Raw genomic sequence first — 461,373 nt, 5'->3', positions numbered from 1 at the left:
GTACTGGACGATAAGCTGCTGTTCACCGCCGGGGCGCGCCATCAGAAGGTGGTCGTTCGCGGCTACAACAAAATCACCGGGGCGGAAAACGCGGCGGACGGTTTCGACGGCAGCCGCTGGATGCCCACCTACGGCGTGGTCTACAAGCCGTGGGAGGAAATTTCCCTCTACGCCAACCACACCGAAGCGCTGCAGCCGGGCAAAACCGCACCCAACACCGCCACCAACTACGGTCAGAGCACCGGTATCGTGCACTCTAAGCAGAACGAAGTGGGCGTGAAGGCGGACTTCGGCCGCGTGGGCGGATCGCTTGCGCTGTTCGAAATCAAAATGCCGTCGGCAATCCTCGACGACAGCGGCCACTACGGCCTGGACGCCGAGCAGCGTAACCGTGGCGTTGAGCTGAACGTCTTCGGCGAGCCGATGCTGGGTATGCGTCTGAACGCCAGCGCCACCTGGCTGCAGGCCGAGCTGACTAAAACCAAAAATGGCGTCAATCAGGGTAACGATGCGATCGGTATTCCGAGTTTCTACGCCGTGCTGGGCGCGGAGTACGACATCAAGCCCGTTGACGGTTTGACGGCGACCGCCCGCGTGAACCACTCCGGCACGCAGTACGCAGACCTGGCAAACACCAAAAAGCTGGACAGCTACACCACGCTGGATCTGGGCATGCGCTATCGCTTCGCGGTGAACCACAATGCAAACCAGATGACCGTGCGCGCAGGCATCGACAACGTGACCAACGAGAACTACTGGGCCAGCGTAGACGATTCCGGCACCTACATCACTCAGGGTGAACCGCGGACCTTTAAGGTATCGGTTGGCTACGAGTTCTAAGCGTTCCACCTCGTTATCCGGGGCATGGATGCCCCATCCTTCCGTTATCGTGTTATAAAATTGTAACAAAAGCTTCTTACACTGGTCGCCACATTCTTACCTCTTGGCCAATGACAGGAAGCCGCTATGGGCAGACCCCTCAAATCCGTTTTCAAAAAAGAACATCGCGACGAGATCGCTAACCGCAGCGCCAACCCGGTTTTCTCCGAGGTTGCCGAGGTATTCCTTTCCCGCCGCCGTTTTTTGCAGATGGGCGCCGTTGCGGGGGCTGCCGTTTCATTCCCCTTTCTGATCAAACCCGAAAGCGCCATTGCCGCGGTATCGAAGCCTTCCACGCTGGCGAAAGCGGTGTCGCTTGGGTTTAGCAGCATCCCCGTTTCCACGGAAGATACGGTAAGGGTGCCGGAAGGCTATATTGCTCGCCCGTTTTATCGCTGGGGTGACCCGACGGGAATTAAAAACAACATGCCGGCCTTTAAGCCGGACGCCAGCAACACCGCGGACGAGCAGGCGGTGCAGGCGGGCATGCACCACGACGGGATGGCGTGGTTTAGCCTGCCGCAGGGAGCGCAAAACCCGGAGCATGGGCTGCTGGCGCTGAACCATGAATACATCGACAACGGAATGCTGTTTACGGACGGCACCGCGAACTGGAGCCTCGACAAAGTCCGCAAGGGGCAGAACGCGATGGGCGTGTCGGTGGTGGAAGTGAAAAAAACGGGCAGTGAGTGGCAGGTGGTTCGCCCGTCCTCTCTCGCCCGCCGTATAACCGTCAATACGCCGATGCAGCTTACCGGCCCGGCGCGGCATCAGCCCTTAGTGAAAACCGCCGTCGACCCGCAGGGGGAACGCGTGCTGGGCACCATGCAAAACTGCGCTAACGGCCACACGCCGTGGGGAACCTATCTCACCTGCGAGGAGAACTGGTCGGATATTTTTGTCAAAAAAGCCGATCTTAACCCGCTGGAAAAACGCTACGGCATCAACGACAGCGACGAGTCCTACCGCTGGAACGAAGTGGATGACCGGTTCAGCGTCGATAAAACCCCTAACGAACCCAACCGTTTTGGCTGGGTCGTGGAGATTGATCCCTACGACCCGACCTCCACGCCGCGCAAACACACCGCTCTTGGCCGCTTCAAGCATGAGGGGGCGGCCGTCACGCTCGCCGCCGATAAGCGCGTGGTGGTTTATATGGGTGACGATCAGAAGTTTGAGTACATCTACAAATTTGTCTCGGACAACAAATACGATCCTGCGAACCGTGAAGCCAATATGCAGTTGCTGACGTCAGGCACGCTGTACGTCGCCAGGTTCAACGAGGAGGGGAGCGGCGACTGGCTGCCGCTGATCTTCGGGCAAAACGGCCTGGATAAAAGCAACGGATTTGAAAGCCAGGGCGACCTGCTGATTAAAACCCGCCTGGCGGCTGACGTGGTGGGGGCGACGAAAATGGATCGCCCCGAGTGGATAGCCGTCGACCCGCACGCCGGCGGCAGCGTCTACTGTACGCTTACCAACAACAGCGATCGCGGCAAGGAGGGCAAGGCGCCGGTCGATGCCGCCAACCCGCGCGCCAACAACGTGTTTGGCCATATTATGCACTGGCATGAAGAGGGGGCGGATCCTGCTGCCGCACGCTTTAAGTGGGATATTCTGGTCATGGCCGGGCGCACCGGCGGCGACGATCCGAAGGCCAAAGGCTCCATGCAGGGAGCGGAATTCGGCAGCCCGGATGGCCTGTCGTTCGATCACCAGGGCGTCCTGTGGATCCAAACCGACGTCTCTTCCAGCACCATCAATAAGAAAGCGTACGAGGGGATGGGCAATAACCAGATGGTCGCCACCATTCCGGGCACTAACGAATACCGCCGTTTCCTGACCGGACCGCGCGGGTGTGAAATCACCGGCATTGCGTTTACGCCGGACAACCGAACGCTGTTCATTAACATTCAGCATCCGGGAGAGGGCGGGGATGATATTACCGATCCGGCCAATCCGCGCGCCGTCTCCAACTGGCCAGACGCCAGCCCGAACGGGCGTCCGCGATCGTCAACGGTGGTGATCGTCAAAGCGGACGGTGGGATCATCGGGTCGTGACCTTTATCTGCCGGGTGCATGCAGTGGCCCGGCGTTAAGCTTGCTACCTCCAGCATGAAGTGTTAAAACGTGCCCCTTCTAAAAAAGAGACAGGGGTAGGGCGTGAAAGACGCGTCATCCGCTTCAGGCCATGGTAGCGCTGAAGCTTCGTCGGATCAGAATCCGACGCTGCAACGTGGTTTGCAAAATCGACACATTCAGTTAATCGCCCTGGGCGGCGCAATTGGTACCGGGCTGTTTCTCGGCATCGGCCCCGCCATTCAGATGGCTGGCCCGGCGGTTCTGCTGGGTTACGCTATCGCCGGGATTATCGCCTTCCTGATCATGCGCCAGCTCGGCGAGATGGTCGTTGAAGAGCCGGTGTCAGGCTCCTTCGCGCACTTTGCTTATAAATACTGGGGCCCGTTTGCAGGCTTCCTGTCCGGCTGGAACTACTGGGTCATGTTCGTGCTGGTCGGGATGGCAGAGCTGACCGCCGCCGGCATCTACATGCAGTACTGGCTGCCGGACGTGCCGACGTGGATCTGGGCAGCAGCCTTCTTCATCATTATCAACGCCGTTAACCTCGTCAACGTGCGCCTGTATGGCGAAACCGAGTTCTGGTTTGCGCTGATCAAGGTGCTGGCGATTATCGGCATGATAGGCTTTGGCCTGTGGCTGCTGTTCTCCGACCACGGCGGCGAGCGCGCCACTATCGACAACCTGTGGCAGCACGGCGGCTTCCTGGCCACCGGCTGGAAAGGGCTGATCCTCTCGCTGGCGGTGATCATGTTCTCCTTCGGCGGACTCGAGCTGATTGGCATTACCGCTGCCGAAGCGCGCGACCCGCATAAAAGCATCCCGAAAGCGGTTAACCAGGTGGTGTACCGTATTCTCCTGTTCTATATCGGTTCGCTGGTAGTGCTGCTGGCGCTCTATCCGTGGGTGGAAGTGAAATCCGACAGCAGCCCGTTCGTGATGATTTTCCACGATCTGAACAGCAACGTGGTGGCCTCGGCGCTGAACTTCGTCATCCTCGTGGCGTCGCTGTCGGTCTATAACAGCGGGGTTTACTCCAACAGCCGTATGCTGTTTGGCCTCTCGGTGCAGGGCAACGCGCCGAAATTCCTCACCCGCGTCAGCCGTCGCGGCGTGCCGGTCAACTCGCTGTTCCTTTCCGGCGCGATTACCTCTCTGGTGGTGCTGATCAACTACCTGTTGCCGAAACAGGCCTTTGGCCTGCTGATGGCGCTGGTGGTCGCGACGCTGCTGCTGAACTGGATCATGATCTGCCTGGCGCACCTGCGCTTCCGCGCGGCGATGCGCCGCAAGGGACGCGAGACGCAGTTTAAAGCGCTGCTCTACCCGGCGGGGAACTATATCTGCATTGCGTTCCTGGGGCTGATTCTGGTGCTGATGTGCACCATGGAAGAGATGCGCCTGTCAGCGATGCTGCTGCCGGTGTGGGTTGTGTTCCTGTTTATTGCATTTAAGCTCTCGCGAAGGTAAAAGCAAAACGGCAACCTGGTTGCCGTTTTTAGTGTTTGCACCCTCTCCCTGTGGGAGAGGGCCGGGGTGAGGGCACCAGACCACACCAAACCAGACCGCATCCGCCTTCACGCCCGGTGGCGCTGCGCTTACCGGGCCTACAAAGTATCACTCCACCTTTATCGTGACCCCCCTCCCAAATCCGTTTCGATCCGCAGGATCTTTATTTTGTAATCGATTACTTTTTACCTGAACCGTTTTGTAATCGATTACTTTTACCGGGTGAGGCTTATCATGGTGTCAACAACTGAAAGTAGTGAAAAGGCGATCGCGCAGCACCGGCTGCTGGTGCCGCGGCTGTCGCTGATGATGTTTCTGCAGTTTTTTATCTGGGGAAGCTGGTCGGTCACGCTCGGCCTGGTGATGACCCAGCACAACATGTCGCTGCTGATTGGCGATGCCTTCTCCGCCGGGCCAATTGCGTCTATTCTTTCGCCGTTCGTGCTCGGGATGCTGGTGGACCGCTTCTTCGCCTCGCAGAAGGTGATGGCGGTGATGCATCTGGCGGGCGCAGCGATCCTCTGGTTCGTGCCGGGGGCGCTGATTGCCGAGAACGGCGCACTGCTGATCGGCCTGCTGTTTGGCTACACGCTCTGCTACATGCCGACGCTGGCGTTGACCAACAACATCGCGTTTCACAGCCTCGCGAACGTGGATAAAACCTTCCCGGTGGTGCGCGTGTTCGGCACCATCGGCTGGATCGTCGCGGGCATTTTCATCGGCGTGACCGGCGTGGCGTCCAGCGTGACCATTTTCCAGGTGGCGGCCGCCAGTTCCGTGCTGCTGGCGCTTTACAGCCTGACGCTGCCACACACGCCAGCCCCGGCGAAAGGCCTGCCGGTTAAGGTGCGCGATCTCTTCTGCGCGGATGCCTTTGCGCTGCTTAAAACCCGCCACTTCTTCGTCTTCTCCGTCTGCGCGATGCTGATCTCCGTCCCGTTGGGCACCTATTACGCCTATACCGCCTCATACCTGGCGGATGCCGGGATTGCCGACGTCAGCACCGCCATGTCCTTCGGGCAGATGTCGGAAATCTTCTTCATGCTGGTGATCCCGCTGCTGTTCCGCCGCCTGGGCGTGAAAGTCATGCTGCTGATCGGCATGCTGGCGTGGTTTGTGCGTTACGCCATGTTCGCGCTGGGGGTGAGCGAGGAGGGGCGCTTCCTGCTCTATATCGGCATCCTTCTGCACGGCGTGTGCTATGACTTCTTCTTTGTGGTGGGTTTTATCTATACAGACCGCGTGGCCGGAGAAAAGGTGAAAGGCCAGGCGCAGAGCATGATCGTGATGTTCACTTACGGCATCGGCATGCTGCTCGGCTCGCAGATTTCCGGCGCGCTCTATAACCGTCTGGTGGCGGGACAAACCGTGCCGCAGGCGTGGGTGACATTCTGGTGGATCCCGGCGGTGGCTGCCGCGGCGATCGCGCTGATTTTCCTTCTCACGTTTAAGTATGACGATGACAAGGCGTAACGTTCAGGAGGTGGTATGAGGACGATGAAAGGACCCGGCATTTTTCTGTCGCAGTTTATTGGTGGGGAAGCGCCGTTCAACTCGCTCGACGGGCTGGCCGGGTGGGCAGCCGGGAAGGGCTATAAAGCGGTGCAGATCCCCTGCAATCATCCGCACATTTTTGATGTCGAAAAAGCGGCAGAGAGCCAGGCCTACTGCGATGACATTACCGGCAAGCTGGCCGCGCACGGGCTGGTCATCAGCGAGCTGTCGACCCATCTGGAGGGGCAGCTTGTGGCGGTAAACCCGGTCTACAGCGACGCGTTTGACCACTTCGCGCCCGCCGCCGTGCGCGGCAACGATGCGGCGCGACGGGGGTGGGCGACGGAGAAGCTGAGGCAGGCGGCGGTTGCCTCGGCCAGGTTAGGCCTGAAAGCGCACGCCACCTTCTCAGGCTCGCTGGCATGGCCGTTTTTCTATCCGTGGCCGCCGCATAACGAGCAGCGTTTTCAGGATGCATTCGGAGAGCTGGCAGCCCGCTGGCGGCCGATTCTGGATGCGTTCGACGAGCAGGGCGTGGACGTTTGCTTTGAGCTGCATCCGGGGGAAGATCTGCACGATGGCGTGACCTTCGAGCGTTTTCTGGCGCGGGTAGATAACCATCCTCGCTGTAACATCCTTTTTGACCCAAGCCACATGCTGCTGCAGCAGATGGATTACCTGACCTTTATCGACATCTACCACTCGCGCATCAAGGCGTTTCACGTGAAGGATGCCGAGTTCCGCCCCAGCGGGCGCAGCGGCGTCTACGGCGGCTACCAGCCGTGGATCAACCGCGCCGGACGCTTCCGCTCGCTCGGTGACGGGCAGATCGACTTTAAGGGCATTTTCAGCAAGCTGACCCAGTACGACTATGACGGCTGGGCGGTGCTGGAGTGGGAGTGCTGCCTGAAGGACGGCGAAACCGGCGCGAGTGAGGGCAGTGAGTTTATCCGCCGCCATATCATCCCGGTCTCCGGGCGCGCGTTTGACGACTTCGCGGCAGGAGGCAAGCATGATTAACGTCGGGATTATCGGCAGCGGGTTTATCGGCCCGGCGCATATCGAGGCGCTCAGGCGCCTCGGTTTTGTGCAGGTGGTTGCCCTGTGCGACGGCACGCCTGCGCAGGCGCAGGAAAAGGCGCGAGCCTTGAATGTGCCGCATGCCTACGGCAGCGTTGAGGAACTGCTCGCGCACCCCGAGCTGCACGTGGTGCACAACTGCACGCCGAACCACCTGCACGCGGAGATTAACCGCCAGATCCTGCGCGCGGGCAAGCACGTGTTTTCCGAAAAGCCGCTGTGCATGACCCCGGACGAGGCGCGCGAGCTGGTGGCGCTGGCGGAGCAGGCGGGCGTGGTGCACGGCGTGAGCTTTGTCTATCGCCAGTTTGCAATGGTGCGCCAGGCGGCGAGCATGATGCGCGCGGGCGATATCGGACGGCTGTTCGCCTCGCACGGCAGCTATCTGCAGGACTGGATGCTGCTGGAAACCGACTACAACTGGCGGGTGGATGCCGCGCTCGGCGGCGCATCGCGCGCGGTGGCGGACATCGGCTCCCACTGGTGCGATACGGTGCAGTTTGTCACCGGGCGACGCATTACCGAGGTAATGGCCGATCTCACCGTCGTCTGGCCGACGCGCAGGGCGAACGTGGCGGGCGGTCAGACCTTCACGCACGACGAACACGCGGAGTATGAAGACAAGCCGGTCACCACCGAAGACTTCGGCTCGGTGCTGTTCCGCTTCGACGACGGCAGCAAGGGCTGCTTTAGCGTCTCGCAGGTGAGCGCCGGGCGCAAAAACCGCCTGGCGTTTGAGATCAACGGCAGCGAGCGATCGGTGGCGTGGGATCAGGAGATCCCGCAGCGGCTGTGGGTCGGCCATCGCGCGCAGGCCAACCAGACGCTCACCGACGATCCGGGCCTGATGAACCCTGACGTGGCCGACAGCGCCCACTTCCCCGGCGGGCATATCGAAGGCTGGCCGGACGCCTTCAAAAACATGATGGCGCAGTTCTACCGCGCCGTGCAGGCGGGCGCGATGCCGGAACGGCCTGCGTTTGCAACCTTCTACGACGGCGCAAACGTGATGTATATCATTGATGCGATAGTGAAAAGCCATCAGCAGCAGCGCTGGGTGCGCGTGGCGTATTGACGCGTTGCCCGGTTCGCCGGGCAACCGTTTTATGGTAGCCTGCACAAAACGCTAACCGCAGGATGTGTCGTCGCTATGTCAATTCAGAAAATCGCTCAGCTCGCCGGGGTCTCCGTGGCGACGGTCTCCCGCGTGCTCAACAACAGCGACACCGTGAAGGCGAAAAACCGCGAGCGCGTACTGCAGGCGATCCAGGAGAGTAACTACCAGCCGAACCTGCTGGCGCGCCAGCTGCGCACCGCCCGCAGCTATATGATCCTGGTGATGGTATCGAACATCGCCAACCCGTTCTGCGCCGAGGTGGTGAAGGGCATTGAAGAAGAGGCGGAGAAAAACGGCTACCGCATTCTGCTGTGCAACTCCGGCTCGGATATCGAGCGTTCCCGCTCGGGCTTAAGCCTGCTCTCCGGCAAAATTGTCGACGGCATTATCACCATGGACGCCTTCTCGAAGCTGCCGGAACTGGCCGCGCTGATTGGTGCCGCGCCGTGGGTGCAGTGCGCCGAATACGCCGATGCAGGTGCGGTCTCCTGCGTGGGGATTAACGACGTCGATGCCTCCCAGCATGCCGTCAGCCAGCTGGCCGAGAGCGGCCGTACGCGTATCGCGATGATCAACCATGACCTCAGCTATAAATATGCCCGCCTGCGCGAGCGCGGCTACAAGAGCGTGATCCACCTGAAGGATCTGGACTATCAGGCGGTGGAATACGCCAGCGATCTCAGCTCGCGCGCCGGGATGGCGGCGATGGAAAATCTGCTGAAAGAGAACACGCCGGACGCGGTGTTTGCGGTATCGGACACCCTGGCCGCAGGCGCGCTGCGCGCGATTCAGCAGGCGGGGCTGCGGGTGCCGGAGGATATCGCGGTCGTGGGGTTTGACGGCACGGAGCTGGCGGACATGATTTCGCTCACCACCATCGAGCAGCCGTCGCGGGATATCGGGCGCAAGGCGGTCGATCTGTTACTGAACAAAATCGACAACCCGGATGCGCCCACGGAAAGGGTGATGATGGACTGGCGCTTTATTTCCCGCGCCAGTACCTGATTATTTCGCGATGACGCCCGCCAGGGAGCGAATATCGTTCCCGGTTGGCGACTGGTGAATACGCAGACCGAATTCATCCACCACCGCAAAAATATGGTCGAAGATGTCGGCCTGAATTTCCTCATATTCTGCCCAGATCACCGTGTTGGTGAAGGCGTATATTTCAATCGGCAGGCCGTTGGCATCCGGCGCGAGCTGGCGCACCATTAGCGTCATATCTTTGCGAATGCGCGGGTGGTTGCGCAGATATTCATTCAGGTAGGCGCGGAAGGTGCCGATATTGGTCATCTTGCGCAGGTTTAATATCGATTCCCCTTCACCGTTCTGCTGATTCCACAGGTTAATTTCCTCGTGACGCGCCGCCAGATAAGGCTTCAGCAGCTTCGCCTGAATCAGCTTCTGCTGCTCCTGCTCGTCGAGAAAATGAATGCTGGTGGTATCGATATTCAGGCTGCGCTTAATGCGTCGCCCGCCGGAGGCGGACATCCCGCTCCAGTTGATAAAGGCGTCGGAGACCAGCGCCCACGTCGGGATGGTGGTGATGGTGTTATCGAAATTACGCACTTTTACGGTGGTCAGGCCGATGTCCGTCACCGTGCCGTTGGCGCCGTATTTCGGCATCTCCAGCCAGTCGCCAAGCTTCAGCATGTCGTTGGCGGAGAGCTGAATGCCCGCCACCAGTCCGAGTATCGGGTCTTTAAACACCAGCATCAGAACGGCGGCCATGGCGCCCAGACCGCTGATCAGAATCGCCGGGGACTGGCCGATCAGCAGGGAGATAATCAAAATCCCCACCAGGATGGCGCTCACCAGCTTGATGCCCTGGAAAATCCCTTTCAGCGGCAGCTGCGACGCGGTAGCCATTTTTTGGGACAGATTGAAAATCACGTCCAGCAGCGAGAAGAAGGAGAGCAGGGCATACACCATCACCCACAGCTTCGCGCAGGTGGTGAGCATTTCCGCCGCTTCGCTGCCTTTTTGCAGCCACAGTACCGCCTGAGCGTTGACGATTATCCCCTGTAGGGTAAAGGCCAGACGGTGAAATAACTTATTCTGGGTAATGATCTGCAGCCACAAATGGCTGCTGGCCTGCGCGCGTTTTTCGAAAGCGCGAAGCACCAGCTTGTGCAGAATAAAATGAACCACGATGGCGGTAAGAAAAATAATACCAAAGATAATCACTAACGAGGTGGTGTGATTAATTTCAATCCCTAACTCTTCAACCTGAGCAATTAATTCCTGCATAACGTCTCCTGTATTGATGCAGCCCCATAATGGCGGCTGCGGATCTATTATGCAAATTCACAGGCTTATTTGGCGGCCTGACAGACCTTCACCGCGGGTAAACAGAGGCGATGGCGCATGCGCAGCGTCGCCAGCGCCAGCGCCACCATCATCACCGTTTCCACCGTCAGGAAGACGTTAACCGCCTGGGTGTAGTCCCCGTGATGGTTTTGCAGCGCGTGCAGCAATATTGCGCCAAAAATGGCCGGACCCAGCCCCAGCGCGGCCTGCTGCAGCGTGCTGAGAATAGCGCTCGCGGCCCCCGCGTCGTCGGGCTGGATATCGCGCATCCCGATGCGATAGAAGCTGTTCACGATCAGCGCCTGCCCGTAGCCGACCAGCCCGGTCGCGGGTGCCAGCGTCAGGGCGGTATTCTCCATTCCCCACGCCCGGAACGTAACAATCAGCGCCAGCAGACCGGTAATCTGGATCGCCAGGCCCGTCAGCAGAATGGTGCTGGTGCTGTAGCGGGCAATCAGCCGCGGCGCGAACCACGCGGAGATAAAGTAGGTCACGCCCAGGGCGATAAAACTGTTCCCGGACTGCCACGGCGCCATCCCGAGACCGGTTTGCATGGTCAGCGCCATGCAGAACATAAACCCGGACCAGACGCTGAAAAAGAGCAGCGCAATCAGCACGCCAAAACGGATGCTGCGAAGCTGCAGCAGACGCGGCGGGATCAGCGGGTGCGCATCCTCACGCTCTTTTTTACGCGCGTTCAGCACCATTCCATATGCCAGTGGAATAATGGCCACCAGCGCGGCCTTCAGCGGCCAGGACCAGTGCCACTGCGGGCCGAGCGCCATCGGGAACAGCAGGCAGCAGAGGATCATCGCCAGCAGCACGGTACCGGTCCAGTCAATACGTGACGGCGTATCGCGGCGGGTCTCCGGCACGTATCGGCGGCTCAGCGCCAGCACCGCCAGGCAAATCGGCACGTTGATGAAGAAGGCGTTCCGCCAGCCCAGACCGGCGATATCCGCCGACACCAGCCAGCCGCCGCCCATCTGGCCGACGATAAACGCAATCCCGCCGATGCCGCCGAACAGGCTGATGGCTTTTGCATGCGCCGTACCTTTCAGCGTCACGTGCAGCGTCGCAAGAATTTGCGGCACGATCAGTGCGGCACCCGCGCCCTGAACGATGCGCGCGGCGAGCAGCTGTTCAATGTTCCCCGCCATTCCGCACAGCAGCGAGGCCAGGCCAAAGCTCGCCACGCCCCACATAAACAGGCGACGGCGGCCAAGGTTATCCCCCAGCTTGCTGCCGAGTGCCAGGCAGACGGCGAAGGCCACGCCGTAGAGCGCGACGATCAGCTCCAGTTCTGTGGCGGTGGCGTGCAGTGAGTGGGTGATGGAGTCCAGCGCGACGTTGGTGATTGAGGTATCAATCAGCGGCAGCATCTGGCCGGTTAACAGCAATATCAGGCCTGCGCGGCCCGGTGAAACAACTGACGTATTCATGGGATCTCCATTGCGTCATTCATCAGATGGTCGTAGCATCAACCATCTGATAAACGGGTACCAGTTCTTGCTTATACTGGTACTGGCACTACCATGCAGGGGGATTTATGGCCTTGATGTCTGAACCCGTCGTCTCACTTCAGGATGACACCCGAAAACAGCTGGGGGCATTTTTACGCGCGCGGCGCGAAAGCCTCGATCCGCAGCGTCTCGGCCTGCCGCGCAGCGGTCGCCGCCGCACGCCGGGTCTGCGTCGGGAGGAGGTGGCGATGCTCGCTGACGTGGGCGTAACCTGGTACACCTGGCTTGAGCAGGGCAGGGACGTCAATCCGTCGAGCGCGGTGATGGCGGCGGTGGCAAAAGCCTTGCAGTGCACCCCAACCGAAGCCCGGCACCTGTTTGTTTTAGCTGGTTTGCCGCCGGGTGAAGCGCCGCAGGCGGTCTGCTGCGAGGGGATCAGCGAAGGCACGCGCCGCCTGCTTGATACCCTGCTGCCAAAACCTGCCAGCATTCAGAAACCCAATTTCGATATCGTGGCGTGGAACGACAGCTTTGGGCACCTGATGGGCGTGGATTTCAATGAAATTCCACCCGAAGACCGCAACTGTATTTACCTGTTCCTCACCCACCCGGCGTGGCGCGCGCGGCTCGGCAGGCGCGACGACGTGCTGCCGATATTTGTCTCCTATTTCCGGGCGGCGATGGCCGAGCACCGGGGGGACCCGCTGTGGGAGGCGAAGCTGGCGCGCTTCTTTGCGGTGTCCGAGGAGTTTAAAACCCTGTGGCACCAGCGCAACGACGTGCGCGGCGTGGAGAACCAGCTCAAGCTGTTTACCCATCCCGAGCTGGGGGATTTTACACTACAGCAGATGTACTGGTACTCCGCGCCGCGAAACGGCTCGCGGCTGCTGGTGTATCTCCCGGTGGATGAGGCGGGGGAGCGGGCGATGGAATGGCTGGCGGTGCAGGGGAAATAGTTTTTTTGCGAGGGGCTTTCAGGGAGTTAATGCTGATCCGGTGATGTTTGCTAAAAGCAGGTAAGGTAAACATGAAAGGCTAAATTAGCCTTTAATGCAAATTGCCTTATATGCTAATATCATCAGGGATGAAAAACCGTGTTCAGACTTATTGTTCATGAGGCGGTCAGGGGAGAGATTCTCTCACTGCCTGCTGGGGTACAGGCGAAGCTGATTCGCCAGCTTGATAAATTACGCGCTAACCCGACAGCACTGCGGGAACCTGACAGCAAACCCTTACCGCATGGTTTGTTCGAAATCAGAACCGTCGGGCTAATCCATACTCGGGGGATTTACGTTTATCAGCGGGAAAAGACAATTTTTCTGCTGCGAGTGTTTATCAAGAAAACGCAAAAAACGCCCTCTGCTGAACTTCGTCTGGCACTGAAGCGACAACAGGAGATGTTGGATGAGCAAGAAGATTATTGACTGGGATGAACTCCGATCTGAGCTGTTAAGCGATTCAGAGGTACAGGCCTCTTTTGATGCTGAAGAACGAAAAGAGCGCTTACGCGAAATGTTGGCGCAATGGCGAAACCAGGCCGGTCTGACGCGCGCGCAGGTGGCGGAGCGAATGGGCGTCAGCGCACCCACCGTATCAAGAATGGAAGCGAATATAACCCGGGCGAGTCTTGATACCTTAACGCGTTATGCACTGGTATGTGGGGTTGAACACCCGCAGATTACGCTCTATTGAAAACAGGCACGCCGGTAACGGGCGCGCCTGTAGAGATTAGCACTCGGTTACAATCGTGCTCAGCGGCAGGCGGGACTTCGGCAGCGTGGCGTTGAAATCTTCCACGCTGTGATGCCCAACCGGCACCACCACCAGGCTGGTGAAGCCTTTTTCTTTCAGACCAAACTCTTCGTCGAGGATCGCCGCGTCAAAGCCTTCAATCGGCACCGCGTCCAGACCCAACGCGCCCACGCCCAGCAGGAAGTTGCCGACGTTCAGGTAAACCTGCTTCGCCATCCACTGGTCGTCATCTTTCAGATCCACGCGGTGCATGTCGGCGAAGTAGTGGCGGCCTTTATTGTTGGCGGCTTTGGCTTCCGGCGTGTTGAAACGGCCATCGGCCTCTTCCTGATCGACAACGCGCTCAAGCCAGGCATCGTCCATCGCGGTTTTCGCGCAGAACACCACTACGTGAGAAGCATCCAGCATTTTGCGTTCGTTGAACACATAGGTGCCCGCAGCGGATTTCGCCACGCGCGCTTTACCTTCCTCGGTGCTGGCAACAATAAAGTGCCACGGCTGGGAGTTGGTGCTGGACGGGCTGTACTGCAGCAGGGTTTTGATTTTTTCCGCTTCTTCAGCGGTCAGTTTTTTGCCTGGGTCGAACGCCTTGGTGGAGTGGCGTTTCAGGGTGACAGAAATGATATCCATAACAACTCCTGGTGATGAAATTCGCCCGCTCGCGGGGGCGAAAGGAAAGCAGATTACCGCGCGAAGCGGCAAAAGATAAGTGCAATTCGAGCGCTTAATCTGTTCGTCTCAGACGAACAATCAGACCGGCCGGATCCACTTCTGGTCTTTTTTCGGCAGCTTATCGACCACCAGATTCCACGAGTCGTTGATGAAATCAGCGACCACCTCAGGCGTGATGTCATCGGTGCCGTAGAGCGAAATCCAGTGCTTTTTATTCAGGTGATAGCCCGGTTCAACGCCGCGATAAATCTGCTGATTCAACAGCGATTTTTCCGGATCGGATTTCAGGCTGACGTGAGGGCGTCCGCGTACAACCGCCATCAGCATAAAAATCTTTCCACCTACTTTAAACACGTCGTACTCGGGGCCGAACGGCCAGCAATGTTCGGTGAAAGGCATCTCCAGCGCCACGCGTTTCGCGTGCTCCTGCAAAGACTTACCGTCCATCGCTATCCTCCTGAGCCAGCCCGCGCCACATGACCTCAAAACCGAGCGCTTTAAAATCGACGGCGCGGGACGGATCGCGGGTGGCAAATTCCATTGTGGTTTCGGCCAGCGATAAGAAAATCGCATCGCCGAAGGTTTTAAATTCGTCGGACATAAACACCTGGCGCACCGAGCGGCGGCACAGCTCGTGCAGCTCCGGGAACATATCTTTTACGGCCTGCTCGGTCTCGGCGTTGATCTTCTCACTGACGCCAAGCTGGCGAATGGCGGCGTGTGCGAGAGGGTTTTTGATCCCCCAGTCGACATAGCTGTTCCAGATGTTACGCGTGTGCTCTTTTGGGCTGGTGAGTGAGCGATCCAGGTTAGAGAGCATCGCCTGGCAGAGATCCTGCTTCAGGTGGAGGTAAAGGGCATTCAGCAGATCGTCTTTGGTAGCAAAGTAGCGAAACAGGGTGCCTTCGGCGACGCCCGCGTTACGGGCAATGAGCGCCGTTGAGGCGGCAATTCCCGACTGCGCAAACGCAGCGGTTGCTGCTTCCAGTAAGGCCTGTTTTTTATCTTCACTCTTTGGACGTGCCACTCAATTCTCCCCTTTGTCAAATGTAAAAAAACGTATTGAAGCATGCGGTTCATACCGCTGCAACGCGGAATGTCAAAGATCGAAAACGTCTTGACGATATATTCATCATATCTAATAATGAGTGCTTACTCACTCATAATCAAGCTTAACCCGCGTAAACCATCGGATGGGGCGCGTATTCGGGTCAGGAAATGAAAAAGCCTCTATTCATCTGCGTGGTGTTTGTCATGATTGTTGCTTCAGCTGCGAGTTTACCTTTTATTCTGAACGCCGGATTCGGCCAGCCGCCGCAGGGTGAGCAGCTCTCCGAAGTGGAAGCCTCCCCGCAGTATCGCGACGGGAAATTCCACAATACGCTGCCGACGCCGGGTTATAACGGCGACAAAAATATGCTGGTCGCGACGTGGGAATTTCTGACCAAAAAAACTGAAAACGCACGCCCGGCGCAGCCGCTGCCGCTGGTGAAAACCGATCTTGCGAGCCTGCCGCTGGAGCAGGACACCCTGGTGTGGCTCGGTCACTCCTCGTGGTACCTGCAGCTCGCGGGTAAACGTATTCTGATTGACCCGGTGTTCAGCAACTATGCCGCGCCATTCTCGTTCCTGAATAAAGCCTTTGCCGGTGAGTATCCATGGCGCGCTGATAGCATGCCGGAAATCGACCTGCTGATTATCTCGCACGATCACTACGATCATCTGGATTACGCCACCATCAGGGCGCTACTGCCGAAGGTGAAGCGCGTGGTAACGCCGCTGGGCGTGGGATCCCACCTGCGCTACTGGGGAATGAAGCCTGAGATTATTGACGAGCGTGACTGGAACCAGTCGGTGCGCATCAGCGATGAATTGACGGTGCACGTTCTTCCGGCGCGTCACTTCTCCGGGCGCGGCATCAAGCGCGACCAGACCTTGTGGGGCAGCTTTATGTTCGTCACGCCAGAGCAGAAGGTTTATTACAGCGGGGATTCCGGCTACGGCCCGCACTTTAAGGCCATCGGCGAGCAGTTTGGCGAGGTGGATTTAGCCATTATGGAAAACGGCCAGTACGACCAGGACTGGAAGTACATCCACATGCTGCCGGATGAAACGGCGCAGGCCTCGGCGGATCTCAACGCCAAAGCGGTGGTGCCGGGGCACAACGGGCGCTTCGTGCTGGCGAAACACACGTGGAACGATCCGCTGATCCAGCTGGCGCGCGCCAGCAAGGACAAAAATTATCGGCTGCTGACGCCGGAACTGGGTGAGCCCGTGCGGGTGAGTGATACCACTCAGGCATTTCGCGAGTGGTGGGAATAATGTTTAAGCGAGAAGCAGAGGGGGACAGCTGTATGACCATTTCCGCTCAAGTCATCGACACTATCGTCGAATGGATCGACGACAATCTGCACCAGCCATTACGTATCGAAGAGATCGCCCGCCACGCGGGATATTCAAAGTGGCACCTGCAGCGGCTGTTTATGCAGTACAAAGGGGAGAGCCTCGGGCGCTATATTCGCGAGCGCAAGCTGCTGCTGGCGGCGCGCGACCTGCGTGAATCCGACGCTCGCGTATACGATATCTGCCTGCGCTACGGGTTTGACTCGCAGCAGACGTTTACCCGCATATTTACCCGCACCTTCAACCAGCCGCCGGGTGCGTACCGTAAAGAGAATCACAGCCAGACGCATTAACCTGTCGCGTGTAGGCCGGGTAAGGCGAAGCCGCCACCCGGCTTTTTTGCGGGCACAATGCCCGTAAGTTTCCCGGTGGCGCTGCGCTTACCGGGCCTACAGATAACTTACCACCGGTAATTCACCGTCGCCGTCACCGTACGGCCAATTCCGTAGAAGCACGCCGTATCGCTAGCGCACGACGCCACATACTTGGTATCCGCCACGTTATTGACGTTGAACTGCACGCTCGCCCCTTTCAGGCTGCGGTTCATCTCGCCCAGATCGTAGCTCAGCATCGCGTCATACAGATCCACCGACGGCACCTTGAAGGTATTCTTCGCATCGCCGTAGCTGGTACCGATGTAGCGCATCCCCACGCCAGCGGTCAGGCTCTTCAGCACGCCGCCCGGAACGGTATAGCTGGCAAACGCCGATGCCATATGCGCAGGAATACGCGCCGGCGTTTTGCCTTCTGTTCCCGCCACCGTCGTGCTTTTAGTTTTCGCATCGGTGTAGGTGTATGAGCTAATCAGGTTGATGTTGTCCATCAGCGTGGAGTGGATTTCCGCCTCAACGCCTTTCGAACGCACTTTACCCGCGTTCTCGAACCAGCCTTCGGCGCTGTTGTAGGTTGCCACGTTGTCCTGAGTTAAATCGTACAGCGCGAGGGTCATCAGCGTACTGTCGACCGGCTGATACTTCAGGCCAATCTCGGTCTGCTCCCCGGTGGTTGGCTTGAAGGGGGCAACGCCCGGCGCGCGGTTGGTTTGCAGGTTCGGTTCAAACGAGGTGCTGTAGCTGACGTACGGCGACAGGCCAGAATCGAACGCGTACAGCAGGCCGGTTCGCCAGGTGAACTTGCTGTCATTCTGCTGGGTTAAGCTGCCGTCGGTGAAGTCGTGTGTTCGCACTTCGCTCCAGTCGTAGCGCCCGGAGACCAGCCATTCCCAGCTGTTCCAGCTCATTTGATCCTGCAAATACAGCCCCATCTGGTCGAGATTTTGCTGCTCGTCGGTGGCCGTTTTGAAGGTGCTTTCATCCACGTTTACGCCGTACACCGGGTTCGTCCAGTCGAGGTCATACTGTGAACCGCTCCCGCGTTCCAGCAGCTGTTTATCTTTGCTGGTCTTGTAGTCGAACCCGCCGAGCAGGGTATGGCTGACGCTGCCGGTCTCCAGCAGATACTCAAGCTGGTTATCCAGGCCAAATTCGCTGGTGGTGCGCTCTTCATGCTGCGCGCGTCGCGTCAATACCGTGCTGTTGGCCGCGCTGCTGGCGTAAACGAGGTAACGGTATTTTTGTTTGATGCTGGCGTAACGCGCGTTCTGGCGGAAGGTGAGGTCGTCGGCGAACTGATGTTCCAGCTCGTAGCCGATCGTCGTCTGCTCGCGCCAGGACTGATTGTAATTCGGATCGCTGACGTTAAAGTCGCGCGGGATGTATTTCCCGTCGACGCTTTTGACCGTGCCGTAGGCGGGCAGGAAGTTGCGGTAGCCCGCATCCGGATCCTTCTGGTAGCTGGTCAGCAGCGTAAAGCGGGTCCGATCGTTCGGGTACCAGGTGATAGCAGGCGCAATCGCCATCCGCGTTTCTTTATAATCATCCACCTGATTATGCTGGGTACGGGCGATACCGTTGACGCGATACAGCACGCGGCCGTCGTCGCTCAGCCTGCCGCCGAAATCAAACGCGCCTTCTGCCAGATCGTTATTGCCGGTGCGGAACTGCACGTTATGGATGGGTTCCGCGGTCGGCCGTTTGCTGGTCATGCTGATTAACCCGCCAGGGTTGACCTGACCAAACAGAACCGACGCCGGGCCACGCACCAGCTCCACGCGCTCCAGTAACCACGGGTCAATCGTACCTGTCTGGGACGAGGCCGTAGCGCCGAAGCTCAGGCCGTCGAGGAATTTCGGCACATAGCTAAAGCCGCGCACGAACACCTCGTCGTTACGGTTCGACGAGCCGCGGTACTCGGTAAACACGCCCGCCGAGTAGCGCAGCGCCTGCGATACGGACGTCACGTCCTGCATGTGCATCTGATCGCGGGTGATCACCGATACCGACTGCGGCGTTTTCACGATCTCCGCGCGGGTCTTGGTTGCGGAGAGCGTTTGGGTTGCCACAATCCCTTTTACCGGGGCGGTGGGGTCGTCACTCACGCCCTGCGTCACCGTTATGGTTTCTTCTCTATTTTCAGCCTGAGCCGCCACGCTGGTCGTCGCCAGACTCAGCAGCCACAGTTGCATTATCTTATTATTCTTAAACATTTTTTCTACTCATCCTTGGTTGCTATCGCCATAAAAACACCGTTAAAAACGCGTTGGATGATATTGCAAATTATTATCATTTGCATTAGCGTTGATAACAAATTTCGTCAGGGAACAAGCGGTAATGAAGAGGGTATGGAGCGGATTATTACTCGGGATAGGTGTGCTGCCTGCGGTGGCGGCAACCTGCGAACATTCTTCCCGGCAGGGAGACGTCCAGGGGAAGTTTGATGCCAGCGGTGAAGTCTGTTTTATGCTGCCAGAGCTTGCTGAAAATTATGTTTCGGCCACGCTGAATGGCGTAACGGATGCCCGCCTGCTGGACGGGCAAAACCGCCGCATTCGTACGTTGATTGAAAATGGGCCCGCCGATGGCGAACACACGCTGCTGTTCGCCCTGCCGGTAAAGCAGAGCACCTCGCTGGTCCTGCACGGCGAAGCGGGTAAACCCTGGCGTTTTCAGTGGCGGATGAAAGAGACATTTGCGCTACCGCGCGTACAGATGCTGGCGCCTGAAAGCCCGGCGCTTCAGGCGCTGGCAAAAGAGATTGCTGCCGGAGGGAGTACCGACGCGTTCTGGCAGACGCAGATTCGGCAGGGAACGCCGATGGTGGAGCCGGTGGATGCGAGCCATAAGCGCGTCACCTTCCTGTGGCGCGGCGCGCGGGATAACGTCTTTATTCTCGGCTCGCCGGCGGGCGATCACGACCCGCTGTTTCGTCTGGGCACAAGCGACGTCTGGTTCCGCAGCTATGTGGTGCCCGCCGACACGGTGATGCAGTACAAGCTCGCGCCCGATGTGCCGATCGTCGAGGGTTCCTCACGCGATCAGCGTCGCGCGATCCTGGTGAGCGCCCAGGCCGATCCGCTCAACCCGAATACCTTTGGTGAACAAAAGACGGATCGCTGGAGCCGCTATTCGCTGCTCGATCTCAGCCCGGCACGCTATTGCTCCGCGCAGGCCTCGGCCCAGCCGCTGGTCCACGGCTCGTTAAGCCGCCAGAGCATCACCAGCAAAATCCTCGGTAACTCCCGCGAGGTGATGATCTATAAACCGCGCGGCGCGCAGCCCGCGCGCTGGACGCTGATCCTCTTCGACGGGCAGATTTATCAGAACGAATACCATTTCGCTAACGTGCTGGACGGTCTGATCGCCCGCCATCATCTTCCGCCGATTAACGTGGTGTTTATCGACAGCCTCGATCACGCCCGACGCGGCAACGAGCTGCCGCCGAACCCGGACTTCGCCGACTTTATGGCACACGAGCTGCTGCCCTGGCTGCGCGGGCAGGGCATTGCGACGCAGCGGCAGAAAACGGTGCTGGCGGGGTCGAGCTACGGCGGCATTGCCTCGTCGTGGGTGGCGCTGCGCTATCCGCGCCTGTTTGGTAACGTGCTGAGTCTTTCAGGCTCGTACTGGTGGGCACCGAAAGGGGAGGCTCCCGGCTGGCTGACGCGACAATATCAGCAGTCGCCGCCGTATCCGGTGCGCTTCTGGCTGCAGGCCGGAAAGTTTGAAACCGCGGGGCCGGGCGGGGGCATTTATCGCACTACCCAGGATTTCGAACAGGCGTTGAGGGAGAAAGGGTATCGCGTCAGCTTCCACCCCTCATCCAGCGGTCACGACTACGCGGCCTGGTGTGAAGCGCTGATCCACGGCATGCGTGACTTCACCGGCCTACGACGCCAGTGAAAACCAGCGGCGCCAGACGAAACGCAGGATGAAGAATTCGATGGCGCCGAGCGCTAAAAACCACAGGCAGAACAGAATAGTGTAAAGCTGGTTCAGATCGACCATGTGAAAGGTCGTCATCAGCTTCTGCGCCAGCACCAGACCCAGCGACGGCGCGGGTAACAGCAGGCAGGAGATCAGGGCCAGCAATAAAATGCCCCCCGCCGTAAGCAGCGATTCTAACGGGTGTTTCATCGTAATGTTAATCGTCAGTTAAAAATGTCATTGTCCGGCATTCTGTAACGTAAAGCAATATCAGGCCCGCTGGCCTTTTTGAATAAAACAAAGACATTATTACCGCGAATAAATAACACGATACGACCCGGCGTTCATATTAATATCGCGTTATGTAAATAAACGTCCATATCATGAAAATAATTTTACAAATGTATAGGTGCTATAACCAATTAACGTGGCAATAACAATGGCTGCGATAATGTATAACGCCAGGCGTCGTCCGCGATAAATACCAAACATGGATCCCCCTCGTTTAGATTTGGTTTAGAAATATTTTGTAAAAATCAGGTCATCAAAATAGTTTTAATGAGTTTTGAATAACCAGGAAGTCATTATATTGCGGTAGATCAATTTAACCCGCAAGACTTAAAAACGAATTTATTTACGCCAGAAAGGAATTCAGGCTTCAGTTCACCGGATATTGAAGGAAAAATACGATGACCGAAAAAAAAATGTCCCCAAACATGCCGCCTTCCGGCGGGCTGGCATACCAGCAGAGCGCAGAGCAGGTGCTTATGCACATGCAGAGCCAGGCCAGCGGTCTGGATCGTGCAGAGGCGCAGGCGCGTCTGCAAAAATCAGGTCCGAACGCGCTGCCGGAAAAAAAAGGTAAACCCGCCTGGCTGCGTTTTTTGGCCCATTTTAACGATGTGCTGATTTATGTCCTGCTGGCCGCCGCCGTATTAACGGCAGTAATGGGCCACTGGGTTGATACGCTGGTTATTCTGGGCGTTGCGGTAATCAATGCCTTAATTGGCCATATTCAGGAAAGCAACGCGGAAAAATCTCTGAAGAGTATTCGCAATATGCTCTCCAGCGAGGCGCGTGTTATTCGTAACGGCAATCACGAAACGATACCTACCACTGAAATAGTCCCGGGCGATATTATCGTATTACGCGCGGGGGATCGTATTCCGGCGGATATGCGTTTAATTGAGGCGCATAATTTACGCGTGGAAGAGGCGATTCTGACCGGTGAATCCACCGTGGTGGATAAGCACGTTAATCCGCTGAGCGGTGAACTGCCGCTGGGCGACCGCACCAATATGGTCTTCTCCGGAACGACCGTCAGCGCGGGCGGCGGCATCGGCCTGGTCACTGCGACCGGTAAGGATACGGAGCTCGGCCACATCAATCAGATGATGGCGGGCATCGAAAAGCACCGCACGCCGCTGCTGGTGCAGATGGACAAGCTGGGTAAAGCGATCTTCGCCATTATCCTGGTAATGATGGCCGCGCTGTTTGTCTTCAGCCTGGTGTTCCGCGAAATCCCAATGGGCGAGCTGCTGCTCTCCCTGATTAGCCTGGCGGTGGCCTCCGTACCGGAAGGTCTGCCTGCGATTATCTCCATCATCCTCTCCCTGGGCGTGCAGGCGATGGCGCGCAAGCGGGCGATTATCCGCAAGCTGCCGACGGTTGAAACCCTGGGCGCGATGACCGTGGTGTGCTCGGATAAAACCGGCACCCTGACCATGAATGAGATGACGGCTAAAGCCATCATCACCGCCGACGCCTGCTACCGCGTGGACGGCAACAGCTACGAGCCGGTGGGCAACATCTACCTCGAAGGCAGCGACGAGCCGGTGCAGATCCAGCCGGGCACCGTGCTGGAGCAGTACCTGCGCACCATCGACCTGTGCAACGACAGCCAGATGATTCAGGACGAGCGCGGCCTGTGGGGCATTACCGGTGGGCCGACCGAGGGCGCGCTGAAGGTGCTGGCGGCGAAGGCTAACCTCGAGCCTGTCGTGACCACGCTGGTTAACAAGATCCCGTTTGACTCGCAGTACAAGTACATGAGCACCCACTACCAGATTGGCGGTGAGGAGCAGATCCTGATCACCGGCGCGCCGGACGTGATTTTCGCCCTCTGCGCGCAGCAGCAGACCCGCAACGGTACGGAAGCCTTCAACCGCGCGTACTGGGAAACCGAAATGGAGCGCTATGCGCGTCAGGGGCTGCGCATGGTTGCCGCGGCGTTTAAGCCAGCGAACGGCGAGCAGGCGCTGACGCACGACGACCTGAGCCACGGCCTGATCTTCCTCGGCATCGCCGGGATGATGGATCCGCCGCGTCCGGAAGCGATTGACGCGATTAACGCCTGCCAGCAGGCGGGGATCCGCGTGAAGATGATCACCGGGGATCACCCCCAGACGGCGATGAGCATTGGCCAGATGCTGGGGATCACCAACAGCGAGCAGGCGGTCACCGGCTACGAGCTGGAAAAGATGGACGACGCCGCGCTGGCGGAAACCGCGGTGAAGTATGACATCTTCGCCCGTACCAGCCCGGAGCATAAGCTGCGCCTGGTGAAAGCGCTGCAGGACAAAGGCGAAATCGTCGGCATGACCGGTGACGGCGTGAACGACGCCCCGGCGCTGCGTCAGGCGGACGTGGGCATCGCGATGGGCATCAAGGGCACGGAAGTGACCAAAGAGGCGGCGGACATGGTCCTGACGGACGATAACTTCGCCACAATCGCCAGCGCGGTGAAAGAGGGGCGTCGCGTTTACGACAACCTGAAGAAGACCATCCTCTTTATCATGCCGACCAACCTGGCGCAGGGGCTGCTGATTGTGATTGCGCTGCTGGCGGGGAACATCATTCCGCTGACGCCGGTGCTGATCCTGTGGATGAACATGGCCACCTCCGCCACGCTCTCCTTCGGCCTGGCCTTTGAGGCCGCCGAGCGCAACATCATGCGCCGTCCGCCGCGTCAGACCGGGCAGCACGTGATGGACGCCTACGCCGTCTGGCGCGTGGCCTTCGTCGGCACCATGATTGCCATCGCCGCCTTTGCGCTGGAAGCCTGGCTGGCCCCGCGCGGCCACAGCGCGGAGTTCATCCGTACCGTGCTGCTGCAGATGCTGGTCTGCGCCCAGTGGGTGTACATGATTAACTGCCGCAACACCGAAGGGTTCTCCCTGAACCGCGGCCTGCTGGCGAACAAAGGGATATGGCTGGTAACGGGCGTACTGTTCCTGCTCCAGGCGGCGATTATCTACCTGCCGTTTATGCAGATGCTGTTCGGCACCGAAGCCCTGCCGCTGCGCTACTGGTTTGTGACCCTGGCCGTTGCCGGCGTGATGTTCTTCGTCGTCGAAATCGAGAAGCGACTGACCCGCAGGTTCCGTAAGGCTGCATAACGAAAACCTTACCCCTCACCCTGCCCTCTCCCCAGAGGGGAGAGGGTGTTCAAGTACCCTCTCCCCTCTGGGGAGAGGGTTAGGGTGAGGGGAAAATACTGAGGTACTCCCATGAAACTCCCACTCCTGTTCGCGCTCCTCGCCTGCACCCTGCAACCCGTATTCGCCGCCGCCATTCCCGTGCGCATCGCCACCGTGGAGCAGACCGCCCACGCCGCCGAGCGTCAGATCCCGGGCCGCATCGAAGCCATTCACACCGTTGAGCTGCGCGCCCGCACGGAAGGCGTAATCACTAAAATCCACTTCCGTGACGGGCAGTACGTGAAAAAGGGCGACGTGCTGTTTGAGCTGGACGACGCCGAGCCGCGCGCCGCCCTGCGCCTGGCGCAGGCCGAGGTGAAAAGCGCCGAAGCCACGCTGCGTCAGGCGCAGCAGCAGCTTTCCCGCTTTGAAAGCCTGGGTAGCAGTAACGCCATCAGCCGTCACGACGTGGATAACGCCCGCATGCAGCGGGACGTGGCGAGCGCCGCGCTGGAGCAGGCCAAAGCCCGCCTCGACGCCCGCAGCGTCACCCTGAACTACACCCGCATCACCTCGCCGATTGACGGCCGCGTGGGGCACAGCAGCTTCCACGTGGGCAGCCTGGTCAACCCGGCGAGCGGCGTTTTGGTGGAGGTGGTCCAGCTTGACCCGATCCGCATCGCCTTTGCGCTGGAAGAGGGGGCGTTTGCGAACAAAGCCGGACAGCATGCGGATATCAGCGCCATGAAGCAGGCCTGGCAGGCATTAATTGACAGCAACGGCCAGCGCGTCAGCGGCGAGCTGACGTCGGTGGACAACCGCATTGACCCGCGTACCGCCAGCGTGATGCTGCGCGCTGAGTTCGCCAACCCGCGCCATCAACTCCTGCCCGGCGGCAACGTAAACGTGTATTTGCGCCCGGCCAGCGAGCAGCCGGTGCTGACCCTGCCTGCCGCCGCGGTACAGCAGAACGGCGACGGGTTCTTTGCCTGGGTGGTTAACGCCGACGGCAACGCCGAAATGCGCCCGCTGAAGGTCGCCGGACAGATTGGCCAGCAGTTCCAGATTTCATCCGGCGTGAAGCCCGGTGAGCGAGCGATTACTGACGGCGCGCAGCGCGTGCAGCCCGGCGCTGCCGTTCAGATACTGAATTAAGGAGCCATCATGCTGACGTTTTTCATCAAACGCCCGCGCTTCGCGATGGTGATTGCGCTGGTCATCACCCTGCTGGGGGCCATTGCGCTGAGGATTATCCCGGTGGAGCAGTACCCGCAGATCACGCCGCCGGTGGTGAACGTCTCTGCCAGCTGGCCGGGCGCCAGCTCCGCTGACGTGGCGGAGGCCATCGCCACGCCGCTGGAGACCCAGCTGAACGGCGTGGATCATATGCTCTACATGGAGTCCACCAGTTCGGACGAAGGCACCTACAGCCTGAACATTACCTTTGCGGCGGGTACCGATCCGGACCTTGCCGCCATCGACGTGCAAAACCGCGTGGCGCAGGCCGTGGCGCAGCTGCCCACCGAGGCGCAGCAAAACGGCGTGCAGGTGCGCAAGCGGGCCACCAACCTGATGATGGGGGTAAGTCTTTACTCACCGAATAACACCCACACGCCGCTGTTCGTCAGCAACTACGCCAGCACCCAGGTGCGCGAGGCGCTGTCGCGTCTGCCCGGCGTGGGGCAGGTGCAGATGTTTGGCGCGCGCGACTACAGCATGCGCATCTGGCTGCGCCCGGACCGTATGAACGCCCTGAACGTCACCACCGACGACGTGGCGCAGGCGCTGCGCGAGCAGAACGTGCAGGGCGCGGCGGGTCAGGTGGGCACGCCGCCGGTGTTTAACGGCCAGCAGCAGACCCTGACCATCAACGGGCTGGGGCGCTTAAGCCAGGCCGACGAGTTCGCCGACATCATTATCCGCGCCGGGGAGATGGGCCAGCTGGTGCGCCTGAAGGACGTCGCCACCATCGAGCTCGGCTCGCGCAGCTACAGCTCCGGCGCGCAGCTGAACGGGCATGACTCGGCCTATCTTGGCATCTACCCGACGCCGTCCGCTAACGCCCTGCGCGTGGCCGACGCGGTACGCGCGGAGCTGGAGCGCCTCTCGACGCGCTTCCCGGATGACCTGGTCTACGAGGTGAAATTCGATACCACCGCCTTTGTTGCCGCCACCATTAAGGAGATCGGCGTCTCGCTGGCGCTCACCATGCTGGCGGTTGTGGTGGTCGTTTCACTGTTCCTGCAAAGCTGGCGCGCGACGCTGATTGTCGCCCTCGCCATTCCGGTGTCGCTGGTGGGCACCTTCGCGGTGCTCTACACGCTCGGCTACTCCGCCAATACGCTGAGTCTGTTCGCCATCATTCTGGCGCTGACCATGGTGGTGGATGACGCCATCGTGGTGGTGGAGAGCGTTGAAACGCTGATGGCGGAAGGGCAGAGCCGCACGGCGGCGACCGCGCTGGCGCTGCGCCAGATCGCCGGGCCGGTGATCGCGACGACGCTGGTGCTGCTGGCGGTATTTGTGCCGGTGGCGCTCCTGCCGGGGATTGTCGGCGAACTCTACCGCCAGTTTGCGGTGACGCTCTCCACCGCCGTCACGCTCTCAAGCCTGGTGGCGCTGACCCTGACGCCCGCCCTGTGCGCGATGCTCCTGCGTCCGCGCCCGGAGAAACCAGCGGCCGTTTATCGCGCCTTCAACCGCGGGCTGGATGCCACGCGCGGTTTCTATACCCGCCTCGTGCATGTCTTAAACCTGCGCCCGTGGCTGGCGCTGCTGGCCACCGCGGGCGCGGCGGCCGTGGTGGCGTTCAGCTTTACGTCGATGCCAAAAGGCTTCCTGCCGCAGGAGGACCAGGGCTACTTCTTCGCCAGCGTCCAGCTGCCGGAAGCGGCCTCGCTGGAGCGCACCGAGGCGGTGATGACCACCGCGCGAGAGCTGATCGCCCAAAACCCGGCGGTGGAGGATGTGATTCAGGTCTCCGGGTTTAACATCCTCAACGGCACCAGCGCCTCCAACGGCGGGTTTATCTCCATCATGCTGAAGGACTGGAGCGAGCGTCCGCCGCTGGAGGAGGTGATGGGCACCCTGCAGCGCCAGCTGCTGGCCCTGCCGGAAGCGACCATCATGACCTTCGCGCCGCCGACGCTGCCGGGGCTGGGCAACGCCTCCGGCTTCGACCTGCGCATCCAGGCCCAGGCGGGGCAGAGCCCGGCGGAGCTGGAGCGCGTCACCCGCGAGGTGCTGGCGAAAGCTAACCAGCACCCGCAGCTGAGCCGCGTGTTCACCACCTGGAGCAGCAGCGTGCCGCAGCTGACGCTGACCGTTGACCGGGAGCGCGCCGCGCGTCTCGACGTGCCGGTATCGCGCATCTTCAGCAGTCTGCAAACCGCCTTTGGCGGCACGCGCGCCGGGGATTTCAGCGTCAACAACCGCGTCTACCAGGTGGTGATGCAGAACGAGATGCAGTGGCGCGAGCGCGCCGAGCAAATCAGCGAGCTGTTCGTGCGCAGCAACAGCGGCGAGCGGGTGCGCCTGAGCAACCTCGTTACCATCACGCCGACCGTCGGCGCGCCGTTCCTGCAGCAGTACAACCAGTTCCCTTCGGTGTCGGTGAGCGGCTCTGCAGCGGAAGGGGTGAGCAGCAGCACCGCGATGGCGGTGATGGGCGAGATTCTGGCGGAGAGCCTGCCAGCGGGGTACGACTACGCCTGGAGCGGCATGTCGTACCAGGAGCAGCAGACCGGCAATCAGGCGATCTGGATCGTGCTGGCGGCGGTGGTGATGGCATGGCTGTTCCTCGTCGCCCAGTACGAGAGCTGGACGCTCCCGGCGAGCGTGATGCTCTCGGTGCTGTTTGCCATCGGCGGGGCGCTGGTCTGGCTGTGGATGGCCGGATACGCCAACGACGTGTACGTGCAGATTGGTCTGGTCTTGCTGATCGCGTTAGCGGCCAAGAACGCGATTCTTATCGTCGAGTTCGCCCGCGCGCGGCGCATGGACGGAATGGCGATTGTCGATGCCGCGCGGGAAGGGGCCTCGCGCCGCTTCCGCGCGGTGATGATGACCGCCGTGTCGTTCATTATCGGCGTTCTGCCCATGATGCTGGCGACCGGGGCGGGTGCCCAGAGCCGCCGCATCATCGGCACCACGGTGTTCAGCGGCATGCTGGTGGCGACCGTGGTGGGGATCCTGTTCATCCCGGCGCTGTTCGTGCTGTTCCAGCGCCTGCGAGAGTGGGGCCACGGTCTTACGGACTCGTCGCCCACAGCTCGCAGTGCTTCTGCACCAGAGAAATAAGCGAGCCGCCGTCGGCGATAAACTCCCGCATGCGCTGCGCTTCGCTCTTGCCCTGCTTTAACAGCAGGGCAATTTCATTGATTGCGCTCGTCGCGCCGAGCTTCTCGGCCGACGGCGCAACCTGCTCAAGCAGCCACGCAATGTCTTCCGCCACGGTTTTGTGCTCGCCGGTGTGCACGTCCGTCAGGATCCCCTCCAGCCCGTAGCGACAGGCCTGAAAACGGTTAAAGCGGTACAGCAGAAAATCCCGTTCCTGGTGCTTATAGGGCCGCGCGGTCAACAGCCAGTGGGACGTCGCCTGAATAAGTCCGGCAATGTTAATCGCGTGGCCGAGCGTCAGCGGCGTATCCATCACCCGCACCTCCACGGTGCCAAAATGCGGGCTGGGGCGAATATCCCAGTGCAGATCCTTGATGCTGTCGATCATGCTGGTGGCGCTCAGGCGGCGGAACAGTCCCTCGAACTCCTGCCAGCTGTTGACCCACGGCATCTGGCCGTTATCCGGGAACCCGGAGAAGATGTTGAGGCGCGACGAGGAGAACTTCGTGTCGGTGCCCTGCATATACGGCGAGGCGGCCGCCAGGGCGATAAAATGCGGCACGAAGCGCGACAGGCCGTGCAGCAGGTAAATGGCGTCATCCCCGGTCCGGCAGCCGACGTGAACGTGCTGGCCGAACACCGTCGCCTGCAGAATCAGATAGCCAAAGCGCTCCAGCGTGACGTTATAGCGCTCGTCGTCGCACACCTCCTGCCGCTGCCATTTCTGGAACGGGTGCGTCCCGCCGCCGCAGATCTGGATATGCTGCTCCGCCGCCGCGCGCAGGATGCTCTGCTGCATCACAGAGAACTGCGCCGCCGCCTGGTCGATGTTCTGGCATACGCCGGTGGCGATTTCGAGCATGCTTTCGGTGATGTCGTGTTTGACTTCACCGCCTTTGATGTCGTCTTTGACGGCGGCGATGAGCGCGGAGGAGTCCTGGCTGAGATCGTACCCCGGCGGGTTAACCACCTGCAGTTCGAGCTCTATGCCAAGGGTAAAGGGTTCAGAGGATTTGAAGTCAGGTAAAGGCATGGCGCACTCCGTTGTCTGTTGTGTGTTGAGTATAGACAACGGGTGTGGCGCGCTCGTCTCAGGGTGGTATAACTGTTATACCCTAAATAATTCGAGTTGCAGGAAGGCGGCAAGCGAGCGAATCCCCAGGAGCATAGATGACTATGTGACTGGGGTGAGTGAGCACAGCCAACGCACATGCAACTTGAAGTATGACGGGTATAGCAGGCTTAGCAAAAGGGGAGTGATTCATGTCTGACGATCAAACCATTGCGCTGATAGGACCGGGTGCGATTGGCACCACCATTGCCGCGGTGCTGCATGACGCTGGCCGCACGCCGCTGCTGTGCGGACGCACCGCGCATCCTGAGCTGCGTTTGCGCTACGACGAGGGTGAAACGGTGGTGCCCGGTCCGGTATTAACCGATCCGTCCGTCATCACGGGCCCCGTCAATCTCGTTTTTGTGGCGGTAAAAACGACGCAAAACGCCGATAGCGCCGGGTGGCTGCGCGCGCTGTGCGATGAAAACACCGTGGTCTGCGCGCTGCAAAACGGCGTGGAGCAAAAAGCCCAGCTTGAGCCGTGGGTCAACGGCGCAACGGTGCTGCCGTCGGTGGTGTGGTTCCCTGCGCAGCGCGAGCCGGATGCCTCCGTCTGGCTGCGCGCCAAACCGTGCCTGACGCTGCCCGACGTGCCCCAGGCGCAGCGGGTAGTGGAGGCGCTTCGCGGTACGCGCTGTGAAGTTGAACTCTCGGCTGTTTTCCCCACCGTCGCCTGGCGCAAGCTGCTGCAAAACGCGGTCGCCGGGCTGATGGTGCTGGCCAACCGCCGTGCCGGGATGTTCAGGCGCGAGGATATCAGCGAACTTTCGCTGGCCTATCTGCGCGAGGGGCTTACCGTCGCCCGCGCCGAGGGGGCGAAGCTGGACGATGACGTGGCGCAGGAGATTCTGGCGAACTTTCAGCGTGCGCCTGAGGATCTGGGTACGTCTATTCTGGCTGACCGTCAGGCGGATCGCCCGATGGAGTGGGATATCCGCAACGGCGTGATCCAGCGCTACGGCCGCAAGCACGGCATTGCGGTGCCCATCAGCGACGTGGTGGTGCCGCTGCTGGCGGCGGGGAGCGAGGGGCCGGGTTAACGGTTACTGTTTTTCCGTTCGGCAAAGTAATGGGCGGCCGTGCTGCCCATCGCTTTTTTAAACAAGGTGATAAACGCATTCATACCTGAGAGTGGCGGCGGGCCGATAGAGAGGAAGGGAGATGAATATGAATGTCCGCTCTGTGCCAGGAGCGGATGTGGAGAACAGCAGTCTTAGTTGAGCAACGGAGAACTGGTCAGCATTTCTGCTCATCACTTTCGCAGACCAAACCTTATAAGATCATGAGGAAATAAAGGCTTAATCATAATCTTATCGTTAAAAATAAATAATTTAGGTGACAGGGCGATGACATCGTAGATATTATCGACAATGAGTTGTAGATGGGTTCTGAACACGGGCACATTCGCATCATCCGCTACGACAAATACAGTTTCATTGCCTAAGTCGCTCACGTTAAACATCTCATGACTAGGTTCATAATCGCTAAAGTCCATTTCCGACCATTTGAGATCACCGCTATGCCATGGATATTGATGAAAAATATCCATTACCGCACTCAAATCATCCCCTTTCATAACATAAAAATCTGTCTTGAGCAGCTCCTTACACTCCTCAAACAATGTCATGTCCACTCCCTTTAGGCTTAATAGCTGTATATTTTTATCATATCCTTCCTAGAGGATCGTTTAAAGGAATTAGGAACGTCCGCTCTTCGCTCTTGACGGACTTTAAGCCCAGTTAACATGTCCGTTCCGTGCCAGGAGCAGACTTTGGTAAGTCAACATTATACTAATTATTGGGAGCTGGCCAGTTGATAGAGGCTGGACATAAGGTTATAACTGGGCATTGAAGTTTTATAGAAAATTTTAATAAAAGGTTTTAAAAATGAAACTAAAAAAAATGCTTCAGATGGACTTTATTAAGGAGTTTCATGAACACTTGGATACTGATTTCGAGGAGCAGCTCTTTATTGCTTGCCTCAGAAATTATTGTTCTCATGGCAATCCGCTGAGGTTTAGCAATTTCGCTTATGCGATACGTGAGCTTATAAACCACGTCCTGTCCCGAATGGCTCCAGATGAAAGGGTGATGGCAGCTCCATGGTTCACCGCCAACAGGAACAATGCGACAGTGACTCGTAAACAACAGGCTAAGTACATTGCTCAAAAACATATACCTGATGGACTCTTAGATGCTGCAGCACTTCAGGAGCTGAATGACGGTATTGGCTGGTTCAACAAAAATTATCAGTCATTGAATTACTACACCCATATTACTGAAGAGTCGCTTCAAAGTCAGCCAAAGGATTTTTTTGAAAAAGCGAAACTGCTGATTGAGCTTTGCAACAAGATATTTGTTAACTTTGGTGATCTGGAGCGCATACTAACTGATTCCATTATTGACGAGGTCAGCGACCATGTAAACGAGGTTACGAGAGATAATACTCCTGAAGAAGTTGATATACTATCGTCACAGACGATTGTAGACGGTTGCATTGTCGAATCTATAGAACCTCTCAGTCTTACAGAAGATTATGTTTACCTATTAGTTAGGGGAACACTTGAAATTACGCGTCAATACGGACGAGGTGATGATTACTTAGCTCAAGGGGACTCTTATCCCTTTAAATTCGCTGTGTCTGTACGTGCTAGCGATTTTGAAGATATTAGACCTCTTGTTAGAACCGCTATTGTTGATACAGGTTCATGGTATGACGATGGTAATGGCTCAGCAATGGCTGAGAAAATTTACAGTACACAGCGGTTCCTTGAAATGATCGCACAAGTTGAGATAAAGCCGGCAAGATTGCGAAGCCTCTTCCCAGAGCTGAGTTATGTAATCATCTGATGATGATCCGGATGAAATTGCTCAGGATCTCAATTACACCGAAATTGATTTTTGATATTCAATAACATTTTCTGGATATCAAAACCTTGCTTACCCAGTCATTTCGTTATGATGATTATTGGGGAGTATCTTACCTGCTTCCCGATGATTAATACACCTCTATGCTAATAATGCCCGTAGATCGCTGTGTGTAGCATCCATCTGTTGAACCCACAGTCCAAACCAGACTGTCAGCTTTGATTAGATTCTACCTACTCAACCTGTCAGATAAGGTCTGAGCTAATACACCTAATATATGGCTTGGTGCAGGGGACAGCTATCGCGAACATTAGGCCAGGTATCACAATACTCACAGTTCACCTGGTTGTGCTTCTTGCACTGACCTACTATCCTACAAAGCTATTTATAGGTAATCTTCAGTGTATAATCTACCAACTTATGGAGCTTGTGCAACAGGGGGAATATATGAAAAAAGAATCGTTTGGACGTTGCCCGTTTGATTTCAACGAAGATGTAAAAAAAATAGCCGCGATAAATAAACATATCCACGCAAAATTTGAAGAGCATAAAAATAAAATAGAAAACCTAAAGGGTGTGGAACAAAAATTGATGGTCTCACAGTACTTTAATGTACTGGATGAACTTAGTAATCAGGCTATCTCTTCTTTGAATATCGGAGCTCTTTCAGCATCGGAAGTATTAACTAGGGTTATAATAGAACAGGCTGCCAATCAATTTTATATAGCAATAGATGATGGTAAAAATGCACAAGCATTACTCAAGGCTAGTAAAAAATTAGTTCATAATAATGGAAAGCGGTGGCTGGAGTGTTTGAAATCCAAAGAAATGACTAATCCAGCAGCAAATGAAAGGATTCGCATGGGAAAAGAACTAACTGATAGATTTAATAGATTGTGGCCAAATACATCTGAATATCCAGGAACCAGAAAACTTTTTGAGATGATTGGTTGGGAAACACATTATCATGCCCATTACGTTCCCCTTTGTGATTCAATACATACATTCTCTGATGATATGGCTAATATAGTATCTCTATATAATGCAATTCATGTCGATGAAACTACTGCTATCGAATTGATTCTTGCAGTAAAACAAGAAAATAAACGACTGGCAATTTATAATTTTTTAATTGCTACGGCCCTTCGATGTGAGGCCTTAGTAAATGTATTTAACTCTTTAGGTTATCAGGATATTATAACTGAAATGACACCAACAATAGAAACAGTCAACCAAACTATAATTCGATATGATGATTTTGATCATTCAAGAATTGATGATTGTCAATAATTAATTGACAGAATACGTACATGGGCAACAACTAGTGATAGTTGACTGGTATTGCTTTTTGCAGCTGTCGCGCCGCTCTATGCCAGGAGTCAACGTTGCTAACGCCATGTTATCTTAATATAGAAGGGCAAGATATCTAAAAGATCACGGCCCGGTTTGCTAGAACATTTACAGGATAATACTGATGGATTTATATACTAATCGAGTTTCAAAGAATGACTTCATCAAACACGGTATCATCAACCATATTGAAGATGGTATGGATCTATTCATTGCATCAGCATTTTTTACAGAATCTGATGTTGTTGACGAATTTCTTGCTAGAGGGTGTCATCTGAGAATCGTTGTTCGCCTTGGTTTTCCAACCTCACCTGTGGCACTTGAAAAACTTCTAAATCACGACAACGTAGAAGCAAGATTCTTCACAAGTAATTCTTTTCACCCAAAGCTATACATTTTTGGTGATAAAACTATCTTATTGGGTTCTGCTAACCTAACTCGATCTGCCATTTTATCTAACCAAGAGGTTATGGTGGGGCTAAACGCTGAAGATTATCGATTCGCTGAAATTCAAGAGCTGTTTGCTGACTATTGGGATGAAGCTGAAGTTCTAACAAAAGATGCTATAAAAAAATACCGCATAATTTATAATAAATTCTCACAAGTAAACAGATCTTTATCAGAAATGGAAAATACAATTACCGATATAATAGGTGATGTGAATTTCTCGAATATCTACCGTGGAACCAAGAAAACCACTAATAAATCTATATTTTTGGGCACTTACCAGAAATCTTATCAAGAAGCTGTAACTGCATTTCGCCGTATTGAAAATGTGTATAAAAATCATGAAAGAAAAGTGGATGGAGAGTTAATTCCATTACGGCTAGAAATTGACTCATTTTTCAGCTTTGTTCGAGATTTTTATGCAATTCAAGATACTTGGAAAGACCAGCCTCTTGGATGGAATGAACAACAACAACATAGAGTATCAATCCTTATTGATGAATGGTTAAAAACGAAATGGGAACATTTTGAAGATCGAATCGTACCAGTTAATTATCCTTTAATTAAAGAAGTGTTGGGTTCAAAGGATTCAATAAACTCTGCGTCAATGGATAATATAGTTGATGCTCTATGTGTATTACATTCATTCCATGACCGATTCCGATTCTATAAAGGTGGCCTCGAAACATTGAAATCTTCATTCATTGAGTACAATGGAGAAAGACAGGTCAAACACACTCTGACGTATCTTCTATATGGCACTGGGGATACTGTATCTCGCATGGCTGACTGTATTTACGATAGGGAATATAAGTTAAACCATTTTGGTAAGTCGAATATTCAGGAGCTTATAGGCTGGATAAATAAGGAAGAATTACCTGTAATAAACGGTAGGACAACTAAGGTTTTGAGATATTTTGGAAATCAAATTCGACAAATAAATGAATAGTTGTAATGCAATAGTTAATTTGGGTGCCTGAATAAATATAACATACTTAATTCAGAAAAGCACTGGTAACCAAGTGTGGTACCCATCTTAACCGGAACATCCGCAATCAAAGATTCTGTGCTCGCTATTAAGTCAACGTCCGCTCCTCGCTCTTACCGGACATTCAACAAACAACGCTATTCTTTTAGCAAGGCCAAAGTCCTGCTTTTTTACCCAGCAGAACCCCGGCCTCCCTTCACCTGCCTCAGTGCGCTGTTATATAAGGCTCCTTCACAAACTCCGCCAACAGCCAGACCATATCATGCAGCAGCCCGGTAAGTTCTTTCGCCACGTTTGCAGGCAACGTCCCGCCCATTACCGCCAGCGTTAACGCCACGGCATAGTCCACCTGCAGCGTCGTTTCCTGCCAGCAGTCTGGCACGCAGGAAGCAATTTTTTCCCCCGCAATCAGTTGTTCGACCAGATACGCCGGGAGTTCAGCATCGCAGCATTCACGCAGTCGCTTTAGCGCCGCCAATATGCGCTCGCAGAGTATGGCAAAGGTCACCGCGTCGTCAGTTTCCAGTAACACGCTCGCATACGCGGTACAGGCATCAGCCAGTTCGAAGAGATCCGCTGATTCGGAAACAGGAAGGTTTATAAGATGATGAATAACGTTTTCTTCAGAAAGCACGTAAGAAAACTCAGGAATAGTAGCCATTTAGCATCCTCTTTTTGCAATTTAACGTCACGTTATGCTAACGGGTTCCTACGCCCGGTTACGGATGTGCCGCAACGCAGGCACTTTACGACCGCGAGAAAGGGATAAAAAGGGATGCCCCTGAATTACATAAGGTTGCTTGCAGGTTTGCGAGGCGGCTTCCAGAACGGCACTGCCGGGTGGCGGCGACGCCTGACCCGGCCTACAAAACCCAAAGCCCTACAGCGACACGAACCGTAGGCCCGCGCAAGCGCAGCGCCGCCGGGCACAGCCGCGCCGCCGCTACCCCTCGCTCATCATCGCCAGAAACCGCTTCACCGTCCGCGAGCGTTCAAAGCGCCGCCAGCAGAGTGCGATATCGGTATAAAGCTCCGGCGAGCTCAGCGCGTGATAGGTCACGTTCGGCGGTGAAATTGCCGCCATGGATTCCGGCACCAGCGCGAAGCCGCCGCCCGCGGAAACCATGCTCAGGGAGGATGAAAGCTGCGACGACTGCAGCGCGTGCTGCACGTCGATCCCGGCCCGTTCGCAGCAGCCGTAAACCCTGTCGTACAGGCCGGGCGCGACCTCCTGCGGGAACAGCACTACCGGCGTATCACGCAGCTGCTCTAGCGCCAGCGAATCGCACGCCGCCAGCGGATGGTCGCGATGCAGCGCCACCACCATCGGCTCCCGGTCGAGGATTGTTAGCTCGAACGCCTTGCTGCTCTCGCACGGCAGGCGCACGAAGGCGATATCCAGCTCACCCTCTGCCAGCATCGTCGTCAGCGACGACATATTGGCTTCCACCTGGTGAACCTGCACCGCCATGTTCTGCACCTGATACTGGCGAATCAGGGCAAAAATTTTGGGATGAAAAGCGTCGGAGCTGGTGATGCCAATCGACAGATTGCCGTTCAGCCCGCGGGCGATGCCGCGGGCTTTCTCCAGCGCGGCGTCGCTCAGCGCCAGGATCTTGCAGGCGTCCTCGTAGAAGGCTTCTCCCGCTTCGGTCAGCTCCACGCCCCGCGTCAGGCGTCTGAACAGCGGCGTGCCCACTTCCTCTTCGAGCCGTTTGATCTGCTGACTCAGAGGAGGCTGTGAAATACCCAGCGCTTCGGCCGCTCTGGTGAAGTGTCGCTCGCGTGCAACCGCGACAAAATACCGCAGATAACGAAGTTCCATATCAAAAACGTCTCAAACCACCATGGTTTCTATATTGGAACTCTCTGCTGAATCGGGTCAACATTTATTTAACCTTTCTAAATAAAGTTGAAGAGGACGAGCGTGATGATGCATTCATCTGCCTGCGACTGTGAGGCCAGCTTGTGCGAGACCCTGCGCGGGTTCTCCGCCCAGCATCCTGACAACGTGATCTATCAGACATCGCTAATGAGCGCCCTGCTAAGTGGCGTGTACGAGGGGGAGACCACCATCGCCGATCTGCTGGCACACGGTGATTTTGGTCTGGGCACCTTCAACGAGCTGGACGGCGAAATGATTGCCTTCAGCAGCAAAGTGTACCAGCTGCGCGCCGACGGAAGCGCCCGGGCTGCGAAGCCAGAGCAGAAAACGCCGTTCGCGGTGATGACCTGGTTCCAGCCGCAGTACCGCAAAACCTTCGATACGCCGGTCAGCCGCCAGCAAATCCACGACGTCATCGACCAGCAGATCCCCTCCGACAACCTGTTCTGCGCGCTGCGCATCGACGGCAACTTCCGCCACGCCCACACCCGCACCGTACCGCGCCAGACGCCGCCGTATCGGGCTATGACCGACGTGCTTGACGACCAGCCGGTGTTCCGCTTTAACCAGCGCGAAGGGGTGCTGGTCGGGTTCCGCACGCCGCAGCATATGCAGGGTATCAACGTGGCGGGCTATCACGAGCATTTCATCACCGATGACCGTCAGGGCGGGGGCCATCTGCTCGACTACCAGCTGGAGAGCGGCGTGCTCACCTTCGGTGAAATTCACAAGCTGATGATCGATCTGCCCGCCGACAGCGCGTTTTTACAGGCCAACCTTCACCCCAGCAACCTGGATGCAGCGATCCGTTCCGTCGAAAACTAACAGGAGAACTACCGTGAACAGTGAGAAACAGTCACGTCAGTGGGCGCACGGCGCCGATATGGTTGTCGGCCAGCTGGAAGCGCAGGGCGTGAAGCAGGTGTTCGGCATTCCGGGTGCGAAAATCGACAAGGTCTTTGACTCCCTGCTGGACTCCTCCATCGAGATTATTCCGGTGCGTCACGAGGCCAACGCGGCGTTTATGGCGGCGGCGGTAGGGCGTCTGACCGGCAAGGCCGGGGTGGCGCTGGTCACCTCCGGGCCGGGCTGTTCGAACCTGATCACCGGCATCGCCACCGCCAACAGCGAAGGCGATCCGGTGGTGGCGCTGGGCGGGGCGGTGAAGCGGGCGGATAAAGCCAAGCTGGTACACCAGAGCATGGACACCGTCGCCATGTTCGGCCCGGTCACCAAATACGCCGTCGAGGTCAGCTCACCGGATACGATTGCCGAGGTGGTATCGAACGCGTTTCGCGCCGCCGAGCACGGCAGGCCGGGGGGCGCATTCGTCAGCCTGCCGCAGGATATTGTCGACCAGCCCGCGACGGGTGCGATTTTACCCGCCAGCGGCCCGGCGCTGATGGGCCCGGCACCGGAGTCGGCGATTAACGACGTGGCAAAGCTTATCGAGAACGCCAAAAATCCGGTTATCTTACTCGGCCTGATGGCCAGCCAGCCCGCCAACAGCGCCGCGCTGCGCACGCTGCTGGAGAAAAGCCGCATTCCGGTCACCAGCACCTATCAAGCCGCCGGGGCGGTGAACCAGGAGCACTTCACCCGCTTCGCCGGACGCGTCGGTCTCTTTAACAACCAGGCGGGCGACCGGCTGCTCCATCTGGCGGATCTGATTATCTGCATCGGCTACAGCCCGGTGGAATACGAGCCGTCCATGTGGAACAGCGGCGACGCCACGTTGGTGCACATTGACGTGCTGCCTGCCTATGAGGAACGTAACTACGTGCCGGACCTGGAGCTGGTGGGGGACATCGCCGAAACGCTGAATCAGCTCGCTAACCGTATCGACCACAAGCTTGAGCTGAGCCAGCGGGCCTCCGAAATTCTGGTCGATCGCCAGCATCAGCGCGATCTGCTCGATCGCCGCGGCGCCTCGCTCAACCAGTTTGCCCTGCACCCGCTGCGCATCGTGCGGGCCATGCAGGACATCGTCAATAACGACGTGACGCTCACCGTCGATATGGGCAGCTTCCACATCTGGATCGCCCGCTACCTCTACAGCTTCCGGGCGCGTCAGGTGATGATCTCCAACGGTCAGCAGACCATGGGCGTTGCGCTGCCGTGGGCCATTGGCGCGTGGCTGGTCAACCCGAGCCGCAAGGTGGTTTCGGTCTCCGGTGACGGCGGCTTCCTGCAGTCGAGCATGGAGCTGGAAACCGCGGTGCGCCTCAACGCTAACGTGCTGCACATTATCTGGGTGGATAACGGCTACAACATGGTTGCCATTCAGGAAGAGAAAAAATACCAGCGGCTTTCCGGCGTCGAATTCGGCCCGGTCGATTTCAAAGTCTATGCCGACGCCTTTGGCGCGAAAGGCTTTGCCGTGGAGAGCGCCGACGCGCTTGAGCCGACGCTGCGCGCGGCAATGGATGTCGACGGCCCGGCCGTGGTGGCCATTCCCGTCGACTATAGCGATAACCCGCTGCTGATGGGCCAGCTCCATCTCAGCCAGATTTTGTGACTCAACATAAGGACAGAGAAATGCAAAAAGTTGCTCTCGTAACAGGCTCAGGCCAGGGGATTGGTAAAGCGATCGCGCTTCGCCTGGTGAAGGATGGCTTTGCCGTCGCTATTGCCGATTACAACGAAGAGACGGCGAAAGCGGTTGCCGATGAAATCACCCGCAGCGGCGGGAAGGCCGTCGCCGTGAAGGTGGACGTCTCTGACCGCGAACAGGTATTTGCGGCGGTGGAGAAAGCCCGCACCGCGCTGGGCGGCTTCGACGCGATCGTCAATAACGCCGGGGTCGCGCCGTCCACGCCGATCGAGTCCATCACGCCGGAGATTGTCGACAAGGTCTACAACATCAACGTGAAAGGGGTGATCTGGGGGATCCAGGCCGCGATTGACGCGTTCCGCAAAGAGGGGCACGGCGGCAAAATCATCAACGCCTGCTCCCAGGCGGGCCACACCGGTAACCCGGAGCTGGCGGTCTACAGTTCCAGCAAGTTCGCGGTGCGCGGCTTAACCCAGACCGCGGCACGGGATCTCGCGCCGCTGGGGATCACCGTTAATGCCTACTGTCCGGGCATCGTTAAAACGCCGATGTGGGCAGAGATTGACCGTCAGGTCTCCGAGGCGGCGGGTAAACCGCTCGGCTACGGGACCGAAACCTTTGCCAAACGCATCACGCTTGGCCGCCTGTCCGAACCGGAAGATGTCGCCGCCTGCGTTTCATACCTGGCGGGACCGGATTCCGACTACATGACCGGCCAGTCGCTCTTAATTGATGGTGGGATGGTTTTCAACTAAATACTAATAAGCTCTGACATGAGTTTTCCCCTGCCCCCGTGCAGGGGCTTTTTTTTGTCTCCTCCGTCATTGTGCATTACACTGCGCGCTGCAAAACTTTAGTCATTACGATCTGACAGGCGGTAACAGCGATGAACGGTACAATCACAACGTGGTTTAAAGATAAAGGCTTTGGATTTATCAAAGATGAAAACGGCGATAACCGCTATTTTCATGTGATTAAGGTCGCGAACCCCGATCTGATTAAGAAAGATGCCGCGGTGACCTTCGAGCCGACCACCAACAACAAAGGCCTTTCCGCCTACGCGGTGAAGGTGATCCCCGAAAGCAAACATCTCTATATTGCGGGCGAGCGCGTGAAGCTCACCTCCATCAAATCCTTCGTGGTGTTCAGCGAAGAAGAGCCGGTTGATACCAAAATCGACAAAGAGAATGCGGTGCTGTCGGTGGGGCTGCTGATGAACAGCATCAAGCCGAAATCTGATAAAAAGCCGGGCGAAATGCGCACGGTGAAGAAGCTGGCGATCACCACCTTCCAGAACACGACGCTGATCTTCACTGAAGATGAGATCGACATTGATGCCACGGTGAAGCTGCTGAAGTGATTTTTTGCCGGGTGGCGGCTGCGCCTTACCCGGCCTACCAAACCCGTGCGGCGCTCGCCGCCACACGGTTACCCCATCCTGTGCTCACCCCGTAACATCGCCTCACGGTCAAACACCTTCTGGATCATCCCGTGCGCCATAAACGCTGCCCGGTCGGACATATGCGCAATCACGTCCGCGTCGTGGCTCACCAGCAGATAGGTCATCTCGTGCTCGGCCTTCAGGCGGTTGAGCAGGTTCAGGATCTCCGCCTGTACCGACATATCCAGCGCCGAGGTCGGCTCGTCCAGGAGGAGAAGCTGCGGGCGCAGCAGCAGCGCGCGGGCAATGGCCACGCGCTGACGCTGGCCGCCGGAAAGCTGGTGCGGATAACGTTTACCCGCGTCGGCGGAAAGCCCCACCTCGTGCAGTGCATTGGCCACCTTTTCCGCGATTTGCGTCTCGCCATGGATGCTTAACGGCTCCGACAGCGTGCGCGCAATGGTGTGGTTCGGGTGCAGCGACGCCCACGGATCCTGAAACACCATCTGCACGTTGCGCCGAAGCTCGCCTTCAAAACGTCGCCCTGGCCGTAGCGCGTCTCCCAGGATCGAAATGCGGCCGTTCCACTCGCGCTGCAGCCCTGCCAGCACGCGCAGAATCGTTGATTTCCCGCAGCCGGATTCGCCAATCAGGCTGAAGGTCTCGCCTTTCTCAATGGCAAAGCTGGCGGCGGACACCGCCGTTTTCTCCCCGAAGCTCACCTGGAGATCCTTTACTTCAACGAGCGCCATTATCGGCCTCCTTCCACGGTTGCGAACGGTCGAGCGTTGGCAGCATCTGCCCATAGGTATGGGCGTCTGGACGACAGGTCCACAGGGTGCGCGTGTACGGATGCGTTGCCTGCGGAAGCTGGCTCGCCGCCATCTCATCCACCTTTTCACCCTGATACATCACCAGCACGCGGTCGCAATGCTCCGCCACCAGCGGCAGATCGTGGCTGATTAACAGCATCGCCATCCTGCGTTCTTCGCACTGCTGCACCAGCAGCTCGAGGATCTGGTTGCGCAGGCGGGCGTCCAGCGCGGAGGTCGGTTCGTCGGCAATCAGCACCTGCGGGTTGTTGACGAGCGCCATCGCGATCATCACCCGCTGGCCCATGCCCCCGGAAAGCTCCCCGGGGTAGCGGGACAGCACGTTCTCGCTTAGCCCGACGGCGCGGATAATCTCGTGCATGCGTTCAAGCCGTTCTGAGCGCGGCAGGCGCTGATGCAGCGAGAGCGCCTCATCAAGCTGGGCGGCGACGCTTTTGACGGGGTTAAGGGCGTAACGCGGGTCCTGCAGGACCATCGCAATGCCGTTGCCGCGCAGCGCCTGCCAGCGGCGGGGGCTCAGGGTCAGCAGGTCGTTGCCGAGCACGTTAAGCCGGTTCGCGCTCACGATGCCGGGCTTACGCACCAGCCCCATCAGGGCGCGGGCGGACATGGACTTGCCGGAGCCGGATTCCCCCACCAGCGCCAGCCGCTCGTTGCCAAGCGTGAAGCTCAGGTTGTTGACCACGCGTGCGGCAGGGTAGTCGATATTCAGCGCATCGACGATGACGCGGTGTTCAGTCATGCTGTGGCTCCAGTACGTCGCGCAGGCCGTCGCCCAGCAGGTTAAAGGCCAGGCTGGCAAACAGTATCGCCCCGCCCGGAATGGCGGCAATCCACCACTGGTCGAAAATGACCTGCATGCCGTCGGCAATCATCGCGCCCCATTCGGCCATTGGAGGGCGTGCGCCAAGGCCGAGGAAGCCCAGACCGGCGGCCGCCAGAATAATCCCCGCCAGATCCAGCGCCAGACGCACAATCGCGGACGGCAGGCACAGGGGCAGAATATGGCCGACCAGCAGGCGCAGGCCGCGAATGCCCATCATCTCGGCGGCGGCCAGATAATCGCTGTGGCGCAGACGCTGGATCTCGCTCCGCGCCTGACGCGCATAGGCAGGCCAGGTGGTTAAGGCCAGCGCCAGCGCGCCGTTGACCAGCCCCGGGCCGAGCATCGCCACAAACGCGAAGGCAAGGATCAGGCGCGGCATCGACATCACCACGTCGGTAAAGCGCATCAGGATGCGCTCCATCCAGCCGCCGTAGTAGCCGGACAAAATCCCCACCAGCAGCCCGGCAGGCAGGGTGATAACGGTGACTAATACCACCAGCCCGAGCGCCGGACGGGTGCCGTAAATTAAGCGCGAGAGCAGGTCGCGCCCGTAGCTGTCGGTACCCAGCCAGTGCTGGCCGTTCGGGGCCTGCAGGCGCGCGGCGGCGTCCTGCCAGTTCGGATCAAGCGGCGCGAGCCAGGGGGCGAACAGGGCGATAAACACCAGCAGCGCGATGGCAATCAGCCCGCAAAACGCGGCAGGGGAGCGGCGCAGGCGGCGTAAGAAAAGATAAAACGGCATCAGCGCACCCTTGGGTCGGTCGCCCGCACGAGCAGGTCGGTAAGGTTATTGATCAGCACAAAGCAGACGCCAATCAGCAGCGTGCCGCCCATGATGGCGGTGGTGTCTCCGGCGAAGAGCGCGGTGGTGAGGTAGCGCCCGATCCCCGGCCACGAGAAGACGGTTTCGGTCAGTACCGCGCCCTCCAGCATGCTGGTGTAGGCCAGGGCAATCACCGTCAGCAGGGTGCTGCGAATGTTCGGCAGCACGTGGCGCAGCAGGATGGTCATCTCCCCGGCACCCTTGGCGCGGGCGAGCAGAATGTACTCTTTGTTCATTTCGCCGAGGCAGGCGGAGCGGGTCAGGCGGGTAATGCTCGCCAGCGAGTAATAGGCCAGCAACAACACCGGCAGCACCAGGTGGCTGAGGGCGTTGCGGAATGCCTCGCGATCGCCGGAAAGCCAGGTATCTATCAGCGCAAAGCCGGTGCGTGGTTCGACGGTGAACTGCCAGATATCGTCCAGCCTGCCGGGGCCCGCGCTCCACTGCAGCTTCGCGTAGAACAGGGCCAGCATCAGCAGGCCAAGCCAGAAAATCGGCACCGAGTTGCCGAGCAGGGTGAGCGTTCTGATCGCTAAGTCCAGTGGCGAACCGGCGTAGCGGGCGCACAGCACACCCGCAATCACGCCGAGTACCGTGCCGATAATTAGCGCCAGCGTTGCCAGCTCCAGCGTGGCGGGGAAGGCGTGCAGCAGATCCTGCAGCACCGGCTGCCCGGTGGCGCTGGCGGTGCCCAAATCACCGTGGGCAAGGTTTTGCAGGTAGTGCCAGAACTGCACGGGCAGGGGACGATCCAGCCCAAGCTGGTGGCGAACCTGATCGTACGTCGACTGGCTGGCGTGATCCCCGACGATCTGCAGCACGCGATCGACCGGTGAAAACGCCGAGAGCGCAAACGTGACGAGCAGCAGCCCGAAGAGCGTGAGCAGCAGGGTCAGCAGGCCCTGAAGCACGCGGGTGGAAAGATGTGGCATGGGAAATCTCTTCATGCCGGGTGCGGCTTTGCCTTACCCGGCCTACAAAAACCGAGAACACAGGCCGGGTCAGCGCAGCGCCACCCGGCAACAAGGGCTACTTCGTGACGCGATCGTACCAGACCATATCCGCGTTCAGCCCCTGCTGATACCCCTTCACGTTATCGCGCACCACGATCTGGGTTTTGCCCTGATCGACGAACACGTACGGCGAGCTCTGCTGCAGCTGTTCCTGCATTTTCTTGTACAGATCCAGACGCTTCGCCGGATCCGGTTCGGCAACAGCCGCCAGCGTGGCCTTGTTCAGCTCCGGAATTTTCCAGCCGTTCAGGCCAGCCACGGTGCTGGACTTCCCGTCGTTCCACGCGAAGGCGCTGGCGTTAGAGTGCGCATCGAAGTAGTCCGGGATCCACAGACGAATCGCCGCCTGATGCTGCTTAGCGCGCACGCGGGCATAGACCTGGCTCCCGGCGGCAGGCAGCAGATCCACCTTCACGCCACCCTGAGCGAAGCTCGCCTGCATCGACTGGGCGATGGTGATAAACGGCGGCTTGTTCTCCACGTCCAGCGTGAAGTGCGCGTCCTTAATGCCCGCTTTGGCGAGAATGGCTTTCGCTTTTGCCGGGTCAAATTTAAACGGATTATCCTCCAGCGCGCCCGGCAGGCCGACCGGCAGGAAGCTCTGGTGAACAAAATACTGGCCTTTCAGCAGGTTCTTCGTGATGCCGTCATAGTCGACCAGCCAGCGCGACGCTTCCCAGAACGCCGGGTTGTTCAGCAGCGGATTGGCGCTGTTGCCGGTGTTAAACACCAGGTAATTCTGCTCGGCGGACGGAATGCTCAGCACCTTCACGCCCGGCTTGCCGTCCAGGGCGCTAATCTGGTCTGCACCCAGATCGCGCGCCACGTCCGCATCACCCTGCTGGATCAGCAGGCGGCGCGACGCCGGATCGGGGACGTTTTTAATGATGATGCTTTTGAGCTTCGGCGCGCCGCCGGGCGCGGAGTCGTTAGCTTCCAGCACGATGGCCTGATGCGGCTGATAGACGCGCATTTTGAACGCGCCGCTGCCCGCCGAGTGCATTTTCAGCCACGCGTTACCGAAGTCATTATCCTTCACGTTCGCGGCGACCTGCTTCTCATCAACGATAGAGGCAATCGGCGTGGAGAGAATATTCAGCGCCACGGCAGGGCTGACGTCCGCTGTCCAGTGCAGCTGGAGGGTGTGATCGTCCACTTTCTTCAACTGGCTGGCGATGTTGCTCGCCTCCCAGCCCAGCACGTTGAGGATAAAGGCCGGGGATTTGTTCAGCGTCACGGCGCGGGTGTAGGAGAAAATCACGTCTTCCGGGCGCAGCGGGTTGCCGGAGGCGAATTTCGCATCGGGTTTAAGCTTGATTGTCAGGGTTTTTGCTGCCGCGTCCGCTTCCCAGCTTTCCGCCAGAATCGGCGTGATTTTTTCCGGATTATCGCGGTCCGGCTGGACCAGACGCTGATAGAGGCTCGGCACGGTCTGGATGCTGGAGAGCTCGTTGGCTTCGGCCGGGTCGAGGCTAACGATGTCATCAAGCCCCTGGGCAACCACCAGCGTGTTGGGCGGAGTAGCGGCGTGGGCAAGGCCTGAGAGCGCAGCCAGCACCAGTAACGGCAGCAATTTTTTAGTCATAGCGATCCCTGAAGAAAATATATTGTGATTGTTTTATGCTCCGCTACGGTAGGCTGACTGAGGATTTCCTCAAAGTCGAAATTCTGCTTTGCTTATGCCCTTCGGATATAACGCATTCGGTCTGGTTATGAGTCGCCTCTCTGTTCGTCCGCTTTTTAACCTGCTATAACAAATCCCTTACCTTTCAGGGAGTCACCGCCGTGCCCGAAATCAATCAACATGGTCAAACCGTTAACGACATTGTCCCGGACTGGAAATGCGCCCGCGTATTAACCCGCACTCCGTTGATGGGCCAGTACTGCCGTCTTGAGCCGCTGGATGCCGAGCATCACTCGGCAGATTTGTTCGAAGCCTATGCTCTGGGCGACGACAGCGACTGGACGTGGCTTGCCAGCACGCAGCCGGAAAGCGTGGAAGCGACCGCACACTGGGTGCTGGGAAAGGTGCTGGACGATGACCTGGTGCCCTTTGCCGTGATCGATTTACGCACCGAAAAAGCGGTCGGGCTGGTGAGCTATATGGCGATCGAGCGGTTTCTCGGCTCGGTGGAAATCGGCCACGTCACCTGGTCGCGCAGGATGAAAGGCACCCGCATCGGCACCGAAGCGGTGTGGCTGCTGCTGAAAAACGCGTTTGAGCATAAGTACCGTCGGCTGGAGTGGAAGTGTGATTCGATGAATATCGCCTCACGCAGCGCGGCGGAGCGGCTGGGGTTTGTCTGGGAAGGACGCCTGCGCCAGAAGCTGGTGCGCAAAGGGCGCAACCGCGACAGCGATATGCTCTCTATTATTGACGGCGAGTGGCCGCAAAGGGACGCGGAGCTGCGCGCCTGGCTGGCGGCGGAGAATTTTGACGGGGAAGGGCGGCAGATTAAAAGGCTTGAGGCATTTCGGCAGTAAAAGACTTACCCCTCACCCCAGCTCTCTCCCAAAGGGAGAGGGTTAGGGTGAGGGGATAAACGCACTTAGCGGCGAACCGGTGCCCCGTTCGCCACATAATACGCCGCCGTGCTCTTCGCCAGCGGCTCGCGCCCGCGAATAGCGTCGGCAATCTTCTCGCCAATCATGATGGTGGTGGCGTTCAGGTTGCCGGTGATGATTTGCGGCATGATCGATGCATCCACCACGCGTAACCCTTCCAGCCCGTGAACGCGGCCTTCGCCGTCGACCACCGCCATTTCGTCGTAACCCATTTTGCAGGTGCCGCACGGGTGGAAGGCGGTTTCGGCGTGGTTGCGCACGAATTCGTCCAGCTGCTCGTCGGTCTGGCACTCGACGCCCGGGCTGATTTCGCGACCGCGGTACTTGTCCAGCGCGGGCTGGTGCATGATCTCACGGGTGATGCGGATCGCGTCGCGGAACTCCTGCCAGTCCTGCTCGTGGGACATATAGTTGAACAGAATTGCCGGATGCTGGTGCGGATCGCGGGATTTAATCCGCACGTGGCCGCGGCTCGGGGAACGCATGGAGCCGACGTGGCACTGGAAGCCGTGCTCTTTTACCGCGTTCGAGCCGTTGTAGTTAATCGCCACCGGCAGGAAGTGGTACTGGATGTTCGGCCATTCAAACTCTTCGCGGCTGCGGATAAACCCGCCCGCTTCGAAGTGGTTGCTCGCACCCACGCCAGTACCGCCAAACAGCCACTCGGCGCCAATCTTCGGCTGGTTCCACCACTGCAGGGCAGGGTAGAGGGAGACCGGCTCTTTGCACTCGTACTGGAGGTACATCTCCAGGTGATCCTGCAAGTTTTCACCCACGCCGGGCAGATCGTGTACCAGCGGAATATCGAACTCGGCGAGCAGGTCAGCGTTGCCCACGCCGGAGCGCTGCAGGATCTGCGGGGAGGCAATGGCCCCTGCGCACAGCAGAACCTCTTTGTTCGCCGTCGCTTTGGATGGGATAGTGCTTTCGCCTTCCAGCCACTCGACGCCCACGGCGCGTTTGCCGTCAAAGACAATATGATCGGTCATGGCGTGGGTGCGGATGGTCAGGTTCGGACGGGGTTTCGCCTGGTCCAGATAGCCGCGCGCGGTGCTGGCGCGTCGGCCCTGCGGCGTCACCGTGCGGTCCATCGGGCCGAAGCCTTCCTGCTGATAGCCGTTGAGATCGTCGGTGCGCGGGTAGCCCGCCTGCACGCCCGCCTCCACCATTGCCTCAAACAGCGGGTTCACGCCCGGTTTGGAGGTGGTGACGCTCACCGGACCGTCGCCGCCGTGGTAGTCGTTCGGCCCCACGTCGCGCGTCTCTGCCTTGCGGTAGTACGGCAGGCAGTTGAGGTAGCTCCAGTGCTCCAGGCCCGGCTCTTTTGCCCAGTGGTCGAGGTCCATCGCGTTACCGCGGATGTAGCACATGCCGTTGATCAATGACGAGCCGCCCAGCCCCTTGCCGCGTCCGCACTCCATGCGGCGGTTGTTCATATACGGCTCTGGCTCGGTTTCATACGCCCAGTTGTAGCGCTTGCCCTGCAAAGGGAACGCCAGCGCGGCGGGCATCTGGGTGCGGAAGTCAAAGCGGTAATCCGGTCCGCCCGCCTCAAGCAGCAGGACGGTGGTGTTCGGATCTTCAGTCAGTCGTGTAGCCAGCACGTTGCCGGCAGAGCCGGCCCCGATAATGATGTAGTCAAATTGCAAATAAACCTCCCGGTTAAAATATGGACTGGAATTTACCCATCTCAACCTGGATGGACTTCACCTGGGTGTAGCTCTGCAGCGTCATCACGCCGTTCTCGCGGCCAATGCCGGAGTGCTTGTAGCCGCCCACCGGCATTTCTGCAGCGGATTCACCCCAGGTGTTGATCCAGCAGATGCCCGCCTCGAGCTGATGAATGGCACCGTGGGCGCGGTTCAGGTCGGCCGTGACGATGCCTGCCGCCAGCCCGTAGTCGGTGTCGTTGGCGCGGCGAATCGCTTCCTCAATGGACTCATAGGTGAGGATGGACATCACCGGGCCGAAGATCTCTTCGCGCACGATGGTCATCTCGTCGGTGCAGTCGGTGAACACGGTCGGGGCCACCCACGCGCCGTTATCGAAGCCTTCGCCCTTCAGCACGTCGCCGCCGCACAGCACGCGCGCGCCTTCCTCTTTGCCTTTGGCGATGTAGCGCATCACGCTGTCGCGGTGCGGGAAGCTGACCATCGGACCAAAGTTGGTAGCTTCATCGAACAGATCGCCCGCGCGGATGCGGCCCACGCGCTCAACGATTTTCTGCTCAAACGCGGCTTTGAACTTAGCCGGAACAAACACGCGGGTGCCGTTGGTGCACACCTGGCCGGAGCTGAAGAAGTTGGCCATCATGGCGATGTCCGCCGCGAGATCCAGATCCGCATCGTCAAAAATAATCAGCGGCGATTTGCCGCCCAGCTCCATCGTCACCTCTTTCAGGGACGAGGCCGCCGAGTTGGCCATCACCTTTTTGCCGCTGGCGACGCCGCCGGTGAAGGAGACTTTCGCAATGCCCGGATGCTCGGTCAGGTACTGTCCGGTCTCCGCGCCCACGCCTGGGAGGACGTTAAACACGCCGTCCGGAACGCCCGCTTCGGTGTAGATCTCGGCAAGCTTCAGGGCGGTGAGCGGGGTGACTTCGCTCGGCTTGAAGATCATCGCGTTGCCCGCCGCCAGCGCCGGAGCGGATTTCCACAGGGCGATCTGGATCGGGTAGTTCCACGCCCCGATGCCCGCCACCACGCCCAGCGGCTCGCGGCGGGTATAGACGAATGAGGTCTCGCGCAATGGGATCTGGCTGCCTTCCAGCGCCGGGATCAGTCCCGCATAGTACTCCAGCACGTCCGCGCCGGTGACGATATCCACGGTTGAGGTTTCAGAAAACGCTTTACCGGTGTCGAGGGTTTCCAGCTTTGCCAGATCGTCGTTGCGCTCGCGCAGGATGTCGACGGCGCGGCGCAGGATGCGAGAGCGCTCCATAGCGGTCATCGCTGCCCAGACTTTTTGCCCGCGCGTTGCGCTTTCGATGGCGCGATCGACGTCTTCGCGCCCGGCGGCCTGCACGCTCGCCAGGACTTCACCGTTGGCCGGGTTGATGGTCTCGAAGGTGCGACCGCTGGTGGCCGATGTATAACCACCATTGATATAAAGCTGCTGTTCTGCCATTCGGGACATAAATTCTCCTCGGTTATTCGGTCGGTAAATGCTGGCTGATAAAGTGGCTGGTGAGTGACTGGGCCAGGGTCTTATCCAGCGGCTTGCCGCTCAGCGCGGCGCGCAGCCACAGCCCGTCGATCAGCGCCGCCAGCCCGTAGCCCGCCTCTTCGGCCTGTTCGCGCGGAAGCTCGCGGCGGAACTCGTACACCAGGTTCGAGAGCAGGCGGCGGCTGCTCACCTGCTGCAGGCGGTAGAGCATCGGCTGGTGCATGCTGCTCGCCCAGAAGGCCAGCCAGGCCTTCATTGCCGCGCCGCTGGTTTGGGTTTCATCAAAATTGCCGCCGACAATCGCCTGCAGGCGCTGCTCCGCGCTGGCGTCCGGCAGGGCGCGTAAGCGGCTTAATACCGCGTCGCGAAGCTGGCCGGTGATGTCGCGCATGGTCGCTTCCAGCAGGCCGTTTTTGTCTTTGAAATAGTGACTGATGATCCCCGTGGAAACGCCTGCCCGACGGGCGATCTGCGCGATCGTCGCGTCATGCATTCCCACTTCATTTATTGCTTCCAGCGTGGCGTCGATAAGCTGCCTGCGCCGGATCGGCTGCATCCCCACTTTGGGCATTATTGCCACTCCATTCATCAGCGTTGGTTAACCATTAAAGCGGTTTTTGATTGGACGTTCAATATAAAATGTGTCTTAATTGTTGCGGATTTGGATTTTAATAGTTACAAAAACAGTGAGGATACTGGATGACAGACCTTTCACAGGACAGAGAAAAAGACAAAATCAACCCGGTCGTTTTTTATACGTCCGCCGGGCTGATTTTGTTGTTTTCCCTGACAACGATCTTCTTTCGCGATTTTTCTGCCGAGTGGATTGGGCGCACCCTGAACTGGGTATCGAAGACCTTCGGCTGGTACTACCTGCTGGCGGCCACGCTCTACATCGTCTTTGTGGTCTGCATTGCCTGCTCGCGCTTCGGCTCCGTGAAGCTCGGGCCAGAGCAGTCCAAGCCCGAGTTCAGCCTGCTGAGCTGGGCCGCGATGCTGTTTGCCGCGGGCATCGGCATTGACCTGATGTTCTTCTCCGTGGCGGAACCGGTCACGCAGTATATGCAGCCGCCGGAAGGGGCAGGGCAGACGATGGAGGCCGCGCGCCAGGCGATGGTCTGGACGCTGTTCCACTACGGCCTGACCGGCTGGTCAATGTACGCCCTGATGGGCATGGCACTGGGATACTTTAGCTATCGTTATAATTTGCCCCTCACCATTCGCTCCGCGCTGTACCCGATTTTCGGTAAAAAGATTAACGGCCCGATTGGCCACAGCGTCGATATCGCGGCGGTGATCGGCACCATCTTCGGTATTGCGACCACGCTCGGGATTGGCGTGGTGCAGCTCAACTACGGACTGAGCGTGCTGTTTGATATTCCGGATTCGATGGCGGCGAAAGCGGCGCTGATTGCGCTCTCCGTCATTATTGCCACCATTTCGGTGACGTCGGGCGTCGATAAAGGCATCCGCGTGCTCTCCGAGCTGAACGTGGCGCTGGCGCTGGGCCTGATCCTGTTCGTGCTGTTTATGGGCGATACCTCGTTCCTGCTCAATGCCTTAGTGCTGAACGTGGGCGACTACGTAAACCGCTTTATGGGCATGACGCTGAACAGCTTCGCCTTTGACCGCCCTGTAGAGTGGATGAACAACTGGACGCTGTTCTTCTGGGCGTGGTGGGTGGCGTGGTCACCCTTCGTTGGCCTGTTCCTGGCGCGTATTTCGCGTGGCCGCACCATCCGCCAGTTTGTGATGGGCACGCTGATCATCCCGTTCACCTTTACCCTGCTGTGGCTGTCGATTTTCGGCAACAGCGCGCTGCACGAGATCATCCACGGCAATGCCACCTTCGCGCAGGAAGCGATGGCGCACCCGGAGCGCGGCTTCTACAGCCTGCTGGCGCAGTATCCGGCGTTCACCTTTAGCGCCTCCGTGGCGACCATTACCGGTCTGCTGTTTTACGTCACCTCGGCGGATTCCGGCGCGCTGGTGCTGGGCAACTTCACTTCGAAGCTGAAGGACATCAACAGCGATGCCCCGAACTGGCTGCGCATCTTCTGGTCCGTCGCTATCGGCCTGCTGACGCTCGGCATGCTGATGACCAACGGCATTTCGGCGCTGCAGAACACCACGGTGATCATGGGCCTGCCGTTCAGCTTCGTCATCTTCTTCGTGATGGCCGGGCTGTATAAATCGCTCAAGGTGGAAGACTACCGCCGCGTCAGCGCCAGCCGTGACACCGCACCGCGTCCGATGGGCGCGCAGGACCGGCTGAGCTGGAAGAAACGCCTCTCGCGCCTGATGAACTACCCGGGCACGCGCTACACCAAACAGATGATGGAGACGGTCTGCTTCCCGGCGATGGAAGAGGTGGCGCAGGAACTTAAGCTGCGCGGCGCCTACGTGGAGCTGAAAAACCTGCCGCCGGAGGAGGGCGAGACCCTGGGGCACCTGGACCTGCTGGTGCACATGGGCGACGAGCAGAACTTTGTCTACCAGATCTGGCCGCAGCAGTACTCGGTCCCCGGTTTTACCTACCGGGCGCGCAGCGGGAAGTCGACCTACTACCGGCTGGAGACTTTCCTGCTGGAAGGAAGCCAGGGGAATGATTTGATGGACTACAGCAAGGAGCAGGTGATTACGGACATTCTGGATCAGTATGAACGGCACCTGAACTTTATCCATCTGCACAGGGAAGCGCCGGGGAATAGCGTGATGTTCCCGGATGTTTAAATGGATTCTTAAAATACCTTTTAGCTGTATATAAATACAGTTGTTTGGCGCATTATTACTTAAGGAAGAGTAACCATACAGCAAGAGCCTGGTGCTGAAGCATTCGGGCTTTTGCTGCGTTTAGGGAAGGAACTATGGATGAGTCACGCGATAGAATTTATCGAAACATCACTCTTTACCCGACAGATTAAAAGCATTGCTACGGATGATGAATTAAAGGATCTGCAAAAGGAACTTATTGCCTGGCCTGATAAAGGCGACCTGATTCAGCAGACGGGTGGTTTACGTAAAATAAGGATGGCGGCAGGCTCAAAGGGGAAGAGAGGGGTATCAGAGTGATTTACTTTCTGGTCACGGAGGAGGTGATCTATTTCATTATGGCATATCCAAAAAACACCAAGGACAGCCTGACTGAGGTAGAAAAAGCCGAACTTAAAAAACTGACTTCTTTTCTGAAAAATACGGCTTCCAATACCGTAAATAAAAGGTGTACTATGTACTCCAATCGGGCAGGCGGAGGCTGACAATGAGTATCTTTGATGAGTTAAAATCTTCGCTCGAAGAGGCTGTTGAGATCCATAGCGGAAGGAAATCCGCTTCCAGGGTAACCCGCTATGAAGTCGCGGATGTTCGTGCCATCAGAGAGCAGCTCAATATCACGCAAAGCGAAATGGCGAAGGCGCTTGGCACGAGCGTCGATACGATAAAGAGCTGGGAGTCCAAACGCCGTAATCCAACCGGGCTGGCTGCGAAGGTACTTAATGTGATTCGGGAGAATCCTGCATTTTACAAGGCACTTGCCGGGCTGTGAGTCGCTCTTATGCCGGGTGGCGCTGCGCTTACCCGGCCTACAAAACTGCTTTTCCGTAGGCCTGATAAGCGAAGCGCCATCAGGCACGCCTTTCATTGACACAACTTTAATGATAACCATTTTCATTTAAATATAGCCTGTGCTATACCTTATAGCACGGGCTAATTTTGCGTTGAATTTAATCACCTCAGGAGACTTCTGCGATGCACCCACGGCAAGGATTGAAGCGTCTGTTGCTTGGCGCGCTGCTTATGACGGCGACCACGACCGGCGCGCTGGCGGCTGAAAAGTTTCAGGTTATCACCACCTTTACCGTTATCGCTGATATGGCGAAAAACGTGGCGGGGGATGCCGCAGAGGTCACCTCCATTACCAAACCGGGCGCGGAAATTCACGAATACCAGCCCACCCCAGGCGATATCAAACGCGCACAGAAGGCGCAGCTGATTCTGGCGAACGGCATGAATCTGGAGCTCTGGTTCCAGCGCTTTTATCAGCACCTGAAAGGCGTGCCGGAAGTGATTGTCACTAACGGCATTACGCCGATGGGGATCGGCGAGGGGCCGTATAACGGCAAGCCCAACCCGCACGCGTGGATGTCGCCGGATAACGCCCTGATTTACGTCGATAACATCCGCGACGCGTTGGTGAAGTACGATCCGGCCAACGCACAGACCTATCAGCGCAACGCTGAAGCCTACAAGCAGAAGATCACCGCCACTCTCGAACCGCTGCGTAAGCAGGTGGCGGAGATCCCGGAAGACATGCGCTGGATGGTAACCAGCGAAGGTGCCTTCTCCTATCTGGCGCGGGATCTGGGGATGAAAGAGCTTTACCTGTGGCCGATCAACGCCGATCAGCAGGGCACGCCCCAGCAGGTGCGCAAGGTGATCGACCAGGTGAAAAAACATCATATCCCGGCGGTGTTCAGCGAAAGCACGGTCTCCGATAAGCCCGCGCGTCAGGTGGCGCGGGAAACCGACACCCACTACGGCGGCGTGCTGTACGTCGACTCACTGAGCGCGGAAAACGGCCCGGTGCCGACCTATATCGATCTGCTGAACGTCACCACCCGCACGCTGGTGCAGGGCATCCGTGACGGCATGAAGGAGTAACCATGCACGAGGGGATTGTTGTTTCAGACGTCACCGTGACCTACCGCAACGGCCACACGGCGCTGCGCGACGCGTCGTTCAGCGTGCCGGGCGGATCGATTGCCGCCCTGGTTGGCGTGAACGGTTCCGGCAAATCCACGCTGTTTAAGGCGGTGATGGGCTTTGTGCGGGCGGCAAGCGGCACTATCACTATTCTGGGGCTGCCGCCTCACCGGGCGCTGCGCCAGAACCTGGTCGCCTACGTGCCGCAGTCGGAAGAGGTTGACTGGTCGTTTCCGGTGCTGGTCGAAGATGTGGTGATGATGGGCCGCTACGGGCACATGGGGTTTCTGCGTCGGCCCACAGATCGCGACAGACAAATCGTGACCGACGCCCTGAAGCGCGTGGATATGCTCGAGCTGCGCCATCGGCAGATTGGCGAGCTGTCCGGCGGGCAGAAGAAGCGCGTGTTTCTGGCCCGTGCAATTGCCCAGCAGGGCGAGGTGATCCTGCTCGACGAGCCGTTTACCGGCGTGGACGTTAAAACCGAAGCCAGGATCATCAGCCTGCTGCGCGAGCTTCGCGACGAGGGCAAAACGATGCTGGTCTCGACCCATAACCTGGGCTCGGTCTCGGAGTTTTGTGATTACACGGTGATGGTCAAGGGCACCGTTCTGGCGAGCGGCCCGACGGGAACCACCTTTACCGCCGAAAATCTCGAGCGCGCCTTTAGCGGCGTGCTGCGCCACGTGGTGCTCAGCGGCTCGGAAGATCGCATTATTACCGACGACGAACGCCCCTTCGTGACGCACCGACAGGAGGCCAAATGAACGCGCTTCTCGAACCCTTCGGCTACGAGTATATGCTCAACGCGATGTGGGTCTCGGCGATGGTGGGCGGGCTGTGCGCGTTTCTCTCCTGCTATCTGATGCTTAAAGGCTGGTCGCTGATCGGCGATGCGCTGTCGCACTCCATCGTGCCCGGCGTGGCGGGAGCCTACATGCTCGGGCTGCCGTTCTCGCTGGGGGCGTTTTTATCGGGCGGGCTGGCGGCGGGCAGCATGCTGTTTCTCAACCAGCGCAGCCGCCTGAAGGAGGATGCCATCATCGGGCTGATCTTCTCCTCCTTTTTCGGGCTCGGGCTGTTTATGGTCTCGCTCAACCCGACCTCGGTGAACATTCAGACCATCGTGCTCGGCAATATTCTGGCTATCGCCCCGGAAGATATCGTCCAGCTGGCGATTATCGGCGTGGTGTCGATGGTTATCCTGCTGTTCAAATGGAAAGATCTGATGGTAACCTTTTTTGATGAGAACCACGCCCGCGCCATCGGCCTGCGTCCTGAACGCCTGAAAATCCTCTTCTTTACCCTGCTGGCGGTCTCTACCGTGGCGGCGCTGCAAACCGTCGGCGCGTTTCTGGTGATTTGTCTGGTGGTCACCCCCGGCGCGACCGCGTGGCTGCTGACCGACCGCTTTCCGCGCCTGCTGATGATTGCGGTCGCCATTGGCAGCATCACCAGCCTCCTCGGCGCGTGGGCCAGCTATTACCTGGACGGCGCCACCGGCGGCATTATTGTGGTCGCCCAGACGCTGCTGTTCCTGCTCGCGTTCGTTTTTGCGCCGAAGCACGGGCTGCTCGCCAGCCGCCGTCGCGCACGTCTCGCACAGGAGGCACACCCATGATGGCGCTGCTCCTTGAACCCTTCCAGTTTGCGTTTATGAACAACGCGCTGCTGATTTCACTCCTGGTGGCCGTGCCCTGCGCGCTGCTGTCGGTCTTTCTGGTGCTGAAAGGCTGGGCGCTGATGGGCGACGCCATGAGCCACGCGGTGTTTCCCGGCGTGGTGCTGGCGTGGATGATGGGCCTGCCGCTGGCGCTGGGTGCATTTGTGGCCGGGTTGTTCTGCGCGGTCGCCACCGGATACCTGAAGGATAACAGCCGAATCAAGCAGGATACGGTCATGGGGATCGTGTTTTCCGGCATGTTCGGCGCGGGCCTGATCCTCTATATCGCCGTCAAACCCGAGGTGCATCTCGACCACATTCTGTTCGGCGATATGCTGGGCATTAACGGGATGGACATTCTGCAAAGCGGGATCGTGGCGGGGCTTATCGCGCTGGTGATTGGCCTGAAGTGGCGCGATTTTCTGCTGTTCTGCTTTGATTACCAGCAGGCGCAGGCGAGCGGGCTGCGCACCCGCTGGCTGCACTACGGCTTACTGTGCATGGTCTCGCTGACCATCGTGGCGACGCTGAAGGCGGTGGGGATTATTCTGTCGATTTCGCTGCTGATTGCTCCCGGCGCGGTGGCGGTGCTGATCGCCCGACGCTTCCACATGGCGCTGCTGGTCGCGGTCGCCGTTTCAGCCCTCGTGTCAGTAAGCGGCGTGTACGCGTCGTTTTATCTCGACAGCGCGCCTGCGCCGACCATTGTAGTGCTGTTCGCAATGGTGTTTATCGTGACGTTCGGGGTCACCAGCGTGAAGGCCCGTCGGCAGGAGAGCATGACAGCAGGGTGATCGCCTGTTCACCCTGTCGTTGCCAGTGAAGGGTGAAGGCTGCGCCTTCGTTAAAGCCTGCCAGTTGACGCGTCAATGCCAGCGTAAGCGTCTTATCGTCAAGCTTTGTCACTCGGGCGCTGTCAAACCCCATATAAGCCTGCCCCCGTGGGAAGAGGGCTTTGAACAGGCTCTCTTTGGCGCTAAACGCCAGCGTCAGTGCAAGCGCGAACGGGTATCCCGAGCGGGAAAGTACCGGCTCTTCATGCGCATTAATGATGCCCTCTTTTATTTCTCTGGCTTCGTCATCGGGAAGTATCGCTTCGCAATCGATGCCGATAAGCGCCTGTCGCTCGCGGACCACAACCGCCATGGCCTGCGTGCCGCTGTGGGTGATGCTGCCGGAAATACCGTCCGGCCAGAGCGGTTCGCCGCTGGGGCCGATGCCGGGAATGGTGTGGTCAGGCAAGGCGTGCGCGGCAGCGATGCGTCCTGCCAGATGATCAGCCTTGCGTTTGCGTCCGGCGTCAGCGAGCTGGGCGCGATGGGGGAGCCAGAGGAGATCGGCGTCGGTGAAGGTGGCGGGGGCGAAGGTGATGCGGTGGAGGGTGAGGCCGGCAAGAGAAAATGTGCTGTGGGTGGTGTGCATGGTTTTTCCCCTCACCCTGACCCTCTCCCCGGAGGGGAGAGGGAAGGATTGACTTCAGTGCCTTAAAAACGCGTATTCACGCTCATATACCAGGTACGGCCCGGTTCATTATACGTATACGCGCCCGCACCGTACATATACGCGCCGGTGGTGGTATTACCCGTGGTCTGGGCATTACCCGCGCGCCACTGGCGCTTGTCGAAGACGTTGTCCACGCCGCCGGTCAGGCTGACGTTTTTGGTCACGTCCCAGGTCGCGCTCAGGCCCACGATGCTGTACGGGCTGACTTCGTCTTTTTCAGACCCGGTCACCGGCTGACCTTTATAGTTGTACTTCTTCGGCTGCTGCTTGCCGTACCAGGTAAAGGTCGACTGGAGCGATACGTCCTGATGCACCTGCCAGCTCAGGGTTGAGTTCAGCGTGTACTCAGGAATGATCGACAGACGGTCGCCGGTCTCCTTGTTCTTGCTCTGCAGCATGTAGGTGATGTTGTTGGTCCAGTTGATGGTGTCGCTGACCGGCACGTTCAGGGAGCCTTCCAGACCTTCGACCACCGCCTTCGGCACGTTTTCCCACTGGTAAATATCGGTAGTGACTTTGCCGGTGGACGTCTGGCCAATCGGCGCGTAGCCCGCTTCAATTTTGTTGCGGTAGTCGTTGCGGAACCAGGTCACGCCCGCCAGCCAGCCGTCGCGTTTCCACTCCAGGCCAATCTCTTTGTTGATGCTGGTTTCGGCTTTCAGATCGTCGTTACCCATCATGTAGCAGCCCACGCCGTCGGAACTGGCGTAGCAGCCCTGGCCTTTACTGTACAGCAGGTAGTTCGGGTTGGTCTGGTACAGGCTCGGTGCTTTGTAGGCGCGCGCGATGCCCATCTTCAGGGTGAAGTCATCCCCCAGACCCTGCGACAGGTTCAGTGACGGGCTCCAGTTATTGCCGACAATGGTGTGGTGATCGAAGCGCAGGGCAGGGGTCAGCATGGTGCTGTCGGTCAGCTCCATGTTGTTTTCGGCGAACAGGGAGAAGATCTCCGCTGACGTGTACGGGCTACGGTCTTCGCTCATGCCCGGGATGGTGCCGCCCTGCTGGGTTTGCGTGAAGGAGGTTGAGTCCTTCATGCGCTGCTGGTTCCACTCGGTGCCCAGCGTCAGGTTTTGGTTGACGATGAAATCAATCGGCAGGTTGATTTCGCTGTGCAGCATCACGTCGGCCAGGTCGGTGTCGGTAAATTTATTGCTGTTGAACAACCCTTCCAGACCGCCCGCCAGCCCTTCGCCCAGGCGGGAGTTGCGGGTGTGTTCGTACTGCGCCCAGTTGCTGGTGGTGATGCCGTTATCCCAGCCGCCGTTCCAGGTCACCGCAAAGTTCTGGCGGTAGATACGGTTAGTCTCTTTACCGTAGTTTTTCTTCACCAGCCCGCTGGAGCTGTTGTCGTTGTTGGTGTTCTGCGTGTCACCTGCGTACAGGTTGTTCTGGCGGCTGTAGCCGGCTTCAAATTCCAGAGACTGCATCGGCGCGAAGTCCCAGCGCACCACGCCGTTGATGTCTTTGTTTTCCACCCCTTCACGGCCCGCGGGTAGCGTGTCGGCGTAGGCACCGGTTCGGTCAGACTGGTGGCCCTGGTTGATGTCCCACGCGTCGGCCTGGGTTTTGTCCAGGTTGCCGAACATGCGGAAGCTGAAGTCGCCGCCCAGCGGACCGCTGAGGCTGAAGTTGGTGCGCTTGGTGGAACCTTCGTCCTTGTGTTCTGGCGCATTCAGGTAGGTGTTCCAGGAGCCGTGCCACTGGTCGTCGAATTTTTTGGTGATGATGTTCACCACGCCGCCCGCCGCGCCGTTACCGTAGCGCGCGGCGGCCGGGCCGCGGATCACTTCGATGCGTTCGATCATCTCCGGCGGCACCCAGCCGGTATCGCCGCGGGTATCACGCTCGCCGCGCCAGCCCAGGCGGATGGAGTTACGGCTTGTGACCGGCTTGCCGTCGATCAGGATCAGGGTGTTTTCCGGGCCCATGCCGCGAATGTCAATCTGACGGTTGTTCCCGCGCTGGCCGCTGGTGGAGTTACCGGTCAGGTTAACGCCCGGCATGGTGCGGATGATTTCAGCCACGTCCCGCGCGGGCGGGTTTTTGCGGATTTCATCGGCGGTGATGGTCGACACGCCCGGCGCCTGCAGGTTCTGCTCGGCGGCGGTGATCACCATCGTGTCTTCGTGCTGCGCGGAGGCGGCGGTGTTGTCGTCTGCCAGAGCGGGCAGCGCGACACCATAAATCCCTAAATTGACCAGCAAGGCCAGAGAGTGAATCTTCTTATTCATTGTACGTCCCGCTTTTATGGTTATTTAATGAGCGCGCTTCCCACAGCGCGGGCATTACGCTATTGCAAATGCAAATAGTTATCAATAATATTATCAATAAAATTTGTCCTGAAACAAAAAAGACTGTTAAACATGAGGTTATAAGGGTGACGGCGTTAACAACGGGAAGTGAAGCCTGGTGGCAGTCGAAAAACGGGCCAGAATGGGAACGTCTGGAGGCGAGCTATCGCGTCACCTTCTGGTGGCGTGACCCGGCAGGAACGCAACGTTCGTCACCGACCAAACGCGTCTGGCTCTACATCACCGGCGTGACCGATCATCATCAAAATGCCCGCCCGCAATCTCTTGAGCGAATTCCGGATACCGACGTCTGGCAGTGGCAGGGCGAGTTCAGCCCCGAATGGCGCGGCAGCTACTGTTTTATCCCCTCCAATAACGAAAACGATTTTGCCAGCGCGGTGTTTGAAGGCGCGCAGCCGGACCGCATGGCGCTGCGCGAAGGCTGGCGCAAGCTGTTGCCGCACGCGGTTTCCGACCCGCTGAATCCGCAGAGCTGGCGCGGCGGGCGCGGTCACGCCGTCTCGGCGCTGGAGATGCCGGACGCGCCCGTTCAGCCCGGCTGGGATCGTCCCGATACGCCGTATCAGCCGCCAGTCTGCATTGAGTGGAACAGTGCACGTCTGAACAACCGTCGCCGCGCGTGGATTTTTACCACCGGAGATGACCGCCCCGAACGCCCGCTGGCGGTGCTGCTCGACGGGCAGTTTTGGGCCGAAAGCATGCCCGTCTGGCCCGCGCTGGCGTCGCTGACCCGCGACGGCAAACTGCCGCCTGCGGTCTACGTCTTAATTGATGCGATCGACACAGAACATCGCAGCCGGGAACTGCCCTGTAATCCCGATTTTTGGCTGGCGGTGCAGGAAGAACTCCTTCCCCGTGTGAAAACTATCACCTCGTTCAGCGACTGCGCCGATCGGACCGTCGTGGCGGGCCAGAGCTTTGGTGGCCTCTCTTCGCTTTATGCTGGCCTCAACTGGCCACAGCGTTTTGGCTGCATCCTCAGCCAGTCCGGATCCTACTGGTGGCCGCACCGCGGCGCGCAGCAGGATGGGCTGCTCATCGAACAACTCAAAGCGGGTGAAAAAACCGCACGCGGGCTGCGCATCGTCCTTGAGGCCGGGCGCAACGAGCCGCTTATCTTCCGCGCGAATCAGGCGATTTTCGCCGAACTACACACACAGCAGCCGATTTTCTGGCGTCAGGTTGACGGCGGACACGATGCGCTTTGCTGGCGCGGTGGGCTGACGCAGGGGCTGATGACCCTCTGGCAGCCGCTTATTCACTAACGGAGTCTGTATGGAATTCAGCAATCCTTTCGATAATCCGCAGGGACAGTTCGCCATTCTGCAAAACGACCAGGGGCAGTACAGCCTGTGGCCGCAGCAGTGCGAACTGCCCGCAGGCTGGCGCGTTGTTTGCGAGCCGCAGTCCCAGGAGGCGTGCCAGCTGTGGCTTGCCGGGCATTGGCAAACGCTTGTCCCGTCCCATTTTGCGGAGGGAAGCGCATGAACCGTCTTCCTCTCGTCGCCGCCCAGCCGGGTATCTGGATGGCGGAGCAGCTGTCCTCCCTGCCAAACGCCTGGAGCGTGGCGCACTACACCGAACTGAAAGGCGACGTTGACGCGCCATTGCTGGCAAAAGCGATTGCTGAAGGCATGATGCAGGCCGATACCCTGCGCATGCGTTTTGCAGAAGAAAACGGTGAGGTGTGGCAGTGGGTGGACGAGTCCACGATCCTGCCGGAGCCGTCCATCGTTCGCGTTACCTCTCACGACGCCGCCGTGGCGCTGATGGAGGCCGATCTTAACCAGAATCTGCGCGTCGAGAGCGGGCAGCCGCTGGCGTTTCATCAGCTGATTCAGGTGGGGGAACGCCACTGGTACTGGTATCAGCGCTATCACCATCTGGTGGTGGATGGCTTCAGCTTCCCGGCCATTACCCGCCAGATTGCCGCGATTTACGCCGCGTGGAAAAAGGGCGAAACGACGCCCGCATCTCCGTTTACGCCGTTTGAAGAGGTGGTGGACGAGTACCAGCGCTATCGCGACAGCGAGGCGTACCAGCGCGACGGCGCGTTCTGGGCAGAGCAGCGCAAGGAACTGCCTTCTCCGGTCTCGCTCTCCTCCACGCCGCTGCCGGGCCGAGCCGCGACAACGGATATCCTGCGCCTGAAAATCGCCGCCGACGGCCGCGCCTTCAGCCAGCTTGCACAGGCGGCAGGGCAGGCGCAGCGTACCGACCTGGCCCTTGCGCTGGTAGCGCTGTGGCTGGGCCGCCTGACCGGACGGCTGGACTACGCCGCCGGGTTTATCTTTATGCGCCGCATGGGTTCCGCGGCGCTCACCGCGACCGGGCCGGTGCTTAACGTCCTGCCGCTGGCGGTCAATATCGATCCGCAGGAGAGCCTGCCGGAGCTGGCGCTGCGCCTGGCGAACCAGCTGAAAAAAATGCGCCGCCATCAGCGCTACGACGCCGAGCAGATCGTGCGCGACAGCGGGAAAGCGGCGGGTGACGAAGCGCTGTTTGGCCCGGTGCTGAACGTGAAAGTGTTCGACTACCAGCTGGATATCGACGGCGTGGAGGCCATCACCCACACGCTGGCGACCGGCCCGGTGAACGATCTGGAGCTGGCGCTGTTCCCGGACGAGCAGGGCGGGTTGAGCATTGAGATCCTCGCCAATAAGCAGCGTTACGATGAGGCGACGCTCGCCCGCCACGTCGCGCGCCTGAACGCGATGCTGCTGCAGTTTGCGGCTAATCCGGACCTGCGCTGCGGCGAAGTGGAAACCGTTTCAGATCAGGAGTATCAGCAACTGGCGCGCATCAACGATACCGGACTGGCGCTGCCGTCTACTACGCTCGCGGATCTCGTGGCGGAGCAGGCGAGCAAAACGCCGGACGCCCCCGCGCTGGCGGACGCGCACGTTGAGCTGAACTATCGCCAGATGCGCGAGCAGGTCATCGCGCTGGCAAACCTGCTGCGCGCGCGCGGCGTGAAGCCGGGCGACAGCGTGGCGGTGGCCCTGCCGCGCTCGGTGTTCCTGACGCTGGCGCTGCACGGCATCGTCGAAGCCGGTGCCGCGTGGCTGCCGCTGGATACCGGCTACCCGGACGACCGCCTGCGGATGATGCTCGAGGACGCGAAGCCGTCCCTGCTCATCACCACCGACGAGCAGCTCCCGCGCTTTAGCTATCTGCCGATTACGACGTTTAGTTACAACACACTGTTACCGACCGCGGGTGCTGAGCCGCTGCGGCTGGCGACGCCGGAGCAGACGGCGTATATCATCTTTACCTCCGGTTCGACGGGGCGCCCGAAAGGGGTCATGGTCGGCCATACCGCCATCGTTAACCGCCTGAAGTGGATGCAGGATCATTATCCTCTGGCGGCGCATGACGTGGTGGCGCAGAAAACGCCGTGCAGCTTTGACGTGTCGGTGTGGGAGTTCTGGTGGCCGTTTATCGCCGGGGCGAAGCTGGTGATGGCCGAGCCGGACGCGCACCGCGATCCCCAGGCGATGCAGAGCTTCTTCACCCGGTACGGCGTGACCACCACCCACTTCGTGCCGTCGATGCTGGCGGCGTTTGTTGCCTCGCTGACGCCGGAAAACGTTGCGTGCTGTAAAACCCTTAAGCAGGTGTTCTGCAGCGGCGAAGCGCTGCCGACCGAACTGTGCCGCGAGTGGGAGCAGTTAACCCATGCGCCGCTGCACAACCTCTATGGCCCAACCGAAGCGGCGGTGGACGTGAGCTGGTATCCGGCGTTTGGCCCCGAGCTGGCGGCGGTGGAGGGCAACAGCGTGCCGATCGGCTTCCCGGTGTGGAACACGGGGCTGCGCATCCTTGACGCGATGATGCGCCCGGTGCCGTTCGGCGTGGCGGGCGATCTCTACCTCACCGGCATTCAGCTGGCGCAGGGGTATCTGGGACGCCCCGATCTCACCGCCAGCCGCTTTATCGCCGACCCGTTTGCGCCGGGCGAGCGAATGTACCGCACCGGAGACGTTGCCCGCTGGCTGGACAACGGCGCGGTGGAATATCTGGGCCGCAGCGACGACCAGCTCAAAATCCGCGGCCAGCGCATCGAGCTGGGCGAGATCGACCGGGCGATGCTGTCGCTGCCGGACGTGGCCCAGGCCGTGGCCCACGCCTGCGTCTTCAACCAGGCGGCGGCAACGGGCGGCGATGCCCGCCAGCTGGTGGGGTACGTGGTTTCTGAATCCGGCTTACCGCTGGATCGCGACGCGCTGCTGGAATCGCTCAAGGCCCAGCTGCCGCCGCATATGGTACCGGTGGTGCTGCTGCAAATCAGCGCGCTGCCGCTCAGTGCGAACGGGAAGCTTGACCGCAAGGCGCTGCCGCTGCCGGAGCTGACGAGTAAAACCTCCGGACGTGCGCCGGAAAGCGAATCCGAAATCGCCGTCGCGCAGGCTTTTGCCGCGCTGCTGGGCTGCGAGGTGAACGACATTGAGGCCGATTTCTTTGCCCTCGGCGGCCACTCGCTGCTGGCGATGCGCCTGGCCGCGCAGCTTAGCCGCGCGTTCGAGCGCAAGGTTACGCCGGGGCAGATTATGGTCGCCTCCACGGTGAGAAAGCTTAGCGTACTGCTGGACTCGCACATGAGCGACGAGCAGGCGCAGCGTCTGGGGTATGAAACCCTGCTGCCGTTGCGTGAGGGTGACGGCCCGACGCTGTTCTGCTTCCATCCGGCGTCCGGCTTTGCCTGGCAGTTTAGCGTCCTGGCGCGCTACCTCAGCCCGCGCTGGTCTATCATGGGCATTCAGTCACCGCGCCCGGACGGGGCGATGCAGCAGCGTGCGGATCTGGATGGAGTGATTGAGCATCATCTGAATACGCTGCGTATGCAGCAGCCGCAGGGGCCGTATTACCTGTTCGGCTATTCCCTCGGCGGCACGCTGGCGCAGGGGATTGCCGCCCGTCTGCGCGAGCAGGGTGAAGAGGTGGCCTTCCTCGGCCTGCTGGACACCTGGCCGCCGGAAACCCAGAACTGGGCGGAGAAAGAGGCCAACGGCCTTGACCCGGCGGTGCTGGCGGAAATCGAGCGCGAGCGACAGGCGTTTATCGCCGCCCAGCAGGGGCAGGGCTCCAGCGAGCTGTTTAATGCCATCGAGGGCAACTACGCCGACGCGGTGCGGCTGCTCACCACGGCGCACAGCGCGCGCTTTGACGGCAAAGCGACGCTGTTCGTCGCCGAGCGCACGCGAACGATGGATCCGCAGGCCGCCTGGGCGCCGTGGGTGGCGGAGCTTGAGGTGTACAGCCAGGACTGCGCCCACGTGGATATCATTTCACCGCAGGCGTTTGAAAAGATAGGACCGGTGTTGAAGGAGATATTGGGGTAACGTTTAAAGCCCCTCACCCTAACCCTCTCCCACAGGGAGAGGGGATGGTTTGCTCCCTCTCCCTGTGGGAGAGGGCCGGGGTGAGGGCATCAGACCGCACGCTTTCCAAGCGGCACCACCAGAGGCGTACCCGCCACCGGGTCGTCAATTATCATGCAGCGCATGCCGTAGATCCGCTCGATCAGATCCGGCGTCACAATCTCTTTCGGCGCGCCCTGCGCCACAATCTCGCCGTCGCGTAGCGCAATCAAATGCGTGGCGTAGCGGCACGCCTGGTTTAAATCGTGCAACACCGCTGCCAGGGTATAGCCCTGCGTGCGGTTCAGCTCGCTCAGCAGCTCCAGCAGATCAATCTGATGGCTGATGTCGAGCCAGGTCGTCGGCTCGTCCAGCAGCATGATGGAGGTCTCCTGCGCCAGCACCATCGCAATCCACGCGCGCTGGCGCTGCCCGCCGGAAAGGGTGTCCACGCTCTGCTGGGCCAGATCGGTAATCCCCGTCGCCTGCATCGCGCGGTTCACCGCCTCGTCATCCTCTTTACGCCAGCGGGTGAACAGCGGCTGGTGCGGATAGCGCCCGCGCGAGACCAGCTCCTGTACCGTGATGTCTCCCGGTGTGGTGGCGTTTTGCGCCAGCAGCCCGATGCGCCGCGCCACCTCTTTGCTGGCGAAACGCTGGATCTGCTCCCCATCGAGGAACACGCTGCCTTCAGCAGGCGTCATCAGGCGGCTCAGCGTGCGCAGCAGGGTCGATTTGCCGCAGCCGTTCGGCCCGATAATTGCCGTGAAATGGCCGTCCGGAATGGCGACGGACAGGTCGCGGGCAATGATTTTTTTGCCGTAGCCGAGGGTGAGATTTTCGCCGCGCAAGCGGGATGCGAAGTCTGTCATTTCTTGCGTGACTCCTGAACGAGCAAGACGATAAGGTAAATGCCGCCGAGGCTGACGGTCACCACGCCCACCGGAAGCTGGTAAGGCATAAACAGCCGCTGGGCGCAGAGATCGGCGGCCAGCAGCAGCAGCGCGCCGCACAGCGCCGCCTGGGTCAAGCCCCAGCGCGCCGTTCCGCTAAGACGTCGCGCGATATGCGGCGCGACAAGCGCGATAAACGATATCGGCCCGGCGATGGCGGTGGAGGCGGCGGTCAGCAGTACGGCGACCAGCATCAGCATCAGGCGCGAGCGCTCGACGCCCACCCCCAGCGCGCAGGCGCTGTCGTCGCCCATCTCCAGCAGCCGCATGCGCCGTACCAGCAGCAGCGCGCCGATAAACATCAGCACAATCAGCGGTGCCGCGGGCCAGGTTTTACTCCACGTCAGGCCGTTGAGGGAGCCCGCGTACCACAGCCCGGCGGAAAGCGCCGTTTCCAGCGAGGCCTGCAGTAAAAGCCAGGTGTTAAAGGCCATCAGCATGGCGCGGATGCCGATCCCGATGATGATCAGACGGAAGGTGTCGATACCGTTGCGCCAGGCCAGCGCCCAGATCAGTAATGACGTCAGAATGCCGCCCGCCATCGCCGTAAAGGTAATCGCCGTCAGGTGCTGACCAAACAGCACCATCGCCACCAGCACGCCGCTCCAGGCCCCGGTGTTGAGGCCCATCACGTCCGGGCTGCCGAGTGGGTTGCGCATCAGCGACTGGAAAATCGCGCCGCTGACGCCGAGCGCCGCGCCCACCAGGATCGCCATCGCCACGCGCGGCAATCGCCATTCGGTGACAACCAGGGTGATATTGCGCGGCGCGCTGCCGGTGAGGGCGTTAAACACCTGGGTGAAATCGAGCGTCACCGCGCCGCTTCTGAGGCTCCACGTTGCCAGTAGCAGAATGGCGATAACCAGCAGGGAGACGCAGGCGACTAAACGCCGGGACGGGGCCATCATGCGCCACCTCCGCGTCTGCGGCGTACCAGGAAGATCAGCACCGGCGCGCCGATAAAGGCGCTGACCACCGAGACGCGCAGCTCGCCGGGCACCAGCAGCCGGCCCAGCACGTCGGCAAAAAGCAGCAGGGCAGGGGTGGCCAGCAGCGTCACCGGCAGCGACCAGCGGTGATCCGCCCCTACCAGCCAGCGCGCCATGTGCGGCATCATCAGGCCGATGAAGGCAATGGGGCCGACCACCGCGGTCGCGCTGCCGCACAGCACGGTGATAGTGAGCAGACCAATCAGCTGCGTGCGCGCCACCCGGTTGCCGAGGGCAGTCGCGGTGTCGCTGCCGAGGCTCAGGCTGTTGAGCGACCGGCTTAAAAACAGCGCCACGGCAGCGGCAATCATCACCGGGATCGCCACCACTTTCAGCGTTTCAAGAGTGCGGATATCCAGCGAACCGGCCTGCCAGAAGCGCAGCTGGTCGTAAACGTCCGGGTTGAGCAGGGCGATGCCGTTGGACAAGCCTTCCAGCACTGCCGCGAGCGCCACGCCCGCCAGCGTCAGGCGTACCGGGCTCAGCTGCCCGCCGCCCTGGCTGCCGGTAAAGGCCACCACCAGCGAGGCGGCCAGCGCGCCGCAGAAGGCCATCACCAGCTGCTCGGACGGAGAGGTCAACCCGAACAGCGCCGCACCCAGCACGATGGCAAAGCTGGCGCCGGAGTTCACGCCGAGAATGCCGGGGTCGGCCAGCGGGTTACGAGTGAGGGTTTGCATCAGGGCACCGGCAAGGCCGAGCGCGCCACCGGCCAGCAGTCCGGCAAGGGTGCGGGGCAGGCGGGCGTCGAGCACAATGACGCAGTCGGCGCTCTGGCAGGTACCGGAGAGCGCATCAACGATAACGGACGCGGGCAGAGGCTTCGCGCCAACCAGCAGGCTGAGTGCAATCGCCAGGCTTAATAGCAGCAATAAAACGGGCACGGCAACGGCGCGCACCGCAGAAGAGGAAAACGACATAGCAACATCCATGATTTGATAATGATAGTGATTATCGTTATCTATCTTATTTGGCTATGTTAGCATGTGCGCCCATGGAATGGGTAGAAATAGACTCAAGGCTTTGTCATGAATCAAAAATCCTGGCTGCTCAACCTCAGCCTGCTGAAAACGCACCCGGCGTATCGCGCCGTATTTATCGCTCGCTTTATCTCCATTTTGTCCCTCGGGCTGCTCGGCGTGGCCGTGCCGGTACAGATCCAGACCCTGACGCACTCCAGCTGGCTGGTGGGGTTATCGGTGACCTTAACCGGCGGGGCGATGTTCATCGGCCTGATGGTCGGCGGCGTGCTGGCGGACCGCTACGAGCGTAAGAAGCTGATCCTGCTGGCGCGCGGCACCTGCGGCGTGGGCTTTATCGGGCTGTGTCTGAACGCCATGCTGCCGGAGCCGTCGCTGATCGCGATTTATGCCCTGGGGCTGTGGGACGGTTTCTTCGCCTCGCTGGGCGTGACGGCGCTGCTGGCGGCGACGCCCGCGCTGGTCGGGCGCGAGAACCTGATGCAGGCGGGGGCGATCACCATGCTCACCGTGCGCCTCGGCTCGGTGATTTCGCCGATGGTGGGTGGCCTGCTGCTGGCAACCGGCAACGTGGCGTGGAACTACGGGCTGGCGGCGGCGGGAACCTTCATCACCACGCTGACGCTGCTGCGCCTGCCGCTGCTGCCGCCTCCGCCGCAGCCGCGCGAGCATCCGCTAAAATCGCTGATGGCCGCTATTCGTTTTCTGTTCAGCAACCCGCTGATTGGCGGCATTGCGCTGCTCGGCGGCCTGCTGACGATGGCGAGCGCCGTGCGCGTGCTCTATCCGGCATTAGCGGGAGAGTGGCAAATGAGCGCCTCGGAAATTGGCGTGCTGTACGCCGCCATTCCGCTCGGCGCGGCCTGCGGGGCGCTGACCAGCGGCAACCTGGCGCAGAGCGCGCGACCGGGGCTGATTATGCTGCTTGCCACGCTGGCGTCGTTTATCGCCATCGGCTTCTTTAGCCTGATGCCGGTGTGGGCGCTCGGGGTGCTGTGTCTGGTGATTTTCGGCTGGCTGAGCGCCATCAGCTCGCTTTTGCAGTACACCCTGATCCAGACCCAGACGCCGGAAGGGATGCTCGGGCGCATCAACGGCCTGTGGACGGCGCAGAACGTGACGGGTGATGCGATTGGCGCGGCGATCCTCGGCGGTCTGGGGGCGATAATGACCCCGGCGGCGGCGGCGAGCAGCAGCGGGTTTGCGTTAGCGATGGTTGGTGGGATTTTGTTCGTGGCGTTGGTGGAATTGCGGCGGTTCAGGCAGGAGAGTGCCCCGGTGTGATTTGCCGGGTGGCGGCTGCGCCTTACCCGGCCTACATTTTGCACCCGTAGGCCCGGTAAGCGAAGCGCCACCGGGCGCAGGCATTACCCGAAAATTGCCTCTAAACGCTGCAACACCAACATCGCGCTGTAATAATCCAGGCGGAACGTCTCCGTTCCCAATGCCCAAACCCGTTTGTTCTTCACCGACGGCAGATGCGCCAGCAGCGGGTTGGCGTAAATCGCGTCGACGTCTTTCTGGTCGCCCGCAAACACGAACAGCCCTTCGCCGTTCAGCCCCGCCGCCAGGTTTTCTCCACCTAACTGAATGATGTCGTGGCGTTTGCCCTGGCTTTTGGAGGTCTGCAATCCGGCAGGCAGCTCCGCCAGCGCAAAGCCCAGCTGGTACAGCAGCTTGCCCTGCGCGGATTCCGCGGTCCACAGGTTGGCGCTGTGCGCGGCGGCGGTGTAGACGACGGCATTCACCGGCTGCGGCGGCAGCCTCATCTGCTGTTTCACCTGCGCGAGCTGTTTATCAAACGCGGCAATGCGCTCTGCGGCCTGCTTTTCCTGTCCGGTGAGGGTGCCCAGCTGGGTTAGCAGCGCCTGCCAGCTCTTGTCGTCATAGTTGATGATAAGCGTCGGGGCGATGGCGGAGAGCTGATCGTACAGCGCCAGTGCGGAATCCCCGCCGGTGGCGCTGATCAAAATCAGATCCGGCATTTGCGCGGCGACCGCTTCAGCGCTGGGCTCGCCGATGTACAGCCGGGCCAGCTTGCGCTGCTTCGCGATATCACCCCACTGGCGCAGGAAGCCCTGTCCATCCGCCACGCGGTTGTTCGGCGTGGTCGCACCACTGGCGACGACCGGCGCGTCTATCGCCAGCAGGGAGCCGGTTAAGGTCACGCTGGTGGAGACAATGCGCGTCGGTTTGCTCTCAAGGGTATGCACGCCGCGGCTGTCGGTCACCTGGCGCGGCCAGTCGGCGGCGGTCGCTGAGGTTAGTCCTAAAACAAAAAGGCCTGTTACAAGAAAGGCATTACGGCAAAGGGCAGGGAATTTCACTGAGCGGCATCCTGTTATCGTTGAAGTTAATGCTTCTCATTTTCATGATTGCCGGGAAGGGATGCAAGCGTTTGTCGCACAAGTTATTTGACCGACGGTTGACAGCGGGGCGCTGTGGGATTAGGTTAGCCGACGAAAATATAAATGATAATCATTATTGCTTCTTTTATCATTTTGAGGAGGATGATATGGATACGTCCCTGGCTGAGGAAGTTCAGCACACCGCGACCACGCTGCAATCAGACAGCTTTTTCTTTATGTCGCCTTACCGCAGTTTTACCACGTCCGGCTGCTTTGCCCGCTTTTCTGAATCCGCCGTTGGCGGCGACGATCCGGCAGGCCGCTTCCAGCAGCAATTAGCCCAGTCTTTCCAGAACGCGAAGGCCAGCGGCATTGCCCATCCGGTCATGGTAGGGGCAATCCCGTTCGATACCCGCAAGCCGTCGTCGCTGTTTATTCCCGAACGCTGGCAGACGTTTTCTCGCCCGGCGCGTCAGCAGTCTTCACGCTATTTATCCGGTGCGCAGTCACTGAATATTGAAAAGCGTACCGAGATCCCTCCGCAGCCCGTGTTTGAAGAGATGGTCGCCCGCGCCGCGGCGCTCACCGCCACGCCGCAGGTGAACAAGGTCGTGCTGTCGCGTCTGATTGATATCGCGACCGATAACAACATTGATAGCGGTGCGCTGATGGAGCGTCTTATCGCTCAGAATCCGGCGAGCTTTAACTTCCACGTGCCGCTGGAAGACGGCGGCGTGCTGCTCGGTGCGAGTCCGGAGCTGCTGCTGCGCAAAGAGGGCGCGCACTTTAGCTCGCTGCCGCTGGCGGGCTCGGCGCGTCGTCAGCCGGACGACGTATTAGATCGCGAAGCGGGCAATAAGCTGCTGGCCTCCGAAAAGGACCGTCACGAGCACGACCTGGTGACCCAGGCAATGAAGGCCATTCTGGCACCGCGCAGCCACCATCTCAGCATGCCGGATTCGCCTCAGCTGATTACCACGCCGACGCTGTGGCATCTGGCTACGCCGGTAGAAGGCGAGGCGCGTGAAAATGAAAACGCCCTGACGCTGGCCTGTCTGCTGCACCCGACGCCTGCCCTGAGCGGTTTCCCGCATCAGGCGGCGAAAGAACTGATCGCCGAGCTGGAGCCGTTCGACCGCGAGCTGTTCGGCGGCATCGTCGGCTGGTGCGACAGCGAAGGCAACGGCGAGTGGGTGGTGACTATCCGCTGCGCGCGTCTGCATAAAAATAGCGTTCGCCTGTTTGCCGGTGCGGGCATTGTGCCTGCCTCCTCCCCGGTGGGCGAGTGGCGCGAGACGGGTGTAAAGCTTTCCACCATGCTCAACGTTTTTGGTTTGCACTAAGGAATACTCATGACCATCCCTTTTACCCGCTGGCCTGAGGAATTTGCCCGCCGCTACCGCGAAAAAGGCTACTGGCAGGATCTGCCGCTGACCCACATCCTGACGGATCGTGCGGACAGCGATGCGGTAGCGATTATCGACGGCGAACGGCATATCACCTACCGCGCGTTTAATCAGGCGGTGAACAACCTGGCGTCTGCCCTTCAGGCGCAGGGGCTGCACCGCGGCGAGACCGCGCTGGTGCAGCTCGGCAACGTGGCCGAGTTCTACATTACCTTCTTTGCGCTGCTGCAAATCGGCGTCGCGCCGGTCAACGCGCTCTTTAGCCACCAGCGCAGCGAGCTGAACGCCTACGCTGAGCAGATCAAACCCGCCGTGCTGATTGCCGATCGCGACCACGCGCTGTTCGCGGGCGATGATTTTCTCAACGCCTTTGTGGATGCGCACCGTTCGGTACGCGTCGTACTCCTGCGCGGTGATAGGGGCGAACACGCCCTGGAAGCGGCGATTGCGCGTCCGGCCGATAATTTCATCCCGAACCCGACGCCCGCCGACGAGGTGGCGTTTTTCCAGCTCTCCGGCGGCAGCACCGGCACGCCGAAGCTGATCCCGCGCACGCATAACGATTACGACTACAGCATCCGCCGCAGCAACGAGATCTGCGGCATTACCGCCGAGACGCGCTATCTGAACGCGCTCCCCGCGGCGCATAACTACGCCATGAGTTCGCCTGGCTCGCTGGGCGTCTTCACCGCGGGCGGCTGCGTGGTGCTGGCGAACGATCCGAGCGCCACGCTCTGCTTCCCGCTGATTGAACGGCATCAGATCAACGTCACCTCGCTGGTGCCCCCGGCGGTGAGCCTCTGGCTGCAGGCGATTGCCGACGGCGCGGGAAATGCGCAGCTCACATCCCTCAAGCTGCTGCAGGTGGGCGGCGCGCGCCTCTCCGCCACGCTCGCGGCGCGCATTCCGGCGGAAATCGGCTGCCAGCTTCAGCAGGTGTTCGGCATGGCGGAAGGGCTGGTGAACTACACCGCGCTCGACGACGCGCCGGAGCGCATCATCAACACCCAGGGCCGCCCGATGTGCCCGGACGACGAAGTGTGGGTGGCGGACGAGCACGGCAACCCGCTGCCGCGCGGGGAAGTCGGGCGTCTGATGACGCGCGGGCCGTACACCTTCCGCGGCTATTTCAACAGCCCGGAACACAACGCCAGCGCCTTCGACGCCGACGGCTTTTACTGCTCCGGGGATCTGATCGCCATTGACGAGCAGGGCTACATTACCGTACAGGGGCGCGAGAAGGATCAGATCAACCGCGGCGGCGAGAAGATCGCCGCCGAAGAGATCGAAAACCTGCTGCTGCGCCACGAGGCGGTGATCCACGCCGCGCTGGTGAGCATGGAGGACAGCCTGCTGGGCGAAAAAAGCTGCGCGTATCTGGTGGTGAAACAGCCGCTGCGCGCGGTCGAGGTGCGCCGCTTCCTGCGCGAGCAGGGCGTTGCCGAATTCAAGCTGCCGGACCGCGTGGAGAGCGTGGATGCGCTCCCGCTAACGCCGGTCGGCAAAGTCGATAAGAAACAGTTGCGCCTGTGGCTTGCTGAACGCGCCCGGGGCTGAGGAACAGAGTATGGCCATTCCAAAATTAACCGCTTACGCGCTGCCGACCGCCGCAGAGCTGCCGACGAATAAAGTAAACTGGGCTTTTGAGCCCGAGCGTGCCGCGCTGCTGATCCACGATATGCAGGAGTATTTCCTGAACTTCTGGGGCGAAAATAGCGCGATGATGCAGCAGGTGGTGGCGAATATCGCCAGACTGCGCGACTTCTGCAAAGCGCACAATATTCCGGTGTACTACACCGCCCAGCCGAAAGAGCAGAGCGATGAAGACCGCGCCCTGCTGAACGACATGTGGGGACCGGGCCTGACCCGCTCGCCGGAGCAGCAGCGCATCGTCAGTGAACTGACGCCGGACGAAGCGGACACGGTGCTGGTGAAGTGGCGCTACAGCGCGTTTCACCGCTCGCCGCTGGAGCAGATGCTGAAAGAGACGGGCCGCAACCAGCTGCTGATTACCGGCGTTTATGCCCACATCGGCTGCATGACCACCGCCACCGATGCCTTTATGCGCGACATCAAGCCGTTCTTTATTGCCGACGCGCTGGCGGATTTCACCCGCGACGAACACCTGATGTCGCTGAACTATGTGGCCGGACGCTCGGGCCGCGTGGTGATGACCGACGAGCTGCTGCCGTCCATTCCGGCATCGAAGGCCGCGCTGCGCGAGCTGATCCTGCCGCTGCTGGACGAGTCCGACGAGCCGATGGATGACGAAAACCTGATCGACTACGGCCTGGACTCGGTACGCATGATGGCGCTGGCCGCCCGCTGGCGCAAAGTACACGGCGATATCGACTTCGTGATGCTGGCAAAAAATCCAACAATCGACGCCTGGTGGGCGCTGCTTTCCCGCGAGGTGAAGTGATGGGACTGGATTTCACCGGTAAAACCGTCTGGGTGACGGGCGCGGGGAAGGGGATTGGCTACGCGACGGCGCTGGCGTTCGCCGAAGCCGGCGCGCAGGTGACCGGGTTCGATCTGGCCTTCCCGCAGGAAGATTATCCGTTTGCCATCGAAAGGCTGGACGTGGCGGATTTTGCTCAGGTCAGCGATGTGTGTGGCCGTTTGCTTAATACCCTTGAGCGTCTGGACGTGCTGGTCAACGCGGCGGGTATTCTGCGCATGGGGGCAACGGACCAGCTCTCGCAGGAGGACTGGCAGCAGACCTTCGCGGTCAACGTCGGCGGCGCGTTCAATCTGTTCCAGCAGACGATGTGCCAGTTCCGCCGTCAGCAGGGCGGGGCGATTGTCACCGTAGCGTCCGACGCGGCGCACACGCCGCGCATCGGCATGAGCGCCTATGGCGCATCGAAAGCGGCGCTGAAAAGCCTGGCCCTGACCGTCGGGCTGGAGCTGGCGGTCAGCGGCGTGCGCTGTAACCTGGTGTCGCCGGGCTCAACGGACACCGACATGCAGCGCACCCTGTGGAAAAGCGACGATGCGGAGCAGCAGCGCATCCGCGGCTTCGGCGAGCAGTTCAAGCTCGGCATTCCGCTCGGCAAAATCGCCCGCCCGCAGGAGATTGCCAGCACGGTGCTGTTCCTTGCCTCCGATGCCGCCAGCCATATCACCCTGCAGGATATCGTGGTGGACGGCGGCTCCACGCTGGGGGCGTAAGATGATCTGGAAACGTCATTTATCGCTCGAGGAGCTGAACGCCACCAGCCTGAACACCCTGGTGGCGCATCTCGGCATCGTCTATACCCGTATCGGTGACGACACGCTGGAAGCGGAGATGCCGGTGGATGCGCGCACCCACCAGCCGTTTGGCCTGCTGCACGGCGGCGCGTCGGCGGCGCTGGCGGAAACGCTGGGCTCAATGGCCGGTTTTCTGATGACCCGCGACGGGCAGAACGTGGTAGGCACGGAGCTGAACGCCACGCACCATCGGGCGGTGTCGCAGGGGAAAGTGCGCGGCGTGTGCCAGCCGCTGCATCTGGGTCGTTCGAGCCAGTGCTGGGAGATCGTGGTGTTCGACGAGCAGGGGCGGCGGTGCTGTACCTGCCGGTTGAGTACAATGGTGTTGGGGTAAGTCATTCAGCTGAAAGTGATCGGCTTAACACTGTGGTGTAAATCTCTGGTTTGACCACGCATTATTGCGTTTCAAAGTTGTTAAATTTTTCCGGTTGTTCTAGAAACAAAATGTAACATCTCACTGTTTCACAACAACGGATAACAACTATGAACAACTCAGGGAAATACCTTACGTGGGCAGGGCTCTCCGTTGTGGGAGCCTTTGCCCTGGGCTATATCGCCCTCAACCGGGGGGAACAGATCAACGCGCTCTGGATCGTTGTCGCCTCCGTCTGCATTTATCTGATCGCGTACCGTTTTTATGGCCGCTATATCGCGAAGAACGTATTAGGGGTAGATGCCACGCGCATGACCCCTGCCGTCCGCCATAACGACGGTCTGGACTACGTGCCGACCGATAAAAAAGTGCTGTTCGGTCACCACTTTGCGGCAATTGCCGGCGCGGGCCCGCTGGTGGGGCCGGTGCTGGCGGCGCAGATGGGCTACCTGCCGGGGATGATCTGGATCCTCGCGGGCGTGGTGCTGGCGGGCGCGGTGCAGGACTTTATGGTGCTGTTCGTCTCCACCCGCCGCGACGGGCGTTCGCTGGGCGAGCTGGTGAAAGAGGAAATGGGGGCCACCGCCGGGGTGATTGCGCTGGTGGCGACCTTTATGATCATGGTGATCATCCTCGCGGTGCTGGCGATGATCGTGGTGAAAGCGCTGACCCACAGCCCGTGGGGAACCTATACCGTTGCCTTTACCATCCCGCTGGCGCTGTTTATGGGGATCTACATCCGCTATCTGCGCCCGGGGCGCATTGGTGAAGTGTCGGTGATTGGTCTGGTGTTCCTGGTGTTCGCTATTATCTCCGGCGGCTGGGTGGCGGAAAGCCCGACCTGGGCACCGTTCTTCGACTTTACCGGCGTGCAGCTGACCTGGATGCTGGTGGGCTACGGCTTTGTGGCGGCGGTGCTGCCGGTGTGGCTGCTGCTGGCCCCGCGTGACTACCTTTCTACCTTCCTGAAAATCGGCACCATCGTCGGGCTGGCGATCGGCATTTTGATTATGCGTCCGACCCTGACCATGCCTGCGCTGACCAAATTTATCGACGGTACCGGCCCGGTCTGGACCGGTAACCTGTTCCCGTTCCTGTTTATCACCATCGCCTGCGGTGCGGTGTCCGGCTTCCACGCGCTGATCGCCTCCGGGACGACGCCGAAGATGCTGGCGAATGAAAATCAGGCCTGCCTGATCGGCTACGGCGGCATGCTGATGGAGTCCTTCGTCGCCATCATGGCGCTGGTCTCGGCCTGTATCATCGACCCGGGCGTGTACTTCGCGATGAACAGCCCGATGGCGGTGCTGGCGCCTGCCGGAACCGTTGACGTGGTGGCATCCGCCGCGCAGGTGGTGAGCGGCTGGGGCTTTGCCATTACCCCTGAAACGCTAACGCACATTGCTAATGAGGTGGGCGAGCAGTCGATTATCTCCCGTGCGGGCGGTGCGCCAACGCTGGCGGTCGGCATGGCCTACATCCTGCACGGCGCGCTGGGCGGGCTGATGGACGTCTCGTTCTGGTATCACTTCGCCATCCTGTTCGAGGCGCTGTTTATCCTGACCGCGGTGGACGCAGGAACCCGTGCGGCGCGCTTTATGCTCCAGGACCTGCTGGGCGTCATCTCCCCGAACCTGAAGCGTACCGATTCGCTCCCGGCTAACCTGCTGGCGACGGCGCTGTGCGTGCTGGCGTGGGGCTACTTCCTGCATCAGGGCGTGGTCGATCCGCTGGGCGGGATTAACACCCTGTGGCCGCTGTTTGGTATCGCCAACCAGATGCTGGCAGGCATGGCGCTGATGCTCTGCGCGGTGGTGCTGTTCAAGATGAAGCGCCAGCGTTACGCCTGGGTGGCGTTAGTGCCAACCGCATGGCTGCTGATTTGTACCCTGACGGCGGGCTGGCAGAAAGCCTTCAGCCCGGACAACAAGGTGGGCTTCCTGGCGATCGCCAACAAGTTCCAGGCGATGATCGACAGCGGTAAGATCCCGGCGCAGTACACCGAGTCGCAGCTGTCGCAGCTGGTGTTTAACAACCGTCTGGACGCCGGGCTGACTATCTTCTTTATGGTGGTGGTCGTGGTGCTGGCGTTGTATTCTCTCAAGACCGCGCTGGCGGCGTTGAAAAACGATAAGCCAACGGCGAAAGAGACGCCTTACGAGCCGATGCCTGAAAACCTGGAAGAGATTGTGACCCAGGCGAAAGGGGCGCACTAACCTTTGTGCCGGGTGGCGGCTTCGCCTTACCCGGCCTACATTCCCTGTGAGATCAGAATCATGTTCGACACCCTTTCCAAAGCAGGTAAGTACCTGGGCCAGGCCGCCAAAATGATGATTGGCGTGCCGGACTACGACAACTACGTCGAGCATATGCGCGTCAACCATCCGGACCAGACGCCAATGACCTATGAAGAATTTTTCCGCGACCGCCAGGACGCCCGCTACGGCGGCAAGGGCGGGGCGAAGTGCTGTTAACCCTCTTTCGGCAGATAAAGGCTGATCTGCTCCTGCTTGCAGCCGTAGATCGCCGCCAGCTTTTCACGGGTGCGCTTTTGCGGACGGGAGTCCAGTGCTTCCAGCTGTGACACGGCGGACTGGCTGATGCCAAGTTTATCCGCCACCTCCTGCTGGGATAACCCGCGCAGGATACGCCATGCGGCCTGCAGGCTGACGTTCTGCCAGGTCATGATGCTGCACACTTCTCCGGGCAATTCCACGTCATCCAGACTATCGTGTTCGACCTCAATATCCTCCAGATCGTCATCGGTTTCGTCGTCAATTTCTGACATCTGTAAGAGCATACGAAAATATTCGTGATAGGGAATAACGGCGTACTGCGTTTTCCCGTTATCGTCCTTGATTAGCTGTACAGCCATAGGTGGCACTCTCCTCATGCAGGTAAGTCGTTGAAGTTCTGCGCTTGACGGCCAAAACATAACAATGGTCATCGGGATCGTCCCGAAGCGTATAGATGATGCGGTAATCGCCAACGCGTAGCCGGAAATGATCTTCTGTCGCTGATATTTTTTGATATCGGGCCGGGGAGCCGAGCGGTCATCCAGCTCAGTAAGCTTTACCTCAATGCGTCGCTGATACCGCTCGTCAATCTTTGAAAACGCCTTCTTTGCACCATTGGACCAGACAATCTTCATCCGTACCTCCACTGTACGCCCACACAAAATATAAGGAAATAATAAGACTATTAGATAAATTCCGAATTTCTAATGGGGTACTGTAGAGCGGAGAAAAACCGGGAGAAAGCGGCAAAACGGGAACCGTCGAGGGCGCTCGGGAAGGCCTCTGCCGGACGACAGAGGCTTGCAGGAAATGTGCGATCAGGCGTTCAAACCACCGTCCACATCGAGACCGGTACCGGAGATCTGCCCGGCAGCCGGGCTGGCAAGGAAGGTGACCGCCGCCGCGATGTCTTCCGGCTGGCCATAGTGACCGACCGCAATCATCTGGCGCTGGGCTTCCGCCTGTTCGCCGTCTTCCGGGTTCATATCGCTGTTGGTGGGGCCGGGGTGCACCAGGTTGACGGTAATGCCGCGCGGTCCTAAATCACGGGCCAGACCGCGGGTGAGGGAGTTAAGAGCGGACTTCGTCATCGAGTAAACGGCAATGCCCGGCATCGCCACGCGGTTTGCCAGACAGCTGCCGATGTTGATAATGCGCCCGCCGTCGGACATGTGCACCAGCGCTTCCTGAATGGCGATCACCACGCCGCGGATGTTGACGTTGATAAGGGCGTCGATGTCCGCCAGCGTCATGGACTCCAGCGGGCCGCCGCGCGCGATCCCGGCGTTGTTGACCAGAATGTCCAGCCCGCCAAGGGAACGTGCCGCATGGGTGACGGCATCCTGGATCGCCTGCGCGCTGGCGCTGTCCGCCTGCACGGCTTCGCCGTGTCGTCCCAGCGCCTTAATCTCATCGGCGACCGCCTGGGCTTTATCGGCAGATTTTTCATACGTAATAATCACATCGGCACCGGCGCGCGCCAGCGACAGGGCAATCGCACGACCCAACCCGCGGCTGGCACCGGTAACCAGCGCCTTTTTACCTGTTAAATCGATTTGCATGATGACCTCGTTGCAAGAGTAGAAAGAATCATCATTAGGTATAGCCTGTCGGCGCGATTAACGGCTGAAGGATTCCACTTTCTCAAACGCGGCGCGCAGAACGTCAGGCGTTAACGCAACCGGTAGATAGTGAATCGACTCCACCGGGCGCAGGGTGTGGGCAATGACCTTATCCAGCGCTTCCCGGTTATTGATGTCGACGTCCAGCTCGCGAAGCGTGGTCGGCAGGTTAAAGCGCCGGTACGCCGTCACCAGCTGCGCCAGCACGTCGTCCTGGCCGAGCAAGGCGCTCTGCACCAGAATGCCGTAGGCCACCTTGGTACCGTGGAGGTATTTTTCCGTCTGCGGCAGCACGGTTAAGCCGTTGTGCACCGCATGCGCCGCCGCCACGCGCGTATAGCGTTCGCCCAGACCGCCGACCATCCCGCCGCCGGCGATAATCGCATCCACCACGTCCCGGAACGCCTGCGTCTGTTCGCCGCGCTGCTGGTCGGCCAGCGCTTCCTCACTGTGCTCCAGCAGCACGTCGCGGATCGCCAGTGCGCCGTTGATGCCCAGCCGCACGGTCAGCGGCAGGTTCTCCGGCTCAGGTGCCAACACCACCGCTTCGTACCATTTCGCCAGCGTATCGCCGATACCCGCCAGCAGGTATTCCGCCGGGGCGTTAAGGACGATCTGCGGCTCCACCAGCACCAGGAAGTTGGCGTCGTCGAAGATCTCAAAATGCAGCGCCTGACCGGCATCGTTGTACCAGACGGAGAGCGGGGTCCACGCCGCGCAGGTGGCGGCAACGGTGGGGATGCCCACGAACGGCACGCCCAGACGACGCGCTACGGCCTTGACGGTATCTATCACCGCACCGCCGCCCACGCCAATCACCACGCTGGCGTCACTGCCGGATTCGTTCACCAGATGGGTGACGTCGCGCTCGCTGCAGTGGCCTTTAAACAGCAGGCGTTTCGCCCCCGGCGCGTGAAAGCTCTCCGGCAGGAAAGGGCGCGCGCCGTCGATAGCGCGCTCGCCGTAGATCCACACCGCGCGTGAAAGCTGTTCCGGGGTAAAGAAGTCGTTCAGACGCGCAAGGCTTCCGGGATGGGAGAAGTAGTTCGCCGGGCCAGGCACGACGCGGATATCGGTGTTGCTCATGGTGTTGTCCTTTTTTAGCAAGCGCTAACCCGATGTTATGTCTGGACATCCGGATGGCTAATAATATTTCGCTTTATCTTATGCCTTTTCCGTCGTTGTCAGTCAACCGGAGCTGTGAAAAATTCGATAAATCAGAAGAGTAATGAAGGATTTACGCGGATGGTTTCCAGTCGCCTTGAAATGCGCGGTATCAGCCTGGCCTTTTCCGGCTTTCAGGCGCTGTCGCGCGTGAATTTCACCTTAACCGGCGGATCCGTACATGCGCTAACCGGTGCCAACGGTGCGGGGAAATCGACCCTGATGGCGGTGCTGTGCGGCACGCACAACCACTATGAGGGTGAGATCAGCATTAACAACCAGCCGGTGACGATCCGCGAACCGCTTGATGCCAAACGGCTGGGGATCCACCTCGTGCAGCAGGAGGTGGACGTAGCGCTGATCCCGGGGTTGAGCATTGCCGAAAACATCATGCTCGACCAGCTGGCGCAGCCGGGGCATTGCTTCAACTGGCGCGCGGTCCGCCAGCAGGCGAGACAGGCGCTGGCGCAGCTCGACGTTTCTCTGGACGTACGCCGCTCCATCGACAGCTGTTCGCTTGCCGAAAAGCAGCAGATTTTGCTGGCGCGCGCCCTGTCACACCACTGCCGTTTTTTGATTCTTGATGAGCCCACCGCGCCGCTGGACGCGCACGAGAGCGAGCGCCTGTTTGCGGTGGTGAGACGGTTAAAGCAGCAGGGCATCGGCGTGGTGTTTATCTCCCACCGCATTCACGAGCTGAAGGCCATCTGCGACACCCTGACGGTGCTGCGCGACGGCAAGCTGATCGAGTCCGGCCCGATGGCCGATCTTAGCGGTGAAGCGATCGTCGAGAAGATGCTCGGCCACGTGCTGAGCGATATCTACCCGCCCGCGCGGCCGCCGCACGGCGACGAAACGCTGCTGCGGGTGGAAGGTCTGCATGACGACGCGCTGCTGAAAGATATCTCCCTGCACCTGCGCAAGGGCGAAATTCTCGGGATTGCCGGGCTGGCGGGGGCGGGCAAAACCGAACTCTGCAAGGCGCTGTTTGGCGCCAGCAAAAGCCGCGTGGCGCGCGGTGAGCTGAATCACCAATCCTGGCAACCGCGCGACCCGGCCGACTCGGTGCTGCGCGGCCTGGCGCTGGTGCCGGAGGAGCGGCGGAAAGAGGGCATTTTTATCGACGAGCCGGTGAGCATGAACCTTGCCGTGTGCGCCGATAACAGCTTCTCGCGCTGGAGCCTGTTCGGCCATCGTCAGGCGTGGCGCTGGGCGGAGGAGGTGATTACCCGCGTCGGCGTGCGCGCCCGCGGTCCCGGGCAGGTTTTGCGACGTCTCTCCGGCGGCAACCAGCAGAAGGTCGCCATCGGCAAGTGGCTGCGCAATGACGCGAGCGTGCTGATCTTCGACGAGCCAACCAAAGGCGTGGACGTGAAGGCCAAAACCGATCTGTTCCAGCTGATTGACGGCCTGGCGCGCGAGGGCAAAGGGGTCATTTACGCCTCCGGCGAGTTTGCCGAACTGGTCGGGCTGTGCGACCGCATTTGCGTGCTGTGGGACGGGCGCATCGTGGCGGAAATCGCCGGAGCCGAGGCCCGTGAAGAGACACTACTTTATTATTCAACCGGAGGAACGGCGTCGTGAGCAAGGCCCTTTCAGTGACAGCGGCGGCGTCTGGCCGTCAGCAGATTTTCGATTTTCTCTACAAGTGGGGCATGCTGTTAACCGTCGTCGCGCTGGTGGCCGTTTTTGGCCTGGCGTCGGACAGCTTCCTCGATCCAAACAACATCATCAATATTCTGCGCTCAATTGCCATCGTGACGGTGATTGCCGTTGGCGTGTCGATCTCGCTGACCATTGGCGGGTTCGATCTCTCCGTGGGGTCTACCGCGTCGCTGGCGAACGCGCTGGTGATTTCCCTGTTCGTCTGGCACGGCTTCGGCACCACCGAGTCGATTCTGATCACCCTCGCGCTCTGCACGCTGGTGGGGCTGTTTAACGCCTTTCTGATCGTCATCCTGCGCATTCCGGACATGCTCGCGACGCTGGCCAGCCTGTTTGTGATCCAGGGCGTGGCGATGACCTACAGCTACGGCGGGTCGATTACCGAGAACATGGTGCTGCCGAGCGGTGACATGGCGGAAGGCACCATTCCGGCGGCGTTCAGCCTGCTGGGGCAGGTGCCGACGATTGTGATCGTCATGCTGGTGGTGACGGTTCTGGCGCAGCTGGGGCTGTCGCTCACCACTCACGGACGCCGGATGTACGCCATCGGCGGCAACCCCGAAGCCGCGCGTCTCTCTGGCATTCGCACTACGCGCTACAAGGTGGCGGCCTACGTGATCGCCTCCCTGCTGGCGGGCCTGGGCGGGATTTTGCTGGCTTCGCGCATCGGTTCGTCGCAGGTGAATGCGGGCGGCGGATACCTGATGGATGCGGTGGCGGCGGCGTGGATTGGCTTCTCGCTGGCCGGGTCCGGCAAGCCTAACGCGCTGGGCACGCTGGTCGGGGCGGTGATCCTCGGCGTGCTGTCAAACGGACTGGTGATGCTCTCCGTGCCGTACTACGCCATGGACATTATAAAAGGGCTGGTGCTCGCGGTAGCGCTGGCGATTACCTACATACAAAAACGCTGACAACACAACGGGATAAAAAATGAAAAAGATTGCACTCTCTTTGGTGGCACTTGGGTTGCTCACGGCTCTGCCAGGCTTCGCGGCTACGCCCGCGCCGCTTCCGGCGGCCATTGCCAACCATGACGGCCCGATCCGCATCGCGGTGATCCGTAACCTTGGCTCAGACGACAACACCACGCAGTTTATTGCCGGGGCCATTCAGGAAGGGAAGAAGCTTGGCTTTAAGGTCAGCACCTTTTTAAGCAACGGGGACGATGCCAAATTCCAGGACTTCGTGAACCAGGCGATCAGCCAGAAATATGACGGGATTATTCTCTCCCAGGGGCGCGACCCTTACTCCACCGCGCTGGTGAAGAAAGCGGTGGATGCCGGGATCAAAGTCTCGGTATTTGATACCGCCGTTAACGGTGAGATCCCGGGCGTGACCGTGACCCAGCAGGACGATGCCTCCCTGACCAACCTCTCCTTCGGCCAGCTGGCGAAAGATTTCAACGGCAAGGCCAATATCGTCAAGCTGTGGGTGGCGGGCTTCCCGCCGATGGAGCGTCGTCAGGCGGCGTATAAAGAACTGCAAAAGCAGTATCCGGACATCAAAGAGCTGGAGTCCATCGGCGCGGTCTCCTCTGACGTGCAGGGCGACACCGCTAACAAAGTGGGCGCGATCCTGGCGAAATACCCGAAAGGCAAGATCGACGCCATCTGGGGCACCTGGGACGCCTTCAGCCAGGGCGCGTATAAGGCGCTGAAAGAGAACGGCCGTACCGAGATCAAGCTCTACAGCATCGACATCTCCAACCAGGATCTGCAGCTGATGCGCGAGCCGGGCAGTTCGTGGAAGGTGAGCGTGGCGGTGGATCCGAAGCTGATTGGCGCGACCAACGTGCGTCTGGTGGCGAACAAGATTGCCGGGGAAGCCACGCCTGCGACCTACGATTTTAAAGCCGCGGCCATTCCGCAGGCGCTGCTGACCGCCCAGCCGGGCGCGGTGAACGTGGCGTCGCTGGGGAAAATCATTCCGGGCTGGGGCCAGACGGAAGATTTTATCGCGCCGTGGTTTGCGACGCTGGAAGCCAGGTCAAAATAATGCCCGGTGGCGCTTCGCTTACCGGGCCTACGGTGTTGTAGGCCGGATAAGGCGAAGCCGCCATCCGGCGAAAGGACTCAACTATGTCTGCATTACCTCAACCCGAATACAGCCGCAATATGCGGCTGATTGGCCATAGCGATCAGGGCGGTCGCCCGGACGGCGTGCAGCTGATGGTGTACCGCGGTTTCGCCTGGATCGGCCATATGGTGTCGCAGGGCTTTTCGATGGTCGACGTGCGTGACCCGAAGAACCCGAAAGCGGCGGGCTACGTGCCCGCGCCGCCCGGCACCTGGAACGTGCATCTGCAGGCGCATGATGACCTGCTGCTGGTCATCAACGCCCGGGATCTGTTTGCCGATGCCCGCTTTGCTGACGAGAAGGTCTACTACACCCGCCAGGTGGGGGAGACCGTCCGCGACGTGCAGGACAAAGGCTGGAGCGCCGGGCTGCGCGTGTATGATATCTCCACGCCGGACAGGCCGCGCGAAATCGGCTTTCTGCCGCTGAACGGGATTGGCATTCACCGTATCTGGTACGTCGGCGGCCGCTGGGCCTACGTGTCGGCGCTGATCGACGGCTTTACCGATTATATCTTTCTGACCATCGATCTGGCGGACCCGCGTAGGCCCGAAGTGGCAGGGCGCTGGTGGCTGCCGGGAATGAACCAGGCCGAAGGCGAACAGCCGAACTGGCCGGAAGGGAAACGCTACGCCCTGCACCACGCGATTATCGCCGGCGATACCGCCTACGGCAGCTGGCGCGACGGCGGCCTGACGCTGCTGGACGTGAAGGATCGTACCCAGCCTAAGCTGATTAGCCACCGCAACTGGAGCCCGCCGTTTGGCGGCGGCACGCACACCGCGCTGCCGCTGCCGGACCGCGATCTGCTGGTGGTGCTGGACGAAGCGGTGCTCGACAATCAGGAGGACGGCGAGAAGCTCATCTGGCTGTTTGATATCCGCGAGCCGTCGAACCCGGTCAGCATCTCTACCTTCCCACAGCCGGATGAAATCGACTACGTGGCGAAGGGCGCGCATTTCGGCCCGCACAACCTGCACGAGAACCGGCCGGGGAGCTTCGTCAGCTCCACGCTGATTTTTGCCACGTATCAGAACGCGGGCGTGCGCGCGTATGACATCTCCAATCCGTATCGTCCGGTTGAAACCGGCGCGCTGGTGCCTGCGGCACCGGAGAAAATGATGGATACCCGTCCGAATCGCCCGCAGGTGATCCAGTCGTGCGACGTGTTTGTGGATGCGCAGGGGATTATTTACAGCACGGATTATAACGGTGGGCTGTCGGTGATTGAGTATTTGGGGTAAGTGCGGTTTGATGCCCTCACCCCGGCCCTCTCCCACGGGGAGAGGGAGAAAATCAGCTGTACTGCCGCACCCGCGCCACCAGCTCTTCCGCGCTGTCGATACGGTCAGCAATCACAATCAGCGCCTTGCCGAGCGTTATCGCGTGGCGAAGGCATTCGTGGCGCATCGCCTCGTCCTGAATGGTGTCGATATCCGCGACGTGGGAAAGCCCGACGCTGCGGCGAATGAGTTCGGTGCCGCAGAAGCCGATGGCATCATGCCAGACCTTTTTCAGGAATGCGGAGGCATAGCCCGGCGCGCCGAGCGCGGCGTCGCGTGTTTTCTCGTGTGCCAGCGCCTGGAAGCGCTCCGCGAAGGTGTTCCACAGTTCCTGAATATCGGTCAGACGCTGCTCGCGGGCGGCGGCGGCATCGCGAATGCCAAGATGCCCCGGCAGGCCGCAGAAGTTGAGCAGCAGGTTGCCGATAGCGGTGCCGACGTCAAAGCCAATCGGCCCGAAATAGCCGAACTCGGCGTCGATGGCCTTCAGGCTGCCGTCGGCCACAAAAATCGAGCCGCTGTGAATGTCTCCGTGCAGCAGGGCTTCCGCCTGAGAAAAGAAACGGTGCTTCAGGGAGGCCACGGCAATTTTCAGCTGGGCGTCGTCGCGCAGCGCGGCGACGTCATTTTCCAGCTCGGCCGGGTAGCTGTTGCGCGCGTGGATCTGGTACGGATCGTTGAAGAACAGATCTTCGGTGATCTCGCACATCTCCGGGTTGATGAATTTTGCCACCTGCGCTTTTTTCTCGTGCGGGTGCAGGTAGAAATCACTGGTGTGGAACAGCGCGTGCGCGAGGTATTCACCCAGCTGACGCGCTGCCTGCGGGTAGTAAATGTTGCCGATCAGCTCGCCGCGCCAGATGCGATGGCTGGAGAGATCTTCCATCACCATCACCGCCAGCTCCGGATCATAGTGGTGGATTTTCACCGTGTGCTGCGGGCTGTGCCGGTAGTGCTCGACCAGGGTTTGCGCCTCCAGACGGGCGCGGTCCAGCGTCAGCGGCCAGGACTCGCCGACGCAGCGCACGTACGGCAGCGCCTGCTTAACGATGATACGGCTCACGCCCGCGCTGTCGAAAATTTTAAAGACCAGATTGAGGTTGCCGTCGCCTACCTCCTGCGCCTCCACCAGCGATGAAGGATCGTCAAGGCCGCCAAACTGCCTGGCATATTCCACGGCGTCCTGAGCGGTAAAGGTACGGTATTGCGACATGGCCTGTTCCTCACGGTTTGCTAATAAAGACATGTAGACGTCTATACATCTGGATTTCATCCTGACACAATGTGCTACAACAACGCAACAGGGAATTAACGACATGCAGACATTACAGACGACCAGCCTGCGGGTGGCGAATAATCAGCTCTTTATTCTCGACCAGCAGGCCCTCCCGCAGGAGAAACGCTGGCTGGATGCCTCAACGGTCGAGGCGCTGGTCGGGCATATTCACGCCCTGCGGGTGCGCGGCGCGCCGCTGATTGGTCTCTCTGCAAGCCTGCTGCTGGCGCTGCTGGCGGAAAACGGCAAAAGCCGCGACCAACTGGCGGTGGCGCTGGAAACCCTGCGCGCATCCCGCCCGACGGCGGTGAACCTGATGAACAACCTTGACCGCATGAAGATTGCGTTGTGGCAGGAAGAGTATGTTCCGGCGCTGGTAGCCGAAGCGCTGCGCCTGATCGACGAAGACAAACGGCTCTGTGACGCCATTGCGCAAGCCGGCAGCGCGCTGGTGAAGCCCGGCAGCTGCCTGCTGACCCACTGCAACACCGGCGGGCTGGCAACGGCGGGCGTCGGTACGGCGCTGGGCGTGATTGCCCGCGCGCATCAGGAGGGCAAGGTCAGCAACGTCTGGGTGGATGAAACCCGTCCTCTGCTGCAGGGCGGTAGACTGACCGCGTGGGAGCTGGGCGAGCTGGGCGTACCGTATCGGCTGATTACCGATTCCATGGCCGCCAGCCTGATGGCGAAAGGGCTGGTGGACGCCGTGTGGGTGGGCGCAGACCGCATTGCGGCTAACGGCGACGTGGCGAATAAGATCGGCACCTATTTTCTGGCGGTGCTGGCGAAATTCCACGGCATTCCGTTCTACGTGGCCGCGCCGCAAACGACCCTCGATCCGGACTGCCCGAACGGTGATGCGATCCCGATTGAGCAGCGCACCGCCAGCGAGGTGACGGGCGTCGCCGGAAGCTTTGGCGCGGTGCAGTGGGCGCCGGAAAACGCGCAGGTCTACAACCCGGCGTTTGACGTTACGCCAGCCTCGCTGATTAGCGGCTGGGTGCTGGATACGGGTGTGGTCATGCCGCAAGAGGTGGCAAACGGGAAATTCGCCTGAGTCCGGCTATCCTTTAAGGGGTTTCCCTGAGAGGACAATATCGTGACGCTCGATCCTGAAACAGACTTAAAACTGGAGCGCGTGGTGGATGCCCCGCGCGACCTGCTGTGGCTCTGTTGGACCACGCCGGAGCACATCAAAAACTTCTTCATTCCAGCTCCCCATAAGGTGACCGAATGCGATCTCGACCTGCGCGTGGGCGGACGGTTCAACACCGTGTTTGAGGTGGACGGTCAGCGGATGGATAACCGGGGCGTATTTCTTGAAATCGACCCGGGGAAAAAGCTGGTCTTTACCGACGGCTATACCGAAGGCTGGAAGCCGGCCGAGAAGCCGTTTATGACGGCGATCCTGCTGCTGGAAGAGGTGGGCGTGGGCAAAACCCGCTATACGGCGATTGCGCGTCACCCCACGAAGGAAATCCGCGAGCAGCACGAGCAGATGGGCTTCCACGAAGGGTGGGGGATTGTGCTGGATCAACTGGTGGGGTATGTGAAGGGACTGGAGCGTTGAAGCCCGAGCGGCCTGATGCCCTCACCCCGACCCTCTCCCACAGGGAGAGGGAGAAAAGATCATGCGAGGCGAGGATACGCATCCGCTATCGCATCGCCCGTAAACTGGGCCACCCAGCCTTCCGGATTATCGAAAATACGAATCGCCGTAAAGTTCGGCTCTGAACCCATATCGAACCAGTGCGGCGTACCCGCGGGCACGGAAATCAGGTCGTTTTTCTCGCAGAGCACCTGATACACCTCATCGCCAATGTGCAGGCAGAACAGCCCCGCGCCTTCTACGAAGAAGCGCACTTCGTCTTCGCCGTGGGTGTGTTCGTTCAGGAACTTCGCGCGCAGCGCCTCTTTCTGCGGGTTGTCGGCGCGCAGGCTGATCACGTCCCAGCTCTGGTAACCCTTCTCTGCGACCAGCTTGTCGATGGCATGTTGATACGCCGCGATCACGGCTTCGGGCGCGGGATCGTCTCCTAAATCGCGATCCGCAGCCCAGCGTTCAAACCTCACGCCTTTCGCGTTGAGCTGCTGGGCGATCTCGGCGGCGTCGGTGCTGTGCCACTGGTGTTTGCTGGCGTCTTTATCGGAATAAATGGTCAATGCGCTCATGAAGGGATCTGCTCCGGATTAATCTCGTCAAACTGGTGGACCTGATGGTGGTGGCTCGCGCCGTCATCATCGCCGCGAATCAGCTGCAGGGTGCGAAAACCTGCCCGTTCAGCCGCGTCCAGCTCCTGATGAATATCGGAGAGGAACAGGATCTGCGACGGGGCGATGCCCGTTTGCGCCGCGATGTTCTGATAAGACTGCACCTCGCGCTTGGCGCCGATGTGGGTATCAAAATAGCCGCTGAACAGATGAGTAATATCACCTTCGTCGCTGTAGCCAAATAACAGTTTCTGCGCGGCGACGGAGCCAGAGGAATAAACATAGAGATCAATCCCTTGCGCTTTCCATTTTTCCAGCGCGGGCAGCACGTCCGGGTAGAGATGGCCGGTAAAGTCGCCGTTCACGTAGCCGTCGTGCCAGATGATCCCCTGCAGCGCTTTGAGCGCCGTGGATTTGCGGTCTTCATCCATAAAGGCAAACAGAGCATCGATAAGCTCGCTGACGCTGGCGTGCGGGTGACCGATTTCATCACGCAGGTTGTCCAGAATGGATGTGACCGGCTCGGCGTACTGCTGCGCGGTGACGAAGGCCGCCAGCCGCTCACGCGCATAGGGGAACAAAACATCATGGACAAAACGGATATCGCTGGTGGTGCCTTCAATATCCGTCACAATTGCGCGAATCATACTCTCTCCAGTTGTCGTAAACGCATTTCACATTCAAACAGGAATTCCAGTCCTTCCAGATGACGGCGGGCTTCGGCCACATCGCGTCCCCAGCAGGTTAAGCCATGACCGCGCAGAAGAAAACCATAATTAAGCGGGCGTTCCTGCGCGTAATGGGCGATTCGCGAGGCGAGGGCGTCAATGTCCTGGTCGTTATCAAATACCGGGATGGAAACCGTATCCAGATGCGTGGTCTGTCCGGTGAGGGATTTTTGCATCTCAAAGCCGCTAATATTCAGTTCAGCCTCTTTCACCAGGCGCGACAGCACCGTGGCGTTGACCGTGTGCACGTGCAGGACGGCGTTGGCCTCCGGGAACAGACGATAGATGAGGGTGTGTAGCCCCGTTTCGGCTGATGGCTTACGACCCGACGGCGCGCGGTTGGTGGCGATCTCCACCTGGAGAAAATCCTCCGTCGTCAGGCTGCCTTTGTCTTTGCCGGATTCGCTGAGCCAGCACAGGCGTTCGTCATGCCGCACCGACATGTTGCCGCCGGTGGCGGGTGCCCAGCCTTTGGCGCCAATCCAGCGGCAGGCGTCGACCAGATGCGTGAGTTGCAGGTTGTCTGTCATTTTCCTTTTACCCTCTCGGCCAGGAATATTCATATTGTTTAGACGTCTAAGCGTCTTGATTGCCAAAGACTAACATCGTGTTATAGTGGCAGCAACATAAGTATTACAAGCAGGCACAACACAATGAGCATTAACCCATTGATTCCGAAAAGTAAACTTCCCAATCTCGGTACCACCATCTTTACGCAGATGAGCGCCCTGGCGCAGCAGCACAACGCCATTAACCTTTCTCAGGGATTTCCGGATTTCGACGGGCCGACCTATCTGCAGGAGCGTCTGGCGTACCACGTGGCGCAGGGGGCGAATCAGTATGCGCCGATGACGGGCGTGCAGGCGCTGCGGGATGCCATTGCAGACAAAACGGCTGAGCTGTATGGCTATAAGCCTGATGCGAACACCGACATCACGGTGACAGCAGGGGCGACCGAAGCGCTGTATGCGGCGATTACCGCGCTGGTGCGTGAGGGCGATGAAGTCATTTGTTTTGATCCGAGCTACGACAGCTACGCGCCAGCCATCGAGCTTTCCGGTGGCGTGGTGAAACGCGTGGCGCTCCAGCCACCGCATTTCCGCCCTGACTGGCAGGCGTTTGCCGCGCTGCTGAGCGATAAAACCCGCCTGGTGATCCTGAATACGCCGCACAACCCGTCGGCGACGGTGTGGCAAAAGGCCGATTTCGCCGCGCTGTGGCAGGCCATTGCCGAACGTGAGATTTATGTTCTGAGCGACGAAGTGTACGAGCACATCTGCTTTGCAGAGGAAGGGCACGCCAGCGTGCTGGCGCATCCGCAGCTTCGCGAGCGCGCTATCGCCGTTTCTTCGTTCGGTAAGACCTACCATATGACCGGCTGGAAAGTGGGCTATAGCGTGGCACCGGCAGCCATTAGCGCCGAGCTGCGCAAAGTGCATCAGTATCTGACCTTTGCGGTGAACACGCCCGCCCAGCTGGCGCTGGCGGATATGCTCCGCGCCGAGCCGGAGCACTACCGCGATCTGCCGGACTTCTATCGAAAACGCCGGGATCTGTTTGTGAACGCGCTGAGCAAAAGCCGTCTGGAGATTTTACCCTGCGAAGGGACCTACTTCCTGCTGGCCGACTACAGCGCAATTTCCGATCTGGACGACGTGAGCTTTTGCCAGTGGCTCACGAAAGAGGTGGGTGTGGCCGCTATTCCGCTGTCGGTGTTCTGCGCCGATCCCTTCCCGCACAGGCTGATTCGCCTTTGCTTTGCGAAGCAGGGATCGACGCTCCTCGCGGCGGCTGAGCGTCTGAATTCGCTCTGATTATTTCACCGTCCAGGCTTCCGAGTAACGACGGTCTGCAAACAGCTCCAGCAGACCGTTAATTTGCTTGAGGCGCAGCACCTCGTCGCTGTCCATCCCAAGCTCCTTGCCTATTTTCTCGTTGTCCCAGCCAAGCTGCACCAGTTCGCGAACGATCTCAGACATGGCGTTGATCTGATGCCGCCCGCGCGCCCGGTTGTGGCGGATGGTAGCGGCCATACGGTCATGTTTATTCTGCCGCTCCCGGCGCAGACAGGTGACGGGCAGGTATCCCTTGAGCTGGCGCTTTAACACCGCCCGGTTCGTGCTGATTTCATGGCGGTGAAAACCATCTACGATCTCATAATGCTGAGGCTCGCTTTCGGTAACAACAATAGGCTGGGTGAAGCCATCAAGCTCCAGCGATCTGCTCAGCAGCCGCTTTTCCGGCGGTGCTACCGTATTGGGGTTGTAATCGTTGGCCGTAATATCGTCTTGTTTGATCCACATTACGCAGTCGACGGGCTGATCGCGAAAAGGACTGTTTTTATGTATCGCCTCACGAAACGCATTGATGGCGTCAATTCGTTCCTCTTCTGTAAGTGATTGAAGGTATGTTTCCATTTCTGTGATTAGTCGTTGTCGCATAAAATTCCCCACTCCTTGCGTCTTGCCTTCACTCTGTCGCTGTAGCGCTGATAGTGTTTGGGTTTATTTGGGCTGAACGAGAGCGCCCGGCACCAGTAGTCGTTATTGAGTAGAACCTTACAAATACGTCGCCACGAGGGAATATCTTTTGCCCCGATGTCACCTTCCTGCGTGTCGGGAATATCGTCCATACCTCTCTTTTGATACCAGTGCAGATACACCGCGATTTTATTGCGGTAATGCTCCGCCGTATTTTGCGGCATGCTGTCGAGCAGCAGCATGGCGTATTCGCGCCAGCAAAGATGTTCGGGTTTGAGTATTTTGCGGTGACCATAAAAATGGTTGTCGTGACCTGCGTAAATTCCCCCGCTGCGTACCCCGCTGACGCGCTCGCACATGGCGGCCCAGCGTTCAGGCTCCACAACATGATAGAGCCACAGCCCCTGACGCTGTTCCGGACCAAAGGGCTCGCAAATACGCATATAGCGCGGCGGCACACCCGCCTGGTACATTAGATCGTAGAGCGTGTTATAGCGACAGCCCGTTTTTGCAAACCAGGTCCAGATATCGGCGGTTTTCCAGTCGTAGAGGGGATAAACATACCAGGCATGTCCACCCGGCGCGATGGTCGTCCAGGGTTTATCATCAGCAAACCGCTGCTTACGTGCCGACGCGATGGCCAGAAAGCGGTTGTAAGACTCGTCGGCACGAATGCCAATCAGCACGGCTGCCGGGCGATTGCAGGAAAACCAGTCAGAAAAACTGCGAACAAATGTCTCGAACGTCATTCCTGGCTGATAGAAAGGAAAAAAGGCAGGATCGGTGATGGCATCGTCTGGAGGTTGCCGCACCCACTGGGCTTTCGGCTCCCAGCACTGCCATTCTGGCTGGAATTGTGACAGGGAATTTTGCGTCGTGAGGGGAAGCGCCACCCACCAGAAACGATCGATTACATCGCTGTATAAGGCACGCATATGTTCGACATGGTTGATGGTACAGGTAAATTGCGCTTCCCAGTCGATAAATAAAACATCTATTTTTCGTTTTATCGTGCGTGCGTGTAATGCCGTCAAATGTAACAAGACGGTGGAATCTTTTCCGCCTGAAAAAGAGACACAGACTCTGGATAAATTTACCAGCGTCCATTCTATTCGCTCTTGTGTTGCATTGAGGACGTTATTATCCAATGGAAATTTGTAAACTGACATATCATTCCCTTGTTGAGTAATAATTATCAAATGGCAGTGTTAATAATTGGGAATGATACTCTCTGTGCGTAAATAATTACAGATAAAACAGTCGATAAAGTTAATACATTAATCAAGTGAATGCATTTAAATATGAACGACTGCCTGAAGAGCAGTCGCCCATTATTAATGTGGTAAGGATAGTTCCTCAATGAAACTGGAAAATGCCGAGCTATTCAGTGCCGAGCGATTATACATCATATAAATTTTTATCGTAGGGAAGGTGAAGTCCGTCTCGATTTTACGCAGGTTTAATGCCGGGCCGTAATGCTCCAGGGCTGGCGTGGGGGTTAATCCAATAATGTCAGAAAAGCTAATCATCGACAGCAGTGATATAAACGAATCGCTGCGAAAAACGATATTTCGCTCGGGAAGCAGTTGTTCAGCATTCTCCTGATAATTCTTCACGCTCAGCTCATCACTCAGGTAGGCCGTGAATTTTTCCTGAAGAATCTCGTCACGCGTCGCATGTAAACCGATACGGGGATGGTCCTGGCGGCAAACCAGCGTAAAAGGCATCTCGTAAAACAAACTGCATGCCGTCGAACGGCTATTCAGTGAAGCAAAGGAGAATACAAGGTCTGCTTTCCGGTACGCCAACAGATCTTCTGCAGAATCGGGAGCAAGGAAAACATCATGCAACTCAATTTGATAGTTATGCTTTTCGATCAAGATTTTCATCGGGTCAAGCATGACTCTAGGCGTCATAAACTGCGGGCAGTAAATCACAAAATTCTTTTTAAGCCCGCTGCTGTGCATGATGTTGATGGTTTGCTCAAGCTGGTTAAGGTTCTCTTCAAGGTGCTGATGCAGATTAACCCCCACCGTAGTGGGAGTGATCCCTTTTCCCGACCGAATAAACAATGGGTCATTGAGCTGGCCGCGCAGGCGTTGCAAGGACTGACTCACAGCGGATGGCGTGATATAAAGCGTTTCGGCTGCCTTACTGATACTGAGATGCTGATAAATGCATTCAAATATTACCAGTAGATTAAGGTCAAACTTTTTAAGATCGTAGAGATTTGCCATGTTTCGTCCTGAGGATGCCGTGTTTGCTGTGATTATCACATCACTGATAACTATAGTTTGAAGTTAACCATTTACAATCCCTGTGGTTAACTCACTTAATTTTGGATTTAAGTCATCTTAATATATCACGCTATCAAATTAATGAAACAAAACTTCAAGGGTGGTTAAGGTAATTTTATCTTTAAAGGTCGAACGCATGAATTGAATGATGATTGATATTTATATATTGTGTGGAATTCATCACGGAATTATATTTATAACATTTTGAGAACATGTTCGATCATACCTATCACAGCCATAGGCAGGACTATCTCTCTTATGGATTGCTCATTGCCTGCGTGAATGGTGTAATCAAACCGCTGTTACCGCCTTGATATAAAGGGTTGTAGAGCGCAACGCAACGCCAGCTTCGGCTGGCACTGAATGTACCTGCGGGGAATTCAGGTATCAGGGCCGCCCGTTGAGGCGGCCTTTTTACTTTCAGGCTCCCTTTAATAAGGTTCACCTTGCTGTCTTGTTGATGTTGTAAGGTTTGGCTGATTGATTTGATAAAGCATACGCATTAGCCCCGATGAAAAAAGTTGGTTACCTTACATCTCAACGAAAACACGGAGGAAGTACAGATGTCTTTGATTAACACTAAAATTAAACCTTTCAAAAACCAGGCGTTCAAAAACGGTGAGTTCATTGAAGTAACCGAGAAAGATACCGAAGGTCGCTGGAGCGTCTTCTTCTTCTATCCGGCTGACTTCACCTTCGTTTGCCCGACCGAACTGGGCGACGTGGCAGACCATTACGACGAACTGCAGAAGCTGGGCGTAGACGTTTACTCTGTCTCTACCGACACCCACTTCACCCACAAAGCATGGCACGGCAGCTCTGAAACCATCGCGAAAATCAAATACGCGATGATCGGTGACCCGACTGGCGCCCTGACCCGTAACTTCGACAATATGCGTGAAGATGAAGGCCTGGCCGACCGTGCGACCTTCGTTGTCGATCCGCAGGGCATTATCCAGGCTATCGAAGTTACCGCTGAAGGTATCGGCCGTGACGCATCTGACCTGCTGCGTAAAGTGAAAGCCGCTCAGTACGTAGCTTCTCACCCAGGCGAAGTGTGCCCGGCGAAATGGAAAGAAGGCGAAGCGACTCTCGCTCCATCCTTAGACCTGGTCGGCAAGATCTAAGTCTGTAAAGTCTGGCGGTGCTGCGCTTGCACAGGCCTACAGTATTGTAGGCCGGGTAAACGAAGTGCCACCTGGCAATCAATGGGCGCACCCGCGCCCATTTCATTCCAGCACCATGATGCAAGTTGCATTCAGGCCGCCCGTGTAAGGCAGCTTGCATGATGACGTTTTAAGAGAGGGAAGAACAATGCTCGACACAAACATGAAAACCCAGCTTAAGGCCTACCTTGAGAAACTGACCAAACCCGTTGAGCTGATTGCCACGCTGGACGACAGCGCGAAATCGGCAGAGATCAAGGAACTGCTGGCGGAGATCGCCGAACTGTCGCCAAAAGTGACCTTCAAAGAAGATAACTCGCTTAACGTCCGTAAGCCCTCTTTCCTGATTACCAACCCGGGCTCTGACCAGGGACCGCGCTTTGCCGGCTCGCCGCTGGGGCATGAATTTACCTCGCTGGTGCTGGCGCTGCTGTGGACCGGCGGTCATCCGTCGAAAGAGGCCCAGGCGCTGCTGGAGCAGATCCGCGATATCGACGGCGATTTCGAGTTTGAAACCTATTATTCGCTCTCCTGCCACAACTGCCCGGACGTGGTGCAGGCGCTGAACCTGATGTCGGTCCTGAACCCGCGCATTAAGCACACGGCGATTGACGGCGGTACCTTCCAGAATGAAATCACCGATCGCAACGTGATGGGCGTTCCGGCGGTGTATCTGAACGGTCAGGAATTCGGTCAGGGTCGTATGACGCTGACGGAAATCGTCGCCAAAGTGGATACCGGTGCCGAAAAACGTGCGGCGGAAGAGCTGAACAAACGCGATGCCTACGACGTGCTGATCGTCGGTTCCGGCCCTGCGGGTGCGGCGGCCGCGGTGTACTCCGCGCGTAAAGGTATCCGTACCGGCCTGATGGGCGAACGCTTTGGTGGTCAGGTGCTGGATACCGTGGATATCGAAAACTACATTTCTGTGCCAAAAACGGAAGGCCAGAAGCTGGCTGGCGCGCTGAAGGCGCACGTCAGCGACTACGACGTGGATGTTATCGACAGCCAGAGCGCCAGCAGGCTGGTTCCTGCCGCGGTTGAAGGTGGTTTACATCAGATTGAAACCGCGTCCGGCGCGGTGCTGAAAGCACGCAGTATCATCATTGCCACCGGTGCGAAATGGCGCAACATGAACGTGCCGGGTGAAGACCAGTATCGTACCAAGGGCGTGACCTACTGCCCGCACTGCGACGGCCCGCTGTTTAAAGGCAAACGCGTGGCGGTGATCGGCGGCGGTAACTCCGGCGTGGAAGCGGCAATCGACCTGGCGGGTATTGTTGAACACGTGACGCTGCTGGAATTTGCGCCAGAGATGAAGGCGGATCAGGTTCTGCAGGATAAGGTCCGCAGCCTGAAAAACGTCGATATCGTGCTGAACGCACAGACCACGGAAGTGAAGGGCGACGGCAGCAAAGTGACGGGGCTGGAATACCGCGACCGCGTGAGCGGCGACGTGCACAGCGTTCAGCTTTCAGGCATCTTCGTACAGATTGGTCTGCTGCCTAACACTACCTGGCTGGAAGGCGCAATTGAGCGCAACCGTATGGGCGAAATCATCATTGATGCGAAGTGTGAAACCAACGTGAAAGGCGTATTTGCCGCAGGCGACTGCACCACCGTGCCGTATAAGCAGATTATCATCGCCACCGGCGAAGGTGCGAAAGCGTCACTGAGTTCGTTTGACTACCTGATTCGCACCAAAACAGCATAAGAAAAGAAAGTAAGGCTACACCTGCAATAGCGAGAGGCCACCGAAAGGTGGCCTCTTTTTTTATCTGACGACCATCACCGGTATATGCGTGTGGCGGATCACGCTGGAGGCGTTAGAGCCCAGCAGATGCGTAGTAATGGAAGGGTTGCGCGAACCGATGACCACCACGTCTGCTTTCAGCTCGTTCGCCAGTTCATTTACCGCATCACGTACGCTGCCGAATCTGACGTGCGTTTTGATCCGTGAAGGGTCGATGGTGAAGTGCTCAACCATGGTTTGCAGCCGCGTTTCCGCTTCATGCTGCAGGTGCTCTTCGAAGCGCCGCACGTCGGCGGCAAAGCGGTGCAGGCTCAGGCTGGCCGAACCCGGTAATACATGAAGAAGATGAATAATGCCGTCCTGCTGCGCCAGGAACTCGGCATGACGAACGGCCTTGTCGCTCAGCTCCATCTCAAAAACATCAACCGGCATAATGATTGTCTGATACATACCCGTTTCTCCTTGTTTATAAACGCTGAATTCATTCAAACATAAAATATTATCGCTTTCTGTAATCTGAACAGCACTTTTCTATTCCGCCAGGATAAATCTCAAAACGCCCGGATTTCAGGGCTGGCCCTCAGAGGACGCTACCCTTTTAGAAGCTTACTCACATCCTTTCGGAGGTCGCATGAAAGCACTCACGTACCACGGTCCACACCATGTTCGCGTTGATAATGTCCCCGATCCCGTCATTGAACAAGCTGACGATATCATCCTGCGCGTCACGGCAACGGCGATTTGTGGATCCGATCTGCATCTTTACCGCGGTAAGATCCCGAAGGTCGAGCACGGCGACATTTTTGGTCATGAATTTATGGGGGAAGTGGTCGAAACCGGCAGGGATGTGAAAAGTGTGCAGAAGGGCGATCGCGTGGTGATCCCTTTTGTCATCGCCTGTGGCGACTGCTTTTTTTGCCGTCTTCAACAGTATGCGGCCTGCGAGAAAACCAACGCCGGGCAGGGCGCGGCGCTGAACAAAAAGCAAATTCCTGCCCCTGCGGCGCTGTTTGGCTATAGCCACCTCTACGGCGGCGTGCCGGGAGGACAGGCGGAATACGTTCGTGTGCCGAAAGGCAACGTCGGGCCGTTCAAGGTGCCGCAGCTGTTGTCAGATGACAAAGCGCTGTTCCTTTCAGATATTTTGCCCACGGCCTGGCAGGCGGCAAAAAACGCGCAGATAGCAAAAGGCTCGAGCGTAGCCGTTTTCGGCGCGGGGCCAGTCGGTTTACTGACCATCGCCTGTGCGCGGCTTTTAGGGGCTGAACAGATTTTTGTCATTGACCATCATCCGTACCGGCTGCAGTTTGCGCAGGAACGTTACGGTGCCATTCCCATCAACTTTGATGATGATAACGACGCGGCGGAAAAAATCATTGAGCAGACGGCGGGGCAGCGAGGCGTGGATGCGGTCATTGACGCGGTTGGGTTTGAAGCCAAGGGCAGCACCACGGAGACCCTCCTCAGTAATCTCAAGATTGAAGGAAGCAGCGGCAAAGCGCTACGCCAGTGCATTGCGGCCGTACGACGCGGTGGGGTGGTGAGCGTGCCGGGCGTCTATGCCGGTTTTATTCATGGGTTCTTATTTGGCGACGCCTTTGATAAAGGCATCAGCTTTAAGATGGGGCAGACGCACGTTCATGCCTGGCTGGGCGAGTTGCTGCCGCTGATTGAAAAAGGGCTGCTGACGCCGGAGGAGATCGTCACGCACTATCTGCCTCTGGCCGACGCTGAACGTGCGTACAAGATTTTTGAGAAACGGGAAGAGGCATGTCGCAAAGTCATTCTGGTTCCCGGCGCGGAAAGCCCCGAGGCGGCAGAGCAGCAGGTCAAGGGGCTGGTCAACGCTTTCCCCGGCGGGGTAGTGTGAGTCCGGTCGTTTACCAGTGGCGCTCAAGATAAAGCACCGCCATGACGATAATCGCCAAAAAAATGAGAAAAATAAGTGTGATAGCCAGTATCTCACTCATAACCGTCCCCGCGGCAGCAAAACAGATTAAGCGTGGATTAAGGTGATTTTGAGCGATATAGGACAATCGGGTGAAATGACGAAAAGAGGATGCAAGCGCATCCTCTTTGCAGGGCAGGAAGCGCGGGATTAACGAAGGTAATCGCCTGCGGCTTCTGGCTGGTAGAGCAGCTCAAGCACTTCCAGATGCGTCGACGCGCCACCCGGTAGTTCCCAGTGAATGGTATCACCTGTGCGCAACCCAAGCAGGGCCGCACCCACAGGCGCCAGTACGGAAAGCTGTGTGCTGCTGTCGGTCATTTGTGTTGGATAGACCAGCGTGCGGGTCAACTCTTCGCCCGTTGTCAGGTTACGAAATTTCACCTGGCTGTTCATGGTAACCACATCCTGAGGCATGGTCTCAGGCGTACACATCTGCGCCCGGTCAAGCTCCTCGTTCAGCGCATCGGCCACCGGGAGAGAAGCGAATTCGGGTTTTTCCAGAAGACGGTCAATACGTTCTGCGTCGAGCTCGTTAATGATAATTGTGGGTCTGGACATTTTTTACTCCATGTCGTTAATACTGCGTGTAACGCAGAAACCAATCCAAAAGAAAACCCTCGCCGTCTGGCAGCGAGGGTTTAACTCTCCCGATGATACTGGCTGAGCGTGCAAGTTTGAAGTGATGATGGTCACATTCATGGCCCATATGAATTTTCGCTGAAATTTTTTCAGTCTTCATTCCGGGCGGAATACGTTACGCTGAGTATCCTGAACCTGGGCGTTGCGCCCCACCAACGAGAGAGAACGATGTATTTCTACCAACCGTCTCAGGGTCACGGCCTGCCGCACGATCCGCTGAACGCCATTATTGGTCCACGCCCGATTGGCTGGATCTCGTCCTGCGACGCAAACGGCCTGCTTAACCTCGCGCCGTACAGCTTCTTTAACTGTTTCAACTATCGACCACCGATCATTGGTTTTTCCAGCAACGGCTGGAAAGACAGCGTGCGCAATATTCACGAAACGGGCGAGTTTGTCTGGAACCTGGCCACGCGCGATCTGGCTGAAGCGATGAACGAAACCTCGGCCATGCTCCCCCATGATGAAGATGAGTTTTCTTTTGCCGGACTCACGCCCGTCGCCAGCCAGCTGGTGAAAGCGCCGCGCGTGGCGGAAAGCCCGGTGAATTTTGAGTGCCGCCTGTCGCAGTGCATCCAGTTAACCGGCGCAGACGGTACGCCAGTGGACACCTGGCTGGTATTGGGAGAAGTGATCGGTATTCATATTGCCGACACGCTGCTGGAAGAGGGGATTTATCAGACTGCAAAGGCGCAGCCGATCCTGCGTGCGGGCGGGCCGACGGCCTACTATTCCATCAGTGACAGCCATCGCTTTGACCTGGTTCGCCCGGATGCGCGCAGGGGGTAACATGCCCGACAACCGGCTTCCCGCCGAGCAACAGTTTTTTGCCGATCTGCTGAGCGGGCTGGTGCTCAACCCGCAGCAGCTGGGGCGCGTCTGGTTTGCTCACTCGCCCGCTTCAGTACCTGCCGGGAGCTTTCGCCTTGAATGGCCGCGGCTCGACGTGGTGTTGCGCGGCGTTTATGGCAACCAGCTGATCCCGGAGCAAAAGGCGATCCGCCAGGGAGAGATGTTGTTTTTACCTGCCCAGGCGGCAAATGTGCCGGTGTTTGACTTACCGGTCATGCTGCTGAGCATTGTTTTTGCCCCTTCCTGGCTAGGGTTGGCATTCCAGGCTGCCGGCAACGGTCAGCCGCAGCGGAAAGTGGAACTCCCGCATTCTGAAAGAGGCGAATGCGCAGCCATACTGATGGCGCTTACACATTTGAGCACATCACCGCAGGATCAGGCCATTATTCAACCTCTGGCGTTGAGTCTGCTTCACTGGTGTCGAAAGGTGGCCTCGTTACGCCCGGAGCCGGGGCTGTCACGCGGGGATTTTCTGTATCAAAGCATCTGCAACTGGTTGCAGAATAATTATGCGGAACCCATCTCGCGGGAGAGCGTTGCCGCGCTGTTTACCATTTCCCCTAACCACCTGTCGCGCCTGTTTTCGCAGCAGGGGACGATGAGCTTTGTGGATTACGTTCGCTGGGTGCGAATGGGGAAAGCGCGCACTATCCTGCAAAAATACCATCTGCCGGTGGGCGAGGTGGCGAAACGCTGCGGTTATCCCGACAGCGACTATTTTTCCAGGCTGTTCCGACGCCAGTTCGGGCTGACGCCGGGGGAGTACCGCGCACGTTTTCAGTAGCAATCAGAAGCGGATTTCGGCATTCAGCAGGTCAAGGATGCTTTGCGGCGATTCTGTTGCGAACAGCGTTTCCCGAAACGCTTTGTTTACCAGCTTGCGCGCCAGCTGGGAGAAGACTTTCACATGGCTGTTTCCCTCCTGTGCGCCGAGCGTCAGCATGATCACCAGCTCAACGTCGCCCATGTCGGATTCCCAGTCTATGGGTTTTTCCAGACGCGCAATGCTGATACTGGAATGGCGGATCCACTGTGATTTGGTGTGCGGGATCGCCACGCCAAACCCGACCGCCGTGGTAACAATCTCTTCGCGTTGCCAGATGTCCTCTTCCAGCTCCAGCGGATTCTCTGTGCGCCCCTGAATCGCCAGGTTGCCACACAGGAACTGGAGCACCTGCTCTTTTGAGGTGAGCGGTTCGTTAAAGACGATGGTTTCCAGCGACAGCAACGGGCGAGGCGGCTCTTCTGGTGTGAAATCGGTCAGCAGCGTTTCTATCTCTTCCGCGCTGCGACAGTCGCAAGCTTTCTCCGCCAGTGCCCGACAGGCCTCGCTTTCCAGTTGGCGAAGCTGTGCTTTCACCGCCGGGATCCGTGAACCGCTCATGCTGAATTCAGCAATTCCCAGGCCTAAAAGCAAAGGAAGGTAACGACGTTCGCCGCCCAGTTCACCGCAAATTCCGACCCATTTACCGTGGCGTTGGGCGGTTGTGACAATCTGGCGCACCATACGTAAAAATGACGGCGCGATCGGGTTATACAGCGGTGATACCCGCGGGTTATTGCGATCGACCGCGTAGAGGTACTGGGTCATATCGTTCGAGCCGATGCTGAAGAAATCGACCTCTTCGCAGAAGTGATCGATGATGAAGCAGACTGAAGGCACCTCGACCATAATCCCCAGCGGCAGGTGCGGCGTATGGCGTAACCCCTGCGCCGTCAGCTCCTCGCGAACGTTTTGCAGCTCCTGCTTAACCCATAAAATCTGATCGAGATTGTGCACCATCGGGATCATCAGCAGCGCATTGCCGCTGGCGCCCGCGCGTAAAATAGCGCGCAGTTGGGTTCGAAACAGGTGGGCAAATTCCGGATAAATGCGCACCGCGCGATAGCCGAGGAACGGGTTCTCCTCCTGCGGAATATTGAGATACGGGATTTGCTTATCGCCGCCAATGTCCATGGTGCGGAAAATGACGGGCTTACCTTCTGCAGAGAGTAACACCTGCTGATAGGCTTCATATTGCTCTTGTTCGTCCGGCGCACTGTCGCGGTCCATATAGAGCATTTCGGTGCGGAACAGGCCCACGCCCTGCGCGCCACAGGCGAAGGCGCCGGGGGCTTCCAGCGCGCTTCCGATATTGGCAGCGATATCCACCGGTACGTTATCCCGGGTGAGTGCCGGTAGCCCGGCGTCTTTGATCTGCTGCTGGTGGCGCTTGTCCGCCAGGCGTTGCGCTACGCTGTAGTAGTGATTGACGGCCTCATCAGGCTCTGTGACGAGCACGCTACACACACCGTCCAGGATCACCTCACTCCCCATATACGGCTCCAGTGAGGCGACCGACAGACCGCTCAGCACTGGAATTGACGCGGCACGCGCCAGAATCAGGGTGTGCGAGGTGCGCCCGGTTTTCTCCAGCACCATGCCCTTCAGGTAGCGGGGATCAAGGCTTAGAAACTGGCTGGGCGTTAAATCTTCGGCCACCAGAATAGTGGGCGCGTTGAGGATAAATCCGGACGTTTGCCGGAGTTCAGGCCAGGTGATATTCAGCAGCTGTTCGCTGATGTCGCGGATATCGCTGACGCGCTCGCGGAGATAGTCGCTGGCGGAGAGCGACAGCTTGTCGCAAATCTGCTCCATGTTGCGAATAATGGCCCCGGCAAGGCTCAGCCGCTCTTCATTGATGAGACGGCGGATATTGCCCCCGAATTCGTCATCCTGGATCAGCGAAAGGTGGGCGCTGATAATGGTTTTGCTTTCACCTTCCAGACCGCGCAGGCGCTGGTTGAGTTGCTCTGCCAGCGTCGCCAGGCTGTGTTCCAGCCGGGTGATATCTTCCGGCGTGGCCGGATGTTGGCGGTAACGCTGGAGGTTATCGCTCTGCCAGCCCCGTAATGTACCTGTACCAATACCGCTGGCAAGCGTAACGGCGTGCTGCAGCTGCGGATTGAGCCGCAGAAGCGAGCGGGGAAGGGGATGCGCGATATGCGGTGCGTCGCCAGAGGGAATGCTGTCGCTGTCGATGAAAACCGTATTGATATACTGCTCAAGCGCGCGTCTGGCCTGCTCTTCATCGCTGCCGACGATCTCCAGCACGCAGCTGTCGTTGAACAGCGTGCCGGTGCTTATCAGTGCCAGCGAGCTTTTAGCATCCGCGTGGGTGTTCAGCCGCTTATTGATAAAGCGAATGTCGCTGCGCCATGCGCTGCACTGCTCCTTTAACGCCCAGGCCGGTCGCGCGTGCAGGCCGTTGGGCAGCGGGCAGAAAAACTCAATCGAAAGCATATTTTCTCCTTACCGCGTGAGATCAGCACCTGAAGTCCGTCAGGTGAGCCACGGTCTCACGGTTCATGCATGCCGCCAGGGCGACAAGCAGTTGATGGGTGTGATGAATGTCTCTTTCATCGGCAATGGATGCCGAGCAGTGGCCGTGCCGGGTCGGCGGCCCGAGTACCACGGTAGGGACACCCGTGCCGGAAAGATGCACCGCGCCGCCGTCGGTGCCGCCATTGCTGAACATATCTTTTTGCAGCGGTATGCCTAACGGGTATGCCACTTTTTCAATGAAGGCGGTTAATTTAGGCGGGGCGATAAGCGTTTTGTCATACAGCACCAGCATCGGACCGGCACCTATTTGTCGATGATTTGCGCTGCCGTAATCAAAGTTTTTTGACCAGCAGGCGGTATCCAGCACCAGGGCAATGTCGGGGTGAATGACGCGTGTGGCGGTCTGTCCGCCACGAAGGCCAACCTCTTCACTTGAGCTTGCCACCAGCCACAGCTCACAGTCGAGCGGAGCCTGATGCAGTTCGCGCAGCAGTGCGATCAGCAGGTAGCAGCCCAGGCGGTCGTCGAAAGCTTTACCCATCACCCGGCTGTGGGGAAGGGGCTGGAACGGCGTATCGAAGGTCACGCGGTCGCCTGCGTCAATGCCGCTGTCTAACACCTCTTGCGCAGACGTTGCGCCGATGTCGACGCGCAGATTGTCGACGATATCGCCTTTAACGTCTCCGTCGAGCAGGCCAGGAATTTTGACGCCAGCGCGCGTGGTGATGCGAACGGGCTGAAGCGTGCGGGCCATCATGCGTACGTTGCCAATCGGCAGTACGTCAATGGCGCCTTCACGGGAGATGCTGCGCACCATAAAACCGACTTCATCCATATGGGCGCAGACCATCACTTTCGGTCCGGAACTCTGATTCACGCGGATGAGCACGGAGCCGAGGCCGTCAAACTGCACCTCTTTATGGTACTTATGTGCCTCAGCGATCAGAATATCGCGCACTTCCTGTTCTGAGGCGGCAATCGCATCGGCTTCGCTCAGCGCGCGCAGTAATTCATAGTCCATCACTCTTCTCCCGTCAGCAGCAGCGTTTTATTCATGGTGTAAAGCACCTCGGCTCCCGTCTCTGTCACCAGAACGACGTCTTCAATTCGCACACCGCCCGCGCCCTCAAGGTAGATACCCGGTTCTACGGTCAAGAGCATGCCGGGCTGCAGCAGCGTGGTATCGGTTGGGGAAAAACGCGGGTTTTCATGAACATCAATGCCGATGGCGTGACCGGTATTGTGGCCAAACTGCGGGCCGTAGCCAGCGCGTTCAATGACTGAACGTGCGGCGTTATCTACCTGCTGGCACGGAATGCCTGGACTAATGGCCTGAATCGCCGCCAGCTGCGCCTTCAGCACGATCTGGTAGATTGCATAGAGCGGATGTTCCTCGGGAGCCCGGTGTTGCCCGCCGACAAGGAACGTCCTCGTCATGTCCGAGCAGTATCCCTGGTATTGGGCGCCAAAATCTAAGGTGATCAGTTCGCCAGCATTAATCACTTTGTCAGACGCTTTGCCATGCGGAAGTGCGCCGCGCGGCCCGCTGGCGACGATGGTGTCGAAGGAGGGCTTTTCCGCCCCCTGCTGCTTCATAAACCACTCCAGCTCGGCGGCGACGTCGCGCTCGCGCATACCCGGCTGAATAAAGCGCCGGATATGCTGTGCGGCGCTGTCGGCAATACGACAGGCCTCACGAATGCGGGCAATTTCGTCCGCCGTTTTTATCTGCCGCAGGGCGTCAAGGGAGATACCGCAAAGCGTTGTATTTAGCGCGTCGCGCCACAGACAGCCGGTTTGCCAGCTGACGTGTTCACCTTCGAACCCTAGCGTGGCGAGGTTTTCCTCGGCAATAAGGCGGTTCACTACCGTGGCAAACGGGTTCGCTGCATCGAGCAGATGCATCTGGTAGCCCGCCGCACGCGCGGTGATATCGTTGTAATAGCGAAAATCCACCAGAATATGCGCGCGCGTTTGCGTCACCAGCACGTAGCCCGATCCGGTAGAAATACCCAGGTGCGGCTGTTTGTTCTGGCGCGACGCGATCAGCACGCCATCCAGTTTTTCTGTTGCCAACCGGTGGCGAAGCGCTGTCAGTACATCCATTATTCACCCCATTACAGCGTATCGATGGCGAGTTTTCCGCGCTTGTACATGCTGTTGCGGAGGGTGACCACCAGCAGAGCAGTGATAACCGCGCCGACAAGGATGCTCAGCATATAAGCGCCGAGATTGGTCACCAGCGGCCACGCCCAGATGGCAGATTCCGGGAACCACTGTACTGCACCAAGCGCGGTCGCGGTCATCGCCCCGGCGATAGCCCCGATCATGTAGGCAGGCAGCGTTGCGAGCGGGTTTTCCAGCAGGAACGGGATGGCCCCTTCGCTGATCCCCATAAAGGCGAGGAACATCGCGGTTTTACCCTGCGGATAAAGCTGTGGACTGAACAGGCGTTTACCGGTCAGGCGGTGGTCGATGAGCGTTGCCAGCCCCAGACCAATCGGCGGGATTACAATTGCCACGGCGCGCGAGGTGATCGGCAATACGTGGTCGGTGGTTAACCCCAGGCCGACAAAACCGGCGGCTTTGTTGATGGGCCCGCCCAGATCAATGGCCGTCGCAGCAGCCATGCCTATGGCGTACATCATCGAACCTGCCTGACCTGCCGCAAGCAGCAGGGTGCGCATGCCCGCGTTTAACCAGCCGCCAATAGGGGTGATGACGTAGTACATCGCCAGCATCACGAACAGGGCGGAGATGATCGGGATCAGGAATGTGCTTTTGAAGGCCAGCAGATACTGCGGCACGCTGATTTTAGTGTTCAGCCACTTCACCAGGTAGCCTGCGGCGATCGCGATAATCAGCGCACCAATAAAGGTGGACGGAACCGGTTTGGTGGCAAGCCAGGTCAGTTTTTCCGGGTCAAAATTCAGCACCAGCGTAGGTTGCGTGGCAACAAGGCCGCCAATAAACCCTGCCGGGAAGGCCAGTTTGCCGCCGATGGAGTTGGCAACGAATGCGGAAAACATAGGAATGGCGAAGCTGAACAGCAGTCCGCCGAACGACTCTGTCAGATAGCCAAACTTCAGCACCGAGAGGTTAAACCCGTTAAATTTACCTGAGTTCAGGGCATCAAGAATGCTGGTATCCGGGGGGATCTCCAGCCAGACGTAAGCGATAAGTTGCGAAATAGCGAGGATCACCCCGCCCATAATGAGCGTTGGCACCATACGGGAAATGCCCGACATAATGTGCTGAGGAAGCTCTTTCCAGAAGGTATTGCCCGCAGCGACCGGCGCGGATTTGATGGCGAGCGTATTGCCCTCGTGACTTTCCGGGCGAACCGCACTGCGTTTTTTAATTGCCATGACGAAAACCCCTGAGGTAGACGATTATTATTGTTCTGCTGCAATCAACTCTTCGATCTCCTTCAGGGTGCCCGCCGCGTTTTTAATGGCGTCCTGAAGTGAGATCTCGTAGACATCGCGTGTTTCAAAGCGCTCGTTGTCTTCCGGGGTAATGGCGATGGCGTGGATGATAATGTTGGCTTCGGCAATATCCTGAGCCGTCAGGCGATTCTGAATTCCGTCTGCACCCTGCGTTTCAATTTTGACCTCGTAACCGGCTTCCGTGGCGGCATCTTCCAGCGCCTGAGCGGCCATAAAGGTATGTGCCAGACCCATCGGGCAGGCGCACAGTGCAATCAATTTTTTAGCCATGTGAAATTCCTCCTGTAGATGACGCCACGATTATGGCGGGGAGGTTTCGTCTGTGTTTACCGGATAAATAATGCAATAGCTGGAGGAATGATGCAGGTGTGCGAAAGTGTGACGGCTGGCGTCTTATAACGGAAATGAATGAAAGACCGGGCATGAGGATGCCCGGAGCGCGATCAGTAACCGACGCTGTCGATCACAAACTTTTTGCCGCAGTTACCCGGATGCGGCTGCGGTGCGAAGGAGGCGGCAGAGAGCGGGTTATTGATGGTGTCGGCTGTAAGGGAAATCTGCATTTCCGTGAGGTAAGCCGGGTTGCCATTACAGGTGAGCTTGAACGCCTTAACGTTCTCCTTGCCCCAGTTTTTGGCCACGGCACTATCAAAGTCGCGACGACTTACGGTTTTACCGTAGTTATCTGCCAGGAATTGGCCCACCGCGCTGTGTTTGACCTCCTGATTCAGACGCACCATGGTGCCGAAATAGGCATCCGGATCAAAGCCGAAACAGACCCCGTGTTTAGCGTATTCGTAACGTTCCAGGCATGATGTTCCGCCGGCGGCGGGCATCACGCTGTTCAGTTTTGCCGCACCGGTTAACGACAGCCCGGTTTCCGCAGCGGAACATTTGCGGCTGGCTTTGGCTTCAGGCATGTTCGGGACGGGGCGGGTGGCGCAGCCAAAGCGCATCCAGCGGCGTTCATCTACCCCGCGTGACGCAATGGACTTAGGCAGCCCAGGCCACAGGCCGTGTACGGTGAGGAAATCGGTCTTGTTGGCGCTCTCTTTTTGCAGGCGACATTCATCGGGTTCATTGCGATTGCGTTCGACCATGCTTTGACAGAATCCGGTTTGCCAGGAAAGCGCCAGAACGTAGCGATCGAAATCACCGTATTGTGTGGCCTTGAGCGGTTCTGCGTGCGCGGAGAGTACGCAAAGTGCAAGCGCCAGCGCGCCAGACGGGAAAGCGACATCCTTCCTGAACATTTGATTTCCTGATCGATGGTGTGCAATTAATTTCTGGAAATTATTAAAGCACAAAAAGCGCCCGCAGGCGCTTTTTGGTTATCAGGAATTTGGCTTAGGCGGCGCCGGGAACCAGCACTTCAGTGGCGATGATCACGATGATCAGGCCAACCAGCACGGGTACTGACGTCCGTTTCACTACCTCAAACGGCGAGATTTTTGCCATACCGGCGACGGCAACCACTACACCCGATACCGGAGAGATGGTACGGCCCAGGTTTGAGGCCTGAAGCATCGGTATAGAAAGGTAAGCCGGGTTAATGCCAGAGGAGTGAGCCAGTTTCGGGATCATCTCAACGAAGGCGTAAAACGGTGCGTTACCGGAACCCGTGGTCATTGCCGCCAGCATGGTGAGGATCACCAGGACCAGCATCAGGATAATGCTGGCAGAGCCGAACGAGGTGGCGATGGAGATCAGGCTCTGAATAAAGCCGATGGTGCTGAGACCCTGGGCAAACACGCCCGCGGCAACCAGCAGCATCACGACGCCAGCAAACGCATCCGCCATCCCGCGATAGGCCACTTCCAGTCCTGAGAACACCTTCTGAGTGTTGAAGCCGCGCACAAATTCCAGCAAGGCAGCCAGCAGCATACAGATCACCAGAATGGTGATGATGTGCAGTTGTGGACCCCATTTGCCGTCAAAAATCAGTACCCCGATAATCGGAGTGAACGGCAGAATGGCGTAAAACGCGGGCGCAGTGGTGGTGATTTCACTCACGTCCAGCATTTCATGGCTGATGTTCTCTTTCTTATCGAGATAGCGCTGCCAGAAGAAGTGGGCGATGCCCATACCCACGATGGCAACAATGGAGATGGGCAGCGTGGTCTTAAAGGCGAAATCGATGAGTGACATCTCCGCCGCCTTTGCCGCCAGCACAACGTCGCCGGAGGTTGGGGAGAGAATAATGGCTGCCGGAGAGGCACAAATTGCCGCGGCCGCGCCACGGCTGATACCGACGTTGACCATAACCGGGAACAGCGTTGCCATTAACAGTACGCCAAGGCCGGTTGCTGAGGACACCGCAAGGGACATCAGGCAGGCGAGGAAATAGGCCGCGACCATGAGCAAATAGGGGGAGTTGATGTACTGCAGTGGTTTCGACGCCAGTTTGACCACCATATCGTTTGCGCCGATATGAGTCATATAGGCGGCAAAACCGCACAGCATCATAATCATCATGCCCAGGTCACCACCGCGGCTCATGAGCAGAATTTTTATATATTCAACAATGTCGGTGGCCGTGTAGCCGGTGCTGGCTGCGCTGGCAGGTAACACCTGATGACCCATTAGCGCGCTAACAATCAGCAGGGTTAAGCCGCCGACAAATAACACGCCTGTGGCCGAGTACCCTTTAATGATGTAGCGGGCTACACCGACAATGACGACGACTCCGATAAGGAGTTCGATAAACGTAAGCATGATTTCCCCTGTCTCCTTGCTACCCGAGAGCACAAATAATCAATAAAAAAGAAGGATGAGAATGTGCCGAACTATTGCGCAGTCCTTGCTGATTAAAATCAATAAAAAGACTACTAAAGAAGGCATTGACGCTATTTTTGCCATCACTCCGGCATTTATGTCATATGGGTATTGACCGCCGGATACACCATTATATGTCATTTAGGGCACGGCAGGTCGGGAACGTGCGGGGCGCTGAAGCCTGTCTCTTCTGTGCAGCTGGCAGCCTTTATGCCATAAGCAACTTGCTGCGAGTGGCTCAAAATCCTTTTTTTCTTCACCGGATATTATTATTTGGGTGCAACGGATAAATATCTTTTACATGCTATATAAAATTAAAAACACGTTATGAGTTGTATTGAAGGTTATATTCTATTGTCCGAATTAACTGTCTTCACTATAGCGTTATAAGCATTCAGATTTAGTGGGTCAATATATCGGCGATGAAGTAGATGTGCTACGAATACGTATAAAAGTGAGAACGGCTAGCGGGCTTACTGACGAGTGCTGAGGGCGGCGGCAGTGCCCGGCGGGGCTGAAGTGTATCTTCTCACTCTCTTTCTAAGAATATTCTCGGATTTAGGGTCATTAATTAGGAATAACGCTGATGTTGTTAAGGATTCATTCAACTATTCTATGGTAAACTTTGCCTCGAATACTAAGAATGGTAATTGCATTGTGATGGTACGTAATAAATTCCCCCTGATTTTATTGTTTATTTTTTGGCAGTTAACGTTCTCTTCTGTCGCCAGGGCAGAGGATAACGCGACGGATAAAGGTTGGTTCTCAACGTTTACGGATAACGTCGCGCAAACCTGGAAGGAGCCAGAACATTACGATCTCTATATTCCGGCGATAACGTGGCATGCGCGTTTTGCCTATGACAAAGAAAAAACGGACCGCTACAACGAACGTCCCTGGGGGGCGGGTTTTGGCCAGTCCCGTTGGGACGACAAAGGAAACTGGCACGGACTGTACCTGATGGCGTTTAAGGACTCCTACAACAAGTGGGAGCCGATTGGCGGTTATGGCTGGGAGAAAACGTGGCGTCCATTAGCGGATGACAACTTCCGTCTTGGTCTGGGCTACACGGCAGGCTTTACGGCGCGTGATAACTGGAACTACATTCCGGTCCCGGTCCTGCTGCCGTTGGCATCCATTGGCTATGGCCCCGCGACGTTCCAGATGACCTACATCCCGGGAACCTATAACAACGGAAACGTTTACTTTGCCTGGATGCGTTTTCAGTTTTAACTGATAAAACGCCATAAGATGGCGAAAAAGTGTACTGTTATTGAATCGTATAGGATAAAAATCCGTCAACGAAAATTAACGCGACTTTTGTCACTTTTTATCAAAGATCCGCTGGACAAACGGTTCCACAATTGATGTACTGATACCCGACACAGCATTTGTGTCGTTTTTTAATGCAAAGGTAATTTTGATGTCTAAGATTAAAGGTAACGTTAAGTGGTTTAATGAGTCCAAAGGATTCGGTTTCATTACTCCTGAAGATGGCAGCAAAGATGTGTTCGTACACTTCTCTGCAATCCAGTCTAATGGTTTCAAAACCCTGGCTGAAGGTCAGCGTGTTGAGTTTGAAATCACTAACGGTGCCAAAGGCCCTTCTGCTGCTAACGTAATCGCTCTGTAATTCAGACGCGTCAGCAAGAATTTCAAAACCCGCTCTTTGAGCGGGTTTTTTTCGTTCTGAATCAACCAATCAGATACATTTTCAGGAAGCTGGCGACGATTGCCACGCTCAGCAAAACCATTCCTGCGCTCATCAACTGTTCTTTCATACTGTCACCCTCGTTTCGTATTACGGTCAGAGTGGCAGAGAAAAATTAAGCCAACATTAACGTCGGGCGATTAATGCGCGCTGGCGGAAGAAAAGAGCCAAAATGCGATCCCGGTCATCGCAAATGAACCGAGCATATTGATGGCGATGTTCGTTAATGCCCAGCCGATGCGCCCTTCCTGAAACAGGAACACCACTTCAGCAGAGAAGGTGGAGAACGTCGTTAAACCACCGCAGAAGCCGGTGGTAATCAATACTTTCCACACCGGGTCGATATGTGTCATGCGGTTAAACCAGGCGAGTCCCATACCGATAATAAAGGCTCCAATCAGGTTTGCTGCCAGGGTTCCCATGGGAATGGCCTGATGAAGAGGGTTAAACCGCATACTCAAAAACCACCGCGCAACGCTACCCGTGCCTCCACCAATAAAAACGGCTATAAGTAGTTGTAACACTGTTAATACCTGCTATTGGATGTGTAAGTACGTCGAGTGTAACGCTGTTTTTGACCGGGGGACAAATATGTATGTTGCGGTAGGGCAGTTTGCGGTAACGCCGGACTGGAATGAGAATGCGGGAACATGCGTCTCCCTGATGGCCCAGGCGCGACAGAAGGGGGCATCCTTGCTGGTGCTTCCCGAAGCGCTACTGGCACGGGATGATAACGATCCTGATATGTCGGTTAAGTCGGCGCAGTCGCTGGACGGGGCGTTTTTACAGCAGCTGCTGGCAGAGAGCGCTGGCAATCTCATGACGACCATTTTAACGGTACATGTTCCTTCTGCACCGGGTCGGGCTGTGAATACGCTTGTGGCTATTCGTGGCGGAGAGATCGTTGCGCGCTATGCTAAGCTGCATCTCTATGATGCGTTCAACATTCAGGAGTCGCGACTCGTCGATCCCGGCGACAGCGTTTCACCGCTGCTGGATGTCGATGGATTTAACGTGGGATTGATGACCTGCTATGACCTGCGCTTTCCTGAAATGGCACTGAATCTGGCTTTACAGGGAGCCGACATACTGGTGTTGCCAGCTGCCTGGGTCAAAGGGCCATTAAAAGAGCATCACTGGGCGACGCTGCTGGCCGCAAGGGCGCTTGATACCACCTGCTACGTCGTCGCCTCAGGAGAGTGCGGGAATAAGAATATTGGACAGAGCAGGGTTATCGATCCGTTGGGCGTGACCATCGCCTCAGCAGCCGAAGCGCCAGCGCTTTTGCTGACGGAGATAATATCAGAGCGAATAGCGCTTGCACGTCGGCAGTTACCCGTTCTTCGCAATCGACGGTTTGCGCCACCGCAATTATTGTGATGTTTTTTTCAACAATGCTTGATTCACCTTGTTACAGATTGCTATTGTGTGCGCGCGTCAAATGTCCGTTAATACGAATGGGTTTTTGGCGCTTAATGCAGCCTGTTTTATGTAAAGAAGGTATCTATGGGTGAGATTAGTATTACCAAACTGCTGGTGGTTGCCGCACTGGTCGTCCTGCTGTTTGGTACCAAGAAGTTACGCACGTTGGGTGGAGACCTGGGTGCTGCCATTAAAGGCTTTAAGAAAGCGATGAATGACGATGACGCGGCCGCGAAGAAAAGCGCCGAAGATAGTGTTCCTGCAGAGAAGCTTTCGCACAAAGAGTAATGGCAATCCTGCAAGGCTTGCATAAAAAAACCGGCTCACGAGGCCGGTTTTTTTGTGTTTCTGTAAAAAGATATTACAGGTTTATTTTACTTCTTCGCCTTTCGCCTGCATATCGGCGTGGTAGGACGAGCGAACAAACGGGCCACAGGCAGCATGGGTAAAGCCCATCGCCATGGCTTCGGCTTTCATCTCATCGAACTCATCAGGGCTAACATAGCGCTGTACCGGCAGATGGTGACGGCTTGGCTGCAAATACTGCCCCAGCGTCAGCATAGTGACACCGTGGCGGCGCAGATCGCGCATCACTTCGATGATTTCTGCATTGGTTTCACCGAGACCTACCATCAGACCGGACTTGGTCGGAATATGCGGATGCGCTTCTTTAAAACGCTCCAGCAGTTTCAGAGACCAGTTGTAGTCTGCGCCTGGACGCACCTGACGATAAATGCGCGGCACGTTTTCCAGGTTGTGGTTGAATACGTCCGGTGGAGTGGCGGTCAGGATATCCAGCGCGCGGTCCATACGTCCACGGAAATCGGGAACCAGCGTCTCAATCTTGATGCTTGGGCTTTTCTCCCGGATGGCAGTGATGCAGTCTGCAAAATGCTGTGCACCACCATCACGCAGGTCATCACGGTCAACCGAGGTGATAACGACATAACGCAACGCCATGTCGGCGATGGTTTGCGCCAGTTTCTGCGGCTCGTTCACATCTGGCGCAACCGGGCGGCCATGAGCAACGTCGCAGAACGGGCAGCGGCGGGTGCAGATAGCACCCAAAATCATAAATGTCGCGGTACCGTGATTGAAACATTCAGCAAGGTTAGGGCAGGAGGCTTCTTCACATACGGAGTGAAGGCCATTTTTGCGCATCGCCGCTTTGATCCCCTGGATACGCGAAGAGTCCGCCGGCAGTTTGATTTTCATCCACTCCGGTTTTCTTAACAGCGCTTCGCGCTCTGTAGCCACGTTTTTAACCGGGATAAGGGCCATTTTATCGGCATCGCGGTATTTAACACCGCGTTCCATCACAATGGGTTTACTCATAGCGTGCGTGTTCCAGTTGCGAATATCGAAGGAAAGCGTTTCAATTCAAGGGAATGTTGTATTTATCAACTATTTTTGAACGAACGACAGGCAGTATATCATTGAAACGGTCGGTAAAGCAGCCTGCCAGGTCGCCAATTTGTAAAATAGTTGTTGTTTTGTGCGTTTTGCCCCGCATGCAGCAGGGGCTTGTGCTGCCAGGCGGGTTCAGAAGGCCTGGCGGATAACGTTGATGACGTTTTCAAGTACCGGATCGCGCAGGCTTAGCTTGTTGTAATGCAGCGAAATTTCAAGCGTTTCGTCATTCAACTGATCGAGCGGAATGCTCTCCAGCGGCCAGCATTTGCGCAGCAGGTTAAAGAGGCGCAGAGGCATTACGCACAGCATGTCGCTACTGCCAATCAGGGATGCAACGGTAAACATATTGTAACTGCTGAAGCTCACCTGGCGCTCCGGGAAGAGTTCATCAATGCGCTGCCGTAGCGGGTTGGATCCCTGGCCTTCTGCCATAAAAGAGGAATGCTCGTAGGCACGCAGGTTTTCTAGCGTCAATGGCGCATTGAACGCGGGATGATGCTGACGGCATACCAGGATCAGGCTGTCGGCGTACAGGACATGCTGGCCTAAAGCCCTTGCACTGAAATGATTGCTGTCAATGATCAGGTCGGTCTGGAACTGCGCCAGCTGGGTTTCAGGATCATTCACGGTGACGTTGCGGATCAACAGCTGCGGCGCATGCTGCTTTATTGTCTTGTAGATAGCAGGCATCACCAGCACGCCCAATGATGGGGAGGTGCCAATAGTGATGGTTCTGTGTTTATCGTAGCTGCCCGTGAGGTCCAGCGCGCCGAGAATCGATTCCAGTCCCTGGCTGATGTATTCATGCAGATGTGTGGCATAAGCCGTAGGGGTTACGCCCTGACCCTTACGTATAAATAACGGATCCGGGAAAATAGCGCGCAGCTTTTGAATTGACTGGCTAATTGCTGAGGGGGTCAGATTAAGAATTTTCGCAGCGTTAACGATACCCTTATGGACATAAACTGCCTCAAAAATAGTCAACAAGTTGAGATCAATATTACGTAAAGTCCGAAAAATTTGTGGCTTATCTTCACCGCCGGGTTCATTCAGGCGTTTGGCTGGTAAATGAGTAGACTCCACGCTTTCACTCCGTATACATTCACAATATGAATGATAGTTGAATTTATTTATTATGCTTGCAGAGATTCGTAAAGTGTTTCACTTGTTTAACGAAAACAGACAGTTGGGTGATTGTCACGCAAGTAATATGAGTTCCGCAGGCGGCACTATCAAATTGATGAATAATATGTATCGCTAATATGCGGGCGCTTCGAAAATATAGAATCTGCTGATTGTTGTAAAGCGTAAATGCGGGAAATAGCCGTGGCCCGTCAAATAATCGAGCCACTAGCAGGCATATATTAAGCAGTGATATATTCGTGAGGAGGATTGTTAAGCAGTGCTAAAAAGTTCTTCAAAAGTACAGGACGAATAATATCCGGGGTTGCGGTAGCTACCCACTGGCACATCTGCGTCATCTCCATACCCGCGTAGCCGCACGGATTGATGCGCAGGAAGGGGGTGAGATCCATATTGATATTGAGCGCCAGCCCATGGAAGGAACAGCCTTTACGAATGCGCAGACCCAACGAGCAGATCTTCATCTCTCCTACATAGACACCCGGCGCATCCGCACGCGGATGGGCATCAATGCCGTATTCTGCAAGGGTATTTACGACCGTTTGTTCCAACAGGGTGACAAGTTCACGGACACCCAATTTTCTGCGCTTCAGATTGAGCAACACGTACATCACCTGCTGACCCGGCCCATGATAGGTTACCTGCCCACCACGATCGCTCTGGATCACCGGGATATCGCCCGTCATCAACAGATGTTCGGCTTTTCCAGCCTGCCCCTGGGTAAACACAGGAAGGTGTTCAACCAGCCAGATTTCATCGGGTGTAGTTTCATCGCGTGAATCGGTGAAGTCATGCATAGCCTGGGAGACAGGCTCGTAAGGTTGAAGCCCGAGATGGCGGACAAGAATGTTATCCTGGTACAAAACGACGTCTCCGAAGAGGGGAGAAAAGGTTGCGGAAAGTATATCACAGCAGGGATAGCGGTTACCCGGCAAACAGGGTAACCGCAAAGGGACTACAGCACCATACGAACGATTTCGATATTGCCGAGCTCTTCGTACAGCGTCTCAACCTGCTCAATGTGTGTCGCAGTGATGGTAATAGAAACCGAGTGGTAGTTGCCCTTGCTGCTTGGTTTTACTGACGGAGAGTAGTCACCCGGCGCATGGCGCTGTACCACTTCAACCACCTGATCAACCAGCTCAGGCTTCGCCAGACCCATTACTTTGTAAGTAAATGAGGTAGGGAATTCAAGCAGTTCGTTAAGTTTGGTTTTCATGTCAGCTCCGGCGTAACGTCAAAAAATAATAACTCCCACGTCGGGTGGGAGTTATCAGGATACTTAGTATATGGGGATCAAAATCACACTTTCAAGTGTTCAATTTTTAGCCAAACCAGTGGTGGAACATCAATTTAATGTAATCAATGATTTTGCCGAAGAAATTGCCTTCAGGAATTTCATCCAGCACCACGAGCGGACGCTGATCGATGGTTTTGCCGTCCAACTGGAAGTTGATGGTACCCACCACCTGGTTCTTCTGCAGCGGGGCGTGCAGTTCGGTGGTGTTGAGCACGTAGCTCGCTTTCAGATCTTTCATGCGGCCACGAGGAATGGTCAGATAAAGATCTTTATCCACGCCCAGGGAAGCACGGTCATTATCACCGAACCAGACTGGCTCTGAGGCGAACTCTTTACCCGCTTTCAGCGGATTGACGGTTTCGAAGAAACGGAAGCCCCAGGTCAGCAGTTTTTTACTTTCTGTTTCACGGCCTTTGAAGGTGCGGCCGCCCATCACGGCAGAGATCAGACGCATCTGGCCTTCAGTCGCGGAGGCGACAAGGTTGTAGCCCGCTTTGTCGGTGTGACCGGTTTTGATGCCGTCAACGTTCAGGCTGTTATCCCACAGCAGGCCGTTACGGTTGGTCTGACGGATACCGTTGAAGGTGAACTCTTTCTCTTTATAGATAGAGTACTCATTAGGTACATCGCGGATCAGTGCCTGACCAATCAGCGCCATGTCACGTGCGGAGCTGTACTGACCGTCTGCGTCCAGGCCGTGTACGGTCTGGAAATGGCTGTTTTTCAGACCCAGCGCGTTCACGTAGCTGTTCATTAGCCCGACGAAGGCATCCTGGCTACCGGCGGCGAAATCAGCCATCGCGACGCAGGCATCGTTACCCGATTGCAGGTTGATACCGCGGATCAGCTGGGAAACAGGAACCTGCATACCCGGTTTCAGGAACATCAGAGAAGAACCCTTAAAGACCGGGTTCCCGGTTGCCCACGCATCGTTACCGATGGTGACCAGGTCGGTTTCTTTGAATTTACCTGCCTTCATGGCCTGGCCGATAACGTAGCTGGTCATCATTTTGGTCAGGCTGGCCGGATCGCGACGGGCATCGGCATTCTGTTCTGCCAGAACTTTGCCAGAGTTGTAATCGATCAGGATGTAGGATTCCGCGTCGATTTGCGGAACGCCAGGGATCATGGTCTTGATGTTCAGGTCATCCGCGTGAGCTGCAGAAAGAGCAGCTGCGCAAAGGGCCGCGGTCAGCGCCATGCGCTGCACAAAACGAGCAGAAAAAGTGGTCTTCATGGTCAGAACTACGACATCCGTGATGGAATTAAAAAAAGTGCCTTACTATAGCAAATGCTATACAGGCAGGCATCCGACTTTCATCATGAGATTGTGAATGTGTTTTACACAAATTGACATTTCGGATACCGCCGATTCATTACTTCGCAACAGTGATAAACGACTGGAGCTGCGCTTCGCTTTGCAAACGCTGTTGCAGGGAAGCCGCCTGTGATTTGCTGGCAAACGGCCCCATCTGAATACGCCATACCGCACCGTTCTGCTCAACGCGACCCGGCACGCTGAACTGCTGGCTCAGGCGCTGTTGGTACTGCTGCGCACGCGCTTGATCGCTGACGGCGCCGACCTGAACCACGTAACTACCGCTCGCGGCCACGGGCGCAGCCGCAGCTGGCGTGGTCGCTGGTGCGGTCACGGGAGCAGGCTGAGTCACCGGTGCAGCCACAACCGGAGCGGGAGTGGGTTCACTGCCTTCAAGAACGCCTGCCGATAAGGTTGTCGGCGCTCCAAGAAAACCGCTGCTTTTCACCGGGGCACCGGTACTGTCATCGCTGTGTAACGTATCGTTACTGATGGCGCGGACTTCGCCCTGTGGTTGAGCAGGCTCTGCAGGGGTAGACGCGCCCCCCATTCCGCCACTCAGGTCTGGACGAGCAGGCAGGGCATAGGTTTGTTTCGCGACAGTCGTACAGGCGGTGCCTGGACCTGAAAGGGTGCCATCCTGCGCGACGATGATCGGATCGATACGCACTTTGGTGTTGTTCGAGGTGTTCAGACGGTCAGCCGCAGCGCGGGACAGCGAGATGACGCGGTCATTCCCGTACGGGCCACGGTCGTTGATACGCACGACGATCATACGGCCGTTCGCCAGGTTGGTGACGCGCGCATAGCTTGGGATCGGCAGCGTAGGATGCGCCGCCGTGATTTGCATCGGATCGAAGGTTTCGCCCGATGCGGTCAGGTTACTACCCGGCTCGGCATCATAAATGGCCGCAAAGCCAGCCTGGCTGAAACGGGAAGGATCCTGAACAATTTTGAAGCTTTTGCCGTCGCGCTGATAATCCTGATTCGCCGTTGCGTTCAGCGGTTCATAGATCGGATCGGCACCGCTAATTTCAACAATCGGGCCGTTACAGACCGCAGGCTGCGGCGGCGCGACGGTTGCCTGTTGCTGACCATCATCACTTGTGCAGGCTGCAAGTAAACTTGCTGCGATGCAGATCCCCAGCCACTGCTTACGCATTGCGATCCCCTTATTTTTATACGCTTTTGGACAACATTTTTCTGTGGGTATGGATCGACATGACGATACCAAACCCGGCCATCAACACGATCAGTGCCGAGCCTCCGTAACTCACCAGCGGCAGCGGTACGCCTACAACCGGCAGAATACCACTCACCATACCAATATTTACGAAGACATAAACGAATAAAATCAGCATCAATCCGCCTGCCATCACGCGACCAAAAGTGGTTTGCGCTCGTGCGGCAATCCACAGACCTCGCATGATCAGCAGCACGTAGAGCGCCAGCAGAATTAGGATGCCAACCAGCCCTAACTCTTCCGCCAGCACGGCAAAGATAAAGTCGGTGTGGCGTTCCGGTAAGAACTCCAGCTGCGACTGTGTACCGTGCAGCCAGCCTTTCCCGCGCAGGCCACCGGAGCCAATCGCAATTTTCGACTGAATAATATGATAGCCCGCACCCAGCGGATCGGTTTCCGGATCGAGGAGCATCATCACGCGCTGGCGCTGGTAATCATGCATCAGGAAGAACCAGAGAATGGGGATAAAGGCGGCGACCAGCACCACCGCGATACCGATCAGACGCCAGCTCAGGCCTGACAGGAACAGGACAAACAGGCCGGACAGGGCGATAAGGATCGAGGTGCCGAGGTCAGGCTGCGCTGCAACCAGCAAGGTCGGCAGGAAAATCAGCACCAGCGCGATCGCGGTATTTTTTAGCGAAGGAGGGCAGACGTCGCGGTTAATAAAGCGCGCGACCATCAGCGGGACGGCAATTTTAGCGATTTCCGACGGCTGGAAGCGGACGATCCCCAGATCCAGCCAGCGCTGTGCGCCCTTGGATATCGCACCAAAAGCATCAACCGCAACAAGCAGGATGATACAGAAAATATAGAGGTAAGGTGCCCAGCCTTCGTACACGCGCGGTGGGATCTGCGCCATCACCACCATGATGACAAGGCCCATCGCGATTTGACCGATTTTGCGCTCCATCATTCCGATGTCCTGACCGCTGGCACTCCAGATAACCAGGGCGCTGTATACCAGCAAAGCCAGCAGAATCAATAGCATGGCAGGGTCAATGTGGATCTTGTCCCACAGCGATTTTTTATTCGGATTATCCGTCATGATTATTGGTCCTCCGCCGCAGCGGCTGCCGGGTTTTCTGCCGGCAGTTCGGTGTTGTTATCACCCAGCATAATATGGTCGAGAATTTGACGCATGATGGTACCCACAGCCGGACCTGCACCGCCGTTTTCGAGAATCATCGCCACTGCAACCTGCGGGTTATCATAAGGGGCAAATGCCGTCATGAGCTTGTGGTCACGCAGACGTTCAGCAATTTTGTGCGCGTTATAGGTTTCGTTTGCCTTCAGACCGAAGACCTGCGCGGTGCCCGATTTAGCGGCCACTTTGTAGGGTGCGCCAGCGAAGTACTTATGCGCCGTCCCGTTCGGACGGTTTGCTACGCCGTACATACCGTCTTTGGCAATTTCCCAGAAGCCGGAATGGATGTCGCCCACCGGTGCCTCATGCGGCTGGATCCACGGGACTTTCTTGCCATTCTCAACCGTACTTTGCAGCAGATGCGGAACCTTCACCACGCCGTCGTTGATGAGGATCATCATCGCTTTATTCATCTGCAGCGGGGTGGCTGTCCAGTAACCCTGGCCGATCCCGACCGGAATGGTATCGCCCTGATACCACGGCTTTTTAAAGCGCTTCAGCTTCCATTCGCGGGTTGGCATATTGCCTGAGCGTTCTTCCGCAAGATCGATGCCGGTGTAGTGTCCGTAGCCGAACTTACTCATCCACGTCGACAGACGATCAATGCCCATGTCATAGGCGACCTGATAGAAGAAGGTATCCGCCGACTCTTCAAGTGATTTGGTCACGTTCAGATGACCGTGACCCCATTTCTTCCAGTCGCGGTAACGTTTTTCAGAGCCTGGCAGCTGCCACCAGCCGGGGTCAAACAGGCTGGTATTGCGGTTGATCACGCCCGCGCTCAGTGCCGAAACAGCAACGTAAGGTTTTACCGTTGATGCCGGCGGGTAAACACCCTGTGTCGCACGGTTCACCAGCGGAGTGTTCGGATCGTTAAGCAGGCCGGAATAATCTTTGCTGGAGATACCGTCCACAAAGAGGTTAGGGTCGTAGCTCGGCATGGAGACCATGGCCAGAATTCCACCGGTGCGCGGGTCGGTGACGATAACGGCGGCGCGGCTGCCTGCCAGCAGGGTTTCGATATACTGCTGTAGCTTAAGGTCGAGTGTCAGATACACATCATGACCCGCCTGCGGCGGCACCTCTTTCAGCTGGCGGATTACGCGGCCGCGGTTGTTAACTTCAACCTCTTCATAACCGGTTTCGCCGTGCAGCACATCTTCATAATAACGCTCAATCCCCAGCTTACCGATATCATGCGTTGCGGCGTAGTTGGCCAGCTTGCCGTCTTTATCAAGGCGGTCAACGTCTTTATCGTTAATCTTGGAAACGTAGCCAATCACGTGCGTCAGCGCAGAGCCGTAAGGATAGAAGCGGCGCTTATAGCCTTTCACTTCCACGCCGGGGAATCGATACTGGTTCACGGCAAAACGGGCCACCTGCACTTCTGTCAGGTTGGTTTTAACCGGAATAGACGTGAAGCGGTGAGAGCGGGAACGCTCTTTTTTAAAGGCGGCGATATCATCATCGTTGAGATCGACCACGCTTCTCAGCGCGTTCAGCGTATCCTGCACGTTGTCGACCTTTTCCGGCATCATCTCGATTTGATAGATGGTGCGGTTTAAGGCCAGCGGCGTGCCGTTACGGTCGTAGATAATGCCGCGGCTTGGCGCGATCGGCACCAGCTTGATGCGGTTCTCGTTTGAACGCGTCTGGTAGTCGGTAAAGCGGACAATTTGCAGATTATAGAGGTTGGCGATCAGCACGCCGGTCAGCAGCAAAATCCCCGTAAAGGCGACCAGCGCCCGGCGCACAAACAGCGCGGACTCAGCCGTATAGTCGCGAAAAGAATTCTGTAGTTTCATCCGCTGCTTAATCTACCCTGGTCAGTCATTACTCGCGGTGGTAGGGGTGGTTGGTAGTAATGCTCCACGCGCGGTACAGGCTTTCTGCCACCAGCACCCTGACAAGCGGGTGGGGGAGCGTCAGCGCGGAGAGAGACCAACTTTGTTCTGCGGCCGCTTTGCAGGCGGGGGATAACCCTTCAGGTCCGCCAATCAACAGACTGACATCACGACCATCCTGCTTCCAGCGCTCCAGTTCGTGCGCCAGCTGCGGCGTATCCCAGGGTTTACCTGGAATATCAAGGGTAACGATGCGGTTTTTGCCTGCGGCAGCCAGCATCAGCTCGCCCTCTTTATCGAGAATACGTTTGATATCCGCGTTCTTGCCGCGCTTACCGGCAGGAATTTCCACCAGTTCGAACGGCATATCTTTTGGAAAACGACGCAGATACTCAGTAAAACCGGTTTGTACCCAGTCCGGCATTTTGGTGCCGACAGCGACCAGCTGCAACTTCACGCATTAACCCCAGAGTTTTTCCAGCTCATACAGGCGACGACTCTCTTCCTGCATGACGTGGACAATCACATCGCCGAGGTCAACAACCACCCAGTCGGCGGTCGCTTCACCTTCAACGCCAAGCGGTAACAGCCCTGCAGCACGTGATTCCTGAACGACGTGATCGGCAATCGAAACCACATGGCGAGTAGATGTACCGGTGCAGATAATCATGCAGTCGGTGATGCTGGATTTACCTTTAACGTCGATAGCGATGATGTCCTGACCTTTCAGGTCATCAATTTTGTCGATAACAAAATCCTGGAGTGCTTTACCCTGCAAGTTTTCCCCCTGGGTGAATGAGATTGTGTAACTATAAATTCGTGGCCAGACAGTATACCTGAACCGACGCCAGTGTCGGGATAAATGTCGCCGACCGGGCTTTTGAAGGCGGGTATCATCCCACCCTCCGCCGGAGATTGCATCGCCATTTTTGTAAAACAATTTCTGTAAAGCAATGATCGGCGGGAAAGTCTGGCAGCGGAGGATAACAGTATGGCTTACCCTGTCAAGGCAGGATAATCAATCAGCCGTTTTTTCTTGCCTCAGGCTATGCGTCTGCGCTTTTCTGATACAACCCGTGCTGATTGATATACGCCAGAACTGACGAAGGCAGCATATCGTCGCAGGCTAAACCCTGCTGCAGACGCTCGCGAATGAGCGTCGCAGAAATATCAAACCACGGCGTTTCTGCCAGATAAATCTTCCCGGCAGGCTGGTTATGCAGATCTTCAACGTTGTCGGTGAGGTGAGCCTCAAGCCATTGCTGGTACTGTTGTTCGCGCATGGTCAGCGGATACCCGGGGCGACGGCACACGAGAAGGTGGCTGTTCTCCAGTATGGTTTCATACTGATGCCAGGTAGGAAAGTTGAGCAGGGAATCCTGACCGATAATAAAGGCCAGCGGTTTCTCCGGCCCTTGTTCAGCTCGCCACTCCTGGAGCGTCTGAGACGTCCAGGACGGGGTGTTGCGACGTAACTCCCGTTCGTCAAGACGGAAAAGGGGTTTATCCGCAATCGCCAGTGCGAGCATCTCTTTTCGCTGCTCGCTGGTGGCCTCTGGCTGAGGACGGTGCGGCGGAACGTTATTGGGCATAATGATAACGCGCTGCAGGCCAATCAGGTTCGCCAGAATTTCTACCGGCTTAAGATGCCCGTAATGCACCGGGTCAAAGGTTCCGCCGTACAGCGCTTGTAGAGAATGCATGCTATCCATCGATAAATACGTCTGCCAGCGCCTTGTGGCAGAGCAGCAGAGAAAGGCTTTCCAGCTCCGACCAGACCGACTGACCGTAATCTTGTTTTAACGTGAGCTCGGCGCGCATCAGTAGCTGAACGGCCTGGCGCAGCTGTTCATGACTTAGACGGTTGATGGCCTCGGTGGTCATCGCCCTGCGGTTTTGCCATACACGGTGTTTATCAAACAGTGAACGCAATGGCGTATGGGCAGACTGACGCTTGAGCGTATTCAGTAACAACAGCTCTCGCTGGAGCGTGCGCAGCAAAATGACAGGTTCACTGCCTTCAAGACGCAGCTGTTGTAAAATGTGCAGAGCGCGCTTGCTCTTTGCTGACAGCAGCGCGTCAACCCAGTGAAACGGCGTAAAGTGGGCTGCATCGTTTACCGCCTGCTCAACACGCGGTAACGTCAGTTTGCCGTCAGGCCAAAGCAGAGAAAGCCTGTCCAGAGCCTGCGCCAGCGCCAGCAGGTTTCCTTCATAGCAGTAGCAAAGCAGCTGGTTCGCCGCCTCATCGAGCTGAAGATTGTGCTGTTTTGCTCGCGCGGCAACCCATTTTGGCAGATGCGTCTGTTCAGGTGTCTGGCATGTGACCTGTACGGCGTTGGTCGCAAGTTGAGTAAACCACGCTGCGTTTTCCTGCGCCCTGGTAAGCTTGTTACCGCGCACAATCAGCAGCAGATCGCTGTGTAACAGGCTGACCAGGGTGGCGAGTTGTTCATTCATGGCCGCATTAGGGCCATTTTCCGGCAGCAGGATCTGGATTGTCTGGCGCGATGCAAACAGGCTCATTGCCTGGCAAAGTGAAAAGACGGCGTTCCAGTCGGTGTTGTTGTCCAACTGGACGGTGTGGTGTTCATCAAAGCCCTGAGCGACCGCAGCGTGACGAACGGCATCCAGACTTTCCTGAAGTAATAACGGATCGTTTCCGAGCAGCAGATACGCCGCGCGCAGCCCTTCATTGAGCTGCGCGCGGAGTTGTTCAGGATACAACCTGATCATCAGTTACCCATCGACGTTGACATGGTCGGCGCGTTAGCGTCCGGTGTGTCGATAATGTCAGAGCCTTGTTTCGTCGACGCAGCAATGCTCGGCAGTTTACGGATCAGCTGTTCCGCTGCCTTATCATACATTTCATTGATGATAATCTGCTGCTCGGCATCTTTTGCCAGCGCCGTTTGCGGGTTATCGAAGAACGAACGGTAGACTTTGGTACTGATTGGATAAATATCTTTACCCGGGATCAATACGGCCGCTTTCACGTTCAGCACCATCTGATATTCCGCAGTACGGCCATCCTGGAAGATGGACGCGGTATCTTTAGACAACGTCGAGGTCAGGATGCGGAATGATGGAACATCCTGGCGCAGAGTACCTTTCTCGATCAACTCAACGTCGTTCAAACGGAGCTGGTTACGAACAGCCCGGCTGAGTGGGCCATTCGGATCCGGTGAGTCGAAGATCAACGTTTTCATCTGAGGCGGCACTGCCGTGGTATTGCGCAGATGCCACCCGCAACCTGCGGTGACAAGCACCGCCAGGGATAAGAGTATTGTTGCCAGTTGTCGCACGTTTCCTCCCGCGCTTAGCCAACGACCAGATTAAGCAGTTTACCAGGTACGTAGATCACTTTACGTACGGTAACGCCCTCAAGATATTTCGCAACCAGCGGTTCCTGACCTGCGCGTTCGCGAACCTGCTCTTCGGTTGCATCAACAGCCACGGTGATTTTACCACGCACTTTGCCGTTGACCTGCACCACAACCAGGGTAGTGTTTTCCACCATCGCTGATTCGTCTGCCACTGGCCACGGCGCGTTGTCGATATCGCCTTCGCCTTTCAGCTCCTGCCACAGGGTGAAGCTGGCGTGCGGCGTGAACGGGTTCAACATGCGAACAACGGCCAGCAGCGCTTCACGCATGATGGCACGATCCTGCTCGCCATCCTGCGGGGCTTTCGCCAGCTTGTTCATCAGTTCCATAATAGCCGCAATTGCGGTATTGAAGGTCTGACGACGACCAATATCATCGGTTACTTTCGCAATTGTTTTATGAACATCGCGACGCAGCGCCTGCTGATCTTCAGTCAGTGCCGCAGCGTTCAGTGCTGGCGCATCGCCCTGTGAGGTGTGCTCGTAAACCAGTTTCCAGACGCGTTTCAGGAAGCGGTTAGCGCCTTCAACGCCGGATTCCTGCCATTCGAGGGTCATGTCAGCCGGAGAGGCAAACATCATGAACAGACGCACGGTGTCAGCGCCATAACGTTCAACCATGACCTGCGGGTCGATACCGTTGTTTTTAGACTTGGACATCTTGCTCATGCCGGTGTAAACCAGTTCATGACCTTCAGCGTCTTTCGCCTTCACGATACGGCCTTTTTCGTCGCGCTCAACGATCGCATCAACTGGAGACACCCAGTTACGTTCGCCGTTCGCGCCCACGTAATAGAAGGCATCTGCCAGTACCATGCCCTGACACAGCAGCTGTTTTGCGGGTTCGTCAGAGTTGACCATGCCTGCATCGCGCATCAGCTTGTGGAAGAAGCGGAAGTAGAGCAGGTGCATGATGGCGTGTTCGATACCACCGATGTAGATATCTACCGGCAGCCAGTAGTTTGCCGCTTTGGAATCCAGCATACCTTCCTGATACTGCGGGCAGGTGTAGCGCGCATAGTACCAGGATGACTCCATAAAGGTGTCAAAGGTATCGGTTTCGCGCAGCGCGGGCTGACCGTTGACGGTGGTTTTTGCCCACTCAGGATCGGCTTTGATCGGGCTGGTGATGCCGTCCATGACGACGTCTTCCGGCAGGATCACCGGGAGCTGATCTTCTGGCGTTGGCATCACGGTGCCGTCTTCCAGCGTCACCATTGGAATTGGCGCGCCCCAGTAGCGCTGACGTGAAACGCCCCAGTCGCGCAGACGGAAGTTCACTTTACGCTCGCCCACGCCCAGCGAAGCCAGCTTGTCGGCAATGGCGTTGAAGCCGTCTTCAAAGCTCAGGCCGCTGAATTCGCCGGAGTTGAACAGGGTGCCTTTTTCGGTCAGCGCCTGTTCGGACAGGTCGGGTTCAGAACCGTCAGCCGCCAGGATAACAGGCTTGATGGTCAGGCCATATTTGGTGGCAAATTCGTAGTCGCGCTGGTCGTGGCCCGGAACGGCCATCACGGCGCCCGTGCCGTATTCCATCAGTACGAAGTTGGCTGCCCAGACAGGGATCGCTTCACCCGTCAGCGGGTGAATGGCTTTAAAGCCGGTATCAACGCCTTTTTTCTCCATCGTTGCCATATCGGCTTCGGCCACTTTGGTGTTGCGGCACTCGTCGATGAAGGTAGCCAGTTCCGGATTGTTTTCTGCCGCTTTCTGCGCCAGCGGGTGACCTGCGGCCACGGCCAGGTAGGTCGCGCCCATGAAGGTATCCGGACGGGTGGTGTAGACGGTCAGAGTCTGGTCGTAGTTCTCAACGTTGAAGGTGATTTCCACGCCTTCAGAACGGCCGATCCAGTTGCGCTGCATGGTCTTAACGGTATCTGGCCAGTGGTCCAGTTTATCCAGATCGTTCAGCAGTTCGTCGGCGTAAGCGGTGATTTTGATAAACCACTGTGGGATCTCTTTACGCTCTACTTTGGTGTCACAGCGCCAGCAGCAGCCGTCAATAACCTGTTCGTTCGCCAGAACGGTCTGGTCATTCGGGCACCAGTTAACGGCAGAGGTCTTCTTGTACACCAGGCCTTTTTTGTACAGCTCGGTGAAGAATTTCTGCTCCCAGCGGTAATATTCCGGGGTGCAGGTTGCCAGCTCGCGGCTCCAGTCATAGCCAAAGCCCAGCATTTTGAGCTGGTTTTTCATGTACGCGATGTTGTCGTACGTCCACGGCGCCGGTGCGGTGTTGTTTTTGACCGCCGCGCCTTCAGCAGGCAGACCGAATGCATCCCAGCCGATTGGCTGCAGAACGTTTTTGCCCAGCATGCGCTGGTAGCGTGCAATCACATCACCGATGGTGTAGTTACGCACGTGGCCCATGTGTAGTCGACCAGAAGGATAGGGAAGCATCGACAGGCAGTAATACTTCTCTTTGCTCTCGTCTTCGGTTACTTCAAAGGTGCGCTTCTCGTCCCAGTGTTGCTGGACTTTTGATTCTATCTCTTCCGGGTGGTATTGCTCTTGCATGGCAGCCAGTGGTCCTGTTTTCAATACAGCTACTAAATGTAGCCAATGGATGTGGTAATTCAGATCCGCATAGCATAGCCCAAACGCCCGCGTCAAAACAGCCTTTCGCACAAATGCGCTTTGCAGGAATTTACCGGGTCTGTGCTTCACCTGACAAAGCGGCGATGAAATAAGGTCTATTATTAGAAATAGTTACTTACCCGGGAGGCAAAATGATGAACAAGGTTGCTCAATTTTACCGCGAACTGGTGGCGACACTGACGGAACGACTGCGTAACGGCGAGCGCGATATCGATGCGCTGGTGGAGCAGGCGCGTGCCCGCGTGTCGCAAACGGGTGAGTTAACGCGAACCGAAGTGGAAGAGGTGACGCGCGCCGTACGTCGCGATCTGGAAGAGTTCGCGCGCAGCTACCAGGAGAGCCAGGAGGAGGTCACGGACAGCGTTTTCATGCGGGTGATCAAAGAGAGCCTGTGGCAGGAATTGGCCGATATCACGGATAAAACGCAGCTGGAGTGGCGCGAGGTCTTCCAGGATTTGAATCATCACGGTGTGTACCACAGCGGTGAGGTGGTCGGGCTCGGAAATCTGGTGTGCGAGAATTGCCACCACCATATTGCAGTGTATACGCCGGAGGTTCTGTCGCTGTGTCCGAAATGCGGCCACGATCAGTTCCAGCGTCGGCCGTTTGAGCCATAGATAAAAGCGCAGGTTTGCTCCCTCTCCCCGTGGGAGAGGGTTGGGGTAAGGGCATCAGGCCGCACAAGGTAAAAGCAAAACGGCAACCCTGTTGCCGTTTTTAGTGTGTGCTCCCTCTCCCTGTGGGAGAGGGCCGGGGTGAGGGCATCAGGCCGCACTATAATAAGCCAGCCTCTCCGCCAGCAAATCCACAAACGCCTCCCGGTCGATGTCCACCATCACGGTAGTATTCGGCGTATTCCCCGTCAGCGAGTAATAATCCACCACCGTCATTCCCTGGGTGTATTTTCCCTGCGTCTCCACGCCAACCCAGCGGTCAACCGTGGTAAACATCTCCGGCTTTAATAGCCAGGCAATGGTGCACGGGTCGTGCAGCGGCGCGCCGTGGAATCCCCACTTCTCGGCTTTGTGATACTCCATAAAGAAGTCGAGCAGCTCGGCCACGGTTGTCGCGACCGGATTACCAACGGAGCGGAAGCGCTCAATGTCGTCCGCCATAATCTGCGCGCGATGGGTCACGTCCAGCCCCGCCATTACAATCGGTAAGCCGGACTGGAAGACGATCTCCGCCGCTTCCGGGTCGACAAAAATGTTGAATTCTGCGGACGGCGTCCAGTTACCCAGCCCCATTGCCCCGCCCATGATGACGATACGGGCTATTTTACCGTGCAGTTCAGGATGGCTGTTCAGCAGCAGCGCAACGTTGGTTTGCGGCCCGGTAGCCACCAGCGTCACGGGTTCCGCGCTCTCGCGCAGCACCTTCGCCATCAGCTCCACGGCGGTACAGTTTTGCGGCGTGAAGCCCGGCTCAGGAAGTGCCGGACCGTCCAGCCCGCTTTCACCATGCACGTTATCCGCGATAATTAATTCACGCATCAGGGGCTTAAGGGCGCCACCGGCGACGGGAATATCGGTGCGCTTGAGCAGCGTTAGCATGCGCAAAACGTTACGCAGGGTTTTATCCGGCGTCTGGTTTCCGGCGGAAGAGGTGACGGCTTTGACGTCGAGTTCAGGGGAGGCAAGTGCCAGAACGAGCGCAATCGCGTCATCATGACCCGGATCGCAATCGAAAATGATGGGTTGTGCCATAGCGTTCTCCATACGTAGCGTTATTTTGTGACAAGGTTAACGCTGCAATGTGACGCCGAATAGATAAAGAGATCTAAAGCGTGAAGCAGTGCGCAATCCGCAGATTGCGCACCGGGAAGATTAGTGCAGGATTTTGGCGAGGAAGTCTTTCGCGCGGTCGGATTTCGGGTTGGCGAAGAACTCTTCTTTCGGGGAATCTTCGACAATTTTCCCTTCGTCCATAAAGATCACGCGGTTGGCCACCTTACGGGCGAACCCCATTTCGTGGGTCACCACCATCATGGTCATCCCTTCGTGCGCCAGTTCGACCATCACGTCCAGCACTTCGTTGATCATCTCCGGATCGAGCGCCGACGTTGGCTCATCAAACAGCATCGCCACCGGATCCATGCACAGCGCGCGGGCGATCGCCACACGCTGCTGTTGGCCGCCGGAAAGCTGCGCCGGGAACTTATCGGCATGCGCAGAGAGGCCAACGCGTTCCAGGAGCTTCAGGCCTTTCTCGCGCGACGCTTTTTTATCACGCTTGAGCACTTTCACCTGGGCCAGGGTCAGGTTCTCAATAATAGAGAGGTGAGGGAACAGCTCAAAATGCTGGAACACCATGCCAACGTGAGAGCGAAGCTGGGCAAGATTGGTTTTCTTGTCGTTGACTTTGGTACCGTTGACGACGATCTCGCCCTGCTGGACCGGCTCCAGTCCGTTGACGGTTTTGATCAGCGTCGATTTACCGGAACCGGACGGTCCGCACACCACTACCACGTCGCCTTTTTTCACTTCGGTGGAGCAGTCGGTCAGCACCTGAAAGTGCCCATACCATTTAGAAACATTTTTCAGGGAAATCATTGTACCGTCCTTTTCTTCAGCCAGCTGACCAACAGCGACGCGCTTAAACTAATCACAAAATAGACCGCACCCGCAAAGAGCACCATCTCAACCTGCGTACCATCACGCTCACCGATGGTTGACGCGGTACGGAAGAAGTCTGCCAGGCTCAGCACGTAGACCAGAGAGGTATCCTGGAACAGCACGATACCCTGGGTCAGCAGGAGCGGAACCATGGCGCGAAACGCCTGCGGCAGAATAATGAGCTGCATGGACTGCCAGTGCGTCATCCCCAGCGCCAGTGCGGCGCTGGATTGCCCGCGGGAGATACTCTGAATGCCCGCACGGATAATCTCCGAGTAGTAAGCGGCCTCAAACATCGAGAACGCCACCATCGCCGAGATCAGACGGATATCGGTTTTCGGCGACAGTCCCAGTACGTTCTGCAGGAAGCCGGGAACAATCAGGTAAAACCACAGCAGCACCATTACCAGCGGGATGGAGCGGAACACGTTAACGTAGGCGGTCGCGAACCAGGCGAGCGGCTTAAAGCTCGACAGACGCATGACGGCCAGCAGAGTGCCCCAGACGATACCGACGATGATGGCAATAACGGTGATTTTTAAGGTAATCATCAGTCCATCAAGCAGGTAAGGCATGGATGGAACGACAGAACTCCAGTCAAATTCGTACATTATTTGCCCCCCATGTTGCCCGGCAGGCGAATTTTGCGTTCAACCAGGTTCATCACCAGCATGATGAAAGCGTTAATCAGAACGTAGGCGAGCGTGATCGCGGTGAAGGATTCCCACGCGTGAGCGGAGTAATCCAGCAGCTTGCCCGCCTGCGCAGCCATATCGACCAGGCCGATGGTCGAGGCGATGGCAGAGTTTTTCACCAGGTTCATCATCTCAGAGGTCATCGGTGGAACAATAACGCGGTAGGCGTTAGGCAGCAGCACGTAGCGGTAGGTTTGTGGCAGGGTTAATCCCATCGCCAGACCCGCATTTTTTTGTCCACGGGGTAATGACTGAATGGCGGCACGCACCTGCTCGCAAACGCGCGCAGCGGTAAACAGCCCCAGACACATCATGGAGGAGACAAAGAACTGCACGTTCGGATCCAGTTCCGACTTGAACCACATGCCAATATTTTCCGGCAGCAGTTCCGGGATAACCAGATACCAGGTAAAGAACTGCACGATCAGCGGAACGTTACGGAACAGTTCCACATACAGGGTGCCGAGTGTTGAAAGAAAACGGTTAGGGACGGTGCGCAGAATACCGAACAAAGAACCGACAAGAAACGCGATGATCCACGCCGTTATCGATAATGCCACGGTGACCTGAAAGCCGCTCCACAGCCAGCCAAGATAGGTGGTGTTGCCGAACGGGGCTTGTTGCAGAAAGATGCCCCAGTTCCAGTCGATTGACATAATAAACTCCAGAAAAAAAAGGGTAGCAGCGCTACCCTCGAAGATTGGTGAGAAGCTCATTTTTCGCGCTGAGTGGGGAACGACCACTCAACGTATAGTCTGTCCATGCTTCCCGACAATCGAGAGGGCAGGAGATCCCGCCCCTGTTGTTCTAATTAGTTAAGAGCCTTGTCATTTGGAGATTTGAACAGCGCCTTCATGTCGTCAGACAGTTCAAAATTCATGTTCAGGTTTTTTGGTGGAATCGGGTTCTTGAACCATTTGTCGAACCATTTTTCCGCTTCGCCGGAGGTCTGCACCTGAGCGATGGTGTCATCGATCAGCTTTTTGAACTGCGGGTCGTCTTTACGCAGCATACAGCCGTAGGCTTCTTTCGACTGCGCGGTGCCGACGATATCCCAGTTGTCAGGTTTCTTCGCTTTCGCACGCTCGCCCGCCAGCAGGGCGTCATCCATCATAAACGCGACGGCGCGACCGCTTTCCAGGGTACGGAAGGAGTCGCCATGGTCTTTCGCGCTGATGATGCGCATATCCATTTTCTTCTCGTCGTTCAGCTTGTGCAGCAGCACTTCGGAAGTCGTACCGGAGGTGACAACGACCGCTTTGCCTTTCAGGTCAGCAAAATCTTTGATTGCGCCGCCTTTCTTGGTCAGCAGACGGGTGCCCACGACAAAGATAGTGTCGGAGAAGGCTGCCTGCTTCTGACGCTCGAGGTTGTTGGTGGTGGAGCCACACTCGAAGTCAAAGGTGCCGTTTTGCAGCAGCGGAATACGGTTCTGTGAAGTGATGGGGATCAGCTTCACCTGCAGGTCAGGTTTGTTCAGCTTTTTCTTCACGGCTTCAACGATGGCGTTGGAGTAATCCTGTGAATAGCCCACGACTTTTTGCGTGTTGTCGTAGTAAGAGAACGGGACAGAAGATTCACGGTGGCCGACCACGATGACGCCGTTTTTGGCAATCTTGTCGAGAGTGCTGCCTGCTGCCGGCGCATCTTCAGCGTGAACGACGCCAGCAGACATTCCCATAACCAGCATTGCTGTGGCCAGTTTACGTAATTGCATACCCAACTCCTTTCTTATCAGCGCCAGTGACGCATTGATACCCATTGTGATGTTGTTATATCTCGCGCTATGCGAGTGCAGTGTTATGCAAGCTTGTTAACATTTAGTCTGGCTTAATGTAAAGATTTTGCTGCGTTATTGTTTATTTTTGCGAAGCGCGCCGCACCATTCAGAGGCAAATATCTCCCGTTGCACCGTTTCGGTGCTACCGACGATCTACGCTGGTGCGACAAAGTTGCACATTAAGCCAAACTGCGTTTACCTGAATAAACAAAGCAATAGGCGTGCCAGAATTGGAGTCTGGAGGGAATTGTCGGGTGGCGGCTGCGCCTTACCCGACCTACGGGAGCAAAAATGTAGGCCGGGCAAGCGTCAGCGCCACCCGGCAACAGAAGGGAAGGTTATTTACGACGCTGGCGCAGGCTCATCAGCACCGCGCCAAAGCCGAACAGCACGGTCAAAATCCACAGCGGCCAGTTGCCGGTGCGTGCGTACGGCGTCAGCCCCGTGGTTGGGGTGACGTTCGTGGTCAGTACCTCACGGGTAAACTGCGGGATCATCGCCTGAATTTCACCCTGAGGACCAATCACGGCGGTGATGCCGTTGTTGGTGCTGCGCAGCAGCGGACGCGCCAGCTCCAGGGAGCGCATGCGAGCCATCTGGAAGTGTTGCCACGGGCCGATTGACTTACCAAACCAGGCATCGTTGGAGATAGTCAGCAGATAGTCCGTATCCGGGCGGAAGTTATCGCGCACCTGTTCCCCGAGAATAATCTCATAACAGATGGCCGCCGTCAGGGCGAGACCGTGCGCGTGCAGCTGAGGCTGAACGTACGGGCCGCGGCTGAAGGAGGACATCGGCAGGTCAAAGAACGGTGCCAGCGGGCGCAGAATTGACTCCAGCGGCACAAATTCACCAAACGGTACCAGGTGGTTCTTATTGTACCGGTCGGTGGAGTGGTAGCTGTATTCGCTGTCTTTGCCGAGCGTAATGATGGTGTTGAAGGTGTCGTAGCGGTTTTGCTGATTCAGGCGCGCATCGACAATCCCGGTGATCAGCGTGCTGCCGCGCGCCACCAGCAGATCGTTCATCATATTGAGGAACGGTTGCTGGTTAATTTCCAGATCGGGGATTGCAGACTCCGGCCAGATAATCAGCTGGGATTTACCCATCACCTCTTCGGTGGCGTTGGCGTAGATCTTCAGCGTATTCAGCAGCTCTTTTTCGTCCCACTTCATGGACTGCGGGATATTCCCCTGCACCATGGAAACCTGCATGGCGCGCTCGGGCTCAGGCGTGAACCACTGGATATAGCGCAGCGGGAAGGGCAGGGCAAAAAGCACCAGCGCCACAGCCAGGGGCTTCCAGCAGCGTATGACCAGCGCCAGCACCAGCAGGCCGCTCACCACCATCAGCAGGAAGTTAATCGCTTCAACTCCCATTACCGGCGCCAGACCTTTGAGCGGGCCGTCAATCTGGCTGTAGCCGAACTGCAGCCACGGGAAGCCGGTGAGTACCCATCCGCGCAGGAATTCCGTGATTTGCCAGACAACCGGCGCGGCAATGGCAACGCGCAGCCAGCTGGTTTTAGGCCACAGACGCGAGAGGATCCCTGCGAAGAGCCCGGTATAGAGCGAGAGATAGGCGGCGAGCAGCACAACGAGGAAGACGTTAACCGGCCCCGGCATGCCGCCAAACTGCGCGATGCTGACGTAGACCCAGTTAATACCAGAGCCAAACAGCCCCAGTCCCCAGAAGTAGCCGATAGCGGCAGCCTGTACCGGACGACGGTTCAGGGTCAGACCCTGAAGCCCCATCAGGGAGAGAATGGCCGCGGGCCAGATGTCGTAAGGAGAAAAAGCCAGCGTACCGCTGGCTCCGAGTAACAGCGCCAGCAGCAAACGGACGCGCTGGCGTTCAAGCAGTGGGGCAAATGCCATTTACATTAATCTTCCAGTTTTGGCACCGGTGAGTCGTCCGGCGTTCTGACATGAACCTGTATAATACGTCGGCTGTCGGCCATGGCTACTTTGAACTGGTAACCGTCGATGTCAACGGTCTCACCGCGCGCCGGGAGATGGCCAAAGGCCTGCATCACCAGCCCGCCAATGGTATCGACCTCTTCATCGCTGAAGTGGGTTCCGAAGGCGTCGTTGAAGTCTTCGATGGAGGCCAGCGCGCGTACGGTCCAGGTGTGGCGGCTGAGCTGACGGAAGTCGATATCCTCTTCTTCGTCGTACTCGTCTTCGATTTCGCCCACGATCAGCTCAAGGATATCCTCGATCGTGACCAGACCGGAAACGCCGCCGAATTCATCAATAACAATCGCCATGTGGTAACGCTGTGAGCGAAACTCTTTCAGCATCCGATCCACACGTTTACTTTCCGGCACAACCACGGCCTGGCGTAACACTTTTTCCATGCTGAAGGCTTCGGCATCGCTGCGCATAAACGGCAGCAGATCTTTCGCCATCAAAATCCCTTCGATGTGATCTTTGTCTTCGCTGATGACCGGGAAACGCGAGTGGGCGGATTCGATGATCACATCGAGGCACTCGTCCAGCGTCTGGTTACGTTTCAGGGTGATCATCTGCGAGCGGGGGATCATGATGTCGCGGACGCGCTGGTCGGCGATGTCCATAACCCCTTCGAGCATTTCGCGCGTATCTTCGTCGATAAGGTCGTTCTGCCCGGAATCACGAATCAGCTCCAGCAGTTCATCACGGTTTTTCGGTTCGCCGTGGAAAAGCTGGTTCAGAATGAGGGAGAAAAATCCCTTTTTACTGTTTGTCGTGTCGCTACTGTGTGAATTGTCGTCGCTCATGGCGTTTGTTAAGGGTTCTCTTGTGAGTTCAATGTTTACCGCCGCGCTATGTCCTTACGCGGCGGCATGTTAGTCAGGCGCTAGACCGACTATTCTTTCTCGGCAATGTACGGATCCTCATAGCCCAGAGCAAGCATTATCTCTGTCTCGAGGGACTCCATCTCTTCCGCTTCGTCATCTTCAATGTGGTCGTAGCCCAGCAGGTGCAGGCTGCCGTGTACCACCATATGCGCCCAGTGGGCGTCGAGCGGCTTTTGCTGCTCTTTGGCTTCCTGTTCAACCACCTGACGGCAGATGATCAGATCGCCAAGCAGCGGCATCTCGATGCCCGGTGGCGCTTCGAACGGGAAAGAGAGCACGTTGGTCGGCTTATCTTTCCCGCGATAGGTCAGGTTAAGCTCATGGCTTTCTGCTTCATCCACCAGCCGAATCGTGACTTCTGATTCTTCCTGAAACTGGGGGATAACCGCATCCAGCCATTTCTGAAACTGTGCCTCATCTGGCATGCCGGAATTGTCTTCACAGGCCAGCTGTAAATCGAGGATCACCTGACTCATTTCTGTTCTTGCTCCTGCGCTTCGCGCTTACGTTCCGCGGCCTGTTCGGCCCTGCGTTTTTGATCTGCCTCTTCCCAGGCTTCATAGGCGTTAACGATGCGCGCGACCACCGGGTGGCGAACGACGTCTTCACTGTGGAAGAAGTTAAAGCTGATTTCATCGACCTCAGCCAGAACCTCAATGGCGTGGCGCAGGCCAGATTTGGTGCTGCGCGGCAGGTCGATCTGGGTGACGTCGCCGGTAATCACCGCTTTCGAGTTAAAGCCGATACGCGTCAGGAACATCTTCATCTGTTCGATGGTGGTGTTCTGGCTCTCATCGAGAATGATGAACGCATCGTTAAGCGTGCGGCCACGCATGTAGGCCAGCGGGGCAACTTCAATCACGTTACGCTCAATCAGCTTTTCAACTTTCTCAAAGCCCAGCATTTCGAACAGCGCATCGTATAAAGGGCGCAGATACGGATCGACCTTCTGGCTCAGATCGCCTGGCAGGAAGCCCAGTTTTTCACCGGCCTCAACGGCAGGGCGGGTCAGCAGGATACGTCGGATCTCCTGACGCTCCAGCGCATCGACCGCCGCGGCAACGGCAAGATAGGTTTTACCCGTACCCGCCGGCCCCACGCCGAAGGTGATGTCGTGGTCGAGAATATTGGCGATGTACTGCGCCTGGTTTGGCGTGCGCGGCTTGATGACGCCGCGTTTAGTCTTGATGTTGATCGCCTTGCCGTAGTCCGGCACGCTCTCCGCGCTCTGCTCAAGCACGCGAGCCTCTTTAATGGCGAGGTGAATTTGTTCCGGTTCGATGTCCTGAATCTCGCCGCGCATTGGGGCGGTATCGACATACAGGCTGCGCAGAATATCCGCAGCCGCGTTGACGCAGATGGGGCGTCCGGTGAGTTTGAAATGGTTATCGCGACGATTGATTTCGATACCCAGACGTCGTTCCAGTTGTTTGATGTTGTCATCAAACGGCCCGCACAGGCTCAGCAGGCGAGCGTTGTCGGCGGGCTCAAGGCTAATTTCACGCGTGTCTATATTCAAACCGTTCCTCTTTGAGTGTTTTGTAGGCCTGGCGACATAAAAGTGTCATTACCGAAAGTATTCACGCCTTAGAATAAAGGCGCAAGCATTGCTATGCATATTGGGACGACAAGAGGAATTACAAGGCCTGCCGGAAAGGCAGGCCAGAAGGATTACGGCTGGTAAATGCCCACGCCAGAATCGTTGACTTTGCGGGTGCGAGAGATAACGGATTCCGGAGATTCAGCAATTCGCAGGCCCATTTCGTCTTCGGTGCGGACCACTTTCGCGCGCAGCGAGTTGGTCAGCACGTCGACAATTTCGACGTCCACAAATTTACCGATCATATCCGGGGTGCCTTCAAAGTTCACCACGCGGTTGTTCTCGGTACGACCGGACAGTTCCATGATGCTCTTGCGTGAGGTACCTTCCACCAGAATGCGCTGAACGGTGCCGAGCATACGGCGGCTCCAGGCGTTGGCCTGCTGATTGATACGCTCCTGCAGAATATACAGACGCTGCTTTTTCTCTTCTTCCGGCACATCGTCAACCATGTCTGCTGCTGGTGTTCCTGGACGCGCGGAGAAGATGAAGCTGTAGCTGACGTCAAAATTCACTTCACCGATGAGCTTCATGGTGCGCTCGAAGTCATCGGTGGTTTCGCCAGGGAAGCCAACGATAAAGTCGGAGCTGATCTGGATATCCGGACGCGCGGCAAGCAGCTTACGAATGGTGGATTTATACTCCAGCACCGTATGCGGGCGGCCCATCAGGTTCAGCACGCGGTCAGAGCCGCACTGAATCGGCAGGTGCAGGAAGCTCACCAGCTCAGGTGTGTCGCGATAAACATCGATGATATCGTCGGTGAATTCCATCGGATGGCTGGTGGTAAAGCGAATACGGTCGATACCGTCAATCGCGGCCACCAGGCGCAGCAGTTCGGCAAAGCTGCCGGTGGTGCCGTCGTAGTTTTCCCCGCGCCAGGCGTTAACGTTCTGGCCCAGCAGGTTCACTTCGCGAACGCCCTGTGCGGCAAGCTGCGCGATTTCAAACAGAATATCGTCTGCCGGACGGCTGACCTCTTCACCGCGGGTGTAAGGCACCACGCAGTAAGTACAGTATTTGTTGCATCCTTCCATGATGGAGACGAAGGCCGTCGGGCCATCCGCGCGCGGCTCTGGCAGACGGTCAAACTTTTCGATCTCCGGGAAGCTGACGTCAACGACCGGGCTGCGGTTGCCGCGTACCTTATTGATCATCTCTGGCAGGCGGTGCAGGGTCTGTGGGCCAAAGACAATATCCACATACGGCGCTCTCTGGCGGATCAGCTTACCTTCCTGCGATGCGACGCAGCCGCCCACGCCGATGATCAGGTCCGGATTTTTACGCTTGAGAAGCTTCCAGCGGCCTAATACGTGAAAGACTTTCTCCTGCGCTTTTTCACGAATCGAACAGGTATTCAGCAGCAGCACGTCCGCTTCTTTCGCATTTTCAGTCAGCTGGTATCCGTGGGTGGTATCCAGCAGATCGGCCATCTTCGATGAATCGTATTCGTTCATCTGACAGCCCCAGGTTTTTATATGGAGTTTTTTAGTCATCGACTTGCTCAGCTCAGGATTGCAAGCCGCGTATTGTAATGCTTTGGTGGGGTTGTGACCAGTATGAAGGTTAGGAGCCTCAAGACCGCAAAAATCCGGTAAACTTAAGGGATTCTCCAATAAGGAAAATTGACCATGACACTCCTACACACCGAAGTTGCCGTTGTCGGCGGCGGTATGGTCGGCGGCGCGCTGGCGCTGGGGCTGGCGCAGCAGGGATTTGAGGTAACGGTAATCGAACAGGCGGCTCCGCCAGCCTTCGATCCCGGCAGCAAACCGGATGTGCGCATTTCCGCGATCAGCGCGGCTTCCGTCGATCTGCTGCGCGGGCTGGGCGTCTGGGAGGCGGTGCAGGCGATGCGCGCGCATCCGTACAGCCGTCTCGAAACCTGGGAGTGGGAAAATGCCCACGTCGCGTTTGATGCTGCCGAGCTGAAGCTGCCGCGCCTGGGTTATATGGTGGAAAACAACGTGCTCCAGCTGGCGCTCTGGCAGGCGCTGAAGGCGCACCCGAAGGTGACGCTGCGCGTCCCTGCGTCGCTTAAGGCGCTGCATCCTCATGAGCGCGGCTATCTACTGACGCTCGACAGCGGCGATGAGCTGGCCGTGAAGCTGGTCATCGGGGCGGATGGCGCTCACTCGCAGGTCAGGCAGATGGCTGGAATTGGCGTCCATGCCTGGCAGTACCAGCAGTCCTGCATGCTGATTACCGTTCAGTGTGAAAATGCGCCCGGCGAAAGCACCTGGCAGCACTTCACCCCGAACGGACCGCACGCCTTTTTACCGCTGTTCGATCACTGGGCGTCGCTGGTGTGGTACGACAAACCGGCGCGTATTCGCCAGCTGCAGGGGATGAATATGGAACAGCTGCAGCGCGAAATCCTGCTGCACTTCCCGAGCCGTCTGGGACACGTCACGCCGGTCGCCGCCGGGGCGTTCCCGCTCACGCGCCGTCATGCGTTGCAGTATGCCCGTGAAGGGCTGGCGCTGGTGGGGGATGCGGCACACACCATTCATCCGCTGGCCGGGCAGGGCGTGAACCTGGGGTATCGAGATGTCGATGCGTTACTGGATGTGCTGGGCAGCGCCCGCGGGCACGCGGAGAACTGGGCAAGCCATCAGGTGCTAAAGCGTTATCAGACGCGGCGCATGGCGGATAACTTCATCATGCAGTCGGGAATGGATCTGTTCTATGCCGGGTTCAGCAATGACGTAGCCCCGGTGCGCATTCTGCGTAATATTGGCCTGATGGCAGCGGAACGCGCCGGTGGTCTTAAGCGTCAGGCCCTGAAGTACGCCCTCGGACTCTAAACTTTTTTCCCTCTCCCCGTGGGAGAGGGCCAGGGTGAGGGCATCAGGCCGCACAATTCTGTACAAAAACAAAAAAGCCCGCAGAGCGGGCTTTTTTGTTACTTAAGTGGCTGGGGTGCAGGGATTCGAACCCCGGAATGCTGGTATCAGAAACCAGAGCCTTACCGCTTGGCGACACCCCAAATGCGTTAAACAAACTGCTTAACGACTTTTTTAAATTGGCTGGGGTACGAGGATTCGAACCTCGGAATGCCGGAATCAGAATCCGGTGCCTTACCGCTTGGCGATACCCCAACAATTTTTTTCATTACCGAGCAACATCGATAATCTAAATTTGGTGGCTACGACGGGATTCGAACCTGTGACCCCATCATTATGAGTGATGTGCTCTAACCAACTGAGCTACGTAGCCAGTACTGCAATCTTCGATGGCTGGGGTACCTGGATTCGAACCAGGGAATGCCGGTATCAAAAACCGGTGCCTTACCGCTTGGCGATACCCCAATACCGCGGAGAACCGCAAAATCGAAGAAATATGGCTGGGGTACCTGGATTCGAACCAGGGAATGCCGGTATCAAAAACCGGTGCCTTACCGCTTGGCGATACCCCATCCGTGCAACGCTTACCCGGGAATGGTGCGGGAGGCGAGACTTGAACTCGCACACCTTGCGGCGCCAGAACCTAAATCTGGTGCGTCTACCAATTTCGCCACTCCCGCAAAAAAGATGGTGGCTACGACGGGATTCGAACCTGTGACCCCATCATTATGAGTGATGTGCTCTAACCAACTGAGCTACGTAGCCATCTTTTTTCGCGTTACCTTATCGGCGTTGCGGGGCGCATTATGCGTATAGACCCTTGCAGCGTCAACACCTTTTTCAACGAAAATAGCCGGAATGTGACTGTTTGGTTAGGTTGCGAACAGCGTGACCGAATATTCGGCAATTATTGGTTATTAATCGTTTTTAGCTGTGCAAAAGCGGGGCAAAAAAAATCAGGCCCCGCAGGGCCTGATGATGAAATGCACGATTATTTGTAGGCTGACTGGTGAACGCCTACCGCACGTCCTGACGGATCGTTCATGGATTTGAACGATTCATCCCATTCGATCGCTTTGGCAGACGAGCAGGCGACGGACGGGCCACCCGGCACGCACTCCGCAGCGCTCGGTACCGGGAACAATTCTTCAAAAATTTCACGGTAGAGATACGCTTCTTTCGAGCCCGGCGTGTTGTACGGGAAGCGGAAGCTTGCGGTTTCCAGCTGTTGGTCAGAAACCTGTTTCGCCGCGACCTCTTTCAGGGTGTCGATCCAGCTGTAGCCTACGCCATCAGAGAACTGCTCTTTCTGACGCCACGCCACGCTTGCCGGCAGGTAGGATTCAAAACATTCGCGCAGGATATGTTTTTCCATTTTGCCGTTGCCGCACATTTTGTCCTGCGGGTTGATGCGCATCGCCACGTCGAGGAATTTCTTATCCAGGAACGGCACGCGCGCTTCCACGCCCCATGCGGACATCGCTTTGTTGGCACGCGCACAGTCGAACATGTGCAGCGCCTGCAGCTTACGCACGGTCTCTTCGTGCAGCTCTTTGGCATTCGGCGCTTTGTGGAAGTACAGGTAGCCGCCAAACACTTCGTCAGAACCTTCACCGGAGAGCACCATCTTGATGCCCATCGCTTTAATCTTACGCGACATCAGGTACATCGGCGTAGACGCGCGAATGGTCGTTACGTCATAGGTTTCAATGTGATAGATCACATCGCGGATCGCATCCAGGCCTTCCTGCACGGTGAAGTGAATTTCATGGTGCACGGTGCCGAGGTGGTTTGCCACTTCCTGCGCGGCTTTCAGGTCAGGTGCGCCTTCCAGGCCCACGGCAAAGGAGTGCAGCTGTGGCCACCAGGCTTCTGAGCGCTCCTGATCTTCCACGCGACGGGCCGCGAATTTCTTGGTGATCGCGGAGATCACGGAGGAGTCCAGACCGCCAGAGAGCAGTACGCCGTAAGGCACGTCTGACATCAGGTGGCTTTTCACGGAGTCTTCCAGCGCCTGACGCAGCTCGGCTTTGTCGGTGACGTTGTCTTTTACCGCGTCGTAGTCGAACCAGTCACGCTGATAGTACGGACGGATCTCGCCGTCTTTGCTCCACAGGTAGCTGCCCGCCGGGAACTCTTTGATGGTGCGGCAGACCGGCACCAGGGCTTTCATTTCAGAGGCAACGTAGAAGTTGCCGTGTTCATCGTGGCCCATGTACAGCGGGATAATACCGATGTGGTCGCGGCCAATCAGGTAAGCGTCTTTTTCGCTGTCGTACAGCGCGAAGGCGAACATGCCCTGCAGGTCGTCCAGGAACTCCGGGCCTTTCTCCTGATAAAGCGCCAGGATCACTTCACAGTCAGAACCGGTCTGGAACGCGTAGCGGTCGCCGTACTCGGCGCGCAGCGCCTGGTGGTTGTAGATCTCACCGTTGACAGCCAGCGCGTGCGTTTTTTTCTCGTTATACAGCGGCTGTGCACCGGCGTTGACGTCAACAATAGACAGACGTTCGTGAGCCAGAATCGCTTTGTCACTGGCGTAAACGCCTGACCAGTCCGGTCCGCGATGGCGCATCAGGCGGGACAGTTCGAGTGCCTTTTTACGCAGTTCGCCTGCGTCAGTTTTAATATCCAGTACGCCAAAAATTGAACACATAACCTTCTCCGTTAACCCTGTTGCTTTGTAATGTTGCTTGCTTATGAAAATGCCGCAAAGGGGCAGGGCGCGCAAGCGTTTTACGGGTGAAAACGGAAATAGTGCAATGGCGGTTGCCGATCTGTGAAAAATGCGTATGTCGTGAGCACTTTTATTGATGATTATGCAATGAAAGTACTTTTCCGTTAGATGCAGTTGTGTTTTACAGGCGAGAAAATAAAAAAACCACGCCCTGAGGCGTGGTTCGGAATCAGATGATGTCGATTTCGTCGACGGAGGGGTATATCCAGCTTGGCCGGAACGGCATCGCGTCTATGTCATCAAGCTGAGAGACGCCAGAGAGGACCAAAATCGTCTCCAGGCCCGCCTGGAAACCGGCCAGAATATCGGTGCGCAGGTTGTCGCCGACAATCACGGTTTCTTCAGAGTGGGCCTGCATTTTGTTCAGCGCGGCACGAACGATCCACGGGCTCGGTTTCCCGACAACGAACGGCTGACGACCGGAGATTTTTTCGATACCGGCGCACAGCGCGCCGCAGGCCGGATAAAAACCGCGGCCGTGCGTATCCGGGTTAGTGGCGATAAAGCGCGCGCCGCTGGCGACAAAATACGCAGCTTTATGCATCATCTCCCAGTTAAAGGAGCGCGTTTCGCCGACAATCACAAAGTCCGGGTTCACATCGGTAATGGTAAAGCCTGCTTTATACAGCTCGTGGATCAGCGCGCCTTCACCAACGACATAGGCCTTTTTTCCTTCCTGACGCTTCAGAAAATCAGCGGTTGCCATTGCGGAGGTATAAAACACGCTGTCCGGCACGTTGACGCCCGCCGTGGCAAAGCGGTTTGCCAGATCCTGACCGGTTTGGGAAGGGTAGTTCGTGAGAAGAACCAGTGGCATTCCTTTGTCGATGATGCGGTGAAGAAACTCCGCAGCACCCGGCACGGCAACGTTGTCGTGCATCAGCACGCCGTCGATATCACAAATTACATTCTTAATGGTCATGGACAATCCGACATCAAAAAAAGAAGGCGTTACTATAAGTCCCGATCAACTTTCCAGCAAATGCTGGAGCAGGATCCCGTTGAGCATGGCGCGTTTTACCAGAGCAAAAGCACCAATTGCGGAGCGGTGATCCAGCGTAGATCTCACTACCGGTAAATTCTGACGAAACGCTTTCAGCGCCTGGGTATTGATGCAACCTTCAATGGCGGGCAGTAAGACTTTTTCAGCTTCGACGATTTCCCCGGCAATCACGACTTTTTGCGGGTTAAACAGGTTGATGGCAATGGCGATGGTTTTACCAAGATGGCGTCCAACCTGCTCGATCACTTCGCAGGCCAGCGCGTCACCTTTATTCGCGGCTTTGCAGATGGTGCCGATCTTACAGTCGTTCAGCGTTACGCGGCTTTGATAGCCCTGTTCCAGCAGATGGCGAACGCGGTGCTCGATGGCGGCGTTGGCGGCAACCGTTTCAAGGCAGCCAAAGTTGCCGCAGTGGCAGCGCTCGCCGAGGGGCTCAACCTGAATGTGACCAATCTCGCCGACGTTGCCGTTGCGGCCTATAAAAATGCGGCCATTCGAGATAATGCCCGCACCCGTTCCCCGGTGTACGCGCACCAGAATAGAGTCTTCGCAGTCCTGGCTCGCACCAAAGTAGTGCTCAGCCAGCGCCAGCGAGCGAATATCGTGACCCACAAAGCAGGTCACTTTAAAGCGCTTTTCCAGCGCGTCGACCAGCCCCCAGTTTTCAACCTGAATGTGCGGCATATAGCGAATCACGCCGCTTTCCGGGTCGACAAGACCGGGCAGGATCACTGAGATAGCAATAAGTTCGCGGATCTTACGCTGACAGCTCTCAATAAAGTGCGCGATGGTGTTCAGCAGCGCGTGCTCCAGCGTCTCCTGGGTGCGCTCCGGAAGCGGATAGTGCTCTTCAGCGATGGCTTTGCTGCTCAGATCGTAAAGCGTAAGGGTGGTGTCATGACGACCAAGACGCACGCCAATCGCCTGGAAATTGCGGGTTTCGGTAATGATGGAGATGGCGCGGCGGCCCCCGGTGGAGGCCTGCTGATCGACTTCTTTGATCAGACCGCGCTCAATAAGCTGACGCGTAATTTTTGTTACGCTGGCGGGGGCAAGCTGGCTTTGTTCGGCTATCTGAATTCGAGAGATTGGCCCGTGTGAGTCAATCAGGCGATAAACTGCCGCGCTGTTAAGTTGTTTAACGAGATCGACATTACCGATTTGAGCTTGTCCGCCTGGTGTCATACTTTTACTTACTCAGTGACGACCTCGTTACCATTAACGATGGTCTTAATAATTTTATAATCGTGTGTGAACGCCGTCAGGTTTGCAACCATACCCGGTGCAATTCCGCCGAGCTGTTTATCCACGCCGATTGCTCGGGCCGGATAAAGGGTTGCCATGCGCAGGGCTTCCTCAAGCGCAATCCCGCAGTGCTCAACCAGGTTACGCACCCCTTCAATCATGGTCAAAGAGGAACCGCTCAGCGTACCGTTTTCATCCACACAGAGTCCATTGCGGTAGTATATTGTTTTACCGGCAAAAATGAACTGCTCAATATTTGCACCTGCCGGTGCGGTAGCGTCCGTTACCAGGCAAAGCTTGTCACCTTTCAGGCGTTTGGCGTTGCGAATGTTGGTGTAATCGACGTGCAAGCCGTCTGCGATAATGCCGCAGTAGACGTCTGGCTCATCCAGAATCGCCCCGACCAGACCCGGTTCACGCCCCGTGATATACGGCATGGCGTTATACAGGTGCGTCGCAAAGGTAATGCCCGCGCGGAAACCGGCTTTCGCTTCTTTCTGCGTGGCGTTTGAGTGGCCTGCTGAAACCACGATCCCGGCGCCAGCCAGCTTGCTAATGACGTCCGTGCCGGTCATTTCAGGTGCCAGCGTCACTTTGGTGATCACATCGGCGTTGGCACACATGTAGTCAACCAGCTCCACATCAGGCTTACGCACGTAATCCGGGTTATGCGTTCCTTTCTTGACCATGTTTAGCCATGGCCCTTCAAGGTGCAGACCCAGCGCCTGGTTAGGGTGTTTGGCCAGATATTCGCGCATCACGCGGATACCCTGCTTCATCAGCTCATCACTGCTGGTAATGAGCGTTGGCAAATAGCTGGTGCAGCCCGATTTCTCGTTGGCTTTCTGCATGATCTCCAGCGTTTCTACCGTTACCGCATCGGCGGTATCATTGAATTGCACACCGCCGCAGCCGTTGAGCTGTACGTCGATGAAACCGGGGGAGATTACTGCTCCATTGAGTGAGCGCTGTTCAATCTCCGGTGGCAGCTCTGCCAGCGGGCAAACACGTTCAATCAGGCCATTCGCGATAACAATCGCGTGGTCATCCAGAATTTCATGGCCGGTATAAATCCGACCGTGGGTTAAAGCGTACATAACGACCCCCGGTTAAAAAAAGCGGCCGCCTCTTGATAAAGAGGCGGTTATTCAATTACAGACCTTTGATGTTCTCGGCTTCTAACTCGTTGAAGTATTTCAGCGTTTTCACTTTCAGCTCCATCGTGGACGGTTCGTCACACACGACGACGGCTTTAGGATGCAGCTGCAGGCAGCTGATGGTCCACATATGGTTAACGTTGCCTTCAACGGCAGCCTGGAGTGCCTGCGCTTTCACGGCGCCCAGTACCAGGATCATCACTTCTTCGGCATCCAGCAGGGTACCTACGCCAACGGTCAGGGCGTATTTTGGAACCTGGTTCACGTCGCCGTCAAAGAAACGGGAGTTTGCCACGCGGGTGTCATGGGTCAGCGTTTTAATACGGGTACGGGAAGCCAGAGAAGACGCTGGTTCGTTGAACGCGATATGACCGTCGTTGCCCACGCCACCCATGAACAGGTGGATTTTACCGTAAGAACGGATTTTTTCTTCATACTGACGGCATTCTGCGTCAATATCCGGCGCGTTTCCATTCAGCAGGTTAATATTTTCAGCAGGGATATCAACGTGATCAAAGAAATTACGGTGCATGAAGCTATGGTAGCTTTCCGGGTGGTCTTTCGGTAAGCCAACGTATTCATCCATGTTGAAGGTCACAACATGTTTGAAGCTAACCTGGCCTGCTTTATGCATCTCAACCAGCGCCTTGTAGGCGGTCAGCGGCGTGCCGCCGGTTGGCAGGCCAAGAACGAAAGGACGATCGGCGGTCGGCTTAAACGCGTTAATGCGGTTTACGATATGGCGAGCGGCCCATTTACCAACTTGTTCAGCAGTTGCCAGGGGAATCAGTCTCATTGTTCACCTCAAAGTTTAAGTAGAAGAGTGGGCGGATGGCTTCGGAACCTGATACTAAAGCGTAACCTGGAAACTTTCAGGCCGGATCAAACCGCCTTGATTTTTTGAATGATAAAATAAGTTTTCGCTGTTAGCCAGTGTAAGGGAGGGTTGAATACGATATTTGGTGACAAAAATCACAAAAAATAGGTGTTTAATTTGCGATACGAATTAATTTTTCACACACTCAGACTGCCAGTGAATTATCAACGGTATCTATCGTTCGTGACACAATAAAAACATAGTTTATGCACGAGCCTGAAAAAAGGGTCTCGTAGGGGGAATAGGATGAATATTTTAGGTTTTTTCCAGCGCCTAGGTAGGGCTTTGCAGCTCCCTATCGCCGTGCTACCGGTTGCAGCGCTGCTGCTGCGATTCGGGCAACCCGATCTTCTTAACGTACCGTTTATTGCCCAGGCTGGCGGTGCTATTTTTGACAACCTGGCGCTGATTTTCGCCATCGGTGTGGCATCAAGCTGGTCAAAAGACAGCGCGGGTGCCGCAGCGCTGGCAGGGGCAGTCGGTTATTTCATCCTGACGAAAGCGATGGTAACGATTAACCCAGAAATCAACATGGGCGTGCTGGCAGGTATCATTACCGGTCTGGTCGGCGGTGCTGTGTACAACCGTTGGGCAAACATTAAGCTGCCAGACTTCCTGAGTTTCTTTGGCGGCAAACGTTTCGTGCCGATCGCGACGGGCTTCTTCTGTCTGGTTCTGGCCGCTATCTTTGGCTACGTCTGGCCACCGGTACAGCATGCGATCCATGCGGGCGGTGAGTGGATTGTTTCAGCGGGTGCAGTGGGCTCAGGTATCTTTGGGTTTATCAACCGTCTGCTGATCCCAACCGGTCTGCATCAGGTGCTGAACACTATCGCATGGTTCCAGATTGGTGAGTTCACCAATGCTGCGGGCACCGTATTCCACGGCGATATTAACCGCTTCTACGCGGGTGACGGCACCGCAGGCATGTTCATGTCTGGCTTCTTCCCAATCATGATGTTTGGTCTGCCGGGCGCTGCGCTGGCGATGTACCTGGCTGCGCCAAAAGCGCGTCGCCCAATGGTTGGCGGCATGCTGCTGTCCGTTGCGATTACCGCGTTCCTGACCGGTGTAACCGAGCCGCTGGAATTCCTGTTCATGTTCCTGGCGCCGGTGCTGTACCTCATGCATGCGGTGCTTACCGGTATCAGCCTCTTTGTGGCGACCCTGCTGGGCATTCATGCTGGCTTCTCCTTCTCTGCAGGCGCGATCGACTACGTGTTGATGTACAACCTGCCGGCGGCAAGCAAGAACGTCTGGATGCTGGTGGTAATGGGTCTGGTCTTCTTCGTCATCTACTTCGTGCTGTTCACTGCGGTTATTCGTATGTTTAACCTCAAAACGCCGGGCCGTGAAGATACCAATGACGACGTTGTAACCAGCGAAGCCAACAGCAATACCGAAGAGGGTCTGACTCAACTGGCGACCAGCTATATCGCTGCCGTCGGGGGGACTGATAACCTGAAAGCCATTGATGCCTGCATCACCCGTCTGCGTCTGACGGTGGGTGACTCTGCACGCGTCAGCGACGCAATGTGTAAACGCCTTGGTGCATCGGGCGTGGTTAAACTGAACAAACAAACTATTCAGGTTATCGTGGGTGCCAAAGCGGAATCCATCGGTGACGAAATGAAGAAAGTGGTTGCCCGTGGCCCGGTCGCGGCGGCATCAGCCGACAGCGCGCCGGCGTCGACCGCTGCCCCGGTAGCGAAGCCGCAGGCCGTGCCTAACGCCGTGACGGTGGCCGCGCTGGTCTCTCCGGTAACGGGTGACGTGGTTGACCTTGAGCAGGTACCTGATGAAGCCTTCGCCAGCAAAGCGGTCGGTGACGGCGTCGCCGTGAAGCCAACGGATAAAACCGTTGTGTCTCCAGCTGCCGGTACCATCGTGAAAATCTTCAACACCAACCACGCGTTCTGCCTCGAAACGGAAAAAGGCGCGGAGATCGTTGTCCACATGGGTATCGATACCGTTGCGCTGAACGGCCAGGGCTTTACTCGCCTGGTGGAAGAGGGTGCAGAAGTAGTGGCTGGCCAGCCGATTCTGGAAATGGATCTGGACTTCCTGAACGCTAACGCGCGCTCGATGATAAGCCCGGTGGTGTGCAGCAATATCGACGACTTCAGCGGTCTGGTTATCCAGGCGAAAGGTCAGGTGGTTGCGGGTCAAACCCCGCTGTACGAGATTAAAGGCAAGTAATCGCTCCTGAGTAGAGTCATGCCTTAAGCGGCGGGGGATATCCTCCGCCGCTTTTTTTTGCAGCAAATGCCCCCATTATTTTCTTCAGAGACGTTTTAAGGGTTGTCACTACGTCCGGCTTATAAGATCATACGCCGTTATACGTTGTTTACGCTTTGAGGAATCCACGATGAGTGAGGCAGAAGCCCGCCCGAGTAACTTTATTCGTCAGATCATCGATGAAGATCTGGCCAGTGGTAAGCACACCACAATCCATACCCGTTTCCCGCCGGAGCCGAACGGCTACCTGCACATCGGGCATGCAAAATCTATCTGCCTGAACTTTGGCATTGCCCAGGACTACCAGGGCCAGTGCAACCTGCGTTTCGATGACACCAACCCAGTAAAAGAAGACATCGAATACGTTGAGTCCATTAAGAACGACGTACAGTGGCTGGGCTTCAACTGGTCTGGCGATATCTGCTACTCCTCTGACTATTTCGATCAGCTGTACGCCTATGCGGTAGAACTGATCAATAAAGGTCTGGCGTATGTCGACGAGCTGTCTGCTGACGAAATCCGCGAATACCGCGGTACGCTGACCGCGCCGGGCAAAAACAGCCCGTTCCGCGATCGCAGCGTGGAAGAGAACCTGGCGCTGTTTGAAAAAATGCGTGCCGGCGGCTTCGAGGAAGGCAAAGCGTGCCTGCGTGCCAAAATCGATATGGCGTCTCCGTTCATCGTGATGCGCGATCCGGTGCTGTATCGCATTAAGTTTGCGGAACACCACCAGACCGGTAACAAGTGGTGCATCTACCCGATGTACGACTTCACTCACTGCATCAGCGATGCGCTGGAAGGCATTACGCACTCTCTGTGTACGCTGGAGTTCCAGGACAACCGCCGTCTGTACGACTGGGTGCTGGATAACATCACCATTCCTGTGCATCCGCGTCAGTACGAGTTCTCTCGTCTGAATCTGGAATACACCGTGATGTCCAAGCGTAAGCTGAACCTGCTGGTGACCGACAAGCACGTTGAAGGCTGGGATGACCCGCGTATGCCGACCATCTCCGGCCTGCGCCGTCGTGGCTACACCTCCGCGTCTATCCGCGAGTTCTGCAAACGTATCGGTGTCACCAAGCAGGACAACACCATTGAGATCGCTTCTCTGGAATCCTGCATTCGTGAAGACCTGAACGAAAACGCCCCGCGCGCGATGGCGGTTATCGATCCGGTGAAACTGGTCATCGAAAACTATCCGCAGGGTGAAAGCGAGCTGGTCTCCATGCCTAACCATCCGAACAAACCGGAAATGGGAAGCCGTGATGTGCCGTTCAGCGGCGAGATCTGGATTGACCGCGCTGACTTCCGCGAAGAAGCCAACAAGCAGTACAAGCGTCTGGTGCTGGGCAAAGAGGTCCGTCTGCGTAATGCTTATGTGATCAAAGCCGAGCGCGTTGAGAAAGATGCGGAAGGTAACATCACCACCATCTTCTGTTCTTATGACGCTGAAACGCTGAGCAAAGATCCTGCTGACGGCCGTAAAGTGAAGGGCGTTATCCACTGGGTGAGCGCATCCCACGCGCTGCCGGTAGAAATTCGTCTGTACGATCGTCTTTTCAGCGTGCCTAACCCAGGTGCGGCGGAAGACTTCCTGGCGACCATCAACCCTGAGTCACTCGTTATCAGACAGGGTTACGCTGAGCCGTCCCTGAAAGCGGCTGAAGTGGGTAAAGCATTCCAGTTCGAGCGTGAAGGTTACTTCTGCCTGGACAGCCGTTACAGCACCGCAGAAAAACCGGTATTTAACCGCACCGTCGGCCTGCGTGACACCTGGGCTAAGATCGGCGAATAATATTGCTGCTCTGGTCAATGAGAGACAAACGCCGCTTATTGCGGCGTTTTTTTTATTTAATGATCATGGTATTAAGCCAGGGCCTAAAGATAAACCGCTAAAATATCTGGTCAATGAGGTGCTACTTATTTTTCTAAAAAAAGTTTGTATTTTTACGAAATACAAAAAGGCTGAAAAACATACGGCAAACACCTGCGCTATCCCCTGATATTTCTGATATTTCCCCGCCAATCCTCGCTCTCCTCTAAATGTTACAAAGCACTACTAATTATGTGCACTTCGTCATAATCCTGACTTTTGCCCACGGAAAAGCATTGATAATTCGCGTCGCGAAAAATAACCTAAAGGCGGTAGTTAATTCGAGGGTATTTCTAACTACCCCTGACCTTTTGGTCTTTTATATTTTCGCCGTTGAGGCGTTTTAATTCGTCAAAGAGGAATAATCTATGCGTACGTTCAGTGGCAAACGTAGTGCGCTGGCGCTGGCTATCGCCGGTGTGACAGCAATGTCGGGCCTGGTGGTGGCACCAGAGGCAAAAGCCGCAGGTTTCATCGAAGATTCTACACTCACGGGCGGTATTTATTACTGGCAGCGTGAGCGTGACCGTAAAGACGTCACTGAAGACAAATATAAAACCAACCTTTCGCACTCCACCTGGAACGCTAACCTGGACTTCCAGTCTGGCTATGCCGCAGATATGTTTGGTCTGGATATTGCTGCCTTCACCGCCATTGAAATGGCTGAAAACGGCGACAGCGGACACCCGAACGAAATCGCCTTCTCCTCCAGTAACAAAGCGTATAAAGAAGACTGGTCTGGCGATAAAAGCGGTGTCAGCCTGTACAAGGCAGCAGCGAAATTCAAATACGGCCCGGTCTGGGCGCGCGGGGGCTATATTCAGCCAACCGGTCAAACGCTGTTAGCGCCGCACTGGAGCTTTATGCCGGGTACCTATCAGGGCGCGGAAGCCGGGGCTAACTTTGACTACGGCGATGCGGGCGCGTTGAGCTTCTCCTATATGTGGACCAACGAGTACAAAGCGCCGTGGCACATTGAGATGGACAAGTTCTACCAGAACGATAAGAAAACCAAAGTTGATTACCTCCACTCGCTGGGCGCGAAATACGATTTCAAAAATGACCTGGTGCTGGAAGCCGCCTTTGGTCAGGCGGAAGGATATATTGACCAGTACTTTGCAAAAGCCAGCTACAAATTTGATGTTGTGGGCAGCCCGCTGAGCACCAGTTACCAGTTCTACGGTACCCGCGATAAAGCCAGCAATGGCACCGTTAACGATATCTATGACGGCACTGCATGGCTGCAGGCGCTGACCTTCGGCTACAAAGTGGGCCAGGTTGATTTACGTCTGGAAGGGACATGGGTGAAGGCAGAAGGGCAGCAGGGCTATTTCCTGCAGCGTATGACGCCAACCTACGCGTCCTCAAATGGTCGTCTCGATATCTGGTGGGATAACCGCTCCGACTTCAACGCCGATGGCGAAAAAGCCGTGTTCTTCGGTGCAATGTATGACCTGAAAAACTGGAACCTGCCGGGCTGGGCGGTGGGGGCATCTTACGCTTACGCCTGGGATGCAAAACCCGCGGATATGGCGACCCCGGACGCGTACTACGATCCAAACTACCGTCTGAAAGAGTCTTCGTACAGCCTGGATGCGATCTACACCCTGCAGGATGGACGTGCAAAAGGGACGATGTTCAAACTGCACTTCACGCAGTATGACAACCACTCCGATATCCCGAGCTACGCGGGCGGTTACGGCAACATCTTCCAGGATGAACGTGACGTGAAATTCATGGTTATCGCGCCATTCACTATCTTCTGATGAACACACCGGCGGGCGATGTCCCGCCGGTATGGAGACTGCACATGATGAAAAAAATCGTAATCGTCGCGCTGTTGGCATCAGGGCTGGTGGCGTGTGCTCAGACTGAGGCACCAAAAGAAGATTCCCGCCTGAAGGAGGCCTATAGCGCCTGTATCAATACGGCGGAAGGATCGCCGGAGAAAATCGAAGCCTGTCAGAGCGTGCTGAATGTGCTGAAGAAAGAGAAAGCGCATGAGCAGTTTGCAACGCAGGAAAACGTTCGCGTGATGGATTACCAGGCCTGCATTCAGGCGCGTAAAACCGGTAACGATCAGGAAGTGGCGAAGCGTTGCGACAAGATCTGGAACGAGATACGCAATAACAATAAATAAGTTGCTTTACGCCCGGTGGCGCTGCGCTTACCGAACCTACAAAGGTATGATAGCCCGTAGGTCCGGTAAGCGCAGCGCCACCGGGCTTTTTAACGCAAAAAAAAGCCAACCTTACGGCTGGCTCAGAGTATAAACACGATATTATTTCGCGTCGTGCGCGTGGTCGTCTTCGCGGCAATCGCCTTCAGCACAGTGGCCATACAGGTACAGGCTGTGGTTGGTCAGGCGAATGCCGTGACGTGCGGCGATTTCACGCTGGCGTGATTCGATGGAATCATCGCTGAATTCAATAACCTTGCCACAATCGAGGCAGATCAGGTGATCGTGATGGTGCTGCTGGGTCAGCTCGAAAACGGATTTGCCGCCTTCGAAGTTATGACGGGTAACAATGCCCGCGTCATCAAACTGGTTCAGCACGCGATACACGGTTGCCAGCCCAATCTCTTCACCCATGTCGATAAGACGTTTGTAGAGGTCTTCCGCACTGACATGGTGATTGTCTGGCCCCTGAAGCACTTCAAGGATTTTTAACCGAGGAAGCGTTACTTTCAGGCCAGCCTTCTTTAATGCGGTATTGTTGTCAGTCATGCGGAATCTGTCCTGTTGCTAAACGATTCACTTCTAAAGAAGAAGTGACAGAAAATGCACTTGGGATAATGCGTCTCATTATAGAACTGCCATGGCTAAATGAAAACTGCAAGTCTCAAGCAAAGTATGCTTATAAAAATGGGGTATCACCAACAAACTTGTTCGATGGCATCCACTTTTTACCAGGGGGATATTGTACAGGTCTGAGCGAGAAAGTTAAAAGTTTGTAGCAATTAATTTAATCGGTTTTACCTGGTAAACGGGCGCAACCGGAGTTGCGCCACCGGGAAATCAGGCGTTAAGAATGTCGTCGAGGTTCAGTTCTTCGCGAACCTGCTTAACCCATTTCTCAACGCGTTCAGCGGTCAGTTCCGGCTGACGGTCTTCGTCAATGGCCAGGCCGACAAAGTGGTCGTCGTCTGCCAGGCCTTTAGAGGCTTCAAAGTGGTAACCTGCCGTTGGCCAGTGGCCCACGATAGCAGCACCGCGCGGCTCAATAATGTCGCGGATGGTGCCCAGCGCGTCACAGAAGTATTCTGCGTAGTCTTCCTGGTCACCGCAACCGAACAGCGCGACCAGCTTACCGTTGAAATCAACTTCTTCCAGCGTTGGGAAGAAATCGTCCCAGTCACACTGCGCTTCACCGTAGTACCAGGTCGGGATACCCAGCAGCAGGATGTCATAGCCTTCGAGATCTTCTTTGCTGCTCTTGGCGATGTCGTGCACATCGGCAACGTCTTTACCGAGCTGTTTTTGAATGTTTTTTGCGATATTTTCGGTATTGCCGGTATCACTGCCGAAGAAAATGCCGATGATTGCCATGAGTAAAATAACCTCTTGAAACTTAATGGTATGGTGGCGCAATTTGTCCACGGATAAGGGCAATAATAGCAGAACTGGCAACCCTGCGGAAACAGCTATCGCGCAGGACTGCACTCTGTGCTACATGAAAAGGGTCATAAAGGGGATTTTCAGACTTATGCCTTGCTGCGCAATGTCTCAAGCTGGGTGATTAACATCTCTTCAATCAGCTCGCTGCGGCTGATGTTACGCGCCTCGGCCAGCTCATTGAGTGCATCGACAGCATCGGCGTTCAGCTTCAGTTCGACACGCTTAAGCCCACGATTTTTATCGCGTTTAAGCTGGTTGCGTTTATTAATACGCAGCTGTTCATCGCGCGAGAGCGGATTCGTTTTCGGTCGTCCCGGTCGACGCTCATTCGCGAACAGATCTAGTGTCGTACGGTCCGTTTGTTCTTTGGCCATGATTCTGAGACTTCGGGGGAAATACGCCGCCCTGCTAATGCCCGGGCGATAAGCGCGCCATCATACATCACCGAAAACGGCACGCCAACGACTGGAAGCCCACAACCTTCCAGTCGCTCTCTTTTTAATCAATTTGCAGTATCAGAGAGATAGCGACGAATGGCGCGCAGTACGGCGTCCGGTTTTTCGGCATGAACCCAGTGCCCGGCACCGGCAATCACATGGGCGCGAGCCTGCGGGAATTGGGCCAACAGCGTGTCGCGGTAGGCATCGGTAACGTACGGAGAGTTTCCGCCGCGAATAAAGAGGGTAGGGAGTGGCCACGCGGGCACGGTTTCCCAGCCCACGATGTTATTGTACTGCTCCCAGAGCACCGGCACGTTAAAACGCCATTGTCCGTCAACGAAGGACTTCAGCAGGAACTGCACGACGCCTTCCTCATCCAGATGCTCACGCATGACTGCTGCCGCCTGCTGGCGCGTCGCGACACCCGCTTCTGTGACCGCATTAATAGCGGCGAAAATCTCATCGTGACGGCGGACGTTGTAATCCACAGGCGCGACGTCAATGACAACCAGCCCGTTGATACGCTCTGGCGCAAGCGCCGTCAGGGCCATTACCGCTTTGCCACCCATGGAATGCCCGATCAGCGTTACCTTCTGCAGGCTATGTGCATCCAGCGTATCCAGCAGATCCTGCGCCATCGCCGCGTAGGTCATCTCGTCGGAACGCCCGGAAAGACCGTGATTGCGCATATCAACCTGTAAAATTTCGTGGTCGGAAACCAGATCGCGCGCCAGCACGCCCAGGTTATCGAGGCTACCAAACAGCCCGTGAACCAGTACGATGGGAGAATTATTGTTCGGCGATTGTGCAGATTGCGCTCGGGTATTCAATTTCATGGCAAAGTTCTTTTTTTACGTATGTCAGGTTAGGGTATCATGTTGACCATTCTGCCGCCCGGCTGCAAGGATCCAGTTTAATCTGACTTTTGCCGCCTGCCGGGTTTGACGCTATCCGCTGTTGGGATTTGACCTTATAATCCCAACGACTTGTATTCAGATAAGATATCGCACTGGATTAAGATGAAAACAATCGAAGTTGATGACGAACTCTATCAGTTTATTGCCAGCCAGACGCGGCATATCGGGGAGAGCGCGTCCGACATTTTACGGCGTATGCTTAAAATTTCCGCCGCCTCACAGCCTGCTACCCCTGTCACAAAAGATGTCGTGTCTCAGCCGAGCGTTGTTGCACAAGCAAAACCTGCCGTGATACCGGCAAAAGATAAAGTGCGCGCAGTACGTGAACTGCTGCTGTCTGATGAATACGCAGAGCAGAAAAAGGCGGTTAACCGCTTTATGCTGGTGCTGTCTACACTTCATTCACTGGATAACAAAGCGTTTGCTGAAGCGACCGAGTCGCTCCACGGTCGCACCCGCGTCTATTTCGCGGGCGACGAACAGACGCTGTTACAAAATGGCAATCAAACCAAACCTAAACATGTCCCTGGCACACCGTACTGGGTCATCACCAATACCAATACGGGCCGCAAGTGCAGCATGGTTGAACATATCATGCAGTCCATGCAGTTCCCGGCGGAATTGATTGAAAAGGTTTGCGGTACAATTTAACCCTTGCATCAAAAGGACCAGGCAATGGCAAATCACAGCCGTGCAGGCCAACCTGCACAACAAAGCGATTTGATTAACGTCGCTCAACTGACCGCGCAGTATTACGTGCTGAAGCCGGTCGTGGGCAACGCAGAACACGCAGTGAAGTTCGGCACATCTGGTCACCGCGGTAGCGCGGCGCGCCATAGCTTTAACGAACCGCACATTCTGGCCATTGCCCAGGCCATAGCGGAAGAGCGCGCCAAAAATGGCGTCACCGGTCCATGCTACGTGGGGAAAGATACTCACGCCCTGTCTGAACCCGCGTTTATTTCCGTACTGGAAGTGCTGGCAGCGAACGGTGTGGATGTGATTGTTCAGGAGAACAACGGTTTCACGCCAACGCCTGCGGTCTCTAACGCCATCCTCGTACACAACAAAAAAGGTGGCGCTCAGGCTGACGGTATCGTCATTACGCCATCTCATAATCCGCCAGACGACGGTGGCATTAAATACAACCCGCCTAACGGTGGCCCGGCAGACACCAACGTCACCAAAGTGGTGGAAGACCGTGCGAACGCCCTGTTAGCGGACGATCTGAAAGGCGTTAAACGTATCTCTCTGGATGCCGCCATGGCGTCCGGTCACGTGAAAGAGCAGGATCTGGTTCAGCCGTTCGTGGAAGGGCTGGCGGATATCGTCGATATGGCGGCTATCCAGAAAGCCGGTCTGAAGCTGGGCGTGGATCCGCTGGGCGGCTCCGGTATTGAATACTGGAAGCGCATTGCAGAGCATTACAGGCTGGATCTGACCATCGTGAACGATCACGTCGATCAGACCTTCCGCTTTATGCACCTCGATAAAGACGGCGCGATCCGCATGGACTGCTCCTCGGAGTGCGCAATGGCGGGCCTGCTGGCGCTGCGCGACAAATTCGATCTGGCGTTTGCTAACGACCCGGATTATGACCGTCACGGTATCGTCAACCCTGCAGGGCTGATGAACCCGAACCACTACCTGGCCGTCGCGATTAACTACCTGTTCCAGCACCGTCCGCAGTGGGGCAAAGAGGTGGCCGTCGGTAAGACGCTGGTTTCCTCCGCGATGATCGACCGCGTGGTCGAGGCGCTGGGCCGCAAGCTGGTAGAAGTGCCGGTGGGCTTCAAGTGGTTTGTTGACGGTCTTCACGACGGCAGCTTCGGCTTCGGCGGTGAAGAGAGCGCGGGCGCGTCCTTCCTGCGCTTCGACGGCACGCCGTGGTCAACCGATAAAGACGGCATCATCATGTGCCTGCTGGCGGCGGAAATCACCGCCGTCACCGGTAAAAACCCGCAGGAACATTACAACGATCTGGCGGCACGCTTTGGTGCACCAAGCTATAACCGCATTCAGGCTGGCGCGACCTCTGCACAGAAAGCAGCCCTGTCCAAACTCTCTCCGGAGATGGTCAGCGCAAGCACCCTGGCGGGCGACCCGATCACCGCACGTCTGACGGCGGCACCGGGCAACGGCGCGTCTATCGGTGGTCTGAAAGTGATGACCGAAAACGGCTGGTTCGCCGCGCGTCCATCCGGTACGGAAGATGCGTACAAAATCTATTGCGAAAGCTTCCTCGGCGCTGAGCACCGTCAGCAGATTGAGAAAGAGGCGGTAGAGATTGTCAGCGAAGTGTTGAAAAACGCGTAAGCGCGGTTCTGGTGCGGGCTGATGCCCTCACCCCAGCCCTCTCCCACAGGGAGAGGGAGAAAACACTAAAAACGGCAACCCTTGGGTTGCCGTTTTGCTTTTACCTAACTGTGCTTATTCTTCAATTCAAACCGTGGTGACACCAGACCGTACAGCGTCCAACCCATAAAGGTCACCATAGCGCCATACAGCATCGCTTCCTGGCCGGACGAGTAGAGCGCATAGAAGCTGTAGATTGCCCCAATCAGCGCCACGATATTCGCCGCGCGCGCCTTGCGTGGATCCACCTTCGCCACCTTCTGAATAATCACCAGCGCCGCCATCGACAGAATATACGGAATGATATTTGTCACGACCGCCAGGTTGACCAGCACGTTGAACTGGCTGTTCAGCGACGGGCTAATGGTCATCAGCGACAATCCGCTCTGGAAGATAACAATCGCCAGCATGCCCTGCACCGGCGCATCCGCTTTGGTCACGCGAGAGAAGATTTTTGGGAAGTAACCTTCATCAGCGGAGGATTTAAACACCTGCGCGATGGTGAACTGCCAGCCAAGGAGTGAACCGCAGCACGACATGACCATCAGACCCATAATCACTTTCCCGACTTCCGGCGTGAACATCTGCGCGAAGGCCAGCCCGAACGGCGCCGTAGAGTTGGCCAGATCCATATTCGGAACGATGCCCGCAATCACGTTCGTCGAAACGATATAGATCACCGCCGCGCCCAGCGTGCCGCCGAGGACCGCAATCGGCACGTTCTTCTCCGGATCCTCTACCACTTCCGCGTTCGCGCAGGCGGATTCCAGACCGAGGAAGGCCCACAGCGTCATGGCGATGGAGGAGCCAACTGCGGTAAAGAACGGTACGTGGTGCGGGTTCCAGGAGTTGGCGTACAGGGTCGGGCTGAACCAGAACCAGCCGATGATGCACAGGCCGACAACGGGAATAATCACGCCCCAGACGGTAATGCTGCTGAGCTGTCCGGTGATACGCGCGCCGCCAAAGTTGGCCACGGTGCAGATCCACAGCACGCCGATGGTGGCTAAACCAATCTGTACCGGGCTGAGCGTCGCGCCAAACAGCTCCGTGCCGTAGCCCACGGCGGAGATGGCAATCGCCACGTTGGCGATCAGCAGCGACACCCCGTAGGTGTAGTTGGCCATAAAGTTTCCGGACTTACCGAATGCGTATTCGGCATAGCCGCCCATTCCGCCTGACTTACGGCTGAACATCCCGCACTTGGCAAACGCCCACGCCAGCGCCATTGAGCCGACTGCCGTTACCAGCCAGGACATAATCGAAATGGTACCCACTTCTGCAAGCTTGGTGGGCAGCATGATAATTCCGGAGCCCATCATGTTCACCATGGTGAGGATGGTGAGCTGTACCACGCCCATCTTATTGGACTTGCTCATAATTTTTCTCCTTTCAGCAGAGATGGCTGAGCGGCGGGTTGTTTAATGACGTAGCAGCGAACCTGTTTTCGACCGTCACACTCCTCGACGTACACCCCCTGCAGCTCCGGCGCGAAGCCCGGCAGCAGGTTGATGCCTTCTTCCAGCGCGGTGAAGTAGCGCAGCACGGAGCCGCCCCAGACTTCACCTGGCACAACGCAAAGCACCCCCGGCGGATAAGGCAGGGCGCCTTCCGCTGCGATGCGGCCTTCCGCGTCGCGCAGTGAAACCAGCTCGACCTCACCACGCAGATAGGCATAGTTCGCCTCTTGCGGGTTCATCATGACGCGCGGGAAATGGGACTTGCGGAACATCTCTTTCTGCAGCTGCTTCACGTTGTGGCGGGCGTACAGGTCGTGCATCTCCTGGCAGATCTGGCGCAGGGTGTAACCGGCGTAACGCTCCGGATGCTGTTTGTAGAGAGAAGGCAGGACCTCCTTCAGCGGAACATCGCTCTCGAGCAGTTTTTCGAAGCGCACAAGCTGCGCCACCAGCTGCTGCAGTTTGCCCATATCCTCCGCAGGCGTGAGCAGGAAGAGGATCGAGTTGAGATCGCATTTCTCCGGCACGATGCCGTTTTCACGCAGGAAGTTGGCGAGGATAGTGGCGGGCACGCCGAAGTCCTCATATTCCCCGGTGCGGGCGTTGATGCCCGGCGTGGTCAGCAGCAGCTTGCACGGGTCGATAAAATACTGGTGCTCAGCGTAGCCTTCAAAGGCGTGCCAGCGTTCACCCGGCACGAAGTGGAAGAAACGCAGATCGGTCGCAATGTCCGCCGTGTCCCAGCTCTCCCACGGACGGCCATCCACCGTCTCCGGCACGAAGGGGCGCAGATACCGGCAGTTCTCCAGAATCAGCTTGCGCGCTTCGATACCGTTCACCACGCAGTCCATCCACATGTTGCGGCCGCTCTGGCCTTCGTGCATACGGGCGTTGATGTCCAGCGCGGCAAACAGCGGATAAAACGGGCTGGTGGAGGCGTGCATCATAAAGGCATTATTCAGCCGCTTATGCGGGACATAGCGCTGTTGCCCTTTGATATGGCTGTCTTTCTTGTGGATTTGCGAGGTTTGCGAGAAGCCGGCCTGCTGTTTATGCACGGACTGGGTGACCAGGATCCCCGGATCGTTTTCGTTCAGCTCCAGCAGCAGCGGAGAGCAGTCGGCCATCATCGGAATAAACTGCTCGTAGCCCACCCAGGCCGAGTCAAAGAGGATGTAATCACACAGGTGCCCAATCTTATCCACCACCTGACGGGCGTTATAGACGGTGCCATCATAGGTACCCAACTGGATCACCGCCAGACGGAACGGACGCGCATCGCGCGCGCGGCCCGGCGCCACCTCTGCCACCAGCTCGCGTAGATAACTCTCTTCAAAGCAGTGGGCGTCAATGCCACCAATGAAGCCGTACGGGTTACGCGCGGTTTCGAGATAGACCGGCGTTGCGCCTGCCTGGAGGAGGGCACCGTGATGGTTAGATTTGTGGTTGTTACGGTCGAACAGCACCAGGTCGCCCGGGGTGAGCAGGGCGTTAAGCACTACTTTGTTGGATGACGAGGTGCCATTCAGCACGAAGTAGGTCTTATCGGCATTAAAGACTTTTGCCGCATGCTGTTGGGCGATGCACGGCGCACCTTCATGAATGAGCAGATCGCCCATTGCGACGTCAGCGTTACACAGATCGGAGCGGAAAAGCGTCTCACCAAAGAAATCAACGAACTGATTGCCGGCTGGATGGCGGCGGAAGAACTGTCCTCCCTGATGCCCCGGGCAGTCGAACGCGCTGTTGCCCTGTTTGACGTAATCGACCAGGGCGCGGAAGAACGGTGGACGAAGCTGGGTTTCGTACTTCAGTGCAGCCGCTTCCAGCTGGCGTCCATAAAAATCGTTGCTGGTGTCTGAATACTCAAATACGCCATGAATGCGCGATAAATAGTCTGCCGGAATGAATTCTTCTTTGTGCGTCGCGACAAAAACAGGAATGCCAAAACCGGTGGCTTCTATTTCGTCCAGAATACCGCTGGCAATATCCGTGACCGCCAGAACAATGGCGGCAACATCAATATAATCAGAAGCGCGGACATCCACCAGTTCACGCTGGGTAGTAAAGCAATCCGGACATGCACGGCTGGCTGCGATTTTTAAACTTTTCATCTTTCTCTCTTTATTTTAGGTAATAATCGTCCCTCGATTTCTTGCAAGAAAGAAATCGATAATTTTCCGGAAAAAAAGCAAAGGGTGACCGCTGATTAAAATCAGTAAATTGCTTTTTTGATGATTGAAATTCAGTCCGCCCGGTGCGGATGAGTCTGAATCAAGATGAATGAGCGCACGAGGTCACAGGCAATAGTCTGTAAAATAAGGTGTTTCAGGATAGCCTGTAAGCGAGTGCGCCAGAAGTCGAAGGACTACCGGGCGTTAAAGAGATGAAAGTCAAAGCAGTTTCGGTGGGCAAACATCATGATATGTGTTGTCCGCCTTATATGGGGCATTAAACGATTGTTGTTTTCCATGTTTCATTTTCCTTTCAGTAATTGAAAGCATGGTCATTTTATCCAGGAAATGGCGATTAACTGTGAAGGAGATCACCGTTAACCGATCATTTCACAAATAATTAGTCGTTTTTGATGAATAACGCAGATCAAAATGCTGTTTTGTTGATGATGTGTTAATGTTGTGTTTGTTTGGTGTTTTTATTGGGCGGAAATAATCCGTAAAATAACGGTTGGATTATTTTTAAGGCTATTTTGGAAGGTGGTTTTCTTTATTTGAAATTAATTTGAATAGTTATTCACATCATAAACCGATAACCGATACCGGTTTCAGTTAATAAATGGCGAGGGCGCGCGGGGTCAACTTCAAGTTTTTGACGAAGGTGTCCCATATAAATGCGTAAATAGTGACTATGCTCGACGGCATTGGGTCCCCAGACCTGACTTAACAGCTGGCGCTTAGTCAGCACCTTGCCATGATTGTTGAGCAAAACGGCAAGCAGACGAAACTCGATAGGCGTGAGGTGGATCTCTTCCTCTGCCCGGGTGATGCGCCGGGCGGCAAGATCGACCAGAACGTCACCGAAGGTATACACCGGGTCGGAAGGCGTCGTTGCATTATGACGACGCAATGCGACGCGAAGCCGGGCCTGCAACTCACCAATGCCAAAGGGCTTGATAAGATAGTCGTCTGCGCCGGCATCCAGCGCGGCAATTTTATCCGCTTCTTCCGTTCGTGCAGAGAGCACCAGAATCGGCATTTGGCTCCACTGACGAACCTCACGGATAAAATCGATGCCATCCCCATCAGGTAGCCCCAAATCGAGGATCGTCAGATCCGGCTTGCGCGTCGCGGCCTCAATTAAGCCCCGTTGAAGCGTACCGGCTTCATGAACGCGCAGGCCGTCGGCTTCCAGCGCGGTACGCAGAAAACGGCTTATGGCGAGCTCATCTTCAACAATCAGGACGTTAATCACAAATCCTCTGGTAATTCATCAAGTTCTGGTGGGGTATCCAGTGGAAGTGTAACACAAAAATGTGCGCCGCCTTCCGGACGGTGCTCTGCCGAAATGGTGCCGCCATGCACGTCAATAATCGCTTCGCAAATAGCGAGACCCAGCCCAACGCCGGGGATCGCAGATTCCTTGTTACCGCGCGAAAATTTTTCGAAAATGGCCTTTTCCTGCCCGACCGGAATACCCGGCCCGGTATCCCAGACTTCCAGCTGCAGCGTTTGTGCCTTCACCGTGGCATTAATGCCAATCTGTGCTTTCGCTCCCGCATATTTAGCGGCGTTTTCTAACAGGTTAATCAGCGCGCGCTCGAACAGGGGGCCATCAACGTGAATTAGCGTCAGCGGTTCCGGCATGTTCAATGCGATATGGCGACCGCCCAGGCCGGGCTCCAGCATTTTCAGCGAGCTCCCGACGACCTCTTCCAGCGTAAGCCACTCTTTTTTGAGGTTAAACCCGCCAGACTGGATGCGCGCCATATCCAGCAGGTTATTCACCAGCCGTGTGGTATTCAGCACATGCTGGCGGATTTCGCTGGCCTGCATCGCATGTTTTGAACCTTCTGCAGCCAGGTCCAGCGTCAGGATCTCAGACTGACCGAACAGCACGGTAAGGGGGGTGCGTAGATCGTGAGAGAGCGCCGCCAGTAATGAATTTCGGATGCTTTCGCGCTCGCTTGCCAGCCGCGCCTGCTCTTCGCTGGCGGTGAGTGCCAGTCGTTCCAGCGCGCTGGCGACCAGCAGGGTGAAGGTTTCCAGTAAACGTTGCTGTTCGGGGATCATCAGCTGGCGCAGGTTGGTTGGCTCAACGATAACCAGCCCCTGATTTTTATCCGCACTGCGTAGCGGCAGGATCTGATAAGGCACGCCTGGCAGAGTGTCCGTTCCTGCGCCTGCGGGCAGCCCTTTATCAAAACTCCAGCGCGCGATGGCTTCATCCCAGGGCGTCATGCCGGAGGCGGAGGTGAGCGGACGAAGGTTGCCATGCTCGTCCGGGAGCAGGATAAGATTACTGGCGTTAAACGTAGAGCGAATAAATTGCTCGCTGGTCTGGACAATATCCAGCGGCGTGCGGCCGACTGCCAGCGATTTGGACATCTCATAGAGATGGCGCGTACGCTGCTCGCGATAGCGTGCAATACGCGCCTGATAGCGAACGCCCGCCGTAAGATTACCAATCACCAGCCCGACGGTGAGCATCACGCCAAAGGTGAGAATGTACTGCACGTCGGACACGGCAAGCGTTCCGCGCGGGGCAATGAAGAAAAGATCGAAGCTGACAACGTTGATGACCGTCGCCAGCACGGACGGCCAGCGTCCGAAGAAGAGCGCCACCACCACCACGCCGAGCAGGTAAATCATCACCAGGTTGGCGGCGTCGAAGGCGATCAGCCACTGGCTGGCAATCACGGTAATCAGGGCGCAGAGCACGACGGCGACAAGGCAGCCGCGGATCTGGATCCGCCATTTATCACCAAAGGCGCGGGCATCCGGCGCACGGTTGGGCAGGGGCGTGGGCTTGTCATCCAGCGCCACGATCACCAGATCCAGATCCGGCGCGCGGCGGGCCAGCTTGTCGGCGAAGGATTCGCGGCTAAACCAGCGGCGATGCTGGCGACGGCCAATGACGATTTTCCCCAGGTTGTGCTCGCGCGCGTAGCGCAGAATAGCTTTATCTTCCTGAGGATCGGAAAGGGTCGCGGTTTCGGCACCCAGCTCCTGCGCCAGGCGCAGCGAGCTGAGGATGGCGCGCCGCTGATGTTCGGGCAGAGCATGCAGCTGCGGCGTTTCGACATAGACCGCATGCCAGACGCTGCCAAATTTCGCCGCCAGGCGCGCGGCGGTGCGGATCAATTTCTCATTGCCGCTACCGTGCCCGATGCACAGCAGAATGGCATCCCGGGTGTGCCAGACGCGTTCCTGACCCTGCAGGTCGCGCCAGGCGCGCATCTGGTCATCCACGCGATCGGCGGTACGGCGCAGGGCGAGTTCGCGCAGGGCAATCAGGTTGCCTTTACGAAAGAAATGTTCGATGGCGCGCTCAGCCTGGCCTGCGATATACACTTTACCTTCGTGCAGGCGCTGGCGAAGGTCGTCCGGCGGCAGGTCGACCAGCACCACTTCATCTGCTGAATCAAAGAAGGGATCGGGCACCGTCTCGCGCACCTGAATGCCGGTCACGCCGCTCACCACGTCGTTCAGGCTCTCCAGATGCTGAACGTTCACGGTAGTGAAAACATCAATGCCCGCTTCCAGCAGCTCCTCGACATCCTGCCAGCGCTTTGGATGACGCGAGCCTGGTGCATTGCTGTGCGCCAGTTCGTCCATCAGGATAAGTGCAGGACGGCGGGCGAGGGCGGCATCGAGATCGAACTCCGTGACCAGCCGTCCACGATGGCTAATACGGCGTGGCGGCTGCGTGGCAAGTCCTTTCAACAGCGCCGCTGTCTCTTTACGTCCGTGGGTTTCCACCACGCCGATGAGAATATCGAGCCCCTGCGCCCGAAGCCGCTGGGCTTCCGTCAGCATGGCGAAGGTTTTCCCGACGCCCGCGCAGGCGCCGAAGAAAATTTTCAGTTTGCCACGATGGGCTTCAGCCGTCTGTTCGAGCAGCCTGTCCGGATCCGGGCGCATGGGCTCGTCGGTCATTTAGTTTTTCCTTAGCGCGTCCAGCGCCAGATTCAGCTCAACAATATTCACTACCGGCATGCCGATGAAGCTGACCAGCGGCTTTTGCGTATGCTCTGCGACCAGCTGGCTTACCTGTTCGACGGTCAGTTGACGGGCCGCGGCGACGCGCGGGATTTGCCATGCCACCGCCTGTGGCGTCAGGCTGTAGTCCAGCCCGCTGGCTGAGGTAGTGACCAGCTCTACGGGAACGTCACGGCTGGCCTGCGGGTTGGCGGCGCGCAGGGCGGCAACGCGTTCGGCAACGGCTTTATCCAGCTCCGGGTTGCTGCCCGCCAGGTTACTGCCGCCTGATGCCATCGGATTATACGGGCTTTCAGCGGTGGCGGAAGGGCGTCCCTGGAAGTAGCGGGCATCCGTAAAGTTCTGACCAATCAGGCGAGAACCGCGGTTTTCACCGTTTTGCAGTATCAGCGAGCCGTTAGCCTGATCCTTAAACCACCACTGGCCCAGCGCGGTGGTCACCAGCGGGTAAAGCCCGCCGGTAATAAGAGACAGCAGAATAAATAACAGTATAGCGGGACGTAACATCGTCATTTGATTCACCTTTTAGACCAGCCCGAACAGCGTCAGGAGCACGTCGATAACCTTAATACCAATAAAGGGCACAACCAGCCCGCCCAGACCGTAAATCCACAGGTTGCGGCGCAGCATGGCCGCCGCCGTCAGCGGCTTATAGCTCACCCCTTTCAGCGCCAGCGGGATCAGGAAGATAATGATCAGGGCGTTAAAGATAACTGCACTGAGAATGGCCGATGCCGGGGAGTGCAGGTGCATCACGTTCAGCGCGTTCAGCTGTGGATAGGTTGCCGCAAACGCCGCCGGAATGATGGCGAAATACTTTGCCACGTCGTTGGCGATACTGAACGTGGTCAGCGAACCGCGCGTCATCAGCATCTGCTTGCCGATGTGTACTACCTCAATCAGCTTGGTCGGGTTAGAGTCGAGGTCGACCATGTTGCCCGCCTCTTTTGCCGCCTGCGTGCCGGAGTTCATCGCCACCGCCACGTCTGCCTGCGCCAGGGCAGGGGCATCGTTGGTGCCGTCCCCGGTCATCGCCACCAGACGGCCCTCTGCCTGATACTGGCGGATCAGCGCCAGCTTCGCTTCCGGGGTCGCTTCGGAAAGGAAATCATCCACGCCCGCTTCGGCGGCAATGGCGGCAGCGGTCAGGCGGTTATCCCCGGTAATCATCACCGTTTTGATCCCCATTTTGCGCAGCTGAGCAAAACGCTCCTTGATGCCGCCCTTAACGATATCCTTCAGGGCAATCACGCCCAGCACGTTCGCGCCTTCCGCCACCACCAGCGGCGTGGCTCCCTGTCGGGCGACGCTTTCGACCAGTTTGTCTACTTCAGGCGGGAAGTGACCGTTGTTGGCCTCGATATGTCGACGGATGGCGTCAACGGAGCCTTTACGGATCATTCGGTCCTGAATGTTAATCCCGCTCATGCGGGTCTGCGCGGTGAAGGGGACGAAGGTGGCATGCAGGCTTTGCACGTCACGCTGGCGCAGGTTGAAACGCTGCTTAGCCAGAATCACGATGCTGCGGCCTTCCGGGGTTTCATCGGCCAGAGAGGAGAGCTGTGCGGCATCCGCGAGCGTTTTTTCATCCACGCCCGGCGCTGGCAAGAAATCAGAGGCCTGGCGGTTGCCGAGGGTGATGGTCCCGGTTTTATCCAGCAGCAGTACGTCGACGTCGCCGGCGGCTTCAACGGCGCGTCCGCTGGTGGCGATGACGTTCGCGCCCAGCATACGGCTCATCCCGGCGACACCGATAGCGGACAGCAGGCCGCCAATGGTGGTTGGGATCAGGCAGACCAGCAGCGCCACCAGTACGGTGATGCTGACCGCCGTGCCGCCATAGGCGGAGAACGGCCACAGCGTCGCGGTTGCCAGCAGGAAAACGATAGTCAGGGCGACCAGCAGAATGGTCAGGGCAATCTCGTTCGGCGTTTTGCGACGCTGCGCGCCCTCCACCATGGCGATCATCCGGTCAAGGAAGGTTTCACCCGGGTTAACGCTGCACTGGATCACCAGCCAGTCGGAGAGAATGCGCGTCCCGCCCGTGACGGAGGCGAAGTCACCGCCCGACTCTCGAATAACTGGCGCGGATTCCCCGGTAATGGCGCTTTCATCCACCGATGCACCCCCTTCGATAACTTCCCCGTCACAGGGAATAATGTCACCGGCCTCGACCAGCACCACGTCGCCTTTACGCAGTTCATCTGCCGGAACGTGGTCCATCTGCGCGCCGTATTTAGGTTCACGTAATTTGCGCGCGAAGGCGGTTTTTTTGACCCCTTTCAGGCTGTTAGCCTGTGCTTTACTGCGCCCTTCCGCCAGCGCCTCTGCGAAGTTGGCAAACAGCACGGTAAACCACAGCCACAGGCTGATGGCACCGGTAAAGAGTGCATTACCCGGCAGATGCCCCGTTCCCATCGCAACGGCCAGCGCGGTGGTGAGTAAACTCCCTATCCAGACGATAAACATCACCGGGTTGTGCCACTGCACGCGTGGGCTCAGTTTTTTCACCGCATCCATGAGGGCCTGACGAACTAACGTCGGTTCGAGCAGGGCCAGTTGTTTACGACTCATGACAAATTCTCCGCAAAATCAGCGTAAAGAGAGGGTTTCCGCGACCGGGCCTAACGCGAGGGCGGGGATAAAGGTCAGGGCACCGACCAGCAGCACGGTGCCAATCAGCAGGCCGATAAACAGCGCGCCGTGTGTCGGTAGCGTACCGGTGGTGGTCGGTTGGATTTTTTTACTCACCAGCGCTCCCGCGATCGCCATTACTGGCACAATCACGCCGAAACGCCCCACGAACATGCAAAACGCCAGCAGACAGTTCCAGAACGGTGAATTAGCGCTTAAGCCTGCAAAGGCGCTGCCGTTGTTGTTGGCGGCAGACGAGACGGCGTAAAGCACTTCGCTGAAACCGTGAATGCCTGGGTTAAAGATGCCGCTGCGTCCGGCGTCGGTCATCAGCGCCAGCGCGGTGCCGAGCAGCACGAGAGCCGGGGTGACCAGAATGGCCAGGGCGGTTAATTTCATCTCGCGGACGTCGATTTTTTTCCCCAGGTATTCTGGAGTACGGCCAATCATTAAACCGGCGATGAATACGGCGAGCAGAACGAACAGCAGCATGCCGTACAGCCCGGAGCCGACGCCGCCAAAGACCACTTCGCCAATTTGCATTAGCCACATTGGGATCATGCCGCCGAGCGCGGTAAAGGAGTCGTGCATGGCGTTAACCGCCCCGCACGACGCCGCCGTGGTGACCACCGCATACAGGCTGCTGGCGAGAATGCCAAAGCGGCTCTCTTTGCCTTCCATATTGATATTGCTGTTGGCACCTAACTGCATAAAGTGGCTGTTACCGTTCCATTCGGCCCACATCACCAGCGCCACGCAAATCACGAAGATGAGCGACATTGCCCACAGCAGGGTGCGCCCCTGACGGCGATCGTTAACCACATCGCCAAAGGCAAAACACAGCGCGGCGGGGATCAGGAAGATCGCCAGCATTTGCACCATGTTGGTCAGCGCCGTTGGGTTTTCAAAGGGATGCGATGAGTTGGCGTTGAAGAACCCGCCGCCGTTAGTGCCAAGCATTTTAATCGCTTCCTGCGAGGCCACTGGCCCCATCGGCAGGAGTTCTTTTGCCCCTTCCAGTGAGGTGTATGGGGCATAAGGCAGCACGTTTTGCAGGGAACCTTGCTGGATGAAGAACAGCGCAATCAACAGTGACACAGGCACCAGAACCCACAGGGTTATGCGCGTCAGATCGACCCAGGCGTTGCCCAACGTGCCAATATTCTGACGGGCAAATGCACGCGCCAGGGCGAAGATCACCGCTATCCCGCTTGCCGCAGAAAGAAAGTTTTGTACGGTTAAGCCAGCCATCTGACTGAAATAGCTGAGTGTGGTTTCACCGGCATAAGATTGCCAGTTCGTATTGGTCACAAAGCTTACCGCTGTGTTCAGCGCCAGATGCCAGGACAGGCCCGGCAACTGCTGCGGGTTAAGCGGCAGGCTACCCTGCAGCATCAGCATGGCGAAGAGAACAACCAGCCCGACGATGTTTAGCAGCAAAATGGCCATCAGATACTGACGCCAGTTCATCTCCCGATCGTCTATTCCCAGTACGCGCCAAATCCCTTTTTCAACGCCTCCCGTGCCGGGCAAGGGGACGTTGTTGATCAGCCGCGCCAGTCCTGTCCCCAATGGCCTTGCCAGTACGAACAACACCAGTAAAAAGCTCGCAATAAGCAAAAACGCCTGAGCAGCCATCAGAAGGCCTCCGCATTAATCAGGGCATAGACCAGATAACCCAATAACAGGAACACCAGCACGATGCCGGCAATCAAACCTGCACTCACAATCCACCTCCGGGTGACTTTTGTTGTTGTGCTAACGGTAGGATTTCTGGCGCAAAGATTTCGCAAAAATGGGGAGGGTGGGTGTAAAAAAAGTATAAAAATGGCAAAGCCCACAATTTAACTATTGATAAGTAAATCGTTAACTTTTTTGTAACTTAATTACGGTCTGAATGTAAATAATCACTAAATGGATAAAAATAAGTGGTCGGATGAGTAGTAAAATTACAAACAAAGCGATATTATTTTAGCCAGGTCACAGATATTGAATTTTCCGGATGACGTTTCCGGCCAACTATAGGGGAGAAAAATATGGATCTTTATAAAGAGTTTCCGGCTCATATCATTTTCATGCGTCGCACTTTCGCCGTAGTGGCTGGCGTGCTGGCACTGCCGGTGATGCTGTTCTGGAAAGATCGTGCACGTTTTTACAGCTATCTGCACCGCGTCTGGGCGAAAACCAGCGAGAAGCCGGTGTGGATGGATCAGGCCGAGAAAGCGACCTGCGATTTCTACTGATACTAAGACTACACACAGCAATAAAAAAACCGCCTACAGCAACGTGGCGGTTTTTTTGTCCCTTGGGATTCGCGGTCCGTTGGGTGGTTTCAAGCTCTCGTCAGAGGCTTACAAGAATATCTCGGGTCCTTAAGTAATCAAACTGCAACTCCCTAAATATATTCTTAAAAACCTTTTCGGTGGATTACGTTTTACGCCAGGGCCAACTACTATGCAGCGTCCCTTTCCGCCATCTCGCACATGGGCGCCGGTCCCGGGAAAGGCGTGACCACAACCGTAAGTCAGGCTCTCGTCAGAGCTTGTGTCCACCGACTTATCACCGGTGGTGAACGGTGGAGCGGTTAGCAACAGGGACCGCATAATGAAACGCTATTTTTGCATCGCGTTCATTGTCGCCAGCGTGCTCGTTGTAAAGAGCGATGAACCGAATGTGTTTATCGCTTTATCCACGATAGCGCAGGACAAGTAGCGTTAAGGCCGCCTCGGGCGGCCTTTTTTATTTCATCCCGTCTACACTTCATGGCAAAGTAGTTCAATGCATGCTTTTTCCTTTTATGGCATGCCCTTACGGACATAATGGACAATTGCCTGGAGTTTTATGCCCACCCATCTGGTTTGGTTTCGCGCGGACCTGCGCGTACATGACAACATCGCCCTTGCGGCGGCCTGCCGCGCCAAAGACGCTAACGTACTGGCTCTGTTTATGGCTACGCCCGAGCAGTGGCGGCAGCACGATATGGCTCCCCGACAGGCGGCCTTGCTCCGGGCGTATCTGAACGATCTCCAGCACTCGCTTGCCGGAAAAGGCATACCGCTTCTCTATAAAGAGGTACGTGATTTTGCCGCCCAGCTCCAGACGCTGCAGGAGACCTGTAAGCAGCACGCCGTCACGCATCTTTTTTATAACTACCAGTATGAATTCAACGAGCAGCAGCGGGATCGTCAGCTTGAGAACGTGCTGGAAGGGGTCGTCTGCGAAGGGTTTGACGACAGCGTGATGCTGGCACCGGGCAGCGTGATGACCGGCAGCCACGAGATGTATAAAGTTTTTACGCCGTTTAAAAACGCCTTTATCAAGCGTCTGAAAGAGGCGCTGCCGGAGTGCGTTGCTGCGCCTGCCGTGAGGGGCGAAGCCATAAAGGACCTGCCTGAACTGACGTTCGATTATCCTCAGGAACCGTTTGATAAAACGCTGTTCCCCGCCGATGAGAAAGCGGTCATCGCTCAACTCCGCCAGTTCTGCAAACAGGACGCAGCCTGTTACGACGCGCGGCGGGATTTTCCCGCCATTGAGGGTACCAGCCGCCTGTCGGCCTCTTTAGCGTTGGGCGCGATCTCTCCTCGTCAGTGTTTACACCGTCTGCTGGCGGAGCAGCCGCAGGCGCTGGAAGGGGGAGCCGGTTCTGTCTGGCTTAACGAACTTATCTGGCGTGAGTTCTACCGCCATCTGATGACGTATCATCCCGAACTCTGTAAGCATCGCCCGTTCATTCCCTGGACCGACAACGTAAAATGGCAGCACGATGAGGCACTTTTACAGGCCTGGCAAACAGGGCAGACGGGCTATCCGATAGTCGATGCCGCGATGCGTCAGCTCAATGAGACGGGGTGGATGCACAACCGCCTGCGAATGATTACCGCCAGCTTTCTGGTAAAGGATCTGCTTATCGACTGGCGTATCGGAGAGCGCTATTTTATCTCTCAGCTGATCGATGGCGATCTCGCCGCGAATAACGGCGGCTGGCAGTGGGCGGCCTCTACGGGCACCGATGCAGCTCCCTATTTCCGGATTTTTAATCCAACCACTCAGGGACAAAAATTTGATGCGGACGGCGAGTTTATCTGCCGCTGGGTCCCTGAACTTAAAGAGATACCGGCTAAAGCGATCCACGAACCGTGGGCATGGGCGGATAAACAGCGTGTAAAACTGAATTATCCCCGTCCGATTGTCGACCATAAACAGGCGCGCGTCGCCACGCTGGCAGCGTACGAAGCGGCCCGCAAAGCATAAGAGAGTAATGATGAAAAATAGCGAACTGGAAAGCCTGATTAACGAAAAACTGAACAGCGCCTCCTTCAGCGACTACGGCCCGAACGGCCTGCAGGTGGAAGGCCGCGAAACGGTGCAGAAAATTATCACCGGCGTGACGGCAAGCCAGGCGCTGCTGGATGAAGCCGTGCGTCAGCAAGCCGATGCGGTCATTGTCCACCACGGTTATTTCTGGAAGAACGAATCCCCCATTATTCGCGGCATGAAGCGCAACCGCCTGAAAACGCTGCTGTCGAATGACATCAACCTGTACGGTTATCACCTGCCGCTGGATGCGCACCCGGAACTGGGGAACAACGTGCAGTTAGCGCAATTGCTGGGTATTACGGTGATGGGGGAAATCGAACCGCTGGTGCCATGGGGAGAACTGGCGATGCCGGTGCCGGGTCTGGAGTTGGCGTCGTGGATCGAAGCGCGCCTCGGACGTCGCCCGCTGTGGTGTGGCGACACGGGGCCAGCTACCGTGAAGCGTGTGGCCTGGTGCACCGGGGGCGGGCAGGGCTTTATCGATAGCGCCGCGCGCTTCGGCGTCGATGCCTTTATCACGGGGGAAGTGTCTGAGCAGACGGTTCACTCCGCCCGCGAGCAGGGGCTTCATTTTTACGCGGCAGGTCACCATGCAACCGAACGCGGCGGCATTCGCGCCCTCAGCGAGTGGCTGACGGAAAATACCGATCTGGATGTGACCTTTATTGATATCCCCAATCCGGCCTGATGAGAGGTGCCCGAGTGCAGAGAGCGCGTTGTTATCTTTTGGGTGAAACCGCCGTCGTACTGGAGCTTGAACCTCCGGTCACGCTTGCCACGCAAAAGCGTATCTGGCGGCTGACGCAGCGTCTGGCCGAGATACCTGAAGTGGTTGAAACCATTCCCGGCATGAACAATATCACCGTCGTGCTGCGCAACCCGCACACGAAAGCACTGGACGCCATCGAACGCCTGCAGCGCTGGTGGGAAGAGAGCGAAGCGCTGGAGCCAGAATCGCGTGCCATTGAGATCCCGGTCGTTTATGGCGGCACGGGGGGGCCAGATCTTGGCGTTGTGGCCGCGCACTGCGGGTTAACGGAAAAGCAGGTGGTTGAGCTGCACAGTTCGGTTGACTACGTGGTCTGGTTCCTGGGGTTTCAGCCCGGCTTCCCGTATCTGGGCGGATTGTCTCCTCAGCTGCATACGCCGCGTCGTGCCGAGCCGCGTTTGAGCGTACCGGCGGGGACGGTGGCTATCGGCGGAGAGCAAACTGGCGTCTATCCACTGGCATCGCCCGGCGGCTGGCAGCTTATTGGGCACACGGCTACGCCGTTATTTGAACCCGGGCTGGAGACGCCAATACTCCTGCGTCCCGGCGATACCCTTCGCTTTATCCCGCAGAAGGAGGGGGTATGTTAACGCTTATTCGCGCAGGGCTTTACACCTCTGTGCAGGATGCGGGCCGCTTTGGCATGCGTCAGTCCGGCGTGAGCTATTGTGGCGCGCTGGACAGGCCTGCGCTTGAGATTGCTAACGTGCTGGTGGGCAACCCCGGCAGTACGGCCGCGCTCGAAATTACGCTCGGCCAGTGTGTGGTTGAGTTTGGTCAGGAGACCTGGTTTGCCTTAACCGGCGCAGGCTGTGAGGCCACGCTGGATGGTAAAGCAGTGTGGACCGGCTGGCGGCTGCGGGCGAAAGCCGGACAGCGTCTGACGCTCAAGCGTCCGCTACACGGTGTGCGTAGCTATCTCGCGGTGGCTGGCGGCATTGACGTGCCGGAGGTGCTGGGCTCATCCAGTACCGATCAGAAGGCGGGCATCGGCGGGCATGAAGGGCGTCTGCTGCGCGACGGCGATCGTCTGGCAATCAAGCCCTCCGCGCACCGTTTCTCCACCACGCAGGGCGTCAAACAGCTGCTGTGGGGAAACCAGATCCGCGCCTTACCGGGGCCGGAATATCACGAGTTTGACGAGGCTTCCAAAGAGTCCTTCTGGCGCTCGCCTTGGAAGCTCAGCCCGCAGAGTAACCGTATGGGCTACCGCCTGCAGGGGCAGCCGCTGACCCGCACGACGGACCGAGAACTGCTCTCCCACGGGTTATTGCCGGGGGTCATTCAGGTGCCGGGCAACGGTCAGCCCATCGTGTTAATGAACGATGCGCAAACCACGGGAGGATACCCGCGGATTGCCTGCATTATCGAAGCGGATCGCTACCATCTGGCGCAAATTCCTCTCGGCCAGCCGATTCACTTCGTGCAGTGTTCGCTGGAAGAGGCGCTTAAGGCGCGGCAGGATCAGCAGCGTTATCTCGAACAGCTGGCGTGGAGGCTTGATGGTAAAGATTGATTTGAATGCCGATCTGGGCGAGGGCGGAAGCGCAGATGCTCAACTCATGATGCTGGTCTCCTCGGTCAATATCGCCTGTGGCTTTCACGCGGGCGATGCGCAAACCATGCTGGAGAGCGTGCGTAATGCCATCAAAAACGGCGTCGCGATTGGCGCTCATCCGAGCTTCCCTGACCGGGAAAACTTTGGCCGCACGGCGATGGATCTGCCGCCGGAGACGGTCTACGCTCAGGTGCTCTACCAGATCGGCGCGCTGGAGGCGATGGTGCGCGCTGAGAACGGTATCATGCGCCACGTGAAGCCGCACGGCATGCTCTACAACCAGGCGGCGAAAGATCCGGCGCTGGCGGACGCTATTGCCCGCGCGGTGCGGGACAGTAATCCGCAGCTTATCCTTGTAGGTCTGGCCGGTAGCGAGCTGATTCGGGCCGGAAAGCGGCTGGGGCTGACGACGCGTCAGGAAGTCTTTGCCGACCGCGGCTATCAGCCCGATGGCAGCCTGGTCCCGCGTACGCAGGCCGGTGCGTTGATTACCGACGAAGCTAAAGCGCTGGCGCAGACGCTGGAGATGGTGCGCGCCGGGCGGGTGACCACCGTGGACGGAACACCGGCAAACGTTCAGGCCGATACGGTGTGTTTACACGGCGACGGCGAGCATGCGCTCCAGTTCGCGCGCCGCTTGCGGGCGGCGTTCTCTGAAGAGGGCATTCTGGTCAGCGCAGACTAATCATGAAAGGACAATAATATGCCAGAAGGTCCGGAGATCCGCCGCGCGGCGGATAGCCTGGAGGCGGCGATAAAGGGCAAACCGTTGACGCACGTGTGGTTTGCTTTTCCTCAGCTCAAGCCGTATGAATCACAGCTGGTGGGGCAGACGGTGACCCAAATTGAAACCCGCGGCAAGGCCTTGCTTACGCACTTTTCCCATAACCTGACGTTATATAGCCATAACCAGCTGTACGGCGTCTGGCGAGTGGTGGAGGCGGACGAGCAGCCGCAAACCACCCGCGTACTGCGCGTCAGGCTGCAAACGGCCGATAAGGCGATCCTGCTTTACAGCGCGTCGGAGATCGAAATGTTAACGCCGGAGCAGCTGCTGACGCACCCGTTTCTGCAGCGGGTCGGACCGGACGTGCTGGACATGCGCCTGACGGCGAGCGATGTTAAAACCCGCTTGTTATCCCCCAAATTCCGCAACCGGCAATTTTCTGGGTTATTGCTCGATCAGGCGTTCCTGGCAGGGTTAGGTAACTATCTGCGGGTGGAAATTCTGTGGGAAGTGGGGCTGGCACCGCAGCATAAAGCGTCTCAGCTGAATGATGAACAGCTGGAGGCGTTATCCCACGCGCTGCTGGATATTCCGCGGCTGTCGTACAACACGCGCGGCGTGGTGGATGAGAACAAGCATCACGGGGCGCTGTTCCGGTTCAAGGTGTTTCACCGGGCGGGAAAGAAATGCGAAAGGTGCGGCGGGATTATCGACAGGATTATGCTCTCTTCGAGACCCTTTTACTGGTGCCCGCACTGCCAGAAATAAAAAAGCCGGGTGGCGGCTACGCCTTACCCGGCCTACGTTTCGCACTTGTAGGCCCGGTAAGCGTTAGCGCCACCGGGCTTAACTTTTAGCGCTTCAGGTCAGACTTAAAATCACGCTGCTCGTAGCCGGTATACAGCTGACGAGGACGGGCGATTTTCATGCCTTCGCTGTGCATTTCGTTCCAGTGCGCAATCCAGCCTACGGTACGGGCCATGGCGAAGATCACGGTGAACATGGAAGACGGAATGCCCATCGCTTTCAGAATAATGCCAGAGTAGAAATCGACGTTCGGGTAGAGTTTCTTCTCAATGAAGTACGGGTCGTTCAGCGCGATGTGTTCCAGCTCCATCGCCACTTCCAGCAGGTCATCTTTGGTACCCAGCTCTTTCAGCACTTCGTGGCAGGTCTCACGCATGACGGTCGCGCGCGGGTCGTAGTTTTTGTAAACACGGTGACCGAAGCCCATCAGGCGGAAGGAGTCATTCTTGTCTTTCGCGCGACGCACGAACTCAGGAATGTGCTCAACGGTGCTGATCTCTTCCAGCATCTTCAGCGCCGCTTCGTTCGCGCCGCCGTGCGCCGGTCCCCACAGGGAGGCGATACCCGCAGCGATACAGGCGAACGGGTTCGCGCCTGAAGAGCCCGCGGTACGGACGGTAGAGGTAGAGGCGTTCTGTTCGTGGTCAGCGTGCAGGATCAGAATACGGTCCATCGCGCGCTCCAGCACCGGGTTCACTTCGTACTCTTCGCACGGCGTGGAGAACATCATGCGCAGGAAGTTACCCGCGTAGGAGAGGTCGTTGCGTGGATACACAAACGGCTGGCCGATAGAGTATTTGTAACACATCGCCGCCATGGTAGGCATTTTGGACAGCAGGCGGAACGCCGCGATATCGCGGTGACGCGGGTTATTCACGTCCAGAGAATCGTGGTAGAACGCCGCCAGCGCACCGGTAATCCCGCACATCACCGCCATCGGGTGAGAGTCACGACGGAAAGCATGGAACAGACGGGTAATCTGCTCATGGATCATGGTATGACGGGTCACGGTGGTTTTGAATTCATCGTACTGCGCCTGCGTCGGTTTTTCGCCGTTCAGCAGGATGTAGCACACTTCCAGATAGTTGGATTCGGTGGCTAACTGATCGATGGGGAAGCCGCGATGGAGCAGGATACCTTCGTCACCGTCAATGTAGGTGATTTTGGATTCGCAAGATGCGGTAGAGGTAAATCCAGGGTCAAAGGTGAAAACTCCTTTGGAACCCAGCGTACGGATATCAATAACATCCTGACCGAGCGTGCCTTTTAGCACATCCAGTTCAATAGCAGTGTCACCACCCAGGGTGAGCTTTGCCTTTGTATCAGCCATTTACGGTCTCCTTAGCGCCTTATGCTTAAGACTGCGCTTTACCGGATTTGCTTTCAGCTGTTAATCACCGTTACCAGATTGTTATTTGGCTTACCGCTCAGCTCACGAGGACAAACCAGGGTACAGAGCTATGGCGCCTTGCAGGTAAACGAATGAAATATCAGTGAAACAACAGCAAATCAGCGTTTTTGCAGTCCGAATTATTCAAACCTGTATATCACTAATAACTGTCCTGATAACTTCGGTCAATACCATCACACTGTTACATAACTATTTGTCAGGTGAAAGAGAGACCTCATAACTTTTGCGCATTATATGCCTTTTCTGATGACGTTTGTAACAATATTGTTTAACATTTGTCAAATCAGATGATTAAAAATTAAAAAGATGTTGTTATCGTGACCCTGATCACTGTTCCAGAGAAAACCCGACAAACTGTATGTAGGTTAATTGTAATGATTTTGTGAACGGCCTATACTGCCGCCAGGTCTCCGGAACACCCTGCAATCCCGAGCCACCCAGCGTTGTAACGTGTCGTTTTAGCATTTGGAAGCAATGTTTTGCATGACGCGCAGTTATAGAAAAGGAACGCTGCTTGACCCGCATCGCAGTCCGGAGGAAGGAAACAATAAGAACAGCATGTGGGCGTTATTCATGATAAGAAATGTGAAAAAACAAAGACCTGTCAATCTGGATCTCAAAACGATCCGATTCCCTGTAACAGCAATAGCGTCCATTTTGCACCGCGTCTCCGGTGTGATTACGTTTGTGGCGGTCGGTATTTTGCTGTGGTTACTGGGAACCAGTCTCTCCTCTCCTGAAGGGTTCCTCCAGGCCTCTGCCATTATGAACAGCTTCTTCGTGAAATTTATCATGTGGGGCATTCTGACCGCGCTGGCGTACCACGTGGTGGTGGGCGTTCGCCATATGCTGATGGACTTTGGCTACCTGGAAGAGACTTTCGAAGCCGGGAAACGCTCCGCTAACATTTCATTTGTGATCACTGTCGTGCTTTCACTTCTCGCAGGAGTTCTCGTATGGTAAGCAACGCCTCCGCATTAGGACGCAACGGCGTACATGACTTCATCCTGGTCCGTGCTACCGCCATCGTTCTCACCCTTTACATCATCTATATGATCGGTTTCTTCGCGACCAGCGGCACGCTGACGTGGGAAATCTGGAGCGGGTTCTTCGGATCTGCCTTCACCAAAGTCTTCACCCTGCTGGCGCTGTTCTCGATTCTTATTCATGCCTGGATCGGCATGTGGCAGGTGTTGACCGATTACGTTAAACCGCTGGCGATTCGCCTTCCTCTGCAGCTGGCTATCGTTGTTGCCCTGGTGGTTTACGTTATTTATGGATTCGTTGTGGTGTGGGGTGTGTAATGAAACTGCCAGTCAGAGAATTTGATGCTGTAGTGATTGGTGCGGGTGGCGCAGGTATGCGTGCCGCACTGCAAATTTCCCAGAGCGGCCAGACCTGTGCGCTGCTCTCTAAAGTGTTCCCAACCCGTTCGCACACCGTGTCTGCCCAGGGCGGTATCACCGTTGCGCTGGGTAACTCCCATGAAGACAACTGGGAATGGCACATGTACGACACGGTAAAAGGTTCCGATTACATCGGCGACCAGGATGCCATCGAATATATGTGTAAAACCGGCCCGGAAGCGATTCTGGAGCTGGACCATATGGGTCTGCCGTTCTCCCGTCTGGAAAATGGCACCATCTATCAGCGTCCGTTTGGCGGCCAGTCGAAAGATTTCGGCGGCGAGCAGGCGGCACGTACTGCGGCAGCGGCCGACCGTACCGGTCACGCGCTGCTGCACACCCTGTATCAGCAGAACCTGAAAAACCACACCACCATCTTCTCCGAGTGGTATGCGCTGGATCTGGTGAAAAACGCCGATGGCGCAATTGTTGGCTGTACCGCGCTGTGCATCGAAACCGGTGAAGTGGTTTACTTCAAAGCCCGCGCTACCGTGCTGGCGACCGGCGGCGCAGGCCGTATCTATCAGTCAACCACCAACGCCCACATTAACACCGGTGACGGTGTCGGTATGGCTATCCGCGCGGGCGTGCCGGTGCAGGATATGGAAATGTGGCAGTTCCACCCAACCGGTATCGCCGGCGCGGGCGTTCTGGTAACGGAAGGCTGCCGCGGTGAAGGTGGTTACCTGCTGAACAAACACGGCGAGCGCTTCATGGAGCGTTATGCCCCGAATGCGAAAGACCTGGCGGGTCGTGACGTGGTGGCGCGTTCCATTATGATCGAAATCCGTGAAGGCCGCGGCTGTGACGGCCCATGGGGTCCACACGCGAAGCTGAAGCTCGACCATCTGGGTAAAGAGGTTCTGGAATCCCGTCTGCCGGGTATCCTGGAACTGTCCCGCACCTTCGCTCACGTCGACCCGGTGAAAGAGCCGATTCCGGTTATCCCAACCTGCCACTACATGATGGGCGGTATTCCGACCAAAGTGACCGGTCAGGCGCTGACCGTGAACGAGCAGGGCGAAGACGTGGTTATTCCTGGCCTGTTCGCGGTGGGCGAAATTGCCTGCGTATCCGTACACGGCGCAAACCGTCTGGGCGGCAACTCGCTGCTGGACCTGGTCGTGTTTGGTCGCGCGGTGGGCCTGCATCTGCAGGAGTCCATTGCCGAGCAGGGCGCGCTGCGTGACGCGACCGACGACGAAATTGATGCCTCTCTTGCGCGCCTCAACCGCTGGAACGGCAACCGTAACGGCGAAGATCCGGTGGAAATCCGCAAAGCGCTGCAGGAATGCATGCAGCATAACTTCTCGGTATTCCGCGAAGGTGATGCGATGGCCAAAGGGCTTGAACAGCTGAAAGCGATCCGCGAGCGTCTGAAAAATGCCCGTCTGGACGATACCTCAAGCGAGTTCAACACCCAGCGCGTAGAGTGCCTGGAGCTGGATAACCTGATGGAAACCGCTTACGCCACTGCGGTGTCGGCAAACTTCCGTACCGAAAGCCGTGGCGCGCATAGCCGCTTCGACTTCCCGGATCGTGATGACGAAAACTGGCTGTGCCATTCCCTGTATCTGCCAGAGTCGGAATCCATGACGCGTCGTAGCGTCAATATGGAACCGAAACTGCGTCCGGCGTTCCCGCCGAAGATTCGTACTTATTAATGCGGAGACAGGATAATGAAGCTCGAATTCTCAGTTTATCGTTATAACCCGGATGTAGACGACGCGCCGCGTATGCAGGATTACACCCTGGAAGCGGAAGAAGGTCGCGACATGATGCTGCTGGATGCCTTAATGCAGCTGAAAGAAAAAGATCCAACCCTGTCGTTCCGCCGCTCCTGCCGTGAAGGGGTCTGTGGCTCTGACGGTGTGAACATGAACGGCAAAAATGGTCTGGCCTGCATCACGCCAATTTCAGCGCTGCAGCGTCCTGGTCAGAAAATTGTTATCCGTCCTCTGCCAGGCCTGCCGGTCGTGCGTGATTTGGTGGTAGACATGGGGCAATTCTATGCACAATATGAGAAGATTAAGCCTTACTTATTGAATAATGGGCAAAATCCACCCGCTCGCGAGCACTTACAGTCTCCTGAGCAGCGTGAAAAACTCGACGGCTTGTACGAGTGTATTCTCTGCGCATGTTGCTCAACGTCCTGCCCGTCGTTCTGGTGGAACCCGGACAAGTTTATCGGCCCGGCCGGTCTGCTGGCTGCCTATCGCTTCCTGATCGATAGCCGCGACACCGAAACCGATAGCCGTCTGGAAGGACTGAGTGATGCTTTCAGCGTATTCCGCTGCCATAGCATCATGAACTGCGTCAGTGTATGTCCGAAGGGGCTGAACCCGACGCGCGCCATCGGCCATATTAAGTCGATGTTGTTGCAGCGCAGTGCGTAAGTAGTGAGAGGGGAGCGCTGTTCCCCTCACCCTAACCCTCTCCCAAAGGGAGAGGGAACAGATTGCAGAAACCTTTAAAAACTGCCCTGAAGTTTAGACAGTTTCTAAAGGTTCCTTCGCGGGCCAAATGAAAAGAGCTCGCAGGTGAACCCCGGCACGTACACCTGGTGTGCGTGGTAGTTTCTACGGCGAAAGTAAGCATAAAAATGCTTAAGGGATCACGATGCAGAACGGCGCAATGAAAGCCTGGCTGGACTCTTCTTTCCTTTCTGGTGCGAACCAGAGCTGGATTGAACAGCTCTATGAAGACTTCTTAACCGATCCTGACTCAGTGGACGCAAACTGGCGTTCCATGTTCCAGGAGTTGCCTGGCACGGGAGTCAAACCGGATCAATTCCACTCCAAAACACGTGATTATTTCCGCCGTCTGGCGAAGGATGCCTCACGTTACTCTTCTGCGATTTCCGACCCTGACACCAATGCGAAGCAGGTTAAAGTCCTGCAGCTCATCAACGCTTATCGCTTCCGCGGTCACCAGCATGCGAATCTCGATCCGCTGGGACTGTGGCAGCAGGAACGTGTGGCCGATCTCGATCCGGCGTATCACGATCTGACCGAGGCCGATTTCCAGGAAAGCTTTAACGTAGGTTCCTTTGCCATCGGCAAAGACACGATGAAGCTGGGCGAACTGATTAACGCGCTCAAGCAAACCTACTGCGGCTCCATCGGCGCGGAATACATGCACATCACCTCTACCGAAGAGAAACGCTGGATCCAGCAGCGTATCGAATCCGTGGCGGGCCACGCGACCTTCTCGGCTGACGAGAAAAAACGTTTCCTCAGCGAGCTGACTGCAGCAGAAGGCCTTGAGCGCTATCTGGGCGCGAAATTCCCGGGTGCAAAACGCTTCTCGCTGGAAGGTGGCGATGCGTTAGTACCCATGCTGAAAGAGCTGATTCGCCACGCAGGCAACAGCGGTACCCGTGAAGTGGTGCTGGGCATGGCGCACCGCGGTCGTCTGAACGTGCTGGTCAACGTGCTGGGTAAAAAACCACAGGACCTGTTCGATGAATTCGCGGGCAAACACAAAGAACACCTCGGCACCGGCGACGTGAAGTACCACATGGGCTTCTCGTCTGATATCGAAACCGAAGGCGGTCTGGTTCACCTGGCGCTGGCGTTTAACCCGTCACACCTGGAAATCGTTAGCCCGGTGGTTATCGGTTCCGTGCGTGCGCGTCTGGATCGTCTGGACGAGCCGAGCAGCAACAAAGTGCTGCCAATCACCATCCACGGTGATGCGGCGGTTACAGGGCAGGGCGTGGTGCAGGAAACCCTGAACATGTCGAAAGCGCGTGGTTACGAAGTGGGCGGTACCGTTCGCATCGTGATCAACAACCAGGTGGGCTTCACCACCTCTAACCCGCTGGATGCGCGTTCTACCCCGTACTGCACCGACATCGGTAAGATGGTTCAGGCGCCGATCTTCCACGTTAACGCGGATGACCCGGAAGCGGTTGCTTTCGTTACCCGTCTGGCGCTGGACTTCCGTAACACCTTCAAACGCGATGTGTTCATTGACCTCTTCTGCTACCGCCGTCACGGCCACAACGAAGCGGATGAGCCAAGTGCAACCCAGCCGCTGATGTACCAGAAAATCAAAAAACACCCAACTCCGCGCAAAATCTATGCTGACAAGCTGGAAGCGGACAAAGTGGCGACACTGGAAGATGCGACCGAGATGGTCAACCTCTACCGCGACGCGCTGGATGCGGGTGAATGCGTAGTGAAAGAGCTGCGCCCAATGAACATGCACTCCTTTACCTGGTCGCCGTACCTCAACCACGAATGGGATGAGAGCTACCCGAACAAGGTGGAGATGAAGCGCCTGCAGGAGCTGGCTAAACGCATTAGCACCGTACCGGACGCTATCGAGATGCAGTCTCGCGTAGCGAAAATCTACGGTGACCGTCAGGCCATGGCGGCAGGCGAGAAGCTGTTCGACTGGGGCGGCGCCGAAACCCTGGCCTATGCGACCCTGGTTGACGAAGGCATTCCTGTTCGTCTGTCCGGTGAAGATGCGGGCCGTGGGACCTTCTTCCACCGTCACGCGGTGGTTCACAACCAGTCCAACGGTTCAACCTACACCCCGCTGCAGCACGTGCACAACGGTCAGGGCCAGTTCAAGGTCTGGGACTCCGTGCTGTCTGAAGAAGCGGTACTGGCCTTCGAATACGGCTACGCCACCGCGGAACCACGCACCCTGACCATCTGGGAAGCGCAGTTTGGTGACTTCGCCAACGGCGCGCAGGTGGTTATCGACCAGTTCATCTCCTCCGGCGAGCAGAAATGGGGCCGTATGTGTGGCCTGGTGATGCTGCTGCCGCACGGTTATGAAGGCCAGGGGCCGGAGCACTCCTCCGCGCGTCTGGAACGTTATCTGCAGCTCTGCGCCGAGCAGAACATGCAGGTCTGCGTGCCGTCCACTCCGGCTCAGGTGTACCACATGCTGCGTCGTCAGGCGCTGCGCGGTATGCGCCGTCCGCTGGTGGTGATGTCGCCGAAATCTCTGCTGCGTCATCCGCTGGCGGTGTCCAGCCTGGAAGAGCTGGCTAACGGTACCTTCCTGCCGGCCATCGGCGAGATTGACGAGCTGGATCCGCAGGGCGTGAAGCGCGTGGTGATGTGTTCTGGTAAGGTTTATTACGACCTGCTGGAACAGCGCCGTAAGAACGATCAGAAAGATGTCGCCATCGTGCGTATCGAACAGCTTTATCCGTTCCCGCATCAGGCGATGCAGGAAGTGCTGAAACAATATGCTCACGTACATGATTTTGTCTGGTGCCAGGAAGAGCCGCTCAACCAGGGCGCATGGTACTGCAGCCAGCATCATTTCCGTGAAGTGATTCCATTTGGGTCTGCTCTGCGTTATGCAGGTCGCCCGGCCTCCGCCTCTCCGGCGGTAGGGTATATGTCCGTTCACCAGAAGCAGCAACAAGATCTGGTCAATGACGCGCTGAACGTCGATTAATTAAAGGATACATAATGAGTAGCGTAGATATTCTTGTTCCCGACCTGCCTGAATCCGTAGCAGATGCGACCGTCGCCACCTGGCACAAAAAACCGGGCGATGCCGTTAAGCGCGATGAAGTGCTGGTAGAAATCGAAACTGACAAAGTGGTACTGGAAGTACCGGCTTCGGCGGATGGCGTTCTGGACGCGGTGCTGGAAGATGAAGGTACCACCGTCACCTCTCGTCAGATCCTGGGTCGCCTGCGTGAAGGCAACAGCGCGGGCAAAGAGTCCAGCGCGAAATCTGAAGAGAAAGCCTCTACGCCAGCGCAGCGCCAGCAGGCGTCTCTGGAAGAACAGTCTAACGACGCCCTCAGCCCGGCGATCCGTCGCCTGCTGGCTGAACACAGCCTTGACCCGGCAGCCATCAAAGGCACCGGTGTAGGCGGACGTCTGACCCGCGAAGACATCGACAAGCATCTGGCGAAAGCGCCTGCACAGGCAGAAGCGAAAGCCCCTGCGGCGGCACCAGCAGCGCAGCCTGCGCTGGGCGCCCGCAGCGAAAAACGCGTGCCGATGACTCGCCTGCGTAAGCGCGTGGCCGAGCGTCTGCTGGAAGCGAAAAACTCCACCGCGATGCTGACCACCTTCAACGAAGTAAACATGAAGCCAATCATGGACCTGCGTAAGCAGTACGGTGACGCGTTTGAAAAACGTCACGGTATCCGTCTGGGCTTTATGTCCTTCTACGTGAAGGCGGTGGTTGAAGCGCTGAAACGCTACCCGGAAGTGAATGCGTCCATCGATGGCGATGACGTGGTTTACCACAACTATTTCGACGTCAGCATGGCGGTTTCGACTCCGCGCGGCCTGGTAACGCCGGTTCTGCGTGATGTGGATACCCTGGGTATGGCTGACATCGAGAAAAACATTAAAGAGCTGGCTGTTAAAGGCCGCGACGGCAAGCTGACCGTAGACGATCTGACCGGCGGTAACTTCACCATTACCAACGGCGGCGTATTCGGCTCGCTGATGTCTACCCCGATCATTAACCCGCCGCAGAGCGCAATCCTGGGTATGCATGCCATTAAAGATCGCCCTATGGCGGTAGACGGTAAAGTTGAGATCCTGCCGATGATGTACCTGGCGCTCTCTTACGATCACCGCCTGATCGACGGCCGCGAGTCCGTGGGCTTCCTGGTTGCCATTAAAGAGCTGCTGGAAGATCCAACGCGTCTGCTGCTGGACGTCTAGTCACGATTTAGCATCACCTGCCCCGTGGACCGGCACACGCTGCGCCGGTCTACAGGTTTGAAGATAACGATTACCCTGAAGGATGGATAGAACACATGAACTTACATGAATATCAGGCCAAACAGCTGTTTGCCCGGTATGGCTTACCGGCTCCGGTGGGTTATGCCTGTACTACCCCGCGTGAAGCAGAAGAAGCCGCATCTAAAATCGGTTCCGGCCCGTGGGTAGTTAAATGTCAGGTTCACGCTGGTGGCCGTGGTAAAGCGGGCGGTGTGAAGGTTGTTAAGAGCAAAGAAGAGATTCGTGCGTTTGCTGAACATTGGCTCGGCAAACGTCTGGTTACGTACCAGACAGACGCGAACGGCCAGCCGGTTAACCAGATCCTGGTTGAAGCGGCGACCGACATCGCGAAAGAGCTGTACCTGGGCGCGGTGGTTGACCGTAGCTCCCGTCGCGTGGTGTTCATGGCGTCTACCGAAGGCGGCGTGGAAATCGAAAAAGTGGCGGAAGAGACCCCGCACCTGATCCACAAAGTGGCTATCGATCCGCTGGCGGGCCCAATGCCTTACCAGGGTCGCGAGCTGGCGTTCAAGCTGGGCCTGGAAGGCAAGCTGGTTCAGCAGTTCACCAAGATCTTCATGGGTCTGGCGACCATCTTCCTGGAGCGCGATCTGGCGCTGATCGAGATCAACCCGCTGGTGATCACGACCCAGGGCGACCTGATCTGCCTCGACGGCAAGCTGGGCGCTGACGGCAACGCGCTGTTCCGCCAGCCGGATCTGCGCGAAATGCGCGACCAGTCTCAGGAAGACCCGCGTGAAGCGCAGGCGGCACAGTGGGAACTGAACTACGTGGCGCTGGACGGCAATATCGGCTGCATGGTTAACGGTGCGGGCCTGGCAATGGGCACCATGGACATCGTTAAGCTGCACGGCGGTGAGCCAGCAAACTTCCTCGACGTGGGCGGTGGCGCAACCAAAGAGCGCGTAACCGAAGCGTTCAAAATCATTCTCTCCGACGACAACGTGAAGGCCGTTCTGGTTAACATCTTCGGCGGTATCGTCCGTTGCGACCTGATCGCCGACGGTATCATCGGCGCGGTAGAAGAAGTGGGTGTTAACGTTCCGGTGGTTGTGCGTCTGGAAGGTAACAACGCTGAACTCGGCGCGAAAAAACTGGCTGACAGCGGCCTGAATATTATTGCAGCGAAAAGTCTGACGGATGCAGCTCAGCAGGTTGTTGCCGCAGTGGAGGGGAAATAATGTCAGTTTTAATTAATAAAGATACCAAGGTTATCTGCCAGGGCTTCACCGGTAGCCAGGGGACTTTCCACTCCGAACAGGCGATTGCCTACGGCACGCAGATGGTTGGCGGCGTAACGCCAGGTAAAGGCGGCACCACCCACCTGGGCCTGCCGGTGTTCAACACCGTGCGTGAAGCCGTAGAAGCGACGGGCGCAACCGCGACCGTGATCTACGTTCCGGCGCCGTTCTGCAAAGACTCTATTCTGGAAGCGATCGACGCAGGCATCAAACTGATCATCACCATCACTGAAGGCATCCCGACGCTGGATATGCTGACCGTGAAGGTGAAGCTGGATGAAGCCGGCGTGCGCATGATCGGCCCGAACTGCCCAGGCGTTATCACCCCGGGCGAATGCAAAATCGGCATCATGCCGGGCCACATTCACAAGCCGGGTAAAGTGGGCATCGTGTCCCGTTCCGGTACCCTGACCTATGAAGCGGTTAAGCAGACCACCGACTACGGTTTCGGCCAGTCCACCTGTGTGGGCATCGGCGGTGACCCGATCCCGGGCTCTAACTTCATAGACATCCTGAAGCTGTTCCAGGAAGATCCACAGACCGAAGCGATCGTGATGATCGGTGAGATCGGCGGTAGCGCGGAAGAAGAAGCGGCTGCTTATATCAAAGAACACGTGACCAAGCCAGTTGTGGGTTACATCGCGGGTGTGACCGCGCCGAAAGGCAAGCGTATGGGTCACGCAGGCGCGATCATCGCCGGGGGTAAGGGTACGGCTGATGAGAAATTCGCAGCGCTGGAAGCCGCAGGCGTGAAGACCGTTCGCAGCCTGGCGGATATCGGCGAAGCACTGAAATCCATCATTAAGTAAGTCCTCTCTGCGCCCTGGATGGGGCGCGTTGAAATAAAAAAATGTCCGTTTCGACATGGTTGGCCGCTGTAAAGCGGCCTTTTTTATTGCCTGCGTTTGGCAACGAGAGTGAACTTGTAATCGTCGGTATTGAACACGTTGCGGCTGTATTCAAATACCCGTCCGTCCTTCAGAAACCCGCGGGAGACTTTTTCCAGGATCGGCTTTGCCGGATCGAGAGACAGCGCGGCGATCGCCTCCTCTGATGGCATGATCGGCACCAGCTCCTGCTCGCTGCGATCGATAACCAGCTTTTTGAGCTGCTCAACGTAGTGGTATTTCGAATTCTCCATCACTTCCCAGGTGAGGTCGGGGAACATTGCCAGCGGCATCCACGTTTCTTCCAGATTCACCGGTTTTTGTTTGATAAAGCGGACGCGTTTGACGTGCCAGACTTTATCGTCATGAGAGAGATTCAGCTTTTCGGCTAGTTTTGCATCGGCTTTCAGCACTTCGAAAATGCTCACCTCGCTGTGAGTATCCACATTTCGGTCCGCCAGCTTTTCGTAAAAACCGGTTAGCTGGTAAATGTCGTAATTGACGCGCTCTTCTTTTACGTAGGTGCCGCTGCCCTGAATGCTCTCGACGATCTGCTCTTCCGTAAGCAGCTTTAGCGCCTGTCTCACCGTTACGCGGCTAACGTTGAACGCCTCCTGAAGGCTGGATTCCGTCGGTAACGCATCGCCAGGTTTTAACTCACCCGCATTAATTTTCTCGCGAAGCGCATCGGCTATCTGCCGGTACATCGGTTTGTTACCCATAGAATCCGCCTTTCTAATACCTTTTCACGGAATTATGCCTTCAGCTTATAATTTGTAAATAATACAATTTAAATACAAATTTTCGTTGTTAGTGAAAATGATCACATAAATGTATTGTTTGGCCTGCCACAATTGCCGCCAGACAATAACAACTTACGTGTGAGGATCTTATGAACCTGACGACTCTGACCCACCCCAGCGCTGTCTGCGTGCAGGCGCACTATGCCAGCCGTGATGAGGCCATTCGCCAGCTTACGATGCGGCTGGTGGCGCTGGGCAAAATTACCGATGGCGATGCATTTCTGGCGGAGGTCTACCGTCGTGAATCTCAGGGGCCAACCGCACTGGGGGAGGGACTGGCTGTCCCGCACGGTAAATCGGGCGCGGTGAACGAAGCGGCTTTTGCGGTTGCTACGTTAAGCGAACCGCTGGCGTGGGACGGGGTGGACGGCCCGGAAAACGTTGAGCTGATCGTCCTGCTTGCTATCCCGCCTGCCGAAGCGGGATCCACGCATATCCAGGTGCTGACGGCGCTGACGTCTCGCCTGGCCGATGATGCCCTCCGGGAACGCGTTATGGCTGCAGAGACGGCAGAGGATCTGCTTGATGCGCTGAACGGTGCCTCGCAGGAAGACGAGGTTGCCACACTGGTGAATGCACCAACCGTCATCTGCGTCACCGCCTGTCCGGCCGGGATTGCCCATACCTATATGGCCGCAGAGTACCTGGAAAAAGCGGGACGTAAGCTCGGCGTCAACGTGGTGGTCGAAAAGCAGGGGGCGAACGGCATTGAAGGGCGCATTACTGCCCAGCAGCTGCAGGAGGCGAAAGCGTGCATTTTTGCCGCAGAAGTGGCGATCAAAGAGAGCGAGCGCTTTCAGGGGATCCCCGCCATTTCCGTGCCCGTCGTGGAACCCCTGCGCCATGCTGAAGCGCTGATTGCGCGCGCGCTGGCGCTAAAGCCCTCCACCGATGCGCGCCGTGCGCAGGGCGATCACGAAACAAAAAAGAGCGTTAAAACTGAACTCAAGCAGGCGCTTCTCAGCGGCATCTCTTTTGCGGTGCCGCTGATCGTCGCCGGCGGTACGGTGCTGGCCGTGTCGGTACTGCTGGCGCAAATCCTGGGCCTGCAGCACCTCTTTGACCAGGAAAACTCGTGGCTGTGGATGTACCGAAAGCTTGGCGGCGGCATGCTCGGCATTTTGATGGTCCCTGTTCTGGCAGCCTATACCGCTTACTCGCTGGCGGATAAACCCGCGCTGACCCCGGGCTTTGCGGCCGGTCTGGCGGCCAATATGATCGGCTCCGGTTTTCTCGGCGCTATCGTCGGCGGGCTGATCGCAGGTTACCTGATGCGCTGGGTGAAAAACCACATCCGGCTCAGTAGCCGCTACAACGGCTTTTTGACGTTTTATCTCTATCCGGTGATTGGCGTGCTGGGCGCGGGCAGCCTGATGCTGTTTGTTATCGGCGAACCGGTGGCCTGGCTCAATAACACGCTCACCGTCTGGCTTAACGGTCTGTCCGGCGCGAATGCGCTGCTTCTCGGGGCGATCCTCGGGTTTATGTGCTCATTCGATTTGGGTGGCCCGGTCAACAAAGCCTCCTACGCGTTCTGCCTGGGGGCGATGGCGAACGGGGTATACGGTCCCTATGCCATCTTTGCCTCCGTCAAAATGGTATCGGCCTTCACCGTCACGGCGTCAACGTTGCTGGCACCGAAACTGTTTAAACCCTTTGAAATTGAAACCGGTAAATCCACCTGGCTGCTCGGCCTCGCGGGCATTACCGAAGGGGCGATTCCGATGGCGATTGAAGATCCGCTTCGCGTGATTGGCTCATTTGTGCTCGGCTCCATGGTAACAGGCGCGATTGTCGGCGCGATGGGGATCGGGTTGTCCACGCCGGGGGCCGGTATTTTCTCTCTCTTTTTACTTCACGATGCCGGGTTGGGCGGTGTGGCTGCGGCGGCGGGCTGGTTTGGCGCGGCGCTGGTGGGTACCGCCATCTCCACCTTTGTTCTGCTGCTCTGGCGGCGCCAGGCGGTGAAAAAGGGTAACTACGTCACTGAAGACGCCATACCGTAACAACGCACAAACAGGAAACGAAGATGAAAGCTGTATCTCGCGTTCATATCACGCCGCATATGCACTGGGACCGTGAGTGGTACTTTACCACCGAAGAGTCGCGTATTCTTCTGGTCAATAATATGGAAGAGATCCTGACCCGCCTGGAGCAGGATGACGAGTATAAATATTATGTCCTCGATGGACAGACGGCGGTGCTGGAGGATTATTTTGCCGTCGTGCCTGAAAACCGCTCGCGGGTGAAGGCGCTTGTGGCGCGCGGAAAGCTGATTATCGGCCCCTGGTATACCCAGACCGATACCACAATTGTCAGCGGCGAGTCGATTGTCCGCAACCTGATGTACGGCATGCGCGACTGTATGGCGTTCGGCGAGCCGATGAAGATCGGCTATCTGCCGGATTCATTTGGTATGTCCTGCCAGCTTCCGCATATCTATAACGGGTTTGGCATTACCCGCACGATGTTCTGGCGCGGCTGTTCTGAACGCCACGGGACCGACAAAACCGAGTTTCTCTGGCAGAGCCAGGACGGCAGCGAAGTGACGGCGCAGGTACTGCCGCTGGGCTACGCGATTGGTAAGTACTTACCGGAGGACGCAGACGGGCTGCGAAAACGGCTCGACGGCTATTTCGAGGTCCTGGAAAACGCCTCCGTCACCAAAGAGATTTTGCTGCCCAACGGTCATGACCAGATGCCGCTGCAGCAGAATATTTTCGCGGTGATGGATAAGCTTCGTGAAATCTATCCCCAGCGTCAATTTGTGATGAGCCGGTTCGAAGAGGTGTTTGATTATATCGACGCGCACCGCGACGAGCTGGCGACGCTGAAAGGGGAGTTTATCGACGGGAAATACATGCGTGTGCACCGCACTATTGGTTCTACACGGATGGACATCAAAATTGCGCACGCCCGGATTGAGAACAAAATCGTCAATATTCTCGAGCCGCTGGCGGCGCTTGCCTGGACGCTGGGCTTCGACTACCACCACGGCCTGCTGGAGAAGATGTGGAAAGAGATCCTCAAAAACCACGCTCACGACAGCATCGGCTGCTGCTGCAGCGATAAGGTGCACCGCGAGATTGTCTCCCGCTTTGAGCTGGCTGAGGACATGGCAGACAACCTGGCGCGCTTCTATATGCGCAAGATCGTCGACAACATGCCGCAAAGCGACGCCGATAAGCTGGTGATGTTCAACCTGATGCCATGGCCGCGTGAAGAGGTGATGAACACCACGATTCGACTGCGCGCCAGCCGGTTCCGTCTGCGGGATGACAAAGGCAACGAGATCCCCTATTTCATCCGCAGCGCGCGCGAGCTCGACCCGGGCCTCATTGACCGGCAGATTGTTCACTACGGCAATTACGAGCCGTTTATGGAGTTTGATATTCAGCTCAGCCAGATACTGCCGTCAATGGGCTACCGTACGCTGTATATCGAGCCGAACGTGGCCGGGAAGGTGCTCCCGGCGGTGAAAAACACCGAATCCTTGCTTGAAAATGCCTTCTGGCAGATTGACTTAAATGACGACGGCACGCTGTGCCTGCGTGATAAAGAAACCGGGCTTATTTATGACCGCGTACTGGAAATCGAAGAGAGCTCGGACGATGGCGACGAGTACGACTACTCGCCTTCCCGGGAAGAGTGGAGGCTCACTTCGGCGCAGGGTGAGCATGAGGTTGAGCTCACGCACGAAGGCTTGCAGAGCAGGGCGACTATCCGCCATCGAATCGCCGTTCCGGCGAACCTGGCCGAACGCGCGGCGCGTCAGCGAAACGGCTCTCTCAGCGTGGAGTTTGACGTCACGCTTAGCCATAACAGCAGGCGTATTGATGTCGCCGTGCGTCTGGATAACCAGGCCAACGACCACCGCGTTCGCGTACTGATCCCAACGCCGTTTATGACAGAGGACGTGTTAGCGGATACGCAGTTTGGCTCGCTCACTCGCCCGGTGCAGGACGCGGCGATGGCGACCTGGGAGGAGGAGGGCTGGAAAGAAGCGCCGGTTCCCGTCTGGAATTTACTCAACTATGCCGTCCTGCAGGAAAAGCGAAACGGGCTGGCGCTCTTCACCGAGGGACTGCGCGAGTTTGAAGTGGTGGGCAATGACAAAAAAGCATTCGCCTTAACCTTGTTGCGCGGCGTGGGACTGCTCGGGAAAGAGGATTTGCTGTTGCGTCCAGGCAGGCCTTCGGGGATCAAAATGCCTGTTCCTGACTCTCAGGTGCGCGGACCGTTAACCTGTCGCTTTAGCCTCTTCAGCTTCAGCGGTACGCCGGAAAACGCGGGCGTCGCACAGCAGGCTAAATCGTGGTTAACGCCGGTGCAGTGCTATAACAAAATTCCCTGGGATGCGATGAAACTGAATCGCGCGTCGTTTATCACGCCGGAAAGTTACAGCCTGCTAGCGCTTTCGCCAACGGGATGCGTGCTCAGTGCGATCAAAAAGGCGGAAGATCGTGATGAGCTCATTCTCCGCCTGTTCAATCCTTCGGCGTCCAGCGCATGTGACACGACGTTAACCATGAGTCCGACGGTTAAACGGTGGCGCGAAACGGACATGAACGAACGGATAATGGAGCGGTGTGGAGAAGAGGGCATTGTCGGGGCATTCAGGCCGGGGCAGTCGCGAACCTTTAGTATTCTTTTCGCCTGAACCCGTGATACACAAAAGGCTGCAGAGAAGGCGGCCTTTTTTCATTAAATAGTCACACAGTGGTGTTAACTTACGGGGTGTCTAAAGTAAATTAAATGTAATTTCGGAGGGTTGCATAACTGCAATGGAAAAATAACCTGGCCCGACTACTCTTTATTGTTTGCCCCTCGTTGAAATGTCGCTTTCTTTCGCGTTAATTAAAATCACTTATGTTTATATTTTGTCCCGTCTTCGATAACCAATCTCATCTTTGCATGCACATATCATTAACATGGTTTTTACCATTCTCACCATGTTTAAACATGGTTAACATCAATGGTTGTTTTTGATTTAAATCAAAGTTTAATCCTTGGAAAAACCCATCAAAAGGCGCTAAATTGTCCCCGATCAAAATGGCTGAAAAGTGGTAATTTTGCTATAAATTGATCGTCGTCGAAAAACGTAAATGTGATTCAATAAAAACCTGTTTATTGTAAGGGTTTTGCAGCGTATTATATTTGCGGGACCAATTTGAGTTTTTTATTAACCTATTTGTAACCTGACGTCATCGTTTTTATCCTTCTCCAGGGTAATAACGACGACAAGGATGCGAATAATTTGTATTGGGGCATGCGTGTGGATCTCTCTCTGACGGGGTTCACTCTCGGAGTCTTCATGCGATGAGCAAGGAGTCATAATGTTAGACGTAGTCGAACTGTCGCGCTTACAGTTTGCCTTGACCGCGATGTACCACTTCCTGTTTGTGCCGCTGACGCTCGGTATGGCGTTCCTGCTGGCGATCATGGAAACGGTTTACGTCCTCTCCGGCAAACAGATTTATAAAGATATGACCAAGTTCTGGGGCAAGTTGTTCGGTATCAACTTTGCACTGGGCGTGGCAACCGGTCTGACCATGGAGTTCCAGTTCGGGACTAACTGGTCTTACTATTCCCACTATGTTGGGGATATCTTCGGTGCGCCGCTGGCCATTGAAGGTCTGATGGCCTTCTTCCTCGAATCCACCTTTGTAGGTCTGTTCTTCTTCGGTTGGGACCGTCTGGGTAAAGTCCAGCATATGGCGGTAACCTGGCTGGTGGCATTAGGCTCTAACCTGTCCGCGCTGTGGATCCTGGTGGCAAACGGCTGGATGCAGAACCCAATCGCGTCTGATTTCAACTTCGAAACCATGCGCATGGAGATGGTCAGCTTTGCTGAGCTGGTCCTGAACCCGGTTGCTCAGGTTAAATTCGTTCACACCGTGGCTTCTGGCTATGTGTGTGGTGCGATGTTCGTACTGGGTATCAGCTCTTACTACATGCTGCGCGGTCGTGACTTCGCTTTCGCAAAACGCTCCTTTGCTATCGCAGCAAGCTTCGGTATGGCAGCAATCCTCTCTGTTATCGTTCTCGGTGATGAATCCGGTTACGAAATGGGCGACGTGCAGAAAACCAAGCTGGCCGCTATTGAAGCCGAATGGGAAACCCAGCCGGCGCCTGCTGCCTTTACCCTGTTCGGTATTCCCGATCAGGAAGCGCAGGAAAACCGCTTCGCTATTCAAATTCCTTACGCTCTGGGTATTATCGCCACGCGCTCCGTCGACAAACAGGTGACTGGCCTGAAAGATCTGATGGTGCAGCATGAAGAGCGTATCCGCAACGGGATGAAAGCCTACTCGCTGCTGGAACAGCTGCGTGCCGGCTCTACCGACCAGGCCGTTCGCGATCAGTTTAACGACGTGAAGAAAGACCTGGGTTACGGTCTGCTGCTGAAGCGTTATACCCCGAACGTCTCTGACGCGACGGAAGCGCAGATTCAGATGGCAACCAAAGATTCTATTCCACGCGTTGCGCCTCTGTACTTCGCGTTCCGTATTATGGTGGGCTGCGGCATCATCATGCTGCTGATTATCGCGGCATCCTTCTGGTCCGTGATTCGCAACCGTATCGGTGAGAAAAAATGGCTGCTGCGCACCGCGCTGTACGGTATTCCTCTGCCGTGGATTGCCATCGAATCCGGCTGGTTTGTGGCGGAATATGGTCGTCAGCCATGGGCAATCGGTGAGGTGCTGCCGACGGCGGTAGCGAACTCGTCCCTGACAGCGGGTGACCTGATCTTCTCCATGCTGCTGATTTGCGGTCTGTACACCCTGTTCCTGGTGGCTGAACTGTTCCTGATGTTCAAGTTCGCGCGCCTTGGCCCAAGCAGCCTGAAAACCGGTCGCTATCACTACGAGCAGTCCACCGCGACTACTCAGCCGGCACGCTAAGACAGGAGTCATCAAATGATCGATTATGAAGTATTGCGTTTTATCTGGTGGCTGTTGATTGGCGTCCTGCTGATCGGTTTCGCGGTCACCGATGGTTTCGACATGGGTGTAGGGATGCTCACCCGTTTCCTCGGTCGTAATGACACCGAGCGTCGAATCATGATCAACTCCATCGCCCCTCACTGGGACGGTAACCAGGTGTGGCTGATCACCGCAGGTGGCGCGCTGTTCGCTGCCTGGCCGATGGTCTACGCGGCTGCGTTCTCCGGCTTCTACGTGGCGATGATTCTGGTGCTGGCGTCTTTATTCTTCCGTCCGGTAGGCTTCGACTACCGTTCCAAGATTGAAGATACCCGCTGGCGCAACATGTGGGACTGGGGCATCTTCATCGGTAGCTTCGTTCCGCCGCTGGTGATCGGCGTGGCGTTCGGTAACCTGCTGCAGGGCGTACCGTTCCACATCGATGAATACATGCGTCTTTACTACACCGGTAACTTCTTCCAGCTGCTGAATCCGTTTGGTCTGCTGGCAGGCGTTGTTAGCGTGGCGATGATCATTACTCAGGGCGCGACCTATCTGCAGATGCGTACCGTGGGTGAACTGCACCTGCGTTCCCGTGCAACGGCTCAGGTTGCGGCGCTGATCACGCTGGTTTGCTTCGCTCTGGCCGGTGTGTGGGTGGTGTACGGTATCGATGGTTACGTGGTGACGTCTGCGATCAACCATGTTGCGCCGTCTAACCCGCTGACGAAAGAAGTTGCGCGTCAGGCGGGCGCATGGCTGGTGAACTTCAACAATACTCCTGCTCTGTGGGCTATCCCGGCGCTGGGCGTACTGCTGCCGCTGCTGACCGTGTTGACGTCTCGTCTGGAGAAAGGCGCGCTGGCGTTCGTGTTCTCATCACTGACCCTGGCGTGCATCATCCTGACGGCAGGTATTGCGATGTTCCCATTCGTCATGCCATCCAGCACCATGATGAATGCTAGCCTGACCATGTGGGATGCAACGTCCAGCCATATGACGCTGAACCTGATGACCTATGTTGCCTGCGTGTTCGTTCCGATCGTTCTGGCCTACACCATCTGGTGTTACTGGAAAATGTTCGGTCGTATCACCAAAGAACATATCGAAAGCAACACCCACTCTATGTACTAAGTAAGGAGCTGAATATGTGGTATTTCGCATGGATTTTAGGGACGCTTCTTGCCTGTGCATTTGGTGTCATCACTGCCCTGGCGCTTGAGCACGTCGAAGCGACCAAAGCGGGTGAAGAAAAACACTGATGAATATTATCGCAACGTTATATGCGGTAATGGACAAGCGCCCGTTACGGGCGCTTTCTTTAGTGATGGCATTACTGCTGGCGGGCTGCATCTTCTGGGACCCGTCGCGCTTCGCGGCAAAGACTAGCGAACTTGAGATCTGGCACGGCTTCCTCATCATGTGGGCGGTGTGCGCAGGGGTCATTCACGGCGTGGGCTTTCGTCCGAAAGCCGTTCACTGGCAGGGAATTTTCTGCCCGCTGATTGCCGATTTGGTTCTCCTCGCTGGTTTGATTTTCTTCTTCTTCTGAATAAGAAATGTCCTATAACGATATGGGCTTACCCGAGCCCATAAAAATTTACTCTCCGTTTACTTTCTCCCATTCCAAACCATCATTCCCGCGCGTATAGTAGCGAAGTTTAAAAGCTCTAACTTTTGTTGCATTACTGGGATGTAAAGTGAATACAACGCTGTTTCGATGGCCGGTTCGTGTCTATTACGAAGATACCGATGCCGGTGGTGTGGTCTACCACGCCAGCTACGTTGCTTTTTATGAACGGGCACGCACAGAGATGCTGCGCCATCATCACTTTAGTCAACAGGTGCTGTTGGCTGAGCGAGTTGCCTTTGTGGTACGCAAGATGACGCTTGAGTATTTTGCGCCTGCCAGACTCGACGATATGCTCGAAGTCCAAACTGAAATTACATCAATGCGCGGGACCTCACTGGTTTTCACGCAGCGGATAGTCAATGCAGAGAACACCGTACTGAACTCAGCTGAAGTACTGATTGTCTGTGTTGATCCAACCATAATGAAGCCTCGTGCGCTTCCTAAGTCTATTGTCGCGGAGTTTAAGCAGTGACTGACATGAATATCCTTGATTTGTTCCTGAAGGCTAGCCTTCTGGTTAAACTTATCATGTTGATTTTGATTGGTTTTTCAATCGCATCCTGGGCCATCATCATCCAGAGAACGCGTATTCTTAATGCCGCTGGCCGTGAAGCCGAAGCGTTTGAAGACAAGTTCTGGTCGGGTATCGAACTTTCTCGTCTGTACCAGGAAAGCCAGGGGCGCCGTGATAATCTTTCAGGCTCCGAGCAAATTTTCTATAGCGGATTCAAAGAGTTTGCCCGCTTACATCGCGCGAATAACCACGCGCCGGAAGCGGTAGTAGAAGGTGCGTCGCGTGCGATGCGCATTTCCATGAACCGCGAACTGGAAACCCTTGAGACGCACATTCCGTTCCTCGGCACTGTGGGTTCCATCAGCCCGTATATCGGTCTGTTTGGTACCGTGTGGGGGATCATGCATGCCTTTATCGCGTTAGGCGCGGTGAAGCAGGCGACGTTGCAGATGGTTGCGCCGGGTATCGCTGAAGCACTGATTGCGACCGCTATCGGTCTGTTTGCGGCAATCCCGGCGGTTATGGCTTACAACCGTCTGAACCAGCGCGTGAACAAACTGGAACTGAACTACGACAACTTTATGGAAGAGTTCACCGCGATTCTGCACCGTCAGGCGTTTACCAGTACCGAGAGCAACAAGGGGTAAACCATGGCCAGATCGCGTGGACGAGGTCGTCGCGAGCTCAAGTCCGAAATTAACATCGTTCCACTGCTGGACGTACTGCTGGTACTGCTGCTGATCTTCATGGCGACAGCGCCCATCATTACCCAGAGCGTGGAAGTTGATCTGCCGGATGCGACAGAATCACAGGCGGTAAGCACCAATGACGATCCTCCGGTCATCATTGAGGTTTCCGGTGTAGGGCAGTACAGCGTCGTGGTCGAGAAAGATCGTATGGATCAACTGCCGCCCGAGCAGGTTATTGCTGAAGCGCAGCGACGCCTGGAGTCAAATCCGAAAACGGTCTTCTTAATCGGTGGCGCGAAAGACGTGCCTTACGATGAAATTATTAAAGCGCTGAACTTGCTACATAGCGCGGGCGTTAAGTCTGTTGGCTTAATGACTCAGCCTATTTGATCATCTGCGTAGTTTTTGGGAACCGATAGTGTCAAAGGCAACCGAACAGAACGACAAGCTTAAGCGAGCGATAATCGTCTCCGCAGTGCTGCACGTTATTCTTTTTGCAGCGCTGATCTGGAGTTCGTTCGACGAGCACATTGATACATCAGCTGGCGGCGGTGGGGGATCTTCCATCGATGCCGTCATGGTGGATCCCGGTGCGGTAGTGCAGAACTATAATCGTCAGCAACAGCAGCAGGCGAGCGCAAAACGTGCTGAAGAGCAGCGTGAAAAACAGGCGCAACAGCAAGCGGAAGAACTGCGTGAAAAGCAGGCCGCGGAGCAGGAGCGTCTGAAGCAGCTTGAGAAAGAGCGTTTGCAGGCGCAGGAAGCGGCGAAAGAGCAGGCTGAGCAGCAGAAACAGGCTGAAGCCGCAGCGAAGAAAGCGCAAGAACAGCAGAAGCAGGCGGAGGAGGCTGCGGCCAAAGCCGCTGCGGATGCGAAAGCACAGGCTGATGCGCAGGCTAAATTAGCCGCAGACGCTGCGAAGAAAGCGGCTGCTGACGCACAGAAGAAAGCTGAAGCGGAAGCCGCGAAAAAAGCCGCTGCCGATGCTCAGAAGAAAGCAGAAGCGGAAGCCGCGAAGAAAGCCGCTGCTGATGCTCAGAAGAAAGCAGAAGCGGAAGCCGCGAAGAAAGCCGCTCAGGAAGCAGAGAAGAAAGCTGCAGCCGAGGCGGCGAAGAAAGCGGCTGCTGCCGAGAAAGCCGCAGCAGAAAAAGCGGCCGCCGCTGAAAAAGCCGCAGCCGATAAAAAAGCTGCAGCCGCGAAGGCCGCTGCCGATAAGAAAGCAGCCGCCGAAAAAGCCGCTGCGAAAAAGGCTGCTGCTGCTGAAAAAGCTGCCGCTGCTGCAGGCGTTGACGATCTGCTGGGCGATCTCAGTTCAGGTAAGAATGCACCGAAAACGGGTGGCGGAGCGAAAGGAAACAACGCAGCGCCGTCTGGAAGTGGTAACACTAAGAGTAACGGAGCATCAGGCGCTGAAATCAACGGTTATGCCGCGCAGATTAAATCCGCTATCGAAAGCCGGTTTTATGATGCGTCTTCCTACACCGGTAAAACGTGTACGCTGCGTATAAAACTGGCGCCGGATGGGATGCTGCTCGATATTCAGTCTGAAGGTGGCGATCCAGCCTTATGTACTGCAGCACTGGCTGCAGCGCGTCAGGCGAAGATGCCAAAACCGCCTTCTCAGGCCGTGTATGAAGTCTTTAAAAATGCGCCACTGGACTTCAAACCTTAAGTTACATTTTCCCCGTGCAAACGGGGGAAAATAGACCAGGTTTAGTCACAGGGTTCAGGTAGTTTTGTCTATTTGAGTTTGTTAACATTCTGCTAAATTATCGTGGGTAAGGTTACCCAGATAAGGGAGATATGATGAAGCAGGCATTACGTGTAGCATTTAGTTTTTTAATGCTGTGGGCAGCTGTGCTGCATGCAGAAGTACGTATCGAGATCACCCAGGGGGTGGACTCGGCGCGCCCAATCGGCGTTGTTCCGTTCCAGTGGGCTGGCCCGGGTGCGGCGCCTGAAGACATCGGCGGCATTGTAGCCGCTGACCTGCGTAACAGCGGCAAATTCAACCCATTAGATCGTTCTCGCCTGCCACAGCAGCCGGGTACCGCGCAGGAAGTACAGCCTGCGGCGTGGTCTGCGCTGGGTATTGATGCGGTTGTGGTCGGTCAGGTAACGCCTGCCCCAGACGGCGGCTATAACGTGGCTTATCAGCTGGTCGATACCGGCGGTGCGCCTGGTACCGTTCTGGCTCAGAACACTTATAAAGTGAACAAGCAGTGGCTGCGCTATGCGGGTCACACCGCAAGTGACGAAGTGTTTGAGAAGCTGACCGGTATTAAAGGTGCATTCCGTACCCGTATCGCTTACGTGGTTCAGACCAACGGCGGCCAGTTCCCTTATGAGCTGCGCGTCTCTGACTACGATGGCTACAACCAGTTCACCGTTCACCGTTCTCCACAGCCGCTGATGTCTCCGGCGTGGTCTCCTGACGGTTCCAAACTGGCCTACGTAACCTTCGAAAGCGGTCGTTCTGCGCTGGTTATCCAGACGCTGTCTAACGGTGCCGTGCGTCAGGTTGCGTCGTTCCCACGTCACAACGGTGCGCCTGCGTTCTCTCCGGATGGCTCAAAACTGGCCTTTGCCCTGTCTAAAACCGGTAGCCTGAACCTGTACGTGATGGATATCGGCTCTGGTCAAATCCGTCAGGTGACGGACGGTCGTAGCAACAACACCGAACCAACCTGGTTCCCGGACAGCCAGAACCTGGCCTTCACGTCCGACCAGGCAGGTCGTCCACAAGTTTATAAAGTGAATATCAACGGCGGAGCGCCGCAGCGTATTACCTGGGAAGGTTCTCAGAACCAGGATGCTGACGTCAGTGCCGATGGTAAAACGATGGTAATGGTCAGTTCTGCGGGTGGTCAGCAGCACATTGCCAAACAAGATCTGGTAACGGGTGGCGTGCAAGTTCTCTCGTCAACGTTCCTGGATGAAACGCCAAGTCTGGCACCTAACGGCACGATGGTAATCTACAGCTCTTCTCAGGGGATGGGATCTGTGCTGAATCTGGTTTCTACAGATGGGCGTTTCAAAGCGCGTATTCCGGCAACTGATGGACAGGTAAAATCACCTGCCTGGTCGCCGTATCTGTAAATAATAATTAATTGATTACTAAAGGAATCTTAGAAATGCAACTGAACAAAGTGCTGAAGGGGCTGATGATCGCTCTGCCTGTAATGGCAATCGCAGCGTGTTCTTCTAACAAGAACGCAAGCAATGACCAGAGCGGTGAAGGCATGATGGGTGCCGGCACCGGTATGGACGCTAACGGCAATGGCAACATGTCTTCTGAAGAGCAAGCGCGTCTTCAGATGCAGCAGCTGCAGCAGAACAACATCGTTTACTTCGATCTGGATAAATACGACATCCGTTCTGATTTCGCTGCGATGCTGGATGCTCACGCTAACTTCCTGCGTAGCAACCCGTCTTACAAAGTCACCGTAGAAGGTCACGCGGACGAACGTGGTACTCCAGAGTACAACATCTCCCTGGGTGAACGTCGTGCTAACGCTGTTAAAATGTACCTGCAGGGTAAAGGCGTTTCTGCTGACCAGATCTCCATCGTTTCTTACGGTAAAGAAAAACCTGCAGTACTGGGTCACGACGAAGCGGCTTACTCCAAAAACCGTCGTGCCGTACTGGTTTACTAAGAGAATGGCATGAGCAGTAACTTCAGACATCATCTCATGAGTCTGTCGTTACTGGTTGGAATAGCGGCCCCCTGGGCCGCTTTTGCTCAGGCACCAATCAGTAGTGTCGGCTCAGGCTCGGTAGAAGACCGGGTCACTCAACTCGAGCGTATTTCTAACGCTCACAGTCAGCTTTTAACCCAACTCCAGCAGCAGCTTTCCGATAACCAAAATGATATTGACTCTCTCCGCGGCCAGATCCAGGAAAGCCAGTATCAGTTGAACCAGGTTGTGGAACGCCAGAAGCAGATCTTGCTGCAGATGGACAGCCTGAGTAGCGGTGGTGCAGCAGCACAGCCAGCTGCGGGCGACCAAAGCGGTGCGGCGACAGCGACACCTGCTCCGACAGCAGATGCGCCAGCCTCTTCAGGCGCGCCTGTACAGAGCGGTGACGCGAATACTGACTACAACGCGGCTATCGCCCTGGTACAGGATAAATCTCGCCAGGACGACGCTATCGTTGCGTTTCAGAACTTCGTGAAGAAGTACCCTGATTCCACTTATCAGCCAAATGCGAACTACTGGCTCGGTCAGCTGAATTACAACAAGGGTAAAAAGGACGATGCGGCGTTTTATTTTGCCTCAGTGGTGAAAAATTACCCGAAATCGCCAAAAGCGCCGGATGCGATGTATAAAGTCGGCGTGATCATGCAGGACAAAGGTGACACTGCGAAGGCCAAAGCAGTGTATCAGCAGGTTGTCACAAAATTCCCGGGTACCGAAGGTGCCAAACAGGCGCAAAAACGTCTGAGTTCGATGGGATGATTATCGCATGACCAGAAATCGCGTTATTTCTGGTCGTGCCGCATGATTCGTAAGCAGTTAAGTGATCTTCATCGAAATTTTTGTTGCGCAGAATTCTTAAATCAGTAATATATGCCGCCGTTGCCACGGGATATCAAACAACGTGAAAACAGCGTAAAAGTGGGTCGTTAGCTCAGTTGGTAGAGCAGTTGACTTTTAATCAATTGGTCGCAGGTTCGAATCCTGCACGACCCACCACTTAACGCAAAACCAGTAGTACAGAGTGGGTGATTAGCTCAGTTGGTAGAGCATCTCCTTTACACGGAGGGGGTCGGCGGTTCGAGCCCGTCATCACCCACCACTCGGGTCGTTAGCTCAGTTGGTAGAGCAGTTGACTTTTAATCAATTGGTCGCAGGTTCGAATCCTGCACGACCCACCAATTTTATTGGTGCCGAGTGACAGTTCAGGCAACACCCGAATGGGTCGTTAGCTCAGTTGGTAGAGCAGTTGACTTTTAATCAATTGGTCGCAGGTTCGAATCCTGCACGACCCACCAGCCTGAATAAATTTGCAGTACATCCCGCAAGGGGTCGTTAGCTCAGTTGGTAGAGCAGTTGACTTTTAATCAATTGGTCGCAGGTTCGAATCCTGCACGACCCACCAGTGTAGAAAGGCGCCCTAAAGGCGCCTTTTTGCTATCTGTCTGTTGTGTAGGTCGGGTAAGGCGAAGCCGCCACCCGACAAATGCTATGCGCAGCTATTTCCGGTGACTTTTCACTCCAGATTCGCTATCTTGTTTAGTATACAAAACACAATTGCCACGCGTTTTGCTATGTCAGGCAAAAGAAAGGCAATATTGTTAAGCCAGTAAAACGAGAAGCCATAATGAGTGTGATGTTTGATCCCGAAGCCGCAATCTATCCGTTTCCGCCAAAGCCTGTCCCGCTGAGCCAGGATGAAAAGCAATTCTACCGCGAGAAGATCAAACGTCTTCTCAAAGAACGAGATGCGGTGATGGTGGCTCATTACTACACCGACCCGGAAATCCAGCAGCTGGCGGAAGAGACCGGCGGGTGTATTTCTGACTCACTGGAGATGGCGCGCTTCGGTGCAAAACATCCTGCTTCCACGCTGCTGGTCGCCGGCGTGCGCTTTATGGGGGAAACGGCAAAAATTCTCAGCCCGGAAAAAACAATTTTGATGCCGACGCTCAACGCAGAGTGTTCTCTCGATCTCGGCTGTCCTGTTGAGGAATTCACCGCGTTCTGCGATGCCCATCCTGACCGCACCGTGGTGGTCTATGCCAATACGTCTGCGGCGGTAAAAGCCCGCGCAGACTGGGTGGTGACCTCCAGCATCGCCGTTGAACTGATTGAACATCTGGATAGCCTGGGCGAGAAAATTATCTGGGCGCCTGACCGCCACCTCGGTAATTACGTTCAGAAGCAAACAGGCGCAGATGTTCTCTGCTGGCAGGGCGCGTGTATCGTTCACGACGAATTTAAGACTCAGGCGCTGACGCGTATGAAGGCGCTGTACCCGGAAGCGGCCATTCTGGTGCATCCAGAGTCGCCTCAGTCGATTGTCGATATGGCCGATGCGGTTGGCTCAACCAGCCAGCTTATCAACGCGGCCAGGACGCTGCCTCACAAGCAGCTTATCGTGGCTACCGATCGCGGTATTTTCTACAAAATGCAGCAGGCGGTGCCTGAAAAAGAGCTACTCGAAGCGCCAACCGCAGGCGAGGGGGCAACGTGCCGCAGCTGTGCACACTGCCCGTGGATGGCGATGAACGGCCTGAAAGCGATTGCCGAAGGGCTCGAGACGGGCGGGGCAGCGCATGAAATTCATGTTGATGCGGCGTTGCGGGAAGGTGCGTTAATTCCGCTTAACCGCATGCTGGATTTTGCGGCTACACTACGTACTTAACGTATTCAGAACCGGGGAAAAGATGGATTTTTTTAGCACGCAAAACATTTTGGTTCATATACCGATTGGCGCGGGTGGCTATGACCTGTCATGGATTGAAGCCGTTGGCACGCTGGCGGGGCTACTCTGTATCTGGCTGGCGAGCCTGGAAAAGATCGGCAATTACGCGTTCGGGCTGATTAACGTCACGCTGTTTGCGATTATCTTCTTCCAGATCCAGCTCTACGCCAGCCTGCTTTTGCAGCTGTTTTTCTTTGCCGCCAATATTTACGGCTGGTACGCGTGGTCGCGTCAGAACAGCCAGCAGGAAGCCGAGCTGCAGATCCGCTGGCTGCCGCTGCCGAAAGCCATCGCCTGGCTTGTCGCCTGCGTGGTTGCCATTGGTTTGATGACCGTTTATATCAACCCGGTGTTTGCGTTCCTGACGCGCGTTGCCGTCACGGTCATGTCCGGACTTGGTTTGAGTGTCACGATGCCTGAACTCCAGCCGGATGCCTTCCCGTTCTGGGATTCCTGCATGATGGTGCTGTCGATTGCGGCGATGATCCTGATGACCCGAAAATACGTCGAGAACTGGCTGCTGTGGGTCATCATCAACGTCATTAGCGTGGTGATTTTCGCGCTGCAGGGCGTCTATGCCATGTCGCTGGAATACCTGCTGCTGACCTTCATTGCCCTGAACGGCAGCCGTATGTGGATTAACAGCGCGCATGAGCGAGGCTCTCGCGCGCTTTCCCACTAATGGTGATGATGATGTGAATGGCCGGACTGCGCCTCGTTCAGGTGGCAGTCTGGCCCGCTGCAGGGCTGATACTCCATCTGGATCGTCGAGTGGGCAATCTCATAGTGATGCTCCAGAAAATGCTGGATACGTTCGAGCAGCGCATCGTGATCGTGGGGGGGGATCACCTGAACGTGCAGCGTCATAACCGGCTTTTCTCCGACCAGCCACACGTGAACGTGGTGGACGTTTCGCACCTCCGGGATCGAGCGGCTCAGATTTCGTCTCAGCTCACCAATGTCAATTGAGGTGGGGGCACCTTCCAGCAACTCATTGACGCTCTCTTTCAACAGCCGCCAGGCGCTGCGTAGCACCAGACAGGAGACGAGCACCGAAAGAATCGGGTCGATGGGCGTCCATCCCGTCCCGAGAATAATCAGCGCAGCTACAATCGCCCCAACGGAGCCGAGCAGATCCCCCAGAACATGCAATGCCGCGGCACGCACATTGAGATTCTTTTCCCCGCTGCCGCGATGCAAAATCCAGAACGCCAGAATGTTGGCAATCAGGCCCGCGATTGCGATAACCATCATGGTGGTTCCTGCGACGGGCTGCGGGTGTCTGAAGCGCTGAACGGCTTCCCAGACGATAAGGATGGTTATCACCACGAGCGCAATCGCGTTAACGAAAGCGGCAAGCGTAGTGAGTCTGAGCCAGCCAAACGTGTGGCGAGCGTTGGGTGGACGGCGTGAGAACTGAACGGCGAGCAGGGCAAACAGCAGGGCAGCCGCATCGGTAAGCATATGTCCCGCATCTGCCAGCAGGGCCAGAGAACCTGAGATTATCCCCCCAATGACCTCGATAACCATAAACGTTGCCGTGACGCCAAACGCCAACAGCAGCCGTTTGGCATTCTCATCGCCGGAGGTGGGGGAAGGGGAGTGTGTGTGCGCCATGTCATCTTTCCTGATTTGTTATTATTTTTAGTGTAGCGTTTTTAAGCGCTTAAATAAAAAAGGAGAGCACGCGCTCTCCTTTATTCAGATTACCCAGCGTTACTGCGTGGTACCGTCAGTTTTGGTATCCGCATCACTGCCGACTTTGTCATTTGGATCCGGACAGCGGCCGTCTTTACACATGGAGTTTTTGTGCACTTCATCTTTGGTCATGCCGTCGTGATTCATGGTGCCAGAATCCGTACCATTGGGATGTAGCATGGTGCCGCCGGTTTGGGTATTTCCGGAGTTGATCTGGCTGTTATCGACATTATTTGGTGCGATGTTTTGTTTAGCGTCAGGGGCGACCTGACCCGCAGCGGCGGCTGCATTGGCGTCGCCGTTGCTGTCAGATGAGCCCGTGTCAGCGGCCAGGACGCTACCGCTTGCCAGGGTAAGTGTGGCGGTCAGAAAGAGAGTTGCCAGTTTCGTCATTTTCATCATGCTGCTCCTGTTCTTGTCATTCCGCTGGATAACATTCTCCAACAGTGCATCTTGTTCAAAGGCGAAAGATTCCAGCATACGTACTTACGTCAGTATGGAATCGTGTTTAATCACGCAAAAATGGTTGTTACAGTTAAAAAGCTTAGGTTAGATCTCATTTTTCGCTATTTTGTGGCGATTTTTAGGCGAATTCCAGGAATTATCTGCGTGAAGTGTAAAATCCCGTTTACACTTCCTGGCCGACAAGTTAGATTGAAAGCATTGCTTTCACTACTAAAGATATGGCAGAGCCGGAAAGAAGATGAATTATCAGAACGACGATTTACGCATTAAAGAGATCAATGAGTTATTACCTCCTGTAGCACTCCTTGAAAAATTCCCCGCCACTGAAAATGCTGCAAATACGGTGTCTCATGCGCGCAAAGCGATCCACAAGATCCTGAAAGGCAGCGACGATCGCCTTCTGGTGGTGATTGGCCCGTGCTCTATTCACGACCCTGCTGCCGCGAAAGAGTATGCTGCCCGCCTGCTCACCCTGCGTGAAGAGCTGAAAGGCGAGCTGGAAATCGTGATGCGCGTTTATTTTGAAAAACCGCGCACCACCGTGGGCTGGAAAGGGCTGATTAACGACCCGCACATGGACAACAGCTTCCAGATTAACGACGGTCTGCGCATTGCCCGCAAACTGCTGCTGGAGATCAACGACAGTGGCCTGCCTGCCGCCGGTGAATTCCTGGACATGATTACTCCGCAGTACCTGGCAGACCTGATGAGCTGGGGCGCAATTGGTGCCCGTACCACGGAATCACAGGTTCACCGAGAGCTGGCGTCCGGTCTCTCTTGTCCGGTAGGCTTCAAAAACGGCACTGACGGCACCATCAAGGTCGCCATTGACGCCATCAACGCTGCGGGCGCGCCGCACTGCTTCCTGTCGGTGACCAAATGGGGTCATTCCGCCATCGTTAACACCAGCGGTAACGGCGACTGCCATATCATTTTGCGCGGCGGCAAAGAGCCGAACTACAGCGCAAAACACGTGGCAGAAGTGAAGGTCGGGCTGGAAAAAGCCGGACTGTCGCCGCAGGTGATGATCGACTTCAGCCACGCCAACTCCAGCAAGCAGTTTAAAAAGCAGATGGAAGTGGGTGCAGACGTTTGCCAGCAGATCGCCAGCGGTGAGAAGGCGGTGATCGGGGTGATGATTGAAAGCCATCTGGTTGAAGGTAACCAGAATCTGGAAGGCGGTGAGCCGCTTGTGTATGGCAAGAGCGTGACCGATGCCTGCATCGGCTGGGACGATACCGACGCCATCCTGCGCCAGCTGGCGAATGCGGTAAAAGCGCGTCGCGGTTAATTCTGACGGCACCAATAAAAAAGCGCGGAAGGCTCCGCGCTTTTTTTATGCCCTGCGAAAATTACTTCGCTTTACCCTGGTTCGCAACGGCCGCCGCTTTCGCTGCGATCTCGTCCGCGTTACCCAGATAGTAATGTTTGATTGGCTTGAAGTTTTCGTCTAACTCATACACCAGCGGTACGCCGGTTGGGATGTTCAGCTCGAGGATTTCATCTTCACCCATGTTGTCCAGGTATTTCACCAGCGCACGCAGGGAGTTACCGTGAGCGGCGATGATCACGCGCTCGCCGCTTTTCAGGCGTGGCAGAATGGTTTCGTTCCAGTAAGGCACAACGCGGTCGATGGTCAGCGCCAGGCTTTCAGTCTGTGGCAGTTCTGCGTCGGTCAGTTTAGCGTAACGTGGGTCGTGGCCCGGGTAGCGCTCGTCATCTTTGGTCAGCTCTGGTGGGGTTACCGCGAAGCCGCGACGCCACTGTTTAACCTGCTCGTCGCCGTATTTCTCAGCGGTTTCCGCTTTGTTCAGACCCTGCAGCGCACCGTAGTGACGCTCGTTCAGTTTCCAGGACTTCTCAACCGGCAGCCAGGCCTGATCCAGTTCGTCCAGCACGTTCCACAGGGTGTGGATGGCACGTTTCAGCACAGAGGTGTAAGCAAAATCAAAGGTGAAGCCTTCATCCTTCAGCAGTTTACCTGCCGCTTTGGCTTCGCTTACGCCTTTCTCGGACAGATCAACGTCGTACCAACCGGTGAAGCGGTTTTCGTTGTTCCACTGGCTTTCGCCATGGCGCACCAGAACCAGCTTAGTTACAGCCATATCGTACTCCTCATAAGCTTTATTGAATGATAACAATTCTCATTATATTGCCGCGGACGTGCCAGCAGCAACGCTTAACCCTAACCATAGCGAAAATAGTCTCTGAGTGTAAGATGCTTGTGAATCCAGGGTTATGATTTTGTCTGCGATCGGCGGTATTTTCAGCAAGACGAGCAGAAAAAAGCCCTCGCTGTGAGGGCTGGCGTTTTTTGCCGGATGGCGCTTCGCTTATCCGGCCTACGAACAGGCCCGTGCAAGCGTAGCGCCGCCGGCGCATCAAGCGTGCGGAATGAAATGATACGCTGTGACGCTCACGTACTCTTCACCGGGGCGCAGCACGCAGTCCGGCTGCGGCCATTCCGGATGATTCGGGCTGTCGGGCAGGAACTCGCTTTCCAGCGCCAGGCCTTGCCAGTCGCTGTACTCCTCGTGCTCGCGCGCCGTCGTGCCGCCGAGGTAGTTGCCTGAATAGAACTGCAGGGCAGGGGCGGTGGTGTAGACCGTCATCTGCAGCTTCTCATCCGCAGACCAGACCTGTGCGGCAGGCTGTTTCACATCACCTTTGGCCTGCAGGAGGAACGCGTGATCGTAGCCTTTCACCTTGCGCTGATCGTCATCGCTCAGGAAATCCTGGGCGATAGATTTCGCGCTGCGGAAGTCAAAGCTGGTCCCGCTCACCTCTTTGAGCCCTTGATACGGAATGCCCATTTCGTCAACCGGCAGATACGCATCCGCCAGGATCTGCAGCTTGTGCTCACGCACGTCGCACTGGTTACCGTCCAGATTAAAATACGCGTGATTGGTCAGGTTGACCGGACACGGCTTGTCGACCGTTGCACGGTATTCAATGGCGATACGGTTGTCGTCGGTTAGCGTAAAGCGCGCGGAGGCGATAAGGTTCCCCGGGAAGCCCTGATCGCCATCAGGTGAATCCAGCGAGAACAGCACTTCCCCGTCGTTTTGCCGAACAATTTTCCAGCGGCGTTTATCAAATCCGTCCGGTCCGCCGTGCAGCTGGTTCTCACCCTGGCTTGGCTGCAGGGTGTACTGTACGCCGTCGAGTGCAAAACGGCTCTTCGCGATACGGTTCGCATAGCGCCCAACGGAGGCGCCCAGATAGGCGGACTGATTAATATACTGCTCGGGCGAGGCGCAGCCGAGCAGAGTTTCGCGCACGCTGCCGTCCGGCATCGGTACGCGGGCAGAAAGAAGGGTGGCACCCCAGTCCATAAGCGTAACGACCATCCCTGCGCGGTTGCGCAGGGTTAACAGGCGATACGGCAGACCATCCGGTGCGAGGGTGGGCGTTTCGTTTAGCACTGTCCGGCTCCTTGTGATGCTTTACAAACATAGAAGGTTTCTTTGATACCCGTTTTCGCTTCGTACTGCTTCGCCACGGCGTCCTGTACGGCAGGGACCAGCTCTTCAGGCACCAGCGCAACGATGCAGCCGCCAAAACCGCCGCCCGTCATGCGCACGCCGCCTTTGTCGCCAATGACCGCTTTGACGATCTCCACCAGGGTGTCGATTTGCGGAACGGTGATCTCAAAATCATCGCGCATGGAGGCGTGAGATTCTGCCATCAGCTCACCCATGCGCTTCAGGTCACCTTTCGCCAGCGCGGAGGCGGCTTCAACGGTACGGGCATTTTCAGTCAGTACGTGACGAACGCGTTTGGCGACCACCGGATCCAGCTCGTGCGCCACTTTGTTAAACTCATTGAGCGTGACGTCGCGCAGGGCAGGCTGCTGGAAGAAGCGCGCGCCGGTTTCGCACTGTTCGCGGCGGGTGTTGTACTCGCTGCCCACCAGCGTGCGCTTGAAGTTGCTGTTGATAATTACCACGGCCGCGCCTTTTGGCAGAGGAACGGCTTTGGTGCCCAGCGTTCGGCAGTCGAGCAGCAGCGCGTGCTCTTTTTTGCCCAGCGCGGAGATCAGCTGGTCCATGATGCCGCAGTTGCAGCCCACGAACTGGTTTTCCGCTTCCTGACCGTTCAGGGCGATTTGTGCGCCATCCAGCGGCAGATGATAAAGCTGCTGGAACACGGTGCCCACGGCGACCTCCAGAGACGCAGAGGAGCTTAAGCCCGCCCCCTGCGGCACGTTGCCGCTGATGACCAGGTCCGCACCGCCGAAGTTCTTGTTACGCTTCTGAAGGTGTTTCACCACGCCGCGCACGTAGTTAGACCACTGCTGGCTGTCGTGCGTCACAATCGGGGCATCGAGGGAAAATTCGTCCGTCTCATTACCGTAATCCGCCGCTATTACGCGGACCTTACGGTCGTCGCGCTTCGCGCAGCTGATGACGGTCTGGTAATCGATGGCGCACGGCAGCACGAAACCGTCGTTATAGTCGGTGTGTTCACCGATCAGGTTAACGCGGCCGGGGGCCTGGATGACGTGGGTGGCAGGGTAGCCAAATTTCTCAGCAAACAGGGATTGTGTTTTATCTTTCAGACTCATTTTTTAGACTCCTGATTCGCGATAGTGGACGTCGCTAACGGCACGCAGACGTTCTGCCGCCTGTTCCGCCGTCAGGTCACGCTGGGTTTCCGCCAGCATTTCGTAGCCCACCATAAATTTACGCACCGTCGCAGAGCGCAGCAGCGGCGGATAGAAATGGGCGTGCAGCTGCCAGTGTTGATTCTCTTCCCCGTTAAACGGGGCACCGTGCCAGCCCATGGAGTACGGGAAGGAGCACTGGAACAGGTTGTCGTAACGGCTGGTCAGCTTTTTCAGCGCCAGGGCAAGGTCGTCGCGCTGCGCCTCGCTGAGATCGGTAATGCGCTGCACGTGCGCTTTTGGCAGCAGCAGCGTTTCAAACGGCCAGGCGGCCCAGTAAGGGACGACGGCCAGCCAGTGTTCGGTTCCCACCACGGTGCGGCTACCGTCGGCCAGCTCGCGCTGCGCGTAATCCACCAGCATCGGCGAGCCGTTTTCGGCGTAATAGGCTTTCTGCAGACGATCTTCCCGCTCGGCTTCGTTAGGCAGGAAGCTGTTCGCCCAGACCTGGCCGTGCGGGTGCGGGTTAGAGCAGCCCATCGCCGCGCCTTTATTTTCAAAAATCTGCACCCACGGGTAAGTTTGACCCAGCTCGGCGGTTTGCGCCTGCCAGGTGCTCACGACCTCTTTCAGCGCGTCCACGCTCAGCTCCGGCAGCGTTTTGCTGTGATCGGGCGAGAAGCAGATCACGCGGCTGGTCCCGCGCGCGCTTTCGCAACGCATCAGCGGATCGTGGCTTTCCGGCGCGTCCGGCGTATCGGTCATCAGGGCGGCAAAATCGTTGGTGAACACGAAGGTGCCTTGGTAGTCCGGGTTTTTATCCCCGGTGACGCGCGTGTTGCCCGGACAGAGGAAGCAGTCCGGGTCGTGCTGTGGCAGCGTCTGTTTTGCAGGCGTCTCCTGCGCACCCTGCCAGGGGCGCTTGGCGCGATGCGGAGAAACCAAAATCCACTGCCCGCTTAGCGGGTTAAAGCGACGATGCGGATGATCGACGGGATTAAATTGCGTCATGACGGATCCTTAGTCCGGATAGCCCTGCGGATGGCGAGACTGCCAGTGCCAGGTATCCTGTGCCATTTCATCAAGCGTGCGCGTGACACGCCAGTTAAGCTCTTTGTCGGCTTTGGTTGCATCGGCCCAGTAAGCCGGCAGGTCGCCATCACGACGCGGCGCGAAGTGGTAGCTCACCGGCTTACCGCAGGCTTTACTGAAGGCGTTAACCACGTCCAGCACGCTGCTGCCGACCCCGGCGCCGAGGTTGTAAATATGCACGCCCGGCTTGTCAGCCAGCTGCTGCATCGCTGCCACGTGGCCGTCGGCCAGATCCATCACGTGGATGTAGTCACGCACGCCGGTGCCGTCTTCGGTAGGGTAGTCATTGCCAAAAATCGCCAGCGAGTCGCGACGACCGACGGCAACCTGCGCGATATACGGCATCAGGTTATTCGGGATGCCCTGCGGATCTTCGCCCATATCGCCCGACGGATGCGCGCCGACCGGGTTGAAGTAGCGCAGCAGCGCGATGCTCCACTCCGGCTGTGCTTTTTGCAGGTCGGTCAGGATCTGCTCCACCATCAGCTTGCTTTTGCCGTACGGGCTTTGCGGGGTGCCGGTCGGGAAGCTTTCAACGTAAGGGATTTTGGGCTGATCGCCGTAGACGGTGGCGGAGGAGCTAAAGATAAAGTTTTTGACGTTCGCTGCGCGCATGGCGGAGATGAGACGCAGGGTACCGTTGACGTTGTTATCGTAATACTCAAGCGGTTTCGCAACGGACTCCCCGACGGCTTTCAGACCCGCGAAGTGGATCACCGCTTCGATGGCGTGGTCGTGAAGGATCTCGGTCATCAGCGCTTCGTTACGGATGTCGCATTCCACGAAGGTTGGCTGTTTTCCACCAAGACGTTCAATCACCGGCAGCACGCTGCGCTTACTATTGCACAGGTTATCGAGGACGATCACATCGTGACCATTTTGCAGCAGCTGCACACAGGTATGACTTCCGATGTAACCGCTACCACCTGTTACCAGAACTCGCATAATTCGCTCCATTGGGCTTATGGTATGTAATAACCATAGCATAACAGAGACGCGAAAAGTGTGACATGGGATAAAATAGTGGAATCGTTTACACTCGTTTTCACACTCGCTTTTTCATTGACCGATAACATTCTAGATCAAAGGGATAGCAATGTATTGATGCAAGTTATCTGAAAAAGCGGAGGGCAGTGCCCTCCACGGTTAATCGATTTTACTGAGAAGGTAGCGATAGCGCTCGCCGTCCGGGACAAACTCAAGGCGATGCGTAATGCAGGAGGGCGCATCTTCGGCATGGTGTGAAACGAACAGCAATTGCGTTTCGCCCTCACTAATGAGGATGTCGACAAAGCGACGGACCAGCTGGCGGTTTAGCGGATCCAGCCCCTGAAGCGGTTCATCGAGAATCAACAGCGTCGGGTGTTTTACCAGCGCGCGAACAATGAGTGCCAGACGCTGCTGTCCCCACGACAGGCTATGGAACGGCGCGTCGGCAACACGGCTGTCCATGCCCAGAATATCCAGCCACTGCTGAACCAGCTTATGCTGTCTGTCTGAAACCGCCTGATAAATGCCGATGGAGTCAAAATATCCGGAAAGGATTACGTTGCGAACCGTGGTACTCACCCGGTAATCCAGATGCAGGCTGCTGCTGACGTAGCCAATGTGCTTTTTGATATCCCAGATGGTTTCACCGCTGCCGCGACGTCGGCCAAACAGCGTCAGATCGTTACTGTAGCCCTGAGGGTGATCGCCTGTTATCAGGCTCAGCAGCGTCGATTTCCCCGCGCCGTTAGGGCCGACAATCTGCCAGTGTTCGGCGGGATTAACCGTCCAGCTAAGGTGGTTCAGGATCGGCCGATCGTCATAGGAGACCACGCCGTCGCGCAGAACGATAAGGGGCTGGTGGGGATCGAGGCCGTGGCGTGCCGCCGGGGCGTCGGGCTCCGGAAGCGCGATACCGTCCAGTTTTTCGCTGTGCGCTAGCTGAGCAATCAGCGCCTGCCTGAGCAATGCGGATTTTTCCCCGGTTTCGGCCAGATTGCAGTCTGCCAGTACGCCCGCGTTCTGCACGAAATCCGGAATTTCATCGAAGCGGTTAAGCACCAGTACGATGGTGTAACCGTCCTGATTGAGCGTTCCTAACAGGGCTGCCAACTGGGCACGGGAGTGCACATCCAGCCCGTCGAACGGCTCATCCAGAATCAGCAGTTCCGGCTGGCTCATCAATGCCTGGCACAGCAGCGTTTTTCGCGTCTCGCCGGTGGAAAGGTATTTGAAGCGCCGGTTAAGCAGGGCGGAGATGCCAAACTGCTCCGCCAGTTGCTGGCAGCGGGCTGGGTTTTTGACCTCGTCCTGAATAATTTCTGCTGTAGTGCGGCCGGTATCATCTTCACCCGGGCTGAGCAGGTCGGTGTTGTTGCGCTGCCACTCATCGCTCACCAGCTTCTGGAGCTGTTCAAACGACAGGCGCGTCAGGCGGGTGAAGGTGTTCTGGCGTTCGCCTTTAAGCTGGGTTAGCTCTCCGGCCAGAGCTCGCGCCAGCGCTGATTTGCCGCTGCCGTTGGTTCCCACAAACGCCCAGCTTTCGCCAGCGCGCAGCGTTAAATCAGGAAGGGTCAGCGTTCGGGTATCGCTAAGACGAAACGTGCCTTGCGAAATATGCAATGATGACATGATGTATCCCATTTTTTGCAGCGATAGATGTCAGGGATACTGGCTGTCGGCGCGATTGTCAATGCACTCAGCACAATGTGGCGATAATCACCCGGTCAGCGTTGAAATATGCGGTAACGACAGCCCCTTCTTCTAAACCGTTCGCCTCCGCAGCGGGGAGCGTCGCGCAGAGAGGTTGCCCATCCGGCAGCGTCATCAGCACTTCGCACTGTTCTTCGCCGCGTTCGATATGGCTGATGTTGCCCTGCAGCTGGTTATCCGCTCCACTGGCCTGCTCCGGGTTGCGCGTAATGCTGACCCACGGCGCTTTGAGCAGCACCAGCACCTCTTTGCCTTCGTCCAGACCAAGGCGCTGCCCGCTCTGCGCGGTGATCGCGGCTTTCAGACGAGTAGTCCCATCCGCAAGCAGGATGTCGATATGCTGCTGCACCTGGGCGTCGTCGCGAGCCGTGACCTTCCCAAACCACTGATTGCGGGCGCTGGTCTGCAGTGAAAAACGTGAAATGGCGGCCAGCAGACTGTCCAGCGGGACGTTGTCATCATCGCTCAGTACATCAAAGGCTTTTTGCTGGATCTGCGCCAGCAGATCGTAGAGCTGGATCAGACGCTGACCGTAACGCGTCAGGACGGCACCGCCGCCACCTTTGCCGCCTGTTGCACGCTCGACCAGCGTTTGCTCGCTCAGGGTGTTCATCTCATTAATGGCGTCCCAGGCGCTTTTGTAGCTGATGCCCGCGTTTTTGGCCCCCTGGCTAATCGAGCCTGTTTGTTCTATTTGTTTAAGCAGGGCGATACGTCGCGGGTCGGCAAAAAGCTTCTGCTGAAGTCGTAAGGTGAGGAGAATTTCGGCCTGCATATCAGTGTCCTGACAAAAAGTGTATTGTGACCCAAATGGCGCAGGACGCAAAGTGCACCGCACAAAAGGGGATGTTTTTCTCACTTGAAAGGGTAGAATAAGCCGTTCACAGTATCTGGAGAAAACCATGTTAGAGTTGTTGAAAAGTCTGGTATTCGCGGTAATCATGGTACCAGTAGTGATGGCCATCATCCTCGGTGCCATCTACGGCCTGGGTGAAGTGTTCAACGTCTTTTCGAACATTGGTCACCGAGACCAGGCTAAAAAGCAGCATTGATTCCCTCCAAAACGCCCGGTTAACCCGGGCGTTTTGCTCTCAAGTATTTCTTTCCATCGCCGATATCTTTTTTAGCGACAGGCCGTTTACTCATTAATCGGTACCATTTAACGCTGGGATCTCCCTGACGATACCGTTATATTAATATGTATATAACGATGATGACAGGAGCTACAGATGGCACGTACATGGGTACGCCTTTTTGCAGGGGCAACGCTGACGCTTTCTCTTACCGGGCACGCGCTGGCGGAAGAGGGGAAAATTACGGTGTTTGCGGCAGCCTCGCTGACCAATGCGATGCAGGACATCGCCGCTGAGTATAAAAAAGAGAAGAACGTTGATGTGGTTTCGTCGTTTGCTTCCTCTTCGACGCTGGCGCGCCAGATTGAAGCGGGTGCGCCTGCGGATCTGTTCATCTCTGCCGACCAGAAGTGGATGGACTACGCGGCGGAGAAAAAATCGATTGATACCGCAACCCGCGAAACGCTGCTGGGGAATAGCCTGGTGGTCGTGGCGCCGAAAGCCAGCGCTCAGGGCGATCTCACCATCAACAAGGCGACCGACTGGACCCGCTTGCTGAATGGGGGGCGTCTGGCGGTGGGCGATCCGGAACATGTGCCTGCCGGGATTTACGCCAAAGAAGCGCTGCAAAAGCTGGGCGCGTGGGAAAGCCTGTCTCCGAAACTGGCTCCGTCGGAGGACGTTCGCGGCGCGCTGGCGCTGGTAGAGCGTAACGAGGCCCCGCTGGGGATCGTTTATGGCTCTGATGCCGTTGCCAGCAAAGGGGTGAAAGTGGTTGGTACGTTCCCGGAAGACTCGCACAAGAAAGTGGAATATCCTGTTGCGATTGTTGATGGACACAAAAATGCGACCGTGACGGCCTTCTATGACTATTTGAAGGGGCCAGACGCGTCTGCGATCTTTAAACGTTATGGATTTACGACTCACTGATGATATTGACCGATCCTGAATGGCAGGCTGTGCTGCTGAGCCTTAAAGTCTCTTCCCTCGCGGTTGCGCTGAGTTTGCCCTTTGGGATCTTCTTTGCCTGGTTACTGGTTCGCACCCGGTTTCCGGGCAAAGCCCTGCTTGACAGCGTTCTTCATCTTCCCCTTGTGTTACCGCCCGTGGTGGTCGGTTATCTTCTGCTCGTCTCGATGGGGCGACGCGGTTTTATCGGCGAGAAGCTCTACGACTGGTTTGGGCTGACGTTTGCTTTTAGCTGGCGCGGCGCGGTGCTGGCGGCGGCGGTGATGTCATTCCCGCTGATGGTGAGGGCTATCCGCCTCGCGCTGGAAGGCGTGGACATGAAGCTCGAACAGGCGGCACGCACGCTGGGTGCCGGACGTTTACGCGTCTTCTTTACCATCACGCTTCCGCTCACGCTGCCGGGAATTATTGTCGGAACGGTGCTCGCGTTTGCCCGTTCGCTCGGTGAGTTCGGCGCGACCATCACCTTTGTCTCGAACATTCCCGGCGAAACGCGAACCATCCCGTCCGCAATGTATACCCTGATTCAAACCCCTGGCGGTGAGGGAGCGGCGGCGCGTTTGTGCATCATCTCGATAGTTCTGGCGCTGGCTTCTCTACTGGTATCTGAATGGCTGGCCCGGCTTAGCCGCGAGCGAATGGGGAAATAAGCATGCTTGAACTCAATTTCACCCAGACGCTGGGAAACCATACCCTGACGCTTAACGAGACGCTACCGGCTAGCGGCATTACCGCCATCTTTGGCGTTTCCGGTGCGGGTAAAACGTCGCTGATTAATGCCATCAGCGGCCTGACGCGCCCGCAGTCCGGGCGTATTGTCCTGAATAACCGCGTTTTAAATGATGTAGAAAGTAAGGTCTACCTCTCTCCGGACAAACGCCGCATTGGTTACGTTTTTCAGGATGCGCGGCTATTCCCGCACTACAGCGTGCGCGGCAATTTGCGCTACGGCATGGCGAAAAGCATGGCTACGCAGTTTGATAAGCTGGTGGCTCTGTTAGGCATTGAACCGCTGCTGGACAGGCTACCTTCCTCGCTTTCGGGCGGCGAGAAGCAGCGCGTGGCGATAGGGCGTGCCATTTTGACTGCGCCGGAGCTGCTGCTGCTGGACGAACCGCTGGCCTCGCTGGATATCCCGCGCAAGCGTGAGCTGCTGCCGTATCTGCAACGTCTGGCGCGGGAAATCAATATTCCGATGCTCTACGTGAGCCATTCCCTGGATGAGATTTTGCATTTGGCAGACAAGGTGCTGGTGCTGGAGGAGGGCAGCGTGAAGGCCTTCGGCAGCCTGGAAGAGGTGTGGGGTAGCAGCGTGATGCACCCGTGGCTCCCGAAAGAGCAGCAGAGCAGCATTCTGAAAGTGAGCGTACTGGAACACCATCCGCACTACGCGATGACCGCGCTGGCGCTGGGCGATCAGCATCTTTGGGTCAATAAGATCGACAAACCGTTACAGTCCGCGCTGCGAATTCGCATCCAGGCGTCGGACGTCTCGCTGGTGCTGCAGCCGCCGCTGCAAACCAGTATCCGAAATATTCTGCGCGCCAAAGTGGCCGAGTGTTTTGACGATAACGGGCAGGTGGAAGTGAAGCTTGAGGTTGGCAGCAGGACGCTCTGGGCGCGCATCAGCCCGTGGGCCAGGGATGAGTTAGGCATCAAACCCGGCCTGTGGCTTTACGCGCAAATCAAGAGCGTCTCGATCACCGCCTGATTACAGCAGGTGGGTATAAATGTACTGCGCGATGCTGTCGGTGGTGTTATCGCCGATCACCACGTTAGCGCGCGCTTTGACCGCGTCGTCGGCATTGCCCATCGCCACGCCCGTTCCCGCGGCTTCCAGCATGCTGATGTCGTTGTAGTTGTCGCCAAAGGCGATTACATCCTGCATCGACCAGCCCTGAGACTCCACAAATTGCGTCAGGCGTTTGCCTTTGCTGTTACCTTTGCGGGCAATATCCACCTGATCGTGCCAGGACCATTCGCACTCCAGACCCAGCGTCTCCTCGACGTGCTTCGCAAACGCATTCAGTTTGGTGGTGTCTTCATCCGTCAGGGCGAATTTCCAGATAGCCTCAACGTCCTGTGCCGCCTGACGCAGCGAGGATACCTGCGTAAAGACGGGGCGCTGCGCTTCTGGCAGGGAAAGCGCCCAGTTGCTGGTGCGTACCACATGGCCGGTTGGGCGCTCGTACATCATCGCGTTATCCACGTACATCAGGCCGTGAATGGCGTGCTCATCCAGCTGATCAATCAATTGCAGCGCCTGAGGCACCGGCAGTGGATCGGATGCCAAAACCTTTTTTGCCTGATAATCATACAAATAGGTGCCATTACAACAAATTGCAGGTGTATCTAACGCCAGTGCCTGATAAAAAGGATGAATGGCAACGTGATGTCGACCCGTTACGATAAGGAGTTGATATCCCACTTCCTGCGCGCGTTTAAGCGCTTCAAGAGAAGAGGGGAGCAGGGTTTTCTGAGGGGTAAGTAATGTTCCGTCTAAATCCAGTGCAATCACACGCGAGGTCATTTGTTCTTCCGGGTTAATGTTGAATTTTAGGTCTCAGGGGATGTTACACCGAGAGTAAATCGCTGCAAAATTCCTGGCTAAAATTCAGCATTCACCGTTAAAAATAATCACTTTCACGTGCAGTGAGGAAAGGAGTATTCATGAAACAAACCGTTTATACCGCCAGTCCTGAAAGTCAGCAGATCCATGTCTGGCGTTTGAATGCAGAAGGTTCGCTCACGCTGGTTCAGGTTGTTGATGTTCCGGGGCAAGTACAGCCAATGGTCGTCAGCCCGGATAAACGTTTTCTCTACGTTGGCGTGCGTCCTGAGTTCCGCGTGCTGGCGTACCGTATCTCCCCCGATGATGGCGCACTGACCTACACCGCCGAAGCACCGTTGCCGGGTAGCCCTACCCATATCTCTACCGATCGCAAAGGACGCTTTATCTTCAGCGGTTCCTATAATGCGGGCTGCGTCAGCGTGACCCGTCTTGAGGACGGTATTCCGGTGGACACCGTCGAGGTGGTGGAAGGGCTGGAAGGCTGCCACTCGGCGAATATCTCCCCGGACAACCGTACGCTGTGGGTGCCTGCCCTGAAGCAGGATCGCATCTGCCTGTTTACCCTGAGCGATGACGGGCATCTGGTGGCGCAAAGCCCTGCCGAAGTGACGACCGTAGAAGGCGCGGGTCCGCGCCATATGGTCTTCCACCCGAACCAGCAATATGCATACGTAGTTAACGAACTGAACAGCTCAGTAGACGTGTGGGAACTGAAAGATCCAAACGGTCAGATTGAGTGCGTGCAAACGCTGGATATGATGCCGTCTGACTTCTCCGACACCCGCTGGGCGGCCGATATCCACATTACGCCAGATGGCCGTCATCTGTATGCATGCGATCGTACCTCCAGTCTGATTACCGTCTTTAGCGTCTCTGAAGACGGTAGCGTGCTGGCGGTTGAGGGCTTCCAGCCAACGGAAACCCAGCCGCGCGGCTTTAATATCGATCACAGCGGCAAATACCTGATTGCGGCGGGACAGAAATCCCACCATATCGCGCTCTATGAAATTAAAGGCGAGCAGGGGCTGCTGGAAGAGAAAGGACGCTATGCCGTCGGCCAGGGGCCAATGTGGGTAGTGGTAAACGCGCACTAAGCGGTTAAAAACAAAAAACCTCGCGAATGCGAGGTTTTTTTATGCCCGGTGGCACTGCGTTTACCGGGCCTACATAACCTGTAGGCCGGGTAAGGCGAAGCCGCCACCCGGCAAAAGGACAGCTTACTGCTTCGGCTCAGCAACCACTTTGCTACCCAGACCGCGGTTGTTGTACTCCCACATGCGGTTGAAGCTAGCGTCGTTCAGGTTGCGCTGCACGTTCCCTTTATCGTCCACCGCACCGGTATTGCCGGAGAACGGACGTTTGGAGATCGCGGCATCCGCCCACGGCTTCGCCATATTGAAGCCTTCGTTGATCACGCTGTCGCGGATCACGACCTGGCCGTTAGTGGCAGAGTCCACGTCAAGAGAGCGGCCCAGCTGCGCCACGCCGTCACCGGCAGCATTAAAGCGGCTGTTCACGGCCAGGAAGCCGAAGAAGAGGTTCGACTGGGTTGCCGGGGCAAACACGTAACCTTCCTGCTGAGTGCGCGAGTTCACCACGCGGAAATCGGTGTTATCAAACACCACTGCGCCGCGGCCGGACACCAGATCCACGTCGCCTTCAACGTAGCTGTTGGTCACCAGCGTGCGGGTCAGGCGGTTATTCTGCAGCGTGTTCTGCACGCCGCTGTTGGTCACGAAGAAGGTGTTCTGGCGGCCCAGAATATTCACGTTGTTAATCTGTACCTTGTCGCCATCGCTGCGCAGAGCCACGGCCTGATGATTACCCGCGTCAACGCTGTCACCCAGGGTATTTTGAATGGTCAGGTTCTGCAATTGCAGACCGTTATTCTGCGACCAGACCACCGCTGAGCACATCACGCCAATGGTGGCGGAACGCTTGCTCTGGCAGTTATCAAACATGTACCACGCCGGTTTACCCGGCATGTATTTCCCGGCCGGGTTAACCAGGTGGCGCCAGGTGGTGCTGTCGATTTCGGAATCAATCGCCAGACCAATTTTCACGTCGAGCGCTTTTTCGCCCAGGCCATAAATCGTAATGCTGCCCGGCGCCGCTGGTACGTAAACGGTACCTTCGTATTCACCCGGCAGGATCGCGATATACTGACGCGATGCGCTGTGTTTGGTGATAGCCGCGTCAACTGCCGCCTGGATAGAGGTATGGGTCACGCCCTGCGCCCCAGCCGGACCCACAACGAAGTTTGGCTGTTTTGGCAGGGTAATCGAAGACGGTGTCCACGGTGCAGCATTGGGATCCATCGCCGTGAAGTAACGCGCCTGGGTGAAGTTTTTCGCTTCATCAGCGGACAGGATCGGGCGAGATGAGGTACCCGGCGCAACCTGCTCAGAAGGTCGCTGATCCGGCGGGGTTGAGCTGCAAGCGGATAAAGTCACGCCAAAGGCAAGTGCTAACGCCAGACGGGAAATCCTGGAAATGTTCAAGGTGAAGCTCCTGGGTATGCAAGTCTTAACGGGATAGACGAAATAGCCTGCTTTTTTATACTAAGTTGAGCGAAACGGGAAGATAAAAAGGGTAAAAGTTGCGTTTTTACCCTCAGGGGGCGGGGAAGTCATCACAAATAAATAACATTTTCCATGAATGCGGTTGACACCAGACAGCAGATGAAAATAAATGTCTATACAACCCATGACAAGTGGAATCCCCATGCAGCAGCTTCATCCCGACGATGTGATATGGCGAAATGCGCGGCTGGCAACAATGGTTGCTGGCGAGCCGGAACCTTATGGCCTGAAGGAACAACACGCTCTGGTGGTCAGGGGGCAAACCCTTCTGGCGGTTGTTCCTGAGACTGAACTGCCTTCCGGACACGCTCACAGCGTCGATCTTCAGGGACGTCTGGTCACGCCAGGCCTGATTGACTGCCATACCCACCTGGTGTTTGGCGGCGACCGCGCGGCGGAGTGGGAGCAGCGTCTGAACGGTGTCTCTTACCAGACCATCAGCGCGCAGGGGGGCGGGATTAACGCCACCGTGACGGCGACGCGCAGCAGCTCACCCGACATCCTGCTTAAGCTGGCGCAGCAGCGGCTCCAGCGTTTGATGAATGAAGGCGTGACGACGGTTGAAATCAAATCGGGATACGGTTTAAACGCCGAAGCCGAAGAGAAGATGCTGCAGGTTGCCCGCCAGCTGGGCCTCAATAATCCGATCGATATCAGCCCTACGCTGCTGGCGGCCCATGCGGTTCCGCCGGAATACCGGCAGGATCCGGATGCGTACCTCACGCTGGTCTGCGAGCAGATCCTGCCCACGCTGTGGCAAAAAGAGTTGTTTGAAGCGGTGGACGTGTTTTGTGAAAACGTCGGCTTTACCCCGTCGCAAACCGAGCGCCTCTTCCAGGCTGCCACCGCGCTCGGTATCCCGGTGAAAGGGCACGTCGAGCAGCTGTCGAATCAGGGCGGCGCGGCGCTGGTCAGCCGGTACAAGGGGCTGTCGGCGGATCATATTGAGTACCTCGACGACGCAGGCGTTCAGGCGATGGCGCAAAGCGGTACGGTTGCGGTACTGCTCCCCGGCGCGTTCTATTTTCTGCAGGAGCGCCAGCGCCCGCCGGTTGAACGGCTCAGAAAACAGGGAGTCCCGATGGCGGTCGCCACCGACTATAACCCCGGCACCAGCCCGTTTGCCAGCCTGCACCTGGCGATGAACATGGCCTGCGTCCAGTTTGGCCTGACGCCTGAAGAGGCCTGGGCTGGCGTCACGCGGCATGCCGCGCAGGCGCTGGGCCGTAGCGCAACCCACGGACAGCTGCGGGCCGGGTTTGTCGCCGATTTTATCGTCTGGGATGCTCACCATCCGGTTGAGATGGTCTACGAGCCGGGACGCAATCCGCTATATCAACGTATTTTCCGTGGGGAGGCAGTATGAGGTTATGGCGGCCGGTAGCCGAAACGGTCTGGCAGGGGCGCGACGACAGCGCCGAGGGCAGCAATGCGACGCGCATTTTCCAGACGATAAAGCAGCAGGGGCAGTTCACGCCGCTTTCATCCGGCATCGCGCTGATAGGCTTTGAATGTGATGCAGGGGTAAAACGCAATCAGGGCAGGCCCGGCGCCGTGCAGGCGCCTGATATGCTGCGAAAGGCGCTGGCGAATATGGCAAGCCATCAGGGACACGATCGGCTGGCGGATATGGGCTCGGTTTACGTTGAAGGCGACGAGCTGGAAGCGGCACAGCAGGCGTTAAGCGATGCCGTTACGGCCTGTCAGCAGTCCGGGATGCGTACGCTGGTTTTTGGCGGCGGGCACGAAACCGCGTGGGCGCACGGTCGGGGCGTTCTTGACGCGTTCCCCAACGAGCGCGTGGCGGTGATCAACCTGGATGCCCATCTCGATCTGCGCAAGGCCGACCGGGCCACGTCCGGCACCCCGTTTCGCCAGCTGGCGCATTACTGCGATGAACGCGGGCGGGCATTTCAGTACGCCTGCTTTGGCGTGAGCCGGGCGGCGAACACGCAGGCGCTGTGGGATGAAGCCGAACGCCTGAACGTCACGCTGGTGGAGGATCTCCATTTCAGGCGCGATGCGCTATCCGCGCTGGAAAAGGTGCTGGCGCAGGCCGATCGCGTCTATCTGACGATCGATCTGGACGTCCTGCCCGCCAGCGAAATGCCTGCCGTTTCCGCTCCGGCTGCGTTAGGCATACCGGCACTGGATCTCCTTCCCGTCATCGAACAAATCTGCCGTAGCGGCAAGCTCCAGGCCGCCGATCTGGTAGAGTTTAACCCGCAGTACGATCGGGACGGGCAGGGCGCAAAGCTTGCCGCCCGTCTGGCCTGGCAAATTGCTCACTGGTGGGCATAACACTATTCAAGGAGTCACGATGTTTTCACGCTCACCCCTGCCGCCGTCGAGCCCTCCCGCGCCTTTCTACGAAAAGGTGAAGCAGGCGATCAGCGAAAAAATCGCCACCGGCGTCTGGCGGCCGCACGACCGCATTCCCTCAGAGGCCGATCTGGTGGCGCAGTTTGGCTTTAGCCGGATGACCGTCAACCGGGCGCTGCGCGAGTTGACCGACGAAGGGCTTCTGGTGCGCCTGCAGGGCGTCGGGACGTTTGTGGCGGAACCGAAAGGGCAATCCGCCCTGTTTGAAATCCGCAGTATTGCCGATGAGATAACCTCGCGAAATCACCAGCACCGCTGTGAGGTGCTGGTGCTCGAAGAGACTCAGGCCAGCGCCGAGCAGGCCGTAGAGCTGAATGTGAAAGAGGGAAGCCGCATTTTCCATTCGGTGATGGTGCATTTTGAGAACGACATTCCGGTGCAGATTGAAGATCGCTGCGTTAACGCCGAACGGATACCGGACTATCTGAACCAGGATTACACCCAAACCACGCCTCATGCCTATCTCTCGCTTGTCGCCCCGCTGACGGAAGGGGAGCACATTGTGGAAGCCGTGCGCGCCACGCCGCAGGAGTGCGAGTTGTTGCGCATCAAAGAGCAGGATCCGTGCCTGCTGATCCGCCGCCGCACCTGGTCATCCTCCCAGATTGTGTCGCATGCCCGACTGCTTTTCCCGGGGAACCGTTACCGGCTGCAGGGCCACTTTATGTCATAAGTTTTATAAGCGTGATCGCTAACGCAATATAACAAAATTGTATCTTTTTTGTTAAATCCTATCTTGTGTGTGCTTGTATATACAAGTATATCTTAATGCATCATCTGTCCCGTATGAGGAGCACACAATGTCGTCAGGTAAATACCGCCAGCAGGACGTCCGCGCCGCGCGCGGCACCACCCTTACTGCCAAAAGCTGGTTCACCGAAGCCCCGCTGCGCATGTTGATGAACAACCTTGATCCTGAGGTGGCGGAGAACCCCCACGAGCTGGTGGTCTACGGCGGCATTGGCCGCGCCGCGCGCAACTGGGAATGCTATGACGCCATTGTTAAGGCACTGACCGAACTCGAACACGACGAAACCCTGCTGGTGCAGTCCGGCAAGCCGGTTGGCGTATTTAAAACCCACAAGAACGCGCCGCGCGTGCTGATTGCCAACTCTAACCTGGTGCCGCACTGGGCCACCTGGGAACACTTCAACGAACTGGACGCGAAAGGGCTGGCGATGTACGGCCAGATGACCGCGGGCAGCTGGATCTATATCGGCAGCCAGGGGATCGTGCAGGGCACCTACGAAACCTTCGTGGAAGCCGGTCGCCAGCACTATAACGGCTCGCTGAAAGGCCGCTGGGTGCTAACCGCCGGTCTTGGCGGCATGGGCGGCGCGCAGCCGCTGGCTGCCACGCTTGCCGGCGCGTGTTCGCTGAACATTGAGTGCCAGCAGAGCCGCATTGATTTCCGTCTGCGTACCCGTTACGTCGACGAACAGGCAACCGATCTGGACGATGCGCTGACGCGCATCAAAAAATACACGTCCGAAGGCAAAGCGGTGTCGATTGCCCTGTGCGGCAACGCGGCGGACATTCTTCCTGAACTCGTCGCCCGCGGCGTACGCCCGGATTTGGTCACCGACCAGACCAGCGCCCATGACCCGCTGCACGGTTACCTGCCAAAAGGCTGGACGTGGGAAGCCTATCAGCAAAAAGCGGAAACCGATCCGGAAGGCACGGTGCTTGCCGCGAAACGCTCCATGGCGGAACACGTCTCCTCGATGCTGGCCTTCAGCCAGATGGGCATTCCGACCTTTGATTACGGCAACAACATTCGCCAGATGGCGAAAGAGATGGGCGTGAATAACGCCTTCGACTTCCCGGGCTTCGTGCCTGCTTATATCCGCCCGCTGTTCTGCCGCGGTATCGGTCCGTTCCGCTGGGTTGCCCTGTCCGGTGACCCGGAGGATATCTACAAAACCGACGCCAAAGTGAAGGAGATCGTCGCCGATGACGAACACCTGCACCGCTGGCTGGACATGGCCCGCGAGCGCATTAACTTCCAGGGCCTGCCGGCGCGTATCTGCTGGGTAGGGCTGGAGTGGCGGCAAAAACTCGGTCTGGCCTTCAACGAAATGGTGCGCAGCGGTGAAGTCTCCGCGCCGATCGTCATTGGCCGCGACCACCTGGACTCCGGCTCCGTCGCCAGCCCGAACCGCGAAACCGAAGCCATGCGCGACGGCTCGGATGCGGTCTCCGACTGGCCGCTGCTGAACGCCCTGCTGAATACCGCCAGCGGCGCGACCTGGGTATCGCTGCACCACGGCGGCGGCGTGGGGATGGGCTTCTCCCAGCATTCCGGGATGGTCATCGTCTGCGACGGAACCGATGAAGCCGCCGCGCGTATCGCTCGCGTGCTCCACAACGACCCGGCCACCGGCGTGATGCGTCACGCGGATGCGGGTTACGAGATTGCCATTGACTGTGCCAAAGAGCAGGGCCTTAACCTGCCGATGATCCCTGCCACACAAGGAAAGCATGAATGAACGCATTAACACTCACTCCCGGCTCGCTGACGCTCAAACAGCTGCGTAATGTCTGGCGTAAACCGGTCACCCTTTCGCTGGATGACAGCGCGCACGCGGCCATTAATGACAGCGTTGCCTGTGTGGAAGCCATTGTGGCCGAAGGGCGCACCGCCTACGGGATTAACACCGGCTTTGGGCTGCTGGCGCAGACCCGCATCGCGACGCACGATCTGGAAAACCTGCAGCGTTCGCTGGTGCTGTCGCACGCGGCGGGCGTCGGCCAGCCGCTGGATGATGAGATTGTCCGTCTGATGATGGTCCTCAAAATCAACAGCCTGGCGCGCGGCTTTTCCGGCATTCGCCTGAGCGTGATTCAGGCGCTGATGGCGCTGGTCAATGCGGAAGTCTATCCGTGGATCCCGGCAAAAGGCTCTGTTGGGGCATCCGGCGATCTTGCCCCGCTGGCGCACATGTCGCTGCTGCTGCTGGGCGAAGGCAAAGCGCGCTGGCAGGGCGAGTGGCTGCCTGCGAAAGAGGCGCTGAAAAAAGCCGGCTTAACGCCCATTACGCTGGCGGCGAAAGAGGGGCTGGCACTGCTGAACGGCACGCAGGCATCGACCGCCTTCGCGCTGCGCGGCCTGTTTGAAGCGGAAGATCTGTTTGCCTCGGCGGTGGTGTGCGGCGCGCTGACCACCGAAGCCGTGCTGGGCTCGCGTCGCCCGTTCGATGCCCGCATCCACCAGGTGCGCGGTCAGCGCGGGCAGATTGATGCCGCCGCGATGTACCGTCACGTGCTTACCGACACCAGCGAAATTGCTGATTCACACCATAACTGCGAGAAGGTTCAGGATCCGTATTCCCTGCGCTGCCAGCCGCAGGTGATGGGCGCGTGCCTGACGCAGCTGCGTCAGGCGGCGGAGGTGCTGCTGGTGGAGGCCAACGCGGTGTCCGATAACCCGCTGGTGTTCGCTCAGGAAAACGAGGTGGTCTCCGGCGGTAACTTCCACGCCGAGCCGGTAGCGATGGCGGCGGATAATATCGCCCTGGCGATTGCCGAAGTCGGCGCGTTGTCCGAGCGCCGTATCGCGCTGATGATGGATAAACATATGTCCCAGCTGCCACCGTTCCTGGTGCGTAACGGCGGGGTCAACTCGGGCTTTATGATTGCTCAGGTGACGGCAGCCGCGCTGGCAAGCGAGAACAAAGCCCTGTCGCACCCGCACAGCGTGGACAGCCTGCCGACGTCTGCAAACCAGGAAGATCACGTTTCGATGGCGCCAGCTGCCGGGCGTCGTCTCTGGGAAATGGCCTCCAACACCCGCGGCGTGCTGGCGGTGGAGTGGCTGGCGGCGTGTCAGGGTATCGATCTGCGTGATGGGCTTAAATCCAGCCCGCTGCTGGAGCAGGCGCGTCAGGAACTGCGCGAGCACGTTACGCACTACGATGATGACCGCTTCTTTGCGCCGGATATTGATAAGGCGATGCAGCTTCTGGAAGAGGGGCGGCTGGTGGGGCTGTTGCCGCCGGTGCTGTGATTTTTTGCCCGGTGGCGCTGCGCTTACCGGGCCTACGCGTGCGAAATGTAGGCCGGGTAAGGCGTAGCCGCCACCCGGCTTCTTTTATGAATACATCGCCGTAATCGACGCGCTCCCCAGCGAATGGAAATGCACGTTAAACCCGACCATCGCGCCGCTCGCCCCTTCATCGACCTCAATTTTCTCCACATCCAGCGCGTGCACCGTGAAGATATAGCGGTGGGTTTCCCCTTTTGGCGGCGCCGCGCCGCCGTAGCCCGCTTTACCGAAGTCAGTGCGCGTCTGAATGGCGCCTTCAGGCAGGGCTACCAAGTCTGAACCGGAACCCTGCGGCAGGACGCGCGTGTCGGCAGGCAGGTTCGCCACAATCCAGTGCCACCAGCCGGAGCCGGTCGGCGTATCCGGGTCGTAGCAGGTCACGACAAAGCTTTTGGTGCCTGCCGGAACCTCGTCCCACGCCAGGTGCGGAGAGATGTTGTCTCCCTGATACCCCATCCCGTTGAATACGTGGCGTTCCGGGAGCTTTTCGCCGTCGCGCAGATCTTTACTGATGATTTTCATACGGTTTACCCTCGTTGATCGCTCGTTCAGCAAGTGTAATGCATAGGGTTACATCGTGAAATGCGCGGGAATGTTAACGGCTGTTACAACCGCGTCGGTTAATTTACGCAGCTGCTCCGGCGTAATGCTGTACGGCGGCATCAGGTAGATAAGCTTGCCGAAAGGCCGTACCCACACGCCCTGGTCCACGAAGAAACGCTGCAGCGCCGCCATATTCACCGGATGGGTGGTTTCAATCACCCCGATGGCGCCCAGCACCCGCACGTCCGCCACGAAATTCGCCCCCGAGGCGGCGCTCAGCTCCGCTTTCAGCTGCGCTTCGATCGCCGCCACCTGCGTCTGCCATTCGCCGCTCTCCAGAATGGCGAGGCTTTCGCTTGCGACGGCGCAGGCAAGAGGATTACCCATAAACGTCGGGCCGTGCATAAAGCAGCCCGCTTCGCCGTCGCTGATGGTGTCGGCAACCTGGCGGGTCGCGAGCGTGGCGGAGAGCGTCATGGTGCCCCCGGTCAGCGCTTTGCCGAGGCACAGAATATCCGGGGCGATACCCGCATGCTCGCAGGCAAACAGCTTGCCGGTGCGGCCAAAGCCGGTGGCGATCTCATCGGCAATCAGCAGAATGCCCTCGCGGTCGCACATCCTGCGAATGCGCCTCAGCCATTCCGGGTGGTACATCCGCATTCCGCCCGCGCCCTGCACGATCGGTTCAAGAATGACGGCAGCAATCTCGTGACGATGCGCCGCCATCAGCCGCGCGAAGCCGACCATGTCCATCTCGTTCCACTCGCCGTCGAAGCGGCTTTGCGGGGCAGGGGCAAACAGGTTTTCCGGCAAATAGCCTTTCCACAGGCTGTGCATGGAGTTGTCCGGATCGCATACCGACATCGCCCCGAAGGTATCCCCGTGATAGCCGTTGCGGAAGGTGAGGAACCGCTGGCGCGTTTCGCCTTTGGCATGCCAGTACTGCAGCGCCATTTTCATCGCCACTTCCACCGCCACGGAGCCGGAATCGGCCAGGAACACGCACTCCAGCGAGTCAGGCGTCATCGCCACCAGGCGACGGCATAAATCCACCGCGGGCTGATGGGTGATCCCGCCAAACATCACGTGCGACATCTGGTCAATCTGCCCCTTCATCGCCGCATTCAGGCGCGGGTGGTTGTACCCGTGAATGGCCGCCCACCAGGAGGACATCCCGTCAACGAGCTGTTCGCCGCTGGCGAGGTGCAGCTCGCAGCCGTGGGCGGAGGCCACCGGATAGACGGGAAGGGGGCGGGTGGTGGAGGTGTAAGGGTGCCAGATATGCTGCTTGTCGAAGGCGAGATCGTCCTGGGTCATAATCGACTTGTAAACCATTTTGAAAAGTTTTAGGTTTACGAGTATAAACCGAACCGAAAATTAACAAAACCCTTTGGAGAAGCCCCATGGCTCACCACGCACGCTGGACGATGTCGCAAGTTACTGAATTATTCAACAAACCTTTCCTTGAGCTGATGTTTGAAGCGCAGCAGGTGCATCGTCAGCACTTCGATCCGCGCCATGTTCAGGTCAGCACGCTGCTGTCGATCAAGACCGGTGCCTGCCCGGAAGACTGCAAATATTGCCCGCAGAGCGCGCGCTACAAAACCGGCCTGGAATCCGAACGGCTGATGGAAGTGGAGCAGGTGCTCGACTCGGCGCGCAAGGCGAAAAACGCCGGTTCGACCCGCTTCTGCATGGGCGCGGCGTGGAAGAACCCGCACGATCGCGACATGCCGTACCTGGAGCAGATGGTGAAGGGCGTGAAGGAAATGGGCCTCGAAGCCTGTATGACGCTCGGCACGCTGAACGAAGAGCAGGCGCAGCGCCTCTCCGCCGCGGGGCTGGACTACTACAACCACAACCTCGACACATCGCCGGAGTTTTACGGCAACATCATCACCACGCGTACCTACCAGGAGCGTCTGGATACGCTGGATAAAGTGCGTGATGCCGGAATCAAAGTGTGCTCCGGCGGTATCGTGGGCTTAGGCGAAACGGTGAAAGACCGCGCGGGCCTGCTGCTGCAGCTGGCTAACCTGCCGACCCCGCCGGAAAGCGTGCCGATCAACATGCTGGTGAAGGTCAAGGGCACGCCGCTGGCGGACAACGACGACGTGGATGCGTTTGATTTTATTCGCACCATCGCGGTGGCGCGCATCATGATGCCGACCTCTTTCGTGCGCCTCTCTGCCGGTCGCGAGCAGATGAACGAGCAGACCCAGGCCATGTGCTTTATGGCCGGAGCCAACTCCATCTTCTACGGCTGCAAGCTGCTGACCACGCCGAACCCGGAAGAGGACAAAGACGTTCAGCTGTTCCGCAAGCTGGGGCTTAACCCGCATCAGACCGAGGTGATGACGGGCGATAACGAGCAACAGCAGCAGCTGGAGCAGCAGATTTTCAACGCCGACACCGACCAGTTCTACAACGCGGCAGCCGTATGACCTGGCAGGCACGCATTAATACCGCGCTGGACGAACGCCGTGCGGTAGAGGCGTTTCGCGTTCGCAGGGTGGTGGAAAACGGCGCGGGCCGTTTTCTTACCCGTGAAGGCCAGCGGTTCTGCAATTTCTCCAGCAACGACTATCTGGGGCTGAGCCAGCATCCGGCCATTATCCGCGCCTGGCAGCAGGGCGCTGAGCGGTTTGGCGTGGGCAGCGGCGGCTCGGGACACGTCAGCGGATACACCACAGCGCATCATGCGCTGGAAGAGGAACTGGCTGACTGGCTCGGCTACCCGCGCGCGCTGCTGTTTATCTCCGGCTTTGCCGCCAACCAGGCGGTGATTACTGCCCTGATGGAAAAAGAGGACCGCATTGTCGCCGACCGCTTAAGTCACGCCTCCCTGCTGGAGGCGGCACATTTAAGCCCGGCGCAGCTGCGCCGCTTTGCTCATAACGACGCGGGACAGCTTGCTGCGCTGTTGGATAAACCCTGCGACGGACAACAGCTGGCGGTCACGGAAGGGGTGTTCAGCATGGACGGCGACAGCGCGCCGCTTGCCGCGCTGCACGATACCGCCAAACGGCAAAACGCCTGGCTGCTGGTGGACGATGCCCACGGCATTGGCGTAATGGGCGACGAAGGGCGCGGGAGCGCGCACCAGCAAAACGTGAAGCCCGAGCTGCTGATTGTCACCTTCGGCAAAGGCTTTGGCGTCAGCGGCGCCGCCGTGCTGTGCAGCGAGTCCGTCGCTGACTATCTGCTGCAGTTTGCCCGGCATCTGATCTACAGTACCAGCATGCCCCCGGCACAGGCCGTGGCGCTGTCTGCGTCGCTGGCGGCGATCCGCAGCGCAGAAGGGGATGAACGTCGCCAGCGGCTGGCAGAGCATATCTCCCGCTTCCGCCAGGGGTTAGCGGCGCTGCCCTTCCACAGTCCCGATTCGCAGAGCGCTATCCAGCCGGTGATTGTCGGCGAAAACGGCCGCGCGCTGGCGCTGGCACAGGCGCTGCGCGAGCGCGGCATGTGGGTGACCGCCATCCGCCCGCCAACAGTACCACCGGGCACGGCGCGGCTGCGCTTAACCCTGACGGCGGCGCATGAGGCGCAGGATATTGAGACGCTGCTGGAGGCGCTCCATGATGCCGGTGAATAAGCAGGCCATCGCGGCGGCATTCGGCCGCGCCGCGCAGAGTTATTCGCAGCACGATGAGCTGCAGCGTCTGAGCGCGCAGGGGCTTCTGGCCGCGCTTGGCGAGAACCGTTTTCCGCAGGTGCTCGACGCCGGCTGCGGTCCGGGCAGCAACAGCCGCTACTGGCGCGGGGCGGGAAGCCTGGTCACGGCTATCGACCTCTCAGAGCAGATGCTCGACGAGGCGCGTCAGAGGCAGGCTGCGGATCGCTATCTGCTGGCCGATATCGAGGCGATCCCGCTGGCGGATGCGCAGTTCGATCTGGTCTGGAGCCATCTGGCGGTCCAGTGGTGCAGCAGCCTGCCGCAGGCCTTACGGGAGCTTTATCGCGTGGCGCGACCGGGCGGCAAGGTGGCCTTTACCACCCTGCTGGAAAGTTCGCTGCCTGAGCTGAATCAGGCGTGGAAAGCGGTGGATGAGCAGCCGCACGCTAACCGTTTTTTATCGCATGAGCAGGTGACGCAGGCGCTGGCAGGCTGGCGCTATCGCAGCACGGTGCAGACCATCACCCTCAATTTTAGCGATGCGTTCAGCGCGATGCGCTCGCTGAAGGGCATCGGGGCCACGCACCTGCACGCCGGGCGGGAAAGAAAACCGCTGACCCGGGGACAGCTGCAGCGTCTGGAGCTGGCCTGGCCGCAGCAGCGGGGGCATTTCCCGCTCTCTTATCAACTTTTTCATGGGGTTATCGAACGTGACTGAACGTTATTTTGTTACCGGCACGGACACGGAAGTGGGCAAAACGGTGGCCAGCTCGGCGCTGCTGCAGGCGGCACGACTGCTCGGAAAAAACACCGCCGGATATAAGCCCGTTGCTTCCGGCAGCGAGATGACGGCGGAAGGGTTACGCAACACCGACGCGCTGGCGCTCCAGCGCAATAGCACGGTTGAACTTGCCTATTCAGCGGTGAATCCGTACACCTTTGCCGAGCCGACCTCGCCGCACATCATCAGCGCCGATGAAGGCCGTCCGATTGATTTCGCCGTGCTGTCTGCCGGATTACGGACGCTGGAAAGCCAGGCCGACTGGGTGCTGGTGGAGGGGGCTGGCGGCTGGTTTACGCCGCTTTCGGACGCGCAGACGTTTGCTGACTGGGTGCAGGCCGAGCAACTTCCGGTCATTCTGGTCGTCGGCGTTAAGCTGGGCTGCATCAATCACGCCATGTTGACCGCGCTGGCCGTACAGCAGGCCGGGCTGCGTCTGGCGGGCTGGATAGCCAACGACGTGGTAGCGCCGGGTAAACGACACCTGGAGTATCTGGCGACGCTCAGGCGCGTGCTCCCCGCGCCGTGCCTCGGGGAGATCCCCTGGCTTGCTGACGGCGCGGAAAATGCCGAAACCGGACGTTATCTCGATCTCAGCGTCTTGCTTCCCGCGACATCCAGTGGGCGATAAGTTCGTCATCCAGTTCGCTAACGTGGCCCTGCGCCACGTTACGCCCGCGATAGAGCATGCAGAAACGCTCCGCCACCCGACGGATAAACGACAGCTGCTGCTCCGCTAACAGCACCGTCATACCCAGTTCCCGATTTAAGCGCGCCAGCAGCTGCCCCAGCTTCTGGGCGAAGCTGTGTCCTGCGCCGTGCAGGGGCTCATCGAGGATCAGCAGGCGCGGGCGATTCACCAGCGCATTGGCCAGCGCCAGCTGATACTGGTCATCCGGAGAGAGCGTGTTGGCGCGGGTCTGACGCAGCGCATAGAGCGCCGGAAACAGGTCGTAAACGTCTCTTTTCGCCTCAGGGTCGGGTTTCCCCATTGCCTGCATCGCAATATGCAAATTCTCATCAATCGTCAGTTGGGAAAAGATCCGCCTGTCCTGCGGCACATAGCCTACGCCCGGCACGGAACGGTGCTCTGACGCCTGGCTGAGCAAATCGCGCGGCGGCGCACCGGCTTCATGCCAGATTATGGTGCCGCTTTCGATGGGCACTTTTCCGGTGATGCAGTTCATCAGGGTCGTTTTGCCCATTCCCGGCAGGCCCACGACGCCTGTACACATGCCTTGCGGAAAATCTAAATCCAGGTTCCATAGCGTATGTTGGCTTCCGTAAAACTGATTCACAGCACGCAGACTCAACATCTTTCTCTCCTTAAAAATGTTTATTGATGACGCTCGTAGTCGACTGTGCAAAACGCCTGCCAGAAACCATAAAGTGATTAAAAAAGGGGCTTTTTTAGGAATAAGTCTCTGCGGATCGTCGCGCGGCTCCTTGAATTGCACATCAACGGTGCCGGAAGCGGTGAATTGTGGTGCAGGGTGTGAAATGGCGGATTTGTGAGCGAGATCGCATGAGTTGGTTATGAATGACTCAACTGTTTATCATCAAAAAATAGCTATAAAAATTTTTTGTTGCCGCCTCGTGGGAAAAACCGGGAATTTGCCGAGTGGCGGTCTGTACGGGCTGGACGCAGTTATCCACTATTCCTGTGGATAACCATGTGCATTAGAGTTAGAAAACACGCGATAAGCGAGAGAATACGCGGGTTACGCCCGAATTGATGCGAAACACGGCTTTAGAAAATATCGCTTAGTAATTAACGGGTTAGATAAAATCAATTGCCGTCATGAAACTGTCACCCGTTGCCACAAAACTATCATTACCTGGCTTGACAAATGTTAAAAAAGGAAAAGTTCTGGGGATAACCGAGTCAGGCTGGTGTTTTATTTTGTCGCAGTCTACATTTCAACCGGGATCGCGCTCATTCCCCAGGCGCTACTCTAAATATCCTGCCACGCTACTGGTTTTTCATCCAGTGTTTTTTGCTGGCATTCCTGGCAACAAGGAGTAAAATTACTCACCTGCCGCTTATAACGTCATCAGGTTGTCGCCCATGAGTAAACCGTTCAAATTGAATTCTGCTTTCCGTCCTTCGGGGGATCAGCCCGAGGCCATCCGCCGTCTGGAAGAGGGGCTGGAAGATGGGCTGGCGCATCAGACGCTATTAGGTGTGACGGGGTCGGGTAAAACCTTCACCATCGCCAACGTGATTGCGGATCTCCAGCGCCCAACGATGGTGCTGGCACCCAATAAAACCCTGGCGGCGCAGCTTTACGGCGAGATGAAAGAGTTCTTCCCGGAAAACGCCGTGGAGTATTTCGTCTCCTACTACGATTACTACCAGCCAGAAGCCTATGTGCCGAGCTCTGACACCTTCATCGAGAAGGATGCCTCAGTGAACGAGCACATTGAGCAGATGCGCCTGTCGGCCACGAAGGCGCTTCTGGAGCGTCGCGATGTTGTGGTTGTCGCATCGGTTTCCGCGATCTACGGTCTGGGCGATCCGGATCTCTATCTCAAGATGATGCTGCACCTGACGCAGGGGATGATCATCGACCAGCGCGCCATCGTCCGTCGTCTGGCGGAGCTGCAGTATGCCCGTAACGATCAGGCCTTCCAGCGCGGGACGTTCCGCGTGCGCGGTGAAGTGATCGACATCTTCCCGGCGGAATCGGACGATATGGCGCTGCGCGTCGAGCTGTTCGACGAAGAGGTTGAACGCCTGTCGCTCTTCGACCCGCTGACCGGACACGTTGAATCGGTGATCCAGCGCTTCACCATCTACCCAAAAACGCACTACGTGACGCCGCGCGAGCGTATCCTGCAGGCGATGGAAGAGATCAAAGAGGAGCTGGCCGAGCGCCGTAAGGTGCTGCTGGCGAACAATAAGCTGCTGGAAGAGCAGCGCCTCAGCCAGCGTACCCAGTTTGACCTTGAGATGATGAACGAGCTGGGCTACTGCTCCGGCATTGAAAACTACTCGCGCTTCCTCTCCGGGCGCGGGCCGGGCGAACCGCCGCCGACGCTGTTTGACTACCTTCCGGCAGACGGTTTGCTGGTGATCGACGAATCCCACGTTACGATCCCGCAGATCGGCGGGATGTACCGCGGTGACCGGGCGCGTAAAGAGACGCTGGTGGAATACGGCTTCCGCCTGCCTTCGGCGCTGGATAACCGTCCGATGAAGTTTGAAGAGTTTGAGGCGCTCGCGCCGCAAACCATCTACGTCTCGGCCACGCCGGGCAACTATGAGCTTGAAAAATCGGGCGATGAGGTGGTTGACCAGGTGGTGCGTCCGACCGGGCTGTTGGATCCGGTTATCGAGGTGCGTCCGGTGGCCACCCAGGTGGACGATCTGCTCTCTGAGATCCGCGCCCGTTCCGCCATCAACGAGCGCGTGCTGGTGACCACGCTGACCAAACGCATGGCGGAAGACCTGACCGAGTACCTGGAAGAGCACGGCGAGAAGGTGCGTTATCTGCACTCGGATATCGACACCGTCGAGCGCATGGAGATTATTCGCGATTTGCGTCTGGGCGAGTTTGACGTGCTGGTCGGGATCAACCTGCTGCGAGAAGGTCTGGATATGCCGGAGGTCTCGCTGGTGGCGATTCTGGATGCGGATAAAGAGGGCTTCCTGCGTTCCGAGCGTTCCTTGATCCAGACCATCGGCCGTGCCGCGCGTAACGTCAACGGGAAAGCGATTCTGTACGGTGACAAAATCACGCCGTCGATGGCGAAAGCGATTGGTGAGACGGAGCGCCGCCGCGAGAAACAGCAGCGCTACAACGAAGAGCACGGCATTACGCCGCAGGGTCTGAACAAGAAGGTGGTGGATATTCTGGCGCTGGGTCAGAACATCGCCAAAACCAAAGCGAAAGGTCGCGGCAAGGCGCGCTCAGTGGTGGAAGAAGATACCGTCGTGCTGACGCCGAAAGCGCTGCAGCAGAAAATCCACGAGCTGGAAGGGCAGATGATGCAGCACGCGCAGAACCTGGAATTCGAAGAGGCGGCGCAGATCCGCGACCAGCTTCATCAGCTGCGGGATCTGTTTATCGCGGCATCGTGAGTGGGTTTTGCCCGGTGGCGCTGCGCTTACCGGGCCTACGGGGTTAGCGTCTTTTGTAGCCCCGGTAAGCGCAGCGCCACCGGGGGGTTTTTGCTAACCCAGCGCCTGAATCGCCTTCTCCAGCGCCTCGCGCAGGAGGTGGCGGTCGTGGCGATACTTGATGTCTGATGCCTCCAGCGGCTCCTGCACCACCACGCGGTTGCCAATACCCGATACGTCCACTTTTGGCCCCACCACAACACCGTCGATAATTTTTTTACCGACGTACTGCTCCATTAAATCAAGCTTGTCCGCCAGCGACAGGCTCGCTGCCGCCGGACTCAGTTCACGTCCCAGGTTACCGATGTAAACCATCGGGGCGGGGGTGCGGCGAAGCGCCTGTGCCAGCTCTTTCACCAGCAGAATCGGCATCAGGCTGGTGTAAAAACTGCCCGGGCCAATCAGGATCAGATCCGCTTCACCGATGGCTTCTACCGCTTCGCGCGTGGCGGGGACGCTTGGATAGGTCATTAGCTCCGCTGGCGGCAGGAGCAGCTGGTCAATATTCACCTCGCCGTAAACTTCATGCCCTTCGGCGTCGATAGCCATTAAATCGACCGGTTGTTCAGACATGGGGATCAGAAATGCGTCCACTTTAAGCAGATTACGGATCAGGTTGATGGCTTCCAGAGGCCGCACGCTCAGGTGATCTAAAGCCTTTAACATCAGATTTCCGAGGTTATGCCCGGAAAGTTCGCCATTGCCGCCAAAACGGTACTCAAACATCGCCGACGCGACGCTCGGTTCGGTAATTAACTGGTTCAGACAGTTGCGCATATCTCCCCAGGCAATCCCGCCTTCGGCACGCCGGATCCGCCCCGTTGAGCCGCCGTTATCGGTGGTGGTCACTATCCCCGTCAGCCTTGACCCGAGTGACGACAACGAGGACATGACGCGGCCCAGGCCGTGGCCTCCGCCAAGAGCGACCACTCGGTCAAGATCCGCAAAAGTGCGATTGCGCATAGGTATTCCTTATCACGTTCGATCGCGTAACAGTAACCTAACTACCCCTAAAAGACGATGCCTCAGCCGATGCAAAATGACGTATATCAATGCGAAAGTGCCGTTTTTGGGTATCCTGTAGCGAAAATGCACGATCAAGTCGTTATATATATAATTATATAGCGAAATGCGAGAATGGCGAAGTGATGATTTCCGCGTTACTATCGACATAACCACGTTTTCGTTTTTGAAAACATACACTCTAGCCCTGGCGCCTGTGTCGAACGATATGGCGCCCTGGCCGTGGCGAATTAGCCACCAGGGTACAGAAAGAAATGACTGTGCCTCCCGTATCTGGAAAGGTGTACATGGCTTCACAACTTACTGATGCTTTCGCGCGTAAGTTTTATTACTTACGTCTGTCGATTACCGATGTGTGCAACTTCCGTTGCACCTACTGCCTGCCCGACGGCTACAAACCGGGCAGCGTCACCAATAACGGCTTTCTCTCCGTGGATGAAGTGCGCCGCGTTACGCGCGCCTTCTCTGATCTCGGCACCGAAAAAGTGCGTCTGACCGGCGGCGAGCCCTCGCTGCGCCGTGATTTCCCCGACATCATTGCCGCCGTGCGTGAAAACGAACGTATCCGCCAGATTGCGGTGACCACCAACGGTTACCGCATGGCGCGCGACGTGGCCACCTGGCGCGATGCGGGCTTAACCGCCATCAACGTCAGCGTGGACAGTCTGGACGCCCGCCAGTTCCACGCCATTACCGGTCAGGATAAATTCCAGCAGGTCATGGACGGTATCGATGCGGCATTTGCGGCCGGCTTCGAAAAAGTCAAAGTTAACACGGTGCTGATGCGTGATGTAAACCATCATCAGCTCGATACCTTCCTGGCGTGGATCAAACCACGCCGCATTCAACTGCGTTTTATTGAACTGATGGAAACCGGCGAGGGCAGCGAGCTGTTCCGTCGTCATCACATCTCCGGCATGGTGCTGCGCGACGCGCTGCTGAGACGCGGCTGGATCCACCAGATCCGCCAGCGCAGCGACGGTCCGGCGCAGGTCTTCTGCCACCCGGATTACGAAGGCGAGATCGGGCTTATCATGCCTTACGAGAAAGACTTCTGCGCCAGCTGCAACCGCCTGCGCGTCTCTTCCGTGGGGAAACTCCATCTCTGCCTGTTCGGCGACGGCGGCGTAGATCTTCGCGATCTGCTGGCAGACGATGCCCAACAAGAGGCGCTTGAAGCACGCATTTCTGAAGCGCTGACGCATAAAAAACAGACCCACTTCCTGCATCAGGGCAATACCGGCATTACTCAGAACCTGTCCTACATTGGCGGGTAATCAGTCTTAAGAAGGAATCAGAAGATGAGTCAGGTAAGCGCAGAATTTATCCCGACACGCATTGCTATCCTTACCGTTTCCGACCGTCGTGGCGAAGAGGATGATACCTCCGGCCACTGGCTGCGCGAGGCGGCCCATGACGCGGGGCATCACATCGTCGATAAAGCGATCGTCAAAGAGAACCGCTACGCCATTCGCGCGCAGGTTTCGCAGTGGATCGCCAGCGATGAGGTGCAGGTGGTGCTGATCACCGGCGGCACCGGCTTTACCCCAGGCGACCAGGCGCCTGAAGCGCTGATCCCGCTGTTCGACCGCGAGGTGGAAGGATTCGGCGAGGTGTTCCGCATGCTCTCCTTTGAAGAGATTGGTACCTCCACGCTGCAGTCGCGCGCCGTGGCGGGTGTGGCGAACAACACGCTGATTTTCGCCATGCCGGGCTCGACCAAAGCCTGCCGCACCGCGTGGGAAAACATCATCGCCCCGCAGCTGGACGCCCGTACCCGTCCGTGTAATTTCCATCCCCATTTAAAGAAATAAGCTATGTCACAACTGACCCACATTAACGCCGCCGGTGAAGCGCATATGGTGGACGTCTCTGCCAAAGCCGAAACGGTGCGCGAGGCGCGCGCGGAAGCGTTCGTCACCATGCTGCCGGAAACGCTGGCGATGATTATCGACGGAAGCCATCACAAGGGCGACGTTTTTGCCACCGCGCGTATCGCGGGTATTCAGGCCGCCAAGCGCACCTGGGATCTCATCCCGCTGTGCCATCCGCTGATGCTGAGCAAGGTGGAGGTGAACCTGCAGGCGCAGCCGGAGCACAGCCGCGTGCGCATTGAGTCACTCTGCCGCTTAACCGGCAAAACCGGCGTGGAGATGGAGGCGCTGACGGCGGCCTCCGTGGCCGCGCTGACCATCTACGATATGTGCAAAGCGGTGCAGAAAGATATGGTGATTGGCCCGGTTCGCCTGCTGGCAAAAAGCGGCGGCAAATCCGGTGATTTTAAGGTGGACAGCCATGATTAAGGTGCTCTTTTTTGCGCAGGTGCGCGAGCTGGTGAATACCGACAGCCTGACGCTGGATGCTTCTTTTGAAAACGTTGCGGCCCTGCGCGCGCATCTGGCGGCACAGAGCGACCGCTGGGCGCTGGCGCTCGACGAAGGCAAGCTGCTGGCCGCCGTTAACCAGACGCTGGTGGAGCTTACCCATCCGCTGAAGGCCGGGGATGAAGTGGCCTTCTTCCCGCCGGTAACAGGGGGGTAAGATGGCTGAAACCCGAATTCTGGTGAGCCCCGAGCGTTTTAACGTGGGGACCGAATACAGCTGGCTGGCGGAACGCGATGAAGACGGCGCGGTCGTGACCTTCACCGGCAAGGTGCGTAACCATAACCTCGGTGACAGCGTGAAGGCGCTGACGCTGGAGCACTATCCCGGCATGACGGAAAAATCGCTGGCGGCGATTGTCGACGAGGCGCGAGGCCGCTGGCCGCTCGGGCGCGTCACCGTGATTCACCGCATCGGTGAGATGTGGCCCGGCGAGGAGATTGTCTTTGTCGGGGTGACCAGCGTGCACCGCGGCAGCGCGTTTGCGGCAGGGGAGTTCATTATGGATTTCCTCAAAACCAAAGCCCCGTTCTGGAAGCGCGAAGCCACGCCGGAAGGCGACCGCTGGGTAGAATCTCGCGACAGCGATAAGCAGGCCGCCAGCCGTTGGTAGTCGGTTTACGTGGATGTGTTACTCTTAACGTGTGTGTCTACTTAATCTTAATCAGGAGTGAATCATGGACCGATTTCCGCGTTCCGATTCAATAGTACAGCAGACCCGTAGCGGCCTGCAGACGTATATGGCTCAGGTGTACGGCTGGATGACGGTCGGCCTGCTGCTTACCGCGTTTATTGCCTGGTATGCGGCGAATACGCCGGAGCTGATGATGTTTATCTTCTCCAGCAAGATCACCTTCTTTGGGCTGATTATCGCGCAGCTGGCGCTGGTGTTTGTGCTTTCCGGCCTGGTGCAAAAGCTGAGTGCAGGAATGGCGACCACGCTGTTTATGCTCTATTCAGCGCTAACCGGACTGACGCTTTCCAGTATTTTCATCGTTTACACCTACTCCTCCATCGCCAGCACCTTTGTGGTGACCGGCGGGATGTTCGGCGTGATGAGCCTGTACGGCTACACCACCAAACGCGATCTGAGCGGCTTAGGCAGCATGCTGTTTATGGGGCTGATTGGGATCGTGCTGGCGTCGCTGGTGAACCTGTGGCTGAAGAGTGACGCGCTGATGTGGGCCGTGACCTACATCGGGGTGGTGATTTTCGTTGGATTGACGGCCTACGACACCCAGAAGCTGAAAAACATCGGCGAGCAGATTGACGTGCGCGACAGTTCTAACCTGCGCAAATACGCGATTCTGGGGGCGCTGACGCTGTACCTGGACTTTATCAACCTGTTCCTGATGCTGCTGCGTATTTTCGGCAACCGTCGCTAGTTATTTCCCCTCACCCTAACCCTCTCCCTCAGGGAGAGGGGATTGCACGGAGCGGGCTTTTCTCCCTCTCCCAGTGGGAGAGGGCCGGGGTGAGGGCATCAGACCGCAGCGCTACCCGACACAACTCACTTCGCTAACATCCTCTCATTCTTCGCCCGCAGCTTCTTCGCCCGACTCTCCAGCACCAGATAACAGACCGTTGCCAGCGCCAGCGGCAGGAAGTAATACAGCATGCGGTAGGCCAGCAGGGCGGCGATAATCGTGCCCTGAGAGACATGCTCCCCGGCCAGCAGGGCAATAAACACCGCCTCCAGCACGCCGATCCCCGCCGGAATATGCACAATCACCCCGGCAATACTGCTCACCAGCAGCACGCCCAGCACGAAGAAGTAGTTTACGTCCTCGCCGATCAGCAGCCAGATGATGGCTCCCATCGCCATCCAGTTGGCGCTGGAGACCACCATTTGCAGCACCGCGAACTTCCATGAAGGCAACACCAGCTTTTGCCCCTTGATGGTCATATGGCGGCGTTTAGCAAAGGCGCAGGCCCACAGATATACGGCGATGATCAGCAGCAGCACGATGCCCAGAATGCGCAGCGTGGCCTCGTCGATATACCAGTGCGCGGGGAGCTGCACCACGCCGATGGTGAAGATCACCCCGCCGAGCAGAATATAGCCCAGCCAGTTGGTGGTGATGCTTAACGAGAAAATGCGCGTAATGGTTCCGCCCGGCAGGCCGAGCCGCGAGTAGAGGCGATAGCGCATGCCAATCCCACCGACCCAGGTGCTCAGCGTCAGGTTAAAGGCGTAGCAGATAAACGACACCAGCATCACCTGACGCTTTGCCAGCTTGTGGCCGCAGTAGGCGCGGCCCAGCAGGTCGTAGCAGCCGTATATCAGGTAGCTGACGATGACCAGCCCAACGGCACCCAGCAGCACCATCCGGTTATAGTTGCGGATGACCTTCCACACCTCTTCCCAGTCCACTTTTTGCGCATACACCACCAGCAGTACCGCGACGGCGATGAAGAACAGCCAGGTGAGGATTTTCTTTGCCAGCTTCCAGCGAGGATGCGATTTCGACATCAGGTTTTCCCTCCGTCTTCCGCTTCAATGCGGTCCTGAGTTTCCATTTCGGGTTGAACCGGCGGGTCCACCTGCGCAAGCTTTGGCGTATGCGCGGGCAGCCAGCCGACCATCGCCGGGAAGTGGCGCAGGAAGTGGAACACCACCACGCCAATGCCAAGGTTCCACCAGGTGCGTTTCGGCACCATGGACTCATCCACGCGCACGCAGTCATTGACGATCAGTCCCTGAAGGTTATCCCGCAGGGTTTGATTAAACTGCCGATCGTGAATGATCAGGTTGGCTTCCAGATTCAGCGACAGGCTCAGCGGATCGAGGTTGCTGGAGCCCACGGTGGCCCAGTGATCGTCCATCAGCGCCACTTTGCCGTGCAGCGGCCGGCGGCGGTATTCGTAGATCTGCACGCCGCCCTTCACCAGATAGTTATAGAGCAGGCGCGCGCCCACTTTGACAATCGGCATATCCGGCTCGCCCTGCACAATCAGCTTCACGCGCACGCCGCGTCGGGCCGCGTTGCGCATGGCATGCAGAATACGGTAGCCGGGGAAGAAGTAAGCGTTGGCGATAATCACCTCGCGTTTCGCGTTCGCCAGCATCTTCAGGTAATGACGTTCAATATCATCCCGGTGCTCGCCGTTGTCGCGCCAGACGAAAAGCGCCTGCGCTTCGCCGGGCTGTCGGTTCTCCTCCGGGCGATGGCGACGTCGCCACCAGCGGCGAACGGCCTCTTTCCCCGGCAGGTTCTCCAGCTCAAACAGCAAGATGTCCTGCACCACCGGGCCTTCAATGCGAATGGCGTAATCCTGCTTCGCTTCTGGGCCGTAGTCGGACATATGCTCAGCGGAGTAGTTAATGCCGCCGACAAACGCCACCGTCTCATCCACCACCACAATTTTGCGATGCATCCGACGGAAAAGGTTAGTACGCATGCCGAACAGGCGAGGGCCGGGATCATAGTAGCGGAAGACCACGCCTGCAGCGGTCAGTTCGTTGACGAACGCATCGCTCAGATCCGGTGAGCCATAGCCGTCGAGCAGCGCTTCAATTTTGACCCCGCGCCGGGCGGCACGCAGCAGCACGCTGTGCAGCTGCTTGCCGACGTTGTCTTCAAACCAGATAAAGGTTTCGAGGATCACTTTCTGCTGTGCGTTATCAATTGCTTTAAACACGGCCGGATAATATTGATCGCCATTTTCCAGCAGCGTAATGCGGTTACCTTCCTGCCATGAACATTTCATAAATGGATCTCCGCGCTGAGTGGGGCATGGTCGGAGAGATGTCGCCAGTTGAGTAACGCCAGCGCGGTTGGGCTGCTGGCGTGGGCGTTTTTCACATAGATGCGGTCAAGGCGCAGCAGGGGAAAGCGTACCGGGAACGTGCGCGCGGGGCGTCCGTTGGCGCGGGTGAAAATTTCCTCCAGCCCGGCGTTCACCTTCAGCGGATGGTTGGCGCGCTGCCGCCAGTCGTTGAAATCACCGGCGATGACCACGGGCTCGCCTTCCGGCAGCGCATTGCTCCATTCGGCGAGCATCTGCAGCTGTGCCTGACGGTGGGCTTCTCGCAGGCCAAGATGCACGCAGCCTACGTGAACGGGAAATTCCAGATCGGGTGGCGTGATCCGACAGTAAAGCAGGCCGCGCTTTTCACTTTCGCCCACCGACACGTCGCGGTTCTCATAGTGTTCAATCGGAAAACGTGACAGCACCGCATTGCCGTGATGCCCCTCGGGGTAAACCGCATTGCGGCCGTAGGCGTAATCGCTCCACATGGTATCGGCCAGAAACTCGTAGTGAGGGGCATCCGGCCAGTTTTCGACATGCATTGGATGCACTTCGTGCGCGCCCATCACCTCCTGCAGGCAAACAATGTCCGCGCTGACGGTGCGAACGGCGTCGCGCAGCTCCGGTAACATGAAGCGGCGGTTAAATGCTGTGAAGCCCTTATGAATGTTTATCGTCAGCACCTTAAGCGAGAAATGCTGCGTTTTAATGGTCATAAACACCTTCCTGGGTGACTATCCCGATGAAAATAAAGTGTAGTCGGCGTCACAAAAAGATGCGGCGTTACGGAATTTTCCGTAAAGTGCGGTAGTCTGAACTAGCAGAGAAAAATCCTTCAGGAGAGATGCCATGAAGTGGCAACAACGTGTTCGTGTCGCAACGGGTTTAAGTTGCTGGCAGATAATGTTGCATTTACTGGTCGTGGCCGTACTGGTGATGGGCTGGATGAGCGGCACCCTGGTGCATGTTGGTCTGGGGCTATGCGTGCTTTACGGCGTCACCGTGCTGTCGATGCTGTTTTTACAGCGTCACCACGAGGCGCGCTGGCGTGAAGTGGGTGATGTGCTCGAAGAGCTCACCACCACCTGGTATTTTGGTGCCGCGATGATTGTTCTTTGGCTGCTGTCGCGCGTGCTGCAAAACAACCTGCTGCTGGCCCTGGCGGGTCTGGCAATCCTCGCAGGGCCTGCGGTTGTCTCTTTACTCACCAAAGAGAAAAAGCTACGCAATGTTGCGTCTAAACATCGCGTACGCCACTGATCCCGTCGTGGCCGCGATAACCAGTAGCGGCCACAAACTTCCCCAGACAATGTCCAGACTCGCATCCTTCAGATAGATTTGCTTGGTGATATCCGTAAAGTGTCGAATCGGGTTTACCCACGTCAGATCCTGTAGCCACACCGGCATATTCTCGACGGGGGAAACATAACCCGAGAGCAAAATCGCCGGCATCATAAAGACGAATACCCCGATAAACGCCTGCTGCTGCGTCGAGCATAGCGCCGAAATCAGCAGTCCAAACCCCACCAGCGACAGCCCGTAAATCACCATCGTGAAGTAAAACAGCGCCAGCGAACCGGCGAACGGGATCTGGTAAGCAAATATCCCCACGCCCAGCACGATGGTGGCCTGGAAGGTCGCGACGATCAGCGCGGGCACCGCTTTGCCGACGAAAATCTGCCAGGTGGCGAGCGGGGAGACCAGCAGCTGATCCAGCGTGCCCTGTTCGCGCTCGCGGGCGACGGACAGGGAGGTGACGATCATCACCCCGATGGTGGTGATCATGGCGATCAGCGACGGCACCACAAACCACTTGTAGTCCAGATTCGGGTTGTACCAGTTGCGCACCACCAGCTCGCTGTTGTTGGGCTTCGGTTTGCCCTCCATCAGCTCCTGCTGGTAATCCTTCACCACCTGCTGCAGATAGTTCGCTGCGATCTGGGCGCTGTTGGAGTTACGCCCGTCGAGGATCAGCTGCATCGGCGCGGTCTGGAAGGTATCCAGATTGCGCGAGAAATCCGCCGGGAACCGCACCAGCAGCAGCGCTTTTTGCGTGTCGATAGTGGGCTGGATCGCCTGCGGGCTTTTCAGCAGCAGAATGTGGGTAAAGGCCTTCGCGCGGGCAAAGCGCTGCGTTAGCTCGACGGAATGTTTGCCGTTGTCTTCGTTGTAAATGGCAATGGTGGCGTTGGTCACCTCAAGGGTGGCGGCAAACGGGAACAGTAAAACCTGGATCAGCACCGGCAAAACCAGAATGGCGCGGGTTTGCGGCTCGCGCAGCAGGGATTGCAGCTCTTTGCGTATTAACGTCCATAATCGGTGAAACATCGCGTCGTCCTCCTGTCGGGTGGCGCTTGCGCTTACCCGACCTACAAAATCCGATGGCTAATCCAATCTTCTTTTCGTTTTCATCCACGTCAACCCGATAAACATCACAGCCGACGCCATCAAAAACAGGGTGTTGATAATCAGCACCACCGGAATATTTCCCGCCAGAAACAGGCTTTGCAGGGTGCTCACGAAGTAGCGCGCCGGGATGATGTAGGTCACGGCGCGGATCACCGCAGGCATACTGTCGATCTGGAAGATAAACCCGGAAAGCATAATCGACGGCAAGAAGGCGGCATTGAGGGCCACCTGCGCGGCGTTAAACTGGTTGCGGGTGATGGTGGAGATGAGCAGCCCCATGCCCAGCGTGCTGAGTAAAAACAGGCTGGTGATAAAGAACAGCACCACCAGCGAGCCGCGATACGGCACGCCGAGGATAAAGACGGCGACAAGCATACAGAGCAGCATCGCCAGCATGCCGAGGAAGTAGTAGGGGATGAGCTTACACAGCAGTAGCTCGACGCGCGTGACTTCGGTAGAGAGCAGCGCCTCCATGGTGCCGCGCTCCCACTCGCGGGCGATGACCAGCGAGGTCAGTATCGCGCCGATTACCGTCATGATAATCGTCACCGCGCCCGGAATAATAAAGTGCTGGCTGATGGCGGCGGGGTTAAACCAGTAGCGCGTCTGCACATCGATCAGCGGTTCAAACGTCTCGCCCCGATCTTCCGCCCGCTGCATCTGCCAGAGCTGCCAGATCCCCTCCGCGTAGCCCTGCACGAAGTTCGCGGTATTCGGCTCGCTGCCGTCGGTGATCACCTGGATCGGCGCATCGGTATTCGCCCGTGCCATATTGGCGGCGAAATCCACCGGAATGACGATCAGACCGCGAATTTTCCCGGCCTGCATTTTCTGGATCAATTCCTGCCGGTTGTCGCTGATGGTGGCGTCAATATAGGGCGAGCCGGTCATGGCGTGAGTGAAGTCCAGCGCCTCTTCGCTCTGCTGCTCCAGCAAAATCCCGATCCGCAGCTTGCTGGAGTCCAGGTTAATGCCGTAGCCAAAAATAAACAGCAGCAGCAGGGGGATCACCACCGCAATCAGCCAGCTGCTGGGGTCACGCACGATCTGACGCGTCTCTTTAATGCACAGGGCGCGCACCCGGCGCCAGGAAAGGGCATTACTGCGCATGGGCATTCTCCTTATCCCAGTCGTGGATGAGGGTGATAAACGCCTGCTCCATGGTCGGGTCCGGGACCTTATCATCGGCAGCCTGGTTTTTCAGGTCGTCCGGCGTGCCGTGGGCAATCAGCTTGCCGCGATACACCAGCCCGATGCGGTCGCAGTACTCCGCCTCGTCCATGAAGTGGGTGGTCACCATCACGGTCACCCCTTTTTCCACCATGCTGTTGATGTGCAGCCAGAACTCGCGGCGGGTAATGGGATCCACGCCGGAAGTGGGTTCATCCAGAAACAGAATATCCGGCTCGTGCATCAGCGAGCAGGCCAGCGCCAGCCGCTGCTTAAAGCCGAGCGGCAGCTCGTCGGTGGCGTGGGACGCAATGTTGGTTAACGCGAAGGCGTCGCTCATGCGGCGGATTTTTTCGTTCTGCGCGCGCCCGCGCAGGCCGTACACGCCGGAGAAAAAGCGCAGATTCTGCTCGACCGTCAGGTTGCCATACAGCGAAAACTTCTGCGCCATATACCCGAGATGCTGGCGCGCCTTGCCGGAGCTGACTTTCAGATCCATATCCAGCACCAGCGCCTTGCCGGAGGTCGGCACCAGCAGGCCACACATCATCTTAAAGGTTGTCGATTTTCCCGCGCCGTTTGGTCCAAGCAGGCCAAAAATCTCGCCGCGTTTAACCGCGAAATTGACGTTATCGGTGGCGGCGAAATCCCCGAACTTTTTGGTGAGGGATTTCGCTTCGATCACCGTTTCGCCCGGCGTGCCTTCCACCGTATGCAGAATGGCGGCAAGCGGCGACTCTGACGTACCCGCGCCGCCCAGCAGGTCGATAAACGCGTCCTCAAAGCGCGGCGCGGTCTCTTCTATCTCGATCTCAGGCATGCCTTGCGCCTGGCGAATGTCGTCGGTTGTGGCCTCTTTTTTGAGAATAATGCGCACCGAGCGGCCCTGGATCATACCGTCGCTCACCTGTGGCAGCCTGAGCACCCGCTGCAGCAGTTTCCGGTTGGACTCCTGCGGGCTATGCAGCAGGAAGCTGCGCCCGGCCATGCTCTGCGTGAGCGTCGTCGGCTCGCCCTGATAGAGCAGTTCGCCTTCGTTCATCAGCAGCACATCCCGGCACTGTTCCGCTTCGTCGAGGTAGGAGGTGCTCCAGAGGATCAGCATCCCGTCGCCCGCCAGCTCGTGCACCATCTGCCACAATTCACGGCGAGAAATCGGGTCAACGCCCACGCCGGGCTCGTCCAGCAGCAGCACCTTTGGCTCGCCGACCAGCGTACAGGCCAGCCCCAGCTTTTGCTTCATCCCGCCGGAAAGCTTGCCCGCCAGCCGGTCGGTGAACGGGCCGAGGGAGGTAAACTCCAGCAGGCGGGCGAAGGTTTTCTGCCGCGTTTCGCCGGTGACGCTGCGCAGATCGGCGTACAGGTTCAGGTTTTCCATCACCGTCAGGTCTTCGTACAGGCCAAACTTCTGCGGCATATAGCCGAGCATGGCGTGGAGCGCACCGTCGTCTTTTATCGGGTCAAGACCGAGCACGCTGGCCGTACCTTCATCCGGCTTGAGCAACCCCGCCAGCATCCGCATCAGCGTCGTTTTCCCCGCGCCGTCCGGGCCGACCAGCCCGGTCACGTAGCCTTTCTGGATGGTGCAGTTCAGCGGCGCGACGGCCGGTTTGTCCATTCCCTTAAAGCGTTTGACCAGATTATTGAGCTGGATAACCGCGTCATTCATGTCGTTCCCCGTCGCTGACTGTTACGGTTACGGGCATACCCTGACGCAGCGCGTCGTCCGCATCGGTGACAATGATGCGCAGGCGATACACCAGGTCGGTTCGCAGGTCCGGTGTTTCAACGGTTTTCGGCGTGAATTCGGCGGTAGGGGAGACAAAGCCCACTTTACCGTGATACGGCTTGTCCGGGCGACCATCGGTATAGAGCAGCAATTCGCGGCCCGGCTGCATCTGCCCAAGGTTCGGCTCGTCAATGTAAGCGCGTACCCACACCGGGCGGGTCAGGGAGAGCGTTAAGACGGTGCTGCCCGCGCTGAGCATGCTGCCCGGCTCTACGGCGCGGGTCATCAGCGTGCCGTCGGACGGTGCGATGAGCGTGGTGTCGCGCAGGTCCAGCTCCGCCTGGGCCAGCTGCGCCTGTGCCTGTTCAAGGCTGGCTTTCGCCTGGGCAATATCCTGCGCGCGGTTACCGGTGCGGTACTGGCTTAATTTATCCTGTGCGGATTTCAGCGTCGCCTGCGCCTGGTCGCGGGACGAGCGCGCATTTTCCAGATCGTTAGCGGAAATGGTGCGGCTTTTCCATAGCCCCTGCTGACGCGCGTAGAAGTTCTGCGCGTAGTCGTAGGCGGCCTGCGCCTGTTTAACGGCGGCGGCGGCCTGGGCGATCTCTTCGTCGCGATAGCCTGCCAGCATCAGTTCATACTGCGCCTGAGCCACGGAGACGCCCGCTTTGGCCTGCATCAGCGCGTTCTCGTAGGGCGCTTTATCCAGCATCCCCAGCGTCTGCCCGCTTTTGATGGCATCGCCTTCGTCAACGCTCAGCGAGGCGAGACGTCCGCCCACGCGGAAGCTCATGTTTACCGTGCGGATATCCACGTTACCGTACAGCGTCAGGCCTTTATCCTGCTGGCTCTGATACCAAAGCCAGCCACCGATTCCTGCGGCAAGCAACACAACAACCACCAGAACGATGGCGACAGGTTTTTTCATGACTTCAGGCTCCTTTGCGTTAAGCCTTGCAGGATCAGATCGACGTGACAGGCGATCACCTTGCTAATCTGCTCGGCTTTATCCTCATCAAATTGTGTCCAGCCCGTGCGTAACAGGATCGTTTCTCTGCCCAGACGGAAGGCAAGGATTTCACCCAGCAGGGCGTGGGTATGCAAAATTGTCTCGGTATCACTGGCATCGCGCCCGGTATAGGCGGCGATCAGCCGGGTCAGGTGGGTATGCATCGGGGCAATGACCCGATCGTGTACCCGCTGATAGGCGGCAGTGGGGGAGAGCTGCTCGCGGGAGATAAACTTGCTCAGGTTGAGCGTATCGTCGTGCGTCAGCAGGCGGATCATGTTGTGGCAGGCAGTGAGGATCAGCTGGCGAACGGCGGCGCGATCGGGCGACGGCTGGCCGAGCAGCGCGGTGGCCTCTTCCACGTGCGGGTGAAACTGCGTGCCGATAAACTCGGCGATCCACTCGGCGCAGGCGAGATATAAATCCTCTTTTGAGCCAAAATAGTAGGTAATGGCCGCAATATTCTGCCCGGCCAGCGCGGCGATATCGCGCGTGGTCGCGTGCAGCCCGTACTCACCAAACTGCGCCAGCGCGGCGGCAATAAGCTGGCTTTTGGCCTGTTCACCTTTGGTTGTGGTGGGTGTCGTATTCATGGCGGCATTAAAAATTAATCAATCGATTGATTAAGATTATGCCTGATTCACGCTAACGTCGAGGGAATGCGGAGGGATATTTTATGCGCCACGTCACAAAAGCTGCTACACTCCGCCCCTTCGCGACATTGTGGTTTTTGTCGTCCCCTATTCGTTATATCTCCCTGAAAACTACACCTGTGACGGTCGGGGCGGTTCGGAGTTTTTATGTCTTTTGATTCCCTTGGCCTGAACCCGGAAATTCTGCGCGCGATCGCAGAGCAGGGCTACGTTGAGCCAACCCCAATCCAGCAGCAGGCTATTCCCGCCGTGCTTCAGGGGCGTGACCTGATGGCCAGCGCCCAGACCGGCACCGGTAAAACCGCGGGCTTTACGCTGCCGCTGTTAGAGCTGCTGGTAAAAAATCAGCCGCATGCCAAAGGCCGCCGTCCGGTTCGTGCCCTGATCCTCACCCCAACCCGCGAGCTGGCCGCGCAGATTGGCGAGAACGTGCGTGACTATAGCCGCTATCTCAACATTCGCTCGCTGGTGGTGTTCGGTGGCGTCAGCATCAACCCGCAGATGATGAAGCTGCGCGGCGGCGTGGACGTGCTGGTGGCAACGCCGGGCCGTCTGCTGGATCTGGAACACCAGAACGCGGTGAAGCTCGATAGCATTGAAATTCTGGTGCTGGACGAAGCCGACCGCATGCTCGACATGGGCTTCATCCACGATATTCGTCGCGTGCTGGCCAAGCTGCCGCCGCGTCGTCAGAACCTGCTCTTCTCCGCGACCTTCTCCGACGAGATCAAGGCGCTGGCGGAAAAGCTGCTGCATAACCCGCTGGAAGTGGAAGTGGCGCGCCGCAACACCGCCTCCGAGCAGGTGACGCAGCACGTGCACTTTGTTGATAAAAAGCGCAAGCGGGAACTGCTCTCCCAGATGATCGGCCAGGGCAACTGGCAGCAGGTGCTGGTCTTTACCCGCACCAAGCACGGCGCCAACCACCTGGCGGAGCAGCTGAATAAAGACGGCATCCGCAGCGCGGCGATCCACGGCAACAAGAGCCAGGGGGCACGTACCCGCGCGCTGGCGGACTTCAAGTCCGGCGACATCCGCGTGCTGGTGGCAACCGACATCGCCGCCCGTGGCCTCGACATTGAAGAGCTGCCGCACGTGGTGAACTACGAGCTGCCAAACGTGCCGGAAGACTACGTTCACCGTATCGGTCGTACCGGCCGCGCGGCGGCAACCGGTGAAGCGCTTTCTCTGGTCTGCGTGGATGAACACAAGCTGCTGCGCGACATCGAACGCCTGCTGAAGAAAGAGATCCCGCGCATCGAAACCCCGGGCTACGAAGTGGATCCGTCGATCAAAGCCGAGCCGATTCAGAACGGTCGTCAGGGCGGCGGTGGACGTGGCCAGGGCGGCGGCGGTCGCGGCCAGCAGCCGCGTCGTGCAGAAGGTGGCGCACCGAAATCATCCGGCAAACCGCCGCGTCGTAACAACGACAGCAAACCGGCGGGTGAAAACCCGTGGCGCAGCGGCGAAGGGAAACCTGCAGGGGAAGGGCAGCGTCGACGCCGCCCGCGCAAGCCTGCTAACCCGCAGTAATCTGGAAGCCCGGTCGTAAAGCCGGGCTTTTCTTTTTGCGGCAGCGAAGAGAAAGTGCCACAATAGTGGCTGTTTATACAGTATTTCAGGTTTTCCAATGGCTTTAACCGCTGCGCTCAAGGCGCAAATTGGCGCATGGTATAAGGCGCTACAACAGCAGATCCCCGACTTTATCCCCCGAGCGCCGCAGCGGCAGATGATTGCTGACGTGGCCAAAACGCTCGCCGGGGACGACGGGCGACATCTGGCGATTGAAGCCCCAACCGGCGTCGGGAAAACCTTGTCGTATCTCATTCCCGGCATCGCGATTGCGCGGGAAGAGGACAAAACGCTGGTGGTCAGCACCGCCAACGTGGCGCTGCAGGATCAGATCTTCAGCAAAGATTTACCGCTGCTGCGCAAAATCATCCCCGACCTGCGCTTTACCGCCGCCTTTGGACGCGGGCGCTACGTGTGTCCGCGAAACCTGGCGGGGCTGGCCAGCAGCGAAGCGACGCAGCAGGATCTGCTGGCCTTCCTCGACGACGATCTCACGCCGAACAACAAGGCCGAGCAGGAGCTCTGCGCCACGCTCAAGGTCGATCTTGACGGCTATAAGTGGGACGGCCTGCGCGATCATACCGATAAGGCCATCAGCGACGATCTATGGCGCAGGCTCAGCACGGACAAAGCCAGCTGCCTGAACCGCAACTGCCACTACTACCGCGAGTGCCCGTTCTTCGTCGCCCGACGCGAAATTCAGGAGGCGGAAGTGGTGGTGGCTAACCACGCGCTGGTGATGGCCGCGCTGGAGAGCGAAGCGGTGCTGCCGGAACCCAAAAACCTGCTGCTGGTGCTCGACGAAGGCCACCATCTGCCGGACGTGGCGCGGGACGCGCTGGAGATGAGCGCGGAAATTACCGCGCCCTGGTTCCGCCTGCAGCTCGATCTCTTCTGCAAGCTTGTCGCCACCTGTATGGAGCAGTTTCGCCCGAAAACCACGCCGCCGCTGGCGGTGCCGGAGCGGCTGAGCGACCACTGCGAAGAGGTCTACAGCCTGATTGCCTCGCTCAACAACATTTTGAATCTTTATCTTCCGCAAACGCAGGAAGCCGAACACCGCTTTGCGATGGGCGAGCTGCCGGACGAGGTGATGGAGATCTGCCAGCAGCTGGCGAAGCATCTCGAAAAGCTGCGCGGGCTGGCGGAGATGTTCTTAAACGATCTGAGCGAGAAAACCGGCTCACATGACGTGGTGCGTCTGCACCGCATCCTGCTGCAGATGAACCGTGCGCTCGGCATGTTCGAAGCGCAGAGCAAGCTCTGGCGGCTGGCCTCGATGGCGCAGGCGTCCGGCGCGCCGGTCACCAAATGGGCCACCCGCGAAGAGCGGGACGGGCAGGTGCACCTCTTTTTCCACTGCGTGGGCATCCGCGTGGCCGATCAGCTGGAAAAGCTCATCTGGCGCAGCGTGCCGCACGTGGTGGTGACCTCCGCCACGCTGCGCTCCCTGAACAGTTTCTCAAGGCTGCAGGAAATGAGCGGGCTAAAAGAGAAAGCGGGCGATCGTTTTGTCGCGCTGGACTCGCCGTTTAACCACTGCGAGCAGGGCAAGCTGGTGATCCCGCGCATGAAATTCGAGCCGCTCATCGACAACGAGGAGCAGCACATCGCTGAGATGGCGGCCTACTTCCGCGAGCAGGTCGAGAGTAAAAAGTATCCCGGCATGCTGGTGCTGTTTGCCAGCGGGCGCGCGATGCAGCGCTTCCTGGAGCACGTCACCGATCTGCGTTTACTCCTGCTGGTACAGGGCGATCAGCCGCGCTACCGGCTGGTGGAAACGCACCGCAAGCGCATTGATAGCGGCGAGCGCAGCGTGCTGGTGGGGCTGCAGTCGTTTGCCGAAGGTCTGGATCTGAAGGGCGACTACCTGACGCAGGTGCATATTCATAAAATCGCCTTTCCGCCCATCGACAGCCCGGTGGTGATCACCGAAGGCGAATGGCTGAAAAGCCTGAACCGCTATCCGTTTGAGGTACAAAGCCTGCCCGCGGCGTCGTTTAACCTGATTCAGCAGGTGGGGCGTCTTATTCGTAGCCACGGCTGCTGGGGCGAGGTGGTGATTTATGACAAACGGCTGCTTACCAAAAACTACGGCCAGCGGCTGCTCAACGCGCTGCCGATCTTCCCGATCGAACAGCCGGAGGTGCCGGAGGTAAAAAAACGCCCGGCAACACTGACCGCCGGGCGTAAAAAAAGCATCCGTGCTAAGGGGCGCGGTCCTACTGGTAAGTGAAGGTCACCTGCACTACGCTGCTGAACGTCCCGGCGCTGACGGGCATGGAGGTGGCGTAGTAGCGCGCGGCGAGTGGGAAATCGACGGTATGATCGCTTTGATTAACCAGGGCGCTGAAGCTCGCCTGCGGGGCAATCGTAATGCGATCCAGGCGGTCTGCCAGCTCCAGCGCCAGCCCGCCGGCGGTGCCCGTGCTGGCAAATTTCGTCGGGTGTGCGCTGTCTGCCTGGCCGTTAAAGGTCGCGGTGGCGAGCGTGGTGGTGGACGGGCATTTTGACAGCGTAAGGTCAAAATTCTTCCACTCCCCGGTATCCCCCACATCCTTAAAATCGCTGGAGGCGGCTTGTCCCAGATCGACGGTCAAATTCTGACTGGCGCTGTCTACCGAGCAGGTATTGGCGATGATATTGCCTCTCATCTGGATCGCGATCTCATCGGCATGCGCCTGCGTGAGAAGGCCTGCCAGTAGCAGTAAGGTGATTTTTTTCATTTATATCCCAACGTAATCGTGGCAATGCTGTTTGCTGTGCCGGGGGTAACGCTGGCTGCCGTTTGTTGATATGCAACCTCAAACGGGATCGTCAGTGGAATATTCGCTTGGGCAATAGCCGCCGTATTTTTGTAAATATCAAAGTTGGCAATTTCCCCATCGAACATCATGCGCACCCCAACACCGGTTGCTACGCCGCTCTCCTGAGTGAGTTTGATGACGCCGGGAAAATCTGTTTCATAACCGTTTGCGCTGGAAACCATGACTTCGGGTTGCACGGTGTCGTTACAGTTGACGGTAACGTCGAACGCCTGAGGCGACGTAAGGGTTCCTGCCCCGGTGAAGTCGCTGACCGGGAAATCGCCCAGCGTTACGGTAAGGCTTTTCGGCGAAACGGAGCAGGTGACTTCGTTGAACGTGACGTTACCCGAATAGGAAATGGTGTTCGGACTGCCTATGCCCTCCTGATTGTAAACGCCAAGCCCAAACTCCGTCTGAGCCTGAGAAAGGGAGCCAGAGGACACCGTGGAGCTGGTTTTCACCAGCTCCAGAGTCACGTCAAAATTGAACGAGAGCTGTCCGTCTGAAGAGAGATACCCCACTGGCGTATTCCGGGAATCACAGTGGACGCCACCGGCCCCCTGGATGCGTTGCCCCTGATCGTTCATCAGGGCGATACCAATCCCGGCGACACCAGAGTCGTATACGCCCGGCAGGCCCGGTATTTCTGAACCGGAACCATAATAGCAAGCCACTATTTCCATCCCCGGGCTGTAGGTGCTGGAGCAATTCCCGGCAACGTGTACTGTCTGCTCTGAACCCGGAATGGTCGCGCCAACGGCCAGCGAGGTGGGAACAGAGATGGAGGCCACATCAATCATCTTCGGCATATCCGGTGACGTGCATGACGCTTTCGCGTGCGGCATGAAAAATGCGGATATTCCCAGCACTAACAATAAAAAACTCTGTTTAACGATTTGCATCATCTTTCGTCTCAGCCAGTGCATTACTGACATGGTGCGGCAGCGGTAATAATGCCGGATTTATCTCTCTCTTCAGCCAGCGCGTACTGCGCGATGCATTGTTCGCTGGCATTGTCACCCCACGCAACGGAGAGTTTTCCGCGTGCGGGAAGACCGGAGAGGTACGTTTGGCCATCGGAGCCAACGATAAATTCGCTGTCCTTATCCTCAGTGGTCACCGTTGCGCCGAAGGGCAGCGGTTTACCGTTGTGCGTGAGCGTCATCAGCACGCGATTGCCCACGCGGGTGTTAAAGCTGGCGCGCACCACGGCGCCGCGTGTTGGGGTCACCACCTGCGCCGCGTGCGTCACGTCGGCGTTATCCGGCAGCGTTTCGGTATCCAGCGCGATGGTGTTGTGACGATACGCGGTAACAAATGGTACGACGGTATAGCCGCGGAAATCGGTCTCAACGCCCGTCTGGTTAGCGATATGCGTCCCGTGCGTTCCCGGCGCCTTCACCAGCGCGATAGTCTCACCGAGCGGCTGGCTCAGGGTAATGCCGTTGGCATGGGCAATGACGCCGCCCTGCAAACCGACGTTAACGGTCTGCTGATACTTATCCTGGCTGACGCCTGCGCTCACCTCGCCATAGGTCGCTTTATAATCGGCGTTCATGCTGGTCGAGTTCCCGCTGCCGGTGCTGCTCAGCCCCTGCTGGATATTCCAGTTCAGGTTGTCTTCCTTCAGCGCCGTGCCGTTCAGGCCGATATTCTGCGTGGTACCGTCTTTGGTATTGTTCAGGTTGTAGGTGGCCCAGGTGTTATGCATCCAGCGGTCCAGCGGCACGGAGACGCTCAGCGAGAACTGGTTGTCGTTCGTCACTTCGTCGCCGTTTTCATCGCTGTCCTGGGTGTTCTTGTTCATGCTGTAGCTCAGGCTGTAGCTCACCCCGTGCCAGCTGTTGTTGTAGCTGACGCTCATGGAGCTCATGTCCTGGTTCTGGCTCCAGTAAGTCTCTTTCACCATGCTCAGGGTGACGGACCCCCAGCCTTCTGGCAGCGTCTGGTCGATGGTGGCCTCGGTTCGGGCGCGGCGCTGCTGGGGAGCAGACCAGTCGTCAGAGCGGGTATAAGACTCCATGGTGTCTTCCAGGGTGTAGAACCCTTTGCTGTTGTAGCGATAGCCCGCGAGCGAGAAGTTGGTGCCCGAACCGGCAAAATCTTTGCTGTAGCGCACGCGCCAGGACTGGCCTTTGCTCGACTGCTGCTTCTTTAGCAGGGCTTTCGCACGGGTGACGTCGATGGAGAACGCGCCTAAATCGCCCATGTTTTTCCCGGCACCGAACGCCTGGGATTGATAATGGCTGCTTTGCTGAACGCCACCATAAACGGTGACACCATAAGGTAAGCCATAGATCGCGCTGCCCTGGGCAAACGGGGTCTTTTCAACATCGTTGTCGTAAGAGCGATAACGTCCGGCGGTGACGCTGTAGCGCAGGTTTTTTTCGCGCTGCAATACCGGTACGGAGGCATACGGCACCACGAAATGACTTTCGCTGCCGTCGGTCTCTTTCACGGTGACCTGCAGGTCGCCGCTGCTGCCGGTAGGGTAGAGATCGTTAATTTCAAACGCGCCGGGCGCGACCGTGTTCTGGTAAATGACATAGCCGTTCTGGCGGACCATCACCAGCGCGTTGCTGTGGGCAGTGCCGCGTATAATCGGCGCAAAGCCTTTTTCGCTGTCCGGCAGCATGTCGCTGTCGGATTTAAGCTCCACGCCGGTATAAGGCACGCTGTCAAAAACATCGGAAGGCGATGAGCTTTGCCCGACGGTGAGGTCGCTTTTCATCGCCACGATATCGCGCTGGGCATAGGTATAAACGGAGGAGAATTTTTGCTGCTCTTCCTTGCCCTGGGTGCTGCGGTTCCATGTGGAATAGTTACGCACGCGCCAGGCACCGATGTTAAAGCCAGGGCGCAGGTTGACGTACTGGCTGCTGTTATCCTGTTCACCCTTCTGGCGTGCGTGGCTCTGGCTGGCGGTCGCGCTGTAATTGAGCAGCCCTGCGGTGATCCCTTCGTCGAACTCTTTTGGGTCGATATAGCCGCGTGGAACCTTGCTCAGGGCCAGCTGTGGAATACTGAGCAGCAGCTGCTGATTGCGAACGTGAAACGTAGCGGATGCCGCAGGGATGGCGTTTAAATCGGCGCACTGGCCTTTTGCCATCAGCTGCGGGTATTTTTGGGTTTTAATGCCGAGGCTTTTTAAATCCTCTGACGAGAAGCAGGGCTGGAGTGAATTATCCCCGTGGGCGTCTTTTTCTAATTTAAATGTGACATCGCGGGTATCAATTTTATTATTATTGATAAAAATAGCGACCTGATATTTACCCGGCGCTTGCCCGGGCCCTTTTTCGTATACGGAGAGGTCAGTCTTACCCTGCTGCGGATTATCAATATCCAGCAACGCCGGGTTGAAATAATCGTCAGCCATAGCCTGCTGCGCAAAGATCGTCATTGCCAGGCCACATAAAATGACCAGCAACGAAGAAAATCGACAGGTGAACGGCTTTTTATGGCTGTACATGATGATTTCTTTTATCTGAACAGGTGATTAATTAACTGCTTTTGACAATGTCTGGCTGATGCTGCCGTAATCCGTAATAATGGAATACGTGACGGTTGAGCCACTCACATTGCCGGGCAATGCAAAGTGCGTTTCAGTTTTAGGAGTGGCCCAGGTGGCTTTTTCTACTTTATGGCCGTTCAGCGTCACCTTCTGGAAGTTCATATAAAAAGGCGTTGGGTTATTGACAACCAGATCGTTGCCTTCACGATGCCATTCAAGCTTATCGGCGACCTCTTCAGGTCTGCCTTTAACCGCAGAGGGGCGATACAGCAATTTAATGCGCGTATTAATCGCAATTTGTAGCGTGTTGATTCCTTCAACGTGCTTTGAGGAAGGAATGGCTTTGATATTCAGCCAGTACAAGGATTCACGATCTTCCGGTAAATTACCGCCGGTGCGCACCACGCGCAGCACGTTATCTTCTTTTGCGTCAAGGCGGAAAAGCGGTGGGGTAATCAGGAACGGGGCTTTTGTCAGGTTTTTACCGCCGGAATCAACCCAGGACTGCACCAGATAATCCGTCGCATCTGGATTTGAAAGACCAAGAGAGGATTCCTTTTTATCTCCCTGGTAAACCAGTCGTGTGCCATTAATAATGACACCGGCATGTGCAGTGGCGGCTACCAGTAAAAGTGTGCTCAGTAAATAACCATGACGCATAAAGATTTCTCAATAAATAGAAGAGATATTAATGCTCGCAAAAGCATTAATATCTCAGGATTGATAAGATCAGTTATAAATAACGGTGAAGGTCGATACAGAGTTAGCCGGGCCTGCGGTGATTGCGGATCCCGTTTGAATATAGCGTGCGCCAAACTCCAGATCGTTAACCGCCGTGCCGGAGGTTAATGGATATTGCTGAGAAGGGGTATACAAGCTGACCGGTTGTTCTGAGGAATCAACCAGCTGAATAGCGACACCCGTTGCCGCATCAACATCAGGGGTTAACGCCAGCGCAGCATTGTTATTTGAATCCGGGGTACCGCCGAAGTTAATCGCTGCGGAGGTGACCGTTTCCGGGCAATTAGTTAACTGAATATCAAACTTGGTTAATGTGCTGGTAGATCCTGTACCGGTAAATACCGTTTTAGAGACTTTACCTAACTGCACGTTTAACGGGTTGCTTAACCCATTAACAACCTGACAAGCCGAATCGATAATTTCACCGGTGAAGTTAATCTGCCCTTCACCATTTCTTGCCGCAAATGCGGATGCGGAACATCCCACCGCTGCGGCGATCAATAAACCTAAAGCAACCTTGTTCATAATAAATCCTGCTATGTTTCTGGCGCGAACGTTGCCTGGACGTTTTCACCGTTGACCTTTAATGACTTTCCGGTGGTTATTTAATCAAAAAATATATGTTCAAGATTCTTCTATAGAAATCACAAATAATTGAAAAAATGCTTGAGTTTATTTTTTGTCATAAAAACAGCAGATTGATGTCGTTGATAAAAGACTAACGGCAAGGCGTTCTTCAGGGCTATATTGTTAATAAGATGATGCTGTCAGGAGAGAAGTCGTGGATTATCGCAAAATTATCAAAGAGGTAGGGCGAGGAAAAAATCACGCCCGTGATCTGGACCAGGAAACGGCCCATGCGCTGTACACCCATATGCTGAACGGCGATGTGCCAGAACTTGAGCTGGGCGGCATCCTGATCGCGCTGCGTATTAAAGGTGAAGGTGAAGCCGAGATGCGCGGTTTTTATGACGCGGTGCAGGCGAAAACGATGCGCTTAACGCCGCCCGTTACGAAGCCGATGCCGATTGTAATTCCCAGCTATAACGGGGCACGTAAGCAGGCGAACCTGACGCCGCTGCTGGCCATTTTGCTTAACAAGCTTGGGTTCCCGGTTGTCGTACACGGCGTCAGCGACGATCCAACGCGCGTGCTGACGGAAACGATCTTTGCGCTGCTGGGTATCGAACCGACCCTGCATGCGGGTCAGGCGCAGGCGAAGCTGGACGGGCATCAGCCAGTCTATATACCGGTACGCGCGCTCTGCCCGCCGCTGGAAAAACAGCTTGAAATGCGCTGGCGTATGGGGGTGCGCAACAGTGCCCACACGCTGGCGAAACTGGCCACGCCGTTTGATGAAGACGCCGCCCTGCGTCTTTCCAGCGTATCGCACCCGGAGTACGTGACGCGTGTTGGCAAGTTCTTTGAGGACATTGGCGGACGGGCGTTATTGATGCACGGAACGGAAGGGGAGGTGTATGCCAACCCACTGCGCTGCCCGCAAATCATGTTGATTGATTCCGCCGGCTCGCGTGCAGTGCTTGAACGAGGGGAAGAGAGCAGGGATGTGGCCCTGCCGCAGGCAAAAGATCCGCACACCACCGCGCACTGGATCGTTGAGTGTCTGGCGGGCAATGTCCCCGTTCCGCACGCCATCAGGCTGCAAATGGCCTGCTGTTTGCTGGCGACTGGTGAGGTGGACTCAGTGGATGCCGGACTGCAGCGCGTCGCGCAGTCGTTTTAGGCAAAAAAAAGCCCGTCCAGTGGCGGACGGGCAAACAAAGGGTAACAACAGGGTCAATGAGGGTGGAGCATCTCACCAGAGGGTACGGTGAGGGTGGAGCATAATTCGTTCGATTATTTGTAGATAACCGCAGTACCGCTCAGTTTGTTATTGCCGTTAGCGGAGGTGATGGTGTATCCGCTTGCGCCTGCAGCAGCTGCTTTCTCAGCCAGTTTGGCTTCAAGACCGTCAAGGGTAGTCGCGCCTTCAGCACTTACCACACCCACTTTATTCATGTTCTGTGCCTGAGCAGAAGAGACTGGCTCTACAGCGAAAGCGCCGAAAGACAGAGCAGACAGGGCAACAGCGGCTACAGCATATTTGATGGTTTTCATAATTAATCTCTCGCAGGTTATTCTGATAAAGGGACGATGTTCCGTCGATGTGATAAGTATCACGGTTTTTCTTAAGAGATAAAATCGAAGAGAATTGACGTGGTCAATCAAAAAAATTGAATGACAAATAAGTTATTGAATATTAATAAATTCAGAAGGGCGCTTTACAGTTCTTATCGATGCGCTTTACAGAGAGAAGATGAAGGGCACATTTTGCTACGCGACGTACGAAAATTCGTGAGCGTAAACGTATTCGCTTGCTCCGTTGACTTAGGTAAAGGAAAGTCAACGTAACTGGCTATCTTTCGATCCTCTGCGATTATATCCCGAATGTGAAGTGTTTTTTGAATCTTTCTCCTGCTGGCAGGTGATGCATAACCTTACCCCAGGGATGGCTTTTTGCCGCGCCTCGGGAATGGGGTCGCCACACTCCTCACATTCCTGCAGGCTTTCACCGCGCGGCAATTCACCGCGAGCGCGGGCTACAGCATCTTCAATCGTACTGTTGATCTGTTCGTTTACGGCGTCGTCATTTGCCCAACCGGAAGCCATGGCGTTCTCCTGTTTGGTTTTATAAAACACATAACGCTAATGTGGGGTTAAAAATCGTACGGTCAAGACGGGAATAAAGAAAACTGCATCTGTTGGGGCAGATGCAGTCGGGAGGAAGGTCGAACGGTTATTTGTAGATGGTGGCTGTGCCATACATGTGGTTATCGCCGCCAGCGGAATTCACCACGAAACCTTTGGCACCTTCCTGACGTGCTTTTTCAGCCAGCTTATCCTGGAGATCGTCAAGGTTACTCGCGCGACTGACGGAGACGGTACCGGCAGCACGCAGCTGGCTGGTGTCTGTGCTTTCATTCAGTGACTGAACGGACCAGGCAGAGAAAGATGCGGCTGCCAGTGCACCCGCGACAACAAGGGTCATATATCTTTTCATAATCACATCCTCAGGGGGAAACAACAGGTGATTCCCTTTAAGTTTAGAAGCCTGACGAGTGTGATTTAGCGCAAAAATTTGATGATGATCTGCTTATTTTTTGAACGATGTAAATTGACAATTTGCTGACAGATCATAGACATAAAGGTGCCTGATTTCCGGTGTGTTTTTGCGTTGGGCAGACAGTTATTTACCGTTGGGTCCGCAAAGGGTATCTTACGCCGCTGTTGAAAGGAGAATGCCATGACTGCCCAAAAGCCGGGATTGCACCCGCGTAACCGCCATAACAGCCGCTATGACATGAAAGCGCTGTGCCTGAGCTGCCCTCAGTTGCAGGACTTTATTGTACAGACGCCAGCGGGTGAACCCTCGGTCAACTTTGCCGATCCTCAGGCGGTCAAGACGCTGAACAAAGCGCTGCTGGCCCATTTTTATGGCGTGACGAACTGGGATATTCCCGAAGGCTTTCTCTGCCCACCCGTGCCTGGCCGCGCAGATTACGTCCATCACCTCGCCGATCTTCTTGCGGAAGGAAATGATGGCGTCGTTCCACAGCAGGCGACAATCCTGGATATTGGCACCGGGGCAAACCTGATTTACCCGCTCATTGGCGCGCATGAATACCAATGGCGTTTTACCGGCAGTGAAATTGGCACTGAGGCATTCGCCAGCGCGCAGGCGATTATTAACGCGAACCCAGGTCTAACCCGGGCGATCCGTTTACGTCGTCAGAAAGATGACAAATCCATCTTCAACGGCATCATTCATAAGAACGAACAGTACGATGCCACGATGTGTAACCCGCCGTTCCATGATTCTGCTGCCACAGCACGCGCAGGCAGCGAGCGTAAGCGCCGTAACCTTGGGCAGGCGGAAGACGCCGCACTGAACTTTGGCGGCCAGCAGCAGGAGCTCTGGTGTGAAGGGGGCGAAGTCGCGTTTATCCTGCGCATGATTGCAGAAAGTAAACAGTTTGGCCGTCAGGTGAAGTGGTTCACGTCGCTGGTGTCGCGCGGCGATAACCTGCCGCCGCTTTACCGCGCCTTGACCGAAGCCGGTGCGGTAAAAGTGGTGAAGAAAGAGATGTCGCAGGGCCAGAAACAGAGCCGCTTTATTGCCTGGACGTTTTTGGACAATAGCAAACGTCGCAAATAGCACTCCGCCGTAGGCCGGGTAAGGCGAAGCCGCCCCCGGCAACCAGGCTACAGCGTCGGCTCCTGCGGTGGGAGCGGCGATGCGGGCGGCGGCAATACCTGATACGTCTGCACCGGCATCCGCACGTTCGCCAGATCAAAGTGCTTTTTCACCATGCTGTCGAGCGCAAAACGCACCGTCCACTGCTTCAGCGGCTGGGTGGTGAACGAGACGCGCAGGGTGAATGCGGTATTCGTCAGTCCGACAATCCCGGCAAACGACGGTTCGCCGATCACCAGTCCGCGAATATCGTCCATCTGCATCAACTCTTCTACCGCATCCCGCAGCGCCTGCTTCGCTTTGTCCGCATCCTCGTGGCGATCCACATCGTAGTTCGCCACAACGGAACCAATCCCGCGCACGAAGTTGGCGAAGGTGGTAATCGATGACCACGGAATAATGTGATATGCACCGGTGTCCTGACGCACGCCGACGGAGCGGATGGACATTCGCTCAACGGTGCCGGTCAGCGGCCCGATGGTCACCAGATCCCCCGTGTTCATCCCGTTTTCAAACTGAATAAAGATACCGGTAATAATATCCTTCACCAGCGTTTGTGAGCCGAAGGAGATCGCCAGCCCCAGCGCCCCGGCACCCGCCAGCAGAGGGGCGATATTCACGCCGATCTCCGAGAGCACAATCATGATGGTGATGGTGCTGATGATCACCGCCAGCGCGTTGCGGAACAACGTTAACAGCGTTCTTGCCCGCGCGCTGGGTAGCGGCCTGCCGTGAATATCGGACACCAGACGGTTTTCGATAAGGCTCGCCAGCAGCGTCCAGCCGACGGCGGAGAAGAACAGGATCAACGCGATACGGATCAGAATATCGACCGTTTTTTCACCCGCGCCGTTGTGGAGCCAGTTCCAGAAATCAAACAGTCCCCAGGCGTTCAGCAGCAGCATAATCGCCACGCAGACGGTCAAAATCCGCGCAACCTTCAGTGATACCGACATCCAGCCGTTCACGCGCTTTTGCAGTTCAGGGTAGTTCCGCTGCACCTGAGGTGAGAGCGTGATGGTTTTCGAGATCCAGCGGGACAGCAGGCCAGACACAAAAGCCGCAACGCCGATAATCGCCAGGCTTTTGAACGTCGCCCCCATCATAAATTTCAGGCTATTGCCCGGGTCAAACAGCGAGAAGAAGCACAGCACAATAAAGTAGGCGCTCGCCAGCCAGTGCCACACCAGCGCGAAGGCGCGGATAAACAGGCTGAAGAAGGAGAGTGAACGGTCGGCCAGATGCAGCAGGCTTTCGGTGATCGCCTTTTTATTGTGAAAGATAAGGTACAGCGACCAGACGGTGATACAGAGCATAATCAGCACGTTCGCCAGCGCGCCGAACTGCACGTTAACCTGGTTGGAGATGATTGGCACGGCCACCAGCAGGCCGTAGCCAATCAGGCCGCTCAGCACGCTTAGCCGCACGGCCCAGTATTTCGCGCTCTCATCCTTAATATTAAAAGGGCGAAGTTCAGGCACACGCGGGCAAAAGATGACGCGCAGCACCGCTTTAAAAAATTCGATGAGCGCAAATGCATTGAGGAAGAGCGCCTGCTGGAAGGCAATGGTTTTGTTGCCCGTATTGAGGCGATCGGCCAGCACCTGACCGACAAACAGCGTCAGTGCCAGCAGCAGGAGATCGATGATAAAGGCTCCGGCGACCATCGCCGGGAGGTGCAGCCAGCTGCTTTTTTGCTGGTTTTTTTTTCGCCCCCAGACACCCATCTTGCGGTACAGCGGCCAGGCGCACAGGCGCACCAGCCAGTAAAAAATAAACACACCGGCGGCCAGCATTAAAAACTGCGTTACGGCAGTGGAGAAGGTCTGGGGATTAAAGGCCTTATGCGGAGAGCCAATCAGGTTACGGTAAAGCTGGGCAAAACGAGAGGAGAGGGCCTCCCCGTAGTGGCGGCTCACGTCGGTGACGTTTTCCAGCACAGTTTTTTGCTCCTCCACCTGGGGCGGCGTGATGGCCGGAACGGCCTCCTGGGATGGCGTGGCGGCGACTTTACGAAGCTCACCGATTAACTCTTGCCGGGCGGCGTCGTTTTCCAGCACATCGGCAAGGGCTCCGTAGGCGGCTTTTTTCTTTTCGACATCGGGCTCCGGTGGCGGCGTACTCTCCTTTGCCGTGGAGGTTCCGGTGGTGACGCCGGGGATCGCGACGGCAAACGATGGCGCACTAAACAGGCTAATCAACAGCAACAGGATCCACGGCACGGCGCCCTCCGGTGAAAATGTCGAACAAAATGATAAGTATAGAAGTCGAGGCGCAGAGGGGGATTTTTGGGAACATTCTGGCGTAAAAAAGCCGGGCAGGGCCCGGCTCTGTGTAACGCGAGGGATCAGGAGACGTGCTGCAGGAATTCCTGCAAACGCTGCCCTGGCGGGTTAGCAATCAGCTCTTGCGGGTTACCGTCCTGAGCAATACGGCCTTTATCAATAAAGATCAGGCGGGAGGCGACTTTCTCAGCAAAGCCGATTTCGTGGGTCACGATCACCATCGTCATCCCTTCTTCGGCCAGGTCCTGCATCACTTTCAGCACCTCGTGGCGCAGCTCCGGGTCGAGCGCGGAAGTCGGCTCATCAAACAGCATCATCTTCGGCTTCACCGCCAGCGCGCGGGCAATCGCCACGCGCTGCTGCTGGCCGCCGGACAGCTCGGAAGGGTAGTGGTGCGCACGCTCGGCCAGGCCGACCTTGGCCAGCAGATCTTTTGCCTGCGCTTCCGCCGCCGCTTTGCTCGCCCCGCGCACGCGCAGCGGGCCAAACATCACGTTTTCCAGCGCCGTGAGGTGCGGGAACAGGTAGAACTGCTGGAACACCATACCCGCTTCCTGACGGATAAGACGCTCATCCACTTTCGGGTCATTGACCTTCAGACCGTCGACGATCAGATCGCCGCTGGTGATCTCTTCCAGCTTGTTGATGCAGCGCAGCAGGGTGGATTTACCGGAGCCGGACGGCCCGATAATCACCACTACTTCGCCCTGTTTGATGCTCAAATCGATATTGTGCAGCACCTGGGTTGGGCCAAAGTGCTTGGAAACGTTTTTAAATTCAATCACAGGATTTTCATCCTTCTTTCAAGACGACGCAGAACGAAGCTCAGAACCAGAGTGATGATCAGGTAGACAACGGCCACCGCACTCCAGATTTCCAGCGCGCGGAAGTTGCCCGCAATGATCTCCTGCCCCTGACGGGTCAGTTCGGCCACGCCGATAACAATGAACAGCGACGTGTCTTTAATGCTGATAATCCACTGGTTACCCAGCGGTGGCAGCATGCGACGCAGCGCCAGCGGCAGAATAACGTGGCGGATCGTTTCGCGACGGGAAAGGCCTAATGCCAGACCGGCTTCACTGAAACCTTTATGAATCGACAGCACCGCACCGCGGGTAATTTCCGCAATGTAGGCACCTGAGTTGATCATAATGGTGACGACGGCTGCGCTGAACGGGTCAATGCGCAGGTCGGTGAACGCCATTGGCAGGGCGAAGTAGATGAACATGACCTGTACGACAATCGGGGTGCCGCGGATCACTTCGATGAAAACCAGTGCGATGTGGTTTGCAATCCAGCCGCCGTAGGTGCGGGCGAAACCGGCGACAAGACCGATAATCAACCCGCCAACCAAACCCAGGACCGAAATCCACAGGGTCATTTTAGCGCCTTCAAGCAAGAGTGGAATGGCAGGCCAGATGGCGCTCCAGTCAAACTGCATGATGTATTCCTGTATACCGTGGTAAAAAACGAAAAACGTAGGCCCGGTAAGCGTGAGCGCCACCGGGCGTTACAAACCTGAATTCAGGTAAATTATTTAGGCTCGGTACCGAACCATTTTTTGTAGATTTCGTTATAGGTGCCGTTCTCTTTCAGGGTTTTCAGCGCGCCGTTAACTTTCGTGCGCAGGTCGTCGCTGCCTTTCGGGAACGCGATACCGTACTGCTGTGCTTCCAGAGAATCGCCAACCGCTTTGAACTTGCCGTTGCCCGCGGTTTTGATGAAGTACAGGATGTTAGGCGTGTCGTGCAGAACGGCGTCAGCACGGTTGGTACCCAGTTCCATGTAGGCATTGTCGATGTTCGGGAACTGGCGCAGATCTTTGGTTTTGATATTCGCTTTCGCGTAATCAACGGAACCCGTACCGCTCTTCACTGCCACCACTTTACCGTCGAGATCTTTTACGCTTTTTACGTCGTTATTGTCGGCTTTCACCATCACCAGCAGGCCGCTTTTGTAGTAGCCGTCGGAGAAGTCGATCGCTTTTTTACGCTCTTCGGTAATCGTGATACCCGCCAGTGCCAGGTCAACGTTTTTGGTCTGCAGCGCAGGGATGATACCGCTGAAGTCCATCGGCTTCAGGGTGTAGTCCAGTTTGAGTTCTTTTGCGACCGCGGCCCACAGATCCACGTCAAAACCAACGTATTTGTCACCCTGTTTGAATTCAAACGGAACGAACGCCGTGTCGGTCGCCACAACGAGTTTGTCGGCAGCCTGAGAGGACACTGCAAAAGCCAGGGTAAGTGCAGCCAGTGAAACTTTTAATACAGACTTCATAGCATTTCCTTTTATAACCACGGGGCGATCCCCTGCGAGAACGACAGGCACCATGAAAAAATCGTGCCAACTTTACAAGCTGTTGTTTTACAAAGGGGATGATGTCACGCATTGCACAAAAAATAGAGCAATGATGTCGCGTTGCACCAGCGTGAGGCACCATTTTGGTGCGCATCTTTTGGCGTATCTGACGAGGTGATATTTAGCGCAGATTCTGACGGAAAAACAATCTTCCGTTAACGGTTGTGTGAGGTGATTATTACATTTCATTCACTTTTGCAGGTGTGCAGTGCAAAAGTGTGCACCATAAATGTGCAAAACCCCCGCCAGAGGCGAGGGTGTCATTGGTAATTCATATGGCTTATTCGATGTTAGATTCGATGAACCACAGGAATTGATCCAGGTCGCGAGAGGCGGCGGTGAAGATATCAGCCGTGTCTTCGTCTTTCGCTTCGCCGATGGCTTTACGCACGTCGTTCGCGACGATGGCATAACGGTCCGCCAGCTCTTTCAGGTGATCCTGAACGGTATGGATATCCAGCGGATAGCTTTTCAGTGGCGTTTTGCTGTTAATCACCTGCGTGGTCCCCAGCGCTACACCGCCTAACTGAACGGCACGTTCGGCCATCGTATCGAGGTGGGTAACCAGTGCTGTGCGGAAGCCATCCAGCATTTCATGAACGGCAATAAAGTTTGCACCGCGCATATTCCAGTGGGCCTGTTTGGTGATCAGCGAAAGATCGATGAACTGGATCACCTGGCGATTCAGCAACTCAATAGTCGCCTTTTTGTCGCTATCCGATACATCGTTACGGGTATAAAGCAGATTAGACGCTTTCGTTTTCACCAGTTTAGCGGTACTCATAATCTCATATCCTCTTGATGTTTGTGTCCCAGGTAATTACGGAACTAAGTATAGCACCGGATTTTTTTCCTGCGGTTTGGCTCTGCCTATCGGTTTAATAGCAAGAAGGATGTTGAGTTTGTATCATGATGAAAATAATAGGTTTTTATGAAATTGATACAGATCAATCTTAATTCTGAACGTACGGTTCGTAGCCCTGTGGATTATTTCGTGACGATGACAGTTTATGTAACGAAATATGATAAACGTGGAAAGCGCCTATATTCTGCATGGCGAGAAAGCCATGCAGAATATAGAGCATTAATTGATGTCAACTTTCTTCACTTTGGGTTCAGGGCGCATTGTCAGCGTTGATCCCATAGAGGCCGCGATAATGGAGCACAGTGCCAGCGTCTGGGTAAACGTCAGCGTTTCTCCGAGGAAGACCATCCCCGAGATAGCCGCCAGCGCAGGCTCCATGCTCATTAGCGTACCGAAAATGCGCGTCGGCAAACGCGTCAGGGCTATCATCTCCAGAGAATAGGGGAGTGCCGTAGAAAGAATAGCGACCGCCAGCCCCACGGGCAGAATGGACCATTGCCATATGGATTCGGCGGCCTGCGCCATACCGAGGGGGACAAAGATGATGGCGGCAATTAGCGAGCCCAGCGCAACCGTGGCCGGGCCGTGCTCCTCCCCGGCGCGTTGGCCGGTGAGGATATAGACAGCCCAGCAGGCACCCGCGCCGAGGGCGAGCGCGGCACCCGTCAGATCAATCTGCGCGACGCTTTGACCCAGCGGCAGCAGGAACCAGAGCCCCAGAACCGCTAACACGACCCAGATGAAATCTACCGGACGACGTGAAGAGAAGAGGGCAACCGCCAGCGGCCCCGTAAATTCAAGCGCGACGGCAATTCCCAGTGGGATGGTCTGGATTGAGAGGTAAAACATGTAGTTCATCGCGCCCAGCGCCAGCCCGTATAAAAGAAGCGGCAGCCGCTGCTCTTTTTTGAAACGCAGACGCCAGGGTTTAAAGATGACCACGAGGATCACAGTCCCTAATGCAATACGCAGGGCCGTAACGCCCGGCGCGCCCACCAGCGGGAAGAGTGATTTTGCAAGCGACGCGCCGCTCTGAATCGACAACATGGCGATCAGTATTACAGCGACCGGCATCCAGACCGATGACGTGCGGGATAACCCTGGCATCCTTTCTCCTGTCAATTTATGTCAAATAGGGTAAAAGCCGCAGTGTAATGGAAATATGCGCTCACGGTTGAGCTACTGTTGAAAAAAAACCAGGGAAAATCCGTAAAATAGATAAGCATTGCTGGTTTTATCGCCTGTCAGATTAGGAATAATCTGGATGAATGTAACGGCGATGACGCGCACTATGACCATTTTGCGGCGAAAATTTAACGTAATTTGAATGAGATAGCTGATTCTGGAAACGTTCTGTTACAGGAAAGGCCTCGTTAGACATTACGAATCACAAAGAGTTTCGCAAAATTTTTTGATATATTTAAAACTTACGGACTTACTTGAACACATTTGAGGTGGTTATGAAAAAAATTGCATGTCTTTCAGCACTGGCCGCAGTTCTGGCTGTTTCCGCAGGTACTGCTGTAGCTGCTACTTCTACCGTTACCGGTGGTTACGCTCAGAGCGATATGCAGGGCGTGATGAACAAAACTAACGGTTTCAACCTGAAGTATCGTTACGAGCAAGACAACAACCCGCTGGGCGTGATCGGTTCTTTCACTTACACCGAGAAAGATCGCACTGAAAACGGCACCTATAACAAAGGTCAGTACTACGGCATCACCGCTGGTCCTGCTTACCGCCTGAACGACTGGGCTAGCATCTACGGTGTTGTAGGTGTTGGTTACGGTAAATTCCAGCAGACCGAAAACGAAGGTCTGAACCGCACTGCAAGCAACAGCGACTACGGTTTCTCCTATGGCGCGGGTCTGCAGTTCAACCCAATCGAAAACGTTGCTCTGGACTTCTCCTATGAGCAGAGCCGTATCCGCAACGTTGACGTTGGCACCTGGATCGCGGGCGTAGGTTACCGCTTCTAATCACTTCGGTGATTAAATAAAAAATCCGCCCACTGTGGCGGATTTTTTTTGTCTTTATCCCTCTCCCGTGTGCTGAGAAATCCCAGTAATTTTTTACCTGAAGCGATGAAGGTTTCTTCAGCAAAATTAATGTATTACAGCGACACCCTGGCACGTTCACAAGCCATGTCGTTAAAGAGTAGCAAGGAACATAAAGTGAACGGAATGACCACCAGAGCCGTATGTTCCCCCTCACCCCAGCCCTCTCCCTCAAGGGAGAGGGAGTCGTCCGTGCAGGCCTCAGCTCTGTAGGAGAGAGCCAGGGGGAGGGCGTCAGTCCGCTATTTACTCTTAATATCAAAAATGTCCGTACCCAGGTGGTTATAGTCAACTTTCTGTAACTTGAAGTTGGTAACGTAAACTGGGGGGCCCTTCTTGTTAGAGATAAAGGGGTAAGCATTTTTTATCTGCTCGGCCTTAATCCCCGTCCACTGTGAGAAGAACTGCAGGAAATCATTCGCCGAACGACGTGCTTTGATGATGCGATGCTTTTTGTCGTCACTCGACAGCACCATAAAGGGCACCTGGAAGTTCTGCTGGAACTTGTCATCGTGCGCCAGGTACTGCACCTCTTTACCGCGCTCTTTAAACGCCAGCCCGTGATCGGAGAAATAAACCATCGAGAAACTGTCGCCCGTATTGCGCAGCTGGGCATAGAGCTTGCTGAGCAGGTCGTCGGTTTGCGTCATGGTGTAGAGATAACATGAGGTCTCTTTGGACTGCACAAACTCTGTGTACTTTCCGTTTGTACGATCGCACGCCTGAGGATGTGATCCCATCAGGTGCAGAACAATCAGCTGCGGCTGGGCGCGCTGAGTAGCAAAGACCTGTGCGGTCATTTTCAGCAGTGCTTCATCTTTCGTGTTTTTGTCGGCTTCAAAATCACCGCTTTTCAGGAACTGAACCTCATCGGCACGCTTCGCAATACTGGCGATGGCGGTATCGTATTCGCCAATTTGCCCCTGGTTGGAGAACCACCACGTCTGGAAGCCCGCGCGGTTTGCCAGCGTGACAACGTTATCCTGATACTGCGGTTTGCCGTCGACCACACGGTTCAGGGTCAGGCCGAGTGATTTCTGCGTCGAGCCGCTGGCAGCGACGTAATCGGTAAACAGGACACCGTTAACCGAACTGGCAAACGGGGTGTTATCCCAGTGACCGCCAAAAGCACCGAGCGCATCGCGGCGCGCACTTTCGCCAATCACCACCACGTAGGTATGGTACTTAGGCTTCACGGCCAGCACGTTCCAGGTGTCTTTCATGGTGGAGAGTTCAGCCATACGCGCCTGCTCGTCGAGAACCTCTTTATTATTAACCACGACGTCTTTCACGAAGCGGAAAACCGGATAGCCGATATTGATAAGCCTTAGCTTACCGTCCCAGGGAATATTCTGGATGGGGGCGACAAACGCCACGGCAATGCTGAACACCAGACAGAATATTTCGATCTTGCCCCAGGATTTTTTCTCGCCTGACTGACGGCGGATGGCGATAACGCCCAAAGCGAAGATAAAGAGCCCGACCACGTAGCTGTACCACGGGAAGATCGTCAGGATCTCCGTCGACTCTTCCATATTGGTCGAGTGCAGCGCCAGCAGGGTATTGAAGTTTGGCGCGCCATAGGCCTGGCCAAACGGGAAATACATCGCAGCAACCAGCGAACAGACCCCGATCAACGCTTTCTGCACGCGCGGCGCACTCCGCCACAGCACGTGGAGCACGCAGGTAAACGCCACGGCGTAGAGCAGGCTAAACGGGTAGCCAAGCGCAAAGTTAATCAGCAGCGATTGCAGAAAGTAGAATCCCGTCCACGGGCTTAAGGCCCGGCTGCGGGTAACAAGTGTTTCTTTCAGGGTTAAGTTCATAGATCACTATCATGAAAACGCCATGTGCTCACCCTGGCGCCAAGGGTCAAAGCCTGCCTGACAGTGCGTGGAGAGGGAATGAGGGTCCGCTTCAGCGAGCCGCAAATGGTGCAGGGCTGCAAGAAGATAGTGCGGGCGTGAAATAAGGTCAACAGTTGCTAAACAGATGTTTTGCGAGGGAGACTGCAAATCCGTAAAAAAGATCGGGATTAAGGCGGCCAGAGGCCAGTTTACAGGGGGGTTGTGACGGAAAAATGAAGCGGCGTACCGCGACGCCGCTTAGTGAGAAGATTTGTCATCCTGCTGCGGTTTGTTGTTAAACATATCGCACAGCATGTTCAACAGCATTAAGCGCACTTTAAAAGGAGAGTGGGTAAACACGTTCATACACCTCTTGAATTCATTCATGTGACCTCCTGATTTCTGATCCCTTCGATCCGTGAAGGGTGACTGCATTACATACAGATATAGCACAGGCTATATTGTATAGCTATGGCTAATTCGTTAAATTTTTGTGCTTGTAGAGCTATGGTTTACAATGTGCGCTCCGTTACAGGACGCTGGAAGCGTCACCCCCATTGAGGAAGCACAATGAACCGTCGTGCAGGTAAGCCAACTACAAAAAAAACGACGCAACTGGTGAATGTTGAAGAGCACGTAGAAGGGTTCCGTCAGGTGCGTGAAGCGCATCGCCGGGAGCTGATTGATGACTATGTGGAACTGATCTCCGATTTGATTCGTGAGGTTGGCGAAGCACGTCAGGTCGATATGGCCGCGCGGCTGGGCGTTTCCCAGCCAACGGTAGCCAAAATGTTAAAACGTCTGGCGTCAGTGGGCTTGATCGAGATGATCCCGTGGCGCGGCGTGTTCCTGACGGCAGAAGGCGAAAAGCTGGCGCAGGAGAGCCGCGAGCGTCATCAGATCGTGGAGAACTTTTTACTGGTGCTGGGCGTCAGCCCGGATATTGCCCGCCGGGATGCGGAAGGGATGGAGCACCACGTCAGTGAAGAAACGCTGGTGAAGTTCCGTGAATTTACACTCAAATATGGTCCTTCTGCTGAATGAACATCCCCGGCCTGCAAGCCCTGACGCGTGACCGTTTCTTTCATCTCTTACTGATTATTGGGGCAGGCTTAAGCCTCTTTGTCCCCTTTACCCCTCACGCCTGGCCTGCGGCCATTGACTGGCGCACGATTATTACCCTGAGCGGCTTAATGATGCTCACCAAAGGGGTCGAGCTGAGCGGTTACTTTGACGTGCTGGGACGCAAAATGGTGCGCCGTTTTGCCACAGAGCGCCGGCTGTCCCTGTTCATGGTCTTTTCCGCAGCGGTGCTGTCGACGTTTCTGACCAACGATGTCGCACTGTTTATCATCGTGCCGCTCACGCTCACGCTGCGTAAGCTCTGTGAAATCCCGGTCAGCCGTCTGATTATCTTTGAAGCGTTAGCCGTGAACGCTGGCTCGCTGTTGACGCCTATCGGGAACCCACAAAATATTCTGCTCTGGGGCCGTTCGGGCCTGTCGTTTGCCGCCTTTACCTGGCAGATGGCCCCGCTGGCGGTGGTGATGATGCTTTCCCTGCTGGCGGTCTGCTGGTTTGCCTTCCCGGATAAAAAACTGCAGTACCACAGCGGCACGACGGGCCCGCAGTGGCAGCCCCGTCTGGTCTGGAGCTGTCTGGCGTTGTATATCGTCTTTTTGGTCGCGCTGGAGATGAAGGCGGAGCTGGCGGGCGTGCTGATCGTTGCCGCCGGGTTTTTAGTGCTGGCGCGGCGGGTGCTGGTGAGCGTCGACTGGACGCTGCTGCTGGTCTTCATGGCGATGTTTATCGATGTCTATCTGCTCATCCAGCTTCCTGCACTGCAAAACGTGCTTCACGGCGTCAGCGGCCTGTCGCAGCCGGGACTGTGGCTGACGGCGATTGGCCTGTCGCAGTTTATCAGCAACGTACCGTCGACCATTCTGCTGCTCAACTATGTTCCGCCTGACACCCTTCTGGCCTGGGCGGTAAACATCGGCGGGTTTGGGCTACTCCCCGGCTCCCTTGCCAACCTGATTGCCCTGCGCATGGCCAACGACCGCCGCATCTGGTGGCGCTTCCATTTATGGTCGGTCCCGATGCTGATGTGGGCCGCCGCGATCGGTTTCGGACTATTCCTTCTCATATAGTGCGCTATTTGTCAGTTTATCCTGGCAAATGTATAGCAACGTCCTAGCTTTAGTGAACGGCATAGTGTGATGCCGCTCACTGACAGGACCGTTGCTGACCTATGGCTGAAGATCAAAACCCGCCTGCTGACGAGCAGGAAAACAACAATAATGCGCGTAAGCGCCCGGGCAAAAAACCGTTAATTATCCTCGGCGTTGTCGTGGTGGTGATGGTGGTCGTGGCGCTGGTCTGGTGGTTTTTAACCCGTAACGAAGAGACGACCGACGACGCCTTTACCGACGGCGACGTGGTGACCATTGCCCCCAAAACCGCGGGATACGTCACCGAGCTTCGCGTGCGCGACAACCAGCGCGTGAAGAAAGGGGATCTGCTGGTGGTTATCGATCCTCGCGATACCACGGCCCAGCGCGATCAGGCCCGGGCGCAGCTTGGGCTGGCGCTTGCTCAGCTCCACCAGGCGCAGGCACAGCTGGCGCTCTCGAAGGTGCAATATCCCGCCCAGCGTGACGAAGCCAAAGCGCAGGTGCTAAAAGCGCAGGCCGATATGGCGAACGCCCAGGCGGAGTACCGCCGTCAGCGCGGCGTTGACCCGCGTGCGACCACCCAGCAAAGTATCGATTCCGCGAACGCTCAGCTGCGCAGCGCACAGGCCGGACTGGCCAGCGCCCAGGCGCAGCTGGAAGTGGCGGAGCAGGTACAGCTGCAGATTCGCCAGCAGGAAACCAACGTTGAAGCCCGCGAGCGTCAGGTCGATCAGGCCAAAGCGCAGCTGGAAACCGCGAACCTGAACCTCTCTTACACCGAAGTCCGCGCCCCGTTCGACGGCTTCGTCACCAAACGCAACGTACAGCCCGGCACGCTGGTGCAGGCGGGAACGGCGCTGTTCTCGCTGGTCTCCCCAAACGTGTGGGTGGTGGCGAACTTCAAAGAGTCGCAGCTTGAACGCATGAAGCCGGGCAACAAGGTAACGGTTTCGGTCGATGCCTGGCCGGATATGGAACTCGAAGGCCATATCGACAGCATTCAGCAGGGCAGCGGCTCCCGCTTCTCCGCATTCCCGTCAGAGAACGCCACCGGCAACTTTGTGAAGATCGTCCAGCGCGTGCCGGTGAAAATCGTGATTGATAAGGGGCTGGATCCGAACAGGCCGCTGCCGCTGGGGCTGTCGGTTGAACCGAAGGTGACGGTGGAATGACGGACCACAGCCACGATAGCTGGAAGCCCGCCAGCAACCCGTGGGCGGTGGCAATCGTCGTCACCCTCGCGGTGTTTATGGAAATTCTGGACACCACCATCGTCAACGTGGCGCTGCCGCACGTGGCCGGGTCGCTCTCGGCCAGCTATGACGAATCCACCTGGGTACTGACCAGCTACCTGGTGGCGAACGGCATCGTGCTGCCCATCTCTGCCTTCCTCAGTCGCCTGTTTGGCCGCAAGCAGTTCTTCTTAATCTGTATTGTGATGTTCACCATCTGCTCGTTTCTGTGCGGCATCGCCACCGAGCTGTGGCAGATCATCCTCTTCCGCGTGATGCAGGGCTTCTTTGGCGGCGGTTTGCAGCCGACGCAGCAGTCGGTGCTGCTCGATTACTTCAAGCCGGAGGACAGGGGCAAAGCCTTTGGCCTCTCGTCCATCGCCATTATCGTTGCGCCGGTCCTCGGGCCAACCCTGGGCGGCTGGATCACCGATAACTACTCCTGGCGCTGGGTGTTCTTTATCAACATCCCGGTGGGGATTGTCACGGTGCTGGCGATCTACCAGCTGCTGGAAGATCCGCCGTGGGAGAGCAAGTCTAAAGAGAAGCTCTCCGTTGACTGGACGGGGATCGGCCTGATCGCTCTCGGCCTCGGCTGCCTGCAGGTGATGCTTGACCGGGGCGAGGATGACGACTGGTTCTACTCGAACTTTATCCGCACCTTCGCGGTGCTGACGCTTATCGGCATTATCGGCGCGATTTACTGGCTGCTGTATGCCAAAAAGCCGGTGGTGGATCTGCACTGCATGAAGGACCGCAACTTTGCCATCTCCAGCCTGCTGATGGCGGGGATGGCGATGATCCTCTACGGCAGCTCGGTAGTGATCCCGCAGCTGGCGCAGCAGGATCTGGGCTATACCGCCACCTGGTCCGGGCTGGTGCTGTCGCCCGGCGCGGTGCTGATCGTGTTAACCATCCCGCTGGTGCTGAAGTTGATGCCCGTGGTGCAGACGCGCTGGATCATCGCCTTTGGCTTTACCTGTCTGGCGGTGTCGTTCTTCTGGTCGCGCACGCTGACGCCGGATATCGACTTTGAAACGCTGGTGCTGTTCCGCAGCGCGCAGTCGATTGGGCTGGGATTCCTGTTTGTGCCGCTGACCACCATCGCCTTTATCTCAATACCGAGGCGGCTCAACGCCGACGCGGCGGCGCTGTTCACCATGTTCCGCAACGTCGCGGGATCGATTGGGATTTCGCTCTCGACGGCGGCGATTACCGAACGCGCGCAGGCGCACAGCGCCCATCTGGCGTACCACGCTTCGCCGTTCAACGAACAGTTCCAGCTGGCGATTCGCGAAAGCGCCCAGGCGATTCAAAACTTCACCACCCAGGTGGGCGACCCGACGGGCATTGCCACCGGACGCATGTACCAGACCATGATCGAGCAGTCGCGCTTTTTGGCCTACATCGACGTCTTCACCCTCCTGAGCGCGGTGGCCTTTTTACTGATCCCATTTTGTTTGTTGCTCTCGCCGGTTAAGAGCGAGGGGAGTGCAGGAGCACATTGATGATACACAGACGTTTACACCCCGTGATGATAATGATGCTGCTGGTGGGCTGCGCCGTCGGGCCGGACTACCAGCAGCCCGCACCGCCCGCCGTCACGCACTGGAACGATAAGGGCGACAGCGGGGTGAAATCGCAGACGACCTCCGCCGCGACCAACCCGCGCTGGTGGAAGACCTTTGGCTCGGCGCAGCTCGACAGTCTGGTTGAACGCGCCATCGCCGGAAACCTGACGCTGCAGCAAACGGTGCTGCGTATCGCGGGAGCGCGTGAGCAGATTAACCAGGCGGGCGGAGCGTTTTACCCGTCGGTGAACGGCAATCTGCAGGCGACGCGCCAGCAGCTCGGGCTGGAAGGGGAGCTAAAATCCCACGGCGTGTACGACCAGCTGGATAACGTCGATCCTGAACTCAGAGGCGCGCTGGGGCCGCTGACGCAGCCGATCAATCTCTACCAGGGCAGCTTCGACGCCCAGTGGGAAATCGACCTGTGGGGCAAGGTGCGCCGTCAGGTGGAGGCGGCGGAGGCGCAGCAGAAAGCCGCTATCGAGCAGCGTAACGACGCGCTGGTGTCGCTGGAGGCGGAAGTGGCCCGGGCGTGGCTCCAGCTGCGCGGGGCGCAGAGCGTTATCGCCACGCTGAACACCCAGATTGCGAGCGCGCAGCAGACGCTGGATCTGACCGAAAGCCGCCAGCGGGGCGGGCTGTCGCCGCAGATGGATGTGGAAAACGCCCGGGCGCAGCTGGGGAATCTTGAAGCGCAGCTGCCGCAGTACCAGGCGCAGGCGCGGCAGGCGATGAACGGCCTGGCGATCCTGCTCGGCAAGCCGCCGGGGGCGCTGGATGCGGAACTGCAGAGCGTGCAGCCGATGCCCGCGCTGCCGGATATTGTGCAAACGGGCATTCCGTCGACGCTGGCGCGCCGCCGTCCTGACGTGCGCGAAGCGGAGGCAAACCTTCACGCCGCCACGGCGCAAATCGGCGTCTCGGTGGCGGAGCTGTTCCCGAGCTTTACCCTCTCCGGGCAGTTTGGCCTGCGCAACAGCGAAACCAACTGGCTGACCGACTGGAGCAGCCACTTCTACAGCTTTGGCCCGCAGGTCTCCATTCCCATCTTCCAGGGCGGTCGGCTGGTCTCCAGCGTGAAGGTGGCGCGCGCGCAGCAGGGTGCGGCGGTGCTGGACTATCGCCAGACGGTGCTCACCGCGCTCGGTGATGTGGAAAACGCGCTGGTGAGCTATCGCACCGACCAGCAGCGTGAAGCGGGTCTCGCAAAAACGATTGACGCCCTGCAAAACGCCTTTGATTTAGCGAGCGACAGCTACCGCCAGGGGATCGCCAGCTTTATCGACGTGCTGGACGCCCAGCGACAGCTGGCGCAGGCCCAGCAGCAGCGCGCACAGGCGCAGGTGCAGAGCGCGCTCGATCTGGTGGCGCTCTACAAGGCGCTCGGCGGCGGCTGGGAGCCGTATCAGCAGGTGCAATTACCGGACTACAATGTCTTTGGCGACGCCCCGCGCGGATAAATATTCAGAGGATTGGGCAAGAAACGGACAGGAACGCCACATTCGCGATCGCTGAGGGGCGGGTATAACTATCGGGTACCCCTTAAACGACATGCGAGGATTATCTTATGCGTTATCAAAAACTGGGCAACACCGGACTGTTTGTTTCTGAACTGTGCCTCGGCACCATGACCTTCGGCGGTGAAGACGGCATGTGGGGCAAGATTGGTCAGCTTAAGCAAAACGAAGCCGAGCAGCTGGTGGGCCGCGCGCTGGACGCGGGCATCAACTTCATCGATACCGCCGACGTCTATTCGGAAGGGCGTTCGGAGACGATACTCGGGCAGGCGCTGAAAAACCTGAACGTTCCGCGCGAAAATGTAGTGGTGGCCACCAAGGTGTTTGGCGAAACGGGCACCGCCGGGGTGAACTCGCGCGGCAGCTCGCGCTATCACATCATCAGCAGCGTGAAGGAGAGCCTGCGCCGCTTGCAGCTCGATCATATCGATCTCTACCAGCTTCACGGCTTTGACCCCGCAACACCGATCGAAGAGACGCTCTACGCGCTGGATAACCTGGTGCAGCATGGCCACGTGCGCTACATCGGCGTTTCCAACTGGGCGGCGTGGCAGATTGCTAAAGCGCTGGGCATTTCGGAGCGTCTTGGGCTGGCGCGTTTTGCGTCATTGCAGGCGTACTACACCATCGCCGGGCGCGATCTGGAGCGTGAGCTGGTGCCGATGATGCAGAGCGAAGGCGTTGGGCTGATGGTCTGGAGCCCGCTGGCGGGCGGTCTGCTGAGCGGAAAATATGGTCGCGACGGGACGAGCGAAACCGGCGGTCGCCGTCTGGAGTTCGACTTCCCGCCGGTGGATAAAGATCGCGCCTTCGACTGCGTGGACGTGATGCGCACTATCGCCGAAAGCAAGGGCGTCTCCGTCGCGCAAATCGCGCTGGCGTGGCTGCTGCACCAGAAAGCGGTAACCAGCGTGATTATTGGGGCGAAACGCGTTGAACAGCTGGACGACAATATTGCCGCGACCGGGATCCGCTTAAGCGAAGACGAGCTTAAGCAGCTGGATGCGGTGAGCGCGCTGCCGCGCGAATATCCCGGCTGGATGCTGGTGCGGCAGGGAGAATATCGTCGCAATCAATTAACACAGCAGAGTATTTAATTCGTTTTGATAGCCGGAACTGCTTTGTTGTTCCGGTTTATCATCTTTACGTTTAGTTTTACCATTGTTTTTTTCTTATTTTGTAATAGATAAAAATTGTTTGCTTTGTCGCATACCTGAATAACACTGGCATCATTTCCCTGAGTCACACTCTTTATCTGTACCATCCGCATTAAGAATTGCAGGATATTTTTTTATATATTGAATATAAAGTTTCTTAGCTTTTTCAATTTCCCAATATTTTAATCTATCCATGATTATTCCCCGTGAAATATCAGCCTCTTTAAAGCCATTGTGAAATGCCACTGAGAACCAAACATAATCTTTGGAGAGTCCATTCGTTTCATCAGAATATAATATTCCTGGATTATTTTGTGCTACCGCATATCCCTGGTAAGCGGAAATATTCAATAACTTAAAAGACTTTTCTTTATCAATAAGGAGATTATTCAATCATTTTGCATAAAATAGAGTAAATGGGTTTCTGAATTTATCTGTGCGTTTGTAAAGCCTCCTTTTTCTGCTTTAAAATAATAACTTCTTGCCAGTTTGATGTCTTTAATTCCGGCCAAACCACTTTCATAGAAGAGTCCCATATTAAATTGTGCTGGTGCATAGTTTTGTTGTGCTGCCTTATTATACCTGCTAGCTTTGTTAGATTTGCAATGTCATCATTCTTATTCGTTATTTTTAAAATGGTTATTTGCATAATAAGATGTAAATCCAATTACTACAGTTACTATAAGAATTATTGTAGGTATATTCTTTCTCATTTTACACACACTCTCTTGGTTGTTAATAATTAGTGGTTACTGCTTTTATTTATAGAAGGAAAGAACATCGACAAGATAGTCTTTTACCTTATTTTGAAAACTAAAACTTCCTTCATTTATAAAGGATTCCCCACGGGTTAACACTAAATTTTAGGGGCTATTTCACCATCTTTTATTAAAGGTTCAGCCTGGTATACAGTTTCCATTCCAAAAGTTGTGCCAGCTATACCGGTTACAGCTGAACCGACAGATATGCCAAGTACTTATTCAGACAGAGGATTATATACGTTATGCATAGTTTCTATGTAATGTATCACTTCTATAGCTTCTTCAAACGGTAGATAAGTTACTGTCGAACCAGCATGTTGACATACTTACTTAAGCCCCCATTGCCTAAAGAATCCCAACCTGATAACCCTAACGGATCTATTTCTGACACAGGATAGAGTGGGTATGTATAGGAATTCTATCCCCCCTTCAGCCCTATCGGATCCTGCGTAATATACCGTCCCTGCTGCGGGTCGTAATACCGGTGACGGTTATAATACAGCCCCGTTTCTTCATCGTACTGCTGCCCCGGCAGGCGTATCACCTGCTTCAGGTACTCAGGGTTTTCCTCGCCCGACAGGTTTCCCCATTCATCATACTCCCCGCGCCACACCACCGTGTTGTCCGGGGTAATAACAGTCCCCGGTGATCGCAGTGGTACAGGTGGATTCTACGCAGCGGCGTGTATTCCGGCTCCATCTGGTTCTTCATCTGCTCCGGCGTTAACCTGCACTGCGCCAGCCACACCACTTTAGGCATCATATAGCCTACTTATCTTTATTTTTATCCTCATCAATTTTTTTTACTTTTCGCATTGCCAAATCACCGACACCATAAATTATGCCAAAAAAAATACCTTTTTTGAAAGAGTAGATAAGATCACCAAGTAAATCAAAGTGAAATATCCCATGCTTCAGTCCGTAAAAAAATGAAATTCCTTGCAATGCTAAATAGACCGCGACTATGAAAGCAGTACAACATCTGAGTATTGACATCAGGAACAGTTTCATGTTTTTTATTATTCACTTTGTTATTCATTAAGTTTCTCATTAGCTCTACTTGTAGTCGCTTCGGTTACAACGGCTCCAACTCCTGTTGCAATGTTATTACCAACAGTTGTACCCAACCCTTTTGTCGTACCAAATCCAGTCATTGTCCCCAAGATTGTTGAGACAACGCCTTCAACTGTCTGAGCTGTTCCTTTAATCAAATTACTGATTGAATACCCGGCAATATTTATACCTGTCGTCGCTACCAAACCACGGCCTTCGGTCAGAATCCCCACATTAGTTGCGACATATGTGTCACTGAAGCTAAAATCTCCGCCATTCCATATTTGATTTAAGGCATTAGCTCCACCAGTTAAAGCACCAGACACAGCTAAGGGGGTGGAGAGGCATGCAACAGCAATCACGGATGCATAGGAAGCGGAACCATATATCCAGCCTTCTATAAATTGTCTTGCCTGCTTCGGTAAATCACCTTCCGCCATATGTTTAAATGCAGCAGAAAGACCTTCGGGGGATGCCCCCTGCTCCGTCATTGAGATACCTAATGAGCCTGCTGCCTGCACATAATTATTAAATCCTGAACCAAATCCCATGTATGCAGATAGCCCCAAAGGGTCTATCTCTGTAGCCGGATTTAACGGGTATATATACGGGTTTAATCCACCTTCCAGCCCTATCGGATCCTGCGTAATATACCGACCCTGCTGCGGGTCGTAATACCGGTGACGGTTATAATACAGCCCCGTTTCTTCATCGTACTGCTGCCCCGGCAGGCGGATGAGCTGCGCAAGATTATGCGGGTTTGTCTCACGGAGCATATTAGCCCACGCATCATATTCCGCTTCCCATTCATGTTTTCATCATGACTGACAAACGCCAGCCATAGTTATAGCCGGGGGCAGACTCATCTAATTTAAATCTATCCTTTTAATCATGGATAGAGACATTCTGTTTGAGATTTGTAGGTGTCATTATCAATTGGTGAAGACCGATATTTTTGACTATACTCTGCTGCCAATTTTTTTGCATCAATGAGCTCTGTACTATTCATTTTCTGGGTAAGCAAGTTAAGTTCACTTTTAGCATTTTCCGAGCCATTAATAAAAGCAACATAATTCCATGCATAGGCTTTTTTATAATCTACTGGCGCTTCACCATCATTTTCAGTATAAAATGAACCAAGATTAATCTGCGCAGGAACATATCCCTGACATGCTGATGCTTCAACTAGTTGTAAAGCTTTATCCTGATCGTCAGGATGTCGTCCCAAACCTCTTCCATAAAAAACCCCCAGCGAATTTCTTGCACTCATAGAGCCGAGTTTAACGGCTTTCAGATACCAATCTTCGGCTCGTTTATTATCAATCGGGATGCCAATCCCATCGCTATATATATTCCCTAAGTTATTCATTGCTGCAGTATCTTTATATTCAGCTGCCTTTGCATACCACTCGATAGCTTTATTGGTGTCCATTGTTACACCTTGCCCATTTATATACATGTTGCCCAAGACAACCTGTGCCCTTGTAACGTTTTGTTCGGCTGCTTTGTGATACCACTCGACTGCTTTTTGATAATCTAAGGTTACTCCTCTGCCATGTCTGTATGCATTGCCAATATTAAACTGTGCGATGCCATATCCTTTTTTTGCTGACTCACTGTAAAGGGCAAATGATTTCTCATAACTTATGCTTACACCTTGCCCCGTTTCATAGCAAAAGCCTAGTTCAGAAAGTGCGGATGCTTTACCTTGGTTAGCTTGCTTTTCGATTTCTTTAATATTTTGGCAGTTAAGTAAATTCTCTGCTTTTTTATTTTCGTGAGTAGACTTGTAATTAGCATTAATGGAGTGATACATTATCACTATAATTGCTGTGATGCCGAAGACCACTAGATACAACGGAGTATGTTTTTTCATGGTATGATTCTTATATATGGTTCACTGTTTTTGGTTGTAGGAAAACAAGCTGTCGATAAGAAAATCTGATGCTTTTCCTTGAAAAAAATCAGAGTCTTTATTTAAAAAAGCTTTCGTGCATGACAAAGTTAGATTTTTTATATTGGTTTCTTTTTCAACAATCAGAGCATTCGCTACATCATTGACACAGGCTGCACCTCTTTCCACAACTTCGATTGATGTGGCGGCTCCAAGCTCTAAAGCACTCATACTAATAAGAGGGGCTCCTACGCTTACCCCAAATACAAACTCAGATAATGGATTATAAACGTTATGCATTGTCTCCATATTATGTCTGACATTTTCTGCATCTCCTGGAGATAGGTGAGTCACAGCTGAATTTATAGCGCCACAGTAATCAGCGTATCCTTTACCAAAAGATCCAATCCCCTGTAAGCCTAATGGGTCTATGTTTGTAACCGGATTTAACGGGTATTTATATAAATTCCATCCCCCCATCAACCCTATCGGATCCTGCGTAATATACCGTCCCTGCTGCGGGTCGTAATACCGGTGACGGTTATAATACAGCCCCGTTTCTTCATCGTACTGCTGCCCCGGCAGGCGGATGAGCTGCGCCAGATTATGCGGGTTTGTCTCACGGAGCACATTGCCCCACGCATCATATTCCGCTTCCCATTCAGTGGCCCCCTCATGGCTGACCATCGCCAGCGGCAGTCCCCGGTGGTCGCAGTGGTACAGATGGATTTTCCTCCGCGGCGTGTATTCCGGCTCCATCTGGTTTTGTATCTGCTCCGGCGTCAGCCCGCACTGTGCCAGCCATGCCCGGTTTGCATCGCTGAGTTTCCCGCGCTGAAGCTCCGCTTCCAGGTTATCCACCATCGCCACCAGTTCGGGCGGGAAGGTCACGTTCGCCTCCTGCTGGAACTTTTCTGCCAGCGTGCGGCGTGCGGCTTTCGCCAGTTCAGCACACGGTGTTTCCATCCGGACAAGCGGCGTGAAGCTACCCGGCATATATATCGTCTGAATGCGCTGCGTATCCGTCTGCGTGGTGGTCAGCCTGTTGCCATCCCAGCCGTACCACGTGGCTTCCGGCGAAGGACCTTTCTCTCCGGTCCACACCCGTTTACCGACGCGGCGCCCCAGAGGGTCGTACAGGTAGCGGCTTTCCTGCAGTACTATTCCCGGTTGTTCGCAGCGGTAATGCACCAGCCGGTGCTGATTATCGTAGTGATAGTGGTGACTGTGGCTGCCGCCGTCGCGGATGCTGCGTTCATCCTTTTCCGTCAGCCTGCCGTGTTCGTCATAATGATAAAAGAACTGGCCGTCTTCACTGATACGGTTATCCCGCCACAGCGCGGGAAGCGCCGGGTACAGTTCCCGGTCTGCCAGCCGGTTACCTGCCGGGTCGGTGATATATCGCCGGCGCTGGTCGTGATGCCGGGCGCTGATGAGACGACCTGCATCGTCATAATCGTACGCTTCCTGATATGCGCCAGTGATGCGGATAAGCTGCCCGCTGTCGTTCCAGGTATACGCCCGGTTCAGCTGCGGATTGCTGAAGGTATGGCCCGCCAGCTGTCCGGACTGGCTGTAAACCGTGTGTTGTTCATATACACCTGCGGTTCGCAGTATCTCCCGGTGCAGCCGGTCGCGGGTGAACTCCATCAGGGGCGTGTCACCCAGCTTCAGCCCGGCAATATAACCGGAGCCCCAGATGAGCCATTCCACTGGCGGGAGACCGTCAGGGGTGGTCCGGGTTGCCCGCCCCTGCGGATAATCGTGTCCGGTGACGTGCTGCCACAGTGGTTCGCCCGTTTCGGGATGCCGCACCGTCTGGCGCTCAAAGCTTATCCGGCCCTGCCTGTCATACCCATACTGCACGGCGACGCGGTGCCCGTCGCTGAGATGGCTGATTTCCGTCAGCCATCCGTGTTCGTTGTACTGCCATTGCTCTGCCGGTTCATCGTTTATGGTGCGATGCGTCAGGCGGTCCGATTCATCGTAGTGCCACAGGATGACGAGGCTTTCATCCTCGCTGCGGACAAGCTGCCCGGTGATGCTGTAGTGGTAACATTGTGTTCTGCCGTCAAAGCCCGTCTCCTGCGTCAGTCTGTCCAGCAGGTCGTAAGTAAAGGTGGTGCTGACACCGTTCTCATTAACCAGCCGGGTGACGCGCCCGGCGGCATCGTATTCTATCTTCCGGGTCAGGCCGCCGTCGGTGGTACTGACCGGATGACCGGCCACATCGTACTCTGTTGTCTGCCTGCTGCCGTCCGGATGAATGACGGCGATGAGGTCACCCGCCAGGCTGTATTCATAGCGGGTTTCATGACCCGGCGCATTGCGCAGGCGGATAAGCCTGCCCCGTTCATCGTAGGTGCGGTACTGGCTGAGGCCTTCTTCCCGGTGAAGGGCGGTTACCTGCCCGAACCGGTTGTATTCATAGCGGGTCTGGTAGCCGGAGCAGTCGGTCAGGGTCAGCAGCTGCCCGTAGCGGCTCCAGGTCATGTGTTTTTTGCTGCCGGTGGCATCTTCAGTGGCAGAAGGCAGTTCGCTGAGCGGGCTGTCATAAAACCAGCGGGTCATATTGCCGCGACGGGACGTTTCCTGCGTCAGTCTGCCCTGACTGTCAAACGCCTGCCGACTGCGCAGGCCATCAGTACCGGTGGTGGAGACGAGCTGGCGCTGGTCGTTGTAGCTGAACCGCACCGACCTGCCGTCAGGCGTGACAATTTCCGTCACATTCCCGGAACCGATATTCAGCCGGTATTCGGTTTTACGCCCGGCCGCATCCGTCATCGCCACCAGGCGACCTGCGGGGTCAAATTCCCGCGTCACCGCACTGCCGTCGGCTTTTTCTTCCCGAACAACCCGCTTTAATCCACCTTCGCCTACGGTATGGAGCACCTCGCGGCGGTTCAGGCTGTCGGTGATAATGACGGCGTTTTTCTCATACTCGTAGCGATAGCTCAGCCCCTCCGGGTTATGCTGCGCCACCACCCGGCCGGAGGCGTCATAGCTGTAGGTGGTCTGCGGGCGTCCTGCGTGCCGGTGCGCCGTCATCCGCCCCGGGTGCTTATCGTCATAAGTAAAACTGCGCACCCGGGTATCACCGCGGTCGTATACCGCTGACAGCTCGCCTCGCGGGGTGTAGGTATAGCGCGCCAGCGGCAGCGCGGGAAGGTCATCCGGGTATTCCGGGTCGTGCGTCAGCCACACCGCCTCCAGGCGAATGCCGCTGTCTGCGCCGTAGCCGGCGACCGGCATCGTCTGTGGATATTCCGGCACCCTGACGCCGGAAGCAATCGCCTGCTGACGCGCTGCCTCTGCCCGCTGCGCCTGCGTGGTCAGCACCAGCCGGAAACGCCTGCCTGCGCCGTCGGTCACGGCGGTAATAGTGCCGGCGAGTTCCCCGACCACATCGCGGTGAAACGCAAGCGTGCGCCCGAAGCGGTCGGCCAGCCCGGTCAGTATCCGGTATGGCGGTAGTGGCGCGGGAAGGACTTCCCCTGCGTCAGGGACACGTTCAGACCAGCCGAGTATCCACCACGGCCCCTGCGCGCTGTTCGTCGCCAGGTAAAGGTGCTGACTTAACCGCAGGTCTTCCGGCAGGGTCTGCCAAAGCACGTGCAGCGGATTACTCTCGTGCAGCCTGACCACGCCGCCCCGGGCCAGCCAGAGGGACTCGCTGCGGCTGAAGGCCGTCTCGCCGGGAAACAGCGGCTCAAAGTGAATGCTGCGTCCGCCGCTTTCATTAATAACCAGTTCATCATCGCGAAGCTGTAAACGGATGTCGAAGGGGGCTTTCCAGCCGGGGCCGAACAGGCCCACCGGTGCGGGCGTTCTGGTCCGGTAACTGCTGTATGAGCGGGAAAGGATAAACGGCAGCGGCCCCGGCAGGGCGATATCGGTCTCGCCGGGCAGGACCTTGGCCCCCAGCAGCGGGTTAACCGGGTTGCCTGAGGTTCTGCCGCCGGGACACACCGAGCAGGCCACGCCGGTGGGGGCACCTATCATCACCCCCATGGAGCCCTGCACAATCGGGCCACCGAACTTTGTCATATCCCCCATCCGGGCCGCCGGTTTTCCGCTCATGTTCAGTTCCTTCTGTTAATGAATTTTTATGCTCTGGTTCGGTAATAATTTCACTGCTCCGGCGTATCCGGTGGATTTTTTGCCGCCGCGCGTCAGTACCAGTCTGGCCTGACCACAAACCAGCTCAGGATGTTCCCCGGCGCTGTAAACCGCCACTTTACCTGCGCTTTCCCTGTGGGTTTTGCCCACCGAGAAGGTGACGTTCTCACCCATGCTGACGTCTTACCCTTTACCGACCAGCAGGGATTTCTGCATGCCAACCTGTGAGGATTGCACCAGCGCCACGGAGGTATTCATTACCCCGCCCACGGTGGTCTGACAGGCCACATCAACCGACAGCGCACGTACAATGCCTACGGTTTCTGTCTGATTCAGCCCGACGGTGACCGACTGATTCTGCATCAACTTCATCGCACAGGGTCAGGGTCTGCTCCGGTCCGTCCGGGGCGTGTTTGTCAAAAAAGAAGATACCTTCCTCAGCCCAGAGCCGCGTCAGAAAGGCGGGGTCTGATTCGCCGTACTGGACGCAGAATTCACGGGGTGAATGATTGTCATAAAACCAGGGCGTCCAGTCGGTGATGCCGTTTTCCGTAAGCAGGGTGGAGGAAATGGCCTGAATATCCTGCTGCTGGAAGATACGGAAATTCTGACGCCGTCCGCAGCGCCAGAGTAGTCGGGCGAGGGTCAGGTGATAATGCATCTGCCAGCCGTCGTTGCTGCCCGGGGCCACGGTAGTGACGATGCCGCTGATATAGCGCTGTGGAGTGTTGCCCTGCCAGAGGGTCAGAACGGTATTTTTTTCCAGGAAATCAGGAGCAGTGAGTCCGAAGAGGGTGCTGGCAACATGGACTTCCATCACGAACGGACGGGAGTATTGCTGGTAAAGGGTGAAATCCACCACGGCCAGCGCAGTCTCTTCCTGACCGTCGATACTGAGTGTAAAGCGTAGCCCCTTCAGTGACATAGTGGCATCTCCGTCATTTAAACGGGTCTCACCTTAGCGCTGATTGCATACAGGAAACAGGGTTTATCCGTATAAAGCCGAAAACCAGGAATTTATAAAGGTATGAATAACCAATAAATATTAATCACATCAACTCATAGAGGTTATGTATGTCTATCAGCACTTTCTTAGCAGGCCTCCACATGCTAATGAGTTGACAATGACATAAATATTTTCCGTCTGTCTCACAAAAAACGATCCTCCTCTTTGATCCAAATTTAATCTTCGCCTATATGACTAGTCATGAAATTTTAAATGACTAGTCATATAGGGGGAGACCATGAACAATTCACTGCCAGCCAACTTTTTATGGGGTAACTCCGTATCAAGCATGCAGACGGAAGGGGCCTGGAACGAGGGCGGGAAGGGGATGTCGGTGTATGACATTCGCGAAGCCGGGGAGAACATCTCCGACTGGAAAGTGGCGACCGACTCCTACCACCGCTACAGGGAAGATTTCGATCTGATGCAGGATCTGGGCATGAACTGCTACCGCTTCCAGATCTCGTGGAGCCGCGTCTGCCCGCAGGGTGACGGCCCGTTCAACGACGAAGGCATCGCGTTTTACGACCGATTTATTGACGATCTGATCGCCCGCGGCATCGAGCCGATGGTTTGCCTGTACCACTTCGATATGCCGCTGGCGCTGGCGCAGGAGTACAACGGCTTCAACGACCGCCGCGTAATGGACGCCTTTATTCGCTACGGCAAAAAGATGATCGACTGCTTTGGCGACCGCGTGAAGTACTGGCTGACCTTCAACGAGCAGAACATCTTCCATATGCCGGAAGCGTTCCGTATTTCCGGCTATATGAAAGGTGAGAAAACCCTGCGCGAGCTGTACGAGCTGCAGCACCATACGATGGTGGCGCACATGGCGCTGACCGAATACCTGCACCAGACCAAACCGAATCAGCTGATGGGCGGCATGCTGGCGCACCAGCTGATCTACCCGGCTACCTGCAAACCGCGCGATATCTTCTGCGCCCAACAGTACGACGAATTCCTCAACCAGAACCTGCTGCGCGTCTTCGCCGGGCAGGGCTACAGCCCGGCGGTGATGGCGGTGGTAGAGCAGGAGGGCTTTGGTGATATCTACCGCGCCGAGGATTTAGCGCTGCTGGCGCGCACCAGAAACGACTATATGGCCTTCAGCTACTACGCCAGCAAAACGCTGGACAGCGATGCGATCCCAGAAGGCACGCCGGTGAACTATTACCTGCTGCACGGCGAGAAAAACAACCCGTACCTGAAGGCCACCGAGTGGAACTGGCAGATCGATCCGCTGGGCTTCCGCACCATCATCACCCGCTACGCCAACGACTGGCGGATGCCGGTGTTCCCGATCGAGAACGGTATTGGGGTGATTGAGTCCTGGGACGGCGTGAACCCGATTGATGACGCCTACCGCATCGACTACCACCGGGCGCACATCGAGGCGATGAAAGCGGCGATGTTCGAGGACGGGGCAGAGGTCATTGGCTACCTCGGCTGGGGATTGATCGACATTCTCAGCTCCCAGGGCGACATGCGTAAGCGCTACGGCGTGGTCTATGTCAACCGGGAAAACCACGACCTGAAAGACCTGAAGCGCGTGCCGAAGAAGAGCTACGCGTGGTTAAAACAGGTTATCCATACCAACGGACGCGAGATGTAAGCCGTACGCTGCCGGGCCGTTTTTGTGACTGATTGATGGGAACACGCCGCTATGTCTGAAACAAAAATCACTCCGCACATGCAGTCCTTTGTCGATAAATTCGTCGAGTTTTCGGCGCGCCTGGCAAACCAGGTGCACCTGCGCTCCCTGCGCGACGCCTTCGCCACGGTGATGCCGATTTTCATCCTCGCCGGTCTGGCGGTGCTGGTGAACAACGTGGTGTTTCCGTGGATTTTTCACGGCGATACGCTGGCACACTTCAAAGTGTGGGGCGAGGCGATTATCAACGGCACGCTGAATATCGCCGCGCTGCTGCTGGCGCCGATGATTGCCTGGTCGCTGGCGCGCAACAAAGATTTCGACAATCCGGTCTCGGCAGTGGTTATCGCCGTCAGCAGCTTCATCATCATGATGCCGATGCGATTGCAGATTATGCCCGTCGGCAGCGATACCACGGTGAATGTCACCCAGGTGCTGACGTTCGCCAATATCGGCTCCACCGGGATTTTCGCCGGGGTGCTGATCGGGCTGCTCTCAACGGAACTGTTTATCGCTATTTCGCGCCTGAAGGCGCTGCACATTTCGCTGGGGGAAAACGTGCCTCCGGCCGTGAGCAAATCTTTTACCGCGCTGATCCCGACCATCCTCACGCTCTCCCTGTTCGCGGTGCTGGCGGCGGTGCTGGCAAACGTGCTGCATACGGATCTGATCCATCTCATTACGACCTTTATCCAGCAGCCGCTGCGGCTGATCAACACCAGCCTGCCGGGGACGATTTTCATCTACAGCTTCGGCAACTTCCTGTTCACGCTCGGCATTCACCAGTCGGTGGTCAACAGCGTGGTGCTGGAGCCGTTCCTGCTGATCAATACCAACGAAAACATGCTGGCCTTCGCCAACGGACAGCCCATCCCGCACATCATCAATAACATCTTCGTGCCGACGTTCGGCATGGTGGGCGGCACGGGCAGCACGATATCGCTGCTGATCGCCATTTTTATCTTCTCCCGACAAAAATCGGCGAAGCAGGTGGCGCGTCTGTCGCTGGCGCCCGGCTTATTCAATATCAACGAGCCGGTGATCTTCGGCCTGCCGATCGTGTTTAACCTGCCGCTGATGATCCCGTTTGTGCTGCTACCCGCCATCGGCATCTATTTCGCCTGGCTCTGTACCACGCTGGGGCTAATGTCGCGCTGCGTGGTGATGATCCCGTGGACCACGCCGCCAATTCTGAGTGCCTGGCTGGCGACGGCGGGGGACTGGCGGGCGGTGGTGGTGCAGTTGGCAATCATCGTGTTTGGTGTATTCTTCTACCTGCCTTTCCTCAAGATTGCCGAGCGAGTGGCGTTGAAAAACAGCGGGATAGAAACTAACTGAAAGGAAGGACGATGGCGGCGAAGTACATCACCATAGCGCGGGAAATTAAGAAACGCATTATCAGCCAGCAGTACGCCGCCAATGAACCGCTGCCGGACCAGTTTGCGCTGGCGGCGGAGTTCAGCACCAGCCGGATGACCATTCAGCAGGCCATGCGCCAGCTGATTGTCGAAGGGCTGGTCTATACCCGTCAGGGGCAGGGAACATTCATCCGCAAGAACTTTCTCCAGCTCTCGCAGTGGGATCTCTCCGGCAGCGACTACTTTGGCGCCACCAAAACCTGGGAACATCTGGGGACGGTGACCAGCCAGGTAGTGCATTTTGAACTGCGCTTTCCGAACGAGAAAGAGCAGGCGTCGCTGTTGATTAACGCCGATGGGCCGATCTACGACTTCATTCGACTCCGTTTGCTTAACGGTGAGCCGATGTCGCTGGATTCCACCGTGATGCCGCTGAACCTGGTGCCCGGCCTGAACAAAAGCCATCTTGAAAGCTCGGTGTTCCGTTACGTGCAGGAGACGCTGGGGCTGAAAATAATGGGCTCGTATCGCGTCGTGCGCGCGTTAAAGCCAAATGCGCTGGATATGCAGCACTTAATCTGTGAACAGACGGACCCGGTGCTGGAGGTGGAGCAGGTGATCTATCTTGAAGACGGCACGCCGCTGGAGTACGCCCACTGTCACTATCGCTACGATCACGGCGGGATTGTCATCGTGAACAACGGATAAAAAAAAGCGGGCAACGAGGCCCGCTTTTTTATTCGCTTTGCTATCAGTTCAGACGCACTGGCATACCAGAACGGTTCTGGATCGCCTGGTCAACCACGGTCGTTTCCACGTCAGCCTGAGAGGTCACGGACTGCACCGCGCTGGTCAGGTTGATTGGCACGATTTCGTTGTTGTTGATCTGATCTTCGCTGGTGGACAGCGGGTTGTGCACTTCGATGTAGCGGCTGCCGTCTGGCTCAGAGGTCGCTTTCACCGGTTCGTTAATGAACTGGACGCGGGTACCGACCGGCACGTTTTCGAACAGGAACTTAATGTCGTCGTTACGCAGACGCACGCAGCCGTGGCTAACGCGCAGGCCGATGCCGAAGTTGGCGTTGGTACCGTGGATAGCGTACAGGCGGCCAATGTACAGCGCGTACAGACCCATCGGGTTATCCGGGCCTGCTGGCACAACGGCTGGCAGCGGTTCGCCCGCAGCAATGTACTCCGCGTGCATTTTGGCGGTTGGGGTCCAGGTTGGGCCGGCTTTCTTACGCTCAACTTTGGTGGTCCAGTTCAGCGGGGTATCTTTACCCAGCTGGCCGATACCGATTGGCAGCACGATAACGGTGTTAGTGCCTTTCGGGTAGTAATACAGACGCATTTCGGCGCTGTTGATTACGATACCTTCATGAACGGTATCCGGCAGGATCAACTGCTGAGGGATGTTCAGCACGGTACCTGCTTTTGGCAGATACGGGTCAACGCCCGGGTTTGCTTCGAGCATGTTAGACAGACCGAGCTGGTATTCAGCGGCAAAATATTCCAGCGGCTGAGCGTTGCCTTCCGGCACAATCACCACCTGGTTTTGCCCAACCAGACGGCTACCGTCTGTCGGCAGGGGATACGTCACCGCAGAAGCGGTCTTGCAAAAACCTACTACGGCTAACGCTGCCGCAAAAAGCGTTGTCAATTTCATGTTCATGTTGTGCGAGGTATCTAAGCCATTCAGGCGATGAGTTGATAAGTCTGAATCTGTGATGGGAGCGCATTATATGTGCATTCCCGCTAACAGGGAATTCAGATGTGTACGAAATCACATTTTTTTCGATTTTGTTAAAGTTTAGTGGATTGCCGCAACACGGGATCTCAATTCGGAATTGTGGCATAATGCCGTGTTTATCACACTTTTCGCAGGAATCTCCCCGTGTTAGTTACCAGCAACGTCACTATGCAGTTTGGCAGTAAGCCGCTGTTCGAAAACATTTCCGTCAAATTTGGCGGCGGCAACCGTTACGGCCTGATTGGTGCCAACGGTAGCGGAAAATCCACCTTTATGAAGATCCTCGGCGGCGATCTGGAGCCGACCCTCGGCAACGTGTCGCTCGATCCTAACGAGCGCATCGGTAAGCTGCGTCAGGATCAGTTCGCCTTCGAAGAGTTCACCGTGCTCGACACCGTGATCATGGGGCACGCGGAGCTGTGGGAAGTGAAGCAGGAGCGCGATCGCATCTACGCGCTGGCCGAAATGAGCGAAGAAGATGGCTATAAGGTGGCCGATCTGGAAACGCAGTACGGCGAGATGGACGGTTACTCTGCGGAAGCGCGTGCGGGCGAGCTGCTGCTGGGCGTCGGCATTCCGGTTGAACAGCATTACGGCCCGATGAGCGAAGTTGCGCCAGGCTGGAAGCTGCGCGTGCTGCTGGCTCAGGCGCTGTTCTCTAACCCGGACATCCTGCTGCTCGACGAACCAACGAACAACCTGGACATCGACACCATCCGCTGGCTGGAGCAGACGCTCAACGACCGCGACAGCACCATGATCATCATCTCGCACGACCGTCACTTCCTGAACATGGTCTGTACGCACATGGCGGATCTGGACTACGGCGAGCTGCGCGTCTATCCGGGCAACTACGACGAGTACATGACGGCGGCCACCCAGGCGCGCGAGCGTCTGCTGGCGGATAACGCCAAGAAGAAAGCGCAGATTGCTGACCTGCAGTCCTTCGTCAGCCGCTTCAGCGCCAACGCCTCTAAATCGCGTCAGGCAACCTCGCGCGCGCGCCAGATTGATAAAATCAAGCTGGAAGAGGTTAAAGCCTCCAGCCGTCAGAACCCGTTCATCCGCTTCGAGCAGGACAAGAAGCTGTTCCGTAACGCGCTGGAAGTGGAAGCCCTTACCAAAGGCTTCGATGAAGGCCCGCTGTTTAAAAACTTCAACCTGCTGCTGGAAGTAGGCGAGAAGATTGCCATTCTGGGCGCCAACGGCGTGGGTAAATCCACCATGCTGAAAACCCTGGTCGGCGAACTGCAGCCGGACAACGGCACCGTGAAATGGTCCGAGAACGCGCAGATTGGCTACTACGCGCAGGACCATGAGTACGAGTTCGAAAATGACCTGACCGTCTTCGACTGGATGAGCCAGTGGAAGCAGGAAGGCGACGACGAGCAGGCGGTGCGCAGCATTCTGGGTCGTCTGCTGTTCAGCCAGGACGACATCAAAAAGCCGGCTAAAGTGCTCTCCGGTGGTGAGAAAGGCCGCATGCTGTTCGGCAAGCTGATGATGGAAAAACCAAACATCCTGGTGATGGACGAACCGACTAACCACCTGGATATGGAATCTATCGAATCCCTGAACATGGCGCTGGAGATGTACCAGGGCACGCTGATCTTCGTCTCTCACGACCGTGAGTTTGTCAGCTCGCTGGCGACTCGCGTGATCGAAATTACGCCAGAGCGCGTGGTGGACTTCACCGGTAACTACGAAGATTACCTGCGCAGCAAAGGTATCGAGAACTAAAAAAAAGCCGGGTGGCGGCTTCGCCTTACCCGGCCTACGTTCTATTCCCTCTCCCAGTGGGAGAGGGTTAGGGTGAGGGCATCAGGCCGCACTACAGCACCCATTCACTCCCTTCAACCCCGTTCACCCGCAGCGTACGTTTTTCCCCCGCCGGTAACGACACCTTCAGCGCTTTCCACGCCGGACGATAATCCCCGCGCGCGTTCACCTTCAGGTTGATGGTTGCGCCATCGCACACCATTTCCCATTCCACCCACAGCGCATTGCCGTTCTGGTATCCCCAGCTTTCACCGTCGTCTTCAAACAGCATGCCCGAGGTTGTGCCGACGCCCTTCACCGGGAACAGCTTCAGTTCGCGGGCCGTATCTTTTTCGGCACTCACATGCGTGATACGCTCGCTGAGCGGCAGGCCGGCACCGGCGCGCACCAGCAGCGGCAGTTTTTCCAGCGGCGCGTCGAGAACGATGGATTGCCCGCCTGCATACCACGCGTGGGTGTAAAAATCGTACCAGCCCGTTTCGTTCTCCGGCAGCCAGACGCGGCGCTCGCGCTGCCCGGCTTCGACGACGCTGGCCACCAGCAGGTCGCGGCCCAGCAGGAAGTCATCGCACTCCTCAAACGTCTGTGCATCGTGCTCGTGGTCGAGGAAGGTCGGGCGCAGCATCGGCTCGTCGTCGGCGTGCGCCTGCCAGAGCAGAGTATAGAGATACGGCAGCAGGCGGTAGCGCAGCTCAATCGCGCCGCGAATGGCTGGGGTGACGCCCGGGTACATCCACGGCTCGTTCACCGTGTGGTCATCGTTCCACGAGTGAATGGTAAAGCGCGGGTGCATCACGCCGTTCTGCACCCAGCGCACGAACAGCTCGGCGTCCGGCTTGTCGCCGGAGAAACCGCCCACGTCATGGCCGACGTTGAACAGCCCGGACAGGCTCATGCCCAGCCCCATGCGGATGTTATAGCGCAGCGTGTCCCAGCTGGTGCGGTTGTCGCCGCTCCAGGTCTGAACGTAGCGCTGCATCCCGGCGCAGCCGGAGCGGGAGATGAGATACGGGCGTTTTTCCGGCGCAAAGCGCTGCTGCGCTTCCAGCGAGGCGCGCATCATCAGTAGCGGCATCACCGGGCGAATGTGCTTGATGGCGATCTCCTGGCCGAAGCCGTGACAGCGGGCTTCCCCGTCCCACACTTCATACTCGTTGTTGTCGTTCCAGGTGGAGTCGATGCCCATCTCCAGCAGCTGCGTGGTGACGCCGTTCTGCCACCACTGCACCGTCTGCGGGTTGGTAAAGTCGAGGTGCGAGCCTTCGTCATCCCAGAAGCTGGAACGTTCGGGGGCATCGGTTTCTGAATCGCGAATGAACAGGCCGCTCTCCGCCACTTCGCTGTAGCGCGGATGATCCTGCAGCAGGCACGGCTTGATGTTGGCGGCCAGCTTCAATCCCGCGTCGTGGAACGCCTGGCTCATTACCTTCGGCTGCGGCACTTTGTCATAGTTCCAGTTGAAGACGTAGCGCTTGCCGTTGATGGAGGTATAGCCAGACGAAAGCTGGAACGAGTCGCACGGAATGGCGTGTTCTTCACACAGTCGGATGAAGTTCATCAGCTGGTTTTGCGCGTCCGGCGCGTCGGTGTAGTGCATGGTCGAGCCGCTGTAGCCCAGGCTCCATTTCGGTCCGAACAGCGTTTTCCCGGTGAGGCGCACAAAGGCCTTGGTGACGTCCAGCACGCGCTTGCCGGTAAAGATGTAGTAGTCGATATCGCCCGCTTCCGCCTGCCAGCGGCGATAGGCGGTGTGGTAGTTGTCGATCTCGTTGCCCAGATCCAGCCAGCAGCTGCTCAGGTTGTCGTAGAACAGGCCGTAGCTGACGTCGTCGCGGCGGGCGATAGTGAACGGGATGTGCTTGTAGAGCGGGTCGGTGCTGGCCGCGTTGTACCCCATTGCGTCGAGGTTGCGCATCTCATAGCGTTTGCCGTTGCGCTGCAGATCGCCCGCTTTTTCGCCCAGGCCGTAGAAACGCTCGTCCTTGCGGCGGCTCAGGTAGTGCGCCACGCCGTCGCCGTGGGCGTTCAGCAGGTAGGCGCTGGTGGGGCGGTCATTGACCAGCGGCAGCCATTCGCCCGCCTCATTGCGGTAGTGCCACTCCAGCCACAGCGGCTGGTGGACGGTCACGCGCAGCTGTTCGGTTGCCACGGTCAGCGTCTCACCCTGCTGCGTCAGGTTCCAGGCCGGGCAGGAGAAACCGCTTATGTCGTCACGACGGCGGCCTTCCCAGGGCACGTCTTTTTCCGGCGCGATACTCCAGGTGCGGTCCAGCGCCAGCTCGCCTTTGCGCTTAATCAGCACGCGGAAAAGGTTCTCTTCCAGCACATACAGGCACAGGCGGTGCTGGTTATCGACCAGCAGTTCCAGATGGTTTGCCGACTGCGTATCAAGGGTCCAGTTTTTCAGGGTTTTCATATGCAATACATCCACTATCAGGCGCGCTTGGCGCGACGTTCAGCAATAAATGCTACCAGGAAGACAGCGCCAATCAGGTCAAAGAAGCCCATGGCGATAAAGAGCGGGTTAAAGCCGATTTTGTCGGCGGTCACACCGATTAACAGCGAGAACAGGAAGCTGGCGATCCACGCCGCCGAGCCGCGCATGCCGTTGACGGTCGCCATCTGTCCTTTGTCGAAGGACTCCACGACCAGGGCGCTCAGCATGCAGGAGATGATCTGGTGCCCGAAGCCGCCGATGGAGATCAGCACGATGGTGATATACGGGTCGCGGGTGATGGCCACGATGGCCAGCGAGATCATCAGGAACGCGCCGGTCACGGAGCTGGCGACGACCGAGTTAACGCGGGAGCAGCCGAACAGGCGGGTGTACAGACGCGTCAGGTAGCCGCTCGCCACGCTGCCGAGGTCGGCGGCGAGGAACGGCAGCCAGGCAAACATCGCAATCTGCTTCAGGTCCATGCCGTGCTCTTTGGCGAGGTACAGCGGTACCCAGAAGCTCAGCACCGCCCAGGCGGGTTCCGCCATAAAGGCCGGGATGGCGATACCGTAGAAGCGTTTGTTTTTCGAGACGGTTTTCAGCGCGGTCAGGAAGGGCAGTTTGACGGCAGGCGGTTCGTTATCCTGTTTGATAAACGCCAGCTCGTCCTTGCTCAGGTTCGGGTGCTGCTCCGGGTTATGGTAGAACGCCCACCACAGGATCACCCACAGCAGCGCCAGCACGCCGGTAAACATAAACGCCCCCTGCCAGCCAAACGAGGCGTGAGCAAAGTAGATGATTGGCGGAGCCAGCATCGCGCCGATGGAGAAGCCCACGCCCGCCCAGCCGGCGGCAACGGGTCGTTCTGATTTCGGGAACCATTCACCGATGGTTTTGGCGTTCGCCGGGGTAGCGGCGGCCTCTGAGGCACCCATAAAGAAGCGCAAAATAGCCAGGTGCAGCCAGCTTCCGGCGCCCGCGTGGAAAATACACATCAGCGCCCAGATCCCGGCGCAGACCATAAAGCCAATCTTCAGGCCGATCACGTCAATCAGCCAGCCGCAGAGGGGCTGGAAAATGGTGTAGGCGATCTGGAACGCGCCAACGATCCAGGAGTACTGCTCGGTGGTGATCCCGAGGCTCTCTTTCAGCTCGGGGGCAAGAATGCCTAACGAATTTCGGGTGATGTAGTTAACGGTGACGCCAAGTAAGAACAGCACCAGCACGTACCAGCGCAGGTTCTTGATGACGCGACGGGTTTTGCTTGTCGCAACGGTGTTATTGATGTCCTGACTCATTTTACTCTCCACAAGACGGACGGTAAGGGGACGGAGGTTCAGGTGTCACACAGATTTTTATGCCTTTGATTTCTATCCGTTTAAATTGCTTAAGTTGGTATACAACTAGTATGGAAGTTGTGTGACAAGTTCACCTTAAGGGAGAAAATGAGTGGGCAATAGTGGATTTTGTGCAAAATTTCTCATAACTAACTCAACCACTCTGGCATGATGGCATTTATGTCAGTTATTGCCTGACGGATACGCTATGAAAATTTTTTCATTTCGCAAATGGAGCCAGATCACAAAATGGACAAAAGGCTAAAAATCACCGAAATCGCCGCCCGTACGCAGCTCTCGATCAGCACCGTGTCTCGGGTGCTGGCGGGGAAAGCGAATACCAGCGAAAAAGCGCGCGCAAAGGTGCTGGCGTGCGCGCGGGAGCTGGGGGTGATGGAGGGCATGGCGGCGGGACGGCTGCTGCTCAATAGCCTGGTGGTTTTTGCCCCCCAGCGCGCCTTCGACGAGCGGTCCGACATCTTTTACTACCGCGTGATCCAGAGCGTGAGTAAAGGCCTCGCGTCCCATGATGTGCGCCTGCGCTACTGCGCGCTGGAAGAGAACGACAGCGACGCCCAGCTTTTTCTGGCGCGCATGAATGAGCCGGATACTCAGGCGGCAATCCTTCTCGGCATCGACGATCCGCACATTCACGATCTGGCGGTGGATGTGGGTAAACCCTGCATGCTGATTAACTGCCGCGACCGGCACATGCGTCTGCCTGCCGTTGCGCCGGACCACCGCGCCATTGGCGAGCGGGCGGCGGAATACCTGTTCGAGATGGGACACCGTGAGGTGATGAACGTTTTGTGCCTGCGTCGCTACACCATGGAGCTGCGCCTGTCGGGGATCCGCGACGCGTGGCAGTCCCATAACCTGACGTTCAGCGATAAACGCGATCTGCTGGTGGTGCCCAGCTTCAGCGCGCGAGAAACGGAACAGGCGGTCAGCAGCTGGCTCAGCGAAGTGCAGGGGAAAGATTTACCTACCGCGTTTCTGGTCGGCGGCGACTTTATGGCGGCGGGCACCATCAGCGCATTACAAAACCACGGTCTGCGCGTGCCGCAGGACGTGTCGGTGATGAGCATCGACGGGTTTAACCTGGCGGCGATCCAGGATGTTCCCTTAACGGCCGTGCACGTTCCCCGCGACGAGCTCGGAACCGAAGCGGTACATATGCTCCAGCAGAGGCTCATGCGCCCGGACGCGCCGGTGGGGACGTTACTGCTTAACGGTACGTTGACCGTTCGGGATTCGGTACGGCGGATACGTCAGGGAAAACGACGCACCGCCGTAGAGCGGGAAGGGCTGTACGACAGTTAAGCCATGCCCAGCGCGCGCTTGCCGTGGATGTTGAGATCGTTCACGGTAAAGCGGTCCTGCCAGCTCTTTTCATAATCCTCGCGCGGGAAGTCTCCTGGCGACGCGCCGGTCTCCAGCGCTTCCTTCACCTTCTTCGCATAGGCGAGGTTTTTCTCGCACATCGGTGCGGCGGGAATGTACATTACGTTGCCCCAGCCCTGCTGATTGTCCACCGGCGCGACGGAGTGGATCACATCGCAGTGCCACCACACCGAATCACCCGCCTCGAGTGCCGGAATGCTGGTCAGCGCCTCGATGAGAAGCGGGTGCCACTTCTCGGAAACCGGCAGCACGCGCCCCGGCGCCACGCCGCACAGCTCGTCTTCCGGCACGTCGTCCAGCAGCGGACGCAGCAAAATATACGCCATCGCTTCCGGGATGGGCACCACGTGCAGCAGCCCCTGGCCGGGGATCATGTCCGACAGCGCCGTCCAGCCCTGGAAGGTGCGGAACACCGAGCATTTGGTGGTGTTATCGACGGTATACTCTTCCACTTCGGTACGGTGCGCGGCGTTCCACGGATCGTATTTCTCAACGTTGCCGTCAAACACGCGGGCGAACACCTGCTGGTAAGCCGGCAGCAGCCAGCGCTCCAGCGCGCCGGAGTCGGTATGCGCGCCCAGCCCTTTCGAGGTGGTTCCCGGCGGACGGCGGCGGATACGGTCCGGATAAATCACGCTCACGTCCGGGTCAAACCACTGTTTGCCGTTGCTCTCGAATGTCCATAAACGGTTCAGGAACGACTGCACCTGCGCCATCTCTTCGCTCTGGCGCGCCTGCATCTGCGCCTGCGACCAGTAAATCGGGTAAATCTCCGGACGAGAGGCCGTTAAGGTGCCGAAGAAGTTATCGCCCGGCCCTTTATACACCTCGTCAAACTTGTTCAGATCGAGGTAGTCGAGCATCGACTGATCCCACGCCAGCGCCTGCTCGCGCGGGAAGTGACCTTTAATCACCGCGCAGCCGCGGCGCTTAACGGCTTCGCGCTGCGCGTCGGTAATGGTGCCGTTTTTTACATCGGCAAACGGGATCGTTGGCCAGACGGATTCACCTTTATTTTTAAGCGCGTTAATTTCCGCCACGCGGGTGGCAATGCTGTCGCTGAGCTTGTTGAACACCGCCTGCACGTCGCCGATCTGCGCGCGCAGCTCACGTTTCAACTGACGGATTGCCGCTTTGTGATCCGCCGGCAAAGTTTCACTGGTAAAGGTCATAACTGCCTCGCATCTTTCATTCGAAAGTAAAAATATCTACAAGTGATACTTTAAGTTAAAATTAAGTTAATGCAAGTTTAAAAACTTGACGCAAGCCACAGGACGGAAAAAGAGTGATAAGCCGGAGCCAGGCTCCGGCGAGGAGAGGATCAGGCGTCGAACGGGGAATGGTTGTCGAGCACGGCCTGAATGACGTTCAGCGCGCCCTGATGGTTGTTGTCGTCGGTGCTGTAATGGCTGATTTCTTTGATGCTTTCCGCCGCGTTGCCCATCGCAAAGGAATATTTCACCAGCTTCAGCATTTCGGCATCGTTGCCGCTGTCGCCAATGGCCACGCACTCCTGCGGGGAGATTTTCCAGCGCTTCAGCAGGCGGCTGATGCCGTTAGCCTTGTGCAGGCCGGGGATAATCAAATCCACAAAGCCAAAGCCGCTGGTAACGGGCTTCATGATACCGTCCAGCGAGACGTGCAGCTTATCCACCAGATTAGGGATATCGCTGTCCGGCAGGTTCAGGGAGAACTTAAACAGCACGTCGTCAATTTCACGGTAATCGCTGATGCGCTTTAAGCGGTGGTAGTGCTTTGACATCAGCGCCACGAACGCTTCAGGAGCTTTGTCGCTCACGTAGGCACTCTCCAGCCCGCAGGCCACGAAGTTCAGCCCTTTATCTTTCAGCAGCTCGCCAATGACGATCTGCGATTCATGGCGGGTTAGCTCGCCGTGAAAAATCTGTTCCCCGCGATCGAACACCAGCGCGCCGTTTTCCGCCACGAAGGAGATCCGATCTTTGAGCTCCGGAAAGAAGGAGATGAGCTGGTAATACTGGTTGCCGCTGGCGACAACGAATTCAATGTCGCGGGCTTTAAGCTGCGCAAACTGTGCCTGGAAGCGGTCGCGATCGTACTGCTTGGCATCATCAAGGAAAGTTCCGTCCATATCGGTGACGATAACTTTAACGGTCATACTGTGCTCCTGGGTCACTGCGTTTTGAAACATTCTAATAACAAGGTGACGGGGAGCACAAATTTAATTTCATTCGAAAGTAAAAGCAAAACGGCAACCGAGGTTGCCGTTTTTAGTGTTTTCTCCCTCTCCCCGTGGGAGAGGGCCGGGGTGAGGGCATCAGCGTGCGCATTTCCCCTTAGGGGATACACCGTTACAGCGTATGTTCAGTACGGGCGATAATATCGTCCTGCGCATCCGACGACAGGGCGGTGAAGAACGCCGAGTAGCCCGCGACGCGCACCACGAGGTCACGATACTGGTCAGGGTGTTTCTTCGCCTCCAGCAGCGTGTCGCGCGAGACGATGTTGTACTGAATATGCCAGCCCTTATGTACCTCGAAGAAGGTGCGCAGCAGCACCATCAGCTTCTGGCGATCGCTGTCGTTTTCCAGCGTTGACGGGTTCAGCTTCTGGTTCAGCAGCACGCCGCCGAGAATCGCCTCGGTAGGCAGTTTACCCACCGACCCGATCACCGCCGTCGGGCCGAGGTGATCGGTACCGGAAGCCGGGCTTGCCCCTTCCGCCAGCGGGGTGTGCGCCTTACGTCCGTCTGGCGTCGCCATCGTCGCCGCGCCAAACGGCACGTTCGCGGAAATGGAAGAGGTGCCCGCGTAATAGTTACCGCCAATCGGGCCGCGGCCGTAGCGTGGGTTGTGGTACTGCTTCAGCTCTTCAATATAGGTCTGATAGGCACGGGTCAGCAGCATATCCACGCTGTCGTCGTCGTTGCCGTACTTCGGCGCGCCGTTGATCAGGCGCTGACGCAGCTGCTCGTGAGTCAGCCCCTCGAAGTCATCCGCCAGGGCGGCCGCCAGCTGCTGCTGGCCAATGACGCCCTGTTCGAACACCAGCTTCTTCACCGCCGCCAGGCTGTTGCCGAGGTTGGCGATGCCCACCTGCAGGCCGGAGACCCAGTCATACTTCGCGCCGCCCTGCTTGATGCTTTTCGCGCGTTCGATGCAGTCGTCCACCAGCGCCGAGCAGAGAATATCGTGGACATTTTCCTCCAGCATGGTGTCCACCACGTACTCAATCTCGATGGATTTACGGGTGTAGTAGCGGATCTGGCTGTCCCACGCCGCCATCACCTCGTCGAAATTGTCGAAGTTACCGGCAGAAAGCGCTTTCTCCTGCGGCAGGAATACCTTGCCGCTGGTGGCATCGCGGCCGCCTTCCAGCGCGGCCAGCATCACGCGGGCGAAGTTGATAAAGCTCATGCCGGTGCAGCGATAGCCCCACTTGCCGCCCACCGCGGTTTCGATGCAGCCGATGGCCGCGTAGTCGTAGGCGTCGCCGCGCTCAACGCCGAGCTTGATGAATTCCGGGATCACGATTTCATCGTTGTTGAACGCCGGCATCCCGAAGCCGCAGCGGATCACCTGCACGCAGGCGTCGAGGAAGTCGTTGCTCATGCCCGCGTGATAGCGCACGCTCAGGTTCGGCTGGGTGGAGCGCAGACGGCCGCAGGATTCCAGAATCGCGTACGAGAGCGGGTTCACCGCGTCCATCGGCTCACCGTTGACCAGCTTCTGGCCGCCGATGGTGACGTTCTGGTACAGCGGGCTGCCGGCGGAAGCCTTGGAGTGCGAGCCGGAGCGGATCTTGTTCACTTCCAGCAGCTTCAGCCAACAGCTGTGCAGCAGTTCAATGGCGTGTTCGCGGTCGAGGCTCTGGTTCAGCTCCACGTCGCGGCGGTAGTACGGATAGAGATACTGATCCATACGCGCGAAGGAGACGGAGTGGCCGTTGGACTCAATCTGCAGGATCAGCTGAATGAAGTAGCACAGCTGCAGCGCCTGCCAGAAGGTTTTTGGCGGCTCGTGAGCAATCACGTCGCAGTTTTCTGCCATCGCCAGCAGCTCGTCGCGGCGGCTTGCGCGGGTTTCGGTTGAGGCCATCTCGCGCGCCAGATCGGCGAAGCGTTTGATGTGCAGGCTCACCGCTTCCAGCACGATATCAATCGCCTTCAGGAACTGGTCGCCGTGCAGGTCTTCCAGTACCGTCAGGTTGATGCGCGAGCGGCGCTCGGCCACTTTGGCGCGCAGGCCGTCGAGACCTTTCTCCAGCACCAGCGGGAAGTTCACCGCCAGGTGCGCGTCGCCGGAGGTCATGTTGCCTTCGGCTTTGATGATGCCGCTTTCCAGCAGGCCTTTCTGCTCGTCGGTGAACATGCCGTAGCAGCGGTCCTGCACCGTCTGGCCGCGCCACCACGGGCAGATTTCATGCAGTACGCGCTTGTTCTCTTCGCTCACCGCAAAGCCCGCGCCCGGGCGGTCCGCCAGGCCGTCGATCTCTTTCTCAATCCAGGAGACGGTGTATTCCGGGAAAATCGGTGCGGCGCGCACTTCGCTGGCCTGGTTACCGATAATCAGCTCGTCGTGTTTGATCCAGATGGTACGTTCCGCCAGGTGATGCGCCAGCGCCAGGGCGCGACGGACCGGGATCGGCTTGTCCATGTGCTGCTGGTACATTTCGGTGTAATGCTGCGCGCGCTCGGTACAGACCGGCGGCTTGACGATATGCACCAGGGCCGTTTTGTGCGCCTTAATGCGCTCGCTGAGGGTATTGAGATTCAGGGTTGTCATAGGTTTATCCTCGTAAGGTCGCGGTTAACCCTTTCTGGCAGGCGTACTGCTGCGCGAAGTCCAGCAGGGCAGGGTTATCCAGCGGTTTGTCAGGGGCAGAGTAGGGTTGGCCGAGCAGGGTGTATTTGTTCATGCCCAGCGTGTGATACGGCAGAAAATGAATATCGTCGACGCCGAGTTCGTCGGCGGCGAAGTTGGTAATGGCGGTGATGGAGGCTTCATCGGCGTTGAAGCCCTGGATCAGCGGCACGCGGATGGTGATCTTTTTCCCGGCGGCGGCAAGGCGCTTCAGGTTGTCCAGGATGCGCTTAGCCGAACCGTCCGTCCACAGCTTGAAAACGTCGCCGTCGACGTGCTTCAGGTCGGCGAGGAACAGATCGACGTACGGTAATGACGGCTCGATATAGTGCCACGGCACGTGAAGGCAGGTTTCGACGGCGGTGTGGATCCCGTGTTCGTGGCTGGCTTTAAACAGGGCCTGCGCCAGTTCAGGGTTCATAAACGGCTCGCCGCCGGAGAGGGTGATCCCGCCGCCGCTGCGATCGTAGAAGGGTTTGTCGCGCAGTACGGTCGCCATGATCTCCTCGACCTGCTGCTCTTCACCGCAGACGGTCAGCGACTGCGTCGGGCAGCAGTCGGTAAGGGCATTAAGCGTCTCTTCATTCAGCTTTTCGCGGTGGATGACCAGACCATTCAGCGCGCGTTCGATACAGCCCGGTGCCGCCTGCTGGCACAGGTCGCAGCCGTCCAGACACAGGCGCGCATCAAACAGCACGTCCCGGCTGCGGGAGCGGCTTTCCGGGTTCTGGCACCAGCGACAGCCCAGCGAGCAGCCTTTCAGGAACACCACGGTTCGAATGCCGGGGCCATCGTGGGTAGAGTAACGCTGAATATTGAAGATCATGATTTCGCCTCTTATCTTGCATATGAAGATTAAATGACTTTCGAATGAAAGCTATCTTGATACAGGTCAACTACTGAGCAGGTTTTGTCGTGATAGGGTAAGTGCAGGCTAATTTTGAGGGTGACATCATGGAACTTTATCTCGACACATCTGACGTTGCGGCAGTTAAAAAGCTGGCGCGTATCTTCCCGCTGGCGGGCGTGACCACCAACCCAAGCATTGTGGCGGCAGGTAAAACGCCGCTGGACGTATTATTGCCAGAGCTGCACGACGCGCTGGGCGGTAAAGGCCGCCTGTTCGCCCAGGTGATGGCGACCACCGCCGAAGGGATGGTGGAGGACGCGCGCAAGCTGCGCGCCATCATTAACGATCTGGTGGTGAAAGTGCCGGTGACCGCAGAGGGGCTGGCGGCGATTAAGATGCTGAAGGCTGAAGGGATCCCGACGTTGGGTACGGCGGTATACGGTGCCGCGCAGGGGATGCTCTCCGCGCTGGCAGGTGCTGAGTATGTGGCGCCTTACGTTAACCGCGTGGACGCGCAGGGCGGGGACGGGATCCAGACCGTGGTTGAATTACAGCAGCTGCTGACGCTGCACGCCCCGCAGTCAAAGGTGCTGGCCGCGAGCTTTAAAACCCCGCGTCAGGCGCTGGACTGCCTGCTGGCAGGGTGCGAGTCCATCACGCTGCCGCTGGACGTGGCGCAGCAGTTTATTACCTCTCCGGCCGTGGATGCGGCGATCGTGAAGTTCGAGCAGGACTGGCAGGGGGCGTTTGGAAGGACGTCGATCTGATACTGTTGCCGGGTGGCGCTGACGCTTACCCGGCCTACGTTCGAGCCGTTGTAGGTCGGGTAAGGCGAAGCCGCCACCCGACTTTTTAGTGACTACACACCTCACACCCCAGGCTACGCATCAGCTTCATCTCGCGGAACTGGCAGGTCATCGCGTCATACATCACGATTTTCCCCGCTGCGGGCGTGCCGTAGTTCGCCAGGACTTTGATCGCTTCCATTGCCTGCAGTGAGCCAATCACGCCGACGAGCGGCGCCATCACGCCCGCCTCAACGCAGGTCAGCGCATTCTCGCCAAACAGTCGGCTCAGGCAGCGGTAGCAGGGTTCACCCTCGGCGTACGTGAAGACGCTGATTTGCCCCTCCATGCGGATTGCCGCGCCGGAGACCAGCGGGGTTTTGTGGGCAAAACAGCCCGCGTTGAGCTGGTTGCGGACGGCGACGTTATCGGTGCAGTCCAGCACCAGGTCATGCTGCGCAATCTGCGCGGAGAGCGCGTCGTCATCCAGCATTGCGTCAATGAGGGTGAACTGAACGTGGGGGTTGATGCGCGCCAGCGCAGCCCCGGCGGATTCCACTTTCGGCTGGCCCACCGTCGCGTCGCTGTGCAGCGTCTGGCGCTGCAGGTTGGAGACCGATACGGTATCGAAATCCAGCAGCGTCATCCTGCCCACGCCCGCCGCCGCAAGATACTGCGCGGCGGCGCAGCCCAGCCCGCCCAGCCCGACGACCAGCACGCTGGCCGCCTTAAGCGCTTCCTGGCCCTCGAAGTCAAACCCGCGCAGGATAATCTGGCGGTTGTAGCGCATCATCTCCTGGTCGCTCAGCTCCACCGTCATGTCAGCCTCCGAACAGGTGGTTAAAGCGCTCGACCTCAACCCATTCGCCGGCTTCCACGTTGCCGCGTTCGCGCTCCAGCACGATGAAGCAGTTGCCCTGGCTGAAGGAGCTGAAAATGTGTGAGCCCTGGTGCCCGGTGGTACTCACTTCGAGCTCGCCGTCCGCGTTGCGCGCCAAAATGCCGCGCTGGAAATCGAGACGGCCCGGTGATTTTTTCAGGCGCGTGGCGGCACGCACGCGCAGGCGTTCCGGCAGCGGGCTGGCCCTGTTGCCGGAAAGCTTCGCCAGCAGCGGGATCGCCAGCTGGTAGAAGGTGAGTGCCGCCGAGACCGGGTTACCAGGCAGGCCGCAGAACCAGCTGCGTGAAAGCTTGCCAAACGCGAACGGTTTGCCCGGCTTGATCGCCAGCTTCCAGAAGGCGATTTCGCCCAGCTCTTCAAGAAGGGTTTTGGTGTAATCCGCTTCGCCCACGGAGACGCCGCCGGAGCTGATGACCACGTCGGCTGCGTTATCCGCCTCGATAAACGCGGCGCGCAGTTTTTCCGGAACGTCAGGAATGATGCCGAGGTTAATCACTTCGCAGCCCAGCTGCTCCAGCATCAGGTGTACCGCCAGGCGGTTGGTGTCGTAAATCTGGCCGTCCTGCAGCGGCTGGCCCGGAAGCTGTAGCTCGTCGCCGGTGGAGAAAACGGCAACGCGCACTTTACGGATAACGTCGATGTCCGCGATACCGAGCGAGGCCAGGACCGGCAGCTCCGCCACCGTCAGCTTCTGTCCGGCGGCAAAGACCGTCGCGCCGAGGGTAATGTCCTCGCCCGTGCGACGGATGTTCTGGCCCGCTTTGACGCTCGCGGTAAAACGCACGCCGTCGTCGGTCCGTTCGGTCTCTTCCTGCATCACCACGGCGTCGCAGCCTGCCGGAACCGGTGCGCCGGTCATAATGCGCACGCAGGTACCCGCAGGCCATTCACCGCTAAACGGCTGACCCGCAAAGGCTTTACCCGCCACCGGCAGGGCGTTACCCGTCTGGAGATCCGCCAGGCGCACCGCGTAACCGTCCATCGCGGAGTTATCAAACCCCGGCACGTTAAGCGGAGAGACGATATCGCGCGCGGCAATACGGCCAAAACAGCGCACGAGGGGCAGCGTCTCAACGTCATGCAGCGGGGAAACTCGGTCAAGCATCTGCGTGAGTGCCGTCTCAAGCGGCATCAGTCCGGCGGTAAAATCCATGGTGGGCTCCTGCGGAGTAACAACGAAAGCGCCCATTATGGCAGAAAAGTGCGGCTAACTGTATGACCCGATGGGTGTACGCTTTACATCACAGTTGCGTCTTTCTATATTCAAAAATCATCTGAAGTTTCGTCGACGATAATGATATTTATAGAAAAAGCCGCAAATCAGGCTAACGGGTGATGCGAAATGGTTAATGCGGTAATCGCAATTCATGGCGGCGCCGGGGCAATCACCCGTGCACAGCTCAGTCCCGAGCAGGAAAAGCGCTACATTGACGCGCTGTACGCCATTGTGGAAACAGGTCAGCGGATGCTGGAAGCGGGCGAGAGCGCGCTGAACGTGGTCACCGAGGCGGTGCGCCTGCTGGAAGAGTGCCCGTTGTTTAACGCGGGGATCGGCTCGGTCTTTACCCGGGATGAAACGCACGAGCTGGATGCCTGCGTGATGGACGGCGTCACCCTGAAAGCGGGGGCCGTGGCGGGCGTCAGCCGTCTGCGCAACCCGGTGCTGGCCGCGCGTCTGGTGATGGAAGCGAGCCCGCACGTGCTGCTGGCGGGCGAAGGGGCGGAGACGTTTGCCTTTGAACACGGGATGGAGCCGGTATCGCCGGATCTGTTTTCCACGGAGGAGCGCTATCAGCAGCTGCTGGAAGCCCGTACGGCAGGCAAGACGCAGCTTGACCACGCCGCGCCGCTGGATGAAACCACCAAAATGGGCACGGTCGGCGCGGTGGCGCTCGATAAAGCCGGGAACCTCGCGGCGGCAACGTCAACGGGCGGGATGACCAACAAGCTGCCGGGACGCGTCGGCGACAGCCCGCTGCCCGGCGCAGGCTGCTACGCCAACAACGCGACGGCCGCGGTGTCCTGTACCGGAACCGGGGAGGTGTTTATCCGCGCGCTCGCGGCCTATGACATCACCGCGCTGATGGATTACGGCGGATTAAGCCTGAGCGAGGCCTGCGAGCGAGTGGTAATGGAAAAACTTCCCGCGCTTGGCGGCGTCGGCGGGTTGATTGCGGTGGATCGTGAGGGCAACGTGGCCCTGCCGTTTAACAGCGAAGGGATGTACCGCGCCTGGGGCTATGCCGGTGATGAGCCCAGTACGGGGATCTATCGTGAATAAGGGGGCAAAACGTGCCGCACAGTGAAGAGCTGGACAACCGCCAGGTATTGGCTGTCCATCAGCTGAATATTGCGTTTCAGGAGGAGCGGCAGTTCATCCCCGCAGTACAGAATTTATCGTTTTCGCTGCATCGTGGCGAAACGCTGGCCATTGTCGGTGAGTCTGGTTCCGGTAAGTCGGTGACCGCACTGGCATTGATGCGCCTGCTGGAGCAAACGGGCGGGCAGATCGGCAGCGAGAAAATGCTCCTGCGCCGCCGTAACCGTCAGGTCATTGATTTAAATGAACTGAGTGGCTCGCAGATGCAGGGCGTGCGCGGGGCGGATATCGCCATGATTTTCCAGGAGCCGATGACCTCGCTGAACCCGGTTTTTCCGGTGGGCGAGCAGATTGCCGAGTCCATCCGCCTGCATCAGGGGTTAAGCGGCGATGAAGCGCTCCTCGAAGCGAAGCGGATGCTGGAAAGGGTGCGCATTCCTGAAGCCCAGGCCATTCTGGGGCGCTACCCGCATCAGCTTTCCGGGGGAATGCGCCAGCGCGTCATGATTGCGATGGCGCTCTCGTGCCGTCCGGCGGTGCTGATCGCCGACGAGCCGACAACGGCGCTGGACGTGACGATTCAGGCGCAGATCCTGCAGCTGATCAAAGTGCTGCAGCAGGAAATGGAGATGGGGGTGATTTTTATCACCCACGACATGGGCGTGGTGGCGGATATCGCCGACCGGGTGCTGGTGATGCACCGGGGGCACGCCGTGGAGACGGGCACGGTTGAGCAGATTTTTCATGCGCCTGTTCATCCTTACACCAAAGCGCTGCTGGCGGCGGTGCCGCGTCTTGGGGCGATGAACGGCAGCGATTTACCGCGCCGTTTTCCGTTGATGGCTCAGGGCGAGGCGGGCGTGCAGACGGCCGAAACCGAGCAGGATACGGTGGTGCCGGGCAGGCCCATTCTGGAAGTTCGCGATCTGGTCACGCGCTTTCCGCTGCGCAGCGGGGTGTTCAATCGCGTGAAGCGCGAAGTCCATGCGGTGGAAAACGTCAGTTTTGATCTCTGGCCGGGTGAAACGCTGGCGCTGGTGGGGGAGTCGGGCTGCGGTAAATCCACGACCGGACGCGCGCTGCTCCGGCTGGTGGAGACCCAGGCCGGGACCATTACCTTTAACGGCGAACGTATCGACACCCTGCCAGACAGCCAGCTGCAGGCCGTGCGCCGGGATATCCAGTTTATTTTCCAGGATCCGTATGCTTCTCTCGATCCGCGTCATACGGTGGGGTATTCGATCATGGAGCCGCTGCGGGTGCATAACCTGCTCGACGGTGAGGCGGCGCAGCGTCGCGTGGCCTGGCTGCTGGAGCGCGTCGGGCTGAAGCCTGAACATGCCTGGCGTTATCCCCACGAGTTTTCCGGCGGGCAGCGGCAGCGCATTTGCATTGCGCGGGCGCTGGCGCTGAATCCAAAAGTGGTGATTGCGGATGAGTCCGTTTCGGCACTGGATGTCTCTATCCGCGCGCAAATCATCAATTTATTGCTCGATTTACAGCGGGATATGGGCATTGCCTTCCTGTTTATCTCGCATGATATGGCGGTGGTGGAGCGTATCAGCCACCGTGTTGCGGTAATGTACATGGGGCAAATCGTTGAGATTGGCCCGCGGCGGGCGGTATTTGAAAACCCGCAGCATCCCTACACCCGCAAGCTGATGGCTGCTGTGCCGGTTGCCGATCCTGCGCATCACCACGCACAGCGCGTGCTGCTGCAGGATGAAATGCCGAGCAATATTCGTAAACGGGGCGAAACCCTGGAGCGCGTTACGCTTCGGGAAGTCGGCCCCGGTCATTTTGTCGCACCACCGCGTCAGGACAATGCATTCTCGCGGTTATAACGTACACCAGGCAGGAGAACACAATGGTTAAATTTGTTGCTCGGACATGGCTGTTAGCCGCGAGCGTGACGGCGGCGCTGGCCGCCGCCCCCGCGTTCGCTGCCAAAGACGTGGTCGTGGCGGTCGGCTCTAATTTTACGACGCTCGATCCGTATGATGCTAACGACACGCTGTCGCAGGCGGTGGCGAAATCGTTCTACCAGGGGCTGTTTGGCCTGGATAAAGAGATGAAGCTCAAAAACGTGCTGGCGGAGAGCTATACCGTTTCGGACGACGGGCTGGTGTATACCATCAAGCTGCGTTCCGGCGTGAAGTTCCAGGACGGCACGGATTTCAATGCTGAAGCGGTGAAGGTCAACCTCGACCGCGCCAGCAACCCGGAAAATAGCCTTAAGCGCTACAACCTGTATAAAAATATCGCCAGCACCGAGGCGGTCGACCCGGAAACCGTGAAGATCACCCTGAAAGAGCCGTTCTCCGCGTTTATTAATATTCTTGCGCATCCGGCAACGGCAATGATTTCGCCAGCGGCGCTGAAGAAATACGGCAAGGAGATCGGCTTCCACCCGGTAGGCACCGGCCCGTACGAACTGCTTACCTGGAATCAAACCGATTTTGTGAAGGTGAAGAAATTCGCCGGATACTGGCAGCAGGGCTTGCCGAAGCTCGACACCATTACCTGGCGCCCGGTGGTGGATAACAACACCCGCGCGGCGATGCTGCAAACCGGTGAAGCGCAGTTTGCCTTCCCGATCCCGTACGAGCAGGCGGCGCTGCTGGCTAAAAACAGCAAGCTGGAGCTGGTTGCCAGCCCGTCGATCATGCAGCGCTACATCAGCATGAACGTCACGCAAAAGCCGTTCGATAACCCGAAGGTGCGTGAAGCCATCAACTATGCCATTAACCGCCAGGCGCTGGTGAAAGTGGCTTTCGCGGGCTATGCCACTCCGGCGACCGGCGTGCTGCCGCCGGCTATCGCCTATGCGCAAAGCTACCAGCCGTGGCCTTACGATCCGGCCAAAGCGCGCGAGCTGCTGAAAGAGGCGGGCTTCCCGAACGGCTTCAGCACCACGCTGTGGTCCTCGCATAACCACAGTACCGCTCAAAAGGTGCTGCAGTTCACCCAGCAGCAGCTGGCGCAGGTCGGCATCAAGGCGCAGGTGACCGCGATGGATGCCGGGCAGCGTGCGGCAGAGGTGGAGGGCAAAGGGCAGAAAGAGAGCGGCGTGCGGATGTTCTACACCGGCTGGTCGGCTTCCACCGGTGAAGCCGACTGGGCGCTGTCGCCGCTGTTTGCCTCACAGAACTGGCCGCCAACCCTGTTCAACACCGCGTTCTACAGCAACCCGCAGGTGGACAAAGACCTGGCCGATGCCCTGAAAACCACCAAACCGGAGGAGAAAGCGCGGCTGTATAAAGACGCGCAGGATATCATCTGGAAAGAGTCGCCGTGGGTGCCGCTGGTGGTGGAAAAGCTGGTCTCCGCCCATAACAAAGCGCTGACCGGGTTCTATATCATGCCGGATACGGGCTTTAGCTTTGACGATGCGGATTTAAAATAACACTCATGCTGAATTATGTTTGTAAACGCCTGCTGGGGCTTATCCCGACTCTGCTGATTGTGGCGGTGCTGGTGTTTCTGTTTGTCCATATGCTGCCGGGGGATCCGGCGCGGCTGATTGCCGGACCCGAGGCGGATGCGACCGTTATTGAACTGGTGCGCAAGCAGCTGGGTCTCGACAGGCCGTTGTATATGCAGTTCCTGCACTATATAGGCAACGTGCTGCAGGGCGATTTTGGCACCTCGATGGTGTCGCGTCGCCCGGTGTCGGAAGAGATTGCCAGCCGCTTTATGCCGACCTTTTGGTTAACCCTTGCGAGCATGGGCTGGGCGGTGGTGTTTGGTCTCGGTGCGGGAATTGTCGCCGCCGTCTGGCGCAACCGCTGGCCGGATAAACTGGGTATGGCGCTGGCGGTGACCGGCATCTCCTTCCCTGCATTCGCCCTCGGGATGCTGCTGATGCAGATCTTCTCCGTGGAGCTGGGCTGGTTGCCGACCGTGGGCGCGGATACCTGGAAGCACTACATTCTCCCCTCGATGACCCTTGGCGCAGCCGTGGCGGCTGTGATGGCGCGCTTTACCCGCGCCTCGTTTGTCGACGTGCTGAGCGAAGACTACATCCGCACCGCGCGGGCGAAAGGGGTCAGCGAGAAGTGGGTCATCCTCAAGCACGGTTTTCGCAACGCGATGATCCCGGTAGTCACGATGATGGGGCTGCAGTTTGGCTTCCTGCTGGGCGGCTCCATTGTGGTGGAGAAAGTCTTCAACTGGCCGGGGCTGGGGCGTCTGCTGGTCGATTCAGTCGACATGCGCGATTATCCGGTGATTCAGGCGGAAGTCCTGCTGTTCTCGCTGGAGTTTATTCTTATCAACTTAGTGGTGGACGTGCTTTACGCCGCCATTAACCCGGCCATCAGGTACAAGTAAGATGCGATTGTTGAACTGGCGTCGTCAGGCCGTATTAAACGCTATGCCGGGGCTAAAGCCGGAGCACATCCGCACTCCGTGGTCTGAATTCTGGCGGCGTTTTCGCCGTCAGCCTGTCGCGATGACGGCAGGGCTGTTTGTTTTGCTGCTGATTGTGGTGGCGATCGTTGCGCCGTGGATCGCGCCGTTTGATGCGGAAAACTATTTTGACTATGACCGTCTGAACGACGGGCCGTCGATGATGCACTGGTTCGGCGTGGATTCGCTCGGGCGGGATATCTTCAGCCGCGTGCTGGTGGGGGCGCAGATCTCGCTGGCTGCCGGGGTCTTTGCGGTATTAATCGGTGCGGCAATCGGCACGGTGCTGGGGCTGGTGGCGGGATATTATGAAGGCTGGTGGGACCGCATCATCATGCGCATCTGCGACGTGCTGTTTGCCTTCCCCGGCATTCTGCTGGCGATTGCCGTGGTGGCGATCATGGGCAGCGGCATGGCGAACGTCATCATTGCGGTCGCGGTCTTTTCGATACCGGCCTTCGCCCGCCTGGTGCGCGGCAACACGCTGGTGCTGAAACAACAGACCTTTATCGAATCCGCCCGCAGTATGGGGGCCAGCGACGCCACGATCCTGTTCAGCCATATCCTGCCGGGTACGGTGTCGTCCATCGTGGTCTATTTCACCATGCGTATCGGCGTGTCGATTATCTCGGCGGCCAGCCTGTCGTTTCTGGGGTTAGGGGCGCAGCCTCCCACGCCGGAGTGGGGCGCGATGCTGAACGAGGCGAGAGCAGATATGGTGATTGCGCCGCACGTGGCGATCTTCCCGAGCCTGGCGATTTTCCTGACCGTGCTGGCGTTTAACCTGCTGGGGGACGGGCTGCGCGACGCGCTGGATCCGCGAATTAAGGGGTAGGTTTTTGCAGGATCTTACCCCTCACCCTAACCCTCTCCTCTGAGGGGAGAGGGGACTGCTCGGTGCGGTCTGTTCCCCCTCGCCCCTTTGGGGAGAGGGCCGGGGTGAGGGGTTAATGTTTAAACCCGGCTACCCCACAGGTCATACTCATCCGCGTTTTCAACCTTCACGCGAATAATATCACCCGGCTTAACGCTGGTTTCGCCGTTCAGGTACACCGCACCGTCGATTTCAGGGGCGTCCGCCATGCTGCGGCCAATCGCGCCTTCTTCATCCACTTCGTCGATGATAACCATGATCTCGCGGCCCACTTTTTCCTTCAGACGTTCAGCAGAGATCTGCTGCTGCAGCTGCATAAAGCGGTTCCAGCGCTCCTCTTTCACCTCTTCCGGCACCTGGTCCGCCAGCTCGTTGGCGGTTGCGCCCTCTACCGGGCTGTACTTGAAGCAGCCAACGCGGTCCAGACGGGCTTCTTTCAGGAAGTCGAGCAGCATCTGGAAATCTTCTTCGGTTTCACCCGGGAAGCCGACGATGAAGGTGGAACGCAGGGTCAGATCCGGACAGATTTCACGCCACTGCTTGATGCGCGCCAGCTGGCGGTCAACGGAGCCAGGACGCTTCATCAGCTTCAGAATACGCGGACTGGCGTGCTGCAGCGGGATATCCAGGTACGGCAGAATTTTGCCTTCCGCCATCAGCGGGATCACATCGTCAACGTGCGGGTACGGATAGACGTAGTGCAGACGTGTCCAGATACCGAGCTTCGCAAGCTGCTCGCACAAGCCGACCATGCTGGTTTTCACCGGCTCGCCGTTGTGGAAACCGGAGCGGTGTTTCACGTCCACGCCGTAGGCCGAGGTGTCCTGGGAGATGACCAGCAGCTCCTTCACGCCCGCGTCGGCCAGACGTTTGGCTTCCGCCAGCACTTCACCGATTGGACGGCTCACCAGATCGCCACGCATGGACGGGATGATGCAGAAGGTGCAGCGATGGTTGCAGCCCTCGGAAATTTTCAGGTACGCGTAGTGGCGCGGCGTCAGCTTCACGCCCTGTTCCGGCACCAGGCTCAGGAACGGGTTGTGCTTGGGTTTTGGCACGTAGTGATGAACATGTTCCAGCACCTGCTCGTAGCTGTGCGGACCGGTGATCTCCAGCACCTTCGGGTGCACTTCGCGGATCTGATCCACTTTCGCGCCCAGGCAGCCGGTGACAATGACTTTGCCGTTTTCGGTCAGGGCTTCACCGATGGCTTCCAGAGACTCCTGAACCGCACTGTCGATAAAGCCGCAGGTGTTGACGATCACCATATCGGCATTGTCGTAGCTTGGCACCACGTCATAGCCTTCGGTACGAAGTTCGGTCAGGATGCGTTCGGAATCCACCAGGTTTTTCGGGCAGCCCAGGGAGACGAAGCCGATTTTCGGCTGGTGCGTAACATTGCTCATAGGTTAAAAATTCATCAATTATGGAGTTATCAGGGCGGGATTTTACAGCGTATCGCGGGGGATTTATACACTCTTTGCGCGGCGGATGCGTCGGTCAGAGGTTGTAACATTGTAAATAATGTTAATCAGTTAATAAAAATTGATCTCAGGCATTAAACTGTACAAAAAATGAACTTATCCTGACTGTGCACCATGGCTGACAGAGGAGGAAAGAGCATGACCGTTGACAGACTGAAACGCGATCTGCTTAACAAGCTGATCAACGCCCGAATCGACCTGGCCGCCTATCTGCAGCTCAGGAAGGCAAAAGGCTATATGTCAGTCAGCGAAAGCGAACATCTGCGTGATAACCTGTTTGAACTGTGCAATTTCATGCGTGAAAAAGCACCGACCCTGAAAGCGGAATACGAGGAAAGCGAGCTAATGGCGCTGCGCCGCGCCGCTGAGGTGCTCTCCATTGCAGGGGTATGTTTAATGAACGGACGCCACGACTGCCCGAATTTTATCGCTGTTAACGCGGAGAAGCTTGAAAACTGCCTGACAACGCTCTCTCTTTGCATCATGTGTCTGAACGAGCACGCGAAGCTTGCCCAGCACTGAGCCCGGGGGAGGCGACTCCCCCTTCTGATTAAGCTTTTGTAAAAGTGGTAACGCGCCCGAACGTTGTGGCTAATCTTTATGCCATATGCCGATAAAGGAGCGCGTTATGCATCGATCCTCGCTGATTTTACTGCCTGCGTTATTTTTCCCTTTTTCTCTCCTCGCTGCCCCTGACGCGGTAAAGGTCGAGGTGTTGCAAAACCGACTCGATCACCCCTGGTCACTGGCCTTTTTGCCGGACAATAAAGGCCTGCTCATCACGCTCAGAGGCGGCCAGCTGAAACACTGGCAGGCCGGGAAAGGGTTGTCTGACCCGATTGTCGGCGTGCCCAAGGTGTGGGCAAACGGCCAGGGCGGTTTGCTGGACGTGGTGCTGGCACCTGATTTTGAACAATCGCGACGCATCTGGCTGAGCTATGCCGAAGTGGGCAATGACGGGAAAGCGGGCACGGCGGTGGGCTACGGTCGCCTGAGCGAGGATCTGTCGCGCATTGAAGCCTTCCAGGTGGTGTTCCGCCAGATGCCGAAACTCTCCACCGGGAACCATTTTGGCGGTCGGCTGGCGTTCGACGGTAAAGGCTATCTGTTTATTGCCCTTGGCGAGAATAACCAGCGTCCAACGGCACAGGATTTGGACAAGCTTCAGGGCAAAGTGGTGCGCCTGACGGAAGACGGGAAGGTGCCGCCGGATAACCCGTTTGTGAACACCTCCGGCGCGCGGCCTGAAATCTGGTCCTACGGCATTCGTAACCCGCAGGGGATGGCGATAAACCCCTGGAGCGACACGCTGTGGCTGAACGAGCACGGGCCGCGCGGCGGGGATGAGATCAACATCCCGGAAAAAGGGAAGAACTACGGCTGGCCGCTGGCGACGCACGGCATTAACTACAGCGGCCTGAAAATACCGGAAGCCAAAGGCGAGCACGCGGAGGGAACGGAAAAACCGCTGTTTGTCTGGAAGGTCTCCCCTGCGGTGAGCGGCATGGCGTTTTACAATAGCGACGTCTTCCCGCAGTGGAAAAACAAGCTGTTTATCGGCGCGCTGAAGGAGAAGGACGCGATCGTGCTGAGCGTGGATGGAAGCAAGGTGACGGAGGATGGGCGCATTCTGGGCGACCGGGACCAGCGTATTCGCGATGTTCGGGTGGGGCCGGATGGGTATCTGTATGTCCTGACCGACGAGACGGACGGGCAGCTATTGAAAGTCAGCCCGTCCGAAGCGTAATCAGGTAACCGGGATCATCACCGCGTTACGGTATGCCGGGCGCTCGCTGAGCTGCTGAAGCCAGCGCTCAAGGTGAGGGCGCGGCGTCCACTTCAGGCCCATGTTGGTCAGGTTCCAGACGAACGGCGCAACCGCAATATCGCCGACGCCGAACGCCTCGCCGGAGAACCATTTGTGCTTCGCCAGCTCGTCGTCCATCATCGCAAACAGGGTTTCACAGGTGTCCTGGGCTGCATGAATGGCGGGATAGTCACGTTCGGCTTCCGGCGTGCGGATGAGCCCCATCAGGATCACGCGGTGGGTCGGGGATAGCGTCTGGTTCGCCCAGTCCATCCACTTTTCACCCTGAGCACGCCGGGCCGGGCTCTCTACCCACAGACGCCCCTGACCGTACTGCGCGGCAAGGTAGCGAACAATGGTGTTGGATTCCCACAGCGTCGCGTCTGTTTCATCATCGCGCAGCAGCGGCACCAGGCCGTTCGGGTTCATGGCCAGATAGTCGGCCTCTTTGTTAACGCCGAACGACATGCCGGCCATGATTTGATTGAACGGTAAATCCAGCTCCTCGAGCGTCCAGAGCACTTTCTTAACGTTGGTCGAGTTGTTCCTGCCCCAAAGCGTAATCATATTTACTCCTGATGAGATGTGAATCCGGGTCAGCTTCGCCATGGTGAGATAAACCTAACAATTACGCAACAGAAGACAAAAAAATCGCCTGAATCAAAGCGTAAATGAATGTTATTGCATAAACTTTAATAACTTTACCCTCGTTGGGTTTCTTTAACGGTTTTAGTGCGCTATTACTCATCGCTTCTTGCGACACGGTGATGTGACGTAATTTTTGAATGGACACTCGGGTGGCATTTATGACGCGAAAAATGACTTCTCTGCGCAGCCTGGCGGCAGGCTCCGCGCTCCTCTTCCTTTTTGCCCCAACGCTCTACGCAGCTGAACAGGCTGCGCCCGAAGCGCCACCGGTGGATGCGCGCGCCTGGATCCTGATGGACTACGCCAGCGGTAAAGTGCTGGCGGAAGGGAACGCAGACGAAAAACTCGATCCGGCAAGCCTGACCAAAATCATGACCAGCTATGTGGTGGGCCAGGCGCTGAAAGCGGGCAAGATCAAGCTGGACGATATGGTGACCATCGGGAAGGACGCGTGGGCGACCGGTAACCCGGCGCTGCGGGGTTCTTCCGTGATGTTCCTGAAGCCTGGCGATCAGGTTTCCGTTTCCGATCTGAATAAAGGGGTGATTATTCAGTCGGGAAATGATGCGTGTATCGCGCTGGCCGATTACGTTGCCGGCAGTCAGGATTCATTTATCGGCCTGATGAATGGCTACGCGCAAAAGCTGGGCCTGACCAATACGACCTTTAAAACGGTTCACGGTCTGGATGCGCCGGGCCAGTTCAGCACCGCGCGCGACATGGCGCTGCTGGGCAAAGCGCTGATCCACGACGTACCGGATGAATACGCCATCCATAAAGAGAAAGAGTTTACCTTCAACAAAATTCGCCAGCCGAACCGCAACCGCCTGCTGTGGAGCAGCAACGTCAATGTAGACGGGATGAAAACCGGCACCACGGCAGGTGCAGGCTACAACCTGGTGGCCTCCGCGACGCAGGGCGATATGCGTCTGATTTCGGTGGTGCTGGGCACCAAAACCGACCGCATTCGCTTTAACGAATCAGAAAAACTGCTGACCTGGGGCTTCCGCTTCTTTGAAACCGTGACGCCGATCAAGCCGGATGCCACGTTCGTCAGCCAGCGCGTCTGGTTTGGCGATAAGAGCGAGGTGAATCTGGGCGCGGGTGAGGCCGGTTCAGTGACCATTCCGCGCGGTCAGCTGAAAAACCTGAAAGCCAGCTTCACCCTGACCGACCCGCAGCTTACGGCTCCGCTGAAAAAAGGCCAGGTCGTCGGGACGATTGATTTCCAGCTTAACGGCAAGTCGATTGAACAACGTCCGCTGATTGTGATGGAAGCGGTGGAAGAGGGCGGATTCTTCAGCCGGATGTGGGATTTCGTACTGATGAAATTCCACGGGTGGTTTGGCAGCTGGTTTAGCTAAGTTTTTTTGCCGGGTGGCGGCTTTGCCTTACCCGGCCTACAACGGCTCGAACGTAGGCCGGGTAAGGCAAAGCCGCCACCCGGCATAACCTCAATACATCAACTTCACCTGCTGCGCCTTCGCGTGGGCCACAATCTCGTCATCCGGGCGGCAGTCGCTTACGATGGTGTCAAACTGCGCCAGCTCGCCCATTCTTGCCGGACGCACCTTGCCAAACTTGCTGTGGTCCACCACCAGCACATGATACTGCGCGGCATTTAACGCCCAGTGCTTCACGGGTAACTCTTCCAGGTTAAAGCAGGTCGCGCCCTGACGCACGTTCACGCCCGCCGCAGAATAAAACGCGATATCCGGGCATAAGTTACTCAACGTGTCCTGCAGGTTCAGCGGCTTAAAGATGGCATTACTGGCGTGGAACTCACCGCCGCAGAGGATCACCCGGCATTCGGGTTTCTCCTGCAGCGCCAGAAAGGTGTTCAATGAGTAACAGACGGCGGTAAACGGGAGGCTGCTGTCAATGGCTTCGATGATCCACGGCGTAGTGGTCCCGCAGTCAAAAAACAGGGTTTGATGCGGCTGCACCAGGGAGGCCGCGAGCCGTGCCGCCTTGCGCTTCTCTTCCACCAGACGCGTTTTTTGAACGCTGATCAGATAGTGGCTGGCGCTACGCGGCTCGAGGACGATGTATCCGCCCAGCAGCACAACGGGGGCGCTGTCGCTGTTAAGATCCCGACGAATGGTCATCTCAGAGACGCCGAGCAGCGTGGCGGCTTCCTTGAGGTGCAGTTTATCACTGCGCTTCAGCGCCTGGAGCAGCTGAGCAATGCGGTCATCGCGTCGTGTTTCCATAGATCCTCAGGATGAAAAAGTGAACCCCCGCAGGGCGGGGGTTCAAGTGTAACCTGTCGGAACGGGATTAGTCACGTATCCAGCCTTTGCGGATCGGGAGGGCAAACAGCACGCGATACAGCTGAGACAGCCCGCGGTAAAGCGCCGGGCCAAAGAGGCTCCACAGGATCGCCGCGCTCACGCAGCCGATCAGCCCCACCAGGAACCCACCCACCATATCCAGCGGCCAGTGAACGCCAAGATAAACGCGGGACCAGGCGATGGCCAGCGCGATACCCATCAGCACTGCGCCAGACCACAGGCGATGCCAGAACAGGAACGCCAGAGCGAAGGTGAAAATCACGGTGCCATGATCGCTTGGGAAGGAGTCGTCAGGCGCGTGGTGCAGGAAATTATAGCCAACGCGATCGACGAACGGACGGTCGTGGGGGAAGGCATGTCCCAGCAGATAGCTGGTCACTACGCTGACGCCGATGGCCATCGCCACTTTGATCACCAGCTGGCGCTGTGCAGTGACCTCTTTGCGGGGACCCCACAGCCAGAGAACAACGGCCAATACGGGAACAATCGAGATCAGATCTCTGGCAACAAAGGTGGCAAAATCAATCATCCATTCCGGCGAGGCTGGCGTGGCGTTGATGAAATAAAACAGTCCGTAGTTCAGATTCTCTAACATAATGTCGTCACTCTTTCGCAAACCAGGCGGAAACAAGGCCATAGACCACCACCTGGGAAAACCAGACCCACCACCCAGCCCACAGGTTGTGAGAGAAAAAATGCGCCCCGCGCATGACCTGACCGTAGCCCATGGCCAGACCCAATACCGCACCCAGCACGACGAAACTCCAGGCCAGACGTGGACGTTCGCGCCAGAAGGCAAAAAACAGCCCCATCACCATAAAGCCGCTTGACGAGTGGCCGCCCGGGAAGCAACGGCCCGGTCCGCTGTCTGCTGGTACCGCGCTAAACAGGGGGTAAGAAACCGCCTTCCCGCCATACTCCACCAGATCCCACGGACAGCTATGGTGGCTAATGCTTTTCAGCACGCCGACAACCAGTGCACCCAGCCCCATCAGAAGCGCGGCGGTGACCAGCCGGGTATTGCGCTTAAAGGCACCGTAAATCAGCGCAGCCGCAGCGAGGGCGATAGAGACGTACTTCGCCAGCCGATGGTTGAGCAGGTCCAGCATCGGGTTTTGCTGCAACGGAAAATGGCGCGTCGCTGCGTCATACCAGAAACCGGTGATCCACCTGTCGAGCGTTTCGTCGCGTGAAAGCCAGGTAAACAGGACGGCGAGGACAATCAGCACGAAAAGCTGATAACCATAAAAGCGTGCGGGTAAACGGTAAAGTTGTTTTGTCTTATTTGCCGGTAACTTAGACAATTCTGAAGCGCTGAAGGTGTATGGCATAATTGGGGGTCAGTGACGTGAAATAGGGCTATCATAAATCTGTCAACTTAAGGAAACCTTAAACAACGACGATAAGTGCTTTATTTCTGTTTATTATCGATTATTTGCTATCTCAGGCTGCGGCAATTCATTACACTCATCGCGATTTTTTCATCATAAAGAGATTGCATGTTAAACCGTTCTTCTTCCGGTAATCGTCTGGGACGTCAGGCGTTACTTTTCCCTCTGTGTCTGGTGCTCTACGAATTCTCTACCTATATCGGCAACGATATGATCCAGCCCGGTATGCTGGCCGTGGTAGAGCAGTACAACGCGGGTATCGAGTGGGTGCCGACCTCCATGACCGCCTATCTGGCGGGCGGCATGTTTTTACAGTGGCTGCTAGGGCCGCTGTCGGACCGTATTGGCCGTCGTCCGGTGATGCTGACCGGCGTGGTGTGGTTTATCGTCACCTGTCTTGCCACGCTGCTGGCGCAAAACATTGAACAATTCACCCTGCTGCGTTTCCTGCAGGGGGTGAGCCTGTGCTTCATCGGTGCCGTGGGGTATGCCGCTATTCAGGAGTCGTTTGAAGAGGCGGTGTGTATCAAAATCACCGCGCTGATGGCGAACGTGGCGCTGATCGCTCCCTTGCTCGGGCCGCTGGTGGGCGCAGCCTGGGTGCACGTTGCGCCGTGGGAGGGGATGTTCATACTCTTCGCCGCCCTTGCTGCCATCTCCTTCTTTGGTCTGCACCGCGCGATGCCGGAAACGGCTACGCGTCTGGGTGAAAAGCTCTCCCTGAAAGAGCTGGGACGGGACTACAAAGAGGTGTTGAAAAATGGCCGCTTTGTCGCGGGTGCGCTGGCGACGGGCTTTGTCAGCCTGCCGTTGCTGGCGTGGATTGCACAGTCGCCCGTCATTATCATCAGCGGTGAAAAGCTCAGCAGCTACGAGTACGGTCTGCTGCAGGTGCCAATCTTTGGCGCGCTGATTATCGGCAACCTGGTGCTGGCACGTCTGACGTCGCGCCGCACCGTTCGCTCGCTGATTATTATGGGCGGCTGGCCGATTGCGGCAGGGCTGGTCATGGCCGCGGTCGCTACGGTGGCCTCGTCCCATGCCTACCTGTGGATGACCGCGGGACTGAGCGTCTATGCCTTTGGTATTGGCGTGGCGAATGCGGGACTGGTGCGCCTGACGCTGTTTGCCAGCGAAATGAGTAAAGGCACGGTGTCCGCCGCGATGGGCATGCTGCAGATGCTGATTTTTACCGTCGGAATTGAGGTGAGCAAGCACGCTTACGCGTTTGGCGGCAACGGGCTGTTCAGCCTGTTCAACCTTGCCAACGGCGTGCTGTGGGTGGGATTAATGGTCGTGTTCCTGAAAGACAAGCGCATCGGTAGCGCCCTGCAACCGTGATCTTTATGCCCTCTCCCCTTTGGGGAGAGGGCCAGGGTGAGGGGTGAGGGCACCAGACCGCACGCGGTTAATTAAACGGTGCCTCCCCGTTCAACACCTTCTCAATCACGTTTAAAACGCCTTCATCGTTATTATGCTGCGCTTCAAATCGGGCGACCGCCTTAATATGCGGTTTGGCATTGGCCATCGCAAAGCTAAACCCTGACTGGCGCAGCATTTCTACGTCATTGCCGCTGTCGCCAAAGGCCACCACTTCGCTGTTCTCAATGCCCCATCGCGACTGCAAAATGCGCAAGCCGTTAGCTTTGTGCACGCCGGGGATAATCAGATCGATACTGCCGTGACCGGTGGTGACGGGCACCATAATATCGCCCAGCCTTTCATGCAGCAGCGCCTGAATACGCGGAATTTCATCATCGGAAACGTTGAGCCCAAACTTGAAGAAAATATCGTTCAGGTTATCGAAATCACTGACCCTTTCGAGGCGGTGATAATATTTTGAGGCCATATCGATGAAGGCATCGTCATAGGCTTTGAGGGTGTAGGCGCTGCCTTTGCCGCAGGCAATTATTTCAATGCCCGGAACGTCATTTAACACGTTCGCGACGGTCTCGAAATGGGCTTTCGACAGTTCGCCGTTAAAGACATCTTCACCTTCGCTCACGACCCAGCCGCCGTTTTCGGCAACAAACGCAATCTCATGGGCGATCTCCGGGAAAAAGGAGATCAGCTGGTAGTATTGGTTGCCGCTGGCGACCACGAAGCGAATGCCTTGCGCCTTCATGCGCGCGTACTGCGCCAGAAAACGCGCGCGGTTGTACGTCTTCGCATCGCTCAGGAAGGTGCCATCCATGTCGACTGCAATCAGTTTAACGCTCATATCCCTTCTCCAGTGTCGTTTGTTCTGCTTCCGGCTTTGCCACCGCACGCGCCACCAGCGCCGCGATAATGACTAACCCTAATACCACCAGCATGGCGCTGCGCAGGCCGTAATGCTCCCCGAGGAAACCGAGCAGCGGCGGTCCCACCAGGAAGGCGAGGTAACCGGTGGTCGCCACTACGCTGACGCGCGTTGGCGCATCCGGGCCGGTGTCGCTGGCGGCGGAAATGGTCAGCGGGAAGCCAAGTGATGCTCCCAGTCCCCACAGGATCACGGAAACGCCGGCAATCCAGTCCACGTCCACAAAGACGATCATCGCAATACCCAGGCCGCCGAGCAGGGCGCTGGCGCGCACCACCGCCACGCGGCTGTAGCGGTCGATAAACCAGCCGCCGGTGAAGCGCCCGACGGTCATCCCCAGCGTAAACCCGGCGTAAATCAGCGAGCCGGAGGTCGGGCTGAAGCCGTGACCGTCCACCATCAGCAGCGGCAGCCAGTCGTTGGCGGAACCTTCCGCGAACGCCATTGCCAGCACCACCACGCCGATCAGCATCAGCTGGAAGTCGCGGTAGAAGGGCAGCCCTTTTTCTGCTGAGTACTGTTCGTCAGACGAATTCTTACCGTTGCCGTCCGGGATCGCCCGGATGCCCGTCAGGATCGGAATAATGCACACCAGCGCCGCCAGTAAAATATGCAGATTGGCCGCCATGCCAAATGCCGTCAGCGCCATCCCCACGCCCGCACCGGCCAGCGTGCCGAGGCTGTAAAAGCCATGCATCATCGGCAGCACGGTTTTGTTCATCTCACGCTCGACCGACGCCCCTTCAACGTTAATCGCCACTTCCGCCGCGCCGAAGCTGCCGCCAAAGACCGTCAGCCCCAGAGCAAACAGGACCGGCGAGGCAAACCACAGCGCCACGCTCAGCACCATCATCCCGAACACCGCGCAGCACATGGTGGTGCGGATCACCGCCCGCGTGCCAAAGCGTTTAACCAGCCACGCGGAGCAGAGAATGCCGCTCATGGAGCCTATCGACAGGCCGAACAGCACGATGCCCATCTCGGCGGTAGAGACGGACAAAATATCGCGGATCGCCGGGGTGCGCGTGGCCCAGGAGGCCATCAGCAGCCCGGGAATAAAGAAGAACATAAACAGCGCCCACATGCGTAATTGCAGGGCCTTACGGGGAGAGGTCAACGTCATTGGGGTAGCACCAGAAGTACAACAATAGCGACAACACTAGCAAGTTTGTGTACATTTGTACACAAACCGGATGAGGAATTTATGAGCAGACCACCCAACGATCCGCACCGCCGGGAAAAAATACTCCAGGCGACGCTGGACACCATCGCTGAGCACGGTATTCATGCCGTCACGCACCGTAAAATCGCCTCCTGCGCGGGCGTACCGCTGGGGTCGATGACCTACTATTTTGACGGTATGGAATCGCTGCTTGAAGAGGCCTTCACGTGGTTTACCCGGCAGATGTCACAGCAGTACCGGGATTTCTTCGCGGGCGTCACCGGGCCGGAAATGGCGTGCGAATCCATCACTACGCTGATCCACAGCTCGCAGGTGACCACGCCGCACAACATGGCGCTGATGTATCAGTTCTACGCCTTTATGCACCGCAGCGCGGCGCTTAAAACGGTGATGCAGGACTGGATGAAGATGAGCCAGGACACGCTGGAGCAGTGGTTCGACCCGGTCACCACCCGCGCGCTGGACGCGTTTATTGAAGGAATGACGCTGCATTTTGTCACCGACCGCAAGCCGTTGAGCCGGGACGAGATCCGCGAGATGGTGGGCAGGATTGCGGGCGAGGGCGGCTGCTAGGCACCGCTCGCCCCAGTGACACCTACTTGTAGTCGATTTTTTTCCCGCTGGCGTCCACCACCGCTTCGCCATCCTCTTTCGTAAATGCCCCTCTCTGCGCATCCGGCAGAATGTCGAGGACAACTTCAGACGGGCGGCACAGGCGGGTGCCCAGCGGTGTGACCACGATCGGACGGTTAATCAGGATCGGGTGTTGCAGCATAAAATCGATAAGCTGGTCGTCGGTGAAACTCTCTTCGGCAAGGCCGAGCTGTTCATAGGGATCCACGTTTTTACGCAGCAGATCCCGCACCGAAATGCCCATCTCGGCAATCAGGGTGGTCAGCGTATCGCGCGACGGCGGGGTTTCCAGATAGAGGATAATCTCTGGCTCCGTGCCGCTGTTGCGGATCATCTCCAGCGTGTTGCGCGAGGTGCCGCAGGCGGGGTTGTGATAGATAGTGATGTGGCTCATATCAGTGGCTCATTACAGTGTGAAGGAGAGACGTAGCGCCAGCGCGGCGAGCGTCACAAACAGGACCGGCAGCGTCATGATGATGCCCGTCCGGAAATAGTAGCCCCAGGTAATCGTCATGTTTTTCTGCGCCAGCACGTGGAGCCAGAGCAGGGTGGCGAGGCTGCCGATAGGCGTGATTTTCGGGCCCAGATCGCAGCCAATCACGTTGGCGTAAATCATCGCGTCCTTAATCAACCCGGTTGCCGTACTGCCCTCAATGGAGAGCGCGCCAATCAGCACCGTGGGCATATTGTTCATTATGGATGACAGGAACGCGGTGATGAACCCGGTACCCAGCGTGGTGGCCCACAATCCGTGCCCGGCCAGGCTATTCAGTACGCCTGTGATAGAGTCCGTCAGCCCGGCATTGCGCAGGCCATACACCACCAGATACATCCCCAGCGAGAAGATGACGATCTGCCACGGTGCGCCGCGCAGCACTTTTCCGGTGTTTATCGCATGTCCGCGTTTTGCGACGGCGAATAAAATCAGCGCGCCGACGGTTGCAATGGCGCTGACCGGAATACCGAGAGGCTCAAGCACGAAGAAACCGACGAGAAGCAGCAGCAGGACGATCCAGCCCGTTCTGAACGTCGGGAGGTCGTGAATGGCGCGTGCGGGCTCGCGGAGTTTTGCCAGGTCATATTCCGGGGGAATGTCCTTGCGGAAGAAGAGGTGCAGCATCACCAGCGTTGCGGCAATCGCGGCGATATCCACCGGGATCATCACTGAGGCGTATTCGCTGAACCCCAGCTTAAAGAAGTCAGCCGACACGATGTTGACCAGGTTGGACACAATCAGCGGCAGGCTGGCGGTATCGGCGATAAAACCTGCTGCCATCACAAACGCCAGCGTCGCCTGCTTGCTGAACCCCAGCGCCAGCAGCATGGCGATAACGATAGGGGTCAGGATCAGCGCTGCACCGTCATTGGCAAACAGCGCCGCCACGGCTGCACCCAGCAGCACGATATACGTAAACAGCAATCGCCCGCGACCGTTTCCCCAGCGGGCAACATGGAGCGCCGCCCACTCGAAAAAGCCGGACTCATCCAGCAGCAGGCTGATGATGATGACGGCGATAAACGTTGCCGTGGCGTTCCAGACGATATTCCAGACGACCGGTATATCGTTAACGTGGATCACGCCGCTGGCCAGCGCCAGCGCGGCACCGATGGTCGCGCTCCAGCCGATACTCAGCCCTTTGGGCTGCCAGATGACCAGTACCAGCGTAAACAGAAAAATTGCCCCTGCCAGAAACATCTTTTACTCCATTATATCTGTTTTTGTGAATGTGTTGTAATCAGCACGCGCTAGGGAGTCGGTTTTTTAGCTTCAGGCGCGTCTCTTCCCGCAGGCAGTTCCAGCTGGTGTCGATAACGGCTGCCGCCCATGCGGGCATGTTGGGAGAGAGACGGTAGTGGACCCATTTCCCCTCGCGACGATCGATAACCAGCCCGGACTCGCGCAGCAGCGCCATATGGCGGGAGACCTTCGGCTGCGGCTCGGCGGTCGCGGCGCAGAGATCGCAGACGCACAGCTCGCCCGCTTCACGGAGCAGCATGACGATGGCGAGCCGCGTTTCGTCGGAGAGGGTTTTGAAGAGGTGGAGTGGGTGGAGCATGGGAGTTCCTGCAGGTGTGATTTTTTATATGCGTTTAATCATATATGTTTTTATTGCAGGATAGAAGCGGAGATGAGAGGTAAGGGAATTTCAGGCAACAAAAAAACCATTTATGTAAATGGGTTAGTGAAAATAATAATTTCTATATAATCAAAAAGTTATATTGGTTATTAGGAGCGGTGATTACAGGGCACTGCCAACCGCTGCCGCCACTTTGTCGCCATTTGGCAATGTAGCTACAGCTCGATGCGGAGTTGCTGTCCAGAGGCTTTGACGCCAGTGAAACGGAAGTGGATCTGCTTCTGCGTGGCGGCAGCCTGCCATCTGGAGCCGGGCTGCGCCTGTTCTACCGGAACAAGCGTCTACAGGAGGATGACAAATGGCGTCAATGGTACTGACAGCTCAGAGAAATGGCATATCTATTAATCAAAGAGTTAGCTGAGTAAAAAACTATTTCAGCTTTAAAATCATATGATGTACTGTATATATAAACAGTAATATTGGGAGGGAGTTGTGAACGATTTGTTCATGGAGTCACTTGCACTGCAGCGGATAGAACTTATGGCCCGGCTGGTTGCCAGTTCAGATTGTAGCGATGACGATAAGGAGGTTGCGATTTCGTGGCTGTCGGAGCTGACAAGCGATCTGGTTACCAGGATGAATGATTATGGAGTAGGGCAGGATGAGAATACGCATTAGTGATTCCGCACGATGGGAAACTCCCTCTCATATGGCATCCTGCGGTTTGAGAACGCAGTGCATGTCTATGGTGCATGGATTCGCATGATCCAAAAAGGATCGCAATGGGTCGGGGCCGCCAGAACTGGCGCGCTTTCTGGCCTGTCATGCACCTGCATGGAAACCACTACACAAATCGGGCAGGCATGGCGGGGATACGAGCGCGCGCTAGCTCACTATTTTGATTTAAGTATTTGAACTTTAAACATTGATAGTGGTTATAATCTGAGAAGGATAACAATAGAATAAAAGGTAACGTACTGTGAATATTAATTTTGATATTGTAATTAACAGCGATGATCATCAGGTCGATATGGACTACGGATTGAAGACTTTAGCTGGGACGTCAAGAGTTGTATCAACACTTGCTGAAGCAATTCTCAAACAAGAAGTTTCTGAAAGAAGAACAAGTGTAAATGATATTAGAACTCAGCTGAAACAAAGCTTTAAAAGCTCTTACGGGCAAAATTTTTGTATCGAAATTAATGATCCAGTACTTAAAAGAAAGTTAAAAAAGATGGGGAATGATGTTTTTTGTGAGGTGATGTCATACTTCATCTCAGAATCATTATTCCTTGAACCTAATAAGTTAAGTGCAAGTGCATTAGGAGTTGTTGCTGAGTTAGAAAATGTTGAGGATAAACTTCTTGAAGTTCTTCGGCGTGCTCTAGTCGATATGCACAAAATAACCACTATGAGCAGTTTCAATGTAGAATTGAACCACAAACCTAGGGGAGATAAAACTCGAATCGCTATGCTAACCCCTAAAACAGCACAGCATATTACTGAAACTGAAGAGGGAAAGCGTGAATATCAAATTACTGTTATCTTTACCCGATTTAACTCAATGACAGGTAATGGCCGGTTAATAGTTCAAGGCGATGATCAAACGACAGCTTTTGGTTTAGCAAAAGGATTGAGATATGTTCCTTTAGACTTTAAGAAGAAAATTACTGAAAATCTTCATCGAAATAATGGGTTAGCCAAAGATAAATGGGATTTTATCACCTTAACAGTACATGACTTGAAGTTAGGAAGCGGCGAAGTTGTTAAGTATTTTATTCATGAGATATCTTAGAATGAAAAAGATTATTTATTTTAGCCTGTTTTTTATAGTTGTCGTCATACTTGCGTATGTCTATAACTTCAACACTGGCAAAGGATTGTCTAAAAGCACTGAGGTTTGGGCGCAATTTGGTGACTACTTGGGAGGGGTTGTAAACCCAATACTAACCTTTTTATCCATAGTGCTCTTGATAAGGTCTGTTAATCTGCAAAGAGAGGCTAATTTAAGTCTCATTGTAGAAAATAAACGTCAAGAACATCTTGATTATTTGAAGAATTTCGAAGCTAGGTTTTACAACCTTATCGATGCTCAACGCACTGCCTTCGATAAATTTAGATTAAGTAAAGAGGACGGGAGTGAAGTTAAGGGCGGTGAGGCTGTAAATTATCTTGAGGAACTTATTTTTTCAAAGAAAAATGAAGGTTTTTCTCGAAGTGACATCGCTAATGATATTAGCGAATGTGACGTTTCAGAATCAATTCACTCTTCAGCGAGACGCTTTTATCTTTTGCTTAAGTTGATCGATGAAAAGTTATCGGGGCAAGAAAAAAAAGAATATTACGAAGTGTTGATTAATTTGACTGATTTTCCATTGGTAAGATTAATGGTTTTGACGTTGTGCGTTTATGATTGGAGTATTATTAACTACATAGATTCTAGTGGAGTTCTTGCAAAGGATGAATTGATTGAATATAAATCCCATTTTGAAGTTTAAAATCATTTTTGAATGGTTGTTGTGGCAAAGATAAGAGATGTTATCTCTTATCTTTTTAAAGAGGTTCTATTGTTCTAAAGAGTAATGCCTAAAAGTAATTACTGTATCACCCAACCATATATTAAGTTCTTCAAGTCTTTTTTGCAGAGGAATTAACTCATTCCGCACAAAAACATTTGCCGCCTTCTCCACGTCCCCAAACCCCAACATTACTCGGCATAATCCCCATCATCTGCGGCGGAACGCGGTGCGCTGCCATCATGTCATCCCGGCTCACATTCTTGATGTTCAGAAACTCATCCTTTGCCGCGACTTCTGACAACGGGATGATCTGAATCCCGTCCTTTTTGCCGTTGGGCGAGTACATAAACAGGTTGCGGAAGTTGCCCGGTCCTTTAGCGCTTTTCATGGCCTGTCGGATGTTGTTCACGTCCTCCTGGTTCTGCGCGGCGTCAGTCATGTACATGATGAAACCCGCATGGCTGCCGTTGATGTAATACTTCCGGCGGAACAGCGTGGCGGACTCATTCAGCAGAGCGGAGGGGATGGCAGACAGGTATTCCGGCAGTCCGTAAATCTCCTGGTTCAGGTCCGGTTCCATTAGGTGGAAGATGCTGCCTTTGGTGAACTCGTAAGGCTGCGTGGTCATGCCGTATTGCACAAACCAGTAGGTGTCGAGGTCGATCCCGCGACGGGTGTATTTCGCCAGCGATGGCTCCAGTGACAGAATGCCGCCGAGCCGGTTCGTGCGCTGTTCCAGATAGGCGTTACCGAATACCAGATAATCCTGCACGAAGCGGCTGAATGCCTGCTGGCTCAGTAGCGGGTGCGGGATAAACGTGCTGGTCAGGATGTTGCGCTTAACGGCAATCGGTGAGCTGTGATGCACGGCGGCGCGGTAAGTGCGGGCCAGCCTGTCAAAGCTCACGGGCGGCTCATACCATTTATCCATTTGCACGCATTCCACGTAGTCCAGCAGTTCGCGGCGGTCCAGCACCGGGATCGGATCGCCGAAGCTGAATGCTTCTGCTGATGCGCCACTGGTGCGCTGAACCGCAGCACGGTTTTTCTCGTTCTTGCCCATCAAAAAATCTCCACAATATTGCTGGTATTGGCGGATTCGCCCTGCAGCGGTTCGTTAAACAATGCGTGCATCGTCGCCCAGGCCAGATCGGCATGGCTGGCTTCTTCACTGCGGCTGGCTTCGTAGGTCGGGCGGTTGCCGCTGGCGGTGGTGGCGCGGCGGATTGCCATGAAGGACTGCGCGATATCGGTATGCCCGGCGTCAAACTCCAGACGGCGGTGGCTGATAATGTCGTACGCCTTGAGCACCAGGGCGTTCTTGACGTTGGGGTTGTAAACAAACTCACGGACGGCAGGAAAGAACGCTTTCACGTTCTCATACACGCCGTGGCCGACGCCGGTGGAGTGGATGCCGATATAGGTCACGTTGTACTGCTGCGTCAGTTTCTTGATAGCGTCCGCCTGGGCGCGGAAGTCCATTCCGCGCCACTGGTGACGCTCCAGAATTACGGCTTACGTGATCGTGTAAGCCGTCGGGGGCCGGATGTACGTTATGCTGAGAGGCGACTATTGGGTACGAATGATAAGATGGAAATCGTAATTAGGGATACCTTCTTACACTGGCTAATCAATTAAAGTTAACGGGCGTAATTGTTAGCACTATACGGCTAGTAGATTTTTGCATGTAATTACAAAGTCATTGTAATTGCGGAAAACTGTTTCGCTTTCTTGGTTAGCTTTTTGAACCTTAGCTTCAGTTTCATCTGCCCACTGCATATCAGAATCTCCGTGCCTTAACATGGTTAAATATGGAGTGTTGCTGATATAGTTGGAGTTGCATGCTAAAAATTCATCAAAAGCTAACATTTGATTACGGAGATTGGCGGCTTTTGTTTCAATTTCTTGGTTATGAAAGTGCTGATCAGCATTACCCCAACAATAACGTAATTTATCAAAATCTTTGATGCTATTTTCGTGGAATGTAGCACCGAAATCATGATTTTTCAGGAGCTCAATGGTTAATGATGTTGGTGGGAGTAATGACATAAAACTTTTATATAACTCTATGTCAGCAATTCTTTTTCTTTCCTGCACTTCTTTTTTATTATTTTCAATTATCACTTCAGGGTAAAGTTGCAGAGCCTTTATAACTACATGATAGAGTAATCCGGAAATGATTAGTGTCAGAGCAATAGTGTTGCTTGGTGTTATATTTTCAATGTCAACGAGGTTTACGGTAGAATCAGTTGTTTTGTTAAAAAAATCAATAATCAAATTCAGGAATAAAATGTAAGTTGGTGCTGGTAATGCCAATATGCCTAAACCCACAGTTATTAATGACCATGTAACTTTATTACTAAACTCCGGAAATATTTTACCGATTAATTTCTTTGCTAAAATTTCTAGAATTTCTTTCATTTTCAGTCCCTATAGTTAAGACCTCTATTGTGCCATGAGTTATACATCACTATCCAGTAGCTGAAGATTTTCATGGTCAGTAGCCTGATTCCATGAACGCACAACTTACAGAAATCATGCGCCTTATTACCAACCTGATCCGTACCGGCATTGTGACCGAGGTGGACCGGGATAACTGGCTATGCCGGGTAAAGGTGGGCGAACTCGAAACCAACTGGATTAACTGGCTGACGCTGCGCGCCGGTGGTGCCCGCACATGGTGGTGCCCGTCGCCGGATGAGCAGGTGGTGGTCCTGAGCATGGGCGGTAATCTCGAAACGGCGTTTGCGCTGCCTGCGATCTACTCCAGCCAGTTTGCGCCGCCATCGGATTCCGTGGACGGTTGCGTGACGCAGTACCCAGACGGCGGCTGGTTTGAGTATGAACCCGCCACCGGGCGCTGGCACGTCCGAGGCATCAAATCCATGGTGATCGAGGCGGCAGATAATATCATCCTCCAAACCTCTGATTTTGTTGTGGAGGCCAACACCACGCGCATCAACAGCGAAGTGGTGATCAACGGCGCTGTCACCCAGGGTGAGTGGCTTTAAGCAGCCCATTGATGATGTTGAGTGGACCATCACCACATTGACGCATACCGTCAGCCCGGATAACGGGTTTACGACCAGTCTGGATCTCGAAGTGAAAATAGATGAGTTCGACGTTGAATGATTAGTTCCAAATTGAGAACAATGATGCATCATTATTGCGAACTGGTTAAGAGTGAGGGCTGAACGAAATGATGAATTGTCCGATGTGCGGTCAGGCAGCGCATACACGCAGTAGCTTTCAGGTTTCCAGTGAGACCAAAGAACGATACAACCAGTGCACCAATATTGAGTGCGGTCATACGTTCGTGACGCATGAGACGTTTGTGCGGTCCGTGTGCCGTCCGCAAAAAATCAGCGCCGCGCCACCACATCCGAAAGGCATGCAGGAACAATTAGCTTACTGATATTGACCCGCTGCTGGCGGGTTTTTTATTGATTGCTGTCGCCACTTTGTCGCCATGCATGGGAAAGGATGGTTATAAGTAATTGATTTAATGGGTAGTTAATTTCAGGCAACAAAAAACCCATCAACCTTGAACCAAAACGGCGGGGTTGATGGGCTCCACAAATTGGGGACATCAAAGAAAAGCAGTGGCACTAGTTATGACTGCCCCCTGATAAAAAAGTTCTGCGCGTAACAAAAATATTTTCCGCCACGCGCATTCTTAGGAGTTATCCGAGTCCTGGCCAGATGATGATAATCAGCGTACCCGCCAGCGTGAGCAGCACGTTAGCGATAGCATAGGTGCCCGCATACCCCAGCGCCGGGATGTTGCTGCGCGCGGTATCGCTGATGATTTCCATGGCAGGCGCACAGGTACGCGCGCCCATCATCGCCCCGAAGAGCAGGGCGCGGTTCATGCGCAACACATAGGCGCCGAACAGGAAGCAGATCACCACCGGCACCAGGCTGACGATAAGTCCGGAAACCAACATTTGCCAGCCGACGGCCCCCAGGCTGTGGCCGATGCCGCTACCGGCGCTCAAGCCGACGCCCGCCATAAACACCATCAGACCGAACTCTTTCACCATGTTCAGCGCGCCCTGCGGAATGTAGCCGAAGGTTGGGTGGTTGGCTCGCAGGAAGCCCAGCATGATCCCGGCGAACAGCAGCCCGGCGGCGTTACCGATGCCGAAGCTAAAGTTGCTGAACTGGAAGGTGATCATCCCAATCATCAGGCCGACGATAAAGAACGCGCAGAAGGCCAGCAGGTCGGTGACCTGGCTGTGAATGGAGATAAAGCCGATGCGGTCAGCAACGGTTTTCACGCGTCGCGCGTCTCCGCTCACCTGCAGAACGTCACCTTTGTTGAGCACCACGTTGTCGTCGATAGGCATCTCAATCTGGCTGCGGATCACGCGGTTGAGGAAGCAGCCGTGGTCAGTCAGCTTCAGCTGCGCCAGACGGCGGCCCACGGCGTTATGGTTTTTCACCACGATCTCTTCGGTGACGATACGCATGTCGAGCAGGTCGCGGTCGAACACCTCTTTGCCGTTACGGAAGCTCGGATCGAGGCGCGCGTGGGCGTCCGGGTAACCCACCAGCGCGATGTCGTCGCCCATCTGCAGCACCGCGTCGCCGTCCGGGTTTGCCAGAATGCCGTTGCGTCGAATACGTTCGATGTAACAGCCCGTCTGGCGGTAAATCCCCAGCTCGCGCAGGTTTTTGCCGTCGGTCCAGGCCACCAGCTCCGGCCCGACGCGATAGGCGCGGATCACAGGCAGATAGACTTTACGCTTGGTGTCCGTGTCCAGACCGCGCTCGCGAGCAATTGTCTGTGCGCAGGTCTGCAGATCCTGGTGCTGCAATTTTGGCAGGTAGCGCGCGCCCACGATCAGGCTCACCAGACCAATAAGGTAAGTCAATGCATAGCCCAGACTCAGGTGGTCGAGCGCGGTGGAAAGCTGTGCGCCCTGCATGCCGGAATGACGCAGGGTATCACCCGCACCCACTAGCACTGGGGTGGATGTCATGGAGCCTGCCAGCATACCGGCCGTTAACCCGATATCCCAGCCAAACAGTTTGCCCAGTCCTAACGCAATCAGCAGCGCGCTGCCGACCATCACCAGCGCCAGCATCAGGTAATTTTTGCCGTCGCGGAAGAAAATTGAAAAAAAGTTCGGCCCCGCTTCCACGCCAACACAAAAAATAAACAGCATGAACCCTAAATTGAGCGCATCCGTGTTAATACTGAAATGCTGCTGACCTAATAATAAAGAGACGACTAAAACGCCAATGGAATTACCCAGTTGAACCGAACCCAGGCGCAATTTACCCAGGCAAAGGCCCAACGCCAGTACCACAAATAATAACAGGATGTAATTCCCATTTAACAAGTCTGCGACGTTTATATTCACGGAGGCTAACTTCTTGTTTACCAGTAAGTTGTTGAATGAAAGGACTTTTTGGGCTACTGTTTTTTGGGTCAGGGAAAAGCGTTAACGCTCTCTGTTTCCTGCTTTATTCCCTAAAACATTAGCTGGCGTGTAGTTTAATCGCATTAGCTACTGACAGCTACTGATTATCGCATCACCCTGTGCGTACTTTGGCAAGGATTGCCGCACTGCTTTATCTGACTGGGCGTCTACCCGACGAAAGTGTATTTGATAGAGATAAGTCAGGAGGATAGGTTGAATATGAAACGAAACTGGGCGGGGGTGATCAGCTGCTTTTTGCTGTTCACGGTCGTATGCATGTCGCTTGCTTTTAACGTGAAAGGGGCATTCAGGGCGTCGGGTCATCCGGAGCTCGGGTTGCTCTTTTTTACCCTGCCGGGGGCGGCTGCCAGTTTTCTGTCCCGTAAAGGGGAGGTGGTGAAGCCACTGCTGGGCGCCATGCTGGCCGCGCCGCTCTGTTTGCTGATGATGCGCTTGCTGTATATCTCTACGCGGAGTTTCTGGCAGGAGCTGGCGTGGTTGATGAGCGCTGTTTTCTGGTGCGCCCTTGGCGCGCTCTGCTACTTATTTGTGCGCAGTCTGCTTCATAACCGACGGCACCACAAATAAAAACGCCCTCTCGGTGAGGGCGTCCTTTCATTTCATTACTGGGCAGCAAACAGGCCCAGGTGCTCTTTGGCGTAAGCTTCAAAGTCGGTGCAGCCGCCAATGTGTTTCTGATCGAGGAAGATCTGCGGTACGGTTTCAACCGGCTTGCCGACGGTTTTTTCGAGATCCGCTTTGGTGATGCCTTCCGCGTGGATATCCACGTAGCGGAAGTTGAAGTCATCGCGCTCTTCGGTCAGTTTCTCAGCCAGCTCTTTCGCGCGAACACAGTAAGGGCACCCTGGACGACCAAAAATTACTGCAAACATTTCTCTCTCCTCAAAAAACAAGCCTGACGGCGAATGACACGTATAGTGCCCCATAACCCGCCGTCATTAAAGAAGGTTTCGCCTGTCGTTATAATATCTATGAGCTATGTTTCGCCAATTACACCGCGCACATCATTGCCTATACTGGCTGCCATAAGGTTTTAGCAAGATAAAGAGAGAGAAGATGACGCCAACCATAGACCTGCTCCAGTCCCACCGTTCCATTCGCCACTTCACCGATGAGCCAATTACCGAGGCGCAGCGTGCCGCGATTATTGACAGCGCCAGGGCGACCTCCAGCTCCAGCTTCCTGCAGTGCAGTTCGATTATCCGCATTACCGACCCGGCCATGCGCGAGCAGCTGGTCACGCTGACCGGCGGGCAGAAGCATGTGGCGCAGGCGGCAGAGTTCTGGGTGTTCTGCGCCGACTTTAACCGCCATCTGCAAATCTGCCCTGAAGCCGAACTGGGGCTGGCCGAACAGCTGCTGCTGGGCGTGGTGGATACCGCGCTGATGGCGCAAAACGCCTTCACGGCGGCGGAGTCGCTGGGGTTAGGCGGCGTCTACATCGGCGGCCTGCGTAATAACATCGAAAGCGTGACCGAGCTGCTGAAGCTGCCAAAACACGTGCTGCCGCTGTTCGGCCTGTGCCTCGGCTGGCCTGCGGATAACCCGGACCTGAAGCCGCGTATTCCTGCGGCGATGCTGGTGCATGAGAACCACTACCAGCCGGTCGATCAGGATGTCCTGAATCAATACGATGAAGAGCTGGCGAACTACTATATGACGCGCGGCAGCAATAACCGTCGCGATACCTGGACTGACCATATTCGTCGCACGATCATTAAAGAAAACCGCCCGTTTATTCTCGATTATCTTCATAAACAGGGCTGGGCGACGCGGTAGTCCATTCCTCCTGCGCCTCGTGTATGATATGCAGGCTTTATCCATGTCTTCAGAGAGGTGCAGGGTGAAAATTGCCATATTGTCCCGGGATGGAACGCTCTATTCATGTAAGCGCCTGCGTGAGGCGGCGGCAAAACGCGGGCATCAGGTTGAGATCCTCGACCCGATGTCCTGCTATATGAACATCGACCCGGCAGCGTCGTCGATTCACTACAAAGGCCGCAAGCTGCCGCATTTCGATGCGGTGATCCCCCGCATCGGCTCTCAGATCACCTATTACGGCACCGCCGCGCTGCGCCAGTTCGAGATGCTGGGCAGCTATCCGCTCAACGAATCTGTCGCCATTTCCCGCGCCCGCGACAAGCTGCGTTCGCTGCAGCTCCTTGCCCGTCAGGGGATCGATCTTCCCGTTACCGGGATTGCCCATTCACCGGACGACACCAGCGACCTGATCGACATGGTCGGCGGTGCGCCGCTGGTCATCAAGCTGGTGGAAGGCACCCAGGGCATTGGCGTGGTGCTGGCAGAGACGCGTCAGGCGGCGGAAAGCGTGATTGACGCCTTTCGCGGTCTGAATGCACATATTCTGGTGCAGGAGTACATCGAAGAGGCCAAAGGGCGCGACATCCGCTGCTTCGTCGTGGGAAACGAGGTGGTGGCCGCAATCGAGCGTCAGGCGAAAGAGGGTGATTTCCGCTCTAACCTTCACCGCGGCGGCGTCGCGCGTATAGCCGATATCAGCGACCGGGAGCGGGAAATTGCGGTGAAAGCGGCGCAAACCCTGGGGCTGGACGTGGCCGGGGTGGATCTTCTGCGGGCGACACGCGGGCCGCTGGTCATGGAGGTCAATGCCTCACCGGGGCTGGAAGGCGTGGAAAAAACCACAGGTGTCGATATTGCGGGTAAAATGATCGCATGGATCGAGCGTCATGCCACGCCGGGGTACTGTCTGAAAACGGGCGGTTAAATGGTATTGAGCACGCTTTTTGCGTAATCTATGCAAAGTTTTTATTTAAGAGGCTGCACAGCGATGGATTTACAGGTCGTACCTACACTGGATACGTTACGTCAATGGCTTGATGATGCCGGAATTACGTTCTTCGAATGCGATTCCTGCCAGGCGCTGCATCTGCCTCATATGCAGAATTTCGACGGCATTTTCGATGCCAAAATCGATCTCATTAACGACGTGATCCTTTTCTCCGCGCTGGCCGAAGTGAAGCCGTCCGCGCTGCTGGCGCTGGCCTCCGACCTGTCGGCGATCAATGCCAGTTCTTTGACGGTGAAGGCATTTCTCGACATACAGGATGATAATCTGCCAAAACTGGTCGTTTGCCAGTCTTTATTCTCCGGGGCAGGGCTGTCGTTCAAGCAGTTCGCCTGGTTTATGCGCCTGAGCGAAGAGCAAATTTCGATGGTGATGATGGAAGCCAATGCACATCATCTGCTGTATAGCGCGGAAGATGACGCAGAGAATAATGATGCATCTCCCAATTTTCTTCACTAAGCCTGTCTGACTTTTGCGCAGTCGCTGCCATGGCGGCTGCAGAAGGCCATTTTTTCTGCTGCTTTTAACCTTTCTTTAAAGAATTATTCACCTCCCTGAAGGCCGTTTCGGCTTATCACGTAGACTTAACCTGCATAAAAAATTGATAAAAGGCGTTTTTTCGTCTGGGCTATAGCCGGGGACACGGGCTACAGTTATTCTTGCGATGCTTCAAAAAGCGAGCGGAAGCTGCCGGGTAAAGAGGTTTCTTTTTATTTTGAGCAGAGCGACAAACTATGCATGATTTTTGCATATATCCAGATTGCACAGTTTTGGTTCGTTTGTTAACGAGCTTTCAGAAGGAATAACACTATGATCGCCTTGAATAAAAAATGGTTATCGGGTCTGGTTGCGGGTGCTCTGATGGCCGTCTCTGCCGGCACGCTCGCTGCGGAACAAAAAACGCTGCACGTTTATAACTGGTCTGACTATATTGCGCCGGACACGGTCGCAAACTTTGAAAAAGAGACCGGCATTAAAGTGGTCTATGACGTGTTTGATTCCAACGAAGTGCTGGAAGGAAAGCTGATGGCGGGCAGCACCGGTTTTGACCTGGTCGTGCCCTCTGCGAGCTTCCTCGAGCGTCAGCTGACCGCAGGCGTTTTCCAGCCGCTGGATAAGAGCAAATTATCGAACTGGAAAAACCTCGACCCGGAAGTGCTGAAGCTGGTGGCGAAGCACGACCCGGACAATAAATACGCGATGCCTTATCTGTGGGCGACCACCGGTATCGGCTACAACGTCGATAAAGTGAAAGCGGCGCTCGGCCCGGACGTCAAGCTGGACAGCTGGGATGTGGTGCTGAAGCCGGAAAACCTTGAGAAACTGAAAAGCTGCGGCGTCTCCTTCCTCGATGCGCCGGAAGAGATTTTCGCGACCGTGCTGAACTACCTGGGCAAAGACCCGAACAGCAATAAAGCCGATGATTACACCGGTCCGGCGACCGATCTGCTGCTGAAGCTGCGTCCAAACATTCGCTACTTCCACTCTTCCCAGTACATTAACGACCTGGCGAACGGCGACATCTGCGTCGCGATCGGCTGGGCAGGGGACGTGTGGCAGGCGGCTAACCGCGCGAAAGAGGCGAAAAACGGCGTGAACGTCTCCTACTTCATTCCGAAGGAGGGGGCGCTGGCCTTCTTTGACGTCTTCGCGATGCCGACTGACGCTAAAAACAAAGACGAAGCCTATCAGTTCCTCAACTATCTGATGCGTCCTGACGTGATCGCCCACATCAGCGACCACGTTTACTACGCGAACGGTAACAAGGCCTCCGTGCCGCTGGTGAGCGAAGAGATCCGCAATAACCCGGCGATTTATCCGCCTGCGGATGTGTTCGCCAAGCTCTTCACCCTGAAAGTTCAGGATCCAAAAATTGACCGCGTGCGTACCCGCGCGTGGACCAAGGTGAAAAGCGGTAAATAACCCTTTGTCACAGGCCGGGCAAGCGAAGCGCCCCCGGCAACAGGCGCACCGTTCTGGTGCGCCTGCACCATGATTTGATCTCTACCGGAGAACACCCCGTGAATGACGCGATCCCCCGCCCGCAGGCGAAAGTCCGTAAAGCGCTGACCCCGCTGCTTGAAATACGTAACCTCACCAAATCTTTCGACGGCCAGCATGCCGTGGACGACGTCAGCCTGACGATCTACAAAGGCGAAATCTTCGCCCTGCTGGGCGCATCCGGCTGTGGGAAATCCACCCTGCTGCGTATGCTGGCCGGTTTTGAACAGCCTACCGCCGGGCAAATCGTGCTGGACGGCGTAGACCTGTCCAGCGTGCCGCCGTATCAGCGCCCGATTAACATGATGTTCCAGTCCTACGCGCTGTTTCCGCACATGACGGTGGAGCAGAACATCGCTTTCGGCCTGAAGCAGGACAAGCTGCCGAAGGCTGAAATTACCGCGCGCGTGGCTGAGATGCTGAGCCTGGTGCACATGCAGGAGTTCGCGAAGCGTAAACCGCATCAGCTCTCCGGCGGCCAGCGTCAGCGCGTGGCGCTGGCCCGCAGTCTGGCAAAACGTCCGAAATTATTGCTGCTCGACGAACCGATGGGCGCGCTGGATAAAAAGCTGCGCGACCGCATGCAGCTCGAAGTGGTCGATATCCTCGAGCGCGTGGGGGTGACCTGCGTGATGGTGACCCACGATCAGGAAGAAGCCATGACCATGGCCGGACGTATCGCGATCATGAACCGCGGCAAGTTCGTGCAGATCGGCGAGCCGGAAGAGATTTATGAGCATCCGACCACCCGCTACAGCGCGGAGTTCATCGGCTCGGTTAACGTCTTCGAAGGGCTGCTGAAAGATCGTCAGGAGGATGGACTGGTCATCGAATCGCCGGGGCTGCAGCATCCGCTTAAGGTCGACTCTGATAACTCGGTGTTAGATAACGTGCCGGTCTACGTTGCCCTGCGTCCGGAGAAGATCATGCTCTGTGAGGATCCGCCTGCCGATGGCTATAACTTTGCCGTCGGGGAAGTGGTGCACATAGCCTATCTGGGCGACCTGTCTATTTACCATGTGCGCCTGAAAAGCGGACAAATGCTCAGCGCCCAGCTGCAGAACGAACACCGCTATCGCAAGGGACAGCCGACCTGGGGCGACGAAGTGCGCCTGTGCTGGGACGCGGACAGCTGCGTCGTACTGACGGTATAAGGAGCGATCATGAGTACACTTGAACCTCCAGCCCGCGTCAAAAAACCGGGCGGCTTTGCCCACTGGCTGGCGCGCATGCAGATGAACCATGGCCGCAAGCTGGTCATCGCCATGCCGTATATCTGGCTGATCCTGCTGTTTCTGCTGCCGTTCCTGATCGTCTTCAAGATCAGCCTGGCGGAAATGGCGCGGGCGATCCCGCCGTATACCAACCTGCTGGACTGGGCCGACGGGCAGCTGACGCTGACCTTAAACCTGGGCAATTTCCTGCAGCTCACCGACGATCCGCTCTATTTTGAAGCCTATCTGCAGTCGCTGCAGGTGGCGGCGATCTCGACGATCTGCTGCCTTCTTATGGGCTATCCGCTGGCCTGGGCGGTGGCGCACAGCAAGCCGTCGACGCGTAACATCCTGCTGCTGCTGGTAATTTTGCCGTCGTGGACCTCGTTCCTGATCCGCGTTTACGCGTGGATGGGGATCCTGAAAAACAACGGCATACTGAATAATTTTCTGATGTGGCTCGGGGTGATCGACCAGCCGTTGACCATTCTGCATACCAACCTTGCGGTCTATATCGGGATTGTTTACGCCTATCTGCCGTTTATGGTGCTGCCGATTTACACGGCCCTGACCCGCATTGATTACTCGCTGGTGGAAGCGTCGCTCGATCTCGGCGCGCGTCCGTTAAAAACCTTCTTCAGCGTCATCGTCCCGCTGACCAAAGGCGGCATTATCGCCGGGTCAATGCTGGTCTTTATCCCGGCGGTGGGGGAGTTTGTGATCCCGGAACTGCTCGGCGGTCCGGACAGCATCATGATTGGCCGCGTGCTGTGGCAGGAGTTCTTCAATAACCGCGACTGGCCGGTAGCCTCGGCGGTAGCGATCGTGATGCTGTTGCTGCTGATCGTGCCGATCATGTGGTTCCACAAGCATCAGCAAAAACAGATGGGAGACCACGGATGAACAACTTACCGGTAGTGCGCTCCCCGTGGCGAATTTTGATTCTGGTGATTGGCTTTACCTTCCTGTATGCGCCGATGCTGATGCTGGTGATCTACTCCTTCAACAGCTCTAAGCTGGTAACGGTCTGGGCGGGCTGGTCAACGCGCTGGTACAGCGAGCTGTTCCATGACGATGCGATGATGAGCGCGGTGGGGCTGAGCCTGACCATAGCCGCACTGGCGGCGACGATGGCCTGCGTGCTGGGCACCATCGCCGCACTGGTGATGGTGCGTTTCGGGCGTTTTCGCGGTTCGAACGGCTTTGCCTTTATGATCACCGCCCCGCTGGTGATGCCGGACGTGATCACCGGCCTGTCGCTGCTGCTGCTGTTCGTTGCCCTGGCGCACGCCATCGGCTGGCCTGCGGATCGCGGGATGCTCACCATCTGGCTGGCCCACGTCACCTTCTGTACCGCCTACGTGGCGGTGGTGATCTCGTCGCGCCTGCGCGAGCTGGATCGCTCCATTGAGGAGGCGGCGATGGATCTTGGCGCCACGCCGCTGAAGGTCTTCTTCATCATCACGCTGCCGATGATTATGCCGGCGGTGATCTCCGGCTGGCTGCTGGCGTTTACGCTCTCGCTCGACGATTTGGTTATCGCCAGCTTCGTTTCCGGGCCGGGCGCGACGACGCTGCCGATGCTGGTCTTCTCCAGCGTGCGCATGGGGGTGAATCCGGAGATCAATGCCCTGGCGTCAATTATCCTCGGCGTAGTCGGAATTGTCGGATTTATCGCCTGGTATTTGATGGCGCGCGCGGAAAAACAGCGGGTGCGTGATATCCAGCGTGCAAGACGCGGCTGAAGCATTTAAAATTTCCAGTGAAGTGCCGCGCATGACGCGGCACTGTTTTTCAGGGAAGTAAAACATTGGGATTCTTTCAAAAAACACGTCATACGCATGCTCGTCCAAACGTTCCTGCGCTGGTGCAGGTGGCGGCGCTCGCCATTATTATGATCCGCTGTCTGGACGTGCTGATGATTCTGAACACCTTAGGCGCCCGCGGCATCGGTGAATTCATTCATCGCAGCGTACAGACGTGGAATCTGACGCTGGTTTTTTTAAGCAGCCTGGTGCTGGTGTTTATTGAAATCTACTGTGCTTTCTCGCTGGTCAAAGGGCGCAACTGGGCGCGCTGGGTCTATTTGCTGACGCAAATCATTGCTGCGGGTTACTTGTGGGCGGCTTCGCTGGGCTACGGCTATCCTGAACTGTTTAGCATTCCCGGCGGCTCCCGGCGGGAGATTTTCCAGTCGCTGGTGATGCAAAAGCTTCCGGATATGCTGGTGCTCTGCCTGCTCTTCGTTCCGGCGTCCAGCCGGCGGTTCTTCCGCCTGCAATAATGTGTATAATCGCAGCCCTCGTGATTCTTAAGGTTTTCATATGCAGTGCGCACTCTTTGACGCCGGACGCTGCCGCTCCTGCCAGTGGATAGAACAGCCGGTCTCTCAACAACTCATCGCCAAAATGGCCGACCTGCAACAGCTGCTGGCAGCACACGCGGTGGGCGAGTGGTGCGCACCCGTCAGCGGCCCGGAGCAGGGCTTTCGCAACAAAGCCAAAATGGTGGTCAGCGGCAGCGTGGAAAAACCGCTGCTGGGGATGCTGCACCGCGACGGCACGCCGGAAGACTTAACCGACTGCCCGCTGTATCCCGCCTCCTTTGCGCCGGTCTTTGCGGCGCTTAAGCCGTTTATCGCGCGGGCGGGGTTAACGCCCTACAGCGTGGCCCGCAAGCGCGGCGAGCTGAAGTACCTTCTGTTGACCGAAAGCCAGATCGACGGCGGCATGATGCTGCGCTTCGTGCTGCGCTCGGAAGCCAAGCTGGCGCAGCTTCGCGCGGCGCTGCCGTGGCTGCAGGAACAGCTTGTGCAGCTTAAGGTCATTACCGCAAATATTCAGCCGGTGCATATGGCGATCATGGAAGGGGAGAAAGAGATTTTCTTCACCGACCAGCACGCGCTGGCCGAAAATTTCAACGGCGTGCCGCTGTGGATCCGCCCGCAAAGCTTCTTCCAGACGAACCCGACCGTGGCAAGCAGCCTGTACGCCACCGCCCGCGACTGGGTTCGCGCGTTAAACATCCAGCATATGTGGGATCTCTTCTGCGGCGTGGGCGGCTTTGGGCTGCACTGCGCGACGCCGGAGATGCAGCTCACCGGGATTGAGATTTCTGCCGAAGCGATTGCCTGCGCGAAACAGTCCGCCGCCGAGCTCGGGTTAACGAATCTGCGCTTCCAGGCGCTGGACTCCACGCAGTTCGCCACCGGCCAGGGCAACGTGCCTGAGCTGGTGCTGGTCAACCCGCCGCGCCGCGGCATCGGCAATGCGCTGTGCGACTACCTGAGCCAGATGGCGCCGGAATACATCATCTATTCCAGCTGCAACGCGCAGACTATGGCGAAAGACATCGCTAACCTGCCGGGCTACCGCATTGAACGCGTGCAGCTTTTCGATATGTTCCCGCATACCGCACATTATGAAGTGTTGACGTTGTTGACCCGTAGGCCGGGTAAGGCGTAGCCGCCACCCGGCATGAACCCCGCACAATCTTCAACAAAATGTGAACTCTTCCCCCGCTCGAAATCAGGTAAGCTTACGTCATAAGAAATGAATGAAGGCTTACCCATGAAGCAGATCCTGCTGGTGGAAGACGACCACGATATCGCGGCGCTTCTGCGGCTCAATTTAGAAGACGAAGGCTACGCCATCACCCACGAGCCCGACGGGGGCAGCGCCCTGCAGCGTCTTGAAGCACAGCCGTGGGATGCGGTGATCCTCGACCTGATGCTGCCCAACGTGGACGGTCTGGAGATTTGCCGACGCATCCGTCAGATGACGCGCTACCTGCCGGTGATCATCATCAGCGCCCGCAGCAGCGAAACCGACCGCATCACCGGGCTGGAAACCGGTGCCGACGACTATCTGGCAAAACCGTTCTCCGTGCAGGAGCTGATTGCGCGCATCAAAGCGCTGTTCCGCCGCCAGCAGGCGATGGGGCAGGCGCAAACCGACGGACACATTCAGGCGCACGGGCTGACTATCGATCCGCTGGCGCGCAGCGTGCTGCTTCACGGTCAGGTGGTGGATCTCACTCCTCGCGAGTTCGAGCTGCTCTACTTCTTTGCCCGTCATCCCGGCGAGGTCTTTTCGCGTCTGGCGCTGCTGGAGCAGGTCTGGGGCTACCAGCACGAAGGCTACGAGCACACCGTCAACACCCATATCAACCGCCTGCGCATCAAGATAGAGAAGGACGCCGCCGAGCCGGAGATCATTCGCACCGTCTGGGGCAAGGGCTACAAATTTGCGGAGCCGCAGCATGATGCGTCGCTTTAGCCTGAGCCAGCGCCTGACGCTACTCTTCATCCTGCTGATGATGCTCTGCGCCGCCGTCGCCTGCGCGGTACAGCTCTACAGCAGCATGCAGTACGGTAACGCGATGGTGCAGCGTTTGTCGGGCGGGCTGGCGCAGCAGATCGTCCAGCGCGAACCGATTCTGGACGCGCAGGGCAGGGTCGACCGAACGGCACTCAAGCCGCTGTTTGGTCGGCTGATGACCTTTAATCCGAGCGTTGAGCTGTACGTTGTCTCCCCGGACGGCGATATCCTCGCCGACGCCGCGCCGCCGGGCCATATTCAGCGGCAAAAAATCGACCTGGCACCGGTGCAGAGCTTCCTGAGCGGCACCGCCATGCCGGTACTGGGCGACGATCCGCGCAGTCAAAATCAAAAAGTCTTTAGCGCCACGCCGCTGCGGCAGGACGGCGAGCTGAAAGGCTATCTGTACATTATCTTGCAGGGCGAGGAGTCAAACGCCCTGGCAGAAATGGCCTGGCACAAGGCGTTGTGGAGCACGGTGCTGTGGTCACTGCTGTGGGTCGCGCTGTTTGGGCTGCTGGCAGGGCTGCTGGTCTGGTACTGGGTTACGCGTCCGGTCAAACAGCTGACGGTGGAAGTGGCCGGGCTGGAGCAGGACAGCATAAGCGCCATCAGGCTGCTGGCGGCACAGGCGCCGGACGCGGCGGCAAAAGATGAAGTGGCGATCCTGCGCAACAGCTTTATCGAGCTGGCGCGCAAAATCACCCGCCAGTGGGACCAGCTGGCCGACAGCGATCGCCAGCGCCGGGAGTTTATCGCCAACATTTCGCACGATCTCCGTACCCCGTTGACCTCGCTGCTGGGCTATCTGGAAACCCTGTCGCTCAAATCCGCCACGCTGACGCCGCAGGAGCACCAGCAGTATCTCGCTACCGCGCTGCGTCAGGGTCAAAAGGTCCGGCATCTTTCGCAGCAGCTGTTTGAGCTGGCGCGCCTTGAGCACGGCGGTATTAAACCCCAGCGCGAACGGTTCGCGATGGCAGAGCTGATTTCCGACGTGGCGCAGAAGTTTGAGCTCACCGCCCGCACGCGAGAGGTCAATCTGCATATTGACGTGCCGGGGCCGCTGCCGCTGATAAACGCCGATGTGTCGATGATCGAACGCGTGGTGACCAACCTGCTCGATAACGCGATGCGCCATACGCCGACCGGTGGGGAAATTCGTCTGGCGGTCTGGCAAGAGAATGAACGGCTGCAGGTCGAAGTGGCCGACAGCGGAACGGGCGTGGATGCCTCGCTGCGCGACGATCTGTTCCAGCGGCCGTCGGCGCTCAATACCCAGGCGTCGAGAGAGAATCGCGGCGGGTTGGGGCTGTTAATCGTGAAACGGATGCTGGAGCTGCACGGGGGCGGGATCAGGCTGATGGAGTCGGTGAGCGGGGCGCGGTTCAGGTTCTTCGTGCCGTTGTGAGAGAGTGCCGGGTGGCGCTGCGCTTACCCGGCCTACAACTCCCCCCGTAGGCCGGGTAAGGCGCAGCCGTCACCCGGCAAAAACTATTACTGCGGGAACCACTGCTCGCTAATTTTCTGATACGTCCCGTCCGCTTTAATCGCCTTCAGCGCGCCGTTCAGTTTTTCCAGCAGGGCTTTGTTATCCGGACGTACCGCGATGCCGAGGCCCGTACCGAAGTACTGTGGATCGGTCACTTTCTCCGTTGCGGTGCCAAGCTGCGGGTTGGTTTTCAGCCATTCGTTCACCACGGCGGTATCGCCGAACACGCCGTCGATACGGCCATTTTTCAGGTCGATAATCGCGTTCTGGTAGCTGTCATAGGCCACGGTTTTCACTTCCGGATGCTTGTCCTGCAGGTATTTCTGATGCGTGGTGCCGTTTTCCATTCCGATGCGTTTGCCTTTCAGCTGGTCGAAGGAGGTATACGCCCCTTTCTTCGCAATCACCACCGCCGAGTTGGCGTAGTACGGGTCGGTGAACGCAACCTGCTTGCTGCGCTCAGGGGTGATGTCCATCCCGGAGATCACCGCGTCGTATTTTTTGAACTTCAGCGACGGGATCAGGCTGTCAAAAGCATGGTTAGTAAAGGTGCAGTCGGCCTGCATCTGTTTGCACAGCGCTTTCGCCAGATCGATATCAAAACCGACGATCTGGTTGCTGGCATCCAGCGACTCAAACGGCGGATAGGTGGCGGAAACGCCGAAATTGATTTTATCCGCAGCGGATGCGCCAGCGGCGAAGGTGGCGAGTAATGCGGCCAGAACTAACTTTTTCATTGTAATGCTCCCGTCTGTCTTATTGATGCGCCGTGTCTGCGGCCTGGATGTACAATGCCAGCTAATGAATTTGTATGCAATAAAAATGATTAAATATTGTGTTTGTTGCAAAAAAAAAGCGGATAACCCATCAGGTTACCCGCTTTATGAATACCGTTTTATGCATTCGCGTGGTTAATTTCTGCGCTCAAACGCCAGCGCTTTACGCTCGATCAGGCGCATCATCAGCGTCAGCAGACCGTTGACCACCAGATACACCAGACCCGCCGCGCCGAACACCATTACGTCATAGGTGCGTCCATACAGCAGCTGTCCGTGGCCCATCACCTCCATCAGCGTGATGGTGTAGGCCAGTGAGGTACTCTTGAACACCAGCACCACTTCGTTGGAGTAGGAGGAGAGCGCGCGCTTAAAGGCGTACGGCAGCAGGATCGCCAGCGTGTCTTTCTTGCTCATGCCCAGCGCCCCGCAGGACTGCCACTGGCCCTCCGGGATGGCGCGTATCGCCCCGTAGAACAGCTGGGTGGTATAGGCCGCACTGTTCAATGAGAGCGCAATAAGGGCACACAGCCACGGCTCAGAGAGCAGATGCCAGATAACCGGATACTCCTGCAGCGACGGGAACTGGCCCGGGCCATAGTAAATCAGGAAGATCTGCACCAGCAGCGGCGTGCCGGTAAACAGGGTGATGTAGGCTCGAACGATCCATACCAGCACCGGCGTTTTCAGCGTCAGGATGATGGTGAAGATAAGGGCCAGGATCAGCGCCACGACGATGGACGCGACGGTCAGCGTCAGGCTGGTGTGCAGCCCCTTCATCAGCTCGGGTAAGTAGTCAAGCATCAGCCCGGTCTCCGTTCAAAACGCGTTGCACGCAGGTCGATGCGTTTGAGGATGTACTGACTCAGCAACGTGATCGCCAGGTAGATCGCCGCCGCCACGATGTACCAGGTAAACGGTTCCTGGGTACGGGTGGCGATGCTTTTGGTCTGCAGCATTAAATCGTTCACGCTGATGAGGCTCACCAGCGCGGTATCTTTCAGCAACACCAGCCACTGGTTACCCAGGCCTGGCAGGGCATGACGCCACATCTGCGGCATCACCAGGCGGAAAAAGATCGCCGTTTTCGACATGCCGAGCGCCTGGCCGGATTCCCACTGTCCTTGCGGAACCGCCTTCAGCGCCCCGCGCAGCGTTTGTGACGCGTAGGCAGAGTAAAGCAGGGAGAGGGCAATCACGCCGCACAGGAACGGGCTGACGTCGAAGTTTTCAATCTGCATCTGCACCGGGATCTGCGCAAAGCCAAGATTGATCGTGAAGCCGTCCGACAGCGTCAGCAGCAGCTGTGAGGAGCCGAAATAGATAAACAGGACCACCAGAATTTCCGGCAGTCCGCGCAGCACGGTCACCAGTGCGGAACCCGTCCAGGCGACGGGGAACCATTTTGCTGATTCCCACACCGCAAAGAACATCGCCAGCACGAGGCCGATAATCAGTGCACAAACGGCAAGGCCGACGGTCATCCCGGCGGCGCTTGCTAAGGGTAGAATTTCATTCATCAGGAATTACTTCTGGAACCATTTTTTGTAGATGGTTTCGTAGGTGCCGTCTTTCTTCACTTTTTCCAGCGCAGCGTTGAATTTCTGCTGCAGCTCAGTGTTGCCCTGACGAACGGCAATCCCCAGACCGGTACCGAAGTAATCCTTATCGGTCACTTTGTCGCCCACTGGCGCCAGCTTGTCGTTGGCTTTCAGCCATTCAGTCACCACCGCGGTATCACCAAATACGCCGTCGATACGGCCATTTTGCAGATCCAGCTTCGCGTTCTGATAGCTGTCATACGGAACGGTAGTGATTTCCGGATGCTTATCCATAATGAATTTCTGGTGCGTGGTGCCGTTCTGTACGCCGACTTTCTTGCCTTTCAGCTGATCGACAGAGGTGAATTTACCTTTCTGACCAATGAACAGCGCGGAGTTGTCGTAGTAAGGCGTGGTGAACAGCACCTGCTTTTCACGCTCAGGGGTGATGTCCATCCCGGCCATTACGGCGTCGATACGGCGGAACTTCAGGCTTGGGATCAGGCTGTCGAACGCCTGGTTGCTGAAGGTACAGGTCGCGTCGATCTCTTTACACAGGGCGTTAGCCAGGTCCACGTCGAAGCCAACAATCTTATTGTTCGCATCGATGGATTCAAACGGAGGATAAGACGCTTCGGTGGCGAAACGAATGGTCTGGGCTGCGGTAGCGGAAAGGCTGACGCTAGCAAGCAGCGCGGCAATCAATACTTTTTTCATTATCATTTTCCCTAACACATCAGTGAGATAAGTAATTTTTGAAGGCATCGGTTTGCGGGTTCGTGAAGCAGCTCGCGTCACCTTGCTCAACGATATACCCGTTTTCCATGTAAACCACGCGGCTGGCGGTTTTGCGCGCCACTTCCACTTCATGGGTCACGATGACCTGGGTAATGTTGGTTTCCGCCAGCTCGCGAATAATGCTCACGATCTGGGCGGTGATTTCCGGGTCCAGCGCCGCGGTCGGTTCATCAAACAGCAGCACCGCAGGCTCCATCATCAGCGCGCGGGCAATCGCTACGCGCTGCTGCTGTCCGCCGGAGAGGTGTAAAGGATAGCGATCGCTGTACGGCTTAAGGCGCAGACGTTCCAGCAGCTTTTCGGCGCGCGCCATCGCCTGGTCTTTGCTTAAACCGAGCACGCGGCACGGCGCTTCAATCAGGTTTTGCAGCACGGTCAGGTGCGGCCAGAGATTGTATTGCTGGAAGACCATGCCGACGTTTTGACGCAGTTCACGAATCGCTTTATCAGACGGCGTTTTCGCAAAATCAAAATGGTTACCGGCAATGGCAAGCGTACCCGAGCGGGGCATTTCAAGCAGATTAAGGACACGCAGAAGGGAGCTTTTGCCTGCGCCGCTTGGGCCAAGCAAAACCAGCGTTTCGCCCTCTGGGCAGTTCAGCGTGATGTCGAACAGCGCCTGGTGTGCGCCGTAGAAGCAGTTAATGCCGTTTAGTTTAATACTCATCGGGGCAGTCTTTACTCATCCAGGCAATCTATAGCAATTGAGGCCGCAGATAGTACCGTTGACAGAATAGTTATGCAATATTTCTGCGTTAAAAGTTAAATATAACCCGTGTTTCCTCTTAAACATAGCACAAAATAGCGAAGGGTAAGGGGGGCGAGTATAAATGTCGGCATTCCGCGAGAAATGCCGGACATTTTACGGGGTTAACAATTATTTAACTGATGAGTTAGCGGTTCTCTATCGACTGTCGCAGCGTGCCTGCCGGGGCATGAACGCTGCCGCCAATGTAGCGTACGTCGTCGACTGCCCAGCACTGGCCTTCGCGGATCATCAGCACTTCATCCTGCCAGGACTGGGTGCCCTGCGTCAGCTTCACGCGCAGCGGGATATTCCGCGCATCGGTGTTTGGGATGGTGGAAGCACTCGCGACGTCGGCGCTGTCGGGCAGCGTTGCGCGGCTGGAGAACGGATCCGACTGAAGCAGCGCGTTATGCTGCGGATCGCGGGCCGCATCGTTCAGCAATTTGGCCAGACCGTCGCTCAAATACGGACGAAGGGCAGTAAGATCGTTACCGCGGTGCTGAATACGATAATCATAGAACTGTTGCGCCACGGTATCCGGGCCACCGTCAATGCAGGGGCCGCTGCGGGTACCGATATCCTTAAAGGCTGGCGTGACCGGAGTGGTGCACGCGCTGAGCACCAGCGCGCAAGGCACTAAAAGCGTTAAAGCAGAGTAGCGCATGTTGATTTCCTTATTTATTAACTATCCTTTCAATCATAGCGTAACGAACCGATAATGCTGGTGGTAAGGCATTGAACGCTAAAGAAGGAGAGAAAGTATGCAGTTTTCAACCACCCCAACCCTGGAAGGGCAGCCGATTACCGAGTATTGCGGCGTCGTGACGGGCGAAGCGATTCTGGGCGCCAACATCTTCCGCGACTTTTTTGCCGGTATTCGCGACATCGTCGGCGGACGCTCGGGTGCTTACGAGAAAGAACTGCGTAAGGCCCGAGAAATTGCCTTTAAAGAGCTGGGCGAGCAGGCAAAAGCGCTGGGCGCTGATGCCGTTGTGGGTATTGATATCGACTACGAAACGGTCGGTAAAGATGCCAGCATGCTGATGGTGAGCGTAAGCGGCACGGCGGTGAAAACCCGTCGATGAAGCGTTCGCTTTCAACGCTCCTGCTGGCGCTGCTGCTGGCAGGGTGCGCCACGGAAAAAGGCGTTATTGATAAAGGTGCTTACGAGCTGGATACCCGCCACCAGGCGCAGGCGGCCTATCCGCGTATCAAGGTGCTGGTGATCCACTATACCGCGGATGATTTTGACAGTTCGCTGGCGACCTTAACGGATAAAAACGTCAGTTCCCACTATTTGATCCCCGCTATTCCCCCCGCGCCGGATGGAAAACCGCGCATCTGGCAGCTGGTGCCTGAAAGCGAACTGGCGTGGCATGCCGGGATCAGCTTCTGGCGCGGCACTAACCGTATCAATGATACGTCCGTGGGGATTGAGCTGGAGAACCGTGGCTGGCAAAAAACGGCTGGCGTTAAGCACTTTACCCCTTTTGAGCCTGCGCAAATTGCGGCGCTGGTGCCGCTCGCCAACGACATTATTGCCCGCTACAACATCAGGCCTGAAAATGTGGTGGCTCATTCGGACATCGCCCCGCAGCGTAAAGACGATCCCGGTCCGCTCTTCCCGTGGCGACAGCTTGCTCAGCAGGGTATTGGCGCATGGCCCGATCCGGCGCGCGTCGCGTTCTATATTAACGGGCGTCCGCGCTATCAGCAGGTGGAGACCGGGGCATTACTCGATCTCCTCGCGCGGTATGGCTATGAGGTGCCGGTTGACAGCACCCCGGCGCAGCAAAAGCGCATCATCATGGCGTTTCAGATGCATTTCCGGCCTGACCTGTGGAACGGCGTCGCGGATGTTGAAACGATGGCCATTGCCGAAGCGCTTCTGGAGAAATACGGGCAGGGGTGATCCTTCGGATGCCCCCGAATGCCTTAGCTTATCCCGCCCTCTTAAGATTAATCTTAAGTACAAACTCAATTCATTTTTAGTTAATTGACTTAAAATTATCCGGATTTAAGATAGACACATAGCTTGCTAAGTAATGCAGCAAATAAATATATCGCATTCACTTTTTATTTTTCTCATTGAGAATTTCATTAGGAAAATATTCGAAGGTTAAGGCTTTTTTTTTTGCCTTATGCCTGAAATTGTAAAATTCACATCTTAAATCGGGTATAACAATGTTAAGCATCTATGCAAAAAAATTACGTCCGCAAAATGAAATGAGCGCGATTATTTCTGCTACCTCAGGTTTTGAAGAAAAAACCTTAAAGAAATGGCAGAAAATATCTACGACTGATTCACAATATATTCATATTATCGTCAGCGGTGAGGTTGAATTCCGCCGCGAATCTGACGAACTGTGTATGTTCACGGTGACGGGTCAGTGCATTTTTGGTCTCTCTTCTATGTACTACAATTCAACCCATATGTACGGCCTCGTTCGCGCCAACACCGTGGTGCGCTCGATTAAAAAAGAGACCTTCTCACAGCTGATGACGGATAACAATTTATGGCCTGAACTGACCAAAGTGCTCTCCTGGTACATCTGCATGCTGAGCAAACGTGACGATGTGCTGGTTGCCCGCAGCGCTTACTCCGTTGTGCGTGAATTCTTGTACGAGATTAATGAACTGATTGTTCATCATCAGCGCGATATTAATATTTACGACTATATTCAGGAATACACCAACCTGGCGCGCAGTACCATTATTAAAATCCTCTCCGACCTCAAAAAAGGTCAATATATTGTGGTGGAAAAAGGACGACTCCTTAATCTGACCACGTTGCCTGAAAAATACTAACTATTCCAGCCGATCTCCTTTTTCACTCAAAGGAGATCGGGATCCCACGTTATGTTGCACTCTCGTCTGCGAATTATCCTGCGTTTCGTCTACCGGCGGCGCGGGAATTTTGCCTTGCGAATAATCTTGCTCCTGTTCTTTTAACGCCTGCTTAAACAACTCGGTTAAAGAGGCATCCTCACCGCCTGTACTGGCGGGCGCGACATCATGCGCTTCGGTGCCGGGTAATGTATCCCGCGACGTATCGTGCGGTTCCGCGCCGTCGGGCGCTTGCTGCCAGTCGGCATCGTCGCTGTTAATCGGCAGATCCTGCATGGCAGGGATGTCTGCCTGCACCGGTGCGGGTTTCGGATGCGGATGCGGGAACGGCTTGCTCACGTACACGTAGTGCATATCCGAAAGCTGCGTTTCCGGTTTGGCGACGCTCGCTTTTACCGGTTCTGGCGCAGGGTGTCGCAGGTTCCAGTATATATGCGCGTACAGCCCCGCCATTACCATGGCGCACAGGCCCAACATCCATAAAAGAGTGTAACCGAAGACTTTTCTCAGGTTGGGGACGCGGTACGAAAACCAGACCGCCTCCCCGGTAGCGTGGCTGCGCTGAGCCGCAAGACAGATGGTAGACATCAGGAATGCTTCTCCTGCGTTTTCGCGTCCGGTGTGGAACGCGAGGCCTGTATTAATATGCTCGGCGTGGTATCGGTTTCTCTCATTAACTGCATCAGCGTATCTTCACCAGGGATTCCATCCACGTGCAGATGCATTTTTTGCTGGAACTCTCGGGTGCGTTTCATCAGCTCCGTCGTCCAGGTCCGGGAATGGGTTTCCGGCTGGTTAAGGGCTACGCTCAGCTGCTGGTCAAGCCACCCCAGGTCTTTTGCACCGCTGGCGGCGCTGATGGCGTCTTTGCCATCCGGCGTCAGGCGGTGCAGTTGGGTGTAATTGCCGGTCGCATGCTGGTTAAACCAGCTGCGGCTTACCTGCCAGGTACGGTTGTTCATCAGCAGATCGAGAGAGGTATCCCCAACGCGAGCGACCACGGCATAGTTGAGGTGGTTGCCGGTTTTCAGTTCACTGACCCACGGATAGCCTTCCTGTGCCAGCGCATCCGGCGAGGCGTTCCCCTGTTTACACATCAGGTTCACCTTCGCGGCGTTTTGACACAGGACATCTTCCGCCGAGGCGTCATACCCCCACATCTGATAAAGCTGATGCATGGCGTCCGGCTGATTCACAACTTCATTGTCGATAACCGGCACCACGGGCGCCAGTGCTTTTGGCGTCTGGTGTTGCCAGCTGGCGGGAACGGGCAGTTGAACCGGCAGCCTTGCACTAACAGAGGTCGTCAAATACCAGCCGCAGGCGGCAAAAAGCGCGGACGCGAATAAGCCCACGGTTGCCAGGCGCTTACCGTGTTTTGTCGCGGGCAGGGTCTCACCTGCCGCCAGGCGTAAATGACGCGGGCTGACCTGTCTTGCACGTTCGGTCCAGGCCGCCAGCAGCGACAGGTGCGCCAGCTCGTTCAGCTTGCTGATATTCCCTTTAGTCAGGGCATGCATCTTGCGCACGCGCACCGGCGTTAGCGGCGAAGTATCGCACCCGTGCTCTTCACACTGCGCCTGAACATAGCTCAGGCATTCCCGGCAGGTCAGGGGACGCAAGACATGATGCGTGTGCGCGTATTCGCGCAGTTCAGGCTGCTGCTTCAGAACGGCTTCCTGATCCGCCGCGCCCATCAACACCACGGACAGCCGGAAATCCAGCTCCTGAGCGCGGGTGAGCAGCATCGCCAGGATTTTCCGGCAGTTGTCTTTCATCGCTTCGGTATGGGCGATTACCAGCACTTTGGCTTTCGCTTTCCCTTCCTGCCACTGACGCAGCACGGCATCCACCGCCTGAATACTGTTCTTGCTCTCTTTCGTCCCCGGGCTGAGCTTGTACAGCAGGCTACTGGCGCTCAGTTTGGGAAACGCATTGATGGCAAGCACGCCGGGAGTCGCGAATTTCAGCGCATTGCTGAACTGGCTCAACAGCTGGGCGTCGTCTGAAAAGAGGCCGCTAATCCCCGCCTGTTGGGCTTTCTCTTTCAGAAGGTTGAACACGTCCTGATGATAAGGCACCAGAAAATCACCGGATAACCGGACGATATTCCGAAAGGGCGGATTTTTAAAATTAAAGTGGCTCTGATACATAACGACTTACCGTCTCTGATTAGGAATAGCAACAGGACGAGAAAGTAAGGGAACGCCAAGGAAGGGTCAATTTACGTACAGGGTAAAAATATCCTGCCGGTGAGGCCTAACATCTGGATTTTATACGGTCAATATTTTTCTTTATGAAAGTTAGTGGCGAAGCCGGTGGTCGTATTAGCACCAGATAATTACTATTTTCCCACCTATTGGCGCAGTACAACGCTGCTTATTTTCGCTTTGCTAAAGGCCAGATGAAAAATGAGATTCTCATTTCTGTCACGGTGGATAACGCCTTGCATTATGTGTGCGCTGTTAATTTTTTGCGGCCAGCAAGGATATCTGACGTTTAAAGATTATAAAAAGGTTACGAATAAGTTGGCTAATTCTGATGCGCAGCCGCTGAAAACGCGTCGTAACGAACAGACACTCACCCTTTTTACGGCGGCCGTACGTCAGGACAACCTGCCAGCCGCCGCGAAAGTCCCGCTGGCGGCGGAAATCGAAGGGATAGTGCGCAGCGATGACGCCTGGCTTTCGTTCGCCGTCATCAAAACGCCGGGTGGTCAGAAGAGCTACCGTGAAGGCGAGCCGCTGACCGGCTTCGACGATGCCTTTATTCAGGAAATAAACAAAGACAATGTGGTGGTTAATTACGAAGGTGCTACGCAGGTACTGGCGTTAAATAAGCCTGATTATTTTAAGGGCGGCGTCGACAGCGGCCCGGTAAGCAAATCGACGAAAGATGCAGGCGCGGAAAGCGTGCATCTTAATGATTATCTGGTGTTAAAGCCGTTAATCGAAAAGGGCCAGCTGGAAGGCTACAACATTAATCCACGGAATGCCTCCTCCTTCTACAGCCATTCAGGGCTGGAAAAAGGTGATGTGGCGGTAAAAGTGAATTCTGTCGATATGACCGATGAAGCAAAGGCAAAAAGTATTATTGCCAGCTGGTCGAAAATGAAAGAGGCGGAGGTCGTCGTCAGACGTCACGCTCACCTTGAAAATATTCGGGTTAATGTTCTAAACAATTAACAAGTGTAAAGACATGAAGAAATTTCCCTGGGCGTGCGTGGCGCTGACCGCATTGTCGTTATATTCAAGTTCGCTGCTTGCAGCCAACTTTAGCGCGAGCTTTAAAAATACCGATATCCGCGAGTTTATCGATACGGTAGGCCGCAATCTGAATAAAACTATTCTCGTCGACCCGTCCGTGCAGGGCTCGGTGTCGGTGCGAACCTACAACGTGCTGACGGAAGATGAGTATTACCAGTTCTTCCTGAGCGTGCTGGATCTGTACGGCCTGTCGGTGATCCCGATGGACAACGGCATGATTAAAGTGGTGCGCTCCAGCGTAGCCCGCACCGCGGGCGCGCCGCTGGCGGACAGCAAAAACCCTGGCAAGGGCGATGAGATCATCACCCGCGTGGTGCGCATGGAAAACGTGCCGGTACGTGAACTGGCCCCGCTGCTGCGTCAGCTCAACGATGCCACCGGCATCGGCAACGTGGTGCACTTTGAGCCGTCCAACGTGCTGCTGTTGACCGGTAAAGCCTCGGTGGTGAACCGCCTGGTGGATCTGGTGCAGCGCGTCGATAAAGACGGTATTCAGCGACGCGAGATTGTGCCGCTGCGCTTTGCCTCCGCCAAAGAGCTTTCCGACATGTTGAACAACCTCAACAACGAAGAGCAGAAGGGGCAGAACGCGCCGCAGCTGGCGACCAAAGTGGTGGCGGATGACGAAACCAATAGCCTGGTGATCAGCGGCTCGGAAGATGCGCGCATGCGTACCCGCTCCCTGATCCATCAGCTGGATCGCGAGCAGAACAACGAGGGGAATACCCGCGTCTTCTATCTCAAATATGCCAGCGCCACGAAGGTGGTGCCGGTGCTGACCGGGATTGGCGAACAGCTGAAGGACAAGCCGGGTAGCGCAAAAGCGAAAACCACGAGCGCCTCGACGGATCTGAATATTACCGCCGACGAATCAACCAACTCGCTGGTGATCACCGCCCAGCCTAACGTGATGAACTCGCTTGAGAAGGTGATCGACAAGCTCGACATCCGCCGTCCGCAGGTGCTGGTGGAAGCGATCATTGCTGAAGTGCAGGACGGTAACGGCCTGGATCTCGGCGTGCAGTGGACCAGCAAGCACGGCGGCGTGCAGTTCGGCTCCACCGGCCTGCCAATCAGCCAGATTAAAAACGGCACCATGAAGGGGGCGAGCTTCACCGGCCTTGCGACCGGCTTCTTTAACGGCGATTTCGGGGCGCTGATGACCGCGCTCTCCACCGACGGCAAAAACGATATTCTCTCCACGCCAAGCGTCGTGACGCTGGATAACAAAGAGGCGTCGTTCAACGTCGGTCAGGACGTGCCGGTGCTTTCCGGCTCCCAGACCACCAGCGGCGACAACGTCTTTAACTCCGTTGAGCGCAAGACGGTCGGTACCAAGCTGAAAATTGTGCCGCAGATCAACGACGGCGACATGATCCACCTGAAGATTGAGCAGGAAGTCTCCAGCGTCGACAACAGCGCGACGGAGGACGCCAGCCTCGGTCCAACCTTCAACACGCGCACCATCAACAACGAAGTGATGGTGCACAGCGGGCAGACGGTGGTGCTCGGCGGCCTGATGGAGAACGTCACCAAGCAGTCGGTCTCCAAAGTGCCGCTGCTGGGCGATATCCCGCTGGTCGGCCAGCTGTTCCGCTACACCTCGCAGGATACGTCGAAGCGCAATCTGATGGTGTTTATCCATACCACCGTTCTGCGCGACGACGACAACTACAGCGCGGCCTCGAAAGAGAAATATGACCAGATCCGCGCCCGCCAGCAGCAGCGTGTGGAAGAGAAAAAGCTCGGGATTATTGAGCCAGCGGATAACGCGATACTGCCCGCGTTTCCCGTCGACGCCAGCGCCGCGCCGGTGAAAACCAGCGCATCGCGTAACCCGTTTAAACACTAAGGCGGAGGGGGCAACGTGGACGAACTGAGTAAAGCGCTGTGCAGCAGCAGCTACGCGAAAGATAACGGCGTTCTGTTTTATAACAACGACGTCTACATCCGTGAGGACACCCCGGCGTTAGCACTCCTGGAAGTGCGCCGGGTGCTGGGACGCGCGTTCGTCCCGGTGACCCTGACATCTGAAGCCTTTGAAGAACTGCTGGCCAAAATCTGGCAGCAGAGCAGCGGCGTGTCGCAGCAGCTGGTGGACGATATGGACGCGGATATCGACCTGATGGCGTTAACCGAGGAGATCCCGGATAACGAAGATCTGCTTGATAACGACGAAAACTCGCCGGTGATCCGCCTGATCAACGCCATTCTCGGCGAGGCGGTGAAGGACGGCGCGTCGGATATTCATATCGAAACCTTCGAGCGTACGCTGAGCATTCGCTTCCGCGTCGACGGCGTGCTACGCCCGGTGCTGCAGCCGGCGCGCAAGCTGGCACCGCTGCTGGTGTCGCGCATCAAGGTCATGTCGAAGCTCGACATCGCCGAGAAGCGCTTGCCGCAGGATGGCCGCATCTCCCTGCGCATCGGCCGCAAGGCCATCGACGTGCGCGTCTCGACCATTCCGTCCCAGTACGGCGAGCGCGTGGTGATGCGCCTGCTCGATAAAAGCAACCTGAAGCCAGACATCAACAAGCTGGGCCTGATCGATGAAGAGCTGGAGAAGTTAAAAGGGCTGATCGACCGCCCGCACGGCATTATCCTGGTCACCGGGCCAACGGGCTCCGGTAAAAGTACCACCCTGTACGCCATTCTCTCGGCACTGAACGGCCACGAGCGCAACATCCTGACCGTTGAAGATCCGATTGAATACGAGCTGGAAGGGGTGGGGCAGACGCAGGTTAACCCGCGCGTGGACATGACCTTTGCCCGCGGGCTGCGCGCCATTCTGCGTCAGGACCCGGACGTGGTGATGATCGGTGAAATTCGTGACGGCGAGACCGCGCAAATTGCGGTGCAGGCCTCGCTCACCGGTCACCTGGTCATGTCTACGCTGCACACCAACAGCGCCGCCGGGGCGATTACCCGCCTGCGGGATATGGGGCTGGAGTCGTTTTTAATCGGTTCATCGTTGCTCGGTGTCATTGCCCAGCGTCTGGTGCGTCGGCTGTGTACGCACTGCCGCACCACCAGTCCGCTGGACGCCAATGAAAAAGCGCTGTTCAGCTTCATGGAGACGCCGCCGAAAGCGATTTATCGCGCGGTGGGCTGCGAGCACTGCCGCCAGAGCGGCTATCAGGGCCGCGCCGGTATTCATGAGTTCCTGGTGGTGGACAGCACCATGCGCCGCGCGATCCATGAAGATAAGGACGAAATGTCCATCGAAACGCAGCTCTTTAAGCAGGCCTACAGCCTGCGCGAAAACGGGCTGCTGAAGGTGATTAGCGGCGTTACCTCTCTGGAAGAGGTGATGCGCGTCACCGCCGAGCGCGGGGGGGATGAATAATGGCCTTCTACGCCTGGACGGCGACGGATGCGGCGGGCAAAACCCTGCGCGGCACGCTGCAGGCCGAGGGGCAAAAGCAGGTTCGCCAGTGGCTTCGCGAGCAAAAGCTGATGCCCGTCAGCATCACCGAAACCCGCGAAGCGGCGGTGTCCGGGAAAGCAAAGACCGGGGCTAAGCTCTCCACGCCGGTGCTGTCGATGTTTACCCGCCAGCTTTCCACGCTGGTCAATGCCGCGCTGCCGCTGGAGAGCGCGCTGAAGGCGATCTCGAAGCAGACGGAGGACAAAAAGCTGGCGGCGATAGTGGTGGAAATTCGTGAAAAGGTGGTGGAAGGGCATACGCTGTTCGACGCCTTCAGCCAGTTTCCGCGCACCTTCGACAAGCTTTACTGCACCCTGGTGATGGCCGGTGAAAAAACCGGCCACCTGGGCGACGTGCTGGAGAAGCTGGCGGAGTACAACGAGCAGCGCCAGAAGATGAAAAGCAAGCTGACGCAGGCGATGGTCTACCCGATTACCCTGACGGTGGTGGCCATCGCGGTGATCAGCATCCTGCTGGTGGCGGTGGTCCCGCAGGTGATCGAGCAGTTCACCCACATGAAGCAACAGCTGCCGATCACCACCCGCACGCTGATCGCGGTGAGCGATTTCCTGCAGGCGTACGGCATCTATATTGTCGGGATCCTCGGCGGTGGGTTTATCGGCTTTAAGACCTGGCTCAGAAATACCAAAAACCGTTTTCGCTGGCACAGCTGGCTGGTGAACGGCTCGCCGATTAAAAAGCTGGTGTGCGCCATCAACAGCGCCCGCTATATCCGAACCCTGAGTATTCTGCAGGCCAGCAGCGTGCCGCTGCTCGAAGGGATGTATATCGCGATGGACGGTATCGAAAACCTCTACGCCCGGCAGGTGCTGGAGCAGGCCGCCGATACCGTGCGCCAGGGGGCGTCGTTATATGCCGCGCTCGAACAGGCGAAATTATTCCCGCCGACCATGCTGTACATGATCGCCTCCGGCGAAGAGAGCGGGGAGCTCGGCAATTTAATGGACCGCGCGGCGGAAAACCAGGAGTCGGCATTACAGCATCGAATTACGTTAACGCTGTCGGTATTTGAACCGGCGCTGGTGGTCTCCATGGCGACGATTGTTTTATTTATCGTGCTGTCAATATTACAACCGCTTCTGCAACTTAATAATATGGTAGGTTAAATCATGGCTATAAAACGTAAAAACCTGGCTCGCCAGGCGGGCTTCACCTTGCTCGAATTAATGGTGGTGATCGTTATTCTCGGCGTTTTAGCGAGTATGGTGGTGCCAAACTTAATGGGCAATAAAGAAAAAGCGGATACGCAAAAAGCGACCAGCGATATTGTCGCGCTCGAAGGTTCGCTGGATATGTATAAGCTCGATAACCACCGCTACCCGACAACAGAGCAGGGCCTGCAGGCGCTGGTGACCAAACCTGAAATCGCGCCCATCCCGAACGGCTACCGTGCCGACGGCTATATTCGCCGCCTGCCGCAGGACCCGTGGGGCAACGATTATCTGCTCGTCAGCCCGGGCGAACACGGCGCGGGTGACGTCTTCTCTGCCGGTCCGGACGGTGAAGCCAATACCGCCGATGATATTACGAACTGGTCTCTGGATAAGAAAGAGAAATAATGAAAAATCAACGCGGCTTTACGTTGCTGGAAATTATTCTGGCGCTGGTGATATTTGCAAGCTGCGCCATGATGGTGGTGTCAACAATACCCTCGCGCAGCGGTGCGGATATATTTGGCCAGCAGTTAAAAGCCCTCGTTGATTATGGTTCAGACCGTGCGGTGATGGACGGAAATATCGTCGGGATGGTAATCACCACCGATAAATATCAGCTGGTCACGCTCGACGATAAAAATGGCGTGCGTCACTGGGTGCCTTTATCTGCCGGACGAATTACCACCAAAGGCGATTTTCCGCAGGAGATGCATGTTTCGCTGTCGCCCCAGCGCCTGGCGGCCACCGTCGAGGCCGACCCCCAGATCCTCTTTCTGCCGGACGGCGAGATTGGCCGATTTACGCTGACGCTGCAAAGCTACGACAAACAGCACCATTTCCGCGTGGTGTCGCAGGGCGCGGCCCCGGTATCGGTAGAAAACGATGGCTAACGGAAAGATAAAGCAAACGGGCATGACGCTGCTGGAGGTGATGGTCGCGCTGGTCATCTTCTCCACCGCCGCGCTGGCGCTGATGAACTCGGTCTCCCTGAACGTGCGTTTTACCCACGGGCTGGCCGACACGCTGCAGGCCAGTTGGGTGGCCGAGAACCAGCTGGCGGAAGCGCAGCTCGCGAAAACCGACTTCCCGGATGCTGAGGAGCAGGGAACGGAAATCATGGGCGGGCGCGGCTGGAACTGGCGCAAGCAGCGGGTCAAAACCGCTGAGAGCGGCTGGGCTAACGCGATCCGCGTGTACGCCGAAGGCGATGACAGCCAGCCGGTCATTTCGCTGCAGATCGTTGGGCCAGGAGAGAGCCAGTGAAGAGAACCCGACGCCAGCGCGGTTTTACCCTGTTGGAGATCATGATTGCCCTGACCATCTTTGCGGTGATAAGCACCCTGGCCTGGCAAATTCTGGACGGGGCGATGCGCACCAGTTCGGCGACGGATGCCAGCGCGGCGAAGCTCAATCAGCTGCAGCGCGCCTGGAGCCTGATGGAACGTGATTTCTACCAGCTGCAGGCGCGCGCGCCGCGCAACGAGCCGGATCTGTTCCGTCAGGTGGACGATGCGCTTGAGCTGACCACGCTGAACGGCGTGAGCGGCACGGTCCAGCTGGAGCGCGTGCGCTGGCGGCTGGAACAAGGGCATCTGTATCGCGACGTCTGGCCGGTGATTGACGGCCCGGCGGACGCGAAACCCGACGAGGTGCCGATTGTCAGCAACGTGAAATCCCTGCAGTGGCGCTTTTACCGTCAGGGCTGGCTGAAAAGCTGGAGCGACCCGGCGCATCTGCCGGACGGCGTGGAGCTGACGTTGACCATGGAAAACGGTGATACCTGGCGCTGGGTCTTTACGACGCCGGGCGATCTGCCTGAAGCGGCTGCACCAGAAAACGCACCCGTACCGCCGCCGGAAGCAAAATCATGAGTGCATTGCGCAAACAGAAAGGCGTAGCCCTGCTGGTGGTGCTGATCCTGCTGGTGATGATGTCGGCGCTGGCCGCCAAAATCAGCCAGCAGTTCTGCCGCAACCTGCAAAAAACGCATTATCAGGTAAGCCAGCAGCAGCTGCGCTGGGCGATGCAGGCCCAGGAAAAGGTGGCGAAGGACCGGCTGCAGGCCGACGCCAGCGGGGAAAGCAAAGCGCTCTCCCCCGACGGCGACTGGCATCAGCCGCTGGAAACCCGGGGCGAAGACTACACGGTGGTCGGCCAGGTGGAAGACGCGCAGGACTGCTTTAACGTCAACAACCTGCTGGCGGTCGAGAAAGTTGCGCAGGGGCAAAACCTCCCGGCGGTGCCGGAAAAGCCCCGCAGAGAGCAGATTGTTGAACAGCTTCTGACGGAGAGCGGCCTGAGCCAGACCAATGCGGAAGAGGTGTATCTGCAGCTGGTGGACTATCTCGATGGCGACACGACGGCGGCCAAAGAGGGCGCAGAGACCGATGCCTGGGCTGGCGTGGTGCCCGCTCGCCAACCGGCGAACCAGATGATGCGCACCATTGCGGAGATCACGCTGCTGCCCGCATTCCCGGCTGCCGCTTACCCGAAGGTGAGCAAGCTGCTGTGCGCGCTGCCGGACGCCGCCAGCAAGGTAGATGTGAATACCCTGAAACCGGAGCAGGCCGCCTTGCTGGCCGCGCTGTTCCCGGGAAAACTCAATGAAGATGATGCCGTTCGCCTGATTGAATCGCGTCCTGAAACCGGCTGGGAAAGTATGGAAACCTTCAGCAAAGCGCTGGAGCAGGCCTTCCCGCAGTTGAAAGACGACCTTCCGCAGGTAGCCGACTATCTCTCCATTAACAGCCGGTATTTCCGCGTCAATTATACCGGCAATACCGATGAATTAACGCTTCGCGTGGTGAGCCAGCTTCAGGTCAATAACGAAGCCGGTGAGATCGTGACGTGGCAGCGCCGTTACCGAATGATTGAATAAGAAAAGTAGAACGTTATGAAACAGGTCCTTTTTGTTCGTCCCGACAGCCGCGAGGGCGGGAAAATAATGTGGTGTGTCTCCGGCAGCCAGCAGGTTGAGACGCTGGAGAGCCTGGATGCGCTGATAAACCATCCCCTGGCGGCACGCGTTTGCCTGCTGCTGCCTGCCAGCAGCATGATCTTCCGCCACTTTACGCTGCCGAAAAAAGTTGCCTCGCAGGCGACGGCATTCTCGTGGATGGCGGAAGAGACGCTGATTGGTGACGTGGATAATCTTCACTGGACGGTGCTCAACAAAAAGGGCGCCGAGGTCGATGCGGTGGCGATTGATGCCGACCTGTTGCGCGGATGGTTAACCCGTTTTCAGGCCGCCGGAATGAAGGTGATCCAGGCGTTGCCGGATGCCTGGCTGCTGCCGGTAGCAGAGGGAGGAAGCACGCTGGTTAAGCAGGATGAAAGCTACTGGCTGCGTTTATCTCCCCACACCGCCGGGGAGATGGAGGCCAGCTTGCTGCCGCTGCTAATGCAGAAAGCGGGCGAGGGCGAGGTGTGCTGCTACGGCGCACAGCCTGAAGGGGTTGAGGTTGACCTCCTGCAGCCCTGGCAGCATCCGCTGGTACTGATCCAGCCGCAGTGGCAAACCTGCCGCGTGAATATTATGCACGGTGAATTCAGCGCGAAAGCGGGCACGGGTAAGGCCCCGAAAGGCATCAAAGCGGCGATGGCCGCAGCGGGCCTGCTGTCTCTCGGCCTGTTGCTCGGCCCGCGCGTCGCCATGGCCTGGATGCTGGTGCAGCAGGAGAATGCTATTCAGCAGGAGATCGCTCAGGTTTATCAGCACCATTTTCCGAGTATGCGCCAGCAGACCAACATCAAATACCACTTTGGTCAAAACATGAAAAAGCAGACCAAAGGGGTATTTTTGCAGCTTGAAGCGCTGGAGAAAGCCAGGCAGGCCGCGCCGGCGATGGAAATCGATCTGCTGGAATACGACGCCCAACAGAACACGCTGACGCTGAGTGTCAGTGCGCAAAATCAAACTGCGTTGCAGACGTTTGTGAATCAGGCGGGGGAAAATTTTGATTTTACCCTGCAACCTGTTTCCACCGCTGCACCTTATACCGCCACGATCGCAGGGAAATATAAATGAAAGAGCGAATCACGCAGCTTAAGTCTCATTATCAGAATTACAGCGTCAGGGAAAAAGTCATTATAAAAATATGTGCCGTTGCCCTGGCGGGGGCGGCCGTTTATTACGCAGGCGTGATCCCGCTGGATAATATTATTCAAAATAGCAAAGCCACGCTGACCCGACAAAAAGAGACGCTGAGCTGGATGCGCAGTGAAATCGATAAAAATCATCTCCAGGTTCAGATTGTCAAAACGGATAATCCGCGCACGGTGGTGGAAAACAGCGCGCAGGAAATTCATCTCCCCCTGATAGATGTGCGGCAGGATGGGCAAACCTTATCGTTTGTTGTGAATCGCGTAAACGTCTACGAATTAAAGAACTGGCTGCGGGAAATTAACCAGACCTCCGGCGTCAGGCTGCAAAAAATTAACCTCACGCCGGTCGATCGCCTCAGCGACGTAAAGGCCGAGGTGCAGCTTACCTGGAGTAAAACCGCATGAACACCTTCGCGCTGATGCGGGAGGTTTACCCGGTGGGGTTCCCGGTGATGAGTGCGATTCTGGGCGGCATTGTGGGGAGCTTTCTTGGCGTCGTCGCCGAGCGCGTACCGGGCATGGTGATGGACGAAGAGGGGGGCGGCAATTTGCTCTTTCCTTCCTCTCATTGCCCTTCATGCCAGCATACGCTGGCCGCCTGGGAGAATATCCCGATCGTTAGCTGGCTTGTTTTACGCGGACGCTGCAGCCGCTGCGGCACCGCCATCCCGCTACGGATATTTTTAATCGAACTTTTTTCTGCGCTGTTTTTTGGCATCACCGCCTGGTGTATGCCGGACGTCCAGGCATTGTTCTCCCTGTGGCTGCTGGCGGCGTTTTTAATACCCCTTACGCTGATCGACTGGCGGCACCAGCTGCTGCCGGACTGCCTGACGCAGCCCCTGCTGTGGGCAGGATTATTGCTGCATGCCTTTGACCATACGCTGCCGCTACGCGATGCGCTGCTCGGCGCCGTGGCGGGCTATCTCTCGCTCTGGCTGCTGTACTGGGCGTTTCGCCTGACCACCGGGCGGGAAGGGTTGGGGTATGGTGATTTTAAGCTGCTGGCGGCTTTAGGTGCCTGGTGCGGCTGGCAGGCGCTACCCTCGCTGGAATTAATCGCCGCGCTGAGCGGTATTATCGGCTATTTCGCGTTAAATAATTTAAATAAAAATAACCTCACTATTTCTTTCGGTCCCTACCTCTCATTTGCTGGAATAGTGGTGTTTATTGGGCAGCAATTTGCTTTCATATTTTAAATATTCAGGTCAAGTTTTTTTATAAGTTTTTTCGACGATGGAAGAGAAGGACGTCTCTTTGCGCTCAGTGTATCGTAAGGGATATAAGCGACACGGAATTTAGGCTTGTATCTTTTTATGGAGGAATACAACGTAGCAAAACGTTTTTTGTCACGATTTTCAGGTTGGTTAAATACGCATTACGCAAATAGATTCCATGCTCTCAAGGAATGCATGGATTATTAACGTTACGAATAAATTTATCAGGAAATAAAAATGAAATTTATGAAGCCTAAATATCTGGCGCTCTTCATTGCGGCGGCATCCGGCTCCGCATTTGCAGTTGCGCCAGGCACACCGACGATTGGCTATGGCAATGACAAATTTGCGCTGGTTGAAGTAGACCAGGCGGCACAGGATTACAACAGCCTCGTCAAAGTGCATAAAGATGGCGTGGATGTGAAAGTGGAGTGGAATGTCTGGAGCGGCGATGCGCCAACATCTGCGAAGGTTCTGCTGGATGGCACCACCGTCTGGACGGGGGCGGGTAGCGCTTCTGGCTCTGCCACCTTCAAGGTGAAAAAAGGTGGCCGCTATCAGGAACAGGTTGAACTCTGTAACGCCAGCGGCTGTACCAAAAGTGCCAGCAAGCTGATTATCGTTGCGGACACCGACGGCAGCCACCTGCTGCCGCTGAATGCGCCGATGCAGGAGAACAACAAAACCTTCGCCCAGCATACCGATAAAGTGGTCGGTGCCTACTTCCCTGAGTGGGGCGTGTATGGTCGTAACTTCCCGGTCGATAAAATCCCTGCGGCTAACCTGAACCACATTCTGTATGGCTTCATTCCAATCTGCGGCGGCGACGGGATCAACGATAGCCTGAAATCCATCGAAGGGGGCAACAGCTTTGAAGCCCTGAAACGCGCCTGTAATGGCCGCCAGGATTATACCGTGGCGATCCACGATCCGTGGGCTGCAGTGCAAAAACCACAGTCCGGCGTCTCTAACTGGGATGACCCGTACAAAGGCAACTTTGGCCAGCTGATGGCGCTGAAAAAAGCGCACCCGGGCCTGAAAGTTCTGCCGTCCATCGGCGGCTGGACCCTGTCTGACCCGTTCTACCAGATGAACGATCCGGCCATTCGCGCACGCTTCGTCTCCTCCGTGAAAGAGTTCCTGCAGACCTGGAAATTCTTCGACGGCGTGGATATCGACTGGGAATTCCCGGGCGGCGGCGGTGAGAACGCGGCGCTGGGTAACCCGCAGCAGGACAAGGCAACTTACACCGCGCTGATGCACGATCTGCGCGCCATGATGGATGAACTGTCTGCACAGACGGGCCGTACCTACGAACTGACCACGGCGATTGGTTCCGGTAAAGATAAGATTGAAGACGTGGATTACACCGCGGCACAGCAGTATCTCGATCATATCTTCCTGATGAGCTATGACTTCTACGGCGCGTGGAGTAATACCGAGCTGGGTCACCAGGCGGCGCTGCATGCTCCAGCATGGCGTCCAGATACCAACTACACCACTGAGAACGGCGTGAACGCGCTGCTGGCTCAGGGCGTACAGCCAGGCAAGATTGTGGTGGGGACGGGCATGTACGGTCGTGGCTGGACTGGCGTACACGGTCAGACGGGCGACAACCCGTTCACCGGTACCGCAACCGGTCCAGTGAAAGGCACCTGGGAACCGGGTGTTGTCGACTATCGCCAGATCGTAAATGAGTATAAAGGCAAGCCGGGTTGGGAGTATGGCTACGACGCGACTGCGGAAGCGCCTTACGTCTTTAACAAATCAACGGGCGATCTGATCTCCTATGAAGATGCGCGCTCCGCGGCGGCGAAAGGTAAATACGTTCTGGCTAATAAACTGGGCGGTCTGTTCTCCTGGTCTATTGACTCTGATAACGGCGACATCCTGAACGCGATGAACGAAAGCCTGCTGGGAAGCTCTACACCGGTTGAGCCCGTGGTGACAAACCATGCGCCAATCGCATCATCGTCTGACCAGAACGTCTCTGGCCCGGCCACCGTTACGCTGGATGGCTCTGCCTCTACCGACCCGGATGGCGATGCTATCACCTACAAGTGGACTCAGATTTCTGGTCCATCGGTGGCCCTCACCAACAGCACCAAAGCGAAAGCGACCTTTAACGTTGCGGCCGCGACCAGCGACCAGACCCTGGCGTTCCGCCTGACGGTAACGGATGCGAAAGGCCTGAGCAACGCAATTGATGTGCAGGTTGTGAACAAAGCGCCGAAAGCGAACCAGGCGCCGGTAGTAAACCAGATGGAAGCGGTAACGCTGCAGGCGGGTGAAACCTATGCTCTGCATGCCCAGGCAGCGGATCCGGACGGCGACGCGCTGACCTACGCCTGGAGCGTTCCAGCGGATATGCACGCGACCGGTACTGACACGGCGAACGTGAACATCACTGCGCCAGAGGTGACTTCAACGTCTACTTACACCCTGAGCGTGATTGTCGGCGACGGTAAAACCAGCGTGCAGTCTAACGTGCAGGTTACCGTGAATCCGAAACCGGCTGACGTTACGCCGCCGGCTGATGACGTGACCCCGCCTGCTGACGAGGTTACCCCTCCGTCTGATGAGGTGACTCCGCCATCTGATGAAGGCTCTGCTACCGGTAGCTGCGACAATCCTGTCGATGCTAACGCCAGCAAATATGCCGCATGGGATGCCAGCAAAATCTACAACAATGGCGATACCGTAAGCTTCGACCATCTGGTGTGGAAAGCGAAGTACTGGACCCAGGGCAACCAGCCTGGCTTCGGTGTGGATGCCTGGGAGCTGGTCAGCAACGTGAAGATGAACTGGCGTTCTGATCTGGTTTACAACGGCGGTGAAACCACAACTTACCAGGGCAACGTTTACCGTGCCAAATGGTGGACCCGCGGTGATAACCCGGCCAACAGCGACGTATGGGTGAAAGAAGGCCCATCAACAGACTGCAAATAATATAGCCCGGAAATCACTCACCACCCTTTTGGGGTGGTGAGTGATTCAAAATTCATTTTACAGGATGTTGCTAAGGAGAAATCACTGACGCTTACAGCAGGTAAATATGAAAAAGGTAATGTTGTTCTTATTGATAATAAGCCAAAGTGCGCTGGCAAACTGTTGGGATAAAGCGGCGCATTATTATCATGTCGATCCGTACTTATTATATGCCATCGCCAACGTTGAATCCGGCATGAACCCGTACGCGGTTGGTCAAAACCATGACGGCACCCGCGATGTCGGGCTGATGCAAATAAACAGCTCCCATTTTACGGCGCTTGCGAGCAGGGGGATTGATGAATATCGGCTGATGACCGAGCCCTGTACCTCCATTATGGTCGGCGCTTCCATCCTGTCCGGGATGATTAAGGTCTATGGCTATAACTGGGAGGCGGTAGGCGCATATAACGCCGGATTAAAAAAAGAGAATTATCCGCAGCGCATGAAATATGCCCATAAGGTCTGGAAAAAATATCAGCAATTGAAATTAGCGGCACGTTATTAAGGTTTTTTATTTTTGAAGAATTCCCGAGGGTGTTCTTCGAAAAGTGAAAACAGCTGTCTGTGGTTTATTTATTAACGGATTAATACATAAGCCGGGATTTTATAATTTAACTTCTATTAACAGGAATACTGAAATGAACAAAAGGACGTTACTGAGTGTACTCGTTGCCGGCGCATGCGTCGCCCCGTTTATGGCGCAGGCTGCCTCGCTGCAAGCGACCCCCAGTGAGCCGTACACCATGAAAGCCAGCGATCTGGCGAAGAAGGAAAAAGAACTGACCAGCTTCCCGCTGATGGCCTCGGTGAAAGAGACCATCCAGACGCTGGACAACGCTCAGGTTGAAATGATTGAGCCAGGCCGTGCGGCAAACCCGGAAAACGTGAAGCGCGTGGAAGGGATCGTGAAGGCCAGCGACTGGGAATATCTCTTCCCGCTGCGCGCGCAGGCGTACACCTACAGCAACTTCCTGAAGGCGGTAGGTAAATTCCCGGCGCTGTGTAAGACCTACAACGACGGTCGCGACAGCGACGCCATCTGCCGCAAAGAGCTGGCAACTATGTTTGCCCACTTTGCCCAGGAAACCGGCGGCCACGAGAGCTGGCGTCCGGAGGCCGAATGGCGTCAGGCGCTGGTTCACGTGCGTGAAATGGGCTGGAGCGAAGGCCAGAAGGGCGGCTATAACGGCGAATGTAACCCGGACGTCTGGCAGGGGCAGACCTGGCCGTGCGGGAAAGATAAAGACGGCGACTTCCTGAGCTACTTCGGTCGTGGTGCGAAGCAGCTGTCCTACAACTACAACTACGGTCCGTTCTCCGAGGCGATGTACGGCGACGTGCGTACCCTGCTCGATAAACCTGAGCTGGTGGCGGACACCTGGCTGAACCTGGCGAGCGCGATCTTCTTCTTCGCCTATCCGCAGCCGCCAAAACCAAGCATGCTGCAGGTTATCGACGGCACCTGGCAGCCGAACGCTCACGATAAAGCCAACGGTCTGGTCCCTGGCTTCGGCGTGACCACCCAGATCATCAACGGTGGCGTAGAGTGCGGCGGCCCGACTGAAATTGCCCAGTCGCAAAACCGTATCAAGTACTACAAAGAGTTCGCGAACTACCTGAAAGTGCCCGTTCCGGCGAACGAAGTGCTGGGCTGCGCCAACATGAAGCAGTTCGATGAAGGCGGTGCCGGTGCGCTGAAGATTTACTGGGAACAGGACTGGGGATGGAGCGCGGATACCCCAACCGGCCAGACCTACTCCTGCCAGCTGGTGGGCTACCAGACGCCGTTCAGCGCCTTTAAAGAGGGTGACTACAGCAAGTGCGTGCAGAAGTTCTTTAACGTCAACATCGTGAACGACGATGGCTCCCCCACCACTCCGGACGAAACCCCGGTAACGCCAGCGCCGACAGAAGATGAAACGCCGGCTCCAGCGCCAGCGCCGACGCCGGATGAAACCCCGGCTGAGCCGGCGGCGGTGAACCACGCCCCGGTCGCGCATATTGCGGGTCCAATTGGCGCCGTTGAAGCCGGTGCGCAGGTCTCTCTGAGCGCGGAAGGGTCTACGGATGCCGACGGTAACAAGCTGACCTACACCTGGCGTTCACAGGATGGTCAGACCGTGACCGGTCAGGACAAAGCGGTTGTGACCTTCAGGGCGCCAGAATCCGCCACGGCACAGCAGATTGAAGTGAGTCTGACCGTTAGCGATGGCGAACTGAGCAGCACTACGTCTTACCTGCTGAACGTGAAGGCGAAAGCGGTCACGCCATCTCAAGACGACGCGTCTTACGCCGCGTGGAGCGCGAACAGCAAGTACAAGGCAGGTGATATCGTGAACAACCACGGTAAACTGTTCCAGTGCAAACCGTTCCCGTACAGCGGCTGGTGTAACAATGCCCCGGCATACTACGAGCCAGGCGCTGGCCTGGCGTGGGCTGACGCCTGGACGGCACTGTAAAAGCAAACGGCAACCGAAAGGTTGCCGTTTTTTTGTTTGCACCCTCTCCCCGTGGGAGAGGGCCGGGGTGAGGGCATCAGGCCGCATCAGATTAACTACCGATGCAACTTCCCATGATCCCGCAGCCACGCCGCGGTGCGCATAATCCCTTCATCCAGCGTCACCACCGGTTTATACCCCAGCTCGTTCTCCGCCCGCGAAATATCCAGCGTGAAGTCAAAGTTGAGTTTAGAGACGCCGTAATGCGTCAGCGCAGGCTCTTTGGCCGATTTACTGCCAAAACGCTCCATGCTGCGGGCAATCATATCCAGCATCGGGTAGGGCACGGAACGGATACGGCAGTCGATCTGCAGCTCGTCGATCAGCCGCTGCACAATGCTGCGCAGCGTGCAGGGTTCGCCGTTGGTGATGTTGTAGGCGCGACCGGAGATCAGCTTGTCGCAGTCCGGCTGGCTCGCCAGCCACATGGCGTGAACGGCGTTTTCGTAATAGGTCATATCCACCAGCGCATCGCCGCCGCGCGGCAGCAGCACGCTGCCGTAGTGGTGCATCATCTGCGCCAGACGGGGAATAAACACCTTGTCGTGCGGCCCGAACAGGCTCTGAGGGCGCAGGACCGTAAAGCGGGTATGCGGGTTTGACTGCGCCAGCAGGTCAATCACCTCTTCGCTGGCCGCCTTGCTGCGGGCAAATTCACAGGCAAAGCGAGCAGGGCGGAAATCTTCCTGCACGTCGCGATGGTGGTGATAGTCGAAATAGAGTGACGGGGACGAGATATGAATAAAGTTACGCACGCCCCAGGCAACGGCCCATTCGCCCAGGCGACGCGTGGCGCGCACGTTGGCGAGATCGAAGGCTTCCTGGGTGCCCCACGGGGAGGTAAAACTGGAGCAGTGCCACAGCGTGTCGATACCGGCGAGCATCACCTTCGCCTGAGAGGAGACCAGCTCCGTCAGGTCGGCATGGACAAATTCTGCGCCCATTTTTTGCAGCAGCTTACCCATCGCCTCGTTGCGACCGGTGGCCCTGACGCTGATGCCTTTGTTGCGCAGAAACTCGACCGCATTTCGGCCTAAGCCGCTGGTCGCCCCGGTAACCAGTACCTTCATATCAATCCACTGTGTTGAAAAAGAATTTCGTGCGCATTCTTTCGTGAATTACGACGTGTTGCAATGGGAAAGGTGAAAGAATAAGAGTTTTATTTACTTCTTTTCCGTCTTTTGTTCTGCCAGCTGCGCAATGCGTTTCGCCATGCCCCGGAAAATAAACAGGTGTGCTGGGATCATCAATAACCAGTAGAACAGACCGGGCATTCCGTGCGGATGCCACCATGCGCGGACGTCCAGTTCCCGGTGGTCGCCTTTGTCCTTCAGCGTAAAGCAGAGTCGGCCCAGCCCTGGCGCCTTCATGCCAAACAGCAGCGCCAGCTGTTTTTCCGGCTCGACGATGATCACCTTCCAGCTGTCGACCGTATCGCCCACCTCCAGATACGGGTGCGTCGGGCGGCCTTTCGCCAGCCGGTGGCCTACCAGCAGATCCATCGCGCCGCGCGTTTGCCAGAGAATATTGCCAAAGAAGTAGCGCTCTTTGCCGCCAATCTGGTTCACCACCTCCCACAGCGCGGCCAGACTGGCGTGGGTTTTCACCGTGCAGCCCGCCTGTTTCGGGTAATAGCCATACTCGGGCCGCCAGCGGGCAAAGGCCTGCGCGTCGTAGCCCCAGTCGCTGGAGTTCACCAGTTGCTCTTCCTCTTTCAGCGTATTGCGCACGGCATCGTCAAAGCGGATCAGGTCCTGGGGTATGAGCGCCCGCAGCGCGCGATCGTCCGCCAGCAGATCGTGCTTCAGCCCCTGGATCAGCGCTTTTGCCGTGGTTGGCGGCACGGAGGTGATCACATTCAAAAACCACACCGAAATCCAGCGGGTCGGGAAGGGGATGGGGATCAGCCAGTGGCGGCGGCCGCTGACGCGCATGAAATGTTCGAACTGCTCCTGATAGCTCAGCACTTCAGGCCCGGCGGCCTCCAGCACGCGGTGTTGCTCCGCCGGGTGATCCAGCAGGGCCACCAGATAATGCAGCAGGTTCTCCAGCGCAATCGGCGTGGTGCGCGAACGAACCCAGCGCGGCGGCGTGAGTACCGGCAGGTTGTAGACCATATCGCGCATCACTTCGAAGGCGGCAGAGCCCGCGCCGACGATAATCCCGGCCCGCAGTTCGGTGACGGGAATGTTCGCGCCGCGCAGGGTGTCCGCCGTCAGCTGGCGGGCGCGCAGGTGGTCGGACTGCCCGCTTTCGGGTGCCTGGAGCGAGCTTAAAAAAATCACCTGTTTTACCGGCGTTTGCAGCAGGGCATCGCGGACGTTCATCGCCACCTGACGCTCATGGGCAATAAAGTCCCCGCCTTCGCCCATGCTGTGCACCAGGTAGTAAAGCGTGTCGACCCCGTCCAGCAGCGCGGGAAGCTCCTTCGGCCAGTTGAGGTCAACGCTGTGGCAGGTGACGCCCGGCAAACTGAGCTTCTGCAGGCGCTCCGTGTTACGTGCCGCAGCCAGCACCCGGTGTCCCTGCTGGCTTAGCGCCGCGGTGAGATGCTGACCGATATACCCGCTGGCGCCGAGCACCAGAATGCGTTGCGGCACGTGATGCTCCTTATTGCTGTAAAAACGCCTTCCAGTGTTTCACCACGTCCGCCAGCTGCTCGCGGCTCACGTCGAGATGCATCACCAGACGCACGACGGGTGAGGCGTTGATCAGCACGCCACGTGATTTCATAAATTCGCCCAGCGCGGCGGCGTGCTCCTCACCCACGCGCACGAACAGCATGTTGGTGTCGTGGCGCATCACGTCGGCACCAATTTCACGCAGCTGCGCAGCCATCCACGCGGCGTTGTCGTGATCGTCCTTCAGACGCGCCACGTTGTTTTTCAGGGCATACAGCCCCGCTGCCGCCAGAATACCCGCCTGACGCATGCCGCCGCCGGTCATTTTACGCCAGCGGTTCGCACGCTTGATGTAGTCCGCATTGCCCACCAGCAGAGAGCCCACCGGCGTGCCCAGCCCTTTAGAGAGGCAAATGGTGAACGAGTCGCAGTATTGCGTAATCTCTTTCAGCTCGCAGCCGTACGCCACCACGGCGTTGAAGATGCGCGCGCCGTCAACGTGCAGGCCGAGCCTGCGCTCGCGTGTAAACTCCCATGCTGATTTGAGGTATTCGCGCGGCAGCACTTTGCCGTTGTGGGTGTTTTCAAGGCTGAGCAGCCGGGTGCGGGCGAAGTGAATATCGTCGGCTTTGATTTTCGCCGCGACCTTATCGAGCGGCAGGGTGCCGTCCGGCGCGGCGTCAATCGGCTGCGGCTGAATGCTGCCGAGCACCGCCGCGCCGCCGGCTTCATACAGGTAGTTATGCGCACCCTGGCCGACAATGTATTCTTCACCGCGCTCGCAGTGGCTGAGCAGCGCGACCAGGTTAGCCTGCGTACCGGTGGGCAGGAACAGGGCCGCCTCCTTGCCGCTCAGTTCAGCCGCATAGCGCTGCAGTTCGTTGACCGTTGGGTCATCGCCGTAGACGTCGTCCCCGACCGGGGCGGCCATCATCTCTTCGAGCATGGCGCGACTCGGGCGGGTAACGGTATCGCTGCGTAAATCAATCATTTCACATCCCTTTAATTTAAGAGGTCATGCGAAATGTTTTACCTGAGCCAGTTGGTTTTTGCCAGTTCGATCACCTCGTCACCGCGCCCGCTAATGATCGCGCGCAGCATATAGAGGCTAAAGCCTTTGGCCTGCTCAAGCTTGATCTGCGGCGGGATCGCCAGCTCCTCTTTGGCGACGACGACGTCAACCAGTACCGGACCGTCGATGGAGAAGGCGCGCTGCAGGGCTTCATCCACCTCTGAGGCTTTCTCCACGCGAATACCGGTGATGCCGCACGCTTCGGCGATACGCGCAAAGTTGGTGTCGTGCAGCTCGGTGCCGTCCGTCAGATAGCCTCCGGCCTTCATCTCCATCGCCACGAAGCCCAGCACGCTGTTGTTAAAGACCACGATTTTCAGCGGCACTTTCATCTGCACCACCGACAGGAAATCCCCCATCAGCATGCTGAACCCGCCGTCGCCGCACATCGCCACCACCTGACGCTCCGGCGCTGTCGCTTTTGCGCCCAGCGCCTGCGGCATGGCGTTGGCCATCGAGCCGTGGTTGAACGAGCCGAGCAGGCGGCGCTTGCCGTTCATCTTCAGATAGCGGGCCGCCCAGACGGTTGGCGTGCCCACGTCGCAGGTAAAGATGGCGTCGTCGTCAGCGAAATGGCTGATCTGCTGCGCCAGATACTGCGGGTGAATGGCTTTGTCGCTCGGTTTGGCGAGGTCGTCGAGCCCCTTACGGGCATCGCGATAGTCGCTCAGGGCTTTATCAAGGAACGTGCGGTCCGTTTTTTCTTCCAGCAGCGGCAGCAGGGCGGCAAGGGTGGATTTGATATCGCCCACCAGCGCCATATCGACCTTGCTGTGCGCGCCGATGCTGGCCGGGTTGATATCAATCTGAATGATTTTCGCATCCGCCGGATAGAACGGACGGTACGGGAACTGGGTACCGAGCAGGATCAGCGTGTCGGCGTTCATCATGGTGTGGAAGCCGCTGGAGAAACCGATCAGCCCGGTCATGCCCACGTCGTAAGGGTTATCGTACTCGACGTGCTCTTTGCCGCGCAGGGCGTGGACAATCGGGGATTTCAGCTTACCGGCAAATTCGAGCAGCTCTTTATGCGCGCCCGCGCAGCCGCTGCCGCACATCAGGGCGATATTGCTGGAGTAACGCAGCAGCTGGGCCAGCTTTTTCAGCTCCTCCTCGGCTGGCGTCACCACCGGCTGCGGCGCGTGATACCAGTGGGTGCTGGCACCTTCCGGTGCGGCCTTGAGGGCCACATCGCCCGGGATAACGACTACCGAAACGCCGCGGTTCAGCACGGCCTTGCGCATGGCGATCGCCAGCACCTGCGGGATCTGCTCCGGGGATGAAACCAGTTCGCAATAGTGGCTGCATTCACGGAACAGCTCCTGCGGATGCGTTTCCTGAAAATAGCCGCTGCCGATTTCGGAAGAGGGGATATGGGCGGCAATCGCCAGCACCGGCACGTGATTGCGGTGGCAGTCGAACAGCCCGTTGATCAGGTGCAGGTTACCCGGCCCGCAGGATCCGGCGCAGACGGCCAGTTCACCGGTAAGCTGCGCTTCAGCGCCTGCGGCGAAGGCGGCAACCTCTTCATGGCGAGTGGGCATCCACTCGATGGTCTTCATCTTGTTGAGGCTGTCGCTGAGTCCGTTCAGGGAATCACCGGTCACGCCCCAGATACGTTTTACGCCAGCCTGTTCGAGCGTTTTCGCTATATATGCAGCCACGGTTTGTTTCATGGTTGTCCGTCTCCTTTTTGTGATATCGCTTACAAGCTTAGAAGAAAGTCACTGTATTGCCTGCTCATTACCCCTTAATTAAAGGTGGTTTTCCTGTGCAATCATTCGGCATAATCTGGTGATGCTTAGGGTGAAAACAGGAATCATTTCAAATGGTTAAATCATTGTTAATTGCTGTTAATGAAAAGCTATCGTGCGACGATCTTGGCAAACTCTTGTTACGACTTGCCGTCGGTGGGCTGATGCTTTTTCACGGTTTGCACAAGCTTTTCGGCGGCGTGGGGTTCATCAGCGGCATGCTGGTGGAAAAAGGGCTGCCGGGGTTTATCGCCTACGGCGTGTTGATTGGCGAAGTGGTGGCACCGATCTTGATTATTGTCGGGCTCTTTACGCGCCCGGCCGCGCTGGTGCTGGCGTTTACGATGATCGTGGCGTGGCTGATGGTGGGCACGGGCAAAACCTTAGCGCTGGATGCGGTAGGCGCATGGGCGATTGAAAGCCTGGTGTACTTTTTTATCGGCTCGCTGGCGGTCGCGTTTTTAGGGGCAGGGCGGTTTGCGTTAGGGAAAGGTCCGGCGTGGCGGTAGGGGTTGTTGTAGGCCGGGTAAACGCAGTGCCACCCGGCAAAAAAGCCCGGTGGCGCTGACGCTTACCGGGCCTACGAACGTTTATTGTTTATGCGAGAACCAGATCACCCTGCGGATGGCACGAGCACGCCAGCACGTAACCCTCGGCAATTTCCGCGTCGGACAGCGTCATGGTGCTGGTGACGCTGTACTCCCCGGAAACTACTTTCGTTTTACAGCAGCCGCAGACCCCGGCACGGCAGGCCGCCGCCACCGGTACGTGGTTGCTTTCCAGCGCCTCCAGCAGCGTGGAACCCACGCGCCCAAAGAAGGTCTGCGCTGGCTGCAGTTTGGTGAACTTAACGCCGCTGGTTGCCGCCTCCGCCACCGGCGTGAAGAACTGCTCTTTGAAGAAGCGGGTCACGCCAAGCGCTTTCACCTCTTTTTCGACGATATCCATGTACGGCGCCGGTCCGCAGGTCATCACGGTGCGGTTCGCCATATCCGGCACGCTTTGCAGCAGCTCGCGGCTCAGGCGACCGGGCACAAAACCGTGGGTCGCGTTGTGCTCCGCCACCAGCGTTACCGGATAATCACGCCACTCCTCGGCAAAAATGACATCTTCCGGTGAACGCACGCTGAAGATCACCTGCACGTCAGCCTGCGGGCGATTTTTCGCCAGCCAGCGGCGCATCGACATAATCGGCGTTACGCCACAGCCCGCCGCCAGCAGCAGGAATTTATCGTCTGCTTTGTCGTCACAGGTGAAATCCCCCTGCGCGTCAGACAGCCAGATATAATCTCCCCGCTTCACGTCACGGGTCAGCCACTGGGAGCCTGCACCGTCGTCGATGCGGCGGACGGTGAGCGTAATGTACTCGCTCACGCCCGGCGTGGAGGAGATCGTGTAGGCGCGCAGGGTGTCCGCCGAGTTGCGAACGCTGACCAGCGCATACTGGCCTGCACGGTACGGATAGTAGTCATGGCACAGCAGCGACAGCGTCCACACATCCGGCGTCTCCTGATGGATGTGATGAACCTGCATCCGCCACGGACATTGTGAGGTTGGCATGGTCATGAGTTCCTCCTTACGCGCTCAGCAGCTGCTTCATATCATCTTCAACGTTGGTCACGGAACGCAGGCCGAACTTCTCGTTCAGCACCGCCAGCAGGTCCGGCGTCAGGAAGCCTGGCGCGGTCGGGCCGGTCACGATGTTGGTGACGCCGAGAGAAAGCAGGGTCAGCAGGATGACAATCGCTTTCTGCTCAAACCATGACAGCACCAGAGACAGCGGCAGATCGTTCACGCCGCAGCCCAGTTTCTCCGCCAGCGTGACCGCCAGAATGATGGCTGAGTAAGCATCGTTACACTGGCCCGCATCGATCAGGCGCGGCAGACCTTCGATGTCGCCGAAGTCCAGCTTGTTGAAGCGGTATTTGCCGCACGCCAGCGTCAGGATCAGGCAGTCTTCCGGCACGCGGGTGGCGAAGTCGGTGAAGTAGTTACGCTCGCCGCGCGCGCCGTCGCAGCCGCCGACGAGGAAGATGTGGCGCAGCTTTTCACGGCTGACGAGGTCGATCAGCGAATCAGCGGCGCCCAGCAGGGTTTCGCGGCCGAAGCCGACGGTGATCAGGTGCGGGATCTCGCTGTACGGGAAGCCTGCCATCTGCTGCGCCTGCGCTATCACCGGTCCGAAATCGTCACCTTCAAGATGGCTCACGCCCGGCCAGCCGACGATGCTGCGGGTCCAGATGCGGTCGTCATACGCGCCCACGGTAGGGTCGATGATGCAGTTAGAGGTCATCACGATTGGGCCCGGGAAGCGGGCGAACTCCACCTGCTGGTTCTGCCAGCCGCTGCCGTAGTTACCGATCAGGTGCTTAAACTTGCGCAGTTCCGGGTAGCCGTGCGCGGGCAGCATTTCACCGTGGGTATAGACGTTAACGCCGGTTCCTTCGGTCTGTTTCAGCAGGTTGTAGAGATCTTTCAGGTCGTGACCGGAAATCAGGATGCACTTGCCTTCGGTCGCCTTGACGTTGACCTGCGTTGGCGTCGGGTGGCCGTAGGTGCTGGTTTCACCGGCATCCAGAATGCTCATTACCCTGAAGTTCATCTGCCCGATTTCCATCGAGCACGCCAGCAGCGCGTTCATATCGGCAGGCCAGGTGCCCAGCCACGCCATGATTTTGTGGTACTGGGCGTAGATGTCATTGTCGTACTGACCGAGTACGTGCGCATGCTCCATATAGGCCGCCGCGCCCTTCAGGCCGTACAGGCACAGCAGACGCAGGCCGAGAATGTTCTCGCCGATCGCCGCTTTGTCTTTATTCGGGGTGAATTCTGCCGCCTGACGCTGCAGGTCGCCGAGATCGTCGCTCACCAGCTGAAGTTCGGACATCGGGTTTTCCACTCGGGCGGTGGCATCGGCCTTCAGACACTGCGCCTTCAGCGCTTCACGCAGGGCAATGGCTTCGCGGGCGTAGCCGACAATGCGCGGAGAATCGAAGTTAACGTTGGTTAGCGTGGAGAAAAATGCGCGAGGGGCGAAGCTGTCGATATAGTGGTCGACAATGCCGTATTCACGGGCTTTAAAGGCCCAGGCGGAGAGGCCTTGCAGGGCTGCAATCAGCAGATCCTGCAGGTCAGATGTTTCTGCGGTTTTGCCGCACATACCCTGTGCGTAGGAGCAGCCATTGCCTGCCGGGGTACGGATGGTTTGTTCACATTGCACACAAAACATAATCACACCTGTTAAAGTTATATTTGATATACATGTTTAAGGTTATGCCTGTGCCAGAACGGTGAAAAGGGCTTTCTGCTACAAAATAGAGGGAGATTGATTTAGCGCAATTTTGGCGGCAGGTTCGCTACCGCCAAAGAAGTATCAGGCCGAGAAGAAGGCCATCAGAACGGGAACCAGCAGGCTTAAAATAAAGCCGTGAACGATGGCGGCGGGGACCAGCTCCAGCCCCCCTGAGCGTTGTAAAACCGGCAGGGTAAAGTCCATCGAGGTCGCGCCGCACAGGCCCAGCGCGGTAGAGCGGCTGCGGCGTACCAGACCCGGGATCAGCATGATGGCAATCAATTCGCGCGCAAGGTCATTGAAGAAAGCGGCGCTGCCAATGACCGGACCGAACGATTCGGTCAGAAGAATACCGGAGAGGGAGTACCAGCCAAAACCCGACGCCATCGCCAGGCCGGTTTTCAGCGGCAGGTCGAGAATAACGGCATTAATCACGCCTGCGACCATTGAACTGGCGACGACGACAATGGCGACTATCATTCCCCGGCGGTTGAGGACAATCTGTTTCAGCGTCATGCCATTATTTCGCAGCTGAATACCAATCAGGAACAGCAGGAAGATCAGGGTATATTCGCTGGCCTCCGTGGCGTGCTGTAAAAATGACCATCCGGTAAGGCCAAGAAGGAAACCGAGCACCACGACGCCGCAGAGTTTTAATGATTCCAGCGCCATCGCAATACGGGAAGGGAGTTTTTCCTGCTGATGGTTATTTTTCCAGGGAATAGTGCGTTCCAGCCAGAACAGCGCGGCAATATTGCACAGCAAAATAACCACCACGGTGACCACGGAATAATGGAGGATGGAGAGCAAATTTGTCGCCAGATTATCCAGGAAGGCCAGGCTTATCCCCATAAAGAAAAGAATGACGTAAACAATCCAGCTGAGAAAACGGTTGATGAGCCGTAATGCGGATTCTCTGTGCAGCGGAATAAGATAGCCCACAATCAGGGGCAGCAGAATAATGAGGAGTCCTGAAAACATGAACAGCCGGTCCTTTTGAGTATCTGTTGAGCGCCAGAGACACTACCCAATAACGGCTGTCAGGTAAAGGAGCAATAAAAAAGCCGGGTGGCGGCTACGCCTTACCCGGCCTACAAGTGCACACTCACGTAGGTCGGGTAAGCGTTAGCGCCACCCGACACCGGGCGCAATTAATCGCGTTTTTCCAGCAGGGTGCGATACAGCACGCCGCCCAGAATACCGCCGATAATTGGCATCACCCAGAACAGCCACAGCTGCTCAAGCGCCCAACCGCCCTGGAAAATAGCAACCGCGGTGCTGCGCGCCGGGTTAACGGAGGTGTTGGTCACCGGGATTGAGATCAGGTGAATCAGCGTCAGCGCCAGACCAATGGCGATTGGCGCGAAGCCTGCAGGTGCGTATTTGTCCGTTGCGCCGTGAATAACCAGCAGGAAGCCTGCGGTCAGTACGATTTCAATCACGATGGCAGACAGCATGGAGTAGCCGCCCGGGGAGTGTTCACCGAAACCGTTAGAGGCGAAACCGCTGGCTGCGGCGTCAAAGCCTGCTTTGCCGCTGGCAATCACGTACAGGACTGCGGCTGCAATAATACCGCCAATAACCTGGGCAATAATATAGCCTAATACGTCTTTCAGCGGGAAACGACCGCCCGCCCATAAACCCAGCGTCACAGCAGGGTTAAAATGACCGCCGGAAATATGCCCTACCGCGAATGCCATGGTTAAAACCGTTAAGCCGAATGCCAGCGCGACGCCGACAAAACCAATACCTAATTCCGGGAATGCCGCTGCCAGCACGGCACTACCGCAGCCACCAAACACCAGCCAGAATGTACCAAAACATTCTGCCGCTAATTTTCTGAACATAACCACCTCAATAATAAATTTCCGCACGCTATCCTGCGCACGGGTTATATCGCCATAAAGGGATGACGACTCAAAGAGCCTTTATTTTAGAAAGCAACAACATCCCTTCGCCACTTAAATAAATTCGGATAATTTGATTTAAGGCAATGTGATGTCAATCCTTGTTCAAACTGGAGGTAAATAGAGCATAGTCCAATTTTCAAACGGGAGTATCTTGTTCTGTAAGCACCTTTTCAAATGAAACTTGATGGGTAAATTCTGAATTTTTCGTGCTTCATCGGAATAACGGAGGTGTCTGGCAGTGTCCACTCGGCCCTGCTGCCGCTATACTGCTGATAACTTGAAGGAAAAAGTGGTTATTACGCGGGGGATTTATGCTTCTCGAACGTGTGGAAATTGTCGGGTTTCGCGGTATTAACCGCCTGTCGCTCCAGCTGGAGCAGAACAACGTCCTGATCGGTGAAAACGCCTGGGGTAAATCCAGCCTGCTGGATGCGCTGACCCTGCTGCTTTCCCCTGAAGATGACTTGTACCACTTCGTTCACGATGACTTCTGGTTTCCGCCGGGGGATGTCACCGGGCGCGAGAAGCATCTGCATATCATCCTGACGTTCCGCGAGTCCGAGCCGGGGCGGCATCGCGTGCGTCGTTTCCGCCCGATGTCGCCATGCTGGGTGCCATGCGATGATGACTATCACCGTATTTTCTATCGTCTTGAAGGGGAGATGGCGGAAAATGACGGGGTGTTAACCCTGCGTGAGTTTCTTGATGAAAAAGGCAACCCCATCCCGCTGGAGAATATTGACGACCTGGCGCGCCACCTGATTCGCCTCTCGCCGGTGCTGCGCCTGCGCGATGCGCGCTTTATGCGCCGGATCCGCAACGGTACCGTACCCAATATGCCGGAGGTGGAAGTCACCGCCCGCGAGCTGGATTTCCTGGCGCGTGAGCTGGTCTCTCGCCCGCAAAACCTCACCGATGGTCAAATCCGCCAGGGGCTTTCGGCCATGGTGCAGCTGCTGGAGCACTATTTTTCCGAGCAGGGGACGTCACAGTCACGCCATCGCCTGATGCGTCGCCGTTCGCACGATGAACAACGCAGCTGGCGCTATCTTGATATCATTAACCGGATGATAGACCGGCCCGGTGGACGTACCCATCGGGTGATCCTGCTGGGGTTATTCTCGACGCTTTTGCAGGCGAAAGGCACCGTTCGGTTAGACCGGGACGCCCGCCCGCTGCTGCTGGTGGAAGACCCCGAGACGCGTCTGCATCCCATCATGCTCTCCGTTGCGTGGCACCTGTTGAACCTGCTGCCGCTGCAGCGCGTGACCACCACCAACTCCGGCGAGTTGCTCTCGCTAACCCCCGTGGAATACGTCTGCCGCCTGGTGCGCGAATCCTCACGCGTATCCGCATACCGGCTGGGGCCGGGCGGCCTGAATGCGGAAGACGGTCGCCGCATTGCATTTCATATTCGCTTTAATCGTGCGTCATCGCTGTTTGCCCGCTGCTGGCTGTTGGTTGAGGGTGAAACCGAGACCTGGGTTATCAACGAACTGGCGCGTCAGTGCGGTCACCACTTCGATGCGGAAGGTATTAAGGTCATAGAGTTTGCCCAGTCGGGGTTAAAACCGCTGATCAAGTTTGCCCGCAGGATGGGGATTGAATGGCATGTTCTGGTCGATGGCGATGAAGCAGGTAAAAAGTATGCCGCAACCGTGCGCGGTTTGCTGAATAACGATCGCGAAGAAGAGCGTGACCATCTGACTATGCTGCCCGCGATGGACATGGAACACTTTATGTATCGACAGGGATTTGACGATGTTTTTCACCGCGTGGCGATGATCCCGGTGGATGTGCCGATGAACATGCGGCGGGTGATCGCCAAAGCGATTCATCGTTCGTCGAAGCCGGACCTGGCCATCGAAGTGGCGACGGAGGCGGGAAGGCGAGGCGTAGAGTCCGTGCCCACGCTGCTGCGTAAAATGTTCTCCCGCGTGCTTTGGCTGGCACGCGGGAGGGCGGATTAACGTTGGGTCGCCTGCGTCATTTGTTGGATCAGGCTATCCAGCAGTTCGTAGCGGCGGCGGTATTCAGCACGTTTCTTACTCGCGATCTCTTCCATCGGTTTGCGCGGCATGGTTAACGGCAGCGCGAAATGGCCGCTCTCCTGGCGTTCGCCACCCAGGGAGCGCCAGAAACTGTCGTAATCCGCCAGCAGTTTCCCCTCTTTTTTCTTGCGGTAACGCCAGCTACGGTAAATGTGAGTGGCGTTGCTCACGGCGAGGATCTGTTCAACCGGGAACGCGGTGCCCAGCGTCATCACCGCTTCAACCAGCAGACGTTTCGGGAACAGGCCGTGGCACGCTTTGGTTGCGCCCTGAATCAACTCATGCGGAACGTGCGCTTTTGCGCCCTGTAACCCGCCGATGAACAGCGTGGATTTTCCCTCAAACGGGCACAGCGTAAAGGTCATTTCGGCCAGCACGGTGTTCTGATGGTTGCAGAAGGTAAGGGTTGCTTCACCCTCTTTATCCATGAAGGCATCGGCACACAGGCGAATCGTGAATTGCTGCTCGTCCTTTCCGGTTAGCGTCAGCAGCGTCATCCCCTGACCTGAAAGATAGCCCTTGAGCAGCGCGGCGGGGAGGCGTTGGCTCATCGTCTGATAGTGCCCGTTTAGCGCCTCCAGCGCGTTCCGGCGGTTCATACTGACCGTCAGCCACGGACGATGCAGGCGGCACGGCAGCCCCGGCTGGACCTGCAAGATTTGCATCAGACGCGGTTGCTTTGCCAGGCTTGCCAGCAGGCGGGCGGTGCTGAAAGGGGAAGCCAGGGAACGTAACATAAATTTGCGTCGATATGAGGGGTTCTGCCACGCCAGACCGGGCGTGATGGCACCGGTTGCCAGACTTTTAAAAAGCGCCCAGCCGGACGCAGGCTGCGGCAAAGAGGAATAAGGTGTATCGACTATGGAAGACATGTTAGATCCTGCTTCTGGGGGAAGAAGGCTATTTCAGCAGGCGTTTTGTCAACGTCATGTAAACAAATGCGGCCATTTCCAGAAAACAGGGGTTTCGTTGAGGAGTGGTTTAGATAGAATCAACGGTGATGTTAGCCAGAATAATTATTTGGAATATTTATGAACCTTAAGGGAAAACGCAGAAAACTGTTTCTGCTGCTGGCGGTCGTGCTGGTGGTCGGTGGATTCTGGCTTTGGCAGGTCCTCAATGCGCCTGTACCACAGTATCAAACGCTGATCGTTCGCCCCGGCGAGCTGCAGCAAAACGTGCTGGCGACCGGCAAACTGGATGCCCTGCGTAAAGTCGATGTTGGCGCGCAGGTGAGCGGCCAGTTGAAAACGCTGTCCGTCGAGATTGGCGACAAGGTCAAAAAAGGCCAGCTGCTTGGCGTTATCGATCCTGAACAGGCCGAAAACCAGATCCGCGAAGTGGAAGCGACGCTGATGGAGCTGCGCGCGCAGCGTGCGCAGGCTCTGGCGGAGCGTAACCTTGCGCAGGTGACGCTGACGCGCCAGCAGGCGCTGGCGAAAACCCAGGCCATTTCGAAGCAGGATCTCGATACCGCCACCACGGAGCTGGCGGTAAAACAGGCGCAGATCGGCACCATCGACGCGCAGATTAAACGCAATCAGGCCTCGCTGGATACGGCGAAAACCAACCTCGACTACACCAAAATCGTCGCGCCGATGGCCGGAGAAGTGACGCAAATCACCACGCTGCAGGGACAGACGGTGATTGCCGCGCAGCAGGCGCCAAACATCCTGACGCTGGCGGACATGGGCACCATGCTGGTCAAAGCCCAGGTTTCCGAGGCGGATGTGATCCATCTTAAGCCGGGGCAGAACGCCTGGTTTACGGTGCTGGGCGATCCGCAGACCCGCTACGAAGGCGTGCTGAAAGACATTCTGCCGACGCCGGAAAAAGTGAACGACGCCATCTTCTACTATGCCCGCTTTGAGGTACCAAACCCGCAGGGCGTGCTGCGTCTGGACATGACCGCCCAGGTACATATCCAGCTGACCGGCGTGAAAAACGTGCTGACCGTTCCGCTCTCCGCGCTGGGTGAATCCGCCGGGGATAGCCGCTACAAGGTGAAGGTGCTACGCAACGGCGAAACGCGCGAGCGCGAAGTGGTGATTGGCGCGCGCAACGACACCGACGTGGTGGTGGTGAAAGGGCTGGAAGAGGGTGAGGAGGTTGTCACCAGCGAAAGCCTGCCCGGAGCCGCTAAATGACCGCGCTGCTTGAGCTGAAGGATATCCGCCGCAGCTATCCGTCCGGCGACGGCCCGGTGGAGGTGCTGAAAGGGATCTCGCTGCGCGTGGAAGCGGGCGAGATGGTGGCGATTGTCGGGGCGTCCGGTTCCGGTAAATCGACGCTGATGAACATTCTCGGCTGTCTGGATAAACCCACCAGCGGCACGTACCGGGTGGCCGGAACGGATGTCTCCACCCTGGACGGCGACGCGCTGGCCAGGCTACGCCGGGAACACTTCGGCTTTATCTTCCAGCGTTACCACCTGCTTTCTCACCTGAGCGCGGCGCAGAACGTGGAGGTTCCCGCGGTTTATGCGGGCGTCGAGCGGAAGAAGCGGCTTGAGCGCGCGAAGGCGCTGTTAACGCGCCTTGGTCTGGCGGAGCGCGTGGAGTATCAGCCGTCGCAGCTTTCCGGCGGGCAGCAGCAGCGCGTGAGTATTGCCCGCGCCCTGATGAACGGCGGGCAGGTGATCCTCGCGGATGAACCGACGGGCGCGCTCGACAGCCACTCCGGCGAAGAGGTGATGGCGATCCTGCACCAGCTGCGCGATCAGGGCCACACGGTGATTATCGTCACCCACGACCCGCAGGTGGCGGCGCAGGCGGAACGCATCATTGAGATCCACGACGGCGAGCTGGTGAGCAACCCGCCGCCGGGCGAGTCCCGGGCGGCGGCACCGAAAGAGGCGCTGCCGGCCGCAACCGGCTGGGGGCAGTTCTCCAGCGGCTTTCGTGAAGCGCTGACCATGGCCTGGCTGGCGATGGCGGCCAATAAAATGCGCACCCTGCTGACGATGCTCGGCATCATCATCGGTATTGCCTCGGTGGTGTCGATTGTGGTGGTGGGCGACGCGGCGAAACAGCTGGTGCTGGCGGATATCCGCGCCATCGGCACCAATACCATCGACGTCTATCCCGGCAAAGACTTTGGCGACGACGAGCCGCAGTATCAGCAGGCGCTGAAGTATGACGATCTGGCGGCGATCCAGAAGCAGCCGTGGGTGAACTCCGCCACGCCTGCGGTCTCACAAAACCTGCGTTTGCGCTACGGCAACATTGACGTAGCGGCCAGCGCCAACGGCGTCAGCGGCGACTACTTCAACGTCTACGGCATGACCTTCAGCGAAGGGGCGACCTTCAACGCCGAGCAGCTGGCGGGCAGGGCGCAGGTGGTGGTGTTAGACGCCAACTCCCGCAGGCAGCTCTTCCCGAATAAAACCAGCGTGGTGGGCGAGGTGATCCTGGTGGGCAATATGCCAGCCACGGTGATCGGCGTGGCGGAAGAGAAGCAGTCGATGTTCGGCAGCAGCAAAATCCTGCGCGTCTGGCTGCCCTACACGACGATTTCCGGGCGCATTATGGGCCAGTCCTGGCTTAACTCCATCACCGTTCGCGTGAAGGAGGGCTACGACAGCGCGATGGCCGAACAGCAGCTTGAGCGACTGCTCACCCTGCGCCATGGGAAGAAGGATTTCTTCACCTGGAACATGGACGGTCTCTTGAAAACGGCGGAAAAGACCACACGTACTCTTCAGATGTTCCTGACGCTGGTGGCGGTGATTTCGCTGGTTGTCGGCGGTATCGGGGTGATGAATATCATGCTGGTGTCGGTCACGGAGCGCACGCGGGAGATTGGCATCCGCATGGCGGTCGGGGCCAGAGCCAGCGACGTGCTGCAGCAGTTTTTGATTGAAGCGGTGCTGGTGTGTCTGGTCGGCGGGGCGATGGGGATCGCGCTTTCGATGATGATCGCGTTTGCGCTCCAGCTCTTTTTACCGGGTTGGGAGATTGGCTTTTCCCCCGTGGCGATCCTCACGGCGTTCCTGTGCTCGACCTTCACGGGTATTTTGTTTGGCTGGTTACCGGCACGCAATGCGGCAAGACTGGATCCGGTGGATGCGCTGGCTCGCGAATAGGCTGAAAATAAAAATGCCAGCCGATCGGGCTGGCATTTTGCCTGCGGGGTGTACACAATGAATCAGGGAGCTATGCAACCGCTTCTGCTTCAACGGGGACGATCAGACTGGCGTGATTGCCTTTAGGCCCCTGGTGTACATCGAACCGAACGGACTGCCCGGCTTTGAGCGTCCTGTAACCATCCATCTGAATGGTGGAATAGTGAGCGAAGATATCCTCGCCGCCGCCTTCAGGGCAGATGAAGCCAAACCCTTTGGCGTTGTTGAACCACTTAACAGTACCCATTTCCATGCTTCGACATCCTTCGTAAATCTTATAAGTTAAGATGGAATGAACCGGTGGTGGAGTGGGGGCTGTTCAAAACCTCGCCATCTCACGCTTGTACAATTTAGATAAACGGAAGAAGCCGTCAAGCGTTTGGCGCTGGAGTTGGGACAATAATCAACCAAAATTTGAGGCAGTTAACGCTATTGCAACAGTTTGTGACAGACATCGCGGATGACAGTAATAGATGATTGTTATCTAACATCTGAGGTAGATTCAAAGTGGTTATGCATAATGGGTAAGACCAACGATTGGCTGGATTTTGACCAGCTGGCGGAAGACAAAGTGCGCGACGCGCTAAAACCGCCATCTATGTATAAAGTTATGTTAATGAACGATGATTACACGCCGATGGAATTTGTTATTGACGTGCTACAAAAGTTCTTTTCTTATGATGTAGAACGTGCAACGCAACTGATGCTTACCGTTCATTATCGAGGCAAAGCGATCTGCGGCATCTTTACTGCCGAAGTCGCGGAAACCAAAGTGGCGATGGTGAACGACTATGCGAGGGAGAACGAGCATCCGTTGCTGTGTACGCTGGAAAAGGCCTGATAAGGCATAAAATTGGGGGAGGTGCCTATGCTCAATCAAGAACTGGAACTCAGTTTAAACATGGCTTTCGCCAGAGCGCGTGAGCACCGACATGAGTTTATGACCGTCGAGCATTTACTGCTCGCACTGCTTAGCAACCCATCTGCCCGCGAAGCGCTGGAAGCCTGCTCCGTGGATCTGGTGGCGCTACGTCAGGAACTCGAAGCCTTCATCGAACAAACCACACCGGTGCTGCCAGCCAGTGAAGAAGAGCGCGACACGCAGCCGACGCTCAGCTTCCAGCGCGTGCTGCAGCGCGCGGTCTTCCACGTCCAGTCTTCCGGACGTAGCGAAGTGACTGGCGCAAACGTCTTAGTCGCCATCTTCAGCGAGCAGGAGTCACAGGCTGCCTACCTGCTGCGTAAACACGAAGTCAGCCGCCTCGACGTGGTTAACTTTATTTCTCACGGAACGCGCAAAGACGAGCCTAACCAGGCATCGGACTCCAGCAATCAGGTCAATAACAATGAAGAGCAAGCAGGCGGGGAGGATCGTATGGAAAACTTCACCACCAACCTTAACCAGCTTGCTCGCGTTGGCGGTATCGACCCGCTGATTGGTCGCGATAAAGAGCTGGAGCGCGCGATCCAGGTGCTGTGCCGTCGCCGCAAGAACAACCCGCTGCTGGTGGGGGAATCAGGCGTGGGTAAAACCGCGATTGCCGAAGGTCTTGCCTGGCGCATTGTGCAGGGCGACGTGCCGGAAGTGATTGCCGACTGCACCATCTACTCGCTGGATATCGGCTCGCTGCTGGCGGGCACGAAATATCGCGGTGATTTTGAAAAACGCTTCAAGGCGCTGTTAAAACAGCTGGAGCAGGACACCAACAGCATCCTGTTTATCGATGAGATCCACACCATCATCGGCGCGGGTGCGGCCTCCGGTGGCCAGGTGGATGCGGCTAACCTGATCAAACCGCTGCTCTCCAGCGGCAAGATCCGCGTGATGGGCTCCACGACCTACCAGGAGTTCAGCAACATCTTTGAGAAAGACCGCGCGCTGGCGCGTCGCTTCCAGAAAATCGACGTGACCGAGCCGTCCGTTGACGAAACGGTGCAGATCATCAACGGCCTGAAAACCAAGTACGAAGCGCACCACGACGTGCGTTACACCGCGAAAGCGGTACGTGCGGCGGTGGAGCTGGCGGTGAAATACATCAACGATCGTCATCTGCCGGATAAAGCGATTGACGTAATTGATGAGGCAGGAGCGCGTGCGCGCCTGATGCCGGCCAGCAAGCGTAAGAAAACCGTTAACGTGGCGGATATTGAGTCCGTGGTGGCCCGCATCGCGCGTATCCCTGAGAAAAGCGTCTCTCAGAGCGACCGCGACACGCTGCGCACCCTCGGCAATCGCCTGAAAATGCTGGTCTTTGGTCAGGATAAAGCCATTGAGGCCTTAACCGAAGCGATCAAGATGGCCCGTGCCGGACTGGGGCATGAGCACAAGCCTGTCGGTTCCTTCCTGTTTGCCGGCCCGACCGGCGTGGGGAAAACCGAGGTAACGGTTCAGCTCTCCAAAGCGCTGGGCATTGAGCTGCTGCGCTTTGATATGTCCGAGTATATGGAGCGTCACACCGTCAGCCGTTTGATTGGTGCACCTCCGGGATACGTGGGCTTTGACCAGGGCGGCCTGCTCACCGACGCGGTGATCAAGCATCCGCACGCGGTACTGCTGCTCGATGAAATCGAGAAAGCGCACCCGGACGTGTTCAACATCCTGTTGCAGGTGATGGACAACGGGACGCTGACCGACAACAACGGGCGCAAGGCGGACTTCCGCAACGTGGTGCTGGTGATGACCACCAACGCCGGGGTGCGTGAAACCGAGCGTAAATCTATCGGCCTGATCCACCAGGATAACAGCACCGATGCGATGGAGGAGATCAAGAAGATCTTCACGCCGGAGTTCCGTAACCGTCTGGACAACATTATCTGGTTCGATCACCTGTCTACCGAGGTGATCCATCAGGTGGTGGATAAGTTCATCGTCGAGCTGCAGGTTCAGCTGGATCAGAAAGGCGTGTCGCTGGAAGTGAGCCAGGAGGCCCGCAACTGGCTGGCCGAGAAAGGCTACGACCGTGCGATGGGTGCCCGTCCGATGGCGCGCGTGATTCAGGACAACCTGAAGAAACCGCTGGCGAACGAGCTGCTGTTCGGCTCGCTGGTGGACGGCGGCCAGGTGACCGTGGCGCTGGACCAGGCGAAGAACGAACTGACGTACGATTTCCAGAGTGCGGCGAAGCACAAGCCGGAAGCGGCTCACTGAGTTGTAAGATAAAAGCAAAACGGCAACTTCGGTTGCCGTTTTTTTTGTTTTCTCCCTCTCCCTGTGGGAGAGGGCTGGGGTGAGGGCATCAGGCCGCAGAGGAATTTTGCGAGGCGCTTTCCAGTTTCGTACGACGTTGGTTGCTGGATAAATCCACAGTAATAAAATGGCGGCGCACCTGCAAAATCAGGTGCCGGGATTGGCGTCCTGATTACACACGAGAAATGATGTTGATACGTCAACTATCATCAGGTTCGTTCACACTTTTGAAAGCTAGCGATATAATCCGCAGACTCAATTATGGTGGGCTGAACCGGGGCTTCTTTTGAAGCGCCGATTTTCCCGTGTGGGTCGGTACGCCAAACCGGTTCAGTCTGCCACCTGAATTGGCGTTCGGGTGGAGATCTCATCATTTCACACGGAGTCATAACCAAATGGAACATAACAATTTTTCACAGCTCTACACCGAACTCTCCCTCAACCCCGATCTCCCCACCCTCGCCGAGCGCTGCAAACTGCTCACCGAAATCCTCCTCGACTGCAAATCACTCCCCCAAACGCAGCCCGTTTGCCGTTGCCTCGGGGCTTATCTGGAAGAGGTGAAAACCGGCCTCACAGAATCCATGCGTGATTTTCAGGTGGTGGAATTTGGGGATGAAGCGGAACAACCGCTGCAAAAAGAGTGGTTGCTGGAAGATACAGAAACGAAATGTGACTACTGCCGGGCGTTAAACCACGTGCTGCTGGTGTCGCATTTTGACCGCGATATGTTGCCGCATCTTACGGGATTACTTCACGACATGGCACATTCTATGGCAGGGGATTTAATCGCTCCTGTACAACCATGGATGACAATACATCTTCCGACGCAGCAACACTAACGCCATAAATAAAAAAGGCCGGGATTATCCCGACCTTTTAAATATTCATCTGCCATTACAGGCGAAAACAATTAGCGACTACGGAAGACAATGCGGCCTTTGCTCAGGTCGTACGGGGTCAGTTCAACAGTCACTTTGTCGCCCGTCAAAATGCGGATGTAGTTTTTGCGCATTTTACCGGAGATGTGCGCAGTTACCACGTGACCGTTTTCCAGCTCTACGCGAAACATGGTATTAGGCAACGTATCAAGTACGGTACCCTGCATTTCAATATTGTCTTCTTTGGCCATCTAATCCTCTGGGGTATCACTACCAAGTTTTGAACCGGCAAGATAATGCCGAAATTCATCAATTAAGTAAAGAATTGCGCGTTTAAAACGCAGCAAAACAGTTTCAGCGCATTGCCCAAGCGTCACGGTACAACCGAACAGAAAGCGCATTCGTAAAGGGGAAACGACAGGATAAACGTCAGGACGTTATCTGAAGCGAGGGTCCCAAACGGCGGCGGGGCAACAGGCAGAAGCTACTCTGCGGCATAATTATAACACCCTCATAAAAAATATGCGGAAAACATTTAGGCATTGGGCAGAAAGAGTGTACGCGGTACCCAGAAGTCGCGCGGGAGCTTCTCCAGACGACAATTATCAAGGTGTTCAATGTAGTGGCGGCGGGAGATTTCGACGGCGCCGAGCGAGGCGGTATGCTCGTTAAGCACCTGGCAATCCATCAGTCGTCCACCACGTTGGGCAAATTCCTCGCAGAACACCAGCAGTGCCGTTTTTGAGGCATTAACCGCACGCGAGAACATCGACTCCCCACAAAACAGCGTTCCCTGGGCCACGCCGTACATGCCGCCCATCAGCTCACCCCCATCCCATACTTCAATAGAATGCGCGTAACCCAGCTCATGCAGCTGATGATAGGCGGTGATGATATCGCGAGTGATCCATGTACCTTCGTGCCGATCTTCAGCACAGCCTTCAATAACCTGACCAAAAGCGTGATTCAGGGTTACGCGATACGGCGACTTCGCGTGAAAGCGCTTCATGCTGCGGCTAATGTGAAACTGCGCTGGCCACAATACGGCTCGTGGATCGGGCGACCACCATAAAATCGGGTCGCCTGGAGAAAACCACGGAAAAATCCCGCGCTGATAAGCCATCAACAGACGAGCAGGGCTGAGATCGCCGCCCAGTGCCAGCAACCCGTTGGGTTCACGTAGCGCCCCCTCCGGTGAAGGGAACGCAATATTATGACGAGACAGCTGGACCAGGCGCATGACAGCAGAACTCCAATACGCGATTGAGGATCGGTAAAAATATAGTCTACAGACGCTGTTTAAACTGGTAGTAGCGACCCTGTTTTGCCAACAGTTCTGCGTGATTACCTTGCTCAATAATGTGTCCGTTGTCCATCACAATTATCCGATCGAAGCTCGCCAGTCCGCGCAGGCGATGCGTCACCATCAGCACCGTTTTACCGGCCATAACATTCGCCAGTAAATCAAGGATTTGGCTTTCGGTAGTGGCATCCAACCCTTCTGTAGGTTCGTCCAGCAACATCAGCGGTGCATCGTGCAGCAGCGCACGGGCAATCGCCAGACGCCGCAGTTCGCCGCCGGAGAGTTGTCGTCCTCCTTCACCCAGCCAGCTGTTTAGCCCTTCGTCTTCAAGCAGCTTTTGCAGACCAACCTGCTCGAGCGTGGTACGAAGTGCCTCGTCAGATGCGTCCGGCGCTGCCAGCAGCAGGTTGTCGCGCAGCGTGGCGCTAAACAGATGCACGCGCTGTGGGACAACGCTGACGGTCTTGCGTAAGACCTGCTCGCTGAAATCAACCAGCGGCACCGCGTTAAAGAGAATCTGACCGTGCTGCGGGTCCCAGGCGCGCGTCAACAGCTGCAGCAGCGTTGACTTGCCGCAGCCGGTACGACCCAGGATTGCAATGCGCTGGCCTGGGTTAACGGAGAGATTGATATCTTCAAGTGCATTCTGCGTCTGTGTGTTATAGGCGAAGGTGACGTTATCCAGCGTCAGCGCAACCTGCGCAGGAACCGCGCTCTGTTCAGCAGTGAATTTCACCTCTGGTTCCTGCTCGGCAATCTCGGTGATGCGCAGGGCAGAGGCGATAACCTGTCCAAGATGCTGGAAGGCCCCCGTCACGGGTGCCAGCGCTTCGAAGGCTGCCAGTGCGCAGAAAACAAAGAGTGCAATCAGCGGGCCTGGCTGCAGATTTCCACCCACGCCGCCGGAGGCCATCCACAGCATCGCGATAACAGCCACGCCACCGATGAGCATCATCAGCGCCTGGGAGAAGGCCGTGAGTTCAGACTGTCGACGCTGGGCTTCATGCCAGTTCAACTCCGTACTTTCCATACGCGCGCGGTAACGCTTGCTGGCACCGAAAATGGTCAGTTCTGCCTGTCCCTGCAGCCAGGAGGTCAGCTGCTGACGATATTCTCCACGCAGGCGCGTCAGGCTTTCGCCAGTGGATTTACCGGCGCGATAGAACAGCGGCGGCAGGATAATCAGCGTCAGCAGCATAATGCCGCCTAGCGTCAGCGCGATCGGTACATCCAGAACACACAGCCCCAGCGTGACGACAACAATCACCACAAACGCGCCGACTATCGGTGAAATCACGCGCAGATAGAGGTGATCCAGCGTATCGACATCCGCAACCACGCGGTTGAGCAATTCGCCCTGACGAAAACGCGCCAGCCCGGCAGGGGAGAGCGGGAGCAGCTTGCTGAACGTGTAAATGCGCAGATGCTGGAGCACGCGGAACGTGGCGTCATGGCTGACCAGACGCTCGAAGTAACGCCCGGCGGTACGGGTAATAGCGGTGCCACGCACGCCCGCTGCCGGGAGCATGTAGTTAAAGCTGTAGAGTCCGGCGAAACCTGCAACGGCAGAGGCAGACAGGAACCAGCCGGAAAGGGTGAGCAGGCCGATGCTGGCGAGCAGGGTAATAATCGCCAGCACGATCCCCAGCGTCAGCATCCACTTGTGGCGCTTGTACAGGGCAAGATAAGGGAGCAGGGCACGCATCAGATGTCCTCCTGACGATTCGCGAGCAGGGCCGCAAAAGGCCCCTGCGCGGCAACGAGTGAGGCATAAGTGCCTTGCTCAACGAGTTGACCGTTTTCCATCACCCAAATCTGGTCCCAGTCGGCGATGCCTTCAAGCTGGTGGGTAACCATCAGCGTGGTTTGCTGCTGTGATGCGGCATTAAGCGCTTCCATTACGCGCTGTTCGCTGTGCGCGTCCAGGCTGGCGGCAGGCTCATCCAGCAGCATCAGCTGGCAGGGATTCAACAACGCGCGGGCAACCGCCACACGCTGCGCTTGCCCTACGGACAGTCCGGCAGACTGGTCGCCAACGACCGTATCCACCCCCTGCGGGAGCAGCGGCAGAAATTCGCTAACCCAGGCGCGATCGAGGACCGATTGCAGTTCGTCTTGCCGCGCGTCCGGGCGAGCCAGAAGCACGTTTTCACGTAGCGTGGAAGCCGGAAGCTGCGGGTTTTGTCCTACCCAGCTCAGCTGTTTGCGCCAGGCATCAGGCTCCAAATCGCACAACTCCGTTTTATTAATGCACAGCGAACCGGTGTAAGCCATAAAGCCGGAGAGTGCGTTCAACAGCGAGCTTTTTCCTGAGCCACTGGTTCCGACCAGCACCACGCGCTGCCCGGCAGGCAGGGTAAAGTTGAGCGGACCAGCCAGCACTTTGCCTTCGGGTGACAGAACAGAGAAATCCTTTGCTTCAATCGTCACGGGCTCTTTGGCGTTCAGGACGATGTCACCCCGCTCGGGATGCGCCAGCGGCGTTTCCAGGAACGTTTTCAGGCTATCGGCTGCGCCAACCGCCTGGGCTTTGGCGTGATAGAAGGTCCCCAGATCGCGCAGCGGCTGGAAAAACTCCGGGGCCAGGATCAGCGCCAGGAACCCGGCAGAAAGGGTCACCGCCGTGCCGTAATGGCCGAAATCCAGCGCGCCAAGGTAGGAGAAACCGAAGTAGACCGCCACAAGGGCAATCGACAGCGAGGTAAAGAATTCAAGTACGCCAGAGGAGAGGAATGCGAGACGCAGTACCTCCATGGTGCGCTGACGGAAATCCTGAGACGCCAGGCGAATATTTTCCGTTTCCGCTTCACCCCGGCCAAAAATACGCAGGGTTTCCATTCCGCGCAGCCGGTCAAGGAAATGGCCGCTCAGACGCCCCAGCGCGAGAAAGTTACGACGGTTAGCATCCGCCGCACCCATCCCAACCATCGCCATAAACAGCGGGATCAGCGGCGCGGTACCCAGCAGGATCAGCGCCGCTACCCAGTTGGTCGGGAAAATCGCAATCAGTATCAGCAGCGGTACGCAAACGGCCAGCGCCATCTGCGGCAGGTAGCGGGCGTAGTAGTCGTGCATATCGTCGATCTGCTCAAGGATCAGCGTCGCCCAGCTTCCCGCAGGTTTACCCTGGATCCAGGCTGGCCCGGCCTCCTGAAGACGATCCAGGACCTTACGGCGGATCTCGTAGCGGATGTGCTGTCCGGCATGAAAACCAACGCGTTCACGCAGCCAGACTACCCACGCACGAAGGATAAAAACCAGAATCAGGACAATAAAGGGCAACAGGAGCGCTTCACGCGGAATGTTCTCCATGATCATATGATTAAGAATGCGGGCCAGCAGCCATGCCTGGGCAACAATCAACAAACCACTGACGAGTCCCAGAAGACGGGAAATCATGAGCCAGCGGCGGGAAAGAACGCTTTGCTGTTTAAGCCAGCGTGTTAACTCTTGTTGACGGGTTTTTTCCATTGCGTACTTTGCAGGTGACGTTATAAGAAATTAGACCACTGCATGTTACACGCGGGGAAAAATAAAGGCGACCTGTGGCCGCCTTTATTTACGTTTGTTACTGACTTGTAAAGATTATTTACCTTGTTCAGCCAGTCCGTCGAGGTAGCGTTCAGCGTCCAGCGCGGCCATACAGCCGGTGCCCGCAGAGGTAATCGCCTGACGGTAAATATGGTCCATCACGTCGCCTGCCGCGAACACGCCGGGGATGCTGGTCTGGGTCGCGTTTCCGTGAATGCCGGACTGCACTTTGATGTAGCCGTTTTCCAGCTCCAGCTGACCCTCGAAGATCGCGGTGTTCGGGCTGTGACCGATCGCCACAAACAGACCCGCCACTTCCAGCGACTCGATGTTATCGGTGTTCTGGGTATCGCGCAGACGCAGACCGGCAACGCCCATCTGGTCGCCCGTCACCTCTTCCAGGGTACGGTGGGTGTGCAGCACGATGTTGCCGCTTGCCACTTTATCCATCAGGCGTTTGATCAGGATCTTCTCCGCGCGGAAGGTATCGCGACGGTGGATCAGATGCACTTCAGAGGCGATGTTCGCCAGGTAGAGCGCTTCTTCCACCGCGGTGTTACCGCCACCGATGACAGCGACTTTCTGATTGCGATAGAAGAAACCGTCGCAGGTGGCGCAGGCAGAGACGCCGCGGCCTTTGAACGCTTCTTCAGACGGCAGACCAAGGTAACGGGCAGAGGCACCGGTGGCGATGATCAGCGCGTCACAGGTGTATTCGCCGCTGTCGCCCGTCAGGCGGAACGGACGGTTCTGCAGATCGACCTTATTGATGTGGTCGAACAGAATTTCAGTTTCGAATTTGGCGGCATGCTCGTGCATACGTTCCATCAGCAGCGGCCCGGTCAGGTCGTTCGGGTCCCCTGGCCAGTTTTCCACTTCGGTGGTGGTGGTCAGCTGACCGCCTTTTTCCATACCGGTGATGAGTACCGGGTGCAGGTTAGCGCGTGCAGCATAGACCGCTGCGGTATATCCCGCAGGTCCAGAACCAAGGATTAGCAGCTTACTGTGTTTGGCCGTGCCCATGAGATCCCCATTGTTGTTGGCAGACATTTGGCTGGATTGTAGGGAATTTGTTGTCGTAAAAAAAGAGCGCAGCAATTTTGATATCAATCTGTGTAATAGCCACGGACGATGAATGAGGCGCTATAACATCACTATTTCGCCTGAAATCCGGTCGTTTATAAGGCAGTAAAATGACGATTAATACCCTGTCGTAATGAATATCCGGCATGTTGTACTAAAAATCGATGTTTTGCTTTGACAATCACCTGCGCTTTTGCGAAAACATTCAAGGAAGAAAAAAAACCGCGTTAACCGTGTGCCGCATAGGCATGCACGTAAATGCCATTTTTACCGTGTCAGTGAAATCTACGCATGGCGTGGACAGACGCCATACGTGATGTCGGTGACGGCCTCCGGGCAACGGTCTTCTTACCAACAGAACCCGAATCCGCATCGCGTCTATTACATAACCAGGCGATGTGATGACTAACGGGTACAGGCTCTGAACAGTGATGTGCACAGGGTCCAGGCAGGAGTAGGGAAGGAATACAGAGAGACAATAATAATGGTAGATAGCAAGAAGCGCCCTGGCAAAGATCTCGACCGTATCGATCGTAACATTCTTAATGAATTGCAAAAGGATGGGCGTATTTCCAACGTCGAGCTTTCAAAACGTGTGGGACTTTCCCCGACGCCGTGCCTCGAGCGTGTGCGCCGACTGGAAAGACAGGGTTTTATTCAGGGCTATACGGCTCTGCTTAACCCGCATTATCTGGATGCCTCACTTCTGGTATTTGTTGAGATTACTCTGAATCGTGGTGCGCCGGATGTGTTTGAACAATTCAACTCCGCTGTACAAAAACTTGAAGAAATTCAAGAGTGTCATCTGGTTTCCGGTGATTTCGACTACCTGTTGAAAACCCGCGTGCCTGATATGTCCGCCTACCGTAAGCTGCTGGGTGAAACCTTGCTGCGTCTGCCGGGCGTGAACGACACCCGTACGTATGTGGTGATGGAAGAGGTTAAACAGAGCAATCGTCTGGTTATTAAGACGCGCTAACACGGAACAGGTGCAAAATCAGCGTAGTTTGATTACACTCCTGTTAATCCATACAGCAACAGTGCCGGGGAGTCCCCGGCGCTGTTGTCCGTTTTAGCAAACAGGCAGGATATGCCTGATACCTGGAGAGCCTTTCTTGAGCCAGGAATACACTGAAGACAAAGAAGTCACACTATCGAAGCTAAGCAGCGGACGTCGTCTCCTCGAGGCTTTGCTGTTGGTTATTGCCCTTTTCGCCGTCTGGCTGATGGCAGCCTTACTCAGTTTCAATCCCTCCGATCCCAGCTGGTCGCAAACCGCATGGCATGAGCCTATCCATAATTTAGGTGGTGTACCGGGTGCCTGGCTTGCGGACACGCTCTTTTTCATTTTCGGTGTGATGGCCTATACCATTCCCGTCATTATCATTGGCGGATGCTGGTTTGCCTGGCGTCATCGTCAGAATGACGACTACATCGATTACTTCGCGGTATCGCTGCGCCTGATTGGCGCGCTGGCATTGATCCTCACATCGTGCGGGCTGGCGGCGATAAACGCCGACGATATCTGGTACTTCGCCTCCGGTGGCGTCATCGGCAGCCTGCTGAGTTCCGCCCTGCAGCCGATGCTTCACAGCAGCGGAGGTACCCTGACGCTGCTTTGCATCTGGGCCGCAGGGTTGACCCTCTTTACTGGCTGGTCGTGGGTGAGCATCGCCGAGAAGATCGGCAGCTTTATTCTCACTATCCTCACTTTCGCCAGTAACCGTACCCGTCGTGATGATACGTGGGTCGATGAAGACGAATATGAAGATGAGTACGAAGAGGAAGACGAGGCGCCGGTACAGCGTCGTGAATCTCGTCGTGCCCGTATTCTTCGCGGTGCGCTTGCGCGTCGTCAGCGCGTCGCTGAAAAATTTGCCAATCCGCTTGGGCGTAAAACCGATGCGGCGCTCTTCTCCGGCAAACGCATGGATGAAGACGAGCAGGTTGAGTACCATGCGGCGGGTGCCGCCGTCGATCCTGATGATGTGCTCTTCTCCGGCAGTCGTGCGATGCCGGGCGATTTTGACGAATACGATCCGCTGCTGAACGGTCATTCAGTGACAGAGCCGGTCGCAGCCGCCGCTGCCGCAACCACGGCAGCGCAGGCTTTTACTGCGCCGGCGGAAGCCGTAATGCCATCCGCGCCCGTTCCTGCACCGGAGTCGGTTATCCAGCAGCCTCAGGTTGACTGGCAGACTGCGCCGGGTGTTCACACCCCGGAACCTGTTATTGCGCCTGAACCAGAAAGCTATGTTCCTGTGCAGCAGGAACAATGGCAGCAGCCTTATCAGCCGGAGCCCGTGCATGAACCACAGGGATACCCGGAATATGAGCAGCCGGTCGCACAGCCGTATGTACCGGAACCGGTTGAACCTGCACAGCCATATATACAACCTGAGCCTGACGTGGCGGAAGAGGCGAAACCGTCTCGTCCACCGCTGTACTACTTTGAAGAAGTGGAAGAGCGCCGCGCCCGTGAGCGCGAGCAGCTGGCAGCCTGGTATCAACCTGTGCCGGAGCCGGTGCAAGAACCTGTCACAAAAGCGCCTTCCGTTTCCGTACCGCCAGTCGATCCAACGCCTGTGTCAGAGAGCGTGAAGCAAGCCTCTGCCGCTGCCGCGGCTGCGGCACCGGTCTTTAGCCTGGCGACCGGCGGCGCGCCTCGTCCTCAGGTGAAAGAGGGTATTGGCCCGCAGTTGCCTCGTCCTAATCGCGTTCGCGTGCCCACGCGCCGCGAGCTGGCTTCCTACGGCATCAAGCTGCCTTCCCAGCGTATGGCTGAGGAAAAAGCGCGTGAATCGGACTATGAAGACGACGCTGATGCACTCCATCAGGATGAGCTGGCGCGTCAGTTCGCCGCGCAGCAAAATCAGCGTTACGGTGAAGAATATCAGCACGACGAGCAAATCCAGGAAGATGAAGACGACGCGGCAGAAGCTGAATTAGCCCGCCAGTTCGCCGCTACGCAGCAGCAGCGTTATTCTGGTGAACAGCCTTCGGGCGCGAACCCGTTCTCGCTGACAGATTTTGAATTCTCACCGATGAAAGATCTGGTGGATGACGGCCCAAGCGAGCCGCTATTTACGCCGAGCGTAATGCCGGACGCTGAGCCTGTGCGCCAGCAGCCAGCGCCTCAGGCCTTCGCGCAGCCGCAGCAACCCGCTCAGCAACCGTATGCGCAACCGCAGCAGCCACAGCAACCGCCGCAGTTCCAGCAGCCTGCGCCTCAGCCGCAGGAAAGCCTTATTCACCCGCTGCTGATGCGTAACGGCGATAGCCGCCCGCTGCAGCGTCCCAGCACGCCGCTGCCGTCGCTGGATCTGTTAACGCCGCCGCCGTCAGAAGTGGAGCCGGTCGATACCTTTGCGCTCGAGCAAATGGCGCGACTTGTCGAAGCCCGTCTGGCTGATTTCCGCATCAAGGCGGACGTGGTGAACTATTCACCGGGTCCGGTGATCACGCGATTCGAACTGAATCTGGCGCCAGGCGTAAAAGCGGCGCGTATTTCCAACCTGTCCCGCGACCTGGCGCGTTCCCTGTCGACCGTGGCGGTACGCGTGGTGGAAGTGATCCCAGGCAAGCCGTACGTTGGGCTTGAGCTGCCGAACAAGAAACGCCAGACCGTTTACCTGCGTGAAGTGCTGGATAACACCAAGTTCCGCGATAACCCGTCTCCGCTGACCGTGGTGCTGGGTAAAGATATCGCAGGCGATCCGGTGGTGGCCGATCTCGCGAAAATGCCTCACCTGCTGGTTGCCGGTACCACCGGTTCCGGTAAGTCAGTCGGTGTGAACGCCATGATCCTCAGCATGCTGTACAAAGCGCAGCCGGAAGATGTGCGTTTCATCATGATTGACCCGAAAATGCTCGAACTGTCGGTCTACGAAGGGATCCCGCATCTGCTCACGGAAGTGGTGACGGACATGAAAGACGCCGCCAACGCCCTGCGCTGGAGCGTCAATGAGATGGAACGCCGCTACAAGCTGATGTCTGCGTTGGGCGTGCGTAACCTGGCCGGTTATAACGAGAAAATCGCCCAGGCTATGCGCATGGGACGTCCTATTCCGGATCCTTACTGGAAGCCCGGTGACAGCATGGATGCCCAGCATCCGGTGCTGGAAAAACTGCCTTATATCGTCGTGCTGGTTGATGAGTTTGCTGACCTGATGATGACCGTCGGTAAGAAAGTGGAAGAGCTGATTGCTCGCCTGGCGCAGAAAGCGCGTGCAGCCGGTATTCACCTTGTGCTGGCGACGCAGCGTCCTTCCGTGGACGTTATTACCGGTCTTATCAAAGCGAACATTCCGACGCGTATTGCGTTTACCGTATCAAGTAAAATTGACTCCCGTACCATTCTTGACCAGGGCGGCGCTGAGTCGCTGCTGGGTATGGGTGATATGCTTTACTCAGGCCCGAACTCCACCTCGCCGGTGCGTGTCCACGGTGCGTTCGTTCGCGATGAGGAAGTTCACGCCGTCGTTCAGGACTGGAAAGCGCGCGGTCGTCCACAATACGTTGACGGGATCACCTCTGACAGCGAGAGCGAAGGCGGCGGCGGTGGCTTTGACGGCGGTGAAGAGCTGGATCCGTTGTTCGACCAGGCGGTTAACTTTGTGACCGAAAAACGTAAGGCGTCCATTTCTGGCGTGCAGCGCCAGTTCCGCATCGGCTACAACCGCGCGGCGCGTATCATCGAGCAGATGGAAGCGCAGGGCATTGTGAGCGAGCAGGGGCATAACGGTAACCGCGAGGTGCTGGCTCCGCCGCCGTTTGATTAACCTTCAGCGATTGCAAAGAAGGGTAAATCAGCCAAAATTAAGCATTTTCTTCTGTCGCCTGCCTTCGGGCAGGTCCAGAATGGAAGACGGAAACCCCATTTTGGGACGACGTATTTTAAGGAATAACAATGAAAAAAATCGCCATCGCCTGTGCATTACTCACCAGTTTTGTTGCCAGCAGCGTCTGGGCTGATGCAGCCAGCGACCTTAAAAGCCGACTGGATAAAGTAAGCAGCTTCCACGCCAGCTTCACGCAAAAGGTGACTGACGGCAGCGGCAACGCGGTGCAGGAAGGCCAGGGAGATTTGTGGGTAAAACGCCCAAATCTCTTCAACTGGCACATGACCCAGCCGGATGAGAGTATCCTGGTGTCTGACGGTAAAACCCTGTGGTTCTTCAACCCGTTTGTTGAACAAGCCACGGCGACCTGGCTGAAAGACGCGACCAGCAATACGCCGTTTATGCTGATTGCCCGCAACCAGACCAGCGACTGGCAGCAGTACAACATCAAACAGAACGGTGATGAATTTGTTCTGACGCCGAAAGGCAGCAACGGCAACCTTAAGCAGTTCACCATTAACGTGAGCAGCAACGGGACGATTAATCAGTTCGGTGCGGTCGAACAAGACGATCAGCGCAGCAGCTATCAGCTGAAGTCTCAGCAAAACGGCGCTGTTGATGCATCGAAATTCACCTTTACCCCGCCGCAGGGCGTAACGGTGGATGACCAACGCAATAAGTAAGAGGCATGAGTGGGCAATCTGTCGCTCGATTTTTCAGATAATGCGTTTCAACCACTGGCCGCTCGCATGCGGCCAGAAAATTTAGCGCAGTACATCGGCCAGCAGCATCTGCTGGCTGCCGGGAAACCGTTGCCACGCGCCATTGAGGCCGGGCATCTGCACTCGATGATCCTCTGGGGGCCACCAGGCACCGGTAAAACGACCCTCGCTGAGGTGATCGCCCGATATGCGAACGCGGACGTTGAGCGGATTTCCGCCGTGACCTCCGGCGTGAAGGAGATCCGCGAAGCGATCGAGCGTGCGCGGCAGAACCGCAATGCAGGACGTCGGACTATCCTCTTCGTGGACGAAGTTCACCGCTTCAACAAGAGCCAGCAGGATGCCTTCCTGCCGCATATTGAAGACGGCACGATTTTCTTCATCGGTGCCACTACCGAAAACCCATCGTTTGAACTCAACTCTGCACTGCTTTCCCGTGCGCGCGTTTACCTGCTCAAATCGCTGACCACCGACGATATCGAAAAGGTGCTCACCCAGGCGATGGACGACAAAGCGCGGGGCTACGGTGGACAAGACATCGTTCTACCGGATGAGACGCGCCTCGCGATTGCTCAGTTGGTTAACGGCGATGCGCGTCGGGCATTGAACACGCTGGAAATGATGGCCGATATGGCCGAAATGGATGATTCCGGCAAGCGGGTGCTGAAGCCTGAATTGCTCACCGAAATAGCCGGTGAACGCAGCGCGCGTTTTGATAATAAAGGCGATCGTTTTTACGACCTGATCTCGGCGCTGCATAAGTCTGTGCGCGGGAGTGCCCCCGATGCGGCGCTTTACTGGTACGCGCGCATTATCACCGCGGGAGGCGATCCGTTATACGTCGCGCGTCGCTGCCTGGCGATTGCGTCAGAAGATGTCGGTAACGCCGACCCGCGCGCCATGCAGGTGGCTATCTCCGCCTGGGATTGTTTCACCCGCGTCGGGCCTGCGGAAGGCGAGCGTGCGATTGCGCAGGCGATTGTCTATCTGGCCTGCGCGCCGAAAAGCAATGCTGTTTATACCGCCTTCAAAGCAGCGATGTCTGATGCACGTGAGCGTCCGGACTACGATGTGCCGGTTCATCTGCGTAACGCACCAACGAAGTTGATGAAAGAGATGGGGTACGGGCAGGAGTATCGTTACGCCCACGACGAACCCAATGCCTACGCCGCCGGAGAAGAGTATTTCCCGCAGGAGATGGCACAAACCCGCTATTATCACCCCACAAACAGAGGTCTTGAGGGTAAGATTGGCGAAAAGCTCGCCTGGCTTGCCGGACAGGATCAAAATAGCCCTATAAAACGCTACCGTTAGCGCTATCGTTGCGGTAATGTTGGCGTTGTATCCCTGTGATCGCAGGCTGTGGTCACTTTTTCCTATTTTAATTCGATAAGCACAGGATAAGCATGCTCGATCCCAATCTGCTGCGTAATGAGCCAGACGCAGTCGCTGAAAAACTGGCACGCCGGGGCTTTAAGCTGGATGTAGATAAGCTGCGCGCTCTTGAAGAGCGTCGTAAAGTTCTGCAGGTACAAACTGAAAATCTGCAGGCAGAGCGTAACTCTCGATCGAAATCCATCGGCCAGGCGAAAGCGCGCGGGGAAGATATTGAGCCATTACGCCTGGAAGTGAACAAGCTGGGTGAAGAGCTGGATCAGGCGAAAGCTGAACTGGACGTTCTTCAGACCGAAATTCGTGATATCGCCCTGGCTATCCCGAACATTCCTGACGACAGCGTGCCGGTCGGTAAAGATGAAAACGACAACGTGGAAGTGAAGCGCTGGGGCACGCCTCGCGAGTTCGACTTCGAGGTTCGCGATCACGTGACCCTGGGCGAAATGCACGCGGGACTGGACTTTGCGGCGGCGGTTAAGCTGACCGGTTCTCGCTTCGTGGTCATGAAAGGCCAGATTGCCCATCTGCACCGCGCGCTGGCGCAGTTCATGCTGGATCTGCACACCGAGCAGCACGGTTACAGCGAAACCTACGTACCATATCTGGTTAACCACGATACGCTGTACGGTACGGGACAGCTGCCGAAATTTGCTGGCGATCTGTTCCACACCCGTCCGCTGGACGAGGAAGCCGACAGTAGCAACTACGCGCTGATCCCAACCGCGGAAGTGCCGCTGACTAACCTCGTGCGTGATGAGATCATCGACGAAGACGACCTGCCGATCAAACTGACTGCACACTCTCCGTGCTTCCGTTCTGAAGCGGGCTCTTACGGTCGTGATACCCGCGGTCTGATTCGTATGCACCAGTTCGACAAGGTTGAGATGGTGCAGATCGTTCGCCCGGAAGAGTCCATGGACGCGCTGGAAGAGATGACCGGCCACGCGGAGAAAGTGCTGGAGCTGCTGGGCCTGCCGTATCGCCGTATGGCGCTGTGTACCGGTGATATGGGTTTTGGTGCCTGCAAAACCTTCGACCTGGAAGTCTGGGTTCCTGCACAGAACACCTATCGTGAAATCTCCTCCTGCTCTAACGTCTGGGATTTCCAGGCGCGCCGCATGCAGGCTCGCTGCCGCAGCAAGTCCGACAAGAAGACCCGTCTGGTGCACACCCTGAACGGTTCTGGTCTGGCTGTGGGTCGTACGCTGGTTGCCGTGCTGGAAAACTATCAGCAGGCAGACGGACGTATTGAGATCCCGGAAGTGCTGCGTCCCTACATGAAGGGCCAGCAGTTCATCGGCTAATAATTTGTCTTAAAACAACAAAGCGCCTCAGGGCGCTTTTTTTATGCCTGCTAATTGATACGACTCAATAATCTCTCCCTCTAAAGTAGTAATACTCCTCCGAATGAAAGTCAGCATAAAAAGCTGATAACGAAGAAATTCGTTATACATAAAACTATATAGCGGTCCGCACCGCCTCTCTTTTCTTTGTGAGCAACCAAAGTGAGTCTTTATGAAAATCAAAGCGCCTGAAGCGTTAATGGCTGCCGAGGTCACTCGCCGTGGGTTGATGAAAACCACGGCAATTGGCGGCCTGGCCGTAGCCAGCAGCGCCTTCACGCTCCCTTTTACCCGACTGGCATCGGCGGCGGATGCATTATCCCCAGCTTCAGCCCCGGAAAAAGTGGTGTGGAGTGCCTGTACCGTTAACTGTGGTAGCCGTTGTCCTCTGCGTATGCATGTTGTGGACGGTGAAATCAAATATGTCGAAACAGACAATACCGGCGATGATAACTACGAAGGGTTACATCAGGTTCGTGCCTGTCTGCGTGGCCGTTCAATGCGCCGTCGCGTCTATAACCCGGATCGTCTGAAATACCCAATGAAGCGCGTCGGTAAGCGTGGGGAAGGGAAGTTCGAGCGTATTAGCTGGGACGAAGCCTACGATATTATCGCGACTAACATGCAGCGCCTGATCAAAGAGTATGGCAACGAATCCATCTACCTCAACTACGGCACCGGGACGCTGGGCGGTACCATGACCCGCTCCTGGCCGCCGGGTAAAACGCTGGTGGCGCGCCTGATGAACTGCTGCGGCGGCTATCTCAATCATTACGGCGATTACTCTTCCGCACAGATTGCTGCGGGTCTGAACTACACCTACGGCGGCTGGGCAGACGGTAACAGCCCGTCGGATATCGAAAACAGTAAACTGGTGGTGTTGTTCGGTAACAACCCAGGCGAAACCCGGATGAGCGGCGGTGGGGTAACCTATTATCTTGAGCAGGCGCGCGCCAAATCCAACGCACGTATGATCATCGTCGATCCGCGCTATACCGATACCGGCGCGGGACGTGAAGACGAGTGGATCCCTATTCGCCCTGGTACCGATGCGGCGCTGGTCAATGCGCTGGCGTATGTGATGATCACTGAAAACCTCGTCGATCAGCCGTTCCTTGATAAATACTGCGTTGGTTATGACGAGAAGACCCTGCCAGCCAGCGCACCGGCTAACGGGCATTACAAAGCGTACATTCTTGGTCAGGGCAGCGACGGGGTAGCGAAAACCCCTGAGTGGGCATCCACCATTACCGGCATTCCAGTCGAGCGTATTGTTCAGCTGGCCCGTGAAATTGGTTCAGCAAAACCGGCTTATATCAGCCAGGGATGGGGACCACAGCGTCACGCGAACGGCGAAATTGCCACCCGCGCTATTTCTATGCTCTCGATTCTGACTGGCAACGTTGGTATTCACGGCGGTAATAGCGGGGCGCGTGAAGGCTCGTATGAAGTCCCGTTTGAACGTATGCCAACGCTGGATAACCCGGTTCAGACCAGCATCTCCATGTTTATGTGGACGGACGCGATCGAGCGCGGCCCGGAAATGACCGCGCTGCGTGACGGTGTTCGAGGCAAAGATAAGCTGGACGTGCCGATCAAAATGATCTGGAACTATGCCGGTAACTGTCTTATCAACCAGCACTCTGAAATCAACCGCACCCATGAAATCCTGCAGGATGACAAGAAGTGCGAAATGATTGTGGTCATTGACTGCCACATGACCTCCTCGGCGAAATATGCCGATATCCTGCTGCCGGACTGTACCGCGTCAGAGCAGATGGATTTCGCGCTGGATGCCTCCTGCGGCAACATGTCCTATGTGATCTTCACTGACCAGGCCATCAAACCGCGCTTTGAGTGCAAAACTATCTATGAGATGACCTCTGAGCTGGCGAAACGTCTTGGCGTTGAGCAGCAGTTTACCGAAGGGCGTACTCAGGAAGGGTGGATGCGCCATCTGCATGAACTCTCCCGCAAGGCGATCCCGGACCTCCCTGACTTCGACACCTTCCGCAAGCAGGGGATGTACAAACAGCGCGATCCGGAAGGGCATCACGTGGCGTACAAAGCTTTCCGCGAAGATCCGCAGGCTAACCCGCTGACCACCCCGTCGGGCAAAATCGAAATTTACTCCGAATCGCTGGCAAAAATTGCCTCCACCTGGGAGCTGCCGGAAGGGGACGTTATCGATCCGCTGCCGATCTACACGCCGGGTTTCGAAAACTACAACGATCCGCTTACCGCGAAATTCCCGCTGCAGCTGACCGGTTTCCATTACAAGGCCCGCGTCCACTCAACCTACGGCAACGTCGACGTGCTGAAAGCCGCGTGTCGCCAGGAGATGTGGATCAACCCGATGGATGCCAAAGCTCGTGGAATTAACAATGGTGACCGTGTGCGCATCTTCAATGGTCGTGGTGAGGTACATATCGAAGCCAAAGTCACTCCGCGCATGATGCCTGGCGTTGTCGCGCTAGGGGAAGGGGCCTGGTATAACCCGGATGCAAACCGCATTGACCAGGCGGGCAGTATTAACGTACTGACCACACAGCGGCCGTCGCCACTGGCGAAGGGCAACCCGTCCCACACGAACCTTGTTCAGGTTGAAAAGGTGTAAGGAGTAACCCATGACAACCCAGTATGGATTTTTTATTGATTCCAGCCGCTGCACAGGGTGTAAAACCTGCGAGCTGGCCTGCAAAGATTACAAAGACCTGACGCCGGACGTGAGCTTCCGCCGCATTTACGAATACGCCGGGGGCGACTGGCAGGAAGATAACGGCGTTTGGCATCAGAACGTTTTTGCGTATTACCTGTCGATTGCCTGTAACCACTGTGAAGATCCTGCCTGCACGAAGGTTTGCCCGAGCGGAGCGATGCACAAGCGCGAAGACGGTTTTGTGGTAGTGGACGAAGATGTCTGCATCGGCTGCCGCTATTGCCACATGGCGTGTCCGTACGGTGCGCCTCAGTACAACGAAACAAAAGGCCATATGACCAAGTGCGACGGCTGCCACTCCCGCGTGGCCGACGGTAAAAAGCCGATCTGCGTGGAATCCTGCCCGCTGCGGGCGCTGGACTTTGGCCCGATAGAAGAGCTGCGTAAAAAACACGGCCAGCTTGCTGCCGTCGCGCCGCTGCCGTCCGCGCACTTCACCAAACCGAGTATTGTCATTAAACCTAACGCCAACAGCCGTCCTACAGGTGACACCACCGGCTATCTGGCAAACCCGAAGGAGGTGTGAGATGGGAAGTGGATGGCATGAATGGCCGCTGATGATCTTCACGGTCTTTGGGCAGTGCGTTGCGGGCGGCTTTATTGTGCTCGCGCTGGCGCTGTTGAAGGGTAATCTCAACGCTGAACAGCAGCAGCGTCTGGTGCTGAGCATGTTTGGCCTGTGGGTACTGATGGGGCTTGGCTTTATTGCTTCTACGCTGCACCTCGGCTCACCAATGCGCGCGTTCAACTCTCTGAACCGCGTGGGCGCATCGTCCCTCAGTAACGAGATTGCCAGTGGGGCGATTTTCTTTGCTGTTGGCGGGCTGGGCTGGCTGCTGGCCGCGTTGAATAAATTACCTGCGGCGCTGCGCAGCCTGTGGCTGATTGTGACGATGGTGCTGGGCGTGGTGTTCGTGTGGATGATGGTGCGTGTCTATAACACCATTGATACTGTCCCAACCTGGCACAGCGTCTGGACACCGATGAGCTTCTTCCTGACGATGTTTATCGGCGGTCCGCTGCTGGGCTACCTGCTGCTGCGCGTGGCGGGTGTGGATGGCTGGGCAATGCGTTTGCTGCCTGCCGTTTCGCTACTGGCTTTGGTCGTGAGCGCGGTGGTTGCTCTGATGCAAGGGGCGGAGCTGGCAACGATTCACAGTTCGATTCAGCAGGCCTCTGCCCTGGTCCCGGATTACGGTTCTCTGATGGCCTGGCGCATCGTTCTGCTGGTCGCGGCGCTGGTATTCTGGATCGCCCCTCAGCTTAAAGGCTATCAGCCCGCGCTGCCGCTGCTGTCCCTGGCCTTTGTGCTGGTACTGGCGGGTGAACTGATTGGCCGCGGCGTGTTCTACGGGTTGCATATGACCGTTGGTATGGCTATCGCCAGTTAACGTCGCATTTGGGTTATATCAAGCCGGGCCCGAGCGCCCGGCTTTTCTTTTTTCGATCATGAAATTTTTCGACTGTCGTTTTGTTTTAATTTTGCCCATTAATAAATAAAAACAGACACATAATTAATATCTATAGCAGGCGTGGCATTAGCAGGATAAGTTTTTTAAATCGACAGGGATCATATTGTGCGTGGCGCGTAAATCAGTGGATTGACTTTGTTTTTGCCAGTGGCATGATGCGCACGAAATCTGAACTTCCTCACGGTTTTTAATCCATGACCACCTATACCCGGCCAGTGCTTCTGTTGCTCTGTGGCCTGCTTCTGTTGACCCTGGCGATCGCAGTGTTAAATACGCTCGTCCCGCTGTGGCTCGCCCATGAAAACTTACCGACCTGGCAGGTGGGTATGGTCAGTTCGTCCTTTTTTACCGGGAACCTGCTGGGCACGTTATTAACCGGTAGCCTAATTAAGCGTTTTGGATTTAATCGCAGCTATTATCTGGCTTCGCTGATTTTTGCCGCCGGGTGTGCCGGGCTGGGCCTGATGGTTGGTTTCTGGAGCTGGATGGCGTGGCGCTTTATCGCTGGCGTAGGCTGCGCGATGATTTGGGTGGTGGTTGAAAGTGCGCTCATGTGCAGCGGCACGTCACGTAACCGTGGACGCCTGCTTGCCGCCTATATGATGGTTTACTACGTCGGCACCGTGCTGGGTCAACTGATGGTGAGCAAGCTGCCAACCGACCTGATGAGCGTTCTGCCGTGGGTTACGGGCATGGTTCTGGCCGCGATCCTGCCGCTGCTGTTTACGCGCATTGTGAACCAGAACAGCGAGCATCAGGAAGCGACTCACATCTGGCCGATGCTGAGGCTGCGTCATGCGCGCCTGGGTGTTAACGGCTGTATTATTTCCGGGATTGTTCTCGGCTCGCTCTATGGCCTGATGCCGCTCTATCTGAATCATCAGGGCGTCAGCGATTCCGGAATTGGCTTCTGGATGGCGGTCATGGTGAGTGCGGGGATCGTCGGGCAGTGGCCTATTGGTCGCCTGGCCGATCGCTTCGGTCGTCTGCTGGTGCTGCGCGTTCAGGTCTTCGTGGTGATCGTGGGATGCCTTGCCATGCTCAGCAATGCCGCTATGGCACCGGCCCTGTTTATACTTGGTGCCGCGGGCTTTACGCTCTATCCGGTCGCGATGGCCTGGGCCTGTGAGAAGGTTGAACATCATCAGCTGGTGGCGATGAACCAGGCGCTGCTGCTGAGCTATACCGTCGGCAGTTTATTAGGGCCGACGCTTACCGCGATGCTGATGCAGAATTATTCCGATAACCTGCTGTTTATCATGATCGCCAGCGTATCGTTTATTTATCTCTTAATGCTGCTGCGCAAAGCGGGAGAGCACCCAACGCCAGTTGCACATGCCTGATTAAATAAAAGCCTGTCGATGACAGGCTTTTTTGTCCCCATCACAACTAAGAGTTTTACTTATTGTTTGTTTATCGCGCCAGGCGATAATTCATGTGAGTCCTACCACAATAAGGCAGCAATCATGTCTATTCGTCGTTTTTCCACTACAGCGCTTGCCGTAGTGTTGTCTTTAACGTTTGCAACCGCACCGGTCATGGCTAATCCTGGAAACGGGAATGGCGGTGGTCACGGTAACGGTGGTGGACAAGGTAATAGCGGCAATCATGGCAACGGGAATTCTGGTGACCATGGTAATAAGCAAAATAGCGGTAAGGATAATCCGGGAAAATCGGATAAGAGCTTCAAAAACAGCAAAGATGTCGGTAATGATGTCGACGCTCGGGTGAGCTTCGATCATGCGCGCCATCTGGCACTGAACTACGGCTTAACGGGCTATGATTCTCTGCCTCCGGGGATTGCAAAAAACCTGGCGCGCGGTAAACCGCTGCCTCCGGGCATTGCGAAGAAAACCGTGCCAGCGTCTATGCTGGGCCAACTTCCTTCTTATCCGGGCTATGAATGGCGGGTAGTGGGTGACGACCTGGTCTTAATTGCACTGAGTACAGCCATTGTGACCTCCGTTATTAACGGCGTCTTTAAATAGAATATAAAAAGGCCCGGTTCTCACCGGGCCTTTCTTTAATACATTACCTTGTGGCCGTACTGTTCAAGAATACCTTTGACGCGTTCCATCGTCTCTTTCTTCGGCGGCTTCACGCCATCGAGTTTGTACTCTTCACCCATTGCCACCCACTTATGTTTACCCAGCTCGTGGTAGGGCAGAAGCTCAATTTTCTCGACGTTGCCCATGTCGCGGGTAAATTCGCCCAGACGGTGCGCGGAATCCTCGTCATCTGACCAGCCAGGCACCACCACGTAGCGGATCCAGGTTTTGATGCCTTTGTCGGCAATGTATTTGGCAAATTCCAGCGTGCGATGGTTGGAGACGCCCACGAGGTTCTGGTGGATCTCATCGTTCATCTGTTTGAGATCGAGCATCACCAGATCGGTCACCTCGAGCAGTTCATCAATCACCGGATCGTAGCGGCGTACAAAGCCGTTGGTGTCGAGACAGGTATGGATACCTTCCTTGCGGCAGGCGCGGAACCAGTCGCGGACAAATTCAGCCTGCAGAATGGCTTCACCGCCGGACGCCGTCACGCCGCCGCCGGACGCGTTCATAAAGTGGCGGTAGGTCACCACCTCTTTCATCAGATCTTCAACGGTCACTTCTTTACCGCCGTGCGTGTCCCAGGTGTCACGGTTATGGCAGTACAGGCAGCGCATCAGGCAGCCCTGGAAAAAGGTGATAAAGCGGATACCCGGGCCATCGACGGTGCCACAGGATTCAAAGGAGTGAATACGACCAATAGTTGACATTGCGGTGATATCTCCATCATCGGCCCGTCCGGGGCCTGTGTATGCACAGCTCAAAGCCGGCTGTGTTAAGTCTGTTTTGGCTGTTATCCATTCAGTATAGATAGCGGACAAAAGAGACTGAGGTGGAGAGGGTGCTAAAAAGGCCCCACTGACGTGGAGCCTTTATTGTACGCTTGTTAACGCGTGATTTCAGTCAATTCCACTTACATGGACTGAGTGAAAGTACGGGTGATAACGTCCTGCTGCTGTTCTTTAGTCAGGGAGTTAAAACGTACTGCGTAGCCAGATACGCGGATGGTCAGCTGAGGATATTTCTCAGGGTGTTCCATCGCGTCGAGCAGCATTTCACGGTTCATCACGTTCACGTTCAGGTGCTGACCACCTTCAATGGACGCTTCGTGGTGGAAGTAACCATCCATCAGACCCGCGAGGTTAGTTTTACGCACTTCGTCGTCTTTACCCAGCGCATTTGGCACGATAGAGAAGGTGTAAGAAATACCATCTTTCGCGTAAGCAAACGGCAGTTTTGCAACGGAGGTCAGAGAGGCAACAGCACCTTTCTGGTCACGACCGTGCATTGGGTTAGCACCTGGGCCGAATGGCGCGCCAGCACGACGACCATCTGGGGTGTTACCGGTTTTCTTACCATACACAACGTTAGAGGTAATGGTCAGAACAGACTGAGTCGGGATAGCGTTACGGTAGGTAGTCAGTTTCTGAATTTTCTTCATGAAACGTTCTACCAGGTCAACCGCCATGTCATCAACGCGAGCGTCGTTGTTACCAAACTGCGGGTATTCACCTTCGATTTCGAAGTCTACAGCCAGGCCGTCTTCGTCACGAATTGGTTTAACTTTCGCATATTTGATTGCAGACAGGGAGTCAGCAGCAACGGACAGACCAGCGATACCACACGCCATGGTGCGGATAACGTCACGGTCGTGCAGCGCCATCAGAGAGGCTTCGTAGCTGTACTTGTCGTGCATATAGTGGATTACGTTCAGCGCAGTGACGTACTGTTTCGCCAGCCAGTCCATGAAGTGATCCATGCGGTCCATCACTTCGTCGAAGTTCAGAACGTCGCCTTTGATCGGCTCAGACTTAGGACCCACCTGCATTTTCAGTTTTTCATCAACGCCGCCGTTGATTGCGTACAGCATGGTTTTCGCCAGGTTTGCACGCGCACCGAAGAACTGCATTTGTTTACCAACAACCATTGGGCTTACGCAGCAAGCGATAGCGTAATCATCGTTGTTGAAGTCCGGACGCATCAGGTCATCGTTCTCGTACTGCAGAGAAGAGGTGTCGATAGACACTTTAGCGGCGAATTTCTTGAAGTTCAGAGGCAGTTTTTCAGACCACAGAACGGTGATGTTCGGCTCCGGAGAAGGACCCATGGTGTACAGGGTGTTCAGGAAGCGGAAGCTGTTTTTAGTTACCAGAGTACGGCCGTCAACGCCCATACCACCGATGGATTCTGTTGCCCAGATTGGGTCACCGGAGAACAGCTCATCGTATTCAGGGGTACGCAGGAAGCGAACCATACGCAGTTTCATGACCAGGTGGTCAATCATTTCCTGAGCGTCTTGCTCGGTGATTTTGCCTGCTTTGATATCACGTTCGATGTAGGCATCCAGGAAGGTGGATACGCGACCGAAGGACATTGCTGCACCGTTCTGAGACTTAACTGCGGCCAGGTAGCCGAAGTAGGTCCACTGGATAGCTTCCTGAGCGTTGGTAGCAGGACCAGAGATATCGCAGCCATATTTAGCCGCCATCTCTTTGATCTGACCCAGCGCGCGGTGCTGTTCAGCGATTTCTTCACGCAGACGGATAGTCGCTTCCAGGTTTACGCCGTTTTCCAGATCGGACTGCAGAGACACGAACTGAGCGTATTTGTCTTTCATCAGGAAGTCGATACCGTACAGCGCAACGCGACGGTAGTCACCGATGATACGGCCACGGCCATACGCATCTGGCAGACCGGTCAGAACGCCAGATTTACGGCAGTTCAGAATGTCTTTGGTGTAAACATCGAATACACCCTGGTTGTGGGTTTTGCGGTATTCGGTGAAGATTTTTTTCAGCATTGGGTCCAGCTCGCGGTTATACGCTTTGCAGGAACCTTCAACCATTTTGATGCCACCGAACGGGATGATTGCGCGTTTCAGTGGTGCTTCAGTCTGCAGACCAACGATTTTCTCAAGGGCTTTGTTGATGTAGCCAGCATCGTGAGAAGTGATGGTGGAAGCAACGGAGGTGTCAAAATCAACTGGCGCGTGAGTGCGGTTTTCCAGTTTAACGCCTTCCATTACGCTGTCCCACAGCTTGGTGGTCGCGTCAGTTGCGCCAGCCAGGAAGGATTCGTCACCTTCATACGGGGTATAGTTTTTCTGAATGAAGTCACGTACGTTTACTTCATTCTGCCAGTCACCTTTCGCAAAACCTTCCCAGGCTGTGGCTAACTTTTCATTAAGCTCGGACATGTAACACCTACCTTCTTAAGTGGATTTTTTATTTACTGCCTGAGACAACCATTAATGATGGTCGTCGCCACGCAGGTAAATGACCCAGTATGTCAACCCAACTAACAGACCCCCACCGATAATGTTCCCGATAGTGACAGGGATCAGGTTATCAGTAATGAAGTTCATGATAGTCAGGTGAGAGAAACTTTCCGGATTTGAACCAACTGCGGTCCAGAACTCCGGGCTCGCAAAGTTGCGGATAACAATCCCCATTGGGATCATAAACATATTCGCAATACTGTGCTCGAAGCCGCTGGCAACAAACATCGCAACCGGCAGCACCATAATCATGGCTTTGTCCATCAGGCTACGACCCGAGTAGCTCATCCAGACGGCCAGGCAGACCATCAAGTTTGCGAGGATGCCGAGAGCAACGGCTTCGATAAATGTATGATGCATTTTGTGGTCGGCAGTTTGCAGGACGTTAAGCCCCCAGCCACCGTTGGCGGTCATGTACTCGCCAGAGAGCCACATCAACAGAACAAAGAGCAGACAGCCAATCAGGTTACCAACATAGACGTTTAGCCAGTTGCGTGCCAGTTGACCCCAGGTAATTCTTCCGCTGGCTTTCGCCACAACAATCAGCACCGTAGAGGTGAAAAGGTCGGCGCCGCAGATGACGCAAAGAATCAGACCCAGTGAGAAGCAAATGCCGCCAATCAGTTTGGCCATGCCGAAAGGCATCCCGGCAGTACCGGTGGTGGCAGTGATGTAGAAGACGAAAGCGATTGAGATGAACACACCGGCCGTGATCGCCAGATAGAACGTCTTCATCGGGTGTTTCGTTGCTTTATAGACACCCGCTTCTTCGGCAACTTTGGCCATTGCAGCTGGGAGTAAAAGATCAAAAGGGTTGTCAGCTTTCACACTAACTCTCTCTTTATTAAGTCGGCGACGAGATACTAACAAAGCATTATAGAAGAGAAATTGATATAGATCATATCTCGCCTGGCTTATAGGCCCGCAGTGTGTATGGATTTACAGCGAATGCGGAGTAAGTATTTGATTATCCGTATAAAAATAAATTTTAAAAGTTATGAGAAGAGTTGAATTTTTTCGTTAGGCCTCCCGTAAAACAGTTAATTAAAATGGAGTATTTACCACAAAAAGTAACAGTCCAGCCCAGGTAAGTATTATTATATTTACCCGTAATTAACTTAATTATTACAATTAAACGTCATTACCGAAAAAATAAAAAAAGGGGCAATGAAATTGCCCCGTAATATAGCCCAGACGATTGGATACGCCTACATCTGGTAATGTTATGTGCGCTTATTTTGACCAGTAAGCGGCTTTTGCCTTCTGTAATTTTTCATACGCTTTCAGCAGCGACTGATGTGCCGGGAAGGCTTTCAGATCGCTATCAACAGCCTGCAGGCCATAGAACGGCTCTTCGCCGCTCAGCGCCGCGCTGGCTGCTTCGACGGCATCTGCACCGTACATACGAACAAAGGCATTCAAGTACTGCAGAGGTTCACGGTCCTCTTCCTGAGCGAGAAGCAACAACGTCTGAAGGCAGCGGTAATAATTGGTGCGCTCGGCTGAGAAGACGGACTGGTTGAACTCCATGGTCCATTCGGTCCAGGCCAGGGCCTGATCCAGATCGCCACCCGCGAGTGCCAGCATTGCTTTCAGCTCACCAATACGCAGGGTGTACCAGCCGTTGTCTTTACCGGTCGCGAGACCCAGCAGCTCACGTACGCGGGTGAAGTCATCGTGGCCTTCTTCGTCCAGTTGGGCGATCAGGTTCAGGTAATCTTCTTTTTCCCATTCACTACCCGGCAGAGCCAGCAGCGTTTCGCGCAGGTGCGCGCCCATGCTGTTGTTCGCCAGCCACAGGTCTTCAGCGGGGTAGATGTCGGACATGCCCGGAACAATAATGCGGCACGCGTAGACGCCAAGATGTTCGTAGTCGGCAATGTAAACTTCCTGGTCTTCCGCGGTGAAGATTGCCATCAGCGTGGCGAACTCTTCTTCCGTGGTGCCGGCAAAACTCCAGTCCACGAACGGATAGTCCGCGTCCTGCTTGAACATATCCCAGGAAATTAAGCCGCTGGAATCGATGAAGTGGGTTTCGAGGTTGGTATGCTCGGCCACTTCTTCATCGTCAAAGGTTGGCGGGGTGAAGACGTCGAGATCTTTCAGGCTACGGCCCTGCAGCAGCTCGGTGACAGTACGCTCCAGCGCCACGCCGAAGTCCGGGTGCGCGCCGAAGGAGGCGAAGCAGGTGCCGTTGGTCGGGTTAAACAGCACGACGCAGATAACGGGATATTTGCCGCCCAGCGAGCCGTCATAGGCAAAGATTGGGAAACCTTCTGCTTCCAGCTTAGCGATGGATTCCACCACGCCCGGATAGCGTGCCAGCACATCTGCCGGAATTTCAGGCAGGCTAATGGATTCGGCGATGATGCGGTTTTTAATGTGACGTTCGAAGACTTCAGACAGACCCTGCACGCGCGCTTCATTGCGGGTGTTACCAGCGGACATGCCGTTAGATACATACAGGTTACCGACGATGTTCATCGGGATGTAAACGGTCTTTTCGTCAGACTGGCGGGTAAACGGCAGGGCGCAGATACCGCGATCCTCGTTACCGGACTGCAGATCGATCAGCATGCTGGCAGTCAGTTCGTTATCTGGATCGTAGAACGCACGCAGGCGCGCGTCGAGAATGCCTTCCGGCAGTTCGTCGTCTTCGGTCAGCGGGAACCATTTTTCGTTCGGATAGTGAACGAACGGGCCGTTAGCGATGGTTTCGCCCAGCCAGAAGTCAGCGAAGAAATAGTTGGTGGACAGACGCTCAAAATACTCACCCAGCGCAGAGGCCAGTGCCGCTTTTTTTGTCGCGCCTTTACCGTTGGTAAAGCACAGGGCACAGTCTTTATCGCGAATATGCACGGACCAGACATGCGGCACCGGATTGAGCCAGGAGGCTTCTTCGATGTTAAAACCCAGGTCGGTCAGTTTCTGCTGGAAGCGAGCGATGGAATCTTCCAGAGCGGCGTCTTTGCCGGGGATAAACGTTTGAGTCATGGCGTTCACTTTTATCGTACGTAAAGCGCGCAATGATACGGGTTTTGCGTGACGGGTGCCATCTTCGGCGAAAATAAAAGCCTGAGCTATGCTTATAGTCAGTAACCTACTGTTAAGGCATAGAAAAATGAAAGCTTTCGATCTCCAGCGGATGGCGTTTGATAAAGTCCCTCCAGAGTTTTTAGGCGAAGTCGCGCTTCGCAGCCTGTACACCTTTGTACTCGTTTTCCTGTTTCTGAAAATCACCGGACGTCGCGGCGTGCGGCAGATGTCGCTGTTTGAAGTGCTGATCATTCTGACGCTGGGGTCGGCGGCAGGGGACGTTGCCTTTTATGATGATGTGCCGATGATACCGGTCTTTATCGTTTTCGTGACGCTTGCACTGCTGTACCGGCTGGTCATGTGGCTGATGTCGAAAAGTGAGAAACTGGAAGATCTGCTTGAAGGGAAGCCGGTCGTTATCGTTGAGGACGGACAACTGGCCTGGGAAAACGTGCAAAGCGCCAATATGACCGAGTTTGAGTTCTTTATGGAGCTACGCCTGAACAGCGTGGAACAGCTCGGGCAGGTGCGTCTGGCGATTATGGAAACCAACGGTCAAATCAGCGTCTATTACTATTCCGACGATGAGGTGAAGCCCGGCCTGTGCATCCTGCCGGATATGCTGATCGAGCGTTTCAGAACGGTACCTGAATCAGGCGAGTATGCTTGCGTAAGATGTAGTCATGTTGTGGCGATGCAGCCGGGGGATCGTCAATTGTGCCCCCGCTGTGCAAATCCGGAATGGACGAAGGTTAGCCGAGCCAAACGTATCACCTGACAGCCATTTTGTCGGTTTTGTGACGACGAGGTGGTAGATTCTATTGTGTGACGATGAGCACATTTCCCCGGTCATAAGTTTTAGACATTGCGGCGCGTGTCACTGAATGATAAAACCGATATCCACAGTTATAACTTATGGCTTTTAGCGTGGTGAGGGGAAATGGCTCAAGTCTTTAATTTCAGTTCAGGTCCGGCAATGTTACCGGTAGATGTACTCAAACAGGCTCAACAGGAGCTGTGTGACTGGAACGGTCTGGGTACGTCGGTGATGGAAGTTAGCCACCGGGGTAAAGAGTTTATTCAGGTGGCGGAAGAGGCAGAAAAGGATTTTCGCGATCTGCTGAACATTCCCTCGAACTACAAAGTATTGTTCTGCCACGGCGGTGGGCGCGGTCAGTTTGCCGGTATTCCGCTCAACCTGCTGGGTGACAAAACTACCGCTGATTATGTGGATGCGGGCTACTGGGCGGCCAGCGCTGTCAAAGAAGCGCATAAGTACTGCACGCCGAATGTGATCGATGCCAAAGTGACCGTTGACGGCCTGCGCGGCGTTAAGCCGATGAGCGAGTGGCAAGTTTCTGATAACGCAGCCTATCTTCACTACTGTCCGAATGAAACCATTGACGGTATCGCCATCCATGAAGAGCCAAACTTTGGTGAAAACGTGGTTGTAACCGCGGACTTCTCTTCGACCATTCTTTCCACGCCGCTGGATGTTAGCCGTTACGGTGTGATCTACGCTGGCGCACAGAAAAATATCGGCCCTGCTGGGCTGACAATTGTAATTGTGTGTGAAGACCTGCTGGGCAAAGCACACAAATCCTGCCCGTCGATTCTCGATTACACCGTGTTGAACGATAACGATTCTATGTTCAACACGCCACCCACGTTTGCCTGGTACCTTTCCGGCCTGGTCTTCAAATGGCTGAAGCAAAACGGCGGCGTGGCGCAGATGAATAAGGTTAACCAGCAGAAGGCTGAACTGCTCTATGGCGTGATCGACAAGAGCGATTTCTACCGTAACGATGTGGCCATCGCTAACCGTTCCCGCATGAACGTGCCGTTCCAGCTGGCCGACAGCAATCTGGATAAAGCCTTCCTGGATGAGTCCTTCGCTGCGGGCCTGCACGCGCTGAAAGGCCACCGTGTGGTGGGCGGCATGCGTGCCTCCATCTATAACGCTATGCCGCTGGAAGGCGTCAAAGCGCTGACCGATTTCATGATCGACTTCGAACGTCGTCACGGTTAATTTGCTGTTATTCACCCCCGCAGCAACCCTGCGGGGTTTTTTATTATGTTGAGTTGAGAGTTTAGTTTTCATGGAATCCCTGACGTTACAACCTATCGCGCGGGTAGATGGCACCATCAATCTGCCTGGTTCAAAAAGTGTCTCGAACCGCGCTCTGCTGCTGGCAGCTCTGGCAAACGGCACCACCGTCCTCACAAACCTGCTGGACAGCGATGACGTGCGCCATATGCTCACTGCGCTGAAAGCGTTGGGCGTTCATTACACTCTCTCCGACGATCGCACCCGCTGCGAAGTGACCGGCAATGGCGGCGCGCTGCAGACGGGTGAAGAGCTTGAGCTGTTTCTGGGCAACGCGGGTACCGCGATGCGTCCGCTGGCGGCAGCCCTGTGTCTGGGCAGCAGCAACATTGTGCTGACCGGCGAACCGCGTATGAAAGAGCGTCCGATTGGCCATCTGGTGGATGCCCTGCGTCAGGGCGGCGCGCAGATTGACTATCTGGAGCAGGAAAATTATCCGCCACTGCGTCTGCGCGGCGGTTTTACCGGCGGTAACGTCGAGGTTGACGGCAGCGTCTCCAGCCAGTTCCTGACCGCGCTGCTGATGGCTGCGCCGCTGGCTCCGCAGGACACGGTAATTACGATTAAAGGCGAGCTGGTCTCCAAACCGTATATTGATATCACGCTGCACCTGATGAAAACCTTTGGCGTTGAGGTGGAAAACCAGTCTTATCAGCGTTTTGTGGTGCGCGGGGCGCAGCAGTACCAGTCTCCGGGCTGCTATCTGGTTGAAGGCGACGCCTCGTCGGCTTCTTACTTCCTGGCTGCGGGCGCGATCAAAGGCGGTACCGTGAAGGTTACCGGTATTGGGCGCAACAGCGTACAGGGCGACATCCGTTTCGCTGACGTGCTGGAAAAAATGGGTGCGGTTGTCACCTGGGGTGATGATTTCATCTCCTGTACCCGCGGCGAGCTGAACGCCATCGACATGGACATGAACCATATCCCGGATGCGGCGATGACCATCGCCACGGCGGCGCTGTTTGCCAAAGGCACCACCACGCTGCGTAATATCTACAACTGGCGCGTAAAAGAGACTGACCGTCTGTTTGCGATGGCGACCGAGCTGCGAAAAGTCGGCGCAGAGGTGGAAGAGGGCGAAGACTACATTCGCGTGACCCCGCCGGCAAAACTGCAGGTTGCAGAGATCGGCACCTATAACGATCACCGTATGGCGATGTGCTTCTCGCTGGTGGCGTTGTCCGACACGCCTGTGACCATTCTTGATCCGAAATGTACGGCGAAAACCTTCCCGGACTACTTCGAACAGCTGGCACGCATTAGCACGCTGGCCTGATAACGCTTGCCGCATCACCCGATGCGGCATTTCCTTACGCTTCCTGACGAACACTCCCGCTCATTTCTTCTACACTCTGCTTCTATCAATCCGTAATTTGCACGCAAAGGTAACAGTTGCGCACGTTGGCGCGTATAATGCGCGGCGTTCATGTAAACGGTATGCCTTATTTAAGGAGAAAAAGATGACGGCACTTGCCCCGGTAATCACCATTGATGGGCCTAGTGGCGCAGGGAAAGGTACTCTGTGCAAAGCGATGGCAGAAGCATTGCAATGGCATCTTTTAGATTCGGGAGCAATCTATCGCGTGCTGGCGCTGGCTGCGCTGCATCACCATGTGGATGTCGCCTCTGAAGAAGCGCTGGTACCGCTGGCTGCGCATCTGGATGTGCGTTTTGTTTCGACTGATGGCAACCTTGAAGTGATCCTGGAAGGAGAGGACGTCAGCGGGGAGATTCGTACTCAGGAAGTCGCTAACGCGGCCTCCCAGGTCGCGGCATTCCCGCGCGTTCGCGAAGCCTTGCTGCGCCGCCAGCGTGGTTTCCGTGAAGCCCCAGGTCTGATCGCGGACGGACGCGATATGGGAACCGTGGTATTCCCTGATGCACCTGTGAAAATTTTCCTTGACGCCTCTTCGGAAGAACGCGCGCAACGCCGCATGCTTCAGTTGCAGGAAAAGGGGTTTAGTGTTAACTTTGATCGCCTTTTATCCGAGATAAAAGAGCGCGATGACCGCGATCGTAACCGCGCCGTCGCCCCACTTGTTCCAGCAGAAGATGCATTAGTTCTGGATTCAACCAGTTTAACTATTGAGCAAGTGATTGAAAAAGCGCTACAATATGCGCGCCAAAAACTGGCACTCGCGTAATCGCGACCGATTTAGCAGTACCCCCGCTGCAATGGATTGACGGCGGGTATGTGAAACAACCCCATCCGGCACGGAGCCAGGTGGACGTTAATATTAACCTGAAGATTAAACATGACTGAATCTTTTGCTCAACTGTTTGAAGAATCCTTAAAAGAAATCGAAACCCGCCCGGGTTCCATCGTTCGCGGTGTTGTTGTTGCTATCGACAAAGACGTAGTACTGGTTGACGCCGGTCTGAAATCTGAGTCCGCCATTCCGGCAGAGCAGTTCAAAAACGCCCAGGGCGAGCTGGAAATCCAGGTTGGCGACGAAGTTGACGTTGCTCTGGACGCAGTAGAAGACGGCTTCGGTGAAACCCTGCTTTCTCGTGAGAAAGCGAAACGTCACGAAGCATGGATCACGCTGGAAAAAGCTTACGAAGAAGCTGAAACTGTGGTCGGTGTTATCAACGGCAAAGTTAAAGGTGGCTTCACTGTTGAGCTGAATGGTATTCGTGCGTTCCTGCCAGGTTCACTGGTAGACGTTCGTCCAGTCCGTGACACCCTGCACCTCGAAGGCAAAGAGCTTGAGTTCAAAGTAATCAAGCTGGACCAGAAGCGTAACAACGTTGTTGTATCCCGTCGTGCCGTTATCGAATCCGAAAACAGCGCAGAACGCGATCAGCTGCTGGAAAACCTGCAGGAAGGCATGGAAGTCAAAGGTATCGTTAAGAACCTCACTGACTACGGCGCATTCGTTGACCTGGGCGGCGTTGATGGCCTGCTGCACATCACCGACATGGCGTGGAAACGCGTTAAGCACCCAAGCGAAATCGTGAACGTTGGCGACGAAATCACTGTTAAAGTGCTGAAGTTCGACCGCGAACGTACTCGTGTATCCCTCGGCCTGAAACAGCTGGGCGAAGATCCATGGGTAGCTATCGCTAAGCGTTACCCAGAAGGGACTAAACTGACTGGTCGCGTTACCAACCTGACTGACTACGGCTGCTTCGTTGAAATCGAAGAAGGCGTTGAAGGCCTGGTGCACGTTTCCGAAATGGACTGGACCAACAAAAACATCCACCCATCCAAAGTTGTTAACGTTGGTGATGTAGTGGAAGTGATGGTTCTGGATATCGACGAAGAACGTCGTCGTATCTCCCTGGGCCTGAAACAGTGCAAAAACAACCCATGGCAGCAGTTCGCGGAAACCCACAACAAGGGCGACCGTGTTGAAGGTAAAATCAAGTCTATCACTGACTTCGGTATCTTCATCGGCCTGGACGGCGGCATCGATGGCCTGGTTCACCTGTCTGACATCTCCTGGAACGTTGCAGGCGAAGAAGCAGTACGTGAATACAAAAAAGGCGACGAAATCGCTGCAGTTGTTCTGCAGGTTGACGCAGAGCGTGAGCGTATCTCCCTGGGCGTTAAACAGCTCGCAGAAGATCCGTTCAACAACTGGGTTGCACTGAACAAGAAAGGCGCAATCGTAAACGGTAAAGTGACTGCAGTTGACGCTAAAGGCGCAACCGTAGAACTGGCTGACGGCGTTGAAGGTTACCTGCGCGCTTCCGAAGCTTCACGTGACCGCGTTGAAGATGCCACTCTGGTTCTGAGCGTTGGCGACGACGTTGAAGCTAAGTTCACCGGTGTTGACCGTAAGAACCGCGCAATCAGCCTGTCTGTTCGTGCTAAAGACGAAGCTGATGAGAAAGATGCAATCGCAACTGTTAACAAACAGGAAGATGCAAACTTCTCTAACAACGCAATGGCTGAAGCTTTCAAAGCAGCTAAAGGCGAGTAATATCAAGTTCTCACCATCATTTACGCTGTAACACATTTACAGCGCGAAGGATGAGGAGCAGACTTGACAGATTGCAGGATTCGTCCTGTAATCAATAACAAAGGGCGGCTACGGCCGCCCTTGTTTAATGAGCTGTTCAGCTAATTGGTTTGAAAGGAACCGGAGGAATCATGACCAAGTCAGAATTGATTGAAAGACTTGCCAGTCAGCAACCGCACATCCCTGCAAAGGCTGTGGAAGATGCTGTTAAAGAGATGCTGGAGCATATGGCCACCACTCTTGCCCAGGGCGAGCGCATTGAAATCCGCGGTTTCGGTAGTTTTTCTCTGCACTATCGTGCTCCACGTACCGGGCGTAACCCGAAGACTGGCGATAAAGTTGAGCTGGAAGGCAAGTACGTTCCGCACTTTAAGCCGGGTAAAGAACTGCGCGATCGCGCCAATATTTACGGTAACTGAGTTTTGGCCATAATGGCCAAACTGGGTTTAAAAGAAAGCACCTGCGGGTGCTTTTTTTGTGCCTCTCGTTTGCATTTCTGAATACGCCACGCATTTCCATTGTAGCTTTTCTGCAAACCGCTGAAAACGTTGCAGCGTCCGCCGTAAAGCCCCATTTCCTCTCTGACGACACGCCATTCTCAAGGCATACTGCCCGAAACAGGGAGGTATAAATGGGGATCCACGTTGTCAGTGCTTGCGCCATTCTGGCTATTATTCCGCTCTATTGGTTACCTGTTTTACCGGAGCCAGAGAGCGTCTGGATGATGATTGCCGCAGGGGTCGCGTTAGCGGCGCAGCAAAGACGATGGCTAACGTTTTCAGGCATCGGGTTACTCTTTTTCTGCTGGGGTGTATTAGCGGCGCAGGAAAGCGTTTGGCCGTTGAATCATCTGACGACAGGGCCGCAGCAGGTGGAGGTAGTCATTACAGCAACCGATGGCGCAACAATGCATCAGGGAAACATTGTCAGCGTCAACGGAAAACCCTGGAGGGGCGCCACTGGGGTGACGCTGTATGGCAATTACCTGCCCCAAAAGGTGTGTGCCGGTCAACGCTGGGCTATGGCGCTGCGCCTCAGAGCGGTACATGGTGAGTTAAACGAAGGTGGCTACGATTCGCAGAAAAATGCTTTTGCCCGACATCAAACGCTGAGCGGGCGTTTTACGCATGCTGAGGTTGTTGACGCACGCTGTAGCCTGCGTTCACGGTATCTTAGCTCACTGCAAAACGTACTCACAACATATCAGTGGGGGCCAGTGATCCTTGGGCTGGGGATGGGGGAGAGTCTGAATGTACCGCGTCAGATAAAAAATCTTATGCGCGAGACAGGGACAACACATCTGATGGCGATTTCGGGTCTGCACATCGCGCTGGCTGCGTCCATCGTCTGGCTACTGGCAAGAGGGTTACAATATTTTCTGCCGAGCCACGCTATCCATTGGCCGTTTCCCATGCTTGCAGGTCTGTGCTTTGCGGTTTTTTATGCATGGTTAACGGGGATGCAGCCGCCCGCAATGCGCACGGTTGTCTCTCTCTCGGTGGTGGCTGCGCTGCGGATTAGCGGCCGTCAATGGTCTCCCTGGCAGATCTGGTTAGCCTGCGTGGCGGCAATTCTGATTTTTGACCCTGTGGCTGTTCTGTCACAAAGTTTTGCGCTATCGGCGTTTGCGGTCGCGGCATTAATTTTTTGGTACCAGTGGCTACCGCTTCCGAACTGGCGCTGGATCCGCCGAATAAAACCTCTGGCAAATCTCATACATCTGCAAACAGGAATGCTGTGCCTGCTGCTTCCGCTGCAGGTGCTGATTTTTCATGGTTTCAGCCTGTCTTCATTCATCGCGAATCTGTTTGCTGTTCCGCTGGTCACGTTTATATCCGTGCCGCTGATCCTTCTCGGTATGCTGCTCCATCTTATTCCGCTTGCTTTACTGGAGAACGCTGTCTGGTATGCGGCCGATAAGTCTCTGGCAGGGTTATTCGGGTTGCTGGCTCGCTTGCCGGACGGCTGGCAGGATGTCGATGAACGTTGGCAATACCTGACGCTTCTACCCTGGCTTGCCATTATCGGCTGGCGTTTTCGAAGCTGGAAAGCTCTACCGGCTGTTTGTCTTACAGCAAGTATTATGCTCGCACTGCCTTTGTGGCGAAAGGATAAAACTGACGGCTGGACACTGCACATGCTGGATGTCGGGCAGGGGCTGGCAATGGTGATTGAACGTCAGGGGAGGGCTATTTTATACGATACCGGGCTGGCCTGGCCGGGGGGCGATAGCGGGCAGCAGCTGATCGTTCCATGGTTACGCTGGCATCACCTGAAGCCAGAAGGGGCGATCCTGAGTCATGAGCATCTCGACCACGCGGGAGGACTGGCATCGCTGCAAAAAGCCTGGCCCGAAATGTGGGTCAGGAGTCCGCTGCACCAGGATGGACATCTTCCCTGTTTTCGAGGGCAGCGATGGCTGTGGCAGGGGCTAACGTTCAGCGTTCACTGGCCGCCTGAAGAAGGGCACGCCAAAGGTAACAACCGCTCCTGCGTGGTTAAGATCGACGACGGTGAGCAGAGCATCCTGCTGACAGGGGATATTGAAGCACCGGCTGAAATGGCAATGCTGAGCCACCGCTGGCGCAATCTGGCGTCTACACTCATTCAGGTACCTCACCACGGCAGCAACACCTCGTCTTCCATGCCGTTGGTGCAGCGTGCAGAAGGCAAAATAGCGCTGGCCTCTGCAGCCCGCTATAACGCGTGGCGTTTCCCATCTGCGAAAGTGGTGCGGCGCTACGTGAAAGAGGGATATACCTGGCTAGACACCCCTCATTCTGGACAAATATCGGTGACATTTTCGCAACATAACAGGCAGGTCCGACGCCTGCGTGAACACAATTTACCGCGTTGGTATCATCAGTGGTTTGGCGCGCCCGTAGATAACGGGTAGAATATGCGGCTATTTCAACAAATGCTGGTTTTTTGAATGCATAACGACAAAGATCTCTCCACGTGGCAAACGTTCCGCCGACTCTGGCCGATGATTGCCCCTTTCAAAGCAGGCTTGATCGTGGCGGGCGTAGCGTTAATCCTCAACGCAGCCAGCGATACTTTTATGCTATCGCTCCTCAAACCGTTACTGGATGACGGTTTTGGTAAAACGGATCGCTCAGTGCTGCTATGGATGCCGCTGGTGGTTATCGGGCTGATGATCTTACGCGGTATTTCCAGCTATATCTCCAGCTACTGCATCTCCTGGGTATCAGGAAAAGTGGTAATGTCCATGCGTCGCCGACTCTTCGGTCACATGATGGGCATGCCGGTCTCATTCTTTGATAAACAGTCTACGGGCACGCTGCTGTCACGTATTACCTACGATTCAGAGCAGGTGGCATCGTCTTCCTCCAGCGCGCTGATTACCGTGGTCCGTGAAGGCGCATCGATCATTGGCCTGTTTGTCATGATGTTCTATTACAGCTGGCAGCTGTCGCTCATCCTGATCGTGCTGGCACCGGTTGTCTCCATTGCTATCCGCGTCGTCTCCAAGCGTTTCCGCAATATCAGTAAGAATATGCAGAATACGATGGGGCAGGTCACGACCAGCGCTGAACAGATGCTGAAAGGCCACAAAGAAGTGTTGATCTTTGGTGGTCAGGAAGTCGAAACCAAGCGCTTTGATAAGGTCAGCAATAAAATGCGCCTGCAGGGAATGAAAATGGTGTCGGCCTCCTCTATCTCCGACCCTATCATTCAGCTGATCGCCTCGCTGGCCCTGGCATTTGTTCTGTATGCAGCGAGCTTCCCGAGCGTAATGGAGACCCTGACGGCAGGGACCATCACCGTTGTCTTCTCCTCCATGATTGCGCTGATGCGCCCGCTGAAATCCCTGACTAACGTGAACGCGCAGTTTCAGCGCGGGATGGCAGCATGCCAGACGTTGTTCAGCATTCTGGATTCCGAGCAGGAAAAAGATGAAGGTACGCGCGTGATTGAGCGTGCAAACGGAGACTTAGAATTCCGCAACGTGACCTTTACCTATCCAGGCCGCGAAGTGGCTGCACTGCGTAATATCAACCTGACGATTCCAGCAGGTAAAACCGTTGCGCTGGTGGGCCGTTCCGGCTCGGGTAAATCAACCATTGCCAGCCTGATTACGCGCTTCTACGACATTGATGAAGGCGAAATCCTGTTAGATGGCCATGACCTGCGGGAGTATACCCTGCAGTCGCTGCGTAACCAGGTTGCACTGGTTTCTCAGAACGTGCATCTGTTCAACGATACGGTTGCCAACAACATCGCCTATGCGCGTACTGAAGAGTACAGCCGCGAGCAGATCGAGAATGCCGCACGCATGGCGTATGCAATGGACTTCATCAACAAGATGGATAACGGTCTGGATACCATCATCGGTGAAAACGGCGTGCTCCTTTCCGGTGGTCAGCGTCAGCGTATTGCCATTGCGCGTGCGCTGCTGCGCGACAGCCCAATCCTGATTCTGGATGAAGCGACGTCCGCGCTGGATACTGAATCTGAACGCGCTATCCAGTCTGCGCTGGACGAATTGCAAAAGAACCGTACCTCTCTGGTGATTGCGCACCGTCTGTCGACCATCGAACAGGCTGATGAAATCGTGGTTGTTGAAGATGGCGTGATTGTCGAGCGGGGTAGCCATGCCGATCTGCTCGCCCACCGAGGCGTCTACGCACAGCTCCATAAGATGCAGTTCGGTCAACAATGATTGCACGCATCTGGTCCGGTGAATCCCCGCTGTGGCTGCTGCTTTTGCCGCTCTCCTGGCTATACGGCCTGGTGAGCGGTGCCATTCGTCTGATGTACCGCCTGGGGCTGAAGCGCGCCTGGCGCGCGCCGGTTCCGGTTGTGGTGGTTGGTAACCTGACCGCAGGTGGGAACGGCAAAACGCCGGTGGTGATCTGGCTGGTGGAGCAGTTGCAAAAACGCGGTATTCGCCCTGGGGTGGTATCGCGCGGCTACGGTGGTAAAGCGACGCACTATCCGCTTCTGCTGGCGGCTGATACAACAACGGCCGAAGCGGGTGATGAACCTGTCCTGATCTATCAGCGAACAGGTGTGCCGGTTGCGGTCTCACCCGTGCGCAGCGACGCCGTTCAGGCGCTTCTTGCCGGGCACGCGGTGGACATCATTATTACCGACGATGGCCTTCAGCATTACGCGCTGGCGCGTGATAAAGAGATTGTGGTCATCGACGGCGTGCGCCGTTTTGGCAACGGCTGGTGGCTGCCCGCCGGGCCGATGCGTGAACGCGCGACGCGCCTTCGGTCCGTTGATGCGGTCATTGTTAACGGTGGCCAGGCTAAGCAAGGTGAAATACCTATGCATCTGCAGCCAGGCATGGCGGTTAACCTGTTAACCGGCGAACGTAAGGCGGTTGAACAACTGCCTGCGCTGGTGGCGATGGCGGGTATTGGTCACCCTCCGCGCTTCTTCGCGACGCTGGGACAGTGTGGTGCCCGGCTAGAAAAACGCGTTCCGCTGGCCGACCACCAGGCGCTGATGGAAGGTCAGGTAGACGCCCTGACCGTACCCGGGCAGTCGCTGATCATGACCGAAAAAGATGCGGTGAAATGCCGTGCCTTTGCGAAAGAAAACTGGTGGTATCTGCCGGTTGACGCTGAACTCAGCGGCGAGCAGCCGGAACACTTGCTCAAGGAACTGATTGCGTTGGTGCGATAAACGCTTACGCGGTTCTGGTGGCGCTTTGACTGACAGGAAAACGCATGTCTTTACCGCAACTCTCGCTTTCAGCCGCACGTCATTTACACCTTGCCGCTCAGGGGCTGCTTAAAAAGCCTCGCCGTCGCGCACAGCCCTCTGACATTCTCTCCACCGTACAACGCATGTCGTTGCTGCAAATCGACACCATCAACATCGTGGCGCGAAGCCCTTATCTGGTGCTCTTCAGCCGCCTGGGAAATTATCAGCCGCAGTGGCTGGACAATGCGCTTAGGCAGGGCGAGCTAATGGAATACTGGGCGCATGAAGCCTGTTTCCTGCCCCGCAGCGATTTCGCGCTGATTCGTCACCGCATGCTCTCTCCGGATAAGATGGGCTGGAAATATCGTCAGGAGTGGATGCAGGAACACGCCGCTGAGATTGAGCAGCTTATCGCGCATATTCAGGAAAACGGTCCGGTGCGTTCGGCTGATTTTGAGCATCCGCGAAAAGGGGCGAGCGGATGGTGGGAGTGGAAGCCGCATAAACGTCATCTTGAGGGGCTGTTTACATCCGGTAAAGTGATGGTTGTGGAGCGGCGTAACTTTCAGCGCGTGTACGACCTGACGCACCGCGTGATGCCGCACTGGGACGACGAGCGTGACCTGCTTACGCAGGAAGCGGCCGAAGCCATCATGCTGGAGAACAGCGCCCGCAGCCTGGGGATTTTTCGCCCGCAGTGGCTGGCAGATTATTATCGCCTGCGTCAGCCCGCGCTAAAACCGCTGCTGGAGGCGTGGCAGCGCGAGCAGCGCGTCATCCCCGTCACGGTGGAAACGCTGGGCGAGATGTGGCTGCATGCCGATTTGCTCCCGCTTTTACCACAGGCGCGGGAAGGTAAGCTTCAGGCCACACACAGCGCGGTACTGTCACCTTTCGACCCGGTCGTCTGGGACAGAAAGCGGGCCGAGCAGCTGTTTAATTTCAGCTACCGGCTGGAGTGTTATACCCCCGCGCCAAAACGCCAGTACGGCTACTTTGTTTTGCCTCTGCTGCATAAAGGGCAACTGGTGGGGCGTATGGATGCCAAAATGCACCGCAAAACCGGGACGCTTGAAATCATCGCGCTGTATCTTGAAGACGGGGTTAAGGCGACGGCCCCCCTGGAGAAAGGATTATCATCCGCCATTAGCGAATTTGCGCGCTGGCAAGGAGCGAGCAGCGTGACGCTGGGCCGCGTGCCGGACGGGCTGTTTACGACCTGCCGAAGTGGTTGGGAAACAGACACTCCCTGAAAAGGGAATGTGTTAAGCTTTAGCGATTACCCATACGGAGGAACTATGGATCACCGTTTACTTGAAATTATTGCCTGCCCGGTGTGCAACGGCAAACTCTACTACAGCCAGGATAAACAAGAGCTGATTTGCAAGCTGGACAGTCTGGCTTTCCCGCTGCGGGACGGTATTCCGGTCCTGCTGGAAAATGAAGCCCGTTCCCTGGTGGCAGAAGAGAGCAAGCCATGAGTTTCGTTGTCATTATTCCGGCGCGCTATGCATCAACGCGTCTGCCGGGTAAACCGCTGGTGGATATCAACGGCAAGCCGATGATTGTGCATGTTCTTGAGCGTGCGCGTGAATCCGGTGCCGATCGCGTGATTGTTGCTACCGATCATCCTGACGTCGCCCGTGCGGTTGAGGCGGCTGGCGGTGAGGTATGCATGACTCGCGCAGATCACCAGTCCGGCACGGAGCGTCTGGCGGAAGTGGTCGAGAAATGTGGTTTTAGCGATGATACGGTCATCGTCAACGTGCAGGGCGACGAGCCGATGATCCCGGCGGTTATTATTCGCCAGGTAGCGGAAAATCTGGCGCAGCGTCAGGTTGGCATGGCCACCCTCGCGGTACCCATTCATCATGCTGAAGAAGCATTCAACCCGAATGCGGTTAAGGTGGTCATGGATGCCGAGGGCTATGCGCTCTATTTCTCACGCGCGACGATCCCCTGGGATCGCGATCGCTTTGCGGTATCGAAAGAGACCATCGGTGATTCATTCCTGCGCCACATTGGGATCTACGGCTATCGTGCGGGCTTCATTCGCCGCTATGTCAACTGGGCACCGAGCCCGCTGGAGCATATTGAAATGCTGGAGCAGCTCCGCGTGCTCTGGTATGGCGAAAAAATCCACGTAGCCGTTGCCAAAGAAGTTCCCGGAACGGGCGTTGATACGCCGGAAGATCTTGAGCGCGTTCGCGCTGAACTGCATTAATGTTGCCTCCATCCCTCCTTTGGGGGGATGTTCTCACCCATCAATTTTTCCTTTCTTACCCATAATTGATCTCTTCGGGTGACATCCGTTGCTCTCGCGCTCATTATAAAAGCAGTAGCCTTAATGGGGGTAATCTCATATGGAACAGCTGCGTGCCGAACTGAGCCATCTGCTTGGCGAGACGTTGAGCCGGGTCGAGTGTGTGAATGAAAAGGCGGATACCGCACTTTGGGCGCTGTATGACAGTCATGGAAACCCAATGCCTCTCATGGCCAGAAGCTTTACCTCACCCGGCGTCGCCAGACGGCTGGCATGGAAAATGTCGATGCTGGCAAGGGAAGGTACGGTGCGAATGCCGACGGTTTACGGTGTCATGACGCATGAGGAACACCCCGGCCCGGATGTCCTGCTTATTGAGCGCCTGCGTGGCGTCTCTGTTGAAGCCCCGGCGCGCACGCCGGACCGCTGGGAACAGCTGAAAGATCAGATCGTCGAGGCGTTGCTGGCCTGGCACCGACAGGATAGCCGCGGGCTCGTCGGCCCCGTCGACAGCACCCAGGAAAACCTGTGGCCGCTCTGGTATCGCCAGCGGGTAGAAGTGCTGTGGGGAACGCTTAACCAGTTCAACAACACCGGTTTAACCATGCAGGACAAACGCATTCTGTTTCGCACCCGCGAGTGCTTGCCTGCGCTGTTTGACGGCTTTAACGACAACTGCGTGCTGATGCACGGCAATTTTACCCTACGCAGCATGCTGAAAGATCCCCGCAGCGACCAGCTGTTGGCGATGGTGGGGCCGGGCATTATGCTCTGGGCACCGCGCGAGTATGAACTGTTCAGACTATGCGACAGCGCCTCTGCGGAAGGTTTGCTCTGGCACTATCTGCAACGGGCGCCCGTTGCGGAGGCGTTTCTCTGGCGGCGCTGGCTCTATTTGCTCTGGGATGAAGTGGCGCAACTGGTGAATACCGGAAGGTTCAATCGCGCCAACTTCGACCTGGCGACAAAATCACTCTTGCCCTGGCTCGCCTGACGCGCCTTTCAGCCATTGCCAGAGGCGTCCAAGCGTCTCGTAACCGACACGATCGCTGTGCATCAACCAGACCGGGGACGGGATTGCTCGTTCCCACGGGTTAAGCGGCGCGTTGATCGCTATCTGGTTAGCCGGTGCGGGTAGGGGGTGTAATCCCTGTTTCTCGAAGAAAATCATCGCTCTCGGTAAATGCGACGCCGATGTCACGAGCAGGAACGGCACGTCGCCGATGGCCTGCTTCACCGCGGCGGCTTCCTCTTCGGTGTCTTTTGGGCTGTCCAGGGTGATGATAGATGAACGCGGCACGCCCAGTGATTCAGCGACGCGTGCGCCAGCCTCTGCCGTACTCACCGGGTTTGTTTTGGCTGCGGCTCCGGTGAAGATCATTTTCGAACCCGGATTAGCAAGCCACAGGCGAATACCTTCGTTCAGGCGCGGCAGGCTGTTGTTGATCAGATTAGAGCTGGGTGCCCAGTTCGGATCCCAGGTATACCCGCCACCCAATACCACGATGTACTCCACTTTCTGATTTCCCTGCCAGGTCGGGTACTTATTTTCGATGGGGCGTAACAGACCATCCGCGACCGGCTGCAGGCTCAGCAGCAGCATCATCAGCCAGCCGAGTGTGATAAGCGTTTTGCCACTTTTCTGAAAGCGGCTGAACCACACCAGTGCCAGCCCCAGCGCGATGAGAAGCAGCAGCAGGGGAAGGGGAAGCATCATGCCTCCGATGTATTTTTTTAGGGTAAAAAGCATCCTTTTTGGTTCCTTTTTTAACCATACAGCAGGCGATTACCCGTGATATTACACCAGAGTGGTTCATTCTCCGCGCGGGTGTGACAAAATAGCGGTTTTGCAGTTAGCGAGTGGAACCTTCCCAATGCGGGATCGCAATTTTGATGACATCGCGGAAAAGTTTTCGCGCAACATTTATGGCACCACCAAAGGTCAGCTTCGGCAGACGATCCTCTGGCAGGATCTGGACAAGCTGTTGGCGGAATTGGGTGACCGGCAGTTGCGCGTGCTCGATGCCGGTGGCGGGGAAGGTCAGACTGCAATTCTAATGGCGCAGCGGGGGCACCACGTCACGCTTTGCGATCTTTCTGCTGAGATGGTTACTCGCGCCGAACGCGCGGCAGAAGAGAAAGGTGTGAGCGACAACATGCATTTTATACATTGCGCCGCTCAGGACATTCCCCAGCATTTGGAAACGCAGGTTGATCTGATATTGTTTCATGCTGTGCTTGAATGGGTCGCCGAACCGCAAGCCATGTTAAAAACGCTGTGGTCGATGTTGCGTCCGGGCGGTGCGTTATCGCTGATGTTCTACAATGCAAACGGTCTGCTGATGCGAAACGTGCTGGTGGGCAATTTTGGCTACGTGCAGCAGGGAATGTATAAAAAGAAACGGCGCACGCTATCGCCGGATTTCCCACGTGAACCGCAGCAGGTCTATGGCTGGCTGGAGGAGATCGGTTGGGAGATCACCGGTAAAACAGGCGTGAGGGTGTTTCATGATTATCTGCGTGATAAACAAAAACAGCATGACTGTTTAGACGCCTTAACAGAAATAGAAACGCGGTATTGCCGCCAGGAGCCTTATCTGAGCCTTGGCCGCTATATACACGTCACCGCGCGCAAGCCGCAGAAGCAAGGATAATCTATGAGTGAATTTTCCCAGACAGTCCCCGAACTGGTTGCCTGGGCCAGGAAAAACGATTTCTCCATCTCGTTGCCGGTAGACAGACTCTCCTTCCTGCTGGCAGTTGCCACGCTGAACGGCGAACGGCTGGATGGTGAAATGAGCGAGGGTGAACTGGTGGATGCGTTCCGCCATGTCAGTGATGCGTTTGAGCAAACCAGCGAAACCATTAGCGTGCGTGCCAACAACGCGATCAACGATATGGTACGTCAACGTCTGCTGAACCGCTTTACCAGCGAGCAGGCGGAAGGAAACGCCATTTATCGTCTGACGCCTCTGGGGATCGGCATTACCGATTACTACATCCGCCAGCGCGAGTTTTCGACGCTGCGTCTCTCCATGCAGCTCTCGATCGTGGCGGGCGAGCTTAAGCGCGCCGCCGACGCGGCAGATGAAAACGGTGACGAATTCCACTGGCACCGTAACGTCTACGCGCCGCTGAAGTACTCGGTGGCAGAGATTTTCGACAGCATCGATCTGACCCAGCGTCTGATGGATGAACAACAGCAGCAGGTGAAAGACGATATCGCTCAATTGCTGAATAAAGACTGGCGTGCGGCCATCTCCAGCTGTGAACTTTTATTGTCAGAAACCTCCGGTACGCTGCGTGAACTGCAGGATACGCTGGAAGCCGCAGGCGACAAGCTGCAGGCCAATCTGCTCCGCATCCAGGATGCGACCATGGCGCACGACGATCTCCACTTTGTCGACCGTCTGGTCTTCGATCTGCAAAGCAAACTCGATCGTATTATTAGCTGGGGCCAGCAGTCGATCGACCTGTGGATCGGCTACGACCGACACGTGCATAAATTTATCCGTACCGCGATCGATATGGACAAAAACCGCGTCTTTGCTCAGCGTCTGCGTCAGTCGGTACAAACCTATTTCGATGCACCGTGGGCGCTGACCTACGCGAATGCCGACCGTCTGCTGGATATGCGCGACGAAGAGATGGCGCTGCGCGATGAAGAGGTGACCGGTGAACTGCCGCCGGATCTGGAATATGAAGAATTTAACGAAATTCGCGAACAACTTGCGGCGATGATCGAAGAACAGCTCGCTGTCTACAAAACCAGACAAGCACCGCTGGATCTTGGTCTCGTGGTGCGCGACTATCTGGCGCAATATCCTCGCGCGCGGCACTTTGACGTTGCCCGCATCGTGGTAGATCAGGCGGTGCGCCTGGGCATCGCGCAAGCAGATTTCACCGGACTGCCGCCGAAGTGGCAGCCGATCAACGATTACGGAGCCAAGGTACAGGCGCATGTCATTGACAAATATTGAACAAGTGATGCCAGTGAAGCTGGCACAGGCGCTGGCGAATCCGTTATTTCCGGCGCTGGACAGCCAGCTGCGTGCCGGTCGTCACATTGGTCTTGACGAGCTGGATAATCACGCTTTTTTGATGGATTTCCAGGAATACCTGGAAGAGTTCTACGCGCGCTACAACGTGGAGCTGATTCGCGCGCCGGAAGGGTTTTTCTACCTGCGCCCGCGCTCAACCACGCTGATTCCGCGTTCCGTACTCTCCGAGCTGGATATGATGGTCGGCAAAATTCTCTGCTACCTCTACCTCAGCCCGGAACGTCTGGCGAACGAAGGGATTTTCACTCAGCAGGAACTCTACGACGAACTGCTATCGCTGGCAGATGAAAGCAAACTGCTGAAGCTGGTGAATAACCGTTCGACAGGTTCCGATCTTGACCGTCAGAAATTACAGGAAAAAGTTCGCTCTTCCCTGAACCGTCTGCGTCGTTTGGGCATGGTCTGGTTTATGGGGCACGACAGCAGCAAATTCCGCATTACGGAATCTGTCTTCCGCTTCGGCGCCGACGTGCGCGCGGGTGATGACGCCCGTGAAGCGCAGCTGCGCATGATCCGCGACGGTGAAGCGATGCCGGTAGAAAACCATTTGCAGCTCAATGATGAGCATGAAGAGAATCTGCCGGATAGCGGGGAGGAAGAGTAATGATTGAACGCGGTAAATTTCGCTCACTAACGCTGATTAACTGGAACGGCTTCTTCGCCCGAACCTTCGATCTGGATGAGCTGGTTACGACGCTCTCCGGCGGTAACGGTGCGGGTAAATCCACCACCATGGCGGCATTTGTCACGGCGCTGATCCCCGATTTGACGCTGCTGCACTTCCGTAACACCACCGAAGCGGGGGCGACAAGCGGCTCTCGTGATAAGGGTCTGCACGGTAAGCTGAAGGCCGGCGTCTGTTATTCGGTGCTGGACGTCATCAACTCTCGTCACCAGCGCGTGGTGGTGGGCGTACGTCTGCAGCAGGTTGCCGGTCGCGACCGTAAAGTGGATATCAAACCGTTCGCCATCCAGGGTCTGCCAACGTCCGTGCAGCCGACGGCGCTACTGACGGAGACCCTGAACGAACGTCAGGCGCGCGTGCTGACGCTGCAGGAGCTGAAAGACAAGCTTGAAACTATCGAAGGCGTACAGTTCAAGCAGTTCAACTCGATTACCGACTACCACTCCCTGATGTTCGACCTGGGCGTGGTGGCACGTCGTCTGCGCACGGCATCAGACCGTAGCAAATACTACCGTCTGATCGAAGCGTCCCTGTACGGCGGTATCTCCAGCGCCATTACCCGCTCCCTGCGCGACTACCTGCTGCCGGAAAACAGCGGCGTGCGTAAGGCCTTCCAGGATATGGAAGCCGCGCTGCGTGAAAACCGCATGACGCTGGAAGCCATTCGCGTGACCCAGTCCGACCGCGACCTGTTTAAACACCTTATCAGCGAAGCCACCAACTATGTGGCGGCGGACTATATGCGTCACGCCAACGAGCGCCGCATTCATCTCGATCAGGCATTAGAGTACCGCCGCGAGCTGTTTACCTCGCGTAAGCAGCTGGTGGCCGAGCAGTATAAGCACGTCGAAATGGCGCGCGAGCTGGGTGAGCACAACGGTGCCGAGGGTGACCTGGAAGCGGATTATCAGGCCGCCAGCGATCACCTGAACCTGGTGCAGACCGCGCTGCGTCAGCAGGAAAAAATCGAGCGTTATGAAGCGGACCTCGACGAGCTGCAGATCCGTCTCGAAGAGCAAAACGAAGTGGTGGCCGAAGCCGCCGAGATGCAGGAAGAGAACGAAGCCCGCGCCGAAGCCGCCGAGCTGGAAGTGGATGAGCTGAAAAGCCAGCTTGCCGATTACCAGCAGGCGCTGGACGTACAGCAAACGCGTGCAATTCAGTACACTCAGGCGCTGCAGGCGTTACAGCGAGCCAAAGAGCTGTGTCATCTGCCTGACTTAACGCCAGAAAGCGCCGACGAATGGCTGGACACCTTCCAGGCCAAAGAGCAGGAAGCCACTGAGAAACTCCTGTCACTCGATCAGAAAATGAGCGTCGCGCAAACGGCGCACAGCCAGTTTGAACAGGCCTACCAGCTGGTGGTGGCGATTAACGGCCCGCTGGCGCGTAATGAAGCCTGGGACGTTGCCCGTGAACTGCTGCGCGACGGTGTGAACCAGCGCCATCTGGCCGAGCAGGTTCAGCCGCTGCGCATGCGTCTGAACGAGCTGGAACAGCGCCTGCGCGAGCAGCAAGAAGCCGAGCGTCTGCTGGCGGAATTCTGCAAGCGTCAGGGGAAAAATTACGATTTCGACGAGCTTGAGGCTTTGCATCAGGAGCTTGAGGCGCGTATTGCGGCACTTTCAGACAGTGTCTCCAACGCCAGCGAACAGCGTATGACGCTGCGCCAGGAGATGGAGCAGCTTCAGTCCCGCTCGCAAAAACTGTTGCAGCGTGCACCGGTCTGGCTGGCGGCCCAAAGCAGCCTGAGCCAGCTCAGCGAACAGTGCGGCGAGCAGTTTGAATCCAGTCAGGAAGTGACCGAATACCTGCAGCAGCTGCTGGAGCGCGAGCGCGAAGCGATTGTTGAACGTGATGAAGTCGGCGCCCGCAAGCGTGAAGTCGACGAAGAAATTGAACGCTTAAGCCAGCCGGGCGGTGCGGAAGATCCGCGTCTCAATACGCTGGCAGAGCGGTTTGGCGGCGTACTGCTGTCCGAAATTTACGACGATGTTGGTCTGGACGATGCGCCGTATTTCTCCGCGCTGTATGGTCCGTCGCGTAATGCAATTGTCGTCCCGGATCTGTCGCTGATTTCTGAGCAGCTGGCAGGGCTGGAAGATTGTCCGGAAGATCTCTACCTGATCGAAGGGGATCCGCAGTCGTTTGATGACAGCGTATTCAGCGTCGACGAGCTGGAAAAAGCGGTGGTGGTGAAAATCGCCGACCGCCAGTGGCGCTATTCCCGCTTCCCGGAACTGCCGCTGTTTGGCCGCGCCGCGCGCGAAAGCCGTATCGAAAGCCTGCACGCCGAGCGTGAAACGCTCTCCGAACGCTTTGCGACGCTGTCGTTTGACGTACAGAAAACTCAGCGTTTGCACCAGGCATTCAGCCGTTTTATCGGCAGCCATCTGGCCGTGGCCTTTGAAGCTGACCCGGAAGCCGAAATTCGCAGGCTCAATACCCGCCGTGGTGAACTTGAGCGAGCGATTGCCAATCATGAAAGCGACAACCAGCAGAGCCGCGTGCAGTTTGAACAGGCGAAAGAGGGCGTCGCCGCCCTTAACCGCATCCTGCCGCGCCTGAATCTGCTGGCTGATGACACGCTGGCTGACCGCGTTGATGAAATCCAGGAACGGCTGGATGAAGCGCAGGAAGCCGCGCGTTTTGTGCAGCAGCACGGCAATCAGCTGGCGAAGCTGGAGCCGGTCATCTCCGTTCTTCAAAGCGACCCGGAGCAGTTCGAGCAGTTAAAAGAAGATTACGCCTGGTCACAGCAGGTGCAGCGCGAAGCGCGTCAGCAGGCGTTTGCCCTGACGGAGGTGGTACAGCGTCGCGCCCACTTCGGCTACTCCGATTCGGCGGAAATGCTGAGTGGAAACAGCGATCTGAATGAAAAGCTGCGTCAGCGTCTCGAGCAGGCGGAAGCCGAGCGTACCCGCGCTCGTGAAGCCATGCGTACGCATGCCGCACAGCTGAGTCAGTACAGTCAGGTCATGGCCTCGCTGAAAAGCTCCTTCGATACCAAGAAAGAGCTGTTGAACGATCTGTACAAAGAGCTGCAGGATATTGGCGTGCGTGCCGACAGCGGTGCGGAAGAACGTGCGCGCATTCGTCGCGATGAACTGCACAGCCAGCTCAGCAACAACCGAGCTCGCCGTAATCAGCTGGAAAAAGCGCTGACATTCTGTGAAGCGGAGATGGACAACCTGACGCGTCGCCTGCGCAAGCTGGAGCGCGACTATCACGAAATGCGCGAGCAGGTTGTCACCGCGAAGGCGGGCTGGTGCGCGGTGATGCGCATGGTGAAAGACAATAACGTTGAGCGTCGCCTGCACCGTCGCGAGCTGGCGTATCTCTCTGCCGATGAACTGCGTTCCATGTCGGATAAAGCGTTGGGCGCACTGCGTCTGGCGGTGGCGGATAACGAACACCTGCGTGATGTGTTGCGCATGTCGGAAGATCCGAAGCGTCCAGAGCGCAAAATCCAGTTCTTCGTGGCGGTTTACCAGCACCTGCGCGAGCGCATTCGTCAGGACATCATTCGTACCGACGATCCGGTCGAGGCTATCGAACAGATGGAAATCGAGCTGGGTCGCCTGACGGAAGAGCTGACCTCCCGCGAGCAGAAGCTGGCTATCAGCTCCCGCAGCGTGGCGAACATCATCCGTAAGACCATTCAGCGTGAGCAGAACCGTATCCGCCAGCTCAACCAGGGCCTGCAGAGCGTGTCGTTTGGCCAGGTTAACAGCGTACGTCTGAACGTGAACGTGCGTGAGGCTCACTCTACGCTGCTGGACGTGCTGTCTGAACAACACGAACAGCACCAGGATCTGTTCAACAGCAACCGTCTGACCTTCTCTGAAGCGCTGGCGAAGCTGTATCAGCGCCTGAACCCGCAGATCGATATGGGCCAGCGTACGCCGCAAACCATTGGTGAAGAGCTGTTGGATTACCGTAACTATCTGGAGATGGAAGTAGAGGTTAACCGTGGCTCCGACGGCTGGCTGCGTGCGGAGTCTGGTGCGCTGTCGACGGGTGAGGCTATCGGTACCGGTATGTCGATTCTGGTGATGGTTGTCCAGAGTTGGGAAGATGAAGCGCGTCGCCTGCGCGGTAAAGACATCTCGCCATGTCGTCTGCTGTTCCTTGATGAAGCGGCGCGTCTTGATGCCCGCTCTATCGCCACGCTGTTTGAGCTTTGCGATCGCCTCGATATGCAGCTCATCATCGCGGCACCGGAAAATATCAGCCCGGAAAAAGGGACGACATACAAACTGGTGCGTAAAGTATTCCAGAACAGCGAACACGTACACGTTGTCGGGTTGCGCGGTTTTGCACCGCAACCACCTGAGTCATTACCGGGTACGGCAGACGCCTCCTGAGGTGTTTTGTTACAAAGCGCGGCGCAGTAGCGCCGCTTTTTTTTACTCATAGCTTGTGCTTACGGCTGCGTTATCTTTAAACTTCTTTACATAAGGTAAGCCAACAGCATGTGTGCCTACCTATAATGAAAGAAAGCCCCAATGTGATGGGCGTGTCGTGAAAACAGGGGGCAAGGGATGTTGCTAAAGAAAAATCGTGGTCGTCAGCTGTCAGTGCTGAGTTTGTGCCTGGCAGTGATGTTTGCTCCACTGTTCACCGCGCAGGCTGATGAGCCTGAGGTTGTACCGACTGACAGCTCTGCAACGATGGGCGCTCAGCCGACGTCGTTGTCGCAGCCGCTGGAGCAGTCGCCAGCAACGGCCATTATGGCCGGTATTACGCCGTTACCTGAAGGTATCGACACAGAGTCTGTTCGTCAGCAGCTGCAGTCCGGGCTGCCATCAGGATACACGCCTGTTTATCTCAATCAGCTCACGCTGCTGTATGCCGCGCGTGATATGAAACCGATGTGGGACAATCGTGATGCGGTGCGAGCTTTCCAGCAGCAGCTGGCAGAAGTGGCCATCGCGGGCATTCAGCCGCAGTTTACGACCTGGGTTGAGCTGTTGACCGATCCTGCCGTGACGGGGAAGGCGCGTGACGTGGTTCTCTCGGATGCCATGATGGGGTATCTCCAGTTTGTGGCGGGTATTCCGGTAAATGGCAATCGCTGGTTATACAGCGAAAAACCGTACAAGCTGGCGACGCCCGCCCTGTCGGTCATAAACCAATGGCAGCTTTCACTGGATAATGGCGACCTGCCGCGCTTTATCGCAAGCCTTGCGCCTGCACATCCACAATACGCCACAATGCACCAGTCGCTGCTTGAGCTGGTTGCGGATTCACGCCCGTGGCCGCAGCTGCGAGCGACCGCTACGCTGCGTCCGGGGCAGTGGAGCAGTGATGTTCCCGCACTGCGCGAAATTCTCAAACGTTCCGGCATTCTGGATAATGGGCCAAAAATTGCGCTTCCTGGCGATGATGGTCAAAGCGTGGCCGTGAGCCCGTCGGCACCGGTAAAAGAGACAAGCTCCGCTCCGCTAAGCTCGAAGCCAGCCGCGTATGACCGCGAGCTGGTTGCGGCAGTGAAGCAGTTCCAGGCTATTCAGGGGCTGGGTGCCGATGGCGTAATAGGTCCCTCAACGCGCGACTGGCTGAATGTTTCTCCGGCACAACGGGCGGGCGTACTGGCGCTGAATATCCAGCGTTTGCGCTTGCTGCCAGGCACGCTGTCTACCGGCATCATGGTAAATATACCGGCGTATTCGCTGGTCTATTACCAGAACGGGAGTGAAGTGCTGGCTTCGCGTGTGATTGTCGGGCGTCCCGATCGTAAAACGCCAATGATGAGCAGCGCGCTGAATAACGTGGTGGTTAACCCGCCGTGGAACGTCCCGCCGACGCTGGCTCGTAAGGATATCCTGCCTAAGGTCTGGAACGATCCTGGGTATCTGGAGCGCCACGGGTATACCGTGATGCGCGGCTGGAACAGTAAAGAGGCGATAGATCCCTGGATGGTCGACTGGTCAACGATAACGGCGTCGAATTTACCGTTCCGCTTCCAGCAGGCTCCGGGTGCCCATAACTCGCTTGGGCGCTATAAATTCAACATGCCAAGTTCAGATGCAATCTATCTGCACGATACGCCGAACCACAACCTGTTCCAGAAGGATACGCGCGCGCTCAGTTCGGGTTGCGTTCGTGTGAATAAGGCTTCTGAGCTGGCAAATATGCTGCTGCAGGATGCGGGCTGGAACGATACGCGGATTTCAGATGCGTTGAAACAAGGTGATACCCGTTACGTTAATATTCGACACAACATCCCGGTCAATCTTTACTATCTGACGGCGTTTGTCGGCGAGGACGGGCGCACCCAGTACCGTACAGATATTTACAATTATGATCTCACTGCGCGATCCGGCGCACAAATTTTGCCAAAAGCTGAACAATTAATCAGGTAAATGAAGTAGTTCGGGAAAATTGATTGTCGTAAGTTATGGTGAATACGGGGCGATCTGGCTGTAAGCCGCGTATTCACTGGGGTTGGGCGCCTTGACGTAAGCTGTTTTGACAGTTAAGGTGCCCTTCGTGCGCTAAGCATATTTACGATTTCATTGACCTGTAGACCTGATTATCATGGACAAATTTGACGCTAATCGCCGCAAATTGCTGGCGTTAGGTGGTGTTGCGCTCGGCGCAGCGGCCATCCTTCCGACGCCAGCATTTGCCACCCTCTCGACACCACGTCCGCGTATTTTAACGCTCAACAATCTTCATACCGGTGAGTCGCTTAAAGCGGAGTTTTTCGATGGCAGAGGCTATATTCAGGATGAATTAGCAAAACTAAACCATTTTTTCCGTGATTTCCGCGCGAATAAAATAAAAGCCATCGATCCAGGACTGTTTGATCAGTTATTCCGCCTTCAGGGCCTGCTGGGAACCAGCAAGCCGGTGCAGCTCATTTCAGGATACCGTTCACTCGATACCAACAATGAACTGCGCGCCCACAGCCGTGGGGTAGCGAAAAAAAGCTATCACACCAAAGGGCAGGCAATGGATTTCCACATTGAAGGCGTTTCGTTAGCCAATATTCGCAAAGCCGCGTTATCTATGCGCGCAGGTGGTGTAGGATATTACCCACGTAGCAACTTTGTGCATATTGATACCGGGCCGGTTCGGCACTGGTAATAACGAAACACAGGAGCAGTATGAACTATCGTATTATTCCGGTTACCGCGTTCTCCCAGAACTGTTCATTGATCTGGTGCGAGCAAACTAAACTGGCCGCGCTTGTCGATCCCGGCGGTGACGCTGAGAAAATCAAGCAGGAGGTCGCAGCAAGCGGCGTCACGCTGATGCAGATTTTGCTCACTCATGGTCATCTTGACCATGTGGGTGCTGCGGCTGAACTGGCTGAACACTACGGTGTGCCGGTGATCGGCCCGGAAAAAGAAGATGAGTTCTGGCTGCAAGGATTACCCGCCCAAAGCCGCATGTTTGGCCTTGATGAGTGTCTGCCGTTGACGCCCGATCGTTGGTTAAACGAAGGAGATCGCGTTACCGTAGGGAATGTGACTTTACAGGTGTTGCATTGTCCTGGGCATACGCCAGGCCATATCGTCTTCTTTGATGACCAGTCACGTCTGCTGATTTCCGGCGATGTCATTTTCAAAGGTGGCGTAGGACGCAGCGATTTCCCGCGCGGCGATCACGGTCAGCTGATTCAGTCGATTAAACAAAAGTTATTGCCGCTGGGCGATGACGTAACGTTTATCGCAGGACACGGTCCGATGTCGACGCTGGGCTATGAACGGCTCCATAACCCGTTCCTTCAGGATGAAATGCCTGTCTGGTAAATCCGGATAAAAAAAAAGCCTGCATAATGCAGGCTTTTTTATGGGTGCAACTTACAGTACGGCGACAATCGCTTCGCACAGTGGCGCCATGTTGTCAGGCGTCATGCCTGCAACGTTCACGCGGCCAGAGGCCACGGCGTACACGCCAAACTCTTCACGCAGACGCAGAACCTGTTCTTTGGTCAGGCCGCTGAACGAGAACATGCCGTTCTGTTTGATGATAAAGCTGAAGTCGCGGTCCGCGCCTTTCTCAGCCAGGGTGTTCACGAACAGCAGGCGCATGCGCTGAATGCGCTGGCGCATATCGTTCAGCTCTTGTTCCCAGATCGCGCGCAGGGCATCGTTGCTCAGGATGGTGGCAACAACAGACGCACCGTGTGCCGGTGGGTTAGAGTAGTTAGCGCGGATAACCGATTTCATCTGGCTGAACGCACGATCGACGGTCTCTTCGTTAGCAGCAACCAGCGTACAGGCACCTACGCGCTCATTGTACAGGCCGAAGTTCTTGGAATAGGAACTCGCCACGATCAGTTCCTGATGCACGGCTGCGAACGCGCGCAGGCCTTCTGCATCTTCTTCCAGACCGCGGGCAAAGCCCTGATAGGCGAAGTCAAACAGCGGCAGCCAGCCTTTCTCAACGGACAGCTTAGCCAGGTGTTCCCACTGCTCCAGCGTCGGATCGATGCCGGTTGGGTTATGGCAGCAACCGTGGAACAGCACCACGTCACCTGCCTGCGCTTCGCTCAGGCTTGCCAGCAGGCCGTCAAAGTCGAGGGAGTGATTTGCCGCGTCGTAGTAAGCATATTCACGCACTTCCAGACCCGCAGAGTTAAAGACGCTCTTGTGGTTTGGCCAGCTTGGGTTGCTCACCCATACGCGCTTAACGGAGGTGTTTTTCGCCAGGAAATCCGCCGCCACGCGCAGCGCACCGGTACCGCCTGGGGTCTGTGCTGTACGGGCACGTTTGTCACTCACAATTGCACTGCCTTTACCGAACAGCAGCTCCTGGGTGCAGCGACCAAATTCAGGGATACCATCAATACCGAGGTAGTTTTTGGTGGTTTCGTTTTCCAGCAGATACTGTTCAGCTTTTTTAACGCTGGTCAGGACCGGGGTTTTGCCGGTTTCATCTTTATATACACCAATACCCAGGTTGATTTTGCCAGGGCGGTCGTCGGCACGAAACAGATCGGCCAGGCCCAGAATAGGGTCGGCAGGAGCGGCGGTAATGTTCTCAAACATGACGAAGTTCCATTGTGATTACAGAAGTGAAATCCGCTATCAGGTTAACGGGTGATTTACAAAATGCCAACCGTTTGCGACGAAAAGCGTGCGGCTTTTCAAAAGTCGCCATTATTTTCTGTCGGGCATAAAAAAACAGGGCCGAAGCCCTGTTCATTAAGCATATAACAACGTGGTGTACTGATTAGAACTGGTAAACCAGACCTACAGCAACGGTATCATCGTTATTGATGCCCAGCTTGTTGTCGTCTTTCAGCTGGTTGATCTGGTAGTCAACATAGGTGGACATGTTTTTGTTGAAGTAGTAAGTCGCACCGATGTCGATGTAGTTGATGAAGTCTTCATCACCCACGCCTTCTACGTCTTTCGCTTTAGATTTGTAGTAAGCGATGGATGGACGCAGGCCGAAATCGAACTGGTACTGAGCGACAACAGAGAAGTCCTGTGATTTGTTAGCGAAGCCGTTGCTGCCCAGACGAGCCGCGTTACGCATTTCGCCGTACAGCGCTGCCAGGTAGATGTTGTTCGCGTCGTATTTCAGACCGGTTGCCCACTGCTCAGCTTTGTCGCCTTCGCCCCACTGCAGGGTCTGCTGGTTGTTGGTACGGTCAGCTGCGCCGTAAGCACCGACGATGCCGAAGCCGTCGAAATCATAGCTCAGAGAGGTTGCCCAGCCGTCGCCGTTAGAACGGGTTGCGTCAGTGCGTTCATTTTTGCCCAGGTACTGAACGCCAAAGTTCAGACCGTCAACCAGGCCGAAGAAGCCGCTGTTACGGTAAGTCGCCAGACCACCGGTACGACCAGAGAAGAAGTTATCGCTTGCGCCAGTATCGCCACCGAATTCTGGCAGCATATCGGTGATACCGATTGCGTCATAGACCAGGCCGTAGTTACGACCGTAGTCGAAGGAGCCTGCGTCACCGAATTTCAGACCTGCGAAGGCCAGACGGGTTTTGTTGCCCGACTGAGCATCGGAGCCTTCAGAGTTGTTACCCTGGAAGTTGTATTCCCACTGACCGTAACCGGCCAGCTGATCGTTGATCTGAGTTTCGCCTTTGAAGCCCAGACGCGCGTAAGTTTTGTCGCCATCGTTGTCAGCATAATCAGAGAAGTAATGCAGGCCAACAGCTTTCCCGTAAAGATCTAACTTGTTGCCGTCTTTGTTATAGATTTCTGCAGCGTTTGCTGCACCGGCTACCAGCAGGGCAGGGATAACCACTGCCAGGATATTGCGCTTCATCATTATTTATTACCCTCATTGGTTTTTTTATGACACTCGCCACTGCCGTCAATAAATTCTGTCAATAAATATTTCCGGAACTATTGATGAGAGTTAGGTGTCTTTATGTATCTGACAGGCATCTTTCCATTCATAGAACCGTTTCGCTAGCCTGAAAGTGCTACAATTCTCAAGATTAGGTAACAAAAAGAAATAATGTGTAACTAGATGTGTATTTTTGGGAACTTTGTGAACCATCTCAAATTTCAGAGAGGCCTGGCTAATTAAGCAGCGGTTTCATTCCTATATATATGAATTGCTTATGTTTAATTTGGCTAAAGGCAATTCATATAAACAGCGGTTAAACGACTCAACTTTTCTTATGACCGCGAAAGGACTTCTGGATGGCTGTGAAATTGAATAAAAAATATGCTATTGCTTGAGAATTAAATAAGCACAATAAGAATGCGGGATATTTTTTATTCACAGATATTTCATGGAAACAAAACGTAACAGCTAGTGCTTTTGACGGGGTTGTCTTTTAAAGAGGCTGACTTTGCGCTGACGAAAACTGACATTGCAGAATAAAATAATGGCCAGCATGTGCTGGCCATTGTCTTAAATGTGACTTAGAAGCTTGCGTTACGCGGCGTACGCGGGAATGGAATCACATCGCGAACGTTCTGAACACCGGTTACGTAGGCAATCAGACGCTCGAAGCCCAGGCCGAAGCCTGAATGCGGAACAGTACCGTAACGGCGCAGGTCGCGATACCAGCTGTAGTCAGCCGGGTTGAGACCCATCTCTTCCATACGGGCATCCAGGACGTCAAGACGCTCTTCACGCTGAGAACCCCCGATGATCTCACCGATGCCAGGTGCCAGAACATCCATTGCGGCAACGGTTTTACCGTCTTCGTTAAGGCGCATATAGAAGGCCTTAATGTCTTTCGGGTAGTTTTTCACAACAACCGGTGCTTTGAAGTGTTTCTCCGCCAGATAGCGTTCGTGCTCAGAAGAGAGATCCACGCCCCAGTAAACCGGGTTTTCGAACTTCTCGCCGCACTTCTCGAGGATGGTAACCGCATCGGTGTAATCCACCTGCGCGAAGTCCGCGGATACAAAACGCTCCAGACGGGCAATCGCGTCGTTATCCACGCGCTCAGCGAAGAATTTCATGTCGTCCGCACGTTCTTCCAGAACGGCTTTAAACACGTATTTCAGCATGGCTTCTGCCAGGCCTGCCACATCATTGAGATCGGCAAAGGCCACTTCTGGCTCCAGCATCCAGAATTCCGCCAGGTGGCGGCTGGTGTTGGAGTTTTCCGCGCGGAAGGTTGGGCCGAAGGTATAGATTTTAGACAGCGCACAGGCGTAGGTTTCGCCGTTGAGCTGGCCGGAAACCGTCAGGAAAGCTTCTTTACCAAAGAAGTCTTTGTCGTAATCCACTTTACCTTCCGGCGTGCGCGGCAGGTTTTCCATATCCAGCGTGGAAACGCGGAACATCTCACCCGCACCTTCAGTGTCGGACGCGGTGATCAGCGGCGTGGATACCCAGAAGTAACCCTGCTCATCGAAGAAACGATGCAGCGCCTGCGCCAGCGTGTGACGCACGCGGGCCACCGCACCGATCAGGTTGGTGCGTGGACGCAGGTGTGCCACTTCGCGAAGATACTCAATGCTGTGGCGTTTTGCCGCCATCGGGTAGGTATCGGGATCTTCCACCCAGCCGGTGACTTCAATCGCCGAAGCCTGAATTTCAAAGCTCTGGCCCTGACCAGGCGATGCGACAACCACGCCGGTGACAATGACGGAACAGCCCGTTGTCAGGTGCAGAACCTCATCATTGTAATTGGGCAGAGAATTATTAATAACGGCCTGTACAGGATCAAAGCAGGAACCGTCATAGACGGCGAGGAAGGAGATGCCAGCTTTAGAATCTCGGCGGGTACGCACCCATCCGCGCACGGTGACTTCTTGGTCAACGGCGACACGGCCCTGGAGTACGTCGGCTACAGGCACAACGCTCATAATATTCTCTCTGTTAATTGTCGGAAATGATAAACACTTGTCCGCCCTTATGGGGGGATATCTATGTTACCTGGCATCCGCCATCAGACAAGCAGATTTCGCAGTCTTAAGAGAAGAAATAAGAAATAAATAAGAAGTGGGGAGCCTTTACGGCTCCCGAAAGCGGTTAACTGGCTTTTTTAACCTGTGGCAGATCGAAGGCTTTGCGCAATGCGCGGACAAACGCTTTGTCATGACAGATGGTTTTACCCGGACTATCAGAGAGTTTCGCCACCGGCTTGCCGTTACATTCCACCAGCTTTATGACGATGTTCAGAGGTTTAACCTGAGGAATATCGCAGGTCAAACGGGTGCCAATACCAAAGCTCAGATTCACTCTGGAGGAGAAGTGGCGGTAAAGATCCACCGCTTTGGCTAAATCAAGGTTATCAGAGAAGACCAGGACTTTCGTCATCGGGTCAATGCCCAGTTTCTCATAATGGGCAATCGCCTTTTCACCCCATTCCACCGGGTCTCCGGAGTCATGGCGTAAACCCTGATAACGCTCAGCAAATTCAGGACCGAAGTCGCGCAGGAAGGCATCCATTGTGATGCAGTCGGTGAGGGCGATCCCCAGTTGATTCGGATACTCATCAAGCCATGCGGCCAGAGCCGCGCGCTGGCTATTGGCCAGGTCAGGGCTGATCTGCTGATGCGCCTGGAACCACTCGTGCGCCTGGGTGCCCATTGGCGTCAGGTCCAGACGACGCGCAAGGTCGTAATTGCTGGTGCCCACAAACCACGGCTCTTGCTGAAGACGTTTAACGATAGCCTGCTGTACTTCGCGAGAGAAACGGCGGCGGGTGCCAAAGTCCATCAGGCGGAAGCGGGACATATCCAGCCCGTCGGTCAGGTGGGAAAATTCAACCAGCTTATTCTCCAGCGAGGCGACCGCCTGCTCGACGCCGGTTTCCGGCGAACGGTAGCGGTGGGCCAACTCGCTGATCACCGCCAGAAGCGGCACTTCCCACATGATCACTTCACGCCACGGACCGGCAAGGCGGATATTCAGCTTGCCATTATCGTTAGTCACCGTGACCTGCTCTGGCTTGTAGCGGAAGTCGCGCAGCCAGGTAAGGTAGTCAGCTTTAAAGAAGGGCAGGCCGGAAAGCCAGTGATATTCATCGTCCTGCAGCGCCAGATGCTGCATGGCATCGACCTGTTCACGAATGGAATCCGCGTAGATACCCAGCAAGTCATCGCCCCGGCAGCGAAACTCCGCCGCAACATGAACGTCATGGTAATGGTGGAAAACGGCTTGCTGCATATGCAGTTTATACGCGTCGGTATCCAGCAATGTATGCAGAACAGGAGAAGCGAATTGAGTCATAGGTGCGCAGTAGCATCCTCTCACGGGAGCGTTTAGTACAATAAACAACTCCGGAGTATACCTGTTTTAGTGATTTATTGAACCCCGATCACAACATAAGCGCTCTTTATGGTCGAGGGCATTTTGTGCCTCGTGTTATACAAATGTAGCGAAAAAGGTGTTTGTACCTGAAAAGATGAACATTCTGCATAGCGCGTTTTAGACAACAGGAATATATTGAAACGTTACTCGACAAACGATGCATAAGGTTTTCTATGACACAACAGCCACAAGCCAAATACCGCCACGACTACCGTGCGCCGGATTACCTGATTAGCGATATCGATCTGACTTTTGACCTGGATGCCACTAAAACCGTCGTGACAGCGGTGAGCCAGGTGACGCGCCAGAGCGCGACGGCTGTTCCGCTGCGTCTTGATGGTGAAGACCTGACGCTGGTTTCCCTGCATATTAATGATGAAGCCTGGACGGATTATAAAGAAGAAGACAACCAGCTGGTTATCGACAACCTGCCGGAACGCTTTACGCTGCGCATCGTCAACGAAATCAGCCCGGCCGCCAATACCGCGCTGGAAGGGCTCTACCAGTCAGGCGTAGCCCTGTGTACCCAGTGTGAAGCAGAAGGCTTCCGCCACATTACCTGGTATCTGGATCGCCCTGACGTCCTGGCGCGCTTTACCACCAAAATCATTGCCGATAAAACCCTGTATCCGTTCCTGCTCTCGAACGGCAACCGCGTGGGCGAAGGCGAACTGGAGAACGGCCGTCACTGGGTGCAGTGGCAGGATCCTTTCCCGAAACCGTGCTACCTGTTTGCGCTGGTGGCGGGCGATTTCGACGTCCTGCGCGACACCTACAAAACCCGTTCTGGCCGCGACGTGGCGCTGGAACTGTTTGTTGACCGCGGCAACCTTGACCGCGCGCCGTGGGCGATGACCTCGCTCATCAACTCCATGAAGTGGGACGAAGAGCGCTTTGGCCTCGAATACGATCTCGACATTTATATGATCGTCGCCGTCGACTTCTTCAATATGGGCGCGATGGAGAACAAAGGTCTAAACGTCTTTAACTCCAAATACGTGCTGGCGCGTACCGATACCGCCACCGATAAAGACTATCTCGATATCGAACGCGTCATCGGTCACGAATATTTCCATAACTGGACCGGTAACCGCGTCACCTGCCGCGACTGGTTCCAGCTGAGCCTGAAAGAGGGCCTGACCGTCTTCCGTGACCAGGAGTTCAGCTCCGATCTGGGCTCCCGCGCCGT

403 protein-coding genes, 12 tRNA genes, 12 pseudogenes and 1 riboswitch (2 of these 428 cut by a window edge) are annotated in these 461,373 nt (G+C 56.6%); of the genes and pseudogenes, 226 read left to right on the top strand and 201 right to left on the bottom strand.

Annotated elements, in window-relative coordinates:
• From KK102_RS07115 to KK102_RS07085, 7 genes are all read left to right on the top strand, one after another.
• A protein-coding gene (locus KK102_RS07115) for a TonB-dependent receptor (RefSeq protein ID WP_216357273.1) crosses the window boundary here: on the top strand, positions 1-840 show its end. Its footprint begins 1,344 nt before the window's first position; 840 of the gene's 2,184 nt are visible here — the last part of the coding sequence; its start codon lies beyond the left edge, outside the window; the stop codon is at positions 838-840.
• A gap of 126 nt (positions 841-966) precedes the next feature.
• The gene (locus tag KK102_RS07110; protein ID WP_216357272.1) at positions 967-2,940 is read left to right on the top strand and encodes a PhoX family protein; all 1,974 of its coding nucleotides are present in this window, start codon (positions 967-969) and stop codon (positions 2,938-2,940) included.
• A gap of 102 nt (positions 2,941-3,042) precedes the next feature.
• A complete protein-coding gene (pheP, locus tag KK102_RS07105; RefSeq protein ID WP_216357271.1) occupies positions 3,043-4,428 on the top strand; it encodes a phenylalanine transporter in 1,386 nt (461 codons plus the stop codon).
• 273 nt (positions 4,429-4,701) lie between these two features.
• Positions 4,702-5,940, top strand: a complete 1,239-nt coding sequence (locus KK102_RS07100) for an MFS transporter (RefSeq protein ID WP_126544071.1) — start codon at positions 4,702-4,704, stop codon at positions 5,938-5,940.
• A gap of 15 nt (positions 5,941-5,955) precedes the next feature.
• A complete protein-coding gene (locus KK102_RS07095; protein WP_216357270.1) occupies positions 5,956-6,981 on the top strand; it encodes a sugar phosphate isomerase/epimerase family protein in 1,026 nt (341 codons plus the stop codon).
• Entirely contained in the window at positions 6,974-8,116 is a 1,143-nt protein-coding gene (locus KK102_RS07090; RefSeq protein ID WP_216357269.1) for a Gfo/Idh/MocA family protein, read from the top strand. Before KK102_RS07095 ends, KK102_RS07090 begins: the two co-directional genes overlap by 8 nt.
• 75 nt (positions 8,117-8,191) lie before the next feature.
• The gene (locus tag KK102_RS07085; RefSeq protein WP_126544074.1) at positions 8,192-9,163 is read left to right on the top strand and encodes a LacI family DNA-binding transcriptional regulator; all 972 of its coding nucleotides are present in this window, start codon (positions 8,192-8,194) and stop codon (positions 9,161-9,163) included.
• Here the strand turns inward: KK102_RS07085 and KK102_RS07080 are convergent, their stop codons facing one another.
• Both KK102_RS07080 and KK102_RS07075 read right to left on the bottom strand, forming a co-directional pair.
• Complete coding sequence (locus KK102_RS07080; protein ID WP_126544075.1) at positions 9,164-10,408, bottom strand: mechanosensitive ion channel family protein; 1,245 nt, start codon at positions 10,406-10,408, stop codon at positions 9,164-9,166. It lies immediately after the preceding gene.
• A gap of 65 nt (positions 10,409-10,473) precedes the next feature.
• The gene (locus tag KK102_RS07075) at positions 10,474-11,910 is read right to left on the bottom strand and encodes an MFS transporter (protein ID WP_126544076.1); all 1,437 of its coding nucleotides are present in this window, start codon (positions 11,908-11,910) and stop codon (positions 10,474-10,476) included.
• 107 nt (positions 11,911-12,017) lie between these two features.
• On the opposite strand from KK102_RS07075, the gene KK102_RS07070 reads away from it, so the two are divergent.
• From KK102_RS07070 to KK102_RS07060, 3 genes are all read left to right on the top strand, one after another.
• On the top strand, positions 12,018-12,887 hold the full coding sequence (locus tag KK102_RS07070) for a helix-turn-helix transcriptional regulator (RefSeq protein ID WP_126544077.1): 870 nt from the start codon (positions 12,018-12,020) through the stop codon (positions 12,885-12,887).
• Positions 12,888-13,025: 138 nt separating this feature from the next.
• Positions 13,026-13,355, top strand: coding sequence for a type II toxin-antitoxin system RelE/ParE family toxin (locus KK102_RS07065; protein WP_126544078.1), 330 nt, complete (start codon positions 13,026-13,028; stop codon positions 13,353-13,355).
• Positions 13,336-13,623, top strand: a complete 288-nt coding sequence (locus tag KK102_RS07060) for a helix-turn-helix domain-containing protein (RefSeq protein WP_182403798.1) — start codon at positions 13,336-13,338, stop codon at positions 13,621-13,623. Before KK102_RS07065 ends, KK102_RS07060 begins: the two co-directional genes overlap by 20 nt.
• 36 nt (positions 13,624-13,659) lie before the next feature.
• Here the strand turns inward: KK102_RS07060 and nfsB are convergent, their stop codons facing one another.
• The 3 genes from nfsB to KK102_RS07045 all read right to left on the bottom strand — a co-directional run bounded on the left by nfsB (position 13,660) and on the right by KK102_RS07045 (position 15,382).
• Positions 13,660-14,313, bottom strand: a complete 654-nt coding sequence (gene nfsB, locus KK102_RS07055; RefSeq protein WP_216357268.1) for an oxygen-insensitive NAD(P)H nitroreductase — start codon at positions 14,311-14,313, stop codon at positions 13,660-13,662.
• Between the two features lie 120 nt (positions 14,314-14,433).
• Entirely contained in the window at positions 14,434-14,802 is a 369-nt protein-coding gene (locus KK102_RS07050; protein ID WP_216357267.1) for an MmcQ/YjbR family DNA-binding protein, read from the bottom strand.
• Entirely contained in the window at positions 14,792-15,382 is a 591-nt protein-coding gene (locus KK102_RS07045; protein ID WP_126544081.1) for a TetR/AcrR family transcriptional regulator, read from the bottom strand. Before KK102_RS07045 ends, KK102_RS07050 begins: the two co-directional genes overlap by 11 nt.
• A 191-nt stretch (positions 15,383-15,573) precedes the next feature.
• Between KK102_RS07045 and KK102_RS07040 the strand changes: the two genes are divergently transcribed.
• Positions 15,574-16,677: an MBL fold metallo-hydrolase gene (locus KK102_RS07040; RefSeq protein ID WP_216357266.1), complete on the top strand. Its 1,104-nt coding sequence runs from the start codon at positions 15,574-15,576 to the stop codon at positions 16,675-16,677.
• Positions 16,678-16,709: 32 nt separating this feature from the next.
• Positions 16,710-17,051 carry a RamA family antibiotic efflux transcriptional regulator gene (locus tag KK102_RS07035; RefSeq protein ID WP_010428317.1) on the top strand — a complete coding sequence of 114 codons (342 nt, stop codon included), beginning with the start codon at positions 16,710-16,712 and terminating at the stop codon, positions 17,049-17,051.
• Between the two features lie 107 nt (positions 17,052-17,158).
• Here KK102_RS07035 and KK102_RS07030 read toward each other — a convergent pair whose 3' ends face one another.
• Complete coding sequence (locus KK102_RS07030) at positions 17,159-19,303, bottom strand: TonB-dependent siderophore receptor (RefSeq protein WP_216357265.1); 2,145 nt, start codon at positions 19,301-19,303, stop codon at positions 17,159-17,161.
• A 124-nt stretch (positions 19,304-19,427) separates the two neighbouring features.
• Between KK102_RS07030 and KK102_RS07025 the strand changes: the two genes are divergently transcribed.
• Positions 19,428-20,996, top strand: a complete 1,569-nt coding sequence (locus KK102_RS07025; protein ID WP_216357264.1) for an alpha/beta hydrolase-fold protein — start codon at positions 19,428-19,430, stop codon at positions 20,994-20,996.
• Here KK102_RS07025 and KK102_RS07020 read toward each other — a convergent pair.
• Positions 20,982-21,230, bottom strand: coding sequence for a DUF1158 domain-containing protein (locus KK102_RS07020; protein WP_010428319.1), 249 nt, complete (start codon positions 21,228-21,230; stop codon positions 20,982-20,984). The genes KK102_RS07025 and KK102_RS07020 overlap by 15 nt on opposite strands.
• 479 nt (positions 21,231-21,709) lie before the next feature.
• Here KK102_RS07020 and KK102_RS07015 point away from each other — a divergent pair, with 479 nt between their 5' ends.
• From KK102_RS07015 to KK102_RS07005, 3 genes are all read left to right on the top strand, one after another.
• Positions 21,710-24,418 carry a cation-transporting P-type ATPase gene (locus KK102_RS07015; protein ID WP_216357263.1) on the top strand — a complete coding sequence of 903 codons (2,709 nt, stop codon included), beginning with the start codon at positions 21,710-21,712 and terminating at the stop codon, positions 24,416-24,418.
• Between the two features lie 111 nt (positions 24,419-24,529).
• Positions 24,530-25,594, top strand: a complete 1,065-nt coding sequence (locus KK102_RS07010; protein WP_216357262.1) for an efflux RND transporter periplasmic adaptor subunit — start codon at positions 24,530-24,532, stop codon at positions 25,592-25,594.
• Between the two features lie 9 nt (positions 25,595-25,603).
• Entirely contained in the window at positions 25,604-28,738 is a 3,135-nt protein-coding gene (locus tag KK102_RS07005; RefSeq protein ID WP_216357261.1) for an efflux RND transporter permease subunit, read from the top strand.
• Here the strand turns inward: KK102_RS07005 and KK102_RS07000 are convergent.
• Positions 28,689-29,810 carry a YbdK family carboxylate-amine ligase gene (locus KK102_RS07000; RefSeq protein WP_126544089.1) on the bottom strand — a complete coding sequence of 374 codons (1,122 nt, stop codon included), beginning with the start codon at positions 29,808-29,810 and terminating at the stop codon, positions 28,689-28,691. The two genes, KK102_RS07005 and KK102_RS07000, sit on opposite strands and share 50 nt — an antisense overlap.
• Before the next feature lie 230 nt (positions 29,811-30,040).
• Here KK102_RS07000 and KK102_RS06995 point away from each other — a divergent pair, with 230 nt between their 5' ends.
• Positions 30,041-30,931 carry an oxidoreductase gene (locus KK102_RS06995; protein WP_216357260.1) on the top strand — a complete coding sequence of 297 codons (891 nt, stop codon included), beginning with the start codon at positions 30,041-30,043 and terminating at the stop codon, positions 30,929-30,931.
• On the opposite strand, the pseudogene KK102_RS22375 reads toward KK102_RS06995, so the two are convergent.
• Both KK102_RS22375 and KK102_RS06990 read right to left on the bottom strand, forming a co-directional pair.
• Positions 30,928-31,014: pseudogene (locus KK102_RS22375) on the bottom strand (AraC family transcriptional regulator); the annotation flags it as partial. The gene KK102_RS06995 and the pseudogene KK102_RS22375 overlap by 4 nt on opposite strands.
• Positions 31,015-31,143: 129 nt before the next feature.
• Complete coding sequence (locus KK102_RS06990) at positions 31,144-31,518, bottom strand: CDI toxin immunity protein (RefSeq protein ID WP_216357259.1); 375 nt, start codon at positions 31,516-31,518, stop codon at positions 31,144-31,146.
• Between the two features lie 259 nt (positions 31,519-31,777).
• On the opposite strand from KK102_RS06990, the gene KK102_RS06985 reads away from it, so the two are divergent.
• From KK102_RS06985 to KK102_RS06975, 3 genes are all read left to right on the top strand, one after another.
• Positions 31,778-32,740: a pPIWI-associating nuclease domain-containing protein gene (locus tag KK102_RS06985; RefSeq protein ID WP_126544091.1), complete on the top strand. Its 963-nt coding sequence runs from the start codon at positions 31,778-31,780 to the stop codon at positions 32,738-32,740.
• A gap of 465 nt (positions 32,741-33,205) precedes the next feature.
• Positions 33,206-34,048, top strand: a complete 843-nt coding sequence (locus KK102_RS06980; RefSeq protein ID WP_126544092.1) for a DUF5677 domain-containing protein — start codon at positions 33,206-33,208, stop codon at positions 34,046-34,048.
• A gap of 184 nt (positions 34,049-34,232) precedes the next feature.
• Complete coding sequence (locus tag KK102_RS06975; RefSeq protein ID WP_235843667.1) at positions 34,233-35,504, top strand: phospholipase D-like domain-containing protein; 1,272 nt, start codon at positions 34,233-34,235, stop codon at positions 35,502-35,504.
• A gap of 244 nt (positions 35,505-35,748) precedes the next feature.
• Here the strand turns inward: KK102_RS06975 and KK102_RS06970 are convergent, their stop codons facing one another.
• Positions 35,749-36,204 carry a hypothetical protein gene (locus KK102_RS06970; protein ID WP_126544094.1) on the bottom strand — a complete coding sequence of 152 codons (456 nt, stop codon included), beginning with the start codon at positions 36,202-36,204 and terminating at the stop codon, positions 35,749-35,751.
• 282 nt (positions 36,205-36,486) lie between these two features.
• Positions 36,487-37,368: a LysR family transcriptional regulator gene (locus tag KK102_RS06965; protein WP_216357258.1), complete on the bottom strand. Its 882-nt coding sequence runs from the start codon at positions 37,366-37,368 to the stop codon at positions 36,487-36,489.
• A gap of 105 nt (positions 37,369-37,473) precedes the next feature.
• Between KK102_RS06965 and budA the strand changes: the two genes are divergently transcribed.
• The 4 genes from budA (at position 37,474) to KK102_RS06945 (ending at position 41,342) form a co-directional block, all read left to right on the top strand.
• Entirely contained in the window at positions 37,474-38,253 is a 780-nt protein-coding gene (gene budA, locus KK102_RS06960) for an acetolactate decarboxylase (protein WP_216357257.1), read from the top strand.
• A gap of 13 nt (positions 38,254-38,266) precedes the next feature.
• A complete protein-coding gene (gene alsS, locus KK102_RS06955; RefSeq protein WP_216357256.1) occupies positions 38,267-39,946 on the top strand; it encodes an acetolactate synthase AlsS in 1,680 nt (559 codons plus the stop codon).
• A 20-nt stretch (positions 39,947-39,966) separates the two neighbouring features.
• A complete protein-coding gene (locus tag KK102_RS06950) occupies positions 39,967-40,737 on the top strand; it encodes a (S)-acetoin forming diacetyl reductase (protein WP_216357255.1) in 771 nt (256 codons plus the stop codon).
• A gap of 131 nt (positions 40,738-40,868) precedes the next feature.
• Entirely contained in the window at positions 40,869-41,342 is a 474-nt protein-coding gene (locus tag KK102_RS06945; RefSeq protein ID WP_008499407.1) for a cold-shock protein, read from the top strand.
• A gap of 68 nt (positions 41,343-41,410) precedes the next feature.
• On the opposite strand, the gene KK102_RS06940 is transcribed toward KK102_RS06945, so the two are convergent.
• From KK102_RS06940 to KK102_RS06920, 5 genes are all read right to left on the bottom strand, one after another.
• Complete coding sequence (locus KK102_RS06940; RefSeq protein ID WP_126544099.1) at positions 41,411-42,115, bottom strand: ABC transporter ATP-binding protein; 705 nt, start codon at positions 42,113-42,115, stop codon at positions 41,411-41,413.
• Positions 42,102-42,938, bottom strand: coding sequence for an ABC transporter ATP-binding protein (locus tag KK102_RS06935; RefSeq protein ID WP_216357254.1), 837 nt, complete (start codon positions 42,936-42,938; stop codon positions 42,102-42,104). Before KK102_RS06935 ends, KK102_RS06940 begins: the two co-directional genes overlap by 14 nt.
• Positions 42,931-43,764 carry an ABC transporter permease gene (locus KK102_RS06930; RefSeq protein ID WP_216357253.1) on the bottom strand — a complete coding sequence of 278 codons (834 nt, stop codon included), beginning with the start codon at positions 43,762-43,764 and terminating at the stop codon, positions 42,931-42,933. The genes KK102_RS06935 and KK102_RS06930 overlap by 8 nt, the downstream gene beginning before the upstream one ends.
• Positions 43,764-44,777, bottom strand: coding sequence for an ABC transporter permease (locus tag KK102_RS06925; protein ID WP_216357252.1), 1,014 nt, complete (start codon positions 44,775-44,777; stop codon positions 43,764-43,766). The genes KK102_RS06930 and KK102_RS06925 overlap by 1 nt, the downstream gene beginning before the upstream one ends.
• 97 nt (positions 44,778-44,874) lie before the next feature.
• A complete protein-coding gene (locus tag KK102_RS06920; protein WP_126544103.1) occupies positions 44,875-46,443 on the bottom strand; it encodes an ABC transporter substrate-binding protein in 1,569 nt (522 codons plus the stop codon).
• Positions 46,444-46,643: 200 nt separating this feature from the next.
• Between KK102_RS06920 and KK102_RS06915 the strand changes: the two genes are divergently transcribed.
• Positions 46,644-47,342 carry a GNAT family N-acetyltransferase gene (locus KK102_RS06915; RefSeq protein ID WP_216357251.1) on the top strand — a complete coding sequence of 233 codons (699 nt, stop codon included), beginning with the start codon at positions 46,644-46,646 and terminating at the stop codon, positions 47,340-47,342.
• A 65-nt stretch (positions 47,343-47,407) separates the two neighbouring features.
• Here KK102_RS06915 and betA read toward each other — a convergent pair whose 3' ends face one another.
• Genes betA through betI form a run of 3 tightly spaced genes read right to left on the bottom strand, consistent with a single transcriptional unit; the run spans position 47,408 to position 51,159 of the window.
• Positions 47,408-49,072, bottom strand: a complete 1,665-nt coding sequence (gene betA / locus KK102_RS06910) for a choline dehydrogenase (protein WP_216357250.1) — start codon at positions 49,070-49,072, stop codon at positions 47,408-47,410.
• Positions 49,073-49,085: 13 nt separating this feature from the next.
• Positions 49,086-50,558 carry a betaine-aldehyde dehydrogenase gene (gene betB / locus KK102_RS06905; RefSeq protein WP_216357249.1) on the bottom strand — a complete coding sequence of 491 codons (1,473 nt, stop codon included), beginning with the start codon at positions 50,556-50,558 and terminating at the stop codon, positions 49,086-49,088.
• A 13-nt stretch (positions 50,559-50,571) separates the two neighbouring features.
• A complete protein-coding gene (gene betI, locus KK102_RS06900) occupies positions 50,572-51,159 on the bottom strand; it encodes a transcriptional regulator BetI (protein WP_024906969.1) in 588 nt (195 codons plus the stop codon).
• A 128-nt stretch (positions 51,160-51,287) separates the two neighbouring features.
• Between betI and betT the strand changes: the two genes are divergently transcribed.
• From betT to KK102_RS06865, 7 genes and pseudogenes are all read left to right on the top strand, one after another.
• Positions 51,288-53,321 carry a choline BCCT transporter BetT gene (betT, locus tag KK102_RS06895; protein WP_029741651.1) on the top strand — a complete coding sequence of 678 codons (2,034 nt, stop codon included), beginning with the start codon at positions 51,288-51,290 and terminating at the stop codon, positions 53,319-53,321.
• Positions 53,322-53,459: 138 nt separating this feature from the next.
• Positions 53,460-53,845: pseudogene (locus KK102_RS06890) on the top strand (type II toxin-antitoxin system RelE/ParE family toxin).
• Between the two features lie 2 nt (positions 53,846-53,847).
• Complete coding sequence (gene nadS, locus KK102_RS06885) at positions 53,848-54,132, top strand: NadS family protein (protein ID WP_126544107.1); 285 nt, start codon at positions 53,848-53,850, stop codon at positions 54,130-54,132.
• A 203-nt stretch (positions 54,133-54,335) separates the two neighbouring features.
• A complete protein-coding gene (locus KK102_RS06880) occupies positions 54,336-55,247 on the top strand; it encodes a metal ABC transporter substrate-binding protein (RefSeq protein ID WP_216357248.1) in 912 nt (303 codons plus the stop codon).
• Between the two features lie 2 nt (positions 55,248-55,249).
• The gene (gene sitB / locus KK102_RS06875) at positions 55,250-56,056 is read left to right on the top strand and encodes an iron/manganese ABC transporter ATP-binding protein SitB (protein WP_216357247.1); all 807 of its coding nucleotides are present in this window, start codon (positions 55,250-55,252) and stop codon (positions 56,054-56,056) included.
• Positions 56,053-56,910: an iron/manganese ABC transporter permease subunit SitC gene (gene sitC / locus KK102_RS06870; RefSeq protein ID WP_216357246.1), complete on the top strand. Its 858-nt coding sequence runs from the start codon at positions 56,053-56,055 to the stop codon at positions 56,908-56,910. The genes sitB and sitC overlap by 4 nt, the downstream gene beginning before the upstream one ends.
• Positions 56,907-57,746: a metal ABC transporter permease gene (locus KK102_RS06865; RefSeq protein ID WP_216357245.1), complete on the top strand. Its 840-nt coding sequence runs from the start codon at positions 56,907-56,909 to the stop codon at positions 57,744-57,746. Before sitC ends, KK102_RS06865 begins: the two co-directional genes overlap by 4 nt.
• On the opposite strand, the gene entD is transcribed toward KK102_RS06865, so the two are convergent.
• Entirely contained in the window at positions 57,700-58,374 is a 675-nt protein-coding gene (gene entD, locus KK102_RS06860; protein ID WP_216357244.1) for an enterobactin synthase subunit EntD, read from the bottom strand. The genes KK102_RS06865 and entD overlap by 47 nt on opposite strands.
• A 62-nt stretch (positions 58,375-58,436) precedes the next feature.
• Positions 58,437-60,689 (bottom strand): TonB-dependent siderophore receptor, encoded by a 2,253-nt coding sequence (locus KK102_RS06855; protein WP_216357243.1) that lies wholly within the window; start codon positions 60,687-60,689, stop codon positions 58,437-58,439.
• Between the two features lie 146 nt (positions 60,690-60,835).
• Between KK102_RS06855 and fes the strand changes: the two genes are divergently transcribed.
• Genes fes through entF form a run of 3 tightly spaced genes read left to right on the top strand, consistent with a single transcriptional unit; the run spans position 60,836 to position 66,112 of the window.
• The gene (gene fes / locus KK102_RS06850; RefSeq protein ID WP_216357242.1) at positions 60,836-62,035 is read left to right on the top strand and encodes an enterochelin esterase; all 1,200 of its coding nucleotides are present in this window, start codon (positions 60,836-60,838) and stop codon (positions 62,033-62,035) included.
• Between the two features lie 10 nt (positions 62,036-62,045).
• Positions 62,046-62,258 (top strand): MbtH family protein, encoded by a 213-nt coding sequence (locus KK102_RS06845; RefSeq protein ID WP_126544112.1) that lies wholly within the window; start codon positions 62,046-62,048, stop codon positions 62,256-62,258.
• Positions 62,255-66,112 carry an enterobactin non-ribosomal peptide synthetase EntF gene (entF, locus tag KK102_RS06840; protein WP_216357241.1) on the top strand — a complete coding sequence of 1,286 codons (3,858 nt, stop codon included), beginning with the start codon at positions 62,255-62,257 and terminating at the stop codon, positions 66,110-66,112. Before KK102_RS06845 ends, entF begins: the two co-directional genes overlap by 4 nt.
• A gap of 89 nt (positions 66,113-66,201) precedes the next feature.
• On the opposite strand, the gene fepC is transcribed toward entF, so the two are convergent.
• The 3 genes from fepC to fepD are packed head-to-tail and all read right to left on the bottom strand — an operon-like array spanning position 66,202 to position 68,992.
• Positions 66,202-67,002, bottom strand: coding sequence for an iron-enterobactin ABC transporter ATP-binding protein (fepC, locus tag KK102_RS06835; RefSeq protein WP_216357240.1), 801 nt, complete (start codon positions 67,000-67,002; stop codon positions 66,202-66,204).
• Positions 66,999-67,991, bottom strand: a complete 993-nt coding sequence (fepG, locus tag KK102_RS06830) for an iron-enterobactin ABC transporter permease (protein ID WP_216357239.1) — start codon at positions 67,989-67,991, stop codon at positions 66,999-67,001. Before fepG ends, fepC begins: the two co-directional genes overlap by 4 nt.
• Positions 67,988-68,992 (bottom strand): Fe(3+)-siderophore ABC transporter permease, encoded by a 1,005-nt coding sequence (gene fepD, locus KK102_RS06825; RefSeq protein WP_216357238.1) that lies wholly within the window; start codon positions 68,990-68,992, stop codon positions 67,988-67,990. The genes fepG and fepD overlap by 4 nt, the downstream gene beginning before the upstream one ends.
• 108 nt (positions 68,993-69,100) lie before the next feature.
• Between fepD and entS the strand changes: the two genes are divergently transcribed.
• Entirely contained in the window at positions 69,101-70,336 is a 1,236-nt protein-coding gene (gene entS / locus KK102_RS06820) for an enterobactin transporter EntS (RefSeq protein ID WP_126544117.1), read from the top strand.
• A gap of 83 nt (positions 70,337-70,419) precedes the next feature.
• Here entS and fepB read toward each other — a convergent pair whose 3' ends face one another.
• Positions 70,420-71,379, bottom strand: coding sequence for a Fe2+-enterobactin ABC transporter substrate-binding protein (gene fepB, locus KK102_RS06815; RefSeq protein WP_216357237.1), 960 nt, complete (start codon positions 71,377-71,379; stop codon positions 70,420-70,422).
• Positions 71,380-71,567: 188 nt separating this feature from the next.
• Here fepB and entC point away from each other — a divergent pair, with 188 nt between their 5' ends.
• The 7 genes from entC to KK102_RS06780 all read left to right on the top strand — a co-directional run bounded on the left by entC (position 71,568) and on the right by KK102_RS06780 (position 78,908).
• On the top strand, positions 71,568-72,743 hold the full coding sequence (gene entC, locus KK102_RS06810; protein ID WP_216357236.1) for an isochorismate synthase EntC: 1,176 nt from the start codon (positions 71,568-71,570) through the stop codon (positions 72,741-72,743).
• A gap of 9 nt (positions 72,744-72,752) precedes the next feature.
• Entirely contained in the window at positions 72,753-74,363 is a 1,611-nt protein-coding gene (gene entE / locus KK102_RS06805) for a (2,3-dihydroxybenzoyl)adenylate synthase EntE (RefSeq protein ID WP_216357235.1), read from the top strand.
• Between the two features lie 10 nt (positions 74,364-74,373).
• Positions 74,374-75,228, top strand: coding sequence for an isochorismatase (locus tag KK102_RS06800; protein ID WP_126544121.1), 855 nt, complete (start codon positions 74,374-74,376; stop codon positions 75,226-75,228).
• Between the two features lie 5 nt (positions 75,229-75,233).
• A complete protein-coding gene (gene entA / locus KK102_RS06795; protein WP_216357365.1) occupies positions 75,234-75,980 on the top strand; it encodes a 2,3-dihydro-2,3-dihydroxybenzoate dehydrogenase EntA in 747 nt (248 codons plus the stop codon).
• A gap of 1 nt (position 75,981) precedes the next feature.
• Complete coding sequence (gene entH / locus KK102_RS06790) at positions 75,982-76,395, top strand: proofreading thioesterase EntH (RefSeq protein WP_126544123.1); 414 nt, start codon at positions 75,982-75,984, stop codon at positions 76,393-76,395.
• A gap of 149 nt (positions 76,396-76,544) precedes the next feature.
• Positions 76,545-78,650, top strand: a complete 2,106-nt coding sequence (gene cstA, locus KK102_RS06785; protein ID WP_126544124.1) for a pyruvate/proton symporter CstA — start codon at positions 76,545-76,547, stop codon at positions 78,648-78,650.
• Positions 78,651-78,710: 60 nt separating this feature from the next.
• Positions 78,711-78,908 carry a YbdD/YjiX family protein gene (locus KK102_RS06780; RefSeq protein ID WP_006809671.1) on the top strand — a complete coding sequence of 66 codons (198 nt, stop codon included), beginning with the start codon at positions 78,711-78,713 and terminating at the stop codon, positions 78,906-78,908.
• Here the strand turns inward: KK102_RS06780 and KK102_RS06775 are convergent.
• The 4 genes and pseudogenes from KK102_RS06775 to KK102_RS06760 all read right to left on the bottom strand — a co-directional run bounded on the left by KK102_RS06775 (position 78,905) and on the right by KK102_RS06760 (position 81,658).
• On the bottom strand, positions 78,905-79,309 hold the full coding sequence (locus KK102_RS06775; protein ID WP_032649598.1) for a helix-turn-helix domain-containing protein: 405 nt from the start codon (positions 79,307-79,309) through the stop codon (positions 78,905-78,907). The genes KK102_RS06780 and KK102_RS06775 overlap by 4 nt on opposite strands.
• Positions 79,281-79,585: pseudogene (locus KK102_RS06770) on the bottom strand (type II toxin-antitoxin system RelE family toxin). The gene KK102_RS06775 and the pseudogene KK102_RS06770 overlap by 29 nt, the downstream one beginning before the upstream one ends.
• 183 nt (positions 79,586-79,768) lie before the next feature.
• Positions 79,769-80,512 carry an SDR family NAD(P)-dependent oxidoreductase gene (locus tag KK102_RS06765; protein WP_126544127.1) on the bottom strand — a complete coding sequence of 248 codons (744 nt, stop codon included), beginning with the start codon at positions 80,510-80,512 and terminating at the stop codon, positions 79,769-79,771.
• A gap of 57 nt (positions 80,513-80,569) precedes the next feature.
• Positions 80,570-81,658: an oxidoreductase gene (locus KK102_RS06760; RefSeq protein WP_126544128.1), complete on the bottom strand. Its 1,089-nt coding sequence runs from the start codon at positions 81,656-81,658 to the stop codon at positions 80,570-80,572.
• A 159-nt stretch (positions 81,659-81,817) separates the two neighbouring features.
• On the opposite strand from KK102_RS06760, the gene KK102_RS06755 reads away from it, so the two are divergent.
• The 4 genes from KK102_RS06755 to KK102_RS06740 all read left to right on the top strand — a co-directional run bounded on the left by KK102_RS06755 (position 81,818) and on the right by KK102_RS06740 (position 86,721).
• Entirely contained in the window at positions 81,818-83,320 is a 1,503-nt protein-coding gene (locus KK102_RS06755) for a sugar ABC transporter ATP-binding protein (RefSeq protein WP_126544129.1), read from the top strand.
• Positions 83,317-84,312, top strand: coding sequence for an ABC transporter permease (locus tag KK102_RS06750; protein WP_126544130.1), 996 nt, complete (start codon positions 83,317-83,319; stop codon positions 84,310-84,312). Before KK102_RS06755 ends, KK102_RS06750 begins: the two co-directional genes overlap by 4 nt.
• 19 nt (positions 84,313-84,331) lie before the next feature.
• Positions 84,332-85,396 (top strand): sugar ABC transporter substrate-binding protein, encoded by a 1,065-nt coding sequence (locus KK102_RS06745; RefSeq protein WP_010428467.1) that lies wholly within the window; start codon positions 84,332-84,334, stop codon positions 85,394-85,396.
• 83 nt (positions 85,397-85,479) lie between these two features.
• Positions 85,480-86,721 carry an LVIVD repeat-containing protein gene (locus tag KK102_RS06740; RefSeq protein ID WP_216357234.1) on the top strand — a complete coding sequence of 414 codons (1,242 nt, stop codon included), beginning with the start codon at positions 85,480-85,482 and terminating at the stop codon, positions 86,719-86,721.
• 52 nt (positions 86,722-86,773) lie between these two features.
• On the opposite strand, the gene mtnK is transcribed toward KK102_RS06740, so the two are convergent.
• Positions 86,774-87,973 carry an S-methyl-5-thioribose kinase gene (gene mtnK, locus KK102_RS06735; protein WP_126544133.1) on the bottom strand — a complete coding sequence of 400 codons (1,200 nt, stop codon included), beginning with the start codon at positions 87,971-87,973 and terminating at the stop codon, positions 86,774-86,776.
• A 103-nt stretch (positions 87,974-88,076) separates the two neighbouring features.
• Here mtnK and mtnA point away from each other — a divergent pair, with 103 nt between their 5' ends.
• A complete protein-coding gene (gene mtnA / locus KK102_RS06730) occupies positions 88,077-89,093 on the top strand; it encodes an S-methyl-5-thioribose-1-phosphate isomerase (RefSeq protein ID WP_216357233.1) in 1,017 nt (338 codons plus the stop codon).
• Between the two features lie 42 nt (positions 89,094-89,135).
• Positions 89,136-89,606, top strand: coding sequence for an SRPBCC family protein (locus tag KK102_RS06725; protein ID WP_216357232.1), 471 nt, complete (start codon positions 89,136-89,138; stop codon positions 89,604-89,606).
• Between the two features lie 59 nt (positions 89,607-89,665).
• On the opposite strand, the gene KK102_RS06720 is transcribed toward KK102_RS06725, so the two are convergent.
• Genes KK102_RS06720 through KK102_RS06710 form a run of 3 tightly spaced genes read right to left on the bottom strand, consistent with a single transcriptional unit; the run spans position 89,666 to position 91,505 of the window.
• A complete protein-coding gene (locus KK102_RS06720; protein ID WP_126544136.1) occupies positions 89,666-90,208 on the bottom strand; it encodes a 1,2-dihydroxy-3-keto-5-methylthiopentene dioxygenase in 543 nt (180 codons plus the stop codon).
• Positions 90,205-90,894, bottom strand: coding sequence for an acireductone synthase (mtnC, locus tag KK102_RS06715; protein ID WP_148401336.1), 690 nt, complete (start codon positions 90,892-90,894; stop codon positions 90,205-90,207). The genes KK102_RS06720 and mtnC overlap by 4 nt, the downstream gene beginning before the upstream one ends.
• A complete protein-coding gene (locus KK102_RS06710) occupies positions 90,891-91,505 on the bottom strand; it encodes a methylthioribulose 1-phosphate dehydratase (RefSeq protein ID WP_100165310.1) in 615 nt (204 codons plus the stop codon). The genes mtnC and KK102_RS06710 overlap by 4 nt, the downstream gene beginning before the upstream one ends.
• A gap of 123 nt (positions 91,506-91,628) precedes the next feature.
• Here KK102_RS06710 and KK102_RS06705 point away from each other — a divergent pair, with 123 nt between their 5' ends.
• On the top strand, positions 91,629-92,789 hold the full coding sequence (locus tag KK102_RS06705; RefSeq protein WP_216357231.1) for a pyridoxal phosphate-dependent aminotransferase: 1,161 nt from the start codon (positions 91,629-91,631) through the stop codon (positions 92,787-92,789).
• On the opposite strand, the gene KK102_RS06700 is transcribed toward KK102_RS06705, so the two are convergent.
• The 3 genes from KK102_RS06700 to citR form a co-directional block, all read right to left on the bottom strand.
• Positions 92,790-93,416, bottom strand: a complete 627-nt coding sequence (locus KK102_RS06700; RefSeq protein WP_126544140.1) for an IbrB-like domain-containing protein — start codon at positions 93,414-93,416, stop codon at positions 92,790-92,792.
• Positions 93,401-94,624 (bottom strand): phosphoadenosine phosphosulfate reductase, encoded by a 1,224-nt coding sequence (locus tag KK102_RS06695; protein WP_216357230.1) that lies wholly within the window; start codon positions 94,622-94,624, stop codon positions 93,401-93,403. Before KK102_RS06695 ends, KK102_RS06700 begins: the two co-directional genes overlap by 16 nt.
• A gap of 165 nt (positions 94,625-94,789) precedes the next feature.
• Positions 94,790-95,692 carry a DNA-binding transcriptional repressor CitR gene (citR, locus tag KK102_RS06690; RefSeq protein ID WP_216357229.1) on the bottom strand — a complete coding sequence of 301 codons (903 nt, stop codon included), beginning with the start codon at positions 95,690-95,692 and terminating at the stop codon, positions 94,790-94,792.
• Positions 95,693-96,315: 623 nt separating this feature from the next.
• Between citR and ahpC the strand changes: the two genes are divergently transcribed.
• Together ahpC and ahpF are read left to right on the top strand one after the other, a co-directional pair.
• Positions 96,316-96,879 carry an alkyl hydroperoxide reductase subunit C gene (gene ahpC / locus KK102_RS06685; RefSeq protein ID WP_032638815.1) on the top strand — a complete coding sequence of 188 codons (564 nt, stop codon included), beginning with the start codon at positions 96,316-96,318 and terminating at the stop codon, positions 96,877-96,879.
• Between the two features lie 187 nt (positions 96,880-97,066).
• Positions 97,067-98,632 (top strand): alkyl hydroperoxide reductase subunit F, encoded by a 1,566-nt coding sequence (gene ahpF / locus KK102_RS06680; protein ID WP_216357228.1) that lies wholly within the window; start codon positions 97,067-97,069, stop codon positions 98,630-98,632.
• Positions 98,633-98,692: 60 nt separating this feature from the next.
• Here the strand turns inward: ahpF and uspG are convergent, their stop codons facing one another.
• Positions 98,693-99,121, bottom strand: coding sequence for a universal stress protein UspG (uspG, locus tag KK102_RS06675; RefSeq protein ID WP_126544144.1), 429 nt, complete (start codon positions 99,119-99,121; stop codon positions 98,693-98,695).
• 181 nt (positions 99,122-99,302) lie between these two features.
• On the opposite strand from uspG, the gene KK102_RS06670 reads away from it, so the two are divergent.
• The gene (locus KK102_RS06670; protein WP_126544145.1) at positions 99,303-100,541 is read left to right on the top strand and encodes a zinc-dependent alcohol dehydrogenase; all 1,239 of its coding nucleotides are present in this window, start codon (positions 99,303-99,305) and stop codon (positions 100,539-100,541) included.
• A gap of 10 nt (positions 100,542-100,551) precedes the next feature.
• On the opposite strand, the gene yldA is transcribed toward KK102_RS06670, so the two are convergent.
• Together yldA and rnk are read right to left on the bottom strand one after the other, a co-directional pair.
• Positions 100,552-100,641 (bottom strand): small membrane protein YldA, encoded by a 90-nt coding sequence (gene yldA / locus KK102_RS22370; protein WP_283095801.1) that lies wholly within the window; start codon positions 100,639-100,641, stop codon positions 100,552-100,554.
• A gap of 128 nt (positions 100,642-100,769) precedes the next feature.
• On the bottom strand, positions 100,770-101,180 hold the full coding sequence (rnk, locus tag KK102_RS06665) for a nucleoside diphosphate kinase regulator (protein ID WP_010428502.1): 411 nt from the start codon (positions 101,178-101,180) through the stop codon (positions 100,770-100,772).
• A gap of 249 nt (positions 101,181-101,429) precedes the next feature.
• On the opposite strand from rnk, the gene KK102_RS06660 reads away from it, so the two are divergent.
• Both KK102_RS06660 and KK102_RS06655 read left to right on the top strand, forming a co-directional pair.
• Complete coding sequence (locus tag KK102_RS06660; RefSeq protein WP_126544146.1) at positions 101,430-102,050, top strand: flavin reductase family protein; 621 nt, start codon at positions 101,430-101,432, stop codon at positions 102,048-102,050.
• A 1-nt stretch (position 102,051) separates the two neighbouring features.
• Complete coding sequence (locus KK102_RS06655; RefSeq protein ID WP_244991855.1) at positions 102,052-102,897, top strand: helix-turn-helix domain-containing protein; 846 nt, start codon at positions 102,052-102,054, stop codon at positions 102,895-102,897.
• A 3-nt stretch (positions 102,898-102,900) separates the two neighbouring features.
• On the opposite strand, the gene ptsP is transcribed toward KK102_RS06655, so the two are convergent.
• The 7 genes from ptsP to dcuC all read right to left on the bottom strand — a co-directional run bounded on the left by ptsP (position 102,901) and on the right by dcuC (position 111,602).
• Positions 102,901-105,396 (bottom strand): phosphoenolpyruvate--protein phosphotransferase, encoded by a 2,496-nt coding sequence (gene ptsP / locus KK102_RS06650; protein WP_216357226.1) that lies wholly within the window; start codon positions 105,394-105,396, stop codon positions 102,901-102,903.
• 22 nt (positions 105,397-105,418) lie between these two features.
• Complete coding sequence (gene ypdE, locus KK102_RS06645; RefSeq protein WP_216357225.1) at positions 105,419-106,459, bottom strand: aminopeptidase; 1,041 nt, start codon at positions 106,457-106,459, stop codon at positions 105,419-105,421.
• Complete coding sequence (ypdF, locus tag KK102_RS06640) at positions 106,459-107,544, bottom strand: aminopeptidase (protein WP_216357224.1); 1,086 nt, start codon at positions 107,542-107,544, stop codon at positions 106,459-106,461. Before ypdF ends, ypdE begins: the two co-directional genes overlap by 1 nt.
• 11 nt (positions 107,545-107,555) lie before the next feature.
• Complete coding sequence (locus KK102_RS06635; protein WP_216357223.1) at positions 107,556-108,806, bottom strand: PTS fructose transporter subunit IIC; 1,251 nt, start codon at positions 108,804-108,806, stop codon at positions 107,556-107,558.
• A gap of 27 nt (positions 108,807-108,833) precedes the next feature.
• Complete coding sequence (locus KK102_RS06630; protein WP_216357222.1) at positions 108,834-109,157, bottom strand: PTS fructose transporter subunit IIB; 324 nt, start codon at positions 109,155-109,157, stop codon at positions 108,834-108,836.
• A gap of 173 nt (positions 109,158-109,330) precedes the next feature.
• Entirely contained in the window at positions 109,331-110,140 is an 810-nt protein-coding gene (gene rna, locus KK102_RS06625) for a ribonuclease I (protein WP_216357221.1), read from the bottom strand.
• A gap of 94 nt (positions 110,141-110,234) precedes the next feature.
• Positions 110,235-111,602, bottom strand: coding sequence for an anaerobic C4-dicarboxylate transporter DcuC (gene dcuC / locus KK102_RS06620; protein ID WP_089598881.1), 1,368 nt, complete (start codon positions 111,600-111,602; stop codon positions 110,235-110,237).
• Between the two features lie 720 nt (positions 111,603-112,322).
• On the opposite strand from dcuC, the gene pagP reads away from it, so the two are divergent.
• Both pagP and cspE read left to right on the top strand, forming a co-directional pair.
• Entirely contained in the window at positions 112,323-112,895 is a 573-nt protein-coding gene (gene pagP / locus KK102_RS06615) for a lipid IV(A) palmitoyltransferase PagP (protein ID WP_185805594.1), read from the top strand.
• A 190-nt stretch (positions 112,896-113,085) separates the two neighbouring features.
• Complete coding sequence (gene cspE / locus KK102_RS06610) at positions 113,086-113,295, top strand: transcription antiterminator/RNA stability regulator CspE (RefSeq protein WP_002439184.1); 210 nt, start codon at positions 113,086-113,088, stop codon at positions 113,293-113,295.
• A 218-nt stretch (positions 113,296-113,513) separates the two neighbouring features.
• Here the strand turns inward: cspE and crcB are convergent, their stop codons facing one another.
• Positions 113,514-113,897: a fluoride efflux transporter CrcB gene (crcB, locus tag KK102_RS06605; RefSeq protein ID WP_100165302.1), complete on the bottom strand. Its 384-nt coding sequence runs from the start codon at positions 113,895-113,897 to the stop codon at positions 113,514-113,516.
• Positions 113,898-113,964: 67 nt separating this feature from the next.
• On the opposite strand from crcB, the gene KK102_RS06600 reads away from it, so the two are divergent.
• Both KK102_RS06600 and tatE read left to right on the top strand, forming a co-directional pair.
• Complete coding sequence (locus KK102_RS06600; RefSeq protein ID WP_126544156.1) at positions 113,965-114,753, top strand: deaminated glutathione amidase; 789 nt, start codon at positions 113,965-113,967, stop codon at positions 114,751-114,753.
• 126 nt (positions 114,754-114,879) lie between these two features.
• Positions 114,880-115,083, top strand: coding sequence for a twin-arginine translocase subunit TatE (gene tatE, locus KK102_RS06595; protein WP_010428567.1), 204 nt, complete (start codon positions 114,880-114,882; stop codon positions 115,081-115,083).
• Positions 115,084-115,164: 81 nt separating this feature from the next.
• On the opposite strand, the gene lipA is transcribed toward tatE, so the two are convergent.
• From lipA to leuS, 14 genes are all read right to left on the bottom strand, one after another.
• Positions 115,165-116,130: a lipoyl synthase gene (gene lipA, locus KK102_RS06590; protein WP_010428570.1), complete on the bottom strand. Its 966-nt coding sequence runs from the start codon at positions 116,128-116,130 to the stop codon at positions 115,165-115,167.
• 207 nt (positions 116,131-116,337) lie between these two features.
• Positions 116,338-117,291, bottom strand: a complete 954-nt coding sequence (locus KK102_RS06585) for a YbeF family transcriptional regulator (protein WP_126544157.1) — start codon at positions 117,289-117,291, stop codon at positions 116,338-116,340.
• A gap of 281 nt (positions 117,292-117,572) precedes the next feature.
• A complete protein-coding gene (gene lipB, locus KK102_RS06580) occupies positions 117,573-118,214 on the bottom strand; it encodes a lipoyl(octanoyl) transferase LipB (protein WP_126544158.1) in 642 nt (213 codons plus the stop codon).
• A 92-nt stretch (positions 118,215-118,306) separates the two neighbouring features.
• Positions 118,307-118,570: a DUF493 family protein YbeD gene (gene ybeD, locus KK102_RS06575; protein WP_006177135.1), complete on the bottom strand. Its 264-nt coding sequence runs from the start codon at positions 118,568-118,570 to the stop codon at positions 118,307-118,309.
• A gap of 106 nt (positions 118,571-118,676) precedes the next feature.
• Positions 118,677-119,888: a D-alanyl-D-alanine carboxypeptidase DacA gene (dacA, locus tag KK102_RS06570; RefSeq protein ID WP_126544159.1), complete on the bottom strand. Its 1,212-nt coding sequence runs from the start codon at positions 119,886-119,888 to the stop codon at positions 118,677-118,679.
• 139 nt (positions 119,889-120,027) lie between these two features.
• Positions 120,028-121,131 carry an endolytic peptidoglycan transglycosylase RlpA gene (gene rlpA, locus KK102_RS06565; protein WP_216357220.1) on the bottom strand — a complete coding sequence of 368 codons (1,104 nt, stop codon included), beginning with the start codon at positions 121,129-121,131 and terminating at the stop codon, positions 120,028-120,030.
• Positions 121,132-121,147: 16 nt separating this feature from the next.
• Positions 121,148-122,260: a peptidoglycan glycosyltransferase MrdB gene (gene mrdB / locus KK102_RS06560; protein WP_042715186.1), complete on the bottom strand. Its 1,113-nt coding sequence runs from the start codon at positions 122,258-122,260 to the stop codon at positions 121,148-121,150.
• Between the two features lie 2 nt (positions 122,261-122,262).
• Positions 122,263-124,164 carry a peptidoglycan DD-transpeptidase MrdA gene (gene mrdA / locus KK102_RS06555; RefSeq protein ID WP_089598886.1) on the bottom strand — a complete coding sequence of 634 codons (1,902 nt, stop codon included), beginning with the start codon at positions 124,162-124,164 and terminating at the stop codon, positions 122,263-122,265.
• Between the two features lie 28 nt (positions 124,165-124,192).
• Positions 124,193-124,660, bottom strand: coding sequence for a 23S rRNA (pseudouridine(1915)-N(3))-methyltransferase RlmH (gene rlmH, locus KK102_RS06550; RefSeq protein WP_003858701.1), 468 nt, complete (start codon positions 124,658-124,660; stop codon positions 124,193-124,195).
• A 3-nt stretch (positions 124,661-124,663) separates the two neighbouring features.
• Positions 124,664-124,981: a ribosome silencing factor gene (rsfS, locus tag KK102_RS06545; protein ID WP_003858696.1), complete on the bottom strand. Its 318-nt coding sequence runs from the start codon at positions 124,979-124,981 to the stop codon at positions 124,664-124,666.
• 268 nt (positions 124,982-125,249) lie between these two features.
• Positions 125,250-125,915, bottom strand: a complete 666-nt coding sequence (gene nadD / locus KK102_RS06540; RefSeq protein ID WP_148102926.1) for a nicotinate-nucleotide adenylyltransferase — start codon at positions 125,913-125,915, stop codon at positions 125,250-125,252.
• Positions 125,908-126,939 (bottom strand): DNA polymerase III subunit delta, encoded by a 1,032-nt coding sequence (holA, locus tag KK102_RS06535; protein WP_126544162.1) that lies wholly within the window; start codon positions 126,937-126,939, stop codon positions 125,908-125,910. The genes nadD and holA overlap by 8 nt, the downstream gene beginning before the upstream one ends.
• On the bottom strand, positions 126,939-127,508 hold the full coding sequence (gene lptE / locus KK102_RS06530) for an LPS assembly lipoprotein LptE (protein ID WP_126544163.1): 570 nt from the start codon (positions 127,506-127,508) through the stop codon (positions 126,939-126,941). The genes holA and lptE overlap by 1 nt, the downstream gene beginning before the upstream one ends.
• Positions 127,509-127,522: 14 nt before the next feature.
• Positions 127,523-130,105: a leucine--tRNA ligase gene (gene leuS / locus KK102_RS06525; RefSeq protein ID WP_216357219.1), complete on the bottom strand. Its 2,583-nt coding sequence runs from the start codon at positions 130,103-130,105 to the stop codon at positions 127,523-127,525.
• A 215-nt stretch (positions 130,106-130,320) separates the two neighbouring features.
• Here leuS and KK102_RS06520 point away from each other — a divergent pair, with 215 nt between their 5' ends.
• Positions 130,321-130,803 (top strand): zinc ribbon-containing protein, encoded by a 483-nt coding sequence (locus KK102_RS06520; protein ID WP_023617134.1) that lies wholly within the window; start codon positions 130,321-130,323, stop codon positions 130,801-130,803.
• 147 nt (positions 130,804-130,950) lie between these two features.
• Here KK102_RS06520 and rihA read toward each other — a convergent pair whose 3' ends face one another.
• The 10 genes from rihA to miaB form a co-directional block, all read right to left on the bottom strand.
• Positions 130,951-131,892 carry a pyrimidine-specific ribonucleoside hydrolase RihA gene (rihA, locus tag KK102_RS06515; protein ID WP_216357218.1) on the bottom strand — a complete coding sequence of 314 codons (942 nt, stop codon included), beginning with the start codon at positions 131,890-131,892 and terminating at the stop codon, positions 130,951-130,953.
• 120 nt (positions 131,893-132,012) lie between these two features.
• Positions 132,013-132,738, bottom strand: coding sequence for an amino acid ABC transporter ATP-binding protein (locus tag KK102_RS06510; RefSeq protein WP_010428605.1), 726 nt, complete (start codon positions 132,736-132,738; stop codon positions 132,013-132,015).
• The gene (gene gltK, locus KK102_RS06505; protein WP_095429335.1) at positions 132,735-133,412 is read right to left on the bottom strand and encodes a glutamate/aspartate ABC transporter permease GltK; all 678 of its coding nucleotides are present in this window, start codon (positions 133,410-133,412) and stop codon (positions 132,735-132,737) included. The genes KK102_RS06510 and gltK overlap by 4 nt, the downstream gene beginning before the upstream one ends.
• Positions 133,412-134,152, bottom strand: coding sequence for a glutamate/aspartate ABC transporter permease GltJ (gene gltJ, locus KK102_RS06500; RefSeq protein WP_008501048.1), 741 nt, complete (start codon positions 134,150-134,152; stop codon positions 133,412-133,414). Before gltJ ends, gltK begins: the two co-directional genes overlap by 1 nt.
• 155 nt (positions 134,153-134,307) lie before the next feature.
• Positions 134,308-135,213, bottom strand: a complete 906-nt coding sequence (locus KK102_RS06495) for an amino acid ABC transporter substrate-binding protein (protein ID WP_014831086.1) — start codon at positions 135,211-135,213, stop codon at positions 134,308-134,310.
• A gap of 401 nt (positions 135,214-135,614) precedes the next feature.
• Entirely contained in the window at positions 135,615-137,153 is a 1,539-nt protein-coding gene (gene lnt, locus KK102_RS06490) for an apolipoprotein N-acyltransferase (RefSeq protein WP_216357217.1), read from the bottom strand.
• A gap of 5 nt (positions 137,154-137,158) precedes the next feature.
• Entirely contained in the window at positions 137,159-138,037 is an 879-nt protein-coding gene (gene corC / locus KK102_RS06485) for a CNNM family magnesium/cobalt transport protein CorC (RefSeq protein ID WP_010428614.1), read from the bottom strand.
• A gap of 89 nt (positions 138,038-138,126) precedes the next feature.
• A complete protein-coding gene (gene ybeY / locus KK102_RS06480) occupies positions 138,127-138,594 on the bottom strand; it encodes an rRNA maturation RNase YbeY (RefSeq protein ID WP_010428616.1) in 468 nt (155 codons plus the stop codon).
• A complete protein-coding gene (locus KK102_RS06475) occupies positions 138,591-139,637 on the bottom strand; it encodes a PhoH family protein (protein WP_080327896.1) in 1,047 nt (348 codons plus the stop codon). The genes ybeY and KK102_RS06475 overlap by 4 nt, the downstream gene beginning before the upstream one ends.
• A gap of 152 nt (positions 139,638-139,789) precedes the next feature.
• On the bottom strand, positions 139,790-141,214 hold the full coding sequence (gene miaB, locus KK102_RS06470) for a tRNA (N6-isopentenyl adenosine(37)-C2)-methylthiotransferase MiaB (protein WP_216357216.1): 1,425 nt from the start codon (positions 141,212-141,214) through the stop codon (positions 139,790-139,792).
• 135 nt (positions 141,215-141,349) lie between these two features.
• Here miaB and ubiF point away from each other — a divergent pair, with 135 nt between their 5' ends.
• Entirely contained in the window at positions 141,350-142,525 is a 1,176-nt protein-coding gene (gene ubiF, locus KK102_RS06465) for a 3-demethoxyubiquinol 3-hydroxylase (protein WP_126544170.1), read from the top strand.
• Positions 142,526-142,632: 107 nt separating this feature from the next.
• Here ubiF and KK102_RS06460 read toward each other — a convergent pair.
• The 12 genes from KK102_RS06460 to nagB form a co-directional block, all read right to left on the bottom strand.
• Positions 142,633-142,707, bottom strand: a tRNA-Gln gene (locus KK102_RS06460).
• Between the two features lie 37 nt (positions 142,708-142,744).
• A tRNA-Gln gene (locus tag KK102_RS06455) sits at positions 142,745-142,819 on the bottom strand.
• Positions 142,820-142,860: 41 nt separating this feature from the next.
• Positions 142,861-142,937, bottom strand: a tRNA-Met gene (locus KK102_RS06450).
• 17 nt (positions 142,938-142,954) lie between these two features.
• Positions 142,955-143,029: transfer RNA gene (locus tag KK102_RS06445), tRNA-Gln, on the bottom strand.
• A gap of 32 nt (positions 143,030-143,061) precedes the next feature.
• Positions 143,062-143,136: transfer RNA gene (locus KK102_RS06440), tRNA-Gln, on the bottom strand.
• Positions 143,137-143,159: 23 nt separating this feature from the next.
• Positions 143,160-143,244, bottom strand: a tRNA-Leu gene (locus KK102_RS06435).
• An 8-nt stretch (positions 143,245-143,252) separates the two neighbouring features.
• Positions 143,253-143,329, bottom strand: a tRNA-Met gene (locus tag KK102_RS06430).
• A gap of 226 nt (positions 143,330-143,555) precedes the next feature.
• The gene (gene asnB / locus KK102_RS06425; protein WP_021242994.1) at positions 143,556-145,220 is read right to left on the bottom strand and encodes an asparagine synthase B; all 1,665 of its coding nucleotides are present in this window, start codon (positions 145,218-145,220) and stop codon (positions 143,556-143,558) included.
• Positions 145,221-145,470: 250 nt separating this feature from the next.
• A complete protein-coding gene (gene nagD, locus KK102_RS06420) occupies positions 145,471-146,223 on the bottom strand; it encodes a ribonucleotide monophosphatase NagD (RefSeq protein WP_126544172.1) in 753 nt (250 codons plus the stop codon).
• Positions 146,224-146,268: 45 nt separating this feature from the next.
• Positions 146,269-147,489: a DNA-binding transcriptional regulator NagC gene (gene nagC, locus KK102_RS06415; protein ID WP_126544173.1), complete on the bottom strand. Its 1,221-nt coding sequence runs from the start codon at positions 147,487-147,489 to the stop codon at positions 146,269-146,271.
• Between the two features lie 8 nt (positions 147,490-147,497).
• Positions 147,498-148,646, bottom strand: coding sequence for an N-acetylglucosamine-6-phosphate deacetylase (nagA, locus tag KK102_RS06410; RefSeq protein WP_216357215.1), 1,149 nt, complete (start codon positions 148,644-148,646; stop codon positions 147,498-147,500).
• Positions 148,647-148,701: 55 nt separating this feature from the next.
• On the bottom strand, positions 148,702-149,502 hold the full coding sequence (gene nagB / locus KK102_RS06405; protein ID WP_126544175.1) for a glucosamine-6-phosphate deaminase: 801 nt from the start codon (positions 149,500-149,502) through the stop codon (positions 148,702-148,704).
• A gap of 327 nt (positions 149,503-149,829) precedes the next feature.
• Between nagB and nagE the strand changes: the two genes are divergently transcribed.
• The 4 genes from nagE (at position 149,830) to chiQ (ending at position 155,837) form a co-directional block, all read left to right on the top strand.
• Positions 149,830-151,782: a PTS N-acetyl glucosamine transporter subunit IIABC gene (gene nagE / locus KK102_RS06400; RefSeq protein WP_126544176.1), complete on the top strand. Its 1,953-nt coding sequence runs from the start codon at positions 149,830-149,832 to the stop codon at positions 151,780-151,782.
• A gap of 169 nt (positions 151,783-151,951) precedes the next feature.
• Positions 151,952-153,619 carry a glutamine--tRNA ligase gene (glnS, locus tag KK102_RS06395; RefSeq protein ID WP_216357214.1) on the top strand — a complete coding sequence of 556 codons (1,668 nt, stop codon included), beginning with the start codon at positions 151,952-151,954 and terminating at the stop codon, positions 153,617-153,619.
• A gap of 446 nt (positions 153,620-154,065) precedes the next feature.
• The gene (gene chiP, locus KK102_RS06390; RefSeq protein WP_216357213.1) at positions 154,066-155,463 is read left to right on the top strand and encodes a chitoporin ChiP; all 1,398 of its coding nucleotides are present in this window, start codon (positions 154,066-154,068) and stop codon (positions 155,461-155,463) included.
• A 47-nt stretch (positions 155,464-155,510) separates the two neighbouring features.
• On the top strand, positions 155,511-155,837 hold the full coding sequence (gene chiQ / locus KK102_RS06385) for a ChiQ/YbfN family lipoprotein (protein ID WP_126544235.1): 327 nt from the start codon (positions 155,511-155,513) through the stop codon (positions 155,835-155,837).
• A 141-nt stretch (positions 155,838-155,978) separates the two neighbouring features.
• Here chiQ and fur read toward each other — a convergent pair whose 3' ends face one another.
• The 4 genes from fur to ybfF all read right to left on the bottom strand — a co-directional run bounded on the left by fur (position 155,979) and on the right by ybfF (position 158,592).
• A complete protein-coding gene (gene fur, locus KK102_RS06380; RefSeq protein ID WP_010428651.1) occupies positions 155,979-156,425 on the bottom strand; it encodes a ferric iron uptake transcriptional regulator in 447 nt (148 codons plus the stop codon).
• A 291-nt stretch (positions 156,426-156,716) separates the two neighbouring features.
• Positions 156,717-157,247 carry a flavodoxin FldA gene (fldA, locus tag KK102_RS06375; protein ID WP_003858653.1) on the bottom strand — a complete coding sequence of 177 codons (531 nt, stop codon included), beginning with the start codon at positions 157,245-157,247 and terminating at the stop codon, positions 156,717-156,719.
• Between the two features lie 155 nt (positions 157,248-157,402).
• Positions 157,403-157,690: a LexA regulated protein gene (gene ybfE / locus KK102_RS06370; protein WP_010428654.1), complete on the bottom strand. Its 288-nt coding sequence runs from the start codon at positions 157,688-157,690 to the stop codon at positions 157,403-157,405.
• A 128-nt stretch (positions 157,691-157,818) separates the two neighbouring features.
• Positions 157,819-158,592 carry an esterase gene (gene ybfF, locus KK102_RS06365; protein ID WP_216357212.1) on the bottom strand — a complete coding sequence of 258 codons (774 nt, stop codon included), beginning with the start codon at positions 158,590-158,592 and terminating at the stop codon, positions 157,819-157,821.
• Between the two features lie 183 nt (positions 158,593-158,775).
• Between ybfF and seqA the strand changes: the two genes are divergently transcribed.
• Complete coding sequence (seqA, locus tag KK102_RS06360) at positions 158,776-159,324, top strand: replication initiation negative regulator SeqA (RefSeq protein WP_010428659.1); 549 nt, start codon at positions 158,776-158,778, stop codon at positions 159,322-159,324.
• Positions 159,325-159,348: 24 nt separating this feature from the next.
• Positions 159,349-160,989: a phosphoglucomutase (alpha-D-glucose-1,6-bisphosphate-dependent) gene (gene pgm, locus KK102_RS06355; protein ID WP_216357211.1), complete on the top strand. Its 1,641-nt coding sequence runs from the start codon at positions 159,349-159,351 to the stop codon at positions 160,987-160,989.
• A gap of 104 nt (positions 160,990-161,093) precedes the next feature.
• Here the strand turns inward: pgm and potE are convergent, their stop codons facing one another.
• The 9 genes from potE to kdpF all read right to left on the bottom strand — a co-directional run bounded on the left by potE (position 161,094) and on the right by kdpF (position 173,025).
• Entirely contained in the window at positions 161,094-162,407 is a 1,314-nt protein-coding gene (potE, locus tag KK102_RS06350; RefSeq protein ID WP_216357210.1) for a putrescine-ornithine antiporter, read from the bottom strand.
• Entirely contained in the window at positions 162,404-164,602 is a 2,199-nt protein-coding gene (gene speF / locus KK102_RS06345) for an ornithine decarboxylase SpeF (RefSeq protein ID WP_216357209.1), read from the bottom strand. The genes potE and speF overlap by 4 nt, the downstream gene beginning before the upstream one ends.
• 254 nt (positions 164,603-164,856) lie before the next feature.
• On the bottom strand, positions 164,857-164,961 hold the full coding sequence (gene speFL / locus KK102_RS06340; protein ID WP_003858645.1) for a leader peptide SpeFL: 105 nt from the start codon (positions 164,959-164,961) through the stop codon (positions 164,857-164,859).
• 278 nt (positions 164,962-165,239) lie between these two features.
• Positions 165,240-165,917 carry a two-component system response regulator KdpE gene (kdpE, locus tag KK102_RS06335; RefSeq protein ID WP_216357208.1) on the bottom strand — a complete coding sequence of 226 codons (678 nt, stop codon included), beginning with the start codon at positions 165,915-165,917 and terminating at the stop codon, positions 165,240-165,242.
• Positions 165,914-168,601 (bottom strand): two-component system sensor histidine kinase KdpD, encoded by a 2,688-nt coding sequence (kdpD, locus tag KK102_RS06330; protein WP_216357207.1) that lies wholly within the window; start codon positions 168,599-168,601, stop codon positions 165,914-165,916. Before kdpD ends, kdpE begins: the two co-directional genes overlap by 4 nt.
• On the bottom strand, positions 168,602-169,177 hold the full coding sequence (gene kdpC, locus KK102_RS06325) for a potassium-transporting ATPase subunit KdpC (protein ID WP_126544185.1): 576 nt from the start codon (positions 169,175-169,177) through the stop codon (positions 168,602-168,604).
• A gap of 12 nt (positions 169,178-169,189) precedes the next feature.
• The gene (gene kdpB / locus KK102_RS06320; protein WP_216357206.1) at positions 169,190-171,238 is read right to left on the bottom strand and encodes a potassium-transporting ATPase subunit KdpB; all 2,049 of its coding nucleotides are present in this window, start codon (positions 171,236-171,238) and stop codon (positions 169,190-169,192) included.
• Positions 171,239-171,256: 18 nt separating this feature from the next.
• Positions 171,257-172,936 (bottom strand): potassium-transporting ATPase subunit KdpA, encoded by a 1,680-nt coding sequence (gene kdpA / locus KK102_RS06315; RefSeq protein WP_126544187.1) that lies wholly within the window; start codon positions 172,934-172,936, stop codon positions 171,257-171,259.
• Positions 172,936-173,025 (bottom strand): K(+)-transporting ATPase subunit F, encoded by a 90-nt coding sequence (gene kdpF / locus KK102_RS06310; RefSeq protein ID WP_014069365.1) that lies wholly within the window; start codon positions 173,023-173,025, stop codon positions 172,936-172,938. The genes kdpA and kdpF overlap by 1 nt, the downstream gene beginning before the upstream one ends.
• Before the next feature lie 309 nt (positions 173,026-173,334).
• Here kdpF and KK102_RS06305 point away from each other — a divergent pair, with 309 nt between their 5' ends.
• From KK102_RS06305 to nei, 7 genes are all read left to right on the top strand, one after another.
• A complete protein-coding gene (locus tag KK102_RS06305) occupies positions 173,335-173,541 on the top strand; it encodes a YbfA family protein (protein ID WP_003858637.1) in 207 nt (68 codons plus the stop codon).
• Between the two features lie 598 nt (positions 173,542-174,139).
• Positions 174,140-175,552 (top strand): deoxyribodipyrimidine photo-lyase, encoded by a 1,413-nt coding sequence (gene phrB / locus KK102_RS06300; protein WP_126544188.1) that lies wholly within the window; start codon positions 174,140-174,142, stop codon positions 175,550-175,552.
• A 10-nt stretch (positions 175,553-175,562) separates the two neighbouring features.
• On the top strand, positions 175,563-176,306 hold the full coding sequence (locus KK102_RS06295; RefSeq protein WP_126544236.1) for a type 2 GTP cyclohydrolase I: 744 nt from the start codon (positions 175,563-175,565) through the stop codon (positions 176,304-176,306).
• Between the two features lie 14 nt (positions 176,307-176,320).
• Entirely contained in the window at positions 176,321-176,977 is a 657-nt protein-coding gene (pxpB, locus tag KK102_RS06290) for a 5-oxoprolinase subunit PxpB (RefSeq protein ID WP_126544189.1), read from the top strand.
• Positions 176,971-177,903, top strand: a complete 933-nt coding sequence (pxpC, locus tag KK102_RS06285) for a 5-oxoprolinase subunit PxpC (protein ID WP_216357205.1) — start codon at positions 176,971-176,973, stop codon at positions 177,901-177,903. Before pxpB ends, pxpC begins: the two co-directional genes overlap by 7 nt.
• Positions 177,890-178,630 (top strand): 5-oxoprolinase subunit PxpA, encoded by a 741-nt coding sequence (pxpA, locus tag KK102_RS06280; RefSeq protein WP_126544191.1) that lies wholly within the window; start codon positions 177,890-177,892, stop codon positions 178,628-178,630. Before pxpC ends, pxpA begins: the two co-directional genes overlap by 14 nt.
• Positions 178,631-178,648: 18 nt before the next feature.
• Positions 178,649-179,440, top strand: coding sequence for an endonuclease VIII (gene nei, locus KK102_RS06275; protein WP_126544192.1), 792 nt, complete (start codon positions 178,649-178,651; stop codon positions 179,438-179,440).
• A gap of 85 nt (positions 179,441-179,525) precedes the next feature.
• Here nei and KK102_RS06270 read toward each other — a convergent pair whose 3' ends face one another.
• Complete coding sequence (locus KK102_RS06270) at positions 179,526-180,809, bottom strand: citrate synthase (protein WP_100165271.1); 1,284 nt, start codon at positions 180,807-180,809, stop codon at positions 179,526-179,528.
• A 639-nt stretch (positions 180,810-181,448) separates the two neighbouring features.
• Here KK102_RS06270 and sdhC point away from each other — a divergent pair.
• From sdhC to sucD, 8 genes are all read left to right on the top strand, one after another.
• Complete coding sequence (gene sdhC / locus KK102_RS06265) at positions 181,449-181,853, top strand: succinate dehydrogenase cytochrome b556 subunit (RefSeq protein WP_020684965.1); 405 nt, start codon at positions 181,449-181,451, stop codon at positions 181,851-181,853.
• Positions 181,847-182,194: a succinate dehydrogenase membrane anchor subunit gene (gene sdhD / locus KK102_RS06260; RefSeq protein WP_008501088.1), complete on the top strand. Its 348-nt coding sequence runs from the start codon at positions 181,847-181,849 to the stop codon at positions 182,192-182,194. Before sdhC ends, sdhD begins: the two co-directional genes overlap by 7 nt.
• On the top strand, positions 182,194-183,960 hold the full coding sequence (sdhA, locus tag KK102_RS06255) for a succinate dehydrogenase flavoprotein subunit (RefSeq protein WP_100165270.1): 1,767 nt from the start codon (positions 182,194-182,196) through the stop codon (positions 183,958-183,960). The genes sdhD and sdhA overlap by 1 nt, the downstream gene beginning before the upstream one ends.
• A gap of 15 nt (positions 183,961-183,975) precedes the next feature.
• A complete protein-coding gene (sdhB, locus tag KK102_RS06250; RefSeq protein WP_014069376.1) occupies positions 183,976-184,692 on the top strand; it encodes a succinate dehydrogenase iron-sulfur subunit SdhB in 717 nt (238 codons plus the stop codon).
• Between the two features lie 223 nt (positions 184,693-184,915).
• Positions 184,916-187,723, top strand: a complete 2,808-nt coding sequence (gene sucA / locus KK102_RS06245) for a 2-oxoglutarate dehydrogenase E1 component (RefSeq protein ID WP_126544193.1) — start codon at positions 184,916-184,918, stop codon at positions 187,721-187,723.
• A gap of 14 nt (positions 187,724-187,737) precedes the next feature.
• Positions 187,738-188,958: a 2-oxoglutarate dehydrogenase complex dihydrolipoyllysine-residue succinyltransferase gene (odhB, locus tag KK102_RS06240; protein WP_008501093.1), complete on the top strand. Its 1,221-nt coding sequence runs from the start codon at positions 187,738-187,740 to the stop codon at positions 188,956-188,958.
• A gap of 95 nt (positions 188,959-189,053) precedes the next feature.
• A complete protein-coding gene (sucC, locus tag KK102_RS06235) occupies positions 189,054-190,220 on the top strand; it encodes an ADP-forming succinate--CoA ligase subunit beta (RefSeq protein WP_006809579.1) in 1,167 nt (388 codons plus the stop codon).
• Entirely contained in the window at positions 190,220-191,089 is an 870-nt protein-coding gene (sucD, locus tag KK102_RS06230; protein ID WP_008501094.1) for a succinate--CoA ligase subunit alpha, read from the top strand. The genes sucC and sucD overlap by 1 nt, the downstream gene beginning before the upstream one ends.
• Positions 191,090-191,172: 83 nt before the next feature.
• On the opposite strand, the gene KK102_RS06225 is transcribed toward sucD, so the two are convergent.
• Positions 191,173-191,889 carry a GntR family transcriptional regulator gene (locus tag KK102_RS06225; RefSeq protein WP_216357204.1) on the bottom strand — a complete coding sequence of 239 codons (717 nt, stop codon included), beginning with the start codon at positions 191,887-191,889 and terminating at the stop codon, positions 191,173-191,175.
• Between the two features lie 170 nt (positions 191,890-192,059).
• Here KK102_RS06225 and mngA point away from each other — a divergent pair, with 170 nt between their 5' ends.
• From mngA to pnuC, 20 genes are all read left to right on the top strand, one after another.
• Positions 192,060-193,976, top strand: a complete 1,917-nt coding sequence (gene mngA / locus KK102_RS06220) for a PTS 2-O-a-mannosyl-D-glycerate transporter subunit IIABC (RefSeq protein ID WP_216357203.1) — start codon at positions 192,060-192,062, stop codon at positions 193,974-193,976.
• A 23-nt stretch (positions 193,977-193,999) separates the two neighbouring features.
• Positions 194,000-196,630: a mannosylglycerate hydrolase gene (gene mngB, locus KK102_RS06215; protein ID WP_216357202.1), complete on the top strand. Its 2,631-nt coding sequence runs from the start codon at positions 194,000-194,002 to the stop codon at positions 196,628-196,630.
• Positions 196,631-197,306: 676 nt separating this feature from the next.
• Positions 197,307-198,875, top strand: coding sequence for a cytochrome ubiquinol oxidase subunit I (gene cydA / locus KK102_RS06210; RefSeq protein ID WP_089598917.1), 1,569 nt, complete (start codon positions 197,307-197,309; stop codon positions 198,873-198,875).
• Between the two features lie 15 nt (positions 198,876-198,890).
• A complete protein-coding gene (gene cydB / locus KK102_RS06205; protein WP_216357201.1) occupies positions 198,891-200,030 on the top strand; it encodes a cytochrome d ubiquinol oxidase subunit II in 1,140 nt (379 codons plus the stop codon).
• A gap of 14 nt (positions 200,031-200,044) precedes the next feature.
• Positions 200,045-200,158, top strand: a complete 114-nt coding sequence (cydX, locus tag KK102_RS06200) for a cytochrome bd-I oxidase subunit CydX (protein ID WP_003858598.1) — start codon at positions 200,045-200,047, stop codon at positions 200,156-200,158.
• Positions 200,158-200,448 carry a cyd operon protein YbgE gene (gene ybgE / locus KK102_RS06195; protein WP_010428735.1) on the top strand — a complete coding sequence of 97 codons (291 nt, stop codon included), beginning with the start codon at positions 200,158-200,160 and terminating at the stop codon, positions 200,446-200,448. The genes cydX and ybgE overlap by 1 nt, the downstream gene beginning before the upstream one ends.
• 148 nt (positions 200,449-200,596) lie before the next feature.
• Positions 200,597-201,001, top strand: a complete 405-nt coding sequence (gene ybgC / locus KK102_RS06190) for a tol-pal system-associated acyl-CoA thioesterase (protein ID WP_003858593.1) — start codon at positions 200,597-200,599, stop codon at positions 200,999-201,001.
• The gene (gene tolQ, locus KK102_RS06185; RefSeq protein ID WP_089598919.1) at positions 200,998-201,690 is read left to right on the top strand and encodes a Tol-Pal system protein TolQ; all 693 of its coding nucleotides are present in this window, start codon (positions 200,998-201,000) and stop codon (positions 201,688-201,690) included. The genes ybgC and tolQ overlap by 4 nt, the downstream gene beginning before the upstream one ends.
• 3 nt (positions 201,691-201,693) lie before the next feature.
• On the top strand, positions 201,694-202,122 hold the full coding sequence (tolR, locus tag KK102_RS06180) for a colicin uptake protein TolR (RefSeq protein WP_003858589.1): 429 nt from the start codon (positions 201,694-201,696) through the stop codon (positions 202,120-202,122).
• Positions 202,123-202,150: 28 nt separating this feature from the next.
• Positions 202,151-203,404: a cell envelope integrity protein TolA gene (gene tolA, locus KK102_RS06175; protein ID WP_126544198.1), complete on the top strand. Its 1,254-nt coding sequence runs from the start codon at positions 202,151-202,153 to the stop codon at positions 203,402-203,404.
• 134 nt (positions 203,405-203,538) lie between these two features.
• The gene (gene tolB, locus KK102_RS06170; protein ID WP_089598921.1) at positions 203,539-204,831 is read left to right on the top strand and encodes a Tol-Pal system beta propeller repeat protein TolB; all 1,293 of its coding nucleotides are present in this window, start codon (positions 203,539-203,541) and stop codon (positions 204,829-204,831) included.
• Positions 204,832-204,866: 35 nt separating this feature from the next.
• Positions 204,867-205,388, top strand: coding sequence for a peptidoglycan-associated lipoprotein Pal (pal, locus tag KK102_RS06165; protein WP_003858578.1), 522 nt, complete (start codon positions 204,867-204,869; stop codon positions 205,386-205,388).
• Between the two features lie 9 nt (positions 205,389-205,397).
• A complete protein-coding gene (gene cpoB / locus KK102_RS06160) occupies positions 205,398-206,192 on the top strand; it encodes a cell division protein CpoB (RefSeq protein WP_100165267.1) in 795 nt (264 codons plus the stop codon).
• 161 nt (positions 206,193-206,353) lie between these two features.
• A tRNA-Lys gene (locus KK102_RS06155) sits at positions 206,354-206,429 on the top strand.
• A 27-nt stretch (positions 206,430-206,456) separates the two neighbouring features.
• A tRNA-Val gene (locus KK102_RS06150) sits at positions 206,457-206,532 on the top strand.
• Positions 206,533-206,535: 3 nt separating this feature from the next.
• Positions 206,536-206,611 (top strand) — tRNA-Lys (locus KK102_RS06145).
• A 41-nt stretch (positions 206,612-206,652) separates the two neighbouring features.
• Positions 206,653-206,728: transfer RNA gene (locus tag KK102_RS06140), tRNA-Lys, on the top strand.
• A 31-nt stretch (positions 206,729-206,759) separates the two neighbouring features.
• A tRNA-Lys gene (locus KK102_RS06135) sits at positions 206,760-206,835 on the top strand.
• 222 nt (positions 206,836-207,057) lie between these two features.
• Positions 207,058-208,101 carry a quinolinate synthase NadA gene (nadA, locus tag KK102_RS06130; RefSeq protein ID WP_109081185.1) on the top strand — a complete coding sequence of 348 codons (1,044 nt, stop codon included), beginning with the start codon at positions 207,058-207,060 and terminating at the stop codon, positions 208,099-208,101.
• Positions 208,102-208,123: 22 nt separating this feature from the next.
• Positions 208,124-208,843, top strand: a complete 720-nt coding sequence (gene pnuC, locus KK102_RS06125) for a nicotinamide riboside transporter PnuC (protein WP_216357200.1) — start codon at positions 208,124-208,126, stop codon at positions 208,841-208,843.
• Here pnuC and zitB read toward each other — a convergent pair.
• Together zitB and KK102_RS06115 are read right to left on the bottom strand one after the other, a co-directional pair.
• Positions 208,840-209,778, bottom strand: a complete 939-nt coding sequence (gene zitB / locus KK102_RS06120; protein WP_216357199.1) for a CDF family zinc transporter ZitB — start codon at positions 209,776-209,778, stop codon at positions 208,840-208,842. The two genes, pnuC and zitB, sit on opposite strands and share 4 nt — an antisense overlap.
• A gap of 99 nt (positions 209,779-209,877) precedes the next feature.
• Positions 209,878-210,258, bottom strand: a complete 381-nt coding sequence (locus KK102_RS06115) for a YbgS-like family protein (RefSeq protein WP_029485008.1) — start codon at positions 210,256-210,258, stop codon at positions 209,878-209,880.
• A gap of 304 nt (positions 210,259-210,562) precedes the next feature.
• On the opposite strand from KK102_RS06115, the gene aroG reads away from it, so the two are divergent.
• Positions 210,563-211,615, top strand: coding sequence for a 3-deoxy-7-phosphoheptulonate synthase AroG (aroG, locus tag KK102_RS06110; protein WP_126544202.1), 1,053 nt, complete (start codon positions 210,563-210,565; stop codon positions 211,613-211,615).
• A gap of 61 nt (positions 211,616-211,676) precedes the next feature.
• On the opposite strand, the gene gpmA is transcribed toward aroG, so the two are convergent.
• From gpmA to modE, 7 genes are all read right to left on the bottom strand, one after another.
• A complete protein-coding gene (gene gpmA / locus KK102_RS06105) occupies positions 211,677-212,429 on the bottom strand; it encodes a 2,3-diphosphoglycerate-dependent phosphoglycerate mutase (RefSeq protein ID WP_216357198.1) in 753 nt (250 codons plus the stop codon).
• Between the two features lie 276 nt (positions 212,430-212,705).
• The gene (galM, locus tag KK102_RS06100; RefSeq protein ID WP_216357197.1) at positions 212,706-213,749 is read right to left on the bottom strand and encodes a galactose-1-epimerase; all 1,044 of its coding nucleotides are present in this window, start codon (positions 213,747-213,749) and stop codon (positions 212,706-212,708) included.
• Complete coding sequence (galK, locus tag KK102_RS06095) at positions 213,743-214,891, bottom strand: galactokinase (RefSeq protein ID WP_126544204.1); 1,149 nt, start codon at positions 214,889-214,891, stop codon at positions 213,743-213,745. Before galK ends, galM begins: the two co-directional genes overlap by 7 nt.
• A gap of 3 nt (positions 214,892-214,894) precedes the next feature.
• Positions 214,895-215,941, bottom strand: coding sequence for a galactose-1-phosphate uridylyltransferase (gene galT / locus KK102_RS06090; RefSeq protein ID WP_216357196.1), 1,047 nt, complete (start codon positions 215,939-215,941; stop codon positions 214,895-214,897).
• Between the two features lie 9 nt (positions 215,942-215,950).
• The gene (galE, locus tag KK102_RS06085) at positions 215,951-216,967 is read right to left on the bottom strand and encodes a UDP-glucose 4-epimerase GalE (RefSeq protein ID WP_216357195.1); all 1,017 of its coding nucleotides are present in this window, start codon (positions 216,965-216,967) and stop codon (positions 215,951-215,953) included.
• 201 nt (positions 216,968-217,168) lie between these two features.
• Positions 217,169-218,641: a molybdate ABC transporter ATP-binding protein ModF gene (gene modF / locus KK102_RS06080; protein ID WP_216357194.1), complete on the bottom strand. Its 1,473-nt coding sequence runs from the start codon at positions 218,639-218,641 to the stop codon at positions 217,169-217,171.
• 67 nt (positions 218,642-218,708) lie between these two features.
• On the bottom strand, positions 218,709-219,497 hold the full coding sequence (modE, locus tag KK102_RS06075) for a molybdenum-dependent transcriptional regulator (protein ID WP_216357193.1): 789 nt from the start codon (positions 219,495-219,497) through the stop codon (positions 218,709-218,711).
• 127 nt (positions 219,498-219,624) lie between these two features.
• Between modE and KK102_RS06070 the strand changes: the two genes are divergently transcribed.
• The 4 genes from KK102_RS06070 (at position 219,625) to modC (ending at position 222,475) form a co-directional block, all read left to right on the top strand.
• Positions 219,625-219,774, top strand: a complete 150-nt coding sequence (locus KK102_RS06070; protein WP_008501118.1) for an AcrZ family multidrug efflux pump-associated protein — start codon at positions 219,625-219,627, stop codon at positions 219,772-219,774.
• A 177-nt stretch (positions 219,775-219,951) separates the two neighbouring features.
• Positions 219,952-220,725, top strand: coding sequence for a molybdate ABC transporter substrate-binding protein (modA, locus tag KK102_RS06065; protein WP_126544209.1), 774 nt, complete (start codon positions 219,952-219,954; stop codon positions 220,723-220,725).
• Positions 220,725-221,414: a molybdate ABC transporter permease subunit gene (modB, locus tag KK102_RS06060; RefSeq protein WP_010428783.1), complete on the top strand. Its 690-nt coding sequence runs from the start codon at positions 220,725-220,727 to the stop codon at positions 221,412-221,414. Before modA ends, modB begins: the two co-directional genes overlap by 1 nt.
• 2 nt (positions 221,415-221,416) lie before the next feature.
• Positions 221,417-222,475, top strand: coding sequence for a molybdenum ABC transporter ATP-binding protein ModC (gene modC, locus KK102_RS06055; protein WP_216357192.1), 1,059 nt, complete (start codon positions 221,417-221,419; stop codon positions 222,473-222,475).
• Here the strand turns inward: modC and KK102_RS06050 are convergent, their stop codons facing one another.
• Complete coding sequence (locus KK102_RS06050) at positions 222,476-223,294, bottom strand: pyridoxal phosphatase (RefSeq protein WP_216357191.1); 819 nt, start codon at positions 223,292-223,294, stop codon at positions 222,476-222,478.
• Positions 223,295-223,434: 140 nt separating this feature from the next.
• Here KK102_RS06050 and pgl point away from each other — a divergent pair, with 140 nt between their 5' ends.
• Positions 223,435-224,430, top strand: coding sequence for a 6-phosphogluconolactonase (gene pgl / locus KK102_RS06045; protein WP_126544213.1), 996 nt, complete (start codon positions 223,435-223,437; stop codon positions 224,428-224,430).
• Positions 224,431-224,553: 123 nt separating this feature from the next.
• Here pgl and KK102_RS06040 read toward each other — a convergent pair whose 3' ends face one another.
• Positions 224,554-225,837 (bottom strand): putative acyl-CoA thioester hydrolase, encoded by a 1,284-nt coding sequence (locus KK102_RS06040; protein WP_126544214.1) that lies wholly within the window; start codon positions 225,835-225,837, stop codon positions 224,554-224,556.
• A 223-nt stretch (positions 225,838-226,060) separates the two neighbouring features.
• On the opposite strand from KK102_RS06040, the gene hutI reads away from it, so the two are divergent.
• From hutI to hutH, 5 genes are all read left to right on the top strand, one after another.
• A complete protein-coding gene (hutI, locus tag KK102_RS06035; RefSeq protein WP_216357190.1) occupies positions 226,061-227,284 on the top strand; it encodes an imidazolonepropionase in 1,224 nt (407 codons plus the stop codon).
• Complete coding sequence (hutG, locus tag KK102_RS06030; RefSeq protein WP_216357189.1) at positions 227,281-228,219, top strand: formimidoylglutamase; 939 nt, start codon at positions 227,281-227,283, stop codon at positions 228,217-228,219. The genes hutI and hutG overlap by 4 nt, the downstream gene beginning before the upstream one ends.
• Positions 228,220-228,238: 19 nt before the next feature.
• On the top strand, positions 228,239-228,973 hold the full coding sequence (locus tag KK102_RS06025; protein WP_216357188.1) for a histidine utilization repressor: 735 nt from the start codon (positions 228,239-228,241) through the stop codon (positions 228,971-228,973).
• A 127-nt stretch (positions 228,974-229,100) separates the two neighbouring features.
• On the top strand, positions 229,101-230,789 hold the full coding sequence (gene hutU / locus KK102_RS06020; RefSeq protein WP_216357187.1) for a urocanate hydratase: 1,689 nt from the start codon (positions 229,101-229,103) through the stop codon (positions 230,787-230,789).
• Positions 230,786-232,306: a histidine ammonia-lyase gene (gene hutH, locus KK102_RS06015; protein ID WP_216357186.1), complete on the top strand. Its 1,521-nt coding sequence runs from the start codon at positions 230,786-230,788 to the stop codon at positions 232,304-232,306. The genes hutU and hutH overlap by 4 nt, the downstream gene beginning before the upstream one ends.
• Positions 232,307-232,390: 84 nt before the next feature.
• Here the strand turns inward: hutH and KK102_RS06010 are convergent, their stop codons facing one another.
• Together KK102_RS06010 and bioA are read right to left on the bottom strand one after the other, a co-directional pair.
• Entirely contained in the window at positions 232,391-232,867 is a 477-nt protein-coding gene (locus KK102_RS06010; RefSeq protein ID WP_216357185.1) for a kinase inhibitor, read from the bottom strand.
• Between the two features lie 48 nt (positions 232,868-232,915).
• Positions 232,916-234,205, bottom strand: a complete 1,290-nt coding sequence (bioA, locus tag KK102_RS06005) for an adenosylmethionine--8-amino-7-oxononanoate transaminase (protein ID WP_420842081.1) — start codon at positions 234,203-234,205, stop codon at positions 232,916-232,918.
• An 86-nt stretch (positions 234,206-234,291) separates the two neighbouring features.
• On the opposite strand from bioA, the gene bioB reads away from it, so the two are divergent.
• From bioB to bioD, 4 genes are read left to right on the top strand one after another with little or no spacing between them, the layout of a single operon-like run.
• Positions 234,292-235,332 (top strand): biotin synthase BioB, encoded by a 1,041-nt coding sequence (bioB, locus tag KK102_RS06000; RefSeq protein ID WP_216357183.1) that lies wholly within the window; start codon positions 234,292-234,294, stop codon positions 235,330-235,332.
• On the top strand, positions 235,329-236,486 hold the full coding sequence (bioF, locus tag KK102_RS05995; protein WP_216357182.1) for an 8-amino-7-oxononanoate synthase: 1,158 nt from the start codon (positions 235,329-235,331) through the stop codon (positions 236,484-236,486). The genes bioB and bioF overlap by 4 nt, the downstream gene beginning before the upstream one ends.
• On the top strand, positions 236,470-237,225 hold the full coding sequence (gene bioC / locus KK102_RS05990) for a malonyl-ACP O-methyltransferase BioC (RefSeq protein ID WP_216357181.1): 756 nt from the start codon (positions 236,470-236,472) through the stop codon (positions 237,223-237,225). The genes bioF and bioC overlap by 17 nt, the downstream gene beginning before the upstream one ends.
• Entirely contained in the window at positions 237,218-237,919 is a 702-nt protein-coding gene (gene bioD / locus KK102_RS05985) for a dethiobiotin synthase (protein WP_216357180.1), read from the top strand. Before bioC ends, bioD begins: the two co-directional genes overlap by 8 nt.
• Here bioD and KK102_RS05980 read toward each other — a convergent pair.
• On the bottom strand, positions 237,882-238,604 hold the full coding sequence (locus KK102_RS05980; RefSeq protein WP_126544226.1) for an ABC transporter ATP-binding protein: 723 nt from the start codon (positions 238,602-238,604) through the stop codon (positions 237,882-237,884). The genes bioD and KK102_RS05980 overlap by 38 nt on opposite strands.
• A gap of 752 nt (positions 238,605-239,356) precedes the next feature.
• Between KK102_RS05980 and uvrB the strand changes: the two genes are divergently transcribed.
• Entirely contained in the window at positions 239,357-241,372 is a 2,016-nt protein-coding gene (uvrB, locus tag KK102_RS05975) for an excinuclease ABC subunit UvrB (protein WP_126544227.1), read from the top strand.
• A 93-nt stretch (positions 241,373-241,465) separates the two neighbouring features.
• Here uvrB and yvcK read toward each other — a convergent pair whose 3' ends face one another.
• The gene (gene yvcK, locus KK102_RS05970; RefSeq protein WP_126543479.1) at positions 241,466-242,374 is read right to left on the bottom strand and encodes a uridine diphosphate-N-acetylglucosamine-binding protein YvcK; all 909 of its coding nucleotides are present in this window, start codon (positions 242,372-242,374) and stop codon (positions 241,466-241,468) included.
• Positions 242,375-242,599: 225 nt separating this feature from the next.
• Positions 242,600-242,734, top strand: a riboswitch (molybdenum cofactor riboswitch).
• Between yvcK and moaA the strand changes: the two genes are divergently transcribed.
• The 6 genes from moaA to KK102_RS05940 all read left to right on the top strand — a co-directional run bounded on the left by moaA (position 242,722) and on the right by KK102_RS05940 (position 246,201).
• Entirely contained in the window at positions 242,722-243,711 is a 990-nt protein-coding gene (moaA, locus tag KK102_RS05965; protein ID WP_216357179.1) for a GTP 3',8-cyclase MoaA, read from the top strand. (Overlaps the previous riboswitch by 13 nt.)
• A gap of 24 nt (positions 243,712-243,735) precedes the next feature.
• Positions 243,736-244,248, top strand: a complete 513-nt coding sequence (gene moaB / locus KK102_RS05960) for a molybdenum cofactor biosynthesis protein B (RefSeq protein ID WP_216357178.1) — start codon at positions 243,736-243,738, stop codon at positions 244,246-244,248.
• 3 nt (positions 244,249-244,251) lie between these two features.
• Complete coding sequence (moaC, locus tag KK102_RS05955) at positions 244,252-244,737, top strand: cyclic pyranopterin monophosphate synthase MoaC (RefSeq protein ID WP_049008689.1); 486 nt, start codon at positions 244,252-244,254, stop codon at positions 244,735-244,737.
• Positions 244,730-244,975 carry a molybdopterin synthase sulfur carrier subunit gene (gene moaD, locus KK102_RS05950; protein WP_008501143.1) on the top strand — a complete coding sequence of 82 codons (246 nt, stop codon included), beginning with the start codon at positions 244,730-244,732 and terminating at the stop codon, positions 244,973-244,975. The genes moaC and moaD overlap by 8 nt, the downstream gene beginning before the upstream one ends.
• 1 nt (position 244,976) lies before the next feature.
• Complete coding sequence (gene moaE / locus KK102_RS05945; RefSeq protein WP_126543482.1) at positions 244,977-245,429, top strand: molybdopterin synthase catalytic subunit MoaE; 453 nt, start codon at positions 244,977-244,979, stop codon at positions 245,427-245,429.
• 64 nt (positions 245,430-245,493) lie between these two features.
• A complete protein-coding gene (locus KK102_RS05940) occupies positions 245,494-246,201 on the top strand; it encodes a Bax inhibitor-1/YccA family protein (protein ID WP_029742164.1) in 708 nt (235 codons plus the stop codon).
• 125 nt (positions 246,202-246,326) lie between these two features.
• Here KK102_RS05940 and KK102_RS05935 read toward each other — a convergent pair whose 3' ends face one another.
• The 3 genes from KK102_RS05935 to KK102_RS05925 are packed head-to-tail and all read right to left on the bottom strand — an operon-like array spanning position 246,327 to position 249,285.
• On the bottom strand, positions 246,327-247,289 hold the full coding sequence (locus tag KK102_RS05935) for a lysylphosphatidylglycerol synthase domain-containing protein (protein ID WP_126543483.1): 963 nt from the start codon (positions 247,287-247,289) through the stop codon (positions 246,327-246,329).
• Positions 247,289-248,527, bottom strand: a complete 1,239-nt coding sequence (gene clsB / locus KK102_RS05930; protein ID WP_126543484.1) for a cardiolipin synthase ClsB — start codon at positions 248,525-248,527, stop codon at positions 247,289-247,291. Before clsB ends, KK102_RS05935 begins: the two co-directional genes overlap by 1 nt.
• A complete protein-coding gene (locus KK102_RS05925; protein ID WP_126543485.1) occupies positions 248,524-249,285 on the bottom strand; it encodes an endonuclease/exonuclease/phosphatase family protein in 762 nt (253 codons plus the stop codon). The genes clsB and KK102_RS05925 overlap by 4 nt, the downstream gene beginning before the upstream one ends.
• 133 nt (positions 249,286-249,418) lie before the next feature.
• Here KK102_RS05925 and KK102_RS05920 point away from each other — a divergent pair, with 133 nt between their 5' ends.
• Positions 249,419-249,829, top strand: coding sequence for a YbhQ family protein (locus KK102_RS05920; RefSeq protein ID WP_089598953.1), 411 nt, complete (start codon positions 249,419-249,421; stop codon positions 249,827-249,829).
• On the opposite strand, the gene KK102_RS05915 is transcribed toward KK102_RS05920, so the two are convergent.
• Genes KK102_RS05915 through cecR form a run of 5 tightly spaced genes read right to left on the bottom strand, consistent with a single transcriptional unit; the run spans position 249,791 to position 255,479 of the window.
• The gene (locus KK102_RS05915) at positions 249,791-250,897 is read right to left on the bottom strand and encodes an ABC transporter permease (protein ID WP_216357177.1); all 1,107 of its coding nucleotides are present in this window, start codon (positions 250,895-250,897) and stop codon (positions 249,791-249,793) included. The genes KK102_RS05920 and KK102_RS05915 overlap by 39 nt on opposite strands.
• Before the next feature lie 57 nt (positions 250,898-250,954).
• Complete coding sequence (locus tag KK102_RS05910; protein WP_216357176.1) at positions 250,955-252,088, bottom strand: ABC transporter permease; 1,134 nt, start codon at positions 252,086-252,088, stop codon at positions 250,955-250,957.
• Positions 252,078-253,817 (bottom strand): ATP-binding cassette domain-containing protein, encoded by a 1,740-nt coding sequence (locus KK102_RS05905; protein ID WP_216357175.1) that lies wholly within the window; start codon positions 253,815-253,817, stop codon positions 252,078-252,080. The genes KK102_RS05910 and KK102_RS05905 overlap by 11 nt, the downstream gene beginning before the upstream one ends.
• Positions 253,810-254,805 (bottom strand): secretion protein HlyD, encoded by a 996-nt coding sequence (gene hlyD, locus KK102_RS05900; protein ID WP_126543488.1) that lies wholly within the window; start codon positions 254,803-254,805, stop codon positions 253,810-253,812. Before hlyD ends, KK102_RS05905 begins: the two co-directional genes overlap by 8 nt.
• Complete coding sequence (gene cecR / locus KK102_RS05895; RefSeq protein ID WP_216357174.1) at positions 254,802-255,479, bottom strand: transcriptional regulator CecR; 678 nt, start codon at positions 255,477-255,479, stop codon at positions 254,802-254,804. The genes hlyD and cecR overlap by 4 nt, the downstream gene beginning before the upstream one ends.
• Before the next feature lie 207 nt (positions 255,480-255,686).
• Here cecR and rhlE point away from each other — a divergent pair, with 207 nt between their 5' ends.
• Together rhlE and dinG are read left to right on the top strand one after the other, a co-directional pair.
• The gene (gene rhlE, locus KK102_RS05890; protein ID WP_032649426.1) at positions 255,687-257,072 is read left to right on the top strand and encodes an ATP-dependent RNA helicase RhlE; all 1,386 of its coding nucleotides are present in this window, start codon (positions 255,687-255,689) and stop codon (positions 257,070-257,072) included.
• A 97-nt stretch (positions 257,073-257,169) separates the two neighbouring features.
• Entirely contained in the window at positions 257,170-259,347 is a 2,178-nt protein-coding gene (dinG, locus tag KK102_RS05885) for an ATP-dependent DNA helicase DinG (RefSeq protein ID WP_216357173.1), read from the top strand.
• Here dinG and KK102_RS05880 read toward each other — a convergent pair.
• The 5 genes from KK102_RS05880 to KK102_RS05860 all read right to left on the bottom strand — a co-directional run bounded on the left by KK102_RS05880 (position 259,334) and on the right by KK102_RS05860 (position 264,695).
• Positions 259,334-259,837 carry a fimbrial protein gene (locus tag KK102_RS05880; protein ID WP_216357172.1) on the bottom strand — a complete coding sequence of 168 codons (504 nt, stop codon included), beginning with the start codon at positions 259,835-259,837 and terminating at the stop codon, positions 259,334-259,336. The genes dinG and KK102_RS05880 overlap by 14 nt on opposite strands.
• The gene (locus KK102_RS05875) at positions 259,834-260,820 is read right to left on the bottom strand and encodes a fimbrial protein (RefSeq protein WP_126543862.1); all 987 of its coding nucleotides are present in this window, start codon (positions 260,818-260,820) and stop codon (positions 259,834-259,836) included. Before KK102_RS05875 ends, KK102_RS05880 begins: the two co-directional genes overlap by 4 nt.
• A 23-nt stretch (positions 260,821-260,843) precedes the next feature.
• On the bottom strand, positions 260,844-263,387 hold the full coding sequence (locus tag KK102_RS05870; RefSeq protein ID WP_216357171.1) for a fimbria/pilus outer membrane usher protein: 2,544 nt from the start codon (positions 263,385-263,387) through the stop codon (positions 260,844-260,846).
• Positions 263,388-263,414: 27 nt separating this feature from the next.
• Positions 263,415-264,089: a fimbrial biogenesis chaperone gene (locus KK102_RS05865; RefSeq protein WP_216357170.1), complete on the bottom strand. Its 675-nt coding sequence runs from the start codon at positions 264,087-264,089 to the stop codon at positions 263,415-263,417.
• Between the two features lie 69 nt (positions 264,090-264,158).
• The gene (locus tag KK102_RS05860) at positions 264,159-264,695 is read right to left on the bottom strand and encodes a fimbrial protein (RefSeq protein ID WP_216357169.1); all 537 of its coding nucleotides are present in this window, start codon (positions 264,693-264,695) and stop codon (positions 264,159-264,161) included.
• A 256-nt stretch (positions 264,696-264,951) separates the two neighbouring features.
• On the opposite strand from KK102_RS05860, the gene ybiB reads away from it, so the two are divergent.
• Complete coding sequence (gene ybiB / locus KK102_RS05855) at positions 264,952-265,914, top strand: DNA-binding protein YbiB (protein ID WP_063615832.1); 963 nt, start codon at positions 264,952-264,954, stop codon at positions 265,912-265,914.
• 113 nt (positions 265,915-266,027) lie between these two features.
• Here ybiB and ybiJ read toward each other — a convergent pair whose 3' ends face one another.
• The 3 genes from ybiJ to mcbA all read right to left on the bottom strand — a co-directional run bounded on the left by ybiJ (position 266,028) and on the right by mcbA (position 267,231).
• Positions 266,028-266,288, bottom strand: a complete 261-nt coding sequence (gene ybiJ, locus KK102_RS05850) for a DUF1471 family protein YbiJ (RefSeq protein ID WP_047745329.1) — start codon at positions 266,286-266,288, stop codon at positions 266,028-266,030.
• Between the two features lie 285 nt (positions 266,289-266,573).
• Complete coding sequence (locus KK102_RS05845; RefSeq protein WP_010428900.1) at positions 266,574-266,840, bottom strand: DksA/TraR family C4-type zinc finger protein; 267 nt, start codon at positions 266,838-266,840, stop codon at positions 266,574-266,576.
• Positions 266,841-266,967: 127 nt separating this feature from the next.
• Complete coding sequence (gene mcbA / locus KK102_RS05840; protein WP_010428903.1) at positions 266,968-267,231, bottom strand: DUF1471 family periplasmic protein McbA; 264 nt, start codon at positions 267,229-267,231, stop codon at positions 266,968-266,970.
• Between the two features lie 243 nt (positions 267,232-267,474).
• Between mcbA and rlmF the strand changes: the two genes are divergently transcribed.
• Positions 267,475-268,386 carry a 23S rRNA (adenine(1618)-N(6))-methyltransferase RlmF gene (gene rlmF / locus KK102_RS05835; protein ID WP_216357168.1) on the top strand — a complete coding sequence of 304 codons (912 nt, stop codon included), beginning with the start codon at positions 267,475-267,477 and terminating at the stop codon, positions 268,384-268,386.
• A 47-nt stretch (positions 268,387-268,433) separates the two neighbouring features.
• Here rlmF and ybiO read toward each other — a convergent pair whose 3' ends face one another.
• The 6 genes from ybiO to rhtA form a co-directional block, all read right to left on the bottom strand.
• Positions 268,434-270,647: a mechanosensitive channel protein gene (gene ybiO, locus KK102_RS05830; protein WP_216357167.1), complete on the bottom strand. Its 2,214-nt coding sequence runs from the start codon at positions 270,645-270,647 to the stop codon at positions 268,434-268,436.
• 125 nt (positions 270,648-270,772) lie between these two features.
• Complete coding sequence (glnQ, locus tag KK102_RS05825) at positions 270,773-271,495, bottom strand: glutamine ABC transporter ATP-binding protein GlnQ (RefSeq protein ID WP_089598967.1); 723 nt, start codon at positions 271,493-271,495, stop codon at positions 270,773-270,775.
• Entirely contained in the window at positions 271,492-272,151 is a 660-nt protein-coding gene (glnP, locus tag KK102_RS05820) for a glutamine ABC transporter permease GlnP (protein ID WP_003858462.1), read from the bottom strand. The genes glnQ and glnP overlap by 4 nt, the downstream gene beginning before the upstream one ends.
• A 92-nt stretch (positions 272,152-272,243) precedes the next feature.
• Positions 272,244-272,987, bottom strand: a complete 744-nt coding sequence (gene glnH, locus KK102_RS05815; RefSeq protein ID WP_010428921.1) for a glutamine ABC transporter substrate-binding protein GlnH — start codon at positions 272,985-272,987, stop codon at positions 272,244-272,246.
• A gap of 361 nt (positions 272,988-273,348) precedes the next feature.
• Positions 273,349-273,852 (bottom strand): DNA starvation/stationary phase protection protein Dps, encoded by a 504-nt coding sequence (dps, locus tag KK102_RS05810; protein ID WP_010428924.1) that lies wholly within the window; start codon positions 273,850-273,852, stop codon positions 273,349-273,351.
• Positions 273,853-274,152: 300 nt separating this feature from the next.
• Positions 274,153-275,040, bottom strand: a complete 888-nt coding sequence (gene rhtA, locus KK102_RS05805; RefSeq protein WP_216357166.1) for a threonine/homoserine exporter RhtA — start codon at positions 275,038-275,040, stop codon at positions 274,153-274,155.
• Between the two features lie 353 nt (positions 275,041-275,393).
• Between rhtA and ompX the strand changes: the two genes are divergently transcribed.
• Positions 275,394-275,912 carry an outer membrane protein OmpX gene (gene ompX / locus KK102_RS05800; protein ID WP_010428930.1) on the top strand — a complete coding sequence of 173 codons (519 nt, stop codon included), beginning with the start codon at positions 275,394-275,396 and terminating at the stop codon, positions 275,910-275,912.
• Positions 275,913-276,232: 320 nt separating this feature from the next.
• Here ompX and KK102_RS05795 read toward each other — a convergent pair whose 3' ends face one another.
• Together KK102_RS05795 and mntS are read right to left on the bottom strand one after the other, a co-directional pair.
• On the bottom strand, positions 276,233-277,816 hold the full coding sequence (locus tag KK102_RS05795) for a phosphoethanolamine transferase (RefSeq protein WP_216357165.1): 1,584 nt from the start codon (positions 277,814-277,816) through the stop codon (positions 276,233-276,235).
• A 279-nt stretch (positions 277,817-278,095) separates the two neighbouring features.
• Positions 278,096-278,224, bottom strand: a complete 129-nt coding sequence (gene mntS, locus KK102_RS05790) for a manganase accumulation protein MntS (RefSeq protein ID WP_042718971.1) — start codon at positions 278,222-278,224, stop codon at positions 278,096-278,098.
• 183 nt (positions 278,225-278,407) lie between these two features.
• Between mntS and mntR the strand changes: the two genes are divergently transcribed.
• The 6 genes from mntR (at position 278,408) to KK102_RS05760 (ending at position 285,428) form a co-directional block, all read left to right on the top strand.
• Complete coding sequence (mntR, locus tag KK102_RS05785; protein WP_063449275.1) at positions 278,408-278,881, top strand: manganese-binding transcriptional regulator MntR; 474 nt, start codon at positions 278,408-278,410, stop codon at positions 278,879-278,881.
• The gene (locus KK102_RS05780; RefSeq protein ID WP_216357164.1) at positions 278,878-279,987 is read left to right on the top strand and encodes an anion transporter; all 1,110 of its coding nucleotides are present in this window, start codon (positions 278,878-278,880) and stop codon (positions 279,985-279,987) included. The genes mntR and KK102_RS05780 overlap by 4 nt, the downstream gene beginning before the upstream one ends.
• 101 nt (positions 279,988-280,088) lie before the next feature.
• A complete protein-coding gene (locus KK102_RS05775; RefSeq protein ID WP_216357163.1) occupies positions 280,089-281,183 on the top strand; it encodes an HlyD family secretion protein in 1,095 nt (364 codons plus the stop codon).
• Positions 281,180-282,751 (top strand): DHA2 family efflux MFS transporter permease subunit, encoded by a 1,572-nt coding sequence (locus KK102_RS05770; RefSeq protein ID WP_120158399.1) that lies wholly within the window; start codon positions 281,180-281,182, stop codon positions 282,749-282,751. The genes KK102_RS05775 and KK102_RS05770 overlap by 4 nt, the downstream gene beginning before the upstream one ends.
• Positions 282,751-284,274 carry an efflux transporter outer membrane subunit gene (locus KK102_RS05765; protein ID WP_216357162.1) on the top strand — a complete coding sequence of 508 codons (1,524 nt, stop codon included), beginning with the start codon at positions 282,751-282,753 and terminating at the stop codon, positions 284,272-284,274. Before KK102_RS05770 ends, KK102_RS05765 begins: the two co-directional genes overlap by 1 nt.
• 107 nt (positions 284,275-284,381) lie before the next feature.
• The gene (locus KK102_RS05760; protein ID WP_216357161.1) at positions 284,382-285,428 is read left to right on the top strand and encodes an aldo/keto reductase; all 1,047 of its coding nucleotides are present in this window, start codon (positions 284,382-284,384) and stop codon (positions 285,426-285,428) included.
• 132 nt (positions 285,429-285,560) lie between these two features.
• On the opposite strand, the gene KK102_RS05755 is transcribed toward KK102_RS05760, so the two are convergent.
• The 7 genes and pseudogenes from KK102_RS05755 to KK102_RS22360 form a co-directional block, all read right to left on the bottom strand.
• Entirely contained in the window at positions 285,561-285,881 is a 321-nt protein-coding gene (locus KK102_RS05755) for a sel1 repeat family protein (protein ID WP_216357160.1), read from the bottom strand.
• A gap of 666 nt (positions 285,882-286,547) precedes the next feature.
• Positions 286,548-286,993 (bottom strand): annotated as a pseudogene (locus tag KK102_RS05750) (RHS repeat-associated core domain-containing protein); the annotation flags it as partial.
• A gap of 286 nt (positions 286,994-287,279) precedes the next feature.
• Positions 287,280-288,110 (bottom strand): annotated as a pseudogene (locus tag KK102_RS22210) (RHS repeat-associated core domain-containing protein); the annotation flags it as partial.
• Positions 288,111-288,190: 80 nt separating this feature from the next.
• Entirely contained in the window at positions 288,191-289,177 is a 987-nt protein-coding gene (locus tag KK102_RS05740) for a tetratricopeptide repeat protein (protein ID WP_216357159.1), read from the bottom strand.
• 21 nt (positions 289,178-289,198) lie between these two features.
• Positions 289,199-293,275 carry an RHS element core protein gene (locus tag KK102_RS05735; protein ID WP_216357158.1) on the bottom strand — a complete coding sequence of 1,359 codons (4,077 nt, stop codon included), beginning with the start codon at positions 293,273-293,275 and terminating at the stop codon, positions 289,199-289,201.
• An 81-nt stretch (positions 293,276-293,356) separates the two neighbouring features.
• Positions 293,357-293,671, bottom strand: a pseudogene (locus KK102_RS22365) (type VI secretion system tip protein VgrG); the annotation flags it as partial.
• 7 nt (positions 293,672-293,678) lie between these two features.
• A pseudogene (locus KK102_RS22360) lies at positions 293,679-294,239 on the bottom strand (contractile injection system protein, VgrG/Pvc8 family); the annotation flags it as partial.
• Between the two features lie 319 nt (positions 294,240-294,558).
• Between KK102_RS22360 and KK102_RS05725 the strand changes: the two are divergent.
• From KK102_RS05725 to KK102_RS05715, 3 genes are read left to right on the top strand one after another with little or no spacing between them, the layout of a single operon-like run.
• Positions 294,559-295,935: a glycoside hydrolase family 1 protein gene (locus KK102_RS05725; RefSeq protein ID WP_216357157.1), complete on the top strand. Its 1,377-nt coding sequence runs from the start codon at positions 294,559-294,561 to the stop codon at positions 295,933-295,935.
• Between the two features lie 51 nt (positions 295,936-295,986).
• Positions 295,987-297,312, top strand: a complete 1,326-nt coding sequence (locus KK102_RS05720) for a PTS sugar transporter subunit IIC (protein ID WP_216357156.1) — start codon at positions 295,987-295,989, stop codon at positions 297,310-297,312.
• A gap of 11 nt (positions 297,313-297,323) precedes the next feature.
• Positions 297,324-298,040 (top strand): GntR family transcriptional regulator, encoded by a 717-nt coding sequence (locus tag KK102_RS05715; protein WP_216357155.1) that lies wholly within the window; start codon positions 297,324-297,326, stop codon positions 298,038-298,040.
• 43 nt (positions 298,041-298,083) lie between these two features.
• Here KK102_RS05715 and ldtB read toward each other — a convergent pair whose 3' ends face one another.
• On the bottom strand, positions 298,084-299,004 hold the full coding sequence (gene ldtB / locus KK102_RS05710; protein ID WP_010428965.1) for a L,D-transpeptidase: 921 nt from the start codon (positions 299,002-299,004) through the stop codon (positions 298,084-298,086).
• A gap of 222 nt (positions 299,005-299,226) precedes the next feature.
• Between ldtB and KK102_RS05705 the strand changes: the two genes are divergently transcribed.
• On the top strand, positions 299,227-300,822 hold the full coding sequence (locus KK102_RS05705; RefSeq protein WP_024908697.1) for an ABC-F family ATPase: 1,596 nt from the start codon (positions 299,227-299,229) through the stop codon (positions 300,820-300,822).
• Positions 300,823-300,913: 91 nt separating this feature from the next.
• Here the strand turns inward: KK102_RS05705 and KK102_RS05700 are convergent, their stop codons facing one another.
• Both KK102_RS05700 and KK102_RS05695 read right to left on the bottom strand, forming a co-directional pair.
• The gene (locus KK102_RS05700) at positions 300,914-303,277 is read right to left on the bottom strand and encodes a glycoside hydrolase family 31 protein (RefSeq protein WP_216357154.1); all 2,364 of its coding nucleotides are present in this window, start codon (positions 303,275-303,277) and stop codon (positions 300,914-300,916) included.
• A gap of 17 nt (positions 303,278-303,294) precedes the next feature.
• Positions 303,295-304,596: an MFS transporter gene (locus KK102_RS05695; protein WP_024908695.1), complete on the bottom strand. Its 1,302-nt coding sequence runs from the start codon at positions 304,594-304,596 to the stop codon at positions 303,295-303,297.
• 288 nt (positions 304,597-304,884) lie between these two features.
• Here KK102_RS05695 and KK102_RS05690 point away from each other — a divergent pair, with 288 nt between their 5' ends.
• Positions 304,885-305,958 carry a LacI family DNA-binding transcriptional regulator gene (locus tag KK102_RS05690; protein ID WP_157188810.1) on the top strand — a complete coding sequence of 358 codons (1,074 nt, stop codon included), beginning with the start codon at positions 304,885-304,887 and terminating at the stop codon, positions 305,956-305,958.
• Here the strand turns inward: KK102_RS05690 and KK102_RS05685 are convergent.
• From KK102_RS05685 to KK102_RS05670, 4 genes are all read right to left on the bottom strand, one after another.
• Positions 305,955-307,211, bottom strand: a complete 1,257-nt coding sequence (locus KK102_RS05685; protein ID WP_216357153.1) for a DUF1479 domain-containing protein — start codon at positions 307,209-307,211, stop codon at positions 305,955-305,957. The two genes, KK102_RS05690 and KK102_RS05685, sit on opposite strands and share 4 nt — an antisense overlap.
• Positions 307,212-307,360: 149 nt before the next feature.
• A complete protein-coding gene (locus tag KK102_RS05680) occupies positions 307,361-308,176 on the bottom strand; it encodes a Cof-type HAD-IIB family hydrolase (protein WP_216357152.1) in 816 nt (271 codons plus the stop codon).
• Between the two features lie 193 nt (positions 308,177-308,369).
• Positions 308,370-310,802 carry a formate C-acetyltransferase/glycerol dehydratase family glycyl radical enzyme gene (locus KK102_RS05675; protein ID WP_216357151.1) on the bottom strand — a complete coding sequence of 811 codons (2,433 nt, stop codon included), beginning with the start codon at positions 310,800-310,802 and terminating at the stop codon, positions 308,370-308,372.
• 4 nt (positions 310,803-310,806) lie between these two features.
• The gene (locus tag KK102_RS05670; protein ID WP_216357150.1) at positions 310,807-311,706 is read right to left on the bottom strand and encodes a glycyl-radical enzyme activating protein; all 900 of its coding nucleotides are present in this window, start codon (positions 311,704-311,706) and stop codon (positions 310,807-310,809) included.
• A 128-nt stretch (positions 311,707-311,834) separates the two neighbouring features.
• Between KK102_RS05670 and fsa the strand changes: the two genes are divergently transcribed.
• On the top strand, positions 311,835-312,497 hold the full coding sequence (fsa, locus tag KK102_RS05665) for a fructose-6-phosphate aldolase (RefSeq protein WP_010428983.1): 663 nt from the start codon (positions 311,835-311,837) through the stop codon (positions 312,495-312,497).
• Positions 312,498-312,582: 85 nt separating this feature from the next.
• Here the strand turns inward: fsa and moeB are convergent, their stop codons facing one another.
• Entirely contained in the window at positions 312,583-313,335 is a 753-nt protein-coding gene (gene moeB, locus KK102_RS05660) for a molybdopterin-synthase adenylyltransferase MoeB (RefSeq protein ID WP_216357149.1), read from the bottom strand.
• Between the two features lies 1 nt (position 313,336).
• Positions 313,337-314,569: a molybdopterin molybdotransferase MoeA gene (gene moeA, locus KK102_RS05655; protein ID WP_216357148.1), complete on the bottom strand. Its 1,233-nt coding sequence runs from the start codon at positions 314,567-314,569 to the stop codon at positions 313,337-313,339.
• A gap of 189 nt (positions 314,570-314,758) precedes the next feature.
• Between moeA and iaaA the strand changes: the two genes are divergently transcribed.
• Genes iaaA through gsiD form a run of 5 tightly spaced genes read left to right on the top strand, consistent with a single transcriptional unit; the run spans position 314,759 to position 320,981 of the window.
• Positions 314,759-315,697 (top strand): beta-aspartyl-peptidase, encoded by a 939-nt coding sequence (gene iaaA, locus KK102_RS05650; protein WP_126543516.1) that lies wholly within the window; start codon positions 314,759-314,761, stop codon positions 315,695-315,697.
• A gap of 11 nt (positions 315,698-315,708) precedes the next feature.
• A complete protein-coding gene (gene gsiA / locus KK102_RS05645) occupies positions 315,709-317,580 on the top strand; it encodes a glutathione ABC transporter ATP-binding protein GsiA (RefSeq protein ID WP_216357147.1) in 1,872 nt (623 codons plus the stop codon).
• A 23-nt stretch (positions 317,581-317,603) separates the two neighbouring features.
• Positions 317,604-319,142 (top strand): glutathione ABC transporter substrate-binding protein GsiB, encoded by a 1,539-nt coding sequence (gsiB, locus tag KK102_RS05640; protein ID WP_216357146.1) that lies wholly within the window; start codon positions 317,604-317,606, stop codon positions 319,140-319,142.
• 5 nt (positions 319,143-319,147) lie between these two features.
• A complete protein-coding gene (gene gsiC, locus KK102_RS05635) occupies positions 319,148-320,068 on the top strand; it encodes a glutathione ABC transporter permease GsiC (protein WP_089598983.1) in 921 nt (306 codons plus the stop codon).
• A gap of 1 nt (position 320,069) precedes the next feature.
• A complete protein-coding gene (gene gsiD / locus KK102_RS05630) occupies positions 320,070-320,981 on the top strand; it encodes a glutathione ABC transporter permease GsiD (protein ID WP_216357145.1) in 912 nt (303 codons plus the stop codon).
• 119 nt (positions 320,982-321,100) lie between these two features.
• Here gsiD and rimO read toward each other — a convergent pair whose 3' ends face one another.
• On the bottom strand, positions 321,101-322,426 hold the full coding sequence (gene rimO, locus KK102_RS05625; RefSeq protein ID WP_216357144.1) for a 30S ribosomal protein S12 methylthiotransferase RimO: 1,326 nt from the start codon (positions 322,424-322,426) through the stop codon (positions 321,101-321,103).
• Between the two features lie 216 nt (positions 322,427-322,642).
• Between rimO and bssR the strand changes: the two genes are divergently transcribed.
• Entirely contained in the window at positions 322,643-323,026 is a 384-nt protein-coding gene (gene bssR, locus KK102_RS05620) for a biofilm formation regulator BssR (RefSeq protein WP_216357143.1), read from the top strand.
• 106 nt (positions 323,027-323,132) lie between these two features.
• A complete protein-coding gene (locus KK102_RS05615) occupies positions 323,133-324,251 on the top strand; it encodes a PQQ-dependent sugar dehydrogenase (RefSeq protein WP_216357142.1) in 1,119 nt (372 codons plus the stop codon).
• Here KK102_RS05615 and KK102_RS05610 read toward each other — a convergent pair whose 3' ends face one another.
• Complete coding sequence (locus KK102_RS05610; protein ID WP_126543522.1) at positions 324,252-324,878, bottom strand: glutathione S-transferase family protein; 627 nt, start codon at positions 324,876-324,878, stop codon at positions 324,252-324,254.
• Positions 324,879-325,117: 239 nt separating this feature from the next.
• Between KK102_RS05610 and dacC the strand changes: the two genes are divergently transcribed.
• Positions 325,118-326,323 (top strand): serine-type D-Ala-D-Ala carboxypeptidase, encoded by a 1,206-nt coding sequence (gene dacC / locus KK102_RS05605; protein ID WP_126543523.1) that lies wholly within the window; start codon positions 325,118-325,120, stop codon positions 326,321-326,323.
• A gap of 90 nt (positions 326,324-326,413) precedes the next feature.
• Here dacC and deoR read toward each other — a convergent pair whose 3' ends face one another.
• From deoR to KK102_RS05590, 3 genes are all read right to left on the bottom strand, one after another.
• Positions 326,414-327,172, bottom strand: coding sequence for a DNA-binding transcriptional repressor DeoR (gene deoR / locus KK102_RS05600; protein ID WP_216357141.1), 759 nt, complete (start codon positions 327,170-327,172; stop codon positions 326,414-326,416).
• A gap of 67 nt (positions 327,173-327,239) precedes the next feature.
• Positions 327,240-327,848 carry an undecaprenyl-diphosphate phosphatase gene (gene ybjG, locus KK102_RS05595; RefSeq protein ID WP_126543525.1) on the bottom strand — a complete coding sequence of 203 codons (609 nt, stop codon included), beginning with the start codon at positions 327,846-327,848 and terminating at the stop codon, positions 327,240-327,242.
• A gap of 7 nt (positions 327,849-327,855) precedes the next feature.
• On the bottom strand, positions 327,856-328,584 hold the full coding sequence (locus tag KK102_RS05590; RefSeq protein ID WP_216357140.1) for a phosphatase PAP2 family protein: 729 nt from the start codon (positions 328,582-328,584) through the stop codon (positions 327,856-327,858).
• Between the two features lie 168 nt (positions 328,585-328,752).
• Here KK102_RS05590 and KK102_RS05585 point away from each other — a divergent pair, with 168 nt between their 5' ends.
• Complete coding sequence (locus KK102_RS05585; RefSeq protein ID WP_216357139.1) at positions 328,753-329,985, top strand: MFS transporter; 1,233 nt, start codon at positions 328,753-328,755, stop codon at positions 329,983-329,985.
• Positions 329,986-330,052: 67 nt separating this feature from the next.
• On the opposite strand, the gene KK102_RS05580 is transcribed toward KK102_RS05585, so the two are convergent.
• Positions 330,053-330,865 (bottom strand): Cof-type HAD-IIB family hydrolase, encoded by an 813-nt coding sequence (locus KK102_RS05580; RefSeq protein WP_216357138.1) that lies wholly within the window; start codon positions 330,863-330,865, stop codon positions 330,053-330,055.
• Positions 330,855-332,069 carry an MFS transporter gene (locus KK102_RS05575; RefSeq protein ID WP_216357137.1) on the bottom strand — a complete coding sequence of 405 codons (1,215 nt, stop codon included), beginning with the start codon at positions 332,067-332,069 and terminating at the stop codon, positions 330,855-330,857. Before KK102_RS05575 ends, KK102_RS05580 begins: the two co-directional genes overlap by 11 nt.
• An 81-nt stretch (positions 332,070-332,150) precedes the next feature.
• Here KK102_RS05575 and KK102_RS05570 point away from each other — a divergent pair, with 81 nt between their 5' ends.
• Positions 332,151-332,702 carry a TetR/AcrR family transcriptional regulator gene (locus KK102_RS05570; RefSeq protein WP_216357136.1) on the top strand — a complete coding sequence of 184 codons (552 nt, stop codon included), beginning with the start codon at positions 332,151-332,153 and terminating at the stop codon, positions 332,700-332,702.
• A gap of 22 nt (positions 332,703-332,724) precedes the next feature.
• On the opposite strand, the gene arsC is transcribed toward KK102_RS05570, so the two are convergent.
• From arsC to KK102_RS05555, 3 genes are read right to left on the bottom strand one after another with little or no spacing between them, the layout of a single operon-like run.
• On the bottom strand, positions 332,725-333,156 hold the full coding sequence (arsC, locus tag KK102_RS05565) for a glutaredoxin-dependent arsenate reductase (RefSeq protein WP_216357135.1): 432 nt from the start codon (positions 333,154-333,156) through the stop codon (positions 332,725-332,727).
• Positions 333,157-333,168: 12 nt separating this feature from the next.
• The gene (locus tag KK102_RS05560; protein ID WP_216357134.1) at positions 333,169-334,458 is read right to left on the bottom strand and encodes an arsenic transporter; all 1,290 of its coding nucleotides are present in this window, start codon (positions 334,456-334,458) and stop codon (positions 333,169-333,171) included.
• Between the two features lie 40 nt (positions 334,459-334,498).
• Positions 334,499-334,819 (bottom strand): metalloregulator ArsR/SmtB family transcription factor, encoded by a 321-nt coding sequence (locus KK102_RS05555; protein WP_216357133.1) that lies wholly within the window; start codon positions 334,817-334,819, stop codon positions 334,499-334,501.
• 1,000 nt (positions 334,820-335,819) lie between these two features.
• On the opposite strand from KK102_RS05555, the gene KK102_RS05550 reads away from it, so the two are divergent.
• Entirely contained in the window at positions 335,820-336,635 is an 816-nt protein-coding gene (locus KK102_RS05550) for a hypothetical protein (RefSeq protein ID WP_216357132.1), read from the top strand.
• A 1-nt stretch (position 336,636) separates the two neighbouring features.
• Entirely contained in the window at positions 336,637-337,338 is a 702-nt protein-coding gene (locus tag KK102_RS05545; RefSeq protein WP_216357131.1) for a hypothetical protein, read from the top strand.
• A gap of 66 nt (positions 337,339-337,404) precedes the next feature.
• On the opposite strand, the pseudogene KK102_RS05540 reads toward KK102_RS05545, so the two are convergent.
• Together KK102_RS05540 and KK102_RS05535 are read right to left on the bottom strand one after the other, a co-directional pair.
• A pseudogene (locus tag KK102_RS05540) lies at positions 337,405-338,422 on the bottom strand (phage portal protein).
• A pseudogene (locus tag KK102_RS05535) lies at positions 338,422-338,868 on the bottom strand (phage terminase large subunit family protein); the annotation flags it as partial. The pseudogenes KK102_RS05535 and KK102_RS05540, both read right to left, overlap by 1 nt.
• Between KK102_RS05535 and KK102_RS22205 the strand changes: the two are divergent.
• Positions 338,866-338,997: pseudogene (locus tag KK102_RS22205) on the top strand (phage virion morphogenesis protein); the annotation flags it as partial. The pseudogenes KK102_RS05535 and KK102_RS22205 overlap by 3 nt on opposite strands.
• Positions 338,998-339,021: 24 nt before the next feature.
• Here KK102_RS22205 and KK102_RS05530 read toward each other — a convergent pair.
• Entirely contained in the window at positions 339,022-339,780 is a 759-nt protein-coding gene (locus KK102_RS05530) for a hypothetical protein (protein WP_216357130.1), read from the bottom strand.
• A 92-nt stretch (positions 339,781-339,872) separates the two neighbouring features.
• Here KK102_RS05530 and KK102_RS05525 point away from each other — a divergent pair.
• The 3 genes and pseudogenes from KK102_RS05525 to KK102_RS05515 all read left to right on the top strand — a co-directional run.
• Positions 339,873-340,358, top strand: a pseudogene (locus KK102_RS05525) (phage baseplate assembly protein V); the annotation flags it as partial.
• Positions 340,354-340,491 (top strand): annotated as a pseudogene (locus KK102_RS05520) (phage late control D family protein); the annotation flags it as partial. The pseudogenes KK102_RS05525 and KK102_RS05520, both read left to right, overlap by 5 nt.
• Before the next feature lie 67 nt (positions 340,492-340,558).
• Entirely contained in the window at positions 340,559-340,774 is a 216-nt protein-coding gene (locus KK102_RS05515) for an ogr/Delta-like zinc finger family protein (protein WP_012016760.1), read from the top strand.
• A gap of 268 nt (positions 340,775-341,042) precedes the next feature.
• Here KK102_RS05515 and KK102_RS05510 read toward each other — a convergent pair whose 3' ends face one another.
• Entirely contained in the window at positions 341,043-342,728 is a 1,686-nt protein-coding gene (locus KK102_RS05510; RefSeq protein ID WP_216357129.1) for an aspartate:alanine antiporter, read from the bottom strand.
• A 273-nt stretch (positions 342,729-343,001) separates the two neighbouring features.
• Between KK102_RS05510 and KK102_RS05505 the strand changes: the two genes are divergently transcribed.
• Complete coding sequence (locus KK102_RS05505) at positions 343,002-343,376, top strand: inner membrane protein YbjM (RefSeq protein WP_025912901.1); 375 nt, start codon at positions 343,002-343,004, stop codon at positions 343,374-343,376.
• Positions 343,377-343,411: 35 nt separating this feature from the next.
• On the opposite strand, the gene KK102_RS05500 is transcribed toward KK102_RS05505, so the two are convergent.
• Positions 343,412-343,681, bottom strand: a complete 270-nt coding sequence (locus KK102_RS05500) for a GrxA family glutaredoxin (RefSeq protein ID WP_006809455.1) — start codon at positions 343,679-343,681, stop codon at positions 343,412-343,414.
• Between the two features lie 184 nt (positions 343,682-343,865).
• Here KK102_RS05500 and nfsA point away from each other — a divergent pair, with 184 nt between their 5' ends.
• The 11 genes from nfsA (at position 343,866) to KK102_RS05445 (ending at position 354,581) form a co-directional block, all read left to right on the top strand.
• Positions 343,866-344,588 carry a nitroreductase NfsA gene (nfsA, locus tag KK102_RS05495; protein WP_042716355.1) on the top strand — a complete coding sequence of 241 codons (723 nt, stop codon included), beginning with the start codon at positions 343,866-343,868 and terminating at the stop codon, positions 344,586-344,588.
• Positions 344,589-344,652: 64 nt separating this feature from the next.
• Positions 344,653-345,555, top strand: coding sequence for a 30S ribosomal protein S6--L-glutamate ligase (rimK, locus tag KK102_RS05490; RefSeq protein WP_216357128.1), 903 nt, complete (start codon positions 344,653-344,655; stop codon positions 345,553-345,555).
• A 63-nt stretch (positions 345,556-345,618) separates the two neighbouring features.
• Positions 345,619-346,095, top strand: coding sequence for a YbjN domain-containing protein (locus KK102_RS05485; protein WP_003858385.1), 477 nt, complete (start codon positions 345,619-345,621; stop codon positions 346,093-346,095).
• Between the two features lie 351 nt (positions 346,096-346,446).
• Positions 346,447-347,559, top strand: coding sequence for a spermidine/putrescine ABC transporter substrate-binding protein PotF (gene potF / locus KK102_RS05480; protein WP_126543539.1), 1,113 nt, complete (start codon positions 346,447-346,449; stop codon positions 347,557-347,559).
• A 98-nt stretch (positions 347,560-347,657) separates the two neighbouring features.
• The gene (gene potG / locus KK102_RS05475; protein WP_042716353.1) at positions 347,658-348,791 is read left to right on the top strand and encodes a putrescine ABC transporter ATP-binding subunit PotG; all 1,134 of its coding nucleotides are present in this window, start codon (positions 347,658-347,660) and stop codon (positions 348,789-348,791) included.
• A gap of 9 nt (positions 348,792-348,800) precedes the next feature.
• The gene (gene potH / locus KK102_RS05470) at positions 348,801-349,754 is read left to right on the top strand and encodes a putrescine ABC transporter permease PotH (protein ID WP_042716351.1); all 954 of its coding nucleotides are present in this window, start codon (positions 348,801-348,803) and stop codon (positions 349,752-349,754) included.
• Positions 349,751-350,596: a putrescine ABC transporter permease PotI gene (potI, locus tag KK102_RS05465; protein WP_028012508.1), complete on the top strand. Its 846-nt coding sequence runs from the start codon at positions 349,751-349,753 to the stop codon at positions 350,594-350,596. Before potH ends, potI begins: the two co-directional genes overlap by 4 nt.
• 65 nt (positions 350,597-350,661) lie before the next feature.
• Positions 350,662-351,135: a YbjO family protein gene (locus KK102_RS05460; protein WP_126543541.1), complete on the top strand. Its 474-nt coding sequence runs from the start codon at positions 350,662-350,664 to the stop codon at positions 351,133-351,135.
• A 40-nt stretch (positions 351,136-351,175) separates the two neighbouring features.
• Positions 351,176-352,315, top strand: coding sequence for a 23S rRNA (uracil(747)-C(5))-methyltransferase RlmC (rlmC, locus tag KK102_RS05455; protein ID WP_126543542.1), 1,140 nt, complete (start codon positions 351,176-351,178; stop codon positions 352,313-352,315).
• A gap of 105 nt (positions 352,316-352,420) precedes the next feature.
• Complete coding sequence (locus tag KK102_RS05450; protein ID WP_216357127.1) at positions 352,421-353,128, top strand: response regulator transcription factor; 708 nt, start codon at positions 352,421-352,423, stop codon at positions 353,126-353,128.
• Positions 353,112-354,581: a sensor histidine kinase gene (locus KK102_RS05445; protein ID WP_216357126.1), complete on the top strand. Its 1,470-nt coding sequence runs from the start codon at positions 353,112-353,114 to the stop codon at positions 354,579-354,581. The genes KK102_RS05450 and KK102_RS05445 overlap by 17 nt, the downstream gene beginning before the upstream one ends.
• Positions 354,582-354,667: 86 nt before the next feature.
• Here the strand turns inward: KK102_RS05445 and artJ are convergent, their stop codons facing one another.
• The 6 genes from artJ to KK102_RS05415 all read right to left on the bottom strand — a co-directional run bounded on the left by artJ (position 354,668) and on the right by KK102_RS05415 (position 359,189).
• Positions 354,668-355,399 carry an arginine ABC transporter substrate-binding protein ArtJ gene (gene artJ / locus KK102_RS05440; RefSeq protein WP_021240923.1) on the bottom strand — a complete coding sequence of 244 codons (732 nt, stop codon included), beginning with the start codon at positions 355,397-355,399 and terminating at the stop codon, positions 354,668-354,670.
• A 174-nt stretch (positions 355,400-355,573) separates the two neighbouring features.
• Complete coding sequence (gene artM / locus KK102_RS05435) at positions 355,574-356,242, bottom strand: arginine ABC transporter permease ArtM (RefSeq protein WP_010429086.1); 669 nt, start codon at positions 356,240-356,242, stop codon at positions 355,574-355,576.
• A complete protein-coding gene (gene artQ / locus KK102_RS05430; RefSeq protein ID WP_126543546.1) occupies positions 356,242-356,958 on the bottom strand; it encodes an arginine ABC transporter permease ArtQ in 717 nt (238 codons plus the stop codon). The genes artM and artQ overlap by 1 nt, the downstream gene beginning before the upstream one ends.
• A gap of 6 nt (positions 356,959-356,964) precedes the next feature.
• Complete coding sequence (gene artI / locus KK102_RS05425; RefSeq protein WP_020689903.1) at positions 356,965-357,696, bottom strand: arginine ABC transporter substrate-binding protein ArtI; 732 nt, start codon at positions 357,694-357,696, stop codon at positions 356,965-356,967.
• A 19-nt stretch (positions 357,697-357,715) separates the two neighbouring features.
• The gene (gene artP / locus KK102_RS05420; RefSeq protein ID WP_119934911.1) at positions 357,716-358,444 is read right to left on the bottom strand and encodes an arginine ABC transporter ATP-binding protein ArtP; all 729 of its coding nucleotides are present in this window, start codon (positions 358,442-358,444) and stop codon (positions 357,716-357,718) included.
• Between the two features lie 226 nt (positions 358,445-358,670).
• A complete protein-coding gene (locus tag KK102_RS05415) occupies positions 358,671-359,189 on the bottom strand; it encodes a lipoprotein (RefSeq protein WP_216357125.1) in 519 nt (172 codons plus the stop codon).
• A 97-nt stretch (positions 359,190-359,286) separates the two neighbouring features.
• Here KK102_RS05415 and KK102_RS05410 point away from each other — a divergent pair, with 97 nt between their 5' ends.
• The 3 genes from KK102_RS05410 to KK102_RS05400 all read left to right on the top strand — a co-directional run bounded on the left by KK102_RS05410 (position 359,287) and on the right by KK102_RS05400 (position 361,333).
• Positions 359,287-359,610 carry a heavy metal-binding domain-containing protein gene (locus KK102_RS05410; protein WP_006174327.1) on the top strand — a complete coding sequence of 108 codons (324 nt, stop codon included), beginning with the start codon at positions 359,287-359,289 and terminating at the stop codon, positions 359,608-359,610.
• Positions 359,607-360,437, top strand: a complete 831-nt coding sequence (locus tag KK102_RS05405) for an N-acetylmuramoyl-L-alanine amidase (RefSeq protein ID WP_126543548.1) — start codon at positions 359,607-359,609, stop codon at positions 360,435-360,437. Before KK102_RS05410 ends, KK102_RS05405 begins: the two co-directional genes overlap by 4 nt.
• Before the next feature lie 272 nt (positions 360,438-360,709).
• Positions 360,710-361,333, top strand: a complete 624-nt coding sequence (locus KK102_RS05400) for a helix-turn-helix domain-containing protein (RefSeq protein WP_126543549.1) — start codon at positions 360,710-360,712, stop codon at positions 361,331-361,333.
• Here the strand turns inward: KK102_RS05400 and KK102_RS05395 are convergent, their stop codons facing one another.
• Positions 361,334-361,960: a hypothetical protein gene (locus KK102_RS05395; RefSeq protein ID WP_126543550.1), complete on the bottom strand. Its 627-nt coding sequence runs from the start codon at positions 361,958-361,960 to the stop codon at positions 361,334-361,336.
• The gene (locus KK102_RS05390) at positions 361,960-363,525 is read right to left on the bottom strand and encodes an ExeA family protein (protein WP_216357124.1); all 1,566 of its coding nucleotides are present in this window, start codon (positions 363,523-363,525) and stop codon (positions 361,960-361,962) included. The genes KK102_RS05395 and KK102_RS05390 overlap by 1 nt, the downstream gene beginning before the upstream one ends.
• A 300-nt stretch (positions 363,526-363,825) precedes the next feature.
• Here KK102_RS05390 and gspC point away from each other — a divergent pair, with 300 nt between their 5' ends.
• From gspC to KK102_RS05315, 15 genes are all read left to right on the top strand, one after another.
• A complete protein-coding gene (gspC, locus tag KK102_RS05385; RefSeq protein ID WP_216357123.1) occupies positions 363,826-364,557 on the top strand; it encodes a type II secretion system protein GspC in 732 nt (243 codons plus the stop codon).
• A gap of 13 nt (positions 364,558-364,570) precedes the next feature.
• On the top strand, positions 364,571-366,490 hold the full coding sequence (gene gspD, locus KK102_RS05380; protein ID WP_216357122.1) for a type II secretion system secretin GspD: 1,920 nt from the start codon (positions 364,571-364,573) through the stop codon (positions 366,488-366,490).
• 15 nt (positions 366,491-366,505) lie between these two features.
• Complete coding sequence (gene gspE, locus KK102_RS05375) at positions 366,506-367,984, top strand: type II secretion system ATPase GspE (protein WP_216357121.1); 1,479 nt, start codon at positions 366,506-366,508, stop codon at positions 367,982-367,984.
• A complete protein-coding gene (gene gspF, locus KK102_RS05370) occupies positions 367,984-369,192 on the top strand; it encodes a type II secretion system inner membrane protein GspF (RefSeq protein ID WP_216357120.1) in 1,209 nt (402 codons plus the stop codon). Before gspE ends, gspF begins: the two co-directional genes overlap by 1 nt.
• Before the next feature lie 3 nt (positions 369,193-369,195).
• Complete coding sequence (gene gspG, locus KK102_RS05365) at positions 369,196-369,645, top strand: type II secretion system major pseudopilin GspG (RefSeq protein WP_216357119.1); 450 nt, start codon at positions 369,196-369,198, stop codon at positions 369,643-369,645.
• Entirely contained in the window at positions 369,645-370,130 is a 486-nt protein-coding gene (gspH, locus tag KK102_RS05360; RefSeq protein ID WP_126543557.1) for a type II secretion system minor pseudopilin GspH, read from the top strand. Before gspG ends, gspH begins: the two co-directional genes overlap by 1 nt.
• Positions 370,123-370,503, top strand: coding sequence for a type II secretion system minor pseudopilin GspI (gene gspI, locus KK102_RS05355; protein ID WP_126543558.1), 381 nt, complete (start codon positions 370,123-370,125; stop codon positions 370,501-370,503). Before gspH ends, gspI begins: the two co-directional genes overlap by 8 nt.
• Positions 370,500-371,111: a type II secretion system minor pseudopilin GspJ gene (gspJ, locus tag KK102_RS05350; protein ID WP_126543559.1), complete on the top strand. Its 612-nt coding sequence runs from the start codon at positions 370,500-370,502 to the stop codon at positions 371,109-371,111. The genes gspI and gspJ overlap by 4 nt, the downstream gene beginning before the upstream one ends.
• The gene (gene gspK, locus KK102_RS05345; protein WP_216357118.1) at positions 371,108-372,118 is read left to right on the top strand and encodes a type II secretion system minor pseudopilin GspK; all 1,011 of its coding nucleotides are present in this window, start codon (positions 371,108-371,110) and stop codon (positions 372,116-372,118) included. The genes gspJ and gspK overlap by 4 nt, the downstream gene beginning before the upstream one ends.
• Before the next feature lie 15 nt (positions 372,119-372,133).
• Positions 372,134-373,267, top strand: a complete 1,134-nt coding sequence (gene gspL / locus KK102_RS05340; protein ID WP_216357117.1) for a type II secretion system protein GspL — start codon at positions 372,134-372,136, stop codon at positions 373,265-373,267.
• Complete coding sequence (gene gspM / locus KK102_RS05335; RefSeq protein ID WP_216357116.1) at positions 373,264-373,749, top strand: type II secretion system protein GspM; 486 nt, start codon at positions 373,264-373,266, stop codon at positions 373,747-373,749. The genes gspL and gspM overlap by 4 nt, the downstream gene beginning before the upstream one ends.
• Positions 373,746-374,543 carry a prepilin peptidase gene (locus tag KK102_RS05330; RefSeq protein WP_216357115.1) on the top strand — a complete coding sequence of 266 codons (798 nt, stop codon included), beginning with the start codon at positions 373,746-373,748 and terminating at the stop codon, positions 374,541-374,543. Before gspM ends, KK102_RS05330 begins: the two co-directional genes overlap by 4 nt.
• 255 nt (positions 374,544-374,798) lie before the next feature.
• Complete coding sequence (locus KK102_RS05325; protein ID WP_216357114.1) at positions 374,799-377,510, top strand: glycosyl hydrolase family 18 protein; 2,712 nt, start codon at positions 374,799-374,801, stop codon at positions 377,508-377,510.
• A 106-nt stretch (positions 377,511-377,616) separates the two neighbouring features.
• On the top strand, positions 377,617-378,057 hold the full coding sequence (gene iagB / locus KK102_RS05320; RefSeq protein WP_216357113.1) for a type III secretion system invasion protein IagB: 441 nt from the start codon (positions 377,617-377,619) through the stop codon (positions 378,055-378,057).
• A gap of 133 nt (positions 378,058-378,190) precedes the next feature.
• On the top strand, positions 378,191-380,011 hold the full coding sequence (locus KK102_RS05315; RefSeq protein ID WP_216357112.1) for a glycoside hydrolase family 19 protein: 1,821 nt from the start codon (positions 378,191-378,193) through the stop codon (positions 380,009-380,011).
• A gap of 95 nt (positions 380,012-380,106) precedes the next feature.
• Here KK102_RS05315 and KK102_RS05310 read toward each other — a convergent pair whose 3' ends face one another.
• The 4 genes from KK102_RS05310 to poxB all read right to left on the bottom strand — a co-directional run bounded on the left by KK102_RS05310 (position 380,107) and on the right by poxB (position 385,419).
• The gene (locus KK102_RS05310) at positions 380,107-381,120 is read right to left on the bottom strand and encodes an NAD-dependent epimerase/dehydratase family protein (RefSeq protein ID WP_024907825.1); all 1,014 of its coding nucleotides are present in this window, start codon (positions 381,118-381,120) and stop codon (positions 380,107-380,109) included.
• 93 nt (positions 381,121-381,213) lie between these two features.
• Positions 381,214-382,650 carry an SDR family oxidoreductase gene (locus KK102_RS05305; protein ID WP_216357111.1) on the bottom strand — a complete coding sequence of 479 codons (1,437 nt, stop codon included), beginning with the start codon at positions 382,648-382,650 and terminating at the stop codon, positions 381,214-381,216.
• 10 nt (positions 382,651-382,660) lie between these two features.
• Positions 382,661-383,662: a low-specificity L-threonine aldolase gene (gene ltaE, locus KK102_RS05300; protein WP_216357110.1), complete on the bottom strand. Its 1,002-nt coding sequence runs from the start codon at positions 383,660-383,662 to the stop codon at positions 382,661-382,663.
• A 38-nt stretch (positions 383,663-383,700) separates the two neighbouring features.
• A complete protein-coding gene (gene poxB / locus KK102_RS05295; RefSeq protein ID WP_216357109.1) occupies positions 383,701-385,419 on the bottom strand; it encodes a ubiquinone-dependent pyruvate dehydrogenase in 1,719 nt (572 codons plus the stop codon).
• Between the two features lie 152 nt (positions 385,420-385,571).
• Between poxB and KK102_RS05290 the strand changes: the two genes are divergently transcribed.
• Positions 385,572-386,006: a DoxX family protein gene (locus tag KK102_RS05290; RefSeq protein ID WP_126543569.1), complete on the top strand. Its 435-nt coding sequence runs from the start codon at positions 385,572-385,574 to the stop codon at positions 386,004-386,006.
• Positions 386,007-386,094: 88 nt separating this feature from the next.
• Here KK102_RS05290 and hcr read toward each other — a convergent pair whose 3' ends face one another.
• From hcr to aqpZ, 4 genes are all read right to left on the bottom strand, one after another.
• Positions 386,095-387,063 carry an NADH oxidoreductase gene (gene hcr / locus KK102_RS05285; RefSeq protein ID WP_216357108.1) on the bottom strand — a complete coding sequence of 323 codons (969 nt, stop codon included), beginning with the start codon at positions 387,061-387,063 and terminating at the stop codon, positions 386,095-386,097.
• Between the two features lie 10 nt (positions 387,064-387,073).
• Positions 387,074-388,726 (bottom strand): hydroxylamine reductase, encoded by a 1,653-nt coding sequence (gene hcp / locus KK102_RS05280; RefSeq protein ID WP_216357107.1) that lies wholly within the window; start codon positions 388,724-388,726, stop codon positions 387,074-387,076.
• A 144-nt stretch (positions 388,727-388,870) separates the two neighbouring features.
• Positions 388,871-389,770, bottom strand: coding sequence for a LysO family transporter (locus tag KK102_RS05275; RefSeq protein WP_126543571.1), 900 nt, complete (start codon positions 389,768-389,770; stop codon positions 388,871-388,873).
• 170 nt (positions 389,771-389,940) lie between these two features.
• A complete protein-coding gene (gene aqpZ / locus KK102_RS05270; RefSeq protein WP_126543572.1) occupies positions 389,941-390,636 on the bottom strand; it encodes an aquaporin Z in 696 nt (231 codons plus the stop codon).
• A gap of 374 nt (positions 390,637-391,010) precedes the next feature.
• Here aqpZ and KK102_RS05265 point away from each other — a divergent pair, with 374 nt between their 5' ends.
• Complete coding sequence (locus KK102_RS05265) at positions 391,011-392,669, top strand: ATP-dependent endonuclease (protein WP_216357106.1); 1,659 nt, start codon at positions 391,011-391,013, stop codon at positions 392,667-392,669.
• On the opposite strand, the gene KK102_RS05260 is transcribed toward KK102_RS05265, so the two are convergent.
• Positions 392,666-393,622: a VirK/YbjX family protein gene (locus tag KK102_RS05260; protein WP_216357105.1), complete on the bottom strand. Its 957-nt coding sequence runs from the start codon at positions 393,620-393,622 to the stop codon at positions 392,666-392,668. The genes KK102_RS05265 and KK102_RS05260 overlap by 4 nt on opposite strands.
• 159 nt (positions 393,623-393,781) lie before the next feature.
• Here KK102_RS05260 and macA point away from each other — a divergent pair, with 159 nt between their 5' ends.
• Complete coding sequence (macA, locus tag KK102_RS05255) at positions 393,782-394,897, top strand: macrolide transporter subunit MacA (RefSeq protein ID WP_010429157.1); 1,116 nt, start codon at positions 393,782-393,784, stop codon at positions 394,895-394,897.
• Positions 394,894-396,834, top strand: a complete 1,941-nt coding sequence (gene macB, locus KK102_RS05250) for a macrolide ABC transporter ATP-binding protein/permease MacB (protein ID WP_216357104.1) — start codon at positions 394,894-394,896, stop codon at positions 396,832-396,834. Before macA ends, macB begins: the two co-directional genes overlap by 4 nt.
• A gap of 70 nt (positions 396,835-396,904) precedes the next feature.
• Here the strand turns inward: macB and cspD are convergent, their stop codons facing one another.
• On the bottom strand, positions 396,905-397,126 hold the full coding sequence (gene cspD / locus KK102_RS05245) for a cold shock-like protein CspD (RefSeq protein ID WP_006174390.1): 222 nt from the start codon (positions 397,124-397,126) through the stop codon (positions 396,905-396,907).
• A 267-nt stretch (positions 397,127-397,393) separates the two neighbouring features.
• Here cspD and clpS point away from each other — a divergent pair, with 267 nt between their 5' ends.
• The 3 genes from clpS to KK102_RS05230 all read left to right on the top strand — a co-directional run bounded on the left by clpS (position 397,394) and on the right by KK102_RS05230 (position 400,902).
• Positions 397,394-397,714: an ATP-dependent Clp protease adapter ClpS gene (clpS, locus tag KK102_RS05240; RefSeq protein WP_006174393.1), complete on the top strand. Its 321-nt coding sequence runs from the start codon at positions 397,394-397,396 to the stop codon at positions 397,712-397,714.
• A 27-nt stretch (positions 397,715-397,741) separates the two neighbouring features.
• Entirely contained in the window at positions 397,742-400,021 is a 2,280-nt protein-coding gene (gene clpA, locus KK102_RS05235; protein ID WP_193359484.1) for an ATP-dependent Clp protease ATP-binding subunit ClpA, read from the top strand.
• A gap of 434 nt (positions 400,022-400,455) precedes the next feature.
• Positions 400,456-400,902, top strand: a complete 447-nt coding sequence (locus KK102_RS05230) for a hypothetical protein (RefSeq protein WP_216357103.1) — start codon at positions 400,456-400,458, stop codon at positions 400,900-400,902.
• 71 nt (positions 400,903-400,973) lie between these two features.
• On the opposite strand, the gene infA is transcribed toward KK102_RS05230, so the two are convergent.
• The 5 genes from infA to trxB all read right to left on the bottom strand — a co-directional run bounded on the left by infA (position 400,974) and on the right by trxB (position 406,798).
• A complete protein-coding gene (gene infA, locus KK102_RS05225; protein WP_002211347.1) occupies positions 400,974-401,192 on the bottom strand; it encodes a translation initiation factor IF-1 in 219 nt (72 codons plus the stop codon).
• A gap of 284 nt (positions 401,193-401,476) precedes the next feature.
• Positions 401,477-402,181 carry a leucyl/phenylalanyl-tRNA--protein transferase gene (gene aat, locus KK102_RS05220; RefSeq protein ID WP_126543578.1) on the bottom strand — a complete coding sequence of 235 codons (705 nt, stop codon included), beginning with the start codon at positions 402,179-402,181 and terminating at the stop codon, positions 401,477-401,479.
• A 46-nt stretch (positions 402,182-402,227) separates the two neighbouring features.
• Entirely contained in the window at positions 402,228-403,949 is a 1,722-nt protein-coding gene (cydC, locus tag KK102_RS05215) for a heme ABC transporter ATP-binding protein/permease CydC (RefSeq protein ID WP_126543579.1), read from the bottom strand.
• Positions 403,949-405,715, bottom strand: coding sequence for a heme ABC transporter permease/ATP-binding protein CydD (gene cydD, locus KK102_RS05210; protein WP_216357102.1), 1,767 nt, complete (start codon positions 405,713-405,715; stop codon positions 403,949-403,951). Before cydD ends, cydC begins: the two co-directional genes overlap by 1 nt.
• Positions 405,716-405,829: 114 nt before the next feature.
• Positions 405,830-406,798: a thioredoxin-disulfide reductase gene (gene trxB / locus KK102_RS05205; protein ID WP_126543581.1), complete on the bottom strand. Its 969-nt coding sequence runs from the start codon at positions 406,796-406,798 to the stop codon at positions 405,830-405,832.
• A 544-nt stretch (positions 406,799-407,342) separates the two neighbouring features.
• Here trxB and lrp point away from each other — a divergent pair.
• The 10 genes from lrp (at position 407,343) to KK102_RS05155 (ending at position 421,338) form a co-directional block, all read left to right on the top strand.
• Positions 407,343-407,837, top strand: coding sequence for a leucine-responsive transcriptional regulator Lrp (gene lrp, locus KK102_RS05200; RefSeq protein ID WP_002439523.1), 495 nt, complete (start codon positions 407,343-407,345; stop codon positions 407,835-407,837).
• Positions 407,838-407,973: 136 nt separating this feature from the next.
• Positions 407,974-411,639 carry a DNA translocase FtsK 4TM domain-containing protein gene (locus KK102_RS05195; RefSeq protein ID WP_216357101.1) on the top strand — a complete coding sequence of 1,222 codons (3,666 nt, stop codon included), beginning with the start codon at positions 407,974-407,976 and terminating at the stop codon, positions 411,637-411,639.
• Positions 411,640-411,767: 128 nt separating this feature from the next.
• Positions 411,768-412,382, top strand: a complete 615-nt coding sequence (gene lolA / locus KK102_RS05190) for an outer membrane lipoprotein periplasmic chaperone LolA (protein ID WP_216357100.1) — start codon at positions 411,768-411,770, stop codon at positions 412,380-412,382.
• Between the two features lie 9 nt (positions 412,383-412,391).
• A complete protein-coding gene (rarA, locus tag KK102_RS05185) occupies positions 412,392-413,735 on the top strand; it encodes a replication-associated recombination protein RarA (RefSeq protein ID WP_126543585.1) in 1,344 nt (447 codons plus the stop codon).
• Between the two features lie 92 nt (positions 413,736-413,827).
• A complete protein-coding gene (gene serS, locus KK102_RS05180; protein WP_010429208.1) occupies positions 413,828-415,120 on the top strand; it encodes a serine--tRNA ligase in 1,293 nt (430 codons plus the stop codon).
• A 211-nt stretch (positions 415,121-415,331) separates the two neighbouring features.
• Positions 415,332-417,776 (top strand): dimethylsulfoxide reductase subunit A, encoded by a 2,445-nt coding sequence (gene dmsA, locus KK102_RS05175; protein ID WP_216357099.1) that lies wholly within the window; start codon positions 415,332-415,334, stop codon positions 417,774-417,776.
• 10 nt (positions 417,777-417,786) lie between these two features.
• On the top strand, positions 417,787-418,404 hold the full coding sequence (dmsB, locus tag KK102_RS05170) for a dimethylsulfoxide reductase iron-sulfur subunit DmsB (RefSeq protein ID WP_126543587.1): 618 nt from the start codon (positions 417,787-417,789) through the stop codon (positions 418,402-418,404).
• Between the two features lies 1 nt (position 418,405).
• On the top strand, positions 418,406-419,269 hold the full coding sequence (locus KK102_RS05165) for a dimethyl sulfoxide reductase anchor subunit family protein (protein WP_216357098.1): 864 nt from the start codon (positions 418,406-418,408) through the stop codon (positions 419,267-419,269).
• 275 nt (positions 419,270-419,544) lie between these two features.
• Positions 419,545-420,693: an MFS transporter gene (locus tag KK102_RS05160; RefSeq protein ID WP_126543589.1), complete on the top strand. Its 1,149-nt coding sequence runs from the start codon at positions 419,545-419,547 to the stop codon at positions 420,691-420,693.
• Positions 420,694-420,816: 123 nt separating this feature from the next.
• Positions 420,817-421,338 carry an anti-virulence regulator CigR family protein gene (locus tag KK102_RS05155; RefSeq protein ID WP_126543590.1) on the top strand — a complete coding sequence of 174 codons (522 nt, stop codon included), beginning with the start codon at positions 420,817-420,819 and terminating at the stop codon, positions 421,336-421,338.
• A gap of 35 nt (positions 421,339-421,373) precedes the next feature.
• Here the strand turns inward: KK102_RS05155 and pflA are convergent, their stop codons facing one another.
• From pflA to ycaO, 4 genes are all read right to left on the bottom strand, one after another.
• Positions 421,374-422,114, bottom strand: a complete 741-nt coding sequence (gene pflA / locus KK102_RS05150; protein ID WP_216357097.1) for a pyruvate formate lyase 1-activating protein — start codon at positions 422,112-422,114, stop codon at positions 421,374-421,376.
• 203 nt (positions 422,115-422,317) lie between these two features.
• Positions 422,318-424,600 (bottom strand): formate C-acetyltransferase, encoded by a 2,283-nt coding sequence (gene pflB, locus KK102_RS05145; protein ID WP_126543591.1) that lies wholly within the window; start codon positions 424,598-424,600, stop codon positions 422,318-422,320.
• A gap of 51 nt (positions 424,601-424,651) precedes the next feature.
• A complete protein-coding gene (gene focA / locus KK102_RS05140) occupies positions 424,652-425,509 on the bottom strand; it encodes a formate transporter FocA (RefSeq protein ID WP_126543592.1) in 858 nt (285 codons plus the stop codon).
• A gap of 405 nt (positions 425,510-425,914) precedes the next feature.
• A complete protein-coding gene (gene ycaO / locus KK102_RS05135; RefSeq protein ID WP_216357096.1) occupies positions 425,915-427,675 on the bottom strand; it encodes a 30S ribosomal protein S12 methylthiotransferase accessory factor YcaO in 1,761 nt (586 codons plus the stop codon).
• Between the two features lie 127 nt (positions 427,676-427,802).
• Between ycaO and KK102_RS05130 the strand changes: the two genes are divergently transcribed.
• From KK102_RS05130 to KK102_RS05070, 13 genes are all read left to right on the top strand, one after another.
• On the top strand, positions 427,803-428,495 hold the full coding sequence (locus tag KK102_RS05130; protein ID WP_216357095.1) for a DUF421 domain-containing protein: 693 nt from the start codon (positions 427,803-427,805) through the stop codon (positions 428,493-428,495).
• A 162-nt stretch (positions 428,496-428,657) separates the two neighbouring features.
• Positions 428,658-429,746, top strand: coding sequence for a 3-phosphoserine/phosphohydroxythreonine transaminase (gene serC / locus KK102_RS05125; protein ID WP_216357094.1), 1,089 nt, complete (start codon positions 428,658-428,660; stop codon positions 429,744-429,746).
• A gap of 70 nt (positions 429,747-429,816) precedes the next feature.
• The gene (gene aroA, locus KK102_RS05120) at positions 429,817-431,100 is read left to right on the top strand and encodes a 3-phosphoshikimate 1-carboxyvinyltransferase (RefSeq protein ID WP_216357093.1); all 1,284 of its coding nucleotides are present in this window, start codon (positions 429,817-429,819) and stop codon (positions 431,098-431,100) included.
• Positions 431,101-431,284: 184 nt separating this feature from the next.
• On the top strand, positions 431,285-431,968 hold the full coding sequence (gene cmk, locus KK102_RS05115; protein ID WP_010429248.1) for a (d)CMP kinase: 684 nt from the start codon (positions 431,285-431,287) through the stop codon (positions 431,966-431,968).
• A gap of 111 nt (positions 431,969-432,079) precedes the next feature.
• A complete protein-coding gene (gene rpsA, locus KK102_RS05110) occupies positions 432,080-433,753 on the top strand; it encodes a 30S ribosomal protein S1 (RefSeq protein ID WP_003858235.1) in 1,674 nt (557 codons plus the stop codon).
• 170 nt (positions 433,754-433,923) lie between these two features.
• Complete coding sequence (ihfB, locus tag KK102_RS05105; protein ID WP_003858233.1) at positions 433,924-434,211, top strand: integration host factor subunit beta; 288 nt, start codon at positions 433,924-433,926, stop codon at positions 434,209-434,211.
• A 212-nt stretch (positions 434,212-434,423) separates the two neighbouring features.
• The gene (locus KK102_RS05100; protein WP_216357092.1) at positions 434,424-436,688 is read left to right on the top strand and encodes a ComEC family protein; all 2,265 of its coding nucleotides are present in this window, start codon (positions 434,424-434,426) and stop codon (positions 436,686-436,688) included.
• A 36-nt stretch (positions 436,689-436,724) separates the two neighbouring features.
• Entirely contained in the window at positions 436,725-438,476 is a 1,752-nt protein-coding gene (gene msbA / locus KK102_RS05095; protein ID WP_126543597.1) for a lipid A ABC transporter ATP-binding protein/permease MsbA, read from the top strand.
• Positions 438,473-439,450, top strand: coding sequence for a tetraacyldisaccharide 4'-kinase (lpxK, locus tag KK102_RS05090; RefSeq protein ID WP_216357091.1), 978 nt, complete (start codon positions 438,473-438,475; stop codon positions 439,448-439,450). The genes msbA and lpxK overlap by 4 nt, the downstream gene beginning before the upstream one ends.
• A gap of 44 nt (positions 439,451-439,494) precedes the next feature.
• Positions 439,495-440,724 carry a winged helix-turn-helix domain-containing protein gene (locus KK102_RS05085; RefSeq protein WP_126543599.1) on the top strand — a complete coding sequence of 410 codons (1,230 nt, stop codon included), beginning with the start codon at positions 439,495-439,497 and terminating at the stop codon, positions 440,722-440,724.
• A gap of 45 nt (positions 440,725-440,769) precedes the next feature.
• The gene (gene ycaR / locus KK102_RS05080; RefSeq protein WP_006174474.1) at positions 440,770-440,952 is read left to right on the top strand and encodes a protein YcaR; all 183 of its coding nucleotides are present in this window, start codon (positions 440,770-440,772) and stop codon (positions 440,950-440,952) included.
• A complete protein-coding gene (gene kdsB, locus KK102_RS05075) occupies positions 440,949-441,695 on the top strand; it encodes a 3-deoxy-manno-octulosonate cytidylyltransferase (protein WP_216357090.1) in 747 nt (248 codons plus the stop codon). The genes ycaR and kdsB overlap by 4 nt, the downstream gene beginning before the upstream one ends.
• 139 nt (positions 441,696-441,834) lie before the next feature.
• On the top strand, positions 441,835-442,728 hold the full coding sequence (locus KK102_RS05070) for a YcbJ family phosphotransferase (protein WP_216357089.1): 894 nt from the start codon (positions 441,835-441,837) through the stop codon (positions 442,726-442,728).
• On the opposite strand, the gene elyC is transcribed toward KK102_RS05070, so the two are convergent.
• On the bottom strand, positions 442,705-443,484 hold the full coding sequence (elyC, locus tag KK102_RS05065) for an envelope biogenesis factor ElyC (protein WP_010429275.1): 780 nt from the start codon (positions 443,482-443,484) through the stop codon (positions 442,705-442,707). The two genes, KK102_RS05070 and elyC, sit on opposite strands and share 24 nt — an antisense overlap.
• Positions 443,485-443,608: 124 nt before the next feature.
• On the opposite strand from elyC, the gene cmoM reads away from it, so the two are divergent.
• The 7 genes from cmoM (at position 443,609) to KK102_RS05030 (ending at position 454,243) form a co-directional block, all read left to right on the top strand.
• Positions 443,609-444,388 carry a tRNA uridine 5-oxyacetic acid(34) methyltransferase CmoM gene (gene cmoM, locus KK102_RS05060; RefSeq protein WP_042713976.1) on the top strand — a complete coding sequence of 260 codons (780 nt, stop codon included), beginning with the start codon at positions 443,609-443,611 and terminating at the stop codon, positions 444,386-444,388.
• A 3-nt stretch (positions 444,389-444,391) separates the two neighbouring features.
• On the top strand, positions 444,392-445,714 hold the full coding sequence (gene mukF / locus KK102_RS05055) for a chromosome partition protein MukF (protein ID WP_006809372.1): 1,323 nt from the start codon (positions 444,392-444,394) through the stop codon (positions 445,712-445,714).
• Positions 445,695-446,399: a chromosome partition protein MukE gene (mukE, locus tag KK102_RS05050; protein ID WP_216357088.1), complete on the top strand. Its 705-nt coding sequence runs from the start codon at positions 445,695-445,697 to the stop codon at positions 446,397-446,399. The genes mukF and mukE overlap by 20 nt, the downstream gene beginning before the upstream one ends.
• Positions 446,399-450,847 (top strand): chromosome partition protein MukB, encoded by a 4,449-nt coding sequence (gene mukB, locus KK102_RS05045; RefSeq protein ID WP_216357087.1) that lies wholly within the window; start codon positions 446,399-446,401, stop codon positions 450,845-450,847. Before mukE ends, mukB begins: the two co-directional genes overlap by 1 nt.
• A 177-nt stretch (positions 450,848-451,024) precedes the next feature.
• On the top strand, positions 451,025-452,848 hold the full coding sequence (ldtD, locus tag KK102_RS05040) for a L,D-transpeptidase (protein WP_216357086.1): 1,824 nt from the start codon (positions 451,025-451,027) through the stop codon (positions 452,846-452,848).
• Between the two features lie 175 nt (positions 452,849-453,023).
• Positions 453,024-453,575, top strand: coding sequence for a peptidoglycan L,D-endopeptidase MepK (mepK, locus tag KK102_RS05035; protein ID WP_185805582.1), 552 nt, complete (start codon positions 453,024-453,026; stop codon positions 453,573-453,575).
• 20 nt (positions 453,576-453,595) lie between these two features.
• Positions 453,596-454,243 carry an MBL fold metallo-hydrolase gene (locus tag KK102_RS05030; protein ID WP_089598364.1) on the top strand — a complete coding sequence of 216 codons (648 nt, stop codon included), beginning with the start codon at positions 453,596-453,598 and terminating at the stop codon, positions 454,241-454,243.
• A 51-nt stretch (positions 454,244-454,294) separates the two neighbouring features.
• Here the strand turns inward: KK102_RS05030 and aspC are convergent, their stop codons facing one another.
• The 4 genes from aspC to pncB form a co-directional block, all read right to left on the bottom strand.
• Complete coding sequence (aspC, locus tag KK102_RS05025) at positions 454,295-455,485, bottom strand: aspartate transaminase (protein WP_047346900.1); 1,191 nt, start codon at positions 455,483-455,485, stop codon at positions 454,295-454,297.
• Positions 455,486-455,669: 184 nt separating this feature from the next.
• Positions 455,670-456,728 carry a porin OmpF gene (ompF, locus tag KK102_RS05020; RefSeq protein ID WP_276516107.1) on the bottom strand — a complete coding sequence of 353 codons (1,059 nt, stop codon included), beginning with the start codon at positions 456,726-456,728 and terminating at the stop codon, positions 455,670-455,672.
• Between the two features lie 605 nt (positions 456,729-457,333).
• Positions 457,334-458,734 (bottom strand): asparagine--tRNA ligase, encoded by a 1,401-nt coding sequence (gene asnS, locus KK102_RS05015; RefSeq protein ID WP_126543606.1) that lies wholly within the window; start codon positions 458,732-458,734, stop codon positions 457,334-457,336.
• 166 nt (positions 458,735-458,900) lie between these two features.
• The gene (gene pncB, locus KK102_RS05010; protein WP_126543607.1) at positions 458,901-460,103 is read right to left on the bottom strand and encodes a nicotinate phosphoribosyltransferase; all 1,203 of its coding nucleotides are present in this window, start codon (positions 460,101-460,103) and stop codon (positions 458,901-458,903) included.
• A gap of 254 nt (positions 460,104-460,357) precedes the next feature.
• Between pncB and pepN the strand changes: the two genes are divergently transcribed.
• Positions 460,358-461,373, top strand: the 5' portion of a protein-coding gene (gene pepN / locus KK102_RS05005) for an aminopeptidase N (RefSeq protein WP_216357085.1). The gene runs 1,597 nt beyond the window's last position; the window shows 1,016 of its 2,613 coding nt (coding positions 1-1,016); it begins with the start codon at positions 460,358-460,360; its stop codon lies beyond the right edge, outside the window.

Source organism: Enterobacter quasimori (assembly GCF_018597345.1).
Classification (GTDB): domain Bacteria; phylum Pseudomonadota; class Gammaproteobacteria; order Enterobacterales; family Enterobacteriaceae; genus Enterobacter; species Enterobacter mori.
This window is presented reverse-complemented; position numbering and strand designations above follow the sequence as displayed.

Excerpts from the sequence above, each read along its gene's own strand:
- KK102_RS07110 (WP_216357272.1), top strand. The coding sequence starts at position 967 with ATGGGCAGACCCCTCAAATCCGTTTTCAAAAAAGAACATCGCGACGAG.
- KK102_RS07100 (WP_126544071.1), top strand. The coding sequence starts at position 4,702 with ATGGTGTCAACAACTGAAAGTAGTGAAAAGGCGATCGCGCAGCACCGG.
- KK102_RS07095 (WP_216357270.1), top strand. The coding sequence starts at position 5,956 with ATGAGGACGATGAAAGGACCCGGCATTTTTCTGTCGCAGTTTATTGGT.
- KK102_RS07090 (WP_216357269.1), top strand. The coding sequence starts at position 6,974 with ATGATTAACGTCGGGATTATCGGCAGCGGGTTTATCGGCCCGGCGCAT.
- KK102_RS07085 (WP_126544074.1), top strand. The coding sequence starts at position 8,192 with ATGTCAATTCAGAAAATCGCTCAGCTCGCCGGGGTCTCCGTGGCGACG.
- KK102_RS07080 (WP_126544075.1), bottom strand. The coding sequence starts at position 10,408 with ATGCAGGAATTAATTGCTCAGGTTGAAGAGTTAGGGATTGAAATTAAT.
- KK102_RS07075 (WP_126544076.1), bottom strand. The coding sequence starts at position 11,910 with ATGAATACGTCAGTTGTTTCACCGGGCCGCGCAGGCCTGATATTGCTG.
- KK102_RS07070 (WP_126544077.1), top strand. The coding sequence starts at position 12,018 with ATGGCCTTGATGTCTGAACCCGTCGTCTCACTTCAGGATGACACCCGA.
- KK102_RS07060 (WP_182403798.1), top strand. The coding sequence starts at position 13,336 with ATGAGCAAGAAGATTATTGACTGGGATGAACTCCGATCTGAGCTGTTA.
- nfsB (WP_216357268.1), bottom strand. The coding sequence starts at position 14,313 with ATGGATATCATTTCTGTCACCCTGAAACGCCACTCCACCAAGGCGTTC.
- KK102_RS07050 (WP_216357267.1), bottom strand. The coding sequence starts at position 14,802 with ATGGACGGTAAGTCTTTGCAGGAGCACGCGAAACGCGTGGCGCTGGAG.
- KK102_RS07040 (WP_216357266.1), top strand. The coding sequence starts at position 15,574 with ATGAAAAAGCCTCTATTCATCTGCGTGGTGTTTGTCATGATTGTTGCT.
- KK102_RS07035 (WP_010428317.1), top strand. The coding sequence starts at position 16,710 with ATGACCATTTCCGCTCAAGTCATCGACACTATCGTCGAATGGATCGAC.
- KK102_RS07030 (WP_216357265.1), bottom strand. The coding sequence starts at position 19,303 with ATGTTTAAGAATAATAAGATAATGCAACTGTGGCTGCTGAGTCTGGCG.
- KK102_RS07025 (WP_216357264.1), top strand. The coding sequence starts at position 19,428 with ATGAAGAGGGTATGGAGCGGATTATTACTCGGGATAGGTGTGCTGCCT.
- KK102_RS07020 (WP_010428319.1), bottom strand. The coding sequence starts at position 21,230 with ATGAAACACCCGTTAGAATCGCTGCTTACGGCGGGGGGCATTTTATTG.
- KK102_RS07015 (WP_216357263.1), top strand. The coding sequence starts at position 21,710 with ATGACCGAAAAAAAAATGTCCCCAAACATGCCGCCTTCCGGCGGGCTG.
- KK102_RS07010 (WP_216357262.1), top strand. The coding sequence starts at position 24,530 with ATGAAACTCCCACTCCTGTTCGCGCTCCTCGCCTGCACCCTGCAACCC.
- KK102_RS07005 (WP_216357261.1), top strand. The coding sequence starts at position 25,604 with ATGCTGACGTTTTTCATCAAACGCCCGCGCTTCGCGATGGTGATTGCG.
- KK102_RS07000 (WP_126544089.1), bottom strand. The coding sequence starts at position 29,810 with ATGCCTTTACCTGACTTCAAATCCTCTGAACCCTTTACCCTTGGCATA.
- KK102_RS06995 (WP_216357260.1), top strand. The coding sequence starts at position 30,041 with ATGTCTGACGATCAAACCATTGCGCTGATAGGACCGGGTGCGATTGGC.
- KK102_RS06990 (WP_216357259.1), bottom strand. The coding sequence starts at position 31,518 with ATGACATTGTTTGAGGAGTGTAAGGAGCTGCTCAAGACAGATTTTTAT.
- KK102_RS06985 (WP_126544091.1), top strand. The coding sequence starts at position 31,778 with ATGAAACTAAAAAAAATGCTTCAGATGGACTTTATTAAGGAGTTTCAT.
- KK102_RS06980 (WP_126544092.1), top strand. The coding sequence starts at position 33,206 with ATGAAAAAAGAATCGTTTGGACGTTGCCCGTTTGATTTCAACGAAGAT.
- KK102_RS06975 (WP_235843667.1), top strand. The coding sequence starts at position 34,233 with ATGGATTTATATACTAATCGAGTTTCAAAGAATGACTTCATCAAACAC.
- KK102_RS06970 (WP_126544094.1), bottom strand. The coding sequence starts at position 36,204 with ATGGCTACTATTCCTGAGTTTTCTTACGTGCTTTCTGAAGAAAACGTT.
- KK102_RS06965 (WP_216357258.1), bottom strand. The coding sequence starts at position 37,368 with ATGGAACTTCGTTATCTGCGGTATTTTGTCGCGGTTGCACGCGAGCGA.
- budA (WP_216357257.1), top strand. The coding sequence starts at position 37,474 with ATGATGCATTCATCTGCCTGCGACTGTGAGGCCAGCTTGTGCGAGACC.
- KK102_RS06950 (WP_216357255.1), top strand. The coding sequence starts at position 39,967 with ATGCAAAAAGTTGCTCTCGTAACAGGCTCAGGCCAGGGGATTGGTAAA.
- KK102_RS06945 (WP_008499407.1), top strand. The coding sequence starts at position 40,869 with ATGAACGGTACAATCACAACGTGGTTTAAAGATAAAGGCTTTGGATTT.
- KK102_RS06940 (WP_126544099.1), bottom strand. The coding sequence starts at position 42,115 with ATGGCGCTCGTTGAAGTAAAGGATCTCCAGGTGAGCTTCGGGGAGAAA.
- KK102_RS06935 (WP_216357254.1), bottom strand. The coding sequence starts at position 42,938 with ATGACTGAACACCGCGTCATCGTCGATGCGCTGAATATCGACTACCCT.
- KK102_RS06930 (WP_216357253.1), bottom strand. The coding sequence starts at position 43,764 with ATGCCGTTTTATCTTTTCTTACGCCGCCTGCGCCGCTCCCCTGCCGCG.
- KK102_RS06925 (WP_216357252.1), bottom strand. The coding sequence starts at position 44,777 with ATGCCACATCTTTCCACCCGCGTGCTTCAGGGCCTGCTGACCCTGCTG.
- KK102_RS06920 (WP_126544103.1), bottom strand. The coding sequence starts at position 46,443 with ATGACTAAAAAATTGCTGCCGTTACTGGTGCTGGCTGCGCTCTCAGGC.
- betB (WP_216357249.1), bottom strand. The coding sequence starts at position 50,558 with ATGTCCCGAATGGCAGAACAGCAGCTTTATATCAATGGTGGTTATACA.
- betI (WP_024906969.1), bottom strand. The coding sequence starts at position 51,159 with ATGCCCAAAGTGGGGATGCAGCCGATCCGGCGCAGGCAGCTTATCGAC.
- betT (WP_029741651.1), top strand. The coding sequence starts at position 51,288 with ATGACAGACCTTTCACAGGACAGAGAAAAAGACAAAATCAACCCGGTC.
- nadS (WP_126544107.1), top strand. The coding sequence starts at position 53,848 with ATGAGTATCTTTGATGAGTTAAAATCTTCGCTCGAAGAGGCTGTTGAG.
- KK102_RS06880 (WP_216357248.1), top strand. The coding sequence starts at position 54,336 with ATGCACCCACGGCAAGGATTGAAGCGTCTGTTGCTTGGCGCGCTGCTT.
- sitB (WP_216357247.1), top strand. The coding sequence starts at position 55,250 with ATGCACGAGGGGATTGTTGTTTCAGACGTCACCGTGACCTACCGCAAC.
- sitC (WP_216357246.1), top strand. The coding sequence starts at position 56,053 with ATGAACGCGCTTCTCGAACCCTTCGGCTACGAGTATATGCTCAACGCG.
- KK102_RS06865 (WP_216357245.1), top strand. The coding sequence starts at position 56,907 with ATGATGGCGCTGCTCCTTGAACCCTTCCAGTTTGCGTTTATGAACAAC.
- entD (WP_216357244.1), bottom strand. The coding sequence starts at position 58,374 with ATGCACACCACCCACAGCACATTTTCTCTTGCCGGCCTCACCCTCCAC.
- KK102_RS06855 (WP_216357243.1), bottom strand. The coding sequence starts at position 60,689 with ATGAATAAGAAGATTCACTCTCTGGCCTTGCTGGTCAATTTAGGGATT.
- KK102_RS06845 (WP_126544112.1), top strand. The coding sequence starts at position 62,046 with ATGGAATTCAGCAATCCTTTCGATAATCCGCAGGGACAGTTCGCCATT.
- entF (WP_216357241.1), top strand. The coding sequence starts at position 62,255 with ATGAACCGTCTTCCTCTCGTCGCCGCCCAGCCGGGTATCTGGATGGCG.
- fepC (WP_216357240.1), bottom strand. The coding sequence starts at position 67,002 with ATGACAGACTTCGCATCCCGCTTGCGCGGCGAAAATCTCACCCTCGGC.
- fepG (WP_216357239.1), bottom strand. The coding sequence starts at position 67,991 with ATGATGGCCCCGTCCCGGCGTTTAGTCGCCTGCGTCTCCCTGCTGGTT.
- fepD (WP_216357238.1), bottom strand. The coding sequence starts at position 68,992 with ATGTCGTTTTCCTCTTCTGCGGTGCGCGCCGTTGCCGTGCCCGTTTTA.
- entS (WP_126544117.1), top strand. The coding sequence starts at position 69,101 with ATGAATCAAAAATCCTGGCTGCTCAACCTCAGCCTGCTGAAAACGCAC.
- entC (WP_216357236.1), top strand. The coding sequence starts at position 71,568 with ATGGATACGTCCCTGGCTGAGGAAGTTCAGCACACCGCGACCACGCTG.
- entE (WP_216357235.1), top strand. The coding sequence starts at position 72,753 with ATGACCATCCCTTTTACCCGCTGGCCTGAGGAATTTGCCCGCCGCTAC.
- KK102_RS06800 (WP_126544121.1), top strand. The coding sequence starts at position 74,374 with ATGGCCATTCCAAAATTAACCGCTTACGCGCTGCCGACCGCCGCAGAG.
- entH (WP_126544123.1), top strand. The coding sequence starts at position 75,982 with ATGATCTGGAAACGTCATTTATCGCTCGAGGAGCTGAACGCCACCAGC.
- cstA (WP_126544124.1), top strand. The coding sequence starts at position 76,545 with ATGAACAACTCAGGGAAATACCTTACGTGGGCAGGGCTCTCCGTTGTG.
- KK102_RS06780 (WP_006809671.1), top strand. The coding sequence starts at position 78,711 with ATGTTCGACACCCTTTCCAAAGCAGGTAAGTACCTGGGCCAGGCCGCC.
- KK102_RS06775 (WP_032649598.1), bottom strand. The coding sequence starts at position 79,309 with ATGGCTGTACAGCTAATCAAGGACGATAACGGGAAAACGCAGTACGCC.
- KK102_RS06765 (WP_126544127.1), bottom strand. The coding sequence starts at position 80,512 with ATGCAAATCGATTTAACAGGTAAAAAGGCGCTGGTTACCGGTGCCAGC.
- KK102_RS06760 (WP_126544128.1), bottom strand. The coding sequence starts at position 81,658 with ATGAGCAACACCGATATCCGCGTCGTGCCTGGCCCGGCGAACTACTTC.
- KK102_RS06755 (WP_126544129.1), top strand. The coding sequence starts at position 81,818 with ATGGTTTCCAGTCGCCTTGAAATGCGCGGTATCAGCCTGGCCTTTTCC.
- KK102_RS06745 (WP_010428467.1), top strand. The coding sequence starts at position 84,332 with ATGAAAAAGATTGCACTCTCTTTGGTGGCACTTGGGTTGCTCACGGCT.
- KK102_RS06740 (WP_216357234.1), top strand. The coding sequence starts at position 85,480 with ATGTCTGCATTACCTCAACCCGAATACAGCCGCAATATGCGGCTGATT.
- mtnK (WP_126544133.1), bottom strand. The coding sequence starts at position 87,973 with ATGTCGCAATACCGTACCTTTACCGCTCAGGACGCCGTGGAATATGCC.
- mtnA (WP_216357233.1), top strand. The coding sequence starts at position 88,077 with ATGCAGACATTACAGACGACCAGCCTGCGGGTGGCGAATAATCAGCTC.
- KK102_RS06720 (WP_126544136.1), bottom strand. The coding sequence starts at position 90,208 with ATGAGCGCATTGACCATTTATTCCGATAAAGACGCCAGCAAACACCAG.
- mtnC (WP_148401336.1), bottom strand. The coding sequence starts at position 90,894 with ATGATTCGCGCAATTGTGACGGATATTGAAGGCACCACCAGCGATATC.
- KK102_RS06710 (WP_100165310.1), bottom strand. The coding sequence starts at position 91,505 with ATGACAGACAACCTGCAACTCACGCATCTGGTCGACGCCTGCCGCTGG.
- KK102_RS06705 (WP_216357231.1), top strand. The coding sequence starts at position 91,629 with ATGAGCATTAACCCATTGATTCCGAAAAGTAAACTTCCCAATCTCGGT.
- KK102_RS06700 (WP_126544140.1), bottom strand. The coding sequence starts at position 93,416 with ATGCGACAACGACTAATCACAGAAATGGAAACATACCTTCAATCACTT.
- KK102_RS06695 (WP_216357230.1), bottom strand. The coding sequence starts at position 94,624 with ATGTCAGTTTACAAATTTCCATTGGATAATAACGTCCTCAATGCAACA.
- citR (WP_216357229.1), bottom strand. The coding sequence starts at position 95,692 with ATGGCAAATCTCTACGATCTTAAAAAGTTTGACCTTAATCTACTGGTA.
- ahpC (WP_032638815.1), top strand. The coding sequence starts at position 96,316 with ATGTCTTTGATTAACACTAAAATTAAACCTTTCAAAAACCAGGCGTTC.
- ahpF (WP_216357228.1), top strand. The coding sequence starts at position 97,067 with ATGCTCGACACAAACATGAAAACCCAGCTTAAGGCCTACCTTGAGAAA.
- uspG (WP_126544144.1), bottom strand. The coding sequence starts at position 99,121 with ATGTATCAGACAATCATTATGCCGGTTGATGTTTTTGAGATGGAGCTG.
- KK102_RS06670 (WP_126544145.1), top strand. The coding sequence starts at position 99,303 with ATGAAAGCACTCACGTACCACGGTCCACACCATGTTCGCGTTGATAAT.
- yldA (WP_283095801.1), bottom strand. The coding sequence starts at position 100,641 with ATGAGTGAGATACTGGCTATCACACTTATTTTTCTCATTTTTTTGGCG.
- rnk (WP_010428502.1), bottom strand. The coding sequence starts at position 101,180 with ATGTCCAGACCCACAATTATCATTAACGAGCTCGACGCAGAACGTATT.
- KK102_RS06660 (WP_126544146.1), top strand. The coding sequence starts at position 101,430 with ATGTATTTCTACCAACCGTCTCAGGGTCACGGCCTGCCGCACGATCCG.
- KK102_RS06655 (WP_244991855.1), top strand. The coding sequence starts at position 102,052 with ATGCCCGACAACCGGCTTCCCGCCGAGCAACAGTTTTTTGCCGATCTG.
- ptsP (WP_216357226.1), bottom strand. The coding sequence starts at position 105,396 with ATGCTTTCGATTGAGTTTTTCTGCCCGCTGCCCAACGGCCTGCACGCG.
- ypdE (WP_216357225.1), bottom strand. The coding sequence starts at position 106,459 with ATGGACTATGAATTACTGCGCGCGCTGAGCGAAGCCGATGCGATTGCC.
- ypdF (WP_216357224.1), bottom strand. The coding sequence starts at position 107,544 with ATGGATGTACTGACAGCGCTTCGCCACCGGTTGGCAACAGAAAAACTG.
- KK102_RS06635 (WP_216357223.1), bottom strand. The coding sequence starts at position 108,806 with ATGGCAATTAAAAAACGCAGTGCGGTTCGCCCGGAAAGTCACGAGGGC.
- KK102_RS06630 (WP_216357222.1), bottom strand. The coding sequence starts at position 109,157 with ATGGCTAAAAAATTGATTGCACTGTGCGCCTGCCCGATGGGTCTGGCA.
- rna (WP_216357221.1), bottom strand. The coding sequence starts at position 110,140 with ATGTTCAGGAAGGATGTCGCTTTCCCGTCTGGCGCGCTGGCGCTTGCA.
- dcuC (WP_089598881.1), bottom strand. The coding sequence starts at position 111,602 with ATGCTTACGTTTATCGAACTCCTTATCGGAGTCGTCGTCATTGTCGGT.
- pagP (WP_185805594.1), top strand. The coding sequence starts at position 112,323 with ATGGTACGTAATAAATTCCCCCTGATTTTATTGTTTATTTTTTGGCAG.
- cspE (WP_002439184.1), top strand. The coding sequence starts at position 113,086 with ATGTCTAAGATTAAAGGTAACGTTAAGTGGTTTAATGAGTCCAAAGGA.
- KK102_RS06600 (WP_126544156.1), top strand. The coding sequence starts at position 113,965 with ATGTATGTTGCGGTAGGGCAGTTTGCGGTAACGCCGGACTGGAATGAG.
- tatE (WP_010428567.1), top strand. The coding sequence starts at position 114,880 with ATGGGTGAGATTAGTATTACCAAACTGCTGGTGGTTGCCGCACTGGTC.
- lipA (WP_010428570.1), bottom strand. The coding sequence starts at position 116,130 with ATGAGTAAACCCATTGTGATGGAACGCGGTGTTAAATACCGCGATGCC.
- ybeD (WP_006177135.1), bottom strand. The coding sequence starts at position 118,570 with ATGAAAACCAAACTTAACGAACTGCTTGAATTCCCTACCTCATTTACT.
- dacA (WP_126544159.1), bottom strand. The coding sequence starts at position 119,888 with ATGAAGACCACTTTTTCTGCTCGTTTTGTGCAGCGCATGGCGCTGACC.
- rlpA (WP_216357220.1), bottom strand. The coding sequence starts at position 121,131 with ATGCGTAAGCAGTGGCTGGGGATCTGCATCGCAGCAAGTTTACTTGCA.
- mrdB (WP_042715186.1), bottom strand. The coding sequence starts at position 122,260 with ATGACGGATAATCCGAATAAAAAATCGCTGTGGGACAAGATCCACATT.
- mrdA (WP_089598886.1), bottom strand. The coding sequence starts at position 124,164 with ATGAAACTACAGAATTCTTTTCGCGACTATACGGCTGAGTCCGCGCTG.
- nadD (WP_148102926.1), bottom strand. The coding sequence starts at position 125,915 with ATGGATAGCATGCATTCTCTACAAGCGCTGTACGGCGGAACCTTTGAC.
- holA (WP_126544162.1), bottom strand. The coding sequence starts at position 126,939 with ATGATCAGGTTGTATCCTGAACAACTCCGCGCGCAGCTCAATGAAGGG.
- leuS (WP_216357219.1), bottom strand. The coding sequence starts at position 130,105 with ATGCAAGAGCAATACCACCCGGAAGAGATAGAATCAAAAGTCCAGCAA.
- KK102_RS06520 (WP_023617134.1), top strand. The coding sequence starts at position 130,321 with ATGAACAAGGTTGCTCAATTTTACCGCGAACTGGTGGCGACACTGACG.
- rihA (WP_216357218.1), bottom strand. The coding sequence starts at position 131,892 with ATGGCACAACCCATCATTTTCGATTGCGATCCGGGTCATGATGACGCG.
- KK102_RS06510 (WP_010428605.1), bottom strand. The coding sequence starts at position 132,738 with ATGATTTCCCTGAAAAATGTTTCTAAATGGTATGGGCACTTTCAGGTG.
- gltK (WP_095429335.1), bottom strand. The coding sequence starts at position 133,412 with ATGTACGAATTTGACTGGAGTTCTGTCGTTCCATCCATGCCTTACCTG.
- gltJ (WP_008501048.1), bottom strand. The coding sequence starts at position 134,152 with ATGTCAATCGACTGGAACTGGGGCATCTTTCTGCAACAAGCCCCGTTC.
- KK102_RS06495 (WP_014831086.1), bottom strand. The coding sequence starts at position 135,213 with ATGCAATTACGTAAACTGGCCACAGCAATGCTGGTTATGGGAATGTCT.
- lnt (WP_216357217.1), bottom strand. The coding sequence starts at position 137,153 with ATGGCATTTGCCCCACTGCTTGAACGCCAGCGCGTCCGTTTGCTGCTG.
- corC (WP_010428614.1), bottom strand. The coding sequence starts at position 138,037 with ATGAGCGACGACAATTCACACAGTAGCGACACGACAAACAGTAAAAAG.
- ybeY (WP_010428616.1), bottom strand. The coding sequence starts at position 138,594 with ATGAGTCAGGTGATCCTCGATTTACAGCTGGCCTGTGAAGACAATTCC.
- miaB (WP_216357216.1), bottom strand. The coding sequence starts at position 141,214 with ATGACTAAAAAACTCCATATAAAAACCTGGGGCTGTCAGATGAACGAA.
- ubiF (WP_126544170.1), top strand. The coding sequence starts at position 141,350 with ATGACACTCCTACACACCGAAGTTGCCGTTGTCGGCGGCGGTATGGTC.
- asnB (WP_021242994.1), bottom strand. The coding sequence starts at position 145,220 with ATGTGTTCAATTTTTGGCGTACTGGATATTAAAACTGACGCAGGCGAA.
- nagD (WP_126544172.1), bottom strand. The coding sequence starts at position 146,223 with ATGACCATTAAGAATGTAATTTGTGATATCGACGGCGTGCTGATGCAC.
- nagC (WP_126544173.1), bottom strand. The coding sequence starts at position 147,489 with ATGACACCAGGCGGACAAGCTCAAATCGGTAATGTCGATCTCGTTAAA.
- nagA (WP_216357215.1), bottom strand. The coding sequence starts at position 148,646 with ATGTACGCTTTAACCCACGGTCGGATTTATACCGGCCATGAAATTCTG.
- nagB (WP_126544175.1), bottom strand. The coding sequence starts at position 149,502 with ATGAGACTGATTCCCCTGGCAACTGCTGAACAAGTTGGTAAATGGGCC.
- nagE (WP_126544176.1), top strand. The coding sequence starts at position 149,830 with ATGAATATTTTAGGTTTTTTCCAGCGCCTAGGTAGGGCTTTGCAGCTC.
- glnS (WP_216357214.1), top strand. The coding sequence starts at position 151,952 with ATGAGTGAGGCAGAAGCCCGCCCGAGTAACTTTATTCGTCAGATCATC.
- chiP (WP_216357213.1), top strand. The coding sequence starts at position 154,066 with ATGCGTACGTTCAGTGGCAAACGTAGTGCGCTGGCGCTGGCTATCGCC.
- chiQ (WP_126544235.1), top strand. The coding sequence starts at position 155,511 with ATGAAAAAAATCGTAATCGTCGCGCTGTTGGCATCAGGGCTGGTGGCG.
- fur (WP_010428651.1), bottom strand. The coding sequence starts at position 156,425 with ATGACTGACAACAATACCGCATTAAAGAAGGCTGGCCTGAAAGTAACG.
- fldA (WP_003858653.1), bottom strand. The coding sequence starts at position 157,247 with ATGGCAATCATCGGCATTTTCTTCGGCAGTGATACCGGCAATACCGAA.
- ybfE (WP_010428654.1), bottom strand. The coding sequence starts at position 157,690 with ATGGCCAAAGAACAAACGGACCGTACGACACTAGATCTGTTCGCGAAT.
- ybfF (WP_216357212.1), bottom strand. The coding sequence starts at position 158,592 with ATGAAATTGAATACCCGAGCGCAATCTGCACAATCGCCGAACAATAAT.
- seqA (WP_010428659.1), top strand. The coding sequence starts at position 158,776 with ATGAAAACAATCGAAGTTGATGACGAACTCTATCAGTTTATTGCCAGC.
- pgm (WP_216357211.1), top strand. The coding sequence starts at position 159,349 with ATGGCAAATCACAGCCGTGCAGGCCAACCTGCACAACAAAGCGATTTG.
- potE (WP_216357210.1), bottom strand. The coding sequence starts at position 162,407 with ATGAGCAAGTCCAATAAGATGGGCGTGGTACAGCTCACCATCCTCACC.
- speF (WP_216357209.1), bottom strand. The coding sequence starts at position 164,602 with ATGAAAAGTTTAAAAATCGCAGCCAGCCGTGCATGTCCGGATTGCTTT.
- speFL (WP_003858645.1), bottom strand. The coding sequence starts at position 164,961 with ATGGAAAACAACAATCGTTTAATGCCCCATATAAGGCGGACAACACAT.
- kdpD (WP_216357207.1), bottom strand. The coding sequence starts at position 168,601 with ATGACCGACGAGCCCATGCGCCCGGATCCGGACAGGCTGCTCGAACAG.
- kdpC (WP_126544185.1), bottom strand. The coding sequence starts at position 169,177 with ATGACGATGTTACGTCCCGCTATACTGTTATTTATTCTGCTGTCTCTT.
- kdpB (WP_216357206.1), bottom strand. The coding sequence starts at position 171,238 with ATGAGTCGTAAACAACTGGCCCTGCTCGAACCGACGTTAGTTCGTCAG.
- kdpA (WP_126544187.1), bottom strand. The coding sequence starts at position 172,936 with ATGGCTGCTCAGGCGTTTTTGCTTATTGCGAGCTTTTTACTGGTGTTG.
- KK102_RS06305 (WP_003858637.1), top strand. The coding sequence starts at position 173,335 with ATGGATCTTTATAAAGAGTTTCCGGCTCATATCATTTTCATGCGTCGC.
- phrB (WP_126544188.1), top strand. The coding sequence starts at position 174,140 with ATGCCCACCCATCTGGTTTGGTTTCGCGCGGACCTGCGCGTACATGAC.
- KK102_RS06295 (WP_126544236.1), top strand. The coding sequence starts at position 175,563 with ATGAAAAATAGCGAACTGGAAAGCCTGATTAACGAAAAACTGAACAGC.
- pxpC (WP_216357205.1), top strand. The coding sequence starts at position 176,971 with ATGTTAACGCTTATTCGCGCAGGGCTTTACACCTCTGTGCAGGATGCG.
- pxpA (WP_126544191.1), top strand. The coding sequence starts at position 177,890 with ATGGTAAAGATTGATTTGAATGCCGATCTGGGCGAGGGCGGAAGCGCA.
- nei (WP_126544192.1), top strand. The coding sequence starts at position 178,649 with ATGCCAGAAGGTCCGGAGATCCGCCGCGCGGCGGATAGCCTGGAGGCG.
- KK102_RS06270 (WP_100165271.1), bottom strand. The coding sequence starts at position 180,809 with ATGGCTGATACAAAGGCAAAGCTCACCCTGGGTGGTGACACTGCTATT.
- sdhC (WP_020684965.1), top strand. The coding sequence starts at position 181,449 with ATGTGGGCGTTATTCATGATAAGAAATGTGAAAAAACAAAGACCTGTC.
- sdhD (WP_008501088.1), top strand. The coding sequence starts at position 181,847 with ATGGTAAGCAACGCCTCCGCATTAGGACGCAACGGCGTACATGACTTC.
- sdhA (WP_100165270.1), top strand. The coding sequence starts at position 182,194 with ATGAAACTGCCAGTCAGAGAATTTGATGCTGTAGTGATTGGTGCGGGT.
- sdhB (WP_014069376.1), top strand. The coding sequence starts at position 183,976 with ATGAAGCTCGAATTCTCAGTTTATCGTTATAACCCGGATGTAGACGAC.
- sucA (WP_126544193.1), top strand. The coding sequence starts at position 184,916 with ATGCAGAACGGCGCAATGAAAGCCTGGCTGGACTCTTCTTTCCTTTCT.
- odhB (WP_008501093.1), top strand. The coding sequence starts at position 187,738 with ATGAGTAGCGTAGATATTCTTGTTCCCGACCTGCCTGAATCCGTAGCA.
- sucC (WP_006809579.1), top strand. The coding sequence starts at position 189,054 with ATGAACTTACATGAATATCAGGCCAAACAGCTGTTTGCCCGGTATGGC.
- sucD (WP_008501094.1), top strand. The coding sequence starts at position 190,220 with ATGTCAGTTTTAATTAATAAAGATACCAAGGTTATCTGCCAGGGCTTC.
- KK102_RS06225 (WP_216357204.1), bottom strand. The coding sequence starts at position 191,889 with ATGGGTAACAAACCGATGTACCGGCAGATAGCCGATGCGCTTCGCGAG.
- mngA (WP_216357203.1), top strand. The coding sequence starts at position 192,060 with ATGAACCTGACGACTCTGACCCACCCCAGCGCTGTCTGCGTGCAGGCG.
- mngB (WP_216357202.1), top strand. The coding sequence starts at position 194,000 with ATGAAAGCTGTATCTCGCGTTCATATCACGCCGCATATGCACTGGGAC.
- cydA (WP_089598917.1), top strand. The coding sequence starts at position 197,307 with ATGTTAGACGTAGTCGAACTGTCGCGCTTACAGTTTGCCTTGACCGCG.
- cydB (WP_216357201.1), top strand. The coding sequence starts at position 198,891 with ATGATCGATTATGAAGTATTGCGTTTTATCTGGTGGCTGTTGATTGGC.
- cydX (WP_003858598.1), top strand. The coding sequence starts at position 200,045 with ATGTGGTATTTCGCATGGATTTTAGGGACGCTTCTTGCCTGTGCATTT.
- ybgE (WP_010428735.1), top strand. The coding sequence starts at position 200,158 with ATGAATATTATCGCAACGTTATATGCGGTAATGGACAAGCGCCCGTTA.
- tolR (WP_003858589.1), top strand. The coding sequence starts at position 201,694 with ATGGCCAGATCGCGTGGACGAGGTCGTCGCGAGCTCAAGTCCGAAATT.
- tolB (WP_089598921.1), top strand. The coding sequence starts at position 203,539 with ATGAAGCAGGCATTACGTGTAGCATTTAGTTTTTTAATGCTGTGGGCA.
- pal (WP_003858578.1), top strand. The coding sequence starts at position 204,867 with ATGCAACTGAACAAAGTGCTGAAGGGGCTGATGATCGCTCTGCCTGTA.
- cpoB (WP_100165267.1), top strand. The coding sequence starts at position 205,398 with ATGAGCAGTAACTTCAGACATCATCTCATGAGTCTGTCGTTACTGGTT.
- nadA (WP_109081185.1), top strand. The coding sequence starts at position 207,058 with ATGAGTGTGATGTTTGATCCCGAAGCCGCAATCTATCCGTTTCCGCCA.
- pnuC (WP_216357200.1), top strand. The coding sequence starts at position 208,124 with ATGGATTTTTTTAGCACGCAAAACATTTTGGTTCATATACCGATTGGC.
- zitB (WP_216357199.1), bottom strand. The coding sequence starts at position 209,778 with ATGGCGCACACACACTCCCCTTCCCCCACCTCCGGCGATGAGAATGCC.
- KK102_RS06115 (WP_029485008.1), bottom strand. The coding sequence starts at position 210,258 with ATGAAAATGACGAAACTGGCAACTCTCTTTCTGACCGCCACACTTACC.
- aroG (WP_126544202.1), top strand. The coding sequence starts at position 210,563 with ATGAATTATCAGAACGACGATTTACGCATTAAAGAGATCAATGAGTTA.
- gpmA (WP_216357198.1), bottom strand. The coding sequence starts at position 212,429 with ATGGCTGTAACTAAGCTGGTTCTGGTGCGCCATGGCGAAAGCCAGTGG.
- galK (WP_126544204.1), bottom strand. The coding sequence starts at position 214,891 with ATGAGTCTGAAAGATAAAACACAATCCCTGTTTGCTGAGAAATTTGGC.
- galT (WP_216357196.1), bottom strand. The coding sequence starts at position 215,941 with ATGACGCAATTTAATCCCGTCGATCATCCGCATCGTCGCTTTAACCCG.
- galE (WP_216357195.1), bottom strand. The coding sequence starts at position 216,967 with ATGCGAGTTCTGGTAACAGGTGGTAGCGGTTACATCGGAAGTCATACC.
- modF (WP_216357194.1), bottom strand. The coding sequence starts at position 218,641 with ATGTCATCATTGCATATTTCGCAAGGCACGTTTCGTCTTAGCGATACC.
- modE (WP_216357193.1), bottom strand. The coding sequence starts at position 219,497 with ATGCAGGCCGAAATTCTCCTCACCTTACGACTTCAGCAGAAGCTTTTT.
- KK102_RS06070 (WP_008501118.1), top strand. The coding sequence starts at position 219,625 with ATGTTAGAGTTGTTGAAAAGTCTGGTATTCGCGGTAATCATGGTACCA.
- modA (WP_126544209.1), top strand. The coding sequence starts at position 219,952 with ATGGCACGTACATGGGTACGCCTTTTTGCAGGGGCAACGCTGACGCTT.
- modB (WP_010428783.1), top strand. The coding sequence starts at position 220,725 with ATGATATTGACCGATCCTGAATGGCAGGCTGTGCTGCTGAGCCTTAAA.
- modC (WP_216357192.1), top strand. The coding sequence starts at position 221,417 with ATGCTTGAACTCAATTTCACCCAGACGCTGGGAAACCATACCCTGACG.
- KK102_RS06050 (WP_216357191.1), bottom strand. The coding sequence starts at position 223,294 with ATGACCTCGCGTGTGATTGCACTGGATTTAGACGGAACATTACTTACC.
- pgl (WP_126544213.1), top strand. The coding sequence starts at position 223,435 with ATGAAACAAACCGTTTATACCGCCAGTCCTGAAAGTCAGCAGATCCAT.
- hutI (WP_216357190.1), top strand. The coding sequence starts at position 226,061 with ATGCAGCAGCTTCATCCCGACGATGTGATATGGCGAAATGCGCGGCTG.
- hutG (WP_216357189.1), top strand. The coding sequence starts at position 227,281 with ATGAGGTTATGGCGGCCGGTAGCCGAAACGGTCTGGCAGGGGCGCGAC.
- KK102_RS06025 (WP_216357188.1), top strand. The coding sequence starts at position 228,239 with ATGTTTTCACGCTCACCCCTGCCGCCGTCGAGCCCTCCCGCGCCTTTC.
- hutU (WP_216357187.1), top strand. The coding sequence starts at position 229,101 with ATGTCGTCAGGTAAATACCGCCAGCAGGACGTCCGCGCCGCGCGCGGC.
- hutH (WP_216357186.1), top strand. The coding sequence starts at position 230,786 with ATGAACGCATTAACACTCACTCCCGGCTCGCTGACGCTCAAACAGCTG.
- KK102_RS06010 (WP_216357185.1), bottom strand. The coding sequence starts at position 232,867 with ATGAAAATCATCAGTAAAGATCTGCGCGACGGCGAAAAGCTCCCGGAA.
- bioA (WP_420842081.1), bottom strand. The coding sequence starts at position 234,205 with ATGACCCAGGACGATCTCGCCTTCGACAAGCAGCATATCTGGCACCCT.
- bioB (WP_216357183.1), top strand. The coding sequence starts at position 234,292 with ATGGCTCACCACGCACGCTGGACGATGTCGCAAGTTACTGAATTATTC.
- bioF (WP_216357182.1), top strand. The coding sequence starts at position 235,329 with ATGACCTGGCAGGCACGCATTAATACCGCGCTGGACGAACGCCGTGCG.
- bioC (WP_216357181.1), top strand. The coding sequence starts at position 236,470 with ATGATGCCGGTGAATAAGCAGGCCATCGCGGCGGCATTCGGCCGCGCC.
- KK102_RS05980 (WP_126544226.1), bottom strand. The coding sequence starts at position 238,604 with ATGTTGAGTCTGCGTGCTGTGAATCAGTTTTACGGAAGCCAACATACG.
- uvrB (WP_126544227.1), top strand. The coding sequence starts at position 239,357 with ATGAGTAAACCGTTCAAATTGAATTCTGCTTTCCGTCCTTCGGGGGAT.
- yvcK (WP_126543479.1), bottom strand. The coding sequence starts at position 242,374 with ATGCGCAATCGCACTTTTGCGGATCTTGACCGAGTGGTCGCTCTTGGC.
- moaA (WP_216357179.1), top strand. The coding sequence starts at position 242,722 with ATGGCTTCACAACTTACTGATGCTTTCGCGCGTAAGTTTTATTACTTA.
- moaB (WP_216357178.1), top strand. The coding sequence starts at position 243,736 with ATGAGTCAGGTAAGCGCAGAATTTATCCCGACACGCATTGCTATCCTT.
- moaC (WP_049008689.1), top strand. The coding sequence starts at position 244,252 with ATGTCACAACTGACCCACATTAACGCCGCCGGTGAAGCGCATATGGTG.
- moaD (WP_008501143.1), top strand. The coding sequence starts at position 244,730 with ATGATTAAGGTGCTCTTTTTTGCGCAGGTGCGCGAGCTGGTGAATACC.
- moaE (WP_126543482.1), top strand. The coding sequence starts at position 244,977 with ATGGCTGAAACCCGAATTCTGGTGAGCCCCGAGCGTTTTAACGTGGGG.
- KK102_RS05940 (WP_029742164.1), top strand. The coding sequence starts at position 245,494 with ATGGACCGATTTCCGCGTTCCGATTCAATAGTACAGCAGACCCGTAGC.
- KK102_RS05935 (WP_126543483.1), bottom strand. The coding sequence starts at position 247,289 with ATGTCGAAATCGCATCCTCGCTGGAAGCTGGCAAAGAAAATCCTCACC.
- clsB (WP_126543484.1), bottom strand. The coding sequence starts at position 248,527 with ATGAAATGTTCATGGCAGGAAGGTAACCGCATTACGCTGCTGGAAAAT.
- KK102_RS05925 (WP_126543485.1), bottom strand. The coding sequence starts at position 249,285 with ATGACCATTAAAACGCAGCATTTCTCGCTTAAGGTGCTGACGATAAAC.
- KK102_RS05920 (WP_089598953.1), top strand. The coding sequence starts at position 249,419 with ATGAAGTGGCAACAACGTGTTCGTGTCGCAACGGGTTTAAGTTGCTGG.
- KK102_RS05915 (WP_216357177.1), bottom strand. The coding sequence starts at position 250,897 with ATGTTTCACCGATTATGGACGTTAATACGCAAAGAGCTGCAATCCCTG.
- KK102_RS05910 (WP_216357176.1), bottom strand. The coding sequence starts at position 252,088 with ATGCGCAGTAATGCCCTTTCCTGGCGCCGGGTGCGCGCCCTGTGCATT.
- KK102_RS05905 (WP_216357175.1), bottom strand. The coding sequence starts at position 253,817 with ATGAATGACGCGGTTATCCAGCTCAATAATCTGGTCAAACGCTTTAAG.
- hlyD (WP_126543488.1), bottom strand. The coding sequence starts at position 254,805 with ATGAAAAAACCTGTCGCCATCGTTCTGGTGGTTGTTGTGTTGCTTGCC.
- cecR (WP_216357174.1), bottom strand. The coding sequence starts at position 255,479 with ATGAATACGACACCCACCACAACCAAAGGTGAACAGGCCAAAAGCCAG.
- rhlE (WP_032649426.1), top strand. The coding sequence starts at position 255,687 with ATGTCTTTTGATTCCCTTGGCCTGAACCCGGAAATTCTGCGCGCGATC.
- dinG (WP_216357173.1), top strand. The coding sequence starts at position 257,170 with ATGGCTTTAACCGCTGCGCTCAAGGCGCAAATTGGCGCATGGTATAAG.
- KK102_RS05880 (WP_216357172.1), bottom strand. The coding sequence starts at position 259,837 with ATGAAAAAAATCACCTTACTGCTACTGGCAGGCCTTCTCACGCAGGCG.
- KK102_RS05875 (WP_126543862.1), bottom strand. The coding sequence starts at position 260,820 with ATGCAAATCGTTAAACAGAGTTTTTTATTGTTAGTGCTGGGAATATCC.
- KK102_RS05870 (WP_216357171.1), bottom strand. The coding sequence starts at position 263,387 with ATGTACAGCCATAAAAAGCCGTTCACCTGTCGATTTTCTTCGTTGCTG.
- KK102_RS05865 (WP_216357170.1), bottom strand. The coding sequence starts at position 264,089 with ATGCGTCATGGTTATTTACTGAGCACACTTTTACTGGTAGCCGCCACT.
- KK102_RS05860 (WP_216357169.1), bottom strand. The coding sequence starts at position 264,695 with ATGAACAAGGTTGCTTTAGGTTTATTGATCGCCGCAGCGGTGGGATGT.
- ybiJ (WP_047745329.1), bottom strand. The coding sequence starts at position 266,288 with ATGAAAACCATCAAATATGCTGTAGCCGCTGTTGCCCTGTCTGCTCTG.
- KK102_RS05845 (WP_010428900.1), bottom strand. The coding sequence starts at position 266,840 with ATGGCTTCCGGTTGGGCAAATGACGACGCCGTAAACGAACAGATCAAC.
- mcbA (WP_010428903.1), bottom strand. The coding sequence starts at position 267,231 with ATGAAAAGATATATGACCCTTGTTGTCGCGGGTGCACTGGCAGCCGCA.
- rlmF (WP_216357168.1), top strand. The coding sequence starts at position 267,475 with ATGACTGCCCAAAAGCCGGGATTGCACCCGCGTAACCGCCATAACAGC.
- glnP (WP_003858462.1), bottom strand. The coding sequence starts at position 272,151 with ATGCAGTTTGACTGGAGCGCCATCTGGCCTGCCATTCCACTCTTGCTT.
- glnH (WP_010428921.1), bottom strand. The coding sequence starts at position 272,987 with ATGAAGTCTGTATTAAAAGTTTCACTGGCTGCACTTACCCTGGCTTTT.
- dps (WP_010428924.1), bottom strand. The coding sequence starts at position 273,852 with ATGAGTACCGCTAAACTGGTGAAAACGAAAGCGTCTAATCTGCTTTAT.
- rhtA (WP_216357166.1), bottom strand. The coding sequence starts at position 275,040 with ATGCCAGGGTTATCCCGCACGTCATCGGTCTGGATGCCGGTCGCTGTA.
- ompX (WP_010428930.1), top strand. The coding sequence starts at position 275,394 with ATGAAAAAAATTGCATGTCTTTCAGCACTGGCCGCAGTTCTGGCTGTT.
- KK102_RS05795 (WP_216357165.1), bottom strand. The coding sequence starts at position 277,816 with ATGAACTTAACCCTGAAAGAAACACTTGTTACCCGCAGCCGGGCCTTA.
- mntS (WP_042718971.1), bottom strand. The coding sequence starts at position 278,224 with ATGAATGAATTCAAGAGGTGTATGAACGTGTTTACCCACTCTCCTTTT.
- mntR (WP_063449275.1), top strand. The coding sequence starts at position 278,408 with ATGAACCGTCGTGCAGGTAAGCCAACTACAAAAAAAACGACGCAACTG.
- KK102_RS05780 (WP_216357164.1), top strand. The coding sequence starts at position 278,878 with ATGAACATCCCCGGCCTGCAAGCCCTGACGCGTGACCGTTTCTTTCAT.
- KK102_RS05775 (WP_216357163.1), top strand. The coding sequence starts at position 280,089 with ATGGCTGAAGATCAAAACCCGCCTGCTGACGAGCAGGAAAACAACAAT.
- KK102_RS05770 (WP_120158399.1), top strand. The coding sequence starts at position 281,180 with ATGACGGACCACAGCCACGATAGCTGGAAGCCCGCCAGCAACCCGTGG.
- KK102_RS05765 (WP_216357162.1), top strand. The coding sequence starts at position 282,751 with ATGATACACAGACGTTTACACCCCGTGATGATAATGATGCTGCTGGTG.
- KK102_RS05760 (WP_216357161.1), top strand. The coding sequence starts at position 284,382 with ATGCGTTATCAAAAACTGGGCAACACCGGACTGTTTGTTTCTGAACTG.
- KK102_RS05740 (WP_216357159.1), bottom strand. The coding sequence starts at position 289,177 with ATGAAAAAACATACTCCGTTGTATCTAGTGGTCTTCGGCATCACAGCA.
- KK102_RS05735 (WP_216357158.1), bottom strand. The coding sequence starts at position 293,275 with ATGAGCGGAAAACCGGCGGCCCGGATGGGGGATATGACAAAGTTCGGT.
- KK102_RS05725 (WP_216357157.1), top strand. The coding sequence starts at position 294,559 with ATGAACAATTCACTGCCAGCCAACTTTTTATGGGGTAACTCCGTATCA.
- KK102_RS05720 (WP_216357156.1), top strand. The coding sequence starts at position 295,987 with ATGTCTGAAACAAAAATCACTCCGCACATGCAGTCCTTTGTCGATAAA.
- KK102_RS05715 (WP_216357155.1), top strand. The coding sequence starts at position 297,324 with ATGGCGGCGAAGTACATCACCATAGCGCGGGAAATTAAGAAACGCATT.
- ldtB (WP_010428965.1), bottom strand. The coding sequence starts at position 299,004 with ATGAACATGAAATTGACAACGCTTTTTGCGGCAGCGTTAGCCGTAGTA.
- KK102_RS05700 (WP_216357154.1), bottom strand. The coding sequence starts at position 303,277 with ATGAAAACCCTGAAAAACTGGACCCTTGATACGCAGTCGGCAAACCAT.
- KK102_RS05695 (WP_024908695.1), bottom strand. The coding sequence starts at position 304,596 with ATGAGTCAGGACATCAATAACACCGTTGCGACAAGCAAAACCCGTCGC.
- KK102_RS05690 (WP_157188810.1), top strand. The coding sequence starts at position 304,885 with ATGGACAAAAGGCTAAAAATCACCGAAATCGCCGCCCGTACGCAGCTC.
- KK102_RS05685 (WP_216357153.1), bottom strand. The coding sequence starts at position 307,211 with ATGACCTTTACCAGTGAAACTTTGCCGGCGGATCACAAAGCGGCAATC.
- KK102_RS05680 (WP_216357152.1), bottom strand. The coding sequence starts at position 308,176 with ATGACCGTTAAAGTTATCGTCACCGATATGGACGGAACTTTCCTTGAT.
- KK102_RS05675 (WP_216357151.1), bottom strand. The coding sequence starts at position 310,802 with ATGACAACCCTGAATCTCAATACCCTCAGCGAGCGCATTAAGGCGCAC.
- KK102_RS05670 (WP_216357150.1), bottom strand. The coding sequence starts at position 311,706 with ATGATCTTCAATATTCAGCGTTACTCTACCCACGATGGCCCCGGCATT.
- fsa (WP_010428983.1), top strand. The coding sequence starts at position 311,835 with ATGGAACTTTATCTCGACACATCTGACGTTGCGGCAGTTAAAAAGCTG.
- moeB (WP_216357149.1), bottom strand. The coding sequence starts at position 313,335 with ATGACGGTGGAGCTGAGCGACCAGGAGATGATGCGCTACAACCGCCAG.
- moeA (WP_216357148.1), bottom strand. The coding sequence starts at position 314,569 with ATGGATTTTACCGCCGGACTGATGCCGCTTGAGACGGCACTCACGCAG.
- iaaA (WP_126543516.1), top strand. The coding sequence starts at position 314,759 with ATGGTTAATGCGGTAATCGCAATTCATGGCGGCGCCGGGGCAATCACC.
- gsiB (WP_216357146.1), top strand. The coding sequence starts at position 317,604 with ATGGTTAAATTTGTTGCTCGGACATGGCTGTTAGCCGCGAGCGTGACG.
- gsiC (WP_089598983.1), top strand. The coding sequence starts at position 319,148 with ATGCTGAATTATGTTTGTAAACGCCTGCTGGGGCTTATCCCGACTCTG.
- gsiD (WP_216357145.1), top strand. The coding sequence starts at position 320,070 with ATGCGATTGTTGAACTGGCGTCGTCAGGCCGTATTAAACGCTATGCCG.
- rimO (WP_216357144.1), bottom strand. The coding sequence starts at position 322,426 with ATGAGCAATGTTACGCACCAGCCGAAAATCGGCTTCGTCTCCCTGGGC.
- bssR (WP_216357143.1), top strand. The coding sequence starts at position 322,643 with ATGACCGTTGACAGACTGAAACGCGATCTGCTTAACAAGCTGATCAAC.
- KK102_RS05615 (WP_216357142.1), top strand. The coding sequence starts at position 323,133 with ATGCATCGATCCTCGCTGATTTTACTGCCTGCGTTATTTTTCCCTTTT.
- KK102_RS05610 (WP_126543522.1), bottom strand. The coding sequence starts at position 324,878 with ATGATTACGCTTTGGGGCAGGAACAACTCGACCAACGTTAAGAAAGTG.
- dacC (WP_126543523.1), top strand. The coding sequence starts at position 325,118 with ATGACGCGAAAAATGACTTCTCTGCGCAGCCTGGCGGCAGGCTCCGCG.
- deoR (WP_216357141.1), bottom strand. The coding sequence starts at position 327,172 with ATGGAAACACGACGCGATGACCGCATTGCTCAGCTGCTCCAGGCGCTG.
- ybjG (WP_126543525.1), bottom strand. The coding sequence starts at position 327,848 with ATGTTAGAGAATCTGAACTACGGACTGTTTTATTTCATCAACGCCACG.
- KK102_RS05590 (WP_216357140.1), bottom strand. The coding sequence starts at position 328,584 with ATGCCATACACCTTCAGCGCTTCAGAATTGTCTAAGTTACCGGCAAAT.
- KK102_RS05585 (WP_216357139.1), top strand. The coding sequence starts at position 328,753 with ATGTTAAACCGTTCTTCTTCCGGTAATCGTCTGGGACGTCAGGCGTTA.
- KK102_RS05580 (WP_216357138.1), bottom strand. The coding sequence starts at position 330,865 with ATGAGCGTTAAACTGATTGCAGTCGACATGGATGGCACCTTCCTGAGC.
- KK102_RS05575 (WP_216357137.1), bottom strand. The coding sequence starts at position 332,069 with ATGACGTTGACCTCTCCCCGTAAGGCCCTGCAATTACGCATGTGGGCG.
- KK102_RS05570 (WP_216357136.1), top strand. The coding sequence starts at position 332,151 with ATGAGCAGACCACCCAACGATCCGCACCGCCGGGAAAAAATACTCCAG.
- arsC (WP_216357135.1), bottom strand. The coding sequence starts at position 333,156 with ATGAGCCACATCACTATCTATCACAACCCCGCCTGCGGCACCTCGCGC.
- KK102_RS05560 (WP_216357134.1), bottom strand. The coding sequence starts at position 334,458 with ATGTTTCTGGCAGGGGCAATTTTTCTGTTTACGCTGGTACTGGTCATC.
- KK102_RS05555 (WP_216357133.1), bottom strand. The coding sequence starts at position 334,819 with ATGCTCCACCCACTCCACCTCTTCAAAACCCTCTCCGACGAAACGCGG.
- KK102_RS05545 (WP_216357131.1), top strand. The coding sequence starts at position 336,637 with ATGAAAAAGATTATTTATTTTAGCCTGTTTTTTATAGTTGTCGTCATA.
- KK102_RS05530 (WP_216357130.1), bottom strand. The coding sequence starts at position 339,780 with ATGAAAGAAATTCTAGAAATTTTAGCAAAGAAATTAATCGGTAAAATA.
- KK102_RS05515 (WP_012016760.1), top strand. The coding sequence starts at position 340,559 with ATGATGAATTGTCCGATGTGCGGTCAGGCAGCGCATACACGCAGTAGC.
- KK102_RS05500 (WP_006809455.1), bottom strand. The coding sequence starts at position 343,681 with ATGTTTGCAGTAATTTTTGGTCGTCCAGGGTGCCCTTACTGTGTTCGC.
- nfsA (WP_042716355.1), top strand. The coding sequence starts at position 343,866 with ATGACGCCAACCATAGACCTGCTCCAGTCCCACCGTTCCATTCGCCAC.
- KK102_RS05485 (WP_003858385.1), top strand. The coding sequence starts at position 345,619 with ATGGATTTACAGGTCGTACCTACACTGGATACGTTACGTCAATGGCTT.
- potF (WP_126543539.1), top strand. The coding sequence starts at position 346,447 with ATGATCGCCTTGAATAAAAAATGGTTATCGGGTCTGGTTGCGGGTGCT.
- potH (WP_042716351.1), top strand. The coding sequence starts at position 348,801 with ATGAGTACACTTGAACCTCCAGCCCGCGTCAAAAAACCGGGCGGCTTT.
- potI (WP_028012508.1), top strand. The coding sequence starts at position 349,751 with ATGAACAACTTACCGGTAGTGCGCTCCCCGTGGCGAATTTTGATTCTG.
- rlmC (WP_126543542.1), top strand. The coding sequence starts at position 351,176 with ATGCAGTGCGCACTCTTTGACGCCGGACGCTGCCGCTCCTGCCAGTGG.
- KK102_RS05450 (WP_216357127.1), top strand. The coding sequence starts at position 352,421 with ATGAAGCAGATCCTGCTGGTGGAAGACGACCACGATATCGCGGCGCTT.
- KK102_RS05445 (WP_216357126.1), top strand. The coding sequence starts at position 353,112 with ATGATGCGTCGCTTTAGCCTGAGCCAGCGCCTGACGCTACTCTTCATC.
- artJ (WP_021240923.1), bottom strand. The coding sequence starts at position 355,399 with ATGAAAAAGTTAGTTCTGGCCGCATTACTCGCCACCTTCGCCGCTGGC.
- artM (WP_010429086.1), bottom strand. The coding sequence starts at position 356,242 with ATGCTTGACTACTTACCCGAGCTGATGAAGGGGCTGCACACCAGCCTG.
- artQ (WP_126543546.1), bottom strand. The coding sequence starts at position 356,958 with ATGAATGAAATTCTACCCTTAGCAAGCGCCGCCGGGATGACCGTCGGC.
- artI (WP_020689903.1), bottom strand. The coding sequence starts at position 357,696 with ATGAAAAAAGTATTGATTGCCGCGCTGCTTGCTAGCGTCAGCCTTTCC.
- artP (WP_119934911.1), bottom strand. The coding sequence starts at position 358,444 with ATGAGTATTAAACTAAACGGCATTAACTGCTTCTACGGCGCACACCAG.
- KK102_RS05415 (WP_216357125.1), bottom strand. The coding sequence starts at position 359,189 with ATGCGCTACTCTGCTTTAACGCTTTTAGTGCCTTGCGCGCTGGTGCTC.
- KK102_RS05410 (WP_006174327.1), top strand. The coding sequence starts at position 359,287 with ATGCAGTTTTCAACCACCCCAACCCTGGAAGGGCAGCCGATTACCGAG.
- KK102_RS05405 (WP_126543548.1), top strand. The coding sequence starts at position 359,607 with ATGAAGCGTTCGCTTTCAACGCTCCTGCTGGCGCTGCTGCTGGCAGGG.
- KK102_RS05400 (WP_126543549.1), top strand. The coding sequence starts at position 360,710 with ATGTTAAGCATCTATGCAAAAAAATTACGTCCGCAAAATGAAATGAGC.
- KK102_RS05395 (WP_126543550.1), bottom strand. The coding sequence starts at position 361,960 with ATGTCTACCATCTGTCTTGCGGCTCAGCGCAGCCACGCTACCGGGGAG.
- KK102_RS05390 (WP_216357124.1), bottom strand. The coding sequence starts at position 363,525 with ATGTATCAGAGCCACTTTAATTTTAAAAATCCGCCCTTTCGGAATATC.
- gspC (WP_216357123.1), top strand. The coding sequence starts at position 363,826 with ATGTGTGCGCTGTTAATTTTTTGCGGCCAGCAAGGATATCTGACGTTT.
- gspD (WP_216357122.1), top strand. The coding sequence starts at position 364,571 with ATGAAGAAATTTCCCTGGGCGTGCGTGGCGCTGACCGCATTGTCGTTA.
- gspF (WP_216357120.1), top strand. The coding sequence starts at position 367,984 with ATGGCCTTCTACGCCTGGACGGCGACGGATGCGGCGGGCAAAACCCTG.
- gspG (WP_216357119.1), top strand. The coding sequence starts at position 369,196 with ATGGCTATAAAACGTAAAAACCTGGCTCGCCAGGCGGGCTTCACCTTG.
- gspH (WP_126543557.1), top strand. The coding sequence starts at position 369,645 with ATGAAAAATCAACGCGGCTTTACGTTGCTGGAAATTATTCTGGCGCTG.
- gspI (WP_126543558.1), top strand. The coding sequence starts at position 370,123 with ATGGCTAACGGAAAGATAAAGCAAACGGGCATGACGCTGCTGGAGGTG.
- gspK (WP_216357118.1), top strand. The coding sequence starts at position 371,108 with ATGAGTGCATTGCGCAAACAGAAAGGCGTAGCCCTGCTGGTGGTGCTG.
- gspL (WP_216357117.1), top strand. The coding sequence starts at position 372,134 with ATGAAACAGGTCCTTTTTGTTCGTCCCGACAGCCGCGAGGGCGGGAAA.
- gspM (WP_216357116.1), top strand. The coding sequence starts at position 373,264 with ATGAAAGAGCGAATCACGCAGCTTAAGTCTCATTATCAGAATTACAGC.
- KK102_RS05330 (WP_216357115.1), top strand. The coding sequence starts at position 373,746 with ATGAACACCTTCGCGCTGATGCGGGAGGTTTACCCGGTGGGGTTCCCG.
- KK102_RS05325 (WP_216357114.1), top strand. The coding sequence starts at position 374,799 with ATGAAATTTATGAAGCCTAAATATCTGGCGCTCTTCATTGCGGCGGCA.
- iagB (WP_216357113.1), top strand. The coding sequence starts at position 377,617 with ATGAAAAAGGTAATGTTGTTCTTATTGATAATAAGCCAAAGTGCGCTG.
- KK102_RS05315 (WP_216357112.1), top strand. The coding sequence starts at position 378,191 with ATGAACAAAAGGACGTTACTGAGTGTACTCGTTGCCGGCGCATGCGTC.
- KK102_RS05310 (WP_024907825.1), bottom strand. The coding sequence starts at position 381,120 with ATGAAGGTACTGGTTACCGGGGCGACCAGCGGCTTAGGCCGAAATGCG.
- ltaE (WP_216357110.1), bottom strand. The coding sequence starts at position 383,662 with ATGATTGATTTACGCAGCGATACCGTTACCCGCCCGAGTCGCGCCATG.
- poxB (WP_216357109.1), bottom strand. The coding sequence starts at position 385,419 with ATGAAACAAACCGTGGCTGCATATATAGCGAAAACGCTCGAACAGGCT.
- KK102_RS05290 (WP_126543569.1), top strand. The coding sequence starts at position 385,572 with ATGGTTAAATCATTGTTAATTGCTGTTAATGAAAAGCTATCGTGCGAC.
- hcr (WP_216357108.1), bottom strand. The coding sequence starts at position 387,063 with ATGACCATGCCAACCTCACAATGTCCGTGGCGGATGCAGGTTCATCAC.
- hcp (WP_216357107.1), bottom strand. The coding sequence starts at position 388,726 with ATGTTTTGTGTGCAATGTGAACAAACCATCCGTACCCCGGCAGGCAAT.
- KK102_RS05275 (WP_126543571.1), bottom strand. The coding sequence starts at position 389,770 with ATGTTTTCAGGACTCCTCATTATTCTGCTGCCCCTGATTGTGGGCTAT.
- aqpZ (WP_126543572.1), bottom strand. The coding sequence starts at position 390,636 with ATGTTCAGAAAATTAGCGGCAGAATGTTTTGGTACATTCTGGCTGGTG.
- KK102_RS05265 (WP_216357106.1), top strand. The coding sequence starts at position 391,011 with ATGCTTCTCGAACGTGTGGAAATTGTCGGGTTTCGCGGTATTAACCGC.
- KK102_RS05260 (WP_216357105.1), bottom strand. The coding sequence starts at position 393,622 with ATGTCTTCCATAGTCGATACACCTTATTCCTCTTTGCCGCAGCCTGCG.
- macA (WP_010429157.1), top strand. The coding sequence starts at position 393,782 with ATGAACCTTAAGGGAAAACGCAGAAAACTGTTTCTGCTGCTGGCGGTC.
- macB (WP_216357104.1), top strand. The coding sequence starts at position 394,894 with ATGACCGCGCTGCTTGAGCTGAAGGATATCCGCCGCAGCTATCCGTCC.
- cspD (WP_006174390.1), bottom strand. The coding sequence starts at position 397,126 with ATGGAAATGGGTACTGTTAAGTGGTTCAACAACGCCAAAGGGTTTGGC.
- clpS (WP_006174393.1), top strand. The coding sequence starts at position 397,394 with ATGGGTAAGACCAACGATTGGCTGGATTTTGACCAGCTGGCGGAAGAC.
- clpA (WP_193359484.1), top strand. The coding sequence starts at position 397,742 with ATGCTCAATCAAGAACTGGAACTCAGTTTAAACATGGCTTTCGCCAGA.
- KK102_RS05230 (WP_216357103.1), top strand. The coding sequence starts at position 400,456 with ATGGAACATAACAATTTTTCACAGCTCTACACCGAACTCTCCCTCAAC.
- infA (WP_002211347.1), bottom strand. The coding sequence starts at position 401,192 with ATGGCCAAAGAAGACAATATTGAAATGCAGGGTACCGTACTTGATACG.
- aat (WP_126543578.1), bottom strand. The coding sequence starts at position 402,181 with ATGCGCCTGGTCCAGCTGTCTCGTCATAATATTGCGTTCCCTTCACCG.
- cydC (WP_126543579.1), bottom strand. The coding sequence starts at position 403,949 with ATGCGTGCCCTGCTCCCTTATCTTGCCCTGTACAAGCGCCACAAGTGG.
- cydD (WP_216357102.1), bottom strand. The coding sequence starts at position 405,715 with ATGGAAAAAACCCGTCAACAAGAGTTAACACGCTGGCTTAAACAGCAA.
- trxB (WP_126543581.1), bottom strand. The coding sequence starts at position 406,798 with ATGGGCACGGCCAAACACAGTAAGCTGCTAATCCTTGGTTCTGGACCT.
- lrp (WP_002439523.1), top strand. The coding sequence starts at position 407,343 with ATGGTAGATAGCAAGAAGCGCCCTGGCAAAGATCTCGACCGTATCGAT.
- lolA (WP_216357100.1), top strand. The coding sequence starts at position 411,768 with ATGAAAAAAATCGCCATCGCCTGTGCATTACTCACCAGTTTTGTTGCC.
- serS (WP_010429208.1), top strand. The coding sequence starts at position 413,828 with ATGCTCGATCCCAATCTGCTGCGTAATGAGCCAGACGCAGTCGCTGAA.
- dmsA (WP_216357099.1), top strand. The coding sequence starts at position 415,332 with ATGAAAATCAAAGCGCCTGAAGCGTTAATGGCTGCCGAGGTCACTCGC.
- dmsB (WP_126543587.1), top strand. The coding sequence starts at position 417,787 with ATGACAACCCAGTATGGATTTTTTATTGATTCCAGCCGCTGCACAGGG.
- KK102_RS05165 (WP_216357098.1), top strand. The coding sequence starts at position 418,406 with ATGGGAAGTGGATGGCATGAATGGCCGCTGATGATCTTCACGGTCTTT.
- KK102_RS05160 (WP_126543589.1), top strand. The coding sequence starts at position 419,545 with ATGACCACCTATACCCGGCCAGTGCTTCTGTTGCTCTGTGGCCTGCTT.
- KK102_RS05155 (WP_126543590.1), top strand. The coding sequence starts at position 420,817 with ATGTCTATTCGTCGTTTTTCCACTACAGCGCTTGCCGTAGTGTTGTCT.
- pflA (WP_216357097.1), bottom strand. The coding sequence starts at position 422,114 with ATGTCAACTATTGGTCGTATTCACTCCTTTGAATCCTGTGGCACCGTC.
- pflB (WP_126543591.1), bottom strand. The coding sequence starts at position 424,600 with ATGTCCGAGCTTAATGAAAAGTTAGCCACAGCCTGGGAAGGTTTTGCG.
- ycaO (WP_216357096.1), bottom strand. The coding sequence starts at position 427,675 with ATGACTCAAACGTTTATCCCCGGCAAAGACGCCGCTCTGGAAGATTCC.
- KK102_RS05130 (WP_216357095.1), top strand. The coding sequence starts at position 427,803 with ATGAAAGCTTTCGATCTCCAGCGGATGGCGTTTGATAAAGTCCCTCCA.
- serC (WP_216357094.1), top strand. The coding sequence starts at position 428,658 with ATGGCTCAAGTCTTTAATTTCAGTTCAGGTCCGGCAATGTTACCGGTA.
- aroA (WP_216357093.1), top strand. The coding sequence starts at position 429,817 with ATGGAATCCCTGACGTTACAACCTATCGCGCGGGTAGATGGCACCATC.
- cmk (WP_010429248.1), top strand. The coding sequence starts at position 431,285 with ATGACGGCACTTGCCCCGGTAATCACCATTGATGGGCCTAGTGGCGCA.
- rpsA (WP_003858235.1), top strand. The coding sequence starts at position 432,080 with ATGACTGAATCTTTTGCTCAACTGTTTGAAGAATCCTTAAAAGAAATC.
- ihfB (WP_003858233.1), top strand. The coding sequence starts at position 433,924 with ATGACCAAGTCAGAATTGATTGAAAGACTTGCCAGTCAGCAACCGCAC.
- KK102_RS05100 (WP_216357092.1), top strand. The coding sequence starts at position 434,424 with ATGGGGATCCACGTTGTCAGTGCTTGCGCCATTCTGGCTATTATTCCG.
- msbA (WP_126543597.1), top strand. The coding sequence starts at position 436,725 with ATGCATAACGACAAAGATCTCTCCACGTGGCAAACGTTCCGCCGACTC.
- lpxK (WP_216357091.1), top strand. The coding sequence starts at position 438,473 with ATGATTGCACGCATCTGGTCCGGTGAATCCCCGCTGTGGCTGCTGCTT.
- KK102_RS05085 (WP_126543599.1), top strand. The coding sequence starts at position 439,495 with ATGTCTTTACCGCAACTCTCGCTTTCAGCCGCACGTCATTTACACCTT.
- ycaR (WP_006174474.1), top strand. The coding sequence starts at position 440,770 with ATGGATCACCGTTTACTTGAAATTATTGCCTGCCCGGTGTGCAACGGC.
- kdsB (WP_216357090.1), top strand. The coding sequence starts at position 440,949 with ATGAGTTTCGTTGTCATTATTCCGGCGCGCTATGCATCAACGCGTCTG.
- KK102_RS05070 (WP_216357089.1), top strand. The coding sequence starts at position 441,835 with ATGGAACAGCTGCGTGCCGAACTGAGCCATCTGCTTGGCGAGACGTTG.
- elyC (WP_010429275.1), bottom strand. The coding sequence starts at position 443,484 with ATGCTTTTTACCCTAAAAAAATACATCGGAGGCATGATGCTTCCCCTT.
- cmoM (WP_042713976.1), top strand. The coding sequence starts at position 443,609 with ATGCGGGATCGCAATTTTGATGACATCGCGGAAAAGTTTTCGCGCAAC.
- mukF (WP_006809372.1), top strand. The coding sequence starts at position 444,392 with ATGAGTGAATTTTCCCAGACAGTCCCCGAACTGGTTGCCTGGGCCAGG.
- mukE (WP_216357088.1), top strand. The coding sequence starts at position 445,695 with ATGTCATTGACAAATATTGAACAAGTGATGCCAGTGAAGCTGGCACAG.
- mukB (WP_216357087.1), top strand. The coding sequence starts at position 446,399 with ATGATTGAACGCGGTAAATTTCGCTCACTAACGCTGATTAACTGGAAC.
- ldtD (WP_216357086.1), top strand. The coding sequence starts at position 451,025 with ATGTTGCTAAAGAAAAATCGTGGTCGTCAGCTGTCAGTGCTGAGTTTG.
- mepK (WP_185805582.1), top strand. The coding sequence starts at position 453,024 with ATGGACAAATTTGACGCTAATCGCCGCAAATTGCTGGCGTTAGGTGGT.
- KK102_RS05030 (WP_089598364.1), top strand. The coding sequence starts at position 453,596 with ATGAACTATCGTATTATTCCGGTTACCGCGTTCTCCCAGAACTGTTCA.
- aspC (WP_047346900.1), bottom strand. The coding sequence starts at position 455,485 with ATGTTTGAGAACATTACCGCCGCTCCTGCCGACCCTATTCTGGGCCTG.
- ompF (WP_276516107.1), bottom strand. The coding sequence starts at position 456,728 with ATGATGAAGCGCAATATCCTGGCAGTGGTTATCCCTGCCCTGCTGGTA.
- asnS (WP_126543606.1), bottom strand. The coding sequence starts at position 458,734 with ATGAGCGTTGTGCCTGTAGCCGACGTACTCCAGGGCCGTGTCGCCGTT.
- pncB (WP_126543607.1), bottom strand. The coding sequence starts at position 460,103 with ATGACTCAATTCGCTTCTCCTGTTCTGCATACATTGCTGGATACCGAC.